Source organism: Flavobacterium sp. 90 (genome assembly GCF_004339525.1).
In the GTDB taxonomy this organism is placed as follows: domain Bacteria; phylum Bacteroidota; class Bacteroidia; order Flavobacteriales; family Flavobacteriaceae; genus Flavobacterium.
Map to the genome: position 1 here is coordinate 1614804 of NZ_SMGE01000001.1, position 461373 is coordinate 2076176.

General features: G+C 33.0%; 380 protein-coding genes, 9 tRNA genes, 3 rRNA genes, 1 pseudogene and 1 riboswitch (2 of these 394 running past the window's edge). Of the genes and pseudogenes, 216 read left to right on the top strand and 177 right to left on the bottom strand.

All coding sequences use genetic code 11. The features are described from left to right. From C8C83_RS06410 to C8C83_RS06420, 3 genes are all read right to left on the bottom strand, one after another. Positions 1-607 carry the beginning of a hypothetical protein gene (locus C8C83_RS06410; protein WP_121327157.1) on the bottom strand. 1616 nt of this gene lie to the left of the window's left edge, so only the first 607 of its 2223 coding nucleotides appear in the window; the start codon lies at positions 605-607; its stop codon lies beyond the left edge, outside the window. An 88-nt stretch (positions 608-695) separates the two neighbouring features. Continuing rightward, positions 696-3383: a carboxypeptidase-like regulatory domain-containing protein gene (locus C8C83_RS06415; RefSeq protein WP_121327159.1), complete on the bottom strand. Its 2688-nt coding sequence runs from the start codon at positions 3381-3383 to the stop codon at positions 696-698. Between the two features lie 35 nt (positions 3384-3418). Beyond that, the gene (locus C8C83_RS06420) at positions 3419-4321 is read right to left on the bottom strand and encodes a GLPGLI family protein (RefSeq protein WP_121327161.1); all 903 of its coding nucleotides are present in this window, start codon (positions 4319-4321) and stop codon (positions 3419-3421) included. 225 nt (positions 4322-4546) lie between these two features. Between C8C83_RS06420 and C8C83_RS06425 the strand changes: the two genes are divergently transcribed. From C8C83_RS06425 to C8C83_RS06440, 4 genes are all read left to right on the top strand, one after another. Then, a complete protein-coding gene (locus tag C8C83_RS06425) occupies positions 4547-5362 on the top strand; it encodes a hypothetical protein (protein ID WP_121327163.1) in 816 nt (271 codons plus the stop codon). After that, the gene (locus tag C8C83_RS06430; RefSeq protein WP_121327165.1) at positions 5362-5976 is read left to right on the top strand and encodes a deoxynucleoside kinase; all 615 of its coding nucleotides are present in this window, start codon (positions 5362-5364) and stop codon (positions 5974-5976) included. Before C8C83_RS06425 ends, C8C83_RS06430 begins: the two co-directional genes overlap by 1 nt. 166 nt (positions 5977-6142) lie before the next feature. After that, positions 6143-6439, top strand: coding sequence for a type II toxin-antitoxin system HigB family toxin (locus C8C83_RS06435; RefSeq protein ID WP_121327167.1), 297 nt, complete (start codon positions 6143-6145; stop codon positions 6437-6439). 1 nt (position 6440) lies between these two features. Continuing rightward, the gene (locus C8C83_RS06440) at positions 6441-6809 is read left to right on the top strand and encodes a DNA-binding protein (RefSeq protein WP_121327169.1); all 369 of its coding nucleotides are present in this window, start codon (positions 6441-6443) and stop codon (positions 6807-6809) included. A 152-nt stretch (positions 6810-6961) separates the two neighbouring features. Here the strand turns inward: C8C83_RS06440 and C8C83_RS06445 are convergent, their stop codons facing one another. The 5 genes from C8C83_RS06445 to C8C83_RS06465 form a co-directional block, all read right to left on the bottom strand. Then, positions 6962-9514, bottom strand: a complete 2553-nt coding sequence (locus tag C8C83_RS06445) for a sodium-translocating pyrophosphatase (RefSeq protein WP_121327171.1) — start codon at positions 9512-9514, stop codon at positions 6962-6964. 114 nt (positions 9515-9628) lie between these two features. Continuing rightward, complete coding sequence (locus tag C8C83_RS06450; protein ID WP_121327173.1) at positions 9629-10159, bottom strand: inorganic diphosphatase; 531 nt, start codon at positions 10157-10159, stop codon at positions 9629-9631. A 133-nt stretch (positions 10160-10292) separates the two neighbouring features. Next, positions 10293-10892: a DNA-3-methyladenine glycosylase gene (locus tag C8C83_RS06455; protein ID WP_121329972.1), complete on the bottom strand. Its 600-nt coding sequence runs from the start codon at positions 10890-10892 to the stop codon at positions 10293-10295. Positions 10893-11172: 280 nt separating this feature from the next. Beyond that, entirely contained in the window at positions 11173-13674 is a 2502-nt protein-coding gene (locus tag C8C83_RS06460; RefSeq protein WP_132011697.1) for a DUF5686 and carboxypeptidase-like regulatory domain-containing protein, read from the bottom strand. A gap of 70 nt (positions 13675-13744) precedes the next feature. Then, positions 13745-14722 carry a pyruvate dehydrogenase complex E1 component subunit beta gene (locus C8C83_RS06465; protein ID WP_121327175.1) on the bottom strand — a complete coding sequence of 326 codons (978 nt, stop codon included), beginning with the start codon at positions 14720-14722 and terminating at the stop codon, positions 13745-13747. A gap of 492 nt (positions 14723-15214) precedes the next feature. On the opposite strand from C8C83_RS06465, the gene C8C83_RS06470 reads away from it, so the two are divergent. The 4 genes from C8C83_RS06470 to C8C83_RS06485 all read left to right on the top strand — a co-directional run bounded on the left by C8C83_RS06470 (position 15215) and on the right by C8C83_RS06485 (position 18786). Then, the gene (locus C8C83_RS06470) at positions 15215-15961 is read left to right on the top strand and encodes an electron transfer flavoprotein subunit beta/FixA family protein (protein ID WP_041516527.1); all 747 of its coding nucleotides are present in this window, start codon (positions 15215-15217) and stop codon (positions 15959-15961) included. A 139-nt stretch (positions 15962-16100) separates the two neighbouring features. Then, positions 16101-17069 (top strand): electron transfer flavoprotein subunit alpha/FixB family protein, encoded by a 969-nt coding sequence (locus C8C83_RS06475; protein WP_121327177.1) that lies wholly within the window; start codon positions 16101-16103, stop codon positions 17067-17069. A 164-nt stretch (positions 17070-17233) separates the two neighbouring features. Beyond that, the gene (locus C8C83_RS06480; protein ID WP_099710579.1) at positions 17234-17857 is read left to right on the top strand and encodes a bifunctional nuclease family protein; all 624 of its coding nucleotides are present in this window, start codon (positions 17234-17236) and stop codon (positions 17855-17857) included. Positions 17858-17934: 77 nt separating this feature from the next. Beyond that, the gene (locus tag C8C83_RS06485; protein WP_121327179.1) at positions 17935-18786 is read left to right on the top strand and encodes a thymidylate synthase; all 852 of its coding nucleotides are present in this window, start codon (positions 17935-17937) and stop codon (positions 18784-18786) included. A 37-nt stretch (positions 18787-18823) separates the two neighbouring features. Here the strand turns inward: C8C83_RS06485 and C8C83_RS06490 are convergent, their stop codons facing one another. Then, positions 18824-19120, bottom strand: a complete 297-nt coding sequence (locus C8C83_RS06490; RefSeq protein WP_099710577.1) for an isoamylase early set domain-containing protein — start codon at positions 19118-19120, stop codon at positions 18824-18826. 236 nt (positions 19121-19356) lie between these two features. Between C8C83_RS06490 and C8C83_RS06495 the strand changes: the two genes are divergently transcribed. The 4 genes from C8C83_RS06495 to C8C83_RS06510 all read left to right on the top strand — a co-directional run bounded on the left by C8C83_RS06495 (position 19357) and on the right by C8C83_RS06510 (position 22234). After that, positions 19357-19695: a 2TM domain-containing protein gene (locus C8C83_RS06495; RefSeq protein WP_121327181.1), complete on the top strand. Its 339-nt coding sequence runs from the start codon at positions 19357-19359 to the stop codon at positions 19693-19695. A 19-nt stretch (positions 19696-19714) separates the two neighbouring features. Beyond that, a complete protein-coding gene (locus C8C83_RS06500; protein WP_121327183.1) occupies positions 19715-20197 on the top strand; it encodes a dihydrofolate reductase in 483 nt (160 codons plus the stop codon). A gap of 581 nt (positions 20198-20778) precedes the next feature. Continuing rightward, the gene (ubiE, locus tag C8C83_RS06505) at positions 20779-21510 is read left to right on the top strand and encodes a bifunctional demethylmenaquinone methyltransferase/2-methoxy-6-polyprenyl-1,4-benzoquinol methylase UbiE (protein WP_121327185.1); all 732 of its coding nucleotides are present in this window, start codon (positions 20779-20781) and stop codon (positions 21508-21510) included. Position 21511: 1 nt separating this feature from the next. Then, positions 21512-22234, top strand: coding sequence for a porin family protein (locus tag C8C83_RS06510; protein WP_121327187.1), 723 nt, complete (start codon positions 21512-21514; stop codon positions 22232-22234). Between the two features lie 9 nt (positions 22235-22243). Here the strand turns inward: C8C83_RS06510 and C8C83_RS06515 are convergent, their stop codons facing one another. Then, complete coding sequence (locus C8C83_RS06515; RefSeq protein WP_121327189.1) at positions 22244-22972, bottom strand: RNA methyltransferase; 729 nt, start codon at positions 22970-22972, stop codon at positions 22244-22246. 37 nt (positions 22973-23009) lie between these two features. Here C8C83_RS06515 and C8C83_RS06520 point away from each other — a divergent pair, with 37 nt between their 5' ends. From C8C83_RS06520 to C8C83_RS06535, 4 genes are all read left to right on the top strand, one after another. Continuing rightward, the gene (locus C8C83_RS06520) at positions 23010-25565 is read left to right on the top strand and encodes a BamA/TamA family outer membrane protein (RefSeq protein WP_121327191.1); all 2556 of its coding nucleotides are present in this window, start codon (positions 23010-23012) and stop codon (positions 25563-25565) included. Positions 25566-25625: 60 nt separating this feature from the next. Next, a complete protein-coding gene (fbaA, locus tag C8C83_RS06525) occupies positions 25626-26693 on the top strand; it encodes a class II fructose-bisphosphate aldolase (protein WP_099710570.1) in 1068 nt (355 codons plus the stop codon). Positions 26694-26802: 109 nt separating this feature from the next. Beyond that, positions 26803-27657, top strand: a complete 855-nt coding sequence (accD, locus tag C8C83_RS06530; RefSeq protein WP_099710569.1) for an acetyl-CoA carboxylase, carboxyltransferase subunit beta — start codon at positions 26803-26805, stop codon at positions 27655-27657. A gap of 80 nt (positions 27658-27737) precedes the next feature. Next, positions 27738-28346 (top strand): hypothetical protein, encoded by a 609-nt coding sequence (locus C8C83_RS06535; protein WP_121327193.1) that lies wholly within the window; start codon positions 27738-27740, stop codon positions 28344-28346. A gap of 237 nt (positions 28347-28583) precedes the next feature. Here the strand turns inward: C8C83_RS06535 and C8C83_RS06540 are convergent, their stop codons facing one another. From C8C83_RS06540 to C8C83_RS06555, 4 genes are all read right to left on the bottom strand, one after another. Beyond that, positions 28584-29471: a cupin-like domain-containing protein gene (locus C8C83_RS06540; protein WP_121327195.1), complete on the bottom strand. Its 888-nt coding sequence runs from the start codon at positions 29469-29471 to the stop codon at positions 28584-28586. Positions 29472-29767: 296 nt separating this feature from the next. Beyond that, the gene (locus C8C83_RS06545; protein ID WP_121327196.1) at positions 29768-30814 is read right to left on the bottom strand and encodes an NAD(P)-dependent alcohol dehydrogenase; all 1047 of its coding nucleotides are present in this window, start codon (positions 30812-30814) and stop codon (positions 29768-29770) included. A gap of 130 nt (positions 30815-30944) precedes the next feature. After that, positions 30945-31685 carry a hypothetical protein gene (locus C8C83_RS06550; RefSeq protein WP_121327198.1) on the bottom strand — a complete coding sequence of 247 codons (741 nt, stop codon included), beginning with the start codon at positions 31683-31685 and terminating at the stop codon, positions 30945-30947. A gap of 14 nt (positions 31686-31699) precedes the next feature. Next, the gene (locus tag C8C83_RS06555; RefSeq protein ID WP_121327199.1) at positions 31700-32947 is read right to left on the bottom strand and encodes an ABC transporter permease; all 1248 of its coding nucleotides are present in this window, start codon (positions 32945-32947) and stop codon (positions 31700-31702) included. 165 nt (positions 32948-33112) lie between these two features. On the opposite strand from C8C83_RS06555, the gene purH reads away from it, so the two are divergent. The 6 genes from purH (at position 33113) to rodA (ending at position 40351) form a co-directional block, all read left to right on the top strand. Next, positions 33113-34639, top strand: coding sequence for a bifunctional phosphoribosylaminoimidazolecarboxamide formyltransferase/IMP cyclohydrolase (gene purH, locus C8C83_RS06560; protein ID WP_121327201.1), 1527 nt, complete (start codon positions 33113-33115; stop codon positions 34637-34639). Between the two features lie 54 nt (positions 34640-34693). Then, the gene (locus tag C8C83_RS06565; RefSeq protein ID WP_007804822.1) at positions 34694-35722 is read left to right on the top strand and encodes a rod shape-determining protein; all 1029 of its coding nucleotides are present in this window, start codon (positions 34694-34696) and stop codon (positions 35720-35722) included. Between the two features lie 111 nt (positions 35723-35833). Continuing rightward, the gene (gene mreC / locus C8C83_RS06570) at positions 35834-36658 is read left to right on the top strand and encodes a rod shape-determining protein MreC (protein ID WP_099710561.1); all 825 of its coding nucleotides are present in this window, start codon (positions 35834-35836) and stop codon (positions 36656-36658) included. Then, positions 36651-37157 (top strand): rod shape-determining protein MreD, encoded by a 507-nt coding sequence (locus C8C83_RS06575; RefSeq protein WP_121327203.1) that lies wholly within the window; start codon positions 36651-36653, stop codon positions 37155-37157. The genes mreC and C8C83_RS06575 overlap by 8 nt, the downstream gene beginning before the upstream one ends. Further along, on the top strand, positions 37154-39103 hold the full coding sequence (gene mrdA / locus C8C83_RS06580) for a penicillin-binding protein 2 (protein WP_121327205.1): 1950 nt from the start codon (positions 37154-37156) through the stop codon (positions 39101-39103). Before C8C83_RS06575 ends, mrdA begins: the two co-directional genes overlap by 4 nt. A 12-nt stretch (positions 39104-39115) precedes the next feature. Continuing rightward, positions 39116-40351 (top strand): rod shape-determining protein RodA, encoded by a 1236-nt coding sequence (gene rodA, locus C8C83_RS06585; RefSeq protein WP_121327207.1) that lies wholly within the window; start codon positions 39116-39118, stop codon positions 40349-40351. Positions 40352-40767: 416 nt separating this feature from the next. Here rodA and C8C83_RS06590 read toward each other — a convergent pair whose 3' ends face one another. The 6 genes from C8C83_RS06590 to xrtF form a co-directional block, all read right to left on the bottom strand. Beyond that, positions 40768-41448 (bottom strand): VTT domain-containing protein, encoded by a 681-nt coding sequence (locus tag C8C83_RS06590; protein WP_121327209.1) that lies wholly within the window; start codon positions 41446-41448, stop codon positions 40768-40770. A 129-nt stretch (positions 41449-41577) separates the two neighbouring features. Further along, positions 41578-41970 (bottom strand): heavy-metal-associated domain-containing protein, encoded by a 393-nt coding sequence (locus C8C83_RS06595; protein WP_233566019.1) that lies wholly within the window; start codon positions 41968-41970, stop codon positions 41578-41580. 30 nt (positions 41971-42000) lie between these two features. Beyond that, positions 42001-44007, bottom strand: a complete 2007-nt coding sequence (locus C8C83_RS06600; RefSeq protein WP_121327210.1) for a TonB-dependent receptor plug domain-containing protein — start codon at positions 44005-44007, stop codon at positions 42001-42003. A 115-nt stretch (positions 44008-44122) separates the two neighbouring features. Beyond that, entirely contained in the window at positions 44123-44521 is a 399-nt protein-coding gene (locus C8C83_RS06605; RefSeq protein WP_121327212.1) for a hypothetical protein, read from the bottom strand. 46 nt (positions 44522-44567) lie between these two features. After that, complete coding sequence (locus C8C83_RS06610; protein ID WP_121329974.1) at positions 44568-45014, bottom strand: exosortase F system-associated protein; 447 nt, start codon at positions 45012-45014, stop codon at positions 44568-44570. After that, the gene (xrtF, locus tag C8C83_RS06615) at positions 45004-45540 is read right to left on the bottom strand and encodes an exosortase family protein XrtF (protein WP_121327214.1); all 537 of its coding nucleotides are present in this window, start codon (positions 45538-45540) and stop codon (positions 45004-45006) included. The genes C8C83_RS06610 and xrtF overlap by 11 nt, the downstream gene beginning before the upstream one ends. A gap of 72 nt (positions 45541-45612) precedes the next feature. On the opposite strand from xrtF, the gene C8C83_RS06620 reads away from it, so the two are divergent. The 4 genes from C8C83_RS06620 to C8C83_RS06635 all read left to right on the top strand — a co-directional run bounded on the left by C8C83_RS06620 (position 45613) and on the right by C8C83_RS06635 (position 49728). Further along, positions 45613-46068 (top strand): GAF domain-containing protein, encoded by a 456-nt coding sequence (locus C8C83_RS06620; protein ID WP_121327216.1) that lies wholly within the window; start codon positions 45613-45615, stop codon positions 46066-46068. A gap of 34 nt (positions 46069-46102) precedes the next feature. Next, a complete protein-coding gene (locus C8C83_RS06625; protein WP_121327218.1) occupies positions 46103-47074 on the top strand; it encodes an energy transducer TonB in 972 nt (323 codons plus the stop codon). Positions 47075-47162: 88 nt separating this feature from the next. Beyond that, a complete protein-coding gene (rpsO, locus tag C8C83_RS06630) occupies positions 47163-47429 on the top strand; it encodes a 30S ribosomal protein S15 (protein WP_035623353.1) in 267 nt (88 codons plus the stop codon). A gap of 163 nt (positions 47430-47592) precedes the next feature. Then, the gene (locus C8C83_RS06635; protein ID WP_121327219.1) at positions 47593-49728 is read left to right on the top strand and encodes a polyribonucleotide nucleotidyltransferase; all 2136 of its coding nucleotides are present in this window, start codon (positions 47593-47595) and stop codon (positions 49726-49728) included. Positions 49729-49828: 100 nt separating this feature from the next. On the opposite strand, the gene C8C83_RS06640 is transcribed toward C8C83_RS06635, so the two are convergent. Genes C8C83_RS06640 through C8C83_RS06650 form a run of 3 tightly spaced genes read right to left on the bottom strand, consistent with a single transcriptional unit; the run spans position 49829 to position 51811 of the window. Then, complete coding sequence (locus C8C83_RS06640) at positions 49829-50431, bottom strand: CDP-alcohol phosphatidyltransferase family protein (RefSeq protein ID WP_121327221.1); 603 nt, start codon at positions 50429-50431, stop codon at positions 49829-49831. A gap of 15 nt (positions 50432-50446) precedes the next feature. Continuing rightward, positions 50447-51064 (bottom strand): hypothetical protein, encoded by a 618-nt coding sequence (locus C8C83_RS06645; RefSeq protein ID WP_121327223.1) that lies wholly within the window; start codon positions 51062-51064, stop codon positions 50447-50449. 3 nt (positions 51065-51067) lie between these two features. Then, positions 51068-51811: a hypothetical protein gene (locus C8C83_RS06650; RefSeq protein ID WP_121327225.1), complete on the bottom strand. Its 744-nt coding sequence runs from the start codon at positions 51809-51811 to the stop codon at positions 51068-51070. A 104-nt stretch (positions 51812-51915) separates the two neighbouring features. Between C8C83_RS06650 and C8C83_RS06655 the strand changes: the two genes are divergently transcribed. The 11 genes from C8C83_RS06655 to rpe all read left to right on the top strand — a co-directional run bounded on the left by C8C83_RS06655 (position 51916) and on the right by rpe (position 65101). Further along, the gene (locus tag C8C83_RS06655; protein ID WP_121327227.1) at positions 51916-52878 is read left to right on the top strand and encodes a hypothetical protein; all 963 of its coding nucleotides are present in this window, start codon (positions 51916-51918) and stop codon (positions 52876-52878) included. Between the two features lie 187 nt (positions 52879-53065). Then, positions 53066-53803, top strand: a complete 738-nt coding sequence (locus tag C8C83_RS06660; RefSeq protein ID WP_121327229.1) for a hypothetical protein — start codon at positions 53066-53068, stop codon at positions 53801-53803. Further along, the gene (locus C8C83_RS06665) at positions 53803-56553 is read left to right on the top strand and encodes a TonB-dependent receptor (protein WP_121327231.1); all 2751 of its coding nucleotides are present in this window, start codon (positions 53803-53805) and stop codon (positions 56551-56553) included. Before C8C83_RS06660 ends, C8C83_RS06665 begins: the two co-directional genes overlap by 1 nt. Before the next feature lie 18 nt (positions 56554-56571). Beyond that, the gene (locus tag C8C83_RS06670; protein WP_121327233.1) at positions 56572-57744 is read left to right on the top strand and encodes a DUF4249 domain-containing protein; all 1173 of its coding nucleotides are present in this window, start codon (positions 56572-56574) and stop codon (positions 57742-57744) included. A 71-nt stretch (positions 57745-57815) separates the two neighbouring features. After that, entirely contained in the window at positions 57816-59405 is a 1590-nt protein-coding gene (locus C8C83_RS06675; protein ID WP_132011698.1) for a hypothetical protein, read from the top strand. Positions 59406-59585: 180 nt separating this feature from the next. Continuing rightward, entirely contained in the window at positions 59586-59978 is a 393-nt protein-coding gene (locus tag C8C83_RS06680; RefSeq protein ID WP_121327237.1) for a hypothetical protein, read from the top strand. 300 nt (positions 59979-60278) lie between these two features. Continuing rightward, positions 60279-61820: an ATP-binding protein gene (locus C8C83_RS06685; RefSeq protein WP_121329975.1), complete on the top strand. Its 1542-nt coding sequence runs from the start codon at positions 60279-60281 to the stop codon at positions 61818-61820. Then, entirely contained in the window at positions 61813-62559 is a 747-nt protein-coding gene (locus C8C83_RS06690) for a response regulator transcription factor (RefSeq protein WP_132011699.1), read from the top strand. Before C8C83_RS06685 ends, C8C83_RS06690 begins: the two co-directional genes overlap by 8 nt. A 199-nt stretch (positions 62560-62758) precedes the next feature. Next, entirely contained in the window at positions 62759-63010 is a 252-nt protein-coding gene (locus tag C8C83_RS06695) for a hypothetical protein (RefSeq protein WP_121327239.1), read from the top strand. Between the two features lie 155 nt (positions 63011-63165). Next, on the top strand, positions 63166-64029 hold the full coding sequence (locus C8C83_RS06700; protein ID WP_007804760.1) for a sigma-70 family RNA polymerase sigma factor: 864 nt from the start codon (positions 63166-63168) through the stop codon (positions 64027-64029). Positions 64030-64438: 409 nt separating this feature from the next. Further along, positions 64439-65101, top strand: a complete 663-nt coding sequence (rpe, locus tag C8C83_RS06705) for a ribulose-phosphate 3-epimerase (protein WP_132011700.1) — start codon at positions 64439-64441, stop codon at positions 65099-65101. 319 nt (positions 65102-65420) lie between these two features. On the opposite strand, the gene C8C83_RS06710 is transcribed toward rpe, so the two are convergent. Further along, on the bottom strand, positions 65421-66260 hold the full coding sequence (locus C8C83_RS06710) for an AraC family transcriptional regulator (RefSeq protein ID WP_199735285.1): 840 nt from the start codon (positions 66258-66260) through the stop codon (positions 65421-65423). Positions 66261-66343: 83 nt separating this feature from the next. Here C8C83_RS06710 and C8C83_RS06715 point away from each other — a divergent pair, with 83 nt between their 5' ends. After that, complete coding sequence (locus C8C83_RS06715) at positions 66344-67801, top strand: MFS transporter (RefSeq protein ID WP_199735286.1); 1458 nt, start codon at positions 66344-66346, stop codon at positions 67799-67801. A gap of 310 nt (positions 67802-68111) precedes the next feature. Here C8C83_RS06715 and C8C83_RS06720 read toward each other — a convergent pair whose 3' ends face one another. Both C8C83_RS06720 and C8C83_RS06725 read right to left on the bottom strand, forming a co-directional pair. Further along, positions 68112-68894, bottom strand: a complete 783-nt coding sequence (locus C8C83_RS06720) for a DNA/RNA non-specific endonuclease (RefSeq protein WP_121327241.1) — start codon at positions 68892-68894, stop codon at positions 68112-68114. Positions 68895-69041: 147 nt separating this feature from the next. Continuing rightward, on the bottom strand, positions 69042-71225 hold the full coding sequence (locus tag C8C83_RS06725; protein WP_121327243.1) for a carboxy terminal-processing peptidase: 2184 nt from the start codon (positions 71223-71225) through the stop codon (positions 69042-69044). 203 nt (positions 71226-71428) lie between these two features. Between C8C83_RS06725 and surE the strand changes: the two genes are divergently transcribed. From surE to C8C83_RS06750, 5 genes are all read left to right on the top strand, one after another. Continuing rightward, on the top strand, positions 71429-72208 hold the full coding sequence (gene surE, locus C8C83_RS06730; protein WP_121329977.1) for a 5'/3'-nucleotidase SurE: 780 nt from the start codon (positions 71429-71431) through the stop codon (positions 72206-72208). After that, positions 72201-72473, top strand: a complete 273-nt coding sequence (locus C8C83_RS06735) for a hypothetical protein (RefSeq protein WP_110837108.1) — start codon at positions 72201-72203, stop codon at positions 72471-72473. Before surE ends, C8C83_RS06735 begins: the two co-directional genes overlap by 8 nt. Before the next feature lie 68 nt (positions 72474-72541). Continuing rightward, the gene (gene lpxB / locus C8C83_RS06740; RefSeq protein ID WP_132011701.1) at positions 72542-73660 is read left to right on the top strand and encodes a lipid-A-disaccharide synthase; all 1119 of its coding nucleotides are present in this window, start codon (positions 72542-72544) and stop codon (positions 73658-73660) included. Positions 73661-73673: 13 nt separating this feature from the next. Then, entirely contained in the window at positions 73674-74159 is a 486-nt protein-coding gene (locus C8C83_RS06745) for a C40 family peptidase (RefSeq protein ID WP_121327245.1), read from the top strand. 56 nt (positions 74160-74215) lie between these two features. After that, positions 74216-76240: a ComEC/Rec2 family competence protein gene (locus C8C83_RS06750; RefSeq protein WP_121327247.1), complete on the top strand. Its 2025-nt coding sequence runs from the start codon at positions 74216-74218 to the stop codon at positions 76238-76240. A 15-nt stretch (positions 76241-76255) separates the two neighbouring features. On the opposite strand, the gene C8C83_RS06755 is transcribed toward C8C83_RS06750, so the two are convergent. The 6 genes from C8C83_RS06755 to C8C83_RS06780 form a co-directional block, all read right to left on the bottom strand. Continuing rightward, positions 76256-76702, bottom strand: coding sequence for a thioredoxin family protein (locus C8C83_RS06755; protein ID WP_121327249.1), 447 nt, complete (start codon positions 76700-76702; stop codon positions 76256-76258). Positions 76703-76974: 272 nt separating this feature from the next. Beyond that, the gene (locus tag C8C83_RS06760; protein WP_121327251.1) at positions 76975-77427 is read right to left on the bottom strand and encodes a thioredoxin family protein; all 453 of its coding nucleotides are present in this window, start codon (positions 77425-77427) and stop codon (positions 76975-76977) included. 225 nt (positions 77428-77652) lie between these two features. Continuing rightward, a complete protein-coding gene (locus C8C83_RS06765; protein WP_121327253.1) occupies positions 77653-78120 on the bottom strand; it encodes a thioredoxin family protein in 468 nt (155 codons plus the stop codon). Positions 78121-78172: 52 nt separating this feature from the next. Further along, positions 78173-79657 (bottom strand): peptide MFS transporter, encoded by a 1485-nt coding sequence (locus C8C83_RS06770; RefSeq protein ID WP_121327255.1) that lies wholly within the window; start codon positions 79655-79657, stop codon positions 78173-78175. 1 nt (position 79658) lies between these two features. Further along, on the bottom strand, positions 79659-81335 hold the full coding sequence (locus C8C83_RS06775) for a peptide MFS transporter (protein WP_121329978.1): 1677 nt from the start codon (positions 81333-81335) through the stop codon (positions 79659-79661). A 37-nt stretch (positions 81336-81372) separates the two neighbouring features. Next, on the bottom strand, positions 81373-83544 hold the full coding sequence (locus C8C83_RS06780; protein WP_121327257.1) for a S9 family peptidase: 2172 nt from the start codon (positions 83542-83544) through the stop codon (positions 81373-81375). A gap of 181 nt (positions 83545-83725) precedes the next feature. Here C8C83_RS06780 and C8C83_RS06785 point away from each other — a divergent pair, with 181 nt between their 5' ends. Both C8C83_RS06785 and C8C83_RS06790 read left to right on the top strand, forming a co-directional pair. Then, positions 83726-85039, top strand: coding sequence for a hydroxymethylglutaryl-CoA reductase, degradative (locus tag C8C83_RS06785; RefSeq protein WP_121327259.1), 1314 nt, complete (start codon positions 83726-83728; stop codon positions 85037-85039). Positions 85040-85160: 121 nt separating this feature from the next. Then, entirely contained in the window at positions 85161-86084 is a 924-nt protein-coding gene (locus tag C8C83_RS06790) for a GYDIA family GHMP kinase (protein ID WP_121327261.1), read from the top strand. A gap of 38 nt (positions 86085-86122) precedes the next feature. On the opposite strand, the gene C8C83_RS06795 is transcribed toward C8C83_RS06790, so the two are convergent. The 7 genes from C8C83_RS06795 to C8C83_RS06825 all read right to left on the bottom strand — a co-directional run bounded on the left by C8C83_RS06795 (position 86123) and on the right by C8C83_RS06825 (position 93084). Then, entirely contained in the window at positions 86123-86500 is a 378-nt protein-coding gene (locus C8C83_RS06795) for a hypothetical protein (RefSeq protein ID WP_233566022.1), read from the bottom strand. Between the two features lie 342 nt (positions 86501-86842). After that, positions 86843-88942, bottom strand: a complete 2100-nt coding sequence (locus tag C8C83_RS06800; RefSeq protein ID WP_121327265.1) for a peptidylprolyl isomerase — start codon at positions 88940-88942, stop codon at positions 86843-86845. A 108-nt stretch (positions 88943-89050) separates the two neighbouring features. After that, positions 89051-90313: a hemolysin family protein gene (locus C8C83_RS06805; protein WP_121327267.1), complete on the bottom strand. Its 1263-nt coding sequence runs from the start codon at positions 90311-90313 to the stop codon at positions 89051-89053. Positions 90314-90315: 2 nt separating this feature from the next. Further along, on the bottom strand, positions 90316-90510 hold the full coding sequence (locus C8C83_RS06810; protein WP_099710519.1) for a hypothetical protein: 195 nt from the start codon (positions 90508-90510) through the stop codon (positions 90316-90318). A gap of 11 nt (positions 90511-90521) precedes the next feature. Beyond that, positions 90522-91076 (bottom strand): LPS export ABC transporter periplasmic protein LptC, encoded by a 555-nt coding sequence (gene lptC / locus C8C83_RS06815; RefSeq protein WP_121327269.1) that lies wholly within the window; start codon positions 91074-91076, stop codon positions 90522-90524. Between the two features lie 51 nt (positions 91077-91127). Beyond that, positions 91128-92357: a hypothetical protein gene (locus C8C83_RS06820; protein ID WP_121327270.1), complete on the bottom strand. Its 1230-nt coding sequence runs from the start codon at positions 92355-92357 to the stop codon at positions 91128-91130. Beyond that, the gene (locus C8C83_RS06825) at positions 92350-93084 is read right to left on the bottom strand and encodes a type III pantothenate kinase (RefSeq protein ID WP_121329979.1); all 735 of its coding nucleotides are present in this window, start codon (positions 93082-93084) and stop codon (positions 92350-92352) included. Before C8C83_RS06825 ends, C8C83_RS06820 begins: the two co-directional genes overlap by 8 nt. A gap of 104 nt (positions 93085-93188) precedes the next feature. On the opposite strand from C8C83_RS06825, the gene C8C83_RS06830 reads away from it, so the two are divergent. Beyond that, positions 93189-93261 (top strand) — tRNA-Phe (locus C8C83_RS06830). Positions 93262-93477: 216 nt separating this feature from the next. On the opposite strand, the gene C8C83_RS06835 is transcribed toward C8C83_RS06830, so the two are convergent. After that, positions 93478-94797, bottom strand: a complete 1320-nt coding sequence (locus tag C8C83_RS06835; RefSeq protein ID WP_121327272.1) for a DUF5074 domain-containing protein — start codon at positions 94795-94797, stop codon at positions 93478-93480. A 333-nt stretch (positions 94798-95130) separates the two neighbouring features. Continuing rightward, a riboswitch (cobalamin riboswitch) is annotated at positions 95131-95325 on the bottom strand. Between the two features lie 241 nt (positions 95326-95566). Between C8C83_RS06835 and C8C83_RS06840 the strand changes: the two genes are divergently transcribed. Beyond that, entirely contained in the window at positions 95567-97063 is a 1497-nt protein-coding gene (locus tag C8C83_RS06840; RefSeq protein ID WP_121327274.1) for an MFS transporter, read from the top strand. Positions 97064-97074: 11 nt separating this feature from the next. Beyond that, positions 97075-97302, top strand: a complete 228-nt coding sequence (locus C8C83_RS06845) for a DUF6814 family protein (RefSeq protein ID WP_121327276.1) — start codon at positions 97075-97077, stop codon at positions 97300-97302. Between the two features lie 110 nt (positions 97303-97412). On the opposite strand, the gene C8C83_RS06850 is transcribed toward C8C83_RS06845, so the two are convergent. The 11 genes from C8C83_RS06850 to C8C83_RS06900 form a co-directional block, all read right to left on the bottom strand. Then, positions 97413-100286: an alpha-amylase family glycosyl hydrolase gene (locus C8C83_RS06850; RefSeq protein ID WP_121327278.1), complete on the bottom strand. Its 2874-nt coding sequence runs from the start codon at positions 100284-100286 to the stop codon at positions 97413-97415. 222 nt (positions 100287-100508) lie between these two features. Continuing rightward, complete coding sequence (locus C8C83_RS06855) at positions 100509-101807, bottom strand: HlyD family efflux transporter periplasmic adaptor subunit (RefSeq protein ID WP_121327280.1); 1299 nt, start codon at positions 101805-101807, stop codon at positions 100509-100511. A 22-nt stretch (positions 101808-101829) separates the two neighbouring features. Beyond that, a complete protein-coding gene (locus tag C8C83_RS06860) occupies positions 101830-104019 on the bottom strand; it encodes a peptidase domain-containing ABC transporter (protein ID WP_121329980.1) in 2190 nt (729 codons plus the stop codon). A gap of 2 nt (positions 104020-104021) precedes the next feature. Then, on the bottom strand, positions 104022-105611 hold the full coding sequence (locus tag C8C83_RS06865; protein WP_132011702.1) for a vitamin K epoxide reductase family protein: 1590 nt from the start codon (positions 105609-105611) through the stop codon (positions 104022-104024). After that, positions 105608-106990, bottom strand: coding sequence for a DUF6734 family protein (locus C8C83_RS06870; protein WP_121327286.1), 1383 nt, complete (start codon positions 106988-106990; stop codon positions 105608-105610). Before C8C83_RS06870 ends, C8C83_RS06865 begins: the two co-directional genes overlap by 4 nt. A 5-nt stretch (positions 106991-106995) precedes the next feature. Beyond that, the gene (locus tag C8C83_RS06875; RefSeq protein ID WP_121327288.1) at positions 106996-108165 is read right to left on the bottom strand and encodes a DUF6625 family protein; all 1170 of its coding nucleotides are present in this window, start codon (positions 108163-108165) and stop codon (positions 106996-106998) included. A 126-nt stretch (positions 108166-108291) separates the two neighbouring features. Then, a complete protein-coding gene (locus tag C8C83_RS06880) occupies positions 108292-108492 on the bottom strand; it encodes a hypothetical protein (RefSeq protein ID WP_121327290.1) in 201 nt (66 codons plus the stop codon). A gap of 95 nt (positions 108493-108587) precedes the next feature. Continuing rightward, on the bottom strand, positions 108588-108788 hold the full coding sequence (locus C8C83_RS06885; RefSeq protein WP_099710506.1) for a hypothetical protein: 201 nt from the start codon (positions 108786-108788) through the stop codon (positions 108588-108590). A 644-nt stretch (positions 108789-109432) separates the two neighbouring features. Then, complete coding sequence (locus C8C83_RS06890; protein ID WP_121327292.1) at positions 109433-110248, bottom strand: SusE domain-containing protein; 816 nt, start codon at positions 110246-110248, stop codon at positions 109433-109435. A 24-nt stretch (positions 110249-110272) separates the two neighbouring features. After that, entirely contained in the window at positions 110273-111880 is a 1608-nt protein-coding gene (locus C8C83_RS06895) for a RagB/SusD family nutrient uptake outer membrane protein (RefSeq protein WP_121327294.1), read from the bottom strand. 36 nt (positions 111881-111916) lie between these two features. Beyond that, the gene (locus tag C8C83_RS06900) at positions 111917-114898 is read right to left on the bottom strand and encodes a TonB-dependent receptor (protein ID WP_121327296.1); all 2982 of its coding nucleotides are present in this window, start codon (positions 114896-114898) and stop codon (positions 111917-111919) included. A gap of 236 nt (positions 114899-115134) precedes the next feature. On the opposite strand from C8C83_RS06900, the gene C8C83_RS06905 reads away from it, so the two are divergent. The 14 genes from C8C83_RS06905 (at position 115135) to C8C83_RS06970 (ending at position 133966) form a co-directional block, all read left to right on the top strand. Next, on the top strand, positions 115135-116166 hold the full coding sequence (locus C8C83_RS06905) for a LacI family DNA-binding transcriptional regulator (protein WP_099710501.1): 1032 nt from the start codon (positions 115135-115137) through the stop codon (positions 116164-116166). Between the two features lie 180 nt (positions 116167-116346). Beyond that, positions 116347-117867, top strand: a complete 1521-nt coding sequence (locus C8C83_RS06910) for an MFS transporter (RefSeq protein WP_121327298.1) — start codon at positions 116347-116349, stop codon at positions 117865-117867. Then, positions 117860-118516 carry a beta-phosphoglucomutase gene (gene pgmB, locus C8C83_RS06915; RefSeq protein ID WP_121327300.1) on the top strand — a complete coding sequence of 219 codons (657 nt, stop codon included), beginning with the start codon at positions 117860-117862 and terminating at the stop codon, positions 118514-118516. Before C8C83_RS06910 ends, pgmB begins: the two co-directional genes overlap by 8 nt. Positions 118517-118732: 216 nt before the next feature. After that, a complete protein-coding gene (locus tag C8C83_RS06920) occupies positions 118733-121036 on the top strand; it encodes a glycoside hydrolase family 65 protein (RefSeq protein ID WP_121327302.1) in 2304 nt (767 codons plus the stop codon). A 27-nt stretch (positions 121037-121063) separates the two neighbouring features. Then, positions 121064-123178, top strand: a complete 2115-nt coding sequence (locus tag C8C83_RS06925; protein ID WP_121327304.1) for a glycoside hydrolase family 97 protein — start codon at positions 121064-121066, stop codon at positions 123176-123178. Positions 123179-123303: 125 nt separating this feature from the next. Then, complete coding sequence (locus tag C8C83_RS06930; protein ID WP_121327306.1) at positions 123304-124122, top strand: hypothetical protein; 819 nt, start codon at positions 123304-123306, stop codon at positions 124120-124122. Positions 124123-124231: 109 nt separating this feature from the next. After that, positions 124232-126094, top strand: a complete 1863-nt coding sequence (locus tag C8C83_RS06935; RefSeq protein ID WP_121327308.1) for a glycoside hydrolase family 13 protein — start codon at positions 124232-124234, stop codon at positions 126092-126094. An 832-nt stretch (positions 126095-126926) separates the two neighbouring features. Then, positions 126927-128594, top strand: a complete 1668-nt coding sequence (locus tag C8C83_RS06940) for an alpha-amylase family glycosyl hydrolase (RefSeq protein WP_121327310.1) — start codon at positions 126927-126929, stop codon at positions 128592-128594. Positions 128595-128787: 193 nt separating this feature from the next. After that, on the top strand, positions 128788-129465 hold the full coding sequence (locus tag C8C83_RS06945) for a glycerophosphodiester phosphodiesterase family protein (RefSeq protein WP_121327311.1): 678 nt from the start codon (positions 128788-128790) through the stop codon (positions 129463-129465). Between the two features lie 190 nt (positions 129466-129655). Beyond that, positions 129656-130864, top strand: a complete 1209-nt coding sequence (locus C8C83_RS06950; RefSeq protein ID WP_121329981.1) for an NAD(P)/FAD-dependent oxidoreductase — start codon at positions 129656-129658, stop codon at positions 130862-130864. Between the two features lie 4 nt (positions 130865-130868). Further along, positions 130869-131516 (top strand): HAD family hydrolase, encoded by a 648-nt coding sequence (locus tag C8C83_RS06955; protein WP_121329982.1) that lies wholly within the window; start codon positions 130869-130871, stop codon positions 131514-131516. Positions 131517-131742: 226 nt separating this feature from the next. After that, on the top strand, positions 131743-132465 hold the full coding sequence (locus C8C83_RS06960; protein WP_121327313.1) for a hypothetical protein: 723 nt from the start codon (positions 131743-131745) through the stop codon (positions 132463-132465). A gap of 13 nt (positions 132466-132478) precedes the next feature. Then, complete coding sequence (locus tag C8C83_RS06965) at positions 132479-133198, top strand: hypothetical protein (protein WP_121327315.1); 720 nt, start codon at positions 132479-132481, stop codon at positions 133196-133198. A 24-nt stretch (positions 133199-133222) separates the two neighbouring features. After that, positions 133223-133966: a carboxypeptidase-like regulatory domain-containing protein gene (locus C8C83_RS06970; protein WP_121327317.1), complete on the top strand. Its 744-nt coding sequence runs from the start codon at positions 133223-133225 to the stop codon at positions 133964-133966. A 101-nt stretch (positions 133967-134067) separates the two neighbouring features. Here the strand turns inward: C8C83_RS06970 and C8C83_RS06975 are convergent, their stop codons facing one another. From C8C83_RS06975 to C8C83_RS06995, 5 genes are all read right to left on the bottom strand, one after another. Next, positions 134068-135627 carry a RagB/SusD family nutrient uptake outer membrane protein gene (locus C8C83_RS06975; RefSeq protein WP_121327319.1) on the bottom strand — a complete coding sequence of 520 codons (1560 nt, stop codon included), beginning with the start codon at positions 135625-135627 and terminating at the stop codon, positions 134068-134070. A gap of 11 nt (positions 135628-135638) precedes the next feature. Continuing rightward, positions 135639-138680: a SusC/RagA family TonB-linked outer membrane protein gene (locus C8C83_RS06980; protein WP_233566023.1), complete on the bottom strand. Its 3042-nt coding sequence runs from the start codon at positions 138678-138680 to the stop codon at positions 135639-135641. Positions 138681-138985: 305 nt separating this feature from the next. Then, complete coding sequence (locus tag C8C83_RS06985) at positions 138986-139843, bottom strand: ROK family protein (protein WP_121327323.1); 858 nt, start codon at positions 139841-139843, stop codon at positions 138986-138988. A gap of 18 nt (positions 139844-139861) precedes the next feature. Then, entirely contained in the window at positions 139862-141121 is a 1260-nt protein-coding gene (locus C8C83_RS06990; RefSeq protein ID WP_121327325.1) for an MFS transporter, read from the bottom strand. Between the two features lie 139 nt (positions 141122-141260). Further along, the gene (locus C8C83_RS06995; protein ID WP_121327326.1) at positions 141261-143873 is read right to left on the bottom strand and encodes a glycoside hydrolase family 2 TIM barrel-domain containing protein; all 2613 of its coding nucleotides are present in this window, start codon (positions 143871-143873) and stop codon (positions 141261-141263) included. 377 nt (positions 143874-144250) lie between these two features. Between C8C83_RS06995 and C8C83_RS07000 the strand changes: the two genes are divergently transcribed. Beyond that, on the top strand, positions 144251-145414 hold the full coding sequence (locus C8C83_RS07000; RefSeq protein ID WP_121327328.1) for a XylR family transcriptional regulator: 1164 nt from the start codon (positions 144251-144253) through the stop codon (positions 145412-145414). Positions 145415-145444: 30 nt separating this feature from the next. Here C8C83_RS07000 and C8C83_RS07005 read toward each other — a convergent pair whose 3' ends face one another. Further along, positions 145445-146389 (bottom strand): tetratricopeptide repeat protein, encoded by a 945-nt coding sequence (locus C8C83_RS07005; RefSeq protein ID WP_121327330.1) that lies wholly within the window; start codon positions 146387-146389, stop codon positions 145445-145447. A 52-nt stretch (positions 146390-146441) separates the two neighbouring features. After that, positions 146442-146918: a TspO/MBR family protein gene (locus C8C83_RS07010; RefSeq protein ID WP_121327332.1), complete on the bottom strand. Its 477-nt coding sequence runs from the start codon at positions 146916-146918 to the stop codon at positions 146442-146444. A 155-nt stretch (positions 146919-147073) separates the two neighbouring features. Between C8C83_RS07010 and C8C83_RS07015 the strand changes: the two genes are divergently transcribed. The 5 genes from C8C83_RS07015 (at position 147074) to C8C83_RS07035 (ending at position 152220) form a co-directional block, all read left to right on the top strand. Beyond that, positions 147074-148174, top strand: coding sequence for a diphosphomevalonate decarboxylase (locus C8C83_RS07015; protein WP_121327334.1), 1101 nt, complete (start codon positions 147074-147076; stop codon positions 148172-148174). Positions 148175-148351: 177 nt separating this feature from the next. Beyond that, the gene (locus C8C83_RS07020) at positions 148352-149290 is read left to right on the top strand and encodes a mevalonate kinase (RefSeq protein ID WP_121327336.1); all 939 of its coding nucleotides are present in this window, start codon (positions 148352-148354) and stop codon (positions 149288-149290) included. Between the two features lie 75 nt (positions 149291-149365). Further along, the gene (locus C8C83_RS07025; protein WP_121327338.1) at positions 149366-149956 is read left to right on the top strand and encodes a DUF502 domain-containing protein; all 591 of its coding nucleotides are present in this window, start codon (positions 149366-149368) and stop codon (positions 149954-149956) included. Positions 149957-150020: 64 nt separating this feature from the next. Next, positions 150021-150977, top strand: a complete 957-nt coding sequence (locus C8C83_RS07030) for a geranylgeranylglycerol-phosphate geranylgeranyltransferase (RefSeq protein ID WP_121327340.1) — start codon at positions 150021-150023, stop codon at positions 150975-150977. Between the two features lie 334 nt (positions 150978-151311). After that, positions 151312-152220, top strand: a complete 909-nt coding sequence (locus C8C83_RS07035; protein WP_121327342.1) for a pseudouridine synthase — start codon at positions 151312-151314, stop codon at positions 152218-152220. Between the two features lie 65 nt (positions 152221-152285). Here the strand turns inward: C8C83_RS07035 and C8C83_RS07040 are convergent, their stop codons facing one another. Both C8C83_RS07040 and C8C83_RS07045 read right to left on the bottom strand, forming a co-directional pair. Further along, entirely contained in the window at positions 152286-152888 is a 603-nt protein-coding gene (locus C8C83_RS07040; protein WP_121327344.1) for a DUF937 domain-containing protein, read from the bottom strand. A 271-nt stretch (positions 152889-153159) separates the two neighbouring features. Beyond that, positions 153160-153660, bottom strand: coding sequence for a DUF456 domain-containing protein (locus tag C8C83_RS07045; RefSeq protein ID WP_121327346.1), 501 nt, complete (start codon positions 153658-153660; stop codon positions 153160-153162). A 108-nt stretch (positions 153661-153768) separates the two neighbouring features. Here C8C83_RS07045 and C8C83_RS07050 point away from each other — a divergent pair, with 108 nt between their 5' ends. Continuing rightward, positions 153769-154092 (top strand): hypothetical protein, encoded by a 324-nt coding sequence (locus C8C83_RS07050; protein WP_121327348.1) that lies wholly within the window; start codon positions 153769-153771, stop codon positions 154090-154092. A gap of 49 nt (positions 154093-154141) precedes the next feature. Next, entirely contained in the window at positions 154142-154627 is a 486-nt protein-coding gene (locus tag C8C83_RS07055) for a hypothetical protein (protein ID WP_121329983.1), read from the top strand. 391 nt (positions 154628-155018) lie between these two features. Here C8C83_RS07055 and C8C83_RS07060 read toward each other — a convergent pair whose 3' ends face one another. Together C8C83_RS07060 and C8C83_RS07065 are read right to left on the bottom strand one after the other, a co-directional pair. Next, on the bottom strand, positions 155019-156122 hold the full coding sequence (locus tag C8C83_RS07060; RefSeq protein ID WP_121329984.1) for a glycosyltransferase: 1104 nt from the start codon (positions 156120-156122) through the stop codon (positions 155019-155021). 202 nt (positions 156123-156324) lie between these two features. Beyond that, the gene (locus C8C83_RS07065) at positions 156325-157269 is read right to left on the bottom strand and encodes a lysylphosphatidylglycerol synthase domain-containing protein (RefSeq protein WP_121327350.1); all 945 of its coding nucleotides are present in this window, start codon (positions 157267-157269) and stop codon (positions 156325-156327) included. Positions 157270-157373: 104 nt separating this feature from the next. Here C8C83_RS07065 and ruvC point away from each other — a divergent pair, with 104 nt between their 5' ends. The 8 genes from ruvC (at position 157374) to C8C83_RS07105 (ending at position 162517) form a co-directional block, all read left to right on the top strand. Beyond that, positions 157374-157928 (top strand): crossover junction endodeoxyribonuclease RuvC, encoded by a 555-nt coding sequence (gene ruvC, locus C8C83_RS07070; protein ID WP_041516637.1) that lies wholly within the window; start codon positions 157374-157376, stop codon positions 157926-157928. 87 nt (positions 157929-158015) lie between these two features. Continuing rightward, positions 158016-159170 (top strand): radical SAM family heme chaperone HemW, encoded by a 1155-nt coding sequence (gene hemW / locus C8C83_RS07075; protein WP_121327352.1) that lies wholly within the window; start codon positions 158016-158018, stop codon positions 159168-159170. 126 nt (positions 159171-159296) lie between these two features. After that, complete coding sequence (locus C8C83_RS07080; protein ID WP_121327354.1) at positions 159297-159674, top strand: GxxExxY protein; 378 nt, start codon at positions 159297-159299, stop codon at positions 159672-159674. 54 nt (positions 159675-159728) lie between these two features. After that, positions 159729-160508, top strand: a complete 780-nt coding sequence (locus tag C8C83_RS07085; RefSeq protein ID WP_121327356.1) for a cyclase family protein — start codon at positions 159729-159731, stop codon at positions 160506-160508. A 104-nt stretch (positions 160509-160612) separates the two neighbouring features. Then, positions 160613-161011, top strand: a complete 399-nt coding sequence (locus C8C83_RS07090) for a GNAT family N-acetyltransferase (RefSeq protein ID WP_121327358.1) — start codon at positions 160613-160615, stop codon at positions 161009-161011. After that, on the top strand, positions 161008-161358 hold the full coding sequence (locus tag C8C83_RS07095; RefSeq protein ID WP_121327360.1) for a DUF4260 domain-containing protein: 351 nt from the start codon (positions 161008-161010) through the stop codon (positions 161356-161358). Before C8C83_RS07090 ends, C8C83_RS07095 begins: the two co-directional genes overlap by 4 nt. A gap of 9 nt (positions 161359-161367) precedes the next feature. Then, positions 161368-161739 carry an MmcQ/YjbR family DNA-binding protein gene (locus C8C83_RS07100; protein ID WP_099710464.1) on the top strand — a complete coding sequence of 124 codons (372 nt, stop codon included), beginning with the start codon at positions 161368-161370 and terminating at the stop codon, positions 161737-161739. A gap of 70 nt (positions 161740-161809) precedes the next feature. After that, positions 161810-162517, top strand: coding sequence for a PH domain-containing protein (locus C8C83_RS07105; RefSeq protein ID WP_121327362.1), 708 nt, complete (start codon positions 161810-161812; stop codon positions 162515-162517). Positions 162518-162652: 135 nt separating this feature from the next. Here C8C83_RS07105 and C8C83_RS07110 read toward each other — a convergent pair whose 3' ends face one another. Continuing rightward, a complete protein-coding gene (locus tag C8C83_RS07110) occupies positions 162653-163753 on the bottom strand; it encodes a DUF4407 domain-containing protein (protein WP_132011703.1) in 1101 nt (366 codons plus the stop codon). A gap of 235 nt (positions 163754-163988) precedes the next feature. Here C8C83_RS07110 and C8C83_RS07115 point away from each other — a divergent pair, with 235 nt between their 5' ends. Then, on the top strand, positions 163989-166799 hold the full coding sequence (locus tag C8C83_RS07115) for a TonB-dependent receptor (RefSeq protein ID WP_121327364.1): 2811 nt from the start codon (positions 163989-163991) through the stop codon (positions 166797-166799). Positions 166800-166873: 74 nt separating this feature from the next. Then, complete coding sequence (locus C8C83_RS07120) at positions 166874-167932, top strand: phytase (protein ID WP_132011704.1); 1059 nt, start codon at positions 166874-166876, stop codon at positions 167930-167932. 265 nt (positions 167933-168197) lie between these two features. Here the strand turns inward: C8C83_RS07120 and pckA are convergent, their stop codons facing one another. Both pckA and C8C83_RS07130 read right to left on the bottom strand, forming a co-directional pair. Beyond that, positions 168198-169802, bottom strand: a complete 1605-nt coding sequence (pckA, locus tag C8C83_RS07125; protein WP_132011705.1) for a phosphoenolpyruvate carboxykinase (ATP) — start codon at positions 169800-169802, stop codon at positions 168198-168200. A 300-nt stretch (positions 169803-170102) separates the two neighbouring features. Beyond that, complete coding sequence (locus C8C83_RS07130) at positions 170103-170489, bottom strand: DUF423 domain-containing protein (protein ID WP_121327366.1); 387 nt, start codon at positions 170487-170489, stop codon at positions 170103-170105. 195 nt (positions 170490-170684) lie between these two features. Here C8C83_RS07130 and C8C83_RS07135 point away from each other — a divergent pair, with 195 nt between their 5' ends. After that, positions 170685-172049 carry a saccharopine dehydrogenase C-terminal domain-containing protein gene (locus C8C83_RS07135; RefSeq protein WP_121327368.1) on the top strand — a complete coding sequence of 455 codons (1365 nt, stop codon included), beginning with the start codon at positions 170685-170687 and terminating at the stop codon, positions 172047-172049. A gap of 81 nt (positions 172050-172130) precedes the next feature. Here the strand turns inward: C8C83_RS07135 and C8C83_RS07140 are convergent, their stop codons facing one another. From C8C83_RS07140 to C8C83_RS07155, 4 genes are all read right to left on the bottom strand, one after another. Beyond that, on the bottom strand, positions 172131-173357 hold the full coding sequence (locus tag C8C83_RS07140) for a M56 family metallopeptidase (protein ID WP_121327370.1): 1227 nt from the start codon (positions 173355-173357) through the stop codon (positions 172131-172133). Further along, positions 173354-173725, bottom strand: a complete 372-nt coding sequence (locus C8C83_RS07145; RefSeq protein ID WP_099710456.1) for a BlaI/MecI/CopY family transcriptional regulator — start codon at positions 173723-173725, stop codon at positions 173354-173356. The genes C8C83_RS07140 and C8C83_RS07145 overlap by 4 nt, the downstream gene beginning before the upstream one ends. A gap of 150 nt (positions 173726-173875) precedes the next feature. After that, positions 173876-174838 (bottom strand): DUF6624 domain-containing protein, encoded by a 963-nt coding sequence (locus C8C83_RS07150; protein ID WP_121327372.1) that lies wholly within the window; start codon positions 174836-174838, stop codon positions 173876-173878. A gap of 725 nt (positions 174839-175563) precedes the next feature. Continuing rightward, positions 175564-176952, bottom strand: coding sequence for a dipeptidase (locus C8C83_RS07155; protein ID WP_055097353.1), 1389 nt, complete (start codon positions 176950-176952; stop codon positions 175564-175566). 109 nt (positions 176953-177061) lie between these two features. Between C8C83_RS07155 and C8C83_RS07160 the strand changes: the two genes are divergently transcribed. The 4 genes from C8C83_RS07160 to C8C83_RS07175 all read left to right on the top strand — a co-directional run bounded on the left by C8C83_RS07160 (position 177062) and on the right by C8C83_RS07175 (position 180014). Continuing rightward, positions 177062-177143 (top strand) — tRNA-Leu (locus C8C83_RS07160). Positions 177144-177446: 303 nt separating this feature from the next. Further along, complete coding sequence (locus C8C83_RS07165; protein ID WP_121327374.1) at positions 177447-178292, top strand: class I SAM-dependent methyltransferase; 846 nt, start codon at positions 177447-177449, stop codon at positions 178290-178292. 256 nt (positions 178293-178548) lie between these two features. After that, positions 178549-179106 carry a hypothetical protein gene (locus tag C8C83_RS07170; protein WP_121327376.1) on the top strand — a complete coding sequence of 186 codons (558 nt, stop codon included), beginning with the start codon at positions 178549-178551 and terminating at the stop codon, positions 179104-179106. Positions 179107-179108: 2 nt separating this feature from the next. Continuing rightward, a complete protein-coding gene (locus C8C83_RS07175) occupies positions 179109-180014 on the top strand; it encodes an ATP-binding protein (protein WP_121327378.1) in 906 nt (301 codons plus the stop codon). A gap of 211 nt (positions 180015-180225) precedes the next feature. Here the strand turns inward: C8C83_RS07175 and C8C83_RS07180 are convergent, their stop codons facing one another. Continuing rightward, positions 180226-180465: a hypothetical protein gene (locus tag C8C83_RS07180; RefSeq protein ID WP_121327382.1), complete on the bottom strand. Its 240-nt coding sequence runs from the start codon at positions 180463-180465 to the stop codon at positions 180226-180228. 87 nt (positions 180466-180552) lie between these two features. Here C8C83_RS07180 and C8C83_RS07185 point away from each other — a divergent pair, with 87 nt between their 5' ends. Then, on the top strand, positions 180553-180783 hold the full coding sequence (locus C8C83_RS07185) for a helix-turn-helix transcriptional regulator (RefSeq protein ID WP_121327384.1): 231 nt from the start codon (positions 180553-180555) through the stop codon (positions 180781-180783). A 31-nt stretch (positions 180784-180814) separates the two neighbouring features. Further along, on the top strand, positions 180815-181288 hold the full coding sequence (locus C8C83_RS07190) for a YcxB family protein (protein ID WP_121327386.1): 474 nt from the start codon (positions 180815-180817) through the stop codon (positions 181286-181288). Between the two features lie 130 nt (positions 181289-181418). Here C8C83_RS07190 and C8C83_RS07195 read toward each other — a convergent pair whose 3' ends face one another. The 17 genes from C8C83_RS07195 to C8C83_RS07275 all read right to left on the bottom strand — a co-directional run bounded on the left by C8C83_RS07195 (position 181419) and on the right by C8C83_RS07275 (position 202174). Next, entirely contained in the window at positions 181419-182078 is a 660-nt protein-coding gene (locus C8C83_RS07195) for an HAD family phosphatase (protein ID WP_121327388.1), read from the bottom strand. Between the two features lie 217 nt (positions 182079-182295). Further along, on the bottom strand, positions 182296-183879 hold the full coding sequence (locus tag C8C83_RS07200) for an MFS transporter (protein ID WP_121327390.1): 1584 nt from the start codon (positions 183877-183879) through the stop codon (positions 182296-182298). 1 nt (position 183880) lies between these two features. Continuing rightward, positions 183881-184933, bottom strand: a complete 1053-nt coding sequence (locus C8C83_RS07205) for an HlyD family secretion protein (protein WP_121327392.1) — start codon at positions 184931-184933, stop codon at positions 183881-183883. A 166-nt stretch (positions 184934-185099) separates the two neighbouring features. Continuing rightward, positions 185100-186410 carry a TolC family protein gene (locus tag C8C83_RS07210; RefSeq protein ID WP_233566024.1) on the bottom strand — a complete coding sequence of 437 codons (1311 nt, stop codon included), beginning with the start codon at positions 186408-186410 and terminating at the stop codon, positions 185100-185102. A 322-nt stretch (positions 186411-186732) separates the two neighbouring features. Beyond that, on the bottom strand, positions 186733-187554 hold the full coding sequence (locus tag C8C83_RS07215) for an AraC family transcriptional regulator (RefSeq protein WP_121329985.1): 822 nt from the start codon (positions 187552-187554) through the stop codon (positions 186733-186735). Positions 187555-187803: 249 nt separating this feature from the next. Continuing rightward, a tRNA-Asp gene (locus C8C83_RS07220) sits at positions 187804-187877 on the bottom strand. Positions 187878-189519: 1642 nt separating this feature from the next. Further along, positions 189520-189629: ribosomal RNA gene (rrf, locus tag C8C83_RS07225) — 5S ribosomal RNA — on the bottom strand. A 179-nt stretch (positions 189630-189808) separates the two neighbouring features. Next, positions 189809-192690, bottom strand: a 23S ribosomal RNA gene (locus C8C83_RS07230). 192 nt (positions 192691-192882) lie between these two features. Beyond that, positions 192883-192956, bottom strand: a tRNA-Ala gene (locus C8C83_RS07235). Positions 192957-193063: 107 nt separating this feature from the next. Continuing rightward, positions 193064-193137: transfer RNA gene (locus C8C83_RS07240), tRNA-Ile, on the bottom strand. Positions 193138-193270: 133 nt separating this feature from the next. Further along, positions 193271-194784 (bottom strand): 16S ribosomal RNA (locus C8C83_RS07245). Together the 16S, 23S and 5S rRNA genes with 2 tRNA genes alongside form the textbook arrangement of a ribosomal RNA operon. Before the next feature lie 1877 nt (positions 194785-196661). After that, positions 196662-196735: transfer RNA gene (locus C8C83_RS07250), tRNA-Asp, on the bottom strand. Between the two features lie 86 nt (positions 196736-196821). Next, on the bottom strand, positions 196822-197748 hold the full coding sequence (locus tag C8C83_RS07255) for a DUF58 domain-containing protein (protein ID WP_121327398.1): 927 nt from the start codon (positions 197746-197748) through the stop codon (positions 196822-196824). Next, entirely contained in the window at positions 197745-200321 is a 2577-nt protein-coding gene (locus C8C83_RS07260; RefSeq protein ID WP_132011706.1) for a M1 family aminopeptidase, read from the bottom strand. Before C8C83_RS07260 ends, C8C83_RS07255 begins: the two co-directional genes overlap by 4 nt. A 254-nt stretch (positions 200322-200575) precedes the next feature. Continuing rightward, complete coding sequence (locus C8C83_RS07265) at positions 200576-200905, bottom strand: hypothetical protein (RefSeq protein ID WP_132011707.1); 330 nt, start codon at positions 200903-200905, stop codon at positions 200576-200578. Between the two features lie 65 nt (positions 200906-200970). Continuing rightward, on the bottom strand, positions 200971-201567 hold the full coding sequence (locus C8C83_RS07270) for a DUF4082 domain-containing protein (RefSeq protein WP_121327402.1): 597 nt from the start codon (positions 201565-201567) through the stop codon (positions 200971-200973). A 61-nt stretch (positions 201568-201628) separates the two neighbouring features. After that, positions 201629-202174: a hypothetical protein gene (locus C8C83_RS07275; RefSeq protein ID WP_121327404.1), complete on the bottom strand. Its 546-nt coding sequence runs from the start codon at positions 202172-202174 to the stop codon at positions 201629-201631. Positions 202175-202379: 205 nt separating this feature from the next. Between C8C83_RS07275 and C8C83_RS07280 the strand changes: the two genes are divergently transcribed. Continuing rightward, positions 202380-203087, top strand: a complete 708-nt coding sequence (locus C8C83_RS07280) for a LytTR family DNA-binding domain-containing protein (protein WP_121327406.1) — start codon at positions 202380-202382, stop codon at positions 203085-203087. Next, on the top strand, positions 203084-205177 hold the full coding sequence (locus tag C8C83_RS07285; protein ID WP_121327408.1) for an ATP-binding protein: 2094 nt from the start codon (positions 203084-203086) through the stop codon (positions 205175-205177). The genes C8C83_RS07280 and C8C83_RS07285 overlap by 4 nt, the downstream gene beginning before the upstream one ends. Before the next feature lie 252 nt (positions 205178-205429). Here the strand turns inward: C8C83_RS07285 and trxA are convergent, their stop codons facing one another. Next, the gene (gene trxA, locus C8C83_RS07290; protein ID WP_041516662.1) at positions 205430-205747 is read right to left on the bottom strand and encodes a thioredoxin; all 318 of its coding nucleotides are present in this window, start codon (positions 205745-205747) and stop codon (positions 205430-205432) included. A gap of 245 nt (positions 205748-205992) precedes the next feature. Between trxA and C8C83_RS07295 the strand changes: the two genes are divergently transcribed. Further along, the gene (locus C8C83_RS07295) at positions 205993-208452 is read left to right on the top strand and encodes an AsmA-like C-terminal region-containing protein (RefSeq protein WP_121327410.1); all 2460 of its coding nucleotides are present in this window, start codon (positions 205993-205995) and stop codon (positions 208450-208452) included. Positions 208453-208552: 100 nt separating this feature from the next. Here C8C83_RS07295 and C8C83_RS07300 read toward each other — a convergent pair whose 3' ends face one another. Further along, a complete protein-coding gene (locus tag C8C83_RS07300) occupies positions 208553-208828 on the bottom strand; it encodes a hypothetical protein (RefSeq protein ID WP_121327412.1) in 276 nt (91 codons plus the stop codon). A 194-nt stretch (positions 208829-209022) separates the two neighbouring features. Between C8C83_RS07300 and C8C83_RS07305 the strand changes: the two genes are divergently transcribed. Genes C8C83_RS07305 through C8C83_RS07320 form a run of 4 tightly spaced genes read left to right on the top strand, consistent with a single transcriptional unit; the run spans position 209023 to position 212175 of the window. After that, a complete protein-coding gene (locus C8C83_RS07305; RefSeq protein WP_121327414.1) occupies positions 209023-209244 on the top strand; it encodes a helix-turn-helix transcriptional regulator in 222 nt (73 codons plus the stop codon). Further along, positions 209244-210479, top strand: coding sequence for a DNA (cytosine-5-)-methyltransferase (dcm, locus tag C8C83_RS07310; protein ID WP_121327416.1), 1236 nt, complete (start codon positions 209244-209246; stop codon positions 210477-210479). The genes C8C83_RS07305 and dcm overlap by 1 nt, the downstream gene beginning before the upstream one ends. 40 nt (positions 210480-210519) lie before the next feature. Beyond that, positions 210520-211728: a type II restriction endonuclease gene (locus C8C83_RS07315; RefSeq protein ID WP_121327418.1), complete on the top strand. Its 1209-nt coding sequence runs from the start codon at positions 210520-210522 to the stop codon at positions 211726-211728. Between the two features lie 30 nt (positions 211729-211758). Then, positions 211759-212175 (top strand): very short patch repair endonuclease, encoded by a 417-nt coding sequence (locus tag C8C83_RS07320; protein ID WP_121327420.1) that lies wholly within the window; start codon positions 211759-211761, stop codon positions 212173-212175. Positions 212176-212306: 131 nt separating this feature from the next. Here the strand turns inward: C8C83_RS07320 and C8C83_RS07325 are convergent, their stop codons facing one another. After that, entirely contained in the window at positions 212307-212543 is a 237-nt protein-coding gene (locus C8C83_RS07325) for a hypothetical protein (protein ID WP_099710425.1), read from the bottom strand. 586 nt (positions 212544-213129) lie between these two features. On the opposite strand from C8C83_RS07325, the gene C8C83_RS07330 reads away from it, so the two are divergent. The 3 genes from C8C83_RS07330 (at position 213130) to C8C83_RS07340 (ending at position 216148) form a co-directional block, all read left to right on the top strand. Beyond that, entirely contained in the window at positions 213130-213444 is a 315-nt protein-coding gene (locus C8C83_RS07330) for an HPF/RaiA family ribosome-associated protein (RefSeq protein WP_121327422.1), read from the top strand. A gap of 393 nt (positions 213445-213837) precedes the next feature. Then, the gene (gene wrbA / locus C8C83_RS07335; RefSeq protein WP_121327424.1) at positions 213838-215001 is read left to right on the top strand and encodes an NAD(P)H:quinone oxidoreductase; all 1164 of its coding nucleotides are present in this window, start codon (positions 213838-213840) and stop codon (positions 214999-215001) included. Between the two features lie 172 nt (positions 215002-215173). Then, positions 215174-216148, top strand: coding sequence for an integrase core domain-containing protein (locus C8C83_RS07340; RefSeq protein WP_121326054.1), 975 nt, complete (start codon positions 215174-215176; stop codon positions 216146-216148). 352 nt (positions 216149-216500) lie between these two features. Here C8C83_RS07340 and C8C83_RS07345 read toward each other — a convergent pair whose 3' ends face one another. After that, positions 216501-217160 (bottom strand): hypothetical protein, encoded by a 660-nt coding sequence (locus C8C83_RS07345; protein WP_121327426.1) that lies wholly within the window; start codon positions 217158-217160, stop codon positions 216501-216503. A gap of 378 nt (positions 217161-217538) precedes the next feature. Between C8C83_RS07345 and C8C83_RS07350 the strand changes: the two genes are divergently transcribed. The 5 genes from C8C83_RS07350 (at position 217539) to C8C83_RS07370 (ending at position 221868) form a co-directional block, all read left to right on the top strand. Beyond that, complete coding sequence (locus C8C83_RS07350) at positions 217539-218030, top strand: nuclear transport factor 2 family protein (RefSeq protein WP_121327428.1); 492 nt, start codon at positions 217539-217541, stop codon at positions 218028-218030. Positions 218031-218292: 262 nt separating this feature from the next. Beyond that, entirely contained in the window at positions 218293-219675 is a 1383-nt protein-coding gene (locus C8C83_RS07355) for an ammonium transporter (protein ID WP_121327430.1), read from the top strand. Between the two features lie 335 nt (positions 219676-220010). Beyond that, positions 220011-220688, top strand: coding sequence for a tRNA (guanosine(46)-N7)-methyltransferase TrmB (gene trmB / locus C8C83_RS07360; RefSeq protein ID WP_089350263.1), 678 nt, complete (start codon positions 220011-220013; stop codon positions 220686-220688). Positions 220689-220731: 43 nt separating this feature from the next. Further along, positions 220732-221367, top strand: a complete 636-nt coding sequence (locus C8C83_RS07365) for a LysE family transporter (RefSeq protein WP_121327432.1) — start codon at positions 220732-220734, stop codon at positions 221365-221367. A 174-nt stretch (positions 221368-221541) separates the two neighbouring features. Further along, a complete protein-coding gene (locus C8C83_RS07370; protein WP_121327434.1) occupies positions 221542-221868 on the top strand; it encodes an MGMT family protein in 327 nt (108 codons plus the stop codon). A 45-nt stretch (positions 221869-221913) separates the two neighbouring features. On the opposite strand, the gene C8C83_RS07375 is transcribed toward C8C83_RS07370, so the two are convergent. Together C8C83_RS07375 and C8C83_RS07380 are read right to left on the bottom strand one after the other, a co-directional pair. Further along, positions 221914-223239: a HAMP domain-containing sensor histidine kinase gene (locus C8C83_RS07375; protein ID WP_121327436.1), complete on the bottom strand. Its 1326-nt coding sequence runs from the start codon at positions 223237-223239 to the stop codon at positions 221914-221916. A 125-nt stretch (positions 223240-223364) separates the two neighbouring features. Further along, positions 223365-224711 (bottom strand): sigma-54 dependent transcriptional regulator, encoded by a 1347-nt coding sequence (locus C8C83_RS07380; protein WP_121327438.1) that lies wholly within the window; start codon positions 224709-224711, stop codon positions 223365-223367. A 158-nt stretch (positions 224712-224869) separates the two neighbouring features. Between C8C83_RS07380 and C8C83_RS07385 the strand changes: the two genes are divergently transcribed. From C8C83_RS07385 to C8C83_RS07395, 3 genes are all read left to right on the top strand, one after another. Continuing rightward, positions 224870-226123, top strand: a complete 1254-nt coding sequence (locus C8C83_RS07385; RefSeq protein ID WP_121327440.1) for an HlyD family efflux transporter periplasmic adaptor subunit — start codon at positions 224870-224872, stop codon at positions 226121-226123. A 231-nt stretch (positions 226124-226354) separates the two neighbouring features. Further along, a complete protein-coding gene (locus tag C8C83_RS07390) occupies positions 226355-227062 on the top strand; it encodes an ABC transporter ATP-binding protein (protein WP_099710414.1) in 708 nt (235 codons plus the stop codon). 110 nt (positions 227063-227172) lie between these two features. After that, entirely contained in the window at positions 227173-229599 is a 2427-nt protein-coding gene (locus C8C83_RS07395) for an ABC transporter permease (protein WP_121327442.1), read from the top strand. Between the two features lie 87 nt (positions 229600-229686). Here C8C83_RS07395 and C8C83_RS07400 read toward each other — a convergent pair whose 3' ends face one another. Further along, entirely contained in the window at positions 229687-231309 is a 1623-nt protein-coding gene (locus C8C83_RS07400) for a L,D-transpeptidase family protein (protein WP_121327444.1), read from the bottom strand. A gap of 420 nt (positions 231310-231729) precedes the next feature. Here C8C83_RS07400 and C8C83_RS07405 point away from each other — a divergent pair, with 420 nt between their 5' ends. The 4 genes from C8C83_RS07405 to C8C83_RS07420 all read left to right on the top strand — a co-directional run bounded on the left by C8C83_RS07405 (position 231730) and on the right by C8C83_RS07420 (position 234290). Continuing rightward, positions 231730-232860 (top strand): Mrp/NBP35 family ATP-binding protein, encoded by a 1131-nt coding sequence (locus C8C83_RS07405; protein WP_099710411.1) that lies wholly within the window; start codon positions 231730-231732, stop codon positions 232858-232860. Between the two features lie 115 nt (positions 232861-232975). Then, a complete protein-coding gene (locus C8C83_RS07410; RefSeq protein ID WP_026982674.1) occupies positions 232976-233215 on the top strand; it encodes a NifU family protein in 240 nt (79 codons plus the stop codon). Positions 233216-233429: 214 nt separating this feature from the next. Then, positions 233430-233915, top strand: a complete 486-nt coding sequence (locus C8C83_RS07415) for a hypothetical protein (RefSeq protein ID WP_121327446.1) — start codon at positions 233430-233432, stop codon at positions 233913-233915. Between the two features lie 57 nt (positions 233916-233972). Next, a complete protein-coding gene (locus C8C83_RS07420; protein ID WP_099710409.1) occupies positions 233973-234290 on the top strand; it encodes a 2Fe-2S iron-sulfur cluster-binding protein in 318 nt (105 codons plus the stop codon). An 82-nt stretch (positions 234291-234372) separates the two neighbouring features. Here C8C83_RS07420 and C8C83_RS07425 read toward each other — a convergent pair whose 3' ends face one another. The 6 genes from C8C83_RS07425 to C8C83_RS07450 form a co-directional block, all read right to left on the bottom strand. After that, complete coding sequence (locus C8C83_RS07425; RefSeq protein WP_121327448.1) at positions 234373-235059, bottom strand: DUF6058 family natural product biosynthesis protein; 687 nt, start codon at positions 235057-235059, stop codon at positions 234373-234375. Between the two features lie 15 nt (positions 235060-235074). Continuing rightward, complete coding sequence (locus C8C83_RS07430) at positions 235075-235578, bottom strand: SMI1/KNR4 family protein (RefSeq protein WP_121327450.1); 504 nt, start codon at positions 235576-235578, stop codon at positions 235075-235077. A 130-nt stretch (positions 235579-235708) separates the two neighbouring features. Further along, a complete protein-coding gene (locus C8C83_RS07435) occupies positions 235709-236698 on the bottom strand; it encodes an aspartate-semialdehyde dehydrogenase (protein ID WP_121327452.1) in 990 nt (329 codons plus the stop codon). 120 nt (positions 236699-236818) lie between these two features. After that, on the bottom strand, positions 236819-237532 hold the full coding sequence (locus C8C83_RS07440) for a hypothetical protein (RefSeq protein ID WP_121327454.1): 714 nt from the start codon (positions 237530-237532) through the stop codon (positions 236819-236821). A 103-nt stretch (positions 237533-237635) separates the two neighbouring features. After that, entirely contained in the window at positions 237636-238013 is a 378-nt protein-coding gene (gene mscL / locus C8C83_RS07445) for a large conductance mechanosensitive channel protein MscL (RefSeq protein ID WP_121327456.1), read from the bottom strand. A gap of 67 nt (positions 238014-238080) precedes the next feature. Next, positions 238081-240552 (bottom strand): bifunctional UDP-N-acetylmuramoyl-tripeptide:D-alanyl-D-alanine ligase/alanine racemase, encoded by a 2472-nt coding sequence (locus C8C83_RS07450; RefSeq protein ID WP_121327459.1) that lies wholly within the window; start codon positions 240550-240552, stop codon positions 238081-238083. Between the two features lie 371 nt (positions 240553-240923). Between C8C83_RS07450 and C8C83_RS07455 the strand changes: the two genes are divergently transcribed. Next, entirely contained in the window at positions 240924-241529 is a 606-nt protein-coding gene (locus tag C8C83_RS07455) for a hypothetical protein (protein WP_233566025.1), read from the top strand. Here C8C83_RS07455 and C8C83_RS07460 read toward each other — a convergent pair. Then, positions 241524-242261 (bottom strand): porin family protein, encoded by a 738-nt coding sequence (locus C8C83_RS07460; protein WP_347812780.1) that lies wholly within the window; start codon positions 242259-242261, stop codon positions 241524-241526. The genes C8C83_RS07455 and C8C83_RS07460 overlap by 6 nt on opposite strands. Before the next feature lie 192 nt (positions 242262-242453). Here C8C83_RS07460 and C8C83_RS07465 point away from each other — a divergent pair, with 192 nt between their 5' ends. From C8C83_RS07465 to C8C83_RS07480, 4 genes are all read left to right on the top strand, one after another. Continuing rightward, positions 242454-242807, top strand: a complete 354-nt coding sequence (locus C8C83_RS07465) for a hypothetical protein (protein ID WP_121327460.1) — start codon at positions 242454-242456, stop codon at positions 242805-242807. Between the two features lie 161 nt (positions 242808-242968). Beyond that, a complete protein-coding gene (locus tag C8C83_RS07470; RefSeq protein WP_121327462.1) occupies positions 242969-245179 on the top strand; it encodes a TonB-dependent receptor in 2211 nt (736 codons plus the stop codon). Positions 245180-245426: 247 nt separating this feature from the next. Next, positions 245427-247535 (top strand): prolyl oligopeptidase family serine peptidase, encoded by a 2109-nt coding sequence (locus C8C83_RS07475; protein WP_132011708.1) that lies wholly within the window; start codon positions 245427-245429, stop codon positions 247533-247535. A 317-nt stretch (positions 247536-247852) separates the two neighbouring features. Further along, complete coding sequence (locus tag C8C83_RS07480) at positions 247853-248842, top strand: Gfo/Idh/MocA family oxidoreductase (RefSeq protein WP_121327464.1); 990 nt, start codon at positions 247853-247855, stop codon at positions 248840-248842. Between the two features lie 212 nt (positions 248843-249054). Here C8C83_RS07480 and C8C83_RS07485 read toward each other — a convergent pair whose 3' ends face one another. Next, positions 249055-249993: an outer membrane beta-barrel protein gene (locus C8C83_RS07485; RefSeq protein ID WP_121327466.1), complete on the bottom strand. Its 939-nt coding sequence runs from the start codon at positions 249991-249993 to the stop codon at positions 249055-249057. Between the two features lie 177 nt (positions 249994-250170). Beyond that, positions 250171-254709 (bottom strand): DNA polymerase III subunit alpha, encoded by a 4539-nt coding sequence (gene dnaE / locus C8C83_RS07490; protein ID WP_132011709.1) that lies wholly within the window; start codon positions 254707-254709, stop codon positions 250171-250173. 370 nt (positions 254710-255079) lie between these two features. On the opposite strand from dnaE, the gene C8C83_RS07495 reads away from it, so the two are divergent. The 6 genes from C8C83_RS07495 to leuB all read left to right on the top strand — a co-directional run bounded on the left by C8C83_RS07495 (position 255080) and on the right by leuB (position 262027). Beyond that, the gene (locus C8C83_RS07495; RefSeq protein WP_121327468.1) at positions 255080-255562 is read left to right on the top strand and encodes a hypothetical protein; all 483 of its coding nucleotides are present in this window, start codon (positions 255080-255082) and stop codon (positions 255560-255562) included. A 23-nt stretch (positions 255563-255585) separates the two neighbouring features. Beyond that, on the top strand, positions 255586-256365 hold the full coding sequence (locus tag C8C83_RS07500) for a hypothetical protein (RefSeq protein WP_132011710.1): 780 nt from the start codon (positions 255586-255588) through the stop codon (positions 256363-256365). Positions 256366-256936: 571 nt separating this feature from the next. Further along, a complete protein-coding gene (gene leuC, locus C8C83_RS07505) occupies positions 256937-258331 on the top strand; it encodes a 3-isopropylmalate dehydratase large subunit (RefSeq protein WP_121329988.1) in 1395 nt (464 codons plus the stop codon). A 168-nt stretch (positions 258332-258499) separates the two neighbouring features. Further along, positions 258500-259096 carry a 3-isopropylmalate dehydratase small subunit gene (leuD, locus tag C8C83_RS07510; RefSeq protein WP_121327471.1) on the top strand — a complete coding sequence of 199 codons (597 nt, stop codon included), beginning with the start codon at positions 258500-258502 and terminating at the stop codon, positions 259094-259096. Between the two features lie 188 nt (positions 259097-259284). Next, on the top strand, positions 259285-260805 hold the full coding sequence (locus C8C83_RS07515; RefSeq protein WP_121327473.1) for an alpha-isopropylmalate synthase regulatory domain-containing protein: 1521 nt from the start codon (positions 259285-259287) through the stop codon (positions 260803-260805). A 160-nt stretch (positions 260806-260965) separates the two neighbouring features. Further along, positions 260966-262027: a 3-isopropylmalate dehydrogenase gene (leuB, locus tag C8C83_RS07520; protein ID WP_121327475.1), complete on the top strand. Its 1062-nt coding sequence runs from the start codon at positions 260966-260968 to the stop codon at positions 262025-262027. 149 nt (positions 262028-262176) lie between these two features. Here leuB and C8C83_RS07525 read toward each other — a convergent pair whose 3' ends face one another. Continuing rightward, positions 262177-262530, bottom strand: a complete 354-nt coding sequence (locus C8C83_RS07525; RefSeq protein WP_121327477.1) for an RNA-binding protein — start codon at positions 262528-262530, stop codon at positions 262177-262179. A gap of 141 nt (positions 262531-262671) precedes the next feature. Beyond that, positions 262672-263154: a DUF6252 family protein gene (locus C8C83_RS07530; RefSeq protein WP_121327479.1), complete on the bottom strand. Its 483-nt coding sequence runs from the start codon at positions 263152-263154 to the stop codon at positions 262672-262674. Positions 263155-263353: 199 nt separating this feature from the next. Here C8C83_RS07530 and C8C83_RS07535 point away from each other — a divergent pair, with 199 nt between their 5' ends. From C8C83_RS07535 to C8C83_RS07545, 3 genes are all read left to right on the top strand, one after another. Next, complete coding sequence (locus C8C83_RS07535; RefSeq protein WP_121327481.1) at positions 263354-263917, top strand: 30S ribosomal protein S16; 564 nt, start codon at positions 263354-263356, stop codon at positions 263915-263917. A 15-nt stretch (positions 263918-263932) separates the two neighbouring features. Continuing rightward, positions 263933-264457 carry a ribosome maturation factor RimM gene (rimM, locus tag C8C83_RS07540; RefSeq protein ID WP_121327483.1) on the top strand — a complete coding sequence of 175 codons (525 nt, stop codon included), beginning with the start codon at positions 263933-263935 and terminating at the stop codon, positions 264455-264457. A gap of 70 nt (positions 264458-264527) precedes the next feature. After that, entirely contained in the window at positions 264528-265241 is a 714-nt protein-coding gene (locus tag C8C83_RS07545) for a methyltransferase (protein WP_121327485.1), read from the top strand. Between the two features lie 3 nt (positions 265242-265244). On the opposite strand, the gene C8C83_RS07550 is transcribed toward C8C83_RS07545, so the two are convergent. The 9 genes from C8C83_RS07550 to C8C83_RS07585 all read right to left on the bottom strand — a co-directional run bounded on the left by C8C83_RS07550 (position 265245) and on the right by C8C83_RS07585 (position 274871). After that, positions 265245-266501: a carboxypeptidase-like regulatory domain-containing protein gene (locus tag C8C83_RS07550; protein WP_121327487.1), complete on the bottom strand. Its 1257-nt coding sequence runs from the start codon at positions 266499-266501 to the stop codon at positions 265245-265247. A gap of 22 nt (positions 266502-266523) precedes the next feature. Further along, positions 266524-268164 (bottom strand): S41 family peptidase, encoded by a 1641-nt coding sequence (locus tag C8C83_RS07555; protein ID WP_121327489.1) that lies wholly within the window; start codon positions 268162-268164, stop codon positions 266524-266526. Between the two features lie 40 nt (positions 268165-268204). Further along, complete coding sequence (locus C8C83_RS07560) at positions 268205-269494, bottom strand: HlyD family efflux transporter periplasmic adaptor subunit (protein ID WP_121327491.1); 1290 nt, start codon at positions 269492-269494, stop codon at positions 268205-268207. Positions 269495-269497: 3 nt separating this feature from the next. Continuing rightward, on the bottom strand, positions 269498-271690 hold the full coding sequence (locus tag C8C83_RS07565; RefSeq protein ID WP_121327492.1) for a peptidase domain-containing ABC transporter: 2193 nt from the start codon (positions 271688-271690) through the stop codon (positions 269498-269500). A 310-nt stretch (positions 271691-272000) separates the two neighbouring features. After that, entirely contained in the window at positions 272001-272192 is a 192-nt protein-coding gene (locus C8C83_RS07570; RefSeq protein ID WP_121327494.1) for a hypothetical protein, read from the bottom strand. A gap of 370 nt (positions 272193-272562) precedes the next feature. After that, entirely contained in the window at positions 272563-272754 is a 192-nt protein-coding gene (locus C8C83_RS07575; RefSeq protein WP_121327496.1) for a hypothetical protein, read from the bottom strand. A gap of 30 nt (positions 272755-272784) precedes the next feature. Next, positions 272785-272994, bottom strand: a complete 210-nt coding sequence (locus tag C8C83_RS07580) for a hypothetical protein (RefSeq protein ID WP_121327498.1) — start codon at positions 272992-272994, stop codon at positions 272785-272787. Between the two features lie 112 nt (positions 272995-273106). Beyond that, entirely contained in the window at positions 273107-273241 is a 135-nt protein-coding gene (locus tag C8C83_RS27450) for a hypothetical protein (RefSeq protein ID WP_255416694.1), read from the bottom strand. A 73-nt stretch (positions 273242-273314) separates the two neighbouring features. Next, the gene (locus tag C8C83_RS07585) at positions 273315-274871 is read right to left on the bottom strand and encodes a vitamin K epoxide reductase family protein (RefSeq protein WP_121327499.1); all 1557 of its coding nucleotides are present in this window, start codon (positions 274869-274871) and stop codon (positions 273315-273317) included. 261 nt (positions 274872-275132) lie between these two features. Here C8C83_RS07585 and C8C83_RS07590 point away from each other — a divergent pair, with 261 nt between their 5' ends. Then, on the top strand, positions 275133-275294 hold the full coding sequence (locus tag C8C83_RS07590; protein WP_121327501.1) for an rSAM-modified peptide: 162 nt from the start codon (positions 275133-275135) through the stop codon (positions 275292-275294). 21 nt (positions 275295-275315) lie between these two features. On the opposite strand, the gene C8C83_RS07595 is transcribed toward C8C83_RS07590, so the two are convergent. Genes C8C83_RS07595 through C8C83_RS07605 form a run of 3 tightly spaced genes read right to left on the bottom strand, consistent with a single transcriptional unit; the run spans position 275316 to position 280638 of the window. Further along, on the bottom strand, positions 275316-277046 hold the full coding sequence (locus tag C8C83_RS07595) for an AraC family transcriptional regulator (protein ID WP_121327503.1): 1731 nt from the start codon (positions 277044-277046) through the stop codon (positions 275316-275318). A gap of 47 nt (positions 277047-277093) precedes the next feature. Further along, entirely contained in the window at positions 277094-278836 is a 1743-nt protein-coding gene (locus C8C83_RS07600; protein ID WP_121327505.1) for an AraC family transcriptional regulator, read from the bottom strand. A gap of 38 nt (positions 278837-278874) precedes the next feature. Next, entirely contained in the window at positions 278875-280638 is a 1764-nt protein-coding gene (locus C8C83_RS07605; protein WP_121327507.1) for a helix-turn-helix domain-containing protein, read from the bottom strand. Between the two features lie 166 nt (positions 280639-280804). Here C8C83_RS07605 and C8C83_RS07610 point away from each other — a divergent pair, with 166 nt between their 5' ends. The 8 genes from C8C83_RS07610 to C8C83_RS07645 all read left to right on the top strand — a co-directional run bounded on the left by C8C83_RS07610 (position 280805) and on the right by C8C83_RS07645 (position 287771). Continuing rightward, a complete protein-coding gene (locus tag C8C83_RS07610; protein WP_132011711.1) occupies positions 280805-281983 on the top strand; it encodes an acyl-CoA dehydrogenase family protein in 1179 nt (392 codons plus the stop codon). Positions 281984-282069: 86 nt separating this feature from the next. Next, positions 282070-282852: a DUF3050 domain-containing protein gene (locus tag C8C83_RS07615; RefSeq protein WP_121327509.1), complete on the top strand. Its 783-nt coding sequence runs from the start codon at positions 282070-282072 to the stop codon at positions 282850-282852. A 67-nt stretch (positions 282853-282919) separates the two neighbouring features. Continuing rightward, positions 282920-283672: an SGNH/GDSL hydrolase family protein gene (locus tag C8C83_RS07620; RefSeq protein WP_121327511.1), complete on the top strand. Its 753-nt coding sequence runs from the start codon at positions 282920-282922 to the stop codon at positions 283670-283672. Between the two features lie 85 nt (positions 283673-283757). After that, positions 283758-284531, top strand: a complete 774-nt coding sequence (locus tag C8C83_RS07625; RefSeq protein WP_121327513.1) for a helix-turn-helix transcriptional regulator — start codon at positions 283758-283760, stop codon at positions 284529-284531. A gap of 69 nt (positions 284532-284600) precedes the next feature. Continuing rightward, a complete protein-coding gene (locus C8C83_RS07630) occupies positions 284601-285029 on the top strand; it encodes a hypothetical protein (RefSeq protein WP_121327515.1) in 429 nt (142 codons plus the stop codon). 24 nt (positions 285030-285053) lie between these two features. Then, on the top strand, positions 285054-285938 hold the full coding sequence (locus C8C83_RS07635; RefSeq protein ID WP_233566027.1) for a helix-turn-helix domain-containing protein: 885 nt from the start codon (positions 285054-285056) through the stop codon (positions 285936-285938). 285 nt (positions 285939-286223) lie between these two features. Next, on the top strand, positions 286224-287183 hold the full coding sequence (locus C8C83_RS07640) for a nitrilase family protein (RefSeq protein WP_121327519.1): 960 nt from the start codon (positions 286224-286226) through the stop codon (positions 287181-287183). Between the two features lie 81 nt (positions 287184-287264). Further along, on the top strand, positions 287265-287771 hold the full coding sequence (locus C8C83_RS07645) for a GNAT family N-acetyltransferase (RefSeq protein ID WP_121327521.1): 507 nt from the start codon (positions 287265-287267) through the stop codon (positions 287769-287771). Positions 287772-287840: 69 nt separating this feature from the next. Here the strand turns inward: C8C83_RS07645 and C8C83_RS07650 are convergent, their stop codons facing one another. Next, positions 287841-288017 carry a MarR family transcriptional regulator gene (locus C8C83_RS07650; RefSeq protein WP_121327523.1) on the bottom strand — a complete coding sequence of 59 codons (177 nt, stop codon included), beginning with the start codon at positions 288015-288017 and terminating at the stop codon, positions 287841-287843. Between the two features lie 437 nt (positions 288018-288454). Between C8C83_RS07650 and C8C83_RS07655 the strand changes: the two genes are divergently transcribed. Both C8C83_RS07655 and C8C83_RS07660 read left to right on the top strand, forming a co-directional pair. Continuing rightward, positions 288455-290002: an ATP-binding protein gene (locus C8C83_RS07655; protein WP_121327525.1), complete on the top strand. Its 1548-nt coding sequence runs from the start codon at positions 288455-288457 to the stop codon at positions 290000-290002. Between the two features lie 80 nt (positions 290003-290082). Beyond that, positions 290083-290502 carry a helix-turn-helix transcriptional regulator gene (locus C8C83_RS07660; RefSeq protein ID WP_121327527.1) on the top strand — a complete coding sequence of 140 codons (420 nt, stop codon included), beginning with the start codon at positions 290083-290085 and terminating at the stop codon, positions 290500-290502. A 65-nt stretch (positions 290503-290567) separates the two neighbouring features. Here the strand turns inward: C8C83_RS07660 and C8C83_RS07665 are convergent, their stop codons facing one another. From C8C83_RS07665 to C8C83_RS07680, 4 genes are all read right to left on the bottom strand, one after another. Next, on the bottom strand, positions 290568-291497 hold the full coding sequence (locus C8C83_RS07665) for a hypothetical protein (RefSeq protein WP_132011712.1): 930 nt from the start codon (positions 291495-291497) through the stop codon (positions 290568-290570). 4 nt (positions 291498-291501) lie between these two features. Beyond that, positions 291502-292908, bottom strand: a complete 1407-nt coding sequence (locus C8C83_RS07670) for a hypothetical protein (RefSeq protein ID WP_132011713.1) — start codon at positions 292906-292908, stop codon at positions 291502-291504. A 214-nt stretch (positions 292909-293122) separates the two neighbouring features. Next, positions 293123-293209: transfer RNA gene (locus C8C83_RS07675), tRNA-Ser, on the bottom strand. Between the two features lie 60 nt (positions 293210-293269). After that, entirely contained in the window at positions 293270-294142 is an 873-nt protein-coding gene (locus C8C83_RS07680; protein ID WP_121327533.1) for a LysR substrate-binding domain-containing protein, read from the bottom strand. Between the two features lie 91 nt (positions 294143-294233). On the opposite strand from C8C83_RS07680, the gene C8C83_RS07685 reads away from it, so the two are divergent. Next, the gene (locus C8C83_RS07685) at positions 294234-295466 is read left to right on the top strand and encodes an MFS transporter (protein ID WP_121327535.1); all 1233 of its coding nucleotides are present in this window, start codon (positions 294234-294236) and stop codon (positions 295464-295466) included. Positions 295467-295648: 182 nt separating this feature from the next. On the opposite strand, the gene C8C83_RS07690 is transcribed toward C8C83_RS07685, so the two are convergent. The 8 genes from C8C83_RS07690 to C8C83_RS07725 all read right to left on the bottom strand — a co-directional run bounded on the left by C8C83_RS07690 (position 295649) and on the right by C8C83_RS07725 (position 305821). Next, complete coding sequence (locus tag C8C83_RS07690; RefSeq protein WP_121326054.1) at positions 295649-296623, bottom strand: integrase core domain-containing protein; 975 nt, start codon at positions 296621-296623, stop codon at positions 295649-295651. 166 nt (positions 296624-296789) lie between these two features. Then, a complete protein-coding gene (locus tag C8C83_RS07695; RefSeq protein WP_121327537.1) occupies positions 296790-297821 on the bottom strand; it encodes an asparaginase in 1032 nt (343 codons plus the stop codon). Beyond that, the gene (locus C8C83_RS07700; RefSeq protein WP_121327539.1) at positions 297811-298947 is read right to left on the bottom strand and encodes a 1-acyl-sn-glycerol-3-phosphate acyltransferase; all 1137 of its coding nucleotides are present in this window, start codon (positions 298945-298947) and stop codon (positions 297811-297813) included. The genes C8C83_RS07695 and C8C83_RS07700 overlap by 11 nt, the downstream gene beginning before the upstream one ends. Positions 298948-299011: 64 nt before the next feature. After that, positions 299012-299791: a TatD family hydrolase gene (locus tag C8C83_RS07705; RefSeq protein WP_132011714.1), complete on the bottom strand. Its 780-nt coding sequence runs from the start codon at positions 299789-299791 to the stop codon at positions 299012-299014. 750 nt (positions 299792-300541) lie between these two features. Beyond that, positions 300542-302185, bottom strand: a complete 1644-nt coding sequence (locus C8C83_RS07710) for a S41 family peptidase (RefSeq protein WP_121327543.1) — start codon at positions 302183-302185, stop codon at positions 300542-300544. A gap of 390 nt (positions 302186-302575) precedes the next feature. Next, on the bottom strand, positions 302576-304240 hold the full coding sequence (locus C8C83_RS07715; protein WP_121327545.1) for a S41 family peptidase: 1665 nt from the start codon (positions 304238-304240) through the stop codon (positions 302576-302578). 268 nt (positions 304241-304508) lie between these two features. After that, a complete protein-coding gene (locus tag C8C83_RS07720; protein WP_121327546.1) occupies positions 304509-305234 on the bottom strand; it encodes a tetratricopeptide repeat protein in 726 nt (241 codons plus the stop codon). Positions 305235-305236: 2 nt separating this feature from the next. Further along, on the bottom strand, positions 305237-305821 hold the full coding sequence (locus C8C83_RS07725; protein WP_121327548.1) for a sigma-70 family RNA polymerase sigma factor: 585 nt from the start codon (positions 305819-305821) through the stop codon (positions 305237-305239). Between the two features lie 230 nt (positions 305822-306051). Between C8C83_RS07725 and C8C83_RS07730 the strand changes: the two genes are divergently transcribed. The 5 genes from C8C83_RS07730 to C8C83_RS07750 all read left to right on the top strand — a co-directional run bounded on the left by C8C83_RS07730 (position 306052) and on the right by C8C83_RS07750 (position 312939). Beyond that, positions 306052-306351: a hypothetical protein gene (locus C8C83_RS07730; RefSeq protein ID WP_121329989.1), complete on the top strand. Its 300-nt coding sequence runs from the start codon at positions 306052-306054 to the stop codon at positions 306349-306351. A 201-nt stretch (positions 306352-306552) separates the two neighbouring features. Beyond that, positions 306553-307545 (top strand): hypothetical protein, encoded by a 993-nt coding sequence (locus C8C83_RS07735; RefSeq protein WP_132011715.1) that lies wholly within the window; start codon positions 306553-306555, stop codon positions 307543-307545. A gap of 185 nt (positions 307546-307730) precedes the next feature. Next, positions 307731-309683 carry a PKD domain-containing protein gene (locus tag C8C83_RS07740; protein ID WP_121327550.1) on the top strand — a complete coding sequence of 651 codons (1953 nt, stop codon included), beginning with the start codon at positions 307731-307733 and terminating at the stop codon, positions 309681-309683. Between the two features lie 203 nt (positions 309684-309886). After that, positions 309887-312550: a CHAT domain-containing protein gene (locus C8C83_RS07745; protein WP_121327552.1), complete on the top strand. Its 2664-nt coding sequence runs from the start codon at positions 309887-309889 to the stop codon at positions 312548-312550. Beyond that, complete coding sequence (locus C8C83_RS07750) at positions 312502-312939, top strand: retropepsin-like aspartic protease (RefSeq protein WP_121327554.1); 438 nt, start codon at positions 312502-312504, stop codon at positions 312937-312939. The genes C8C83_RS07745 and C8C83_RS07750 overlap by 49 nt, the downstream gene beginning before the upstream one ends. Before the next feature lie 103 nt (positions 312940-313042). Here C8C83_RS07750 and C8C83_RS07755 read toward each other — a convergent pair whose 3' ends face one another. The 5 genes from C8C83_RS07755 to C8C83_RS07775 all read right to left on the bottom strand — a co-directional run bounded on the left by C8C83_RS07755 (position 313043) and on the right by C8C83_RS07775 (position 319935). After that, entirely contained in the window at positions 313043-316213 is a 3171-nt protein-coding gene (locus C8C83_RS07755; protein ID WP_121327556.1) for an efflux RND transporter permease subunit, read from the bottom strand. A 71-nt stretch (positions 316214-316284) separates the two neighbouring features. Beyond that, positions 316285-317352, bottom strand: coding sequence for an efflux RND transporter periplasmic adaptor subunit (locus tag C8C83_RS07760; protein WP_121327558.1), 1068 nt, complete (start codon positions 317350-317352; stop codon positions 316285-316287). 9 nt (positions 317353-317361) lie between these two features. Continuing rightward, positions 317362-318696, bottom strand: a complete 1335-nt coding sequence (locus C8C83_RS07765) for a TolC family protein (RefSeq protein WP_121327560.1) — start codon at positions 318694-318696, stop codon at positions 317362-317364. Between the two features lie 10 nt (positions 318697-318706). Further along, positions 318707-319306 (bottom strand): TetR/AcrR family transcriptional regulator, encoded by a 600-nt coding sequence (locus C8C83_RS07770; RefSeq protein WP_099710345.1) that lies wholly within the window; start codon positions 319304-319306, stop codon positions 318707-318709. Positions 319307-319413: 107 nt separating this feature from the next. Next, positions 319414-319935, bottom strand: coding sequence for a YceI family protein (locus tag C8C83_RS07775; protein ID WP_121327562.1), 522 nt, complete (start codon positions 319933-319935; stop codon positions 319414-319416). Between the two features lie 268 nt (positions 319936-320203). On the opposite strand from C8C83_RS07775, the gene C8C83_RS07780 reads away from it, so the two are divergent. After that, positions 320204-321178: a polyprenyl synthetase family protein gene (locus tag C8C83_RS07780; RefSeq protein WP_121327564.1), complete on the top strand. Its 975-nt coding sequence runs from the start codon at positions 320204-320206 to the stop codon at positions 321176-321178. Between the two features lie 228 nt (positions 321179-321406). Here C8C83_RS07780 and C8C83_RS07785 read toward each other — a convergent pair whose 3' ends face one another. From C8C83_RS07785 to C8C83_RS07795, 3 genes are all read right to left on the bottom strand, one after another. Further along, positions 321407-323272 carry an alpha,alpha-trehalase gene (locus C8C83_RS07785; RefSeq protein ID WP_121327566.1) on the bottom strand — a complete coding sequence of 622 codons (1866 nt, stop codon included), beginning with the start codon at positions 323270-323272 and terminating at the stop codon, positions 321407-321409. Further along, entirely contained in the window at positions 323262-324482 is a 1221-nt protein-coding gene (locus C8C83_RS07790; protein WP_121327568.1) for an MFS transporter, read from the bottom strand. Before C8C83_RS07790 ends, C8C83_RS07785 begins: the two co-directional genes overlap by 11 nt. Before the next feature lie 123 nt (positions 324483-324605). Then, complete coding sequence (locus C8C83_RS07795) at positions 324606-327245, bottom strand: TonB-dependent receptor (protein ID WP_121327570.1); 2640 nt, start codon at positions 327243-327245, stop codon at positions 324606-324608. 163 nt (positions 327246-327408) lie between these two features. On the opposite strand from C8C83_RS07795, the gene C8C83_RS07800 reads away from it, so the two are divergent. Both C8C83_RS07800 and C8C83_RS07805 read left to right on the top strand, forming a co-directional pair. Then, complete coding sequence (locus C8C83_RS07800; RefSeq protein ID WP_121327572.1) at positions 327409-328434, top strand: LacI family DNA-binding transcriptional regulator; 1026 nt, start codon at positions 327409-327411, stop codon at positions 328432-328434. A gap of 41 nt (positions 328435-328475) precedes the next feature. Further along, positions 328476-328829 carry a hypothetical protein gene (locus C8C83_RS07805; RefSeq protein ID WP_121327574.1) on the top strand — a complete coding sequence of 118 codons (354 nt, stop codon included), beginning with the start codon at positions 328476-328478 and terminating at the stop codon, positions 328827-328829. A gap of 29 nt (positions 328830-328858) precedes the next feature. Here the strand turns inward: C8C83_RS07805 and C8C83_RS07810 are convergent, their stop codons facing one another. The 3 genes from C8C83_RS07810 to C8C83_RS07820 all read right to left on the bottom strand — a co-directional run bounded on the left by C8C83_RS07810 (position 328859) and on the right by C8C83_RS07820 (position 330518). Beyond that, positions 328859-329275 carry a ribonuclease E inhibitor RraB gene (locus C8C83_RS07810; RefSeq protein ID WP_121327576.1) on the bottom strand — a complete coding sequence of 139 codons (417 nt, stop codon included), beginning with the start codon at positions 329273-329275 and terminating at the stop codon, positions 328859-328861. Between the two features lie 61 nt (positions 329276-329336). Continuing rightward, a complete protein-coding gene (locus tag C8C83_RS07815) occupies positions 329337-329900 on the bottom strand; it encodes a hypothetical protein (protein ID WP_121327578.1) in 564 nt (187 codons plus the stop codon). Positions 329901-329966: 66 nt separating this feature from the next. Then, entirely contained in the window at positions 329967-330518 is a 552-nt protein-coding gene (locus C8C83_RS07820) for a hypothetical protein (RefSeq protein WP_121327580.1), read from the bottom strand. Between the two features lie 116 nt (positions 330519-330634). Here C8C83_RS07820 and C8C83_RS07825 point away from each other — a divergent pair, with 116 nt between their 5' ends. The 8 genes from C8C83_RS07825 to C8C83_RS07860 all read left to right on the top strand — a co-directional run bounded on the left by C8C83_RS07825 (position 330635) and on the right by C8C83_RS07860 (position 343462). Then, complete coding sequence (locus C8C83_RS07825) at positions 330635-333409, top strand: 2-oxoglutarate dehydrogenase E1 component (protein ID WP_121327582.1); 2775 nt, start codon at positions 330635-330637, stop codon at positions 333407-333409. Between the two features lie 80 nt (positions 333410-333489). After that, positions 333490-334734: a 2-oxoglutarate dehydrogenase complex dihydrolipoyllysine-residue succinyltransferase gene (gene odhB, locus C8C83_RS07830; RefSeq protein ID WP_121327584.1), complete on the top strand. Its 1245-nt coding sequence runs from the start codon at positions 333490-333492 to the stop codon at positions 334732-334734. Between the two features lie 217 nt (positions 334735-334951). Continuing rightward, the gene (locus tag C8C83_RS07835; protein WP_132011716.1) at positions 334952-337447 is read left to right on the top strand and encodes a TonB-dependent receptor; all 2496 of its coding nucleotides are present in this window, start codon (positions 334952-334954) and stop codon (positions 337445-337447) included. Between the two features lie 62 nt (positions 337448-337509). Continuing rightward, positions 337510-337842, top strand: coding sequence for a hypothetical protein (locus C8C83_RS07840; protein WP_121327586.1), 333 nt, complete (start codon positions 337510-337512; stop codon positions 337840-337842). Positions 337843-337856: 14 nt separating this feature from the next. Then, positions 337857-338156, top strand: a complete 300-nt coding sequence (locus C8C83_RS07845) for a hypothetical protein (RefSeq protein ID WP_121327588.1) — start codon at positions 337857-337859, stop codon at positions 338154-338156. Between the two features lie 2 nt (positions 338157-338158). Then, a complete protein-coding gene (locus tag C8C83_RS07850) occupies positions 338159-339706 on the top strand; it encodes a PepSY-associated TM helix domain-containing protein (RefSeq protein WP_121327590.1) in 1548 nt (515 codons plus the stop codon). 114 nt (positions 339707-339820) lie between these two features. Further along, entirely contained in the window at positions 339821-342274 is a 2454-nt protein-coding gene (locus C8C83_RS07855; RefSeq protein WP_121327592.1) for a TonB-dependent receptor, read from the top strand. Between the two features lie 81 nt (positions 342275-342355). Next, positions 342356-343462 carry a PepSY-associated TM helix domain-containing protein gene (locus C8C83_RS07860; RefSeq protein WP_121329990.1) on the top strand — a complete coding sequence of 369 codons (1107 nt, stop codon included), beginning with the start codon at positions 342356-342358 and terminating at the stop codon, positions 343460-343462. Positions 343463-343674: 212 nt separating this feature from the next. Here C8C83_RS07860 and C8C83_RS07865 read toward each other — a convergent pair whose 3' ends face one another. Both C8C83_RS07865 and C8C83_RS07870 read right to left on the bottom strand, forming a co-directional pair. Beyond that, positions 343675-344022 carry a membrane-binding protein gene (locus C8C83_RS07865; RefSeq protein ID WP_099710325.1) on the bottom strand — a complete coding sequence of 116 codons (348 nt, stop codon included), beginning with the start codon at positions 344020-344022 and terminating at the stop codon, positions 343675-343677. 211 nt (positions 344023-344233) lie between these two features. Further along, a complete protein-coding gene (locus C8C83_RS07870; RefSeq protein WP_121327593.1) occupies positions 344234-345226 on the bottom strand; it encodes a TlpA disulfide reductase family protein in 993 nt (330 codons plus the stop codon). A gap of 235 nt (positions 345227-345461) precedes the next feature. Between C8C83_RS07870 and aspS the strand changes: the two genes are divergently transcribed. The 18 genes from aspS to C8C83_RS07960 all read left to right on the top strand — a co-directional run bounded on the left by aspS (position 345462) and on the right by C8C83_RS07960 (position 365860). Beyond that, positions 345462-347213 (top strand): aspartate--tRNA ligase, encoded by a 1752-nt coding sequence (gene aspS, locus C8C83_RS07875; protein ID WP_099710323.1) that lies wholly within the window; start codon positions 345462-345464, stop codon positions 347211-347213. Positions 347214-347600: 387 nt separating this feature from the next. Continuing rightward, entirely contained in the window at positions 347601-347795 is a 195-nt protein-coding gene (locus C8C83_RS07880) for a cold shock domain-containing protein (RefSeq protein ID WP_007137066.1), read from the top strand. Positions 347796-348038: 243 nt separating this feature from the next. After that, positions 348039-348404: an NADH-quinone oxidoreductase subunit A gene (locus C8C83_RS07885; RefSeq protein WP_099710322.1), complete on the top strand. Its 366-nt coding sequence runs from the start codon at positions 348039-348041 to the stop codon at positions 348402-348404. Positions 348405-348563: 159 nt separating this feature from the next. After that, positions 348564-349112 carry an NADH-quinone oxidoreductase subunit B gene (locus C8C83_RS07890; RefSeq protein ID WP_041516812.1) on the top strand — a complete coding sequence of 183 codons (549 nt, stop codon included), beginning with the start codon at positions 348564-348566 and terminating at the stop codon, positions 349110-349112. Between the two features lies 1 nt (position 349113). After that, positions 349114-349635 carry an NADH-quinone oxidoreductase subunit C gene (locus C8C83_RS07895; RefSeq protein ID WP_121327595.1) on the top strand — a complete coding sequence of 174 codons (522 nt, stop codon included), beginning with the start codon at positions 349114-349116 and terminating at the stop codon, positions 349633-349635. A gap of 24 nt (positions 349636-349659) precedes the next feature. Beyond that, the gene (locus C8C83_RS07900) at positions 349660-350898 is read left to right on the top strand and encodes an NADH-quinone oxidoreductase subunit D (protein ID WP_121327597.1); all 1239 of its coding nucleotides are present in this window, start codon (positions 349660-349662) and stop codon (positions 350896-350898) included. Between the two features lie 133 nt (positions 350899-351031). Then, on the top strand, positions 351032-351562 hold the full coding sequence (locus tag C8C83_RS07905) for an NAD(P)H-dependent oxidoreductase subunit E (RefSeq protein ID WP_099710319.1): 531 nt from the start codon (positions 351032-351034) through the stop codon (positions 351560-351562). 1 nt (position 351563) lies between these two features. Then, the gene (gene nuoF, locus C8C83_RS07910; protein ID WP_121327599.1) at positions 351564-352934 is read left to right on the top strand and encodes an NADH-quinone oxidoreductase subunit NuoF; all 1371 of its coding nucleotides are present in this window, start codon (positions 351564-351566) and stop codon (positions 352932-352934) included. Positions 352935-353029: 95 nt separating this feature from the next. Next, positions 353030-354061, top strand: a complete 1032-nt coding sequence (locus C8C83_RS07915) for a 2Fe-2S iron-sulfur cluster-binding protein (RefSeq protein WP_099710317.1) — start codon at positions 353030-353032, stop codon at positions 354059-354061. Between the two features lie 2 nt (positions 354062-354063). Further along, positions 354064-355119 carry an NADH-quinone oxidoreductase subunit NuoH gene (gene nuoH / locus C8C83_RS07920; protein WP_121327601.1) on the top strand — a complete coding sequence of 352 codons (1056 nt, stop codon included), beginning with the start codon at positions 354064-354066 and terminating at the stop codon, positions 355117-355119. 160 nt (positions 355120-355279) lie between these two features. After that, positions 355280-355825, top strand: a complete 546-nt coding sequence (locus C8C83_RS07925; RefSeq protein WP_099712762.1) for an NADH-quinone oxidoreductase subunit I — start codon at positions 355280-355282, stop codon at positions 355823-355825. Further along, positions 355826-356365 (top strand): NADH-quinone oxidoreductase subunit J, encoded by a 540-nt coding sequence (locus C8C83_RS07930; protein ID WP_121327602.1) that lies wholly within the window; start codon positions 355826-355828, stop codon positions 356363-356365. Next, positions 356365-356685, top strand: coding sequence for an NADH-quinone oxidoreductase subunit NuoK (gene nuoK / locus C8C83_RS07935; RefSeq protein ID WP_017494599.1), 321 nt, complete (start codon positions 356365-356367; stop codon positions 356683-356685). The genes C8C83_RS07930 and nuoK overlap by 1 nt, the downstream gene beginning before the upstream one ends. 6 nt (positions 356686-356691) lie before the next feature. Then, the gene (nuoL, locus tag C8C83_RS07940; RefSeq protein ID WP_121327604.1) at positions 356692-358575 is read left to right on the top strand and encodes an NADH-quinone oxidoreductase subunit L; all 1884 of its coding nucleotides are present in this window, start codon (positions 356692-356694) and stop codon (positions 358573-358575) included. Positions 358576-358585: 10 nt separating this feature from the next. Next, entirely contained in the window at positions 358586-360025 is a 1440-nt protein-coding gene (locus tag C8C83_RS07945) for an NADH-quinone oxidoreductase subunit M (protein ID WP_121327606.1), read from the top strand. Positions 360026-360089: 64 nt separating this feature from the next. Continuing rightward, on the top strand, positions 360090-361481 hold the full coding sequence (locus C8C83_RS07950; RefSeq protein WP_121327608.1) for an NADH-quinone oxidoreductase subunit N: 1392 nt from the start codon (positions 360090-360092) through the stop codon (positions 361479-361481). Between the two features lie 167 nt (positions 361482-361648). Continuing rightward, a complete protein-coding gene (locus tag C8C83_RS07955) occupies positions 361649-362425 on the top strand; it encodes a Bax inhibitor-1/YccA family protein (protein ID WP_121327610.1) in 777 nt (258 codons plus the stop codon). A gap of 591 nt (positions 362426-363016) precedes the next feature. Next, positions 363017-365860, top strand: coding sequence for a T9SS type A sorting domain-containing protein (locus tag C8C83_RS07960; RefSeq protein WP_121327612.1), 2844 nt, complete (start codon positions 363017-363019; stop codon positions 365858-365860). 82 nt (positions 365861-365942) lie between these two features. On the opposite strand, the gene C8C83_RS07965 is transcribed toward C8C83_RS07960, so the two are convergent. Next, entirely contained in the window at positions 365943-367496 is a 1554-nt protein-coding gene (locus C8C83_RS07965; protein WP_121327614.1) for an aldehyde dehydrogenase family protein, read from the bottom strand. A 183-nt stretch (positions 367497-367679) separates the two neighbouring features. Here C8C83_RS07965 and C8C83_RS07970 point away from each other — a divergent pair, with 183 nt between their 5' ends. Then, positions 367680-368639, top strand: a complete 960-nt coding sequence (locus C8C83_RS07970; protein ID WP_121327616.1) for a 3',5'-cyclic-nucleotide phosphodiesterase — start codon at positions 367680-367682, stop codon at positions 368637-368639. A gap of 84 nt (positions 368640-368723) precedes the next feature. After that, the gene (locus tag C8C83_RS07975; RefSeq protein ID WP_121327618.1) at positions 368724-369014 is read left to right on the top strand and encodes a type II toxin-antitoxin system RelE/ParE family toxin; all 291 of its coding nucleotides are present in this window, start codon (positions 368724-368726) and stop codon (positions 369012-369014) included. Between the two features lie 2 nt (positions 369015-369016). Here C8C83_RS07975 and C8C83_RS07980 read toward each other — a convergent pair whose 3' ends face one another. The 3 genes from C8C83_RS07980 to C8C83_RS07990 form a co-directional block, all read right to left on the bottom strand. Continuing rightward, complete coding sequence (locus tag C8C83_RS07980) at positions 369017-369328, bottom strand: hypothetical protein (protein ID WP_121327620.1); 312 nt, start codon at positions 369326-369328, stop codon at positions 369017-369019. A 393-nt stretch (positions 369329-369721) separates the two neighbouring features. Further along, positions 369722-370261, bottom strand: a complete 540-nt coding sequence (locus tag C8C83_RS07985; protein ID WP_121327622.1) for a 3-hydroxyanthranilate 3,4-dioxygenase — start codon at positions 370259-370261, stop codon at positions 369722-369724. A 154-nt stretch (positions 370262-370415) separates the two neighbouring features. Further along, positions 370416-371486 (bottom strand): endonuclease/exonuclease/phosphatase family protein, encoded by a 1071-nt coding sequence (locus tag C8C83_RS07990; RefSeq protein WP_233566031.1) that lies wholly within the window; start codon positions 371484-371486, stop codon positions 370416-370418. Between the two features lie 165 nt (positions 371487-371651). Here C8C83_RS07990 and C8C83_RS07995 point away from each other — a divergent pair, with 165 nt between their 5' ends. The 12 genes from C8C83_RS07995 (at position 371652) to C8C83_RS27375 (ending at position 391173) form a co-directional block, all read left to right on the top strand. Further along, positions 371652-372725 carry a serine hydrolase domain-containing protein gene (locus tag C8C83_RS07995; RefSeq protein WP_121327625.1) on the top strand — a complete coding sequence of 358 codons (1074 nt, stop codon included), beginning with the start codon at positions 371652-371654 and terminating at the stop codon, positions 372723-372725. Positions 372726-372888: 163 nt separating this feature from the next. Next, positions 372889-373788, top strand: coding sequence for an LD-carboxypeptidase (locus tag C8C83_RS08000; RefSeq protein ID WP_121327627.1), 900 nt, complete (start codon positions 372889-372891; stop codon positions 373786-373788). Positions 373789-373961: 173 nt separating this feature from the next. Then, the gene (locus C8C83_RS08005) at positions 373962-374333 is read left to right on the top strand and encodes a YraN family protein (RefSeq protein ID WP_121327629.1); all 372 of its coding nucleotides are present in this window, start codon (positions 373962-373964) and stop codon (positions 374331-374333) included. Between the two features lie 120 nt (positions 374334-374453). Further along, entirely contained in the window at positions 374454-375110 is a 657-nt protein-coding gene (locus C8C83_RS08010; protein ID WP_008466087.1) for a hypothetical protein, read from the top strand. A 396-nt stretch (positions 375111-375506) separates the two neighbouring features. Beyond that, positions 375507-376070 carry an RNA polymerase sigma-70 factor gene (locus tag C8C83_RS08015; protein ID WP_121327631.1) on the top strand — a complete coding sequence of 188 codons (564 nt, stop codon included), beginning with the start codon at positions 375507-375509 and terminating at the stop codon, positions 376068-376070. A gap of 587 nt (positions 376071-376657) precedes the next feature. Next, complete coding sequence (locus tag C8C83_RS08020) at positions 376658-377836, top strand: FecR family protein (protein WP_121327632.1); 1179 nt, start codon at positions 376658-376660, stop codon at positions 377834-377836. 189 nt (positions 377837-378025) lie between these two features. Beyond that, positions 378026-381241 (top strand): TonB-dependent receptor, encoded by a 3216-nt coding sequence (locus C8C83_RS08025; RefSeq protein ID WP_233566032.1) that lies wholly within the window; start codon positions 378026-378028, stop codon positions 381239-381241. Positions 381242-381250: 9 nt separating this feature from the next. Further along, entirely contained in the window at positions 381251-382759 is a 1509-nt protein-coding gene (locus C8C83_RS08030; protein ID WP_121327636.1) for a RagB/SusD family nutrient uptake outer membrane protein, read from the top strand. Between the two features lie 14 nt (positions 382760-382773). Then, the gene (locus C8C83_RS08035) at positions 382774-383853 is read left to right on the top strand and encodes a SusE domain-containing protein (RefSeq protein ID WP_121327638.1); all 1080 of its coding nucleotides are present in this window, start codon (positions 382774-382776) and stop codon (positions 383851-383853) included. 105 nt (positions 383854-383958) lie between these two features. Continuing rightward, positions 383959-385338 (top strand): alpha-amylase family glycosyl hydrolase, encoded by a 1380-nt coding sequence (locus C8C83_RS08040; RefSeq protein WP_121327640.1) that lies wholly within the window; start codon positions 383959-383961, stop codon positions 385336-385338. A 50-nt stretch (positions 385339-385388) separates the two neighbouring features. Next, entirely contained in the window at positions 385389-387569 is a 2181-nt protein-coding gene (locus C8C83_RS08045; RefSeq protein ID WP_121327642.1) for a glycoside hydrolase family 97 protein, read from the top strand. Between the two features lie 235 nt (positions 387570-387804). Then, positions 387805-391173: an Ig-like domain-containing protein gene (locus C8C83_RS27375; protein ID WP_233566033.1), complete on the top strand. Its 3369-nt coding sequence runs from the start codon at positions 387805-387807 to the stop codon at positions 391171-391173. A 148-nt stretch (positions 391174-391321) separates the two neighbouring features. On the opposite strand, the gene C8C83_RS08065 is transcribed toward C8C83_RS27375, so the two are convergent. The 3 genes from C8C83_RS08065 to C8C83_RS08075 all read right to left on the bottom strand — a co-directional run bounded on the left by C8C83_RS08065 (position 391322) and on the right by C8C83_RS08075 (position 396040). Continuing rightward, complete coding sequence (locus C8C83_RS08065; protein WP_121327644.1) at positions 391322-391876, bottom strand: DUF5683 domain-containing protein; 555 nt, start codon at positions 391874-391876, stop codon at positions 391322-391324. A 173-nt stretch (positions 391877-392049) separates the two neighbouring features. After that, entirely contained in the window at positions 392050-395415 is a 3366-nt protein-coding gene (gene mfd / locus C8C83_RS08070) for a transcription-repair coupling factor (protein ID WP_121327646.1), read from the bottom strand. Beyond that, complete coding sequence (locus tag C8C83_RS08075; protein WP_121327648.1) at positions 395408-396040, bottom strand: hypothetical protein; 633 nt, start codon at positions 396038-396040, stop codon at positions 395408-395410. The genes mfd and C8C83_RS08075 overlap by 8 nt, the downstream gene beginning before the upstream one ends. Before the next feature lie 647 nt (positions 396041-396687). Here C8C83_RS08075 and C8C83_RS08080 point away from each other — a divergent pair. Together C8C83_RS08080 and C8C83_RS08085 are read left to right on the top strand one after the other, a co-directional pair. Then, positions 396688-397626, top strand: coding sequence for an L-threonine 3-dehydrogenase (locus C8C83_RS08080; RefSeq protein ID WP_121327649.1), 939 nt, complete (start codon positions 396688-396690; stop codon positions 397624-397626). Positions 397627-397814: 188 nt separating this feature from the next. Continuing rightward, a complete protein-coding gene (locus C8C83_RS08085; protein WP_121327651.1) occupies positions 397815-399011 on the top strand; it encodes a DUF418 domain-containing protein in 1197 nt (398 codons plus the stop codon). Between the two features lie 76 nt (positions 399012-399087). Here the strand turns inward: C8C83_RS08085 and C8C83_RS08090 are convergent, their stop codons facing one another. After that, entirely contained in the window at positions 399088-400968 is a 1881-nt protein-coding gene (locus C8C83_RS08090; RefSeq protein ID WP_121327653.1) for a M1 family metallopeptidase, read from the bottom strand. A gap of 63 nt (positions 400969-401031) precedes the next feature. Continuing rightward, entirely contained in the window at positions 401032-402663 is a 1632-nt protein-coding gene (locus C8C83_RS08095; protein ID WP_121327655.1) for a S8 family peptidase, read from the bottom strand. 282 nt (positions 402664-402945) lie between these two features. Here C8C83_RS08095 and C8C83_RS08100 point away from each other — a divergent pair, with 282 nt between their 5' ends. Together C8C83_RS08100 and C8C83_RS08105 are read left to right on the top strand one after the other, a co-directional pair. Beyond that, a complete protein-coding gene (locus C8C83_RS08100) occupies positions 402946-406371 on the top strand; it encodes a T9SS type A sorting domain-containing protein (RefSeq protein WP_132011717.1) in 3426 nt (1141 codons plus the stop codon). Between the two features lie 2 nt (positions 406372-406373). Next, positions 406374-407069 carry a hypothetical protein gene (locus tag C8C83_RS08105; protein WP_121327661.1) on the top strand — a complete coding sequence of 232 codons (696 nt, stop codon included), beginning with the start codon at positions 406374-406376 and terminating at the stop codon, positions 407067-407069. 82 nt (positions 407070-407151) lie between these two features. Here C8C83_RS08105 and C8C83_RS08110 read toward each other — a convergent pair whose 3' ends face one another. Together C8C83_RS08110 and C8C83_RS08115 are read right to left on the bottom strand one after the other, a co-directional pair. Continuing rightward, positions 407152-408009 carry an MBL fold metallo-hydrolase gene (locus C8C83_RS08110; RefSeq protein ID WP_121327663.1) on the bottom strand — a complete coding sequence of 286 codons (858 nt, stop codon included), beginning with the start codon at positions 408007-408009 and terminating at the stop codon, positions 407152-407154. A gap of 209 nt (positions 408010-408218) precedes the next feature. Beyond that, positions 408219-409145 carry a hypothetical protein gene (locus tag C8C83_RS08115; protein WP_121327665.1) on the bottom strand — a complete coding sequence of 309 codons (927 nt, stop codon included), beginning with the start codon at positions 409143-409145 and terminating at the stop codon, positions 408219-408221. A 325-nt stretch (positions 409146-409470) separates the two neighbouring features. Here C8C83_RS08115 and C8C83_RS08120 point away from each other — a divergent pair, with 325 nt between their 5' ends. From C8C83_RS08120 to sufD, 6 genes are all read left to right on the top strand, one after another. Further along, positions 409471-409800, top strand: a complete 330-nt coding sequence (locus tag C8C83_RS08120) for an iron-sulfur cluster assembly accessory protein (protein ID WP_055097560.1) — start codon at positions 409471-409473, stop codon at positions 409798-409800. Between the two features lie 79 nt (positions 409801-409879). After that, a complete protein-coding gene (gene sufB / locus C8C83_RS08125) occupies positions 409880-411328 on the top strand; it encodes a Fe-S cluster assembly protein SufB (protein ID WP_121327667.1) in 1449 nt (482 codons plus the stop codon). 7 nt (positions 411329-411335) lie between these two features. Then, entirely contained in the window at positions 411336-411824 is a 489-nt protein-coding gene (locus C8C83_RS08130; protein ID WP_121327669.1) for a flavodoxin family protein, read from the top strand. A gap of 13 nt (positions 411825-411837) precedes the next feature. Beyond that, the gene (gene sufC / locus C8C83_RS08135) at positions 411838-412584 is read left to right on the top strand and encodes a Fe-S cluster assembly ATPase SufC (protein WP_055097564.1); all 747 of its coding nucleotides are present in this window, start codon (positions 411838-411840) and stop codon (positions 412582-412584) included. A gap of 38 nt (positions 412585-412622) precedes the next feature. Then, positions 412623-412991: a four helix bundle protein gene (locus C8C83_RS08140; protein WP_055097566.1), complete on the top strand. Its 369-nt coding sequence runs from the start codon at positions 412623-412625 to the stop codon at positions 412989-412991. 117 nt (positions 412992-413108) lie between these two features. After that, a complete protein-coding gene (gene sufD / locus C8C83_RS08145; RefSeq protein ID WP_121327671.1) occupies positions 413109-414425 on the top strand; it encodes a Fe-S cluster assembly protein SufD in 1317 nt (438 codons plus the stop codon). Positions 414426-414631: 206 nt separating this feature from the next. Here the strand turns inward: sufD and C8C83_RS08150 are convergent, their stop codons facing one another. Together C8C83_RS08150 and C8C83_RS08155 are read right to left on the bottom strand one after the other, a co-directional pair. Then, complete coding sequence (locus tag C8C83_RS08150; RefSeq protein ID WP_121327673.1) at positions 414632-415180, bottom strand: hypothetical protein; 549 nt, start codon at positions 415178-415180, stop codon at positions 414632-414634. Positions 415181-415238: 58 nt separating this feature from the next. Then, on the bottom strand, positions 415239-416588 hold the full coding sequence (locus tag C8C83_RS08155; protein ID WP_121327675.1) for a serine hydrolase: 1350 nt from the start codon (positions 416586-416588) through the stop codon (positions 415239-415241). 222 nt (positions 416589-416810) lie between these two features. Between C8C83_RS08155 and C8C83_RS08160 the strand changes: the two genes are divergently transcribed. The 7 genes from C8C83_RS08160 to C8C83_RS08190 all read left to right on the top strand — a co-directional run bounded on the left by C8C83_RS08160 (position 416811) and on the right by C8C83_RS08190 (position 421665). Further along, on the top strand, positions 416811-418025 hold the full coding sequence (locus C8C83_RS08160; protein ID WP_121327677.1) for a cysteine desulfurase: 1215 nt from the start codon (positions 416811-416813) through the stop codon (positions 418023-418025). Between the two features lie 12 nt (positions 418026-418037). After that, complete coding sequence (locus tag C8C83_RS08165) at positions 418038-418463, top strand: hypothetical protein (RefSeq protein ID WP_121327679.1); 426 nt, start codon at positions 418038-418040, stop codon at positions 418461-418463. Between the two features lie 2 nt (positions 418464-418465). After that, positions 418466-418891 (top strand): SufE family protein, encoded by a 426-nt coding sequence (locus C8C83_RS08170; protein ID WP_121327681.1) that lies wholly within the window; start codon positions 418466-418468, stop codon positions 418889-418891. A 197-nt stretch (positions 418892-419088) separates the two neighbouring features. Beyond that, positions 419089-419499, top strand: coding sequence for a GxxExxY protein (locus tag C8C83_RS08175; protein WP_121327683.1), 411 nt, complete (start codon positions 419089-419091; stop codon positions 419497-419499). A gap of 155 nt (positions 419500-419654) precedes the next feature. Then, the gene (locus C8C83_RS08180) at positions 419655-419978 is read left to right on the top strand and encodes an SUF system Fe-S cluster assembly protein (RefSeq protein WP_099710273.1); all 324 of its coding nucleotides are present in this window, start codon (positions 419655-419657) and stop codon (positions 419976-419978) included. A gap of 149 nt (positions 419979-420127) precedes the next feature. Continuing rightward, entirely contained in the window at positions 420128-420637 is a 510-nt protein-coding gene (locus C8C83_RS08185; protein WP_121327685.1) for a DUF2480 family protein, read from the top strand. A gap of 77 nt (positions 420638-420714) precedes the next feature. Beyond that, positions 420715-421665 carry a DUF3078 domain-containing protein gene (locus tag C8C83_RS08190; protein ID WP_132011718.1) on the top strand — a complete coding sequence of 317 codons (951 nt, stop codon included), beginning with the start codon at positions 420715-420717 and terminating at the stop codon, positions 421663-421665. 165 nt (positions 421666-421830) lie between these two features. Here C8C83_RS08190 and hflX read toward each other — a convergent pair whose 3' ends face one another. The 7 genes from hflX to C8C83_RS08225 form a co-directional block, all read right to left on the bottom strand. After that, complete coding sequence (gene hflX, locus C8C83_RS08195) at positions 421831-423072, bottom strand: GTPase HflX (protein ID WP_121327687.1); 1242 nt, start codon at positions 423070-423072, stop codon at positions 421831-421833. A gap of 191 nt (positions 423073-423263) precedes the next feature. Beyond that, positions 423264-424124 (bottom strand): hypothetical protein, encoded by an 861-nt coding sequence (locus C8C83_RS08200; protein ID WP_121327689.1) that lies wholly within the window; start codon positions 424122-424124, stop codon positions 423264-423266. Positions 424125-424262: 138 nt separating this feature from the next. Further along, the gene (locus tag C8C83_RS08205; RefSeq protein WP_121327691.1) at positions 424263-425612 is read right to left on the bottom strand and encodes a DUF5689 domain-containing protein; all 1350 of its coding nucleotides are present in this window, start codon (positions 425610-425612) and stop codon (positions 424263-424265) included. 22 nt (positions 425613-425634) lie between these two features. Beyond that, complete coding sequence (locus C8C83_RS08210) at positions 425635-428472, bottom strand: carboxypeptidase-like regulatory domain-containing protein (RefSeq protein ID WP_121327693.1); 2838 nt, start codon at positions 428470-428472, stop codon at positions 425635-425637. 250 nt (positions 428473-428722) lie between these two features. Continuing rightward, complete coding sequence (locus tag C8C83_RS08215; protein WP_121327695.1) at positions 428723-429943, bottom strand: MFS transporter; 1221 nt, start codon at positions 429941-429943, stop codon at positions 428723-428725. Between the two features lie 305 nt (positions 429944-430248). Next, a complete protein-coding gene (locus tag C8C83_RS08220; protein ID WP_121329992.1) occupies positions 430249-431289 on the bottom strand; it encodes a Gfo/Idh/MocA family oxidoreductase in 1041 nt (346 codons plus the stop codon). Positions 431290-431471: 182 nt separating this feature from the next. Beyond that, the gene (locus C8C83_RS08225; protein ID WP_121327697.1) at positions 431472-432542 is read right to left on the bottom strand and encodes an NADH:flavin oxidoreductase/NADH oxidase; all 1071 of its coding nucleotides are present in this window, start codon (positions 432540-432542) and stop codon (positions 431472-431474) included. Positions 432543-432742: 200 nt separating this feature from the next. Here C8C83_RS08225 and rseP point away from each other — a divergent pair, with 200 nt between their 5' ends. The 4 genes from rseP to C8C83_RS08245 all read left to right on the top strand — a co-directional run bounded on the left by rseP (position 432743) and on the right by C8C83_RS08245 (position 434707). Further along, entirely contained in the window at positions 432743-434083 is a 1341-nt protein-coding gene (gene rseP, locus C8C83_RS08230; RefSeq protein WP_121327699.1) for an RIP metalloprotease RseP, read from the top strand. Between the two features lie 86 nt (positions 434084-434169). Next, positions 434170-434243 (top strand) — tRNA-Asn (locus C8C83_RS08235). Between the two features lie 39 nt (positions 434244-434282). Beyond that, positions 434283-434356, top strand: a tRNA-Asn gene (locus C8C83_RS08240). 60 nt (positions 434357-434416) lie between these two features. Further along, a complete protein-coding gene (locus tag C8C83_RS08245; RefSeq protein ID WP_121327701.1) occupies positions 434417-434707 on the top strand; it encodes a GIY-YIG nuclease family protein in 291 nt (96 codons plus the stop codon). Positions 434708-435429: 722 nt separating this feature from the next. Here the strand turns inward: C8C83_RS08245 and C8C83_RS08250 are convergent. Further along, on the bottom strand, positions 435430-437205 hold the full coding sequence (locus tag C8C83_RS08250) for an O-antigen ligase family protein (RefSeq protein WP_121327703.1): 1776 nt from the start codon (positions 437203-437205) through the stop codon (positions 435430-435432). Between the two features lie 110 nt (positions 437206-437315). Here C8C83_RS08250 and C8C83_RS08255 point away from each other — a divergent pair, with 110 nt between their 5' ends. From C8C83_RS08255 to C8C83_RS08295, 9 genes are all read left to right on the top strand, one after another. Continuing rightward, the gene (locus tag C8C83_RS08255) at positions 437316-438848 is read left to right on the top strand and encodes a transglutaminase-like domain-containing protein (protein WP_121327705.1); all 1533 of its coding nucleotides are present in this window, start codon (positions 437316-437318) and stop codon (positions 438846-438848) included. Positions 438849-438886: 38 nt separating this feature from the next. Continuing rightward, positions 438887-439540, top strand: coding sequence for a hypothetical protein (locus tag C8C83_RS08260; protein ID WP_121327707.1), 654 nt, complete (start codon positions 438887-438889; stop codon positions 439538-439540). Between the two features lie 63 nt (positions 439541-439603). Then, positions 439604-441064, top strand: coding sequence for a T9SS type A sorting domain-containing protein (locus C8C83_RS08265; protein WP_121327709.1), 1461 nt, complete (start codon positions 439604-439606; stop codon positions 441062-441064). 3 nt (positions 441065-441067) lie between these two features. Beyond that, on the top strand, positions 441068-442510 hold the full coding sequence (locus C8C83_RS08270; RefSeq protein WP_121327711.1) for a hypothetical protein: 1443 nt from the start codon (positions 441068-441070) through the stop codon (positions 442508-442510). Continuing rightward, on the top strand, positions 442491-442952 hold the full coding sequence (locus tag C8C83_RS08275; RefSeq protein WP_121327713.1) for a hypothetical protein: 462 nt from the start codon (positions 442491-442493) through the stop codon (positions 442950-442952). The genes C8C83_RS08270 and C8C83_RS08275 overlap by 20 nt, the downstream gene beginning before the upstream one ends. A gap of 63 nt (positions 442953-443015) precedes the next feature. Beyond that, positions 443016-443429 (top strand): hypothetical protein, encoded by a 414-nt coding sequence (locus C8C83_RS08280; protein WP_121327715.1) that lies wholly within the window; start codon positions 443016-443018, stop codon positions 443427-443429. 11 nt (positions 443430-443440) lie between these two features. Continuing rightward, a complete protein-coding gene (locus tag C8C83_RS08285) occupies positions 443441-443860 on the top strand; it encodes a hypothetical protein (protein ID WP_132011719.1) in 420 nt (139 codons plus the stop codon). 5 nt (positions 443861-443865) lie between these two features. Further along, positions 443866-444288, top strand: coding sequence for a hypothetical protein (locus tag C8C83_RS08290; RefSeq protein WP_121327719.1), 423 nt, complete (start codon positions 443866-443868; stop codon positions 444286-444288). Between the two features lie 29 nt (positions 444289-444317). Beyond that, positions 444318-444737 carry a hypothetical protein gene (locus tag C8C83_RS08295; RefSeq protein WP_121327721.1) on the top strand — a complete coding sequence of 140 codons (420 nt, stop codon included), beginning with the start codon at positions 444318-444320 and terminating at the stop codon, positions 444735-444737. A 62-nt stretch (positions 444738-444799) separates the two neighbouring features. Here C8C83_RS08295 and C8C83_RS08300 read toward each other — a convergent pair whose 3' ends face one another. Further along, positions 444800-445495 (bottom strand): hypothetical protein, encoded by a 696-nt coding sequence (locus C8C83_RS08300; RefSeq protein ID WP_132011720.1) that lies wholly within the window; start codon positions 445493-445495, stop codon positions 444800-444802. A gap of 276 nt (positions 445496-445771) precedes the next feature. Here C8C83_RS08300 and C8C83_RS08305 point away from each other — a divergent pair, with 276 nt between their 5' ends. After that, the gene (locus C8C83_RS08305; RefSeq protein WP_121327725.1) at positions 445772-446164 is read left to right on the top strand and encodes a helix-turn-helix transcriptional regulator; all 393 of its coding nucleotides are present in this window, start codon (positions 445772-445774) and stop codon (positions 446162-446164) included. Positions 446165-446280: 116 nt separating this feature from the next. Here the strand turns inward: C8C83_RS08305 and C8C83_RS08310 are convergent, their stop codons facing one another. The 9 genes and pseudogenes from C8C83_RS08310 to C8C83_RS08350 all read right to left on the bottom strand — a co-directional run bounded on the left by C8C83_RS08310 (position 446281) and on the right by C8C83_RS08350 (position 456759). Beyond that, positions 446281-447087 (bottom strand): hypothetical protein, encoded by an 807-nt coding sequence (locus C8C83_RS08310; RefSeq protein ID WP_121327727.1) that lies wholly within the window; start codon positions 447085-447087, stop codon positions 446281-446283. Continuing rightward, positions 447084-448688, bottom strand: a complete 1605-nt coding sequence (locus tag C8C83_RS08315) for an ATP-binding protein (protein ID WP_121327729.1) — start codon at positions 448686-448688, stop codon at positions 447084-447086. Before C8C83_RS08315 ends, C8C83_RS08310 begins: the two co-directional genes overlap by 4 nt. Next, positions 448685-450280 (bottom strand): restriction endonuclease subunit S, encoded by a 1596-nt coding sequence (locus C8C83_RS08320; protein ID WP_121327731.1) that lies wholly within the window; start codon positions 450278-450280, stop codon positions 448685-448687. The genes C8C83_RS08315 and C8C83_RS08320 overlap by 4 nt, the downstream gene beginning before the upstream one ends. Further along, a complete protein-coding gene (locus tag C8C83_RS08325) occupies positions 450277-451698 on the bottom strand; it encodes an N-6 DNA methylase (protein WP_121327733.1) in 1422 nt (473 codons plus the stop codon). The genes C8C83_RS08320 and C8C83_RS08325 overlap by 4 nt, the downstream gene beginning before the upstream one ends. 248 nt (positions 451699-451946) lie before the next feature. After that, a pseudogene (locus tag C8C83_RS27380) lies at positions 451947-452102 on the bottom strand (aminopeptidase); the annotation flags it as partial. After that, a complete protein-coding gene (locus tag C8C83_RS08335; protein WP_121327734.1) occupies positions 452084-452911 on the bottom strand; it encodes a KilA-N domain-containing protein in 828 nt (275 codons plus the stop codon). The pseudogene C8C83_RS27380 and the gene C8C83_RS08335, both read right to left, overlap by 19 nt. Before the next feature lie 201 nt (positions 452912-453112). Then, on the bottom strand, positions 453113-454633 hold the full coding sequence (locus tag C8C83_RS08340; protein ID WP_121327736.1) for a hypothetical protein: 1521 nt from the start codon (positions 454631-454633) through the stop codon (positions 453113-453115). Between the two features lie 30 nt (positions 454634-454663). After that, the gene (locus C8C83_RS08345) at positions 454664-455338 is read right to left on the bottom strand and encodes a hypothetical protein (protein ID WP_121327738.1); all 675 of its coding nucleotides are present in this window, start codon (positions 455336-455338) and stop codon (positions 454664-454666) included. Between the two features lie 224 nt (positions 455339-455562). Beyond that, positions 455563-456759, bottom strand: coding sequence for a C1 family peptidase (locus C8C83_RS08350; protein WP_121327740.1), 1197 nt, complete (start codon positions 456757-456759; stop codon positions 455563-455565). Between the two features lie 243 nt (positions 456760-457002). Between C8C83_RS08350 and C8C83_RS08355 the strand changes: the two genes are divergently transcribed. Next, a complete protein-coding gene (locus tag C8C83_RS08355) occupies positions 457003-457800 on the top strand; it encodes a response regulator transcription factor (RefSeq protein ID WP_132011721.1) in 798 nt (265 codons plus the stop codon). Between the two features lie 79 nt (positions 457801-457879). Continuing rightward, complete coding sequence (locus tag C8C83_RS08360) at positions 457880-458740, top strand: type II CAAX endopeptidase family protein (protein ID WP_121327744.1); 861 nt, start codon at positions 457880-457882, stop codon at positions 458738-458740. 80 nt (positions 458741-458820) lie between these two features. On the opposite strand, the gene C8C83_RS08365 is transcribed toward C8C83_RS08360, so the two are convergent. From C8C83_RS08365 to C8C83_RS08375, 3 genes are all read right to left on the bottom strand, one after another. Continuing rightward, positions 458821-460002, bottom strand: a complete 1182-nt coding sequence (locus C8C83_RS08365; RefSeq protein WP_121327746.1) for a BamA/TamA family outer membrane protein — start codon at positions 460000-460002, stop codon at positions 458821-458823. A 73-nt stretch (positions 460003-460075) separates the two neighbouring features. After that, complete coding sequence (locus C8C83_RS08370; RefSeq protein ID WP_121327748.1) at positions 460076-461044, bottom strand: transporter; 969 nt, start codon at positions 461042-461044, stop codon at positions 460076-460078. A gap of 56 nt (positions 461045-461100) precedes the next feature. Continuing rightward, positions 461101-461373, bottom strand: partial view of a helix-turn-helix domain-containing protein gene (locus C8C83_RS08375; protein WP_121327750.1) — the final stretch only. The gene runs 924 nt beyond the window's last position; only the last 273 of its 1197 coding nucleotides appear in the window; its start codon lies beyond the right edge, outside the window; it ends in the stop codon at positions 461101-461103.

Below are 461373 nucleotides of genomic sequence, written 5' to 3' on the forward strand. Positions count from 1 at the left end.
TCTTTCCGGTTTGCTCAGAAATCATTAACTGATTTGTCTTTCTATCAAGATAACCTGAAATATTCAAATCGCCCAAAGCATCCAATTCATATTTAATTGTTGCTTCTGAAACGTCTTTTGGTAAAGCATATTTTGAAATTTTACTTTCACCTTGGTAATCTTCATAAACCAAATACAAATAATCAACATGATCGATTTCAAACTCCAAATCAGTTTTTACCCAATCAGGATCTACCTTACTTCTAATGTCTGTTATTTTTTGATATTGAACTGGTTCGGTTCCGTTTTGTGTACCAATATAAAAGGTAAAATAAGAAGGATCTAAAAATGTGACTTTGACCTTTTCTGCCTTTTTATCATTCTTAAATGCCACATCAAAAGCAGCTCCGGATTTTGCAGTTTGAGTAAATATCAATGAATCTCCTTTAACCTTATAATCGCCTGAATAAAAAACTAATTCATATTTATTATCGTCTAATAAATTTAATCTGATTTTCTGGCCTTTGTTTGTAGAAAGATAAGATCCTGTTTCAATACCTTTTGTTTGAGAAAAAGAAACAGATATTAAACAAAAGAACATCAGGAAACTCCATAAAAAATTGCGCATGCTTAGGATTTTGTTTGTTAATAGTCACACAAAGATATTTCTTTCTTTACTAAAACAATCATTAAAGCACGAAGTTTGTACGAAAATACTATAAATTATATTTCATCGAAAAGATGATATAACGAGGCTGAACTGTGTATTGCGAAACTCTTGTAGAAAACTGCGAGAAGCTGTCATCATTGAGATACTTTGTATTTAATAAATTAGTTGCCGCAACTTTATACTCCCATTTACTGTCCTTTTTTTGATATACTAAACTTGCATTTAAGAAGTCATATTCATTATCAACCGTTCTATTTCCATTATAATAATGGTAAAACTCATATTCAGAAACAAACGAAAAACTATCCCAAAAATAATAATCTAATCTCGCAAAAGGTTTGTCTGTATAATACGTCGAACCACTATATTTATTGATCAAAGCGTTATATCCAAACTCAATATTAGGAAGGTTTTTATAGTTTGTTGAAGCTTTTACGGTATAACTTTGACTAAAACTCTCTGTAGTTGCCAAAACATTATTCTGAATATTATTAAACTTCGACCAGTTTAAAGTTGCATTAACAGAAGCTTTATAATTCTTTAGGAAAGAACGTCCATAATTTCCCATTCCAGAAAAGGTTTCATCAGCCAAATTAGAATTATAAGGCACTGATGATTGGTTTATTCCTGTAAAATCTGCCGCCGTTTTTATAGCATCTACTTTCTTAGTGTAAGTTGCATTCGCAAAAATGTTCTCAAAATTGAACATATTGTATTTAAAATAACGCAACGAATGTACTTGTGAAGTTGCATTTTCTAAAGTACGATTTCCACGAAACAAACTACTATAATCAGACAAAACATAACCAGAAGCCAATTGATTAATATCTGTAAAATCATTCGTTAAGGAGAAATTATAAGTCAGCGTTTCTGATTTTTTAATTTGATATAAAGCGAAGAAATCAGGCAATACTTTTACAAAATTCTGAGAATAATCAGTTCCCAATTGTGTGTTTTTCATTCCGTATGAATGTACACTTACTCCTGGCGTCAACGTAAATTTTCCGGTCAATATCTTGTAATGAAATCCCAGAAAAACATCGTCAAAATTATATTTAACCTGATTGTTATTTTGCGGATCATTCAGATCATTTTTGTCTCCATTATCCAACATTTGGAAAATATGCGAATTAAAATCCTGATACGAATAAGTATTTCCTAAAGTGATATTGATGTTACTTTTTGGCGTTACCATATAATAGTAATCCAGTTTAGTGTCCAATTTATTGGTTTTCACAAAACGATCCTGATTCAAATCATTTCTATTTTGTCGCGGAATATATCCGGATAAATTAAAAGGTTGCGTTCTTAAATTGGCATTATAAAACGGATTTTCGTCCTGATATAAATGCTGCATTTCAAAAGCAAAAATATTCTTGTCACTTTGCGTATAATACAAACTCAAATTTTGATTTATAGATGTTGGATCTTGTTTTTTACCCGTCAAAATGGTTTCCAGAGTCGAAGCACTATTTACTACAGATTCACGCAACAAATCTGTGTCTTCATCTTGTTTCGATAATTTGGTTAAGATGTCATAATCAAACTGAAATTTATCATTGGGTTTATAAGTTGAACTTAATTTAAAAAGTCCCAGATTATTTTTTTGATGTGTTAATTCATCTCTTTTTTGCTGATCTCCAGAATCTAAAATTGTAGTTTGTGATTTGGTTTCCAAATCTGTTTTTGAAGTCGACAAGATCCCAAAACCGCTAATATTCCAAGCTTTTGTAACCGAATAAGAAAAATTGGTTGCTCCAAATTTCGTTTCGATTTCTTTTGCGCGATTATTTCTCAGTACTGAAATTCCTAAATCGTTAGACGAAACATTAAAATTGCTTCCGCCTTTTTTCATCATGTTTTTAAATCCGCCTGTAAACTTAAAATAATCCTGCGCGGTCAAAGGCAATTCACCAATATTATTAAAATTAGTAATTAAATTAATGCTGTATTTTGGACTGTAATAAAACAACTTTGGATTAATAATATAACGACTGTCTAGTTCTGCAACGCCAATTCCGGCGGTTATATCTCCAAACCAAAAGTTCTTTTTTCCCTCTTTCAGTTTAATATTCATTGCGACATTATCCTGATCGTTTTCTAAACCTTTTAGAGCGCCAACTTCATTATAATTTCTTAAAACCTGAATTTTATCAATGGCATCTGCCGGAATATTTTTAACGCCCAACTTGGTATCTCCATCAAAAAAATCTTTGCCTTCAACCATTAATTTACTGACTTTTTTTCCTTCGACTTCAATTTCGCCATCAGCATTTACTTCAACACCGGGAAGCTTTTTCAGGACATCTTCCAGTTTTTTCTCTGTTCCGGATTTAAAAGAATCTGCGTTGTAAACAATTGTATCACCGCTTATTGAAACGGGCATTTCGCGAACAATTTCAACGCCTTCAAGCTCAATTCCAGTATCATCCATAACAATGTTTTGAATGATATTTTCGGCCTTGGTCGAAATGGCAATTTCTTTTGATTTCATCCCAAGATAACTCACCTTAACAGTATAAGAAGTATTTGGCTTCAAAGTCAATTGAAACTTTCCTTTATCATTTGTAATTCCATAAGAATCCATTGCTTTTGTAGCAACATTTACAGCCATGATATTGGCCATTTCTAACGGATTCTTTTGCTCATCCTGAATAAAACCATCAAAACGAACACTTTGAGAAAAGGATATAGAAGTAATTAAAAAGGCGAGTAAAATAAATATTTTGTTCATTAAAATGGATGCTTAGAATAAGTTAAATCAACGTTTTATCTTCCCATTGGCGGCGGACCACCGGCTCGACCACGGTTCATTTCTCTAAATTCCTGCATTTTTTTTATTACGGTTTCATCATAATCTTTTTGCGAGATTACTTTACCTTTTGTCGAAGGTTTTATTACTACTTTATCTTTGGCATTCAAAACAATTTTTGAACATAAAATAGTAGTTTTTCCATCATTGATTTCTAAAATTAAACCTGGTAAACCCCAATAGTTTTCAGGTCCTTGATTTACCGGAATCTCCGGAGAATACCAAGCTGTTACGGTAATTTCTTTTGGCATTTCAAAATTATCTTCAAAATTGGTTTTAGTTTCTCCCGATGTTTTCTTTACATCATCTTTCTTTTCTTCCGGTTTTTTGTCGTCGTTATTCTTTGGCCTGAAATTTCTAAAATCAGTTTTGCTAGCCTCTTTTACAGCCGTCGCTTTATAACAAGTATATCCGCCAATTTGTTTGGTTTCCTGCTCTAGTTTCCAGTTTAATTTAGGCAAAGAATCTACCACCAAAAACTCTTTTCCCATAAATTCTTTATCGACCGTATAAGATTTGCTTTTTACATCTTTATAAAAAGTTCCTCCGCCGCCCATAAACGAATTCATCATGATACGCATTCCGCCACCTTGTTGTCCGGGAGCTTCCAATTTTTCTTCTTCTTTGTAAATGGAAGCCGTTTTATCGAAATTCAAAATAAAAGTCTTTTCGAGCATTTTTTTCATTCGTTCTTCCATATTCTTTTGCATTTCGGGCGTAATATCACGATTTCCGCGCATGCCTTCAAACTTAGGCGCTTGCGTTTTTGACTCGTAAATAGCCATTCCCTGAAAATCTTTCTGCGCCTGAACTTGTGTAAAAACAAGCATCAAAGACATATATAAAATTATATTTTTCATTGTATTTAATTTTAAGTTCTGCAAACCAGATAAAGCTTATATTTCAAATGTATTATTAATTTTAAAATACTGAAAGTTAAATATATCAACTCTCTCAGAAGATAGACAAAACTACCTATTCTTTAGACCATTACCATAAAAAAGACTTCCACAGATAAATCTGCTTTATTTAAGCAATTCCTACTTTAGTTTTTTGTAATTTGGCTCTTTATAAACCAAAATCTCATGAATAAAACGGCACTTAATTTTTTATTTCTCCTTTTTGCTGCCTGTTTTTATTCTGCTGTTTCTGCACAAAATCAAATCATAAAAGCTACCTTAATTTCAAATTTCACCAATGATTCTGATGACTTTTTAGGTTATGATTCTTTTGGATATTATTATCAGATAAAAAACAATGTCTTTAGTAAAATGAAAGGAAAAGAAATTTTTGAATACAAGAATGTTTCCTTGGGAGAAATTACAAAAGTCGATTTACAAAATCCTCTAAAAATAGTGTTGTTTTATGAAGATTTCAACACTGTCATTTTATTAGACAATCAACTAAATAAAATGACTGAAATTAATTTTTCATTAAACAATACTCCAATTGTTGTAAGTGCAATTGGAATGTCTACTCAAAATCAGTTATGGATTTTCAATGTCTTAAATCAACAAATTAGTCTTTTTGATTATCTAAATAATGATTACAAAACAGTTTCGACTCCATTTACTGAGACTATAAAATATTACCAAACCGATTTTAATACTTTTTACTGGATTGATAAGAAAAATAACTTTTTTTCCTGCGATATTTTCGGAAAAGTTACTGCCTTAGGAAAAGTACCTGATTTTGATAAACTTGAAGTCATTTCTTCTAAACAATATATTTTCAGCAAAGCTAATTTGTTGTATTTTAAAGATATTAGCAAGCCAAATTTAAATACAGTTTATGAAATTGAAGTTTTAGAAAAATCATTCGATAAATTCTGTTACAAAGACCAAATTTTATCTATTTTTACATCTAAAGAAATCACAAATTATAAAATCGTAACACCGTAATGCACATAGCAATAGCAGGAAATATAGGCGCAGGAAAAACAACTTTAACCAAATTATTGGCGAAACACTTTAAATGGGAACCTCATTATGAAGATGTAGTTGATAATCCTTACTTAGACGATTTCTACCACCAAATGGAGCGTTGGTCATTTAATTTGCAGATTTATTTCTTGAATAGTCGATTCCGTCAAGTATTGCAAATTCGCGAAAGCGGAAAGAAAATCGTTCAGGACAGAACGATTTATGAAGATGCACATATTTTTGCTCCCAACTTATATTCGATGGGTTTAATGACAAGTCGTGATTTCGAAAATTACACTTCATTGTTCGAATTAATGGAATCATTGGTAAAAGCACCAGATTTATTAATCTACTTAAGAAGCTCTATTCCTAACCTAGTAGGTCAAATTCACAAACGCGGACGTGATTACGAAAACTCTATTTCGATCGATTATTTAAGCCGTTTGAACGAAAGATACGAAGCTTGGGTACAAACTTATACTAAAGGAAAATTATTGATTATCGATGTTGATAATATTAATTTCGTTGATAATCCTGAAGATTTAGGAAACATCATTAATAGAATTGATGCTGAATTAAACGGGTTATTCTAGAAACACGAATTGCACTGATTTACACGAATAAAAAAATGCCTCTAAAATTTTAGAGGCATTTTTTATTCAAAAATTTAATTATTTGTAATTATTTTCTTATTTTTATTTGGATTAGAAATAATTTCCCGTATTGGGAAAAAAATAAGTATATTTGTCAAAGTTAATTATGAGGGTAATAGCAAAAAAAACATTACAAAATTTTTGGGAGAAATTTCCAAATTCAAAACAACAGTTATTATCATGGTATCAGGTTTTCGGCAAAAATAATTTTGATAATTCAAATTCGGTAAAAGCTGTTTTTAGTTCTGCAGATTTTATAGGAAACAATAAAGTTATTTTTAACATCTGCGGAAACCATTATCGATTAATTGTAAAAATTAATTATACTACACAAATTGTCTATATTTTATTTATTGGAACTCACAGTGAATATGATAATTTAAAAGACATTAAGACTTTATAATATGGAAATAAAACCTATAAAAACAGAAAAAGATTATGACTTAGCTTTACAAAGAGTAAACACTCTTTTTGATGCCGAGCCCAATACAGTTGAAGCTGACGAATTAGATATTTTAGTAACACTTATTGAGAAATATGAGCAAATACATTATCCAATTCCAGAACCTGATCCAATCGAAGCTATCAAATTTATGATGGAGCAAAATGGACTTACACCCACAGATTTAGGTATTCTTTTAAATAGTCGTTCAAGGGTTTCAGAAATTTTTAAGCGAAAAAGAGCTTTAACAATAGCACAGATTAGAGTTTTAAATGAAAAACTACGTATCCCTGCCGAAACCTTAATCAAGGAATACGCTTTAAATAAATAAAAAAAATGCCTCTAAAATTTTAGAGGCGTTTTTTTTATTTTCCTAACAGGTTTCCAAAACCTGTTAGGTATAATCTTCATTTATATTTTCTTAATCAAAAAAAAAAAAAATACCTAACAGGTTTTTGGAAACCTGTTAGGATAGATGTTAAATTATTTCGCTGCTTCGATTTTTGCTTTTACTTCGGCTTCTGTACCTTCATAAACTTCGGTGGTTGTTTTACCATCTACTGTTTTAGTAACGGTTCCAACAGTTACTCCATTTACTGTAGACAAATTAACTTCAAGTCTGTTTTTACTATATTTAGTAGTATCAAAACAATCTGTTTTTTGGTTTACATATTTTCCGTTTGCATCATAATGAGCCAGACATTTTGCAGTTTCTTCGGCAGTGCAGCCTTTTTCTTTGCAAGCTTTAATGCATTCTTCTTTAGTCATACCTGATAAATCTCCACATTTAGAAACTCCGCTTGCATGCATTTCAGTTTTTGCGCAACAAGAACCTTTTTCTGCCATACCTGAAGCTGAATGACCGTCACCTAAAATAGGCGCAATCACCAAACCAATCAAACAAGTCAATTTGATCAGGATATTCATTGATGGTCCAGATGTATCTTTAAACGGATCTCCAACTGTATCACCGGTTACGGCAGCTTTGTGCGCATCAGAACCTTTATACGTCATTTCGCCATTGATTAAAACTCCTGCTTCAAAAGATTTCTTAGCATTATCCCAAGCTCCTCCGGCGTTATTTTGAAAAACTGCCCAAAGTACACCAGAAACTGTAACTCCTGCCATATATCCTCCTAACATTTCAGCTATTAACTGATTGTTGTCTGCGTAAACTAACTTTCCTAATAATACAATTGCAATTGGGAAACCAATTGTTAGAATTCCTGGCAACATCATTTCGCGTAAAGCGGCTTTTGTCGAAATTTCAACACATTTTCCATATTCAGGTTTTCCGGTTCCTTCCATAATTCCCGGAATTTCCTTAAACTGACGACGTACTTCATAAACCATATCCATAGCCGCTTTTCCAACCGAATTCATGGCTAAAGCCGAGAAAACTACCGGAATCATTCCACCAACAAACAACATGGCTAAAACTGGCGCTTTAAAAATATTGATCCCGTCTATTCCTGTAAAAGTTACATATGCCGCAAATAACGCTAATGAAGTTAGAGCTGCAGATGCAATTGCAAAACCTTTTCCGGTTGCTGCAGTTGTATTTCCAACTGAATCTAAAATATCTGTTCTTGTACGAACTTCTTTTGGTAATTCACTCATTTCGGCAATTCCTCCAGCGTTGTCTGAAATTGGTCCGAAAGCGTCAATTGCAAGTTGCATAGCTGTTGTTGCCATCATCGCTGAAGCCGCTAAAGCTACTCCGTAAAATCCTGCTAATGCATATGAAATCCAGATTGCTCCTGCAAATAATAATACTGTTGGAAACGTAGAAATCATTCCTGTTGCCAAACCTGCAATTACGTTTGTTCCTGCTCCTGTTGATGATTTTTGTACAATTGCCATAACAGGTTTTGTACCTAATCCTGTATAATATTCTGTTACTGATGAAATAGCTCCACCAACTATTAATCCAACCAAAGTTGCATAGAAAACACGCATTGATGAAATCGCTTTTGATCCTTCGCCAAAAAATGTCATTTGCATTGTTTCCGGCAGCATATGTTGTACTAAAAAATAACAAGCAACTGCTGTTAAAGCAATTGAAACCCAGTTTCCTATATTTAATGCTTTTTGCACTTGTGCTTCTTTAGCATTATCGTCAGTAATCTTTACCAACAACGTTCCGATAATAGAAAATATAATTCCGAAACCTGCAATTGACATTGGTAATAAAATTGGTCCAATTCCGCCAAAAGCATCCTGAATGCTTCCTCCCATATCTTTTATAACATAGTTTCCAAGAACCATTGCTGCTAAAACAGTTGCTACATACGAACCAAATAAATCGGCTCCCATACCAGCAACGTCTCCAACATTATCTCCTACGTTATCTGCAATTGTAGCAGGATTACGAGGATCATCTTCCGGAATTCCAGCTTCAACTTTACCAACTAAATCGGCACCTACATCAGCTGCTTTAGTATAGATTCCTCCACCAACTCTGGCAAACAAAGCAATTGATTCTGCACCAAGTGAAAAACCTGCTAATGTCTCTAAAACAACCGTCATTGTTTCAGTGTCTTTCCAAACTCCACCAGAAAATAAATTAAAGAAAATTATAAAAAAAGTAGTCAAACCTAAAACTGCTAAACCTGCAACACCTAAACCCATTACGGTTCCTCCGCCAAAAGAAACTTTTAACGCTTGTGGCAAACTTGTACGTGCAGCCTGAGTTGTTCTTACGTTTGTTTTAGTTGCTATTTTCATACCTATATTACCCGCATAAGCTGAAAAAAGTGCTCCAAAAATGAATGCTATTACAATTAATAAATGCGTTTTTACACCCTGAATAAAAGTAATTCCTGCTAAGGCTATGCTTGCAATAATTACAAAGATGGTTAATAGTTTATATTCTGCTTTTAGGAAGGCCAGTGCTCCTTCGTAGATGTAATCTGAAATCTCTTTCATTTTACCATCTCCGGCATCTTGTTTTAAAACCCAAGTCCTTTTTATTCCCATGAAAAGTAATCCTAAAATTGCCATGACAATTGGCAAGTAAATCATAAATGCATTCATAATATAGTAATGGTTTTTGGTTAATAGTCAATAAACTAACTAAAACGAATTTAAACAAAAAAGCAATACTCCTGACGGTAGTATTGCTTTTTTTATAATAGAATAAGGTAAAAATTATTTAATACTAAATAATCCCTCTGGTTTATTTTCAATGTCATCAAAACGCTTAGTGCACTCAGCAATAATTGCAAATGCTTCGTTTACGTCTCCCCATCCTTCTACATCTACTTGTTTGTTTTCAAGATCTTTGTAAACCTGGAAGAAATGCTCGATTTCTTTCAATAAGTGAGCATTAATATCAGAAAGGTCATTTAATGAATTCCAGATTGGATCTGAAACTGGTACACAAATGATTTTTTCGTCTGGTCCTTTATCATCTGCCATGTGGAAAACACCAATTGGCTTTACTTCAATAACACAACCTGGGAAAGTTGGCTCGTTTATCAAAACTAATACATCAAGAGGATCTCCATCAAGTGCTAAAGTTTCTGGAATAAATCCGTAATCTGCAGGGTACATCATTGAAGAGAATAACATTCTGTCGAAACGCATTCTTTTGATCTCAAAATCGTACTCATATTTATTTCTGCTTCCACGTGGTATTTCGATTAATACATCGAAAGTCGTTAGTTTGTCTGCGGTCATTTTCGTTTTTTATTTTTTCTATAATTTCGATTGCAAAAGTAACTAAAGAATCCTTTTTTACAATAAAAAAAGTACATTAATCTATGTATTTATTCAATTAATTAATGTACTTTTCCATTTATATAACAGACAGTTAATAGGTAATTTTCCTGTTTCGCTTATTTAAGTAATAATGCCACAGCAAATAAGTTGCATAAGAACGATACGGACTCCATTGTTTTGCATGGATTTCCATCTCTTGTTTATCGTGAATATCAAGTAATTCCTTGATGGTATTTATAACTGCAATATCTCCTAACGGAATTAAATCGGGTTCTTGCAAACAAAACATCAGGTAAATATCAATTGTCCAATTTCCGATTCCTTTTAATTTAATTAGTTCTTCCCGTACTTGTTCTGCAGATTTTGCAGCGAGACTTTCTATATCTAATTCTTTGTTTAAAACCGCTTCAGAAAGGATTTTGATATATTTCGTTTTTTGCCGACTTACACCAAGATTCCTAAATTCTTCTTCTGACAAAACCGACATCGTTTCCGGATTGCAAGCTGTGTAAGATTTGATTTTTAAGAATGTGGCTTTCGCCGAATCCACGGAAACTTGTTGTTCGAGAATTAACAAAACCAATGTTTCAAAACCTTGCGGACGTTTAGGAATTGGAGGTAATCCATATTTGTCGATGATTTCCTTAAATATTGGATTTTTGGCTGATAAAAAATCGATGGCTTCTTGCATAACTGAATTTTTTAGCCCCGATAGAAGCGGTATCCTTTTTCTGGCTTCTTTAGCCAGGAAAAGATACAAGCGGATAGCGGGAATAGCTTCTAAAATTAATTAAAAAAATCTCGCAAAGTTGTAAAGTTTTTTTGCTCGCAGATTTGGCAGATTTAAACTGATGAACGCAGATTTATAATTTTAAAATAAATCTGCTTGAAACAAATATTACGCTACAAAAAAAGCCGCAAAGAATTAAACCTTTGCGACTTTGTAACTTTTATTCTTTGCACCTTTCTAATTAGAAATAGAATCCGAAAGATCCTTTTACTGCAAATTTATTGGCATCCGGAGTATTCAAATAACTTCCTCTCCAAGAGAAGTCGATTCGGAACACTTTGAAGATATTTCCGATTCCGGCGTTATATTCCCAATACACATTTTCTGGCGCATTATAAGGTTGATCGGAAGCATTTATTGCTCTATTAGCATTAGAAATAGTTCCGTAAACTCCTTTTACTCCAACAAATTCTCTCCAGTTTAATTTTCTCATAAATGGAATTCTGGCGAATAATCTTCCTCCAAAATCATGATTCCATTGCAAAGTCGTGTATTGATCTGTTATGAATTCATAGAAGTTTAAGTTACTAAAAGTGTTTTCTATAGTAAAATAAGTCTGGTTTCCAGGAATTACACTCATTAATCCTAACGGAATTGTACCAAATGTTTTTCCGGTTTCAAGAATAATGTTTGATCTTCCTAATGGTCCAATTATAATAGGCTGTTTGTAAAATAATTGTATTTTTTCGTAAGCAAAATCACTCTGCATAACTCCTTTTAGTCCGTAACTAAAGTTAACAAAGAAATGACTGAATGGGCTGTCTACAAGACTACGTTCTACACCAAACCCAATAGTTTTACGATTTGGCATAAATTCAAACTGAACATTGGCTTCAAACTGTTTTACTGCACTTTGCACTACTCCAGCAGGATTTGCAGCGGTTGGCAACGTGGTATAATAATCCAGACTAAAAGTTGGCGAAGCAGATTCTAATGTCCTGTATGAAACACCTGCCTGAACAACAAAGTTTTTTAAGGGCTCCATTTCAAGCGAAATGTTACTTAAATTAATATTTGTTAGTTTTCCGTTACTTCCTGTTGTAAATAAGGCTGAGGAAGCAAAACTTCGTCCTAAGATATCATTTGTTGTGGTTAAACTGGCTCCAATTTGTTCAATATCTCGTCTGTTTCCTCCAGAAATAATGATTCGTTTTTTCTTGTCGAGCATCCATTTTCCTGAAACTCCATATTTGAATTTGTTATCATCAAAACCGTACGCGGTATAAGCTTGCAAACGCCACGGATCATTTGGCCCAAAATAGGTTCTTCCTCCTGCTCTAATTCTTAATCCTTCGACTTCATTATAACCAAAAGTGGAGAATATAGGACCAAAATCGAAGTTTTTAAACTCGACATAACCACTTCCCAAAATTGAGACTAAACTATAAAGTTGCTTGAAACGCTTGACAGTTTGCAAAGTATCCAACATTTTGTAGATTCCTGCTTCGTCTTTATTTAATTTTTCGAAGCGATTTTCATCCCAGAATTCAGGTGGTCGATCATAAACAGCATTGTCTATAAAATTGACTTCTTCTTTATAAAACTTCTCTGGTTTAGGAAGATTGAATTTATGATTTCGATATAAAGTCGTTCGTTTTCCGTAAACACCTTTTGATTTTTCTTTTTTATTCAAAGCAAAATCCGACATCATATAATCGCGGGTCAATAGAAAAACAGAATCGTTTTCTACCTCGAATTCCTGCTCGATATAAATATCTTTTACCCAGTTAATATTGGCACTTTTAGTAACGCCCATATTAATCTTCTTGATGGCAAAAGTCGAATCGTTTACCCAAAAATCTCCTTTAAAGGTTAATTCGTTTTTACGTCTTGGATAAAAAACAATGTTATAACACCATTTTTTATCAATAAAAGCACTGTCTTTTAAAACATAGTTATAAACGTCAATTCCCGTTCTGGAAAGTGGACTCGTAAAGCTTTTATCAAAAAATTTAAGGTGATTGTCGTAAATATTATAATCAGAATAAAGGTCTTTTACAAATGAAAGAATTTGCTGATTTCCGTTGAAACCAGACATTTTGTTTCCGGTAATGTTCTCTTTTACTTTCTTTAATTTGTTATCTCCGTAAACATCATAAACTGATTCGTTAATGAAAATAGGCAAGTATGTTTTTCCGGTAACTTCAGAAGTATCAACATGTTTAAAGACAAACTCCATTCCTTTGAAGAGTTTATTCTTCATAAAAGCACTGTCAATTGTGTTCATGTCGAACTCAACTTTCTCATACTTTTGCATTTGATATTGATTGAATTGGTACAAACCGTTTTTACGTTTTCGTTCCCAAATTTTTCTCAAAATATCCAATGCCGGATTATTCTTTTTTGATGTTTTTCCTGTAAAAATTACAACTTCATTCAATGCTTCGGCTTCGCTCAAAACAATTTTAAAATCATAATTTACAGCTTTTTCCAAAGGAACTTCACGATCTGAAAATCCTGCAGATGTAATTAATAAAGCGGTATATGTATTTGTCGATTCCAAATAAAAACGACCATCTTCATTAGAAACTATTCCGATATTTGAACCTTTAAAAACAACATTAGCAAATGGAACAGGCTGATTAGATTTATCCAAAACAATTCCACTCACTTTAGTTTGTGCAGTACCAATCGTCGCAAATGCGAATACAAAAAATAGGCTGAGTAAAATTATTCTTTTCATCGTCTGGGCAAAAAAAAACTTCATCAATTAACTATGAATGATGAAGTTTTATGAGTATTTTAAATGTCTATTACTTGTACAACACTTTCTTAACTGCTTTTACTACATCAGCTGCATTTGGCAACCAGTCTTTTAGTAAAACAGGAGAGTAAGGTGCTGGTGTATCAGCTGTAGTAATACGTTGAATTGGCGCATCAAGGAAATCGAAAGCTTGTTCCTGAACGATATATGTAATTTCAGATGAAACACTTGCAAATGGCCAAGCTTCTTCTAAGATTACTAAACGGTTTGTCTTTTTAACAGATGCAAGAATAGTATCTTTATCCATTGGACGAACTGTTCTTAAATCGATAATTTCGCATGAAATTCCTTCTTTTTCTAATTCATCAGCAGCGATAAAAGCTTCTTTGATAATTTTACCAAAAGACACGATTGTTACATCTTTTCCTTCACGTTTAATATCAGCAACTCCTAATGGAATTGTATATTCTCCGTCTGGCACTTCACCTTTATCACCATACATTTGCTCAGATTCCATAAAAATTACAGGATCATTATCACGAATTGCAGATTTTAAAAGTCCTTTTGCATCATAAGGAGTCGAAGGTACAACAACTTTAAGTCCCGGAGTATTAGCAAACCAGTTTTCTAAAGCTTGTGAGTGAGTAGCTCCTAATTGTCCTGCAGAAGCAGTTGGTCCACGAAAAACGATAGGCACATTAAATTGTCCTCCTGTCATTTGACGCATTTTAGCAGCGTTATTTATAATTTGATCAATACCTACTAAACAGAAGTTGAATGTCATATATTCTACAATCGGTCGGTTACCATTCATTGCAGAACCTACTGCAATTCCAGTAAATCCAAGCTCAGCAATTGGAGTATCGATTACTCTTTTTTCGCCAAACTCAGCAAGCATTCCTTTTGAAGCCTTGTAAGCTCCGTTATATTCTGCAACTTCTTCGCCCATTAAATATATGGATTCATCGTGACGCATTTCTTCGCTCATCGCTTCGCAAATGGCCTCTCTAAATTGTATTGTTCTCATATTTATATTGTATGTTGAATTTTCTGAAGAGCAAAAATAAATATTTTAAATAACTTAAAAGCATAAATTGAATTTAAAATCACACGATCTTCCTCTCGTCTTATGCTTTTTAACTTTTTAAAAATTATTGTGACAGTTACGAAATCGATGTAAAAGCATCTCTTTCGTTCCTAAAACAGTTTTCAGACAAACTTGGCTTTTTTTGTTGGATTCTATTTTTTTAGAATTCTTCCATTAAAACGGAATAATTCAGAAACTATTATAAATCTTAGCCAAATTTAACAGTTGTCCAAGCTTCGTACATTGCAAAATTCCTAAGAATCAACTGCAATGACTGTATTATTTCTTTTCGATCACATTGAAACAACGCTAAAATTTCAGAATCTGCGAAATCGTAATAGTTTTTAAAAAATATTATGCGTGCATAGTATATTATTCCGATTTTAATTTCTAAATTTGTAAAAGAATATTATAAATATAAAATATATACTTATGAAAATATTAGTTTGCATCAGCCACGTGCCTGATACTACTTCAAAAATTAACTTCTCCAATGGTGATTCAGAATTCGATACCAATGGTGTACAATATGTAATTAATCCTAATGACGAGTTTGGTCTGACACGTGCAATTTGGTTTCAAGAACAACAAGGTGCAACTGTAACTGTTGTTAATGTTGGAGGTCCTGATACTGAGCCAACTTTGCGTAAAGCATTGGCAATTGGTGCAAACGAAGCGATTCGTGTTAACGCAAATCCTACTGATGGCTTTTTTGTTGCAAAACAACTTGCTGAAGTAATTAAAAACGGTGGCTATGATCTTGTAATTGCAGGAAAAGAGTCTCTTGATTATAATGGAGGAATGGTTCCTGGAATGATCGCAGGAATTTTAGGTTCTAATTTTTTAAATTCTTGTACAGCATTAACTGTTGATGGAAATAATGTAAAAGCAGTTCGTGAAATCGATGGAGGAAAAGAAACTGTAAGCACAACTTTACCATTAATTATTGGTGGTCAAAAAGGTCTTGTTGAAGAAAAAGATCTTCGTATTCCAAACATGAGAGGAATTATGACTGCAAGAACAAAAGCACTTACTATTCTTGAGCCGGTTGATGCTCCTGTAAATACAAAAGCGGTGAAATTTGAAAAACCAGCTCCAAAATCAGCAGTAAAATTAGTTTCTCCTGATAATTTAGATGAGTTAATCAATTTATTACACAACGAGGCTAAGGTGATTTAAGATTGTAGATTTTAGATTGCTGTTTGCAATGCTAAATCTAAAATCCAACATTTGATTCACTTCAAAATCTAAAATCAATAATCCTTTTAGATTTCAATTTTTAAAATCTGAAATCTAAAATCTAAAATCTAAAATTATTATGTCAATATTAATATACGCAGAATCTGCAGAAGGAAAATTTAAAAAAGTTGCTTTTGAATTAGCTTCTTACGCTAAAAAAGTAGCAGAAACTTTAGGAACTACCGTAACCGCTTTAACCGTTAACATTAGCGATGTAAGCGAATTATCTAAATACGGAGTTGACAAAGTATTAAAAGTAACAAACGATAAATTAGCAGGTTTTACAGCTAAGGCTTACGCCGATGTTATCAAACAAGCTGCTGAAAAAGAAGGAACAAAAGTAGTTTTACTTTCTTCGACTACAGATAGTATTTATCTTTCATCATTAGTTGCAGTAGCTTTAAATGCTGGTTTTGCATCAAATGTTGTTGGATTACCAGTTAGCACTTCTCCTTTTCAGGTAAAAAGAAATGCTTTCTCAAACAAAGCTTTCAATATTACTGAAATCAGTACAGATGTAAAAGTTCTTGGTTTAGCTAAAAACTCTTACGGAATTTTCGAAAGTGCAGGATCTGCAACTGAAGAAGACTTTAATCCAACAATTGGAGACAATGATTTTGGAGTAAAAGTAGAATCCGTAGAAAAAGTAACCGGAAAAGTTTCTATAGCTGATGCTGATGTAGTAGTTTCTGGTGGACGTGGACTTAAAGGACCTGAAAACTGGGGATTAGTAGAAGATTTAGCTGCTGTACTTGGTGCTGCAACTGCATGTTCTAAACCAGTTTCTGATTTAGGATGGAGACCTCACAGCGAACACGTTGGACAAACAGGAAAACCAGTTGCAACTAACTTATATATTGCAATCGGAATCTCTGGCGCTATCCAGCATATTGCGGGTATTAACTCATCAAAAGTAAAAGTGGTTATCAATAACGATCCTGAAGCTCCTTTCTTTAAAGTAGCAGATTATGGTGTTGTTGGAGATGCATTTGAAATTGTACCTCAGTTAATTGAGAAATTAAAAGCTTTTAAAGCTCAACATTCTTAATTTAAAAATCTCTATAAAAATATAGCTGCCTAAAAACAAGATAATCGTATCTTTGTTTTAGGTGGCTTTTTTGTTCCATATTTTTTGATTAAAATTGCACCTTTATTTTCCAATCAAAAAAAGTACTAAAATGAGGCAATAATTGCCCTTTTTTACCCACATATATGAGTCTAGTAAAATTATCTATAAAAGGAATTTCATACAGTCAAACTCAAAATGGCGCTTATGCCTTAATTTTGAATGAAGTCGATGGCGAAAGAAAATTACCTATAGTCATTGGTGCTTTTGAAGCACAGTCAATTGCTATTGCTTTAGAAAAAGAAATCAAACCTCCTCGTCCGTTAACACACGATTTATTCAAAAACTTCGCCGAAAGATTTGATATTGTCGTAAAACAAGTGATTATTCACAAACTTGTTGATGGTGTTTTTTACTCCAGTTTAATCTGCGAAAGAGATAAAATCGAAGAAATTATCGACGCCAGAACCTCTGATGCAATTGCATTGGCACTACGTTTCAATGCGCCAATTTTTACGTATAAAAACATTTTAGATAAAGCTGGTATTTATTTAAAATCAAATACTGCAGAAACAGATCAGGGTTCTCAGGAAATTGATGATGTACTTTCAAATCCGGAAACTTTTGGACATGAAGAAGAAACAAATCAATCCGGAGATCTTTATGCAAAACATAGCTTACAAGAACTAAACGAACTTTTAGATCAGGCAGTTTCTCAGGAAGATTATGAAAAAGCTGCAAAAATCAGAGACGAAATCTCAAAAAGATAGAAATATTGTTTAATCGTTGATTTGTTTATTCGTTAAATCGATTAAACAATTAAACGAATAACCGAATAAACAAAATAATGAAACAATACTTAGATTTAGTAAAACACGTTTTAGAAAACGGCAATCAAAAAGGAGATCGTACCGGAACCGGAACAAAGAGCGTTTTTGGTTACCAAATGCGTTTTGATTTAAGTGAAGGTTTCCCAATGGTTACTACCAAAAAATTACACTTAAAATCGATCATTTACGAATTGCTTTGGTTTTTAAAAGGCGATACAAATATCAAATATCTTCAGGAAAACGGAGTAAAAATCTGGGATGCATGGGCTGATTCTAATGGAGATTTAGGACCTGTTTACGGACATCAATGGCGCAATTGGAATAGCGAAGAAATTGATCAGATTTCTGAGTTGATTACAGAACTAAAAACAAATCCAAATAGCCGTAGAATGTTGGTTTCTGCATGGAATCCATCGGTTTTACCAGATACAAAAAAATCATTTGAAGAAAATGTAGCAAATAACAAAGCTGCTTTACCTCCTTGTCATGCTTTTTTTCAGTTCTATGTAACAAGTCCTGATCCTGAAAAAGGCGAAACTAAAGGGAAATTATCTTGTCAATTGTACCAGCGAAGTGCTGATATCTTCTTAGGAGTTCCTTTTAATATTGCTTCTTACGCTTTATTGACCATGATGATTGCTCAGGTTTGCGATTTAGAATATGGTGAATTTATTCACACTTTTGGAGACGCACACATTTACAACAATCATTTTGAACAATTAGAATTGCAATTAACCCGTGAGCCAAAACCATTACCAAAAATGATTTTGAATCCTGAGATTAAAAACATCTTTGATTTTGATTATAATGACTTCACCCTTGTAGATTATGAGCCACACGCTGGCATAAAAGGAAGTGTTGCTGTATAAATTATAAAAAATCCGCTTAAAATTTAAGCGGATTTTTTTATACAACTAAAACGCTGTTTTCGCTTCCGGCAAAATCATTCCATTTATAAGAATCTGCCTCAGGATCATTAACGTAACTTCCGTCAATTATGTACTTAAACTCGTAAATTGCATCTTTTACCAAGTCATAAGTAGCTTTAAAAGTTCCGTTTTTTAACTTACTTAAAGTTCCTTCTTCAATATTCCAGTTGTTGAAATCTCCTACAACCGCAGCCGAATTTGCATCTTTAGCATCAATAGAAAATGTTACTTTAACTACCGGCTTTGTTTTGATAAATTGTTTTTTCAAAGACATAACTATTTAGTTTTTAGATTCATACACTAAATTAAACAAATCAAACGAACTTTTGGTATCTTCACAATCGATTTACGATAATATCAAAAACGTACTATCTTTTAAATCATATTAATAATTTAAGGCATTATTAATTTTGCATTCTGAATTCGTAACTCATTTTAAGACAAATATTATGAGTTCAAAATATTGTGTTTTCAAAATAAATTTTAACTTTATAATCTCATTTACATCATATGGAAAAAGAAGTACACGAACAATACGAATATGCCAGGAGAAGACTTAAGCAAAAGAAAGTACTTTATTTTCATTTTGTGCTTTTTCTGTTAGGCGGTTTATTTTTATTTGTTGCCAACAGATTTTTTGGTTTCGGAGATTCGACTAATCAAAATTGGTGTATTTGGGTTATAACAATATGGTTCTTTCTCTTTATTCTGCACTTTATAAAAGTTTACATTACAGACCGGTTCATGAATAAAAAATGGGAAAGAGAACAAATTGACAGACTTGTTGCTTTACAGCAAAAAAGAATCAGTCAATTAGAATCCAGAATAAATGAGGATACAGAAAAATAAAATTTAGTTTTAGCATACCATGATTATAATGATAGCGGCTGTTGCCGAAAATAATGCCCTTGGAAAAAATAATGAATTGGTTTGGCACTTACCAAATGATTTTAAAAGATTCAAATCGCTTACAACCAATCATCACATAATTATGGGAAGAAAAACTTTTGAGAGTTTTCCTAAACCATTACCTAACCGAGTTCACGTAATAATTACACGCCAAACAGATTATAATCCAGAAGGCTGTATTGTTGTAGACAGTATCGAAAAAGCAATTGCCGCATGTCCTGAAAATGAAGATTCATATATTATTGGTGGAGGAGAAATTTATAATCTGGGATTACCTTATGCAGATATTATCGAAATAACAAAAGTGCATCATACTTTTGAAGCTGATACTTTCTTTCCTAAAATTAATGATCGTGAATGGCAGCTTGTAGAAACGGAAGAAAATTTTAAAGATGACAAACATCTTTATGATTATACTTACGAGACTTACATTAAAAAATAAACAAAAAAACACCCTCTTTTGGAGGATGTTTTTTAAAACGATTGATTTTTAGATCTGACTCGCTCAAGAAATAGTTTTGGAAAAAAAAATCACAAATGTCATAGAGACATCTGAAACAACTGAATAACATAAATGTTAAATTGAGAACGAATCTCAAAAGAGCCTTTAATAACAAATACCACTAAGATATTAAAGGCAAGAAATTAAAATTTCCAAAAACAAATTTAATCCTAAGAACGTATTTCGCACTTTTAAAAGAGTATTGACCCCAAGAACAATACTTTCAAAACTACTTTCAAGAACAAATGAATTACCAGTGCAAAAAAGCATCCATTTGATTTGAGTCACTTTTTAACTACCAATCATTAAACCTTTATCATTTTTACTTTAGCAAAATTGGTCATTATATACCTGTTTCACAATACCCACTTTTGGTGATTTTTTCAAAATACCCACTTTTGGTGATGTTAAAACATGCTTGTAATTAGGAGCAAATAATCATTCTTAAAACATTTGATTTACAAATAAAAAAACTCAATTACAGTTAACCTAGATTGTTTATATTTGCCTAAATAAAAAAAATGTCTGAAAAAATAACTCCATATAAAGACTCTTCTTTAGGCAAGAAAGAGCAAGTTGCCCAAATGTTTGATAACATTTCTGGGAACTACGACAATTTAAACCGCGTAATTTCTTTTGGAATCGATGTTAAATGGCGCAAAAAAGTATTAAAAATTGTTTCGGATACAAAACCAAAAATTATTCTTGATATTGCAACAGGGACCGGCGACTTAGCTATTTTAATGTCTCAAACTAATGCTGAAAAAATAATTGGACTAGATATTTCGGCAGGAATGCTTGAAGTTGGAAGAAAGAAGGTTGAAGAAAAAAAACTATCAAATGTTATTGATTTAGTTTTAGGAGATTCTGAAAACATCCCTTTCGAAGACAACTATTTTGACGCTATAACGGTTGGTTTCGGTGTTCGAAATTTTGAAAATCTGGAAAAAGGTTTTTCTGAAATCTTAAGAGTTTTAAAACCAAATGGTGTTTTTGTAATCTTAGAAACATCTGTACCAGACAAAACACCATATAAACAAGGATATAATTTTTACAGTAAAAACATACTGCCAATTATAGGAAAACTGTTTTCTAAAGACAATTCTGCTTACGGTTATTTGTCTGAATCTGCTGCAGCTTTTCCTTACGGAGAAAAGTTAAACAATATTTTGAGAAAAATTGGGTTTATAGATGTTGTAGCTTTACCTCAAACTTTTGGTGTTGCAACCATTTATTCTGCGTCTAAAAAATAGTATGAAAAAAACTGTAATCTTAATTTTATTAGTCTTATTATCCTCAAAAGGATATTCGCAATTTGCTAAAAGTATGTTTAGCAAAGATCCTATCATTAATCTTGAAAACTGGCAAAAGCAACGTCTGTATTTTGGATATTATTTAGGATTCAACAGTTTCGATTTTAAATTTGACTACAAAACTCCGGTTCCGGATGACATTCAGGTCAAAAAAACAACAGGATTTAATGTTGGAGTTGTTGCCGATTTAAGATTACAGGAATATATCAATTTGAGATTTGAACCAGGATTATATTATACAAAACGTGATTTATATTATCCGCATCAGCCTGGTGCTTTAGAATCTTTTTATCTAAGAGAAGTAAATAGTACTTACATACATTTTCCTTTATTACTAAAATTCTCTTCTTTAAGAACAGGAAACATTCGCCCTTATCTAGTTGGCGGACTTTCTACTACATTAAACTTATCGAGCAATGCAAAATCAAAAGACGATAACTTTGAAGGAAAGTTCAGAGTAAAACAATGGACTGCCGCTTATGAAGTTGGTTTTGGAATTGACTTTTTCTCTGAGTATTTTATTTTCTCTCCTTCGATTAGAGGAATGTTTGGCATAAATGATGAATTAATCCGTGATAATCCTGCAAACGGACCAAGTCCATGGACAAGTAACATTGATTCTATGAAATCCCGAGCAATTTTAATTAATTTTACTTTTCATTAAAACAAAAACCTAACTGTTTCGTTTAAACTCACTAAGGATAATTGCCGTCGCGGTTGCTACATTTAAACTTTCGGTTTTTTGCAGCTCACCAAATCTGGGAATTGTGAGTCGGCTTGTAACTACGTTTTCAATCTCTGCCGAAATACCATTGGCTTCATTACCCATAACGATAATTCCGTTTTGAGGTAAATTTGATTGATAAATATTATCTCCGTCCATAAATGTACCAAAAACAGGCAAATTAGTCTGATTGATAAAAGTTTTGAGATCGACATAATTTACGTTTACTCTGGCAATAGAACCCATTGTAGCTTGCACAACTTTAGGATTATAGATATCAACTGTTTCTTTTGAGCAAACAATTTGTTTAATCCCAAACCAATCGCAAAGACGTAAAATCGTACCTAAATTTCCAGGATCACGAATGTCATCTAAAGCGATTATCAAACCTGAACCGATTATTTTATTTTCGGCAGGAATTTTGAAGACTGCTAAACACGAATTTGGAGTAGTCAAGGCACTTATTTTTTTAAGTTCCTGATCATTTATAAGAGTACGTTTTGAAGGCTGAACTGCCTCAAAATCATTTAAAGTCGTATATAAATGCTCTAATTCAAAATTGGATTGCAACAATTCTTGAATTACTTTTACTCCTTCGGCGAAAAATAATTGATTTGCAAAACGTTGCTTTTTTTGATGTAAACTTGAGATAAGTTTTATTTGGTTTTTACTAACCATAAAATAATGTACTTTTGAATTAAATATTTAAGAACACTTGAAAAAGAATTCCACAAAAATAATAGCATTTATTCTAATAGCAACATTTATTTGCGCTTGTAATGCCGTAAAAAGAGTTCCCGATGGAAAAAACCTTCTTGTAAAAAATAATATTCTTGTAAATGGAAAGGCTACAAATGACGAAACCGCTGCAAATCAAATGTATCAAAAACCAAACGGTACTTTGCTTGGTTTTAAATTACGTCTTAATTTATACAATTTAGCCAACTTAAATCCAGATTCTACTTATAAAGCAAAATTCAAAAACCATCCCGGACTTTACGAACGTCAATCCAAATTATTATCTGCAAAACAAGTAGATCGTCTTGGACAATCATTTCTTTATAAAGGTATTCATGAATTCTTGAAAAATACGGGTGAAGCTCCGGTTATTATTGATACCGCAAAAACAAAGAAATCATTACTTCGTTTGAAATTTTACTATTTCAATAATGGTTTTTTTAATGTTGCTACAGACTATACAATCGATAGTGTTGCTAGAAAAAAGGCCAAAATAAACTATAATATTACCACAGGCCCAGCTTATATTCTTGATACTATCAAAACTAATATAATGACACCTGCATTAGATTCATTGTATAAAACCAATCCAGAAGCGTCTCTTTTAAAATCCGGAAATCAATATAAAACTTCAGATTTTGAAGAAGAAAAAAACCGTATAACCACCTATTTTAGAAATCACGGTGCTTATTATTTCCAACCTACATATGTTACTTTTGATATTGATACCATTGGAAAAAAGAACAAGGCCGATGTAACTTTAATTGTAAATAACAATAATATTCAGGAAAAAGATTCAAGCAGAACTGAACCGTTTAAATTGTACAAAATTAGTGATGTCAACATTTATACTGATTATTCAGCGGCAAATGCAAAAACTAAAATCACCGATAGTACAACTTATAATAATTTCAATTTATACAGTTACAAGAAATTAAAGTATAAACCGCGCGCTATTACGGATGCTGTTTTTATTAATAAAGGAAGTACTTTCTCAGATACAAGAACGACTCTTTCTTCAAGATATTTAAACAACTTAAAAATCTTCAATTATCCTTCGATTCAATATGAAGTTGACAAACGCGACTCAACAGCACAATCTCTTATTGCGAATGTGTACTTGACGCCAAGAAAAAAATATAGTTTTGGTGCCACTTTTGACGTAACACATTCTAATATACAGGATTTTGGTATTGGAGCAAGTATTTCTGAAACTATTCGAAATGTATTTAACAGAGCCGAAACACTGGAAATTTCTACACGTTTAAACATAGGTTCTTCTAAGGATATGGCAAATCCAAATAATAACTTTTTTAATGTTTCTGAATACGGTGTCGATTTAAAACTGAATTTCCCTAGAATACTGATGCCTTTTGGAACTGAAAAAATTATTCCGAAAAGGATGATTCCTTCCACGAGTATTACAGCAGGTTTTTCCAAACAAAGAAATATTGGTTTGGACAAAGAAAACTTTACAGGTGGACTTGCTTATAATTGGTCTCCGAAAAAAAATAATACGGCAAAACTGGAATTGCTTAATGCTCAATTTGTTCGAAATTTAAATCCTGGCAATTATTTTAATGTTTATACTTCTTCTTATAATGAATTAAATGGTATTGCCGGAACTTACAACACAAATCCTCAGAATATTGACGATCAGGGAAATTTGATTATATCTTCTGGTACAACAGCATTTACAAGAGAAGTTTTAACCGATCAGACTACATTAAGACCAGGAGATACTGATTATAAAAATGTAGAAAGCATTGAAGAAAGAAGAATTCGTCTGACCGAAAATGACTTTATTCTTGCTACAAGTTATTCGTTTACAAAAACCACAAAAAAAGATCTTGCTGACAATACTTTCTATCAGTTTAAAACAAAAATAGAATCTGCGGGTACTTTATTATCTGCAATTTCAAGCATTGGAAACTTACCTAAAAACGCAAATGGTAACTACGAAATTTTCAACTTAGAATATTCAGAATATATAAAAACAGAATTTGATTATATCAAACACTGGGATTTTGGAAAAGAAAAAGTATTAGCCGTACGAAGCTTTTTTGGAATTGCTATTCCTTTTGGAAATTCAAATTATATTCCGTTTTCACGAAGTTATTATTCGGGAGGTTCAAATGACAATCGTGCATGGCAACCTTATGCATTAGGTCCGGGAAGCACGAATGCTGTAAATGATTTTAACGAGGCAAATATGAAAATTGCCATGAGTGCTGAGCTTCGATTTAAAATTTTTGGAGATGTTAAGGGAGCTGTCTTTGCAGATGCCGGAAATATCTGGAATGTACTCGATAATGTGATCGATGAGAAGGCAAAATTTGACAGCGTAAACGATTTAGCTGAAATTGCATTGGGAACAGGATTCGGTTTAAGATACGATTTAAGCTTTTTTGTAATTCGATTAGATTTGGGCTTTAAGACCTATAATCCAGCACATGAGAAGGGAGATCGTTGGTTTAAAGAATACAATTTTGGTCACTCGGTTTTAAATTTTGGTATAAATTATCCTTTCTAATGCTAATTAATTCTTATTTTTGCAACCTAAAAACTAAAAACAACTATAAAAAAAATTACAATGGCACACAATATTAAACCAGGAGTAGCTACAGGAGATCAGGTTCAGGAGATTTTTAATTATGCAAAAGAAAAAGGTTTTGCTTTACCAGCAGTAAACGTTACTGGATCAAGCACAATCAATGGAGTACTTGAAACTGCAGCAAAACTAAACGCGCCAGTTATTATTCAATTTTCAAACGGAGGAGCACAATTTAACGCTGGAAAAGGATTATCAAATGCAGGTGAAAAATCAGCTATCGCTGGTGGAATCGCTGGAGCAAAACACATTCATACTTTGGCAGAAGCTTACGGTGCAACTGTAATTCTTCATACTGACCACTGTGCAAAAAAATTATTACCTTGGATTGATGGTTTATTAGATGCTTCTGAAAAACACTTTGCAGAAACAGGAAAACCATTATTCAGTTCTCACATGATCGATTTATCTGAGGAGCCAATCGAAGAAAACATCGAGATCTGTAAAGAATATTTGGCTAGAATGAGCAAAATGGGAATGACATTAGAAATCGAACTTGGTATTACAGGTGGTGAAGAAGATGGTGTTGACAACTCTGATGTTGATAGCTCAAAATTATACACTCAACCAGAAGAGGTTGCTTATGCTTACGAAGAATTATCTAAAATAAGCCCTAAATTTACAATTGCTGCTGCTTTTGGAAACGTTCACGGTGTTTACAAACCAGGAAACGTAAAATTGACTCCAAAAATCTTAAAAAATTCTCAGGATTACGTACAAAACAAATTCAACACTGGTCACAACCCGGTAGATTTCGTTTTCCACGGAGGTTCAGGTTCTACACTTGAAGAAATCAGAGAAGGAATTAGCTACGGAGTTATCAAAATGAACATTGATACAGATTTACAATTTGCATATACTGAAGGAATTCGTGATTACATGGTTAAAAACATTGACTATTTAAAATCTCAAATTGGTAACCCAGAAGGTGCTGATGTTCCTAACAAAAAATATTATGACCCAAGAAGATGGGTACGTGAAAGCGAAGTGACATTCAATACAAGACTTGAGCAAGCTTTTGCAGACTTGAATAACGTAAATACACTTTAAATTTTAGATTTCTGAATTTAGATTCCGGATTTCTAAAAAAGCCCGGAATTTAAATTTTAAATCAGATTAAAAATCTAAACTTTAAAATCTACATTCTAAATTTAAAAAAATGGCTTGGTTTAAAAGACAGGAAAAAGGGATTACGACTGCGACTGAAGATAAGATGGACGTTCCGAAAGGATTGTGGTACAAATCTCCAACTGGAAAAATTATTGATGCTGACGAATTAGCCAGAAACTTATTTGTTAGCCCTGAAGATGATTTTCACGTTAGAATTGGAAGCGCAACCTATTTTGAAATTTTGTTCGACAATAATGATTTTGTTGAATTAGATAAAAACATGACATCAAAAGATCCTCTGCATTTTGTTGATACAAAAAAATATGCGGACAGATTGAAAGATGTAATGGAGAAAACTCACCTGAAAGACGCTGTGCGTACAGGAGTGGGAAAATCTAAAGGAAAAGAGCTTGTAATTTGCTGTATGGATTTTGCCTTTATTGGTGGATCTATGGGAGCTGTTGTTGGAGAAAAAATTGCCAGAGGTATTGATCACGCGATCAAAAACAAATTACCTTTTGTAATGATTTCTAAATCTGGTGGAGCTCGTATGATGGAAGCTGCTTATTCTTTAATGCAATTAGCAAAAACATCTGTAAAATTAGCTCAATTGGCTGAAGCAAAATTACCTTATATTTCGCTTTGTACTGATCCAACTACCGGAGGAACAACTGCATCTTACGCAATGTTAGGAGATATTAATATTTCTGAGCCTGGAGCTTTGATTGGTTTTGCCGGTCCTCGTGTTGTTCGCGATACTACAGGAAAAGATTTACCAGAAGGTTTTCAAACTGCCGAGTTTCTTTTAGAGCATGGTTTCCTTGACTTTATCACGCCTAGAAAAGAATTGAAAGACAAAATTAATTTGTACATCGATTTGATTCAAAATAATACAATTAGATAGTTTTAGGACTTCCTAACATATAAAATCCCATTTGCTTCGGCCGATGGGATTTTTTTATATCTTTATTTTAAATTATTTCTATGGCGAGAATTTTTATTGGTTTTATAACTTGTTTGCTTTTTTTGAATTGCACTAAGAAAGAAGAAAAGGCTATTATTAAAAATAAGCCTTACATTATTTCTTATGAAAATAAAGAACGTGAAAAATATTATGATTCCATAAAAACTCACACCAATAGAGTTGTTCTTCCTCCATCAACAAAAGGATTTTTCTATGGAGAAAGCCAATTAATAATTGACAAAAAAGGGAATTTATATTTTTATCAAAAAGAATATATTGAAATCTTATGCAGCTATGGTAAAGAAAAAGATACACTCCCGCATTTTCTTGATCTACAACCAAAAGACATTGTCAAAATTCCGAAAAAATATCTAAGTGATTTTCTTTCGGAAAATATTTTAACAAAAGAGAAAAAAAGACAATTTTTGACAATAGGCTCACAAAGCGATACAATTAAAAATCCCTACTTTTTGGATTTTCTAAAAAGCAATATCATACAAACGTACTACATAAGAAGAACCAGACAAGAAGAAGACACTATTTTGAAATACAAAAACAATAGCGATTACTATTATTCTGATTCTATAAAATGGGATCGAACTAAAATTAAACTTCCAAACAAAAACTAATATTGAATCGTTAAATATATAACGTTCCTACGGAACTTTTGAACGTGTTGTTTTATATCCCAACGGAATAAATTCCGTTGCTACCAATCACTAATTCCTACGGAATATTTTTTTCTTTGAGATTTTAGCCTTAATTCTGAACGGAATAAATTTTGTTCCTAACGATATTTAATTCCTACGGAATATTTCTTGCTTGTTATTTTAAATGTTTCTTGACCTCGAAATATCAATTAGAAATTATCCAGCTTTTTTCAAATCCTTTTTTAATTCTCTATCGGCAATTTTAAAAGCCAGTTTCTCGCGCCATATCGCATAACGTTCTCTAAAAACAATTTTTACAGCGCTATCAACTGCGCCATGCATAAATAAACTCCAAACGCTTGCCATTTTTCTCGTTATCGATTTATCCCACGCACGAAGACTGAGCGAAAAAGAACCATCAATATATCGCATCCAATGCCACATTCCGGTTGGCATAAATAAAGTGTCGCCATGTTCCAGAAAAACTTCGTAACCTTCGACACCTTTTAAAGCGGGAAATTTTTCAAAATCGGGATTAGAAACATCATAATCTTCTAATGCATAAGTTGTATTTGGAACACAATAAAGTCTTTTTTTCCATTTGTAATCAAAAAGGATAATATGTTTTCTACCTCCAAAATGAGTATGGAAAAGATGAGGCAAATCGATGTCATAATGTAAAAAGGTAAAAGCATGAGAGCCTCCAAAAAACATCGCCGGCATACTTTCTATAAAACCTCCCATTAATTCTTTTGGTACTTTTACATCATTAACCAATTCCGGTTTATGTTTGAAAAGATTAAAGAAAAAAATACGCAGTTGTGTTGGCTCTCTTTTTATTAAATCAAGATATTCACCAAATTTCATACTTGCAATCGAGGCATTGATTACTTTCTTAGGATCGGCTTTGGAATTATCAACGAGTTTTACCTCAATATCTCCTGCAATTTCCTTAAAATAATCTGTTGTCCATTTTTCTCTTGCAGGCCAATCTTTTGTTAGTCCTTTTATAATTAAAGGTTTCTTTTTATCTAAATATTTCTTTTTAAAATCTTCTCTGGAAATAGACTCAACAACATCAACAGGTTTTAATATAAAGCTCATTTATTCAGTAATTTTAATTGTCTATCTACCAAATTTATCTAATTATTTTGAGCAAAGAACATTTACAGTAAAATATTACAAGAAAAATATGTTTTGTTCTAGTTCAAAAATTCTCAATTTACTTTTACAATTGTCAAATTCCCAATCACTCTATTTTCCGGACCAAACAATCAAACACAAAAAAACCGAAGAAACTTTCTCCGGTTTTATATTTATTCCCAAAAGACACAAAGCTTTTACACAAAACAAGTAAAACTCTGAACCTTTGCAACTCTGCAACTTTGTACCTTTTAAACCTACTTCAAAGAAGCCATATCAATTACAAAACGATATTTCACATCGCTTTTGTTCATACGATCATAAGCTTCATTAATATAATCCATATCGATTATTTCAACATCCGAAGTTATATTATGTTCTGCGCAGTAATCTAACATTTCCTGCGTTTCTTTGATTCCGCCAATCAAACTTCCTATAATACTTCTTCTCTTCATGATTAAAGTAAAAACAGGAATTTCTGCCGGAGCTGGCGGAGCACCAACAACAATCATAGTTCCGTTAGTTCTTAACAGATTCAAGTAAGCATTATGGTCGTGTTTTGCCGAAACAGTATTTAGAATAAAATCAAAACTATTGGCTAATGATTCCATCGTAGCAGGATCTGATGTCAAAGCAAATTTATGAGCTCCTAATTTTTTAGCATCAGCTTCTTTTGATGGAGAATGACTTAACATTGTAACTTCGGCACCAAACGAAACGGCAAATTTTACCGCCATATGTCCTAATCCTCCAAGCCCTAAAACTCCAACTTTATGACCTTTACCTACTTTTAAATATCGTAATGGAGAATACGTTGTAATTCCCGCACACAATAATGGCGCTACTCCTTTTATATCTAATTTTTCAGAAACATGAAGTGTATAACTTTCATCAACAATAATACTGGTTGAATATCCTCCACGAGTTGGAATATTGGTTCCTCTTTCCACACTATTATAAGTTCCGGTCATTCCTTCATCACAAAATTGCTCCTCGCCTGACTTACAACTCGGACAAACTCTGCACGAATCAACAAAGCAACCTACTCCAGCCAATTCTCCAACTTTAAATTTAGAGACTTCACTCCCAACTGCAATAATTCGACCTACAATTTCATGGCCCGGAACTAAAGGATAATCAACAGGTCCCCAATCTCCTTTTGCAGTATGAATATCTGAATGGCAAACGCCGCTATATAAAATTTCTATCTGAACTTGATGAGCACCAACTTCTTTTCTTTCAAACGTGTAGGGTTTTAACGGATTTACAGCATCATAGGCTGCATAAGCTTTCACTGGTATCATTTTATCATATTTTTAATTAGGGTACTAAAATTACGACAAAATTCAACAAGAAAATAAAAATCGAAGTTGTAAAAAGAACAATTAAGGGTAAATTATTTCTTATTGCTCATTTGAGCCAATAGATTTTGTTTTAATACAAGTCAAGCCTATAAATAAGATCATTATAGTTCTCAATATTTTCTTTCATGGATCCGATTTTCCACAAATATGATTCTGAACATTCAAGCATGTATGTTATATCCTCATTATATAGATTAGTAAAATCATTTTTGTTTAAAATATTTTCCAAAAATCTGACACTACTAAAATACATGTTTTCGTTTTTGGACAAATCGACCAACATTTCTTTTAATTCATTTTCATAATCAGCTTCCAACTCTTCGTTTCTCAATATATTCTTTAAAAGTACAAGGGAAAGAAAATCTATAACGAACTTGAAGTCGTTAGATTTTGAAGGAGTATTTAAATCATTCCAAGAGGTATTTATTTTTTCTAACTCATCACTAAAGTCATTTATTCCATATTCTCCAAAACAATAAAATATTATTTTCTCTTCCCTACTATGCAAATCTCCAATTTCTATTAGCCCCAGATTATCCAAAAAATTTACATCTCTCTCTAATTCTTCACGATGAAACTTAAATATCCATCTACAAATCACTTCAAACTCAGTATGATTTATTCTAAAAAAATCAGACGTTATCTTTTCTATAATAACGTCATATGAAACTTTGAAATAATCTGTATCTAAATTATATGAGAAAACAAATTCTTTAAAACTTTCTAAAAAAGAGCTATCCTTTATTAATGGAAATAAATTTGTCTCAATTTTTAATTTATCTATTTTATAAAATTCTATTCTACCACTCATTTCTTAAAAAAAAATTACATCCCGGTCCTTATGGCTTCTACCGGATCTAAATTTGCTGCCGAAATTGCCGGCAATATTCCAGAAATTAGTCCGATGAGTGCAGCCAATCCAGTTCCTAAAAGTATATTTCCTAAACTCAGAACAAATTCAAAATCGAGTGCTTTTGTTAGAATAACTGAAATTCCCCAAACCATTAACAAACCAATTATTCCGCCAATAACAGAAAGAATAACAGCTTCGAATAAAAACTGAAATAAAATAAAACGGTTTTTCGCTCCCAATGATTTTTGAATTCCGATTAAATTGGTTCTTTCTTTTACCGAAACAAACATGATATTGGCAATTCCGAATCCTCCAACTAAAAGAGAAAATCCGCTGATGATCCATCCTACAACATTCATTTGACCTAAAATTCCATCGATAAAATCAGTAAATCCCGAAAGTACATTCACAAAGAAGTTATCCATTTCGCCAGCTTTCATTCCGCGAATTGCTCTTAATTTTTGCGCGACTTCTGCTTTATAGGCATCCATATCAACGCCTTTTACCGGTTTTAATACAATTACCGGAGTCATTGAATCGCTATCTCCATACATTCGACGTAAAAAATTGGCAGGCAAATAAACTGAAGTATCATTACTATCACCAAAAAAACCGGCTCCTTGTTTTGCGATTACGCCAATTACGGTGAAACGCTGTCCGTACAAACGAATATTTTTTCCGATAGGATCACTTGTCCCAAAAAGACCATCGGCAATATCATATCCCAAAACAATTACGGCAGTTCCTGAATTTGATTCCGACTCATTATAAAATCTTCCTTTATCAAAACTTAATCCATCAATGTCGACCATTTCGTTTGACGAAGGAATAATATTTACATCACTTACTGTTTTTGAATCGTACTTTAAACTTTCATGATTTACAAAAAGTTGATATGCGACCTGCTCTGTATTATTAAGGGAATTTTTAAGTCCAACGTATTCGTCATATTTTACATTTGGAAACTGCTCTCTTTTCCACTGTGGAATTTCTGACGGTCCAAAGCAAAATTTCATTAAATAAATCGTATTTTTATCTAAGCTGCTCAAATCTTTAGAAATTTTTCTATCTAAAGAATCAACTGCCGCCAAAACAGCGATAATTGAAAAGATACCAATCGTAACGCCCAGCAAAGACAATAAAGTACGTAATTTATTATTTCGCAAAGCGTTTATAGCAAAACTTAAACTTTCTTTTAATAATCTTAGATAAACAAGCATATTTTCGTATTTTTCAATAAAGTAAAATTCAATAATTTAAATTCAAAAACCTAATAAAAGTTAACTTACTCATCAGTAGTTTTTTTTAGCATAATGTTACATTAATTTTCTTTAAAATAATATTTAAAAAAACTACTTTTGCAGTCTGAAAATCATAACTACACAATGAGCACAACTAAAACAATACAATCAGCATTAATTTCAGTTTTTTCGAAAGACGGACTGGAGCCAATCGTTAGAAAATTACACGAACAAAATGTAACACTTTACTCGACTGGAGGAACGGAAGATTTCATTAAAAATCTTGGAATTCCTGTAGTTCCTGTTGAAGATATTACTTCGTTTCCGGAAATTCTTGGAGGAAGAGTAAAAACTTTACACCCGAAAATTTTTGGTGGAATTTTGAACCGTCAGGATAACGAAAGTGATGTTCAACAAATGAAAGAATTTGATATTCCTCAAATTGATTTAGTAATTGTTGATTTGTATCCGTTTGAAAAAACTGTTGCTTCTGGTGCAAGCGAACAAGATATTATCGAAAAAATTGATATTGGCGGAATTTCTTTAATTCGTGCTGGTGCAAAAAACTTCAAAGACACTGTAATTGTGGCTTCAGTTAACGAATATAGCTTGCTTCTTGATTTGATCACAGAACAAAATGGAGCTACAACTCTAGAAAACAGAAGATTGTTTGCTACAAAAGCATTTCACGTTTCATCTCACTATGATGGTGCGATTTTTAATTATTTCAATACAGATGAAACCATCTATAAAGAAAGTATTGCAGACGGTCAGGTTTTAAGATATGGAGAAAATCCACATCAAAAAGGATTCTTTTTTGGAGATTTTGATGCAATGTTCAAAAAAGTTCATGGAAAAGAGCTATCTTACAACAACTTACTTGATGTTGATGCTGCAGTAAACTTAATTAATGAGTTTAAAACTGACGGACCAACTTTTGCAATTTTAAAACATAATAATGCTTGTGGTTTAGCGTCAAGAAAAACAATTAGCGAAGCTTATTTAGCAGCTTTGGCTTGCGATCCAACATCTGCGTTTGGTGGAGTTTTGATTGCAAATACTAAAATTGATTTGGCTACAGCACAGGAAATCAATAAATTATTCTGTGAAGTAGTAATTGCTCCAAGTTATGATGATGATGCAATTGCAGTTTTACAAGAAAAGAAAAACAGAATTATATTAGTTCAAAATGAAGTTGAATTACCTTCAAGACAAGTAAGAACATGTCTTAATGGTTTGTTAATTCAGGACAGAAATAATATTACGGATAATAAAGAGCATTTAAAAACCGTTACAATTACTGAGCCAACCGCTCAAGAAATAGAAGATTTGATCTTTGCTTCAAAAATTTGTAAAAACACAAAATCAAATACGATTGTTTTTGCAAAAAACGGAACATTAATTTCTTCAGGTACTGGCCAGACATCAAGAGTTGATGCTTTGGTACAAGCTGTAGATAAAGCTAAAGCCTTTGGATTTGATTTAACTGGCGCTTCGATGGCAAGTGACGCATTTTTCCCATTTCCGGATTGTGTAGAATTGGCTAAAAAAGCAGGAATAACAGCTGTTATTCAGCCGGGAGGCTCAATAAAAGACGAATTAAGCATAAATTATTGCAATGAAAATAATGTTGCAATGGTATTTACAGGAACACGTCATTTTAAACATTAATTTGTTTAACTTTGTTCAAAATAATTTATAACATTTTAAACCCCTAAAAAACTTATGGGATTTTTTGATTTCATGACCGAGGATATTGCGATAGACCTTGGTACCGCAAACACTTTAATCATTCATAATGATAAAGTTGTTATTGATAGTCCATCAATCGTTGCACGTGATAGAATATCAGGCAAAATCATTGCTGTTGGTAAGGAAGCCAATATGATGCAAGGTAAGACACATGAAAACATAAAGACCATAAGGCCTTTGAAAGATGGTGTAATTGCTGATTTTGATGCTTCAGAAAAAATGATCAATATGTTCATTAAAAGTATTCCGGCATTGAAAAAAAGAATGTTTACTCCAGCTTTACGTATGGTAGTTTGTATTCCGTCTGGTATTACTGAGGTTGAGATGAGAGCTGTAAAAGAATCTTGTGAGAGAGTAAACGGAAAAGAAGTTTACTTAATTCATGAGCCTATGGCAGCTGCAATTGGTATTGGTATCGATATCATGCAACCAAAAGGAAACATGATTGTTGATATTGGAGGTGGTACAACTGAAATTGCTGTAATCGCTTTAGGAGGAATTGTATGTGACAAATCTGTGAAAATTGCAGGTGACGTTTTTACAAATGATATCGTTTATTACATGCGTACACAACACAATCTTTTTGTGGGAGAAAGTACTGCTGAAAAAATAAAAATTCAAATTGGTGCTGCTATCGAAGATTTAGATGGACCACCAGAAGATATGTCTGTTCAAGGTAGAGATTTACTTACTGGTAAACCAAAACAAGTTGATGTTTCTTACCGTGAAATTGCAAAAGCATTAGACAAATCTATTCAACGTATTGAAGATGCTGTAATGGAGACGTTATCTCAAACTCCGCCTGAATTAGCTGCAGATATTTACAATACTGGTATTTACTTAGCCGGTGGAGGATCTATGCTTAGAGGTCTTGACAAACGTATTTCGCAAAAAACAGATTTACCTGTTTATATTGCCGAAGATCCATTAAGAGCTGTAGTTCGTGGAACTGGAATGGCACTTAAAAACATTGCAAAATTTAAAAGTATCTTAATCAAATAAGATTCAAAATAACAATCATTATTTTTTTTATAAGAGTTGAATTCAATTAATTCAACTCTTATAAAATTTGAAACCAAAAGCATATCCTGAAACAAAATAACCAAACAAGAAATGCAGCAAATTTTTAATTTCATTATAAGAAACAGTAATCGATTGCTGTTTTTGCTGCTTTTAGGTATTTCGTTGACTCTCACAATTCAATCGCATTCCTACCATAGAAGCAAAGTAATCAGTTCTGCCAACTTTTTGAGCGGAGGTGTTTACGAAAGAATCAATCGTGTTAATGAATATTTGAATCTAAAAACTGAAAATGATGAACTTGTGTTGGAAAATGCAAGGTTAAAAAGTTTATTATTCAACAAAGAAGACACTACAAAAATACCTCTTGCCGATAGTATAAAAGGAGTAAAACCTGCAGATATTATTGTTTCAAAAGTTATTCATAACTCTTATAATACGCACGAAAACTTCATTACTTTGAATTCAGGAGCAAATGAAGGTGTTAAACCGGATATGGGTGTAATCAACAGTTTAGGAATTGTTGGGGTTATCGATGATACTTCTCCAAGATATTCGACTGTTGTGAGTATTTTGAATATGAAATCGCAGATTAACGCCAAGATTAAAAAATCAAATCACTTTGGTTCTTTAACGTGGGATGGGAAAAGTACAGGATTTGTTCAACTAGAAGACGTTCCTAGATTAGCTTCTATCAGAAAAGGTGACACAATTGTTACAGGTGGACAATCTGTAATTTTTCCCGAAGGAATCAATATTGGTACGGTTGATAAAATTTTCATCAAGAAAAACACAAGTTACTACGTCATAAACGTTAAACTATTTAACGACATGACAAACTTAGGACATGTTTATATTATCAAAAGTAAGGACAGAGAAGAACTTATTAATTTAGAAAACAAGGAAAAAGATGAATAGCGCTTTGTTAGTCAATATTTTTCGATTTATTATGTTACTAACAATTCAGGTTGTTATTTTCAATAATATGAACTTTTTAGGGTATATAAGTCCCTTCCCATACATCCTATACATTATTTTGTACCCGGTAAACAGCAACAGAACTGGTTTAATCATTTCTAGTTTTTTATTGGGATTAACAATGGATATGTTTTGCAACTCAGGCGGAATTCATGCGACAGCTTGTGTAATATTAGCGTATTACAGACCGTATATTTTCAAATTCTCATTTGGATTGAGCTACGAATATCAGACTATTAGACTTAACGAATCATTAACTCCAGAGCGATTTTCATTTATTTTAGTTTCTGTTTTATTACATCACATTGTATTGTTTATCCTCGAAGCTTTTCAATTTAAGTTTATTTGGGATATTTTACTGCGAACTTTGTTTAGCTCGATATTTACAATAATCACTTCAATCATAATAATATATCTTATTAAGCCCAATAAAAGATGAGAAAAGTTCTGCTGCCCTCTTTAATTATTATTGCAGCATCTTTGCTAGTGATTAGGATATTCTATTTGCAAATTATTGACGATTCCTTCAAATTGAAATCAGAAAATAATGCGATAAAGAAGAAGTATGATTATCCTGAAAGAGGTTACATTTATGACAGACACGGCAAGTTACTAGTTGCCAATCAAGCTTCATACGATATAATGGTTATTCCAAGAGAGATCAAAGAAGACCTTAATATCAACGAATTCTGCGCCTTATTAAACATAACAAGAGAAGAATACAATAAAAGAATTGCAAAAGCAAAAGTATACAGCCCGAGACTTCCTTCTGTATTTTTGGCTCAGTTAAATAAAAATGAATTTGCCGCCTTTCAGGAAAAAATTAGAAAATTTGAAGGTTTTTATTTTCAAAAGCGTTCTCTTCGTGATTACGAAGTAGATTATGGTGCCAATATTTTTGGCTCTATTGTACAAGTAAATGAAAAATTAATTGCTAAAAACCCTTATTACAATAGTGGTGACTTAATTGGAAAACAAGGTGTTGAAGAAAGCTATGAAGAAATTTTACGCGGAATAAAAGGTGTAAAATACATTCAGAAAGACAAATACAACCGAGAAATTGGTTCTTATAAAGAAGGAAAATACGATACTATTGCCGTTGCCGGAGAAGACATTAATTTGACTATTGATGCCGAACTTCAAAAATACGGAGAAGAATTAATGATCAATAAAAGAGGCGGAATTGTTGCTATCGAACCTAAATCAGGCGAGATCTTAGCATTAGTTACTGCACCATCTTATGATCCTGGTATTTTGGTAGGAAGACAAAGATCTAAAAACTACACACTTTTATATCACGATTCGATTGCAAAACCTTTATACGACAGAGGACTTCTGGCAGAATATCCTCCGGGTTCTCCATTTAAAATCTTAACTGGTTTGGTAGCATTACAAGAAGGTGTTATTAATGAGCAAACTACATTTATGTGTCATCATGGATTTAGTTATGGTCGAGGTCGTTTTATGAAATGTCATGGTTTTGGACCGCATCAATTGCATAATGGTATTTACAATTCATGTAACACTTATTTTGCAAACGCCTACATGCTAACCATTAATAAATATGCAAATCCCGGCAAAGCTGTTGATGTCTGGAGCGATCACGTAAAAAGTTTTGGTTTAGGCCAGTTTATGGGGTATGATTTACCAACCGGTAAAAGAGGAAATATCCCGGATTCTAAAACCTACAAAAAAATATATCCTAACGGAGGCTGGAGAAGTACAACAATTATATCCAACTCTATTGGTCAGGGAGAAGTTCTAATGACACCTATTCAATTAGCGAATATGATGGCGACTGTGGCAAATGAAGGTTACTATTATACACCTCACATCATTAAAAAGATTGAAGGTAAAAAAATCGATGCTAAATTTACCACTAAGCACGTTACGACGATTGACCAAAAATATTTCCCTCCTGTAATAAGTGGTTTATTTGATGTATACAACAAAGGAACAGCTTATGCGCTTAGAGTAGAAGGTATTGATATTTGTGGAAAAACAGGTACAGCAGAAAACTTTGCTAAAATAAACGGAAAAAGAACTCAGCTTAAAGATCACTCTATTTTTGTGGCTTTTGCTCCAAAAGACAACCCAAAAATAGCTATTGCTATTATGATTGAAAACGGAGGTTTTGGTGCCACAGTTGCAGGGCCAATTGCAAGTTTGATGATCGAGAAATATTTAAGACATAAAATCACAAGAAATGACTTGGAAATTCGTGTTTTAAACAAAAGCCTTTTAAGCGAGTATGCTAAAGTTAGCGGTCCGACAGCAGCCAGCGCAATTGAATCTACTCCAAAGGATTCGGTCATGAGAGCTAAAATCGTAAAACCGAAAGTAGAAGTAAAAAATACACCTGTAGACACCACTAAAGACAATTAAAGATTATTTCAAATGAAAAATCAAAGTGTAAAAAATAACCTGGACTGGATAAGCGTTTTTATCTACATTGCCTTGGTGACATTAGGGTGGCTAAATATTTATTCATCATCATTATTATCGACTGAAGGAACTTATCAAAAACAATTAATTTTTATTGGTTGTACTATTCCTTTGATTTTTGTCGTGCTTTTTGTTGATGGTAAATTCTATGAAAAATATGCCAGTATAATTTTTGGAGTTGCTTTATTATCGCTAGCAGGATTATTCCTATTCGGAAAAACTATTGCCGGTCAAAGATGTTGGTATGCCATTGGAAGCTTTACATTACAACCTTCTGAATTTGCAAAAGCCGCTACATCATTGGCATTAGCCAAATATTTAAGTGATACACAAATCAACCTCAAAGAAACAAACAGGCAAATTCAGGCATTGGCCATTGTGTTTTTACCCGTATTATTAATTTTACCTCAACCAGATCCGGGAAGTGCCTTGATCTATAGTATATTCATCATTGTATTATACAGAGAAGGTTTGCCATCTTGGTATGTTTGGACTGGTTTTATTACTATTTTATTATTTGTACTAACACTCGTTTTAGAACCATATGCTGTAATTTTAATAGCGTTTGGAGTATTGGCAATCATACATTTTAAAGGCAGAGTTGTCGACAGAAACATTATTTTAAGCGGTATTTTATTAGCCGTTATTTCAGCTTTTGTATTATCTGTAGACTATGTTTTTGATCACATTTTCAAACAACACCACCGTGATCGTTTCAATATCTTATTAGGTAAAACAGTTGATATGAAAGGTATTGGATACAATACCAATCAATCAGAAATTGCAATTGGATCAGGAGGTTGGATCGGAAAAGGTTTCTTAGAAGGAACACAAACCAAAGGAGGATTCGTTCCTGAACAACATACAGATTACATCTTTACGACTGTTGGTGAAGAATGGGGGTTTGTTGGCTCATTAGTTGTCATCGCGCTTTTTGTTGGTTTATTTTTAAGAGTAATTTATCTGGCCGAAAGACAAAAAACAAAATTTAGCAGGGTTTACGGTTACTGTGTGGCTGGAATTTTATTTACTCACTTTTTTGTAAACATTGCAATGGTTATTGGAATTTTCCCAACAATTGGAGTTCCTCTACCCTTCTTTTCTTATGGAGGTTCCGGACTTTGGGGATTCACGATTTTATTGTTTATCTTCTTAAAAATGGATGCAAATAAGGTTAATGAATGGTAATTTCCAATAAATCTTGTTGTCTGTTGAAGCGATAAAATAGCACACGGATGACGCGGATTCGCTTTCACGAAAACATGGATTTATACAGATTTTTTCTTTTGTTTTTTTTCAATCTTCTCATCCTGAGAGACAAAGAATCTTTGCAAGAAACTCCGCGATCTTGTCATTTCTATCGAAGAGAGAAATCACACTGGAAATTCGACAAAGACTGACAATTTTGATTACAGAATCTCTGCCTTTGGCCGAAATAACAAATAACACAATAAACAACCAATGGTTCTATAACTTCAATCACGTTAATTCACTGGATAACATAAAACATTTTTTGATTGATATAAAGAATGCTTTAAATCATTTCAACCATAAAAAAAGTCCGAAGTTTAAACTTCGGACTTTTTTATGCTTGATTTTATCACTTATATATTTTCACTTGGTCTTTTCTTCATAAGCTTAAGAAGAACCGGAAATGTAGATATAATTATAATAATTATGATAATGTATTCTATGTGTTCTTTCAAATCTATTCCTTGTTTCAAGAACACTCCATATAAATAATGTCCCGAAAAGATCAATATAAATGACCATAAAAAGGAACTTAATATATTGAAGAACATAAACTTCTTTTTATCCATCGAAACTATTCCTGCAATGATTGGCGCAAAGGTTCTGAAAATTGGCAAGAAACGAGCGTAAATAATTGCTTTTCCTCCATATTTTTCAAAGAAGTCTTTCGATTGTAACAGGTATTTCTTTTTAAACCAGAAAGTATCTTCTTTTTTAAACAGATAGTAACCACTTTTGGCTCCAAACCAATAACCGGTCATATTACCTAAAACTCCCATAACTGCAACCAGAAACGAAAGCAAGAATACATTAATAAAATCTCCCGGAATGTGTATTACATTTTCAATTAAATCACGACTATAAATACCTGCCAAAAAAAGCAAACTATCTCCTGGTAGAAAAAAACCTGCAAAAAGCCCTGTTTCAGCAAAAACGATAAACAAAACAATATATAAACCAATTTGAAAACCGCCAATACTTAATGTAATATAAAATTCAGGGTTGACTAATTGAGTCCAATCAAAATTATTCATAAAATGAGGTTGGTTACATTTATAAGTTCGTGAAAGTAACAATAATTTACTTTAACCACAATAAAATACGGTATTTTAAAGATAAATTAACTATTAAAAAAGCCCAAGTTATACTTGGGCTCTCTATGTTTATTCCTCTCTTTCATATTTACAACATGAATGCAAATTAGCATAATCAGAATCCGTTGCTTTAACTTCTTTAGTATCATGCCCTACTTTGGCAATTGCTTTGTTTAAATCTGCTGTAGACGATTTTTCTTCATTCAAAATCACCGTTAATTGATGTGAACTTATATCCCAACTTGCCGTTTTAACTCCCGGAACACCAAACGCAGCTTTTTCGATACGTTTTTTACATTGTTCGCAATTACCATTTACTTCAGTAGTATATTTCAAATTCTTATTTTTCTTCGTTTGGGCTTGCGCCGAAAATCCTAAAAAAGTGATTAATGCGATTAAAAGTATGTTTTTACTCATGCCTTTTATATTGTTATTTTTGTATTCGTGAATCGATGATTTCATTTTGTCTATTATTAAAGTTTATAAATTTATTTATTTTATTTTAAATCGTAATCCTGCGTAATACATTTGTCCAAAAATTGGCGCATATGCTACAGAAGCATCAAAATTAGATCCAAAAGGATCTTCGGCACCCAAAATTGCTTTCTGTTGTTTGTAATTCCCAATATTCTCTCCTCCTGCATAAACTTCAAAAACAGGCGAAATTACTCTTGTAACCTGCATATTCATAACAGCATATGATGGCGAAAAATCCGGAAACTGATCTTCTACAGGATTTGAAGCCGTATAAGGTAATTGTTGTTTTCCTGACCAGTTAAAAGTATAATCAAACTTCCATTGTTTACCGTTGTTCAACTGAGTTTCATATTCCAGATTCCCCAAAAAACGATGTTTTGCTTGCAACGGACGCTGAAAAGTCCCTCTTAAATAATCCGTTTGAATATCGTAATATTTATAAGCTGTTCTCAAGTTCAAATTATGAATCAACTCATAATTGAATTCAAACTGAAAGCTATTCGCAAATGAACTTCCTTTTAGATTATAAAACAAAACTTCCTGTGGACTTTGCATTAAATCTACAACCGCCTGATTTTGAAAATCGGTTCTGTAGAAATCAAACCCTGCTTCGGCATTTTTATTAAAAATTTTAAATTTCTGAGAAAAACTAACACCGTAATTCCAGGCAATTTCAGGATTCAGTCCATAAATTTTTCCACTATTATCTAAAATAGAAAATGTTCTGGAACTTGCAAAAAGCTGTTGATTCTCGGCAAAAATATTAGCCGAACGCTTTCCTCTTCCTGCAGAAAAACGAATAACTCCATCTTTCCATGGATTGTATCTCATATGCAAACGCGGCGTAACAAAAAAACCTAAGCGATTATGATTATCAACTCGTCCTCCAAGAATCAAACTAAAGTTATCTGTATTATCATACGTATATTCAAAGAACGCTCCAACTGAATTATCAATTCGGCTATAATCAGTTACGTTCACAAATTCCTGATATTGGTCATACGTAAAATTCAAACCTGTCGAGAACTTATGTTTAGTATTATTAATAATCGAATTGAAAATTAAATTCGAATAGAAACTATTTTGCTTAATGTCATACAAATTCAGTCCAAAATAAGAGTTTTGATTATGACTATTAAAAGCATTCTGAAAACCGATACTTTGATACGGCATATCTTTAAAAACGTATCCAATTTTTGTCGAAACATCAAAACGTTCTGTATTGATTTCTGAACCCCAATGATTCGTCGTTCCGCGATCTCTGTCTTTATCAAAATCAACTTCTCCGGTTTGCTTTTTATCATTCATATATCTAAAATTGATAAAACTCACCAAACCACTTTCGGCATCATAATACTGATAGCGGTTTAAAACGTTGATTTGTTTTCCTAAAGGATTGTCCAAAAAACCATCATTATTCATATCGTTTTTTGCGACGCGGGCATTCCCATGAACAAACAAACTTGTCGCCCATTTATCGGATAGTTTTTTATTGAAATGTGTATTTACTTCAAATCTTGCATCGGTTGAACCATAAACATTCAAAAAGAACGGAATGTCATTTAATGGTTTTAAAAGTTCCGTGTTTATTTGGCCTGAAATACTTTCATAACCATTGATTACGCTTCCGGCTCCTTTGGTAATCTGAACGCTTTCGATCCAGGTTCCGGGAGTAAATGACAATCCATAAGCTTGAGAAGCTCCCCGAACCGAAGGAATATTCTCCTCAGTAATCATTAAATACGGACTTGTAAGACCTAACATTTTTATTTGTTTCGTTCCTGTCAAAGCATCAGAGAAGTTGACGTCGATTGAAGGATTAGTTTCGAAACTTTCGGCCAAATTACAACATGCCGCTTTAAGCAATTCTTTACTTGTAATAACAGATGTATTTGAGGTAAGCGTATAGGATTTTTTTATTCCTTTTTGCTTCTTTGTGATCTTAACTTCCTGTAAATCTTCTTGCGAAAAAGCGGTAACAGAAAATAAAATCATACAAAAAAGCATGATATTTTTTTGCATAAAAAATGATTTTAATGTTAATTAGAAAAACTGTTTCATAGAAATTCTTCTTAAATGAAAAACAACTAAACAGCATAGCGCAAGCCAATAAGCGGCTTGATTCTAAACATTAAAATCAGGAATAAAAAATGTATTGATTGTATAATTTAAATAATGGCGGCGCATTCGCATCAGAATAATACGAAGTAATTTGATTGTTTTTGAAATTTGGAATTGATACAAAAACAATTGGTTTATATTCTTGAATTACCGCTGGAAAAGCTAATTGAAAAAAGAAAATCTTAAATGTAGCGTTATCCGATTTTTTTTCGAAATGAACTACTTTGTCTTTACAACAAGATGATTTCTTTTCTGAATCGCCACAACATTTCTTCTCAGGAGAGGCAGAAGCTGTAGTATTTAATGAAACAGAAGCGATTTCACCTCCACAATAATGCACATCAAAAGCAAACCCGATGTTGGAAACCAACAATAGGAAAGCTAAAAATAATCCTGTGCACTTTTTTAGATTCATACTGCAAAACTACCTAAAAAAGACTAAAAAAAGATTTAATGAAATGTTATTTTTTAAGATTTTGTTGCTGATAGTAAAATGCCGGAATAAACAACAATACAAATATAGGCTGGATTATAAATCGTCTTACATAAAAAAGAAGCCAGTTTGCATCCGGAAAATATTCGATAATCACAAAGAACATTACAAAAAGAAGCACCAGAAAAAAACCATACATATAGGTACTGAATTTCAAAATTTCTTTATCCTGAAACAAAGTATAGATTAGTATTAAAGATAAAGTACTATTTAGAATATATCGCAGAAAAAGTCCTCCAAAAAGTTTAAAAGAATCAACTTCAGGAAAAGGCAAATTTTTAAATTCTTCTTTAAAATAATCCAAAAACGGATCATAAAATAGTTGGTCTTCAAACGCTCTGATAACGCCAAAACAAAACACAACCAGAATTGAAACCAGAATTTTTAATTTGTGTTCCTTTAAATTATCTAGCATATTTTGAAAATTTATTAATCCAAATAAACCATAAAACAAATACCAGTCCGTATATTATTAAAGGAAAAAAGACGCCATGCAGGAAATGAGCATATTCAGGAAAATTATATGCCAAAACGACTAACAAAGCAATTCGAACAATATTAACAATATAGATCAGAAAAATTCCGAGTAAGATAAAAAGAAACGTTGGTTTAAATTTTCCGGAAAAAGCGACAACAAACGAAACAAACAAAATAATAACGCTTACAGCATTACAACCTTCAATGATTCGTGTCATATATTTTTTATTATAATAGACATCCAACCAGGAATCAGGCAATTTTTTGTCTATTTTAATATCACAATTAAACAATTGCATTAATTGCTCAACGTTGCGACCGACAATTTTTGTAATTCCGTCAACGTCATTTACCTGAAAACTATCCAAATACCACTTATAAATAAAGGTAAGTACAATATAAGTAGCAAAAAAAGTACCTATAAAAATCAGAAAGGGTTTGAACTGTATTAAATATTTTCTCAAGTGGATTTTTTTTTCAAATTTATGTATTTTTTGAGTTTAGCTTTAAATACTTTTGTATAAAATTTTTATATCATGACATTTCAAGAATTACAACCAAAAATAAGCGCAATTGTAGCTGATACTAATACTCTTAGAGACGAAAAACTATTAGCCATTTGCCAACTATTAAATGCAAATGTAGAATATTATAACTGGGTTGGTTTTTATTTTGCCAATCACGAAAACAAAACCTTGCATTTAGGACCTTATATAGGTGCAGAAACGGATCATACTGTTATTCCGTTTGGAAAAGGAATTTGTGGACAAGTAGCCGAAAGTAATGCCAATTTTGTAGTGCCTGACGTCGCTGCTCAGGATAATTATATTGCATGTAGTTTTACTGTGAAATCTGAAATTGTGGTTCCATTATTTGTTGACGGAGTAAATATTGGTCAAATCGACATTGATAGTCACGTAATTGATCCTTTTACAGAAGCTGACGAAAGATTTTTAGAATTTGTAAATCTGGAAGTTGCTAAATTGTACTAAAAACAAGATTATATTTATATTTTTAATCTAGTATATGAAATTTAGACTCTTTCTTGTTGCCCTTACATTAATTTCAGTGGCACCTACAAAAATATTAAGTCAGTCTGCTCAAGTTCCTCCAGATCTTGACAAATTAATTTATTTAGATTCTTCTTTTGTAGAAACCAAGGAAGAAAATCTTGTCTACATTCGAGTAGTCGAAGGTTATTATTCGGAAAGGCCTAATTATGTTTTTAAAGATTATTACAAATCAGAGAATTTAAAAATGGTAGGTTTTTCACCGAATAAAAATAAACTGGAAGAACAAGGACAATTTATTTATTACTATGAAAACGGAAACAAACAATCAACGGTTTATTATTCTAATGGTAAAAAAAAGGGTAAAGAATTTAATTGGTATGAGAATGGAAATCCAAAATCTGAGTTAGAATATTCGACAGATAACCAAGAAAAAATAAATACAAAAGTCATCAGCTATTGGAATGAAAAAAGAGAACAAAAAGTTATCGCAGGGAATGGCGAATACAAAACACAAGATGACACCTTTGAAGAATATGGTCCTATAAAAAATGGTCTTTATGATCAGACGTGGAAAGGAAGAAAATTAAATGATAAATTTACTTTTATTGAAAATTACAAAGAGGGACAACTAATTTCCGGAACAAGTAAAGACACAATAAATAATAAAGAGTTTCATTACAAAAAGTTTGAAACAAGCGCATCTCCAAAAGGTGGATTAGATAATTTCTATGGTTACCTTCAAAGAGCAATAGATTTACCCTTGAATTCGCAAAATACTTCTGGAAAAATATACATAAATTTTACAGTAAATGAAGAAGGAAGTTTAGTGGATCCAAAAATCCTTAGAGGAATCAATTCCCATGTTGATGAAAGCATAAAACGACTTATAACACAATCGCATAAATGGAATCCTGCTTTAAAAAGAGGTATTCCAAAAAAGGTTCTTTATTCATTACCTATAACAATTGCAAAAAAAGAACAGTAAACTTTATTTTTCCAAAAAAAAGTTCTAATTTTGCACCCGTCTTACAAAAGTTGTACGACATACATAAAAATCATTAAATAATATTGGAATGTATTTAAGTAAAGAGAAAAAAGAAGAGATTTTCGCACAACACGGTGGTGCAACAAACACTGGAAGCGCAGAAGGTCAGATTGCATTGTTCACGTTCAGAATTTCACATTTAACTGAGCACTTGAAAAAAAATCGTCACGATTACAACACTGAGCGTTCACTTGTACTATTAGTAGGTAAAAGAAGAGCTTTGTTGGATTACTTGAAAAAGAAAGAGATCAACAGATATCGTGAGATTATCAAAGTATTGAATATCAGAAAATAATCAATATAGAAAAGAGGTGCGAGAGTGCCTCTTTTTGTTTTTACATTACAAGCATTTTATAAGAAAAAAAGTTTGGTTTTTCATTGGGTTTTAGATTAACAACAACTACACACAACAACTACAACACAACTAAAACCCATTGTATAACCAATAAGGAAAAATTATGATTCCACAATTATTTGTAGAAAAGATCGATTTAGGTGATGGCAGAAGCATCACAATCGAGACAGGACGTTTAGCTAAACAAGCTGATGGTTCTGTAGTAGTAAGAATGGGCGACACGATGATACTTGCGACAGCAGTTTCAGCTCGTAGCGCTAACCCAGCGGTAGACTTTTTACCATTAACGGTAGATTACCGCGAAAAATTTGCAGCAGCTGGTCGTTTTCCAGGAGGTTTCTTTAAGAGAGAAGCTCGCCCAAGCGATAGTGAGGTATTAACAATGAGATTAGTAGACCGTGTTTTACGTCCGCTTTTCCCAGATGATTACCATGCTGAAACACAAGTTATGATTCAATTAATGTCTCATGACGAAACTGTTATGCCTGATGCTTTAGCTGGTTTAGCTGCATCTGCTGCATTAGCTGTTTCAGATATTCCTTTTTATAACTTAATTTCTGAAGTACGTGTTGCACGTATCGACGGAAAATTTGTTATCAACCCAAGTAGAGAAGACTTAGACAAATCTGACATCGACATGATGATTGGTGCTTCTATGGATTCTGTAGCAATGGTTGAAGGAGAGATGAAAGAAATTTCAGAAGCAGAAATGGTAGAAGCTATCAAATTTGCTCACGAAGCTATAAAAGTTCAAATTCAAGCACAATTGCGTTTGCAAGCTGCTTTTGGTAAAAAAGAAATTCGTACTTACGAAGGTGAAAAAGAAAACGAAGAAATTTACAAAAAAGTAAAAGCTGCAGCATACGATAAAATTTATGATATCGCTAAAGTTGGTTCAGCTAAACACGAAAGATCTGCTGCATTTGCTGAAGTAAAAGAAGAAGTTAAAGCTTTATTTACTGAAGAAGAATTAGCTGCTGATGGAGATTTAGTTTCTAAATATTTCTACAAAACAAACAAAGAAGCTGTTCGTAATGTAGTATTAGAATTAGGTGTTCGTTTAGATGGTAGAAAAACTACTGACATCAGACCAATCTGGTGTGAAACTGATTATTTACCAAGAGTTCACGGTTCATCTTTATTTACTCGTGGAGAAACTCAAGCTTTGGCAACTGTAACTTTAGGAACTTCAAGAGAAGCGAATCAAATCGATTCTCCATCTGAACAAGGTGAAGAGAAATTCTATTTACACTATAACTTCCCTCCTTTCTCAACTGGTGAAGCAAAACCATTAAGAGGAACTTCAAGAAGAGAAGTTGGTCACGGTAACTTAGCTCAAAGAGCTTTAAAAAATATGATTCCTGCTGATTGTCCTTACACAATTCGTATTGTTTCTGAAGTTTTAGAATCTAACGGTTCTTCTTCTATGGCAACAGTTTGTGCTGGAACAATGGCTTTGATGGATGCTGGAGTTCAAATGGTAAAACCAGTTTCTGGTATTGCTATGGGATTAATTACTGATGGTGAGAAATTTGCTGTATTGTCTGATATTTTAGGTGACGAAGATCATTTAGGAGATATGGACTTTAAAGTAACCGGAACTGCTGACGGTATTACAGCTTGTCAAATGGACATTAAAATTGATGGTTTACGTTACGATATCATGGAGCAAGCTTTAGGGCAAGCACGTGAAGGACGTTTACACATTTTAGGAAAATTAACTGAGACTATCGCTGCACCAAGAGCTGATGTTAAAGCACACGCACCAAAAATCATTACCAGAACTATTCCTGGAAACTTTATTGGAGCATTAATTGGACCTGGCGGAAAAGTAATTCAGGAATTACAAAAAGCTACAGGAACAACTATTGTTATCAACGAAGTTGATGAACAAGGTGTTATCGAAATCTTAGGTACAGATCCTGCTGGAATTGAAGCAGTATTGGCTAAAATTAAGTCAATCACTTTCAAACCACAAATGGGAGAAGCTTATGAAGTAAAAGTAATTAAAATGTTAGATTTTGGAGCTGTAGTTGAATATACTGCTGCGCCAGGAAATGAAGTCTTATTACACGTTTCTGAATTAGCTTGGGAACGTACTGAAAATGTTACTGATGTTGTAAACATGGGTGATGTATTTGAAGTAAAATACCTAGGTGTTGATCCTAAAACTAAAAAAGAAAAAGTGTCAAGAAAAGCACTTTTACAAAGACCTCCACGTGAGGAGAAAAAAGAGTAATCAGATCTTAGTTTACTAAAGGTTTATTCATAGAGAAATCCCGTTTCATTTTACTGAAACGGGATTTTTTGTTTTTATATCTTTTTCAAATATTAGATAATTACCCATTAAACCATTTATGTCTCTTGATTGATTTTCCTTCCCGAATTAAATAGGCATGATACGAACTAGGAACATCATGTGTCCATTTAGGTAAAAAATAAATGATCAGGTAAACATCAATATGACCAACTATTCCAAAAAATACTGCAAGAAAAAAAGGAATTCCCGCATGACCAAAACCAATCATAGAAGCAAAAGCAACTAGCAAGGTTATCCCCCATAATTTAGACAAAAGAGCGTGAGTACAAGTTTCTTTTCCAAATTTCAGAATACTAAAAAGATAGGTCAAAGCTTCCATTACAAAAATTGAAATAATGGCATATTTATAATCCATAATAATTTCAGGATTTAACAACCACGTACACCAACCTACACAGAGCCAAAAAACTAAATCGACCTGACTATCCATTCTACGTAATTTTTCTGATGAAACACCAACTTTCCGAGCAATAATACCATCAAAAATATCAGTCAACAAACCGAATATCATTAATGAAACTAAAATCATTCTAACATAGAGAAAATTACTATTTGCAATTAAAATCATTGGAAAACCCAGCAATAACCGAATACTAATAAGCAACAAGGGAACTTTTTTCATTTTTATTTTTTAAAATTATTGTCGATAAACTATTCCAAACATTAAACTTTGGGAACCAAAATTCTTTTCAACCTGATCATTAAACAAACCGTATGGAGACCATTGATAATGACACTGCAATCCGGTATTTCTATAATTAAGCTTGATTCCTTGTGATAAATAAAATGTAGTCAAAAGTTCTCTGGTATGTTCTCCATCACCAAATTCTAATTCATTTGGAGCATTATAAAAATTTAGAGCCAAGCCAATTCCGGAATTCCATTCTAAATTAAAATCTGTCTTTCGTTGAGATAACGGAATAACTTTTGCAAAACGCGTTCCGATGTTTATCGCAAAATGACTTGATTTATACTGCACAATAGAGTCCCGATATTTAAAATTAACATCTACAGGATTTTTAGGTATAAAAAAATTAAAACCAAAATCTACAAAATCTTCTCTGGTCAATTTATTTCTAAACCAAAAGCCAAATGATGGTGACAAATCAAACTTATCAGAAAGCTTACCGATTGGCTGTACAAAACCAGCTTCAACATAAACCCTTTCATATTCTTTAGATGAATCTTGAGATTCTTTTTGAGCAAACGCAAATTCTGAAAATATAAGAATCAGCAGTAATAAAAATCTTCTCATAATTTACCAGTTTAAAAAAGGCATTGAGCTTTTATTATTTATATTCCAAAGCCCTAATTGAAAACCTTTTGAATTTGATTTATTAAAAACACCTATTTGCAAACCTCTATTAATTCTGGTTTGATTAAAAATTCCTAAATGCAATCCGGTTAATTGATAAGATTGATTGTAAATTCCAACTGTTGAGCCAGCCAAATTATTATTAGCATTATAAATCCCAACCGAAAGTCCGTTTTGATGATCCGCAATTGTTCCTAAAACAGTAACCGAAAGTCCATTAAAATTTTTGAATTTATTTCCGGCAGAAATATTCAATCCGTTCATACTCGTTGTGGTAAAAAAACATCCCGTGCTAATATTTAGACCATTTAATTTTAAATCAGGAGAATAATTCATATTCTTAATTCTATAGTAATCTTCAGTATTTTTAATACTATCCAATTTTTTGTTATTCTTAATGCTTTCCGGCAGATACATTAATGACATAAAACCCATAAAAACTCCAGCGATTGGCGCCGGATTCGCTTCGACATTTATACCATTAATCATTTGATTTGCTATACGTTTATTTTTAACATGCCCGATTCCGAATACAAGTCCATTTACTTTATCAACTTTTTTTGACATTGGCGAAAGACTGAAAATTTGAGAATGCAATTCAACAGAATCATTTTCAACTAGAACTGAATTCTGACCGTAAGAACATCCAAAAACAAAACTTAGAATTACTAAAATTGATGTTTTCATAAAATCATTGTTTTAAAATTACAAGGCAAACCTATTGCAATTATCACATACAAATTTGCTTAAATCAATAAAACTATTTCATATATTTGTGATTATCGCAAATTATGAAATATCAAGAATCGTTTTTAAAAGCGCTTAGAGCTAAAATCCCAAAATCAGTTTCTTTAATAGATGAGATCGCGACAGTTTTAGAAATAAGCTATGACGCATCGCACAGAAGAATATCTGAAAAAAGTAAATTTTCGATTGATGAAACCATCACATTGGCAAATCATTTTAATATTTCATTGGATAATCTATTTTCAAAAAAAGAAAAGGTAATTGTAGAAAAGACAATAGAGATTGAAACATTAAAAGATATGCTTCAATATTTCAAAACGTCAGCAGAACAAATCGAAATATTAACAAAAAACCCCAATACAACACTATTTTATTCGGCTAAAGATATTCCGCTGTTTTATTTTATGGATGGAACTATCTTATCAAAATTCAAAGCTTTTGTCTGGCTGAATCTTTTAAACACAAATCAAAAAAAAGTCAATTTTGAAAGTTTTGTAATCGAAGAGTCTTTTGCAGAATATATGCAGAAGTTGAAAAATGTATACGAAAATACGGTAGTAAATGAAATCTGGAATGACACTACAATAAACAGTAGTTTACAGCAAATTCTATATTTTCATGAAGCTGGTTTACTTTCTTTAAAAAACGCAAATGCCCTCTGCAAAGACCTGAAAAGAATTATCCATTTGATTCAGGAAAAATGCAATTTGAAAAATACAAATTTTAATATTTATTATAACGAGTTAATCCTACTCAACAACAATATGCTTATTGAAACGGAAGAAAAGCTAACTATGTTTGTTCCTTACACACTCTTAGGTTACTTTATAACTGATAATGAAGAAAGTTGTAACAATGTTCATCAATTTTTCAAACAACAAATCATAAACTCAAAACCTTTAGGACAATCAGGTATTAAGGAACAAAATCTATTCTTTAATCGAGCCATTCGAAAAATAGACTACTATATTGAAAAAATTAATTCTCAAGTAGACTTATTATTTTAAAAGCTGATATTCCCCCTCTTTAGTTTACTAAAGTTTACTAATAGCAAAACCTGTTTCATTTAACCGAAACAGGTTTTTTTGTTACAAATCAATAAAATTGCAAAAAACTGCAATTTTATTGCAGAATTGTAATATTTATTCGATTAAATTGCACTACATTTAAATTACCTTACAAAAAAAATCTTAAATGCTGAAACCGATAAATTACGCAATAATAATTTCTATCCTTATAAGCTACTCCAATTCTTGTTTTTGCCAATCGAGTGCAAAAAAAGAAATCTCTAATTATTTTGATAAAACTGTTGGGGAAGAAATTTTAAATAGTAATAACGGTAAAATTCACATCGATCGTTATAATCTTAAAAATGATCACAATTACTATTTAAACAAGAATTTTGTTAACGGTACTATTTATTATGACAACCAGTTATACGAAAACGTTCTTATTAAATATGACATTTACAAAGACCTACTTGTAAAATCATTTGGAAATACCACTTCATTAGCTATTGATTTAATAAGCACAAAAACAGATTACTTCGTAATTGGAGATAAAAAATTTGTCAATATTGATACCAAATACAAATACCCAAAAGATGTAACCGGCTTTTTTGAAGAAAAATATCTCGGAAAAAATATCAGCTTATACATCAAGCACTTCAAAACCTCAAAAGAAGAAATTACCGAAAATACTGTTTATACAGAATTTAAAGAACATAGTAATTTCGAACTCCTTTTCGAATCAAAATTCAGAACGATAAATACTCAAAAAGAGCTTTTATCAATATTCCCTCAATTAAAATCTGAGATTAAAGATTACTACAGAAAAAATAAATTCCTGGAAGAAAATAACCCCGATCAATTTAAAGCAGATTTAATAAAATTTATTGATAACAATTTACAAAGTCTTAGTTCAAAAAATTAATGAAAAAACATCTCTTAGGTTTCTTATTCTTTTTACTGCCCTTTTGTCTTTTTTCTCAAGAAAAAAATATTTCTATCGAATATTCTAATGTAACCCGAAAAAAAGCCATCGAAATAATTGAAAAAAATAGTTCTTTTCATTTTTATTTTGAGGATCAATGGCTGTCTAACGATGAACTTATTTCTGGAAAATTTCAGAATACATCTATTGTTGTTATTCTGGATGACATTTTTAATAATACCACCATAAACTATTACATTGACCAAAATAGTATCATTTTAAGTAATGTTCTTTTAATATCGAATACAATATCAGAGAGTTATTTTAAAAATACGCCTTCTAAAAATGACAAATTATTAGCTGCTCCTATTTATAACAAACAATATATAAATAGTGCAAAAAGAGACTCTGACTCTATTATAATGTTAGGAAAACAATCTTTGATAGATAATTCGCAAATGCATACTTTATCCGGTTATATCAAAAATCGGACTTCGGGAAAACCAGAATATAATGTCACTATTAAGGTAAAAGACAAAGATTTTAGTACAACAAGTGATGCCAGTGGCTACTACAGTTTTAAGGTACCAGCGGGAATTAACACAATTGAAACACAATCTCTTAGTCACGAAACTAAGATTAAGAAAATTGTACTTTACAGTAATGGAAAAGTAGATTTTAATCTGGACGAGAATGTAAATGCTCTTAAAGAGATTATCATTGAAAATAAAAAAACAAGAAATGTAAATTCGGCCATTACGGGACTTACGAGCATAGATGTTGAGAATATAAAAAATGTTCCTTTGATATTAGGAGAACGGGATATCTTTAAAGTAGCAACAACTCTTCCGGGTATAAAAACAACTGGTGAAGGATCAGCAGGCTTTAATGTTAGAGGAGGAAAAGATGACCAAAACCTATTTTTATTAGATAATGCAGTTTTATACAATCCTTCTCACTTTTTAGGATTCTTTTCTTCGGTAAATCCTTTTACAACAAAAAAAGCAGATATCTATAAAGGAAGTATTCCTGCCGAATTTGGCGGTCGACTTTCGTCTGTTTTTGACATTAAATCTAAAAGCGGGAATACTGAAAAACTTTCCGGAGAAGCTGGAATTGGACCTGTAATGAGTAATGTTACGCTTGAAGTTCCGATTTTAAAAGGCAAATCGAGTTTGCTTTTTGGCGGCCGGGCAAGTTATTCTGATTGGATTTTAAAAACTATCAAAGATTCAAATTTAGAAAATAGTCAAGCTTCTTTTTATGATATTCTTCTAAAATATAACCATCAACTTACTAAAAAGGATAATCTTGAAACTTCATTTTATTACAGCCATGACAAGTACAGCATTTCTTCGGATTCTGTATATAAATACAATAATCAATTAGCCACTGTAAAATGGGATCATGATTTTAATGAGAAAAATAAATCTTCATTTATCATAACCAATAGCCAATATAAATTTAATATCAATTACAATTCTCAGCCTGAAAGATCTTTTCATTACGGTTACAGAATCAATGAAACTCAATTTATCTTTAAGATGAAATACATTCTGAATGAAAAGCATGTATTCAATTATGGCATCAGCAGCAAGTTATACAATGTAAATCCTGGCTATATAAACCCTACAGATAATAACTCTCAAATCAAAAGTATTGATTTGCAAAATGAAAAAGGTTTAGAATCGGCATTGTTTTTTACTGAGAATTATAAGTTAAATGATGAATTATTAATCAATTTAGGATTGCGATATTCTATTTTTTCAGCACTTGGACCTGCTACTCAAAACGTCTACGAAACTGACTTTCCAAAATCGGACAGAACTGTTTTAGAAACCAAAACCTATTCTAATAATGATGTAATAAAAACTTATGGTGGATTTGAACCAAGAGTTTCTGCACGTTATTTTATACTTCCGGATTTATCAATTAAGGCAAGTTTTGACAGAACATATCAATATGTACACTTGCTTTCAAGCAATACAACGCAATCTCCAATAGATATGTGGAAACTTTCTGATTTAAATACAGAACCACAATCTTCGAATCAATTTTCTTTGGGAATTTTCAAAAACATACTCAAAAACTCACTGGAATTAAGTATTGAAGGTTATTACAAGAAATCACAAAACATATTAGATTATAAAGTTGGCGCCGAATTATTATTAAACAAAAACATAGAAACAGAACTTTTGCAAGGCGAAGGAAAAGCATACGGAATTGAATTTTTGATCAAGAAAGAAAAAGGAAATTTTAATGGCTGGTTAAGTTATACTTATTCCAGAGCCTTAATAAAACTCGATAGTAAATTTGATTCTGAGAAGGTAAATAACGGAGCATATTTCCCTACAAATTATGACAAACCACATGATTTTAGTGCAATTTTAAATTATAAATTCACAAAGAGATATAGCTTATCAACAAATTTTGTCTATCAAACGGGAAGACCTGTTACCTACCCAATTGGATCATATGATTTTGCCGGTGAGCAATTTACATTATATAGTGATCGTAATAAATATAGAATTCCTGATTATTACAGATTGGATATTGGTGTAAATATTGAAGGAAATCATAAAATAAAAAAATTGGCTCATAGTTTCTGGAATATTTCTGTTTATAACGTTTTGGGCAGAAACAATCCGTACAATGTTTACTTTGTTACGGAGGACAAAAAAATCAAGGCATATAAAACCTCTATTTTTTCTGTTCCAATTCCGACAATAACTTATAACATAAAATTCTAATTCATTTATCGTATCAATATGAATTTATCAATATTAAAAAAATCGGCACTTCTTGTTTTTTCATGTGTCATTTTGTCAAGTTGTACAGAACAATATGCTTTTCAGGATCAAAATCTTGAAAACGCCTTGATTGTTGAAGCCACAATAACAAATGAGTTAAAACATCAGGAAATAAAGATCTCAAGAACAAGACCTCTTAATGATACAATAACAAAAATAGAATCAGGAGCAAAAGTTACGGTTGTTGATAGTGATAGTAATGAGTTTTCTTTTAAGGAAAAAGACGGGAAATATATTTCTGAAAATGAATTTAAAGCAGAACCAAACAAAGATTATCAGCTAAAAATCATATCGGCTTCCGGAAAATCATATACGTCTTCAAAAGAAACCTTGACTACTCAAAATACCATCGATCTGGAAGCTATTGCTGGGGAAAGAGAAGGTCAAAAAGGCGCTCAGATAAATGTTAAAAGCTTTGATCCAACAAATACTTCCAAATATTATCGCTACGAATACGAAGAGACTTATGAGGTCGTAACTGTATATACAACAACAGAACGTATAAAATTAGTTCCTTATCAAGGCACTTTTAAAATGGAAATTGTGCCTGCAGAGCCAAATACACACATTTGTTACAGCACCAAAAAATCTACGGGAATTATACAAACCAATACAACTGATTTATCTGAAGACAGAGTAAATTTTCCTATTCGTTTTATAAGTGAATCCGATTACATAATAGCAAATCGCTACAGTATTCTGGTTTCACAGTATACACAAAACCGTTTTGCGTACGATTATTATTTCACATCAAAGAAAATGTCTGATTCAGGAGATGTGTTATCTCCAAACCAACCGGGGTTTATTGTTGGAAACATAAAATCGACAGATAACTCATCAGAAAAAGTTGTTGGTTTTTTTGACGTTGCTGCAGTTACTAAAAAACGAATCTTCTTCAATTTTGCTGACATATTTTCTTCAGTAGATCCGGCAAAATATTTTAGACAATGTACACCTGAACTAATCCCATTTAGCAAAATACCTGATGACAATTACCAAGTTCTTACCACGCATGTTTATATAGGCGGTGGTCCAGGTATGTCGCCTACAGCATACTGGATGGTCGATAAAGAATGCGGAGATTGTACATCATTTTCTTCTAACGTAATACCTTCATTTTGGGAAAATTAATCAAAACAATAGTGTTGCTTTTTTTACTGATAAGCATTACTCCTACTATTATTGCTCAAAAAAACACCAATTTGAGTACAGAATCTATATTGCTTAAAACCAACACAACGGTTCTGCTTACAGGCGAAACCCTTTATTATCAATTATATTGCTTAAGCAAAAACAAAACACTTTCAGACGTAAGTGAAGTCGCTTATATAGAAATAATTAATAGTGGGAAAGAAAGTGTTTTTAAAAACAAAATTAGCTTAAAAAACGGTTTGGGTTCTGGAGATTGTTTTATTCCCACAACATTAACAACAGGCAATTACAAAATTATCGCGTATACTTCGTGGATGTTAAACAACACTCAAAGCAACTTTTTTGAAATGGATATTACAATCATAAATCCATTTCAGGAAAATATAAACATGACTATTGAAAATGTTGCAAACAAAGACATTTATACAAACGAAACAACAAACAACATTGTTTTGGGCATTAATAAAGAGAAATATTCTAAACGAGAAAAAGCTTCTATTATAATTCCAAAGACATTAGAAAGCGGAAATTACTTTTTAAGTATCCGAAAAATAGATAGCCTTAACACTTTGTCAAATACTAAGACTGATAATATTGATTTACGTTTAAAGCAAGATTTAACGGTTCTTCCTGAAATAAGAGGCGAAATTATTACCGGACATATTAGTTCAAAAATTGCAAACGCTGACTTAGCTTATAAAGTAGTTACGCTATCAATTCCGGGGAAAAATTTCATTTTCAAAACCACAAAAACTGATCAAAACGGCAAGTTTATTTTTATAATTGATAAACAAACAAATGTATCTGACAGTTATTTTCAGTTATCAGAATCTGAAAAAGAAAACTATTCGATTGCAATTGACAAAGAACCAAGTCCAGATTTATCAAATCTGGTTTTCTCGGATAAAACCACTATTTCAAGTAAAAATCTAAAAGCAATTCAGGAACGTTCATTGGCAACACAAATCGAAAATGTTTATTTTTCGCAAAAAAAAGACAGTATAATTGAATCAAGCGACACGGCAGTTTTTTTTCAATCGAATGAAAAAAAATACAATCTTGATGATTTCGACAGATTCCGAACCTTTAAAGAAACAATCATAGAAATTGTTACTGAACTAAGTTTTAAAGATTACAAGCAAGTTCCGTCCTTATATTTATCAGATATCAGATACAACGTTATACAATCTGCTGAACCTTGTCTTGTTCTCGTTGATGGATTGCAAATCCAGGATATGAATGTTTTATACAATTACAACGCTTATCAAATTCAAAGCATTAGCGTAGTGGCATCACCTTATTATTATGGTCCAAAATTGTTTAACGGAATTGTAAGTATCACGACAAAAAACAATGATTTTGCATCTATTTATTCGGATAAAAATGTCCTGAAAACAACAATTCTAAGACCCGAAGCAGCAAAATCATATTATGAACCAAAATACGAGTCTAATACAAGCAATCGAATTCCTGATTATCGATATCAATTGCTTTGGAAACCAAATATAAAATTGCAAAATACCGAAATGAGCATTCCTTTTTATATTTCTGACATTTCTGGCAATTTTAAAATTACATTGGAAGGTATTACTGATAAAGGAGATTTAATTCATATTGACAGAATATTCAAAGTGGAATAAAAGTGGTTTATTTGACCTGATTTAAGTAACAAAAAGAATCAAATTCTGGAAAAATTTTAACAAATAGTCATGAAAATTAGCGTTAATGAAGAAAAACTGATGGTATTTCATTCTTTATTGAAAGAAAAAAAATACCTTTAGCCTACCAAAAATAAAAATTTTAACCCTAAAAACCCTGTTATGAATTTTAAAGTTACTCAAATCACAAAAATTAACGAGCAAGATTTTGTGTTCACAGACAAAAACCATCTTACTTTCCCAATTCCTCCTTTAGCTTCGGCACAATTTTACAGAAATCAAGGAGTACTTACATTAAAAATCTGCGCTACTGTATACATTAATTCTAAAGATTCACAAAATCCGGTCATTGGAACTCTAATTGAAAATGATACCAATATCGAAATTTATTTTGACTATACTTGGGATGAAAGCACACCTGATACTTATGATGTTTGGTATGTTGAAGTCGATTATATCTCTGACACAGTTAATAATATTACAGCCGTTAAGTCTTACTTAAGAAATATTGATCCGGAAACTTCTAGAGGTACTGAAGTAAAAGTAGGAACATAAGTCTCGATTTTTTTATAGCATATAGTTTAACCAAACATCTTTAGTTTAAGTTAAACTATATGCATAATTACCAAAATTCACCTAAAGTTAACCTATTCAAAAATGTCTAAATTTAAACTAGTTTTAATTTTATTTTTGACCTTTTCTACATCATTAATATACTCAAGGACACAAACAGAAGCAGATCCTTTTGAAGAAATTTTGAAAGAAAAAGCACTCTTGTTCAAAACTGAAATTAACTTTAAAAAAGCTCATTTTTTTTTCATTAATAAAAAATGGGACTCCACGTTAGTTTATTCAATGAAGCAATTAAGTTCTTGTAAAAACAAGGAATTAATAAACTATTGTCATTATTTAAGAGGAAACTCATTTCGACAACTAAAACTATTTAAAGAAGCCAAAACGGAACTTAAATTAGTAACACAAAATTTTGAGTTTTATCCATTAGTAAACAAAATTTTAGGAGAGACATCTTTAGAACTTAAAGAATATAAAAAAGCCATTCAATATTTTGAAAAAGTCGAGAAACTCCCATTAACAAACAAGCAAGGTTTTAAAATAAGTGTAATTTATGGAAACCTGGGAAGTTGTTATTTACTAATTAATCAATTTGATAAAGCAGAATTATATTTTTTTAAAAGCCTTAAATTAAAAGAAAAAGAAAAAGATACCATCTCTTTAGTTGAATTATATATGAATATTGCAAATTTATATTATGTCCAATATAAAGATAAAAAAGCTATTCCTTACTTCGAAAAAGCCTATTCTCTTTCTAAAATGACAAATGATTTTGACACCAAATGGGTTGCGGCAAAGAATATGTCCGTTGTAGAAGAAAACAAAGGCAACTTAAAAGAGGCATTAGCATATAGAAAAGAAGCTAGCCAATGGAAAGATTCCTTAAACAATCAAAGCAAAATTTGGGCAGTTGCTGATTTCGAAAAAAAGTTTGCGGTAGCACAAAAACAAAAACAAATTAAAGTACTTGAAGTTGAGAACAAGCTAAAAAAAACGCAACGTAATGGCTTCTTTTTTGCTGCAATTGGTTTATTATTAATTTTAACCGCCGGAGTTTATCTTTATGCCCAAAAAGTAAAAAATTCTAAAACTATATTACTTCAAAAGAATAAACTCGACGAACTTAATGCGACTAAAGATCAATTGTTCTCGATTGTAAGCCATGATTTAAGATCTTCTGTAAACGCACTCAAAACTAGTAACGCAAAATTATCTGCAACTCTTGAAACTAAAAATTATGATGAGTTAAACCAACTTATCATACAAAATAGTACAATTGCCAATGGTGCTTATAGCTTACTGGATAATTTATTGCATTGGGCAATGCTGCAAACCAAGCAATTATATTTTCATAAAGAATCAGTGCATTTGTACTCGGTTGTTCAACAAATTGAGTACAATTACAAACCATTACTTCTTGATAAAACCATTACTTTTGAAAATTCGGTTTCAAAAAATATTTTTATTTTTGTAGACCTCGATTCTTTAAAAATTGTACTTCGAAATCTATTAGACAATGCAATTAAATTTTCGAATGAAAACGGAAAAATCAGCTTTTATACAGAAGACACAAATACTGATTTTTGTAAACTTATCATTGAGGATTCGGGTATTGGAATGAAAGAAAGCACTATTCAGGAATTGCTTTCAGATGGTGAATTGTTGGCTAAGAAAGATAACTCTGAAATTATAGGAACTGGTTTAGGCTTACAATTATGCAAACAAATGATCAAGAAAAATAGCGGAACTTTAGCTATAGAAAGTGAACTAAACAAGGGAACAAAAATGATTTTAACTTTCCCAAAAACAATAAATAATGGATAATATCAATGTTTTAATCATAGAAGATACTCCAGAACAAAGCGATGCGCTTATCAAAGTATTGCTTGAAAACAATTACACCATTGCCGGAGTAGCCAAAAACTTTACGGATGCTATAAAGCTTTTTTACGAAAACACCGTTGACGTTATCATCATCGATGTGTTTCTTGATGGAAAACCAGACGGAATTACATTTGCTGAGTCTATAAATATTATTCCGAATGCTTCAAAACCTTTTGTCTTTTTGACAAGTTCCCAGGATCGTCAGATTTTTGAACGTGCAAAACTTACAAAACCTTTCAGCTTTCTGATGAAACCTTTTAATGAATTAGAAATTCTTTACGCTATAGAAATGGCTGTAGAAAAGTTCTACGAACAAACAAATGTGTTTTTAAGCGAAGAACAAGACACTGTAATCAGCAATGATTATTTATTTATAAAAAAGAAAAACTCACTAAAAAAAGTTGCCATAAGTGAAATTTTATATATTGAAGTCGAAGAACGATATTGCAATATTATTACTGAGAAAGAAAAATTTGTCATCCAGATCTCACTTACCAAAATCAGTAATTTATTAGACAAGAATAAATTCATAAAAACACATCGAAATACTATCGTCAATACAGACAAAATCGAAGAAATAATTCTTGCTGACAATCTTGTTATCTTAAAAGGAAACCACAAAATAAACTTAAGTGATACTTATAAAGACTTTATAAAAAAGATGAATATTTTATCTTAAAATAATTCTACTTAAAATACAAAAACGGCAAATCCCCTTTGAAACAAAGGGGATTTGCCATTTTTAATGCACTGATTTCTTATCTGCAATCTTCCTTAATGCTTTCATGACAAGAAAACTAGCTTTCATGACATTTCTCAGCTAAAACGGCAAAATCAAAATTACTTTTACACTCGTAAACAACAAATACCTACTATAAATGAGAATAGCATTAATCAACCAACCTGATATGAGGCCTTTATCAATCATGAAAAAAATAATTAATAATCCCTGGGTTGGAGTTATTGTCTCATTAGCAGTCATAATTCCTTGTTTATATGAAATTCTGGATGATATTACAGTTCTTAGAAAAGAATATATATTATTACTAATCTCATTTCCGATCTATATAAGATCGCTTAAAAAAATATTTGACGAAATTTTAGACACTTCTGATGATTTTTCAGATTAAAAATAAGTTTGCCCCAGCTCGATAAAACACTCCTAATTAAACCTTTAAGACGGAGTGTTTTTCATTTTAAAAAATATTTTACATATCGTTGTAACTTTTTTGTATCTTCTTACGTATAACTATTTGTACACTTAAAAATTGAGGAGACAAAAAACATGAGACAACTTAAAATCACCAAGCAGGTAACCAATCGTGAAACTGCATCGTTAGACAAATACCTACAAGAAATTGGAAAAGTTGACCTAATTACCGCTGATGAAGAGGTAGAATTAGCACAAAGAATAAAGGCTGGTGATCAAAGAGCTTTAGAAAAATTAACAAAAGCCAACCTACGTTTCGTTGTATCGGTTGCTAAACAATATCAAAATCAAGGATTAACTCTTCCTGACTTAATTAATGAAGGAAACTTAGGTTTAATTAAAGCGGCTCAACGTTTTGATGAAACTCGTGGTTTCAAATTCATCTCTTACGCTGTATGGTGGATTCGTCAATCGATTCTTCAGGCTTTGGCAGAACAATCTCGTATTGTTCGTTTACCATTAAACAAAATTGGTTCTATCAATAAAATCAATAAAATGTATGCTTTATTAGAGCAATCTAACGAGCGTCCACCTTCTGCTGAAGAAATTGCAAAAGAACTTGACATGACTGTAAATGACGTAAAAGAGTCTATGAAAAACTCTGGCCGTCACTTATCTATGGATGCTCCACTTGTTGAAGGTGAAGATTCTAACCTTTATGACGTTTTACGTTCAGGAGAATCTCCAAACCCGGACAGAGAGTTAATTCACGAATCATTGCGTACTGAAATCGAACGTTCTTTAGAAACATTAACTCCTAGAGAGGCAGATGTTGTTCGTTTGTATTTTGGTCTTGGCGATCAACACCCAATGACTTTAGAAGAAATTGGAGAAACTTTCGACCTTACTCGTGAGCGTGTTCGTCAGATTAAAGAAAAAGCAATCCGTAGATTAAAACACACTTCTAGAAGTAAAATTCTTAAAACCTATTTAGGTTAATATTAAAATATAAATCCAATATTTTAAATTCCAAATTTCAATTATTTTATTGGGATTTGGAATTTATTGCGAAAGTGCTTATATTGGACTTTAAAGCAAACAACAGTTTGATTGACTGTTCGTTTTTTGATTGATGATTGAAACTCCGGCTGATTACCGGAGTTTTTTATTTTCTGTATGTTTTTTACTGTGAGATTTTACCGCAAAGAACACAAAGATTTACGCAAAGTTCGCTAAGAATATAAAAAGCTTAATCTTAACGCAAAGTGTGCAAAACTTTGTGAGCTTTATATCTACCAATCATTTACATTTAGTATAAAAACTTTGCGAACTTTGCGTAAATCTTTGCGCACTTTGCGGTTAAATTACATTACATTATCTTTGCAAAAAACAACACACACAACACACAATGAAAAATACACTTATTGCTCCTTCTGTTCTTGCAGCTGATTTTGCCAATTTACAACGTGATGTCGAAATGATCAATAACAGTCAGGCTGATTGGTTTCATATCGATATTATGGACGGAGTTTTTGTTCCGAATATTTCTTTTGGAATGCCAGTTTTAGAAGCAATTTCTAAACATGCAAAAAAATATATTGATGTACATTTAATGATTATTGATCCGGATCGATACATTAAAACCTTCGCTGATTTAGGCGCCAAGGGTTTAACGGTACATTATGAAGCTTGCACACATTTGCACAGAACACTTCAGGCAATTAAAGCCGAAGGAATGAAAGCTGGAGTTGCGATAAATCCACATACTAATATTGATTTATTAGAAGATGTAATCAATGATATTGACTTAGTTTGTATTATGAGTGTGAATCCTGGTTTTGGAGGACAGTCTTTCATCGAAAATACTTATGCTAAAGTTCAGAAATTAAAAGCTTTAATTACGCGCAAAAACGCTTCAACATTAATTGAAATTGATGGAGGTGTAACAAGCAAAAATGCGAAACAATTAGTAGAAGCCGGTGCTGATGTTTTAGTTGCCGGAAGCTTTGTATTTAAAGCCGAAAACCCAACTCAAACAATAGTTGATCTAAAAACTTTGACTAATTTTTAAGTTTCAAGAAATACACAAAACAGAAGCCGAAGAGAAATCTTCGGCTTTTTTTATAATAAATCTTTAAAATTAAATTAAAAAAAAGACACAAGCACCAGCATAAAAAAATCCATTTTAATCTTTTTAATTCTATTTAACTCTTTGCGAAAGGAACGCGGATGATACGGATTTTTAAAAATAATAGATAAAAAATCCGTTTAATCTGCGTTTTCGCGATAGCGAATCCGTTTAATCCGCGTTCCTCTATAGACAATTTAAATTAGCAACTATTTATCAAAGACCTAACACCTCTTTCTTGAAATCTGTGACAGAAAAAAAATCAATTCGGCAAAACTTTAGATTTTCTATATCCTGTCAAGCTAATATTCCTATGTTTCTTGAAAAACTTATTAAGATGACTTTCATCAGAAAAACCAAATTCATCTACAATTTCATTAATTCTCATATCGCTAAAACTTAGACGATGTTCTATCAGTCGAATTTTATAATTGGAAACAAAAGATTGAATCGTTTCTCCACAATGATTCTTAAAATAACTCCCGAGATAAGTTTCTGATATATCAAATTTCTCCGCAATCACAGAAACTTTTATTTTTTGAGGAAAGAAAATATTAGACTGAATGTAATTGATGATTTCCAGAATTCTTTTATCGACATTTTCTTTTACACCAAGCGGTTTTATTTTAGCAATGTTTCTTGCCGCAATCACAATAAGAGCATTTACATAATGTGTAATTAAATCTTCTTCATAAATATCCTGATTTTGAGCAGCATGAATCAATGAATCTGAAATAGATTTCACCAGAAATTCATCCTCTTTTCGTTTCAAAATACAACCAGATAAATGCGATGCATAATGCAATAAACATTCGATATGATCAATACTTTTTGACTTATACCCTTTTATATATTCACTATTAAGTTTAACCAATAAGAACTCTGTTGGAGTCGAAATATCAAATGTGTGATAATCATTTGGCGTCAGCAACATTAAATTTCCTGTTTGATAATGTATTGCATTTCCGTTAATACGAAGAAATCCCGTTCCCGAAATAACATAAACCATCTGAAAAAAACTAAGCTGTGAATTTACCATCGAATGATCTTCGACCTTTTTATAAATTACTTCAACAGATTGGTGCATATTCTCTTTTCTCATATTGCAAAAGTACTTTTTTATCGTTTAATTGTACCGACAAAATAAACATAATCAGTTTAATTTTGCTAAAAATAATTTAAAAAATGAAGCAAAATTTTTATACATACAAAAACACAATTGTCTTAATTGCGATCTGTCTAGCTACATTAATGTTCTCTCTGGAAATTTCAAGTGTTCCGGTTATACTTCCAACACTCGAAAAATTACTAAATGCCAATCTCAAAGACATGCAATGGATTATGAACATCTATACGATAGGCTGCACAACAGTTTTAATGGCTGCTGGAACACTCGCCGATCGATACGGCAGAAAACGCATTCTAATAATCACTTTAACTTTATTTGGAATTTCCTCACTAATTTGCGGTTTAACAGAAAATATAGCCTTATTAATAATCAGCCGTTTTTTCCAGGGAATAAGCGGCGGCGCAATGTTAATTTGCCAAATAGCCACTTTATCACACCAATTTCAGGAAGGGAAAGAACGCAGTAAAGCATTTGGAATCTGGGGAATCATTCTTGGCGTTGGATTAGGTTTTGGTCCAATAATAGGTGGATCAATCATTGCTGTTTTATCATGGAAATGGGTGTTTTTAATTCATGTTCCTCTCGCCTTTTTGGCTGTTATTCTCGTTCACTTTTACATAGATGAATCTAAAGATTCTGATGCTAAAAAATTAGACATTTGGGGCATAATCACCTTGTCTTTAGCTGTATTTGGATTAACTTATTATATCACACAAGGTCCTGATCTTGGTTTTACAAGTCCGATAGCTTTAACTATCATAGCCGTAACATTTATAAGTCTCATTTTATTTTTATGGGTTGAAAAAACAAATCCTTACCCAATGTTTGACTTTTCGGTATTCAAAATTCGGAATTTTTCCGGGGCAATTCTGGGGTCGATTGGTATGAATTTTAGCTTTTGGCCTTTCATAATATATTTACCCATTTATTTTCAAAGTTATTTGGGATATGATGTAGTAACTGTTGGTTTGTCTTTGCTTGCTTATACACTTCCAACTTTAATAATTCCGCCTTTTGCAGAATATCTAACAGTAAAATATCGTTCAGGAATTGTAATTCCGTTAGGCTTGTTTATAATCGGACTAGGTTTTATTGTTATGAGATATGGCAGTATTGCCGAAGATGCCAGTTGGTTAACAATGCTTCCGGGTTCTTTACTAGCCGGAATTGGATTAGGATTAACCAATACACCAGTTACCAATGCAACAACAGGTTCGGTTTCTTCCAATCGATCAGGAATGGCTTCAGGAATAGATATGAGCGCAAGATTAATAACCTTGTCTATCAATATTGCATTAATGGGTTATCTATTAGTTGAAGGAATTTTTTCATACTTAAATATCGCTTTTTCTAAATCAGTAGGCTCAAAAACATTACATTCTATTTCAGAAAAAATAGCTGCAGGAAACTTTTCATCACTTAAACAAGATTTTCCGGAATTAAGTCTATTAGATTCATCAAATTCAATCTTCCATAAAGCGCTCGCTCATGGTTTTGAAATAATAATGCTTTAAGGAGGAATTGGCGTTTGGGTATTAGCTCTTCTTAGTTTTATATTATTTAATCCCAAAAAACCTCAAAGCAATTTTTAAAATACCAATCAAAGGTTGAAATGTGCCGCTAGGTACTAAATATTGGTAAAAACAGGGATAAGAATAAATTTAGAGTGCCGTAGGTACGAAATAGCTATTGTTTTGTTGCGTACCTATGGCACGCTAGCTAGCATATTACGAACTTAATTTCTAACCTATATTTAGTGCCTAACGGCACAAATTGTAGACTTTCATCCCTTGATTTACATTTATAAGCCTTTTTTTTAGCAACTTAAAAATCCTTACTACTTTTTAAATTTTTCAGATTTGGAAAGAAGTCAATTCCTGTCATTTTTTCAAGAGTTTCAATAGGAACTACGAAATCATAAAGTGACTTATTGCTATCTTCATTAGGAACCAAAAAAGCAATTGCTTTGTGTTCTTTGCCGGATTTAGTTAAAATAATTTTATAAAAATATTTAGGGACAGCAACATTTTCTGTTCCTATTGTTTTATCTGAGTCTTTCAGAATTCCGCCAGTTACGACATAAATATCATTGTACTTCTCTGCCCAATAACGTGTCTTTTGCTCTAACCTATTCCAGATTCCGCTATTAAAATCATGCTTTTGAGGCGAAATATTAGACGTATAAAAAGTATCATTATAAGCACTTTGATCAAATTCCATATCTCCGGCAGGACAAAGATGCCCTTTATCATATCCTGATTTTTTATAGTTTCTCCAATCTGCAGAACCTGTCGTTACACTTGGATCTTCAATAAAATACGGCCGTTTATAATTTCCGTTTTTCAGATATTCTTTCTTTAATTCATAAGCAACCCATTCAGCTTGCTCATACTTTTCATTATAAGAAAGTGTATAATATTTATGCTTTACAATTTGCTTAGTTGTAGATGTAGGCAAATACGAAACAGAAAATCCTGAGCCGGTATTATTTTGATTTGATACAAAACCAGATTCCTGTTCTTGAGCTAAATTTTCTTTTTCCCTGATTTCATTTTTACAAGACAAAAACAAAAAACCAATCAAACCTAAAACAATACAATTCTTCATACAACAATCTTTTTTTCAATATTCAATACTTAGTGAGGTCTTCTAACAGATTACAAATTACCTCTTACATAATATAAACTTACAAAAAAACGCTCCAAAAATTAAGCTTTTTGGAGCGTTTTAATAACAAATTAGTTCTATAAAGATCTAAGATTTTACCAATTTATCCTTTTTCATTTTAGGAGAAACAGTGTTTTTTACATAACCTTTAGATTGTAAATCATCTAGTACATTCAAAGCCTCTTCTACATAAACGTCTTTAGATAAAGCCTGGTGCCAAGCATCTCTCTTTTCTTTTAATGTAGCGTCATTTTTCATTTCAAGTTCTTCGTAAGGCAATGATTTAAAAGTCAAACTATTTTTATAATCCGAAATAGGTTTGTATTTTTTACCTTCATTTTCAACTTGTTCCTGAGTAGCTTTAAAGCTAGTAATATTCAAGCTATAAGTGTTCTCTTTATTTTTAACATCGATCCATTTTGCATTATCTTCAATCAATTTGAATTGTGCATTTTGAGCGATTCTGTTTTTACTATTGTCAATTGCTTTCGCAAAATTCTCATTTGAAGTCCAAGTGCTATAATCAGCAGGATCAATTTTATCCCAAGGCATTGCATTGTCAATATCGCGCTCACCCATTTTTAAATAAGCATAACGATCTGGCATAACAACATCACTATGAACACCTTCTAACTGAGTAGAACCACCGTTGATTCTGTAGAATTTTTGTCCTGTAATTTTCAAAGCTCCTAAATCTCCATAATTTGCATTACGAACAAATTGGTTCAAATCAAGTACATTTTGCACGGTTCCTTTACCATAAGTTTGTTTACTACCAATGATAACTCCACGTTTGTAATCCTGAATCGCAGCAGCCAAAATCTCTGATGCCGAAGCCGAGAAGCTGTTAACCATAATTACTAATGGTCCGTCCCACTCGATTTTTTTATCTTTATCGTATAAAACTTCTTTCTTTTTTCCAGCAGATTTTACCTGAACAATTGGTCCTTCTTCGATAAATAAACCTGCAATATCAACAACTGTAGACAAAGATCCACCTCCATCATCACGTACATCAAGTACAATACCGTTGATATCTTCTTTTTTCAGTCTTTCTACTTCAAGAGCAATATCTTTTCCTGCATCACGACCATCTTTATTTTCAAAATCAATGTAGAATTTAGGCAAATAAATTACACCGTATTTCAATCCATTTCTTTCTACAATACTAGATTTAGCATACGTTTCTTCGATTTCTACAACGTCTCTTGTAATTGAAATTACTTTGATTGTTCCGTCAACTTTTTTAACTGTCAATTTAACTTCAGTTCCTTTGTGACCTTTAATTTTTTTCACAACATCATCCAAACGCATTCCAACTACATCAACTGGCTCTTCGTTTCCTTGTGCTACTTTCAAAATTAAATCTCCAGCTTCCAATTCTTTACCTTTCCATGCCGGACCTCCAGAAATTAATTCGTCAATTTGAGTAAAGTCATTTTTCTTAGTTAATCTTGCTCCAATCCCTTCTAGTTTTCCACTAATATTAACATCAAAACGATCTTTTTCTTCAGGTGCAAAATAGCTTGTGTGTGGGTCAAAACGTGTCATGATTGAGTTTACATATACAGAAAACCAATCTTCTTTATTCAAATCTTTAATTACACCAAAGTTATCATCTAATGATTTTAAAGAACTATCACGAGTTTCTTTCTCTAATGCATCAAAAGATTTCTCTTTGTAAGCAGGATCTTTTTTCTTTTTATCCTCTTCTAATTTTTGTTTCGCAACAAGCGAAGACAGTGTCGACAATTTGATTTGTTTTCTCCATCTTTCGTTAATCTCTGTTAGATTTTTCGCATACGGAATATGATCATAATCAGCATTAAAACTCTCATCAACAGTGTAGTTGAAAGGTTGCGCTAAAATAGTCTTATAACGTTTTTTGCTTTCTTCCATACGTTTCATCAATCTTGTATAAGTAAGATTGAAAAACGTTAAGTCTTTATTCAAAAACTGATCGTCTAACTGCAATTCATATTGTTTGAATTCGTCAATGTCAGATTGAAGAAAGAATCTCTTTGAAGGATCCAGCGCTTCGATATAATCTTTAAAAATTCCTTTAGAAAACTCATCGTTTATTTCCGCAGGGCTGTAATGTCCTTTTTCAATAACAAAAGCAAGCAATTCTAAAAGCGTTTTATCTCTATTTGGGTCCGGATCTACCGTCTTATCTGCATTAATCTTAAAAGCAAACAAGGTTAATGACAAGCATAATACGGCTATAAGTATTTTATAATTTCTTTTCATAAACTTAATAATAGCATTCATCAAATTTTTTAATCTAAGTTACGGTAAAAACTGTGCCAACAAAGCCCAGTCCACTATAATTTTTTGTTAAAGATATAAAAATGTTTGACGCGCTAAAATGTTCTTTAAATTAGTTGACAAATTTTGCTTTATTTGTGACTATTCAACCAAAATCTGTCACTACATTTGCTTTAAAATCCTACATTCAAAACCAAAATTCGGAAATGAAAAGTGAAAAACCACTAATATTAGTTACCAATGATGACGGTATTTTGGCTCCCGGAATCAGAGCATTAATAAGCGTTATGGAAACTATTGGCGAAGTTGTCGTCGTAGCTCCTGACAAACCTCAAAGTGCTATGGGACACGCCATCACCATTAATAACACCCTATTTCTGGACAAAATATCAAAAGAAGATGACATTATAACTGAATATAGCTGCTCAGGAACTCCAGTAGATTGCGTAAAACTTGCCGTAAATGAAATCTTAAAACGAAAGCCGGATTTGTGCGTTTCCGGAATCAATCACGGTTCAAACTCTTCTATAAATGTAATTTATTCAGGAACTATGAGCGCTGCTGTTGAGGCAGGAATCGAAGGAATTCAGGCAATTGGATTTTCATTATTAGACTTTGACTGGAATGCCGATTTTGAGCAAATAAAATCATTCGTAAAAAAAATTACTTTAGAAACCCTTGCCAATAAATTACCACCAGGTGTCGTTTTAAACGTCAATTTTCCAAAATTAAAAGAAAATGAAATCAAAGGAATAAAAATTTGTCGTCAGGCGAAAGCGTATTATGCGCAGAAATTTGACAAACGACAAACTCCTTTCGGGAAAGATTATTACTGGCTTACCGGAAAATTCACCAATGAAGATAAAGGTGAAGATACTGACGAATGGGCTTTAGAAAATGGATATATTTCGGTAGTTCCCGTACAATTTGACTTAACAGCACATCATTCTATACAACAACTTAATACTTGGAAATTAAATGAATAAAGCAGACATTCTTATCGGATTTATGATCGGTATTTTTACTTCAATTCTTGGAAGTTATTTGTTTATCACCTTTTTTACCACTTTTGATATTTCAACAGGACTTGAAACAATTAGAAAACAAGGTTATTTAGGAAAAGTAATTACGTTAGGGACAATTTTAGATCTTGCTGTTTTTTTAATTCTTCTAAAGAGAAACAAAGAACTTATGGCAAGAGGCGTAGTTCTGGCAGTGATTGTTTTAGCAATTTCTACCTTATTTATTTAAATCTTATCTTTGCAGTGCAAAAAAAATATTGTGTTTAAAAATCGAAAAACACTTTCAAATAAATCTATATGAAGTATTACATAATAGCTGGCGAAGCCTCTGGAGATTTACACGGTTCAAATTTAATGAAGGCATTGTATGAAGAAGATCCACAAGCAGAAATTAGATTCTGGGGTGGAGATTTAATGCAAAAAGCCGGCGGAACATTAGTAAAACACTATCGTGAATTGGCTTTTATGGGATTTGTTGAAGTTATTTTCAATTTGAAAACCATCTTAAATAATATAAAGATTTGCAAGAAAGACATCTCTGAATTCAAACCTGATGTTTTGATTTTTATCGATTATCCAGGATTCAATATGCGTATTGCAAAATGGGCTAAAGAGTTAAATTATAAAACACATTATTATATTTCTCCTCAAATTTGGGCTTGGAAAGAAAACCGAATTAAAGCCATAAAACAAGACGTTGATAAGATGTTTGTGATTTTACCTTTTGAGAAAAGTTTCTACGAAGACAAACATCATTTTCCCGTAGATTTTGTTGGACATCCATTAATTGATGCGATTCAAAATCAACCTGTTTTTGATGAAAAGACTTTTAGAGAAGAACATAAATTGGGAGACAAACCAATTATTGCCGTTTTACCGGGAAGTCGCCAACAGGAAATCACAAAAATGTTAAGCGTTATGCTAAGTGTTGTTGATGATTTTCAGGATTATGAGTTCGTGATTGCCGGCGCTCCAAGTCAGGATTATGAATTTTATCAGCAATTTATAAAAAATAAAAACATTGCGTTTGTCTCTAATAAAACCTATGATTTATTGCGTTCTTCAACGGCAGCTTTGGTAACTTCAGGAACTGCAACTCTTGAAACGGCTCTTTTTAAAGTTCCGGAAGTAGTTTGTTATAAAGGAAGTTCGATTTCATATCAAATTGCAAAACGTATTATTACGCTAAAATACATCTCTCTTGTCAATTTAATAATGGATCAGGAAGTTGTAACCGAATTAATTCAAAGTGATTGCAATACTAAACGCATAAAAGAAGAGTTATATAAATTACTTGAACCTCAATATCGCGAAAAACTACTGAAGAATTATGATATTCTGGAGCAAAAGTTAGGTGGTGTTGGTGCAAGTAAAAAAACGGCAAAACTCATTGTAGCTGATTTAAAACAGGTTTAAAAAAGTTTTTAATTTGAAAAAAATACTCATTTTCCTTCTTCTGGCGATTGCTTTTACTTCGTGTAAATCGACATCAAACGCTGTAGGCAAAAATGAATCAAAAAAAGAAAACCGATATACCGTCAATAAATTAATCGATAAAGCGACAGACAATATTGGTGTTCGATATAAAGCCGGAGGAACTACAAAAAGTGGATTCGACTGTTCCGGATTGGTATATACTACATTTGAATCTGAAAATATAAAATTACCGAGAAGCTCTTTTGAGCAATCTAAAATAGGCACAATAATCAAATTTGATAACGCTCGAAAAGGCGATTTAATCTTCTTTAAAACAAACAAAAGCAAGCAAATTAATCACGTTGGACTTATTGTCGAAGTAAATTCGAGCGAAATAAAATTTGTACATTCCTCAACATCCAAAGGAGTAATAATTTCGTCTACAAAAGAAGCTTATTACGGAAATTCTTTTGCTCAAATCAACAGAGTAATCGAATAAGTTGAAATAAACAAAATTATATCTTTTTTCTTACAAAATTTTAATACTTTTAAGCCATGAAAGTATTAGATTTTCCTTTGGCTAAAATTACAATTAGCTTTATTCTTGGCATTATTGTTTCTTACTACGCAAAGCCTTCGATAGCAACTGCCGGAATAATACTTATTTCAAGCGCCATAATACTCTTCATTCTCTATTTTTTCATTGCTAAAAACAAAAAATTAAATACCCTTTTTGGAATAAGTACTTCTATAGTTTCATTTTTTATTGGAATACTTACACTTCAATTACAAACAGATTCTTATCAGGAATCGAATTACATCCATGCTAAAACAGCATTTGAAAAACCCCAGTTTATAACTTTCACTTTACGTGAAAAACTAAAAAGCAACGACTTCAATGATCGCTATATTGGCATTATAAACCAAATTGAAAACAAAACTCAAACAGGAAGAATCATTATAAACATTCAAAAAGACAGTACAAAAAACAATGTTATTTTAGGAAATGCAATTCGGGTAAAAACAATTTTACAAAGGAATACTTCAAGCAAAAATCCCAATCAATTTGATTATGCCAAGTATTTAGAAAATAAACAGATCTATGGACAGATTTACTGCCGAAAATCTGAAATAACGATTAATAAAAATATCAAAAAGGACATTTGGTATTATTCCGGTCGTTTGCATTCCAGAATAATAAATAATCTTGAAAAAGCGCATTTCAGCAAAGACGAAATGAACGTTGCGCTTGCTTTGATTTTAGGACAACAGCAAGAGATTTCGTCAGAGATAATAAAAGATTACCAATATTCCGGAACAACACATGTGCTATCCGTTTCAGGATTACACGTTGGATTTATAATGCTGTTTATAAATTTTATTTTAAAACCAATTCCTAACAATCGAAAAGGTTCCTTTATAAAATTGATTTCCATTTTAGTATCATTGGCAATTTTCGCTATAATTTCAGGTTTATCTCCGCCCGTTTTACGTTCCGTTGTTATGTTTTCTTTTCTAGCCATAGGAAATCATTTGCGCAGAAGCGGAAACATTTATCACACTTTATTAGTTTCAATTTTATTGATATTACTATTTGAACCTTATTTTCTGTTTGACGTTGGTTTTCAATTAAGTTATTTGGCCTTGTTTTTCATTCTTTGGTTACAACCGATTTTAAAAAATATCTGGACTCCAAAACACAAAATAACAATTTATATCTGGAATGCTTTGACAGTTTCTTTTGCTGCACAAATAGGCACTCTACCCGTTTGTTTGTATTATTTTCATCAATTTCCGGGATTATTTTTCGTTACTAATATTATCATTCTACCAGTATTATCTTTTATAATGATAGCCGGAATCATAGTGATGATCATTGCCGTTTTTTATAGTCCACCGGTCATTTTTGCGGTTATTTTCGAAAAGAGTATATATCTCTTAAATCTAATGATTCACTTTGTTGCAACATTTGAATCATTTGTAATTCGGGATATAAGTTTCAATTTTTATTACCTGATAACTATTTACTTATTGATAATTATAGGCACAATTTGGATGGGTAAGCCAAATTTCAACAAAGCGATTTCACTTTTACTTAGCATAATTATAGTTCAGATTTCTTTTATCTATACTAAAAAAGAAACCGAAAGTCAGCAGGAATTAATCGTTTATCATACAAAGAAAAACACACTACTATCTGAAAGAATTGGAAAAAACATAAGCTTTATCACAAGCGATACGCTAACCAAAAACAACGTTTCAATATCTTATTTAGTTGGGAATTTCGGTGTTTTAAAAAGCACCACTAAAATTAAGAATACATTATTCTTTAGCGGAAAAAAAATTTTGGTTTTAGACAGCACAGGAATTTATGAAAACAAAATTCAGCCTGATATAGTACTTCTTACTCAATCTCCAAAAGTAAACTTAGATCGGCTTTTGAAGAATTTACATCCGAAAATAATAATTGCAGACGCTTCAAATTCAAATTCTATAGTTAAGAATTGGAAACTAACTTGTATCAAAAAAAATATCCCTTTTCACGCAACGAGTGAAAAGGGATTCTACAAACTAAAATAATATAAAGCGATTTTATTAAGGTCGCAAAATCGATTTAGCTTCTTTTATCCATTGCTGTACTCCACCAGGTTTATACCCAAGCAGTCCCAGTTTATCAATAGTTGGTTTATTTTTCCTGATTGTGATCGTTACGAGACAAACTTGAGGCAATTCTTCGACACCCAAAGCATTTTTCATTTTAATATTTTGCTCTTTATCCTGGTCCGTTAATGATGAGTCAGACAAATCAAGTCTTAATAAAATAACATTATCGCGTGACCATTCTGCAAAATCAGGACTTGCAAAAATCTCATTCTGCATTTTCTGTCCGGCGCTAGCCGCAGTAAAAAATATTAACAATGGTTTCCTTTCCGCATCACTCTTTACAAATGCATCGCTTAAATCAGTATTCCAAACTAAATTTTGCGAATGCAAAAAAAATGAACCTAAAAAAAATAGTAGGGTAAGTAGTTTTCGGGTCATAATCTTGCAGGTTTTATTGGGGGTTATAAAAACCAAATTAACACAAAAATGAGCAGTTAACAAACACTTCCATCATAAATACTTCTAAAAAGTTACATTATAATGAATTTTACTATTTAAACCTTAAATTTTAAACAAAATGAAAATTTAAGCCCTAAAAAAAACTAAAACTACTGATATCGCATTTCAATCCAAAAAAAACATCCCTTTTCATACCGTAGCTGAAAAGGGATTCTACAAATTAAACTAAGAAACTTAATTTAAATTCTATTTTATTCGCTTGGATGCAGAATTGCATTTGATTCCGCAATCCAGGCTTTAGCTCCACCTGGTTTATACGCAAGTTTCCCCAAGGCGCTAAAAGTTGTTTTGTTTTTTCGAATAGAAGCGCTTGCAAAACAAACTTCGGGTAAATCTTCGACACCAAAAGCGCTTTTCAGTTTAAGATTTTGTTCCCTGTCTCCATCCGCAGTGGTAGAATCAGATAAATCCAGTTTTACCAAAATCACATTGTCGCGTGACCAAACTGCAAAATCAGGAGTTTTAAAGATTTCGTTTTGAAGATTTTCCGGTACACCTGAGGCAGTGAATAAAATTAACATTGGCTTTCTTTGTTCATTACTTATTGCAATAGCATCTGTCATGTTTGTTCTCCAAACTAAATTTTGCGAATGCATGAAAAATGAACCTAAAAAAAATAGTAGGATAAGTAATTTTTTGGTCATAGTATAATTGGTTTTGGTTAGTATAGCATGACGAAATTAACATAATATTTTAATTTTCCAATTTTTATTAATACAAAAAATACATTATATGTTTTTTTAATTATAATAAAATAACAAAGCCGTAAAACCAACCAAAATAATGAATACTTTTTCTTACTAAACAAAAAAAACTCCTTACAAATCTGTAAGGAGTTTTTATTATATTAAAATAGAATTTACTTTAATTTAAGATTTTTTTGGATGCACAATTTCTTCTGCAACTGTCAACCAGGCAGATGGACCTCCTGCAACATAACCGGTTTTTCCTAAACCTTTAAAATTGACTTTTCCATCCTTTGATTCCGCACTTGTAAAATACACCGTTGGAAAACCCTGAATCCCAAAAGCTTGTTGCAATTCATTATTTTGATTTTTAAGCTCAGGCGTTTGAGGTACAGCTCTAGGATAATCTAGTTCAACTAAAACAACATTGTCTGCAGCCCATTTTTTAAACTCTGGAGTTTTCAAAACTTCGTTCTGCAAACGAATACACCATCCACACCAGTCACTTCCTGTAAAAAACAGAAGCATTGGTTTTTGCGCTTTATTACTTACCGTAATTGCTTCTTTTACATCTGTATACCATTTTAGTTCTTGCGCTTGCGTTGCAAATGCACCAACAAAAAACAATGTTACTAGTATTATTTTTTTCATATCCTTATTATTTTCTACAAATTTAAGCAAAAAAAGAATTGCTAAATGTCGTCTACTTTACTTCTTGCATTAATTTTCTAATAATTGGCGAAATCGCAATTAAAACAACTCCTGCTACAAGCGAATAAATTGCCAATTGATAATATCCTTCTGTATAAGACTGAAGCTTAGAAAGCAAAGTATCTCCAGTATTTGATCTTGATATTTCAGCACCTAATTTTCCCGCAAATAATTGCCCGAAAGCACTTGCCAGAAACCATAATCCCATCATCATTCCGAATAATCTTTTTGGAGACAGTTTCGTGATGATTGACATTCCGATTGGACCTAAACAAAGTTCTCCGATTGTTGTTACCAAATAAGCAAAAGTAAACACGTTTAATGATGCAATACCTTCTGAATTTGCAAAAAACTTGGTTAGATAAAAAATATAGAATGAAGCTCCCAAAAACAAGAATCCAATTCCGAATTTAATTAAAGTATTAGGTTCAATTCTTCTTTTTCCAAGCCAAATCCACAATAAACCTATTAGCGGACTTAAAGCCACTACAAAAAATGTATTCGAACTATTGTTTACCACATTAGGATCAATTGTAAAACCCAACAATTTATTGCTTAGATTATCTTTTGCAAAAAGCGATAGCGAACCACCACTTTGCTCATAAATTGCATTAAACAACAAATAAAAGAATACAAACAAAAAGGCTGCAAAAAGCTTTTTCTGCATTTTTATATCGCCCAATTTTATCAATTCATAAGTAAAATACAAAACTGCAACTATTCCAATAGTATACATGAAATAATCTGTATAATCTGTATTTTTTACCATTATAAAAATAAACGGCAAGCTTAAAATCGATATAGCATAAACTGCAATTTCACGAATTCTTCTTTTACCTGGCTCTAAATTTAATAATGGAGAATCTCCAATTGGACCCAAATATTTTTTAGTAAACAAAAAGGTAACTAAACCCAAAAACATTACTACAGCAGCTGATAAAAAGCACAATTGCCAAGAATAGTATTTTCCTAAATAAATACACAAAGCACCTCCAAGAAGTCCTCCAACATTTATTCCGGCATAAAACATTCCGTAACCGGCATCTCTTCTACCATCATCTTCATGATATAATTCTCCAACCATTGAAGAAACGTTTGGCTTAAAAAAACCTGTTCCAATAATAGAGAAAGCTATACCGTAGTAAAACATCGTCTGAGGCGAAAAAGCAATCAAAAGATTTCCAAGAATCATAACGATTCCTCCAAAAAACAATGATTTTTTAAACCCTAATACTTTATCAGCAAAAATACCTCCGATAAAAGTAAAAGCATAAACAAAAGCCTGAATAGCTCCGTATTGTAAATTGGCATGTTCATCTTTTAATAAAAGCTGATCTACCATAAAAAAAGTAAGTACGCCACGCATTCCGTAGAAGCAAAAACGTTCCCACATTTCAACAAAAAACAAATACCACAATTGTTTTGGGTAAGTGCCTTTAAAATTTTGAATTTCTTCTAATGTGATTTTGTTTTCCATATTATCGTACTCCGTGCATCATTTTTTTCAAGAATGGAGTCAAAGCAAATAATATAATTGCTGCAAGACCCGTAAGAACAACAAAAACCATAAAGAATTCGTATAAGTTATGGATTTCGAATCCTGCAAAAAAGTGATTATGAGCACTAATCTGGTGTTGATCCAATAAAGCTAATTGCTCAGCCGTTGGTGTAATTTTATTGTCTAAAACACCCTGAAGATCGATTCCTAATTCTTTTGCTTTTGCAAATTTATCACCAGTTGCAGGTAAGATAGAACCTAAAGTCCCTCCTAAAGCATAACCTGATGCATTAGATAAAAAGAATACTCCGTAAAGTAATGAAGCAAAACGTTTAGGAGATAATTTACCTACCAACGATAATCCAATTGGAGACAAGCATAACTCAGCACAAGTATTTAAGAAATATAATAAGATAAGCCATTTTACTAATAACAATCCAGAAGTTCCGATATAAGAAACCTGAGTTGCAATCATAAAGAAACTGATCGAAATAACTACTAAACCAACCGCTAATTTTACCGGTGAAATTGGTTCTTTACCTTTAGCTCTTAATGTATCCCAAAGAATACTAAAAGGCACTGCTAACACAACTACAAATAGTCCGTTAAAGATCTGAACCATAGATGGTGGCATTAAAAATCCAAAGAAGTTTCTATCTGTTTGGTTATCTGCAATAAAAGTCAATGATGAACCTGCCTGTTCAAATGCAGCCCAGAAGAAAATAATAAAGAACGAGACGATATAAATTACAATAATTCTGTCTCTTTCGATTTTAGTCAAAGAAGTATCCGAAATAATTAATCCTGCCAATGAAATACCACTAGAATAGATCAAAGTATAAATTAAATTCTGACCTACAACATAATGAAAAAAGAATCCTAAAGCGATAAATGCAACTCCCGCAAGCACTAAAGCTTTGCTAGAAAAATTAGCTTTTTGTGCTTCACCTTCTTCAAAATCTGAAGCTTCATTTTTAGAAGGCAAACCTCCTAATGGTCTTCCTTCAGGAGAAACCACATATTTATTTTTCAAGAAATAGAAAAGAATAGTCCCCAAAAGCATTGCTACAGAAGCTGCCATGAATCCCCATCTAAAAGCGTGAATATCTCTAATTCCGCCTGCATCTTTAACATCTCCTAACAAAGGACAAATAGATTGCCCTAAGAAAGCTCCGATGTTAATTCCCATATAGAAAATAGTAAAAGCACTATCCAATTTTGTTTTTTCTTGTTTTGGATACAAACTTCCAACCATACTTGAAATATTCGGCTTGAAGAATCCGTTACCAAAAACAATAACTCCTAATGCAGAATACATGATGATTTTAGCCAATGGTAAATTTCCGTCGAAAATAGTTCCGCTGGTAAACAACAACATTTGACCAATCGCCATTAATAATCCACCTAAAAGAATACAATTTCTGTTACCTAAAAAACGATCGGCTACAAAACCACCTAACATTGGTGTTAAATAACAAAGTCCAAGAAAACCTCCATAAATAAGAGAAGCTTCTTCTTCTTTCATCAATAATGAGTTCACAAGAAATAATGTCAATAAAGCTCGCATTCCATAGAAATTGAATCGCTCCCACATCTCCGTTCCAAATAATACCCAAAGTCCTTTTGGATGCGCAGTTTTTACTTGAGTTTCTCCCATATTATTCATTATTTATTTAAGGTTAATTATGTTTAAATTATAAATTTTCTTTGATAAAGTTAGTCATTTTATTATAAAGGTTAATTCTCGTTCTCATACCAAGAATATGATGATCTTTATCCGGATATATCTGAGAATCAAATTGTTTATTTGCCTGAATCAAAGCTTCCATCATTTGCATTGAGTTTTGCAAATGAACGTTGTCATCACCTGAACCGTGAATCAATAAAAATTTACCTTTTAATTTATCAACGTGATTTATTGGAGAGTTTTGGTCATATCCACTAGCATTTTCTTGTGGAGTCTGCATGTATCTTTCTGTGTAAACAGAGTCATAAAAACGCCAGTTTGTTACCGGAGCAACAGCGATAGCCATTTTGAAAACATCATTTCCCTGAAAAATACAGTTCGAAGCCATGAAACCACCATAACTCCATCCGAATATTCCAATTCTTGAAGCATCAACATATGGATAAGCTCCAATTACTTTTGCAGCATCAATTTGATCTTCTACTTCGTATTTACCTAATTCTTTTTGAGTTACTTTTTTGAAATCAGCACCTTTAAAACCGGTCCCTCTACCATCAACGCAAGCTACAATATAACCTTGTTGTGTTAGGGAAATAAACCAGTAATCGTCAGTACTATTCCAATCGTTATTTACTTGTTGAGATCCCGGACCAGAATATTGGTACATGAAAACAGGATATTTTTTTGAAGGATCAAAATCTTTTGGCTTCAAAATCCAGGCATTAAGTTCGTTTCCTTTTGCTGTTTTTAAAACAAAGAATTCTTTAGTTGGTAAGTTATATGCTTTCAATTTATCAGAAAGAGCCTGATTGTTTTCAATAACCTGAACCTCTTTTCCAGTTTTTGCTTCATTCAAAGTATAAGTCGTAGGTTGAGAAGCACTTGAGAATGTATTAATAAAGAATAGGAAATTTGGACTAAAAGTAGCCGCACTTGTTCCAACTTTAGAAGTTAAACGTACTTTACTTTTTCCGTCTAAACCAATTCTGTAAATATCTCTGTTGATAGAACCATTTTCTGTAGATTGATAGAAAATAGTTTTTGTTTTTTCGTCAAAACCGTAGTAATTCACTACTTCCCAGTTACCTTTAGTAACCTGATTTTTAAGTTTTCCGGTTTTATCATAAACATAAATATGATTAAATCCGTCTTTTTCGCTAGTCCAGATAAAACTATTATCTTTTAAGAAAGTCAAGTTATCTGTAACATCAACATATGCTTTGTCTTTTTCATTCAAAACCACTTTTGCAGCGGCTGTAGTTCCATCAACAAAAAGTAAATCAAGATTATCCTGGTGACGGTTTAAAACCTGAGCCGATAATATGTTATTATCATTTGTCCATTTTAATCTTGCAATATAAAAGTCGTTATAATTTCCTAAATCAACTTTTTTAGTAGCATTTGCAACAGCATCATATATATGTAATGAAACTACTGAATTTTTCTCTCCTGCTTTAGGATATTTAAACGTTTCGATTGTTGGATATAAATCTTTATGAAACATTGACATTGAAAATTCCGGAACGGCACTTTCGTCAAAACGAATATAAGCTAATTTTTTACTGTCTTTACTCCAGTCAAAAGCTCGGACAAAAGCAAACTCTTCTTCATAAACCCAGTCCGTAATACCATTGATAATTGCGTTTTTCTTTCCATCAGTAGTAACAGCAGTCGATTTTTTTGAAGCTACATCATATACATAAAGGTTATTTTCTTTAGCATAAGCGATTTTAGTTCCATCAGGTGAGAAAGTTGGTTCCTGAATCTGAAAATCGAAAAGTTTTGTTAATGATTTAGAAGTAATATCATATAAATAATAATCTGCAGTAAAAGAGTGACGAAAGATTTTATTAGTATTACAAGCAATTAAAATCTTTTTTTCAGAGGCATCAAAACTATAACTGTTAATTCCGCTTGCTAATTCCTTATGATTTTTTGTATCGATTAAATTAGATACTTTTTTTAAAGTTGCAAAATCATATAAATCTATTTGCATACTCCTACTAGCTCTATCCACATTCAATACAGTATATTGGTCTGTATTTTTCAAAGATTTCAATTCATCCATTCCTTTAGCAAGAAATGCTCCACCATAAATATTCTCAACTGTAATTTTTTGTTGCCCAAAAACAGTAGCAACTAATAACAAAAGTATAACCGTAATTTTACTTGTATTCATTTGAATTATTTTAAATATAAAAAAGAGCCCAATTTTAGTAAAAAAAATAAACATAATACACATTTTAAGTGTTAAATGTTAAAAAAAATAACGATTGCGTACTTTCTAAATTTAAATAGATTTTAAACAAATCTCTTAAATTGGTATCTTTGTCGCAACAATATTATTTAATACACTGAGAATGAACAACGCAGTTGCCGGATTTTCGAAATTATCCAAAAAAGAAAAAATTAACTGGATCGCCAATACCTACTTTTCAGAGCCTCAAGAAGCCTTAACTATTATAAGAAATTACTGGAATTCAGACGAAAAGCTTCAACAATTGCATGACGAATTCATCGAAAACACAATAACTAACCTATACATTCCGTTAGGAGTCGCTCCAAATTTTTTAATAAACAATAAATACAAAACAATCCCAATGGCAATTGAGGAAAGTTCTGTAGTTGCAGCTGCCTCAAAAGCAGCCAAATATTGGGCAACTCGAGGAGGTTTTAAAGCAACTGTAATTGATACCGAAAAAATTGGACAAGTACATTTTACTTTCAGCGGAGATGCACAAAAACTACAGTTATTTTTCGATCAAATCAAACCAAAATTCTTTTCTGAAACCCAAAGCATTACTAAAAACATGCAACAACGTGGTGGCGGAATTTTAGATATTAAATTAAAAGACAAAAGAAGTTTACTCGAAAACTACTTTCAGCTTCACGCCACTTTTGAGACAAAAGACAGTATGGGCGCAAATTTCATAAACTCTTGTTTAGAGCAATTTGCTACTACTTTAAAAGACGAATTTCAAGGTTCAGATTTATTTTCGAAAGATGAAACCCTTGAAGTAATTATGAGCATTTTGTCTAATTATGTTCCTAATTGCCTTGTTAGAGCCGAAGTTTCTTGCCCAATTGAAGATTTAACCGAAAAACATATTCCGAATCCACAAGAATTTGCCGAGCGTTTTGTTCAGGCAGTTCAAATTGCAGAAGTTGAGCCATTCAGAGCTGTTACACACAATAAAGGCATCATGAATGGTGTTGATGCCGTAATTCTTGCAACTGGAAACGACTTTAGAGCTGTAGAAGCTGGAGTTCATGCATATGCATCAAAAAACGGTCAATATTCAAGTTTATCACATGCCAAAATTGAAAACGGAATTTTTACTTTTTGGCTAGAAATCCCATTAGCAATCGGAACCGTTGGCGGATTAACATCTTTACATCCGTTAGTAAAATTAAGTTTAGACGTACTCGAAAAACCATCTGCAAAAGAATTAATGGAGATTGTCGCTGTTGCAGGTCTGGCACAAAATTTTGCAGCATTACGCTCATTAACCACAACCGGAATTCAGGAAGGTCACATGAAAATGCACTTAAACAACATCATCAACCAATTTGAAGCAACAGATGAAGAACGCCATTTAATCAAAGCTCATTTTAAGAAAAATGCCGTTTCACACAGTGCAGTTGTAGAATTTATTGAAAATATAAGAAAATAATTAGCTGCTCTAAAACTAGTTGAAGGATAAGGAGCTATTCCCGCTATCCGTTGCAATCTTTTTTATTCGCCGCGGCGAATAAAAAAGGATTTTCACTACTATCGGGGCTAAAAAACACAGAATGAAAACAACCTTTTACAGTAACGGAAAACTCCTTATTACAGGCGAATATTTAGTTTTAGATGGCGCCAAAGCTTTTGCATTACCAACCAAATTTGGACAGAATTTAATTGTAGAAAATGGTTCAAATAAAGAAATTGAATGGCAAAGCTATGACTTTGATGAAAATCTTTGGTTTCAGAACACTATTTCATTTTCTGAAATTATAGCCAATATTCCAGTCCAAATCGAAACGGTTAAAAGTACTTTAGTAAATATTTTGCATGAAGCATATCTTTTAAATCCTGATTTTATTAATAAAGCAGAAGGCTACAAAATAAGCACACAGCTTACGTTTCCAAAAAATTGGGGATTAGGCACATCATCAACTTTATTGAACAATATCGCTCAATGGACTAATATTAATGCTTTTACGCTTCTTAAAAACAGTTTTGGAGGAAGTGGTTACGATATTGCCTGCGCTCAAAATAATACGCCAATTATATATCGCCTGGATCAACAAAATTCACCCACCGTAGAAACAATTAATTTTAGCCCGGATTTTACTAAAAATATTCATTTCGTTTATCTCAATAAAAAACAAAACAGCAAAGCAGCAATAAACGCTTATTACAACAATAAGAATCAAAATCTGGCTCACAACATTATTGACAACGATAAAATAACTGAAGCTGTTCTAAAAGCAGAAAACTTGAAAGAATTTGCCTTTGCTTTAGAAAAACACGAAATTCATTTAAGCAATATATTAGAACTGGAAACAATTAAAGAAATTGCTTTTCCAGATTTTTCCGGAGTAGTTAAAAGTCTTGGCGCCTGGGGCGGAGATTTTGTAATGGTTGTTTCAAAAGAAAATCCAAAGGAATATTTTACCTCAAAAGGTTACGAGACAATCTTGACTTATGACGAAATGATTCTACAGAATTAAATCGCCAATCCAATCTGACATCAAACAAAAAAAGCGAACTAATAGTTCGCTTTTTTTGTTTTTATATGTTTCGTTTCAAGTCTTCTCACCTTTTGGGTTTCGAGCTCGTTGGTTTCTATAAGTGTATTATGTAAACGCTCGGCCATTTTTTCTATACTATTATTGATAGAATCATAAACAACCTCCATTCTTCGATGTTTCTCTTCTTTTATAGCTTTTAAAACATCTTCGACAAAAAGTTTTTCATATTTTTCAGCAACAGAATCACGGGTATTGGTTAACCTAATAACATAGTCATTGCTTAATACCGTAACTTTAAAATGCTGTTCTTCATTACTTAAATAATACTTACCTCCCAATTCATCACAATTGATATCAGTATTACTAAGTTTTAAAAGTTCTGTAATTATCCCCAAAATATGATTCTCAATTTTGGTATACACCCTCGGCTTTCGTCTTAACAAATTAAACATAAAAAATATAAAATTTTTGTTTATCCACAGTACTCGATTATTATCTCCGTTAATTATAATTTAGCTAATACCTTAGGGGCGGAAGTTACTTTGTTAAATCGCAGCAAATTAACTGTAATAATTTGAATATCACAAATTTTTAAAATTTTATTTCTATTATTCCTATATACATTAAGAAAAGCGGCTAATAAATACTACAAAAAACATAATTTAACACAAAGAAAAACCCGAAATATTCGTTTGAATATTTCGGGTTTTTTATTTTAATTATCTAATTACTAAATATTAGTAGTTAAATTGTAATCTGTTATCTTCAATTTTAGCGTTAGCTTTCAATGCTGGCAAAATTCTGCTTGCATCAGATGCGCTTTGAGCTTTAACTTTAGCTACATATTCTGCGTGATTAGCAGCAGCAGGAGCTTTAACAGTACTAATATTTTTCACTACATAAACTCCAGTGTTTCCTTCAATTGGAGCAGAGATTTTGTTTGCAGCTAAAGCAAATGCATTACCTACAACTCTTGGCTCTTGCCCAACTCCACCAGGTAATACCGGGTTATCCATAGTTACGTCAGCAGCTTGTTGAACAGCTACACCAGCGCTTTTAGCAATAGCTTCAAGGCTAGATCCTGTCATTTTAGCTTTTAACATTTCAGCTTTTTTCTTGTTTTTCAAGATTGGCTCAACATAAGGTCTAGCTAAAGTAACAGATACTAAACCAGATTTGTTTTCACTTTTGTATTGTGCAATTACGTGCCCAATATTAGCAATTTCAAAACGTTTTACATCTCCTTTGCTTGTTTCTTTGTCATATGCCCATCTAATGATGTTACGTTGGTTTCCTAGAGGACCAAATTGCTCGTCTAAAGCTTTTGCAGTTACCGGAGCAGCAACTTTTAAACCTAATTCTTTTGCAGTTGCATTAAAATCTTTATTAGCAGCATCCATTTCGAATTTAGTTGCCAATGTAAATACTTTATCAGAAGTAGCTTCAGATGGCTCAATTTTTTGAGCAATTGTAGCTAAACGAATTCCGTCTTGTTTATCTGTAATTTTGATAATGTGAAATCCGAAAGGAGTTTCAACTAAACCAATTTTTCCAATTCCGTTATTGAATACAAAATCATTGAATGGTTTTACCATTTGATTTGGACCAAAATATCCTAAATCTCCACCTTGTTGCGCAGATGAGTCATCAGAACTTGTAAATGCCAACATCATGAAACTATCAGGATTAGCCTGAACTTGTGCTAAAATTTCTTCAGCTTTAGCTTTAGCTTCTTCTTTAGTTCTTTTTTCTTTAGCATTTGGAGTTTGAGATCCTTCATATGCAATTAAGATATGACTTGCTTTTGCATTAACACCAGCTTTAAATCCTAAAGATTTAGAGATAGCATAATATTTTCCGTATACATAAGGACCGTAAATTGCTCCTGCAGGTAAACTAAATAATTTATCAGCATCGATAGCTGGTAAAGCATTTTTAGGAACATATGTAGAATCGTAAGGAACATCAGAATTTGAGTTTACGAATTCAGCAATGTTTGTTGCACTTTTAAAACCAGGCAATGTATCGTTTTTACCAGTTTTTGTATTGTACTCAACTCTACCGTTTAATAATGCAGTAATTTTAGCTTTAATTTCAGCTTCGTCTTCTTTTGAAGCTTTGTCTTCTACTAAAACATATTGAATTTCACGAGTTTCATCAGCTTTGAATTTTTTCTCGTTTTTCTTCATATAAGCAACAATCTCATCATCAGAAATTTTAACATCGCTATCTTTAATAGAAGAATATAATGCAGCAGCATAAGCAAAGTTTACTTTGTTAGCTTCCATTTCATATTTCAACTTTCCTTCGCTAACAGTTGTATAAAGTCCAGCTTTTACAAGTGTGCTGTAGATTTGATATTTTGCGTTCAATTCAGCATCAGTCTCTTTTTGAGAAAGATATTGAGCTGCGTCAGGATTTGTTTTGAAGTACTCTTTAAATTTAGCTACATCAAATAATCCAGCTGCATTTAAAAACATTGGGTTTTTACCAATATTTGGATCTGCTTTTAAAACTTCAAGTAAGTGTTTTTCACCAACTCTTAATCCCAATTTATCAAACTGAGCAGATAATAATGCGATTGAAACTTCTTGATCCCAAACTCTGTTTGCAGCTTCAGTGGAAGTAATTCCTTGACCACTTTTTTCAACATTACTAACTTTAACTCTAAAGTCTTCAAATGAAATATCTTTTCCATCGATGCTTCCTACATCTTTTGAACTTTGACCGAAACTTCCTCTAGTGAAAAGATCTTGTATTATAAATGCAAATAATGCAAGTGCAATAACTCCTATCAATAAAGCGGAACGCTGTCTAATTTTTGCTAAAACTGCCATTTTTATTATCGTTAATTTTATATTCAGTTTGCGAAAATACAATTATCTAGTTAATAACAATACAACTAGCGTTTTATTTTCAACAATTTTTTTTATTAATTTAAAAAATCAGTCTTTTATTGTCATTTTGACTAATTCAATTTTCTTATTTGTCGCCTCTTCTATCACGAAATAAAAGTTGTCAATCACGATTTCATCGCCCTTTTGAGGGATTTCTTTGGTATAATTCACAATAAAACCTCCCAAAGTCCCGTAAGAATCTTCTTCCGGAATCATTAATTTGTAAGTTTCATTTAAATACTCCACATCCAAACGTGTTGAAAACAAATATTTCCCTTCACCTAACTCTTCTTCGATTAGTTCTTCTTCTTCTGAATCATGTTCGTCTTCGATTTCTCCAAAAAGTTCCTCTACAATATCTTCGATTGTAATAATTCCCGAAGTTCCTCCATATTCATCTAAAACTACCGCGACATTTTTTCGCTTTTTAATCAGCAAATTTAAGGCGTCTTTTATCAAAATTGTTTCAGGAACAAACTCAACAGTCATCAAAACCGATTTAATCGTTTTTGGCTTCTTAAACAAGTCAAAAGAGTGTACATAACCCACAATATCATCCAGAGAATTTTGACTGACTACAATTTTAGAATATCCTGTTTCAATAAATAATTCCTTAAGATCTGTTATGCTGTCAAATAAATCTATATCTACAATTTCTGTACGCGGCGTCATAATATCACGCGCTTTTACACCGGAAAATTCTAAAGCATTTTGAAAAATCTGAATCTCAGAATCTACCTCATCATCGTCTTCAACAGAATTCATTTGTTCTGTAATATAGTTCCCAAGTTCTATTTTACTAAAATAAAGTTGTGTCTGATCTCCTTCTGTTTTGAAGAATTTCCTCAAAACAAAATCTGATATCCAAATAAAGAAGGTTGAAATATAATAGAATAAGCGATAAAACAAATACGCCGGAAGCGCAAATGCTTTAATCAATGTATTGGCATAAATCTGAAAAAATACTTTCGGAAGAAACTCTGCCGTCATTAAAACTATAAAAGTCGAAGTTATAGTTTGAATCAGTAAACTGCTAAAATCAGAAAAATGAAATCCTAAACTTATGATACATTTTAGAATTAAATCTCCCATAAAAAAACCGTAAACAACTAGAGCCACGTTGTTACCAATTAACATTGCAGCAATAAACTTTGAAGGGTTTTCGGTAAGTTTTGTTAGAATCTGAGAAAGAAAATTATCTTGTTTTTTTTCAATTTCAAGATAAATCTTATTCGAGGAAATAAAAGCTATTTCCATTCCTGAAAAAAAGGCTGATAGTATTAAACATAGTATTATAATACTAATTTCCATTTTTACTGTTTTTTGTTACGGTCATCAAACTTCTTCACAAACTTCCTTCTAAAGAAAAACATAAATACAGCCATTCCTGCAATTATAAAACTCAAAGTCGAAGTATCATTTCCTTCATTTAACTTTGTAATTCCATCATAAATAAAGTAAACTGCAAAAGCAATATAAACGTATTGCGTATATTTCATGTAACCCATAATGTCTTTTTTTATTCTTCTGATGATTCAATTTCGCCACTTACTCGTTGCGAATTAATCACTTTAAAATCTTTACTAAAATCTATTCCTTGTCCGTACGAAACTCCTTTAGCATCTGTAAGCTTGAATTTTCTTTCGGTGTAAAACCATTCATTTTTCTGATCAAAATACAATTGTTCTGTTTCCAGCATCTGACCAGTTTCTGATGTGATTTTTACTTTTCCCTGCAAATCTATTATACCAGTAGTTTTATACGAAACTGCATAATTTGATCTTATAAAGGTACGTTTTTGTTTTTTGTCGTATAAAGTAACATCCAAACCTACAGGAAATTCTGTAAATGGAAAATCCAGATTAGAATAATCCAACATTTTCCTGCTTATCAAAACCCCTGTTATACGACCTGAATCCGTGTACTTAATATTAACTGTATCAGCATCACTGCCCGGAACAAATTCAGAGAAGTTAAATTTCTGAACATCCTTAAAGTTACTTTCGCATCCAAAAAACAGTGTCACAGCGAGAACTGTGACAGTATTTATAATATATCTCTTTGGTAAATTCATTTGCCAAATGTAGTAAATTGTATGTGCTTAAAAAAACATAAGATTTTATGTTTAATTATATTTCGTCTTAATAAACCATCTGTCATTAAAAGAGAAACTTACACTAAAGTTTACATAATTTTCCTGAACCAGGTTTGCAGAAACGGTACCTCTTTTTCCAAACTCAACACCAAAGTTTACATTCGAAAAATACCCCGGAATTGGAACTCCTGCTCCTAAAGTCATACCAACATCTTTTATAGATTCATTATTGATTATTAAACCAATTTTCTCGTATTTCAATCCTGCTCTATAGGTAATTCTGCTAAAATAATTTGAGAAAGAAGCATAATTAGGAATAAAATACCCTCCTACTGCATATTTTTGGTATTTTTCATAACGTACATTTTGCTCTGAATTATAGTAATTCGCAAATTTCCCATCTCCCTGAAAAGCCATTGTAGTACCAACTAACCATTTTCTTGCCTGACCAATACCTGCACCAAATGTTACTTTGTTTGGCAATTTTAAATCATCACCGTGTGGATCAAATACTATTGGAGTAGAATCTCCATCAACAGAAATAGTTCTTGTAGTATTTGAACTTAGGTTAGTTGCAAAAGCATAGCTCAAACTAGTAAATAATTCAAGTTTTTTATTAAGCTTAGTTTGATACATTGTACCAATACTAAAACTAAGACCTGACAACTCTGCTGCATTTGTTTCTGCACTTGAGTTTTGAACGCCTGTAAGAAGTTCTACACTTGTTGTTGTGATTTTTCCAAAATTATATTGAGCATCTGCACCAATATTCCAATTTGGTCTGATTTTATATCCTAAACCAAAAAACACTTTATTAATTCCACCTGTTCCACTAAGCTGAGAACTTGTAGCTCCTTCAGTATCCGTTCTGTCGTTTCTAATTTTATATCCAACTGAAGATACCGGGATCAAACCAAATGCTGCACCGAATTTCCCCATCGGAATTCCTATCGCCAAATAATCAAAAGTAGTTCTTTGTGCTTTTGCAGTTTCCTGACTAGTTTTTAAGTTTGAAGTTCCAAAAGTTCCTCCAACACTAAAAGTTGTCTGAAGTAAACTGGCATAACTCGCGGGATTCTCAATATTTAAGTGAATACTATCCTGCTCCACTGCAACTCCTGCCATAGATCTGAATTCAAGAGTTCCTTTGAACCTTACATCCCCAATTCCGTAGAAAGAATAAGGAGAAGCTGTTCCTTGTTGAGCGAATGAAACGAACGAGATAAGCAAACAAGCGCTTACTATAATTTTTTTAATCATTGTCGATTTTATATTGAAATGTTTGATTCAAACTCTCCAGTAAGAAATTTGAATTGGCAAATATGGTATTTTTTAATCGTTTAGCCAAAAAATCTGCATCACCTCCCGTTAAAATTATTATAAAATTTGAAAAGTTTGCTCGATATTCATCGATAAAACCATCAATCTCATAGACGAAGCCATTGACAACTCCCGAATGAATGGCTTGTGCAGTCGAATCTCCTATATAGGATTCCGGCGCCTCTAAAGTCAGTAACGGCAATCTGGCTGTGAAATTGTGGAGTGCTTCATACCTTAAACGCAGACCCGGAGAAATTGCTCCGCCCAGATAATTGTCATTTTCGTCGATGAAATCGTAGGTAATGCAAGTTCCTGCATCAATTACTAATCTATTTTGTTTCGGAAATCGCAAAGTTGCTCCGGAAGCCAAAATCATACGATCAATTCCTAAGGTTTTTGGAGTTGAATACTTATTTGTGAAGGGAAAAAGATCTTCGTGAGTAAAAAAGTGAATATTCAGCGTCTTTTCGAAAGCTAAAAAAGATTGTTTTTCAATATTCCCAACCGAAGCAACGATCAAATCAGAGCAATTTGGAAATTTTTTTAAAATTTTTTCAATATTTTTTTCGAGCTCATTTTTATCAAAAACAAAACTCTCCAAAACATTATTATCCTCAAAGACAGAAGCTTTAATTCTTGTATTACCAACATCAATTGCTAAAACCATATTTATTTTTTTACCTCTGCGAAGATACGAATTGATTTTTTTAAAAAAATGTTTTGGATAAACGGAAAATGATTCTATCTTTGCACCCGCAATACGCACACAAAGGTACCTTAGCTCAGATGGTAGAGCAATGGACTGAAAATCCATGTGTCCCTGGTTCGATCCCTGGAGGTACCACAAAACCCGAATAGAAATATTCGGGTTTTTTGTTTTTAATATTTTCGTGAAAAGTTTAACTGCGTCGAATTTTACCGCAAAGTTCGCAAAGATTTTTTTAAGTAGGGATTTTGTAAAAACGCAAAGTTCGCAAAGCTTTGTGTTGATCTAGCTTTGCGAACATTGCGTTTTTACTTTGTGGTCTTTGCGGTTAAACCACCTAATTACGAAAAAAACTTATTGCTGAAACACAGAAACCGCAGGGAAATAATACCCTGAGAAACTTACTGTTTCTGTTTTAACACCAGAATCAGCATTGAATAAATAAAGATTATTGATGGCGAAATTTGCTCCAAATCCTTCATTTACTGTATTTACTACCAAAGTGTTTTTCAGGCGATCATAACCAATTCCTGAACCATATAATATATTAGATTGTGTTAACGTAATAAAAGGCGTTGCCAATGATGCCGTAGTTCCAGTATATTTATAAACTTGTTTACCACCACTCCAACTTCCGTTTTTAGCAATAAAAACATTATTTTTAGCTGCTGTAATAGATCCCGGATGCCAAGCTCCCCAACTTCCGTAAGCTTGAAAACCTAAAGGAATTTCTGTTACTGCAAGTGTACTTGAATCTATACTTATAAGGTTTGTACCTCCAGCTGCCCATACTTTTTTATCATCAGTAACAGCAAATCCCAGAACCATAGCAGGAATCGTTTTTACAACGGCAAATGTCGAAGCATTAAGAACAATAACTCCTTGCGAAGCAGACAATGCAAAAACATAATTACCAACTTTAACAATATCTCCAACCTGACCTGTAACACCAGCAACTTGTCCGTTTAATGCCATTGTATTCAGATTAAGCTTGTAGATACCATTACCAGAAGTCAATAATACTTGATTTTGATCAATACCAACTAGCGCACGCCAGTCGTTTCCGCCTTGAGCCGGAATCCTTTTTTCTTCTTTAAGTGTATAAGCATCTGTAACTACAACTGGTCCGCCAACTTTAGAAACTAAGAAAAGTTTTTTATTAAAGATCGTTCCAAATTCTAATGTAGACGATTCCGGTTTTAAATCTTTACCCGGATTTGCTTTTACAAAAACACTGTCTTCTATTGTTTTTGTGTCATATCTATAAAACCCAACTGTTCCTGTTCCATGTCCAAACCAACCTTCGTTGATCATGAAGAAACCGTTTTCATAAGGTCCTAATGCAAGAACATTATAGGTTAGAGACGTTTTTCCGCCATCGTTTTTTGCTGTCATTGTAACTTTAAAGTCACCTCTTGCTTCTGGTTTAAAAACATAAGTAGAATCAGATCCTACAACTTTTCCGTCTACAGCCCATTCGAAAGAAACATTCTTTCTATCTGTTAGTTTTGAACTTAATTTTAGACTTTTACCAATGGTCAAAGTGTCTTTTAATTGTTGCTGACCATTTATTGCCGGAGCCGCTGTAAAATTGTCATCATTATTACACGAAACGGTTAAGATCATTAAAGAAGCAATTGCGAGTAGCTGCTTAGAAAAAAATTGGTTTTTCATTATTAAATATTTAAAATTAGATTACTTAAATCTTTAAATCGAAATACAATTTATGTTCAGCAAAAGTTTATAAAATTAACCTCTGCTTGCTTTTGTTTAAAAAGCAAAACATCTTGTACAACGCTACGTTTTAATGATTTTTTTAATGAAGAAACTGAATGTACCGAAAAGAAAAACATCCCACAGAAAGTTGATTTCACGATATCACATTTGCAGAAAAAAAATCTCATAAACTCTTTTTTTGGCTTACGAGAATAGAATAACCAAGCAATACCATTATCACATAAAGTGAAAAAGTATTGGTTTTAATTCAAGCTTCAATCCCCGAAAGCTATTTATTACTATAAAAATGGCAGGTCTTCTGACTTGCTCCCTACACCCAGCCTTCCCTTTCAAAAAATGAAAAGTGACATATTAAAGGGTTTCAGTTAATGAGCTTACAGCTGCGGGACAGTTTTGGAGTTACACCAAATTCCCTTTTAATGTCAATATTTATTCAATATGACAACCATTTTCTGTTTTAAAATTGTGTCGCAAAACTAGTGTTTTCTTTCTTAAGAAAGTACTACTTCTTTATATTTAAAACCTTTCCTACATCTTTAATCTATGATTTATTTTAAGCTATTGAGCATTTAACAGCCATAAATCGAGCAAGTCAAAAATTGCATCAATTTTGTTAAAAAAGTATTGACCAAATAAAAAAATATCCTATATATTCGTAAAATGTTATTTAATTATTTGATTAACTAATAAAAACACAAAATATTTTATGAGTAAAAATTCTACAAAAGGCATTTGGAAAGTAATTTCGGCCTCGTCAATGGGAACAATGATTGAATGGTACGATTTCTATATTTTTGGAAGTTTAGCAGTTGTAATTTCCACTAAGTTTTTTCCAAGTGACAATCCTACAGCAGCCTTTTTATCTACGCTGGCGACTTTTGCTGCAGGATTTGTAGTTCGTCCTTTTGGGGCATTATTTTTTGGAAGACTTGGCGATATTATTGGTCGGAAATATACTTTTATGGCTACTTTATTATTAATGGGAGGTTCTACTTTTTTAATTGGCTGTATTCCCAGTTATGAAACTATTGGTTTTCTTGCTCCTTTATTGGTTCTTGTTCTTCGTTTATTGCAAGGACTTGCGCTTGGCGGTGAATATGGAGGCGCAGCCACTTATGTTGCAGAACACGCTCCGGTCGGTCAAAAAGGATATTGGACTTCCTGGATTCAAACCACCGCTACAGTTGGTTTATTTATCTCTTTAATGGTAATTCTTGCTACTAAAAACGTTCTTTCTGCTGAAGATTTTGATTCCTGGGGATGGCGCGTTCCGTTTTGGGTTTCTATCGTAATGGTTGGTGTTTCGTATTTGATTCGGAAAAACATGGACGAATCTCCTGTTTTCGCTAAAGCGAAAAAAGAAGGAACAACGAGTACAAATCCATTAAAAGAAAGTTTTGGAAATCGATACAATCTGAAATTTGTGTTACTCGCATTATTTGGCGCCACAATGGGACAAGGCGTTGTTTGGTACACGGGACAATTTTATGCCATGAGTTTTATGAAAACCGTAATGAATATCGATTCCTCTCAAGTTGATGGATTATTAGGAATTGCGCTTTTAATTGGAACGCCGTTTTTTATTGTTTTTGGATGGCTGAGCGATAAAGTTGGACGAAAATACATTATGATGGGCGGAATGCTTCTTGCTATTTTATTTTACAGACCGATCTATAAAATGATGTACAACACAACTGATGTAAGCTACAAAACCGAAATTATAGAACAAACCTCTCAAAAAGTCGAAACAGCAAAAAATAATGACATAATTACCACTATTTCAAAAACCTATACTGATGGAACTTCGTATATCGAAAAGAAAACAGATTTTGCTGATAAGAAAAAATCTCAAAGCACTATCACTATAAAAATCAATTCTGGCGATGAATGGACGTTAATTTTTTTAGTTTTCATTCAGGTTTTATTTGTTACGATGGTTTATGGTCCAATTGCCGCATTTTTAGTTGAAATGTTTCCAACTAAAATCAGATACACTTCTATGTCACTTCCTTATCATGTAGGAAATGGAATTTTTGGAGGTTTACTGCCGGCAATTTCAACCTATTTTGTAACTCATTCAAAAGCAGCCGGAAAAAGCGATTTTTATCTTGACGGACTTTGGTATCCTATTATTATTGCTTCGGTCTGCTTTGTAATTGGAATGGTTTATATAGACAACAAAAATAAAATTAATCATCTTTAACATTTTAGAACATGAATACAATCAAACAGGCTTTAGGCGTTTTATGGGTTATTTTAGCAGTTGCCGCTGCTTACTTTTGCGTGTTTGAATTTGGCTTACCTAAATTATTATCAGATCAACAAGATGATTTAGTATTTGGTATCATTATTCTTTTTATTCTTACTCCGTTAATTGTTTTAGGATTAGGAACATTTGGTTATTTTGCTGTAATTGGCGAGTACAATCACAAAAAGAGATAAATTAAAATACACCTTAACTCAAAAGGGTTGCCTGTTTCCAGACAACCCTTTTTCATTACTAAACAAAACCAATTTTATACTTTTCAGACTATAAAACTATATTCTAAAAATTACTTTTTAATAAACTTCGCTACTCGAACATTACCGTTCTCGTCAAAAGCTTTTACAATATATATTCCCGTTTTTAAATCGCTTACACCAAACTGAGAATCTAAATTCCCGTTTGTTTTAAAACTTTTTACTAATTGACCTGAGATTGCATAAACCTGAACTTTGGTTGTTACAATATCTAAAGTGAAATAATTTGCAACCGGATTTGGATACAAACTAACTACGTTTCCTTTTTCGAAATTTTCGATCGCTAAATTCGCCTGTTTGTTACCATAAATTCTGTATTCACCAGCTGGTAAACTTATCGTTGCGTTTACATCTGTAACCGTAATCGTTGTATTATCCATTAAGTTAACCCAAGTTCCTGCATATGGAAAACCTGTTGCAACATTTTTTGCCGTTAGATCAAAATTAGCCAGAATCACAACGTCTTTTAATTGCGCCGAAGTCAGATTATCATTCTTAATTTTTATATTAATACTTAATGAATTTGGACTCGAAATAGTTGGAGTTCCTAAAAATACAGGTTCTGTAATTTTAAGATTAATCATTTTAGCCCAATCATTATAAATCTTGCTTCTATTAGCATTTCCTAACCAATTATTAACCCATTGAGGTTGTGGTTTTGTATCTAATTTACAATCTCCGGCAGCAGCATCTGTATCTGTATTTACAGTGTTATTGTTACAAGTAAAAATAGAACTGTCCCAACCTAGTTCTCCAAAATGCCAAATCATTTTTGGACCGGGAACTAATAATGAAACCGCACCAATTGCAGACATTCTTGACAAAGCGGTATTTAAAGTTTTCACATTATAACTTCCGCTTGAAGCTCCATATTGAACATTTTTGTACATCAAACGTTCTTCATCATGACTTTCTGCATAACCCATTAATCTGTTTGCGGTAAAACCACGGCTAGCACTTGCCATTCTTGAAATATCGCTATCAGTTGCGTATCCCATTGACAATTGATTGTATTGATTTGTCATTTTCCCCCACATCATTACTCCTTTACCAGGCGTTTCTGTAACTCTGTAATTTGCCCATTCTTTCTCTTCTGCATCAGTTCCTAAGTGTTCAAAAATAGTATAATGTGTAGGATCAAGGCTCCAGGAATAATCAGCATATTTCTTTAATATATCAACTCTGTCTTGTTGATATGCATTTGTACAAGCTTGATCTGATGCTGTACAAGCTTGTGTAAATCCTTTTGTTAAATCCCAACGGAAACCATCAATTTTATACTCTTCAATCCATTGTTTGATCACGCGATCTACATAATTTTGTGTTTTTAGCGATTGGTGATTAAAATCTTCTCCAACGCTAAAAGTATGTTTTGCAACAGTATTAAAATAAGGATTCTCAGCTGTTGGCGAACCAAAACCATCTCCATCAGGATCATTCATCCACATTCTAACCATAGGATTACGTCCAAAGGCGTGATTTAAAGCAACGTCAAGAATTACAGCAATTCCATTTTCATGGCATAAATCGATAAACTCCTTTAACTTATCTGAAGTTCCGTAAAATTTATCCAAAGCCATATGAAACGAAGTATTATAACCCCAGCTTTCATTGCCTTCAAACTCCATTACAGGCATTAATTCGATTGCATTTATTTTAAGATTTTTAAAATAATCGATTCTGTCAATCAAACTTTGATAATTTTTATTGGCATCAAAATCACGAACCAAAACTTCATAAACTACTAATTTTTCTTTAGCCGGTTTTGTAAAATTTGTCACTTTCCAATTGTATGGCGTTTGTCCTGTTTTCAAAACCGTAACTTCAAAATTTTGTCCTGCCGGATAAGTCGGTATATTTGGATATGAAGCTGAAGGAATCCCAGGATCGTCAAAAGGCGATAAAACCAATGTTGAATATGGATCTGCAGTTTTTACCAATGAAGGTGAATTTGCAATTGGAGTAGATTCAACTACCCAATATTGATACGTATTATTTACACCCGAAACTAGACCCGTTAATTCTAACCAGAATTTCCCCGAAGTTGGATCTTTTTTCATGGCATACGCCGATGAAGGCTGCCAGTTATTAAAACTTCCTGCAACGTAAACAAAGTCTTTTAATGGCGCATCCAAAACTAAAGTTGCTTTTGTAACATCAGAAGCATTATAGTTAATTCCGTCAACTAAACCCGCAGGCATATTTTCTGAAACCGTATTTGGATTTACAACAACCGAAAACTTTTTAGAAATTGAAGTTGTTCCCTGAGTTGCAATTAACTCATAACTTTGATTAGTTGTAATATTAGTCGCATTATAAGAATAACTTGCTGTACTCGCGTTTGTATTGATTACAGTTCCGTTAGCTTTCAAGGAATAACTTGCAACTCCGTTTGTGTTTGTTGCTGCAATATTAAAACTTGCTCCCGAAGCTATAATTGTAGTACTATTTTCAACCGGAGCCGTTAATGTTACCTGAAATGATCCTACTTCAACCAGAATATCTTGTGATTTTTTATCGCCGGTTCCATTTTTTGCTTTAACTAAAAATCCAATTTTACCAATTCCTGTTATATTATAATAAGTTGTTGGTGTAATTGTTTTAGTATAAGTATCCGAAGCAGAATTGTATGTAAATTTACTTCCATCGCTGGATGCATCCCAACCACCATTATCCGGAGTCCCTTTTTGGGTAGTATCATTGGTATCAAAAGCCCAAGCCCACATATAAAGGGAATGATCCGTAACTCCCCAGGAACTTTCATTAACACTGCTTCCATTAATTGTAATGGTAATCGCAGTAGTCTCTTCAAAAGTTGATGGACTTACACTGTAAGTAACCGTTTGTTGCTGTGCAAATGTAATTGCTGATAACAAAAGGAAAAATAAAAGTAAAGTTTTTTTCATAATTTAAGTAATGTGTATTAAAGCAAAAAATGACATAATTAATAAAGGTATTCGATAAATCGTAAATCTACTATAGCGTTTTCGAATTGACATTCCGCAAACGTTGTAGTGTTCAAAACTTTATTCTAAAAATGGGATAATTACTTAAAAAAGGATATTTTTCAGACAAAAAGCAATTCCTAAATTCACTCTTTTATATCTATTTATTTAGTAAATAGATATTTATCTTTGAACTAATTTCCTGAATTGATAAAAAACACGCTCAATCAAGCGCATTTCCTCAGTGATGATATCTGCAGAACCGGTTAATTCTTTATCAAATTTTATCTCTTTGTCATAAGTCGTTTTTAATCCTTTTGGTATGGCGACTTCAATAAAATAATTTCCGTCTTTGTCTGTAATTGTTGACATCGATTGAACACGTCCTTCCAGCATTCCGTATTCCTGATATGGAAAATTATCTAATTTGATTAATACTTTTTGATTGGTTTGAATTTTACCCGAATTCTGCAAAGGAACTTTTAAATTGCCCAGATATTCTCCTTGATTTTCCGGTAATATTGTTGCAAATAAATCTCCGGTTTTTATAAGTTGATTTTCTTTCCATGAATTCTGAAATCTAAAAGTTCCGTCATAATTTGCCACAAATAGATAGTTTTGTTTCCAAACATGGATGCTTTTTTTCAATTCGTCTAATGCCTGGAACAAAGAACTTAAAGTTGTAACATCTGCTTTTTCTTGCGAAATCTGGCTTGCCACAACTTGTTTTCTGGCTTGATTTATAGCTTCTTTTTGTTGAGAAATTGTCGAGTTAGTCTGATCATAACTTTGTTTAGCCTGCAAATTATTTCCTTTTTGAAGGTCTAAATCATACTTCGAAATCACGCCTTTTTCATATAATTGAAGCGATCTTTTGTATTGAATATCACTTAAATTCAGCTTTATTTTTTCCAGTTTTTGCTGTTCATACAAAGCCGCTAATCTATTTGCGTTTTCAGTTTGTGAACTTTTGCCCACATTTATTTCTTCAGAATATGGATGAAGTTTCTGATTGAGTTCATTCTCAATATAGGCTTTATGAAACTGACTGAAAGAAGATTGAATATCTCCCAATTCCAAATTATTCATTTCCTTAAAGGAAAAATAAAACGTTTGATAATCAGAAGGAATTGATGCTACAATTTTATCCAGTTTCAAAACATCTTCAAAATTTGCTGTACTTTCTAAAATCGCAACTACGGTTCCTTTTTTAACTTTTGAAGAGTTAGGAATACACAACTTAACAATTCTTGAATTAACTTTAGATTCCAATCTTTCCGGTGGATAATTGGAAGTAATTACCGCTTTTGCTGCTATTACGTCAGGATATTTTACAAACCAACAACCTATAACAAACGCTATTATTAGTGCAAAAATGATGGAAATTCCATAACGAACAATCCACGCCGGCGGATTTGACAGTACTTCCTGAACAGATTCAGATCGTAATTCTATATCGTCTAAAACATTTTTTGATGCCATTTGATCTTATTTTACAGAGTAATTAATTCCCTAATTCTAATTGATTTTTCACTAATTCGTAGTAGTTTTTCTGAGCAAGAACAAGTTCTTTATGCGTTCCTATTTCGACGATTTTTCCTTTTTCAAGAACCACAATCTGATCGGCATTTTTTACGGTCGATAATCGATGTGCGATAATAATTGCCGTTTTACCGACCAAAAACTGATTTAGATTTTCCATGATTACCTTTTCATTATTTGCGTCAAGCGAAGAAGTTGCTTCATCAAAAAACAAATAATCGGGATTTTTATAAACTGCTCTGGCAATCAAAAGTCGCTGCTTTTGTCCTCCGGAAATTCCTGTACCTTCATTTCCAATTTGTGTATTATAAGATAATGGCAAACTTTCGATAAAGCCCTTAATGTTAGCAGTTTCGATCGCGTGCAGAAGTCTTTTTTTATCTACATAATCATCGCCTACTGCAATATTATTGGCAATTGTATCATTAAAAATAAATCCGTCTTGCATTACAACTCCGCATTTTCCTCTCCAGGCGCTTGGCGAAATAGTATTGAATTTCATATTCTCAAGAAGAATCTCGCCCATATTAGGTTCATAAAATTTCATCAGAAGTTTTAGCAAAGTTGTTTTACCGCTTCCACTGGTTCCTACAATAGCCGTGGTCTTTTGCTTGGGTATAAATAAGTTTAAATCTTCCAGAACATAATTAGGATTTCCAGTATATCTAAAAGATAAATTCTTAATACAGATATCTGAATGCCCTAAATCATGGATCTTAGGATTCAATAGATCTTCTTCATCTTCTTTATCATGAATTTCACCCAGACGCTCTAAACTTATCTTGGCATCCTGAAGCGAGCGTACAAAACTTACCATTTGCATTAATGGGTTATTTAGCTGCCCTATAATATATTGAACAGACATCATCATTCCTAATGTCAATTCTCCTTTAACAACTAAGGTTGCCGAAAAAAAAGTAATCAGTAAATCTTTAAGATGATTAATAAAATTTGATCCTACAGATTGCCATTGTTCCAGCGTAAGAGATTGCATGTTGACTTTAAAAAGACGTATTTGGACAAATTCCCATCCCCAACGTTTTTGTTTTTCGGCATTGTGCATTTTAATTTCCTGCATTCCGTTTATAAGTTCCATGACTTTTGACTGTTCATTTGAAACTTGTGAAAAACGCTTATAATCCAGTTCTTTTCGTTTTTTCAGAAAAAATAAAATCCAAGCGAGATAAACGATACTGCCTATTAAAAACACCAAAAACAACTGGAAATTATAAAAAACCAGCACGAAGCTAAACACCACCAGATTTAGCAGCGAAAACATTACGTTGAGTGAGCTGCCGGTTAGCAATTGTTCAATTCTGCGGTTATCTCCTATTCGCTGCATTATATCGCCAGTCATACGGCTATCAAAGTAACTAATTGGCAATTTCATGAGTTTTATAAAAAAATCAGAAACCAACGAAATATGAATTCTTGTACTCAAATGCAGCATTATCCAGGAACGAAGGACTTCGATCGCCGTTTGACCGGCAAAAAGCATTAATTGAGCTAAAAGAATTAAATAGATAAAGTTTAAATCCTGAGTCTGAATACCTACATCAACGATACTTTGGGTAAGAAACGGAAACAATAACGAAAACAAACTTGCGGCCGCCAATCCAACTATTAACTGAATTACTAAACCTTTATAACGAAACAGATATTTTGTTAAATAACTAAAACTTCTTTTCGAATTTTCAGCATCCCATTCGTTTTTGTAGAACTCCGGCGTTGGTTCTAATAAAAGTGCAATACCTTCTTCTGTTTTTTCATGTGCATTTTTGCCAATCCAGAACTTAATAAACTCTTCCCTAGAATATATTATTAATCCATGACTAGGGTCAGATACATAAACTTTGTCTTGTTTCATTTTATAAACCACCACAAAATGCTGATTATTCCAATGAACAATACAAGGTAAAGGCATTTCATTTTTTAAAGTTTCAAAATTGTTTTTTATACCAAGAGTTCTAAATCCTAAGGCTTCTCCAGCATCACTTAATCCTAATAAACTACTGCCTTCACGAGTAGTTTCAGAAAGATTACGTATTTGCTGAAGTTCAATTACTTTTCCATAATATTTTGCGATAATTCGTAAACAAGTAGGGCCGCAATCCTTAGCATCCGGCTGTTTATAAAAAGGGAATGGTTTTATTTTCAAAGTACTGGGGTTTTCTCTTTTATTAAATTATCAATAAAAAAATTTAGTTCGTGGACTTCATACTCATTTGGCAGCAGTTGCCCGTTTAAAATAATTGCAGGAGTGTGAAAAACTTTATTTTCAAGACACCAATGGTATTGATGTTGTATTATTTCTATTCCTATTTCAGATTGATCATTTATCCATCGTGATTTCCACATTTCAAAATCTATTCTCTCTATGTGCCAATCATGCAATAACGCCATCATTTTGTCATAATCTCCGGATAGGTAATAACTCACCGCCTGCTTATAAATAATATTATAGGGATTGTTTACATTTTCGGCGTTTATATTAAAAACAAGTTTTATTTTTAATTGCTCCGGATTTTTATTCCATAATTTTATTAAGTTTTGATAGACTTTGTGGCAATGTATACAAGAAGCACTAAGAACAGCATTGAGCTCAATTGGGGCATTATCCTGACCTATTACAATTGCTTCCATCTCTTCTAAAGTATACTGATTTATACTTTCGTCATTATCTGCTAAGGCTCTAAAAACGGGATATTTTCTTTTGATTTGGTTGTATTTTACTTCAATACTTTTATTAATTAAACCTTGTTTTACCAATCTTTTAATTTCTAAAAAAGTAAAACTTGCCAATGTAAAAACAAACAAAAATGAAACGACTTTCTTTAAAACTGTCAAACTTAAGATTGCTGTATTAAAGCCGTAAATTGAAATTAATAAAATCTGAAGTATTAATACAATTGCAATACCTAAACACAAAACACACCATTTTTTTACGATAAAATATTGAGCAAAAACAGAGTAAAACAACACGGGAATACTAAAAAATGCTAACCAGCCATAAATAACAAAACTATCTGTAAATACTGTAAAAACGGAAAAAACTGTTAAAACAGAAAAGTAAATTAGTGATACATCACTTAGCTTTAAATTACCAAATATTTTTGCTCCTTTAGACGATAGCACTTCTTTGCAACTTGTTTTTTTTGACGCCTGACATATTCTTGAAACCGAGACATCATTAAAACCTAAATCTTCTCTAACTAAAAAAAAGCTGATAAATAATCCTGCAAAAGAGGTTAAGCCGTAACTGATTGACAAAACTGGGTTTGATAAATTTATACTATAAATCTGCAATAACGCAATGATACTAATACCAAACAGAAACAAACGGATATTTTGAGAAAAGACATTGCTTTCTATTTCATTATTTTCATTTTCCTCAATAGCTACAATCATTCCGTTCCATCCTTCAAGATATTCCGTTCTGGAAAGCTTTTGAATAAAACCATTTGCAAATTGAATTTCAAAATTCTGTCCTCTTTTTTTTGTGTAAACAATTTCATTTCCCGTATGTGTACAAAAAACCGAAAGAAACGTTTCGGGTAAATTTATCAGCTCACTTTGATCTACTCTTGCCGCAATATTTTCGATATCATAATAATTGAATACATCAACAATTGCTACTAAACTTGGATAATCAGGATGTGATTCTAATTCAAACAATATCTTCTCTTCGAATTCATAATATTTATGTTCCTGAAGATATTTTTTCAAATAAAAAAAGTCTGTCATTTTGATGGAATTAAATCTGTTTCTTCGACCATTATTTTTAAAAAAAGTACTTTCTCAACTAGAAAAAATCGGATTCGGTTCTGAATCAATTCAATAAAATCTTTTCTTCCCTGTTCGTCTACATCCTCTTCCAGATAAGCAGTCATATTAACAATGAGCTCATCATAAAGTATTGGTTTGTCTAATTCCTGTAAAATCAATTCATCAATTTCGTCTATACTTAAACGCGACATCATCTCTCCCAATTCAGGCACAATAACCGATCTTAAATTTTCATTTAATTCTTCGTTGAAAACATCTCCTATTACAACCTCCGATAATTTTAGTAATTCAAAAGCTCTGTTTTGAGTAATTAAATCATCAAATTCTTGTGGAAATTCCAATGCCATAAAATTTCTTCCTATAATATACTCACTTGAAAGTTCTTGTTTTGTTTTGAAAGCATTTTGCAATTTGAATTCATTTTTCAAATCCAGATTTTTAGAGGAATCAAAAGATAAATTGTAGTGCGAAAAATGAGAAGGGAACAATTTTCTTAAGCGTTCAAAATATTGCGGATATTCTTTGATAACATAAGTTTCCAGATTATTGCAAATACTCACACTTTTTTTATAAGTCCCTAATAAATGCAGATAGCTTTTTTGATGAGGAACTTTGTCAAAATCTCCAAATCCTATATAATTATTATCATTTGGAGTGTCCAAAAACAAGCAATTAACTTTCTCAGAAGACTCTTTTACCATGTTATAAAACAATACTTGTTCAAAAAAAATATTGAAATTAAACCCATTAATCGAATTCCAAACTGATTTATTATTATCCACAAAATCAGAAGAAATGGCTGCATATTTCTTGAAATAATCATAATTATTACCTCCTATTATCCCCATATTGTAGGCATAATTATTATGATTATTAATATAATCTTTCATTTCATTGGGAACGAAAACTAAATTAGGATAGATATCCTTCCACATTTCTTCATAATATTCGGTTGTAATTTCTAAATTCTGAGTAATAAAATCACCACTTAATAAGTCATCCGAAAACTCTTTCCAAATAAATACATCTCCGTCAACATGCAAAAAAGGTTCATTTTGAAGACTATAAGTCTTAATTTTAGGCATTGCCCAAAGACTTTTATGATAATGATTGAGTTCATCCAAAACAACATGAACTTTATGATAAGGCAATTGAAGCTTATCTATTAATATTTCATATCCTTTTTGATCTGTATATAATTCTACTTTATAAAATTTAGCTAATTGATTAGCACTCAATATCCAGCTTAGCCAATTATGAGGTTCTGAAAGCCATCCATAATTTTCTGCTAATGGATTCGTCAGATTTTGCGACCAAAATGATTGAATTATCTTCATTAAATTTATGATTTGGAGTATTTAATTAAGTTTCCGTCAAGCAATACCTCTGAGAAACTATTTTTTTCATCTTTATAATATTGTTTGGTATCTGTGTTAAAAAAATATTTAGCATGAAAAATCATTTTGACTAAATCAAATTGATTGCCGTTATCCTGATAACATACATAATTTTGTTCTTTCTCATTTTTGCCAATAAAAATATCTCTGTTCATATATGAATACTTGCCTTTTTCTATAGTTAGCATTGGTTTTATATTCAAAAATTTAGAACAGGACATATCTATTCTCAAAAGAAATTTTTTAAGATTTGGCTTTATACTGTCGGTCCATTTAGCAGAGATATTGTAATTTGAATATTTTCTTATATTGTATTTATCAATGTAAAAGCACTCCGGTATTTTTTTCCATTTTTTCATATTCGAAAAAACGTTGTTCTTGTAACTGCTAAAATGGTACAATAGAACTTCGTACTCATTTTTATAACTTAAAATCCCATTCTCCCATTTTATTTTTCCCGGCGTTCCTTCGATTATAAATAAATCAAAATGAACTCTGATATTATTTTGTTCTTTAGCTAAAACATGATGAATACTTTCTGTTTTTGTAGGCACATCCAGAATATTTATTCCTGAAATTACTTCGTCATAAGCTCCTCCACATTCATCAAAACAATAATTCTCATTTGATGTAAAAATGAGTTTATGATCTTTACTTTTTTTGAACAGATTATTTATTATCTCGTTGTTTCTAAAAAGCAAAAAATATCCGGAAGGAAAAGAATCTTTGACCGAGATCACATCATAATTATCAAGTAAATCCTCTGTCATAAATTCTCTGATTCTCCCAAAAACAAGATCGATATCGCAAACGCCCCAAAAATCATAGCTCGAAATTTCCTCCTGAAAAATAACTCCAAAGGCTGGTTTAAAATCACAAATCTTATATGCATTAGTAATTTCTACTTCCAGATTAAGCTTTTTCGAGGCAAGAGAATTAAACGTTTCTAATGAAAATTTTATGATTTTTACATTTCCGGGAAGTGTTCTGTTTTCTTCATCATTTGAGAAAACAATAAAGTCAACACTTGGATTGGATTCGCAGGATTTCAGGAAAAAATCAAAATACCATGGCAGTTTTCCCAGATAACAGTTTAGTAATACTATTTTATTCATGTGATGAGATTAAAAAACAGACTATACTATAATTTCACTTATAGCATAGTCTTTTATTTATTAGTTTTTTGAATTGTCTTTTTTTGTCAATTCAAAACACACTTTCTTTATTGAACAAAGAATAGTTTATACGCAAATTCCGTTATAAATGTCTCCTGAATATTCTGGTTTAGGAACACATCTTAAAGCCGGAGCACAATTAAAAATCCCATGATTTAGATAACAGTGACTTCCTGCTGGCGCTCCGCAACCAGAACCACCCTGGATCATTCTCATTTCATCTCTTTTTAAACCTTCACTAATATTTTTTAAACTAATCTTTTTCATTTTAATAAATTTTAAGTTTTATCTGTCTACTCATTAGCTTTTCGACTTCCGCTTTTTGGTTATTTAAAAACACTTCTTTACTTTAAAACAATAATTTAAGAACAAACTGCTGTAAATGTATCTCCGGGAAATAATGGTTTAGAAACGCATCTTAAAGGAGCAGCACAATTAAACACTGGACTCCCGGTAATACAAGGACCGCCTAAACCACATCCGCAGCCAGATCCACCTTGTATCATTCGCATTTCTTCTCTTTTCATTCCTTCATGAATATTCTTCAAACTAATTTTTTTCATTTTTTAGTGAGTTAAAGTAGCCTACTCATTAGCTTTTCGGCTTCCGCTTTTTTGTTCTCCAAAATCCTATTTTTAAGACATCAATTTCTATTTCGGTCCTAGTTGCGCAACTAGTTTCACAGCCTTTTTATCCGTATTTGCAACTACAAATTAATCAGGCTGTTAAATATTAAAATATCATATTTATCTTAAAAATATAAAAAATACGTTATCAAATTACCTTACATTTTTTTAGAGCTCAACTACAACGTTATACTGTTAATAAATAATTAAAATGATAATTAAATATGATTTTTTTTACTCATTAAAAAATTTTAAAGCAACAATTATACATTTTTATCAATTTTAAAAACTTCTTTACTATTCAAGTATAAACCAAAAATCAGAGGACAATAAATCTCATTATATAGTATAAAATGAGTCTCTAATCTCTTACCAATGCTATATGGTTTTGTATATAATTTTATGAAATTTAAAAATTCAGCGTACAAAAAAAGGGCTGTCTTTATAGACAGCCTTTTCAACAGATTTATACCATATTTTAGCAATCTAAAACAACAATCATTTCATAAAAAACTTTGCTATTTTTCTGCCAATAAAAAAGGCTATCCTAAGATAGCCTTTCAATTTATTATATATTAGAGTTAGTCTAAAGTTATAGTTTTTGCTCCGTTATCAATTTTTAAAACTCTTGGTCCTGTTGGTCCAGTATATTTAAAGTTACTATCACCATCACCGGCATTTACCAATTCTGAATCGATCGTATATCCTAAACCTGAATAGTAAGTATAGTTATGACTTGCATCCCAGTTACCATTACTTGTAAAGTTATTTCCTAAGAATTCTCTAAAAGCTTCTCCACTTTTAAGAACAACAGTTACTTGGTAAACATCAGTTTTACCAACTACTAGAGGAAATTCTGTTTCAGCATCTCCATCCCAAGACCATCCTCCAGGTGTAGCTGCTCCAACTAACCAGTGTGAAGTTGCTAATGGTGTATGATAAGGAGTAGCTTTTATAGTGTGGAAATTAGAATATTGGGCTTGTGAACCAATACCAACAGTAGCTTTGATACGAATATCAACACTATTTTCTTCTTTCTCAACAAATCCACCATTAACCAAAGCTGAATTTAGCTCTGCTACTGTCAATGCTCTATAACGCGCAGTAGTTGTAGTTACTGCAGTAGGAGCAGCAAAATTTGTTCCTGCTTTAGCGATTTCAATTGTGTAGTTTACAACAGTTTGAGTACCATCATATTTAGCATCATCCCAAACTACTGTTGTAGCAATTTCTTTTTCATTTTCTTTTGAAAGAACAATGTTAAAGCTATTTTCAGGTGTAAGTAAAACTGGTGCTGTAACTGGTTGTATTACTGGTCTGTTTTCTACGTCATCTGCATTACATGACACTGCTAAAACACCAATGAATGCGATTAAAATTTTATATATATTTTTCATTTTATTATTATTTTATAAGGTTAGTTAGTATCCTGGATTTTGTTTTAAAGTTGGATTTGCCTGAATTGCTGTCGAAGGAATTGGCATTAAGTCTCTGTAAGAATCTGTACCACTACCATTTTTAACGCCACCTTTCCATTGCCAGATTTTAGATCCTCCTGTGAATTTTCCAAAACGAATCAAATCTGTTCTTCTATGACATTCCCAGAACAATTCTCTTGCTCTTTCATCTAAAATAAAATCAAGAGTTAAATCAGTAGCTGTGATAACACCTGCACCAGCTCTTGCTCTAATTTTATTTACTAATTCAACTGATGTAGCCATATTTCCTGCTGCTGCACCTCTTAACGTTGTTTCTGCATACATTAAATACACATCTGATAATCTAAACAATGGAAAATCAGTATCAGGAATATCATTTCTTTGCGCTGCAGTACCATCCGAATTTACATTAGTAAACTTCGTAACTGCATAACCATTCGTAAACACACCAAAATCAGCAATGTCTAAAGTTTGTCCATTTGTATGAAAAGTACCTCTTTTATCTGAAACTGCATTTGCATCAGGAAATAATTGAACAAACTCAGGTCTTGTTCTAATTCCTGCCCATCCACCATTCATTCCTTGTGCAGCAAAATCCATATTTCCGCCAATAGAAGCATGAAGGATAAAACTCATACCTCCACCAGTAGCCCTAATAGCGTTACCATCTCCTATAACAGGGAAAATAACTTCATCCTGAGCACCATTTCTGTCATTATTAGCAGAAAATAAATAACGGTAAGGAACATCAGCAAATTTATAAGCAGAACCTGTAATGATGTCATTACATAAAACTGCCGCTTCATTATTTTTATCTACTCCTGTATATACTTTAGAATTTAAATAAATCTGTGCTAATAAAAATTTCGCAGCAGTTTTATCAATTCTACCATATTCATTAGCTTTTGAAGCTTTTAAACCAGCATCAATATCTTTCAATTCTGATTCAATAAAAGCGAAAACCTGAGCTCTGGTTTTTTGTTCCGGAAAATAGTATCCAACAGGATCTTTTTCTGTAGTAATTGGCACATTTCCAAACAAATCCATTAAATTATAGTATGAATAAGCTCTTAAAAAACGTACTTCAGCTCTAAAAGTAGCAATCTCAGCTTTTAAGTTTGCATCAACATTTCTTTCCGCTAGTTTTTCATCTGTAGTTTGTCTTAAAAACTCATTAGACACACTAATTTCATAAAATGCTCTAGAAAAAATTCCATATAAAAACTGATTACTAGGACTCCAAGTTTGTCCGTTTAATGCTGGCAAACCATCATCACTCCAAGCTACAATTGCTTCATCTGTAGTAAATTCCTGTGTTACAAACATCAAACGTAAGTAACTACTAAAATCACCTCCCAAACCAGCAATATCAGGAGTACCGTCACCATCATTACCTCCTACATACAAACCTGCGTATAACTTTGCCAATACTTGTTTGTATGAAGCCGGATCCTGAAAAAAGGTATCAGAAAGAAACTCATCATCATCTTTTGGCGTCACATCTAAGTCGCTCGTACACGAAGTAAGCGTCATACTTAATCCTAAAATGAATAGGAGAAAATAAGATATATATTTAAATGATATTTTCATTTTGTTTATTTTTAAAATTTAATTTTCAATGTTCTACTAGAAATTCGCATTTACTCCAAACAAGAATGTTCTCGCACGTGGATAAACATTATTGTCGATTCCGTTGAATTTCTCAGGATCTAAACCTTTATATTTTGTAATAACAAAAACATTTTGAACTCCCGCTGTAAATCTTAATGAAGCAGCTTTTAGTAATGTTTTATCAAAAGTGTATCCTACTACCAAATTATCTAATTTGATAAAAGAAGCATCTTTTACAAAATAATCAGAGTAGTTACGTTGTGTTCCATTCGAATTATTTTCAGTTGAAAATCCTGTATTAAAATAATCTGAACTGATGTTAGATAAATCAGATTGTCTTCTTAAACCTGCTTCTAAATATCCTTTGTCAGAGCTTATGTTATCATAAATATAGTTTCCTAAACTTCCTCTCCAGTTCATTGTAAAATCGAATTTTTTATAATTCAAAGTAGTATATAATCCAAAAGTATAGTCTGCTGTTGGTTTATGAAATTTGTAACGATCGGCATCTGTAATAGCACCATCTCCATTTCTGTCTGCGTATGCTCCCTGAATTGGTCTTTTGTTTGCATCATACAATTGCTCAAATACGAAAAATGAATTTGGAGCAAATCCTGCAGAATGAATCAACACTTGGTTTCCAGAACCTCCCGCAATAACATCTCCTGTAATATATCCTTGAAAACCAGGAACAGTAACTCCTAAATCAGAAATTTTCTGATCTATATAAGTTGCATTAACAGCAACGTTCCAAGTTAATTGATCCGTTTTAATAATATCAGATTGAAGATTAAACTCCACACCTTTTGTTCTTACACTACCAATATTGTTGTATCCTTTATTTCTAATATTAGCTCCGTCAGGAACAGGAATATCAGCCAAAAGATCACTTGATTTTTTATCAAAATAGTTAACAGTACCTGTAATTCTATCATTAAGGAAACCAAAATCAACTCCTACATTTGACTCAGCCAAATCTTCCCATTTAATATTTGGGTTATATCCTTCAGGTCTTGCTGCTTTGTAAACAACCCCGTTAAAAAGATATTGCGTGTTGATTGTTCCTAAAGTTACTCTTCGTAAATAATCGTACTGAGGCGGAATATCCTGTTGCCCAGTTGTTCCGTAACCAACTCTTAATTTCAAACTAGATAAAGTCGAATTACCTTTTAAGAAATCTTCCTGAGCAAGATTCCATGCAAAAGCTGCTCCTCCAAAATTACCCCATCTGTTATCTTCAGAAAAACGTGAAGTTCCGTCTCTTCTGTAGTTTAGAGTTAATAAATATCTACTGTCATAATTTAAAGTCAAACGACCAAAATAAGATTGTAAATTAACATCCGGATCAGTGGTAACATCTTCTTTAGGATTTGGTTCTCTGGTTTGTCCTGAATCATATCCAACTCTTTGAAACAACTGATAGTTATATCCTGCTGTTGCATCAATTTTAAACTTTCCTAAATCTTTAGTATAGTTAAAATAAGTATTTAAGTTTTTATTCTGACGACTGTCTGTATAATGTATATCTCCTCCTAAATTTACCCAATTACCTGAAGTAAATACGTTTGGCTGATATCCTAAAGCGCTTTCATTACTTACTCTTGTATAACCATCACTATTAAATTTATCAATACCACCTTCAACAACGATTCTTAAATCTTCGAAGAAATGAAATTTATAATCTAATCTGATGTTACCCCATTTTCTGGTAGATGTAGCTCTACGATCGTCTTGATTTAATCTTGCAACCGGGTTTCTTGCCGGTAATAATGGTAAATTTCCACTTGGCTCCAACCACTCAAAATATCCTCCATAACGAGAACCTGCCTGATAAACAGATTGCGTTGGATCAAATCCGATAGCACTACCAATTACAGCACCTTCATCCTGAAATTGATTTTTTCCAAAAGCTAAATTTCCACTAATATCAATTTTCAAGTGATTGTCAAACAATACAGGGTTTAACGATATCGATGTCGTAGTTCTTTCGAAAGAAGTGTTTCTTAAGATTCCTGGATTATCAACATTTCCAACAGATAAACGCACTGGTAATTTGTTAAACAAAGCACCACTTACAGAGATATTGTTGTTAGTAGTCAAAGCAGTGTGAAAAATTTCATCCTGCCAATTTGTGTTTGCTGTACCCAATAAAGCTTTTTGAGCAGAAGAACCTTTTTCGTTCACTACAGCACGATATTGATCAGCACTTAAAACATCTACTGTATTAGCCACAGTATTTACACCAACCTGAGAGTTAAAGTTAACTTTCACGCCACCTTTAGTTCCTTTTTTAGTCGTAATAACAATTACACCATTTGCTGCTCTTGAACCATAAATTGCAGCTGCAGAAGCATCTTTCAAAACAGTAAAAGATTCGATATCATTTGGATCAATTGTAGACAAAATACTTGTTGAACCGTTAGGAACAGCATTACTCATAGGAAGTCCATCAATTACAATTAATGGCTCATTTGAAGCACTTAACGAAGATCCTCCACGAATTCTAATATCTGCTTTAGCTCCCGGAGCACCTCCTCCAACAACATTTACACCAGCAATACGTCCGCTGATTAAACTTTCAGGAGTTACGTTAATTCCTTTATTAAATTCTTTTGAAGAGATTTGAGAAACAGACCCTGTTGCGTCTTTTTTCTTAACAGTTCCGTAACCTACCTGTACCACAACTTCTTTAAGTTGATTGTTATCTTCCTCTAAAGAAACGTTGAGTGTTTTTTGCCCGGTATAATCAATGGTTTCTGTTTTGTATCCAATAAAAGATACCGTAATTTTGTTACCATTTTTAACATTTGAAAGTTGGTAATTACCATCAAATCCGGTTGATGCTCCACTTGGAGAACCCTGTACATTTACGTTTACTCCTGGTATTGGCTGACCTGTTGCTTTATCGACAACAGTCCCTTTTAAAGTGTTTTGAGCTAACACAGTAAACGGCAACAATAGGAATAAAAATAACAACTTTTTGTAAATTGTTTTCATACTTTTTGTTTAAATTAGTTTGAGTTTTTGATTGTTAGTTAAGTTTTTAATTTTACTTCGAATTTCAAAATTAGGAATTTATTAACACGACCAACACCCGGCAATTTTTATTGGTTTACGAAAACGTGGTAGTGTTGAAAACTTTCTATTTTTTGTAATCTTTTAAGTCAAAAATTGTCAATTCTAAAAATATAAGATACCTTTATTAACAATTAGATTTTTTTCAAATAACCATTATGAAACGCAAAATAACCCTGAAACAGATTGCCAAAGAACTTGACGTATCTATTTCAACTGTCTCAAAGTCACTACGAAACAGTCTGGAAATAGGCGAAGAGACCCGTTTAAAAGTGCAAGCTTTTGCAAAGTTTTACAACTATAAACCCAACAATATCGCCCTTAGTTTAAAAAATCGAAAAACCAAAAGTATTGGTATTATCATTCCGGAAATTGTACATTATTTTTTCTCTACAGTCATCAACGGAATCGAACAAGTTGCTAACGAAAATGGCTATAGCGTTGTGATTTGTTTATCTGATGATTCATTCGATAAAGAAGTCCTGAATATGGAAATGTTGGCCAACGGAAGTATCGATGGTTTTATCATGTCACTCTCTAAAGAAACCCAATACAAAGGCGATTTTCATCATATTACCGAAGTTATTAATCAAGGAATGCCCGTTGTAATGTTCGACCGCGTTACCAATGATATTTTATGTGATAAAGTAATTATTGATGATAAAGCTGCGGCTTATGAAGCGGTTCAAAGTTTGATTGATAATGGCCGAAAAAAGATCGCTTTAGTGACCACTGTCGATTATGTAAGCGTTGGAAAATTAAGAACCGATGGTTACGAAAAAGCACTTCTGGACAACGGATTACCATTCAATGAAGATTTAATCATAAAAATTGAAGACGTCGATACTTGCGAAATCACAATTAGTCAACTTTTGCACGACAGAGCTTTTGATGCTGTTTTTGCTGTAAATGAGCTTTTTGCCGTAACAATTATCAAAACTGCCTCAAAAATGGGATTAAAAGTTCCCGAAGATTTAGCCGTAATTGCTTTTACAGACGGAATTATCTCAAAATATTCAACGCCAAGTATTACAACCGTAAGCCAAAGCGGAGAAAAAATGGGAAATAAAGCGGCTAAAATGCTGATCGAAAGACTTGAAGCCGAACATGATGATGACGATGAAGAAAACGAAAATTACACCACCGAAGTTATCGAAACACATCTAATACAACGAGAATCTACTGACTAAAATTCTTAAAATCAATACATTCTAAAGTCATAAATAACATTTATGACTTTTTTGTTAGCATAAATAAAAAAATAATTAATACTTTTACGCCTGCTCAAAGCTTTTACTTTTACTTCGAAACCATAAGTAAGTTTTGATAAGCAAAGCGCTTATCGTCTAATTAATTATTTAATTACGATAATGGAAAAGCGTAAATTAAGTTTCTGGGAAATTTGGAACATGAGTTTTGGTTTCTTAGGAATACAGTTTGGTTTTGCACTGCAAAACGCAAATACTTCAAGAATTTTTGAAACACTCGGCGCTAAAATTGACGAAATTCCGATTTTATGGATTGCAGCTCCCGTTTCAGGATTAATAATCCAACCCGTAATTGGTTACTTTAGCGATAGAACCTGGACTCGTTTAGGCAGACGTCGCCCCTATTTTTTAATTGGAGCCATTTTATCTTCAATCGCATTATTCATTATGCCAAACTCTCCAACATTATGGATTGCAGCCGGAACTTTATGGATAATGGATGCTTCGATAAATGTTTCGATGGAACCTTTTCGTGCCTTTGTTGGCGATAATTTACCCGAAAAACAACGCACTCTAGGCTTCGCAATGCAAAGTTTCTTTATTGGAACCGGCGCCGTGGTAGGTTCTGTTTTGCCTTATTTATTTACAAATGTTTTTGGCGTAAGCAATACAGCGCCGGAAGGAATTATTCCCGATTCAGTAAAATGGTCTTTCTATATTGGCGGAATTGTTTTCTTGCTTTCCGTTTTATGGACTGTATTTAAAACCACAGAATACACACCCGAAGAACTTCATGCTTTTGAAGCTCAAAGCAAAAAAGACAAAGAAGATCTTATCCTAAATCCGGAAACAGAATCTAAAAGTAACATCAAGAGACAATTGTCTATAGGAATATTATTGACCGTTATTGGGGGATTAGTTTCCTTTTTAATTTTCGAAAATAGTCTTGCCAAAGAACTTTATATTTTGTTTGTAGGTTTAGTTTTCATGGGAGTTTTATTCATGATCGCGTCACAATTAAGAAGCTCTCAGGTCAATAATGGTTTTACAATCATTATGACCGATTTATTGAATATGCCAACTACAATGAAAAAACTGGCTTGGGTTCAGTTTTTCTCTTGGTTTGCTTTATTTTCAATGTGGATTTATACTACGCAAGCCGTTACACAACACATTTTTGGAACAACAGATACAACTTCTAAAGTATATAATGACGCCGCAGATTGGGTTTCTGTATTATTTACAGTTTATAACGGAATCGCCGCTGCAGTTGCCTTTTTACTGCCAATTATTGCAAAAAAAGTAGGCGTTAGAGCAACACATTTATTAGCATTATGTGCCGGAGGTGTTGGTTTAATTTCGATTTATTTTATTGGTGATAAACAAATGCTAATACTTCCAATGTTGGGAGTTGGTATTGCCTGGGCAAGTATTTTATCAATGCCTTATGCCATGTTATCCGGCGCTTTACCGGCAGCAAAAATGGGATATTATATGGGTGTTTTTAACTTTTTTGTCGTAATTCCGCAAATTGTAGCCGCCACAATATTAGGTTTTGTAATCAAACAATTCTTTCATAACGAACCAATATACGCCTTAATTATAGGGGGAGTATCTATGATATTTGCAGGATTACTTACCCTTAGAGTAAATAGCAGAACTAAAATTGAAATTCATGAATAATAAAAAAGCATTCATCTTCGATCTTGATGGAGTAATCGTTGATACCGCTAAATACCACTTTTTAGCTTGGCAGAAAATTGCTAAAGCACTAAATATAAATTTTACACACGAAAACAACGAATTACTAAAAGGAGTAAGTCGCGAGCGTTCGTTAGATATAATTCTTGGATTAGGAAATGTTCAGGCTTCACAAGAAGACAAGAACAAATGGTTAGTTCAAAAAAATGAAGATTACTTATCTTATTTAGTTGACATGGATGAAAGCGAGATTCTTCCTGGCGTACTTAAAACGCTACAACTATTAAAAGAAAAAAACCAAGGAATTGCGTTGGGTTCAGCGAGTAAAAATGCCCGACCAATCCTTGAGAAAACAGGAATCCTTTCGTATTTCGATGTTATTGTTGACGGAAACGATGTTACCAATGCAAAACCAGATCCGGAAGTTTTCTTAAAAGCGGCTCAATTACTTCAAATTGACCCAAAAAATTCAATTGTATTTGAAGATTCAGTTGCCGGAATCCAAGCGGCAAACATAGGAGAAATGGTAAGTGTAGGAATTGGTGAGGAAACAATTTTACATGAAGCTGATTATATTTTTAAAGATTTTAACGAAATCGACACACAGTTTATCGAGAAACTAATCGGTTAGTGAAGAATGTGGCAATTTGATAATTAGATAATTCACGCAATCTTGAATTATCTAATTAAAGAACCCAATTTTAAAAATAAAATCATCAATTAAAAAGTAAAATAGTACAACAACGAGCAATTAAGAATAGAATACAATTAGAAGCAGACAAAGACAAGTAATTATCTCATTTTCTAATTGACACATTTTCTAATTGACAATTATCTAATTAAAAAAATGAATCAAGATTATATAAAACCGGACAACTGGTCCATCATTGAAGAAGGATTTGATGCCGAACGCGTAAAATCGTCCGAAAGTCTTTTTAGTATCGGAAACGGTGCGATGGGACAACGCGCCAATTTTGAAGAAACTTATTCTGGTGAAACTTTTCAGGGAAGTTACATCGCAGGAATTTACTATCCGGATAAAACCAAAGTGGGTTGGTGGAAAAACGGATATCCAAAGTATTTTGCGAAGGTATTAAACGCTCCAAACTGGATTGGAATTGACGTCGAAATCAACGAAGAAAATTTAGATTTAAATACTTGTACCGAAGTTAAAAACTTCCGTAGAGAATTGAATATGAAAGAAGGTTGGTACAATCGTTCTTTTGAAGCTACATTAAAAAACGGAACCGAAATTGCGGTAAATGTTCGTCGTTTTCTTTCTTTGGATTTGGATGAAACGGGAATTATCAAATACGAAATTACGCCTTTAAACAAAGATGCAAAAATCGTTTACAAACCTTATATCGACGCTGGTGTAACCAATGAAGATGCAAACTGGGAAGAAAAATTCTGGGAACCATTAGAAGTAAAAAAATCAAATAGTGACGCTTTTGTAACCGCGCAAACTTTCAAAACGCATTTTAAAGTTACGACTTTCATGCACAATACTATTTTTGCAAACGGAGAAAACGTAAATATTTCTCCTTCAACAATCGATTCAACAACAGATAAAGTTCAGTTTACTTACGGAACTATTATCGCAAAAGGACAAACCTCATCAATCCAGAAAATTGGTGGTTATACTGTTTCTTTAAACCACGAAAACACTTTGGCTGCAGCCGAAAAAGCAATAAAAGCTGCCGTTAATTTAGGATACGATACTTTACTTCAAAATCAAATTGAAGCTTGGAGTAAAATCTGGGAAATGTCAGATATTACAATCGATGGTGATGTAAAAGCACAACAAGGAATTCGTTTCAACATTTTTCAATTGAACCAAACTTATTTAGGAAAAGATTCTCGTTTGAATATTGGTCCAAAGGGTTTTACGGGAGAAAAATACGGCGGATCAACTTATTGGGATACTGAAGCTTATTGTATTCCGTTTTATATGGCGACCAAAGATCAGCAAGTTGCGAGAAACTTATTGACGTATCGTTTCAATCAATTGGATAAAGCGATCGAAAATGCCAAAGACAATTTAGGTTTCAAAAATGGCGCTGCTTTATATCCAATGGTGACCATGAATGGTGAAGAATGCCACAACGAATGGGAAATCACGCACGAAGAAATCCACAGAAATGGTGCAATTGCATTTGCGATTTACAACTATTACCGTTTCACCGGAGATTACTCTTATATTCCTGAAAAAGGCTTAGAAGTTTTAATTGGAATTGCGCGTTTCTGGCATCAGAGAGCTTCATTTTCTAAAGAAAAAAATCAATACGTGATTCTTGGAGTTACAGGTCCAAATGAATACGAAAATAACATCAACAATAATTTCTATACCAATTATATTGCAAAATGGTGTATTGATTTTGCATCGGAACAAATTAATAAAGTTGGAACAGAATATCCTGAAGATCACAAACGTGTATTAGAAAAGGTAAAACTTTCGGCTAATGAAATTCAGGAATGGAAAAAAGTTGCTGATGATATGTACTTCCCAACGTCTAAGGAATTGGGTATTTATTTGCAACAAGACGGTTTCTTAGACAAAGATTTAGTTCCTGTAAAAGACTTAGACAAATCGCAAAGACCAATCAATCAAAAATGGTCTTGGGATCGTGTTTTACGTTCGCCTTATATCAAACAAGCCGATGTTTTGCAGTGTTTTTATTTCTTCGAAGATCATTTTTCGAAAGAAGAATTAAAACGCAATTTCGAATTTTACGAATCATTTACTGTTCATGAAAGTTCACTTTCGCCTTGCGTTCACTCAATTCAGGCTGCACATCTGGACAAAATGGATATGGCTTATACCTTCTATTTAAGAACTTCTCGTTTGGATCTTGACGATTATAATAAAGAAGTCGAAGAAGGTTGCCACATTACCTCAATGGCAGGAACTTGGATGAGTATTGTAGAAGGTTTTGGCGGAATGCGTGTTAAAAATGATCAGCTTCATTTTGCGCCAAAAATTCCAAAAGAATGGAAAGGTTATTCGTTTAAAATCAACTTTAGAAATCAAATTCTGAAAGTTGATGTAAATCACGACGAAACCACTTTTACAGTAGATGGCGACCAAGATTTAACAATTGTCGTGAACGGAAATCCTGTAATTGCAAGTAAATTTGTACAAATAAATTAAATTACAATACCCTAAAAACTAAAAAACATGAAAAACTTATTTTTCGCAAGTTTAATCTTGTTTGCTTTTAGCTCGATTGCAAAAGCGCAACAATTAAAATCACCCGAAGGCAAGTTCGTAATGGAATTTTCGCTTCAAAATGACGGAACTCCAACTTACAATTTAAAATACAAAAATAAAGAAGTTGTAAAAACCAGTAAATTAGGTCTTGAACTTAAAGATGACAAAAAATCTTTATTGAATGATTTTACAGTTGTAGATACAAAAACATCCACTTTTGACGAAAACTGGAAACCGGTTTGGGGAGAAGTAGACAATATTAGAAATCATTATAATGAATTGGCTGTTACTTTAAATCAAAAAGGAACTGACAGACAAATCATTATCCGTTTCCGTTTATTTGATGACGGACTTGGATTTAGATATGAATTTCCGGCTCAAAAGAATCTTACTTATTTCGTAATCAAAGAAGAAAGAACTCAGTTTGCAATGGCTGGAGATCATACTGCTTTCTGGATTCCGGGAGATTATGATACTCAGGAATACGATTATACAAAATCTAAATTATCTGAAATTAGAGGGTTATCTCAAAAAGCATACACAGCAAATGTTTCTCAAAAGAACTTTTCTCCAACAGGAGTTCAGACTTCTTTGATGTTAAAAACTGCTGACGGAATCTACATCAACTTGCACGAAGCTGCTTTGATCAACTATTCTTGTATGCACTTGAATCTTGATGACAAAAACATGATTTTCGAATCTTGGTTAACGCCAGATGCAAAAGGTGATAAAGGATATATGCAAGCACCGAGTCACTCGCCTTGGAGAACAATTATGGTAAGCGATAATGCTACAGAAATCTTGTCTTCAAAAATGACTTTGAACTTAAATGATCCATCAAAAATTGACGATACATCTTGGATTAAACCAGTAAAATATGTTGGTGTTTGGTGGGAAATGATTACAGGAAAAAGCTCTTGGTCATACACAAATGATTTCCCAACGGTACAATTGGGAGTTTCTGATTTCTCTAAAGCAAAACCAAGCGGAACACACGGAGCAAACAATGCTAACGTAAAAAAATACATTGATTTTGCTGCTGCAAATGGTTTCGATGCTGTTTTAGTTGAAGGTTGGAACGAAGGCTGGGAAGACTGGTTTGGACATTCAAAAGATTATGTTTTTGATTTCGTAACGCCTTATCCTGATTTTGATGTAAAAGGTTTACACGAATACGCAAAATCTAAAGGTGTAAAAATCATCATGCACCATGAAACTTCAGGTTCTGTTCGTAACTACGAGCGTCATATGGACAAAGCGTATCAATTCATGAAAGACAACGGATATGATGCTGTAAAAAGCGGATATGTTGGAGATATTTTACCTCGCGGTGAAAACCATTACGATCAATGGATTGTAAACCACTATCAATATGCAATTGAAAAAGCTGCTGATTATAAAATTATGGTGAATGCTCACGAAGCAGTTCGTCCAACAGGAATTTGCAGAACATATCCTAACTTAATTGGAAACGAAGCGGCAAGAGGAACAGAATACCAAGCTTTTGGAGGTTCTAAACCAAATCACGTTACCGTTTTACCATTTACACGTTTAATTGGAGGTCCAATGGATTACACGCCTGGAATCTTCGAAATGGATATCAGCAAAATGAATCCTGATAACAAATCTCATGTAAACAGTACAATAGCAAACCAATTGGCATTATACGTTACAATGTACAGCCCGTTGCAAATGGCAGCTGATACTCCGGATAACTACAACCGTTTTCCAGATGCATTTCAATTTATTAAAGATGTGGCTGTAGATTGGTCAGAAAGTAAATATATCGAGGCTGAACCGGGAGATTATATCACCGTAGCTCGTAAAGCAAAAGGAACAAACAACTGGTTCGTAGGAAACGTAAACGGAGAAACTCCTCGTACATCAAATATCGATTTCAGTTTCCTTGAAAAAGGTAAAAAATATACCGCTACAATTTATGCTGATGCAAAAGATGCGCATTACAAAACAAATCCGCAAGCTTATACTATCAAGAAAATTGCAGTAACAAACAAATCAAAATTATCGCAGTTATCTGCTCCTGGTGGAGGTTATGCAATAAGCATTATCGAAACTAAATAATTTTTTCAAAGACAAGTGATTTTCCCCAAGATTACTTGTCTTTTTTTTAAGATTGCTATATTTGGATTGCAAGGTTTCCAAAACGATAACGGAAATTTAAATTGCATTAATCAAATCAATATAAAATGAGAAACGTTATAAGTTTATTTTTAAGCCTTTTACTTCTTTCCTGCAATCAGAAAAACGAAAAAATCCTTAAACCAAGTACCGAAAATAAAAAGTCAGACTCTTTAGATAAAATTGATATCGATAAAACGCTTTTTTGTGTTTATAATTTATCAAAAACAACAACCGCAATTGTGGTGAATCTAAATGAAACTCCTAACGGAACTGAATTTGATAAAATTTTTAATCAGGTGAGTGCCAAAGATTCTTTAGATAATATTTTATACCAAGACACTACTAAAGTTCAAAACTTTGAATATTATGATACATTAGGAAGTTTCAAACTTATTAAAAGTAAAACACTAGAACGTGAGATTAAAAAGATTGTCGATAAGAGTTATTACGTTTATGGTACAAAGGGATTTTCGAAAGTAACAATAAACAACGTAGTTTGCGGACTTGATGAATGCCGAACCAATATTATTGCTTTTCCAATTGAAAATTTTGACACCGCTAAAAACGGAAAACCTATTTTTTGCTCAAAACAGCTATTAAAAATAAACTATCAGAACAACTATTTTGATATTGAGAAAAAAGTAAGGGCATTTGATGAAAAGGAAAGTAAAAATTATGATTATAAAGACGATATCAAGACGAAAGTATTTGCCAATGTTGGAGATGCGTATTTTGCCTATAACGATGATTTTATGTGGGGAAGAGATCCTGAAAACAGTAAATGTAAATTTCCCGGAAGAACAATTTATATCGTAAAAAAAGATCAGCCTATAAAAAAATTCTGGGTGAATGGTTTAGATCTATTTGGGATTCCCTGTGACTAAAACAGTCCTGACAGTTTTTTTGAGGTTAATCTCCAAAAAATTAAAGAACAATATAAATATTAGCGAAATCAAGCTTTCAAATATTTATAATAAAACATTAAAAGCTATTATGAACAACCTAAAAACAAACCACTATATCTATAAATTAATTTTAATGGTCTTGCTTTTTTCTGCTTCCGCGAAAGCGCAAATCCAGAAAGTGGAACCGCCATTTTGGTACGCCGGAATGAAAAATCCGGAATTACAGATTATGTTCTACGGAAAAAATATTGCACAATACGAAGCTTCAGTTTCGAATAATGTGGTGATTAAAAATGTAGAAAAAACCGAAAATCCTAACTACCTTTTCGTAACAATCGACACACAAAATCTTAAAGCTTCTGAATTGGTTTTCTCTTTCAAAACCAAAAACAAAGTTGCCTTTACACAAAAATATTCCCTTAAAGAAAGAAGAGCAAATTCGGCAGATAGAAAAAGTTACGATGCATCGGATATGATTTACTTAATCATGCCGGATCGTTTTGCCAACGGAAATCCAAAAAACGACAGTAATGCTTCTTTAACAGAACAAGCAAACCGTCAAGATCCAAGCGGACGTCATGGCGGCGATATCGAAGGAATCATCAAAAACCTTGATTATATTTCGTCTCTAGGCGCAACCACAATTTGGAGCACGCCTTTATGCGAAGACAACGACAAACAACATTCGTATCATACTTACGGACAATCTGATGTTTATAAAATAGATCCGCGTTACGGAACCAATGACGATTACGCTCGCCTTTCGGCAGAAATGCATAAAAAGAACCTGAAACTGGTTATGGATTATGTGACCAATCACTGGGGAATTACACACTGGATGATGAAAGACATTCCAACCAAAACATGGTTCAATCAATTCGAAAATTTCACACAAACACACCACAGACGTGAAGTTATTCCAGACACTCATGCATCCAAAATAGATCAGGAAATTTGTATTGACGGTTGGTTCGTTCCTTCAATGCCAGATTTAAATTTAAGAAATCCTCTCGTTGCAAAATATTTAACTCAAAATGCCATTTGGTGGATAGAATTCGCCAATCTTGACGGTTTTAGAGTAGACACTTATAATTATTCTGATAAAAGTGCAATGTCAAATTGGGCAAAATCGATTACAAACGAATATCCTAATTTTAATATTGTGGGGGAAATCTGGATGCACAATCAGGCAAGTTTAGCCTTTTGGCAGAAAGACAGTAAAATTGGTGCGATCGAAAATTACAATTCGAATTTACCAACTGTAATGGATTTTACTTTACAAGATCAAATCAATTCTGCTTTCAATGAAAATGAACCAAGCTGGGATAACGGATTGATTAAATTCTACAACAATTTTGCAATGGATTATTTATATCCAAACCCAAATAGTATTCTGGTTTTTGCCGAAAATCATGACACAGACCGTATGAACCATAACTTTAAATATGATTTACCAAAATACAAACTTGCCATGACTTTATTGGCTACAATACGCGGAATTCCACAAGTATATTACGGTTCAGAAATTGGAATGGGCGGCGATAAAGGTAAAGGCGATGCCGATATTCGTCAGGATTTTCCAGGCGGATGGAATGGCGATAAAAACAACGCTTTTACCGCAGCAGGAAGAAATGCTGAACAAGCCAAATTCTTTGATTTTACTTCTAAATTATTCACTTGGAGAAAATCGAATGATGCCGTTCACTTCGGGAAAATGACACATTATATTCCAGAAAACAACACTTATGTTTATTTCAGATATACAGATGCAAAAACCGTAATGGTGGTTTTTAATAACAATGCAAAAGAGCAAACTATCAAAACAAATCGCTTTAAAGAAAATATCAAAAGCTTTAAATCAGGAAAAGATATTTTGACAGGAAAAACATTCGATTTAACTTCTGAAATTACTTTGGAACCAAAATCCGCAATTGTTTTAGAATTGGAATAAAATATGAGAATGTTAGACGCACTGCTGTGCGTCTCTACATTCGATCGCGTAACCGTAGAGACGCACAGCAGTGCGTCTCCGCAAAGTTATTCCGTTGCGAATTCATGAATTATTTTTTGACAATCTTTGAGAATAAAATTCGTGAATTCGAGGCTATTTTTTTAACATAATGTATAGTGTAGTCCCTAAGGGACAATTACCTGTTTGATGATTATATTTCTACCAATATTTAACTCCTAAAGGAGTATATCTCGTAGAGATTAAATGTTGGTAATAAAATAAAGACAATCTAAATGAATGTCCCATCGGGACTACACATTTTTGACAAAACGAATCTGTTATGTTTTTAACAGACAAAGTATATATCGTAGAGGCGCACAGCAGTGCGTCTACGCAAAGTTTTTCCGCCACAAATTCACGAATTTTTATCATCAAAGATTGTCAAAAAATAATTCGTGAATTCGTAGCTATTTTTTTCAACGTAATGTATACTGTAGTCCCTACGGGACAATTACTTGTTTGATGATTATATTTCTACCAATATTTAACTCCTAAAGGAGTATATCTCGTAGAGATTAAATGTTGGTAATAAAATGAAGAAAGTCTAGATGAATGTCCTATAGGGACTACACATCTTTGATAAAACGAATCTGTTATGTTTTTAACCGACAAAGTATATACCGTAGAGACGCACAGCAGTGCGTCTCCGCAAAGTTTTTCCGCCACGAATTCACGAATTTTTATGCTCAAAAATTGTCACAAAATAATTCGTGACTTCGTGGGGGAAATTTTATTTAATACAAATTATAAATCTTAGTTAAATTTGAAATAAATGAAAAAATACACTTTCCTTTTTTTATCTTTAGTATTCTTAATCACGAGTTGTTCTGGCTCTAAATCAGTTACAATGAATCACGAAAATACTTCGAAAACGCCTTTAGTCTGGGAAGGAGCAAATGTTTACTTTTTACTTACCGATCGTTTTTATAACGGAAATCCTGCTAACGATTTAAACTTCAACCGAACTAAAACTGCGGGAAAATTACGTGGTTTTGAAGGCGGAGATATCATTGGAATTACCAAAAAAATTGAATCCGGTTATTTCGAAAAACTAGGAATCAATGCGATTTGGCTTACGCCAATTGTAGAGCAAATTCATGATGGAGTTGACGAAGGAACAGGACTTAGTTATGGTTTTCATGGTTATTGGGCAAGAGACTGGACAGCTTTAGATCCAAATTTCGGAACGAAAGAAGACCTTGCAAATCTGGTAAAAAAAGCACACGAAAAAGGCATCCGAATTGTTCTCGACGGCGTAATAAATCATACCGGACCTGTAACTCCCGAAGATCCTGTTTGGCCTTCAGACTGGGTTCGTACCGGTGTTGTTTGCGACTATAAATCATTCGAAAATACTACAATGTGTACTTTAGTAGATAATCTTCCGGATGTTAGAACCGAAAGCACGCAAGAAGTGGAATTACCACCTTTTTTAATCGAAAAATGGAAAAAAGAAGGTCGTTACGAAAAAGAAATTGCTTCATTGGATGAGTTCTTCAAAAGAACAAATTATCCAAGAACGCCTAAATATTATATTATAAAATGGCTAACCGATTATATCACCGAATTTGGCGTTGATGGCTATCGCGGAGACACTGTGAAACATACCGATGAAAACGTTTGGGCAGACTTTAAAAAAGAATGTGATTATGCGTTTGAAACCTGGAAAAAAAATCATCCAAAAGACGTTTTAGATCAAAACCCGTTTTATACGATTGCCGAAGTTTACGGTTACGGAATTAGCGGCGGACAAGATTATGATTTTGGAGATCGAAAAGTAAATTACTTTCAGAATGGCTTCAATAGCATGATCAATTTTGAATTTAAATGGAATGCTGCTCAGAATAATTACGAAGGTTTATTTTCTAAATATTCGAATGCTTTAAACAATGACTTAAAAGGATATTCGGTTTTAAATTACATGTCATCACACGACGACGGACAGCCTTTTGATGCAAACAGAGTAAAAGGTATCGAAGCCGGAACTAAATTATTGCTTTCGCCTGGAATGTCTCAGGTTTATTATGGTGATGAATCAGACAGATCTTTAGTTATTGAAGGCACTCAAGGCGATGCAACATTGCGTTCGAATATGAATTGGGACGCTATTCAAAATAATTCTGAAACTCAAAAAACACTTTTGCATTGGCAGAAATTAGGGCAATTTAGACGAAATCATCCTGCTGTTGGTGCCGGAATTCATACTCAGATTAGTAGTGAACCTTATGTTTTTTCGAGAACATTTAGCAAAGAAAATTTCGAAGACAAAGTCGTTATTGGTTTAGATTTACCGAAAGGCAAAAAAGAACTTCAAGTTAATTCGATTTTCCAAAACGGAGCAAAATTAAGAGACGCTTATTCTAATCAGGAAGCTGAAGTTATAGATGGGAAAGTAATTCTAGAAAGCGATTTTGATATCGTTTTACTGGAAAAAATTTAACCGCAAAGGACGCAAGGATTTTTATCTGGTAATATCTTAATAAACGCAAAGTTCGCAAAGCTAAATCAACACAAAGCTTTGTGAACTTTGTTTTTTATAAAATCACTTACACAAAAAACTTTGCGCACTTTGCGGTAAAACTACACATAGCAAATCTATTTTTTGCGACCTTTGCGTTTAAATCCTTCAAAATATGCTAAAAATAGGACATCGTGGTGCCGCCGGATACGAACCTGAGAATACTTTAAAATCTTTTCAAAAAGCATTAGACTTAAATGCTGACGGAATTGAACTCGATGTTCATTTAAGTTCTGATGGGCATATCGTAGTTATTCATGACGAAACCATCGACAGAACTACAAACGGGAAAGGCTTTGTAAATACATTATCTTTGTCCGAATTAAAATCGGTTTTGATTGACGGCAAACTTGAAATTCCAACTTTAATTGAGGTTTTTGATTTGATAGACAAAAAATGTCTGATCAATATTGAATTGAAAGGCGCCAATACTTCCGGTAAAGTTGTGGCTTTGATTGAAGAATATATTTCGGATAAAAACTGGAATTACGATAATTTTATCATTTCGAGTTTTGAATGGAATTATCTGGAAGAAGTTCACAATCTAAATCCAAAAATTGCAATTGGAGTTTTGACAGAAGAAGATTTAGATAAAGCTTTGGCTTTCGCCGAAACAATAAAAGCAAGAGCCATAAATCCGGATTTTCAATTATTGACTTTGGAAAACACCAAGAATATACAAGAGAAAGGGTTTCAGGTTTTGTCGTGGACAGTAAATACAATTGAGGACATTCAAAAAATAAAAAGCTATAATGTAGACGGAATTATCTCTGATTTTCCGGATAGATTATAATAAAAGAATAGCCACAGATTTCACAGATTAAAAGGATTTTTTCTTCCGCCACGAATTTCACGAATTTACACGAATTAATTTATGTTTAAATTTGTGAATTCCGAGCAGAAAAATCTGTGTAAATCATTTTAATCTGTGGCAAATAAAAAAATTAGTGCCAATTCGTGTAATTCGTGGCAAAAAAAATAAGATGATTAAAAATTTCGACATAATTATTGTTGGCGGAGGCGCTGCAGGTTTTTTTACAGCGATTAATATTGCAGAGAAAAATCCGAAACTGAAAATTGCAATTTTAGAAAGAGGGAAAGAAGTTCTTTCTAAAGTTCGCGTTTCCGGTGGCGGAAGATGTAACGTAACACACGCTTGTTTTGAACCTAATGAATTGGTTAAATTTTATCCACGTGGTGAGAAAGAACTTCGCGGTCCTTTTCATCAGTTTTGTTCTGGAGATACTATTGAATGGTTCGAAAAACATGGTGTCGAATTAAAAATCGAAGACGACGGAAGAATGTTTCCGGTTTCGAATTCCTCTCAAACTATTATAGATTGTTTCCTTGAAGCAACCGGAAAATTAGGCATTAAAGTCTTAACCGGACAAAGTGTACAATCGATTTTTAAAGCTGAAAATCATTGGAAAATCGATACTCAGGATGAAAACTATGCTACAGAAAAATTAGTTTTGGCAACAGGAAGTAATCCTAAAATTTGGGAAATGCTGCAAACGCAAGGACATGCAATCGTGAGTCCGGTTCCTTCCCTATTTACTTTCAACATAAAAGATCCCAGAATAAAAGAATTACCCGGCGTTGCGGCACAAGTTACCGTAAACGTAAAAGATACAAAACTCGAATCGACCGGACCTTTATTAATCACACATTGGGGAATGAGCGGTCCTGCAATTTTGAAACTTTCGGCTTGGGGCGCAAGAACTTTATTCGATAAAAATTATCAGTTTACCATTTTTGTGAATTGGTTAAATGATGTTGATACAGAAGATGCTGAGAAAATCCTGAAAGACCTAAAACAAGAACATGCTAAAAAAGCAGTTTCGAAAAAATCTCCTTTTGATTTCCCAAATCGTTTATGGGAAAGTCTGGTTTTAGCTTCAGAAATTGAAGCAGAAACGAAATGGGCAGATTTATCTAAAAACCAATTACAAAATCTAGCTTCTCAATTGACAAAAGCAAAGTTTCAGGTAAACGGAAAAAGCACTTTCAAAGAAGAATTTGTAACTGCAGGTGGAATTGATTTAAAGGAAATCAACTTTAAAACCATGGAAAGCAAACTGCATCAAAATCTTTATTTTGCTGGAGAAATTGTAAATATAGATGCTATTACGGGAGGTTTTAACTTTCAGAATGCATGGACTAGCGGCTTTATTTTGGCACAAAACATTTAATAAAATGAAATTTAAAGGAATCATTTTTGATCTCGACGGCACATTAGTAAATTCATTAGAGGATATTTCAGATGCAATGAATATCGTACTTCAAAAACAAAATTACCCAACGCATACGTATGATGCTTATCAATATTTTATTGGAAGCGGTTTGCGAAATTTGGTAAGCAAAGCGTTGCCTGCATCTAATAATACAGAAGGTCAAATCGAAATCTGTTTTGAAAACATGATTACAGAATATCGCGAGATTTGTACGCTTAAAACAAAACCTTACAATGGCATTATTGAATTATTAGATCATTTGGCATCTCAAGATTTCAAATTAGCTGTTTTTTCGAATAAAGCGGATGAACTTACCAAAAAAATCGTAGCCGAAATATTCCCTGATTATTTTGATGCTGCAGTTGGTTTAAGCACCGAAGCATTAAAGAAACCAAATCCGTTTGAAGCGATCGAAATAAGCAAAAACTGGAACTTAAAAACAGATGAAATTCTTTTCGTAGGAGATTCTGATATCGATATATTAACTGCAACAAATGCTAAAATGTTTCCGGTTGGAGTTTCCTGGGGTTACAGAACAGAAGACGAACTAATCGCTACTGGCGCAAAACTGGTAATTAACAGTCCATCTGAATTACTACAACTATTATAAAGTTTTCAGTCGCTATATTTAGTATTCAGTCGCAGTTTTCAGTCTCAATCTGAATAACTGAAAACTGAGACTGAGACTGAACAATATCTATTCACAATCTAAGTAACTGAAAACTGAGACTGAAAACTAAATACTTAAACAAAAATCTATTAACAAGAATTTACATATTTGCTAAGTTTTAGTTAAGACAATTCTAATAATTTTACTTTCAACTAATTAATCCTGTATGAAAGTAAAATTACTTACCACAATTTCTTTTTTAACCTATCAGCTTTCGATTTCTCAAACAGAAAAACTCCTAAAAGGAAAAGTTCATTCTGAAACCATCTTACTCAAAGATGTGGAAGTAATTAATAAAACTGCAAAAACTAGTACTAGAACAAATGAATTGGGAGAGTTTTCAATTTTAGTAAATGTCAAAGACAGTTTGATATTTTATACTAAAGACTATTCTTTTAAAAGACTAAAAGTAACTTCTGAAATCATTGAATCTAAAAATATTTTGATTGAAATGTCTCTTAAACCAGAGGAGCTAAAAGAAGTTGTTCTTACCACAATAAAATTTGAAAAAATTAAATTAGATAAGGAAGCAATCCAAAGTATAAAAAATATCAAAATATCGAGAGATTTAAACCGATATATATCAGGTTATAATGACGGAAGAATGCCTTGGGGAGTAGATTATAATATATCATTAGACAAAAAACCACGTAAAAATAAAAAAGAACAAATCGATTTCAAGAGACTTGCACAAAATTTATGTTCCCCAGGTTTTTTTATTGACGAATTAAAATTAAATCCTAATGAAAAAGATTTGTTTCTCGAATTTTGCGAAACTGATTCAAAATCAGAAGATCTTTTAAAGTCTGGAAATACTCTCAGTATAATGGATTTTCTCTATGCAAAAAACACACAATTTCAGAAGCTGAAAAAGGAACCTAAAAACTAATAAATTGCTCCAAATGAAAGTAAAATTACTCACGACAATTTCTTTTTTCACCTATCAGCTTTCAATTTCTCAAACAGAAAAACCACTTCATGGAAAAGTTATTTCTCAAAATCTAGTTCTTAAAGATGTGGAAGTAATTAATAAAACGGCGCAAACAAGTACAAGAACAAACACTTTAGGAGAATTCACAATTTCAGTAAAAGTGCAGGACAGTTTAATTTTCTATTCCAAAGATTATTTCTTTACTAGATTAAAAATCACCACCAAAGATATTGAGAACAACAATCTCCTCGTTAACATGATTCTGAAACCTGAAGAATTGAATGAAGTTGTGATAAATCAGGTCGAATTGGATAAAGTTAAGATTAGCGCTGATGATGTTGCAGATGTATTAATCAGTAAAAAAGCCAAAGATTTATCCTGGAATACAGGAGTTAGTGATAATTCAATTAGAGAAGCGCTTCGAATTTCATTTCCTTTAAAAGGTAAGCAGAAGAAAACAATCGAAGTTGACGAACGCTTTAAAAAACTGGTTATGGCTTCTTGTTCGCCTGCCTTTTTTATCAACGATTTAAAAATAAAACCCGAAGAAAAAGAATTGTTTCTTGATTTCTGCGATGCTGATCCAAGATCTAAAAAGCTTTTAGAAAATGCAAATGTGTTGTCTACAATGGATTTTCTATACGCTAAAAACACAGAATTTCAGAAACTAAAAAGTGAACCTAAAAACTAAATAAAATCTAACCAATTTCTCAAAATGAAAGTAAAATTACTCACAACAATTTCTTTTTTAACTTATCAACTTTCGATTTCTCAAACAGAAAAATTACTTCACGGAAAGGTTATTTTTCAAAATAATCCACTAAAAAATGTTGAGGTTATTAATAAAACTAGCAAAACGAGTACAACTACAAACTCTCAAGGAGAATTTTCGATTTTAGTACATGTAAAGGACAGTTTGATTTTTTTTTCGAAAGAGTATTTCTTTAAGAGATTAAGAGTAACCAAAGAAAATATTGCGGCTGACAATCTTGAAGTAAGGTTGAGTCTAAAACCAGAAGAATTGGATGAAGTAATAATTACTGACGTAAAAATGACGCCTTTTAAAATTTCTCAAAAGGATTTAGATGCAGTAAAAATCGAAAAAGATGCTGCCTCTTTACAAAAATATACCGGCGTTAATGACGGAAGTATTGCGGGTGGTCTGGACTTTGGTCGAATGACAACTGGACTTTTTAACTTATTTAAAAAAGATAAGGACGAACCTAAAACGAAAACTCCGGAAAATGACTTCAAAAAACTTGTAGCAAAATCAGTTCCTAATGCTTTTTTCACAAGAGATTTGAAATTAAAACCAGAGGAAAAAGAATTGTTTCTTGATTTCTGTGATGCTGATCCAAAATCATTAAATCTTTTAAATCACAGTAATATTCTTTCTACAATGGAATTTCTAACACTTAAAAACGAAGAATTCCAAAAGCTGAAAACTGACGAAAAATAAAGTTTTCAGTCACAGTTTTCAGTCACAGTATAAAAACTGCGACTGACACTGAGAACTGCGACTGGTAACTAACAAATTACTCTACTCTTATTATAATCCATTTAATATCCGGGATTCTGTTTTAAATTCAAATTAAACAATGCATCTGAAGGAAGACAATACAATAAATATTTCTCTGGAGAAGTATTCTTTTTCAATTCTCTTGGTCCAAGAAATTTTCCAAAACGAATCATATCGTTTCTTCTCCAGCCTTCCCACCATAATTCTCTTCCTCTTTCTGCTAACAAGTTTTCTAAAGTTGCCGTTGGCGCAAGAACTCCTGTTCGAACAGCAATTTTGTCCATAATATCCTGAGCTGAACCATTGCCTGACGCAGCGCCACCTCTTAGAATTGCTTCGGCTTCCATTAATAACGCATCTGCATAACGCATTAAAATAAAGTCGTTTTCAGGATTGTCTAGATTATTAACATCAGGTTGGTATTTTTGAGTTCTAATTCCGGCTGTTTCAATCGTTGGTCCTGAAAGAATCAGCGTTACTTCTTTGGTAAAGAACAATGGATTTCCGTTTCTATCCTTTAACGGAATTGTTCCTCCTGGCGTAACTTCACCAGTAACCTCATCTGTTGTTTCAGGTGCATACATTTGTCCGTATTGAAATCCGATTGGGTTTCCAAAATGTGCAATAATTTCAGGTGTTGAATGTTGGCGACGATCATCGGCAGCATTAAAACGGTCATAATATTCGCCTACAGTACAAAAACCGTTGTAACCATCTGGTGTTTGATTGTAATGCATTCCGTATCTCCAGTAATCTCCAAGAGCTCCGCCATCTCCCAAAACATTTTTCGAAGAGAATAAAATCTCCGGCGAATTGTTATTATCCGGCACAAAATTATCCCAATACGAATCGGCTAAACTGCTTTTTATGGCTTCAACATGTGCAATAACTTTGTTCATATTTGCGGCTTCAAAAGTATATGGTCCGGCAGGATTTGCGGCTTTGAAAACAGCAAGATTTAAGTAAATTTTAGCCAATAAAAAATGTCCTGCATCTTCATTTACAATACTTGCATCTCCAGCAACACGTGCCGGTAAATTTGGTAAAATAGCTTCTAATTCAGTACGTACAAAATCTGTAGCTTCGGTTCTTGTCCAAACTTTAGGATCACTTGTTAACGGAGTTCCCGCATCTCTATGTGGCGTTTGTCCGTATAAATCCAAAACATTATAATAATAGAATGCTCTTAAAAAACGTGCCTGAACAATCTCTGACGGATCTTTAGAATTTTGGATAATGGTATTACAATCATATACACTTGTCAATAAACTATTCCATGCATTTCTGATCTCGACATTATCCGGCGTCCAGGTAAGTGTGTGAAATTGTCTCCACGTACCATTATCATCCCAATCTCCTCCTCGTGTTGGCCCAACTAATGCATCTGTAGACATTTCGTTTAACGTATGCATTTGTTCCTGAACCTGAAAATTTCTTAAATCCTGGTAAGCTGTTCGCAATAAAGCTGCTGTATTTACAGGCTCATTTTCTCCTCCGGTTGGAACTCCGTCTAAAATTTCTTCATTTAAATCCGTACAGCTAACACTTAAAATCAGTGTACTTACGAAAAAAATACTTTTTATAATATTGATAGTTTTCATAGTTTTTAAAATTAAAATGTTACGTTAAGTCCAAAAGCGATTCCTTTTGATCTTGGGTAAGCCAAATAATCCATTCCTGCCGAAGGAACTCCGTTAACTTGTTTATTAATATCTACTTCGGGATCAAATCCGGTATAATTTGTAAACAATAACAAGTTTGAACCGTTTGCATAAACACGTACATTTTTGCATTTTATTCTTTCAACTAAAGGTCCTGTAAAAGTGTATCCAAACGTTAATTCTCCCATTCTTAAGAAATCTCCTTTTTGCAAAAATTTGGTCGAAGGCGAGTTTGGATCTCCTTGTGCTTGTTCAGAATATGCTGCTTTTTCAGTAACATTTCGACCTCCTAAAAAGGCTCCTTTAAAGAAGTATGCATTTTGTGTATTATCATAAATATAATTTCCTGCAACTCCGTAGAAAGAAACTACTGCATCAAATCCTTTGTATTTAAATGTTGATGAAAAACCATAATTTATTTTTGGCAATGGCTGTTTGTTCAGTAATTGTTTAGAAGCGTCTCCAAGTCCGGCTGGTTGTCCTGCGGCATTTGTATAAATAGAATTTCCGCTGGCGTCATATCCTTTAAAATCATATAAATAATAGGAATAAAGCGGTTTATTATTCGTGATTACTTGCGTATAAGCGCCGTCTAATCCTTGTCCGTTTAAACCTCCTGTTCCAACAGTTCCGCTAAAGTTTTTCATTTCGTTTTTAAGGAAGGAAGCATTAGCTCCAATTTCCCAAGACATATTTTCGGTTTCGATTATTTTATAATCCAAACTAACTTCAAGTCCCTGATTGATTAAGTTTCCTGGTAAATTTTTGTTACGTGGCGTATTTGGTCCCGGTTGTGTTGAGGCTTGCGGAACCGGAAAAATCAAATCGCTTGTATTTCTGTAGAAATAATCTACCGTTCCTGTTAATCTGTATTTAAACAAAGTAAAATCTGTTCCAATTCCCCATGATTCTGTAGTTTCCCATTTTAGATTATCATTTGCATTGGTATCGATATTTAAAGTTCCATTATTACCATAACTTGCTCTTCCGATTGCTGAGTTTGGAGCAAATTCCTGATTTCCTGTAATACCCCAGTTTGCTCTGATTTTTAAATTATTAAGCAATCCGTCTTTATCCTGAAACAAATTATCGGCAAAACCTATAGACGGAAATGTTCCGTATTTGTTATTCGCTCCTAATTTTGTAGATCCGTCTGTACGAACGGTTGCTGTAATCACATATTGTTTGAAAAAAGTAGCATCGGCTCTGGCATAAAAAGATTGCAGTTCAGAGGCATTTTTAAAAGAACTGCTTCTAAATTCATTCTGAAGTCCGCCTTCAATATTATCGATCAAATTGGTTTGTGCCAAGTCGTATCCTTTCCCCGAAGTTACAAAACCACTCGCCAGATAATAGTAATAAGAATATCCAACTAAAGCATTCAGGTTAAAATTATCGCTGAATTTATTGGTGTAGTTTATATTATTTTCGAATGTTTTATTGAAGTTGTTAAGTCCCTGAATAGACGCTGTTCCGTATTTTGTAACTGCAGGATCTGATCCCGGAACTGTTCCAAAAAATGCCTCGCCTTGTATTTGCATCGTTGGCAAAATCTGGCTTTTTCTTGTAGATGCTGAAGTTTCTATTCCAAATAAGAAATTATATTTAAAATGACTTCCTAAGTTAAGAACGGCATTTATACTTCCTAATAATTTACTTGTATTGGTATAATCTTTATAAGAATCTAATAATTGCACCGGATTCAGATACGTTTCGCTAACTACATTATAATGTCCGTCAGCGTTGTAAATTGGTCGCGTTGGATTCCAGTATAATGCAGATCCAATAACGTTTCCAATATAACTGGCATTGTTTGTTATCAAAGTAGTTTCATCATTTATACCTGCGTAAAGCAATTTTGTATCTACTTTAAGTACTTTATCAAAGAAATTATTGGAGTTAAAAAATGAAATGGTGTATTTGTCTAATCCTGTATTTTTTACAATTCCTTTGTTATTACTCGTAGAAAAAGATACTCTGGTGCTCGAATTTTCGCTTGACGAATTAAAAGATAAACTATTGTTTATGGCTAATCCATTTTGCAAAACGGCATCTTCCCAATTGTAATTTCTTCCACCATAATCCTGATTATTGATTGCCGGAGTTCCTGCAACCGGATCTGCGGGAATCGAAGGCACGCCCGCGGCTTTGCTTGCTGCAACAAACTGATCAGCATTCATAACATTAAAATTTCCTGCTTTTCTGCTAAATTGTGTTGAGGTACTAAAGTTGAATTCCGGAACATTTGATTTTCCTTTTTTAGTTGTAATAACGATTACACCATTTGCTCCACGCGCACCATAAATTGCTGTAGATGAAGCGTCTTTAAGAACCGAAATAGATTCGATATCAGCTTCGTTTATAAAGTTCAAAGGATTTTTTGCCGAAGATGTTCCCAATAAATCAGTTCCTTCTGCAGATACATCGCCTCCGCTTAACGGAACTCCATCTACCACAATTAAAGGACCGTTTCCGGAACGAACGGAAGAAGATCCACGAACACGAATCGTTACTGCCGAACCAGGTTCTCCGCTTGATTGCGTAATTTGTACTCCGGCTACTTTACCTCTTAACAATAAAGCTGGCGAAGTATTCGAAACTCCGTCAAAATCTTTAGCCGAAAGTACATCAACAGCTCCCGTTAAATCTTTCTTTTTTGAAGTTCCATAACCCACGACTACAACTTCGTTTAGTTCGCTGCGATCTTGCGCCATTACTACATTTATCTTGGTTTTACCGTCAACGTTTACTTCTTGATTTTTAAGACCTATGTAGCTAAAAACTAAAACGGCTCCTTTGCCCACATTTTTAATTGTAAATCTTCCGTCAAAATCAGTTTGAGCCTCATTTTTACTTCCTTTTACTATAATCGAAACGCCGGGAAGCGGGCCACTAGAATCTGAAACCAGACCTGACACATCTTGCGAATACATCAAACTGGTACATAGAATGGTTATAATAACCATTAAGCCTTTTTGTAGACTATTTTTCATCGTAATATCTTTTTGGTTAATAATTTTGGTTTTTGTTTAGTTAATTTTTATAATAGATTTAATTTTTAAAATGTTTATTAAAGATGCCAATCAAGAGTTGAAAGTCTCCAATTTGTGCTGTTAGGCACTAAATATTGGTAGAAATTAAGTTCGTAATGTGTTGGCGTGCCGTAGGTACCCAATAGTTATCGTTTTGTTGCGTACCTACGGCACGCTAAATTTATTCCTGTCTCTATTTTCTACCAATATTTAGTGCCTAAAGGCACATCTAAACTCTTGATTCACATTATAATTTTTGGTTGAAACTAAGCTGTTTCAAGGTTAAAATTGTAAACTAATGCCGCAGCACCTAATACAGCACTATTTTTAAGTTCTGATTTTTCGATTTTGAGTTTTTTGAGTTCAACAGGAAACATAAAATCCTGAAGTCCCTGCCAAACGGCATCAATAAAAAACTCGTAAGCGTTACTAATAGATCCGCCAAGAATTATGGTTTCAGGATCGTATGCGTATAAAACTATTTTTACAACCTCAGAGAGATTTTTACCGTAATCTTTAAAAATTTCTAAAGCTTCGGGATCTCCTTTTTTGGCTTTCAAATAGAGTTCTTCTCCATCTAATCCTCGGGAAATAAAAAATTCGCTCGCACAATATTGTTCTATAATTCCATCTTTATACGAGATGCTTCCTATTTCTCCGGCTCCCGTATTTACGCCTTGATATAATTTGTTTTCGATAATGATTCCGCTGCCAAGACCGGTTCCTATTGTCACTCCAACAAAATTTGCAGCGTCAATTCCTTTGCCGAAGAAATTTTCGCCAAGCGCAAAACAATTCGAATCATTATTGACATATACCGGAATTTTAAAATGATCCTCGAGTATTTTTTTTACATGAACTTCTTTCCACGATGGTATTGCAACAACATCATATACAATTCCTTCTTTCCAGTCTACAACGCTTGGCACTCCAATACCAATACCTTCGCAACCAGGTTGATAAACTTGTTCTATGGCTTTTATTAATCTGTCCAGAACTACTTTTTCAGATTCTTTGGCGGGCGTATCTAATATGCATTCGAAAATTATTTCTTTTCCTAAAATTAGGCTAGTGTGGATTTTTGTCCCTCCCATGTCAACGCCTATGATCTTTCTTTCCGACATCTTTATTACTTTATATAATTATTGATTTTCTTTTGTTTTCTTTAAATTTATTGTGGCATTATTGACTAACGGTTTAGCCCAAAAACCAATGCTTAAGATGTATCCAAGAGTGATATACAAAGTCGTCATGGCGTATTTAAGCCCAATTATATCGCCCAGTTTACCAATGATTAATGACATTACTGCTCCGCCAACAATTCCGGTACATAAGATTCCTGAGAAAGCGCCATGATTGGTTTTAAGAGAGTTTAAAGCCAATGAAAAAACGACAGACCACATTACCGAAAGGGCAAAACCGGAAAGTGGAAATGCATAAAGTGAAATTTTGGCTGAGCCAAATAATGCCAGCGTAAGACATATAATTGCTCCGGCGGCAAATAAAATAAGCACTTTACGGCTGTCCAGAAATTTCAATAAAACCAAACCCAGAAGACATCCGGCAGTCAAAAGTCCCCAGAAATAAGCGACAGCTTCCGCACCAACTGTTTGCGGCGAATAACCATGATAATCACTTAGAAATTTTGACATCCAATTGGCAATTCCTTGCTCCGTTCCTACATATGCAAAAGTTCCGAAGAAAAATAAAAGCACGGTTTTATTTCGAAGTAAATCTTTGTAAACGCTCCAGGTTCCGGCTTTTTCAGTTTCTTCTAATTCAAATTTTGGAAACTTAAAAAGCAAAATAATCAGAACCATCGCAAGTGCAGTTATGGCAAAAATCCAATATAAGGAAACCCAATTCAGATTTGCGGGAACCAGTTTTGACAAGATTTCCAAAAACTCATTTGAATTTGTTTGGTCATGTTTGATGTTGGTAACCAAATAACTATAAACCAACGGACTTAAAAAAGAAGCTAATCCAAAGAATAATTGTGCCATTACAGAATTGAACGCAAAATGTTCTTCTCCGCCCGAAACTCTCAATAACGGATTAATCGCAACTTGCAAAGCTGCCATTCCAATCCCAATTAAAAACAAAGAAACCAGCGCCATAGAATAGTATGGAAACAACCCGAATAATAGTGAACCTAATGCGGATATCAGAAATGAAAATGCCATTACTTTTTTCTCTCTGTATTTCTCAAGCAAAACTCCCGCTGAGGTTGACATTACACCATAAGCCGCAAAAAACGAGAACGGAAGAAAACCAACCATACCAAGCGATAAATGGTAACTATTGATAATATCCGGAATTAAAGGTCCCATAATGTTAGTCAAAAAAGAAATAACAAAAAAGGTCAGAAACACCAATCCCACTGTTAATTTACTCGTTTTCATTTGTTTGTTTATTGATTAAAAATTTAGATTTGGACATGAGTTTTCCTCTTGAAGAAGAAATATTTTTTTTTGTAATCTCTAATTCGTGTAATTTCTAATAGCACTAATTCGGCTATTTATGTAAATGATCCTGATGTTTTTATTCTACATTCCAGCCTTTGTATTTAAAAACAGGTTTTTCGCCTTTTAGAGCAGCAACCGGAAAAGTAACCTTGATTGTTCTGCTTTCTTTTGGCACTAATGAGATATAATTGTCGTCCCATAAAACCGGAACTATTGATTTTCCTGAAACACTTCCCACAATGTTCAACTCAATTAAAAACGCGATAGCATCTGATGGATTTTTGAGTTTTATGGTAACCTCATATTTATCGTTTTCTTTTTTAATGGTATGTTGCGCCTCAATTTTTACTTTAGGCAATTTGTCTAAATCCTTGAAATCAGCGTGTTCCATTAATGGCGTATGGATCCAATCTGATTTTTTAAAATCAAATACATCTTTTTTAGTCGACAACCAATAAAAATTGTCTGCGATAGATTTTCCTTTTTCGTCTAATAAATTCATTTTCAGAAAATATATTTTCGAATATGCTTTATCATCTGGCAAATCAAAAGCTTTAACCGAAGCATTTCCGTCGGCAGAAACCGTTTCTTCTTTTTCGAAAATTACTTTCCCATTAAAATCATAAATTTTCAATTGTGCTTTTAGATTTTTAGTTTTCTCCGGATTTAGATTGCTTACATAAACGGCGTTATCTCCATAATTGTAAGCAATATTTACAGGACGCGCGCCTAATCTTGCACCATAAAAAGCTGCATTTGGTAATAAATTATAATCCCAGAATTGCCAGATTAATTTTGGCCAAGGCGAGTTAAACATCCATTGAACGATTCCTGTAGTGTTGCTTCTGTTTATAGCAAAAGCCTCATACATGGAACGCATAGATTCTAAATTTGACGCCTGACTTTTAAAAGTAAAATCTTCAACATTATTCTGAATTCCGTATCTATTATTGAACGCACTTGTGTAACGATCAAGCGTTTGAAATTCATTTCGCCCACAATGAAAATCCCAAGTAGAGTTTATTGGCCATAATTTATCTTCGGGAATCATACTTTTTACCACTTCAAGCGAAGGAACTTGCGGGCCAGGACCTGTTTCTGTATTAAATCCAAAAGCTCCGCCATTTTCTGTATCCAAAAACCAATAATTTGGAGAAACATATTCATAAGGACCATTCATTTTCACTCCGGTTTTTCCGGAAATAGAACTATTCATTCCTTTGCAAGACATTAAAAGCGGTCTTGAAGGATCAACTTCTTCAAAAAGAACATTATATTTTGCTTCTAATTCCGGACGCGGTAATTTGTCACTTCCCATAACCCAGACAAAAATACTCGGGTGATTTCTTAGCCAATTCACGTGATCGCGCATATAATTTATAATAAGATCCATGTCTTCCGGAGTTTTAATCGACATGAAATCATCTTCCGGTTTGTCCAGATAACCTTTCCATTCCCATTGGCAACTCCATCCTACCATCATCAAAAGTCCCATTTCATCCGCCATTTCATAGATTCTCTCGCTATTTCCCCAAAAGCCTTCCATCCTAACCGTATTCATGTTAGTTTGTTTTACATATTCTAATTGCGCTTTTACTTTTTCTTCGGTATCATTCAGGAACATTCCGTCGACCCAACCGCCGCCTTTAATTAGAACTTCAACACCATTTAATTTATAACCTCTATATCCTTTTGCAGTCAAATAATCCTCGACTTCACGGATCCCGAAATTTGTAGATTTTGAAAACGAAACTTTATTATTGGTTTCAATAGACATTGTTAGATTATACAAATTAGGTTTTCCCAATTCATACGTCCACCACAAACGAGGATTCTTGATTTTTAACTGTTTAAATTCCGAAGAATTGAAAACAATCACTCTTTTTTCTAAAGGCTGAAGTTTAATTTTCTTTTCGAAAGTGATGTTTTCGATTTTTCCTTTTACAACTGTTTCTATTACTTCATTTGTATTGTTTACCGCTTCTGCAGAAATTTCTAAATCGGCATTTTTAAAACCTTTTTTATCAATTTTTGAAGTCACAAAGATGCTATTCAGACTCGTTTTATCCGAAATTTTAAGTTTCACAGGTCTCCAAAGTCCCAATTCGCGATCCGGAGCCATTGGCGCCCAATCCACAAAACCAATAGAAGGTTCGTGTGTTTTTTGATTAAAAACTTCAACAGCCAAAACATTCTTTCCCTTTTTTACCTGTTTTGAAATGTTTAAATCAAATATTCTAAATCCGCCAAACAAACTATCTGCAGAAGCTATTTGTTTACCATTTAACCAAACATTTGCACGATAATTAATTCCTTCAAATATCAATTCTGTGTTTTTTGAAGCATCTTCAATAACAAATTCATTTCTATACCACCACGGAACTCTAAATCTTGTCGTATCAACTTTACTGATATTCTCTCCCATAAAAATATCCGAATACTCATTATTAGCAATTAAAGACGCCATTACAGTCGCCGGAACGGAAGTTTTATACCATTTTGAAATATCAAAATTTGCCTGAGAAATTTTATCTCCCGTAGTATTTATTTTTGCCGATGATTCAATATTCCATCCTTCTTTTAGTTGTTGCTCAAATTTTACATTTTGAGCACTTACACTAATTAAACTGCACATAAGCCATAAAAGGAATGAAATCATTGTACCATTAGGATAATTTATATTCTTCATAATTGTTCTTTTAATCTAATCGAAAGATTAATGTATTGGTTAACAAAATTTAAGTTTTAAAAACTTCTGGTTATCTAATAAAATTCATCATTTTTTTACTACAAAACTTCAAATGGTATATTTTACCAAAAGCAGTAAAAAAAAATTAAATACTTTATAAAAAAGTTAAAAAAATTAATAATTAAAACGTTTTTATGTTTTTTTATTAAAAACCACAAAACAAAAGTAGACTTGTATTTTAATTGATAATGGTATATTTGCGATAATTAATCTTCATTTTGCGAATATTTACAATTCTAAAATTCGAAGTGTATTATGAGTTGCTTCCTGATTTTATTTTAATGTAAAGCGCTAAATTCCAATTAATATCTAATAAAATGACACCCAAAGTATTGCTGTTAGTTAACTTTTCTGAAGAATATGGACGAGGTCTTTTAAACGGAATTGCGAAGTATTCCCGACTATTTGGACCGTTTAACTTTTGCAGAATTCCAATTGTAAGCGGAAATAAAAAGGAATTAAAAAATGCCATTTCGTGGGCAAAAACCTGGGGCGCAAATGGAATAATAGCCCAAATTGAAAATGAACAAGTATTCGAGAAACTACTTTCGTTAGACATTCCAATTATTGCGCAAGATACAAACGAGCGTTTTATTGGAATTCCGAATATTACCGGACTTTATAAAGAAACGGGACAAATGGCGGCTTCTTATTTTATCGAAAAAGGATTTAAAAACTTTGGCTTTTATGGTTTTGATAATATTGTCTGGTCGCGCGAAAGATGTGAAGGCTTTTGCAAAAAAGTAGAAGAATTCAATTTCAACGTTCATATTTACCAACATCAAAAAGAAGAAACCCCGCCGTTGTGGAGTTACAAAGAATCGCAATTGGCGGATTGGCTCAAGGCTTTACCAAAACCCATCGCGATTATGACTTGCGACGACAATCAGGGACAACATGTTACCGAAGCTTGCAAAGCAATTGGCATTAATGTTCCCGAACAAGTTTCTGTACTTGGCGTCGACAACGATTTGAGTATTTGCAATCTCTCCGATCCTCCTTTATCGAGCATTTCCTTAAATACCGAAAAAGCCGGTTTTGAAACTGCACAGCTTCTTAGTAAAATGATGGCTAATAAAGATGGTATTTATAACGATATTCATGTAGAACATTTGCAAATAATCACTAGAAGATCAACTGATTTTCTGGCTGTAAATGACAAAGAAATAAGCAAAGCGCTCCATTTTATCTATTACAATTATAAGGAAAGAATATCTGTAGACGACGTTGTTAATGCAACGGCATTATCGAGAAGAGTTTTAGAAAAAAGATTTCAATTGGTTTTAAAAAGAAGTATTCTTGACGAAATAAATACGCTCCGAATCAAACAAGTAAAACAGCTTTTAATAGAAACAGAATTATCAATTACCGAGATTTCAGATCTTTGCGGATATACTGATATTAAAAATCTTTCGAGATATTTCAGTCGTCATGAAGGCGTTAATCCTTTGGAATTTAGAAAACTGAAACAGCCAAAATGATTTGAAAAACGAATAATTTAAGATACTGTTTTAGCCTTTTTTAATTTTCGAAAAAGAACAATACAATAGATCAATAAACTCAGGAAAAGAAGAGACAACAATCAAACTAATTACAACAGCATCGATTTGATAACCTTCTAATCGAAATGAACCGCCTTTTTCCATTTCAAGTTCTTCAGCTTTACTCGCATAATAGTGCATCCAACTTTCATAACAAAGTATTGTTCTTTTGTTTATCAATTCCTCTTGAAATCCATATTTCTTTGAAAGTTCATAGATTTGAGAAGCTGACAAATAATCTTTATTTATTATTGCAATATTCCCTAATTCAAAAAGTAATATTGAAATAACTTTATCTTTAGGTTTTATAAAAGTGATACGCTCGTTTAATTGATAATACAACGCTTTCTCTAAATCTTCTAACGCTTTCTTAGATAGTTTTGTTTTGGGAACTGCTTCTAAACCAAAACTCTCATTTATAAAAAACTGTCCAGTAACATTTTCAATCTTTTTAACTTTTGTCTCCAATATCTTTAAATGCAGCCATTCAGATCCTTTATGAGATTCTGGATTTAATTGAATCGATTTTTTAATCCATTCGTACGCTTTTTTATTTTCTCCCATTAACTCATACAGCGTTCCAAGATTTGAAGCAGTAGAATATCGGTTAGGTTTTATTTTTTCAATCTCTAAATATAACTTTAAAGCTTCTTGATATTTCTTTTGAAGTATTAAAAGATATCCTTTATCAGACAAATAATCTATATCATTCGTTTTTTTATATAATTTATCAAGCTCAGTTATTATTTTAGGAAAGTCTTCAGTAAAAAATTCATGACCATGCGGAACAATTCCTTCATAATCAACATAAACCTGAACTCCATTTTTCAAAACCTTAGTATCTCCATTTAAGCAAGCAAAACCCTTAAACGAAATTAAAACCAACACAATAACAAAAGCTCTGAATTTATTCATAAAGTAAAACGTATCGATTAAACATGAAACAAAAAAACATGAAACAAAAACTCTATCTATTCAACCACCAAATACTAGCGTTCAAAATTCCTGCAAAAGCAACCCAAGCCATATAAGGAATCAATAAATATCCGGCAATTTTATTGATTTTGGTGAATTTATAATACGTTTCATAAATGAAAAGCCATAAAAGTGCAATTTCTACTAATGCCAACATCGGGTTTTTTAATCCGAAGAAAATATAAGACCAAATCGCATTCAAAGTCAGCTGAATCAGGAAGAAACCTAACGCTTTTTTTACCTCTTCGTTTTGTTCTTTTATTTTATCCCAAACTAATCCTGCTGCAACTGCCATAAAAATATAAAGCAAAGTCCAAACCGGCATAAAAATCCAATTTGGCGGATTAAAACTTGGTTTTATTATTGTTGGATACCACGTTTCAACACTTGGTCTTGTTACAACACTTGCTGAATATCCTACCATTAAACAAATTACGAGAGCGATTGCGATTTTTACTGTCTTGTTCATCTTCCTACTTATTTTTTTTCAAAAATAGTTAAAAATAGAGGTTAAACCATATAAGTGATATAAGTTCATTTTAGTCTAAGCAAAACTTATATTTTCTGCTATTACTTATATGGTGAAATATTTTAAAAACTATCTTTGCCAAAATTTTATAATTCATGTTTACAGCAACTGATTTTATTCCTAAAAAATATACTTCGACCATCGAAAACGGAAATTTTGAGTGGAGCGCTCCCAGCAATATTGCATTAGTGAAATATTGGGGAAAAAAAGACAATCAAATTCCTGCAAATCCTTCGGTGAGTTTTACACTAAATAATTGCAAAACGATTACTAAATTAGGTTTTGAAAAAAGGAGCGCTTCGACTTCGCTCAGCGTGACAAATGGCTTTTCGTTCGATTTATTATTTGAAGGAAAACCGAAAGAAGATTTCAAACCAAAAATTCAGAAGTTTTTAGAACGAATTGAAGTTTATCTACCTTTTTTGAAAGAATATCATTTTACAATTGATACTCAAAATACGTTTCCACACAGTTCCGGAATTGCTTCTTCGGCTTCAGGAATGGCTGCTTTGGCAATGAATTTTATGAGTTTAGAAAAGTTGTTGAATCCCGAAATGACAGAGGAATACTTTTATCAAAAGTCATCATTTTTAGCACGTTTAGGTTCTGGAAGCGCTTGCAGAAGTGTAAAAGGAAGCGTCGTTGCTTGGGGAAATCAAGCTAATATTGAAGGAAGTTCTGATTTATACGGAGTTGAATTTCCGTATGCTATTCATGAGAATTTCAAGAATTATCAAGATACAATTTTACTAGTTGATAAAGGCGAAAAACAAGTTTCAAGTACGGTTGGACACGATTTAATGCACAATCATCCGTATGCCGAAAGACGTTTTGCTCAGGCACATGAAAATCTGGATCAGTTAATTGCTATTTTCGAAAGCGGAAATTTAGATGAATTCATTAAAGTTGTAGAAAGCGAAGCCTTGACTTTGCACGCTATGATGATGACGTCTATGCCGTATTTTATTTTGATGAAACCAAATACTTTACAGATCATAAATGCCATTTGGAAATTCAGAAATGAAACCCAAATTCCGGTTTGTTTTACGCTTGATGCCGGAGCAAATGTTCACGTTTTATATCCCGAAAACGTTAGCGACAAAGTACTTCAATTTATTCAGGACGAATTAGTTGTATTTTGTCAGAATGGTCAGTACATTTGCGACCAAATTGGAGACGGTTCAATTGCATTGTAATTTTCCGTATCTTTAATTAAAATTTTGATTATGGACATTCAATTAGAAAAACTTGAAGTAGCAAAATTGATTATGGAATGCAATAACCCCGTAATTTTAAGAAAAGTTCGAGAGATTCTGGAAAAGGGATTAAATAAATAATCTTCTACATAAAATAAAGAAAGACATAAAATAAACATGAAAGGACCATTATTTTACTCAAAAATATTACTCTTTGGAGAATACGGAATTATTCGTGACTCTAAAGGACTTTCTATTCCTTATAATTTTTACAATGGTGCATTGAAGAAAATCGAAGATCCTTCGGCAGAAGCAATAGCATCAAATGCAAGTTTAAAACGTTTTGCATCTTACCTTGAAACGTTACAAACCGAACAACCTGAATTGGTTGCTTTTGATTTGGTAACTTTAAAAAACGATGTTGAAACCGGAATGTATTTTGACTCAAGTATTCCGCAAGGTTATGGAGTTGGTAGTAGTGGCGCTCTTGTTGCGGCTATTTACGACAAATATGCTACACATAAAATAACGGTTTTAGAGAATTTAACTCGCGAAAAACTGTTACAACTTAAAAATATATTTTCTCAAATGGAGAGTTTTTTCCACGGAAAAAGTTCTGGTTTAGATCCTTTAAACAGTTATTTGAGTATTCCGATTCTAATTAATTCTAAAGATAATATTGAAGCAACCGGAATTCCGACTCAAAGTTTTGACGGAAAAGGTGCTGTCTTTTTATTAGATTCAGGAATTGTGGGCGAAACGGCTCCAATGGTAAACATTTTTATGGAAAACCTAAAAGACAAAGGTTTCCGTACGATGCTTAAAAACCAATTTGTAAAATATACTGACGCTTGTGTAGAAAACTTTTTGCATGGCGATATGAAATCTTTGTTCACTAATACTAAAAAGCTTTCAAAAGTCGTTTTAAACAATTTCAAACCAATGATTCCGGAACAATTTCACGGAATCTGGCAAAACGGAATTGACACAAACGATTATTACCTAAAACTTTGTGGTTCTGGCGGAGGTGGTTATATCTTAGGCTTTACCGAAGATTTAGAGCGCGCAAAAGCATCTTTGAAAGATTATAAATTAGAAGTAGTTTATCAATTTTAAGTTTCAATATTCCTAAAAAGATCCTTATTTGAATACATTTCCCTAAAAAAATTAACCCTAAAAAAGCTATTGAATATGAAGAGTATTTTACAGATTATTAAGGCAACTTTTTTAGGAGGAATTTTATTTTTAGCACCATTAATTCTGCTTTTAGTTCTTTTGGAAAAAGGCTTTAGCATAATTCAAAAAATTACAAATCCTATTATCAATCACTTTCCGAAAGTAAAGATTTTAGGATTAGCAATTGAAGAAGTTGTTGCCATCGTTATTATACTTTTTATTTGTTTTACGGCTGGTTTAATTGCCAGAACGGTATATGCTCAAAAATTAATACAACGATTAGAAGATGGGATTTTGAGCTTTGTTCCTGGTTATTCTTTCATGAAAAGCATGAACGAAAGCATAATGGGTTTTGAATCTAATCAGGATTTAAAAGTAATTTTGGTTCCAACAGATGCAGGTTGGCAATTTGCTTTTCTTATAGAACAAATCAACGAAAATAACTTTTCGGTTTTTGTTCCTGATGCTCCAAATCCGTGGAGCGGTTCTGTAGTTTTTGTAGAGAAAAAAGACATTAAAGAAGTCGATATGACTCAAAAACAAGCTTTGGCGTGTATCCGAAAATTAGGCTTTGGTGCTAAAGAGCTACTAAAAAATAAACTTTGATCTTAAGGTTCCTTCAACAAAAAATCTTAAATTACAACTCAATCCAAAAAATTTAAATTAAAAAATGTTAAGCAGACAGCACAAACTTTTAATGATGAAAATTGTCAGTTTGTTCTCTGTGGTAAGAGGCTATAACATTCCGATTATTGTCTTAGCACAATATTTATCGGCAATTTTTATATTGGCTCCTGAAAAAAGAGCACTTGACATTTTACTTGATTTCAATTTATTTCTGATTGTTTTTGCTTCGGCAATTACGATTGCTTCCGGATATATTATTAATAATTTTTATGACAGTCAGAAAGATTTAATTAATCGTCCTAACAAATCAATGCTGGACAGATTGGTGAGTCAGAAAACAAAATTATCCGTTTATTTTACGCTTAATTTTATCGCAGTTTTAATGGCTTTGATCGTTTCATGGCGTGCTTTTTTGTTCTTTTCAGGATATATTTTTCTGATTTGGTTTTACTCTCACAAAATAAAAAAATATCCGATTGTTGGCAATCTAACGGCAGCATTTATGGCTGTTTTGCCTTTTTTTGCTATTCTGTTATATTTCTACAATAAGATCTCGTTTGAAGAAATTGAAGATCACATGAGTCATTTTGCCGTTATTTCGGCGCATGCAGTTTTCTTGTTTTTATTATTACTAATTCGGGAAATGATTAAAGATTTAGAAAACTTAAAAGGAGATCTGGCAAATGATTACAGAACAATTCCGATACTTTATAACGAAACGGTTTCTAAACAAATTATTACGGTTCTAACGTTTTTAACGGTGATTCCGGTTTATGTTCTCATCGATATTTATGATGTGGGATATATGGATATTTACTTTTATGTCTGTTTTATTGTTCTCTTGTTTTTCTTGCTTTATTTATGGAAATCAAATTCTAAAGAACAATTTTTAATGCTTCATAATGTGCTTAAATTTCTGATTGTTTCGGGAGTTTTTTGCATCGTTTTGATTAATCCGAGTGTTTTATGGCATGGGAAGAATTTGCTTTTACAGACCTAGATTATATAAAAAGATGGCACGCAGATGACGCGGATTTAGGCGGATTTATACCGATTTTTCATTTTTAACTTCGTGGCCTTTCTCTATACTATAATTTTCTTTCAAAATGTTTAAAAGAATCCAAATGTTTGAAAATAGCCCCGATTGAAGTGGAAATCCTTTTATTTTTTCTTTAAAAAATAAAAGATTGAAGCGAAAAGCGGGAATTTATGCCTGAAAAAAAGCCAATTATGATGCTTCTATAACTTCAAAAAAATAAAGCTATTAATCTAAGAACAATGAACTTAGGATTATTTAGCAAGAATAAACTATCTTTGCACAAATTACAGAATTTATGAACAATAAGGAAGGCAATAATAAAAGAGGCGGATCTAGACCAAGTAGCTCTAGGCCAAACTCTAACAAGCCAAAACCTCCTATGGCGAAGCGCGCTCAAGGGCCGAAAAAAGTGAAACCTGCTGTTAAGGCTGCTGAAGAAGAAAAGGCAGAAAAAATCAAAAAACAGAATCAGGCTCCAAAAAGACAAAAAGCTGCAGACGAAATTCGTTTGAACAAATATATCTCTAACTCTGGTGTTTGTTCACGTCGTGATGCCGATATATACATTCAGTCTGGAAACGTAAAAGTAAATGGCGTTCCGGTAACTGAAATGGGTTATTTAGTAAAATTAAACGATGTTGTAAACTTTGATGGTGTTGTTTTGACTCCTGAAAAGAAAGAATACATCTTGTTGAACAAACCAAAAAACTTTACAACTGCCCTTGACGAAGGTCAGGAATACCGTAACGTTCTGGAATTGGTTCGTGGTTCTACAACGGCAAAAATTGCTCCGATTGGTAGAATGGACAAAAACACAACTGGTTTATTATTGTTTACTAACGATACTGATATGATTCGTAAATTTACTTTACCAAGTCAAAAATCGTCTAAAATCTATCAGGTTTCATTAGATAAAAACTTGAAGTTTGAAGATTTAGAAAAAATCAGTAAAGGTTTAGTTCTTGACGGACACCGCGTGTTTGTTGAAGAAATTAGCTATATTGAAAAAGAAGCAAAAAGCGAAGTAGGTCTTAAATTACGTTCGTCGAATGTAAAAGTAGTTCGTGCAATTTTCGAAAACTTTGACTACGATGTTTTACGTATTGACCGTGTATCATTTGCTGGTTTAACCAAAAAGAATTTACCTAGAGGTAACTGGCGCTTTTTGACAGATCAAGAAATCATCAATTTGAAGAACGTTTAAGAAACGCTTCAAATTTGAATTCAATATAAATCCTGTTTTACTTTTGTAAGATGGGATTTTTTTATTTAGAAACTGAAAAAGTTATGTCCGAATAAAGTAAAAATTGATCTTCCGATGGATTGGTTTTTATCTTCGACTGTTTCAAAACAAGAGAAACCTAAGATGATTTTGATTCCGGGATGGATGCTGTTTAAAATATCTCTTTTTTGCTCTTCAAGCAATAATTTTAAACTGTCTAGTAGTTGAATATTGTTCTTTAAGTAAGAAACGACTAATAATGCTGAGAAGTTAAGGATTTCTCTTGCCGTTTCGCTTTTGATTCCGACTTCGTTTGAAATCATTTCAGAAATTCTGCCTTTTTTATTGGTGAAAATTTCTTTTAGTATTGCGTTTCCTTCTAATCTGTAACAGTCGTCGACTGATAAAATTCTTCCAGAGGTAAAATCGACTTCCTGATAAAATGTAGAATCTTCTTTTATTAGTGAGATAATTTCTTTGTAAAAGCCCGACTCCTCCGCCCTATTATACAAACCCATTAAAATTGTTCCTATTGAAACATCAATTCCTTTGATTAAAAGTGCATCATTTTCAAAATAAAATTTGTTCAATTTTGAGACAACATTAGAAGAAATAAAACGTCTAAGTTCAATTTGTAGGTTTGGAGTCATAAATTTACTATTTAAATTAGTTCAAAATAATCGATAAAGTGAGGCTTTTTATCGTTTATCAGGATAAAAATATAAAATATTTTAACATTTCCAAAAAAGAAGTTAAAATAATAAATGCGAATTTAACAATTGTTAAACACAAAAATCTTGAATAACCAGCAAACATAACCCCTTAGTTATCAAAACAAACAAAAAAGTTTTTTTTGAAATTTTTAATTGTTTTAATAAAAATTAAAAAAGATAAGAAAAAGCTTAAATGTATGTTACACAATTAAAATAATAATGTTCGATATTTCCATGTTATGTTCAGAAAAATACCCAGAAAAATGATGCAGAAAAGAAAATTAATAAAACTAGAAGCCAAAAAACCAAGCAATGATCCCGTTGCAGCTTTTAATGCCCGACGATGATTTTTTGAATCGTAAATTAACTCTCCGACAAATGCCCCAACAAAAGGACCGATAATAACTCCAAAAGGAATTGGAGCCAGAATACCAACTATCAAACCAATATTGGTTCCCCAAATTCCGTAAGAACTTCCGCCAAACTTTTTGGTTCCTTTAGCCGGAATTACATAATCCAGAACGGTAATAATAATGGTTATTAAAAGTGTAATCCCCAAAACCCAATAATTGTTTTCTACCGCTTTTGTCAAATACAATAGTAGTAAACCTACCCAACAACTGGATAAACCAGGTAAAACTGGAAGAAAACTACCAAAAACACCAACAATCATACATATAAAACCGAGCAAGAGCAAGAGTGAATCCATATTTATTTTGTAATTTTGCACTTACAAATCTTTTAGTAAAACTAATAAATGCGTTGTTTTTTTAAACTTATATTGTTTATACTTCTGATCTTCTCAATCAGCAATACAATGCATGCACAATCTAAAAAACTTTCGATTGACGATCAATTGTTGCAAGACAGTATTTATAAAAGTAATAAGAAAAAAGTATTAAACTTCTCCATGAAAGAATTTGATACTCTTTTCTTTGAATATTTTACGCATAAAAATGATCCAAATGTCGTTTTAACAAAACCGGAGTTTTATAACTACACCGTTCAAATTGCTACTTTTTCTGACCGACTTGCTAAATTGTATCCTGAGCAAAAGGAAGTTGCAGCAAAAAATAAAGAACAGTGGCTTTCAGAAAGCTATGAAGAATATTTGCAATTCAAAGCTTCTCAAAAAAAATAATCGTATTTTTATACCAAGTAATTATTTCATCCAATTCAAATTCATAATCTTGAAGCAGTTTTTCATTCTTTTAGTTTTTTTAGCCCTCCAATCTTGTCAATATATTGATAAGCAGGTTCCGTCTGAAAAAGATTTACTTCAAAAAGAACTAAAGACAATCAACTGGAAAGAAGTTGATGAATTTCCATCTGTTGCCAATTGTGAAAAAATCGCAGACAAAAAACAACGTCAGCAATGTTTTTTTCAGGTAATGGCACAACTTATTCAAGAGAAATTAGATATTGATACGCTTTCAATAATGTATCCTGAACTTGATACAATTGAGGTAAAAGTGACTGTTTTTCCGAATGCTACAATGAAATTCGAGCCACAATTTCGTAAAGATTCTGTTGCTTATGATACCATCAAAATCGACAGTGTTTTGCGTGCTCGTTTAGTCGATTTCCCAAAAGTAAATCCTGCACTTAAACGCGGACTTCCGGTAAAAACTCAATTTATTTTGCCTGTTATTCTTAAAGCAAAAGGCAAAGAATAATTTTTTCTCTTCACCATATAAGTGATTTAAGTTCATTTAATTCAAACCGTTCATTTGTTTTTATTATTTTCATTCTGAGCGAAGTCGAAGAATTTGGAGCTATTTCCTGCTGTTCCTTCCAATCTTTTATGCCGAACCCCGGCACAAAAGGATTTTCCCTACCATCAGGGCTAGGGCTTTAGGTTTCATTAGAAGATACATTTTTTATTGCACGCAGATTTTACGGATTTAAGCAGATTTTCACAGATATTTTTTCTCATTTTATGTCATACAAAGAATAAAAATCCGCATAAATCCGTGTTTTCGCAAAGCGAATCCGCGTCATCCGCGTTCCATTTTATCGTTCCTAAAACCCCAAGATTATTGGAATTTAGAATTTAAAAATTGAGATTTATTTTCCAAATCTTCTTCCTTTCCATTCATAAGAACCAAACAAACTATACAGAGCCACAGCTGAACTAAAAAAAGGATAAAACAAACTACTTAAAAGCAAACTTTTTATTCTGGTTTTCTCTAAAAATTGATTTGTTATATAAAGCAATACAAAGTCAATTATAAACTTTGAAAAAGCAAACAAAACAAAAAATGAATAAGGCAAAATACCCAAAACAGAAAAGCAAAATGCAATCACGAAACTCAGATTTCCGAAGAAAACAATCAACCCCAGAATCTTCCCGAAATTACTTTGATACGAAGATGTTTTTGCTGCCCAACGCACTCTTTGATAAAATAAATCTTTCCAGTTTTCAGTTGGTTTTGTGATAACAATAGCTTCTTCCGATTTTAAATAATGAACTTTATCTGAGAATAAATTAGTCGCTTTTTGTAAAAGAAAAACATCGTCACCGCTGGCAATTTTATTATTTCCATCAAATCCATTAAGTTTTTCGAATAACGATTTTGTGTAGGCAAAATTGGCTCCGTTACACATAAAAGCTTTTTTAAGTCCAAAACTTCCAATTGTTGCGCCTTGCAAACTCGTTAAATCTAATTGCTGAAAATGATCTAAAAAAGAATTCTGGCATTTATAAGAAACTGCTCCAGCAAGCATTGAAACTTTGTTTTCCTGAATATAATTATCAAATATCAAAAGCCAATTTTCCGGCACCAAACAATCAGCATCTGTTGTAATTACCCAATTGGTTTTTACATGTTGCATTGCTGTTGAAATCGCATCTTTTTTAGGAGAATTCGAAGTCCGAATATTGTCTATTTGTAAAATGTGAAATGTAAAATGTGAAACTTGAAATTTCTCCTTCGAATTGTCATCAACCAAAATTACTTCAAATAAATCATTTGGATAATTTAAGTTCGAAAAACTGTTTAGAAGCTTCGGAAGATTCTCGGCTTCATTTCTGAACGGAACTATAATAGTAAAACTTGTTTGAGGTTTTAAATCTGTTTTCTGATATTTTTTTACTTTGGCAAAACCATAAATAAGTAAACCAATGCTCGATAAATAAATAACTAAAATTACACTAAGAATAATGGCAATCATAACTTTGGTTTAAAATCATTTAACATGAACAAATGTAGTCCCTACGGGACATTTTACTGGTGCTGTTTCTATTTTTTTTACCAACATTTAACTCCTGACGGAGTATATCTCGTAGAGATTATATATTGGTAACAAATTGATCCGTTCGAAATATTTTGTCCCGTAGGGACAACATTACTTAATCATTAAAAACTGATACTTAAATCTTTGGAGAACTTTTAAAATTCAGCACATAATAAGCTCCAATAATCACTGGTAAAACGACATTTAAAAACCACATCAAAGTACTTATAAAAACCACAATCCATTCGTTTACGCCCAGAATTCCGAAGAAATATATAGCAACACTTCCTTTTACTGCAAAGTCCAAAAACTGAAAAGTTGGCAAAGATGACGCCAAAAAGTAAACGACAGCAATTGTTGCAATCAAGGTAAAATAAGGCAAATGGACATCAAAAGCCAAAAACAAAAAGTAATACTGATGCGAGAAAACCAAATAACGCAAAGTTCCCAGAAGAATATTTTTACGATGAATTGGTTTTGGAATTTCATTAATCTTATGCAATAATTTTTCGATCGAATATCCTTTGATTTTTATTCTCTTTAAAGAGAATAAAACAATAAATAGTAAAACAAAGATTCCGAATAAAATAGCCACTGTTTGGGTTGTGATTATCTCATATTTGGCATTAAAATACAATAATCCAAAGAGTCCAAAAATCACCGTTAAAATCATCTGGATTCCGTTACAAATTAGGTTTAGGAAAACGACTTTTTTAGCTTCTGATTTTGCGTAATACAAAGCTTTCCCAGCGTACTCTCCTACTCCGTTTGGCGTAAATATTCCGGCTGTAAGCGCTGCCAAAACTTGTTTTGTTGCTTCTCCAAGAGAAATTTCATGAATTACTTTGGCTAAATTCTGCCATTTTAAAATCTCAAAATAGCGATTCAAAACACTCAAAAGCAATATAAAACCAATTCCCAAAATGGATTGATTTTTTCTAAACAGCGTAATGAACTTTTGCCAATCAAGTTTATCATTGTGCGCCAATTGATCATAAATAAAATAAAATGCGCCACCTACAATCAAAAGTTTGATCAGAAGAACTAGGAATTGTTTAGCTTTGTGAGGAATTGAAATCATGCCGCAAAAGTAATCAATTTGAAAGTGTGGCAATACAAATGTGCCAATTTGAAAATTAGAAAATGAGTCAGTTTTCTAAACCTTAAACTTGAAACAAAAAACCCTTGACAAAAGAACGCATCATATTAGGTATCGACCCCGGAACGACAATTATGGGTTTTGGATTGATTAAAGTCATCAATAAAAAAATGGAATTTTTGCAACTTAACGAATTGCAGCTTTCCAAATATGACAATCATTACCAAAAGCTAAAGATCATTTTTGAGCGTACGATCGAATTAATCGAAACACACAATCCTGATGAAATCGCGATTGAAGCGCCTTTCTTTGGCAAAAACGTTCAGTCGATGCTAAAGCTAGGTCGAGCACAAGGCGTTGCAATGGCAGCGGGACTTTCGAGAGATATTCCGATTACAGAATACGAACCAAAAAAGATAAAAATGGCAATTACCGGAAACGGAAACGCCAGTAAAGAACAAGTTGCCAAAATGCTGCAACAACTTTTAGGCTTGAAAGAATTACCCAAAAACCTCGATTCAACAGATGGTTTGGCGGCTGCAGTTTGTCATTTCTTTAACTCCGGAAAAATTGTTGCGGGAAAAAGTTATACTGGTTGGGATGCTTTTGTAAAACAAAACGAAGAACGAGTTAAGAAATGAGTCAATGTGCCAATTAGAAAATTAGATAATTCTGTAGACAATGAATAAATTATCTAATTGACACATTCTCAAATTATCTAATTAAAAATGAGCGGTATCTACATTCATATTCCTTTTTGCAAACAGGCTTGCAACTATTGCGACTTTCATTTTTCGACTTCGATGAAAAAGAAAGATGATATGGTTTTGGCTTTAGCCAAAGAAATTGTCATGCGAAAAAATGAGTTTAAGCTTTTCGACTCCGCTCAAAGTGACAATCAAATTGAGACTATATATTTTGGAGGAGGAACACCGTCGGTTTTGACGAATGACGAAATAAACTTTTTAATTGATACGGTTTACAGCAATTATAACGTTGTTGAAAATCCGGAAATAACGCTCGAAGCAAATCCGGATGATTTATCTGCAGAACGAATCCTTGAATTATCAAAAAGCCCTATAAACCGTTTAAGCATTGGAATTCAGTCTTTTTATGAAGAAGATTTGAAGATGATGAATCGCGCTCATAATTCGGCGGAAGCCATAAAATGTTTGCAAGAAGCGACTAAATACTTTGATAATATTTCGCTTGATTTAATTTACGGAATTCCCGGATTGACTGACGAAATGTGGAAACAAAATATCGAAACGGCGTTGTCATTTGGCATTCCACATATTTCGAGTTATGCTTTGACAGTTGAACCCAAAACAGCTTTAAGAAAACTAATTGATACCGGGAAAATTGCTGAGCCACAAGACGAAGTTGCTTCAAATCACTTTATGATTTTGGTAGAAAAGCTTCAGAAAAATGGTTTTATTCATTATGAATTATCCAATTTCGGAAAAGAAGGTTATTTCTCTAAAAACAATTCGGCGTATTGGTTGGGTAAAAAATATATCGGAATCGGACCTTCGGCACATAGTTATGATGGCGAGAAAAGAGGCTGGAATATTGCCAATAATTCGCTTTATATAAAATCAATTCAAAATGATGAACTTCCAATTGAGACTGAAATTCTAACAATTTCTGATCGTTATAATGAATATATTATGACTGGATTGAGAACCATTTGGGGTGTTTCGCTAGAAAGAATTGAAACTGAATTTGGTTTGGAATATCTTGATTATCTCAAAAAACAAAGCCAAAAATTCTTGAATGACGAATTGCTTTCGATTGAAAATAACATTCTAAAACCAACCATAAAAGGAAAATTTCTAACAGATGGAATTGCAAGTGATCTCTTTTACTTAAATTTGGAATAAAGGCTTAACCGCAAGGTTCGCTAAGGTTTACGCAAAGAACGCTATTTTGTTTTTATTGTAATCTAAAACTTACTTTTAGAACTTTTAAATACTATATTTGAGTCTTAATGTTTATAATTAAAACTCATGTCAGAAAATGATTTATCACGAATTGTGTTCCATTCAGCTTTGAAGGTTCATCAAACTTTAGGGCCTGGGCTTTTAGAAAGTGCTTACGAAGAGTGCTTATTTTACGAGTTAAGAAAATTCGGCTTATTAGTTGAAAAACAAAAGGCTTTACCTTTAATTTACGAAGAAATTAAATTAGATATTGGTTATCGATTAGATATTTTAGTAGAAAATAAATTAATTTTGGAAATAAAAGCAGTCGATTGTTTAAATGAAATACATTTTGCACAACTATTGACTTATTTAAAATTAACAAATTGCAAATTAGGTTTGTTAATAAATTTCAATGTTTCTTTAATAAAAAACGGAATTAAAAGAGTAGCAAACAATCTTTAATAAAAGCCTAGCGCCCTTTGCGTAAACCTTAGCGAACCTTGCGGTTAAATCAACATGATAGCAAAAATCAACAACTTCGAAATAGACTTATCAAAACCCATTGATATCTCAATTCCATTAACGAATACAGACGAAAATCCAATTGCTTGGTATATTGAAAAACCAGTTATTGAACCTGTGGTTTTTGGCGATTGGATCGGGAAAGTTTCTGAAGGAAAATCTTCTACCAATTTCAATAATATCTTTTTTAATCCGCACGGACACGGAACACATACGGAATGTTTAGGGCATATTACGAATGACTTTTATAGCATTAATCAAACGTTGAAACAGTTTTTCTTTTTTGCAAAACTGATTACGGTTGAACCTGAAAAGATTGGTGATGATTTGGTGATTACAAAAGAACATATTTCGACTTCGCTCAATATGACAAAAGATGAAGCTTCGCTAAATGGTGCAAAACCGGAAGCAATTATTATTCGAACACTTCCAAATCAACAAAATAAAAAGTCAAGAAAATACTCGAATACAAATCCGCCTTATTTATCTGAAGAAGCTGCGATTTTCATCCGCGAAAGCGAAATTCAGCATTTGTTAATCGATTTACCAAGTGTTGACAAAGAACATGACGAAGGAAAATTATTGGCTCACAAAGCATTTTGGAATGTAAAAGACACGGTTAATCTAAACGTTGATGCACGTTTAAACGCAACAATTACTGAAATGATTTATGTTTCTAACGAAATTCAGAATGGCGATTATATACTAAATTTACAAATCGCTTCGTTTGAAAATGACGCAAGTCCGAGTAAACCTATTTTATATAAAATTTAAAGTTTGCCACGAATTACACAAATTTTCGCGAATTATTTTATTTCTTTAAGCATATAAAAATTGGTGCAAATTTGTGTAATTCGTGGCAAAAAAACTAATACAATATGATTACTGTTTCAACTGATAAAGACAAACTTAATGTTCCTTTTATTCAAAATTTCCTAAAGGATATTTATTGGGCTGCGGGAAGAACTATCGAAGAAGTACAAACTACAATTGATGCTTCTGTTTGTTTTGGAATTTACTTAAATAACAAACAAATTGGCTTTGCACGTGTCATTACAGATTATGTAGTTTTTGGATATGTAATGGATGTTTTTATTACTGAAGAACATCGCGGAAAAGGATATTCGTCTATTTTGATTGAAACGATGATGAACGAACCGATTCTCAAAGACATTAAAATTTGGAGATTAGCAACAAGTGATGCTCATTTTTTATATGAGAAATTTGGTTTTAAACCTTTGGAACATCCGGAGAAAATGATGGAAAAGAAACTATGAAAACAATCGTAAAACTTGAAGAATTAGGATTATTTATCCTCGGAATCTATTTATTTAGCTTACTCAATTATCAATGGTGGTGGTTTTTGGTTTTGATTTTGGCACCCGATCTTTCTATGATTGGTTATGCCTTTGGCAATAAAACCGGCGCCTTTTTATATAACTTATTTCATCATAAAGGGATTGCCGTTTCTTTATATATAATTGGCTGTTTCTTAAAACTTGAAATCGTTCAGCTTATTGGGATTATATTATTTTCGCATTCGGCAATGGATCGGATTTTTGGTTATGGGCTGAAATATGAAAAAGGATTTAAATACACGCATTTAGGCGAAATTGGAAAATAAAAAATTTATATGAATCTAGAAACGTATTACGAATATTGTCTTTCGAAAAAAGGCGTTAGCGAACATTTTCCTTTTGATGAAGACACTTTGGTTTTTAAAGTTGGCGGAAAAATGTTTGCTTTATCTTCACTTGCTCAATGGGAAAAAAATGAACCTTCGGTGAATTTAAAATGTGATCCGGAACGCGCTCAGGAACTAAGAGCAGAATATGATGAGATAAAACCAGGTTTTCATATGAGCAAAGTTCATTGGAATACGATTGCTTTAAACGGAAATTTACCGACTGCTTTTATCAAAGAATTGATTGATCACTCGTATGAATTGGTTTTCAAAAGTTTGACAAAGAAAATCCAGAATGAAATTATTGAATTAGAAAATTAGGCATTACATTTGCAGCGTAAGATATAAACTTAACCACTCAATTAATTTGCAACTTAGCAACTTATAGAACATGAAAGAACAATTTAAAAAATTTCTGAACGAAGAACAAGATCCAAAAGCGATTGAAAAAATCACTTCGAAACTCAACGATTTATTGATGAAAAACGAAGAAATTGGTTATATCGCGGTTCAAAAAAAACCAGCAATTACTGTTTTTCCAGATAGCATAATCTTAACGAATAAACGTATTATTATTTGCAAACCTAAAAATTTAGGTCTTTCAATGGATTTTACAGATTATACCTGGGATGATATTGCAAGCACTTTTGTAAAAGAGAATATTTTGGGTTCTGAATTTTCATTTGGAACTACAACTGACCTGACAATTTCGATTGATTACATTCCGAAAACTCAGGCTAGAAAAATTTATACTTACGCAAAAGAGCAATTAGATTTATTAAAAAATCCAATTGTTGCTGAAACTCCAGTCGTAGAAACAGCGCAAGCAGTTGAAGAAGAAGATGATCTTGATGTTGAAGAAGTTGAAACGGAAGAAGTAACAAATTATGCAGAAATTTTACCTGCAACAACTCCTTACGAAACTTATGAGCCAATTCAGCAACAAAATCCAGCTCCAACCGGAGATCGTAAATTAAGTGAATTATCTAAAGAAGAACTTTTTGATAAATTACAGAATTACAAAAAATTGCTTGATAATGGTTTAATCATGCAAGGAGAATATGATACTTATAAAAAAGAAATATTGAGTTACATGTAATTTAGTCGTAAAGTCAAAAGTCGAAAGTCTTAAAGTACTTTATTTATATAAAAAGAAAGCCAGAAATAGAAAATTCTATTCTGGCTTTTTTATTTTAGACAAAAGTCAAAACTTTCAGACTTTTGACTTTAAGACTTATAGAGTCGCTTTTTGCTTTTCTACAAAACTATTGGATTGCAGTTCCAGTAATTCTTTTGCGTTTTTTCGTTGTAGATCGTAGAGACTTTTATCTTCGGCAATATCAGCGTAAACTTTATCGTGCATTTGAGCACTTGTTTTGATTAACAAATCACGTTGATATTTGTTTTGTGCCAAAGTAGCTTTCATCGCTGTTTCGGCTTCTTCTTGTTTAAAATCAAATTCTCCTTTTGGAGATAATAATTTTGCTATAATTGGAGATGTTTCAATCGCAAGAAACAACAACATTATAAAAAATGAGGGTAGCCAAGGTAATTTATCCAATGCATTAATACGCGCCATTAATCCGTCAAAACCTTCAATAATTGGTTGTGTTTGCGATACTTTTTTGTCTAAATCACTCTGAAGCTGTTTACCTAGTTTTTCTTTCTCGGCAATTTTAGCTTCGTTTGTCGTTTTTAAAGTTTCAAATTCCTTTAAAGTTGCATCGTGCTTTTCGCGTTTCTCTTTATAAACTGGTCCTTTTCCTAGTTTTTTAGTTCCTGTCGTTCCTTCGGCTTCTGTAATATAAGTTGAATATAAAGCATTTACTTCTTTTTCTTTCTTCAGAATATCGGCTTTCAAAGCTGCGATCTCAGCTTTGTTTTTATCTAAATCTGATTTGAAATAATTTCCAACTTGTTTTTTATTCGCCAATTCCATTTCGTTTTTCTCTTTCAACAAAACGGTATTGATTTCTTTTTCGAAAATTTTAATTTCTAAAGGCTTTGAGATTACGATTGCAATAATAATTGCCAACATAATTCGAGGTGTCGCTTGCAGAAATTCATCCATAAAACGATCTCTCTTTTTAATCGTAGAAACGATAAATCGATCCAAATTAAAAATAAGTAAACTCCATACAAATCCAAAAATTAAAGCGGGATAAATAGAATCAAAAACAGTAAAAAGCGCATAAGCACTGGCAAGGAAAGCCATAACTGCGGTAAAGAAAACGGTGGCGCCAATACCAACATATTTGGTTTGTTCGCCTTCTGAACAACCTTCGAGTAAGTCTCGATCTGTCCCGGAACATAGGATAAAAAATTGTTTTAACATGATTGATGATTTTTGATTGTGATTGATACGGCAAATTTAGCGCCAAAAATTTAATTCTTAGTTAAATAGTTGATTTGTTTTCAGTTGAGCTTATAAAATTTAAGTTTTATTAAATGTTATTTTAACATTAATCTATTTCTAATGTTGCAGAGGAATCATAACACTATGTTAATTTTTTTCAACTCCTTTAATAACATTAAGGTTCTAGTTTCGCAAGAAATCAAACTAAAACACAATGAAAAAAATTTATTTAGTAGTAACATTCATGCTTTTAGCCTTTTCAGGTTATGCTCAAAAAGCCATAATCTCAGGAAAAGTATTAGACATTGATGACAAACTTCCTTTGCCGGGAGCGATGATTCAGATTGTAGGAGAAAACAAATACACAGTATCAGATTACAATGGTCGTTTTGAGTTACTTAACATCAACGCGGGAACTTATCAGGTACAAGTAAAATATATAGGATATACAGCAATAACTCAAGAAATCACTGTAGAACAAGGTAAAAATAACGTGATTGATTTTGCGCTTAAAACTTCAGGAACAGAACTGAATGAAGTTGTTGTTGGAGACATTTTAAAAGGTCAGGCAAAAGCGTTGAACCAACAAAAAAACAATAAAAACATCGGAAACGTAATCTCATCTGATCAAATGGGACGTTTTCCGGATGCTAATGTTGGAGACGCTCTAAAACGTGTTCCGGGAATCACAATGCAAAATGATCAGGGTGAAGCTCGTAACATTATTATTAGAGGTCTTGCTCCGTCATTGAACTCGGTAACTTTAAATGGTGACAGAATCCCATCTGCTGAAGGAGATAATAGAAACGTACAAATGGATTTAATTCCGTCTGATATGATTTCTACAATCGAAGTCAACAAAACTTTAACTCCAGATATGGATGCTGATGCGATTGGAGGTTCTGTTAATTTAGTAACCAGAGCAACTCCAAATGGCGAAAGAATCTCTGCAACTCTTGCCGGAGGTTATATGCCAATTCGTGAGCACGGAACTTACACTGCAGGTTTTGTTTACGGAAATCGCTTTCTGGACAATAAACTTGGTGCGGTTTTCAGCGGATCTTATAATAATGTAGATTACGGATCTGACAACATCGAAAACGAATGGGTAAAAGATGATTTTGGAAATGAATATCTGCAAGCTTCAGAAATTAGAAAATACGACGTACAACGTATTCGTCGTAGCGGATCTGTAGCGTTAGATTATAAATTTGACGATAACAATACCATTTTTGCCAATGCAATTTACAATTGGAGAGATGATCGTGAAAACCGTTTCAGAACGACTTATGATGATATTGAACCTATTTATAATGGTGAAGAAATCACTGGATTTACAGGTCGTGTAAAACGTCAAACAAAAGGTGGAATTGACAATAATCGCAACAAAAATAGAAGATTAGAAGATCAACGTGTTCAGAATTATTCGATTCGTGGAGAACACTTAATCAACTCTAAATTAGATTTAGACTGGTCTGCAAATTATGCAAAAGCCAGAGAATATCGTCCTGAAGAGCGTTATATCGAATACCGTCAGAAAGGTCTTGATCTGACAGAAGATTTATCTGATATTAGATTTCCTTTGATTACAACAACGGGAGAATCATTAGACAAATTCAAATTTCAATCGGTTACTGAAAACACGGATGAAACGAGCGAAAGTGAATTTGGAGCAAAAATTAATATCCGTTTTCCTTTCACCATTATTCCATCTGAAAAAGGAAGATTACGAACAGGTCTTAGACTTCGTTTGAAAGAAAAAGAAAGAAACAACAACTTCTATTCTTACGAACCAATCAATGACGATATTGCTTTATTATCTGGCGTTCCAACAAGTTATTATGATGGAAAAAACTTTAATCCGGGAAGCAAATATGTTCCAGGAACTTTTGCATCGGCAAATTTCTTAGGAAGTTTAGATTTGAATAATACTGCATTATTTGATAAAGCAGCAGATCCTGCAGAATTTTTAGCAGTAAATTATAATGCCAAAGAAAGTATTTATGCTGCTTATGTAAGATGGGATCAGGATTTTAACGACAAACTATCTATGGTTTTAGGTTTTCGTGTAGAGAATACTCATATCGATTATACCGGAAACAGAGTTTTGGATGAAGAAGAATTAGAAAGCCAAATCAACACAACAAATGCCTACACGAATGTAATGCCAAGTCTTTCTTTTCAATATAATGCTACAAAAGATTTAGTTCTAAGAGCTGCTGCAACAACTGCATTGGCAAGACCAAACTACTATGCATTGGCGCCTTATGTAAATAATATTGCTGCTGACAAAGAAATTAGCGCCGGAAATCCGGATCTTAACGCAACTTACTCTTACAACTATGATTTCATGGCTGAGAATTATTTCAAATCTGTTGGTTTAATTTCGGGAGGAGTTTTCTACAAAAGATTAAATGATTTCATTTACAATTATAGTGATAATCAATATGACGCTGCAAAATTTGCTGCTGATTTCCCTAACCAAACTAATCCAATTCCTGTTGGTGAAAACTGGTCATTTTTACAATCAAGAAATGGAGATAAAGTTGATGTTTACGGATTTGAAGTTGCATTTCAACGTCAATTAGATTTCCTTCCGGGGAAATTCTTAAAAGGATTTGGTATCTATTTGAACTATACTTACACAAAATCTAAAGCAAAAGGAATTGCTGACGAAGACGGAAACGAAAGAAATAATATCAGTCTTCCTGGAACAACGCCGCATATGTTTAATGGTTCATTGTCTTGGGAAAACAAACGTTTTTCTGCGAGAGTTTCTACGAATTTCACTTCAGATTATTTAGATGAATTGGGTTCTGAATCTTACAAAGACAGTTATTATGACAAGCAATTTTTCTTAGATGCAAATGCTTCGTTCAAAATTACTCCAAAACTTCGCCTTTTTGCCGAAGCTAACAACTTAACAAACCAGCCTTTACGCTACTATCAAGGAGTTGAGGCGCACACCAAACAAGCAGAATACTACCAAGCCAGATATAATTTTGGTTTGAAGCTTGACTTGTAATAACCAATTTATAAAATTCCTAAATTAGGCAGAACTTAACGGTTCTGTCTAATTTTATTAAAATGAAATCCATAATGAAAAATAAATTTATACTTACTATTTTACTTTCTAGCATTTTATTCATCGCTTGTAAAGATGATAAATTAGCTCCTGTTGCTGCAAATGCCGTAAAACCAACTGTTGTTACTGAAGCTTTACCTCACGATACAGATGATCCTTCTATTTGGATTCATCCAACAGATGCTTCAAAAAGTATTATCGTAGGAACTGATAAAGACACAGATGGTGCTTTGTATGCTTTTGATTTAAAGGGAAAAATCGTTGCAAAATCAGAAGTTTTAAAACGTCCGAATAATGTTGATATCGCTTATGGTTTAATAATCGACGGAAAAAAAGTTGACGTTGCCGTAACTACAGAACGTGAATCTAATAAAATAAGAATCTTTAGTTTACCTGATTTAAAAGCAATTGACAATGGCGGAATCGCTGTTTTTGAAGGCGAAGAATTACGTGATCCAATGGGAATTGCTTTGTATACCAGAAAAAGCGATAATAAAATATTTGCAATCGTAGGCAGAAAATCAGGACCATCAGGAAGTTATTTATGGCAATATGAACTTTCTGGAAATGGAAAATTTGCTACAGCAAAAGTGGTTCGTAAATTTGGCGCTTATAGCGGAAAAAAAGAAATCGAAGCTATTGCAGTTGATAACGAATTAGGAACCGTTTTATATTGCGACGAACAATTCGGAATCAGAAAATACAAAGCCGATCCTGCTTTAAATGACAACAAAGAAATCACACTTTTCGGAAAAACTGGCTTCAAAGCTGATAATGAAGGAATCGCAATCTATAAAAAAACAGATTCTACCGGATATATTTTAGTTTCAAATCAACAAGCCAATACTTTTATGGTTTATCCTAGAGAAGGTGCAAAAGGCAATCCGAACAATTATCCTCTATTAGCAGAAATTCCAACTTCGACTATTGAATGTGATGGCGCTGATGCAACGAGCATAAACTTAGGCGGAAATTTCAAAAACGGTCTTCTTGTAGCCATGAGCAACGGAATGACTTTTCATTATTATGCCTGGGATTTGATTCAGAAACGTATTGATGAAGCGAAGAAGTAAGTTTGCAGTCGCAGTCGCAGTTTTCAGTTTCTTAACTGTGACTGAAAACTCAATATTTGTCAGGCTGAGCGGAGTCGAAGCCCCACAACGAAAGGTCACAAACTAAATAACATTTCAATGTATTGAAAACCAAGTCGAAGTTCTTTGCGTGGGCTTCGACTTCGCTCAGCCTGACATAACAACACTTTAACTCGAATTTTCATAAAAAACAAAAAAGCTGTTCATCACTGAACAGCTTTTTCTAAATGTGAATTAGTAACTTTCCTTATTCTGTAATCGGTGCGCCAGCCAAGATTTCGGCATTTGCAAATTCTTCAAATTTGGCAAAATTAGCTTTGAATTTTTGAGCCAATTCTATTGCTTTTTTATCATATAATTCAGGATCTGCCCAAGTATTTCTTGGATCTAAAATTTCACTTGGAACGTTTGGACAACTTTCTGGTTGTGCAATTCCAAATACTTTATGATTCTTAAATTCTACAGTATCCAATTCTCCTTTTAATGCTGCAGTAATCATTGCACGAGTATATTTCAACTTCATACGACTTCCTGTTCCGTAAGGTCCGCCTGTCCAACCTGTGTTGATCAACCAAACTTTTACACCCGCATCTTCCATTTTCTTAGTTAGCATTTCTGCATAACGTGTTGGATGCAATGGCATAAATGGTGCACCAAAACAAGCCGAAAAGTTAGGTTGTGGTTCAGTTACTCCAGCTTCTGTTCCTGCAACTTTTGCTGTATATCCTGAGATGAAATAATAAGCTGCTTGTCCAGGAGTTAGTTTTGAGATTGGAGGCAAAATTCCGAAAGAATCTGCCGTTAAGAAAAATATATTTTTAGGATTATGTCCAATAGATCCCGGCTGAATATTATCAATATGTGTTATTGGGTAACTTACACGCGTATTTTGAGTGATCGAAACATCATCATAATCAACTTCGTTTGTTCCAGATTTGAAAACCACATTTTCTAAAAGAGCTCCTTTTTTAATCGCTCTAAAAATGTCCGGTTCGTTTTCTTCTGTTAAGTTAATCACTTTTGCATAACAACCGCCTTCAAAGTTGAAAACTGTATTTTCTGCAGTCCAACCGTGTTCATCGTCTCCAATTAACTTACGTTCCGGATCTGCCGATAAAGTTGTTTTTCCTGTTCCTGATAATCCAAAGAAAATAGCCGTATCTCCAGCTTCTCCAACATTTGCACTACAATGCATTGGTAAAGTATTTTTGAAAACCGGTAGAATGAAATTTAAAGCAGAGAAAATTCCTTTTTTCATTTCTCCTGTGTAACCAGTTCCGCCAATAAGTGCCACTTTTTTAGTAAAGTCCAAAATTGCAAAATTAGACTGACGTGTTCCATCTACAGCAGGATCTGCCATAAAACTTGGTGCACAAATCACTGTCCATTCCGGCGTAAAGTTTGCCAGTTCAGACTCTTCTGGTCTTAAGAACATATTATAGCAAAACAAGTTTGACCAAGCTGTTTCTGTAACAACGCGAACATTTAATCTATAATTTGCATCTGAACAAACATAAGAATCACGTACAAAAACTTCTTTGTCTGATAAAAACTTAGTTACCTTATTGTATAATTTTTCGAAAGCTTCTGTTGAAAACGGAATATTGACATTTCCCCACCAAACCTTATCTTCAGTTATACTATCTTTTACAATAAAACGATCTTGTGGAGAACGTCCTGTAAATTCACCTGTATTAATTGCCAAAGCTCCAGTAGAGTTCTCAACACCTTGGCCTGATTGCAAAGTAATCGCATGCAATTCATCTGCAGATAATTGGTAGCGAACTTTTGCATTTTCAATTCCTAAATCATTTAGCGAAATCGATTGCGTGAAAACTGTGTGACTGTCCATAAATTTTTAGTTGTGTGTGATATTTATAAAAAGCAAAATTATAGAATTTATTATTAAACCTTTAAAAATATTTCAATTTCACTTTAATTTATATCAATAAAGTAAAAATTGATCTTTAAATTTAATAAAACAAAAAAATAACTGCTTTTAATTTGTTTTCTTATAACCTTATAAATGAATTTGTTACATTTTTTGCTGTTTAAAGTAAAAAACAAAATAAATTCACATAAATAAGATTATATGTTATTTATGAGACAAAATTAAAGATTAATTTTTAGATAGAATTTTTTATTCGGGATTTTATGATTTTCTCCTCAAAATCGTAACAAATAATAACGCCCAAGCAATAATTAATAAGAAACCGCCTAAAGGAGTTGCGAATACGATAATTTTAAAATCAAATGAACTGATACTTTTTGTAGCCAATAAATAGATTGAACCACTAAAAAGAACAACACCGGCAACAACTAAATTATAGATTGTTTTTAAAGTTTTTTCGGCGATGTCTTTTCTGGTAGATAAAAAGAATAAAAAGAGAGCATGATACATTTGGTAACGAACCCCAACTTCAAAAGTATTTAATTCTTCGACAGCTAAATACTTCTTTAATAAATGGGCTCCAAAAGCACCTAAAATAATAGCTAACATTCCGATAAAAGCTCCTGTTAAAACAATTCTTCTTTCCATAGTTTCTATACTTTCTTTTTATAGTTGAACAAAAATACTTCAATAGAATTTAAAAAGCTTTTTACTTTTCAAAAATATTTTATTAAAAGGAAATCCGCCACATTTTGGCATTAAAATAAAAAAGAATGTATTTTTTCTAAATTAAAAGTGTTACATATATAACATTTTAATATATTTGTGTTATAAATTTAAAACATGAGAAGCATTTTAATTATTGGAGCAGGCAGATCTGCATCGTCATTGATACGATATTTGTTATCTAAATCTGAAAGTGAAAATCTACATCTTATTGTAGCCGATCTTTCTTTGGCTCTAGCCGAAAAAAAGACGCAGAAACACCCCAATGCAACTCCAATAGCTTTAGATATTTTTAATGCTCCCGAAAGAAAAGCTGTTATAGAAAAAGCTTCTATAGTAATCTCAATGTTACCGGCGCATTTGCATATCGAAATTGCCAAAGATTGTTTAGAATTTAAAAAACATCTTGTAACTGCATCTTATATAAGTGATGCAATGCAAGCTCTGGATGAAGAAGCCAAGAAAAGCAATTTGATTTTCATGAACGAAATTGGTCTCGATCCGGGAATCGATCATATGAGTGCCATGAAAGTTATTGACGAAATTAGAGCTAAAGGTGGCAAAATGTTGCTTTTTGAATCGTTTTGCGGTGGTTTAGTCGCTCCGGAATCTGATAATAATTTATGGAATTACAAATTTACATGGGCGCCTAGAAATGTTGTTTTGGCCGGACAAGGCGGAGCAGCAAAATTTATTCAGGAAGGAACTTATAAATATATTCCGTACGGCGCTTTATTTCGTAGAACTGAGTTTCTTGAAGTAGAAGATTACGGCAAATTTGAAGCTTATTCTAACCGTGATTCTCTTAAATACAGATCGATTTATGGTTTAGATGATATTCTTACCTTATATAGAGGAACAATTCGAAGAGTTGGTTACTCAAAAGCATGGAATATGTTTGTACAACTGGGCATGACAGATGATAGTTATACCATGGAAGGCTCAGAAAATATGAGTTACCGCGAGTTCGTGAACTCATTCTTACCTTATCATCCAACGGATTCTGTAGAAATTAAAATGAGATTGATTTTAAAAATTGATCAGGACGATATTATGTGGGACAAACTTCTTGAATTGGATTTGTTTAATCCTGATAAAAAAGTGAATCTCCCAAATGCAACTCCGGCACAGATATTAGAAAAAATACTTTCAGACAGCTGGACTCTTGAACCAAATGATAAAGATATGATCGTAATGTATCATAAGTTTGGTTACGAACTTAATGGCGAAAAAAAGCAAATTGACTCAAAAATGGTTTGTATTGGCGACGATCAAACATATACGGCAATGGCAAAAACGGTTGGATTACCGGTTGCAATGGCGACATTATTGATTTTGAATAAAAAAATTACAACTCCTGGCGTACAACTTCCGATTAAAGAAGAAGTGTATCAACCAATTTTGAAGGAGTTAGAAGAATATGGGGTTGTTTTTAACGAACAGATTATGCCCTATTTTGGATATAATCCGGATTTGTTCTAAGATCTGAATTATTTGTTTTTTAGAATTTTTTTTTAGTTTTTTATTTATCCGCTTCTAAGCAAAAGAAGCGGATTTTTTTTGTTACGATGCCGCCTGAACCGATATTGGCAGACTGTACATTACTCTAACAGGTTTTCCTTCTATAGTTCCCGGTATCCATTTTGGGCAACGTTTCAAAATACGAATTGCCTCAGCACCAATTCCATACCCGGCATCTCTTAAGACTTTTATGTCAGACAAACTTCCATCTTTTTCAACTATAAACTGCACATAAGCTTTTCCATTAATTTTGTTCTTTGTTGCTTCAGCTGGCATCTTAAAATTTTGCCCAACAAACTTATAGAACTCTGTCATTCCGCCTGGATAGTCAGGTTTTAATTCGACATCTGTTATTGAAACATAATGTACTTTTTCTGGATCAGTAATTTTGTTCAACACTTCTTGCGCTGAAGTTTTCGTGCTAAAAACAAACAACAATAAGCTGCTAATTACACCAATGCTCAAAACTTTGAACATACTTTTAACCGGAGATTTTTCTTTTGTCATCATTATAAATCGTTTTTTAGTTATTTGATAATTAATTGTACTCGCTAACCCAACATTACTTTTACTGGAAACCATTTCAAGCAGCAAATTTTGATAATCTGAAACTGAATTAAACTGATTATTTACTGCTTCATCTGCCAAGAATTCATGATTTAATTTTATGACTTTTTTGTAAAGATTCATAAGTGGATTAAACCAAAATATAATTTGCAAAATCTCGATAAACAGAATATCCAAAGTATGTTTTTGTTGTAAATGTGCTTGTTCATGCGTTAATAATTCTAGCGGAATTTTATTGTTTTCAAACTCTTCTTCATTAATAAAAATGGTATTCCAGAAAGAATGGGGCAAAATCGTCTCTTTTATCAAAACCACTTTATGATTGTGTATAAGCTGAGTTTTATTGTTTTTCATTTTTTTATAAAAAGAAAATAAATTCAATACAAAACGGAAGATCAGAATAAGTGCAACAACCACATAAACTACACCTAAAACATACATTATGATTTCGCCGTAATTGACTTTGTCTGCAACAACTTTATTGGTTCTAATTACGATTCCGTCCAATTCAATCATACTTATTTTTGTTAAAAAAGGAAGTTCAAATGAGAACAATTGCAACGGAATAATTAAACTAAAAACCAAACTTCCGAGTAAATAAGCACGATTAAAACGAAACATTTTTTCGTTTTCTAGCCATAATTTATATACTACATAAAAAACCAAAAGCAGTATTCCTGATTTTAAAAGATAGTTTATCATTTTTTCTTTTTTTGAATTTCTGAATCGATTATTTTCTTGAGCTCTTCTAATTCCGAAGTTGATAAATTAGTTTCGGTCGTAAAAAAAGAAGCAAATTGTGATGCCGAATTATTAAAAAAGCTACTTATTAATCCGTTTACATGTTTAGAAAAATAAGCTGTTTTTTTAACCAGCGGATAATATTCCCGTGAATTCCCAAATTCATTATACGCTACAAATTTTTTATCGATCATTCGCTTCAAAAGCGTTGCAACTGTTGTTGTTGCAGGTTTTGGTTCCGGATATGCTTCAAGTAAATCTTTCATAAAAGCTTTTTCAAGCTTCCATAAATGCTCCATTAATTGTTCTTCTGAATTTGATAATTGCATTTTCTTTAGGTTTTAAGGTTCTGAGTTACTAAGGTTCTAAGTTTTTTTTACCGCGTATTAAATAGATTCTAAAAATCTTATTTCTAAAATCTTCCATCTAACATCTTGCATCTAACATCTTGCTTCTATAATCTTTCTAAAATCCGTACACTATTTTTTCTTTTTCTGCTGACTTATTCTTTCCAATTCCGGAAGTTCTTTCTTATAAGCTTCTACATCCCAAGTTATGCCCATTTTTTTCACATAATCTGCGATTGGTCCCAGACCAACTTCAGCTCTTCTTTTATCTACATTATCAGGATCATCAAGTGGCAGAACAAACGCTTTTTGACCCGGAATCATAGAAATTTGACTTCCGTAAATTTGCTTATGTCTTTCTCTTAAAGATACTCTATCTTCCAGATATGCTAAATTACCAGGATTTGCATTGCCTTTTTTAACCGCTTCTCTCATCATTGGCAAATACTTTTGCTGGTATTTTAAGTCAGAGTGCTGTATTACTAAGAATAAAGTCTGATTTGCCTGCGATCCTACGACATCTTTTCCAAGCCAACCTCTTTCATCGAGTATTTTTGAGACTTTAATTAGATTTATACTATCCTTGTACGTCATTATTTTTCCAATACTATCGATCTCTTTGCTTCCGGAACCTTTCTCTTTATAAACTTTCATAAAATCTCCGCGAATACCCTGATCATCCGCATAAATTGCTAAAAGTTCTTTTTGCAAAGGTTTATCATAATTCACCTCTAAAATTTCTAATTTCTTTTGAAATCTAGTAATTAATTCTTGCCACTCTTTTTTACTGTGTAAAGATTCCAAATCTTTATCTATTTGCAAATGCGCTATACCCTCATAACCATTATCAATTGCTAAATTTAACCAACCAAATGCTTTTTTATTCTCATTTAATAAAGCTGCAGAACACGCCCCATTATACAAATCTCCCGAGGTTTTATGCTCTATTTTAAAAGCTTTTTCATAATAACCAACAGATGTTTTATAATCTTTTGCTTCGTAACAAGAATCACCTTTTTGAACAAATTTCTGATACGTTTGTGCTTGCATTAAACCAAGATTCATTACAATAAAGAAAGCAATTAGTTTTTTCATAAATTTAATATTATTTGGATTATTGTATTTTTTGTGCCGAAATTAATTCCCCGCTATTGTATTTTTTAATTTCGACGATTTTCCCTTTGTTCGAATAGAATTTCCAATCTCCAAAATAAAACCAATGCGTTTCTATTGCATTAGATTCTAATTTTGTTTTTCCTTTTCTTAAATCAACTCTACATTTATAGATGTTGCTCTACAAATGTAGAGATTAATTTTTAATAACCAAGAGAATTTTAAAAAAAGTTTTTTTGAGGTTCAAAGGAACAAAACCTCAAAGGGACAGAGGCTTAGCAAAATGACAAAGTTTTTTTTAATAGTCCCCGGCTTTAGCTGGGGTTTAGAATAAATGCGAAGGAAATGGCTTTAGCCGATTTTTTGAGGTTCAAAGGCGCAGAGATGCAAAGCGACAAAGATTTTTGAATAGGCTCCGGCTTTAGCTGGAGCCTATTCAATTCCGAGATTAAAAACCTTTGAACCTCTGAACCTTTGAGCCTAAAAGAAAAAAACCTTTGCACCTTTAAGCGTTAGGGATAGAGGCGGTATCTCCCGATTTAGAAAAACAAGGAATTTTTTCCGTAATTTTTGTTAATTAGGAATATAACCGAAAGCCCGACCGCGACGGCGGAAACGCCCATAAAAAAATCCGCTTACTCTAAAAGAATAAACGGATTGTATTTTTATACCTAACAGGTTTTGAAAACCTGCTAGGATAATAGAATTTACTTAGAAAGCTCTACAAAATATTTGTAAAACAACGGAATAGTTTCGATTCCTTTTAAGAAATTGAAGATTCCGAAGTGCTCGTTTGGCGAGTGAATTGCATCGCTGTCTAAACCAAAGCCCATAAGGATTGTTTTGCTTTTTAATTCTTTTTCGAATAAAGCTACAATTGGAATACTTCCGCCTGAACGAACAGGAATTGCCGGAACTCCAAAAGTCTCTGTGTAAGCTTTGTTTGCTGCCTGATATCCAACGCTATCAATTGGCGTAACATAACCTTGTCCACCGTGATGTGGCGTTACTTTTACAGTAACTCCAGACGGCGCAATGCTTGTGAAATGTTTGGTAAAAAGCTCTGTGATTTCATGCCAATCCTGATTTGGAACCAAACGCATTGAAATTTTAGCAAAAGCTTTACTCGCAATAACCGTTTTTGCTCCTTCTCCTTGATATCCGCCCCAAATTCCGTTTACGTCTAATGTTGGACGAATCGAGTTGCGCTCGTTGGTTACATATCCTTTTTCGCCATAAACATCATTTAGATCTAAAGCTTTTTTATATTTTTCTAAGCTGAAAGGTGCTTTTGCCATTTCGGCTCTTTCTTCAAGAGATAATTCCTGTACGTTATCATAGAAACCTGGAATCGTAATATGATTGTCTTCGTCATGCAAAGAAGCGATCATTTTTGCCAAAACATTTATTGGGTTCGCCACTGCTCCACCGTATAATCCTGAATGTAAATCACGATTTGGACCTGTAACTTCTACCTCTACATAACTTAAACCGCGTAAACCTGTCGTGATCGACGGTTGTTGATTAGAGATCATTCCTGTATCTGAAATTAAGATTACGTCGTTTTTCAGCTTCTCTTGATTGCGTTCTACGAACCAAGCCAAACTTGCTGAACCTACTTCTTCTTCGCCTTCGATCATGAATTTTACGTTACAAGGCAAAGTATTGGTTTGCACCATAAGCTCAAGCGCTTTTACGTGCATGTACATTTGACCTTTGTCATCGCAGGCTCCACGGGCAAAAATTGCTCCTTCTGGATGAATTTCTGTTTTTTTGATTACGGGTTCGAATGGTGGCGATGTCCATAATTCGATAGGATCTGGTGGTTGAACATCATAATGTCCGTAAACTAGAACTGTAGGTAAATTTGGGTCGATTATTTTCTCTCCATAAATGATTGGATAGCCCGGAGTATCGCAAATTTCGACAAAATCGCAGCCTGCTTTTGTTAAACTTTCCTTAACAGCTTCGGCTGTATCGATAACATCTTGTGAGTATGCAGTGTCAGCACTTACCGACGGAATTTTTAATAATTCGATTAATTCATTGATAAACCGATCTTTATGTTGTTGAACGTAAGACTTAATATTTTCCATTTAAATTATTTTTATAGAAGTTCAAAAATACAAAAAAGAGAATTAATATTTTTTTTCAAAAAATGTTTTGAAATCTAGAAGTTATGTTTATCTTTGCACCCACAATTGAGCGGATATGGTGAAATTGGTAGACATGCCAGACTTAGGATCTGGTGCCGCAAGGCGTGTAGGTTCGAGTCCTATTATCCGCACTGAAAAAGCTTCTGAGAAATCAGAAGCTTTTTTGTTTTTCCATACTTCTGAGTTTTATTTCACGTCTTTTTGGAAACAAAAACAACTTAATTAGGTGAAAATCAAATAAATACACTTAAAATAATTACTATTTTTAAGATTTCTTCCTTAACTTTGATAAGCTCAAAACACTACAACATCTTCACCTATTTAACTACATGGAGACCGATTTCCAAAATTTTGTTTCGGTTATAAAAGTTAGTGGTTATTACTTTAATGATGCTGCTTATTCAAATTAGATCTTTCATTTAAAAACAAACCAAATGGAACCAAAACTTCAAGAAATTCGTGAACAGCAAAAAGCAGCTTGGAATAAATTTTCTCCAGGTTGGAAAAAATGGGATTTTGAGATTCTAGACTTTATGCGACCTTTTGCAGATGAAATTATTGCCCTCATAAATCCGAAAGGTTCAGAGGTAATTCTGGATGTTGCTGCAGGAACCGGTGAACCTGGATTGAGTATTGCGTCTATGCTTTCGGGCGGAAAAGTAATTATTACAGACCTTGCATACGATATGCTTACGATTGCGCGCGAAAATGCTATCAAAAAAGAAATTCCAAATGTTGAATTTCATGCCTGCGATGTAAGCGAACTTCCTTTTGCTGACAACACATTCGATGCTATTAGTTGCCGAATGGGTTTTATGTTTTTCCCCGATATGCTCTTGGCTGCTCAGGAAATGTTTCGGGTTTTAAAACCTGGCGGAAAAATTGCGATCGCAGTTTGGAGTGTGCCAGAGAAAAATTTCTGGGTAACTGCCATTGGCGGAACCATTAACAGAAACATGGAATTACCTCCGCCTGCGCCCGAAGCTCCTGGAATGTTTCGTTGCTCAAGACCTGGTTTTATGATGGATATTTTTAGTCAGGCTGGTTTTAAACACATTTCTGAAAAAGAAGTAATTGGCAAATTAAACTGCAGAACAGCCGAGGTTTACTGGAACATGATGACCGAAATTGCAGCTCCATTTGTTGCCGCTCTCAGCTATGCAAATGATGCCATGAAAGAAAAAATAAAACACGCAGTTTTCACTTTGATCAACGAAAGATATCCTGAAGGAAATGTAATAATAGATGGAGATGCGCTTATAATTTATGGTGAGAAATGACAATTATGAAGCAATGGTATAATTTATATCAGTATAGTGTCTTTGCCAAATCTAGGATTTGATGCCACAATACGGGTAGATTCGAGTCTTACTATCTATACTGAAAAGCTTCTGATTACTCAGAAGCTTTTTTTATTTTTACTACATTTTTTTTGTTGTTAAAGTTGTTGATAAACAATTTACTACAATTCTAAATCTTCGTTTTCTATTTTTATTTTTGAAAAAAACCGATTATTAACTAAAATTTAAAAAATAAATGACACTATTTTCTAGTTACGAATATTTAAAAAACAATAGACTTTCAGATGTCATAAGATTAATTTCTGTTTTGGGTAACGATGATAATTACTCTTTCCGAAAAGATGATGGACTAGAGAAAACCCTAAATGGCAAGCCAAAATCTGCAAAAAACTGGTCAGAAATAGCAAAGGAACATCCCGAGTTTTTCAAATTCAATGTAGCTGGAGATAGTATTGTTTTGTTATTTAGATCACTAGTTAAACCAGATTCTAATGATAAACGCCCTCCTTTAACAATTGATCAAACACAGAAAATAATTGATCAAGCTATTTCTCTTCATGATAAACAAATTGCAAGATTACAAAAGAATAATTTTTTAATACCAATTTTTACCGCAGTCATCGCATCTTTAACCACTGGATTTGTAGCATATTTTACCTTAAAAAACAATAACGATTCAGTAAAAAAAATTGACAAAAAAGTTGACCATATAATTATACTTTTAAATAAAAACTCTGCTTTAAACCAGCAAGACTCAATAAAAAAGCCAATCATAATTAAATCATCTAATTAAAAATGTGGAATTTAGATAAAATTAAGCAGTATATATCTGATGGAGTTGAAGAAAATATTCATTTAGATTATAAAGGGTCTGATTCCATTTCGAAAGCCAGTGAAAAAAAGAATGAGATTTCAAAAGATGTAAGCGCCTTTGCCAATTCTGACGGCGGAATAATAATTTATGGGATTAAAGAGTACGATGAACTGGATAAAAATCATCTTCCAGAAAAAATTCAACCAATTGATGGCAATGAATATTCAAAAGAATGGCTCGAACAAATCATCAACAGTACAATCTCTCCAAAAATCCACGGCGTAATAATAACACCTATTCAGACTGCCAATATTAAAGATAATTTGGTAATCTACGTTGTAGAAATTCCGAAAAGCACTACGGCTCATCAAATGAAAGATAAGCGATACTATCGCCGTTACAACTTCCAATCTATACCCATGGATGATTGGGAAATTAAAGATATTATAAATAGAACCACGCAAACTAAATTTGAAATTTATTTTGAAACAACTCCTAATAAAAAAATACTTGAAAAATGGCCACCGTTACCCCCTAAAATCAAAATCGATATATGGGTTTATAATTCAGGAAATAAGGTTATTAAATACTTAGATTGTTTTGTGAGCGGTAATGATGAAACTGCTAAAAATATAAGTGATCCATATTTCTCTGGTGAATTTCAAAAACATTTTTCTAATACAATTGATAGAGAAGTAACAATAAAAAATACCCCTTTTACTATTAATACAGAAAGAATTGCTATTTTACCAAGCACTTCTCGTCATATTGGGAGTATAGAAATTAGAGAAAATTTCATTCTACAAAATAATAAAATTAATTTTCAAATTTCAACAGAAGATAGGGTAGAACATTTTACGTATACAGGAAAGGAAATAATAGAATAACAAGATTGTCGATCATTATTACCTAGAATGGATTAAAATCCATCCCTACAATATATTTTGTTCCTCCGGAACGCTACATAAAATTCCAAAGGAATGATCTATTTTGTAGCAAGGTCCCGAAGCTTCGGGATCAATCCCTTGAACACGATGTAACCACAATATAATTCTAAACCCGACAGGTTTTAAAAACCTGTCGGGTTTAACGCAATCTTTATTTCGAATCAACCTCCAAATAAGGATCTAAAATTTCTGCAAATTCATTTAGCCAATAAAACCCCTCTTCTATCTTGACAATTTCTAATTTTAGAGTTTCATCTTTTCTCATTACTCCTAAAGCAATTAGATAATTTAGACGTCGTATTGTCTTTGCCAGATCTTTTGCATCTACAGTTTTATTAAAAAAATCTATTAACCTAATTTCAGTTTCTTTCGAAAGGCTTTCTGTAGTCATTGTCTTATTTTTTAGATCCTTCAAATATAATACTTTTGAGCTCATATATGAGCCCAAATGAAAAATAAATCTTGTGACTTTTGAAATATGGATATTTCAGAAGAAACTTTTATTGCAAATCTTGGGATTCACATCAGACAAATGCGTGAAAAGAAAAATATGTCCCAACAAGACTTAGCTAATGACTCAGGCATTCCAAAATCCCAAGTAGCAAGAATAGAAAGAGCAAAAGTAAATACTACTGTAAAAACTCTTGTGAAAATTGCCAATGCTTTACATGTCGAACCTAAAGAATTGTTTGATTTTGCTTTAAAATAAAAAACTTAAATCCATTTTCTACTAACCAACAATGATTAAAACCAAAAAATTCCAACTTACCAAAAAAGAATATTTCTCCTATATTATTAGAGTTTTATTAAAAAGAAGATGGTGGCTATATGCTTTTATGTTGTTTCTTTCTGTTGCAATTCTTTGCAAAGACAACAAAGATTCTTCTGATGTTTTTGTAATTATCTTTGGTTTTCTATATCCACTAATTACATTATTTCAATATTGGAGATTTGCAAATTCAAAAGAAAACATCAATTTTTTCAGAGAAATGCAACATGAAATTTTTCCAGATAGAATCATTTCGCATATAGAAACTATTTCTGAAAGCACAGTGAATGTACAGAATTTTATAAAAGTATTTGAATTAAAAGATCTCTATCTTTTATACATTTCAAAAGGTCAATGTTATTACTTTCCAAAACGAGTTTTTGAAACTCCAGAAGATGAAAATTGGTTTAGAAACGAAGTCTTTTTGAAGATAAAGAATAGATAATTTTAAATTTCTGTTAAAGCCTTTCCTTTAAAACATAAAAAAAACCTCCAGTCAAAACTGAAGGTTTTTCAAATTATGCTCATTTTATTTAAATGAACTTATATTACTTATATGGTTTGAAACCGCGCCATTAACTTCTTAATAACTCAATTACTTTATCGACATTAATTTCGCTGTAATCGTTGATATAAAAACTACACGGAGGCAAATATTCTTTTGTATGTGTACTTAATACGCCAACAACTTTCATTCCAGCATTTAGTCCTGCGGTAACACCCGAAAAAGAATCTTCGAAAACCACACAATCCGACGGAGAAACTCCAACACGATCTGCAGATTTTAGATATACCTCGGGATTTGGTTTATGAAGTGTTACATCTTCGCTTGACATCATAGAATCCATTTTATCTGCGATTTTCAATGCATTTATAATCAAATCAAGATTAGCACGTGGCGCCGATGTTGCAACAGCTGTTTTGAATCCTCGGGATTTCAACTCGCTTAAAAACTCCAAATAATGTGGAATCGTATCGACTTTATCTTTATAAATCTCTCTAAACATTGCTTCTTTTTCGTCTTCGAGTTTCGTCAGTTCTTCTCCCACAATTGGACGTTTAAAGAAATGCGACATGATGTAACTATTGTGTTTTCCGTACATATGTTCTTCAAATTCTTCGTTGGTGTAAGGAATTTGATATTTATCGAAAAACACCTCGAAAGCCTTCACATGATGCGGATTCGTGTGAGAAATCACTCCATCCATATCAAAAATAACACATTGCTGTTTCATTATATTTTGTTTTTTTAACCGGTTGCAAGATACTGATAAGTGTCGTTAACAACAACAATTAAGCGTACTGTTTGTCATTTCGACGAAGGAGAAATCTCCACAAGAAGCTCTACAAAGATTGGACTCTCGTTGCGGAGTTACTTACGGAGATTTCTCCTTCGTCGAAATGACATAAAATGAGGCAAAACTTTAAGCCTGAAACCTGAAACAAAAACCGTTACCCAATCCAAATCTTACTCTTAACCAAAGTCATTGTTTGTCTCAAATGCTGATTACACGCAATAAGGATAATCAAAACCACAAGACCATAACCTACAATGGTATAAATCTCCATATCGGCCAATAAAGTTGATTGTTTAGTTATGGTTCCGAAAAGTTTTTTGAGCGCCAAAGTATTCGCATTATCTGCCGAATATCCTTTTGCCATAAAACTCTGCGCTGTTGAAGCGATTGTTTGTTGTGCTTCGGGATTATCGCCGGTTACGAATTGGCTAAGTTTCAGAAAGTGCTTTTTATTCAAAAAAACCATTGCATTCTGCATCACACAAAACCCAATTGTGCTTCCCCAAAAACGTCCCGAAACCCCAACAATTCCCGAAGAAACCGCCATTTTTGCCGGAACAGATGATGTGGTAAATAATATTAAAGGCACGAATAAAAATCCAACGCCAATTCCTTGTAAAACATACGGAATGATAATATCCGACAATGCAATATCTGGCACAAAAAGAAAAGTAAACCAGAAATGAAAAAGTGCAATTAGTGAAAAACCAATGATGAAAATGATTTTCGTGGAAACGGATTTCATCAGAAAAAAAGCGGCTAAAATCAATCCAATTACATTTCCTAATCCGTTAATATATTGTACGCCCGCAACTCGTGACGGATCCCAATTCCAGATTGAAAACATCGCCGAATGACAAAGACTCAATGTTGCTCTACTAATATAAAAAAGAAAGAACAACAAAAATCCTATTCGCAGATTGGCATATTTAAAAACTTCAAAATCAAAAGTAGGTCTTTTGACCAAACGTTCTTTAAAGATGAATAAACCTCCGGTTATCAAAGCAATCATCAACATTAAAATCATGTGAGAAGACTCGAACCAATATTTTTTTTCGGCATAAACAAAAAAGTATGCACCGCAAAGAATCGCCGTTAAAACCAAAATATAACTAATCCAGTCGATTTGATACAACGGAATTTTCTTTGTGATTCTATGTCCGCGAAAAGTCACCAAAATCAAAAAGACATTCAAAACCTGTAGTCCGCCCGAAACATACAACATGTATTTCCAATCGTAATGATCCAGAAACCAAACGGCAATATTCATAATAAACGGCGTCGACAATAATAACGATCCATAATAAAAGGAGAAACCAATTATAATGGCGTTTTTAGAATGAAACTGTTCAATTAATAATTGTCTGATCGTGATTACCGGAAGCGCCATCAAGATTCCTTCGGCAACTCTCAGCAATAAAAAAAGATAAAAATTGGTAATATACGCCGATGAAATAATCGTAATTCCGATTAAGGAATAAACCGCCATCAGATAATTTTTTGCTGGAAAAAAACTCGAAAATCTACTTTCGATCAAAATCGTTGCCAGTAAAGTTCCGTAAGTTACGCACATTGCAAACTGCAAATCTTCGGGCTCAATATCCAGAAAACTTGCTGCATAAGTCACGTTTGAAGTATAAACTCCCAGTAAAATCATGGAATGCAACAAACAGACAAACAAAATAATAATGATTGCCCATTTGGGAACCCAGGATTTAAAAATACTCTTATCTTCCATTTTATTGGTGTTCGGCAATAACTGTTATGTTCATTCCGGCTCTTAAAAAATCAGCGTGTTTATCAGTGTCTTTCAATTGAATTCTAACCGGAATTCTTTGTTCAATTTTCACAAAGTTTCCTGTTGCATTATCCGGCGGCAATAACGAAAATCTCGCGCCACTTGCAGGAGATAACGAGGTTATGATTCCTGTAAATTCTTTGCCGTTCAACGCATCTGCCTGAATTTTTACGTGTTGACCAACCGTTAAATATTGCAATTGCGTTTCTTTAAAATTTGCCGTAATCCATTTTTCTTTACTTACTATCGAAAGTAACGATTGTCCTTCTTTTACCATTTGTCCTGGTTGTAAAGTTCTTTTGCCAACCCAACCGTCATAAGGCGCCGTGATTATCGTGTACGAAAGAAACAGCGCTGCATTGTCTGCCACAGCTTGTTTTGAAGCAATATTTGTTTGCGTTGTTGGAACACTTGCCTCAGCTTGAGAAGTGCTCAAATTTGAAGATTGAATTCTGTCTCGCATTTCCTGTAAATGTGCTTGCGCCGATTCGTAATCTGCCTTTACTTTTTCTAATTGTTGAGAAGTTGCAGCTTCATCTTTAACCAAAGCTTTGTATCTGTCGTATTCTAATTTTGTTTTCCAAAGATTAGTTTTGGCTGCAGCCAATTGAGATTCTCCAATTGCAGTTGAACTTGCTGTTGTTGCTACATTTCTTTCGGCCACAACACTACTTTGTTTCGCGTTTTGAACATCGGCAAGAGCCACATTCAACTTTGATTTATATTCTCGATTATCGATTACAACCAAAGTATCTCCTTTGTGCACAAACTGATTTTCATCAAAACGAACTTCTTGTACATAACCCGTAATTCTCGACATAATTGGCGTTACATATTGTTCCACCTGAGCATCATTGGTTTCTTCGTGGTTTCTATTAGACACATAAAACCAAATACCTAAAATGATTCCGCTTGCCACTAATACGCAAGCTATAATTGTTATTAATATATGAAACGTTCTGTTTCTTCTAGTTTCATTTTTTATCTTGACCATAAACTTTATATCTATTTTCTTTATTCAATTTTTTCTAATTCTCCACGGGATTAATCCCGAAGCGTCGGGACGACGCTACAATATAAATTGTACCTCAGGAACTGAAAATCTATATTCTTTACTCTATTCTCTTTCTTCTAATATCTTGCCTCTAAAAGCCTAAAATCTAAATCTGATCCGGCATTATCCCCGCAGTATGCAACAATTCGTAATGTTTTAGAATCGCATCCAGTCGAGTCGAAATCTTATTGTATTTTGCCTGTAATAAAGCATTATCGGCATCAACCATTTCGGTTATCAAAACCAATTGATTTAAGTATTTTAGTTTTACGATTCGGTAATTTTCGTTTGCCAAATCCAAAGCTTTATCAACAACCACAAACTTCTCCAGGATTTCCTGATATTGCGTATGCTCTTTAAAAAGCTTATCCTGAATCTCCTCTTTTGTAATTTCAGCTTGCATTTTTTGCCATTCGATTTTTGTGTTCGCCTGATCTACTTTTACTTTATTTTTATATAATGCCGAAAGGTCAAAGTGCGCTTCAATTCCAACTTGCCCTAAAGTGTACAAATACGGATTTGGCGGAAAGAATTTATAGTTTGGATAATAAAAACCGTAGTTCCCAAAAAAGTTTACCGTTGGCAAATAATTCGCTTTAACCAACTTCATTTCTGTTTTTTTGATGTTTAATTCCTGACTTGCAATTCTCATTTCTTCGTTCTGAAAAGCTTTTCCCAAGTAAAAATCATAAGGATCTAAACCTTTCATTTCATCGATATTTGCTGTCGTATCAATTGCGATTTCTTCACTTTCTGGAATCTGAATTAAAGTTTTCAGATCGTGAAGTGCAATTTTTATGTTTTTGGAATTTGTCAACGCACTTAATTCACGATCCGAAAGCTGTAATTCGGCTCTAATGACTTCATTTTTAGTTACCGTTCCGTGTTTCTGGAGCGATTGTACTTCTTTTAATCGGCTTTTTTCTTCTTTAATATTTTCTTCGAATATCTTTTGAAGTTCCATCATTTTATAAATAGCCAGATAATTTGCTACAACTTCAAGCTCGATATCATTTTGAGTCTTTTCGGTTTTTATTTTGGCAATTTCGTTTTCCTGATTTGCAATTTTAATAGCGTTGTTAATCTTATTACCCGCATAAATTGGCATTTTAAAAGTCGAATTGACCTGATAGATTTCAGGAATTGCCTTCGTTACTTCCTTGCCATTTAGGAAGCCACTTCCTTTGAATTCCGTAATATTCGTAATTCTGGAATATTCTCCGTTTAATTCGATATCCGGCAAGCGGAGTTCTTTTCTTTCTTTGATGTTTTGTTCTGAAAGCGTAGTCTCTAATTGAGATCTAAGGATCTTTTTATTGTTTTCTTTGGCCAATTTCACCGCTTCATTTAACGAAACCGAATGAATCTCCTGAGCCTGTAAACCATTAAATGTTAATACAATTAGAAATATCAACACGATTTTGAGAAAACAATCTTCTGTAGAATTTGTTGTTTTAAGGAACATGAATATTTAAATAATTTTATACTGCAAAGTTCCTGCATTTTTCTGATGACTGATAATTCTAAAAAGTCAATAACATATTCATTTCGGACAAATGTTAAAACTTTATTTTTCGAAAACGTTATCTTAAAACACTAAAAAACAATACGTTGTAAAAGATCATATAAATTGGGGTTTCACGCAGATTTAAAAAGATCAAAACTGATTTTGCAGATTAACATAAAAGAAACCCGTAGAAATCTGCTTAAATCAGTAAAATCCGTGGGCAAATAATTTTCTATTTTGTCCTCAAGATATCTTCTCCATTTAAGTAATCGGAAGGTCTTTGTCCAAGGAATTTATAGAAAGTATTACTGAATGTCGGTACACTACTATATCCTACTTCCAGAGCAACTTCTTTGACCGAAAGTTTTCTGTCAAGCAGAAGCTCTATCGCCTTTAGAATTCTTCTAATAGTGTAATATTGAATGAATGACATTTGGAGATCTTTCTGAAACAAACGATACAAAGAGCGTTCGCTATATCCAAATTGATGTGCAACATCTGCAAACAAAATTGTTTCACCCAGATTATTCTCAATATGTCGCAAAATTTTACTCAAACGCGGGTCTTTTGGCTGTGGTAATTCTAAAGGTAAGTTGGTAAGGCAAATTTGAGGTAATATTGCCTTAATCGCCTTCGCAATAGCGAAATTCGAGCTTCCTTTCTTAAGATCACCATTCCATCTATTTGTAAAAAGCATCATCTGCAACAACAAATTATTGACCGGATAAATACCTTCACTTTTATAAAAAACATCTTCATCTTTTTCAACCGGAAAATATAAATTTCGCATTGTCACACTTTCCGATTTCGGCTCGATACTGTGCGCAACACCACTCGGAATCCAAATGAAATGTCTTGCCGGCAAAAAGTACGTTTTCGTTTCTGTGGTTACAAAAACCACATCACCTTCGGCATATAACAATTGAGCTTTTTCATGCTTATGTGTAGGCACAAACAATTCACCCATTAAATCGTGGTGACAATAAATACTTTTTTTATCAGCATCTACTTTTTTGATGTAATATCTATCTAGTTTCTGACCAGAATGTTCCATTGAAGTAATTAAATATCTTTCTTGTGATATAAATGTAAGGAAATTAAAATCCAATATTTTAAAAATTCCAAATTCCAATGCTGGATTCTACAGATTTAACCGCAAAGAGCACAAGGTAAAAACACAAAGTTCGCAAAGCTAAATTAAAACTTTGCGAACCTTGCGTAAATCTTAGTGAACTTTGCGGTTAAACCTTAAATCATAAAAACAAAAAAGCCTTTCCGTTAAGAAAGGCTTCTTCCAATATTGCGGTCTGGACGGGACTCGAACCCGCGACCCCATGCGTGACAGGCATGTATTCTAACCAACTGAACTACCAAACCTACTTGCGTTATTGTGAGTGCAAAAATACAACAGAAGTTGGATTATACAAGGGTTTTTAGCAATAAAAATCAATAAATTTTTAATCGACTGATTTTAAATAAATTCCAAACTGTTAAAATTTTAAATTTCGATTAAAATTGTAACTTTTTGAGGAAGCTTAAAATTTAAATAAAGTTTTTTCGTACATAAACATATGTGCTCTAGTTAAACATTCTCAATGGCTTCAATCATTAGAGCGTAATATAAATCAAAATTAGCCTATCTTTTTAAACACTTCTCAAGATTGAAACAGATAAAAATATAGTATTCAAAAAATATTGAATCTTTAATTGCATTTCCAATCCGAATCAGATTCAAAATTCTTTTATCAATATCGTAAACTTATTATTAAGTTAGATACTAAAGACTATCTGAACTTACTCCTCACAAAAGGAAGATCTGTCCTTCATTTCCATTTAAAAGAAGAAACTAATTTCATTACTTAGCAATATCGAGATTCTAAATAAAGCTCAAAAGGCTATCTAGATAATATAAAAATCCAATATTTTCCCATTAATTGGCCTCAAATATATCTTTTTTCTATCAATCACACAAAATAGTTTGAGAGAAAACACTCAAAAAGCAGTCTCTTAAAGATTAGAATTTAGGACTAGATACAACTTAGAAGTTCACATCTTTTAAAAAGAAATCAATAGATTCTAGCGTTATTATTGCTTTGTACCATAATAACTACAAAAATTTACTTGTTTAATATAAAGACTTCCAAGACATACTTAAGATTAAGCATCTGATATTAGTTATGAAAAGTAATTTTTTTTAACCAAAAATCAAAAACATCAAGTTTACGACGCTATTTTAGTCCATAAATCCCAATAAAATTAAAATGAACCATAACTACAATGGTTATATCAACTAAAAAAAGTATTATATTACGATTATAGAAAAAAACGCTTAAAGAACATTGAGATTAATGCTAGAAATTAATTAACAACCCCAAAAGATAAAAATAATAGATTAAAGCACTTTAAAATTACCTAAAGAACAAATAAGAGCTCTTAGAATTCAAAATAAGACTTAAAACGATTCAAAAATCAACATTAAAGTATAGCTTTCGATAAGAAAAGCATTTTACTCTTTATGGGCGTTCCCCTCCAGGTCGGGCTGTCCGCTAAATCTTTTGTGATAGTGGCTTTAGAAAAACAGAAGAAGTCTGGTTTATCACAAAAGGATATCGCTTCCATCCCTAACGCAATTCAAAATACATCAGAAGTTTTTTTCAAGAAGCCTCAAAAATATATCCGGTCCAGCTTTGCTAACTTTAAATATCCAGACACATTTAAATACAGAAAATAGCTCTTAGCGTACTTTGGATCAACACAAAAACCTGCGCAGAAACATAAAATATTTTGCATTGACTAATTATTTTAACCTCAAAGGACGCAAAGTTTTTTTTATTCGTAAGGTTTTATATAAACGCAAAGTTCGCCAAGCTATATTGATAAAACTTTGCGAACTTTGCGTTTAATGAGCGTGATCTATAACAAAAAAACTTTGCGCCCTTTGCGGTAAACCAGCTATTTTACTTAAGAAATTTATATAAAACAAAAAATCCTCATCAAATAAATGATGAGGATCTCTAAAGAAAGGCGACGACATACTCTCCCACATAACTGCAGTACCATCTGCGCAGGCGGGCTTAACTACTCTGTTCGGGATGGGAAGAGGTGAGCCCCGCCGCAATAACCACCTTAAGGTTGTTAGTTGTTGGTTTTTGGTTGTCGGTTGATGGATTTCTCCAACAACTATCATCTATTAACCATCAACTGCTCTTGCGTCGAGCAAATATTTTAACATACTGAGATAAAGAAAAGTACTTTTATTTACTATTTTTAGAAAGTTTCTCCCCGCACCTTGCGGTGCGGGAAAAGGTGTACATAAGCTTACGGATTATTAGTACTACTCGACTATGACATTACTGCCTTTACATCTATAGCCTATCAACGTGGTCATCTTCCACGATCCTTAAAAGAAATCTCATCTTGTGGTGGGTTTCGCGCTTATATGCTTTCAGCGCTTATCCCTTCCAAACGTAGCTACTCTGCGGTGCCCCTGGCGGGACAACAGATACACTAGAGGTTTGTCCAATTCGGTCCTCTCGTACTAGAATCAGATCCACTCAAATTTCTAACGCCCACAGTAGATAGAGACCGAACTGTCTCACGACGTTCTGAACCCAGCTCGCGTGCCACTTTAATGGGCGAACAGCCCAACCCTTGGGACCTTCTCCAGCCCCAGGATGTGACGAGCCGACATCGAGGTGCCAAACCCCCCCGTCGATATGAGCTCTTGGGGGAGATCAGCCTGTTATCCCCGGCGTACCTTTTATCCTTTGAGCGATGGCCCTTCCATGCGGAACCACCGGATCACTATGCTCTACTTTCGTACCTGATCGACCTGTATGTCTCTCAGTCAAGCTCCCTTATGCCATTGCACTCTACGCACGGTTACCAAGCGTACTGAGGGAACCTTTAGAAGCCTCCGTTACTCTTTTGGAGGCGACCACCCCAGTCAAACTACCCACCAAGCAATGTCCCCCACAATATGGGGTTAGGCCTCAGATAAACAAAGGGTTGTATTTCAACAATGACTCCACAACGCCTGGCGACGCCACTTCACAGTCTCCAACCTATCCTACACATCATTTATCCAAGGTCAATACTAAGCTATAGTAAAGGTGCACAGGGTCTTTTCGTCCCACTGCGGGTAAACGGCATCTTCACCGTTACTACAATTTCACCGAGCTCATGGCTGAGACAGTGTCCAGATCGTTACACCATTCGTGCAGGTCGGAACTTACCCGACAAGGAATTTCGCTACCTTAGGACCGTTATAGTTACGGCCGCCGTTTACTGGGGCTTCAATTCAATGCTTCTCCGAAGATAACATCTCCTCTTAACCTTCCAGCACCGGGCAGGTGTCAGGCCCTATACTTCATCTTACGATTTTGCAGAGCCCTGTGTTTTTGATAAACAGTCGCCTGGACCTCTTCACTGCGGCCAGCTTGCGCTGGCGACCTTTCTCCCGAAGTTACAGGTCTATTTTGCCTAATTCCTTAGCCATGAATCTCTCGAGCACCTTAGGATTCTCTCCTCAACTACCTGTGTCGGTTTACGGTACTGGTACTAATTACCTGAAGTTTAGAGGTTTTTCTTGGAAGCCCTTAGGCGCACTATCTCTTTGTCCGAAGACTCCGAGTACTATCGTATTTCCCCAAGATCTGTGGATTTGCCTGCAGATCTTATAGGTAGGTACTTCAACGAACTATTCCGTCAGTTCGCGGCGCTTTCATCACTCCGTCACCCCATCACAGTAATTAGTAGTACGGGAATATTAACCCGTTAGCCATCGACTGTCCCTTTCGGGTTCGCCTTAGGACCAGACTAACCCACAGCTGATTAGCATAGCTGTGGAAACCTTAGTTTTTAGGTGTGCGGGTTTCTCGCCCGCATTATCGTTACTTATGCCTACATTTTCTTTTCTAACCAGTCCAGCATACCTTACGATACACCTTCAACCCTGTTAGAATGCTCCCCTACCACTTACAATTGCTTGTAAATCCATAGCTTCGGTAATACGCTTATGCCCGATTATTATCCATGCTCGTCCGCTCGACTAGTGAGCTGTTACGCACTCTTTAAATGAATGGCTGCTTCCAAGCCAACATCCTAGCTGTCTGGGCAGACAAACCTCGTTCTTTCAACTTAGCGTATATTTGGGGACCTTAGCTGATGGTCTGGGTTCTTTCCCTCTCGGACTTGGACCTTAGCACCCAAGCCCTCACTGTTATGAAACATTATATAGCATTCGGAGTTTGTCAGGAATTGGTAGGCGGTGAAGCCCCCGCATCCAATCAGTAGCTCTACCTCTATATAACTTTAAACATAACGCTGCACCTAAATGCATTTCGGGGAGTACGAGCTATTTCCGAGTTTGATTGGCCTTTCACCCCTACCCACAGGTCATCCGAAGACTTTTCAACGTCAACCGGTTCGGACCTCCACTGTGTGTTACCACAGCTTCATCCTGCCCATGGGTAGATCACACGGTTTCGCGTCTAACACTACTGACTAAAGCGCCCTATTCAGACTCGCTTTCGCTACGGATCCGTGGCTTAACCACTTAACCTTGCCAGCAACGTTAACTCGTAGGCTCATTATGCAAAAGGCACGCCGTCACCCCACGAAAGGGCTCCGACCGCTTGTAAGCGTATGGTTTCAGGATCTATTTCACTCCGTTATTCACGGTTCTTTTCACCTTTCCCTCACGGTACTGGTTCACTATCGGTCTCTCAGGAGTATTTAGCCTTAGCGGATGGTCCCGCCAAATTCAGACAGGGTTTCACGTGCCCCGCCCTACTCAGGATACCACTATCTATTATACTTGTTACCCATACGGGGCTATCACCCTCTATGGCGTCACTTTCCAGTAACTTCCGGTTCCTTGTACATAAAATGTCGTGGTCCTACAACCCCAACAATGCCGTAACATCATTGGTTTGGGCTAATCCGCGTTCGCTCGCCACTACTTACGGAATCACTTTTGTTTTCTTCTCCTCCGCCTACTTAGATGTTTCAGTTCAGCGGGTTTGCCCACCTATCGGTGTACTATGTCTTCAACATAGTGGGTTGCCCCATTCAGGTATCTACGGATCAATCGGTGTGTGCCCGTCCCCGTAGCTTTTCGCAGCTTATCACGCCTTTCATCGCCTCTGAGAGCCTAGGCATCCCCCATACGCCCTTATTTTGCTTATTGTACCAATCTTGTTACTTAAAACAAGACCGTTTTTTTTTGTTTTCTACAATAAATTGTAAAAAACGCTTTCTACTTTTTATTATTTTCTTATCTCAATATGTCAATGAACTTTATTTATGTCGAAAGTTGTAAAGTCTAAGGTCATAAAGTCATACTTTTGACTTTCAGACTTTAGTCTTTCGACTAAATTTGTGGAGAATAACGGAGTCGAACCGTTGACCTCCTGCGTGCAAGGCAGGCGCTCTAGCCAGCTGAGCTAATCCCCCATTTCTTAAATCTTAGATTGTAGAATTCAGATTTTAGATTTCTAATTCTTCTCTAATTTCTTTTGGTGAATTCCAACTTCCAGAATTTCCTTTCTTAAGTTAAATAGTAGTCCCGGGCAGACTCGAACTGCCGACCCCTACATTATCAGTGTAGTACTCTAACCAGCTGAGCTACGAGACTCTGTTTTTCTTAAGTTTTTCATTATTTTTTTAAATTAACAGCAAGAGTAATTGAATCTTAATATTCAAAACCTATAAATAGACATCTTTTTTCCTCAACGTGTTGACAAGTCAACTAACATTTGAGGCTCTAGAAAGGAGGTGTTCCAGCCGCACCTTCCGGTACGGCTACCTTGTTACGACTTAGCCCTAGTTACCAGTTTTACCCTAGGCAGCTCCTTGCGGTCACCGACTTCAGGCACCCCCAGCTTCCATGGCTTGACGGGCGGTGTGTACAAGGCCCGGGAACGTATTCACCGGATCATGGCTGATATCCGATTACTAGCGATTCCAGCTTCACGGAGTCGAGTTGCAGACTCCGATCCGAACTGTGACCGGTTTTATAGATTCGCTCCTGGTCGCCCAGTGGCTGCTCTCTGTACCGGCCATTGTAGCACGTGTGTAGCCCAAGGCGTAAGGGCCGTGATGATTTGACGTCATCCCCACCTTCCTCACAGTTTGCACTGGCAGTCTTGTTAGAGTTCCCGACATGACTCGCTGGCAACTAACAACAGGGGTTGCGCTCGTTATAGGACTTAACCTGACACCTCACGGCACGAGCTGACGACAACCATGCAGCACCTTGTAATTTGTCTTGCGAAAAATCTGTTTCCAAATCGGTCAAACTACATTTAAGCCTTGGTAAGGTTCCTCGCGTATCATCGAATTAAACCACATGCTCCACCGCTTGTGCGGGCCCCCGTCAATTCCTTTGAGTTTCATTCTTGCGAACGTACTCCCCAGGTGGGATACTTATCACTTTCGCTTAGCCACTGAAATTGCTTCCAACAGCTAGTATCCATCGTTTACGGCGTGGACTACCAGGGTATCTAATCCTGTTCGCTACCCACGCTTTCGTCCATCAGCGTCAATCCATTAGTAGTAACCTGCCTTCGCAATTGGTATTCCATGTAATCTCTAAGCATTTCACCGCTACACTACATATTCTAGTTACTTCCTAATAATTCAAGTTTAACAGTATCAATGGCCGTTCCACCGTTGAGCGATGGGCTTTCACCACTGACTTATTAAACCGCCTACGGACCCTTTAAACCCAATGATTCCGGATAACGCTTGGATCCTCCGTATTACCGCGGCTGCTGGCACGGAGTTAGCCGATCCTTATTCTTACGATACCGTCAAGCTCCAACACGTTGGAGTGTTTCTTCTCGTATAAAAGCAGTTTACAATCCATAGGACCGTCATCCTGCACGCGGCATGGCTGGATCAGGCTTGCGCCCATTGTCCAATATTCCTCACTGCTGCCTCCCGTAGGAGTCTGGTCCGTGTCTCAGTACCAGTGTGGGGGATCTCCCTCTCAGGACCCCTACCCATCGTAGCCTTGGTAAGCCGTTACCTTACCAACTAGCTAATGGGACGCATGCTCATCTTTTACCGTTGTGACTTTAATAGTAGAATCATGCGATTCAGCTATACTATGAGGTATTAATCCAAATTTCTCTGGGCTATCCCTCTGTAAAAGGTAGATTGCATACGCGTTACGCACCCGTGCGCCGGTCTCTAGCTCCGAAGAACTATACCCCTCGACTTGCATGTGTTAAGCCTGCCGCTAGCGTTCATCCTGAGCCAGGATCAAACTCTTCATCGTATATTTTAATATTATATTGCGATGTTTTCTCTATCGGTTCTTTTCGAATCTCTCAATTCTATTACTCTTATTCTTTTGTTTTAACATCTCTGTTAAAACGGCTGTCAATTCAATATGTCTACGAACGTGTTTCTTTTTTGTTTCGCTTGTCTCTCAAAGCGGGTGCAAAAGTAGAAAAAGTATCTCTAACTGGCAAATGTTTTTTGAAGTTTTTTTTTAAGAAAATTTCTTTTCTTTTTAACTTCATATTTACCAATCTTTCAATGAACTTTCCATGTTTTGCGGGGTGCAAATGTAATATCCCTTTTCGAATCTCACAAGCTTTTTGGAATCTTTTTTTGAAAATAAATTTTCCGTTTTAATTCGTTTGCTTGTCAGTATTTCAGTGAACGTCTATCGCTGTTGCGGGTGCAAAAGTAGGTAGTTTATTTACATTTACAAGCCTTTTTTAAAACTATTTTTATTCTTTTTCAAAACTTTTTCTTAACATTCTGATAACAGCAAGTTTAGAGTTTTTACTTTTTTGTCAATTTTAGGAATTTTCCTGCGTGCATTATGCTTATCATAATTTAGCCCTTTCAAAATCCAACTGTTTTAAGGAGTTTTCACCTTTATTACCTCTTTACTGATTACTTTATAACAGCTATGGAATACTACTTTTATTGATTCTTTCTTTGTTTTGATTCACAGAAAGACGCTAAAGCTTATTTTCATGCCTTTTCTTGCTTCTCGCAAAGTCGCAGATACGCAAAGTTTTTATTTTATCGCTTCGCTTCTTTTAAAAACTACCACCCTAGCCCTGATAGCAGAGAAAATCCTTTTGTGCCGGGGTTCGGCACAAAAGATTGAAGCGGATAGCAGGAAATAGCTCCTTATTAAAATCAAACTTCAAATTTTAAAATCTAAACTCCAACTTAGAAAACCCATTTCGTTGGAAGATTCATCAATAACCCACCCAACCAAACAAAAGCTACCTTATATATACATAAAAACAAACCCAACAGGCTTTAAAAACCTGTCGGGTCATATAATATAGATTCAAAAAAAAAAAAAAAAAAAACTCCTATATATTATAGTATACTTTTCCTTAATCACAATCTACTTTCAAAGGCCAAAACGTCCGATCACAATTAAAACAGAACAACATTGACAATGTTCTCATTTTTTTTCACCTAAGAGACATGAGTAAGCACAAACAAAAGCAAACCACAAACAAAACCACTAATCTCAACAAAACACATGATCCGTTTTACTTTTCCGTTGAACCAATAAACTATATTTGAAAATTGAGATTTGATGGATCAACACTAAAACGTGTGGAGAAATTTAAAATATTTTGTATTAACTAATTATTTTAACCGCAATCCCGATAGCTATCGGGAGCAAAGTTTTTTATACATATCGGATTTTAAAAAATACAAAGTTCGCAAAGTCTTATTATTCATCTTGCCTTGCGTATTTTACCGCAAAGCACGCAAAGGTTTTTTATTTGTAAGGTTTTATAAAAATGCAAAGTTCGCAAAGCTATACTGATAAAGCTTTGCGAACTTTGCGTTTAATGAGCGTAATCTATAACAAAAAAAACTTTGCGCCCTTTGCGGTTATATTCATCACTAATTTACAACCCCGCAGGTTTTCGTATTGACCCGATTTGATTCCGAAATTTAGGAATTAAAAAATTGAGATTTTAAAAATTTTGGAGTTTGCCAAAAGGCTATAAATCAAAAAAGCCATCCACAAAAGTGGAAAGCTTTTCATTGGTCTAACTACTAAACCAGCTACGAGTTACAAAGTCGTAGCAAAACAACACAACTAATCTTAGATACCGTATTTGGGCAAAAAAGCCTTTCCGTTAAGAAAGGCTTTTCCCAATATTGCGGTCTGGACGGGACTCGAACCCGCGACCCCATGCGTGACAGGCATGTATTCTAACCAACTGAACTACCAAACCTCTGCGTTATTGCGGTTGCAAAGATAGTACAGAATTTCATTTCTGCAAGTGTTTTGCTAAAAAAAATTAAATATATTTTTAAATTATTAGCCAAAGTTTTGTTTTTCAACTAAATATGTAGTCAATATTTTTTCGAAATTATCTCCCACATTCACCGGCACGTACTTAATTTGGTTCTTTGCACAAGTCAAAGACAGTTTTTTAAAGTACTCTTCTGCTCTTTTTTCGTATTCGACTTTTACATTATCGGCAAAAATCGATACTTCTTCACCTGATTCTAAGTCAATAAACTTTCGAGGCGCATTATCAAAGTCAAATTTAAGCTCCGTTTTATCGTCTACAACATGAAATAAAACGACTTTATGTTTATTGTGTTTTAAATGCTGCAAAGCATTAAACAACTTTTCATCATCTTCTGACTGAAACATATCTGTAAATATGATAATCATCGAACGACGATGCATTTTCTCTGCGATTTGATGCAAATACGTAATTGTGTCCGTTGTTTTCTTGACTTTTGGCTGCTCTAATAATTGCTCTAATTTATTGAGCAACATTCTATGATGACGATCACTTCCTTTTTCGGGAGCATAATATTCGTAACTATCTGAGAAAACACTTAAACCTACCGCATCGCGCTGTTTCTTTAAGATATTCATCAAAACTGCAGATGCTAAAACCGCAAAACCAATCTTCTTTTCATAAAAAGGCTGACCGAATTTTAATTCCGGATAATGCATCGACGACGAGTTATCAACAATAAGATGGCAGCGCAAATTGGTTTCTTCCTCATAACGTTTGGTATACAAACGATCTGTTTTTGCAAATAACTTCCAATCAATATGTTTGGTGCTTTCACCTGCATTATAAACTTTATGCTCGGCAAATTCAGCCGAAAATCCATGAAACGGACTCTTATGCATTCCAGATATAAAACCTTCTACTACCTGATTTGCCAGCATTTCGAGATGCTGAAAACTGGAGACTTTCTCTATTTCCGATTCAATTTTCATTCGGTTTCTTTTTTAATATTTTGTGCGCGGTACAATCCGTCCGTCGCCTGCAACAATTTCCTTTTCAGAATTGGACTAAAATTAGGGTTTTCTTTTAAGAATCGCTGCACTTCATCAAAAGCATATTTCGATGAATATTTTCCAACAGTATTACTCAACCAATCTTTTGGAAAGAAAATATCTCCCGTGCGCTGAATTTCATTCACCAAATCTAATGAAAATCTAATATACTTTTGAGCACTTTCCTGACGCAACGGATGATGAAAATTAGCCAAACCTACAGAAACCCACGCTTCTTTTTCTCGGTTTTTGTCTTCTTTTAAAGATTCCATAAACACATTTCGAACCAATTCGTCTTTTGATAAAGAAGGAAGTAAAAACTCAAATCGCTTTTGTTTGTCCGGATTCGTGATTGTTGTTCTGGTTTTATTCAAGATTTCATCTGCTTCTTCATGTTTGAATATTGCCAAATTCATTGCGATATTGGTATAATCATCTTCATTTAATTTTAAACCAGGAACCGAAATTTCTTTATTCCAAATTTGATATAATTTGGCTTTCGCCGAATCTGAATACGCAATTGAACTGAATAAATTAAACAAAGTCTTTTTTATATTGCTCGACAAATTGGCTTGTAAACGTTCGTACAAAACATCTTCAAGTTGTTTCTGCGCTTTGAGTTGTTGCTTTTCTGTTAGGAATTTCCAAAAAAGGGCATTTGTCTGATTCGTAATTATTTTTAAAACCAACTCATTTTGCTCAAGCTGAATTCCTTTTATAAAACAATCTAACGCTTTGCTTGGCGAAATATTTCCGTTTAAAGTGTTTTCATAAAGATTGCTATAACTCGACGCTCTTGCAACCTCATCTTTCAAAGTTGAAATAGCATTTAAATTATTCCCGTCAAGCGGAAAAACTCCATATCCGAAACCATTGTAATTGTAAACAATGCTTTGTGGTTTTGGGTGCCTGATTACCTCTTTCAGAATTGTCATTTTATCTTTTATATTAACCTCAACAATCTTAACATTATCCGGATAAATCAAACCAATCTGAAAGACCTGAGGCCAGATATTATCTGACTTATCTTCTGCTTTTTGCTGAATTTCAAAAGCTGAAATTCGGTTTTGAGCATCATATTTTATTTGATCTGTAAAAATGGCTCTTCCAGATTTGTTTACCCAAACTTTGCTCCATTTTTGCATGTCTAGCGGAGTTTCAGCGTCTAGAATTTCAACTAAATTATTCCAATCGGCATTATCGTTGGCATATTTTTTAATGTATTTTTCGATTCCTTTCTGGAAAGCTTCTTTTCCCATCGAAGCTTCTAACTGACGCATCATTATTGGCGCTTTATTATAAATAATAGCTCCATAAAGCGAACCTGCATCTTTCAAATTAGCTAAATTTTGCTTTATCGGATGTGTTCCTAACGAACGATCTTCTGCGTAAGCGCTTGCATAATGTGCCGAGAAAAACTGTAAATTATGATTGATTTTCGGGAAAATTGGATTCATAATTTTGTCTGCCATAAAGTTCGCAAACACTTCTTTCATCCAGACATCATCAAACCATTTCATGGTCACCAAATCGCCAAACCACATGTGCGAAGTTTCATGTGCAATTAGTTTCGCACGATCTAATTTCTCGCTGTCGGTTGCACTATTATCCAAGAACAAAGTCGATTCTCTATACTGAATCGCGCCTACATGTTCCATTCCGCCATATTGAAAAACGGGAATCGAAGCAAAATCTAACTTCTGAAAAGGGAATTTATAATTGGTATATTTTTCTAAAAAGTCTAATGATTGTTGGTGTAAACTAAAAATTGTATCTGTACTAACTTTTATTTTCTGTTCGTTGTTTTCACGATACAACATCGTCATTTCTCGATTTCCTGGTTTCTGCGTAACGCTTTTAAATTTTCCTGCCAAAAACGAAAACAAATAAGTACTCATTTTGTCTGATTCGCCAAAAGTATACGCCGTAAAATCTCCTTTTTCTACTTTCTCTTTTACATCGGCTCCAGCCAAAACTGACCAATCTTTAGGAACCGTCAAACTCAATTTGTAAGTTCCTTTAATATCCGGCTGATCAAAACACGGAAACAATGTACTCGCGCGATCCGGAACTAATAAAGTATACAAGAAATCATCATTACGGTTTAAGGATAAATTTCCTGCTATAAAGGAAATGGTAATGGTATTTTTTCCCTGAATCAAATCTTTAGCAGAAATAACAATATGCCCTTTCTCATGAAGAATTGCAACACTTTTTCCGTTAATCTGAATAGATTTTATATTCTGAGTTTTCTCTTTAAAATCTAAATATAAAGGCTCGCTTAAATCAGAAATCATCAGGTTCAAAGCTAGATTTGAATTAATTTCCTGTTGTTTTTCTTTCGGAATTTCAAACGAAAGTCCGTAAGTTACATTAGAAATTTGATGTTTCCTAAAAATTGCCATTTGTTCTGAAACACCATTTTCTAAAACAAAATTTTCTTTTTGTTTCGATTGAGAAAAACCAATTGTAGTAAATGCAAGAACACAAAGAAAGCTGTAGAAAATTTTCATTTTTATAGGAATATATGATTCGTAAAAATAAAAAAAGTTTGCCACGAATTATTCTTTTTTGCCACAGATTAAAAGGATTAAAATGATTTTTTTTAATCTGAGAGAATCATTTAATCTGTGGCAAGCTTTTTAAGCAATATCAAAATAAAAAATTCGTGTTAATTTGTGTAATTAGTGGCAAAAAACAACAAAAAAGGTCCGACTTGCGCCAAACCTTTTCCAAACTTACTAATTCAAGCTATCCAAAAATGAAATTATTCAGTTTGTTGAAATTTCAAAGCTGTATCCCATAAAGCAACTGTTAAAACAGGGTTTCCATCCGGAATGTTCACTATAAAAGAGTTTATATTACCTGTAACAGCTGGTTTTGAGCTAAAACCGGATTCAGAAAAAACAGAAGCTTTTTTCGTGACTGTAGTTTTCTGATAAAATCCTGATAACGCCATATAAGCGGTAAGAGGATTTTCTTTATTATAGGTAAATCGTTCTGCTTTGTTATCGTTACTATTATAAGAGATCATCACAAGTATAAGTATCAAAAATGTGAATATCAAAAGCGGTAAAAAAGGTTTTAGGGCTTTCATAATAATTTGGTTTTGAAATTTATTAAACATATTATTTTGAGAAAATCAACTAGAAAAAAGAGCTGTTACTCTGTTTGTTTAAACAGAAAAGAAAAATCTCCCGCATAATAATCGTCCCTTTTGGTTGAAGGATAAACAGGGTCTGTTGCTGAATTTAACGAGTAAGCATAACCTGTAATTATAATATTTCCTGCCACAATAGGATAAGTTGTTGAAGATCCATCTGTTTTTGTTCGGGTAATCCAGTCATCACTATAAACTGATAAAAAATACTCTTTATCTTTAATAAGCTGAATAGGCAATATTGTTTTTTCGAAAGCCATATTTGCTACAGAAACAAACATTTTTTCTGAATGTATAACTGTTTTCGTTGATGCATCCCACAAAGTAATTCTTAAAGCTGTATTGGTATCTGGCATTTTTGCAAAAACGGAAGTTATTTTGCCAGTAACTGTTGGCTTAAAACTAAAGCCAAACTCATAGAATCCTTCATTTTTTGCATCTACTGCTTTTTGATTAAATCCTGAGGTTGCCAGATAAGAATCTAAAGGATTTTCGGCCACATAAGTAACCGGAGCTTTATTATCATTATCATCACCGCTGCATGAAATCGTTAACAGCGCCACTAATAAAAGTGCCAAAATGGTTTTTAAAGTTTTCATAATAAATTAATTAACGGATTACTTATTTGGTTTTAAATTCTTTGATTTTCTTTTAGAAAAACTATTGTTGAATATTAAAATGTGCACAAACTTCTTCGTAACTCATTTTAGAATAATCTAATTTGGCTTCTTTTGATGTCGCAGCTGCAACGCCACCAGGAATCAAAATATAGCGCCAGCTAAGAGTTGTTGGAAGACCTACAGTTCCTACTCCTGAATGTGTAAAACGAAACAATTTGATTTTCTTTAGAGTAGAAATTGCCGTAATCGTATTAACAGTTCCACCTGCCAATGAAGTGTATGGCAATGTAAACGTTCCTGCTCCATAAGACACATAAACCAATATGCTTCCTTTTGAAAGAATATCGTCAGACAATTCCGGTGCATTAATCGTTGTAGACATTCCTGAAGTTCCATCTACTGTTTCTGCAGCTGCAGTTGGCGCGGTCAACCATGCGCTATAAATAACATTTGCCGTTCCTGTTGCTCCCGCCGGACCTGTTTGCCCAACAGCTCCATCGATTCCGTTTGTTCCGTCATCGCTACTGCATGAAGTTGTAAAAATGGCAACTAATAAAATGGCAAAAATGGTTTTGGTAATTTTCATAATAATTTGGTTTTAATAATTCATTAAATGATTAGTTTTTAATTCAATAGCGTTATTTTTGTAAAAGCCAAAATGATAGTAACAGAACGTTTCTTTTGTCTGAAGGCTTAATTACAAAACAAATTTGCAAGATTAAAACGGGCAGAAAAACCACCAATAGACAAACAACATTTTAAATAGACAGACAACTATAAAACCGAATCAAATGATCAAAAAATATACTTGTATCATTATAGACGATGACGAAATTGACAGACTTACGGTGTTATCGTTTGCCAAAAAATTTCCGGTTTTGGATATTTTAGGTGTTTTTGAATCGGCAGAAGATGCGCTTTTATTTATCGAAAAAGAAAAGATCGATATTTTGTTTCTGGATATTGATATGCCAGGTTTAAACGGAATCGAATTCAGAAAACAAGCCTTAGAAATTCCGGTTTGTATTTTTATAACAGCACATCCTGAACATGCCGTAGAAAGTTTTGAAATAGAAACACTCGATTTTATCGTAAAACCTTTAAAACTCGATCGATTTGCACAAACTATAAGCCGAATCGAAGAGTTTATGGAAATTAAATTAAAAGCCTCACTTTTTGAAGCAAGCATTGGCGGCGACACCATTTATATAAAAGAAGGTCACGATCAGACGAAAGTCAAACTACACGAAATTTTATACCTTGAAGCTCTAAAAGATTATACCTTAATTATTACAGAAAAAAAAAGACATTGCGTTTTATCGAGTATTGGCAATCTTTTGAAAGAAGATCATTTTCAGTCTTTTATTCGAATTCACAGAAGTTTTGCGGTTCAGAAGCAATTCATTCAGAAAATAAATTCGACCGAAATTCTTCTAAACAACAATATTACTATTCCCGTTGGCAGAAGCTATAAAGAAAATCTAAATCTGTTCTCATGAAAAAAATTGGGTTCTTGTTTTTGTTTTTCATCAACTTAACTGTTTTCGCACAGCAGGAACCTAATTTAGCTCGGTATCAAAACCCAGATGAAAGACTAAAAATCTGGCTTAAATATGCGAATGAAATTATTGATTTAGAAGATTATGCGAAACTCTTAGGTGTTGCCGAAAAAGGAATTAATATTTCTAAAAACAATCCTGCTTATTTGAGCAGGTTTTATCTTTATAAAGGCCTGGCATATGAATTCAGTAATAACCAATATCAAAAAGCAGTCGTAAATTATGAGCTTTCGCTAAAATATGCCAAAAGCGTTAAACATCTTAAAAACGAAACCTCGGCTCTAATGCGCCTTAACTATATTTATTATTCTCTTAATGAAACAGCCAAAAGAAAAAATCTAATACAATATATAAAAAAGGTTCTCGATACAACGAAAAATACCTATACACAATCTGTTCTAAACGGAAGCCTTGGAGAATATTATCTTGATTATTCTCAATATGAAAATTTCATCGGATATCAGTTAAAAGCGATAACGTATAAAAAATTGCTCCCAAAAAGCATTTCAAATACAGAAAACATTGGAGTTTCATACAGCCAGATTGCCAGCGCATATATTAAGATGAAGCAATTTGATAAAGCAATTGAATACTTAAACGATGCCAAACCTTATATAAAGACCTCTCCTTATATCAGTGCTTTTTCCTGTAATTATTATATGCAGTGTTTTGTAGCAGAAAACAAACCGGACAGCGTTCAAAAATATTACAGGTTGATTTATACACTTCCCTCTGTAAAAGATTCGTTATTTCTTAATTTGAGCTTCGCCAACCGAAGTATGGCAGATTATTATGTTGGTAAACATCAAATAAATAGAGCTTATAATTATGCTGTAAAAGCCGTTTTACTCGGAAAAAAATCAAATGACGAAGATATTATTATGGAAGCCAATACCATAATGGGAAACGTTTTATATCAAAAAGGTGAATATAAAAAGGCAATCGAAACCTTAAAGAAAGCTTCAACAAATGCCCTAAATTATGATAAAGAATCGTTTGTAAGTATCAATAAGAAACTATCTCAAAGTTATGCGGCACTAGGACTTTGGAAAGAAGCTTATCGTTACAACGACATTTATACTAAATCTAATGACGAAATGATGCAAGAATCGGCTAAACAAAGTATTGCCAATGCCGAAGCCCGTTATCAAAACAAAACCAAAGGACAAGAAATAAAAAGTCTTTCGGCTCAAAATACCATTAAAAACATTCAGATTGTCGAAGCCAAAAAACAACGTATCTTTTTAATTTTGGGATTAATTTTGGTTGCAATCATTGGGTTATTATTGTTCAGACAAAACCAAAACAGAAAGAAAACCAATCAAAAATTGCAGCTTTTAAATCAAGAACTTGACGAAGCTAATAAAATAAAAGCCCGATTCTTTGGTATTTTAAATCATGATTTGCGAAGTCCTGTTTCGAATTTAATTCACTTTTTACATCTTCAAAAAGAAAATCCCGAACTTATTGATGAAGCAACTGCTTTGCGCATGCAAACAAAAGTTATCTCAGGAGCCGAAAATTTATTATCCTCAATGGAAGATATTTTGTTGTGGAGCAAAAGCCAGATGGAAAATTTCAAACCTCATTTTAAAGAAATTCCAATAGCTACAATATTCGAAGAAATGAAGAATCATTTTTCAAGTGTAGAAAACATCGAAATTTTATTCGAAAATCCTCAAAATATTATTCTGAATACTGATGAAAATTACCTAAAAACCATTATCCGAAACTTAACCGGAAATGCCATCAAAGCACTTGATAAAACCCAAAACGGCAAAATAATCTGGAAAGCCTGGCAGGAAAATAATCAAACGTATCTTTCGATTACAGACAATGGTCCGGGCGGAACTCAGGAACAATTTAAAGCTTTATACGACGATTCAGAAGTTATAGGAATCAAATCCGGTTTGGGATTGCATTTGATTCGGGATTTGGCTACAGCCATAAATTGCAAAATCGAAATCCAATCAAAACCAGATTCAGGAACGACTTTTTTCTTAAAGTTTGCCACGAATTGCACGAATTAGCACGAATTATTTATTTGATAATGTTGACAAAATAGTTTGCTACAGATTAAAATGATTTTCACAGATTAAAAAAATCCTTTTTAATTCTTTTAATCTGTGGCAAAAAAATTAAACCCCATTTTAATTCGTGAAATTGAATTTTGAGTTTAAAATAATTAGTGCTAATTCGTGAAATTCGTGGCAAAAAACCTTTAAACATAAAAAAGGCTTGACTTTCGCCAAACCTCTTTTATATAAATCATAATCTTACTATTACAACAAAGCGTCTAAACTATCTGCGTAGGTTTGTTTCGGAGCAACTCCTACTTGTTTTCCTACTACTTCACCGTTATGAAAAACCAAAACGGTTGGTATGTTACGCACACCATATTTTGCAGCGAATTCTTGGTTTGCATCTACATCTACTTTACCAACAACTACTTTACCTGCGTACTCTTCGCTGATTTGGTCAATGATTGGACCAACCATTCTACAAGGACCACACCATGCTGCCCAAAAATCTACCATTACTGGTTTATCTGATTTCAAAACTACTTCATCAAAAGTAGCATCTGTTATTGCTAATGCCATAATTTCTTATCTTTTTAAAATTATAGTTTGAATTGTTACGCTTCAAACTAGAGTACAAATTTAAAAATTAAATACAAATGAAACACCATTCCCAGATTAGTTTTCATTATAAATGTATTGTCAATAATTATATTAACACGAAAAGTATTATTTATAAGTTTTAACCTACAACTAATTGAACATCATCTTTTTAAAAACCGTAAGTTTTTTACCTTATCTTTATTAATCCGCAAAATCCACACCAAATGAGAGAAATTTTACTTCATATAAAAACCTTTTTTCAATCGGTTCATTTTAAGAAATATGTCAAACGTTTTGGTTTCTTTATTTTGGGATTAATTGTTTTGCTTCTTCTTGCTTGCGGCGGATTATCTATTTATTTCAACCAACATAAAACCGAAATCATCGCTAAAGTCAATACCAAAATCAACGAAAACATTAATGGAAAATTCCATATTGGCGATTTTCATTATAAGTTTTTAACCGGTTTTCCGAATTTTACTTTAGCATTAAAAGATGTTGAAATCAAAGACAATCAATGGCAAACACACAAACATACTTTATTGAACGCAAAAGAAATTGAAGTTCGACTCAACGTTTGGAGTTTACTGCAACACGAAATCAACATTCATAAAATCCTGATTAACGAAGCGGATATTTATGTTTATAAAGCCAAAAATGGCTATTCGAATGCAAACATCTTTAAACCTAAGAAGAAAAAAGATCCCAAAAATAAATCGGAAACCGAAACTACGGTTGACCAAGTTGAACTTAGCGGCGTTCACTTTATTCTTGACAATCGTTTAGGACATAAACTATTTGATTTTGATGTAGCCAATTTAACCACAAAAGTTGAATATGACGGTGATGATTGGCAAACAAATGTTTTTCTGGACACACAAATTGCCAGTTTAGCGTTTAATACCATACACGGAAGTTTTGCAAAACAAAAAGAACTTAAAGGAACTTTTGCGGTTTCTTATGATTCCCAAAAGCAAAAAATTGATGTTGTAACCAAAGGTCTCAAAATAGGCGCAGATTCTTTTGACATTACCGCTTATTTTAATTTAGCCAAAGGAAATGCGCTCTTCGGAATCAATATTGGAACAACTATTTTATGGCAAAATGCATCCAATTTATTATCGGCAAACATAAGTTCTAAGCTTAACCGATTTAATCTAAAAAAAGAAATTGATGTGAATTGCGACATCAAAGGAGATTTTAATGCCGAAGGAGATCCCAGAATTGTCGTCCAGGCAATTATAAAAAATAACGAACTCAGCATTCCAGACGGACAACTTACTGATTGTAGTTTTAAAGGTATTTTTACCAATAATTTCAAACCAAAAGAAGGTTTTAACGATGCAAATTCGGCTATTATTTTAACCCATTTTTCAGCAAATTATGAAAATATACCGCTTAAGATTCCGCAATTGTCTATCAATAATCTAGAGAAACCATTGGCAACCGGTTATGTAAGTTCTGATTTTGACGTTACAAAACTAAACGAAGCAAGCAACGACAAATGGATTCAGTTTTCTGAAGGTCACGCCACAGCAAACCTAAAATTTCAGTTTGACATTGTAGATTTGTTTATTACCAAACCACGTTTTATTGGAAACGTAAACGTGCAGAATGTCTCTTTTCATTTTATTCCGAAAAATATTCACGCCGAAAAAATCAATGTTCAGCTTGACTTTACCGAAAAAGCTTTACTGATTAAAAAGATTGCTTACAAACACAATAAAAACATCATTTATATCGAAGGCAAAATCGATAATTTCCTCAATTTATATTATGATGCACCAGAGAAAATGGTCGTAAACTGGGATATTTATTGTCCTAATATAGATCTCAAACAATTTCTGGGAGTTTTGGCCAATTCTCAAAAAAGCAAATCCACACCCAAAAAAGCTACAATGTCTCATCAATTGCGAAATGCAATCGAAAAATGCGTCGTAGATATCAACATCAAAGCCGATAAAATAAATTATAACAAACTAACCGCCACCAATACAAAAGCCGAAATCCAGATGATCGATTCCAGGCTTATTATCAAAAACGGTTCTCTGCAAACTTCTGGGGGAAACATTACTTTTAGCACCATCGTACAACCAAATGGCAATAATTTTAATTTTAGTTCGAATGCGCAGGTAAATCGGGTTGATATTGCGAGTTTTTTAAGATCGTTTAACAACTTCGGAATTCAGTCTTTTTCTCCAAATAATATCAAAGGAAAACTCAGCAGCAAGGCAAATGTCAGCGGATTAATCAATAGCAAAGGTGAATTAATCACCAATTCTATGCACGGAAAACTTGATTTTAATGTCAATCAGGGCGCGTTACTTAACTTTGAACCTATTGTAAAAGTTGGGAAATTTGCGTTTCCGTTTCGCGATGTCAAGAACATTACTTTTAGTGATTTGTCGGGGAACCTCAACATGCGCGGAGAACAAATCGATGTCAACAATCTAACCATAAGTTCCAGTGTGCTCAACTTCGACGTCAACGGAATTTACTCTTTTGGCCGAGGCACTAATCTCGCCCTCACAATACCACTCCGAAATTCTAAAAACGACATCAAACTCGCCACAAAAGCCGAACGCGACGCCGTTCGCAGCCGCGGAATTGTTCTGCATTTAATTGCACTTGATGATGATGGAAAAATGAAAATCAAATGGGGAAAGAAGGATAAAGAAAAGTAATTTCATCACGTAATATTGGCATTTCTACGAAGGAGAAATCTCCGCAAGTAACTCGACAAAGATTTGTCCCTCTGAGCGAAGTCGAATAGTTTCTACAACTTTAAATATATATTGACACTATTCCCAAAACAAGTATCAATACAATCATTGCAATTCCTACCTCATTTATTCTTGAAACTCGCTGTTCAAAATTCTTTTTAAATGATAATACAGCAGGTACAAAAAATAAATTTATTAGAATACTAAATGGCAAAACCCAATAAGAAACACCTTCCGGACCTCCATTTGATAGAATTATAGAAATCGAAACAGGAATAAAATAAATGTTTATACTAATGATTAAAAAAGCTATTATTTTATTTCTTCTGCTTATCATAGATTTCTTGATTTAAAATTATAACAAAGATATTTTCTTTTCTAGAATCTTCAACGCCAGTCAAAAATGATTGGCGTTTTTTTATCAATAAAACTAAAATACTCATCATTAAAACCTTCTAAAATGTGACTCTTATGCCGTTGTACCAAAAGTAACATTTGGATAGTTTTGTTTACTTCAATATCCTAAAATCAATGAGTATAAATATCAGAATTGGCGAGCGAATTCGCGAATTAAGGAAAGCCAAAGGTCTTTCGCAAGAAGCGTTAGCAAATCTTGCAGAAGTCGACAGAACTTATATGACAAAAGTTGAAACTGGGAAAAAAAATGTAACAGTCAAAATTTTAGAAAAAATAATTATTGCTCTTGAGACTGATTTTGGAGATTTTTTTAATAATAACAATTTCAAGAAATAATGACACAAAAAAAGTATTCAGCTATAAAAGAGAAACTCCATATCGAAGTTGATAAAAAGACGGATAATGGACTTGCTCAACTTACTCATTATTTTCAAAATCATACAAATGGAGTTTCACAATATTTCAAAGAGAATGCTGCAGAATATTTATGTGACATTCATGAAAAATTGAATATTGTTGAAGAACCTAATTTTCAATATTACCTACCAATAAAATGGGATATCCCGTTTCCTCCACCTAAAAACCCTGAATTTAAATTTATAGATCTGTTTGCAGGAATTGGTGGAATAAGACTTGCTTATCAAAATTTAGGTGGCAAATGTGTTTTTACTAGTGAATGGGATACTTATTCAAAAAAAACATATGAAGCAAATTTCGGAAAAGTTCCTTTTGGCGATATAACACAAATAAATGAAACAGAAATTCCTGATCATGATATTTTATTAGCAGGTTTTCCTTGTCAGCCTTTTTCAATAGCGGGAGTTTCAAAAAAGAATGCATTAGGCAGAAAACATGGTTTTTTAGACGAAACACAAGGGACACTTTTTTTTGATATTGCACGTATTCTTAAACATAAAAGACCTAAAACTTTTATGTTAGAAAATGTAAAGAATCTCGTATCTCATGACAAAGGAAACACTTTCAAAGTTATCCAAAACACATTAAGAGAATTAAATTATACTATTTATTTTAAAGTTTTAGATGGTAAACATTTTGTTCCTCAACATAGAGAACGAATTATAATTGTTGGATTTGATAATAAATATTTTAAAGGAAAAGAAAATTTCAAATTTCCTGAAATGAGTGATACAAAATTCGCATTGAAGGATATCCTTTTACCTGAAGTTGACCCAAAATATACTTTATCAGATAAACTTTGGAGTTATCTACAAGAATATGCTAAAAAACACAAAGCTAAAGGAAATGGTTTTGGATTTGGTTTAGCAGATTTAAATGGGATATCAAGAACAATGAGTGCCAGATATTATAAAGACGGTGCAGAAATATTAATTCCTCAAGAAGGCAAAAATCCTAGAAGATTAATCCCCAGAGAATGTGCAAGACTTCAAGGTTTTCCTGATAATTTTATCATTCCTGTTTCTGATAATCAAGCTTATAAACAATTCGGAAATTCAGTCGTATCTCCTTTAATGCAAGCAGTTGGCAAAAATTTAGTTGCCGAAATTGCAAAACAAGAGGCTAATCAAAAATTAACTTCTCTAGAGCAATAATAGAATAAATCGTGATAAATTAATTTTAAATTTATTAATAATGGAAAATGGTCTTCTTTCAAAATACTTTAAAGGCATAGTCGCAAAAAAACTTAGTCAAGTTGAAGTGAATCCCCAAGTTTCCAACCAACACGAATTCAATGGTATCAATGAATTTAAATCTATTTTAGGCGCAGAAAAATCTACATATGAAGGTATTTTTATATACTTAACTGATAATGAAGAAACCATATTAAATGAGACAGGCTCCTTAACTTGGTATAACGCACGAGAAAATGATCCCAAAAGAAATGAATTTCGCCTTTATTATTCCACAACACAAATTATGGAAAAGGCGAATGTTGGTGATTTCTTATTAATTGGACTGACGCATGATAATAAATTAGCTGTAGTAGTAGCTCCGACAGGAACAACAGCCGAACAACAACTGCTTTGGCTTTTTGAAATTGGAGAAATTGGAAGCAAATTTATTTTCCGTGATATTTCTTCAAATGACATCAAACTTAATTTTGCAGGAAAGTACATCCTTAATTCTCTTGGTTTTGAAATCGATGAGACTGAGCCAAATTTCTTAGAATTAATACTTAACACATTTGGAAATCAGTTTCCTTCAACAGCGATCTTTTCAAATTTTGCACGCTCAACAGTTAAAAATGTCTCCCCTATTGAAGAACCTGATAAAACTTTAATTGCTTGGCTTGAAAGAGAAGAAATACTTTTCAAAACACTTGAAAAACATATTGTATCAAAAAAACTTGAACAAGGATTTGGAGAAAATAAGATAGACGTAGATGATTTTATTTCATTTTCATTAAGTGTTCAAAATAGAAGAAAATCTCGTGCAGGTTTTGCTTTTGAAAATCATCTCGCATCTATTTTTCAATTTCAAAAAATAAGTTTTTCTAAGGGAGCAAAAACAGAAAGGAATAACAAACCTGATTTTCTTTTTCCGTCAATAATAGATTATCATAATCCAGATTTTCCCGTTGAATTATTAACGATGCTTGGTGTTAAAACTACAGCAAAAGATAGATGGAGGCAGGTTTTGTCAGAAGCAGATAAAATTTCTCAAAAACATTTAATCACCTTAGAGCCAGCAATAAGCGTAAATCAAACTGACGAAATGTTTGCGCAAAATCTACAACTTGTAATTCCACAATCTTTAAAGGAAACTTTTACTGCTTCCCAACAAATTAATTTATTAAACCTTCAAGACTTTATAAACGTAGTTCGTCAACGACAAAAATAATATCATTAGAAATAATTAACTAAGATTATCATGGATGTCCATAGTCCAGAACAACGTTCAAAAAACATGCGGGCAATTAAAAATACCGCAACAAAAGCCGAAGTAACGTTGGCAAAAGCATTATGGAATCTAGGTTACAGATATAGAAAAAACAACAAAACAGTTTTTGGCAAACCGGACTTTACTTTCAAACAATTAAAAATTGCCATTTTTGTAGATTCAGAATTCTTTCATGGGAAAGATTGGGAAACTCGAAAAAAACCACAAACCAATCCTGAATTCTGGATCAAAAAAATTGAACGAAATATACAGCGAGATATAGAAGTTAATACTTATCTGGAATCTCAAAACTGGAAGGTTCTTCGTTTTTGGAGTAACGATATTAAAAAGAATTTGGATTCTTGTATTCTTGAAATTCAAAACGCAATTGCAGAAAAACAAGTTTGACAATCGAAACGGAGTTTCTTGCGGAGATTCCTCATTCTTCGGAATGACAAAGCGGGCGGAAAAAGGAAACAATCAGAAAAAGAATAAAAATAAAAAAAGCCACTTCATAGTGGCTTTTCGTTTATTATAGTTTAATCATTTACATCCAAATAAGGATTTAAGATTTCGGCTAATTCATTGAGCCAGAAATAACCTTCTTCAACTCCTTTTGGATCGATTTGCAGGGTTTCGCATTCTCGCATTAAAGACATCGCGAGAAGATAATTTACTCTTCGGATTGCTTTTGCGAAACTTTTAGGATCTGTGGCTTGGTTGAAAAATTCGTTTAACCGCAATTCTGTTTCTTTTGAAAGGGTGTTTAGACTCATAATAACTTGCATTTAGGAAATATAAAACCCGCGTAGCTAAGGTGTCCTACGCTGCAAGAGCGTTGCAGTTGTTTCCAATACCGCCACCATACCACACGGGCACAAAGTTTTTCTGATCTCATAATTCTTGCATTTTAGGACTGCGAAGATACCAAAAAACGTTGTGGTTTGTGCGGGTTTTCTTTGTTGATTTGAAATTATGATTTCTTCCTATATTATTACACTTCTGCGTCGCTTGTGCTAAAGTTCCGGAGGAACGATTTATTTTGTAGCAACGGATTTTAATCCGTTGTTAACAAAGTATTGTTCAAAAAAAATTCCAGAGGAACGATATGTATATAAATTCGTTAATCTTTGCGGGGCTTCGACTTCGCTCAGCCTGACAATTTTGGTTTGGCTCAGCTTGACAATATTTTGGAGTTTTTCTCTTATTTGACGCGACAATTGTTGCGGAGTTTCTTGTGTGATTTCTCCTCTGTCGAAATGACAAAAAACTAGAATTATTTTCTTAATGTTTTATTAACTCACTTGTGTTTTTATTCTAAAAAAGATAGCTTTGAGAAACAATCATTAAATATAAACCCATATGAAAATTCAAATCAATACAGACAAGAACATCGAAGGACACGAAAGATTAGAAGCTTATTTTTCTGGAGAATTAGAAAAAGGTTTAGCGCGTTTTGAGGAAAAAATAACCCGCATCGAAGTACATTTTGGAGATGAAAACGGAGAGAAATTTAGCTTAAACGATAAAAAATGTGTGATTGAAGTTCGTACAGCAAAACTACAACCCATAACCGTTACAGAACACTCTGATACGCTTGAAAAGGCTTTTAGTGGTGCTCTTGCAAAAGCAAAAAAATCACTTACTACGACTTTCGAAAAACAGAAGACGTTTTAACTTATATACCAACAAATACAAAAATGGCATTGTCTTAAATTTAGATAATGCCATTTTTTTATACTCTAAATCGTTGCGCGTAATTATTTAACACATAGAAACATAGATTTTAGGGCTTTAAAAAAGGCGTTTCACTTGTTTAAATAATCATAGCTAGCTATCTGAGAGAAATGTATTTTTTTGTATTCTTTTTTACATCTAAAAGCTATGTTTCTATGTGTTGAATGTTTTTTATGCTTTTTAAGAAACTCTGGAAAAATAAAATTAAGATAATAATAACGCTTTTCGCTATTGTAAGAATTAAATTTGCAGTCCCAAAAAATGGACTTAATCCTTGAAGGAAAACAAGCGAATTGATTAGGATTTTCTATAATAATTTTTTAAAATAAACTCATGAAAAAGCAACTACTCGTATTACTAACCGCAGTTTTGTTAAGTTTTGGCGTAAATGCACAAGTAAAATCATCTGAAACAAATGTTCTGGTTTTGATCTATTCTCAAAACGGAGGAACTTATAAAATGGCAAAAGCAATTGCCGAAGGAATTCAGGAATATCCACATACAAAAGCAACTATAAAACGTGTTCCTTCGATAAATGCAAAAGAAAAATTAAACGCTGATGTGGAGAAATTGCCAGTTGCAACGATCGAAGAATTGGCAAATTATGACGGAATCGCGTTTGGAAGTCCGGTGCATTTTGCAAATATTAGCGCTGATATGAATTACTTTTTCAGTCAGAGTATTCCGCTTTGGACTTCTAGAACTTTAGAAGGAAAACCGGCAACTGTATTTATGTCGGCTGGATCCGGAGCAGGAAAAGAAGCTGCAATTTTATCTTTTTGGAATATTCTTGCTTCGCACGGAATGATAATCGTACCTACAGGAATTATGGGAACGGCAACTTTAGACAAAACAGTTCCGCAAGGAAATACTCCATTTGGAGCAACTGCATTGGCTGGATCGCCTGTTGGAACTCGTCCGTCGCAAAGCGAATTGAATTTGGCTAAAGAACAAGGAAAAGCTTTGGCAAGAGCAGCTTCTGGATTGAAAAATACTGAAAATGTAAAAGCTGTAAAAACAACTTCTACAGAAACTAAAATCGATATCAATAAAACTTTAAAGGACAATAATATCGTTCTTCCTGAAGCTCCGAAACCGGTTGGGAATTATGTTCCGTTTACGATTTCAGATCATAAAGTATATATTAATCAAGTGGCTTTGAAAGATGGAAAGATCTTGAATGCAGGGAAAGTTGGCGCGACAGTTACAGACGATCAGGCGAAAGAAGCAACGTATCAAACGATGCTAAATGTTATTGCGGTTCTAAAAGAAGCTTGTGGGGGCGATTTGAACAAAGTAAAACAATGTGTGCAATTAACGGGATATTTTAATACTACTCCGGAATATACACAACATGCGGCGCTTATGAATTCGGCTTCGAATTTGACGGCTTTGGTTTTTGGCGAAAAAGGTAAACACGCGAGAGCAACTATTGGGGCGGCTTCTTTACCTATAAATTCGGCTGTTGAAATTCAGGCGATTTTTGAAATTGAATAATAAGGAAGATTTTACCGCAAAGGGCACAAAGGATTACGCAAAGGTCGCGAAGTTTTTTGCATTATGCTTTGCTTTGAGATTGCAAAATCGCAAAGCTTAAACAGAATATTGTCATTTCTGTAGATGTTAGATATTTCGGTAACAAAATTTAACTTTAATAAATTTTGTTACGATGAGAAATAATAGTCAGGATTCCACTTTAGAGCGGAACTACTTAGAGAAGTATCGTTTTCTAATAAAAGAATATGAACAGGTAAAAAATAAAACTCATCCTTTGTATAAAAAAGCAATGGATTTTTATGCAGCAAATAATACTTGCCGAAAGAGTTTTTTAAAGTATTATAATCGCTTTAAACAAAGTGGGAAATCTATTGATTTATTGCCCCAAAAAAGAGGTCCCAAATATAAAACAAGACGTCCTTTGCCTTTTATAGAGCAAAAAGTAATTGCATTACGAGAAAAAGGAAACAACAAATATGAAATTGTTAGTATCTTAAGGCCCAAATTAGGGAAGCATACACCATCATATTCAGGAGTTTATAATATTTTAAAACGCAATAAAATAAATAGATTAACTCCGAAGATTAAAAAGAATCATCAAAAAATAATCAAGGAAAGAATGGGACAACTTGGTCATATTGATTGTCATTATTTGAGCAAAAGTATAATTAAAGGGGAAAATAAAAATCGCTATTTAGTTTGTGTAATAGATGATTACAGTCGAATTGCCTGGGCTGAATTAGTTTCTGATATTACCAGTTTAACAGTTATGTTTGCGGCATTGAAATGTTTAAACATCCTAAGTGATCATTATGAAATAAAATTTGAAGAGATATTATCTGATAATGGAGCTGAATTTGGACCTAAAACAAGCAAAGTGAAAAATAATCACCCTTTTGAGAGGATGTTAATGGAATTAGGTATTGTTCATAGGTACACAAAACCCTACAGACCACAAACTAATGGTAAAGTTGAACGCTTTTGGAGAACTCTTGAAGATGATTTATTGAGAGACACAGATTTTGATTCTCATGAAGAATTAAAAGAAGAATTATTGCAATACTTATATTATTATAATCATGAAAGACCACATCAAGGTATTGATGGAAAAAAACCAATCGAAATGATAAATCCGTTACCGAAATAAGTAACCTTTACAATTTCGACGAAGGAGAAATCTTCGCAAGTAACTCCGTAACGAAAATCCAATCTTTGTCGAGCTTCTCGCGAAGATTTCTCCTTCGTCGAAATGACAAAATCTTTGCGATTTTGTGTCTTTTTCACCATACCAATATAGCCCTTAAACTTAATGACATTGACAGTACAAACTGCACATATTTTATAACATAATCTAGTTTTTTTTTGCGTGAGGGATAGAGCTAAGCTACCGAAGTAGCAGTGAAAGCCCGACAGCAATAAAAAAAGGGGCCGACTAAGCGATTTGCATAGTTGGCCCCTTTTTTTATTGGTGGCACGCCCAGATTATTATTGGCGTAATATTATGATTTTGGCAATGGTGCTCCAACGGCAATATCGCAACGGTGACCTGCTTGTCCGTGTGGCGGATTCATGCCTTCGGCTGTTGCAACTGGCTTTTCGGTACTTAATAAAGCGGGAACAGCATTATTAGCCGGCGGCGTAACAGTAAAACTTTGCGACGCGCTTCCGCTTTGTGCAGGAGTGGCAGCAACTGGTTTGGCTACAGGAGAATTTAAAGGCGCTCCTACAGGAATATCACATCTGTGTCCTGGTTGACCATGCGACGGATTCATACCTTTGGCTACTTTTACCGGAGCCGCAGTTGTTGTAGTAACTACTTGTTGTTGACTTGGATTCATTTGAACCGTTTGTGCAGGTTGTGCATTCACAGTTTGCCCCTGTTGCGTTGGTGCTGAATTTAATGGTGCGCCAACGGCAATATCGCAACGATGTCCGGGTTGTCCGTGAGCAGGATTTAATCCTTTGGTTTCTCCCAAAACCGTATTTGGATTTGTTGCCGGCATTTGAACTACTGATTTTGTTTTTGCTGTGTCTTTTGCCAATCCTAATTTAACTAACTCAGAAGTTGGTGTGTTTTCTTGTGGCTCCAATTCCTTTTTGCAGGAAGTTAAAAATAAGGAAGTAACAAATATTGAGGTGATAAATATTTTTGGATTCATGATGTCTATTTTAAAGTATTCAAATATACTAAATCAAATTATACCATATAAGTGATATAAGTTAATTTAAGTTTTGTCTTTTTATTTAGTCTCGCAAAAGCGCAGAGGCGCAAAGAAAATTAACTTGGCGTCTTTACGCCTTTGCGTGATTAATTTCATTTACCTACAACGGATTAAAATCCGTTGCTACAAAATGCATCGTTCCTCCGGAACTTTTCAATCTTTGTTATTAAAATAAACTTGGCGACTCTGCTCCTGATAGCTATCGGGATTGCGAGATTAAATTCGTCCAACAAAAACCTTTGAATCTTTGTTCCTTTGAACCTTTGCACCTTTAAAAGAATATTTCCTAACTTTAAATCCAAAACAAAACCTATTATGAAAAAATCAATTCTACTTTTATTATTCGTTGCTTCTTTTGCAAATGCACAAACTTCTGAAAAAGACAAAGTCAACCAAACTATCGATGCCTGGCATAAGGCTGCTGCCGATGTAAAATTTGATACTTATTTTAATTTAATGGCTGATGATGCAATTTTCATTGGAACGGACGCTACCGAAAACTGGATTAAAAAAGACTTCAAAATATGGGCAAAACCTTTTTTTGACAAAGGAACAACTTGGAATTTTACAGCGCTTGAACGTCATATCTTTTTTGATAAATCGGGAAAAATTGCATGGTTTGACGAATTATTAAATACACAAATGAAAATTTGTCGCGGTTCTGGTATTTTGGTAAAAGTAGGGAAAGAATGGAAAATTCAGCATTATGTTTTATCAATGACGATTCCGAATGATGATATTGATGCTATCATTAAAGTAAAAGCGCCAATCGAAGATGTTTTGATTGCGAAGCTTCAGAAAAAATAAACATTTTTGAACTTTGTTCTTATAATCCTAACTTTTCTAGCACTTTAGCGAACTTGATATCGATTTAATTATAATATAATTGACAATATTAGTCCTATTTTGGAAGTTCAAAATAAGATTGTCTCAAAAAAAAGGTTCGAATTTTACAATATTAACTAAAATAAAAGCCACACCTCTATTTTATTAGCCCTTGAAATCAAAATCTTTATTTTTTTTTAACTTTGACCCCAAAAAAAATAGGGTTAAATAAAGTATTTGAAAAATGAAAATAGAAAAACGCTGGATCATTTCCTTTATTATTATAAGTATTGTTTGTATTACCGGCGCATTTTGGCCAACTGTTACGCAAAATAGTTATGTATTATCTGAATTTGGCACAACCGATCATATCGTTCCTGCCGATGTTGCCTGGATGTTAACTTCTTGTTGTCTGGTTTTGATTATGACACCGGGATTATCATTTTTCTACGGAGGAATGGTAGGCCGAAAAAATGTAATTTCGACAATGTTACAAAGTTTCATTTGTTTGGGCGTTGTAACACTTTTATGGGTTGTAGTTGGTTTTAGTCTGGCTTTTGGTGATCCTGTGGGTTTTGGTTCCGGAGCTCATTTTTATAGCTTCTTTGGCAATCCAACAACTTTTGCTTTTATGGATTATGTGGGCGTTTTGCCTCATAAGAAATTAGCGAGCACGATTCCGTTTATGTTATTTGCTTTGTTCCAAATGAAATTTGCGATTATTGCTCCGGCAATTATTACGGGTTCGTTTGCAGAGCGCGTTCGCTTTATATCATATTTATTATTCATCAGTTTGTTTACCATATTTATTTATGCGCCTTTGTGCCATTCGGTTTGGTATCCAACAGGAATTTTAGGAACTTATTTTGGTGTAAAAGATTTCGCCGGAGGAACTGTCGTACATATGAGTTCAGGTTTTGCTGCTCTTGCCGGAGTTTTGGTTTTAGGAAAAAGAAAAAATAGTGCTCATATACCCACCAATATTCCGTTTGTATTATTAGGAACCGGAATGTTATGGTTTGGATGGTTTGGCTTCAACGCTGGTTCTGCACTTGCTGCCAACGGAACTGCTGCAATGGCTTTTGCAACTACAACAACATCATCTGCTGCCGCAATGTTAACCTGGGTTTTCTTTGATCGAATGAACGGCAGAAAAGTTTCGGCACTTGGAGCTTGTATTGGAGCTGTTGTTGGTCTGGTTGCTATAACGCCAGCCGCAGGATTTGTGTCGGTTCCTGAAAGTATGTTTTTTGGATTTATTACTGCTTTGGTTTCAAACTCAGTTGTAAATTGTCGTTTCTCAAAAAGATTTGATGATACGCTTGACGTTTTTGCTTGTCACGGTGTTGGTGGAATTATGGGAATGATTCTAACGGCAATTTTCGCTCATGGCGAAGATGCAAGTTTACTTCACGGCGGATGGAATGTTTTTGGTCACCATATGATGGCATTGGTTCTGGTTTCTATCTTTACTTTCTTCGGAGCTTATTTCTTATTCAAAGTAACCAATTTTATCATTCCGCTTCGTGTTTCTGAAGAAAACGAACATATTGGACTGGATTTATCGCAACACGATGAAACTCTTGATCCAAAATTAAAACCTATTACTGAGGCTCATTACGGGTAAATATATTTTTCAGCCACGAATTTCACAAATTAGCACTAATTTTTTCTGCTATCTAGCCAAATTGATTCGTGTAAATTTGTGAAATTCGTGGCGAAAACTTAACCGGTGTAGTCCCTACAGGACATTTTTATTAGGTGTACCAATCTCATTTTCTACCAACATTTAACTCCTAACGGAGTAGTTAAAAGAGTATTTAAAAAAATCTTTTTAATCTCTATAATCTGTGGCAAAAAATTAATCCCAATTCATGGAATTCGTGGCAAAAAAACTTTAAACCCAATTCGGCTATTTTCATTCGTTTATATTCCTTAATTTTGCTGAAAATTTTTGTAAAAGTGGGAAGTAAAAATAAACTAAAAAGATTCAGAGAAAACGAAACGTTCCAAAACGTTTTTCAACCAACCAGAGAAGAAGTTGTAGGCGACTTAATGCCTTTGAAAGGAAAATGGAACTCTGATTTCTTTAAAAATGACAATCCATTAGTTTTAGAATTAGGATGTGGAAAAGGAGAATATTCTGTTGGATTAGCAGAAAGATATCCAAACAAAAATTTTATTGGAATAGATATTAAAGGTGCTCGTTTCTGGAGAGGTGCAAAAACCGCTGTCGAAAACGGTCTTCATAATGTTGCTTTTATTCGTACTCAAATCGAATTAATCAATCATATTTTTGCTGAAAATGAAGTGGATGAAATCTGGATTACTTTTCCGGATCCTCAAATTAAATACAAAAGAACAAAACACAGAATGACTAATTCGGAGTTTTTGAAATTGTACAAAAGAATCCTTAAAAAAGACGGTGTCGTAAACTTAAAAACCGACAGCGAATTCATGCACGGATATACTCTTGGATTGCTTCACGGTGAAGGACACGAAGTTTTATATGCAAACCATAACGTATATACAAACGAAGGAAGTCCTGAGGAAGTTACTGCTTTTCAGACTTTTTACGAGAAACAATATTTAGAGATTAATAAGGCAATTACGTATATTCGCTTTAAAATTAAAGACTAATTTTAATTTTAAAAACGATTTTTCAAACCCATTAAATAACTGAATGGCATTACTTACCCCATTACTTTCAGGTTTTATTGCCGCTTTCATTGGGATTATTCCGCCAGGATTAATCAACATGACCGCAGCCAAAGTAAACTTAAAAGAAGGCAAAAAGAATGCTTTGTGGTTTGTTGCCGGTGCCATTTTAGTAATCTTTTTTCAGGTTTCTTTGGCCGTTTTATTTGCTCAGGTAATTGATAATCGTCCGGATGTTGTAACGCTGTTACGCGAAATTGGTTTTGCTATCTTTTCGATCTTAACGATTTACTTTTTGTTTTTTGCTAAAGAACCAAAAGCTAAAAAATCCAAGATAAAAAAGCACAGTAAAAAAAGTCGTTTCTTTTTAGGAATGCTGCTTTCCGGTTTGAACTTTTTTCCAATTCCGTATTATGTTGTTGTGAGTGTTACCCTGGCTTCTTATCATCTTTTTGCATTCGAAAACAACATTATTTTTACTTTTGTATTCGGATCTGTTTTAGGTTCGTTTGCTGCTTTATACAGTTACATTGGTTTCTTTGGAAGAATAGAAAAGAAAACCGATTATGTCATGAGAAACATGAATACTATTATTGGTAGTATCACAGGATTAATTGCCATTGCAACGCTTTTTAATATTTTGAGTTACTACTTTGGTTAAAAATATTAGCCACACATTTCAAATATTAAATTGATTTTTAAATTTGTTTCACGCAGATTTTGCAGATTTAAGCAAATTTAAAAAGATTTTTGGTTTATTTTTAATCTGCATGAAACTCAAGTTTGACAAACCAAAGTAAAATCATTTTTAATCCTTTAATCTGTGGCAGAAAACATGGCTGAAGATAATTTTTTCGAAAGAGTTTATGCAATCGCCAGACAAATTCCATACGGAAAAGTAACTTCTTATGGCGCTATTGCGAAAGCTTTAGGAACCGCACGTTCTGCTCGAATGGTCGGTTGGGCAATGAATGCTTGTCACAATATGGATGATGTTCCCGCTCACAGAGTTGTAAACAGAAAAGGCCTTTTGACCGGAAAACACCATTTTGACGGAACCAATTTAATGCAGCAACTTCTGGAAAGCGAAGGTATTGTTGTAGAAAACAATCAAATCATAGATCTCGAAAAGCACTTTTGGACACCTGAAATTGAATTATAGATGCCGCAATCTTTGTCAAAGTTTTGAACTTTGACAAAGATAAACTCAGATCAAACATATCACAAAACTCGTTTTATCTTCATCGGTTTGGTAACTTAAATATCCGCCGTGTGCTTCTATGATATTTTTCGAAAGTGTTAATCCTATTCCGGCGCCGTCTTTTCTGGTGGTGAAAAATGGCAGAAATACTTTGTCTCTAATTTCCTGATCGATTCCTTTTCCGTTGTCTGAAATCACTATAAAAAAGCGGTTATTTTCTGTATAACTGGATAAAAACATTTTCTTTTCGCTCTTTTCTTTCAAGGCATAAATACTGTTTGTAATCAAATTAATAATCACTTGTTCCATTTGATTTTTATCTATCAAAATCGATCTTGAACTGTGAATCTCATTAATCAATTCAATATTTTCTGCTTTTAGAATTGGATCCATAATTCGGAGGCAATCTTGAAAAAGCGCATTTATTGGTGTCATTATTTTTGTTGGCGTCGGAAGCATGGCTAATTTTCGATAATTCTCAACAAAAACCTGCAAGTGATCACTTCGATTAATAATGGTCGAAATACTACTTTTTATATCATCAAAATCGTCTTCTTCGAGCTTTTCCTGATCAACTATATGTAGTAAATTCTGCGAAAGCGCACGAATTGGCGTTAAAGAATTCATTAACTCATGCGAAATAATTTTCATTAGATTAATCCAGGCTTCTTTCTCTTTTTTCTCAATTACACGCTGAATACTATCTAGGAGAATTATAAAATACTCTTTATTATATGATTTTGCATGTGACGTTTGGAGCATAAAAGTCTGCAAATCCTGTTCTTCAATTTTAATTGAAATTGCGGATTTTAGATCTGTAAAACCAACATTTTCCACCTCAGAACAAAGTGATGGCAGATAATTTTTAAGGTATTTCCAATGACTTACTTTTGGTACTTTAAATAAGTTAGAGAAACAATCGTTCATCAAGAAAATACTCCATTCGTCATTTTCTTTCTCTAAAATCAAAGTCGCTGTATCAATACTATTTAAAATAGATTGGTAAACAAGTTCTTTTGAAGTTTGTTCTTGTTTCTGCACTTTTAATGAATCATATAAAAGGTACAAATTTTTAAAACTTTCTCTTTTATTAACTTCAGGAAAATTAGTTGTAAAATCATTTTTCAATATTGATTCTAGTGTTCGATCATAAAACAATAATCTGTTTTTGACGAAAAAGTACATTTCAAACAACATTACAGCGCCAAAAAAACCAACTAAAAGCGCATTATAATAAAACATTTTATAGATTAGAAAAACACAAAAGAAAAAGAGCATCATTATAAATAATACTCTCACAAACAATGCATTATAAAACTTCCAGTTTTTCATTATTGTATTTTTTTTATTGCCACAGATTACAGGATTAAAAATGATTTCTTTACTTAATATAGTTCTCTCGCAGATTCTGAAGATTTGGCGGATAAAAATTATCTCGTTTCTTCCTTCTTGGCTCTTTAACCATTTTTTAAATCGTATTTTTCAATTCTTCTGTATAATGCAGCTCTTGACAAACCTAATTCTTCGGCGGTTTTACTGATGTTTCCGTTGTGTTTAAATAAGGCTTTTTCGATAACATTTCTTTCCATTTCAGATAACGGATTTTCGTCATTTTCCTGAAAATCTTCAAAGTTCAAAATATCTAGATCCTGTACAGAAATCGTATTATTATCTGCCAAAATCAAGGCACGTTCGATCTTATTTTCCATTTCACGAACATTTCCTTTCCATGGATATTTTTCTAAATATGGCGCTACATTATCTTCAAATTTCCAGTTTTCCTGATTGTATTTTTCAGCAATTTGATCTAGAATAAAATGAGCCATCGGAACAATATCATCTTTTCGTTCGCGTAATGACGGCAAATGAATTTCCATTGTATTGATTCGGTATAGTAAATCTTCTCGGAATGTTTTGTTTTTTACCTCAGCTTTAATATCACTATTTGTTGCTGCAACAATTCGAACATTTAAGGGTCTGGCCTTACTTTCACCTAAGCGTGTAACGGTTTTGGTTTGCAGAACATGTAATAATTTAGCTTGCAAATGAAGCGGAATATTCCCAATTTCATCCAGAAAAATAGTTCCGCCAGACGCCATTTCAAATCTTCCGGGGGTATCTATTTTTGCATCTGTAAAAGCTCCTTTTGCATATCCAAAAAGTTCACTTTCGAATAAATTATCACTTAAAGAACCTAAATCTACGTGCACAAAAGGCTGATTTTTTCGTTCTGAATTCTCATGAATAAACTCTGCAAAAACATATTTACCCGTTCCGTTTTCGCCCAAAATCAAAACATTAGCATCGGTTTTTGCCACTTTTTCGGCGATAGAATAAGCTTGTTTTATTTTTTGTGATGTTCCAACGAAATATCTTTTCTCTGTTTTTTCGACAACAACTTTTTTGGTGTTTTTTCTGCTTTCGACAACAGCTTTATCTATTATTTCAAGTAATTTTTCGTTATGCCAAGGTTTTAAAACATAGTCAAAAGCGCCAATTTTTATTCCTTCAACGGCAGTTTCTATTTTACCAAATGCGGTCATTAAAATCACAATTGTTTGTGGCGAAAGTGTTTTAATTTCTTTTAGCCAATGAATTCCTTCTCTCCCATCTTCAAAACCAATTCGGTAATTCATGTCTAACAAAACCACATTTATATCATTTTCACTTAAAAGCGAAATGATTTTTTTTGGACTATTTGTCGTGAAAATAGTTTCAAAATGTTTTTTGAGAATCATTTTTGCCGAAAAAAGAATTTCTTCCTGATCGTCAACGACTAATATTTGGGCTTGTTTTTTTCGCATGCTGTCTTTTTTTGTCCGATATCGAACGGTCAACTGTTCATTATCGAACAGTCATTTTTTTAACTGGTTTTCAAAGCTTCTTTAAAATCAAGGCTTTACAAATAATAAATTTTATGGCATAGTATTTACCTATTGACTATCAGTAAATTATTTAAAACATGGACACGGTAATCCCTCGTAAAAATAGAAAATTTAGATATCTGACAATAGCAATTACTGCTTTTTTAGTTTTGGCTGTTATTATCTTTTTCTCCTTTAGCACAAAAAGAAGCTTGAATGTAAAATCAGATGAGCTTTCTATTCAAAAAATCGAAAAAGCTTTTTTCGAAGATTTCGTCGTTTTTCAGGCAAAAGTTGAACCTCTAAACGTAATGTTGGTAAACGTAACTGAAGGCGGATCTGTAAAAGAGATTTTTGTCGAAAATGGCGCAATGGTAACCAAAGGACAATCGCTGGCACGTTTATACAACCCAAACACTGAACTTAATTATCTAACTCAAGAAACGGCAATTATTGAACAAATTAATAATTTGAATACCGGAAAACTGAACATTAGAAATCAGGAATTGAATCTTAATAAGGATTTGGTTTTAATCGAGCATGATTATAATGACGCCAAAAGATTATATGATATGAATGCCAAATTATATGATAAAGAGGTAATTTCTAAAAATGACTGGAATACGTTTAAAGAAAGTCTTCGTTTTCAAGAGGAACGCAAAAGAACGATTCAGCAAAGTATTCAGAAAGAAAAACAAACGAATCAAATTCAGATTTCGCAAATAAATCGTTCGATTCAAACTATGGAGAAAAGTTTGGACATTTTAAGAAACAACAAAAAGAACTTCTTAATTACTGCTCCGGAAACTGGTAGATTGACTTCATTTGAACCGGTTTTGGGTAAATCTTTTCAGGCTGGCGAAAGCATCGGAAAAATAGATTCGAAACGTGGTTACAAACTTGCTGCTGATGTAGATGAATTTTATCTGGAAAAAGTTCGCGAAGGTTTAAAAGGTCAAGTCGAATTTAAAGGGAAAACGCTGGAAGTTTTAGTTACAAAGGTAATTCCTGAAGTTAAAAGTGGTCATTTTACAGTAGAATTGGCTTTTACATCTAAAGAAGAAATTGTTTTACAAGACGGATTAAGTTTTGGGGTAAAATTAATCTTGTCTGAAAAGAATAAAACATTGGTTATCCCAAAAGGAAGCTTCAATCAGGAAACTGCAGGAAAATGGATTTTTGTAGTTAAAGGCAATAAAGCCGAAAGAAGAAACATAAAACTAGGAAGAGAAAATCCTTCGTATTATGAAATTCTGGATGGCTTAAAAGAAGGTGAATCTGTGATTACCTCATCGTATGCAGATTATAAAGACATTGAAGAACTGTCGATTAGTAATTCACAGGCGCAGTAACAGTTTTCAGTCTCAGTCTCAGTCTCAGTCTCAGTCTCAGTCTCAGTCTCAGTTTTCAGTTTACAGTTTTCAGTTTACAATTCACAACTAACAATTTATAATTAATAAAGTTTCAATCATCAATCAAAATCATCATTACACAATTAATAATTCATAATTAACAATTTACAATTAACTTCAATCATCAATCAAAAAACATAATCATCAACAACAATTAAAACCTTAAAAAATATGATAACAATTCAAAATTTAACCAAAGTTTTTAGAACCGAAGAAGTAGAAACCTCAGCTTTGAGCGGCATTAATTTAGAAATTAAACAAGGTGATTTTTTAACTATCATGGGACCTTCCGGTTGTGGAAAATCGACTTTATTGAATATTATTGGTCTTTTGGACGGCGCTAATGGCGGAAGTTATAAATTATTAGGTCAGGAAATGATTGGCTTAAAAGAAAAAGGAAGAGCTCAGGTTCGTAAAGAAAATATTGGATTCATTTTTCAGAATTTTAATTTGATAGATGAACTTTCTGTTTATGATAATATCGAATTACCATTGCTTTACAACAATGTAAAAGCATCTGAAAGAAAACAAAAAATTGAAGCTATTGCTGAGAAACTAAACATTTCGCACCGTTTGAAACATTATCCTCAACAACTTTCAGGAGGACAACAACAAAGGGTTGCTGTTGCAAGAGCTTTGGTAAATGATCCTAAAATCATTCTTGCCGATGAGCCAACCGGAAATCTGGACAGTAAGAATGGTAATGAAGTTATGGAACTTTTGACTGATTTACATGCAAAAGGTGCCACAATTTTAATGGTTACGCACTCTGATTATGACGCTTCGTTTTCGCAAAAAACGATTCATATGAAAGATGGTGTTATATTCTCTGAGCGATTAAATCAGAGAAATGTAGATGTTTTTATGGACGCTAAATAATCTCAAAATGATCAATTTTATTATAACTGTAATCACTTTCCTGGTAGGTTTTGTTTGCAAAGTATTGGCTATTATCTAAAACGAATCAAAGAACTATAAAAAAATAAGCAATGATTTTTAACTGGTTTAAAATATTTATTTATCATTTAAAGCAAAACAAATTGTTTTCGTTTTTAAATGTCCTGGGCTTAAGTATTGGAGTTGCGGGAGTTATTTTTGCAATTTTATATTGGAACAACGAAAATGCATACGATCAATGGAATCCTGAAAAAGAAAACACTTATCAGGTTTTGAATGTAATTGGTGCGACCGGAGACACTTGGGCTACGAGTTCAATTCCTTTTGGAAAAACATGTAAAGCAACGATTCCGGAAATTGAGCAAATTTGTTTTTTAAACATTTGGTACGGCGAGTCTGTTATAAAATATCAAAATCGAAAAGTAATCGATAAAAAAATCATGGTTTCTGATGAGAACTTTTTTGATTTTTTCCCTTTTCCAATTATAAAAGGGGACAAAAAAGATATTTTAAAAGACAAAAACAGCGTCGCTATTGCAGAAGAACAAGCCGAGCTGCTTTTTAAGAATGATGATCCAATTGGGAAATCAGTTTCTTACGACAATAAATCTTATATCGTAAAAGCCGTTTATCGCATTGTAAAACCATCTTCTATTGAACCTAATTATGTTTTTGGAGGAATTGTGCGCGAACAAGATTTAAACCAATGGGGAAATTTCAATTATGGTTTTATGATCAAAATCAAAAAAGATGTTGATCCTGCTTTAGTTTTAAAGAAAATGCACAATGTTAATTTTGTAAACAGAACTTTAAAAGATGCCAAAGAAAGTGGTCAGACTGTGGCGCAATACATAAAAGAAAACGGAGAAATCAAGATCATTATTGATCAATTGAAAACTTTGCATTTACATGGCACAAAAGCTTCAGGATCTACAACTCCTGAAGGAAAAGGAAACCTACAGCTTCTTTATATCATTGCAGGATTATCTGTTTTGATTTTGATTTTGTCACTTGTAAATTACATTAATTTAGCGACAGCTTCGGCCATAAAACGCGCTAAAGAAGTTGGTGTTCGTAAAATTGTTGGTGCAAGCAAAAATCAAATTATTGCTCAGTTTATTTTTGAAACTGCCATAGTTGTTGTTCTTGCTATTTTATTTGCTTTGGCAATCGTAGAGCTTTCTTTGCCTTATTACAATACTTTTTTGAAAAAATCACTTACTATGAATGGCGGTGAATTTTACCTGCAGCTTATTTTCATATTTGGATTAGTAATCATTCTTGCGGGTATTTTTCCTGCTGTTTATATCTCAAATTTTGAAACTTTAAAGGTTTTAAAAGGAAACTTTTCAAGAAGTAAAAGTGGTATCTGGATCCGAAATTCAATGCTTATTTTTCAATTTGGAATTGCTGCTTTTTTCATCATCGGTGCATTAATTGTAAATTCTCAGGTTGACTATATGATGAATAAAGATCTTGGTTTTAGCGGTGATCAGGTTATCAGAATTCCTTTTAGATCCGAAGATTACAAGCAAAAGGCTCCAAAATATTTTACTGCAAAGCAAGAAATCAGTAAAATGTCAGGAGTTCTGGATGTTTCTACTTTTGCGGGTACTTTTGGGAACAGCACAAACTCAAGTTCCGGTTTTACACACAATGGTGTTTTTGTTCAGCCTAGAAATGTTGAAATGGATTTTGGTTTTCTGGAAATGATGAAAATTAAGGTTGTTGAAGGCCGAAATTTATCTCCCAAATTCGCTTCGGACACTATTAATAATTGGTTGATAAATGAATCCTTAGTTAAATTATTAGGGCTTAAAAACCCTATAAATACGGTAATAACTTCCGGCTGGGGAAATGACAAAGGAAATATGAAATTTAAAGTGGTTGGAGTTGTCAAAGACTTTAATATTACAGGACTTCAAAATAAAGTTCCGCCAATGGTTTTTATTAACCTTAAAACTTTAAAATGGAATAACTTTGATAACGTTTATGTAAAAGTTTCACCAAACAACTTAACAGAAACTTTAGCTAAACTAAAAACCTATTGGGAGAAAAACATAAATCCTGATTATCCTTTTGATTATGAATTTGTAAACAAAGGATTTGCCAAAACGTATGAGGAACAAGTAAAACAAAAAGATCTGTTTTTCATTTTAAATCTTGTTGTAATCATCATTGCCATTTTTGGATTATTTGCTTTAGCATCATTCTCAATGGAAAGAAGATTAAAAGAAATTGCAATCAGAAAAACTTTGGGCGCAGAAACAGATGTTTTATTAAAAGCATTATCAAAACAATATGTGCTGTTTTGCTTAATAGGATTTGGTATCGGAATTATTCCTGCTTATATTTTATTACAAAAATGGCTTGAAAATTTTGCTTTCAGAATCGGCGTTTCGGTCGTTCCGTTTAGTATCGCATTGGTTTCTTTAATGTTCCTGACTTTACTAATTGTTTTGGCAAAAGCTTATCAGGTGACCAAAATAGATATTTTAAAATATTTAAAATACGAATAGACTTGTAGACCATTTTTTTTTAAAAGAAACCCGCCAGATTAATAAAATCTGGCGGGTTTCTCTATTAATATTTAACAACTGAATGTCTTATTTTGCAGCAACAGAATCTGATGAATAAAGTAATTTATCTAACTGCGGATCTCTATCGTATACATCAGGATAAAAACCAATTTCGCCATCGTCGTTTACCCAAGCTGTGAAATAACCTATATAGATTGGAATTTTGTTTTTAAGCTTGCAAGTCGTTTCTTTTTCACCACTCATTGCGCTGTTTATTTTGTCTACTGGCCAATCCGGATCGTCTTTTAAGATTTCGAGTGCCAGATTTTTTGCTTCTTTTACGTTGATACAACCGTGGCTAAAAATACGTTTTTCAAATTCAAACAAACTTTTTGCCGGCGTATCATGAAGATAAATATCATTAGGATTCGGAAACATGAATTTAACTAATCCCAAAGAGTTTTTAGGTCCTGGTTTTTGTCGAACATTCCCTCCATTCCATTCCATATTATGATCTGCGAGATAGTTTTTATCTTCGGCCATTTTGAGTTTTAGTTCATTTTTAATAATACTTTGCGGAACATACCAATATGGACTAAATACAATTCTGTCCATCATTCCGCTAAAGATTACTGTTTCAGTCATTCTGGTTCCCACAAAAACTTCTGATACTAAATCATATTTTCCGTTTTTAACATAAACCAGTTTAAACGATGGTATATTGACCATTATATATTCGTTTGCCTGTGCTAGATTTGTCGGTATCCAGCGACAACGTTCCATATTTAGCATTATCGTTTTAATTCTTTTGCCAATTGGCTCATTCATTTGATTGATATGATCTCTGGTTAACGTGTAATTCAATGTAAGCCCGTATCGTTTTTTGTATTTTAAAATACCTGCCATCATCTCCTCATCATATACATCTCTTTTAGAATCTTGCGCCAGATCTCCCACAACAAACAAACGTTCTCTAATTTGTTTTACTGCAACGCCACTATCAAAAGGCTTTAAGTCTTTGTAATTTGCACTGTCAATTTCTATTTTCTTCCACTGATTATTTTTTTCGATATTACGGTATCTTTGCAAGACTGCTTTAAGCTTGTAATATTGCCCATACAAAAGATTCTCGTCTTTGTTTAATCTTGCAGGATCAACCATAAGAGAATCTAATATTTTGGTATAAGAAATTGTTTTTGTTGGCAGGAACCAGCCAATCTTTTTTAATGTAGCGGGATCAACTCCTGAATAAACATTGCTGGCATAAAACACATACATATTAGACAGCATAAGTTCTGTGTCTATCTGCGACAAGTCTTCGGTTACATTTTCATTAAAAATATCATCAATTAAATCTCGATAAGGCATTGTTGCTTTGATTCCCTGATCGTTTAGCTGTCGCACTTTGTGATACAATAAAGAACCAAATTCACTTACGCTTTTATCATCATACCAAATTGACTTAAACTCCTTCTTTTTATAAAGGTCTAAAACGTCATTTTGGTACTTCTTCAGTTTAGGATATTTTTTATAAAAATCATTAATTGCTCCCTCGGTGACAACTACATTCAAAACATAATTTTTATTGAAAGAAGCACTTTTAGATTCCGTTGTTTTATATTTTAAAGGGATTTTTTTTGCTGAAGATTCAAAAGAAAACATCAAAAAACTAACGGTAATAATTACAGATAAAGAAGTAAAATTTCGCATATTTTTAGATTTAAATTTTAGAAAATAATATCATTTAAAAATATCGAAAACTCGTAATTCACCCAGGAACAAGCTTTCACATACTTTTCCAAACATTAGAAATCATAAATTTAGGGTACTCAAATATAACTAAGATTATTGAGATTTTAATCAACTTTTTCTGAAAATTTATCATAAAATTCATGTATTTTAGTTCAAAAAGTGCTTTGGTTTCAGGATATCAAATAAAATTTGCCTGTTTTTTATTCTAAAGAAAGGAAAGACAATACTTCAGAATCGTTTTGACCAATCCTAATATCAAGAAATACAATTTAAAAGCATTTGAATCCAAACTTAATCTGTTATCTTTGTAGTCTGAAATCAGTTTAAATAAATACAGTTCCTAAATTGGTTTCCCTCATTAGAAAACAGACGATTAAAATGAAATTAGATAGAAAAGAAATTCTTAAAGCTCTAGAAACAATCACTATAGCAGGAGAAGGAAAAAATATGGTTGAAAGTGGTGCTGTTACCAATGTTCTAACTTTTGGTGATGAAGTTGTAGTAGATTTACTATTACACACTCCGGCAATGCACATTAAAAAAAGAGCCGAAGACGATATCAAAAAAACAATTCACGATTTGATTTCTTCTGAAGCAAAAGTTAAAGTAAACATTAAAGTTGAAGCAAAGGAAAATCCTAACGAAATAAAAGGAAAGGCGATTCCTGGAATCAAAAATATAATTGCCGTTGCTTCTGGTAAAGGTGGAGTTGGAAAATCTACTGTTACAGCAAATCTTGCCGTAACGCTTGCAAAAATGGGTTTTAGCGTTGGTGTTTTAGATGCAGATATCTACGGACCTTCTATGCCAATTATGTTTGATGTAGAAAATGAAAAACCAACTTCAATTACCGTTGACGGAAAATCAAAAATGAAACCAATTGAAAGTTATGAAATTAAAATACTTTCTATCGGTTTTTTCACCGCTCCAAGTCAGGCTGTAATCTGGAGAGGTCCAATGGCTGCTAAAGCTTTGAACCAAATGATTTTTGATGCAGATTGGGGAGAATTAGATTTTATGCTTATCGATTTACCTCCTGGAACTGGAGATATTCACCTTTCGATCATGCAATCATTACCTATTACAGGAGCTGTAGTAGTTAGTACACCTCAAGCTGTGGCTCTTGCCGATGCTAAAAAAGGAGTTGCAATGTTCATGCAAGACAACATCAATGTTCCTGTTTTGGGAATTATCGAAAATATGGCTTACTTTACGCCAGAAGAATTACCTGACAATAAATATTATATCTTTGGACAGGAAGGAGCGAAAAATCTTGCAGAAGATTTAAATGTTCCATTCTTAGGAGAAGTGCCAATTGTACAATCTATTCGTGAAGCAGGAGACTATGGACGTCCTGCAGCTTTGCAAACGGCTTCGGTAATCGAAACCATTTTTGAAGAAATAACTCGAAATGTTGTACAGGAAACAGTAAACAGAAACGATACTTTGCCTGCAACTGAAGCCATTAAAATTACAACTATGGCAGGTTGTTCAGCAGTAAAAAAATAAATTAGATAATAAGACAATACTAATGAGATAATTAGAAAATTAGATAATGAGATAATTTTACTTCAAAGTGAATTTTCTAATTATCTAATTGACTAATTTTCTAATTGATAAAATTATGACAACAGAAGAATTAACAAGCAACGTATTATTGGCTCTAGATGAAATCAGACCTTTTTTAAATTCTGATGGAGGAGACATTACACTAATTTCTATAGACGATGACAAACATGTCAAAGTTCGTCTTGAAGGAGCATGTATTAGCTGCAGTGTAAACCAAATGACACTTAAAGCAGGAGTCGAAACAACAATAAAAAAATATGCTCCACAAATAGAAACTGTGGTAAATATTATGTAATACAAGCGATATTGTTTAGCCTTTTTTAAGGATCTTGATTTAACAAGAATAATAGCGCTAAAGCAATTTGACTTGTAAAACCATAAAAAAACAATAAGAATACAGCATTAATTTGCAGATTTAGCAAAAAACAATCCAAAGATTTAAGGCTTTTAGTGAAGTTTTTTTACATTTTTAACTTAAATTTGTGAAACAACCTCTAAATCTTAAGTTTATGAAGAAGTATTACTCTCTATTTTTATTGTTTTTTTTCCTGACAGTAAGTTATGCGCAACAAAGTGCAACGACATTAGTTGTAGATAAGGCGTGGTTGAATGAAAATGAAGAATGGTCAGATTTTGATTATTCAGGTAAAATTATATTTTCGACGATACCAACCAATGAAGAAGGAAGTCTTAGAATTGGTAATTTTGATTTTTTATATGATCTTTGCGACGGAAAAGCAAAATTCTCAAATAAAGCAACCTACAGTTCTGCTGAATTTACTCATCCAAGAAAGCTAGCTGCGCAAACTGATAAACAAGGAGTAGTAAATACAACTTACGAAGGAACTCTAATTTTCCAATCAGATAGAGATTATTATTCTATAATTGCTGTAGTAACAATTTTAGATAAGGGAGGTAATATCCTGGGAATTAAAATACATTCTAAAGAAAACGAAAGAAAAGAATACGCCTTTAGCTTAAAACCAACAAGTTAATTTAAATAAGGATTTGTTCCTGTTATCAAATCCGAACCAAAATTCCAAATAATTAAAATGGATGTATTAATAAAGATTAAAGATCGAGAAGGAGTTATACACGAATTACAAGCTCCAACTGATATGGCAATGAACATAATGGAGTTATGCAAAGCATACGAACTTCCTGTTGAAGGAACCTGCGGAGGAATGGCAATGTGCGCCTCTTGCCAGTGTTACGTTCTTAATGATATTGCATTACCAGAAATGGGAGATGAAGAAGAAGCTATGCTTTCGGAAGCGTTTTATGTTAAATCTAATAGTCGTTTAGGCTGCCAGATACCAATTACTACAGAATTAGAAGGATTAGAGCTAGAATTAGCACCTGAATACTAAATAATAAAAAAGCGAGAATTTAAGTTCTCGCTTTTTTTATGCTTTATTATTAAACTCGACAGGTTCATAATATTGAGAAATTTTATTCGTACTTCTTTATCAGTTCCTCTAAATCAAATTCTTTTAGCAATTTATCCAGATATTTACCTCTGCTGCTTGTTTCACGCTGATAAGGCGCAAAAAGACTTGTTACTTTATTAAATTCGTCGTTGAGATCTTTTAAAAGTTCTATCTTTTCCTGAGTTACAGCCGAACCTTTAGTTTCAATAAAATCTAAAATTCTTTTTATTGCGATTTCTTTTTCAATGATTGCATCTTCATCACTTTCTAAAGTACAAATACCATAAATTCCTTTACAAAAATGCCCCCATTCTTCTTCGAAAGCTTTCTCAGCTTTTACCAAATCAATTTCTCCATTTTCATCAAAAGTATTCCCATAAGCAAATATTTTATATTGATGTTTCTTCAAATTAGATAAGAGATTTTGTCTAAAATCCTTTTTAAACTTTTCAGGATTATGATGTAAAGTATTATCCGCAATAAGTTTCAAAATACTTTTTGGAAAATACCTTTTGGACGAAACAATCACATGATTATCATTCAAAGGCGAACTAATTGTCACTTCTGAATTTACAACATAAGACGGTTCCGGAATAAGTTGATCTTTGATAAGTTGATTTAATTTATCTGAATTAAGATCCATTATTGTTATAATTTCTTCAGCTTCAAGATAATTCTCTTCAATGTATTTTATGTTTATATCTTTCATTTATATCTATTAAAATTATTCTTCCAAATTACGAGGATCAAAAGGCTCAAATTCTCTTTCAGAAAATGCTTCGGTTAAAATTCCTGACGAACACAACCAGGTTATCGTTTCTTCGAGTGTATTTCCTGTTTTATAAATCATTTCGCTATGTCTTGGCAAAACGAAATACTCGCTTTTAAAAAGGATAATTTCATCTCCGTCATAAGTATCTCCAATTCTAATTGCATTCAAAACTTCGTCTTTCGTCAAAACATCCTTTCCTTCATCCCAAAACCAGTATTCGGTTATACGGTCTTTCCATTCTGCCAAAGTCAAAATAATAGTTTCCGGAAGATAGATTCGCACATAAGTTCCACCAAGAATTCCGCTTCCGTAAGTCGAAACATATTCTTTATAATCAGTATCAAAAGCAATATTTAACGTTTTTTCGCAAGCCAGAATATCTTCATTTTCAGCTAGGAATAAATCTATTTGATTGGTCTTGTAATTGGGAATTATTTTATAATTATCGAAGTTCATTTTGTTTGTATTTCTTATAGCTAAAATAACGCTTTTTATACCGAAATTAAATTTATTCCAACAAAAAAACCGTAATTACATCACTGCAATTACGGCTTTCTCTTTATAACAATTTTCTTTAATCTCTAGTTTATACCAAACCTGCCTGAATTAAATATTCAGCAATTTGAATTGTGTTTGTTGCAGCACCTTTTCTTAAGTTATCAGCAACGATCCACATGTTTAATGTATTTGGCTGGCTTTCGTCACGACGGATTCTTCCAACAAAAACATCATTTTTACCTTCTGCATATAATGGCATTGGATATGTAAATGTGTCTAAATTATCCTGAACCACTACTCCATCAGTATTATGTAAGATTTCGCGAACTTCATTTACATCAAAATCATTTGTAAACTCAACATTTACAGCTTCACTATGTCCGCCAACAACAGGAACACGAACTGCAGTTGCTGTAACTCTAATCGTGTTATCACCAAGAATTTTTTGAGTCTCACGAACTAATTTCATTTCTTCTTTAGTGTATCCGTTTTCTTCAAAACTATCGCAATGTGGAATCGCATTTCTATGAATTGGATATTTATAAGCCATTTCTCCCTGAACTCCTGCGTATTCGTTTTCTAATTGTCTTACCGCTTTTACACCAGTTCCGGTGATTGATTGGTAAGTAGAAACGATGATTCTTTTAATGTTGTATTTTTTATGCAATGGAGCCAATGTCAAAACCATTTGAATAGTTGAGCAATTTGGGTTTGCAATAATTTTATCTTCTTTTGTTAATATTGAAGCATTGATTTCCGGAACTACCAATTTTTTTGTTGGGTCCATTCTCCAAGCAGATGAGTTGTCAATAACAGTTGTTCCTGCCTCTGCAAATTTTGGCGCCCATTCTAATGAAGTATCTCCTCCAGCAGAAAAAACAGCAATATCAGCTTTCATATCAACTGCCGTTTGCAATCCAACAACTTTATATTTTGCTCCTTTATATTCAATTTCTTTTCCAATTGATTTCTCAGATGCAACAGGAATTAACTCTGTAACTGGAAAATTTCTTTCTGCTAAAACTTTAAGCATAATCTCGCCAACCATACCAGTGGCACCTACAACGGCTATTCTCATTTTTATATCTTTAGTATGAATTAATCTAATTTACAACGCAAAAGTAACTATAATAAAAAACAAAACAATGTGCTTCACAAAAAATAACAAAATGTTACAAAACAAACAATACTGTTTTTTTTAGGAATCTAAAATTATAATACCGTCCTCAACAGTTTCAACTTTTTTGATCAGTCTTAAAGCATTAGAAAGTATGGATGAGCTTTCATTTACCAACCTCTCATTTTCTATTGCTGTATCAAAATGACTTTCTACTACATTTTTCAATAGTTCCTCTTTTTCAAGATTTTCAATAATAGTAATTAGTTCCTTTTTTTCATTCAGATCATCGCATTTCGTGAGTTGTATTTTGCTATGCAGAAGTACAATATAATCCAGTTCTTTTATAAACTCTTCTTTTCTAAGATTCATTCTATCTCTTAAATCATAATCCCAACTTGAATAATCTATTGATTCAGAATCTCCAAGACTTAAAAGAAAGAGGCTTGCGCAACCATGAGATATTTCATGTATTGATTCAAAGCCAAATTGCCTCATTTTTTCTACAAATCTTTGGTCTTCCGGATCATAATAATGATTCTTCATTCCTACCGATATTTCATAAATATAGTCTTTGATATGACTTAATTCATTATTTGTCAATAACAATGTGTCAGTTTTAATTTTCTGAATTATAACACTTGCATCAGTTTTAGAATATGTATTTCCTTCAATAATATTTTTTTCAACCAAGTAATTGCTAAAAAAAACAAACTCTTCCTCTTTTTCAACTTCAATAAACTTAGCAGCTAAAATGTCTCTTTTTAAAATATAAAAATCTACATGACACCCCATAAATAATTAATTTAGATGTTTCTTGTCTTTTTAAGCTAATTATAGACCAAAAAAAACCGCCTCAATCAAGAAGCGGTTAAGTTAGACTTAGTGTAGCGGTATATTATTTATTTTTTAATAGATCTCTAATTTGTGTCAATAACTCTTCTTGAGTTGGTCCAGCTGGTGGCGGTGGCGCAACATCTTTCTTTTTTGCATGATTTATTCCTTTAATAATTAAGAACAAAACAAAAGCAACAATTAGAAAGTTAATTACTGCCGAAAGAAACAATCCGTACTTAACACCTCCAAAAGCCGTCAGCTCTTCTATCGTAGACAAATGTGCGGCGTCTAATGCTGGTTTTAAGATTAATGGTGTAATTACATTTTCAATTAACGAGCTCACAATTTTGCCAAAAGCAGCTCCAATGATAACCCCAACAGCCAAATCGACTACGTTGCCTTTCATTGCAAATTCCTTAAATTCCGAGAACATCCCCATAATTGTTTATTTAGTTTATAATTAAATTCATATCGAAAATACGGAATTTTCTGCAAAGTTTCAAAATCTACCTAAAAAATACTCTTTTTACGCGTTGCGAAATACTGGTCATAATTTCATACGGAATGGTTTTTAGCGCTTGTGCCATTTCAACAACCGTTGGGCTTTCGCCGAAAATAATCACAGAATCTCCTTCTTTGCAATCAATAGTACTTACATCGACCATTAACATATCCATGCAAACGCTTCCAACAATTGGCGCTTTTTGGTTCTTGATTAACACAAATCCAACTTCATTGCCCCATAATCTCGAAATTCCATCTGCATAACCAATTGGAATCGTCGCAATTTTAGTTTCCTTCTTAGCCATAAAACGACGACCGTAACCTACACTATCACCATCTGGAATCGTGCGAACCTGCGAAATTATTGATTTTAAAGTTCCAACATTCTCCAGATATTTTTGTTCTGCCGGATCATTAGAAACTCCGTATAATCCAATTCCTAAACGTACCATATTAAATTGTGCATTTGGAAAATTACTGATTCCTGATGTATTCAGTATATGACGAATTGGGTTTATATTTAATTCTGAAATTAATTTTGAAGACAATTTATCGAATAAATCAATCTGCGAAAGCACAAATTCAAAATGCTTTTCTTCATCGCTAGTTGCGAGATGTGATAAAACACTTTTTACTTTTACCGTTGAATTTCCTTTTAAAGTTTCAATCAATTCATTTAGATTATTTTCTTCAAAACCCAAACGATGCATTCCGGTATCGAGTTTAATATGAATTGGAAAATCTTTTAAACCTTTCTCACGCGCAATTTTCAAAAAGGCATTCAATCCTTTTATACTATAAATTTCAGGCTCTAATTCATACTGAATAATCGATGGAAAACTGGTTGATTCAGGATTTAAAACCATAATTGGCAATTTTATTCCGCCATTTTTAAGCGAGATTCCTTCATCGGCAAAAGCCACACCTAAATAATCTACTTTATGATGTTCGAGTAATTTTGCAATTTCCAAACCTCCGTTTCCGTAACCAAAAGCTTTTACCATAACCATGATTTTTACATCATCGCCCAATTTTGACTTATAGTAATTTAGATTATGACTGATAGAATCCATGTTGATTTCAAGAACCGTTTCGTGTGTTTTTTCTTCGAGCAAAGAAACAATTTGCTCAAACTGAAACGACCTTGCACCTTTTATTAAAATGGTTTCATTACTGAAGTTTAAACTATCGATTTGAGCAATAAATTCGGCTGTATTTTGAAAAGTAATACAATTCGAAAATTTAGCTGCAAACGAAGAAATAGTAGTTCCAATTGCGATAACACGATTTACTTTGTTATCAGAAACAAGTTGCGCAACTTTGGTATATAATTCTTCATTTGAAAATCCGCTTTGAACAATATCAGATAAAATAATTGTTTTTGAAGCGTTCTTTTTCTTCTGACTTTCCAGGAAATCCAAAGCTATTTTTAGCGATTGAAAATCGGAGCTGTAACTATCGTCGATAATACTACAATTGTTAATTCCGTTTTTTACTTCTAATCGCATTCTTACCGGATACAACATTTGCATGCGGTTTTGAATCGTGGTAAAATCATACTCAAAATACAACAAAACCAACAAACAAGAAATTGCATTTTCTATCGAAGCAGAATCACTAAACGGGATTTCCAGATTAAAAACTTCTCCTTTATATTGGTATTGAATAATCGTTGCATCGTTTTTATTTTCTTTTTTCAGAATAAAAACATCGGCAGAATGGTCTGTAAAACTCCACGAGAAAATTTTTCTGTCTGCTAAATTATTTTCTTTTAAAAATTCATTTAAACACAAATCAACAATTTCATTCTTTTGATAAATAATCACTTTTGATTTTTTGAAAAGCAATAATTTCTCTTTGATTTTTTGTTCCAAATTCTGAAAACCTTCATCGTGCGCAGATCCAATATTGGTCAAAACGCCAATAGTTGGTTTAATGATTTTCTCCAGATTAATCATTTCGTTTACCGTCGAAATTCCGGCTTCAAAAATACCAAGATTGTGTTTCGCATTAATTGCAATAACAGATAACGGAACTCCAACCTGAGAGTTATAACTTTTAGGACTTCTGATGATATTATAATCTGGACTCAATAAAAAATTAAGCCATTCTTTTACGATAGTTTTTCCGTTACTTCCGGTCAGGCCGATAACAGGAAAGTCAAAAAGATCTCGGTAATAACTTGCAAATTTCTGCAAAGCATCTAATGAATTCTCAACCAATAAAAAATTGGCTTTTCCAGCAGAATTCTCCGGAATATATTGCACTACAAAATTCTGAACTCCTTTTTCTATCAATTCAGGAATATATAAATGAGCGTCATTATTAACGCCTGACAAGGCAAAAAATAAAGTTTGTGATCCGTTTTGCAACGAACGACTGTCGATCGAAATATGATCAACAAAAATATCAGTGTCTGAGCCAATCCATTTGGCATTAAGAACCGGGATAAGGCTTTTTAAGTTTATGCTCATTTAGAAAATTTCTTTTGTCAAATTTAAAAAAAGGATTGCCACCAATTTCACAAATTTTCACTAATTATTTGCGCGTATTTCTTTGCCGCAGATAAAAAAGTTTACCACGAATTAGCACTAATTCTCTGCGGGTAGTTTTTTGCCACAGATTAATGGGGTTAAAATGATTTTCCTATCTGTGTGCATTTGCTTAAATCTGCGTGAAGCAAACTCAAAGCAGATTAAAAAAATTCGTGCTAATTCGTGGAATTCGTGGCAAAAAAAACTTGATCTATATAAAGAATCATTTTAATCCCATTAATCTGTGGCAAAAAAATAAGGCAAAAAACATTATTTGATTATATTTGCTTAACACCACTAAATACAACGTTTTGAAAAAAATCCTTCCTATATTTTCCTATATCCTGCATCCTATTTTCATCTCGATGTATGCTACATTATTTTATCTTTTTTGTAAAAATGACGTCTTTACAAATCAGGAAAAATATTATGTTTTATTTCAGATTCTAATTATCACAATTCTTGTTCCGATATTGTTTTTCTTATTATTACGTTCAACAGGACATGTAAATTCTGTAATGGTTCACGAAACTTCACAACGCAAAATACCGCTTATTTTACAATGCTTTTTGTATATTTTACTGGTAAAAAGAAGCATTCTTATTACGCGTTATCCAGAACTGCATTTCTTTTTTCTAGGCGCTTTGTTTAGCACAATTTTGGCTTTGGTATGTTCGCTTTTTAAAGTTAAAGCAAGTTTGCACATGATGGCAATTAGTGGATTTGCAATTTTTGTAATTGGACTAAATATTCATTTACAAATGCAAAATCCTTATTGGTCTGCGCTATTGATTTTATTGACGGGAATTGTTGCTTCTTCACGATTAGAAATGGAAGCACATTCGCCTAATGAACTATTAATTGGGACGTTTATTGGAATTTTACCGCAGTTGTTATTTCTGTATTTGTGGTTATAATATGTAGAATATCAATCCTGCATTCAGCGTTTGTACATCAATACTTTGTCCTGAAGTAGTTTTCACCTCTTTTTTAAACAAAGTATTTAAACCATAATTGATATAAACATTCCAGGTATTATAACCCGTAGCCAGATAAACTCCGTATTGAAATTTATTGATATCAGGATTGTTCTTTACTGAATAAGTCGCTTCGCCATTGTCTAACATAGATTTATTAGCAATGACATAGCTAAATTTAACTCCGGCATAAACTCTCCAGAATTTATAACTTTCATAAGTCGAGTTTCTCCAGCGAAATTCTATTGGAAGATCAACTAAATATTGACGGTATTTATTTGAAGTAATATCATTGTAATCGCTCACTTCATAAGCACGTGTTCCGTCTGGTGTTCTGGAAATCGTTAGATTCTGAAAATAATTCTGATAGCTTAATCCTAAACCTGCAGCGATTGCAAAAGTCCTTTTTTTATTGATTGGCATATCACGCAGGAATCCGGCAGAAAGTCCTGCAGAAAATTTATTCTGTTTAAGGCCTTGCGGAATCTGAGTCAGAAGATTATAGGTAATCGAAAAATAAAACTGATCTTCACGATATAACGAATCTATTTTTACTATCGGTTCGATTTTAGGTTTTGTATCTTCTTGAGAAAAACCATTTAAAAACGATATTAAAAACAAACAACTAAAAAGGAATCGCATATCGAGTTTTGGTTTTAAAGAGTTTTTCAAGTAAACGTTTTTTTAAGGTCAATTTATTTTACTTACAAATATAATATAATGCTAGTTCAGGAGACAATTAGAAAGTAATTATTCTCTTTTTAACGACGAATAAAACCTTTTGTTGCGCTTTTTTCAATAAATAAACAACAGAATCAAAAAAACAGCGCATTTTTTCATTGCTCTTTTATACCTTTGCCTTGCATGAAGAAAAAGCAGCTCATATTAAGTGTTTCTTTCGCTCTAACAATATTGTTCTCAATATTGTTTCAGTCGATACACAGTTATGAGCATATTGTAAAGCAACTTTCAGAAAAGCAATGCCACCACAACTACAATGATCCAAGTGGCGAAATAACGCATCAGCACCATAATTATGACTTATGTTACGTATGTCATTTTGCTTTTGGAAGTTATATTGTTCCTCAGGAAATTTCAATTCAATTTCACACATTCAATAAAGAAATCCCTTATTTCTTTACTCTTTCAGAAAAAATATATTCGTTTTCAGAAAGCGCTTATTTATTACGTGGTCCGCCTCAATCTATAGTTTCTTAAATTTTCGATTACTCGAAATAAAATCAAAATCTTTTTAATCTAATTCAAAAAAATTAGTCGATTTCCCCATTCTGAAACTTTTTAGAATCGGCAAATGTTACTATTATTTTTAGTTTTTATTTTCAAAGAAAAAAATCAATTAACTATAGCATCATTTTCAAATGAAAAAAATAATATTAGCCCTAATTTTAGGGTTTTCGGGCCTGCTTTCGGCTCAAAATTCTGTTTCAGGAACAGTAACCAATCTTCAAAATCAGCCTATTGCAAACGTTTCTGTTTATGCGCCTGAATTGCATAAAGGAACGAAAACTGACGAAAACGGAAAATACGAATTCAAAAATCTTCCACACGGAAGCTTTAGACTTGCTTTTACTTTTGTTGGGTTTACAACTCAAAATAAAACAATCGATAAATTATTAAAAGAAAACACCTTAGACGTAACGCTTACAGAATCTATTTTTGAAATGGATGAAGTTGTAGTTTCAACGCCTTTCAACAAATTGCAATCGCAAAACGTAATGAAAGTCGAGCATGAAAGCATTAAAACATTGCAACAAAAAGGAACTTCGACTTTGATCGAAGGTTTAGCCACAATTCCTGGAGTTTCACAGATTTCTACTGGAACTTCTATCGGAAAACCGGTAATTCGCGGACTTAGCGGAAATCGTGTTTTGGTATATTCGCAAGGTGTTCGTATCGAAAATCAACAGTTTGGAGACGAACATGGTTTAGGTTTAAATGATGCGGGAATAGAAAGCGTTGAAGTTATAAAAGGTCCTGCTTCTTTACTATATGGTTCTGATGCTTTGGGTGGAGTTTTGTATTTTAATCCTGAAAAATTTGCTGACGCCAATACATTTAAAGCTAATTTCAGTCAAAAATATTTCACAAATACGCAAGGAAGCAATTCATCGATTGGATTAAAAACTTCTACTGACAACTGGAAATTTCTTGCTCGCGGAAGTTTCAACACACATTCTGATTATAAAATTGGTGATAACGGCGATCGTGTAACCAACACGCGTTATAATGAAACTGATTTTAAAACCGGAATTGGATATAGCAACTCTAGTTTTTCAAGTGTTTTGAGATACAATTACAATAAACTTGATCTTGGAATGCCGGATAACGGAATCGCAGAACAATCTACAAGCAAAAATACGGAGTTTCCGAGACAAGGAATCTTCAATCATTTATTGAGTTTAAACAACGTAATCTTTTTTGAAAACTCAAAATTAGATGTTGATTTAGGTTATATCGCCAATGACAGAAGCGAATTTGAAGACAGCAACCAAGCTTCTCTTCATATGAAACTGAATACTTTTAATTATAATGCTAAATATCATTTCCCGAAATTTGGTAAAATTGAAGCTATTTTTGGTGTTCAGGGAATGCACCAAACCAACAAAAACTCTGGTGAAGAATACTTAATTCCCGACGCAACAACAAATGATTTTGGTGCTTTTGGAACTGCAAATTACGAATGGGGAAGCAATGTTTTGCAAGCAGGATTACGTTTTGACAATAGAAAAATAACTTCTATTGCACACGGAACTGAAGGCGAAGAAGGTTATTTTCTACCATTAGACCGATCATTTGACAGTTTTAATGCTTCTTTGGGTTATAAAACAAAACTTGCTGAACCTTTAACGCTTCGATTGAATGTAGCTTCTGGATTTAGAGCACCAAATTTAGCCGAGTTAACTTCTAATGGAGTTCACGAAGGGACTAACCGATATGAAATTGGAAAAGCTGATTTGAAAACGGAACAAAACGTTCAGACGGATTTAAATTTAGAATATAAAAACACACATTTTGAGTTTTTCATTAACGGATTTTATAATCATATAAACAACTATATCTATACTTCGCCAACTGGAGAAATACGAGATAATAATGATGTTTTTGCCTATATTCAGGACAATGCTAATTTGTATGGTGGTGAAGTTGGTTTGCATTTTCATCCACATCCATTAGATTGGTTGCATTTTGAAACTAGTTTTGAAACCGTAACCGGAAAAAAACAAAATGGTGATTATTTACCTTTAATTCCGGCAAACAATTGGAATAATACTTTAAGAACAGAGTTCAAAATCAAAGATTGGTTCCAGGAAGGTTATGCTTCTCTAAACGTTTCTTCTACTTTTAATCAAAATAATGTAAGCGGTTTTGAAACAGCTTCAAACGGTTATACTTTAGTAAATCTTGGTTTTGGCGGAACTGTAAAACTAGGAAAACACGCTTTTGATGTAAACTTGAACGGAAACAATTTATTCGACAAAAAATACATTGCTCACCTTTCAAGATTAAAAACAGACGGTATTCCAAATATTGGAAGAAACATCGTTCTGGGAGTTAATTTCAACTTATAATTTTTTAATTTAACCGCAAAGCGCGCAAAGTTTTTATACATGCTTGACTTTGTAAAAGCAAAAAGTTCACAAAGCTTTGCGCACTTTGCGGTTAAAATATTTACAAAGTTTTCTATCCACACAAAGCTTTGCTGACTTTACATTTTCTAACAATACCTAGTAGATAAAATCTTTGCGCGCTTTGCGGTTAAACATTTATCTATCTCACAAAAAGCACTATTTTTGCCGCAATTGTTAATCATAAATTATGAAAAAAACATTTCTTATAATGGCTATCACAACCGCAGGAATTTCATTTGGACAGAATAAGATTAAGTATCCTGAAACTAAAAAAGGAGAAACTGTTGACGTTTATTTTGATACAAAAGTAAGCGATCCTTATCGTTGGCTTGAAGACGATAAATCAGCCGAAACCGGAGCTTGGGTAAAAGCTCAAAATGAGCTTACTTATAGCTATTTGGACAAAATCCCTTTCCGTGATGAGTTGAAAAAACGCATGGAAAAACTTTGGAACCATGAAAAAATTGACGCTCCAACTACAGAAGGAAAATTTGCTTATTACTCAAAAAATAACGGGCTTCAGAATCAATCTGTTGTTTACAGAAAAGGACAAGATGGTAAAGAGGAAGTTTTCTTAGATCCAAATACTTTTTCTAAAGATGGAACTACTTCGCTTGGCGGATTAGATTTTTCTAAAGACGGATCAAAAGCTGCTTATGCAATTTCTGAAGGTGGAAGCGATTGGAGAAAAGTAATCATTATCGATGCAATATCTAAGAAGGTTTTGGAAGACACATTGGTCGATGTAAAATTTAGCGATGTTTCATGGCATGGAAATGAAGGTTTCTATTATTCTAGTTACGACAAACCAAAAGGAAGTGAATTGTCTGCAAAAACAGATCAGCATAAATTGTATTTTCATAAGTTAGGAACTTCTCAAAAAGAAGATAAAGTAGTTTTTGGTGCAGATCAAAAACGCAGATATGTTGGCGGTTTTGTTACTGACGATGATCGTTTTTTAGTAATTACTGCAGCAAATTCGACTTACGGAAACGAGTTATACATTAAAGATTTAACGGTTGCTAATAGTCCAATCATTACTATTGTAGACAATTTTAATACTTCAAATTCTATTATTGAAAATGATGGTAATAAATTATTTATCGAAACAGATTTAAATGCTCCAAACAGCCGAGTTGTTTCTGTTGATGTAAAAAATCCGAAGCCTGAAAACTGGAAAGATTTTATTCCTGAAACTCAAAATATTTTAACACCTTCAACTGGTGGTGGTTATTTCTTTGCCAATTATACTAAAGATGCTGTTTCGTTTGTACAACAATACGATTATAACGGAAAACTAGTTCGTGAAATCAAACTTCCGGCGGTAGGAACTGCAGGCGGATTTCATGGAAAAAAACACGACAAAACATTATATTACAGCTTTACAAACTATACTACTCCCGGAACCATTTATTTTCTGGAACCAAAATCAGGTAAATCTGAAGTGTATCAAAGACCTAAAGTTGATTTCAAAAGTGAAGAATATGAGTCTAAACAAGTATTCTATACTTCAAAAGACGGAACTAAAATTCCGATGATTATCACGTGTAAAAAAGGAACAAAATTAAACGGTAAAAATCCAACTATTCTTTATGGTTACGGTGGATTCAACGTAAGTTTAACGCCAAGTTTTAGTAATTCAAACGCTGTTTGGTTAGAAAACGGCGGCGTTTATGCTGTTGCCAATTTAAGAGGTGGTGGTGAATATGGTAAAAAATGGCACGATGAAGGAACTAAATTGCAAAAACAAAATGTATTTGACGATTTTATTGCTGCCGGTGAATATTTGATTGCTCAAAAATATACTTCATCAGATTTCTTGGCAATTCGTGGGGGTTCTAATGGTGGTTTATTAGTTGGTGCAACAATGACACAACGTCCTGATCTTATGAAAGTGGCACTGCCAGCAGTTGGCGTAATGGATATGTTACGTTACCATACTTTTACTGCCGGTGCGGGATGGGCTTACGATTACGGAACTTCTCAGGATAGCAAAGAAATGCTTGAATACATTAAAGGTTATTCTCCAGTTCAAAATGTAAAAAAAGGAGTTCAATATCCTGCAACTATGGTTACAACCGGAGATCATGATGATCGTGTTGTTCCTGCGCATAGTTTTAAATTTGCTGCTGAATTACAAGACAAACAAACTGGTAATAATCCGGTTTTGATTCGTATTGATGTAAAAGCGGGTCACGGAGTTGGAAAATCTGTTGCGGCTTCAATTCAGGAAAATGTAGACATTCAAGCGTTCACACTTTATAATATGGGATTTAAGGCTTTACCAAAAAAGTAAACTTTAGTCTATAGTTTTTATAGCCACGAATTTCACAGATTATTTTGTGAGTTCGTGGCTTTTTTGTTGTGACTGGAGAATTTTACCGCAAAGCACACAAAGTTTTTGTATCAGCATGTCTTTGCAAAAACACAAAGTTCGCAAAGCTGGTTCAATACAAAGCTTTGCGAACTTTGTGTTTTTATAAAATTCTCTAAGCAGAAAATCTTTGCGTGCTTTGCAGTAAAATTAAATCCTGCGTGAAAAAATAATTCGTGAAAATTCGCGAAATTCGTGGCAAACCTTTTTAAATTTGAAAGAACTAAAAAACCAGAAAAATGAAAATTGTAAAATGGGGAATTATTGGCTGTGGTAATGTAACGGAAGTAAAAAGCGGACCAGCATTTCAAAAAACGCCAAACTCCGCTTTGGTTGCTGTAATGCGAAGAGATGCGGCTCTTGCCGAAGATTATGCCAAACGTCACAACGTTCCTAAATGGTATTCAAATGCTGTTGATTTGATCAATGATCCTGAAGTTGATGCCGTTTATATTGCTACTCCTCCATCGTCTCATAAAGAATATACTATTTTGTGTGCCAAAGCAGGGAAACCTGTTTATGTCGAAAAACCAATGGCATTAAATTTTGAAGAATGCAACGAAATGATCAGTATTTGCAAAGAACATAATGTCCCGTTATTTGTAGCTTATTATAGAAGAAGTTTGCCTCGTTTTTTGAAAATAAAAGAACTTATCGATCAAAACAAAATTGGTAAAATCAGACACGTAAATTGTGTTTTATATCATCCTTTTGAAGCTCGTTACGACGACGATATTAATTTGCCCTGGACGGTTTTGCCACACATTTCCGGTGGTGGAATTTTTGTCGATTTAGCTTGTCATACTTTGGATTTTCTTGATTTTGTTTTAGGTCCGATAAAGTCTGTTCGCGGACATGCAAGTCAACAACTTCTTGCTTATCCAGCCGAAGATTCTGTCTCTATGTCTTTTTTATTCGAAAATGGAATTCATGGAACCGGTTTATGGAATTTTGCCAGTTTTGAACGTTATGACAATACTGATATTGTTGGTGATAAAGGAAAAATTTCTTTCTCTACTTTCGGAAATGATCCAATTCATATTCAATATACAAATGGCGAAAAAGAAAGCATCACAATTGAAAATCCGCTTCATATTCAACAACCTTTGATAGAAACTATTGTTGCGGAACTTTTAGGCAATGAAGGTTTTTCTCCATCTAAAGGAAATTCTGCAGCCAGAACAACCTGGGTTATTGATGAAGTTTTAAAAGAATTTAGGAAATTGTAATTGTGAATTGTTATTTATGAGTTGTGAGTTGACTTTAGTTTTAGCTGGAGGAAATTCATATAATAGATAAAAAATAATTTCAAATCGCAATGGATGGATTAAAATCCATTCCAGGCAGGTGATTCGACAAAGATGATTCCAATACAAACCATAAAAAAAGAGGATATTCAAATAAATATCCTCTTTTTTATAAAGTATAAATCTCTTTAGAATTATAGGCTATATTTAAGACCTAAAGTCAAACCTAAACCTGAAATTCCAACATAAGAACTTAACTCATCCATTGGTTTACTTTGATCAACTCCATTTGGATTTGTCAAAACATTATTAGAATTAACATCTAAACCATCTCTGTAATTAGTATGAATTTGAGCTGTAGATCTAGTTGCTAATCTGTCAGTACCATTTACTGTAAAATCTGTAGTTTCTTTAGTTTTTCCGTGTACAGTAAAGTTACGGTATTCTAATTCAGCAAAAGCTGAGATATGTTTTCCTAATTTATAAGAAGTACCCAAAGCAGCAGTGAATCCTAATGTTGGGTTTGGTTTTACTTTATCAACACTGTGAACGTTTCCAAAAACTGGAGCTCCTGTTCCTGGATTAACTCCAACTGGTGCAACTGCGTCAGTTGTAATTTCTAAATCACCGTGAATTGGAACTAAAACCCCAACTTTTGTATACGGCTCAAAACCATGAGATTCTCCTAAAAACATTACTAAAGCTGGAGCAACATCAAAAGCAGTAATTTGTCCTACTGATTTGAAATTATAAATTCCAGTTGTCGCAGATGTTGGGATATATGGCGTATCAGATGTAGTTTGCGCCATTGTTTTATCATTACTACTGTAATAATTAATTCCTAATTCAACTCCTAAACGAACAGAAAAACGGTAACCTGCTGTAATTCCCGTTCTAAATCCTTGTCCAAATGAACCTGTAACACTTTTTTCAGATACTAATTTTCCTCCAACATAAGTTCTATCTAATGCTGCATTTCCTCCAACTGTTGGAAATTCAGTCGAAGCAGTTTGGTTGAAATAAGATCCACCCAATTTAAAATACCATGTTTCTGGTTTATCTGCTTTTTCTGTTTGCGCCATTGTGGCCATAGAGCAAACTAATAATCCTAATAAAAATAGGTTCTTTTTCATAATTCTGATTTAATTAATTTTTACAAACATAGAATATTTTAACATATGTCTAAAGTTTGCTTTGTTAGACTTAGAACGAAATCGTTGTAATTTTACGCAATAATACTAAAAAAGTATTATGCATGCATAATTTTAACGTTAAAAAAACACATTCCGCTAAATTTTAACTGTTAAAATTTAATTTAGCTTAAAATTGATCTGCATTTTCTCCAATTCCTGTAATAGTTCAGCAGAAATCTTAATTTTTAACCTACGACTTGGCATCGATAATTTGGTTACAACTTTTATTTCTTCAACCTCATTTACTTCTTTAGTCTTAGTATCTTCAAGTGATGCATCAGTATCATCGCTTTCATCGGCAAAAACAGCATCATCGGTTTCTTCAAATTCATTTGTTGTTTCGACCTCAACGAGACGTTTTATTTTTTCTAATTCCATGATCTCAAAAGTCACTGAATTATCTCCTTTATTCTGATTAAATAAATCACTTAACTTGTGAATAAACTCTGTCTGCAAATCTTTTATATTCAATAATAAAATCAGTTTTTTAGCAAATGCTTCCAAGATATCCTGCAATTGTCTAATCTCAACAAACTGCATTCTTGGATCAGATTTTTTACCTGTATCGTGATTTACCCAACCGTCTTTTATTAATATTTTTATGAAAGCAAAATTATTCTGAATCAGGAAATGGCGGAATTTTAAGTATTCTTCACCAAAAATCTTAAACTCATAACTTTCGTCATATCCTTCTAAATTAAATACTGCCCAACCTTTTCCGTTTTTAGCAACACGATGCTGCACGTTATTAATGATTCCGGCAAAATTTAGATTTTTCCCCACAAACTCATTCATACTTTTCAGCGATTCTAATCGGGAATTACAGAAGTATTTCATTTCAAATCTAAAATCGTCAAGCGGATGTCCGGAAATATAAATCCCTACAACTTCTTTTTCTTTTGCCAGCTTTTCCATCGTGCTCCAGTCTTCACATGGCGGCACAACTGGTTCGTCAATTTGCACTTCACTGGTTTCTCCAAACAAACTTACCTGCGATGAGTTTTCGTTTTCCTGAAATTTAGACCCGTAACGAATTGCTTTTTCATAAAAGGTAATTCCATCGCCATCATCATGAAAATATTGCGCTCTTGTAGTTCCTTCAAACGAATCAAATCCTCCTGCCAAAGCCAGATTTTCGATTGCTTTTTTATTCGCAGCACGCAAATCGATACGTTTCGCCAAATCAAAAATCGACTTGTACTTACCGTCTTTTCTGCTTTCTACAATGGTTGCTACAGCTCCGGAACCTACTCCTTTAATCGCTCCCATACCAAAACGAACCGCATATTCATCGTTTACCGTAAATTTATAGAACGATTCGTTTACGTCAGGACCTAAAACCTGTAAGCCCATTCGTTTGCATTCTTCCATAAAAAATGATACTTGTTTGATATCATTCATATTATTTGAAAGTACCGCTGCCATATATTCAGCAGGATAATGTGCTTTTAAATATGCTGTTTGGTATGCAATCCAGGCATAACAAGTCGAGTGGGATTTGTTGAAGGCGTAACTCGCAAATGCTTCCCAGTCTTTCCAGATTTTCTCCAGAACTTTTGCATCATGACCTTTTTTCGCCGCTTGTTCTACGAACTTCGGCTTCATTTTATCTAGTACGTCTTTTTGTTTCTTACCCATCGCCTTACGCAAAACGTCGGCTTCACCTTTTGTAAAGTCAGCCAGCGATTGCGACAAAAGCATTACCTGCTCCTGATAAACCGTAATTCCGTAGGTTTCTCCTAAATATTCTTCACAGGCATCTAAATCGTATTTGATTTCTTCCTCGCCATTTTTTCTTCGTACGAAAGACGGAATATACTCTAAAGGTCCCGGACGATACAAGGCGTTCATGGCAATTAAATCCCCAAAAACCGTTGGTTTAAGATCCTTCATGTATTTCTGCATTCCGGGTGACTCGTATTGGAAGATTCCAACCGTTTCTCCTCTCTGGAAAAGTGCATAAGTTTCAACATCATCAATCGGGAAAGTATCCGGATCCAAATCGATTCCGTTTCTATATTTTACCAGTTTAACGGTATCTTTAATTAAGGTAAGGGTCTTCAGACCCAAGAAGTCCATCTTCAGCAATCCTGCACTTTCTGCAACCGAGTTATCAAACTGTGTTACATACAAATCAGAATCTTTTGCTGTGGTCACGGGAACGAAATTCGTAATATCCGATGGCGTAATGATTACCCCACAGGCGTGAATTCCGGTATTTCGCATCGATCCTTCCAGGATTTTTGCCTGCTGAATTGTTTCTCCCGCCAAATCATCTTCATTGGCAATGGCGATTAATTCTTTTACATTATCAAATTCATCAGAACGAAGTGCTTTTTTAACTTCCTCTTCGCTTTCAGAAATAAAACGCGCCAAATTCCATTTTGACGGCATCATTCCCGGAATCAGTTTTGCAATTCTATCGGCTTCAAACAATGGCAAATCCAGTACACGAGCCGTATCACGAATCGCAGATTTGGTTGCCATTTTACCATAAGTAATAATTTGCGCCACCTGATTTTGTCCGTATTTGTTGATTACATAATCCATAACACGACCACGACCCTCATCATCAAAGTCGATATCAATATCGGGCATGGATACACGGTCAGGATTCAGGAAACGCTCAAAAAGCAAATCGTACTTAATAGGGTCAATATTGGTAATTCCTAAACAATAAGCCACGGCAGATCCTGCTGCAGATCCACGGCCTGGTCCAACCGAAACGTCCATATTTCTAGCTTCGGCGATAAAATCCTGAACAATCAAAAAGTAACCCGGATATCCTGAGTTGGAAATCGTTAACAACTCAAAATCTAAACGTTCCTGAATTGATTCTGTAATCTCTCCGTATCGTTTTTTTGCACCCACCATTGTAAGGTGTCGCAAATATTTATTTTCACCACGAACTCCTCCATCAGCTTCATCTTCGACAACTACAAACTCTTCCGGAATATCAAACTTAGGAAGCAATACATCTCGATAAAGCGAATAAATCTCAACTTTATCGACAATTTCCTGAATGTTAATAATCGAATCAGGCAAATCAGCAAAGAGTTTTTTCATCTCTTCTCCTGACTTGTAATAATACTCCTGATTAGGTAATCCGTAACGATATCCGCGACCACGACCAATTGGCGTCGCTTGTTTTTCACCATCTTTTACACACAATAAAATATCGTGTGCATTGGCATCTTCTTTATTTAAATAATAAGTATTATTTGTTGCAATTAATTTGACATCGTGTTTTTTAGAAAACTCAATCAGTGTCTTGTTTACACGATTTTCATCTTCCTGATTATGTCGCATAATCTCGAGATAAAAATCATCACCAAATTGTTCTTTCCACCAAATCAAAGCTTCTTCAGCTTGGTTTTCACCGATGTTTAGAATTTTACTCGGAATCTCTCCGTATAAATTTCCGGACAAAACCATGATATCTTCTTTGTATTTTTCGATAATGGCGCGGTCAATCCTCGGAACATAATAAAATCCGTTTGTAAAAGCGATCGATGACATTTTCGCCAGATTGTGATAACCGTTTTTGTTTTTGGCTAATAATACAACCTGATTTCCGTTGTCTTTTTTGCTTTTATCTAAGTGATTATCACAGACATTAAACTCGCAACCTACGATTGGTTTTATTTCGGTTTCTGTTGGTTCTTCGCCAGCATCAACCAAAGCTTTATTTTTACCAGATGCTGCTTTATTGTGATTCATAACGGCGCTCACAAAGTGAAAAGCTCCCATCATGTTTCCGGTGTCGGTCATTGCAACTGCTGGCATTCCGTTTTTGGCTGTAGCCGAAACAATATTCCCAATACCTATAGTAGATTGTAGAACCGAAAACTGAGTATGATTGTGTAAATGCGCATATTTTGCTTCTTTAAAATCTTCTCTGTCAGAATGTAAAACCGTAGGTTCTTGTCCAACTGATTCTAAAGCTTTTAACTGCTCTCTGATTTTATCAGAAGCTTTTTTAAGGTTAATATGTTTTAAACCAATTAACGGAAATTCCTGTGGATTTCTACTTTGGAATTCCTTGAAATAATCCTTCGGAACATCCAGTTCTTCTTTGGTAAAAACTTCTCTTCTTATTAATTCCAAGAAACAACGCGTAGTTGCCTCAACGTCGGCAGTTGCGTTGTGCGCTTCTGAGAAAGGTTTATTAAAAAGATATTCGTGTAATTCTGTAAGTGTTGGCAATTTAAATCTTCCTCCACGACCTCCCGGAAGTTTCAATAATGAAGCGGTAACTTCTGTACAAGTATCTAAAACCGGCATCGAACTCATAGGAGAATCTACTCCCATTCTATGAAATTCTGCCCCCATAATATTGACGTCGAAACCTAAATTCTGACCTACAATAAATTTGGTTTTACTTAAAGCAATATTGAACTTCTCCAAAACCTCTGCCAAAGTAATTCCATCGGCATCAGCCAATTCTGTAGAAATTCCGTGAATACGTTCAGCATCATACGGAATATTAAATCCGTCAGGTTTAACCAAATAATCCTGATGTTCGATAAGCTGTCCCATTTCATCATGAAGCTGCCATGCGATCTGTATACAGCGAGGCCAGTTATCAGAATCTGTAATTGGAGCGTCCCAACGTTTTGGTAATCCGGTTGTTTCGGTATCGAATATTAAATACATATGTTTAAATAGCAAAAATTAAGTTCCAAAGTCCAAGTTTCACCGCACATAATCCATTGATTTAATGCGTTCTACAAAACCGTGAAATATAGAATAGAGGAAGTTCAAATTTAGTCTTTTTTTAAACAAATTAGCTAGTGAATTTTGTTAAGAATTGTGTCTAATTTTTCATTATCAAATACTCTTTTTCCATCAATATTAAAAGATCAAATCAATTTAATCAAATATAATTTGCACAAAAACAAACCTTTAAACGAATCATTTTGACAAAATAACATTAGTTTTATTTGTTTTAACACTATAAGTTTGACAATAAGTTTCCTAAAAATATATTACCAAAATATCCAGCCAAAAAGAAATCAAAAAACCAATGAGAAAAAGCTTTTATATAATTCTGATTTTAGCATTAACGAGTTGTTCACAGAACAATCCTATCGAAAAATCATTTTTAACAAAGTCCGATGAATATTGGTGCTATTATACTCCAAACGAATCATATTTCACATATTACAAGTTCAGTAAAAACAAATTATCCTATAGATACAACAGAATTGAAAATGGAAAATTTACTGACATTCCTGAAGATCCATATGTACAAGAAATAGCTCAAGAATGGTCCGTTTCAGAAGACAGCATAATGAAGTGGCGAAATTTTTCATATGATGTTGTTAGTTATAGCGATAATGCAATTGTTCTTTCTTATTTAACAAAGGAGAAACCATACCTGAATTACATCTTTTTAATAAAAGAAAAAGTAAGTGATCCTAAAAAATTTGCTAATGATTATGAAGAAAAAAGATTATACAATCCCGAAAAATACAACCTTGCTAAACAACTAAAAAAAGCGAAATAAATTCATTTTACACAAATCAAAAGATGAGAAACAAATTCATTTTCCCTTTAAATAAAATACAAAAGATTATTCCATGTCTCTTAGTTCTTTTATTAATGATTAGTTGCAAGCAAAGCACTGAATCAAAAATCAATGATTCAATTGAAAATCTGATCAAAAAATATCCGCAATTAACCGCTGGCAAAAAAACAGCTGAGAGCGAATTTAAGTTTACAAAAAGTGCGCGGGAAGGAAAATTCAATATCGAAATTCAGCTTTTTTCTCAAGAACAAGGATATGAAAACAGAAATGACATTCTAGTTATTATTAATGCTAAAAAAGAAGTTTTTGCTATCCCGCTTTTTAATAATAAATACAGAGATTACTGGGAATTTCCTTTTGACGAACTTCTGCCAAAAGTTCCAAAAATCAATACTACTTTTTCAAACGAAATCAATACTGCAATAGACAAATTGATTCCAAATAATGACAGAAAGAAATCACTTAAAAGATCGACACTAATTGACGAAGCTGTAAATTCAGTATTAAACTGCCAAAGATTAAGCGCAAAAGACAGCTTAATGATTTCAAATCCTGTACTTTCAACTATTGATATTCCAATTGAAAACATTGATTCAACTAAAATAAGACTTCACAAAAACTACATTCTGATGAGGCTTAATCTTCATCTTAACAGCGACAATTCTAATTGTTATTTGGATCGTGAAAATGGTCGCATTTATCAGATTGAATATCATGGAAATAAAATTAAAGTCAAAGCTTATCGAATGGATTTTGGAATGCCGCCTCCAATCTATCTTTAAAAACCTCAAAATAATGCAATTGTTAAACTAGAATATGCTCTCTTTAGATAAAAAACAACACGAAACCAGGCATCAACTTTCCTCTTAAAATAAATAAATTTTCATAAAAATATACCTCTTGGATGTCGTAGTATTTTATCTAAAAAACAAAACAGAATTCTCTCTAAATATTTGCTTTTAAAACGTTCTAAAAGCATCTAAACGTCCTTTTGCAAAATCTAAAAAAAGGAATCAAAACTAACAATTATTACTATTTTAATTCATTTTGTTACATTTTTTCAAACAAAAATCAAAATTCAATACTGATTTTGAAATAAATTTGCCAACTATTAAAATTAAAGCAATTCAATCAAAATTAACAAAAAAAGAAAAAGCAAAACCAATTTATATTGATTCTACAACCAAATTTCCTTTCAAAAAAGTTAATCACAATTTGTAATTTAGTTTGGGTATCGTATATAATGAAATATTGAAATTGACGCTTTTGTATCTTTTTTTACTTTTGTTTTGCTATTATAATGAACAGGAAAATGCTGGGATTATAGAAATTACAATTAAAAAAAATAAAACAATGAGTAAGACATTATTTGACAAAGTATGGGATTCACATGTAGTGCGTAAAATTGAAGATGGACCAGATGTGTTTTTTATTGACCGTCATTTCATTCATGAAGTTACGAGTCCTGTTGCTTTTCTAGGATTAAAAGCCAGAGGCGTTAAGGTTTTATACCCTGAGCGTACTTTTGCAACTGCAGATCACAATACACCAACCATAAACCAACATTTACCAGTTGAAGATGCACTATCTGCAAATCAGCTTAAAGCGCTTGAAGATAACGCTGCCGAATACGGAATTTCGCACTGGGGATTAGGTCACATTAAAAATGGAATTGTACACGTAGTTGGTCCTGAAAACGGAATTACTTTGCCAGGCGCTACTATTGTTTGTGGAGATTCTCACACGTCTACTCACGGTGCTTTTGGAGCGATTGCTTTTGGTATCGGAACTTCTGAGGTTGAAATGGTGCTTTCTACACAATGTATCATGCAGCCAAAACCAAAGAAAATGCGTATCAACGTAAATGGTGAATTAAGCAAAGGTGTTGGTCCAAAAGACGTTGCACTTTATATTATTGCGCAATTGACTACTTCTGGAGGAACTGGTTATTTTGTTGAATATGCCGGAGATGTTTTCGAAAACATGACTATGGAAGGCCGTATGACTGTTTGTAATCTAAGTATCGAAATGGGTGCTCGTGGTGGTATGATCGCTCCTGACCAAACTACTTTTGATTTCCTTGAAGGAAGATTATTTGCTCCAAAAGGTGAAGCCTGGACAAAAGCTGTTGAATACTGGAAAACTCTTAAAACGGATGCTGATGCTGTTTTTGATGCTGAATTAAACATCAAAGCTTCAGACATTGAACCAATGATTACTTACGGTACTAACCCTGGAATGGGAATTGGTATCTCTAAACATATTCCGAACGCTAATCAAGTTGAAGGCGGCGAGGAAACTTACAAAAAATCGTTAGCTTATATGGGCTTCCAGGAAGATGATGTAATGATTGGAAAACCAATTGATTATGTTTTCTTAGGAAGTTGTACAAACGGACGTATTGAAGATTTTAGGGCTTTCGCCGAAATTGTAAAAGGACGAAAAAAAGCAGATAATGTTACCGCTTGGTTAGTTCCGGGTTCTCACGTTGTTGAAGCTCAGATTAAAGAAGAAGGTATTTTAGATATTTTGACAGAAGCTGGTTTTGTATTACGTCAGCCGGGTTGTTCAGCTTGTTTAGCAATGAATGATGATAAAGTTCCAGCCGGAAAATATGCGGTAAGTACTTCAAATAGAAACTTTGAAGGTCGTCAAGGTCCTGGTTCAAGAACATTATTAGCAAGTCCAATTATGGCTGCCGCTGCTGCTGTTACCGGAAAACTAACAGACCCGAGAGAATTATTTTAGATTGGAGATTTTAGATTTTAGATTTTTCAACCATGAGCAATCTTTTTCTAAACTTCTTCAAATAAAATTGATTTACATTATTTAATACAAAACATTTTTAGGTTCTAACATTTTAAGTTTTCAAAAGAAAATCTAAAATCTAAAATCCTAAAATCTAAAATTCAAAAAATGGCATACGATAAATTTAATATACTTACTAGTAGTGCTGTGCCACTACCAATTGAGAACGTAGATACAGATCAAATCATTCCGGCTCGTTTCCTGAAAGCTACAAAACGTGAAGGTTTTGGAGATAATCTTTTTAGAGACTGGAGATATAACGGAGATGATACTCCAAAAGCTGATTTCGTTTTAAACGATTCAACTTATAGCGGAAAAATCCTTGTTGGAGGAAAAAACTTTGGTTCAGGATCTTCAAGAGAACACGCTGCATGGGCAGTTTACGATTACGGTTTTAGAGCTGTAGTTTCAAGTTTCTTTGCGGATATTTTCAAAGGAAACTGTTTAAATATTGGTGTTTTGCCAGTTCAGGTTAGTCCTGAATTTGCTGACACGATTTTTAAAGCAATCGAAGCTGATCCTAAAACTGAATTAGAAATCAACTTGCCAAACCAAACGATTACTTTATTGACAACTGGTCAATCAGAATCTTTTGCGATTAACGGATACAAAAAGAACAACATGATTAATGGCTTTGATGACATTGATTATTTGCAAAATATTAAAGAAGATATCGTGGCTTTCGCCGATAAACTTCCGTATTAATAAAATCTCGTTCGATCTATTAGACCCGACAGGTTTTTGAAACTTGTCGGGTTTTTCTAAATTAGAAAACATAGAACGCGGATGAAACAGATTATATTTTAACTAAAGTAAAAATCCGTAGAAATCTGCGTCAAAATTAAAACACGGATATTAAAAATATCCAAACCATTAGAAATTACAATATCAATATGGAAAAAAGAAAAATTGAAATAATGGACACGACGCTCCGTGATGGTGAACAAACCTCAGGAGTATCATTTTCTGCTGCAGAAAAGCTAACCATTGCGCAATTATTGTTGGAGGAATTAAATATTGATAGAATCGAAATTGCTTCGGCTCGTGTAAGTGAAGGAGAATTTCAAGCCGTAAAAGGCATTACATCCTGGGCGGAAGAACGAGGATATATTAACAGAATTGAAGTGCTTTCGTTTGTAGACGGAGGAGTTTCTATTGAATGGATGAAAAAAGCAGGCGCCAAAGTGCAGAATTTGTTGACCAAAGGCTCAATGAATCACTTAACGCATCAATTAAAAAAAACTCCTGAACAGCATTTTTCTGAAATTGCACAAATCATTGCTTTAGCAAAAGAAAATAATATTGAAACCAATGTTTATCTGGAAGATTGGAGCAACGGAATGCGAAATTCTCCTGAATACGTTTTTCAGTTTTTGGATTTTCTTTCTACCCAACCCGTTAAAAGAATTTTATTACCAGACACTTTAGGCGTTTTAATTCCGTCTCAGGCTTTTGAGTTTATTTCGAAAATTAGAACCAGATATCCACAAATACATTTTGATTTTCACGCACATAACGATTACGATTTGAGTGTTGCGAATGTCATGGAAGCCATAAAAGCAGGTATAAACGGACTTCACGTTACGGTAAACGGAATGGGAGAACGCGCCGGAAATGCGCCACTTGAAAGTACCGTTGCCGTGATAAATGATTATCTTCCGGAAGTTAGCATAAGCATTAAGGAAACCTCTTTATATAGTGTAAGTAAGCTGGTAGAAACTTTTACAGGTTATAGAATCCCAGCAAACAAACCAATTGTTGGCGATAATGTATTTACTCAAACTGCTGGAATTCACGCTGACGGTGACAATAAAAACAATTTATACTTTAATGATTTGCTTCCGGAACGCTTCGGGAGAAAACGAAAATACGCTTTAGGAAAAACTTCCGGAAAAGCCAATATCGAAAAAAATCTTCAGGAATTAGGTTTAAAATTAAATCAGGAAGATTTGAAATTAGTTACCCAAAGAATCATCGAATTAGGCGATAAAAAAGAAACTGTCACCAAAGAAGATCTTCCGTACATCATTTCAGATGTTCTGGACAGTCATACGTATCAAGATAAAATTACAATACAGTCCTACGTGTTAATGCATTCAAAAGGAACACGCCCATCATCAACATTGAGTTTAAATCTTGATGGAGAAATCATCGAAGAACATGCACAAGGAGATGGTCAGTTTGATGCTTTTATGAATGCTTTATCTAAAATTTATAAAAGTAAAAAACTAACGCTTCCAAAATTGATCGATTACGCTGTCAGAATTCCTCCAGGAAGTAGTTCTGACGCTTTATGCGAAACAATCATCACATGGACAAACAACGGAAAAGAATTTAAAACAAGAGGATTAGATTCTGATCAAACAGTTGCAGCGATTATCGCAACTCAAAAAATGCTTAATGTAGTAGCATAAAGCACTAAGGCGCTAAGACTCTAAGGTAGTAAGATTTTTTCTTTGAGCTTAGAGTCTTAGCATTTAAAAAGCCTTTAAAAAATAAAACTAAGCCGACAAGACTAAAAACCTTAGAATCTTAGCAACTCAGAATCTCAGAACCTTAAATAACACACATAGAATGAAATTAAACATAGCCCTTTTAGCAGGAGACGGAATTGGTCCTGAGGTAATTAATGAAGCAGTAAAAGTATCTGATGCTATTGCAAAAAAATTCAATCACGAAATAACTTGGACACCAGCTCTTACCGGAGCTTGCGCAATTGATGCTGTTGGAGTTCCTTATCCTGATGAAACGCATGAAATTTGTATGGCTGCCGATGCTGTTTTATTCGGAGCAATTGGTCACCCAAAATATGATAACGATCCAAGTGCGCCAGTTCGCCCGGAGCAAGGATTATTATTGATGCGTAAAAAATTAGGCTTATTCGCAAACGTGCGTCCTACTTTTACTTTCCCTTCTTTGATTGATAATTCTCCTTTAAAAAGAGAAAGAATCGAAGGAACTGATTTGGTTTTCTTAAGAGAATTAACAGGCGGAATTTACTTTGGAGAAAAAGGAAGAAAAGACGACGGAGAAACTGCTTTCGATAATTGTGTTTACACAAGAGTAGAAGTTCAGCGTTTAGCTAAAAAAGGTTTTGAACTTGCAATGACACGTAGCAAAAAATTATGTTGCGTTGATAAAGCTAACGTTTTGGAGACTTCTCGTCTATGGAGAGAAACAGTTCAGGCAATGGAAAAAGATTATCCTGAAGTTACCGTTTCATACGAATTTGTTGATGCTGTAGCGATGCGTTTAGTTCAATGGCCAAACTCTTACGATGTTTTAATTACTGAGAATTTATTCGGAGATATTTTGACAGACGAAGCTTCTGTAATTTCCGGATCAATGGGATTAATGCCATCTGCTTCTGTTGGAGAACATACTTCATTATACGAACCAATCCACGGATCTTATCCACAAGCAACTGGATTAAATATTGCTAATCCTTTGGCTACTATTTTATCTGCTGCAATGATGTTCGAAGATGCTTTCGGACTAAAAGACGAAGCCGAAGCTATCAGAGCGGTTGTAAACAAATCATTAGAACAAGGAATTGTTACTGAAGATCTAGCGGCAAAAGAATCTAAAGCATACAAAACCAGCGAAGTTGGTGACTGGTTGGTTGCTAATCTATAAAAAATTGCTTCACGTTTCGTAGAGGCGCATAGCAGTGCATCTAATATCACTAAGACGCACTGCTATGCGCCTCTACAAAAAACAAATTTTACTGCATAAAAAAAGGGATCAACATAAGTTGATCCCTTTTATATATTTAGAAAAAAATATTAATATCCTCCTCTGTTACCACCACGGTCGTTTCCACCACCACGGTTGTTTCCGTAACCTCCGCGAGAATCACCTCCACGGTTGTTATTGAAGCTTCTTCTTTCACCTTCAGGTTTCGGCTCAGATTTATTAACTACAATTGCACGACTTTGAACAGTAGCACCGTTCAATTCATCAATTGCTTTTTGAGCTTCCGCATCGTTTGGCATCTCTACGAAACCAAAACCTTTGCTTCTTCCTGTAAATTTATCAGTAATGATTTTAACTGAATCTACTGCTCCGTAAGCCTCGAAAGACTCTCTTAAATCTGCTTCCTCAATACTGAATGGAAGGCTTCCAACAAAAATGTTCATATGTACTTATTTATAATAATGTAGCAAATGTAGTCTTATTTTTCTCTAATCTACTATATATTAGTTTATTTATGTTTTTATTTTGATTTAAAAAATCAAAATGTAACAAAACTAATCCATCGCAAATGAAAAATTCAATTCTTAAAAGTTAGCAGTTGGAGTATATGGAATCTTATAAAAAACACCTTCTGTAAAAGTTACACTTGGATTTTCAAGATCTTTATCATCTGTATTTGGCGCATTAAACCTAAATGTTCCCGAAATGGTCATCTTTTCGGCATTAAATTCCGTAATCACAATTTGTCCGCTCCCTTTGTTTGTTCCAGTTGCAAACTCAGGTGTATCAGCCGTAAACCTATTCAAGTAAGAAGCCGTTGTTAGATTATCAACCCCAAGAATGTAAGTCTTTGGTGTAGGAGAAGGTAGTTTCAGGCTTACCGCATCAACTCCCAGACCTCCTTCAATAATTAAATCCCCGTTTGTTTTTGTATAAGCGGTATAATTTTGAGCTCTCCAGAAAACATTGTTTTTTAAACCCTGAAAGGCCGGAGTATTGAATTTTACATCTTCCGTACAAGATATAAGTAAAAAAGCAGTGATTATTAGGTAATAATATTTTTTCATAAAAAAATAAATTTCACGCAAATGTATTACATTTAAGATAAATAATTAAAAAAAGGGAAGTCAAAAAGGCTCTGGAAATTAGCGAAAATACATCTCCACCATAATTAATAGGCTTTAAAACGTATTATTCACAAAAAAATTATATCTTTGCGCCCTTAATTAACAGAGGTCGAGTACCTCAAAATTTAATCATACGATTATGTCAGTAAAAATTAGATTACAAAGACACGGTAAAAAAGGAAAACCTTTTTACTGGGTTGTAGCTGCAGATGCACGCTCAAAAAGAGATGGTAAATACTTAGAGAAAATCGGTACTTACAATCCAAACACTAACCCAGCAACTATCGACTTAAACCTTGATAGTGCAGTTAAATGGTTACACAATGGTGCACAACCAACTGATACTGCTAGAGCAATTCTTTCTTACAAAGGTGCTTTATTGAAACACCACCTTGATGGAGGTATCCGTAAAGGAGCTTTAACTCAAGAGCAAGCTGATGCTAAATTAGCTGCATGGTTAGAAGCTAAAGCTGGAAAAGTTGATGCTAAAAAAGACGGTTTAACAAAAGCGCAAGCTGATGCTAAAGCTAAAGCTTTTAAAGCAGAACAAGAAGTTAACGCTAAACGTTTAGCTGCTGCAGCTCAGGCTGAAGCTGATGCTATCGCTGCTGCAACTCCTGCAGTTGAAGAAGAAGTTACTGAAGTTGAAGCATCAACTGAAGAAGCTGCTACTGAAGAGAATAACGAAACAACTGAAGCATAATTATATTTAGCGAGAATGCGTAAAGAAGAATGTTTTTATTTAGGTAAAATCGCTAAAAAATTTAGTTTCAAAGGTGAAGTTCTGGCTTATTTAGACACGGACGAACCTGAGTTATACGAAAATCTGGAATCAGTGTTTGTTGAATGCAACAAACACTTGGTTCCTTTTTTTATTGAAACAAGTTCTTTACATAAAAACGATTTTCTTAGAATTCGTTTTGAAGATGTAAACAATGAGGAAGAAGCCGATGCTCTTATCGGTAATGCAATTTATCTTCCGTTAAGTATGTTGCCAAAACTCTCCGGCAACAAGTTTTATTTTCACGAAGTTATTGGTTTTGAAATTGAAGATCAACGCTTAGGTGTTTTTGGGAAAATTGCTGCCGTAAACGATTCAACTGCTCAACCTCTTTTTGAAGTTTTAAATGGCGAAGTCGAAATGCTAATTCCAATGATCGATCATTTTCTTGTGAAAATTGATCGTGAAAACAAAAAAGTTATCATGAATCTGCCTGAAGGTCTTGTTGAAATGTACTTATAAAAGTATTCAGCTCTCAGTTACAGTTTTCAGTTATTCTGATTCTTAAATTTTTATCTTTAAATTTTCAGTAATGTCTCAATTCACTTTCAAGCAATTCTCTATTCAACAAGATAAAACCGCAATGAAAGTAGGAACCGATGGCGTTTTATTAGGCTCTTGGGCTCCAATTTCAAACAATCCATTTAGCGTGTTAGATATCGGCGCAGGAACCGGAATTATTGCTTTGATGCTTGCTCAGCGAACTCATGCTGAACAAATTGATGCGCTGGAAATTGATGAAGATGCCTACGAACAAGCTGTTGGGAATTTTGAAAATTCACCTTGGGGAGATCGTTTATTTTGTTTTCATGCCGGTTTAGATGAATTTATCGAAGAACCGGAAGACGAATACGATCTGATTGTTTCGAATCCTCCGTTTTACTCCGAAGATTATAAATCCGAAAATGAACAACGCGATTTAGCTCGTTTTCAAGACGCAATGCCTTTTGAAGAACTAATTGAAGCTGCAGATTTACTACTTTCTGAAAACGGAATATTTGCCGTTATCCTTCCTTATAAAGAAGAACAAAACTTCATCGCTTTAGCAAAGGAATCTGAATTATATCCACTAAAAATCACCCGCGTCAAAGGAACTCCAAAGTCTGAAATTAAACGCAGTTTATTGGCTTTTAGCCGAAATGAAAATCCAGAAGTTGAAATCGATGAATTGACGATCGAAATCGACAGGCATGTTTATACTCCTGAATATATTAAACTTACCAAAGATTTTTATTTGAAGATGTAAGTTTTAAAATTCCATCTTTTTATTTTCGATTATAAAATTATTGTTTTTCCAATATTCAAGATCTTCAACAAATTTCGGGTCTAATTTTAGACGGTCAATTGGTCTTTTTATTACCGATACTTTTTCTGTAATAATATCCTCCGACATTAAATCATAATCTGAATTCTCACTGCTTACTAGTTTTTTATCTGACACTGAAAAATAGTTACTTTCTACTTTCTCATTACAGTAATTAATAAAATAGCGTCCATTGACATTTTTGTATGTTTGCGTCATTTTCAATGACGATTCTATTACAATGTCATCATTATCATTTGATCTATTCCTATTCAAAACTACATACTGCTCAAATTTCACAATTGCAAAAGAATCTGTTTCAATATAAATAAATCCTATTGCCGATTGTGGCGCAGGATTTCCAAAACCAGTAGAAAAAATTGTTGGATTTACATTTGTAAAACTAATTACATACACCTTTTTACCACAATAAGTTGTTGTTCCTTCTTTCTTTAATTCAAAATCTTTTGTTTCATATAATAAATTCTGATTGCTTAGCATTATGTTCCTAAAAATTACCACACCAAAATATCCAATTCCTTTCCAATTTTCAATTGTTTCTGAATCTACTTTCTTTCGAAATTGTAATATTTCTCCATAATAATTTGCCGCAGCATCTTCTGAAACTTTAATTCCGTTTGGACTGTAGGTATCAATTGATGCTTCTTCATTTATTGTAAAAACATTATCTTTATTCGTTTGAGCCCTAAAAAAGAATTTCTGATTAAATGGTTTTTGATAATAATTCTTCTCAATATTTTCTTTTGCTTTTTTTAAAATTGCTAATGCTGATAATGTTTTTGATTTCTTTTTAGAAGAAACCACAACTGTTTCATTCAACAAAACTTCAACATCTTTTTCTTTATTCAATTTAATCTGCAAGGACTCACTTTGCCTTTTTTCAAGTTCTGAAACCATAATAGTGTCTGAAGAATATCCTAAAGCCGAAATAATTAATTTATCATTAAAGCTACCTTTAGAAATATTGAATTGAAAGTTTCCTTCTGAATTAGCGACTACACTTTTATTGCAATTAAGAAGATAAAGATCAGCATTCGAAATTTTATCGTTTGTTTTTGAATCTATAACCTTTCCGGAAATACTAAAAACATCGTATAAAACTTTAGTTTTTTGAGAATACAAAACAGATTGCACCATGAAAACTATTAAAAGAGTCCATTTTTTATTTTTTAATGCTATCATTTTTTGAGCTTAAAATCAATTTTTACTTCCCGTTTTTAGCAAAAAGAATTGCGCGATCCAGAACCTCATCTTTACCTTGCTGAACTCCCAAAATAGTAGGCTTTACTTCGATATCCGGAATAATTCCAACACGTTGTGTTTCTTTTCTATTGGGATAAAAAATTCCAAAACCTGTAAATATTGTTGGATATCCTTTTATAATTTCATATTTGCAGACACCTCCATCAGCGCCAGCAGTTTGACTTCCAATAATTGTAGCATTTGGTGCCGCTTGTAAACACATTACTAAATGTTCTCCGTGACTTTGTGTTTTTTCATTTTCTAAAATAATCACTTTTCCTTTGTAGTAATCTGGATTTGTTTTGCCTGTTTTTTGATCTTCTCTCCAGGTAAATTTGCCGGGATAAGTCAAATCAACATCAATAAATTTTGCATACGCTTTTTCTTCCGGATATAAATATTGCGCTATATCTTCCTCAATATTGGGTTCCTGCGGATATTTTCGAGCATCAAAAACTATAGCTTTTGTATTTTTGAATTGCTCCATAACTGCCGGAAGTTCGTCTTTGTTAATTGATTCTACATCAATATATCCAATATTACCTTCTAAAAGTTTCCACTTTTCTTCATCCTTATACTGAATTTTTAAATTCTGATATTTATAACGTTTAATAGTTTTAACTAAAGTGTTATTGTTTCGGTTAAATTCAATCTCAAATGTTTCAGTTTTTCCGTTAAAAACTGCCCAATAAATATTTTTTAAAATCGCAGGCCTATTTGAACCTTCTGCATATTTTAAATTTTCGTTAATCAAATTTTCAACTGTTTTTCCTTCTACTTTTGTAATCACATCTCCAATTCTGATATCATCTACTTTTGCCAAAGAATCATTTTTCAGATTAACAACAACGGCTTTATTATCAATAAATACTACATCAAAAGGGGTAAATTTATCTCCAAAATAATCAAACATTTTATTGGTTTGCGTAGATGCATGCGTATCATCGAGTTTTATTGAAATTTCGCGCATTGCTAAAACAAAATCTTTTTCAGATTCCGGCGCTATAAATCTGGGCAACATTTCGATCAAAACAGTATCCCAATTTTCATCCATTTTATATTTGTATGGAAAAAAATATTCCATTTGATTCCAATAACGAAATAAGGCTAAAAGGCGTAAATTTTTATCAGACCATTTGAAATCCGGATATTTAACCTCGTTTTGAACTTTGATATAAGGATCTGAAATGTAATAAAATTGTTTTCCCTGAATCCTGTTTTCCTCAATAAACTTTAGTTTTTTTGAAAGTGATTTAGAGAACAAATCATTTTTTGAAATCCATGATAAATCAAAGTTTTTATCAAATGATTCCTTTTTTACTGTTGATCTTGCAGCTTCATATTTTTTAACTTCTCCCAAAGAAACAATCCAATTTTCAATCACTAACGAAAATGCTTCTGCAGTTTGTGCTTCTTCAACCTTTGGCAGAATTTGAAACAATTGTTCGTCCCAATTTTTGCTCCCATCGGTCACATTTGGATGATAAAATTTTAGAAAACCCCAAACCTTACAGGTTGCTGCCAATTTTTGGGTTTCGGTTATGGGTTTTGAAAAAGAATATTGGAATAATAAAACAAGAACGATTAGTAAAGCTTTTTTCATTTAAAAATATTGATTTGGTTGATTAGTACTTAAGGATATTTTAAACCTGTTCAAAAATACTCTTGAACTGGTACAGGATTCTTTCGATCAGTCTTAGATCTTCAGTTACGATTTCCGCACTTCCTTTCATTTCCTGTTGAAATACGATTTGTTTTTTGTAAGAGGTTTCAAGTCCATTTGGGAGTGCGACATCCAGCAATATATTTCCATCTTTATCAGGAACTAGAGAAATATTTTTGATTTTACCTCTTAGAACACCAAATTCTCTGTCCGGAAAATTTGCCAGTCTGATGTTTACCTTTTGCCCCACTTTTATTTTTCCTGAATTCAAAGCCGGAGCTTTTACTTTTCCAACAAAACCGTTTTTTGCATCGGGAATTATAGAAAAAACATTATCACCAACATTTATCGTTTGATTCTCTGTCCAAACCTGCAAAAAAGTAACTACTCCGCTTACAGATGTTTTTAAGGTGTAGGCCAATTCCCAGTCTTTTATCACTTTTTTGAGCTGATAAAACGATTGTGCCATGTTACGTCCCAGGTTAACTTCTTCTTTAGTGCTATTTATATGCGAATTCTGACTTGATTTTGTATTATCTATCAAAGAGGACCTTAATTGCGAAATCGACGACAATAAGCCTTTATAGCTCTTCTGAGCCTGCAGATAAGTCAGTTTCTTGGCTTCCATTTCCTGTGCCGAGATAATCCCTTTATTGAACAAGGTTTCAAAACGTGCAATTTCATTTTTCTGAAGCTGCAATTCGCTCTCGTTTATCACTTTTTGCTGTTGCAGAATTTCCAGTCTTTCTTTGATCTGAACTTTCTCCGAAACCTGTGCCCTACTTTCGACTTCAAAGGGCTGTAAATCCTCATTTAATTGTTCTGCCTGATAATCTTTTTGAAAAACCGCATAAGCACTTTCAATCTCACCCAACTGACTGTTTTTGAGCAAAGCAAACGGAAATGCTTTTTTTGAATCGTTGACATTGTACTTGTCAACTATACTTTTTAGTAAAAAAACATCTTTATAATTGGCAGTATTTTCAATAATAGCCAATGTCGTATTTTTAGGAACTATTGCTTTATTCTTTACTAAAATAGCTTCGATTCTGCCTGATGATTTCGAAACTATTTTCTCTGGCGGAATATTTGTTGTGATCACAATTTCGGTCTTTACAACATCCGGATATTTGATAAACCAGGATACAAAAAACAACAAAAATATAATAGCAAATATCAAAACGGTTCCCCAACGTATCATCCAGTGTGGTACCTTGGTGAGAATATCCTGTACTTCTTCGCTTCGTAATTCAAATGTATCTTCTGCCATGATTTAATTTCCTAATTGTAATTGGTTTCGAACCAATTCAAAATAATTTCCTTTTTGCTGTACTAATGCCGAGTGTGATCCTATTTCGATAATTTTTCCTTTATCCAGAACTACAATCTGATCTGCATTCATCACCGTGCTTAAACGGTGTGCAATTACGACGACGGTTTTTTCCTTGAAGAAAACATCAAGCTTTCGCATAATTTCTTTCTCATTATTAGCATCTAATGCTGATGTTGCTTCGTCAAAAAACAATATCTCCGGATTTTTATAAACAGCTCTTGCAATCAGTAATCTTTGTTTTTGTCCAGTGCTCATTCCGGTGCCTTCTGAGCCAATTTTTGTATTATAACCTAATGGCAAACTTGATATATATTCTTTTATATTAGCTACATCTGCGGCATATATTAAGCGTTCTTTATCAACTTTATCAACTCCTATTGCTATATTATTGGCGATGGTATCATTAAAAATAAAGCCTTCCTGCATAACAGCGCCAATATTGGATCTCCAGGCTTTTTGCGAAATGTTTTTTAACTGTGAATTGCCAATATTGATTTCTCCTTTTTCAGGTTCATAAAACTTAAGGAGCAATTTCATCAAAGTGGTTTTTCCGCTTCCGCTAACGCCCACTATTGCTGTTACTTTATTGGAGGGAATTATTAAACTCAAATCATCCAAAACCGGAATATCAGATCCTAAATAACGATACGAAACATTCTTTATCTCGATATCTGAATCATATGGAACTTCATGGGTTTGATGTATTTCCTGCTCGGTTTCATCTTCTTTTTCATGAATTTCAGACAATCTCGCCAAAGAGATTTTTGCATCCTGAAGTTCTCTGACAAATTCTATAAGCTGAGTAATTGGTCCGTTTAAACTTCCAACAATCGAACTAATAGCTAACATCATCCCCAGGGTTATTGAACCATCAATTACTAATTTTGCCGATAAGAATATGATAAAAATATTCTTTAATTCATTGATTACAGAGGAGCCTATGGTTTGAGTTTGTTCTAAAATCAATCCTTTTATCGAAACTCTAAAAAGTCTTGCCTGAACATATTCCCAGCCCCAGCGTTTTTGTTTTTCGGCATTGTGGAGCTTGATTTCCTGCATTCCGTTGATAAGCTCCATCACTTTACTCTGTTCTTGCGAAACTTCAGCAAATCGTTTGTAATCCAGAACTTCTCGTCGTTTTAAAAACAGGGTTATCCATCCAAAATAAAAAAAACTTCCGACAAAGAAAACAAAGAAAATCTGCAGGTTAAAATATGCCAAAACACCTCCCATGACAAACATGTTAATCACAGAAAACAAAACATTTATTGATGAAGTCGTCAGAATCTTTTCGATTCTTCGATGATCGTTAATTCTTTGCATGATATCTCCTGTCATGCGAACATCAAAAAATGAAATAGGCAGATTCATTAGTTTTATAAAAAAATCTGAAATCAAAGAGATGTTTATTCGGGTAGAAAGATGCAGTAATATCCAACTTCTGATAAGTTCCAAACCAGTTCTCCCTGCAAAAAGAAATAATTGCGCAAAAAGTATTAAATAAATAAAATTAATATTTTGATTCTGAATCCCAATATCTACAATACTTTGGGTTAAAAACGGAAAAATTAACTGTATCAAACTGCTAGCCAGTAATCCTATGCTTAATTGAATCAAAAATGATTTATATCTCAAAACATATTGTGACAGTAATTTGAATCCTAATCCTTTGTGGTCTTCCTTATCAAAATCAGATTGGAAAAATTTAGGCGTTGCTTCGATCAATAATGCGATTCCTTCTTCTGTAGTTTCATCGGCATTATTTCCAATCCAGAATTTAAGAAAATCCTGTTTGTTATATTGAATCAGACCAAAAGCCGGATCTGAAATATAGTAGGTATCTTTTTTTACTTTGTAAAGTACAACATAATGATTCTGGTTCCAATGCAAAACACATGGAAGCGGAGCTTCATCTAATCTTTCGGCACTTATTTTTACACCAAGGGTTCTAAAACCAATTTTCTCTGCAGCATCACTTAAAAAAAGCAAATTACTTCCCTCCCGAGTTGTTTCGCTAATGTCTCTCAACTCCTGAATGTTGATTGTCTTACCGTAATGTTTGGCTATTATTTTTAAACATGTAGGGCCGCAATCTTTATGATCAGCTTGTATATAATTGGTAAATTTTTTCAATTCTTAATTAATTTTCTACCTTTTATGGTAAATTTTAGTTTTGCTAATGTAATATTTATCAGGAACTTTTCTCACTATTTTTTTCTTTATAATTCTTCGTTAGCCAAAACAAATCATACATAATTAAATACCTAAAACTTTCATTTTCTGTTTGCAAATTAAAAAGGTTTATTCGAAGAAACAAATTATTATAAAAATGAAAGAGCAATCCTTCTTGAAGAAACAGTTAAAGAAATAAATTAAAATATCTATATAAAAGAAACCGCCAAAATAAAATATAAGGCGGTTTTTTTTGTTGTAAATATGAAAATTAACTATCTAACCAACAGTTTTCTTCAATAACTGCTGCACAAGTTTCTCCTTCACCGGGATGTATAACACCAGCGAAAATACCAGTTCCAGGGCAATAACAAGCCTCCATTCCGACTCCTCCGCCGTTAATACTTTTCTTTTCACTAACACTTAAAATTTCAACTCCGATTAAATCTTTCAATCTTTTCATAATTTGTTTTTTGATTTGTTATTACTTCAATCACTTTAAGACAGTTGAAGCATCTGTCTGTTAAAAAACTATCATTGTAATTATTACCGGTTATTCTATAAATAAAAAAAACAGAAAGGAAATAATTCTCCTTTCTGTTAAGTATTTAAAAACGTTATTATCAGTAATCCAATTTCTGTAGGACATGGCACTGGTTAACCCTAACCAAATAAAATCAACTCAGTGACCAATTTTCCTAAAGAATCCCAACACCAATCATCAATGTGGGGAATTTGCTCAATGTTCCACGATCGAGCGCCTACAAATTAAAAAAAACATGACTAAATTCTAAAAAAGGCTATATCGTAATTACTTCTAAAAAAGTTAAAAATCAACAACAAAGACGAACCGAGTCGCAAATACCGGGCAACGTATCCATAGGACAAGTTCCTCCAACAGGTATTAAAACACATCCCGCTTCAATCGCGTAAATCCAACATTCAGGAATTCCTCCCTGCATTGTTTTTTGCTCATTTTTTGTGATTCTATGAGCATTTTCCAGATTTAAAATTTTCTTTAACATTTTATATTTTTTAATGTTATTTACCTCATCCTAACAGGCATCTCCTACAATTGAGCACTTATTATTTCCTAAATAAACAGGTCTGTAATAAGGATCATAATTCAAACAAACCGTTTCGCTTGCATTCCACGTAACATATCCACAAATTGGCTCAACTGGATAAGCACCACCATTAATACTCTTTTTCTCGAAAATGCTTAATTCCTGCGCTCCTTCTAAGTTTAAAATGTTTTTTAACATAATCTTCAATTTTTAGTTCTCCTTACATTTATTCAAAACAACAACTTATTTTTATTCTTGCATTCTTGTGAAATGCAGAGAAGCTTTTAAACTTCTCCACACTGTTTTCTTTTTACAAGCATTTATAATATCCTCTATTAATATCCCAACACATTCCAACTTCAGGGTCGGTTCCGCCTGCAGTATTTTTTTGTTCTTCTTTTGATAATTTTTTAGTACCCTCTGTCTTTAAAAATTTTTCTAACATGATTTGTGTTTTTTGTTTCTTAATAATAGACCTTCAAACATTTTAAGACATTTGAAGATTCTGTCTGTATTTTTTATGCCGTTTTTTCAAAAATTTCAACCTCTTCAACAAAATCGTTCAAAAAGTATTTCAACTCACTTAATTCATATTCGTTTGGAAACAATTTGTCGTTTACAATTTTAACTGGCGTATAATTAAAATTATTCTTAGAACACCATTCGTATTGTTTGTTTATTTCCTGCGTTATCATCATACTAACCGAATCAACATTCCATTTTTTCATCCATTTCTTCAAGCTCATCTTTTTAATGTGCCAGTCTGAAATAGCTTCAACCGTTTTTCCAGGTGTTGATCTGTTTATTGATAAAAGTCTTTCAACAATAACTTTGTATTGATTATCATTATTTTCCGGATTAATATTGAATAGAACATTCAGAAATATTTTGTCCGGATATTTTAAAACTAAATCGAATCCTTCCTGAAACGTTTTATGACAATGTCCACAACTTGGACTTATTATTATTGAAAGTTTTACAGCAGCATTTCTGTTTCCAAAATTCAACCCTCTCAAGTCTTCAAATCCTTTAGTATTAGGCACTTTCTTAGACAAAAAATTCAATAAAGAATAATTTCTTTTAAACTTTTTTAATTCTTTTAGCGAGTTTTCATTCTTCAAAATATTTTGTATCATTGATTTGATAACATACCAAATTGGCACAAGAAATAGCAATGAAAAAAAGAATGGAAAAACATTTTCAAAACTAAAACTCAACGTAAATAAATCTGATGAAAACCAAACAATACTTTGCGTAAAGATCAAGAATGAAACTATCAGACACATAACGCACCATTTTTGAATTTCAAACTTTTGAATCCAAATCGAAGAAACTATTACAGGAATTGCCAGTAAACTTAAAAATCCAATAAAAATTGCTGAATTTAGAGGTTGAATTAAAATTGATATATAACTCGCACTGAAAAAAAGCAATGGCAAATCTGAAAAATTAATCCATTTATTTTGGATTCCCACATTAGCGTTTAGAACTGAATCACAAGAAGAGTTAGAACTTAAATTGCAAATTTTTGAAATTATATTGTTTTTAAAACCCAACTTTTCCTGAACTATTAAAACACTTACAACCAATCCTAAAATTGATGTTCCTAAAAAAATAAGACTGAACCAATTATAGGTATTATAGAAAAATGATAATCCTGTTAAAAGCAAAAGAGGAAAAAAATATTTCACCCAATTGTATTCTATTTTCAAATTTTCTCTCTCTACAATATTATTAGGTTCTATAGCTACAATTACTCCATTCCAGTCTAAAAGGAATTTTTCATAAGCCATTTTATAGTTTCTTTTTTTCTGACTATTAATAAGAACGAAATTTTTAGCCTTTTCTACCAATATAAGTTCTTCTTTAAAATAAGCTAAAAAATTTGTAGGCAAATCGACAATCTGCTCTTTCGAAACTCTTACCGCAGCATTCTCTATAGATAGTAAATCAAAAGAATCTGTTATAGCAAATAGACTTGGATAATTAGGATGAGAAAGAAACAGATCCTTAAACTCATTTTTAATTTCCGAGTATCTATTTATTTGAAGAAATTTTTGGACAAGTTTTAACATCTTTTTCGGCTGTTTAAAATCATAATTACAATACAAATATTGCTGTTTTTATTCGAAAAATAATCACAAAAGCAGACATTTTATCAATTATACTACATACAATTTATAAATTATACCAGTCACATTGAAAGATTTAATAAACTGATAAACAGCTATTTATGTCGATTTATTTTTTACAAAAAGCCGAAAAACGTCATTCTCGATTAAGGGTTTTGCTTTTTGTCTAGTTTTGACAATGTAATAACCTTAACACATAAAAACATGGCAACTCGAGCATTAAAACTAGAAGATTTTGGAGCACAAAAATTATCAAATAATCAACAAAAAATCGTTCGCGGAGGAGACACTCCTACTATACCTGCACCGATACCAACACCACAAGAAAATGATCCTGGAAAAGGAGGTAACACTCCTGCAGGATAAATAAATTACTTTATTGATAAGCTAAATATTATTCGCAAACTGAGCCGGAGAAACTCCGGTTCTTTTGCGAAATGATTTTGCAAAAGAACCTGCGTTTTTAAATCCTACGCTTTCTGCGGTAGCTTGTGTAGATTTTTTTCGATAAGTTTCACTGGTAATCATCTTATTAATTGCATAATTAATTTTTAGCTCATTGGTATATTCTCCAAATGATTTTCCAAATCGCTTATTGACTACATAAGATAGGTAAGTAGTATTTGTTTTGATTTTTTTTGCCACATAAGCTAATGTGAAGCCGGTATTCAAGTATTCTAAGTTATTTTCAAGCTCTAAAAGCTTTTCGACGATTTCATTTTCTTTAGCCAGATCAATGCATAAACTTGCATTTTCAGTTTTTATAGATTCAAGTAATTTCACTTTGGCAAAACTACCATTTTCCTTTTCCATATCTGCTTTAAGTTCCTGTATTATGGCACTCATCTTTTTATTGGCCTTATTTTTATCTCTATTGCTTTTTACCAAGAGCGTAACAGTTCCAATAATTAAAAATATATAAAACCCTTTCAGGCTTTTATCTAAAAAAAGATCTTTCTTATAATTTTGCTCAACAGCAATCATCTCCTCTGTCTGAGAATCAACCCCTTGTAACTCATTTACGCCTGATCTCTCTTTCTTTAATTTTTCCTCGTATTTTTTTTTACTATCTAAGTAAATTTTAGAATGCTCATAAGCCAGTTCCGGCTTTTTAAGAATTGTATAAATTTTTGATTGATAATAATTAGATTTTAGGTAATCTAACTCATTCGAATTACTTAAAATCGCAAGAGAATCTGTATTCTTATAAAAAAACAATGCTTTATCGTACTTTTTCTGGGTATAACAAACATCTCCTAAATTAAAATTGGCACTACATAATAACTCTTTCTGATCATTCTCCTCGCAAAGAAGTACAACCTGATAATATGCTTTTTCAGCATCTTTTAGATTACCTTTCCAATTATAGACATTTCCTAAGTTTAATTTTGCCGTGATTTTATTAAAAAGATAATTATCCGAATAATCAACTGTCTTCTTATAATAATACTCGGCTGAATCTAACAAGTACCTTTTGCTTTTATTTGCCTTAAAGTAATCTTCATAAGAACCTCCTAAACTGAGATTAATGTTACTTTTTTTATTCAGAAAACTTTCTTTATCAAATAAATCTTTATTCTCATGAAGAAATTTATCAAGGTCTTTTCCATTTTTAATCGCTAATTTATAGTTTCCTACTACTTCGTTAGCCAAGACAATATTGGCCTTAAAGTTAACCAGTTGATTAATATCTCCTATTTTTTCCGAAAGTTTGATTCCCTGATGAAATTTTTCAATTGCGGCACTAAAATTTCTTCTGTCAAACTCTGCCAACCCGCCGTAATTATAGATATAGGATTGCAATTGTATCTTATCTTTAGAATCAGGCACTTTGTCCAGATAATAAAGTGCTGTTTTATATTTTTCTTTTGATAATTCTGTTTTTCCTTTATTTTGCCATAAAACTGATAATGCCGCATTTGCAAAAGCCAAATGCTTATTGCTATTTGATTTTGCCATTTGATTTGCGTATACAAGAGAACTATCTGTATTTGCATTAAAATTTGTTCTGATTTTATGTCTCAAAATTGCATACTCCTCTTCAGACATCGAATTTGTATGTTGAGCACAAGTAGCATTGAGAATAAAAAAGAATAAAAAACTAACAATCAGCCTCATGAGTTTGTTTTTGGAATTTCAAAAATAACTTATTCCTTATTTCTAAACTAAATATTTTTTAAAAAGCGAGTTGGAGCAACTCCGGTTCGTTTCCGAAATATTTTTTCAAAAGAAATCGCATTTTTAAAACCTGCATTCTCAGCAATTGATTGCATAGGTTGTTTGCGATAGTGCTCATTAGCAATCATTTCATAAATTACATAACTAATTTTTAACTCATTGCTGTATTCTTCAAAAGATTTTCCAAATCGTTTATTAATAACATAAGACAAATAAATTGTATTCGTTTCTATTTTCTTTGCTACCTGAGACAATATAAAATTAGAGCTTAAGTACTCCTGATTCTTTTCAAGCACTAATAATTTTTCGACTATTTCATTCTCTTTCGAATCATCAATACTTAAATTGAGATTATTTTTTTCATGTAAATTCTCATTATTATCAAAGAGTATTGCTTTGTCTTCAGGATAATTTCCTTTTTCAATGCTTGTTTTGAATTCCTGTAAAACAGCATTCATCTTTTTATACCCCTTCCTTTTGTCTCTTGATTTTTTTATCAATAGAATCCCAATTACAATAAATAAAAGTGAGCAGAAAACTTTTATTCCTCTACTATAGAGAAGATTTTTTTTATAATTTCTTTCAAAAGAAACCATTTCCTTTGTTAGATTATTTATTCCTTGTAACTCATTTACTCCTACTCTCTCTTTATTTAATTTTTCCTCGTATTTTTTTTTGCTGTCCAGATAAATTTTAGAATGTTTGTAAGCTTCATCCGGTTTTTTAAGAAGCATATAAATTTTAGACTGGTAGTAATTCGACTTTAAATAATTAAATTGATTTGTATTGCTTAAAAGTGCAATCGAATCAGACTTCTTATAAAAAAATAATGCTTTATTATACATTTTAAGTGTATTATAAACATCCCCCAGATTATAATTTGCAATGCACAAAATTTTTTTATCATTATTCTGTTGGGATAAAAGTGTAACCTCATAGTATAATTTCAAAGCATTCTTATAATTACCTCTCCAATTATAAATATTACCTAAACTTAATTTGGCATTGATTTTATTAAGAGGAAAACGATCAGAGTAATCAATCGTTTTTTTATAAAAATATTCTGCCGAATCTAGTAAATGTATTTTACTTTTGCTTGACATAAAATATCCTTCATAAGAATTTGCTAAACTAGAATTAATATTGCTTTTTCTGCTTAAATAATCCTCTTTAGCAAATAAATCTTTATTCTCATGAATATAATCATTAAGTTCTCTCCCATTTCTGATAGCTAATTGATAATTACCAACAGCTTCATTGATCGCTGTAATATTGATTTTAAATTTAATTATCTGATGAAAATCTTTTATTTGTTCAGAAAGCTTAAGCCCTTCCTGGTCTTTTTCAAGCGCCGCACTAAAATTACCTCTATGAAACTCTGTTAATCCGGCATAATGATATATATAACTCTTTAGTTGAATTTTATCTTTAGAATCAGGTACTTTATCAAGATAAAAAAATGCTTTTTTATATTTTTCTTTGGACAAATCATTTTTGCCTCTCATTTGTAACAAAGTTGACAATACAATATTTGCAAAAGCAAGATGTTTGTTATTATTAGATTTTTTCAACTGATAAACATAGAAAAATGCACTGTCAATATTTACATTATAATTTAATCGTATTTTATATTTCAAACTTTGATACTCTTCCTCCGTCATTGCTTTTTTATCTTGAGCAAATCCAATATTAAGAGTACAAAAAAATAAAAAGCAGATAATATACTTCATCGAATTCGAAAATCAAAGTAATTCACAATAGTACGAAATTAGATATTACTTGCAAACTGAGCTGGAGAAACTCCGGTTCTTTTACGGAATGATTTTGCAAAAGAAACTGCATTTTTGAAACCTACACTTTCTGCAATAGCCTGTGTAGAGTATTTACGATACATATGATTGGTAATCATCTCGTTGATTACATAATTAATTTTAAGTTCATTTGAATATTCTCCAAATGATTTACCAAATCGTTTATTGACAACATAAGACAAATAAGTCGTATTTGTTTTGATTTTTTTGGCGACATAAGGCAATGTAAAATCTGCGTTTAAGTATTCTAACTTGCTTTCCAGCGCTAGTAATTTCTCGACTATTTTATTTTCTTTAGCCTCATCAATACTTAAATTGACATTTTCTTTTTTAAGATGAACTTCTTCTGGTTCAAGTATTAGTTCTTCTATTACTTCAACTTCTTTTTGCTCAAACTCAGGATTATTTCTCTTCTCTATATTAGCTTTAAATTCTTCGATTAAAGCATTCATTTTTTTGTGAGCTTTATTTTTATCTCTAATGTTTTTTATCAATAAAAATACAATTACAACAAAAAGAAGTACATAGAAAACTCTTAACCCTCTATTTAAGAAAACTTCATTTTTATATTTTTTCTCAATAGTAACCATTTCATCCGTAAGATTACCAACTCCTTGTTTATAGTTTACCTCTAACGTTTGTTCATTTAATTTTGTTTCAAATTTCTCATAATTATCCAAATAAATTTTAGAATGTTTATAAGCTAATTCAGGTCTCTTCTGTATATTATAGATTTTGGCCTGATAATAATTCGACTTTAAAAAATCAAGCTGATTTAAGTCTGTTAAAGCGGCTATTGAATCGCATTTTTTAAAAAACACAAGTGCTTTATCGTATTTTTTAGTGGTGTAATATATATCTGCCAAATTATAATTTGCCACACACAATAAATCTTTCTGATCATTTTGTTGTGATAAAAACACAACATCATAATAGGTTTTTTCAGCATTTACGTAATCCTGTTTCCAATTGTAAACATTACCTAAACTTAATTTTGAACTGATTTTAGTATATGGGTTATTTTTCGAATATGTAATTGATTTTTTGTAAAAATATTCTGCCGAGTCTAGCAGATACTTTTTACCTTGGTTTTTCATAAAATAGCTTTCATACGAACTCGCTAAATTGCTGTTTATATTACTTTTTCTATTTAAAAAATCTTCCTTCGTAAACAAATCTTCATTTTTATCAATAAAACCGTCGAGTTGCCGTATATTTTTAATAGCTAATTGGTAATTACCAACTGCCTCATTAATTATCGAAATATTAATTTTGAATTTAACAATTTGCAAAACATCTCTTATCTCTACAGAAAGTTTCATCCCTTTCTGATATTGTTCAATGGCCTGACTAAAATTACCTCTTTTCCATTCTGCCATTCCGGCAAAATTTAGAATATAAGATTCTAATTGCATTTTATCTTTTGATGCCGGTATTTTACTTAAATAACCAATCGTCAGCTTATACTTTTCTTTAGATTCTTTTGTTTTTCCCTTTGCTTGCAAAGAATAAACCAAAGATCCATTTGCAAAAGCCTTATGCCTAAGATCATTTGATTTAGCCATTTGATTAGCATATACAACAGCACTATCGACATTTGCGTTAAAATTAAGTCGGATTTTACTTTGCAATGCTGTGTACTCTTGTTCTGTCAAGACATTTTTTTGAGAAAATGATGTATTCAGAACAAAAAAGAGTAAAAAAGAGATGATCAGCCTCATTTATTTTGTTTTTGGAAACTCAAAAATAGCTCATAAATTATCAATAAACTATAATTAATTTGTCTTATTACTAATTTTCTTCTTTTTGTTTTAAAAAATATAACAATTTAACCGTGTTTTGTTATATTTATATTGCGTAAATTTGTTTTTGCTAAACTATCAAAAAATGAAGCCAGATTTATTTCAAGCCCCGGATTATTACAACCTTGACGATTTATTGACGGACGAACACAAATTGGTTCGCGAATCTGCTCGTGCATGGGTCAAGAGAGAAGTTTCTCCTATTATTGAAGAGTATGCTCAAAAAGCAGAATTTCCAAAACAAATTATAAAAGGACTTGGAGAAATTGGCGGTTTCGGCCCTTATATTCCTGTTGAATATGGCGGTGCCGGACTGGATCAAATCTCTTATGGTTTAATAATGCAGGAAATCGAACGTGGAGATTCTGGTGTAAGATCTACTTCATCTGTTCAGTCTTCATTAGTAATGTATCCTATTTGGAAATACGGAAACGAAGAACAACGAATGAAATATTTACCAAAACTGGCAACAGGAGAATTCATGGGTTGTTTTGGTTTGACCGAACCTGATCATGGTTCTGATCCCGGAAGTATGATTACCAATTTTAAAGATATGGGAGATCATTATCTTTTAAATGGTGCCAAAATGTGGATTTCGAATGCTCCTTTTGCAGATATTGCTGTAGTTTGGGCAAAAGATGAAACAGGCAGAATTCACGGATTAATTGTAGAACGTGGCATGAAAGGGTTTACAACTCCTGAAACACATAATAAATGGTCGCTTCGTGCATCATCTACAGGAGAATTGATCTTTGACAATGTAAAAGTTCCTAAAGAAAATCTGTTACCAAATAAATCCGGATTAGGCGCACCGCTTGGCTGTTTGGATTCTGCCAGATACGGAATCGCTTGGGGTGCAATTGGAGCAGCAATGGATTGCTATGATACTGCTTTGCGTTATGCAAAAGAGAGAATCCAGTTTGGAAAACCAATTGGAGGAACACAATTACAACAGAAAAAACTGGCAGAAATGATTACCGAAATCACAAAAGCGCAATTATTAACCTGGCGTTTGGGTGTCTTGAGAAATGAAGGAAAAGCAACTACAGCTCAAATCTCAATGGCAAAACGAAACAATGTCGACATGGCAATTCATATCGCACGCGAAGCCAGACAAATGCTGGGCGGAATGGGAATTACCGGTGAATATTCGATTATGCGTCATATGATGAATCTCGAAAGTGTAATCACTTATGAAGGAACTCACGACATTCATTTGCTAATTACAGGAATGGATGTAACTGGAATTCCAGCATTTAAATAATAAACAACTATTAAAATATATATAAAAACAATGCAAAAAGCTTCTTCTAACCGAGAAGCTTTTTATATTTGCAAAAAATTACGAAAATGAATATTGAGACTATCAACAATAGCATTCAACCTCAAAAAGATCAACTTTTACAACATTCTTTATACAATAAAATTCAAAGTATTGACGACTTACATAGTTTCCTTGAAACACACGTTTTTGCTGTTTGGGATTTTATGTCATTATTAAAAGCTTTACAAGCCAAACTTACTTGTACAACAACACCTTGGTTTGCTACAAAAAATCCTGAAACAAGATATTTAATCAACGAAATTGTTCTTGCCGAAGAAACAGATTTAAGTATTGACGGAAGAAGACAAAGTCATTATGAAATGTATCTTGAAGCAATGCAGGATTGTGGCGCTGATACAAACGGAATTAACACCTTTTTATCCGAAGTAAATTCATTGCACAACATTTTTGTTGCCATAAAACAAAGTTCATTACATCCGAATACAAAAGCCTTTTTAGATTTTACTTTTAGAGTAATCGAAGAAGGAAAACCACACGAAATAGCAGCAGCATTTACTTTTGGAAGAGAAGATTTGATTCCGAGTATGTTTACTGCAATCCTGAAGAACTTTCAAAAAAATCTTCCGGAAACTGACTTGAGTAAACTTTTGTATTATTTTGAAAGACACATAGAATTAGATGCCGACGAACACGGACCAATGGCGATGCAAATGATTACTGATTTATGCGAAGATGATGCTCAAAAATGGAAAGAAGTTGAAGAAATCTCAATCCTGGCTTTAGAAAAACGAATCGGACTTTGGAATGCCATTGAAGAAGAAATTCTGATGAAAACAGAAATGGTATAAAAACCAAAGCAAGTTATTTAACGTAACTATTTGTTTAAAATGACACGAAACCTAATTTACCCAAATTATGAAACCACATTTCAAACAAATAGTTACCATCATACTCTCTATATTTCTCTTAAGTTGTAACAGTGATGAAAGTTCTTCAGAAACTACAAGCACAACTCCTCCTGCAACAGAAACTCCCACTACAACAATTCCTACTACTGTAAATTATCTGGCATTAGGCGACAGTTATACAATAGGCCAAAGTGTTTGCGAAACCTGTCGATATCCTGAACAGTTAAAAGCAAGCTTAAAAACAATCTACCCTCAAACCAGTTTTTCATTACAAGTAATTGCCCAAACTGGCTGGACAACTTCAGATCTAATTTCGGCTATAAATAGCAAAAAACCAGATTCTAATTATGATTTGGTTACACTTTTAATTGGTGTGAATAATCAATATCAACATCTGAATTTTAGTGTTTATGAAAAGGAATTTCCGCAATTGCTGGACAAAGCCATTGCATTGGCAAAAGGAGATAAAAAAAACGTACTTGTGCTTTCGATTCCTGATTATACGTACACGCCGTTTGCCTCCAATTATACTGCCGAAAACCAAGCAAGGGTTTCTGGTGAAATAACAAAATACAATAATACTGCCGAGAGTTACTGCATTAGTAAAGGTGTTGCTTTTATCTCTATTACTGACATTACTCAAAAAGGTTTGAGCAATAGCAGCCTTGTTGCTTCAGATGGTTTACATCCATCGGAGTTGGCTTATAAACAGTTTGTAGATCGTATTCTTCCTAAAGTAAAAATGATTCTGCAGGATTAATTTTCGAATCGAATCGAACAAAAACAGAACTTTTACTTTAAAATTACTTTTCCTTATCTTTACTAGCAGTAAACTACATTAGGAAATGAAAATTGTAGATTTTATCCCAACAGAACAATTAAAACCATTTATCAAGACTTATAGAATTATCGAAAGTCAGGATGAATTAATCAATCGGGTTTTGCCGGGGACTGCGCTTACAATTGCTTTTAGATGCAAAGGCGACGTTAATTACATTAAAGGAAATAGTCATGATAATTTACCTGTTTCAGCAATTTCCGGTATTCGAAAATCAGCGCGGTTAATTAATTATTCAAAAGATACTACAACTGTTATTGTTCACTTTAAAGAAGTTGGAGCCAAAGCCTTTTTTAAAGAACCTCTTCACGAATTATTTGAAGAAAGTGTTTCATTAGACAATTTCTTTCCAAAGCAAAAAATCGCCATTATAGAAGAACTTTTGGCGGAAGCTAAAACCAACAATCAAAGGATTGCCGTAATCGAACAATTTCTTTTGTCAAGATTACACGATTACAAACCAGATGAATTAATTACGAATGCAATCGCAATAATCCAATCTAAAAAAGGCATTATTAAAATAAAAGAACTTGCAGATATGCTTTATATCAGCCAGGATGCTTTCGAAAAAAGATTCCGAAAAACAATTGGTTCATCGCCCAAACAATTTTCTTATGTCGTAAGAATAAAAGCAATTATCGACCGGAAACAAAACAATCAAAACCTAATCGAACTTGCATTTGATGCCGGATATTTTGATCAATCTCACTTTAATAAAGACTTCAAATTGTTTACGGGACAAACTCCTTCTGAATTTTTTAAATTTCCTTCTTTTTGGTAAATCAATGATTTTTTACAATTAATTGGTTTCTGTAATCTTGAATTTTACATCAATAAAAAATCAAGAGTTATGAAAACAAATCTTTTAATCGGAATTATCTTTTTGACATTGTTTGGCTATAAAACAAATGCTCAATCGGCAACAATTAATTCAGAAATCGAAACCAAAAAATCAGAAAACATGCAACAAATCTTTATCGATAAATTTATCGTTCCCGAGCAATCAAAGCAAGAATTTTTAGAAAGAGTAACCATCAATAGAAACTTCATCAGAACCTTAAACGGATTCATAAAAGATGAAGCTTATGAACGAATTGATGAACAAGGAAATTTCGTTTTTATGACAATTGCCGTTTGGGAAAATGAAACTGTTTTGAAAAAAGCAAAAGAAGCCGTGCAAGCCCAATATAAAAAAGAAGGCTTTGATATTGCCGAAATGTTTGCCAGATTAAAAATCACAATGGATAGAAATATCTATAAAGAATCAGAAAAACTATAATCGAAAAAATATGCCTAATTTTGTATGAAGCTGATTCTTGATTGTATAAAAAATTATACGATTAACATCTCAAGAATTATTATAATCATGCAAGTTTTACCTTCAAAAGAATTATCGCCTTATATCAAACATTATCTTTTTTTGGATAATCAGGAAACTGCTATTCAAAAACTTAGATTGTTTTCTGATGGAAATACCGGCGTTGTATTTTCTTTTAAGAGTAAACTTATCGCTGATATTTCGGATTATAAAGCAATGAATTATCTGCCAAATTCATTTTTATACGGACAACTCAATGGTTTTAAAGACATTTATTCTAATGACGAAATAACTTTAATAATTGTTGTTTTTCAGCCCACGGGAATTCATCAATTGTTGGGAATTCCTGCCAATGAATTTCTCGATTCTATTATTTCTATAGATGATGTTTTTGGAGAAAACGGACTGATTCTACAGGAAAAATTATCGGAACAAAATAGTAATCAAACAAGAATTGAGCTTTTAAATCATTTTTTCGGAAACCTGATTTCTAAGAAATCTCAATCAAACCAAATGATTGTAAATAGTTCGTTAGATTTTATAATTTCAAACAAAGGACATTTTTCTGTAGCACAATTGGTCAAATATACCGGTTATACCGAAAGACATTTGGAACGAAAATTTAAAGAATCGATTGGGTTAAACCCAAAGAAATTTGGCAACGTTGTTAGATTGCATCATTTTTTAAAATTATTAAAAGACAAACCTGCAGATACAAATCTGACGACTATTTGTTATGATGCAGGATTTTCGGATCAATCGCATTTAATCAAAGATTTCAGAAAACATACCGGAATATCTCCCAAAGAATACTTGTATTACAGCGGGAAATTAACCAATAATCTTATCAAGACTTCTCCTCCATTATAAATCTGATTAAGAGTTGAAACCTTTCAATTTGTGCCTTTAGGCACTAAATATTGGTAAAAATTAGACTCGTGATATACTGGCGTGCCTTAGGTACGCAACAAAACGACAACTATTGCGTACCTACGGCACGCTAAATTTATTTCTATTCCTGTTTTTCTACCAATATTTAGTGCCTAAAGGCACATCTTCAAACCTTGATTCGCATTTGTACTTTAAAATGTCGGTTTTATACAATTTACAGTATTTCATTGATACTACTTTTGATTCAAAATAATAGTATCAAAAATGGAAAATCTAAAAATAGCTACTGCACAATTTGAGAATAAAAGCGGCGACAAAAACTATAATTTATCTATAATCGAAAAGCTTTCGCAAAAAGCGGCCAATGAAGGTTGCGATGTGATTGCGTTTCACGAATGTTCAATCACGGGATATACATTTGCAAGACATTTATCGAAAGAACAAATGCTGGATTTAGCAGAAATTATCCCAAGTGGAGAAAGCATCTTAAAACTAACCGAAATTGCCCAAAAAAATGATATTGTAATTCTTGCCGGACTTTTTGAAAAGGATGAAAATGATAATCTTTTTAAAGCCTACGTTTGTGTTGACAAAAATGGTTTGGTTGCAAAATACAGAAAACTTCATCCGTTTATAAATCCCTATTTAACGCCCGGAGATCGTTATTGCATCTTTGAAATTAAAGGCTGGAAATGCGGAATTCTAATTTGTTACGACAATAATATTATCGAAAATGTTCGCGCAACAAAACTTCTGGGAGCCAATATTATTTTTATGCCACACGTCACGATGTGTACGCCTTCGACAAGACCTGGCGCTGGATTTGTTGCACCTCGACTTTGGGAAAACCGTGAAGCTGATCCAACTTCTTTAAGACTGGAATTTGACGGAATGAAGGGTCGCGATTGGTTAATGAAATGGTTGCCTGCAAGAGCTTATGATAATGCTATTTATGCCGTTTTCTCCAACCCAATTGGTATGGATGACGATCAATTAAAAAATGGCTGTTCGATGATTGTTGATCCGTTTGGAGATATTCTCGCAGAATGCCGAACTTTTGACGACTCTTTTGCCACAGCAATAATTACTCCTGAAAAATGCGTTTTAGCTGGAGGAAATCGCTATATAAAAGCAAGAAGACCAGAATTATATCGTGATATTATTGGACAAAATCACGAATCAGAACAAAATGTCGTTTGGTTAAATTCTTATGAAAAAAGTTAAAACTAATATAATTCATCCCACTTTGAAAATCTGAAAATTTATCTTTACAACATTGATTAATCTACAGAATACAACCCAATAATGGAATTTTTTAAAACTACAAATGAAGATATCGACGCTGTTTTTGATATCTATAATGAAGCTACATCATACCAAAAAACAGTCAATAATAAAAGCTGGAGAGGCTTTGAAAGAGCACTTATTGAAAAAGAAATTGAAGAAAATCGCCATTTTATTATCAAAGAAGGAGATGAAGTTGCCTGTACATTTGTACTTACTTTTAATGATTTAATTATCTGGAAAGAAGCTGCAAAAGATCCTGCAGTTTATCTTCATCGTATTGCCACAAATCCAAAATTCAGGGGACAATCGTATGTAAAAAAAATCATCGAATGGGTTAAAATATATGCCAAAGAAAATAACAAAGAATACATTAGACTTGACACGCATAGCGGAAACGAGAGAATAAACAAATACTACACAAGTTGCGGTTTCGAATATAAAGGAATCAGCACAATAGAATGGACAAGCGAATTACCGGAGCATTACAAAGAAGGTTCTTTTAGTTTGTTTGAGATTAAACTTTAAATATAGATTTAGACCTAACAGGTTTTAAAAACCTGTTAGGTCTGTCTCTTACTACTCTTTTTTTTAAACTCATTTTGCTTCCCAAAAGCAATGTTTAGGAGAAACTATTAAACCTTCGTCTTTTAATTTTTTCATTGCTTTGTCTACTTCTTTACGCTCTAGTTTAGTTAACTCAACTACTTTACCAGCATTTACAGGCTGTTCAGCTTTTTTTATTGCATCTAATACCTGATCCTTGATTTCCATAAATTTTTATATTTCGATTAAAAACACAAAAATAGTAAATATTTTCTTATAAAAATAAAGGCGTTATTTTTAGAGATTGATAAATAAAATTTCTCGTGTTTTTGATTGATGATTGTCTGCTAAATCTTTTTTCTTTTTATACATTTTGCAAATCAGACAATTAAAGCATTTTAAATCAAGACAATCATAAAACAAAAATGCTACATCGTTTTAAAAATAATTTCAGAAGTTAAATAAAAGAAAACTACATAATCTCAGCAAAAAAGGTATTTAACAACCTGTTTTTATTTAAAATAAAATTATAAGAAAAAACCTAAAATTAAAAACTCAAGTTTTGAGCATTAACGCTCTATAATAGATTATAAATTCACTTATTAAGTTCAAAACAAAGGCATTAAATTCAGTTAGGTTATATTTGGATAAATGCGCTAGAAACTATGAGCAAAAAAAAGATTATTCCGCCTGAAACTACTACTTTTCCAGAACGGACTAAAGTAAATCATAATGATGAATTGCTGCTCGTTAATAAAAGACTTGCACAACAAATCGAGGAACGAAAAAAGCGTGCCTCAGAGCTTGTTATTGCCAATGCTGAACTGGCCTATCAAAACGAAGAAAAAGAAAAACGTGCTGCCGAACTTGTTATTGCAAATACAGAACTTGCCTACCAAAATAAAGAAAAACAAAAACGGGCTGATGAACTAATTATCGCCAATTCTGAGCTTCTTTTTCAAAATAAAGAAAAAGAAAATCGTGCCGCAGAATTAGTTATAGCAAACACAGAACTTGCTTATCAAAATCAGGAAAAAGAAGACCGCGCTGCCGAACTTGTTATCGCAAATACAGAACTTACTTTTCAAAACAATGAAAAAGAAAAACGCGCTGCCGAACTTGTGATTGCAAATACAGAACTTGCTTATCAAAATCAGGAAAAAGAAGACCGTGCTGCGGAACTTGTTATAGCAAATACAGAACTTGCTTATCAAAACCAGGAAAAAGAAGATCGTGCTGCCGAACTAAGTATTGCTAATTCTGAACTTCTTTTTCAAAACAAAGAAAAAGAAAATCGTGCTGCAGAGCTTGTTATCGCAAATACAGAACTTACTTTCCAAAACAATGAAAAAGAAAAACGTGCCGCTGAACTTGTAATAGCAAATACAGAACTTGCTTATCAAAATAAAGAAAAAGAAAAACGTGCCGCAGAACTTGTTATTGCAAACACAGAACTTACTTTTCAAAACAATGAAAAAGAAAAACGTGCTTCCGAGTTAATTCTTGCAAATAATGAATTGGAAGCTTTTACTTATATATCCAGTCATCATCTTCAGGAACCACTGAGAAAAATACAGGTTTTTTCGGATCGAATTTCAACAGAAGAATATCAAAATTTAACGGAGAAAGGAAAGTATTATCTTGAACGAATCGAAGTTTCGGCTTCTCACATGCAAGCACTTATAAATGATTTATTGACTTATTCCCGCACAAGTGTAACCGAAAAGAAATTTGAAAACACTAGTCTTAATGATGTCATCAATAAAGTACTGGAAGATTTAAAAGAAGAAATAAAATTAAAAAAAGCTATTATTGAATTATCCGGAGATTGTAAAGCTTTTATAATTCCTTCACAGTTTCATCAATTAATATGCAATTTGGTAAGTAATTCTCTGAAATTCTCAACAAAAGAAAAAGCACCTCATATCACTATAGAAACCCTTTATACAAAACCAAAAACAAAGAAAAATAAATCATTGGCAGATTATTGCCACATTATTATAAGTGATAATGGCATTGGATTTGACCCTCAGTTTGAAAGCAGGGTTTTCGAAATGTTCCAGCAACTCAATAGTAAAACAGATTATAAAGGAACCGGAATTGGTCTTGCTATTGTCAAAAAAATTGTAGAAAACCATAACGGAATCATTACCGCAACCGGAAAATTAAATCACGGAGCTAAATTTGATATTTATATTCCGGTAGTATCATAATGAAAACCGTATCTTACAAAAACCAATCTGTTTTTTACTAAAATCTATTTTTCTCTAAAAATTTTAAATACCTTTGATTTATGAGCACAACAACAAAACCATATCATATAGGGCGAAAAATAAGCCGTATTCGTGAACTTAAAGACATGAAACAAGAAGCATTGGCACAAGCTTTGGGAACAAATCAGCAAGCAATCTCGGCTATGGAAAACAGCGAAACTATAGACGAAGAAAAACTGAAAGAAGTCGCAAAAGCTCTTGGAATGACCGTTGACGCAATTAAAAATTTTTCGGAAGAAGCGGTGATCAATTATTTTAATAATATTTACGATAACGAAATTAATGGAAGCATTGTTGCTCCACAGTCTAATCATTGCAATTTCAATCCATTAGACAAATTAATTGAAGTTTATGAAGAAAAAGAAAAGCTTTATGAACGTTTACTTCAATCTGAAAAGGATAAAAACGAATATTTGGAGAAATTATTAAAAGAGAAATAAAATCTTTTAAAAGAAGTTGAATAAAAAAAGCCTGCTAAATAAAATTAGCAGGCTTTTTTATATTATTATTTCCAGTCAATTTCTAATGCCATTTTTTTTATTTTATCATATATAGCATTCAAACCATAAGTTCCCTGATAACCATAATCTTTTATTTTTTTAATACTACCATCTTTAAATTTAATTTCCAGCCAAACTGTAGGGAAATCATAACCATCTAATGTATATTCGTTTGGTAAATCTTTGACATTAATATATTCGAGCATTTTTCCTAACTCATTAAAATAAGATACGTCAATTTTTTTTCTTGATTCTCCTTTGTAAAAATTCCCTTTTAAATTTGATACATTAAAAGTATTCAAACAATTATAATGCGCATTTTGGTTGTTATAAACCTCAATTTCAAAATTGTTATCCAAAATAAATTTTATGCTTTCAATATCATAATTAACAACTTTCTTATTTATTTCTATAAAAGCATTAAATTTATAAGTAAGCGTATCTAAATAATGAATTGTTTCTCTTTTAGAAATACTTTCATCATCTGTTTTATAATTGTTTACTAGTAATTCATTTTTATGGTTTACAACAATAGGTTTTAAAATTTTACAAGCGTATTCTAAGTTCTCGGAGAGATTAAACAAATTATACTTACCAGATTCAACCTCTACTATAGCATATTGAGAATAAGTACTATACCAATAACCTGTAAAAAGTAAATCAGTTTTCCCATCGTTATTAAGGTCTATTTTCTGCCAATTTTGAATATTCCAACTTTTATAGAGATCACAATTATTTAATGCATTAGTAATTGACTCCGTGGGCTTTATTTGTAATTCTCCAAAATTTTCTTTGGCAAAATCAGGATTTATAGATTTCGCAAATTTAACGACCTCTTCGGTTGTCTTCAAATTATCTATTTTATTTGTATTCTTAGCAGAAACACAACTAACAAAACAAATTATAAATAAATATAAAATAATACTTTTTTTCATACTTCTAAATTTTACAAGGTTTTCCAATTGCAGTTTGATTTCCAGACGTTCCACCATTCGACTCGGCAGCATATCGATCTTCTATTCTTTTATAATCTTCACTGCCAACAGGAAAAGTTTCATCATAGATTGGAGTTCCTCGTAAGCCTCCCCAAGCTAAATCTGTATAGATTTGATTTGGAGCTTTTCCAGCTATAACAGGAATTCCGGTCTGAAACTCTTGTAATGCTGCTCCTATAGCTTTCACGTAAGTTTCTGCCATTTCTTTATGATGCAAATTTGGCAATTCGCTTTTTTTTGGAGGAAATTTACTATCACAAAAAGCCTGAAAAAGTGTTGGTGTATCCGCAAAAACAATTGGATTACTAGTAGACGCGTAGTCATCTATTAAACTCATAAAATAAGCATGAGTAAACTCATGCAAAATATTAGATGCTCTAAACAAACTTGTAGCAGAAGTATAATCTGGGCTTATACGAACTGTATATTGATATCTATCCAACGAATTAGTTCGAACTGTTTGTGCAGGTTGACCATTAGTTGGTTGCTTTGTTATTATTTCAAGATTAATCGTTCTAGTTGAACCCAATTTAGCTAAAATAGTGGCTATATCACAATTGGTTGCATTTTTTAATTTCTCTAAAACATCTTTTGGGCATCCCTTTAATTGATCCGAATTAATGTTTTTTTCAATTTTCTGAGCTATTGTCTGATCTGTATTTTCTGAGCCAGATGAGCCAGTTCCACCTCCATAATCAGGTGCAGGTAAATACTGAGGGTCACTTCCGCCACTAGCATAACAACCTACTTCGTAAAGTGGTTCAAAATGTCCATCTTCATACCAATAGCCATAATAAACGCATTGTATCTCGTTTTCAGAATATTTTGTAGTCAAAGAAGGTTCTATCTTTTTTCCTTTTTTAAACTCAATTTTAGTTCCAGCATTAGTAGCTAATTCTTGTACAAAAATCTTACCGTTAAAAGTATCCTTAATATTATAATAATTGTAATTTTTATCCTGAATTTTATAATTTTCATCATTCGTTAAAATCTGAATATAATAAAGTTTAAATCCATTTTGTTCATCTTTTATAAACATTAAACGATGATGGTCATTATATTGATCGGCTTCTTTTGTTGTCGCACTTAAATTACTACTAAGATTAAATGGCACTTCTATTATTTCTCCATCTTCACCTTTCGAAATAATTGCATTTTGCCATTGCAAACTTCCTATATAATTTAAAACCGTTGCGTTATAATCTTTTTGATGACTATCAAACCAAATTTTAGCCTCAGAAGAAGACTGAGCAACATTTTTCTGTCCGATTTCTTCAGTCGCACAATTAGTCATTAATAACACAAGACTTAATAACAGTAAGCTTTTAAACATTTTTGTAATTCTTCTCATAGTTAATTATTTTCTTACAGCTAAAGTAAAAATTATTAATTATAACCAAAGAAAAAACTTATAAAAACAACTTTTCCAAAAAAGATACTTCGAGATTTATGAAAAATCTCGAAATATTTACTAATTTTTAAATCACATTTGATAATTCTTTCGCATCCTATAAAAATGTAAATAAAAAACCGCAATCTCATAAATTATGAAATTGCGGTTTTAGCAGAGAGGAAGGGATTCGAACCCTCGATACAGTTACCCATATACTAGCTTTCCAGGCTAGCTCCTTAAACCACTCGGACACCTCTCTAAATTGGTTTGCAAATAACACAAAAAAAATTGAGTTAGAAAAACAAAATCGGACATTACTTTACATACTTTTCTTAAATTCTTCCATAAATAATTTTACAGCCTTTTTTTGATACGCTCCTTCTATGGTTAACATATACGAATCTCTTTGTGTAGGAACTCCCGTAATCGTTATTGCTTTTAGATTATCCCAGTCTTTTAGGGCTTTTTCTGCTACAATTGTTGCCCAATCACTATCTTGTACCATTTGCAATAAAGCGTGAATCGAGTTTAACTCAATCGAAATTTTAGGTTTCATTTTGTTTTTTGTAAACAACTCTTCTACAAATTCTCTCGAATTCGAACCTTTCCCCGGAAGAACCAGCGGTATTCCTTCAATTTTCTTAAAAGCAATTTTGTCTAAAGCCGCCAAAGAATGTGATTTTGAAACTACCATAACCATATTTGAAGTAAACAAAGGCACTTTTTGAATTGGAAGATCTATTTCATGCGATGAAATAACCAAAACCAAATCCAGTTCATTGTGAATTAATTTTTGCTCCAATGCTTCGGTTGTACCGTATTCTACGACAATTTTTAGTTTTTGGTATCTTTTTGCAAATGCATTAATCACGGGCAGAATCAATAATCCAAAAATATAAGTCACACCAATTCGCAATTCACCGCCAATCATTTCATTCAAATCGTCAATTGCCTGTTTCCCGCTTTCTACATTTTCGATCACTTTTTTAGCATGAATCAAGAAAACAGAACCGGCTTCGGTAAGTTGTACTTTTTTCCCAATCCTGATAAACAAAGGCATTCCGAGTTCTTCTTCCAGCTTTTTTATTTGTTGCGATAATCCGGATTGTGTGACAAAACACAATTCGGCAGCTTTTGTAAAATGAAGAACTTCAGCGGTTTTAATAAAATATTCTAATTGATAAATCTCCATATCGATAAGTTTTACTACTTATTATCAGTAAAATTATTAATTTTTCTAATGAAATCATAATCCCGAACTTTGTAAAAAAATATCAGGCATCATGTTTAAAGCGCTAAAATCAAAAAACTTCAAGTTATTCTTTTACGGACAATCAGTTTCGGTAATTGGAACGTGGCTTCAAAAAACGGCTGTAAGTTGGATGGTTTACAGCGTGACGGGTTCTGTCTTTTTACTTGGTCTTGCCACTTTTTTAAGTATGATTCCGTCTTTATTTCTTGCACCGTTGGCCGGAAGTATTATTGGGCGTTACGACAGACACAAAGCCATGATTCTATTGCAATCTTTGGCGATGCTTCAGGCTGGTGCTTTGGCTTTACTGATTTACTTAAAAATTTACAATATCAATTTTATTTTGGCTTTAAGCCTTTTTCAGGGAATTATAAACTCCTTTGACATGACTTGTCGTCAAACTATGATGATTGATATTGTCGATAACAAAGAAGATTTACCAAATGCGGTTGCTTTAAACTCTACTTTAAATAATTTTGCGCGTATTGCAGGTCCGGCTTTGGCAGGAATTATTCTGCACAATTATGGTGAGGACATTTGTTTTATTGGAAACTTCTTAAGTTATATTCCGGTTTTGATTTCTTTATTGATGATGAAAATCACTCCCCATATTAAAGCAACCGATAAAATGAAAATGTTAGACGATTTTCTTGAAGGTTTGGATTATGTGAAAAAAGAAACCGAAATGGCAAAAATGCTTTTAATGTTAATGTGCAGCAGTTTATTCGTGATTTCTTTCAATACTTTAATGCCGGTTTTTGCCAAAGATATCTTTAGCGGAAACGCTCAAACTTTTAGTTGGTTCGAAAGTGCTGCCGGAATTGGTTCGATCTTATCAGCCATTTATTTGGCAAATCTTAAAAAAGCTGATAATATGGGCAAAATAATGATCGCTGCGAGTTTATTGTTAGGTTTTAGCATTATTATACTTGCTTACTCAAATAGTTTGACTGTTGCGCTTATTTGTATGGCTTTGAGCGGCGTGGGAATGATGGCACAAACCTCATCGATAAACATTTATGTTCAAACACAAAGTACCGTAAATATGCGTTCCAGAAGTATTAGCTATTATTTAATGGCGTATCAGGGAATGATTCCTGTAGGAAGTTTAATAATTGGATACGTTTCGCACATTATAGGAACCAGAAATACGGTTGCAATTCAAGGAATTATTTGTATCGTTTCTGTAATTGTTTATGTGTATTATAAAAACCGCAGTTCTGAAGAAGAATTGGGAACTTGTCCGGTTCGATATAAAGATTAAGAAAAAAAATCAAATTCAAATATTAGACACCTTTGTCAAAGTTTAAAACTTTGACAAAGGTTGTTGCGCATAGTAAACCGACAGTCCCGAAGCCTCGGGATTAAAAACCTGTCGGGTTTCTTTATGTTTACTTTGTCGAGTTTCTGGTGTGATTTCTCCTCTGTCGAAATTGTAAAGGTTACTTATTTCGGTAACGGATTTATCATTTCGATTGGTTTTTTTCCATCAATACCTTGATGTGGTCTTTCATGATTATAATAATATAAGTATTGCAATAATTCTTCTTTTAATTCTTCATGAGAATCAAAATCTGTGTCTCTCAATAAATCATCTTCAAGAGTTCTCCAAAAGCGTTCAACTTTACCATTAGTTTGTGGTCTGTAGGGTTTTGTGTACCTATGAACAATACCTAATTCCATTAACATCCTCTCAAAAGGGTGATTATTTTTCACTTTGCTTGTTTTAGGTCCAAATTCAGCTCCATTATCAGATAATATCTCTTCAAATTTTATTTCATAATGATCACTTAGGATGTTTAAACATTTCAATGCCGCAAACATAACTGTTAAACTGGTAATATCAGAAACTAATTCAGCCCAGGCAATTCGACTGTAATCATCTATTACACAAACTAAATAGCGATTTTTATTTTCCCCTTTAATTATACTTTTGCTCAAATAATGACAATCAATATGACCAAGTTGTCCCATTCTTTCCTTGATTATTTTTTGATGATTCTTTTTAATCTTCGGAGTTAATCTATTTATTTTATTGCGTTTTAAAATATTATAAACTCCTGAATATGATGGTGTATGCTTCCCTAATTTGGGCCTTAAGATACTAACAATTTCATATTTGTTGTTTCCTTTTTCTCGTAATGCAATTACTTTTTGCTCTATAAAAGGCAAAGGACGTCTTGTTTTATATTTGGGACCTCTTTTTTGGGGCAATAAATCAATAGATTTCCCACTTTGTTTAAAGCGATTATAATACTTTAAAAAACTCTTTCGGCAAGTATTATTTGCTGCATAAAAATCCATTGCTTTTTTATACAAAGGATGAGTTTTATTTTTTACCTGTTCATATTCTTTTATTAGAAAACGATACTTCTCTAAGTAGTTCCGCTCTAAAGTGGAATCCTGACTATTATTTCTCATCGTAACAAAATTTATTAAAGTTAAATTTTGTTACCGAAATATCTAACATCTACAGAAATGACAAAATTGGATCGAAAAATTTACTAAAATGAACTTATATCACTTATATGGTTCAAATTGCATTTTCCTTGGAATTTGGAATTTTAAAATATTGGAATTTCTCTATTTACAACGAAATCTCTCCGCGTAAAGCAGTTTCAAATACATTTTTAAATTTGGCTTGAGGAATATTGTGGCCCAGCAAATACATTAGTTTTGTAATTGCAGCTTCTGTCGTAATGTCTTTTCCTGAGATAACTCCAAGGGATTTTAATGCTGTACTGGTTTCGTATTGTCCCATATTTACGCTTCCGCCAGAACATTGTGTTACGTTTACGATATGCAAACCGGACTGAATGGCTTTCTGAATTAAATTCAAAAACCAATCTTCTGTTGGTGCATTTCCGGAACCATACGTTTCTAATACGATACCTCTTAAATCTTTAATGGCTAAAATTGAAGATAGAACAATTTCGCTCATTCCAGGGAACATTTTTATGATGGCAACATGATTGTCTAGTTTTTTATGGACAATTAAATCAGCGTTTTCTTTTATAGGAAGAAATAAATGACGGTTTAATTTAAGGTGAACACCAGATTCTACCAATTCAGGGTAATTTGGCGCTGTAAAAGCTCTGAAATGTTCAGCATTTACTTTTGAAGTTCGGTTTCCGCGATACAATTTATATTCAAAATACAAACAAACTTCGTTGATTACCGGTTTTCCGTTTTCTTGTAATGAAGCGATTTGGATTGCCGTAATCAGATTTTCTTTTGCATCGGTACGCAAATCACCAATTGGCAATTGAGAACCGGTAAATACAACTGGTTTCGATAAATTCTCCAGCATAAAACTCAATGCCGATGCTGAATACGACATTGTATCTGAACCATGAAGTACTACAAATCCATCATAAGCAATGTAATTCTCTTCTATAATTTCAGCAATTTTCGTCCATTCTCCGGGATTCATATTAGATGAATCTATTGGATTTTCGAAAGAAACGGATTCAATCTCACAATCTAATTGTTTGATTTCGGGAATTTTTTGCAATAGTTTACCAAAGTTGAACGCTTTGAGTGCGCCCGTTTCAAAATCTTTACTCATACCAATGGTTCCACCGGTATAGATTAGTAATATTTTAGCTTTAGATGACATCTTGGTATTTTAATTTGTTCACAACAGGATTTGCATACATTGACAGAAATCCTTGTCTTGTAACTGGATTATCACTTCCGATACGCATTTCTAAACGACGCTCAAACAAAGATTTCTCATTTTCTTTGTATAAATGAGCAAATCTATTTGTTTCGTTCAAGATGTCGTAAGCGATAAAATTAGTTGGCCATAATTGATAATTCTTCAAAATCGAATCGTCAATAACTTGCGCCAATGCCTGAATTTGTTTGTTGGAATTATCGTTTTCAGCAACAATTTGATCAATTTCGGTATCCAGAACATCTCCAACAGAAATGTGTATTCTTTTCTTAGTTCCCATGACGCCACTTATAATAGTCATGAAATCTTCGTTTTTATCTTTAACGTAAACTTCGTTGTTTGCTTCTGCCATTAATTGCGGCATTTTCAAAACATCTGTAGGATCGTATTCGTATGAAATTGAAACCGGAACGATCTTTAATTTCTTGAAATAATCCATCAAATTGGCTTCATCAGAACCCATTCCAATCATTTTTAAAACGCCTGGATTGGTTTCGTCATTTCCGTCTTTTGTACGTCCTTCTCTTTGTGCAATCCAAACCGAACGATTTTCACGAAGCAATAATTGTCCCATATATTCGGCAAGCAATTTAGAACTTTGCAACATTTCTCTTGGCGTTAAACCTCTTAGAACCAAAAAGTTTCTGTTTAGTTTTGCCAAAGTGCTCAGGAATGCTTTTTTAACCAAATTATCTCCAATTGCAGATGCTGTCATGACTAATCCATGCTCAAAAAGGCAAACGTTTAATAAGGTTGTATCTAGAAGAATATCCCTGTGATTAGAGATAAATAAGTAAGAAGTATTTGGTTCCAATTTTTCAAATCCTGAAGTTGTAAGTCCTTCAGAACTTTTCTCTAAAACCTTTTGTATCGTATTATAAATAAAGTTGCACTGAAAATCACGAATCGAATGTGTTTTCTTAAGTTGCTCTTTCCAAACCTCATCTTCTACTTCCGGAAAAGTAAAGTTCATCATGGTTTTCATCATTGGATGATTGACAACATCATGAAGTGCTTCATTTATTTCAGAATCATAAAACGGTCGAATGGCATCAAATTTCTGCATTATTTATATTGGTTTTAAGTGGGCAAAAGAACAAAAAAAAAATTAAACTATTGTAAGGTACATATTAAATCCCAAAAACGTCCTTAGAATTTTGTGTTGTTTTTCCTGCTATTTCTTCTTCAGAAACGTCATATATATCTGCTAATTTGCTAATAACATTTACCAAGTAGCTGCTTTCGTTGCGTTTACCGCGATACGGAATTGGTGCTAAATAAGGTGAATCCGTCTCTAAAACGATATGTTCCAAATCGATTTGATTTAAAAACTGATCAATTTTTCCGTTTTTAAATGTCACAACTCCGCCAATTCCCAACTTCATATTGTAAGAAATCGCCTGAAGCGCCTGTTCGTGTGTTCCGGAAAAACAATGAAAAATTCCAAATAAATCATCTGATTTCTCTTCTTCCAGAACTTCAAAAATTTCATCAAAAGCTTCACGACAATGAATTACAATTGGTAATTTGTATTGTTTTGCTAACTGAATTTGTCTCTTAAAAGCAATTTGTTGTTCTTTTAAATGGGTTTTATCCCAGTACAAATCAATTCCGATTTCACCAACGGCATAGAATTTTCTTTTTGCCAGTTCGGTTTCTACATGTTTTAGCTCTTCTTCGTAATTATCTTTCACGTAAGTGGGATGCAAACCCATCATTAAGAACACATAGTCAGGATAATTTTGCTCTAAATCATACATAGATTGCGTTGCAGCGGCATCGATTGCAGGAATAAAAAAACGAGTTACTCCGGCATTTATAGCTCTTTGCATCATTTCGTCACGATCCTGATCAAATTCTTCTGAATATAAATGTGTGTGCGTGTCGGTAATTATAGGTGTTGAATTCAATTGTTGTAATTTTTTAAAGGTTCAAAATTACGACAATATTAAAAACTTTCCCAATTTGAATGTGATGGCGGTAAATGGCACGCGGATTTAGCGGATTCACTTCGTGAAAACGCGGATTTAAACGGATTTTTTTATTTTGTAATGTGTGTTTTTGTTTGTGTCGCGTTTTTGTCAGACTTGGCGAAGTGGAAACCAATGGCAGACGGATGAAACGGATTCACTTCGTGAAAACGCAGATTTAAACGGATTTTTTTATTTTGTAATGTGGTTTTTTGCGTGTTTTTGTTTGTGTTGCGTTTTTGTCAGACTTGGCGAAGTGGAAACCAATGGCACACGGATTTAACGGATTCACTTTGTGAAAATGCAGATTTGTACGGATTTTTTTATTTTGTAATGTGGTTTTTTGCGTGTTTTTGTTTGTGTTGCGTTTTTGTCAAACTTGGCGAAGTGGAAACCAATGGCACGCGGATGAAACGGATTCACTTTGTGAAAATGCAGATTTAAACGGATTTTTTTATTTTGTAATGTGGTTTTTTGCGTGTTTTTGATTGTGTTGTGTTTTGTCAGACTGAGCGAAGTCGAAGTCCCTAACGTGATTATCTAATGCTAAAAAACCTTTGTCAAAGTTTAAAACTTTGACAAAGGTTTGGGCACATGTTTGTGTACGGGTTTTATCCCCAAAAAAAACCCGTACAAATCTGCATTTTCACAAAGTGAATCCGCATCATTCACGTGTCATTTAACTAAATACTAAACTCCTTCTTGAATAAATTGTATAGCACGATCTAAAACCTCGTCTCTTCCTTCTTGAATTCCTTTTATTGTTGGTTTTACTTCAATATCCGGAACAATTCCTATTCTTTGAGTTTCGCGTTTATCCGGATAAAAAACTCCAATTCCTGTATATCTGGTATGAAATCCTTTAAAATCAAGATCCATTGCATTTCCATCTGCTCCGGCGGTTTGACTTCCTATAATTGTGGTATTTCCGGCAGTTTGAAAACACATTGCTGTCCATTCTGACTGGCTTAAAGAATCTTCGTTAAGCAAAACGATTACTTTTCCTTTATAATTGTCTTTATTTTCAGTACCACAAGTTGATCCTTCTGTCCAAGTATATCTTCCCGGATAATTTGGATAAGGATAGGTATAAATACAAAATGTTTTTTCCTGGGAGTTTAAAAATTTAGCGATATCTTCATACGTTTCATTTGGATAATTTCGCATATCAAAAATAATTGCTTTAGTTGATTTTAAAGTTTCAATCATTTCCGGAACATGTCTGGGTTTTAAAACACCCATGTCAACATAGCCAACATTATTGTCCAGAAGTTTAAACTTTTCCTTCTTTTTGATAGCTCCTTTTTTAAATTCATTTCTATGAGAATCATGATAATCAGCCCAGAACATTGATTTTGTTTCGTATTTTCCGTCTTTTAAAAACTCGACTGTAACATTTTCAGAATTGCTTCTTAAAATTGGACTAACCACTTTATCTAAAAACTTAGGTTCATTTGAAGCACAGATTAAATCTCGATTTTCTGAAATTAGTTCTTTTATCGTTTTACCATTTATTTTGGTAATTACATCTCCAATTTTTATGTTACTTGCCTCAGCTAAACTATCGCCTAAAATTTCTGTAACAACCAATTTCTCATCAATAATTTTACCTGTGGCCGGAAAATAATTGAATCGCCTCAAAGATGAAATACCATATATTGGAGTTTCGGTATGGCTATCATTAATTTTAACTATTAGCTTTTTTATTGCAATATAAAAGTCAACATCACTTTTAGCATCAACAACACTTGGCAACGCCTGCACTAAACTTAAATCCCATTTTTGATCCATTACATATTTATACGGAAAATAATATTCTATTAAATTCCAATAAGCAAACAACATCAGAATTCTCGGGCCTTTATTCGTATAATCAAGATCAAAGTAATTTTTCGCACTTTTCATCGCATCAAAACCAGGTCCGAATTCTTCAGTAGTTTGAAATCTATTATCCTCTATAAATTTCAATTTCTTAGACAGTTTTTTAGAAAACAACTTATTATTAAACCAACTTAAATCAAAGTTTTTATCAAAAAACTCAACATCTTTTGGTGCTGCAATTGGTGCGATTTCTTTTACTGGTCCAAGATCGTCGATCCAGTTTTCCAGAACTAATGAAAATTCTTCTTTGGTTTGCGCTTTGTCTATTTTTGGTAATTTTTCTAAAAGCTGATTGTCCCAGTTTACTTCCCCTTTGGCAACTTTTGGATGGTAATATTTTAAAAATCCCCAAACTTTGCAAGTTGCAGCGAGTTTTTCAGTTTCGGTAATTTTGGTGTTACCAAAGATGATTTGTGAAAAGATAATTAAAAGAAATAGAATAATTTTTTGCATTCAATAAAAGGATAAAATTATTAATGGTTTTGGTTTGTTAGTGGCAATAAATTAAAGCCGAAAATAGAACTAAAAATCTAAATTTATTTACGGCTTTACGTAAAAACGATTTTTTTTACGGTTTTGTGTTAAATGGCACACAGATGAAACGGATTCACTTCGTGAAAACGCGGATTTACACTGATTTTTTTATTTGTATTGTGTTTTTGTTTGTGTTAAGTTTTTGTCAGACTGAGCGAAGTCGAAGTCCCGCAACGGCTATCTACAGTAAACCCGACAGGTTTTTTAAACCTGTCGGGTTTGAATGCGTATAAAAATAAAAAAAATCCGCGCTCATCATCGTTTTCACAAAGTGAATCCGTCAAATCCGCGTGCCATTTAGCTGAATCTTTAAACTCCAGTTTCAATAAATACTAAAGCGCGATCCAGAATTTCGTCTTTTCCTTCCTGAATTCCTTTAATGGTTGGTTTTACTTCGATATCAGGAACAATTCCTATTCTTTGTGTTTCTCTTTTGTCTGGATAAAAAACCCCAATTCCTGAAAACTGTGTATTAAATCCCTCAAAATCGAATATTGAAACATTACCATCCGCGCCAGAAGTTTGACTTCCAACAATTGTAGCGTGCCCGGAAGTTTGAAAACACATCGCTGTCCATTCTGCCTGACTTTGCGTTTTTTCGTTCAATAAAAGAATCACTTTTCCTTTGTAATAATCCTTATTATCAAAACCAATTGAAGCTCCGCTACTCCACATAAATCTTCCCGGATAACTTAAATCAGGAAGTGTATAAATGGCAAATTTCTTTTCTTTCGGGTTTAAAAAATTTCCTATTGGTTCAAAAGTCCCTTTTGGATAATTTCTCATATCAAAAACAATTGCTTTCGTATTTTTTAATGCTTCAATCATATCAGGAATGTTTTTGATGCCGATAATTCCCATATCAACATAACCAACATTATTATCTAAAAGCTTAAATTTTTCCTTCTTTTTTCTTGCTCCTTTTTTAAATTCATTTCTGTGAGAATCATGATAATCATACCAAGTCATTGCTTTTGTAACATACTTGTCATTTTCAAAAAACTCTACTTTTACTAAATCTGCAGTATAGCTTCTTAAAATTTTCTCCGCCAGTTTATCCAAATATTTAGGTTCGTTTGAGGCACAAATCAAATCTCTGTTCTCTGCGATAATCTCTCTTATCGTTTTATCATTTATTTTAGTAATTATAGTCCCCGCTTTTATATTATCAGCCTGAGCAAGACTATCGGCTAGAATTTCTGTAATTACCAGTTTCTCATCAATTATCTTCCCGTTTGCAGGAAAATAATTTCTTATTTTGGGAGTTGTCGCAGACGAATAGGTATAAAACTCTGTATGACTGTCATCAATTCTTGACACCAGTTTTCTCATTTCCAGATAAAAATCATCTTGATTATCTGCTTTAATTACAAGCGGTAAGATTTTTTCTAAAGTGATATCCCATTTCTGATCCATTAAATATTTATCCGGAAAAAAATATTCTACCAGGTTCCAATACATAAATATCATTCGAAGTTTTGAATTCTTATCTTTAAAGTCCGGATGTTTAAAACTCTCATTTTGCAAAAGAACATTCCCAGCACCTTCTGCGGCATAAACATAAAACTGTTCGCCTTGAAATCTATTCTTTTCTATAAATTCCAATTTCTTAGAAAGTTTTTTCGAAAACAATTTATTCTTGTTGATCCAGGATAAATCGAAATTTTTATCAAAATATTCAACGTCTTTTGGTTGTGCAATTGGCGCTATTTCTTTTATGGGACCAAGATCATCAATCCAATTTTCCAGAATTAAAGAAAATTCTTTTTGGGTTTGTACTTTTTCAATTTTAGATAATTTTTCTAAAAGCTGATTATCCCAATTTACTTCGCCGTTTGCTACTTTTGGATGGTAATACTTCAGAAAACCCCAAACTTTACAAGTTGCCACAAGTTTTTCATTTTCTGTAATTTTGGCTTGGCCAAAGGTAATTTGCGTAAGAACTAATAGAAAAAATAAGGCATTTTTTTTCATTCAATTGTAGGTTGGTTTTGGTTGCTTTTATAAAATTAAAATCGAATTTAGAACTAAAAATCTGAATTTGATTACGGTTTTCCGTAAAAGCAATTCGTTGCGCTAAATGGCACGCGGATGAAACGGATTCACTTCGTGAAAACGCGGATTTAAAAGGATTTTTTTATTTTGCGTTGTGTTTCTGTTTGTTGTCAAACGATAAACCCGACAGGTTTTGAAAACCTGTCGGGTTTGAATATGTGTGAAGATCTTTGTGTTTTATAAAATCTTAATCTAAATCTTCCATAAGATTTTGAACGTCGTCATAATTTTCATAATCCTCAGAGATTGTCTGCAAGATTTCTTTACAAGCTTTGTAGTCTTTTTGTTTTAATTTGGATAACGCCAGATTCCATTTTGCTTTTTCTTTATAGACAGAAGTTCCTGCTATTAATTCATTAAAAACTACTTCGGCTTTTTTATAATGACTTTCTTCTAATAAAGAAACGCCATAAAAATATTGAACTTCAGGTGTTTTGTTTTCTTTTAAAATAGTTTCAAAAAGCGGAATTGCTTCTGAATATTTTCTTTCATTAAAAGCGGTTTCGGCTTGTTTCAAAGTTTCTTTTACTTCTCCTCTTTCTGTAAATGAGGCTTGCTCAGGATGATTATAATCTTCAAAAGATGGATTCTGATTATAATTAAAAAAGAACAATCCAAATAGAATCACTACAGAAGCTGCGGCTGCAAAATACCAGGCATTTAATCCTATAACTTTTGGTTTATTGGTATTGAAATGTTTGTCTGAAATCGTTTTTAAATTTGCTTTAAACGCTTCTCTTTCTTCTTCATGTTCAAATTTATTTTCTAATTGAGTATGAAGATTTTTGAAAATCTCAAATTCCGAAGCTATTCCGGGATCTTGAGACAATTGATTTTCAAACTTATTTTGTTCATCAATCGTCAGTTCGCCTTGAAGATATTGATCGAATAATATGTAGCGTTCTTCGTTCATGACTAATTATTTTTTAGAGATTTAAAATTTTTGGCTTCCTGAATCCACTGTGTTAATTGACCAACGCACAACGATTTTTTCTTGCGGACATATCCGTAAGTTACGTTTAATTTCTCAGCAACTTCTTCCATTGATTTTAGGGTAAAACTCAACTTCAACAATTCCTGACATTTATCGCCCAGTTTCTGAAACATGGTGTCAAAAAGCTGTTGTTTCTCGTCAAATTCTTCCGTTTGCCCAATTAATTCCAGTGCAGATTCATTCATAGATACCGCATCTTCATTAATTGTTACCCCTTTATTCGAAGTTTTTTTGAGTTCGTTAAGCCATTTTCTTTTACACAATAAAAAAAAGTAAGCATCAAACGGGCAAGTCAATTGAAGTGTATTGGCTTTGGCCTGATTAAAAAGTAAAATCATGACTTCCTGAACCACATCCTGAGCGTGTTCCTTATCGCCGGAATTGTTCATAATGAACATAACAACTTTGGGAACAAACTTTTTGTAAATCGTCTGAATGATTGCCGAGTCATTTGCAGCAAGTCCTTCAATATACATTTGGTCAGGATGAATTTTATTTTGACTCATAAAAAAACTTTTTGTTAGCTAATTTAAGAAAAAGAATCTGAAATAAATTTCATTCAAAAGGGTAACAATTATAAAGTCAGGTTGATATAACGTAACAATATGTTTTTGCCAGATTATTTATTGGAAGAAAATAGCACACGGATTAGACTAATTAAACAGATTATCTAATTTAAAATTCGTGCTCATTCGTGCAATTTGTGGCAAAAAAATCAATTCAAAAATTAAGAAAAATGGAAACGTATCAATTTACAAACGAAAAAACTTTAGATCAGTTTAACGAAATGATTGCTGCCAAAAAACGTAATGGTTTTGTAATTATCGAGCACAACGAAAAATTACCATACGTGGTTTTATCCAAAGAAAAAAAATCCATCAACCACTTCTTTCATCTCTTTCTTACCTGTATCACTTTTGGATTCTGGGCAATTGTTTGGGTGTATTTGATTGTTACGCTTTCGCAAAAGAAAAACATTCTCGTTGCAGTAGACGAAGACGGAAACCTGTTTGAAGACAAATGCCTTTCAGCATAAATTAAAAAAAATAAAAAACAAGGGTAACAATTTTATAAGCTCGTTGATATAACATTAGAATACAAGTTGAAAAAATAAATTTTGAAAACAAGGGTAACAATATCAAACCCAAATTGATATAAGAATATAAAATGATAATTAACAACCAAATCTGAAAACCGCCTGAAACCAATCAGGACAGATTTATAAAAACTAGAAATCATGAACACAAATTTCAAAAAATTAGGAGTTTTATTTTTATTAGTAATCACATTCGCAAGTTGCGACAATAGCGATGGCGATAACAACAATCTTATTTTGCCTCCAACAGCAGCGGCTTTTAAAAGCATTAGCGAACAAGGAGTTAAGAAAAACACTCAAAAATTTACCATTACAGCCGGAACTGGTGTTGTAACTATAACATCTGCAAAAGGAGTAAAACTGAACATTCCAGGAGACTGTTTGACCAAAAACGGAGTCGCTGTAACCGGAGCAGTTGATATCGAATACATCGAACTTTTTGACAAAGGAAACATGTTAATCACCAACAAACCAACAATGGGAATCACGGCTGACGGAAAGAAAAACTTACTGATTTCTGGCGGAGAATTCTTCATCAAAGCTTCACAAGGCGGCGTTGAACTTAAAACTTCTTGTTACATGACAATGGTTGTTCCGGCAGCTTTAACAGATGGTGTAGACAATACAATGACTTTATGGACGGGCGTAATTGACGACAAAGGAGAACTTGCCTGGAAAGATGCAAACAAACCAAATGCTGACGGAACTGGCGGCGGAAAAGGCGGTGTTCAAGGCGAAGGAACAAATTATTACGTAACTTTTGGAAACTTTGGCTGGACAAACGTAGACCGTTTTTACAGCGATCCAAGACCTAAAACAACCATTCTTGCTGATGCTCCTGATGGTTACGACAACAACAATAGCGCGATTTACTTATCATACGATGGCGAAGGAACAAACGCACTTGCTAAACTGGACACTTACACGCCTGCTGGATTATTCAGCGAACACTACGGTCAAATCCCAATTGGTTTAGCTTGTCACGTGATTTTTGTTACCGAAGATAATGGACAATGGCGCTATGCAATCAAAGCTGTAACCGTTGCTGCCAACGATGTTTACACCTTTACTTTAGCCGAAACAACAGTCGGCACAGAAGCCCAACTAGTAGCTGCAATCAATGCTATTCAGTAACTTACAAAATACTTTTTAAGAAAAAGTGGTGATTTGCTCATCACTTTTTTTTACATTTAATCCAGTTTTAAAATTTAATTCTGATGATTTTCAGAAACTAATCCTGCTATTCGTTACAATCTTTTCCTTCCTAAAGAAGTCAGGAAAAGTATTTCCACTACTATCAGGGCTAAAAACCACTAGTTATGAAACCACTATCATCTATCCTCTTTATTCTTTTTTCTATATTCTCTTTTTCACAAACCAAAGTAAAAGACACCATAACCCGAAGAGCCAATATCGTTTTTATTCAAAACGGAAACGCTGTTACTTACAAACCCGAAACGCCGCCATTAATACCAATTGCGGGCGCTCCAAAACCTAGTTATTCGTATTTATGGGAACTTGGCGACGGACATTATAGTAAAGAAACAGAACCCAAACATGTCTATAAAAACAAAGGAACATATACCACAAGACTTGCCGTAACCAACAATTACGACAACGGAAAACCTCCTGCAACACGACCAAAAAAAGTAGCCATAAACGACATTACCGATACTAACTATAAAGACATTGCTTCAATCGCAGACCAAAACGGTTTTGCGATTTTAAAGAACTGCGATCCCATTCCGGATCAGGAAATGGTAGTCGTAGTAGGTTATCAAAATATGGAGAATTATGTGGCAAGCGGAAAACTGTATTTGTTCTATAATGAGAAACAATTCAAGAGCAATAATTTCGAATTAGTCGATTATAGAACTTATGCTAACGAACGCGAAGTAAAAGAAAACACCGTTGCTTCGGTAAACGATCTTGAAGATTCTAATAGATATTTGGCTTCAACCGAAAACACTTTCAAAGCCAAAAAATACAGAAACACAATTACCGAAGAAGATCTCGACGCATCATTATTAAACGCTAATAAAATCTATCATAATGTTTCGGTTTTAGAATTTGACGATGCAAATCCGGGCGAAACCCGTAATGTATTTTATACTTTTAAAACTACTCCGGAAATGATCAAAGACACCAGCGCAACGGTTACCATGCGTGGTATTTTTGTTCCAAACAGAAGTTATAAAAACCATAAAATAAAAAATCTCGAAATGGAAATCGTCACTTCTCACGATCCTAATAAAATGGGCTCAAACGGAAGTTTTATCAATTATAGATTAGTGCGTTTTAAACGAGTAAATTTCAAAACTCGTTTTCAAAACAACGGTGAAGGTCCGGCAAGAATGATTCGGTTAGAAACTGATATTCCGGATATGTTTGACAAGAAAACATTTCAGATTGAAGATATGTATCCAAAATGTCCAATTTGTCCAAAAGGCGAAGAACCAACCGTAAGTTGTCTCGATACAATCATCAAACAAAAACAGATTTTCTTTACTTTCAAAAATATTTATTTACCCGGAAGCGAACAAAAAAATGTACACGAAAAAGACAGTACAAAAGGTTTTGTTAAATACTCGATGAAGTTCAATGAAGACTTTCATAAAGTAAAAACCCGAAGCCGCACCGCTATTATTTTCGACAAAAACGAACCTATAATTACCAATTATGCCACTACCCGATTCCTACCCGGAATTTCGATTGGCGCAAAAGCGGGTTATAACGTTTATCCTGATCTCGAAAAATCGACGAGTTATTTTGTTGGCGCAACAATTTCGCCTTTTAAATCCTATCGTTTTTATTGGCAAGCCGAATGGATAAATGCTTTGAACAAATATGAAAGTGGTACAACTGTTATCGATCAAACGGTCGTAAACCCAAATGGTGTAAAGCAATTTCAGCGCACTACAACGACAACAGAAAACAAAAATGTAAACTGGGAAGTTCCCGTTTTACTGCGTTATAACATTAATACTTATATTGGAATTGGCGCCGGAATTCAGGCAAATTTTGACATTTCATCGGAACAAATTGTAAATAAGAAAATTGAAAGTTTCGAAGGAGGAACCGATAAAATTGTTATTGATACAAAGACAGAATCAAACTCCGTCAAAAGCGGATTTGATAATTTAAAAACTGGCCTTTTATTTGATTTAACAGCTGGTTTCGCCCGAATTGGTCCAAGTTTAGGCGCGCGATATGTGATTAACTTCGAACAAAATTTCAACTATTTTCAGTTTTATGGAATCTGGAAGTTTTGATTTTTTTTCATCATTTTTTTTTCACCATATAAGTGATATAAGTTCATATTATCTACTTTGTCTTATGAAATACTAATGTCACCCTGAGCGTCCCGAAGCTTCGGGACGCTCAGACGGACAAATACACATCAATAAATTTATTATTATGAACTTATATCACTTATATGGTTTAACTTCATTCCAAAATACACGCAAACCTTAATATGAACTTATATAACTTATATGGTTTAATTCTTCTTCTTTTTTGTCTGAATCTGTCAGCGCAGAATCAAGAAGATAAACTCTATAATGCTGTTGATGTTCTTGTCGCAAATCCTTCGGCGAAAGCCATAGAAAACTTAAACCTAGTTGAAGCAGATTTTTGGAAGAATCCTAAACCAAAAACCAAAGACGAATTATTGGCAATTGTAGTTTTAAATTGCAATAAAGCGTATTATGAAAATCAATTCGGGCAAACCGAAAAAGCGATTTTGAGCTATGAGAAAGCCTGGCAAATCTATCAGAAAAACAAACTCGGGAATTATGATATTATCGAATATTGTCTGAAACCTTTGGGCAATTTATATACTGTTTTGGGCGATTATGACAGCGCCGAAAACACGATCAAACAATACTTTTTTATTGTAAATACTTCTAAAAATTATCCTGAAGCTTCAAAACAAAAATTTGCTGCGATTCTTAATTTATCGAATGTTTATCAAAGTTCCGGTAAAATTTCTTTGGCAATTGAATTGTTAGAAAGTACTTTAAAAACAGAACAATTATCGAATGTTCAAAAAGGAATTCTTCTGAATAATTTAGGTAATAACTATGTATTAAGTTCGGTTGGAAATTTGATGCGTCCAGAAATTTATGATAAGGCCGAAAATGCTTTTAAATCAGTCGGAAATTATCTTAAAAACGAGAAAGGTCAAACAGAAACTTTATCTAATTCTTATCGAAATCTTTCGCTTCTAAATCGTCAAAGGCAAAATTTTGAAATTGCATCTTCTTATTTAGAAAAAGCAGAAAAATTATTTTTAGAAACAAAAAATCAGCAACCCAGGAAACTCGCAAAACTATATTACGAAAAAGCATTATTACTTTTTGATGAACAAAAATATGATGAAAGTACAAAACAAATTCAGGCAATTTTTAAGATTTTGATTCCGAATTACAATTCGAAAAATATGCTGCCGAATCAAAATCAATTGTATGCCGAAACGCTTTTAATGGATGTTTTGGATTTGCAAGCTGAAATTTTCTTTAGACAAAATCAGTTCAAAAAATCGCTTGAAGCTTTTAGGCTTTCTTTTTATATTGAAGATTTGTTAATGAATGTTTTGGTTTATGAAAACTCAAAAATCATTACACAAATCAGAACGCGAAATCGTACCGAAAAATGCATTTCGATTTACGATCAATTATTTAAAAAGGAAAATAAAATTCAATATCTGGAAGAAGCTTTTCAATTGTCTGAAAGAACAAAATCAGGTATTTTAAAAGGTTATCGTTCAAATATTAAAAATGCTTCTGCAGAAGAAAAACAGCTTTTACACCAACTTCAAACATTAAATAACAACATTCTAAAAGAGCAGCAAAAAGGAGATTTGGCGAATATTTCCGTTATTAATTCGGCAATAAAAAAGCAAAATGAATTAATGCTTTCGCTGAAGAAAATCCAAACTGAAAGTTCTAATTATATTCCTGAAAATTGTGACGTAAAAGCACTTTTATCAAAACTGGAAAAAGATAAAGCAATATTACTTTACTATTTTATGGGTTCTGAAAATCTTTATTTTTTCATTTTACAGAATAACCGAATTAACCTAAATAATATCAACATTACGGACATTGCAATTCCGAAAATTGTACAATTTATAGATTATTTCAACAATGCAAACAACATTACAAACGACATTTCCGGATATAATCATTACGGAAATGTGGCTTATAATGTTCTTAAACTACCTCAAAATGCAATCTATAAAAACCTCATCATTGTTCCCGATGGTATTCTAAATTTTCTGCCTTTTGAAGCTTTGATTACACAAGAATCTTCTACAACGAATTTTGCCAAAATGCATTATTTATTGAATGATTTTAGAATTGCCTATAATAATTCGGCCAGTAATTATTTGAATTCAAAACCGGTTTCAAAATCTGAAAAAACAGTTTTAGGAATTTTTCCTATTTTCGAAAAAACACCTTTCGAATTAAGTTATTCTAAAAATGAATTAGAATCTATCCGAAGCAATTTTAAAGGAAAATATTTAGAAAATTCAGAAGCTAGTTTTTCAAATTTCAAAAATAATGCAAGCAAATATTCTATTTTGCATTTAAGTACACACGCTTCTTCGGGCGATATTGAAACTCCGGCAAGTATTAAATTTTATGATCAGGAAATCTTATATTCAGAATTATATAACTTGAATATTAATCCGGATTTAGTGGTTTTAAGTGCCTGTGAAACCGGAATTGGAAAACTCTACAAAGCCGAAGGTGCGATGAGCGTCGCAAGAGGTTTTCAGTTTGCGGGAGCTCAGAATTTAATGTTTTCTTTATGGAAAGTAAACGATTATACGACATCGGTTTTTATGGCGGATTTTTATAAAAACATTAAAAATGACGTTCCGTATTTTGAAGCTAATTCAAATGCTAAAATTGATTTCTTAAACGACAAATCAATTCCAAATGCTAAGAAATCTCCTTATTACTGGAGTTCTTTTGTGTATTATGGCTCTATATCTATGAAAGAAAAATCTGAAAATTATATCTTTTACATCATTAGTTTATTGAGTGTAATTGCTTTATTTTTGATTTTCAATCATTATCGAAAATGGAAAATCTTCACGAAGTTCTCAAAAAAGAGAAATACAAAAAAATAAAATTCAAAGTTACTAAAACGCAACACCTTTTAGTAAAAGCTAAAATCAATGGTGTTTCCGGAAATTTTATCTTAGATACGGGCGCATCAAATTCCTGCGTTGGGTTTGAGAGTATTGAACTTTTTGAACTAACAGCAAAAAAATCAAAAACCAAAGCTTCGGGAGCTGGAGGAACGGGCATGAAAACACAGACTTCGGCACATAATAAATTGGAACTCGGAAGTTGGAAAAACACAGATTTTGGGATCGTGATTTTTGATCTTTCGCATGTTAATGAAGCTTTAGAATCTTTTAAAGCAAAACCTGTTCATGGTATTATTGGCGCTGATGTTTTGCTTGATGGTAAAGGAATTATAGATTATTATAATCATTGTTTGTACTTAAAATAAGAAAATATAAATTTTCCCATTCTAAACTTTTGAATTGGATACATAAAAAAAAATCCCAAACTCCTTTCGGAATTTGGGACTTTTCAATCTAAAATTAAATCAATTAATGGGTATGTTTAGGATTAAAACCGTCTTCGCTTAATTCGGTGTGCACATAATCTGCAACCATTTCAGCTTCGTAATCGATTTTCTCTCCTTTAGATAATCTGCGAATAATACCTTCCATAATTTGGTAAATTACAGGAACTACAATCAAGGTTAGGAATAATGAAGAAATTAATCCTCCGATAATTACCCAAGCCAATCCGTTTTTCCATTCAGCTCCTGCTCCAGATGCTAATGCAATTGGAAACATACCAAATACCATCGCAATTGTTGTCATCAAAATCGGACGTAAACGAGCGTGATTTGCCTGAATTAATGCCGTTCTGATTGATTCTCCTGCTGCTCTTCGTTGGTTAGTGTAATCGACCAACATAATCGCATTCTTACACACCAGACCAATCAACATGATGATACCTAAAATGGTAAAGATATTTAATGAGTTATTTGTTAATGCTAATGCTAATAAGGCTCCAATAAACGAAAGCGGAATAGCAAACAATACTACAAACGGGTGAACAAAACTGTCGTACAAACTCACCATTACAAGGTAAACCAAAATAATAGCGGCTAATAAAGCGATTCCTAAAGTACCAAATCCTTCAGATTGGTTTTCTTGGTCACCACCCCAAATATAATTTACTCCAGCTGGTTTTTTCAATTTATCCAGCTTTTTCTGCCAGATTCCAACAATTGTTCCTGAAGGAACCCCAACATTTTGTCCTTTTACAGTTACAGAAGCTGATTTGTCTCTACGCTCTAACTGGCTAGGTCCTGAACCTTCTGTAATATCAGCAAATTGAGATAACTTAATTTGTTGTCCTGCTGCATTGATGAAAATCAAATTACTTACATCTGTAATACTTTTTCTGTCGAATGCATTGTATCTAATATTGATATCATACTCATATTCTCCGGCTCTGTATTTACCATCTGTGTTTCCACTAAAAGCAGTTTGCATCGTTAAACCAACTGTTTGAAGTGTTAAACCTAAAGCAGCCATTTTATCGCGATCTACTTTTACGTTTACCTCAGGGTTTCCGTCTTCAACTGTTAATTTGATCTCAGTTGTTCCCGGAATTGTACGTAATTCTGCTTCAGCTTGTTTAGCAAATGCCATCGCCGCTTCTGTAGAAGGACCAGTTACAATTAATCCTAAAGTTGCATCTTCAGCAGTTCCTAAGATACCTACAGGAACCGTTTTAACTTTTGCACCAACAAGTACTTTTTCAAGTTTACGTTTGATTTTTGCTGCGTAAACGTTAGCATCATCAGTACGATCCTTTTGTTCGATCATTTTTACGTCAATCTCAGCTTTGTAAGCCGTAGCTTGCGATGCTCCAAAACCTTCTGAGGTTTGTCCTACCGTTGTAATTTGACTGTGAACATATTCCTGAGATTTCAAGTAAGCTTCGGCTTTTTGCGTCATGAAGTTCGTTTGTTCTAACGAAGCATCTTTTGGCATTTCGATCTGAACTAAGAATTCACCACTATCAGAAGAAGCGAAAAACTCTCCTCCAATAAAGCCTCCAAGCCCAAAAATAGATCCAAAGAATAATATCAATACAAGAATTACTGTTTTACCGTAATTATCCAAACACCAAGTCAATAAGACAGAAATCCAGTTAGTGAAACGTGTTAAATAATCTTCGAAACCAAGAATAATTCTTCCAAATAAATTTTTTCCTTCAATATGCTCTAATTTACCATAACGAGATGATAACCAAGGAATAATAGTAAACGAAGCTAAAAGTGAAAGTAAAGTTGATATAATTACCGTAACACAAAATTGCGTAATAATATTAGATACTAAACCTGAACTCATCGCAATAGGCAAGAACACAACCACAATTACTAATGTAATCGAAGTTACCGTTCCACCAATTTCTGCTGTTCCATCATAAGAAGCACGAATTCGGTTTTTACCCATTTCCATATGCCTGTAAATATTCTCGAGGACCACAATCGCATCATCGACCAGAATACCTACAACCAGAGATAATCCAAGTAAACTCATTAAGTTTAATGTGTATCCCATTAAATAAATACCAATAAAGGTAGCGATCAAAGATGCCGGAATAGAAACCATTACAATCAATGAGTTTCTAATACTGTGCAAGAAAAACAACATTACTAATGCTACCAGAACTACCGCAATTAATAAATCGTGAACTACAGAATCTGCAGCTTCAAGAGTAAAAATAGTACTGTCTTTTGCAACTTCTAATTTTAGTTGATTGTCTTTGTAATCCTTTTCAAGAATTGCAATTGTTTTCAATAATTGCTCACTTACCGCAACCGCATTTGCATCAGATTGTTTTACGATTTGTAAAACGATCGCACTTTTTTGATCTACACGTGATATTTTTTCAGCAATTTTTTGAGTATCCTGAACATCTGCAATATCACTTAAACGAACCTGAATTCCGTTTTGAGACGAAACAACTAAGTTTCTTAATTCTGTAACACTTTTATATTTACCCGCTAAACGAATTAATATTTTTTGATTACGAGTTTGAATGTTTCCTGTTGGGAAATCTAAATTCGAAGTCAAAATGTTTTGTTGTACCTGAGGAACAGAAAGTCCGTAACCCTGCATTTTTAATGCATCTAGGTTTACCTGAATTTCACGTTCAGATCCACCAATAATATTTACCTGAGCTACACCTTGTACACGAGATAAAATAGGCGCAATTTTTTTGTCAATTAAGTCATAAAAAGCTGCTTCGTCCATTTTTCCATTGGCACCAAGCGTCATAATTGGTAAATCACTCAGCGAGAATTTGGTCAGTGCCGGTGTTTTAACATCATCTGGCAAATCACTAATTATGGCGTTTATTTTTCGCTGCGCATCATTCAAAGAGAAATCGACTTTTGCATTTGATGTCAGTGTAATCGAAACAATAGATAAACTCTCGTATGATTTTGAGTCAATTTTCTTAACATTCTCCAGCGATGCAATCGCATCTTCAATTTTCTTGGTTACCGTATTTTCTACCTCACTTGGAGAAGCTCCCGGATAAACTGTAGAAATTGTAATAACGTTTTGTTCAAATTTCGGGATCAGCTCATAACCTAACTGGCTGTAGCTGAACAATCCACCAAGTATTAGAATTGTAAACAATACAATTACTAACGACGGACGTTTTATGGATATTTCGGCTAATTTCATATATTTTGCTTTAGGCTTTAGGCTCTAGGCAATAAGCTTAATGCTTACAGCCTATAGCTTAATGCTTTAAATTATTTAATAATTTCTACTGTATTACCGTCTTGTAAGTTAATTTGACCTGTCGTAACTACAATTTCTCCATCAGACAATCCTTTGATGATTTCTACTTGATCTCCTAAAATTCTTCCAGCAGTTACTTTTTTCAATTTTGCAACACCATTTTGAACCACAAAGATTTCGTTACTACTAACACTTCCTACGAAAGCATTTCTAGGTACAACCATAAGATGCTGTTTTTGTTGGTTTGATGCAAAATTTGCAGTTCCGTACATACCTGCTTTTAAGTCGTTGTTTGTGTTATTTGCAATTTCAATTTCAACCGGGAAGTTTAAAGACTCATCCGCTTTTGCAGCAATAAAAGTGATTTTTCCAGAAAAAGTTTTATCAGGATAAACACTTGCTGTAACATTAATTTGGTTTCCTACTTTCAAACTTGCAACTTGATTTTCGTTTACTGTAACTGCTAATTTTAATTTAGAAACATTTACGATATCAAATAATGCAGTTGCTGGCATTCCTGCTAAGATAGATCCTGGCTCAATGTATTTTTTATTGATAAATCCATTGATTGGAGCCTTTACTTTAGTATCTCCAACATTGATATTAGCTTGTTTTAAGTTAGATTCAGCATTTGTTAACGCTAATTTTGCCTGATCTAATTGTTGTTTTGTAACACCGCCAGTTTTAAAAGCATTTTCATATCTGCTATAATCAGATTTTGCATTTTGATAAACTGCCTGTGCTTGTTGAGCACTTACATTAATAACGTCACCTCTCACTGTTAATAAAGTCTGACCTACTTTTACGTAATCTCCTTCTTTAGCCAAAACACTAATTACTTTTCCTGATTTCTCAGCAGAAAATGTCAATTGTTGAATTGGTTGAAAGTTTCCGTTTGCAACGAAGTCCAGTGAAACTTCTTCTGTTTTTACAGGAGTTACCTTTACTGAAACTGCAGCATTTTTCTGTGCTACGATGTCTGTTTTTGCTTTATTCTCCTTCTTATTATTATTTAAGACATATCCAATCACACCCAGTGCTGCGATTATGATTACGATTGTTATAATAGTTTTCTTCATTGTAATTAGTTATTTAATAAGAGTTTTAAGTTCGCCTTTTGATTTGATTAGTGATATTTCGGCAATTTTGTAATTCAAGACTGCTCTAGTAAAATTATTTTGAGCTTCAAGTGATGCATTTTCTGCATCCAGTAAATCTGTTAATGATGCCAATCCTTGAAGATAATTGTTTTTTGTATTGCTTAAGATCTCAGTCGCTAAGCGCATATTCTCTCTTTGATTGTTGATCGTCACAAGATTATTATCGATTTGAGCCATTGCATTTCTGTAATCTAAATCAAGTGAAAGTTTTGTGTCTTTGATATCTTCCTGAAGCGATCTGATCTCAACATCTGCTTGTCTTACTTTAGCACGAGTTCCAAATCCTGTAAAAATTGGCACGTGTAAGTTTAATCCAATTGCAGAGTAATCTGACCAATATACTCCGTCTGAAGGTTTTGCAAACCAAGGCATTTGTGGACCCTGACCAATATAATTGTAACCGGCAGTCAAAGAAAGCGTTGGATAATATCCCGCCTCAACAGCTTTTTTGTTGTAAACTAAAAGCTCTTCTTGTTTTTTCAAAAGCAAATACTCCGTTCTGTTTTCAACATTTGGTACTTCTGTTAATGCAGCAGGAACAACCTCAAATTCTTCTTTTGGCATATCGATTTGAGTTTCAATAGGCATTCCCATGTAAAACTTCAAAGCATTTTCCTGTAAAGTAATTTGATTTTTAATTTGCTGACGCTCTGTATCAATGTTTGACATTTTAACTACGATACGATCTAAATCAATTTTTTTAGCCAAACCGTTATCAAATTGTCCTTTTACGATGTCACGAACTTTTGTTGTATTTACGTAATTACTGTCTAATAAAACCAATCTTTCTTTTTGTACATAAACTGAATAGTAGTTATTAGCAACTCTTTCAATTACTTGTTCTTCTGTTAACTGATCATTGATTTGATAAAATTCGCGTGTAGATCTCGCAGCTCTTAATCCTGTAAAAACAGATTGATCAAATAGGGTCTGAGTTAATGAAACTCCTGCATTTGAAGTCCATTTTTGACCAAATGCTGCCTGAATAGTAGTTCCTGGCTGACCAAAACCCGCACCATCAATAACAGTTGTCTGAATGATTGGGTTGTGTGTTAAATTTCCATTTGCAGAAATTTGAGGCAACGCTCTTGATCGTACTTCCTGAATTTTGTACTCACTATTTTCAACCTGTAATTTTGCTTTTTTTGCGTCTGCTTTATTTTCAAGCGCATAGACAACAGCATCTTTCAGGGTTAGTGTTTTGACTTGTGCGTTGGCAGACAAGCCAATTGAACACAAAAATATAAGAATTATTCGTTTCATAGATTGATGATTAAATAGTAATTTTTTTAAGTTGTTTTTCTAATTCCAGTATTCCTTTTTCCGTTGCCATCGCTCTGGTGTGATACTCCAGCGCTTCTAATTCTATTTTTTGTGCTTCTCTTTCTGAAACAGTAGTTTCGTTTATATGAAAAATCAAGGTGTAATAAAATTTTACATATAAATCTATATTCAAATCTGCTCTGTATAGATCTTCGCGAATTCCTTTCAAAATATTATCTCTGAAATAATGATTACACTGATCAATTTCGTGCGTCATTATATTTTGATAGATTTCAGGGTAATGTTTTTTTAACTGATATAACGGAGAGGTATCTGTTGCGTTTTTAAACATATCACGGAACATTTCTCTAATTTCAAAATTCTCGTGAATCGCATTATAATCTTTGGCTACAATCGTATCGATAACTTCATGTACTTGTTTATGAACTGTAGATGTACTCTCTTCGATTAGAACTTCTTTATTACAGAAATATTTGTAAATCGTTTTTTTAGAAATACACATTTCGCCTGCGATATCATCCATCGTAACGCTTTTAAAACCAAGCTTTAAAAATAATTCACTTGCTTTTGATATGATTTTCTCTTTCATTTTAACTTTCAAATTGCATTACAAATATACCCAGGAAACTAAAATCAAAAAAATAGTTTCCATACTATTTGTAATAATTTTACATTAATTTATTCTCTATGTAAGTTTTATATGCTGAATTCAAGATTAGCGATAAGCTTAATATCTTTTCCTAAAGCCAAACCTCCATTATGATTAAATGAATTATAATCCAAGCCAAAATCCTGACGTTTGATGTCTCCTTTAATTTCAAAAGCAACTTTTCTTTCTCCGTTGTAAGTATTGACTCCAATAAACTCAGCATCAAGTTCAACTACTTTAGTAACGTCTTTTATAGTAAGATCTCCTTTAAAAAAGTTGATGTTGTTGTTTATCTTTTGAAATGAAGTCGATTTAAAACTAATAATCGGGTGCTCATTTACATCAAAAAAATCCTGAAGCTGTAAATAAGTATCGATTTGCTGAAAACTATCTTTTTTGTTATTGATATCTAATGAAAACTCAACCGAAGCATCCTCAATTTCATTGTCTTCAATATTCACGTAGCCATCAAATTTATTTGTCGTTCCACCCATATAAGCAATTATCGAATGTCTCATTTTGATTAAAACATCTGATTGGCTAGAATCTAAGGTCCATGTTGTTTTCATAAATATTTGATTTTATTGAGTTTATAATTTATTAAAACTCGTCACGGAAACTTTTACAGTGTTCGAAGTTTCCAATTAACGGTGCAAATATAAACAGGAAACTCTAAACACCAAAAAAGTTTCCAAGTTTTTTTATAAATTATTTTAATTCCTTTAAAACCAAGGGATTTAAGAGCTATTCAAATGGAAACTCATCATTTAAATTTTAAAAAAAGGAATAATTAATAATGAATTGTATCTTTGAGGCTCGCAATTCAGATTATATTTTATGCACGATATTAGCCAATACCAGGATTTTTTTATTAAATATTTAGAAAATCAAAGCATCAGCAAAGAGCCTAAAAACCTTTACGAACCTATTGAATATATTTTGGGCCTTGGCGGAAAAAGAATGCGTCCCGTGCTAACTTTAATGGCTTCAGAAGTTTTTGATACCAATTATAAAGTGGCGCTTCCGGCAGCAATGGCAGTCGAAGTTTTTCATAATTTTTCGTTAGTTCACGATGATATTATGGATGACGCACCTTTGCGAAGAGGACAAGAAACTGTACACGAAAAATGGGATCTGAATACCGGAATTCTTTCCGGAGACACGATGCTTATTCTGGCTTATCAGTATTTTGAACAATACGAACCAACCATTTTTAGAGATTTAGCAAAGTTATTCAGCAAAACTGCTCTTGAAGTTTGCGAAGGACAACAATGGGATGTTGATTTCGAAAAAAGAAACGACGTTACGATTCCCGAATATCTAAAAATGATCGAATATAAAACCGCTGTTCTCGTTGCTGCTGCCATGAAAATGGGTGCAATTGTAGCTAAAACTTCTGAAAAAGAAAGCGATTTAATTTACGATTTCGGACTTAATTTAGGATTGGCATTTCAACTTCAGGATGATTTTCTGGACGCTTTTGGAGATCCGGAAACCTTCGGAAAACAAGTTGGCGGAGATATTATCGAAAACAAAAAAACCTATTTATACCTAAAAGCACGCGAATTTTCTTCTGAAGAAAAAGCCTCAGAATTAGAGAAATTATTCAGCTTGAATTTAGACGATAATACGAAGAAAATAGAAACTGCAAAAAACATTTTTAATGAATCAGGTGCTTCAAAAGCAACACAAGATGCTATTGAAATGTACACTTTTAAAGCTTTTGATACTTTAGAAAAAATGGATATTAACGCCGAGAAGAAAGATATTCTGAGAACTTTTGGTGAGAATTTAATGGGCAGAAAGGTTTAGTTTTTTTGCCACAGATTATTTTTTTCGCCACGAATTACACGAATCTGCACGAATTTTTATATTAATTACATTAATGAAAATTGGTGTAATTCGTGGCAAAAAAAATTCACATTTGTAAACAGAAAAAAGGCCTCGACTTCGGGAGAATGCTAAGATTTATGCCACAGATTAAAATGATTTCAAGGATTTAATCTGTGATAATCATTTTAATCTGTGACATTTTATTGTTTAAAACAAATCATCAGGATCAACTAAATCTGATAGTTTTTGTTTTAAATCGTCTTCTAAAATCGTTAATCCGTATTGATAAGAAGCGTTCATCCAGCCAAAACCTTCTTCGGTTATGTAATCGAATTCCGTTCCTACGTTTCCGTATTCTGCGAAAATTTTGTGTGAACTTATCGACAAATCAAACTTCTCCGGAATGGTTCCGTTATAATCAACTGCATTTCTGGTAATCAGCCAAAGCCATCGATACACCATTTCCTGGGCTTCTTCGTTGAAATTATAATTCAGCAAACCTTCCCATAAAAGCATTTGGTGTGGCGCCCATCCAAACGGATAATCCCATTGTCTTATTGGCGCATTTTCATCAACATCCGCAATCGATTCCTTGGTACAACCTGCAATTCCGCCTTTCATTTTGAATCTTGGAAGTGTCTTTTTTACCAAAATTTCTGCTTGTTCCGGCGTACTTATTTTTGCCCAAAGCGGATAAAATGTTGGTGCAGCTTCAAAGAAATGCTGTTTTTCGTTCACAAAATCATAATCCAGATAACATCCATATTCTTCATTCCAACATAATTGATTGATTTTTTCTTTCCTCGAATTGGCTTTCGAAATCCAGTATTCACTTGAAAAAGATTTGTCTTCAAAATATTGAAATTCATTTTTGAAGTACTTTTTAATCAAAAACGCAATATCAGTTTCGTATTTATAAAGCAAACTATTAATCGCAATCGTATTTAAATTGGCACAAACTCCAACCAATCTATTTGTTGTATCATGTCCGCTTTCGCGCATACTTCGATCGTGAATAAAATACTTATCAAGTTCGGCATCTACAACTTCTCTCTCAAGATATTTCTTTTCGAATTCTCGGGTTGAGAGATTATATTTTGGCGCATATTGCTCGAGAATATCGTCAAAATGTCCTTCTTCAACTTCAAACGGAAGTCCGATTCCTTCTGCTTTATAGCGATTTAATCCATTTGCTGTAAGACGTTTTCCTTCTTCCATCCAAACGGTTTGATATTCTTTTATGGCCGTTTTTAAATTTCTTTCAATCCAGAAAATATCAGGATTCGACTTTTCTAAAACATCAATAATCAGCGATGTATAAAGCGGTGGCTGTGTGCGAGTCAAATAATAACTTCGGTTGGCATTCAGGATTTTTCCGTAATGATCAATTTGGTATTTAAAATTCTCTGCAATACCTAAAGCAAGATCAATTTTATCGTCGATCAAAAGTCCTTTGGCTATAAAATAACTATCCCAACCGTACATTTCATTAAACCTTCCGCCAGGAACTACAAACGGAACTCCTGAAATTTCATTGTTCTTAATTTGAAGTGCCAAGGCTAAAATTCCGGGTTGTTTATTCAGCGAAAGCACATATTCCGGTGAAATATTTTTAGGCATTTGTACCACTTTTAACTTTGGTGTTGTAGCTTCTAATTTCTTGAAATAATCAAAAACAATTTCATCGCCAAAAGGAACATACAAATAAGCCAGTTCATTTTCGATCTTATTGTCTTCCAGAATTTTTTTTACGCCATCGGCATCAATTGTACGTGTAAGACCTTTCCAATACAGACTTTTTATCTTTCTCGAAATTCGTTTTACAGGATCTTCGGTAATTTCATTCAGATCAATTTCAGCAAATTCGGTTTTGTTTTTTTTAGCCAAAGCCAATTCCTGCAATAAATTCGAAAGCTGATAAGTTCCTTCAATTACAGCAGAATTTCCGTTTTCATCATTCAATAAAAAATGCTTTGGACCATGATCATCAATCGTTATTTTTTTATCGCCATCAGTATCTTCCTGAGCCAATAATTTTTCGATGGTTTGGGTTATATGTAATTTAAATTTCATCTTTTGCAGTTATTTTTTTGAGAATAAAAAAGGATATTAATAATAAAGACATTGGAATTAATGTAAAGTAAAATGCATTTTCCGGTCCTTCATTTTTAAAAAGCCAACCTGTTATTCTGGAACCTAACGTTCCGCCAAGAGCAGAAAATATGACAATTAATCCGGTCATTGAGCTTTGCAAATTCTTGGGTAAAGCACTTAATACAATGGAATTTAATAGCGGATAAATTGGCGCAATAAACAACCCGATTAAAGGAAATGCAAAACCAATTAAAGGTATATCCGAAAGTGTATTGATACTTTTAACTTCTAATCCAACCGTTTTTGGCAATACAAAAATCACAATAAGCATTGCTGAAAAAATACAGACACTTAAAACCCAAATCCAATTGACTTTTTTGGTTACAATTCCTGCAATCATTCGGCCAATTGCTAATGAAATAGCCAAAATACTCGCCATCATTATGCTAATATTCTCCGGTAAATGAAGCACTTTTGTATTGAATGTTGGCAACCAAGAAAGGATTCCCTGTTCAATCATGACAAACAAAAAGACGCTGATTACAAAAATAACGGTAAGTAATTTTGCCATTAATCTGAACATTTGCAGAAAATCATCTTTAAGATTTGCTCCTGCTGAAACTTCCGGCTCTTTGAATTTTACAAAAAATAAAAACAAAAAGGACAGGAACGATAATGCAGCCAAAAACCAATATACATTTAGCCATGAATTTGGATCGTTTTCGTTATTAAAAGCGGGAAATAAAAAGTAAGCCAACGCAATCCCAACCATAAAAAAACCTTCGATACTACTCATCAAAGCATTGTGTTCTTTTTTGGTTTCAGTCACAGTTCCTATTAACGAATAAACCGAAACTTTGATCAAAGCAAATGAAACTCCAACAGTTGCAAAAAGAATTTTAGCATTGTCGAATGAGTTTCCAAAATACATAGAAATACAAGCCAAAGTCACCAAACCTAATCCTATTAACATCGATTTTCTATAGCCTATTCTGGGTAAAAAAGAGGCTATAAAAAAGGACACAATAGCAATTGGCATGTCTTTGAAAGCTTCCAAAATACTTGCCTGAACTTCATCTACTCCGTAATTTTTTTGCGATTTTAGAATCACAATTCCTACACTATTTAATAAAATAGCAAAGACAAAATAATTGAGGTAAAGAGAGATTTTAATTCCTATGTTTTTCATTTTTCAGGATGTGATTTTGTTGCCGATGTTTTACGTTTACGGTGCGGAGACGCACTGCTGTGCGCCTCTACGATACCGTATGTTATGTAAAACGCATTATAATGCGTCTATATCAATATAAATTTAGAAATTAATCGCTACAGAAAATCTAAACGCGCGTCCTAAAATAGGTCTTGCCATAAACACATCGCTTGCCGCAGATGTTGTTTGTCTCGGATCTCCTTCTGTTAAACCAATTTCGTTGAATAAGTTCGAAGCATCAACCGCAAAACGAAGATTATTATACGTGTAATTTAAACCTGCTCCAACTTCTTTATAAGCAGGTAAAACTTGTTTGTTATCCTGATTCGTGAATTTTTTATCGTAATAAGAAAACTGAACATAAGCTGTAAGATCTTTTGTAATATCAACTTCCGGTCTTAAGTTACAGAAGAATTTAGGAATTCTTCGTGCTGTATTTCCGTTAAAATCAAAAGTCGAACCGTCTGCATTTGTTCCTGTAAAATTGTCGTATTCTGGTTTTTGAACTGTGAAAGTAAAATTCAGTTTTACGATTTCATATCTCGCATTTGTTTCTACTTCAAGACCAATATTGTTTACATCGGCAAATTTATTCTCAGAAGATCCGTCAGATAAAATATCTGTAAAAGCAACGTTTTTCAAGTTCATGTGAAATAAATTGGCATTCACATTAAAGAATGAATTAGAATATTTATAACCTAACTCAAACTGATTTACTTCTGTATTTTCTAATTTGCTTAAATCGGCTGCATTATCATAAAAAGACTCTTCGATTGGTGATCTAAAACCGTGGCTGTAACGAACATATGAAGCCATATTATCATTGAATTTATAATTTCCTGCCGCTGTATAAGACCATTCGCTTACATCATATCTCCAATACGTATAAGGATTTCCTTTTACAGTAGTAACCTTATCATCAGCCGTATTGTTGTCTAAAATTCCTAAATCTTCAGCAAAAAATCTGGCGTTGTCTCTGTAACCTGAATATTTGTCTTTGTTGTATCTTAAACCTGCATTGAAAGTCAAATTATCTGTAGCTTTAATTTCTGCATCAACATAAATATCATTCAAAAGACCTTTGGTTTGTGCGTCTCTTTCTAACCAAGTGATTCTTTCAATTCCGTTCCAAGTGTGATCAACTCCGGTTGTATTGTCTTTTACGTTCAACAATCTCGGATTATCTGAAACGCCTACTAAATAAGAATTCCAGTTCCAATATTGGTTTGATTTCCAGTTTGAATAGTAATAACCAGCAGTTAATTTCACAGGATCTAAATCAAAATTGAAAGAGAAATTATTCGCAAAATTGTTCATCTTTTTGTCGATATGCCAAAGATCCGCTCTCATAATTAAAGCATTTGGATCTAATTTTTGTCCGTTATCTACATAAGAATAAGTCAAATTGCTAGCCGTTGTATTCTGAACGCTTGTTGCATATGCATCTTGTGTCCAAGGTCCTCCATTTGGAAAAATTGCATTGTAATTCAAATCGATATTGGTTTGTTTAAATGCATTTTTGAAAGTTACTTTCTCAGATATTTTCTTTTTAAATTCGGCTCCAATTGAATTTATAACCGGATGAGAACCATCTTCTAAATCTGCACTAAAAGTTCCGCCGCCATATTGAGGCACATTTAAATGACTGAAATTTACTGAAGTCAACGTTCCATAATTTGGATTAAAACCTGGAATTCCTTCGATTTTTCCGTTATTGCTTTTTAAAGGAATTGGCAAGTAGAATGTATTTCTGTCGTCAAGATGTTTGAAATTAACTCTTAAATAATCGTTATCATCAAATTTATATGTGATGTTTCCTTTTATTTGTCCGCCTTTATTTGCTGTAAAACCTGTGTTTCTTACACCATTATCGGCTCTATAAAAACCTCCAACATTAAAAAACAATTTATCTTTAATTAAAGCGCCTGATAAATTAAGATCAGTTCTGAACATTCCGTAATCTGAAGTCGTGAATTTTGCTCTTCCCATAAATTCATTCTGACCTGTTTTCGAAATAAAATTGATGATTCCTCCTGGAGCATTATTCGCAAAAATTGATGCCGAACCTCCACGAACAGCTTCCATTTTGCTTACCGTTTCGTCTAATCTGTAAAAAGTATCGGCATTGGCAAATTGTAATGCACCATCTTCAAAAACCGGTAATCCGTCTTCCTGAATTTGTACATATTCATAAGCTCCCGCTGAAGGAATTCCTCTTGCAAAAAGGTTATTTCCAATTTCTCCTCCAGATGCTTCAACTACAAATCCCGGAATCGTTTGAAGCAAAGCTGCCGTGCTTGATGGCGCTCTGTCTTCGATTGCTTTTGCGCCCATTGTTGTAATGGCAACGCTCGATTCTAATTTAGATCTTGGTGCTGATGATCCTGTAACCACAACTTCTTTTAGACTTTGTGATTCTCCTTCAAGAAGTAAATTAACCTCTTGAGATTCTCCTTCTTTTACTGCAATTTGTTTTTCGAAAGTTTTGTAACCCACATTTGTTGCAATAATTGTATAAGTTCCTGCGTCGATATTAGAGAATGAATATCCTCCGTTTTCATCTGTAATCGTACTTTTTCCTGTTTCTTTAAGAGTCACATTTGCTCCCGGAACTGTTACTCCGCTGTCGTCGAATACTTTTCCTGAAATAGTGCCTTTGTTTTGGGCAAATAGATTATTTGGTAAAAAAAACAGGCAAAACATTAAAAGTAATGTACCTAAATACTGGTGTAGCTTTTTCATTTTTTTGTTCGGTTAGTTAGTAATTATGGTTATCACTGTCAAACTTAATAACTAATTATAAGGAATATAGGAATTAAAAATCGAAAACGTTTTCGAAAAGACCTAAAACGTTTTCGGAACTTAAAATTTTATCAATGAAGTTTATTTTTAGTACTTTTATTTCATGAATGACACAAAATTAATAGATATAGCCTCGGTATTAGGAATTTCGGTTACAACGGTTTCAAAAGCGTTAAAAGGATATACGGATATTAGTAAATCGACGCGCGCCAGAGTTATAGAAATGGCCGAAACGATGAACTATATGCCTAATTCTGTAGCGGTAAACCTTCGAACTAATGAAACCAAAACAATTGGCGTCATTATTCCCGCTACGGTTCATCATTTTTTTTCGAGCGTATTAAATGGTATTCTGGAAGAAGCCGAAAAAAGAGGTTATCTGGTCATTATATTACAATCTAACGAAAAGTACGAACTCGAGAAAAAGCAACTTGCTCTTTTAATTCAAAAACGAGTTGACGGAGTTTTAATGTCACTTTCAAATGAAACCGATGATTTCACTCATATAAATGAAGCGATTCGGAAAAATACTCCTGTTGTTCTTTTTGATAAAATTGCCAAAAGAGTTGATTGTTCTAAAGTTGTTATCAATGATGCAAAAGCGGCTTATGATGCCGTAACGTATCTTATTAATAAAGGATACAAAAGAATCGCACATTTTAGAGGTTCTTATGTTCCGCAGAATTCTATTGATCGCTTTTTAGGTTACAAAAGAGCGCTCGAAGCTCACGGAATTGAATACGATTCGAAATTGGTTTATGTTTGTGATAACAATACTGATTTTGAAGATGGTTATGAAAATGCTCAAAAAATAATGACCGAAAATCCGGATATCGATGCCATTTTTGCGATTACAGATTTGGTCGCCATCGGGATTATAAAATATTTTAATGAAGCTGGAATAAAAACTCCGGAACAGGTTGCGGTTTTTGGCTTTAGTAATTGGTTTATGAGTACGGTTATTTCGCCAAAACTAACAACAATTGACCAACCTGGATTCGAAATGGGACATCAGGCCGTTTCGCTTTTAATCGATGAAATTATGGACATCAAAGAACATCGACCGGTCACACATCAAATTATTGAACTTCCTACAAGAATCATTGAAAGAGAATCGACCGTTAAATGATTTTTTAGTTTTAACTTTGCGTCAATTCTTAAAAAGCATCAATGTTTCCGATTCCTGAAAATACCGATTTTTTATTGGCTGATGCCGAAAAAGAAAACCTATATCTAAACCTGATTGAACAGATTAATAAAGATTTTAATCTGGCAAATGAAGGCATCGATTTTCCGCTAAGTATTTCTCCTGATGAATTAAAAATTCAGCTTCACGAAAAAATCTACAGAATGATTCAGTACAAATTTGCTGAATATCTAAACCTCCTTTATATCATCGATGTTTCTGAAGACGAAATCAAAAAACTAGACGGTTCTGATTTGGTAATTCTTGCCGAACAGGTTGCTTTTTTGATTTTAAAAAGAGAATGGCAGAAGGTTTGGTTTAGGAAGAATTTTAAGTAAAGGTTCTGAGATGCTAAGATTCTAAGGATCTAAGTTTTTTCTATATTTGTTTCCCATCCATCGTAATCTCCATTGTATTCAATTGCCTTTTCCCATAGATAGATTACATAATCATTTACACTATTTTCATCAACTTTATCAATCCTTTTTATTTGTAATTGATATGGAAACTTATCATTAATTTTATTTGAACTCACTAGCTCAAATCCTTTCTTACTAACTTCTGTCAAATAATTATTTCTTTGTTTTTCATCTTTGAAATAAATCCAGTGAAAAACTTCTCTTGAAGCAGTTAGCTTATCACCACCATTACGCAAAGAATTTATCACTCCAAGATTTGCATCTATTTGAGCTTGTTTTTTAACATCAACGTTTTTTGTTTCCTTTTGTTGACAGGAAGAACTTCCAAGAAGAACTCCAAAAAGAATAGCAAAATATTTTTTCATTTAAGAAGTATAATTATTAATATTTTTAATGAATCAAAACCTTAGTCTCGAGACTCATTTTCTAAGGTTTTTCGTTTGGTCGAATAATACTTTTTAATCTGTCTAATTCATACCAAAGTCCAAATCCGTTTGTATCTAGTTTACTTCCTGTAATCTGGAAACGACCGCATTTAAAACAGATCTTTGCAATTCCTACCGTTTTTTCTTTCTTCTTAAAAAGAAAAATATCCCGATATTCTGCGGCACAGGCATATCCCTCAGTCATTAAAGAATCTTTTTCACTGAAAACATCTTGAATATCTTTTTGCTGTTTTATGGTTAAGTCCATTTTTTTGTACTTATGATTCAATAGAATTTTTTCGAAGTTTTCTTGTGGAATAGTGTCAGGAAAATCAAACTCGTAAATATCAATAAACTCTTTTTCTTTTTCAGTATTAGTTTCTTTTCTAATAATTTTCATAAAATCATTATCAGAAAAGTTCAAATAATAATGATCTATTTTACCTGAATCAAAAAAAGGTCTTAGTTCTTTCTTTACAACTTTTGTGTCTGCAACTTCTGCTTTCTTCGAATTATTACAACTCGAAATAACAACAACAATAAGTATAAAAATATATTTTTTCATCAACTGGATTTAAAAACCTTAGAAACTTAGCAACTCAGTCCCGAAGCTTCGGGATAGCAACTTAGATCAGAAATATACACGAACAAAAGGCATAAATCCAGACCCGTAAAGACTTGTTTGTGCATTATACAAAACATCGTAACGCGCTCCAACAGTCACACTTCCGGTTCTGTAACCTGCTCCGAGATATAAGGCAGTATTCCAATAATTATCTGAATAAGATGGTCTGTATGGCGTTGAATCATAACTTGTGTTTATACGCACTTGTTCTAACTCTGCCGACAATTGAATTTCGGGAATTGGGTTTACAAGTGTAACCAAACTTCCTCCGTAAACAAAAGAATCATAATAGTTTTTTGAAGATAAATATCCAAATTGTAAACCTACTCCAACCGCAAAAATTTCGTTGACATTGTAGATTGCACTTGGCATAACGGAGATATCTGTATAACCGGAACCAATTCCTAAACCAAGACCACCACCAAACTGAACTTTTTCCCAAAAATGATTACTGTTGTCTATAACATACTTTTGCTGGGCAATTGCCGAACTTGAAAAAGAGACTATCAAAATCACAAAAAATGTTTTGAAAACGATTGAAATTTGATTTATATTCATAGTTAACGTTTATTTTAACAAATTTTTACGTAAAAGTACGTAAAAAAAAGATCTAAATAAAGGCGATTGTTGTACTTTTGCCATTCTATTTAACAAAAAGTATATTCACTCATATTATGGATAGGTTTTCATTTTTAAATGCAGCGCATACAGAGTTTTTCGCACAATTATATGATCAGTATTTAGTAAATCCAGATAGCGTTGAGCCAAGCTGGAGAAGTTTTTTTCAAGGTTTCGACTTTGGACAAACGACTTATAATGACGAAAATCCAGTTCAACAAATTGTTGAATATGTGACTAGCGACAACACAGATTACAGTAAAGTTTCAGAAAAACTACAAAAAGAATTCAACGTTCTAAAATTAATTGATGGATACCGCACAAGAGGACATTTGTTTACAAAAACAAATCCTGTTCGTGACCGTAGAACTTCGTCTCCTACTTTAGATATCGAAAATTTTGGATTAACAACTGCTGATCTTTCAACAGTTTTTGATGCTGCTCAAACTATCGGAATACCACCTTCTTCTTTAGAAGCTATCGTAAACCGTCTTAAAGCTATTTACTGCCAACATATTGGTATTGAATACATGTATATCAGAAATCCTGGCGTTGTAAAATGGATTCAGGAAAAATTAGCTGTTAATGTTAATCAGCCTAATTTCTCTTCTGAAGAAAAGAAAACTATTTTAGACAAATTAAATCAAGCAGTTTCTTTCGAGAACTTCTTACATACTAAATATGTTGGTCAAAAAAGATTCTCACTAGAAGGTGGAGAATCTATTATTCCGGCTTTAGACGCTTTGATTGAACAAGCTGCTGAAAAAGGTGTTGAACAATTCGTAATGGGAATGGCTCACCGTGGTCGTTTGAACGTTTTGGCAAACATCTTCGGAAAATCAACTCAGGATATCTTTGGCGAATTTGACGGTAAAGATTACGATCAGGAATATTTTGATGGTGACGTAAAATACCACTTAGGTCTTACTGCTGACAAAAAAACAAGATCAGGAAAAAGCATCAATATCAATTTAGCGCCAAACCCTTCGCACTTAGAAACGGTTGGAGCTGTAATTGAAGGAATCACAAGAGCAAAACAAGATAAATATTATGCTGATGATTTCTCTAAAGTATTACCTATCGCCGTTCACGGAGATGCTGCAATCGCAGGGCAAGGAATCTTATACGAAATCATTCAAATGGCACAACTTGACGGTTACAAAACTGGAGGAACAATCCATATTGTAATTAATAACCAAGTTGGTTTTACTACAAACTATTTAGACGCTCGTTCTTCTACTTATTGTACAGACGTTGCCAAAGTAACATTATCGCCAGTATTACACGTAAATGCTGATGATGCTGAAGCTGTTGTACACGCTGTATCTTTTGCATTAGATTACAGAATGCAATTTGGACGTGACGTATTTATCGATCTTTTAGGATACAGAAAATACGGTCATAACGAAGGTGACGAACCTCGTTTTACTCAACCGGTTTTATATAAAATCATCGCTAAACATAAAAATCCTAGAGATATTTATGCTGAGAAATTATTGTCTGACGGCGTAATCGATGCTTCTTATGTAAATGCTTTAGAAAAAGAATACAAATCTACAATGGAAGTGAATTTAGAAGCTTCCCGTAAAAAAGATTTGACAATTATAACTCCATTCATGAAAAACGAATGGGACGGATTTGTTCAGGTAACAGATACGCAAATGCTTGAAAAAGTAAACACTTCTTTTGACAAAAAAGGATTGGATTCTATCATCAATACAATTTCAACTTTACCGGCAGATAAGAAATTTATCAGCAAAATAACTAAAATTGTTACCGATAGAAAAACAGGATATGACAACAACACTGTTGATTGGGGAACTGCAGAAGCTCTAGCTTACGGTTCACTTTTGACAGAAGGATTTGATGTTCGTATTTCTGGTCAGGATGTAGAGCGTGGAACATTCTCTCACCGTCATGCTGTTGTTAAAGTAGAAGATTCTGAAGAAGAAGTAATCTTATTGAATACAATCGAGAACAAAAAAGGAAAATTCGGAGTATTCAACTCTCTTTTATCTGAGTACGGAGTTCTTGGTTTTGATTATGGATATGCATTGGCAAATCCAAATGCATTGACTATTTGGGAAGCACAATTTGGAGATTTCTCTAACGGAGCTCAAATTATGATTGACCAATATATCTCATGTGGTGAAGACAAATGGAACAACCAAAATGGTATCGTTTTATTATTACCTCACGGATATGAAGGTCAAGGTGCAGAACACTCTTCTGCAAGAATGGAGCGTTACTTACAACTTTGTGCAAGACAAAATATGTATGTTGCAGATTGTACAACTCCAGCAAACTTCTTCCACTTATTAAGAAGACAAATGAAAACGAATTTCCGTAAACCTTTGGTAGTTTTCTCTCCAAAAAGTTTATTGCGTGATCCAAGATGTGTTTCTACAGTAGAAGAATTAGCAACAGGAAGTTTCCAGGAAACAATTGACGATAACACGGTAGATAAAAAAGCAGTAAAAACGTTAGTTTTCGTTACTGGTAAATTCTATTATGATATCGTTGCCGAAAGAGAAAACAACGGAAGAAATGACGTTGCAGTTGTTCGTATCGAGCAATTATTCCCTTTACCGGTTGAGCAATTAAAAGCAATCATTGCACAATATCCAAATGCAGATGATTATGTTTGGGCTCAGGAAGAACCTAAAAACATGGGAGCTTACAGCTTTATGTTAATGAACTTTGATCTTGTAAAATGGAGATTAGCTTCGTTAAAAGCTTACGCAGCACCAGCATCAGGAAGTTACACACGTGCAAAACGTCGTCATGCAGATGCAATTAGAATGGTTTTCGATAAAAATTTATTCAGATAAAAAGAATGTTTCAAGTTTAAAGTTTCAGGTTCAAATTAACATGAAACTTTAAACCATAAAAACCTTAAACAAAAACAAAGATGATTTTAGAAATGAAAGTCCCATCACCAGGGGAATCAATAAAAGAAGTTGAAATTGCAACTTGGTTAGTAAAAGACGGAGATTATGTAGAAAAAGATCAAGCTATTGCTGAAGTTGATTCAGATAAAGCAACTCTTGAATTACCGGCTGAAATGAGCGGAATTATTACGCTTAAAGCAGAAGAAGGTGATGCAGTTGCAGTAGGAGCTGTAGTTTGTTTAATTGATACTGACGGTGTAAAACCAGCAGGTGATGCTCCGGCTGCACCAGCGGCTGAAGCTCCAAAAGCAGAAGCACCAAAGGCTGAAGTAAAAGCTGAAGCGCCAAAAGCAGCACCGGTTCAAGCTCCGGCAGCGACAAGTTATGCAGCAGGAACTCCATCTCCGGCAGCAAGAAAAATATTAGACGAAAAAAACATAGCACCAGCAACTGTTTCAGGAACTGGTAAAGGCGGAAGAATCACTAAAGATGATGCTGTAAATGCAGTACCTTCTATGGGAACTCCAACTGGTGGAAGCCGTGGAACTGAGCGTACAAAATTATCAATGTTACGTCGTAAAGTAGCAGAGAGATTAGTCGCCGCTAAAAACGAAACTGCAATGTTAACTACTTTCAATGAAGTTAACATGACACCAATTAACCAAATTCGTAATGAATACAAAGATGCTTTCAAAGCTAAACATGGTGGTTTAGGTTTAGGTTTCATGTCATTCTTTACAAAAGCAGTTACAAGAGCTTTACAATTATATCCAGACGTTAACTCAATGATGGATGGTGACTACAAAATCGCTTACGATTTTGCTGATATCTCAATCGCAGTTTCCGGACCAAAAGGTTTAATGGTTCCTGTTGTTCGTAATGCTGAATTATTGACTTTCCGCGGAATTGAAGCTGAAATTAAAAGATTAGCACTTAGAGCTCGTGACGGTCAAATCACTGTTGACGATATGACTGGAGGAACTTTCACTATTACTAATGGTGGTGTTTTTGGAAGTATGTTGAGTACTCCAATTATCAACCCTCCTCAATCAGGAATTTTAGGAATGCACAATATTATTGAGCGTCCAATTGCTGTAAATGGTAAAGTTGAAATTCACCCAATGATGTATGTCGCTCTTTCTTATGACCACAGAATCATCGACGGACGTGAGTCTGTTGGTTTCTTAGTTGCTGTAAAAGAAGCTTTAGAAAACCCAGTAGAATTATTAATGAATGGCGATGCTAAACGTGCGTTAGAGCTATAATTGTAATAATTTTCCACAATATCAAAAAGCCTGTTCATTCATTTGAACAGGCTTTTTTGTCTTAAGATTAGCTTAAATATTGCTTAAGATGTTAATTTTTTAAACAAACGTAAATTTTACCCTTTAAAAAATATTTTATTTAGAATAAATAAGAATAGCTTGTTTAGTTGATGTCCAACAACTAAATTTGCGCTATTAAAATCAATTCTAAATAACGATGAAATATAAATTTACAATTTCTTTCTTAAGCTTTTGTTTTTTTCTATTGGCAAGTACTTCAGTTTCTGCACAAGAAAAAGCGAGCATTAAAGGACAAATTAGTTTAACAAACAATCAGGCTGCAGACAATGTTTCTGTAGTTCTAAAAGGAACTAAAATAGGAACGAATACAGACAGTAATGGTTTTTATGAAATTAAAAATCTTAAACCAGGAAGTTATGTAATTAAAGTATCTTCTGTTGGACACTCATCTAAAGAAAAAAGCATTTCTCTAAATGCGGGTGACGAAATAATAGAAGATTTCACAATTAGTTCAAATTCTGAGCAATTAGACGAAATTGTAATTAATGGTAATGGTAAAAAAAATCCATTAGCTCGTAAAGAAACACAGCAAGTATCAAGATTACCCCTTAAAAATCTTGAAAACCCACAAGTTTATACTACAATTACAAGCGAATTATTAAAAGAGCAAGTAGTTAGTAATATTGATGATGCACTTAAAAATGCACCAGGATTATCTCCGCTTTGGGCTTCTACTGGACGTGGTGGTGACGGTGCCGGATATTTCTCTCTAAGAGGATTTGCTGTGCAGCCAACAATGACAAATGGATTACCTGCATTGAATAACGGAAGTATAGATCCTGCAAATATTGATAAAATTGAAGTTATTAAAGGGCCTTCTGGAACTTTATTCGGAAGTAGTTTAATTTCTTACGGAGGTTTAATCAACTTAACTACTAAAAAACCTTACGATCATTTTGGCGGAGAGGTGAGCTATACAGCAGGAAGCTATGGATTAAACCGTGTAACTGCAGACATTAATACTCCCGTAGACGATGAACACAAAATTAATTTCAGAGTTAATACTGCATATCATACAGAAAACAGCTTTCAAGATGCTGGATTTAGAAAATCATTTTTCTTTGCTCCATCTTTATCTTACCAAGCCAGCGACAGACTTTCGTTCTTTATTAATACTGAATTCATGAACAATAAACAGACGAATCCTACTATGTTATTTTTAGACAGGGGTGCACCGTTAAGAGTTCATAATATGGATGAATTGGGTTATGATAACAAACGTTCTTATACAAGTAACGAACTTGCGATTGAAACTCCTTCTTACTCTCTTCAAGGACAAATGAATTACAAAATCTCCGATGAATGGACTTCTCAAACCGTTCTTTCCAGAGGATCATCTACATCTGAAGGGTATTATACTTATTTATATGAAAGCACACAATTTTTCCCTACACAAGTAAATCAAGGAATTGTTTTGGGACGTTCAATGAATTATCAAAATACAACAACTTTAACAACAGATATTCAACAAAACTTTATTGGCGATTTTAAACTTGGAAACCTAAGAAATAGAATTGTTGTTGGCTTAGATTACTTTAACAGAGGTCAAGTTGATAATGGTTCCGGATACGTATCTAATGGAAGAGTTTATATCGGAAATTTAGATTTGGCAACTGTAAACCAATATGTATTTGGCATTACAGATCCCGCAAAATATATTACAAATGGTGACAGTGGTAACCTAACAAAAGCTGGTTCTGATAAACTTATAGCAGAAACTAATGCAAACAATAACAAAACGAAACAAGAGGTTATTAGTGCTTATGCATCAGATGTAATCAATATTACTCCTGCATTATCTGCAATGGCAAGTTTACGTGTAGACCGTTTTATGACTGCTGGTGATGTTACTACAAATGCTGATGATTTTAATCAAACTTCTTTTTCACCTAAATTTGGTTTAGTTTATCAACCAATTATTGACAAAGTTTCGATTTTTGCCAACTACATGGATGGTTTTACTAACACAGCCCCAACAAGTGATATTGGTTTAAGCGGCGCATCTATTCCAAGAACTTTCAAGCCAGAACACGCTAACCAATTTGAAATCGGAACGAAATTAAATGTTCTTAAAGACAAAGTTTACGCAACATTTAGCTATTATGACATCAAAGTAACAGATCAGGTTTATACTGTTTATGGTTCTACAGGCGGAGTACCTACTCAAACTTCTTTCCAAGATGGAGAACAAAGAAACAAAGGTTTTGAGGCAGAAATCGTTGCAAATCCAGTTACTGGTTTAAACATTGTTGCTGGTTACAGCTATGTAGATGCTCTCTTAACTGCAGGAGATCCTTCGTTTGTAGGAAACAGGCCTGAGAGTTCAGGACCAAGAAACACAGCAAACTTTTGGGCAAGCTACAAATTTCCTCAAGGAGATTTACAAGGTTTTGGTTTAGGTTTTGGTGGAAATTATGCTGACAAAAACTTAATTATGAATAGAAATGTTGTAGGTCAGTTTGCAATTCCTTCTTATACTGTTTTAAATTCTTCTATTTTCTACGGAACAGAGAAATTTACATTGACATTAAAATTAGACAATATTGCTAATGTTGATACTTACGATGGTTGGTCTACAATTCACCCAAAAAACATGAGAGCTGTATCTGCGAATTTCTCATACAGATTTTAATAAAAAAACATTCCAAACACCTTTCTTTTAGGAGAAAGGTGTTTTTTAAATTCTATTAAACTATGATAACAATAGCAAGTCTTATCGTTTTTTTAGCGTTTTATACTTTGTATTATACCTCAAAAAGAGCAGTTCTATCTTATGATTTAGGTTTTGAAAAATGGATGAAAAAAAATCCGAAGCAAACCAAAATTACCGGATTAGCACTTTTGATTGCTGCTTATGCCATTTGGCTTTTTAATCAATCTTTTGGCTGTGGCACCTTAATGTTTTTTATTCAGCTAATGACAATTGGAAGTCTGATCATCATTTTGAAACCTTTAAAAAAAGTAAACAGCAAAATGCTTTTGGCAATTGTAATTATTGCTGCACTCTTAGAACTTTATTACAACTAACCCACTTTTAACCAATGCCTGCAAATCCAAAATATTTAACCCCTGCATTTTGGCCTCGTTTTGCCAAAATTACAGCCGCTATTTTAGGCGGTTATCTTGTTTCTGTTACCTTTCATTTAGCTTTAGCTTCCTGGTTTAATCGTCCCGAAGTTTTAATGACAATGGCTTTTAGCGGATTTATTCTTTGGGTTGTTCTTATGGTTCTTGCATTTCTGGCAAAAAGCGGATGGAAAATCTGGAGCATTTATATTCTCCTTTCTTTAGTTTTTTCTCTTCTTATCTATCTTGGTCAAACTTATAATCCTACCGCGTAAATATGAATAACCGTCATTACAATATCTATTTTCATACGCATACCGTTAGCGGTATTGTCATCAGCGTTGTGCTATTTGTAATTTTCTTTGCAGGATCTTTTTCTTTTTTTAGAGATGAAATCATCAATTGGGAAAGAAGTGAATCTACTGCTATTACAAGAGAAATTCAGTTAGATTACAACCAAGCGTTAAAAAAACTGGATAAAGAATACGTTTTACACGGAAGAAATATCACCATCTCTAAACCATCTCTTGAAAACAGAGTTGCCGTTTATATGGAAGGAACCAAAGACACTTTGGCTCCAGCCAAACAAAAAGAAGGATCATTCTTTTACTTAGACAATAAAAATTTTAAATCATTCACTTACGAACAATCGTATTCTTTAGGCGAATTTTTATATCGTTTACATTTCTTAGCTCAAATACCTTATCCGGTTGGATATTATCTTTCAGGATTTACTGCTTTATTCTTTTTATTCGCGATTGTAACCGGGCTTTTATTGCATTGGAAAAAAATTGTGTCTAACTTTTATATTTTCCGTCCAAAGGAAAAATTAAAAACATTGTGGACAGATGCTCACACAGCATTAGGAATGATTGGTCTGCCTTTTCAGTTTGTATACGCGGTAACGGGAACTTTTTTTATGATAAAACTTCTAATCGTCGCTCCGGCTGTAATGGCATTATACAAAGGCGATCAGGACAAATTATACAAAGAATTAGAATACAATGATCCTGATTATAAATTTGATAATAAAAAATTAGCAACTCCTTTCGACATCAATCAATTAGTTTCAAAAACAAAAAGCAACTGGAAAGATTTTGAAATTAACAAAGTATTTATTCAGAATTATGGCGATGCAAATATGCACGTTATTGTAGAAGGTGAAATGCTCGCTCACAAAAAATTCACCGGAATTGGGAAAGTAATTTACCGAATTGCGGACGGAAAAGAAATCGCCAGAAAAAATCCTATTACGCAAAACAACTATCTTGATGTTGTAAAAAATGTTTTGTACCGAATTCATTTTGGAGATTATGGTGGATATGCCTTAAAAATAGTGAGTTTCATTTTAGGAATTATTACTTGTTTTGTGATTATTTCCGGTGTAATGATTTGGCTCGTTGCCAGACAAAAAAACAATTTACCAGAAAAGAAAAGACGTTTTAATGCTGCCGTTGTTCGCATTTATCTGGCAATATGTTTGAGCATGTATCCAATTACAGCACTTGCTTTTATTGTGACTAAAATATTTTATCCGTTGACTCAGGAGAATTTATATCTTGTTTATTTTGTTGGATGGTTAGCGCTTACAATCTTTTTTATCCTTAAAAAGAATGACGCGTTTACCAACAGATTCTGTTTGATTTCCGGAAGTATTTTAGGTTTTCTTATTCCTATTACAAACGGAATTGTTTCCGGAAATTGGTTTTGGAATTCATTTTTACAGAATAAAATACAAATTTTCTTTATTGATGTTTTCTGGATTGTTTTGGCTTCAATAACGCTTTATGTCGCTTATCATTTGAAACCTAAAAAAACTAATTAGCAAATAAACACCGTTTTTATTTATTGTAATTTTTTTCTTATAATTTGTATTTTGCAATTGGTCAAATAAACTTTTAGCCTTACTTTTGCCTAATCAATATTTATTCTAAATAAAATGAAGAGGAAATTTACACTAATGCTAATTGGTTTTTGTTTTTTATTATTGGCACAAACATCTGCTTTAGCACAACAAAAAACCACAATAAAAGGAACTGTAACAGCTGTAAATGGTGAAGCTTTAGAAAATGTTTCCGTTCAATTGAGAGGAACTAAAATTGGAGCACTTACTGACAGCCAAGGTTCATACGAAATAAAAAATATCAATTTAGGAAACTATACCATACGTGTTTCTGCTCTTGGTCATACACCAAAAGAAAAGAAAATTATTGTAAATGGTGAAGCCGAAATCGTAGAAAACTTCACCATTAACACAAATACTGAAGAACTTGAAGAGGTTTTTATAAAAGGAAACATCAATAAATACAATAAATCCGAAAGTCCTTTTGTCTCAAAAATGCAGATTAAAAACCTGGAAAATTCTCAGGTTTATAGCGTTGTCACAAAAAGTTTAATGCGAGATCAATTGGTTATTAATCAAGATGACGCTTTAAAAAATGTTCCCGGATTGTACCAACTTTGGGCTGCAACCGGAAAAGTAGGTGATGGAGGTTCTTATTTCGCTTCACGCGGATTTGTAACACAAAGTTTATTACGAGATGGAATTGCCGGAAAAATCACAAACAGTGTTGATGCCGCAAACTTAGAAAGAATCGAAAGTATAAAAGGTCCTTCGGCAACGCTTTTTGGAAGCATCCTAACTTCTTATGGCGGACTAATTAACAGAGTCACCAAAAAACCAACAGAAACTTTTAGAGGAGATATTAGTTATCAATCCGGAAGTTATGGTTTAAACCGATTGTCTGTTGATATTAATACGCCTTTAAATGATGAAAAAACAGCGCTATTAAGAATAAATGCAGCTTACAATGATGCAAATACTTTTCAGGATTACGGAAAAAACAGAAGTTACTTTTTTGCTCCATCATTTTCTTATAAAATCAATGACAAACTAACCATTTCTATCGATGCTGAGTTGTCTTCGGTTAATTCTTCATCGCCTGCATTTACTTATATTCCGTACGGACAAACGCCAAATAGTATTAATTTACATAATGCAAATGAAATTGCAAGAGACTGGAAAAGATCTTTTACAGGCGGCGAATTCATGATGGATACTAAAACCGCTAATATTTTTGCGCAAGCACATTATCAGATTAATGAAAACTGGAAATCACAAACTATTTTTAGTTCCAGCGCCAATCAATCTGATGGACCTCAGGCTTGGTTTTATTTATTAGGAAACAACAAAATGTCGCGAAATGCCTGGAATATGGTTGGAAAAGACAATATTGTTGAGTTTCAGCAAAACTTCAATGGTCAGACGGAACTTTTTGGTATGAAACATCAATTGCTTTTTGGTGGTGATATTTTAAGATCAGAAACCAACAGCAGTCTTGGATATCTTGGCGGAGATCCTAATAATCCTTTCAAAACAGATTATGATATTGTAGATTATTCTGCTGCAAATCCTAATTATTACAATTTCAACCCCAATAATATTGAGCCCTTATTTGTAAACGGCTATCAATACAGAACGATTACTTCCCTGACAACTTATAGCGTTTACGCTGCTGATGTTATCAATATTACAGATCAATTAATTCTTTCAGCTGCTTTGCGTTTTGATCATTATAAAAATAACGGAACTTATGATCCTTCGACAAATATAAATTCAGGCGCTTTTTCTCAAAACTCATTTTCTCCAAAATTGGGACTTGTGTATCAAATTATAAAAGACAAAGTTTCAATCTTCGGAAACTATCAAAATAGTTTTAAAAACATTGGATATTTATTTGCTAACGTAAACGGAAATCCTGAACTGAAACAATTTGATCCTGAAAAAGCCAATCAATTTGAAGCGGGTGTTAAGTTGAATATTTTACAAGACAAACTAAGCGCCAATTTAAGCTATTACAATATTGATGTAAAAAACATTGTTCGCGCAGGACAAGTTGTTAACACAAACGTTCAGGACGGAAATCAAACGAGTAAAGGATTTGAGGCTGAAGTTACTACAAATCCGTTTTCTGGATTGAACCTTATTTTTGGATATGCATTTAACGATAGCAAATTGAACAATGCAAATGCAGATGTAAATGGTTTGAGACCTGAAACTGCAGGTCCTGAAAATCTAATTAATTATTGGATTAGTTATAGTTTACAAACTTCTAAACTAAGAGGATTAGGTTTTGGCATTGGAGGAAATTACGGCAGCGAAACTTTTGTGTACAACAGAAACCCAACCGGTTCAGGAAATCCTGCAGATGTTGAAACCTTTGTTTTACCATCATATGCTGTTGTAAATGCTACGTTATATTACGATCAGCCCAAATACAGGCTTTCTCTAAAAGTAGATAACCTTACAGATGAACTTTATTTTAATGGTTACACTACCGTGAATGTGCAAGCTCCAAGAACTTTTATGGGAAGCATAACTTATAAATTTTAAGTTTAATTTATAAATCAAACGTGTTGAGCAATCTGCCTTTTAATGGTATTTTTGCCAAATAAAAGATTCTTTTCTAAAAACATGAGTTTCAAAAAACAAGTACGTTTTCTACATAAATGGCTCGGATTAATTTCCGGGCTTATTGTTTTTATTATAAGCTTTACCGGTTGTATTTTTTGTTTTCATGACGAAATAAAAGATATTACCCGAAAAGAATGGCGTTTGGTTGAACCTCAAAATAAACCATTTTTACTGCCTTCTGTTTTAAAAGAAAAAGCCAAAGAAATTGCTCCAAAAAATAAAGCTAGCATGGTTTCTTATTATGGAAAAAATAGATCGGTAATTGTTTACACATATTCTGATACTGAGAATCTATACCTTTATTTTAATCCGTACACAGGAAAATATCTAAAAACAGAAAATCCTAAAACCGATTTCTTTATAATTGTCGAATACATTCATCTGTATCTGCTTTTACCGGATTATATTGGTAAACATATTATTGGCGGTGCAACAATCATCTTTATATTATTATTGATTTCAGGAATTATTCAGTGGTGGCCAAAACGACGAAGTGATCTTAAAAGAAGTTTCTCTGTAAAATGGTCTGCAAAATGGCGCCGTGTTAATTATGACTGGCACAATACTTCCGGATTTTATATTTCGATAATAGCCGTAATTATTGCTATTACAGGTTTAACTTTTACTTACGAATGGGTTGGAGACGGAATTTACAAAACTTTCAATGTTGGAGGCGATAAAGCTGCCGAAACAAAAACTCCAGTAATCGACACTACCAAGTTTGATATGAATTCGATTGCCGCAGTAGATCGCGCTTTTATCGAAACTATGAAACTTCAGCCAAAAGCCGAAATGTGTTTTGTTACTTTTCCACAGCAAAAAAGCGACATTATAAGTACAGGAGCTTATCCGCATACTTTAAGATACGATCATCAAAGCAATTATTATTTTCATCCCGGCGATGGAAAATTAATGCAAAGTGATCCTTATTCTAAAAAAACTTTAGGATTGCAGGTTGTCGAAATGAATTATGGAATTCACACAGGTCAAATTCTGGATTTACCCGGAAAAATAATCGCATTTATAATTAGTTTAATTGCTGCCGCTTTGCCAGTAACAGGTTTTGTAATTTGGTATGGAAGAAGAAACAAATCCTGCAAAAAATAAAGGCATAAAAATTTAACCGCAAAGAACGCAAAGCTATAATTGATAAAGCTTTGCGAACTTTGCGTTTATATAAAATCTCATAAATAAAAACTTGCGTTCTTTGCGGTTAAAATAATTAGCCAATAAAAACTACTCTACGTTCCTCCACAATATCTTGATCCCAAAAAAAACCGCTTCAAATGAGCGGTTTTTTTATGTTATTCGAAATCGTATTAATTTCTGTTTGCCAAAGCATTTTTTTGTAAATTTTTAACTGAGCTTACCTGACTATTTTCATAAGCAACTTCGCTAAGATTTTTTTCATTGAAGAAAATCCATTTTCCAGTTTTCATTCCGTCTGTGTACTCTCCTACAGCCAATTTATTTCCCTTTTCATCATACGATACCCAAACGCCGTCTAATTTACCATCCTTAAAGAAGCCTTCTTGTTGTACATTACCATTTTCATAATAGTAAGTAGCTTTTACTTTGTTTCCAACAACTTCTAATTCAGGTTTTACCTCTTGTGCAACTAGAATTCCAGAGAACAATATTGCAACTAAAATTACACACTTTTTCATATCTTTAGGTATTTAATGTTATCAAATCGTTATCAAATATAGTTAATTGTTTACATTAAACAAACTTTTACTTAACAATTTGGTAACATTGAATAAAAACTTAACATTGGAAACTTCCTAAAAACAAAAAAACCAACGCCGAAGCATTGGTTTTATTGGGATTTCCGCGAAAGCGAAAATTTACTATAACGTTATAAATTTGATAAATAAATTACTTCAATAATGAATCTAACTGCGCTTGAAGTTCTGGTTCAGATGGTCTTGCAGCATCAGCCTTTACAACAATTCCGTTTGGATCAACTAAGATAAATCTAGGAATTCCGGTTACGCCATAATTAGTAACAAACTCAGATTCCCAATCTTTATCTGCTAATAATTGAATTCCTCCTAATTTTTTATCATCTACAAATTTCTTCCATTTTTCAGTGTCTTTCAATTTATCAATCGAAACACTCACAAACTCAATGTTTTTTCCGTGATATTTTTCTTCAATTTTTTGAAGGTAAGGAATTTCAGCTCTACAAGGCGCACACCAAGTTGCCCAAAGATCGATATAAACATACTTACCTTTTAAATCAGATAATTTTGTTTTTCCTCCTTTATGATTTTCATAATCAAAATCAGGAGAAGGCTTTCCGTTAAATTTATTTGCTTTAACTGCGCTTTCATAATTTCTAATGGCGAATTCATTAAAACGTTCAAAATTACCTTTCATTGCAGTTACAAAGTCAGGATCAAAAGACCCTTTTTCTAAACTTTCTTTATCCGTCTTGTTCTTAGCTTCTAATATTACAGCAAATTCAGCTGGTTCTTTAGAAAAAGCTTCTTCAAGTTTTTCATTTCTTAAAGCTTGTTGTGCCAAGAAATTACTTTCATCAACACCTTTACCTTTATAAACAATAGTTTCATCAAATTCTTTGGCATTCAACGTTAAATTCACCTCAGAATTTGGTTTTAAATATAACCTTGAAGATTCAGTTCCATCAGAAAACACATAAAATCCTTTTGGCGCAGTAAAAGAAGCCAGAAAAGTTTCCTTTTTGTCAATCGGAATAACTTGTTTAAAATTATCATTTCCTTTAATGACAAGCGTGTCACTATTTCTATTGGCAATTTTAGCCGTAAATTTAATTTGATTTTTGGTTTGACCGATAACATTCAAAGCGCTAAAAATCAACAGACCAGTAACAAAAAGTTTGTTCATATAAATTAAAGTTTGTTTTTAGTGATTCAAATCTAAAGAAATTACTGCTGACAAATTTAAGAATTAACAAAAAATTTTCAATTTGTTAAGTGATTTATTATCACTTTCTAAGCAGTACTTCATTTAAACTCAGAATTTGATGCAATAAAATGATATTTTTCTTTTATAGTTAATTCTAATTTTAAATGGTATAATTTGAATTTTGTGTTTACTTTTGCAGTCTAAAATTTTGATCATGTATAGAAGTCATAATTGTGGCGAATTAAACGCCTCAAATATTAATACGGAAGTTACACTTGCGGGTTGGGTTCAAAAATCACGCGATAAAGGATTTATGAATTGGGTTGATTTACGCGACCGTTACGGAATTACACAACTTATTTTCGACGAAGGTCGTACTGATAAAACTGTATTTGAATTGGCTAAAACTCTTGGTAGAGAATTTGTGATTCAGGTAAAAGGAACTGTTATTGAGCGTGAAGCTAAAAACAAAAATATCCCAACTGGTGAAATCGAAATTTTAGTTTCTGAACTAACGATTCTAAACGCAGCATTGACGCCTCCATTTACAATTGAAGATGAAACTGATGGTGGAGAAGACATCAGAATGAAATACCGTTACTTAGATATTAGAAGAAATCCTGTAAAAAACAGTTTATTATTTCGTCACAAAGTAGCAATGGAAGTTCGTAAATATCTATCTGATTTAGATTTTTGTGAAGTTGAAACTCCTTACCTAATTAAATCGACTCCGGAAGGCGCGAGAGATTTCGTTGTACCAAGCCGTATGAACGAAGGACAATTTTATGCTTTACCACAATCTCCACAAACTTTCAAGCAATTATTGATGGTTGGTGGAATGGATAAATATTTCCAAATCGTGAAATGTTTCCGTGACGAGGATTTGCGTGCAGACCGTCAGCCTGAGTTTACACAAATCGATTGCGAAATGGCATTTGTGGAACAAGAAGACATTTTGAATGTTTTTGAAGGTTTGACAAGACATTTACTAAAAGAAATCAAAGGTATTGAAGTAGATAAATTCCCAAGAATTACCTACGACTATGCTATGAAAACATATGGAAATGACAAACCGGACATTCGTTTTGGGATGGAATTTGGTGAGTTAAACGAATTTGCACAACACAAAGATTTTCCAGTATTCAATGCTGCTGAATTAGTTGTGGGAATTGCAGTTCCGGGCGCAGGAAATTATACTCGTAAAGAAATTGACGCATTAATTGACTGGGTAAAACGTCCTCAAGTTGGAGCATCAGGAATGGTGTATGCAAAATGTAATGACGACGGAACTTTTAAATCATCTGTAGATAAATTCTACGATCAGGACGATTTAGGACAATGGGCAAAAATTACAGGAGCAAAACCTGGCGATATGATTTTTGTACTTTCTGGACCGGCTAACAAAACACGCGCTCAGCTTTCTGCACTTCGTATGGAATTAGCAACTCGTTTAGGATTGCGTAATCCGGAAGAATTTGCTCCGTTATGGGTTGTTGATTTCCCATTATTAGAGCTTGACGAAGAAAGCGGTCGTTACCACGCAATGCATCACCCGTTTACCTCTCCAAAACCAGAAGACATGCAATTATTAGAAACTGAACCAGGAAAGGTTCGTGCTAATGCATACGATATGGTCTTGAACGGAAATGAAATTGGTGGAGGATCTATTCGTATTCACGATAAAGCGACTCAACAATTAATGTTTAAATATTTAGGTTTCACCGAAGAAGAAGCAAAAGCTCAATTTGGTTTCTTAATGGATGCTTTCCAGTTTGGAGCACCTCCACACGGAGGTTTAGCATTTGGTTTAGACAGATTGGTTGCTATTTTAGGAGGACAAGAAACAATTAGAGATTTTATCGCATTCCCAAAAAATAATTCAGGACGCGATGTTATGATTGATGCTCCTGCTACAATTGACGATGCTCAATTAAAAGAATTACATATCAAAGTTGATTTGATCTAAATTCTTAAAAATATAAAAACATAAAAAACCGCAGCTAAATCTTATTAGTTGCGGTTTTTTTTGCTTTTTCTTCTGACTTGAACATCAACAAAGTACTTATAAAAAATGCGAGACCAGCAAATACAAGTATTCTCCCACATAAACATAGATTTACATAACCGAGTTGGCATAATATACAAAATTTTTGTAAACTATAAGCTACTTTTTTAACATTTAATTTAACAATTACTAAATCTTAAATAAAATAGTTCCATATCAAAATTGATGCAATATAAATAGCGAAAACACTGTGAATCAATAATTTTTACAAAAAATTAACACCTTATTGTCTTTTGTATGAATTTATATATTACATTTGCTTCATTATAAATTATTATTACAATTACAATGCGTACAGGTACAGTAAAATTTTTCAATGAATCTAAAGGTTATGGATTCATTACAGACGAAGAAACAGGAAAAGATATCTTCGTTCACGCTTCAGGAATTAACGCGGAAGAATTACGCGAAGGTGACCGTGTAAGCTATGAAGAAGAAGAAGGAAGAAAAGGGAAAGTTGCTGCTAAAGTAGCAGTAATCTAAGAAAAATATAGCAATTTATTTTTTTTGCCTCTGAATGGTTTTGAAAACGTTTCGATTAATTTCGAAACGTTTTTTTTTGCTCAAATCTTAAAAAAATCTTAAAAAAGACTGTTGTTATTTATAATCGATAAAAATTACAAACAAACACCCTTTTCCGACATACTTAAATCCTTTTTTAGCTTGTGATTTACAGAGTTGAAAGTTATCTTTGTGGCTTATTCTTTAAGTAAAAACCCTAAGTTTATGCAATCTGATCAATACAGTTACATTCCTATTTTAATGCAAGCAATTTTAGCGATTGGATTTGTGGTAGGAACAATCATTATTTCGGGAAAATTAGGCCCAAAAAGAAGTTCTGAAGTAAAAGACAAAAACTTTGAGTGTGGTATCGAATCTGTAGGTAACGCACGTATTCCTTTTTCAGTAAAATATTTCCTGGTAGCCATTTTGTTTGTACTGTTTGATGTAGAGGTAATTTTCCTTTATCCATGGGCAGTAAACTTCAAAGAATTAGGAATTGAAGGAATGCTTAAAATGATCGTGTTTATGTCACTTCTTTTAGTTGGCTTTTTCTACATCATTAAGAAAAAAGCATTAGAGTGGGAATAATTATGATTTTAGATTTTAGATTTCTGATTTTAGATTAATTGTCTCAAATTAAAATTTAGAATTTAACCTCAATTGAATTTAATACTGATTTAAAAAAATTGATTTTAACTTTTACGATTTCCCAAATCTAAAATCTAAAATCAGAAATCTAAAATAAAAATGAGCGATTCAAATGTAAATATGGTTGCGCCGCCTGAAGGAGTTGTAGGAGAAGGCTTCTTCGCTACAAAACTAAATGACGTTGTAGGTTTAGCAAGAGCCAATTCATTATGGCCATTGCCTTTTGCAACTTCATGCTGTGGTATCGAATTCATGGCAACAATGGCTTCACATTACGATTTAGCACGATTTGGTTCTGAGCGCGTGAGTTTTTCGCCTCGTCAGGCAGATATGTTATTAGTAATGGGAACTATTTCTAAAAAAATGGCACCTATTTTAAGACAAGTTTACGAACAAATGTCTGAACCTCGCTGGGTAATTGCAGTTGGAGCCTGTGCATCATCAGGTGGAATCTTCGATACTTATTCAGTTTTACAAGGAATTGACAAAGTAATTCCGGTTGACGTTTACGTTCCGGGATGTCCGCCAAGACCAGAGCAAATTGTTGATGGAGTAATGAAACTTCAGGAATTGGTAAAAAGCGAATCTGTTAGACGCAGAAGCTCACCAGAATACCAAGAATTACTAGCTTCATATAATATTTCATAAGATGGCTTTAGAAAACACCCTGATTCAAGATAAACTTACAGAAACATTTGATACAAGTGTTTTTAACTTTCACCAAGAAAGAGATATTTTCTCATTAGAAACTTCTGCTGATAAAATCACAGCTTTAATTCTTTTTTTGAAAAACGATTCTGATTTACGTTTCCACTTTTTAACTGATTTATGCGGTGTTCATTATCCGGACAACGAAACAGAGCGTCAGTTTGCAATCGTATACCATTTACACAACTGGTACGAAAACAAACGTATTAGAATCAAAGTATTCTTAAACGGTGAAAAACCAGCGATAAAAACCATTTCAAATATTTTCCTGAGTTCAAACTGGATGGAAAGAGAAACATACGATTTCTTCGGGATTGACTTTATTGGACATCCACAATTAAAACGTATTTTGAATATGGATGAGATGGTATCGTTCCCAATGCGAAAAGAATTCCCAATGGAAGACAGCGGAAGAACAGATAAAGACGATAGATTCTTTGGAAGAACAACAACAAATTGCTAAAAATAAATAATTCAACATTATAAAATGTCAGAACTATTATTATCACCAGAGCATCGATATGCTAAAATAATTAAGGATAAACTAAACGAAGACGGAAGCGAGCTTTCAGTACTAAATTTAGGTCCTACGCACCCGGCGACTCACGGTATTTTTCAAAATATCCTGTTAATGGACGGTGAAAGAATTCTTGAGGCTGAACCAACTATTGGTTACATACACAGAGCTTTTGAAAAAATCGCCGAAAATCGTCCTTTTTACCAAATTACTCCTCTTACTGACCGTATGAACTATTGTTCCTCTCCTATTAACAATATGGGATGGTGGATGACTCTAGAGAAATTACTAAATATTGAAGTTCCTAAAAGAGCACAGTATTTAAGAGTAATTGTAATGGAGTTGGCTCGTATTACAGATCACTTAATCTGTAACTCGATTCTTGGTGTTGATACTGGTGCTTATACCGGTTTCCTATACGTTTTTCAATTTAGAGAAAAAGTTTACGAAATCTACGAAGAAATTTGTGGTGCTCGTTTAACAACAAATATGGGAAGAATTGGTGGTTTCGAAAGAGATTGGTCACCAGAAGCTTTCCGCAAATTAGATGTCTTTTTACAAGATTTCCCTGTTGCTTGGCAAGAGTTTGTTAACTTATTCGAAAGAAACAGAATTTTCCTTGACAGAACTGTAGACGTAGGTGCAATCTCAGCAGAGCAAGCAATGGCTTACGGATTTACAGGTCCAAACTTACGTGCTGCCGGAGTTGATTACGACGTTCGTGTTGCACAACCATATTCATCATACGAAGATTTCGATTTTGTGGTTCCTGTTGGAAAATCAGGAGATACTTACGATCGTTTCTGTGTTCGTAATGCTGAAGTTTGGGAAAGTTTAAGCATTATTCGTCAGGCATTAGAAAAAATGCCAGCCGGAAACGAATATCATGCAGAAGTTCCTGATTACTACCTTCCTCCAAAAGAAGATGTTTACACTTCAATGGAATCTTTAATTTATCACTTTAAGATCGTAATGGGAGAAGTTCCTGTACCAGTTGCAGAAATCTATCACCCGGTTGAAGGAGGAAATGGAGAAATCGGATTCTATTTAGTTACAGACGGAAGCAGAACTCCATATAGATTACATTTCAGAAGACCTTGTTTCATTTATTACCAAGCATATCCTGAAATGATCAAAGGATCTTTATTATCTGATGCAATTGTTATTCTATCCAGTTTAAATGTTATTGCAGGAGAATTAGACGCCTAAAAAAGATTGTTGATTTTAGATTGCAGATTGAAAAATCTAAAATCTAAAATCTGAAATTTAAAAAAGATTGCAGAATATAGATTGTAGACAACAGATAAATCTGAAATCTAAAATCTAAAATCTAAAATAAAAAATGGAACGTAAACATTACAAACAAGAAATAAACATGACTGAAGCATTGATGACTCGCATCAATGAATTGATCAGTCATTATCCTGAAGACAAAAGAAAATCGGCTTTGTTACCAGTTTTGCACGAAGTGCAGGATGCGCATGACAACTGGTTAAGTACAGAGTTACAGGATAAAGTTGCTGAAATTTTGCACATTAAACCAATTGAGGTTTACGAAGTGGTTACTTTTTATACCATGTATAACCAAAAACCAATTGGAAAATACATGTTCGAATTCTGTCAGACTTCTTGTTGTTGTTTAAGCGGTGCCGAAAATTTAATGGATTATACTTCTGAAAAATTAGGCATTAAAATGGGCGAAACAACTCCAGACGGAATGTTTACCATTGCTGGTGTAGAATGTTTAGGTGCTTGCGGATACGCTCCGATGATGCAGTTAGGAGATTTCTACAAAGAAAAACTCACAGAAGAAAAAATCGATCAGTTAATTGCTGATTGTAGAGATGATAAAATAATATTACACGATAAATAAGATGTCACAGAAAATATTATTAGATAAAATAAATGTTCCGGGTATCAAAACCTACGAAGTATATCGCCAAAATGGTGGTTATGCTTCTGTAGAAAAAGCTTTGAAAACACTTACACCAGATGAAGTTGTTGAAGAAGTAAAAAAATCAGGACTTCGTGGTCGTGGTGGTGCAGGTTTCCCTGCGGGAATGAAATGGAGTTTTATTGACAAAAAATCAGGAAAACCAAGACACTTAGTTTGTAATGCTGATGAGTCTGAACCAGGAACTTTCAAAGATCGTTATTTGATGGAATTTATTCCTCACTTGTTGATCGAAGGAATGATTACTTCAAGTTTTGCTTTAGGCGCTAACTTATCATATATCTACATTCGTGGAGAATATATGTGGGTTTTCAAAATATTAGAAAGAGCTATCGCCGAAGCTAAAGCTGCCGGTTGGTTAGGAAAAAATATATTAGGAACAGGTTACGATTTAGAATTACACGTTCACTGTGGAGCCGGAGCTTATATTTGTGGAGAAGAAACTGCACTTATTGAATCTTTGGAAGGTAAAAGAGGAAATCCTCGTATCAAACCACCATTTCCTGCAGTTTCAGGACTTTGGGCAAATCCAACTGTGGTAAACAACGTAGAAACTATCGCAACTGTGCCTTGGATCATCAACAATTCTGGTGATGATTATGCAAAAATCGGAATTGGACGTTCAACAGGAACTAAATTAATTTCTGCTTCAGGACATATTAAAAACCCGGGAGTTTATGAAATTGAGTTAGGTTTAAGTGTTGATGAATTTATGAATTCTGATGAATACTTAGGTGGAATGTCTTCTAGCAGACCTCTAAAAGCATTTGTACCAGGAGGATCTTCTGTGCCAATTTTACCAGCTGAATTAATTTTCAAAACAGTAAATGGAGAAGACAGATTAATGACTTACGAATCTTTAAGTGATGGTGGCTTTGCTACCGGATCGATGTTAGGTTCTGGAGGATTTATCGTTTATAATGACACTGCTTGTGTGGTTAGAAACACTTGGAATTTTGCTCGTTTTTACCACCATGAATCTTGCGGACAATGTACACCTTGCCGTGAAGGAACAGGATGGTTGGAAAAAATATTATGGAGAATCGAAAACGGTCAAGGCCGTGAAGAGGATATCGAATTATTGTGGAGCATTCAAAGCAAAATCGAGGGCAATACAATTTGCCCACTAGGTGATGCAGCTTCTTGGCCAGTTGCAGCAGCGATTCGCCACTTTAGAGATGAGTTTGAATATCACGTTCGTTTCCCTGAAAAAATAAAACACAGAGATCACTTTGTTGCTGAACCTTTCTCGCAAGTGAAACATTTAGTAGGTGGTAAAGTAATCGTATAAAGAAATATAAAGCAGAAAGTTATAAAGTTAATAATATCAAAAAGGACAGCAATTCTTTTCAATATTCAAACTTTCAACATTCAAATCAATAAGAGATGAAAGTAACCATAGACGGTCAAAGTATAGACGTAGAGCCAGGAACAACGATCCTGCAGGCTGCACGTATGATTGGTGGAGATTTAGTGCCGCCAGCCATGTGCTATTACTCAAAATTAAAAGGCAGCGGCGGAAAATGTCGTTGTTGTTTAGTTGAAGTTTCTAAAGGAAGTGAAGCTGACCCAAGACCAATGCCTAAACTTATGGCATCTTGTGTAACAGGATGTATGGACGGAATGGAAGTAAACAGTAAATCTTCTGATCGTGTAACTGAAGCACGTAAATCTGTAACAGAATTTTTATTAATCAATCACCCGTTAGATTGCCCAATTTGTGATCAGGCTGGTGAATGTGATCTTCAAAACTTAAGTTTTGAGCACGGAAATCCGAAATCACGTTTTATTGAAGAAAAAAGAACATTTGAACCAGAAGATATTGGTCCAAATATTCAACTACATATGAACCGTTGTATCTTATGTCAAAGATGTGTGCAAGTTGCAGATCAATTGACAGACAACAGAGTTCACGGAGTATTAGATCGTGGTGATCACGCTAATATTTCAACCGGAATCTCAAAAGCTATCGACAATGAATTTTCAGGAAACATGATTGATGTTTGTCCTGTTGGAGCATTAACTGATAAAACTTTCCGTTTCAAATCAAGAGTTTGGTTCAACAAACCTTACAACGCACACAGAGAGTGTACAACTCCTGGGTGTTGTGGAAAAACTACTGTTTGGATGTTTGGTGGAGAAATTCAACGTGTGACAGGTCGTAAAGATGAGTACCATGAAGTAGAAGAATTCATTTGCAACAGCTGTCGTTTTGAACATAAAAATGTAAATGACTGGGTTATTGAAGGGCCAAGAGAATTTGAAAAAGATTCTGTTATCAACCAAAATAACTACACTCAAAAATTAGAGAAAGTAGAAATCGATACTGAAAAAACTATCCTTATGGGTAGAGATATTGACCGTAAAAAAATTAGTATGGCCGAAATTCCATTAAACACTAACAACAAAAATTCTTAACGATGGTAGATGGTACGTTTATTATAGAAAAGAGTGTTGTAATTGTTGTAGTTTTTGCTATCACAATGATTATGGCCATGTACTCTACTTGGGCTGAACGTAAAGTTGCAGCTTATCTTCAGGATCGTGTTGGACCAAACCGTGCAGGATGGGGAGGATTATTGCAACCTCTTGCTGATGGTATGAAATTATTCTCTAAAGAAGAATTTTTCCCAAATACACCTAATAAATTTTTATTTGTCGTAGGACCGGCAATTGCCATGAGTACGGCTTTAATGACAAGTGCTGTAATTCCGTGGGGAGATAAATTAAATATTTTTGGCCGTGATGTTTATTTACAGGCAACTGATATTAATATTGGTATATTATACATCTTCGGAGTACTTTCAGTAGGTGTTTATGGTATTATGATTGGTGGATGGGCATCTAATAATAAATTTTCATTGATGGGAGCTATTCGTGCTGCTTCTCAAATGGTTTCTTATGAAGTTGCTATGGGATTATCAATGATTGCTTTATTGATGATGACCGGAACTTTAAGTCTGAAAGAAATATCTTTACAACAGTCAGAATGGCATTGGAATGTTTTATACCAACCTTTATCATTCTTAATTTTCTTAATTTGTTCGTTTGCTGAAACAAACAGAACTCCTTTTGACTTGGCAGAATGTGAAAACGAATTAATTGGAGGTTACCATACAGAATATTCATCCATGAAAATGGGATTCTATTTATTTGCTGAATATGCAAGTATGTTTATATCGGCTACTATTATTTCTGTTTTATTCTTTGGTGGATATAATTATCCTGGAATGAGCTGGATGGTAGAAAATGTTGGCGTAAATACTGCCAATCTTTTAGGAATCGCTGTATTGTTTGTTAAAATATGTTTCTTCATATTTTTCTACATGTGGGTACGTTGGACAATTCCAAGATTTAGATATGACCAATTAATGAATTTAGGATGGAGAATTTTAATTCCGCTTTCGATCATTAATATCATGATTACAGGCGCTGTTATTTTAAGACACGATATCGCAGCAGCTTTAGGATTCTAAGAACCGTAAAGCCTTAGCCCTGATAGAAGCGGCATCCTTTAATTTTTTTCTTTAAAAAATTAAAGATACAGCGGATAGCAGGATTAGCTTCAAATAAAAAATAAAATAGATTTTAAATTTGATCTAACAGTCAAATGAGAATCATAACCATACATTAAAAATGTCAATAGAAACTATATCATTATCGGGTAGAAAAAAGATGGTCTCTAACAAAGAGATGACTTTTTGGGAACGATTGTATCTTGTGGCGATTGTGAAAGGATTAGGTATCACACTTAAACACTTATTCAGAAAAAAAGTAACAATTCACTATCCTGAGCAAGTGCGTGAAATGAGCCCGGTTTATCGTGGTCAACACCAGTTGAAACGTGACGAACAAGGTCGTGAAAATTGTACTGCTTGTGGATTATGTGCTTTATCATGTCCTGCTGAAGCAATCACAATGAAAGCTGCAGAACGTAAAGCAGATGAAAAACATTTGTACAGAGAAGAAAAATACGCTTCGATATATGAAATCAATATGTTGCGTTGCATTTTCTGTGGTTTATGTGAAGAAGCTTGCCCGAAAGATGCCATTTATTTGACAACTTCAAAAGTTTTGGTTCCTTCAAGCTATGAAAGAGAAGATTTCATTTTTGGAAAAGACAGATTAGTGATGCCTCTTGATGTGGCGATCAAAAATGCTCAACTTAATAATGCTAACTAAATGATACATATTCCTGATTTTGCTCACGCAACAACTGTACAAGTTGTATTTTGTTTCTTAGCGTTTATTACGGTAATTACTGCTTTCCTGACTATTTTTAGCAGAAACCCAATTCATAGTGCTATTTATTTAGTAATTTGTTTTTTCTCGATCGCTGGTCATTATTTATTATTAAACGCTCAGTTTTTGGCTGTAGTACATATAATAGTCTACTCTGGAGCGATTATGATTCTTTTCCTGTTTACGATTATGTTGATGAATTTGAACGAACAACGAGAAGTACATCGACCTAGAATTACACGTTTAGGCGCTATTGTTTCTTTCTGTTTGATTTGTGTTGTATTGATTGCCATTTTCATTAATTCTAAACCAATTGTTGGAGAATATGATTCAACTGGTGAAGATTTTCAATCGATTCAGGTACTTGGTAAAATATTATTGAACGAATATATGGTTCCGTTTGAATTTGCTTCGATCTTGCTTTTAGTAGCCATGATTGGAACTGTATTATTGTCTAAAAAAGAAAAATTAAATAAATAATGGGTAATATATTAAATCAAATAGGTATTGAAAACTACATCTTTTTAAGTGTTGTACTTTTCTGTATTGGTATTTTTGGTGTATTGTACAGACGAAATGCTATTATCGTATTCATGTCTATCGAAATCATGTTGAATGCTGTTAACCTTTTATTTGTTGCTTTTTCAACTTATCATCAAGATGCACAAGGACAAGTCTTTGTATTCTTTTCGATGGCGGTTGCTGCAGCAGAAGTTGCAGTTGGATTGGCTATTTTAGTTTCGATCTTTAGAAATTTAGGTTCGATTAGTATCGATAATTTAAAAAATTTAAAAGGATAAATAAAAATGGATACCAATTTAGCTTTACTTTTAGTTTTATCTCCTTTTTTAGGATTTTTAATCAATGTTTTCTTTGGCAAGAGCTTAGGCAAAACAGTTTCAGGAATTATTGGAACTGCCTCTGTAGTAGTTTCTTTTGCTGTTACACTTTTCTTTTTCAATCAAATTAGCCAAACAAAACAAGCCATTGAGGTTACTTTATTTGATTGGATTCAAATTAGTAATCTACATATCAATCTTGGATTTTTATTAGATCAATTATCTTTACTTTGGTTGCTTTTTGTAACTGGTATTGGTTCATTGATACACTTATACTCTATTAGTTATATGCACGATGACGAAAATATGCACAAGTTTTTTGCGTATTTGAATCTGTTCGTATTCTTCATGATTACACTTGTAATTGGAAGTAACTTATTAGTTTTATTTATTGGTTGGGAAGGTGTTGGACTTTGTTCTTACCTATTAATTGGATTCTGGCATAAAAACCAGGATTACAATGATGCTGCGAAAAAAGCTTTCATCATGAACAGAATTGGGGATTTAGGTCTTTTAATCGGAATGTTCATTCTTGGTTCAATGTTCTCAACATTAGATTATGCAACTTTAAAAACTGCAATTGCCGGAGCAACTAACTTAAATATTCCGTTGCTTTCATTAGCTGCTTTATGTTTATTTATTGGGGCTTGTGGTAAATCTGCACAAATTCCATTATACACTTGGTTACCTGATGCGATGGCTGGACCAACTCCGGTTTCTGCATTGATTCACGCTGCAACAATGGTTACGGCTGGTATCTTTATGGTAACAAGATTAAATTTTATATTTGATTTAGCACCAGACGTTCAAACTGTTATTGCTGTTATTGGAGGAATCACTTCATTAGTTGCTGCAACAATTGGATTAGTTCAGACAGATATCAAAAAAGTTTTGGCCTACTCTACCGTTTCTCAATTAGGATTAATGTTTTTAGCATTAGGATTTGGTGCTTATGAAGTAGCTGTTTTCCACGTAATAACGCACGCTTTCTTTAAGGCTTGTTTATTCTTAGGTTCAGGTTCTGTAATTCACGGTTTGCATGGAGAACAAGATATGCGTAAAATGGGTGGTTTGCGTAAAGCAATGCCAATCACTTTCTGGACAATGTTAATTTCATCATTAGCAATTTCAGGTGTTCCGTTTTTCTCTGGTTTCTTCTCTAAAGATGAAATATTATTAACGGCTTTCCATCATAATATTCCACTTTATGTAGTTGGATCTATTGCTTCAATCATGACAGCATTTTATATGTTCAGATTGATGTTCCTTACTTTCTTTAAAGACTTTAGAGGAACTGAAGAACAAAAACATCACTTACATGAAAGTGACGGATTAATTACTTTCCCTTTAATTATTTTAGCTATTCTTGCCACTTTTGGCGGAATCATTAGCTTACCTGGAAATAGCTGGTTAAATGAATATTTAGCTCCGCTATTCACAAAAGTAGCTGGCGAAGAACATCATTTAGGCGCAACAGAATATACTTTAATGGGAGTTGCTGTTTTAGGTGGATTATTAGGTATTTTAATTGCTTACATTAAATACTTTAAACAAGATAATGTTCCGGAAGCAGATGAAAATATTACTGGTTTAACCAAAGTATTATATAATAAATATTATGTAGACGAAGCTTACGATGCAATATTTGTTCGCTCTATTAACGGATTATCAAGATTTTTCAGAGACTATATTGAGACAGGTTTATCTGCTCTTGTTTTTGGATTAGGAAAAGTAACTAACGAACTAGCTTTTCAAGGTAAAAAACTACAAAACGGAAGTATCGGATTATATCTTTTTGCATTTGTTTTGGGGCTTTGTGCCATTGTTTCCTATATATTTTTAGCTAAATAATTTTACAACTATGAACGTTTCTCTTATATTAATTATTCTTCTAATTGGTGCATTTGCCACTTATTTTGCTGGTGACAAACTAGCATCAAAAGTAGCTTTGTTCTTTAGTTTGGCGGCTTTAGGTTGTTCAATTGTTTTATTAAATCATTTTTGTGCAGGTGAAAACATCAGTTTGATCAACGCCTGGATTAATCAACCTAAAATTTCATTTGCTCTAAATGCGGATGGTTTAGGAATCGCAATGCTATTGTTAACGGTAGCTTTGACACCAATTATTATATTCTCTTCTTTTGGAAATGAGTATAAAAATTCAAAAGCTTTTTATGCATTAATTTTATTTATGGCTTTTGCTATGACAGGAACTTTCCTTGCAGCAGATGGTCTATTATATTATATTTTCTGGGAGTTAGCGCTTATTCCTATTTACTTCATTGCTCTTATTTGGGGTAATGGTGATGCCGAAGAACGTAGAAAAGCAGTAGTTAAGTTCTTTATCTATACACTTGCAGGTTCATTGTTCATGTTGGTTGCTTTCATCTATTTATACCAAAAAGCTGGAAGTTTCTTAATCGAAGATTTATACAAATTAAACTTATCTGCGTCTGAGCAACTTTGGATTTTCTTAGCTTTCTTCTTAGCTTATGCTATTAAAATTCCAATTATTCCTTTCCATACATGGCAAGCAAATGTGTACCAAAAAGCACCGACAGTTGGAACTATGCTTTTATCTGGTATCATGCTAAAAATGGGATTATATAGTGTTATTCGTTGGCAGTTGCCAATTGCACCATTGGCCGCAAAAGAATACATGAATATCTTTATTGCTTTAGGAATTGCCGGAGTTATTTACGGATCAATCGTAGCTTTAAGACAAAAAGATTTAAAGAAATTATTGGCTTATTCATCTCTTGCACACGTTGGATTAATTGCTGCAGGAACTTACACATTAACTCTTGACGGTTTACGTGGAGCTGTTTTACAAATGATCGCTCACGGTTTTGTAGTAGTCGGATTGTTTTATGCTGCCGAAATTATTTTCAGAAGATATGAAACAAGAGATATTTCACAATTAGGAGGTATTCGTACACAATCTCCAAAATTTACTTCTATGTTTTTAATTTTGGTATTGGCTTCTGTAGCTTTGCCAAGTACTTTTAATTTCGTTGGAGAGTTTACAGTTTTGTATAGTCTTTCTCAAATTAATATTTGGTTTGCTGTTTTAGGTGGAACAACTATTATTTTAGGAGCTTATTATATGCTTAAAATGTTTCAAAATGTAATGTTAGGAGAAACTAATTCTAAGACTTTTGCAGACGTTTCTATTAATGAAGGAATTTCATTAGTTGTAATTATTGCGGTTTTAATTTTCTTCGGATTTTATCCAAAGCCAATTACAGATTTGATTACACCAAGTTTAGAAACAATTCTAAGCGTTATCAACAAAAATTAATATTTTAAATAAAAATAAATTAGGGCGTCATTAGTTTTAGATTTCCTAAATCAAAAAAGCAAAAATGAATACATTAATAGCTATAACAGGATTGGGTATTTTCTGCCTATTGTTTGAAATTCTTAATTTAAGAAAGGCCATCGTTCCTATTACCATCATTGGTTTATTGGGAGTTTTGGCACTTAACTATTACGAATTTGGATTAGAGCAGAGTTATTACAATAACATGATTACGGTGAGCAAATTCTCAACTACGTTTTCATCATTGTTTATTATTCTAACCATTTTCTTAGTAGCATTAAGTCATAATTTTTATGAAAATCATCCTACCAAAATTTCAGATTTTGTTGCTATAAAAGTATTCTTATTAGCTGGAGGAGTTGCAATGGTTTCTTTTGGAAACTTAGCGATGTTTTTCTTAGGAATCGAAATTTTATCAATTGCACTTTATGTTTTGGCTGCGAGCGATCGTTTGAATTTGAAAAGCAACGAAGCTGGTATGAAATACTTCCTGATGGGATCTTTTGCATCTGGAATTATCTTATTCGGAATCTGTTTGATCTACGGAGCAATGGGAAGTTTTGACGTTGCAGAAATTCACGAAAGTTCTTTATCTGCCGAATTGCCAATCTGGTTTCCAATTGGAATGATCTTAATGATTATCGGAATGTTGTTTAAAGTTGCTGCAGTTCCTTTCCACTTTTGGGCTCCGGATGTTTACGAAGGATCTCCTGCTTTAACAACTGCTTTAATGAGTACTTTGGCAAAAGTTGTAGCAATTGCAACACTTTACAAATTAGTTTCAGCACTAAACTTAGTTCCATCTTTAGACAATCAGGATCTTTTGGGAACTTTTGAAACGATTGTAGTAATTATTTCAATTGCTTCTATGACCGTTGGAAATATAATGGCATTACGTCAGGTAAATGTAAAACGTATGTTGGCATTCTCAGGAATCTCACATGCAGGTTTTATGTTGATGACTTTATTAACTGTAGCAACATCTGCAGGAGTATTGTTATATTACACTGCTGCTTATGCATTAGCTGGAATCGCTGCTTTTAGTGTGGTTTTATATGTATGCAAAAATCAGGATAACGAAGATATTACTAATTTTCATGGCTTAGGAAAAACAAATCCATTATTGGCTGCTATCCTTACGGGTTCATTATTATCAATGGCCGGTATTCCAATTTTCTCTGGATTCTTTGCTAAGTTATTCTTATTCAATCAAACAATTCAAGCGGGATATATAGCTTTAGTAATTGTTGCTGTTATCAATTCTATTATTAGTGTTGGATATTATTTCAAACTAATTTTAGCAATGTATTCTAAAGAACCAAATCAGGAGCGTACCGGAAAACCTTTCCTTATTTATGCAGTTGCAATAATTTCAATTGTATTAAATATTGCTTTAGGTTTATTTCCATCTTTAGTTTTAGATTTATTGAAATAAAAAAATACGATTAAAATAAATACAAGTCCATCAAGAGTTTCTTTTGATGGACTTTTTATTTTAGAATAGATTTTTATATAAGAAAAAATCATGTTAAAAATTTCGCCGAAACTATAGGACTTCGAAAAAACTCCATATATTTGAATACAATTAAATGTATTAAAACTATGAACTTCAATTCAAAAAATCCATTTTTAAGCGACAAGCGTTTTTCATCAAATGCTGTTTCAAAAGCTGAAGAAGTACACCATGCACAAATTATTGATTACAATCAGGAAATGACATTGTCAGGTACTATCAATAAAACAGCTATTCTATTTTTAATATTATGTGCCTCTTCTATGATCACATGGTGGATGGCTTTTAACGGAATGAATCCAATTTTACCAGCTATTGGTGGTGCAATTGTTGGGTTAATTCTAGTTGTAGTATCTACTTTTAAACCTCAGGCTTCACCATATTTAGCTCCTGGTTATGCTTTGTTTGAAGGTCTGTTTATTGGAGGAATTTCTGCAATATTTGAATTAAGATATCCTGGAATTGTAATTAATGCTGTTAGTGCAACATTAGTAACCTTTTTAGTTTGTTTAGGTTTATATAAATTTAAAATTGTAAAAGTTACAGAACAGTTCAAATCGGTTGTCATCGCTGCTACTTTAGCAATTGCTACTTACTATTTGATTTCATGGATTGCTTCTTTGATCTTTAATAATTTTACTCCTGTTCACTACGGAAACGGAATGATGAGTATTGGTATCAGCGTTTTCGTGATTATCATTGCTGCTTTGAACTTATTTTTAGATTTCGATCAAATAGAAAAAGGAGTTCAGGAAAGAATGCCAAAATTTATGGAATGGTACGGTGCAATGGGATTAATGATTACTTTGGTTTGGTTATATATCGAATTCTTAAGATTACTATCAAAATTAGCAAGCAATAAATAATTGCCACAAACAATAAAAAATGAAGCCTTTTTGAAATTCAAAAAGGCTTTTTTTATACCCAAAAACTACATTAAATTATCTTTTATAAACTCCCCTTTCAAAAGATTTATCGCTTAAAAAATGAACTTAAATCATAGTCATTTTTAATCCAAATTTAAATTTCTTATCAATTTGGACATGGAAAATTAGTTTAAATTGTACTTTAAAATACTTTTAAAACTAAAAAAGACAGTTTCAATCTTTATAATTAACACTACTTTTCTTTAAAATTTTAAACTGCCATTTTGAATTAAAAAAAAATGTAAAAATTGATATTTTTAATAAAAACCCCTCACCTTCAAAATTTAAATTATCAATAAAATTCTTATCTAACAAAGATTTTAGTCTTTATGTAATAAATTGCATTTAGTGCAATTTATTACATATTTTACATTTATACATTTAAAAAATTACATAATTAATTATTTTAACTAAAAATAAATATGTAATTCCAAAATAAGATATAATTTTGTGTAATCGATTACAATTCAACGTTGAGTTTTTGATATTTAAAATTATCCATTTTTACAACTAACATCAAACCAAAAAATTATGAAAAAAAACCTACTTATTGCTATTGCATTTTTACTCTCGCTCCAAACGTGGGCACAACAAGTTCAAATAAATGAAGCTTCAGGCTGGCTTGAATCTGCATTTGTAAAATGGCAACCCGTAAGCAATGCTCAAACTTATAATGTTTATTATTCTGGAAATGGAATTGTGGACCGCAAAATAGACGATCAGCTTATTCGCAGTTACGGAACTTATTTTAGAGCCGATATTCCAGGACTTAAATCCGGAACCTATACAATCAAAGTAAAACCGGTAATTTCTGGTTCAGAAGGAACAGGATCTGTAACAAGTAATTTAACTGTTTTGGCACAAGACCGAAATGGCTTTGCTTTCGACGGCGGACGTGTTCCCGGAGGATACAAAGCGGATGGAACACCAAAAGATGGAGCTGTAATTCTTTATATTACACAAAATACAAAAAATACAATTTCGATGAATATTACCGGAGCCAGTGCAAACCCATGTGTTGGTTTACAAAATATTCTTTATGCCATCAAAAAAGGAAAAGACACACGCCCATTTATCATTCGTTTGATTGGAAATATAACTGATATGACCGTGATGGAAGGTGGAGATGTTGTTATAGAAAACGCCAACAATGCTTCTAGCTACTTGACTATCGAAGGTATAGGAACTGATGCAGTTGCAAATGGCTGGGGTGTTCGCTTAAAAGCAGCATCAAACATCGAAGTTAGTAATCTGGGATTTATGAATTGCAATAGTACTGCAGGAGACAATGTTGGAATGCAACAAGATAATGACCACATTTGGGTTCACAATTGCGATTTATTCTACGGAAATGCAGGTAGTGATGCAGACCAAATAAAAGGCGATGGAGCGCTAGATAACAAATCATCTACTTACATAACCTTGTCTTACAATCATTTTTGGGATAACGGAAAAGCGAGTTTATTAGGCTTAAGCGAAGGAACTACAACGGGATTATATATCACCTATCACCACAATTGGTTTGATCACTCCGATTCTCGTCATCCACGCGTTCGCTACTATTCAGCTCATATTTACAACAATTATTATGATGGTGTAGCAAAATATGGTGCAGGGTCGACTTTAGGATCTTCTCTTTTTGTAGAAGGAAATTATTACCGAAACAGTAAACATCCAATGCTTACTTCTCTGCAAGGTTCTGATATTTGGGATGAAGCAAATCAAGTAAATAATGCCGGTACAATGGGAACTTTCTCCGGAGAAGCCGGAGGTTCTATTAAAGCTTTCAATAATACTTTTGATGCAGATATCGCTACTAATAATATGCGTTTTGTGGCTTACGGTGATGCAAATCCGTTATACAATATCTCAGGAAAAATAAGTTCTACCACAGATTTTGACGCTTATGTTGCTTCTTCAAGAGGCGAAACAGTAAGCAGTAGTATTAAATCAAAATCTGGCGCAAATACGTATAATAACTTTGATACTGACGCTGCTTTATACGTAAAAAACCTCACGATCGATCAACCTGTTGCTGCAAAAACTAAAGTAACTCAATATGCCGGTCGTGTTTCCGGAGGAGATTTAAAATGGGTATTTAACAATAGTGTTGATGATAATTCCTCTCTTGTAATTTCAGCATTAAAATCAACACTTACTAATTATACAGGTTCATTAGTAGCTGTACAAGGTGAAGGAAATCCGCCAACAAGTGCTCAAACTTTAACTTCGACAGCGAATAATAATCAAACAGTAACAAACGGAACAGCAATTGGCACCATAGTTTTCACTTGGGGTGGCGATGCTACAGATGCAACAGTAACAGGATTGCCAGCTTCTGGAATTAGCTTTGTGAAAAATACTACAGCTAAAACAATCACAATTACTGGAACTCCAACTGCTACTGTATCATATTCTATAGCAACAACCGGAACTGGAACTCCGGCCACGGGATCAGGAACTATCACAGTAACAGCTGCAGGAAGCCAAACTCTTACATCTACAGCAAACAACAATCAAACTGTAACAAGCGGAACAGCAATTGGTACAATCGTTTTTACTTGGGGTGGAAATGCTACAGATGCTACTGTAACAGGATTGCCAGCTTTAGGAATTAGTTTTGTAAAAAATACAACAGCTAAAACAATTACAATTACGGGAACTCCTACAGCAAACGTTTCATATTCAATTGCTACAACTGGAACGGGAACTCCGGCGACAGGATCAGGAACTATTACGGTAACAACAAGTAATCCGAGCACAAATGAGATTCATAATTTTACAACCTCTGGAAAAACAAGTAGCTTTTATACAATCACAGGAAGCATGAACTCTACTGCCGGATCTGTAACTTATGCAGGATTAACCCTTACTGCGCGTTTAAAAATTGAATCAAGTACTTCAATTACTTACACCACAACAAGCAGCTCTACATTGACTTTGGTTTTTGATTCTAACTTTACAGGAACAATTAAGGTAAATAACGTGTCTTATACTGCATCTGCCGGAATAGTTACTGCCACAATAGCAGCAGGAACAAATACAATAACTAAAGGATCAGTCGCTAACCTTTTCTACATTAGTACTGAATATAGCGGAAGTACATTACGCATGGCAAAAACGACTGAAAAAGAAGAAACTGTAGAAAGTTCTAAAGTACTTTTATACCCAAATCCTACAAGAGATACCTTATATTTATCAGATTCAAACCAACAAGTGGAGAAAGTTGTACTCTATAATATATCAGGAACAGTAGTGAAAACTGTACAAAAAGGAATTCAAAGTATTGATACAAACGGATTAATTCCTGGAACTTATTTGGCAAAAATTTACACTGCCAATGGCGCAATAAATCAAACCATTCTTAAAAAATAACAAATTGTTATAATGTTGTAAAAGCAAAAGGCTTCCAAATTTGGAAGCCTTTTCTATATAGTTGATTTCTTAAAAAAAGAAATTACAAATCAAATTTGATTCCTTGTGCTAAAGGCAAACTTGTTGTATAATTGATTGTATTAGTTTGACGGCGCATATAGATTTTCCAGGCATCAGAACCTGATTCTCTTCCTCCACCAGTTTCTTTTTCTCCACCAAAAGCTCCACCGATTTCAGCACCTGAAGTTCCAATATTTACGTTTGCAATTCCGCAATCAGAACCTGTAACTGATAAAAATCTTTCGGCTTCGCGAAGGTTATTCGTCATAATTGCCGATGATAATCCTTGTGCAACTCCGTTCTGAAGTTCGATCGCATTGTCTACTTCTCCTGAATACTTAATCAAATATAAAACCGGAGCAAATGTTTCATGTTGTACGATTGCAAATGAATTTTGAGCCTCAGCAATTGCCGGTCTCACATAACAGCCACTTTCGTAACCTTCGCCCGAAAGTACCGCACCTTCAACCAAGATATTTCCACCTTCGGCAACCACTTTATTTAATGCCTGAGCATACAATTCAACTGCATGAGTATCAATAAGTGGACCAACGTGATTGTTTTCGTCAAGCGGGTTTCCAATTCTCAATTGTTTATAAGCCGCAACTAAAGCATCTTTTACTTTATCATAAATACTTTCGTGAATGATTAATCTTCGTGTCGATGTACAACGTTGTCCCGCCGTTCCTACAGCACCAAAAACTGCTCCAATAACAGTCATTTTAATATCAGCATCCGGAGTTACAATGATTGCATTATTGCCTCCTAATTCTAATAATGATTTCCCTAAGCGACCCGCAACTGCTTGTGCAACAATTTTTCCCATTCGGGTTGAACCTGTCGCAGAAACTAACGGAATTCGTGTATCAGCCGTCATTAATTCACCTATCTTATAATCACCGTTTATCAGACATGAAATTCCTTCCGGTAAATTATTTTCTTTGATAACTTGCGCGATGATATTTTGACAAGCAATTCCACAAAGAGGAGTTTTCTCAGAGGGTTTCCAAACACAAACATCACCTGAAATCCATGCTAAAGCTGTGTTCCAAGACCAAACTGCCACCGGAAAATTAAATGCCGAAATAATTCCAACAACTCCCAATGGATGATATTGCTCATACATACGATGTCCAGGTCTTTCTGAATGCATTGTTAATCCGTGTAATTGACGTGATAAACCAACAGCAAAATCACAGATATCAATCATTTCCTGAACTTCACCATAACCTTCCTGCAATGATTTCCCCATTTCATAAGAAACCAATTTACCAAGAGCTTCTTTATTTTCGCGCAACTTTTGCCCAAACTGACGTACAATTTCTCCACGTTGTGGTGCAGGAATTAAGCGAAAAGTTTTGAAAGCTTCTGTTGCTGCACGCATTACTTTTTCATAATCTTCCTGAGTTGACATTTTTACCGAAGCAATTAATTTTCCGTCAACTGGCGAGAAACTATCCAAACTTTCTCCGGAAGCAAAATTTTGCGTTCCTGTTGATGTTCCGTCATTTACCAATTTGATGCCCAATTTTTCCAGAGCCTCATTCATTCCAAATTGCGATGCTATTGTTGTCATTGTAACTTTTTTAGTTAAAATTGTTATATTTTTATTGTAAAGATATTATTTAGAGTTGAATTTAAACTCAAATCCATTGTTAAAATCAAAGTAAATTTAGGGTTAATTAATAGCATTTAAAGGAATACGCTATAATTTATTCACCATAATTCGTGAAATTTGCAGTAACAAAATTACTTAAATATGAATATTTTCAATCGTCTTCTACTCTGCTTCTTTTTAATTTCAATAAATGGATTTTCACAGAAAGTACAAAAGTCAGCTTTTCAGGTTGTTCCTTTGGGAATAAAAGGCGGAATTGACGAAAAAAATCTTTCGGCTTATTTGGTGGCACCGAGAAATACAAACGATTTTATTTCTTTGGACGCAGGAACCATAAATGCAGGAATCGAAAAAGCAATTGAAAACAAGGTTTTTAAAGTTTCAACAAGTGAAGTTTTGCGAAAATATATTAAAGGATATTTTATTTCTCACGCACATTTAGATCACGTTTCTGGATTGATTATTAATTCCCCAGCTGATTCTTCAAAAACTGTTTATGCAACGGAGAAATGTATGGAAATGATGGAAAATCATTATTTTAATGATCAAACCTGGGCAAATTTTGGTGATAAAGGTCCCGGAAGTCCCTTAAAAAAATACCATTTTCAAACTTTAAATATCGGAGAAGAAACTCCAATTACTAATACAACGATGACGGTAAAAGCATTTCCGTTAAGTCATGTGAATCCGTTTGAAAGTACAGCTTTCTTAATTAGAAATGGAGATTCTTATGTGCTTTATTTAGGAGATACCGGACCAGATTCTGTTGAAAAAAGCGATAAACTAAAATCTCTTTGGACAGCGGTTGCGCCTCTTGTAAAAAGCAAGGAATTAAAAGGAATCTTTATAGAAGTTTCATTCCCAAATGAGCAACCTGACAAATTTTTGTTCGGGCATTTGACTCCAAATTATTTAATGAAAGAACTTCATATTCTTGAAGAATTGTCAGGAAAAGACACTTTGGAAGGTTTTAATATTATTGTTACGCACCTAAAACCGCCAACTAAAAACATTATCAAACTTAAAGAACAACTTAAAAATCAGAATGATCTTGGTTTGAAGATTATTTATCCTGAGCAAGGGAAAAGATTTGAGTTGTAAGTTTTTTAGGCAGCAGATTAAAGAGATCTTTAAAACTATATATTTGTAAGTTTATTTTTATAAATTAGCTAAAAAAAGTAACAAATGAGAATTGTTTGGTCATCACAAGCTAATTATACCTTTTATCGAACAAGAAATTATTTACTTCAATATAGAAATAACGAAATTGCTCAAAAATTTGCAAACGAAGTACTTCGCATTATTGATTTAATTTCAATAAATCCTTATTTAGGAAAATTTAGACCTGATTTAGAATGCAATGAAATCATAATCTCAAAGTATACTTCTTTATATTACATAATAAATCCGAATTTTATTCATTTAATCAGATTTTATGACAATCGCCAGAGACCTTTAACAATCCTAGATTTCTAAAGTTAGATAATATTTTTCCTTTTTAGTTCAAGTAACATTTCCTCATGAGTGATAAAATTCCCCTCAGCATACTCACGTTTAGCTCGTTCTATATCAGCTTTTAATTCTAATCGAAAATTTTCTTCAGGAGAAAGTACTTTAGCTATTGAAAGCATTTCATCCGGAGTGAAAGTTTGCGATTTTAATTTTCTATAAAAAGTTGGACTTGGTATGCCTACTTTTTCGATAATATAATTTTTCTTTAAAGAAGATTTATCCATTACATCTTCAAGATTGGAAACGATATTCTTATATGTGATAATTTCTTGTATCATTTTTGATTTAATTTTATATCATTTATGAAACAAATATACTCATAAATGATTAGACCATATCATTTATGAGTATATTCTTAATTAAACATAGGATTAATTAAACCTATTGCTTTCAAGTTTTATTAACTTAATGATAACTGCATGTATTTAACTTTCTTATAAAACAAAAGTTCCTAGCCCAGATAGAAGTGGAAATCCTTTTTCTGGCTTCTTTAGCCAGAAAAAGATTGAAATGGATTGCTTCGCCAGTTCGCTCTTTCAGGCTCGGGTGCGGGAAATAGCTCCTAAAAAAATCTAAAGTTCTAAATTCTAAGAAAGCTTTAATTCAAAGATTTTATTTCTACTTCTAAATATATAATACCTAACAGGTTTTAAAAACCTGTTAGGATATGTTTATTTCTTCGCTACAAATCTTGGATCAGATTCCATTATGGTTCCGCAATTGTCGCAAGTTCTCAATTCTTCTGAATTGTAGAAATGTTCGAAATGTGGCAAGAAGTCTTTCTCTATATTATGGAGTTCAAAAAATACTTCGTAAAGCTTATGATTGCAATTATCACAATGCCAAAGCAAGCCGTCAGTATATCCTTTTCCGGCACGTTTACGCTCGATTACTAAACCAATAGAACCCGCTGAACGAACTGGAGAATGCGGAATTTTTGCTGGATGCAAATACATATCGCCTGCATTTAACTCCATTTCTTTACGTTCGCCGTCTTCTTGAATTACAACTTTAATACTTCCTTCGAGTTGGTAAAAAAGTTCTTCGGTTTCGTTATAATGGTAGTCTTTTCGGGCATTTGGCCCCGCAACAATCATCACAATATAATCACCGGAATCAACATAAAGATTTTTGTTTCCAACAGGTGGTTTTAATAAATGACGATTTTCGTCGATCCATTTGGTAAGATTGAAAGGTTTTGCAATTGACATTTTTCTGAGGTACTAAATTTGTAAGTAGCTAAGTTAATGAAAAGTTTTATGTAGAGGCGCACAGCAGTGCGTCTTTATAATGCAAATTTATCGTTCTTGTTGGATTGGAGACGCACTGCTGTGCGCCTCTACAAATGCGATTCGACGAAAACATTTATTTCATCTCTTTTATTAAATAAATATAAACCGGAAAATGATCACTAAAACCAACTTCTGTCAAACTATGACGCAACGGATATCCTTTATATTGCCCTGAAGTTTGAATTAGATAAGATCTACTAAATATTCCCGCTTTCCAATATTTAAAGGTCGAGAAATCTGGCTTTATTAGTGATTCTGTGATTATAATTTGGTCAAAAATATCCCAGGAATCTCGAAAAGCTATTGTTCCCAATCCTTTGTTTGCCAATTCTTCAAACGGATTGAAAACACCAAACTCCGGAACTTCGCTCTTTTTCGCCTTTGCTCCGAGAGCAATTTTTACGCTTTTATTAAAAGGTCCGTCGTTTAAATCGCCCATTGTAATGACTTTTGCATTGGGATTAATGTGTTGCAACGAGTCGATAATTTTTCGATTCAGGTTTGCTGCAGCTTCCCGAAATGGACTGCTTACTTTTTCTCCTCCAGATCTCGACGGCCAATGGTTCACAATAATATGTATTTCTTCATCTTCAAGAAAACCCGTAACTAATAACTGATCTCGTGTGAATATTCGATTGTTGCTTTCAATTTTAGGCTCGAGTTCATAATCTGTTTCTTCTTTTTTATCTTCTTTAATTGGAACCTTATTTTTGTAGATATATAAAGGTATATTAGAATAAGAAGTTGGTTTAAAATGTTTTTTCTGATATAATAATGCAACATCAATTCCGCGTTTGTCAGGAGAATCAAAATGAATGATTCCGTAACCAAAGTCCACTAATTTATCCTGTTTGATTAAATCTTCGACTACGCCACGGTTTTCAATTTCTGAACCTCCAATAATAGTTGGTGCATTTGGGTTTTCGGGTGTTCCTATTTCAGATAAAACTCTTGAAAGGTTCTTTAATTTTTGCTGGTATTTTTCTTCCGTCCAATTTTGCGCTCCTGTTGGTGTCCATTCGTTATCGTTTGTATTTGGATCATCGTGCGTATCAAAAAGATTTTCGAAATTGTAAAAGGCAACGGTATGAATTGCATATTTTTTTGATTGTGCTTGTACAAATGACAATGAAAAAAATGCCATTATATAAATTTTAAAAGAGAGCGTTTGCATAAATAATTCTTTAGAATAGCCAATGTAGGTAAATTAATTATTTTGTAAGAAATTTCTAATTTATTTTTTGAATCATTTTTTTGATTATCACAGAATGTCTTGTAACTTGCTGACTCAAAACTCTCCTTTTAAAAAATGAAAAACATATTTTTCTCCTTTCTATTTCTTATTCTTTTTAATATTGCAAATGCACAAAAAAACAGTTCGTTTGTTGATAGTATAAGGGTAAAATATAATATTCCCGAAGTTGCTTATGCTGTAGTTTCCGCCGATTCGATTTTAGAAATTCAGGCTTTGGGATATCAGAGAATAAACTCGAAATACAAGGCTAAAATTGATGATAAATTTAGATTGGGATCTATTACAAAAACGGTAACCACTTATCTTGCAGCAACTTTAGTTAAGGAAGGAAAAATAAAATGGGATACTAAATTTTTTGATTTATATCCGGAGTTAAAAGCCAAAAGCAATCCGGCGACTTACAATTTTACGCTACAGGATTTCATCACTTTTCGAGCAGGAATCAATACTTGGTCATATGGAAATGACACTCCGACTAAGAAAGAAATCAAAGGCAATAATCAGCAACAGCGTTATGAGTTTATTGCTTGGTTTTTGCAACAAAATCCTGCCACAGAAAAGCAAACTGTATATTGGTCAAATCCAAGTTATGTTGCCGCAGGATTAATGCTCGAAAAAGCAACTGGCAAAACCTATGAATCATTAGTAAAGGAATTAGGCAAAAGCCTGAATATCGATTTTGGTTTTGATCAGCCGAATTTAAAAGATAAAAATCAACCTTGGGGACACGATGAAAATCTTGAACCTGAAAAAACTTCCTTAAATTATAAATTAAACTGGCTTTCATCAGCAGGAAATCTAAATGTTAGTTTGCCTGATTATTGCAAGTTTACACAAATGCAGCTTCAGGGATTATTAGGAAAATCTAAAGTGTTTACCAAAGAAGAATTCGAATACATGCATTATGGTTTACCCGAATTTTCTTTTGGATGGAATTCGGAAATTAATGAAAAAAGCAAATTGAAATATTCTTTTCATAACGGAAATCCCGGAACTTTTTTAACCAAAGTGTATATTTGTAAAACAATCAACAAAGCTTTCCTCCTTTTTGCCAATGTACAATCTGAAGAAGCTGATAAAGGACTTCTATTAATATTGGAAGAATTGCAAAACAAATATGGCGGTTGATTCTTTTAATCTAAACCTGATTTAAAAAATAATTTATAATTTTAAGCAAAAAGAAATCATGAACACGAACAAACTCCTAGACTTCAGTAAAAGCTTTGCTTTTGGTACATTCGTATTTCTTATTTTTGCTTTACATTCATTTACCTGTCAATCCCAACAAAAGATGATCACACCACCTTATTTACAAAAAGGAGATACTGTTGCACTTTTAGCAACTGCCAGAAAAAACATTGATGATAACTTAAAACCCACAATAGATTTATTGCACAGTTGGGGTTTAGAAGCTGTTGTGGGAACTACAATTGGACTTGATTTTAATCAATTGGCGGGAACTGATGAACAACGTGCTGCCGATTTTCAGCATCAGTTGGACAACCCAAATATCAAAGCAATTTGGTGTGTTCGAGGTGGATATGGAACGGTAAGAATGATTGATTTATTGGATTTTACCAAATTTAAACAACACCCAAAATGGATTATTGGTTTTAGCGACGTAACAGTACTACACAATCATTTGAATACGATGGGTTATAAATCTATTCACGGTGTTATGCCTGTAACGATTCCGCGTGCTACTCCGGCAGCTATAAGTTCTATGAAATCAAGTTTGTTTGGTGAACCTCTTTCCTACTCGATTGCTCCGGATAAAATGAACCGTTTTGGAAAAGCAACTGGCGAATTAGTTGGTGGAAATCTATCTATACTTTATAGTTTATTAGGTTCGCAATCGGCAATTGACTGCAAGGATAAAATTTTATTTATCGAAGATCTTGATGAATATTTATATCATATTGATCGTATGATGATGAATTTGAGACGCAACGGATGCATCGAAAACCTTAAAGGAATTATTGTTGGAGGAATGACGAAAATGAAAGATAACGAGGTTCCGTGGGGCAAAAATGCTGTTGAAATCGTAGATGATGTGACTAAAAAATATAATATTCCTGTGATTTTCAATTTCCCCGCCGGACATATTCAGGATAATCGTGCCTTAATTATGGGAAATACTATTTCTATTGACGTTAATGAAACCGGAAGTACTGTTACTTTTCAAAAATAATATAGTCGTTTCTGATCTCTTTTAAATAAGAGAAAATACCACATATCATAATCTCGCAAAGACGCGAAGTCGCAAAGTTTTAATTCAATTCTTTGCGACTTCGCGTCTTTGCGTGCAAATTTCTCACGAGCTCACAATTCACAACTTACAATTCACAACTCACAATTAAAAAAATGGCTGAACACAATGAACTCGGAAAAAAAGGGGAAGAACTTTCTGTAGAATATCTTCAACAAAATGGATATAAAATCCTCGATCGAAATTGGACTTTTCAAAAAGCCGAAATAGATATTATTGCCCAAAAAGATTCCATTTTAGCCATTGTAGAAGTGAAGACAAGATCGAGTCTGGATTTTGGTTCTCCGCAAGATTTTGTGAAGCCAAAAAAAATTCAACTACTGATAAAAGCAGTAAATGCCTACATAAACGATAGGGAAAAGGATTTTGAAGAAAATATTGAAATCCGTTTTGATATCATTGCGATCCATAAAACTGGCGAAACATTTGCAATTGAACATCTTACTGATGCTTTTTATCACTTTTAACATAATTTTTTATTGTTATAATTATAACAAATTGTTTTTTTATTTATATTTGCATAAATTTATAACACCCATATTAACTAAACCAACCCAATCAAGTTACAAAAAAAAAGAAAAAAAATTATGAAAACCGTTTCATCAATCGTCGAAAATTACATTAAAACAAAACCCTTTTTATTAAATGCATTATCGCTGGGAATTATCAACCTAACTTCTCTTTCTCGGAACATTATGACCGAATTAGAAAGTGAATTTGGCAAAGAGGTAAAACAAGGCGCTGTTGTAATGTCGCTAAAACGGCTTACGGAAGAATTGGATTTTAAACTAAATCATAAAATCAATAAAGTAATAAAGAATATTGGTGAAATCACCGTAAGATCTGAATTGACGGATTACACTTTTGCTGCATCAGAAACTGTTTTAAACAAACAAGCTGATTTAATCTCTGATATCAACGCTTTATCTGATATATTTTATACTTCTTCACGTGGTGTTAACGAAACAAATATCGTGGTGAGCAGCAGCGTAAATCATTTGGTTGAAAAACACTTTATGCGCGAAAAACTGATTCAGAAATTAGATAATTTAGCGTCTATCACAGTAAAATTACCGAAAGAAAACATCGTCGTTCCGGGAATTTATTACTTTATCTTTCAGCGTTTGGCGTGGGAAGGAATCATCATTAATGAGGTAATTTCAACTTCAAATGAGTTTACAATTTTAGTTGGTGAAGACCAGGTTGATGTTGCTTTTAAAGTAATCAAAGATTTGAAAAACTAATCAAATATGATATAATAGAGTCTTGATTAGATTCTTCATTTTATAAAATCCATTTATCTTTTTAAATAAAAGGTAAATGGATTTTTTCTTTCTCCAACTATTACAAAATCCTCATCTATTTCATATTCGAATAAGAATATTCGTAAAAAATAAAAATATTTGTAATTATTACACAAAATATCAGTTAAAAAGTCACACACTTGATAAAAAGAGACTTAGCAACGTTTTTACTGCGATTGTATCTCAAACATATTAAAAAAAATAAAATTAAGTTTTTTTTAATACTATTTGCTGAGAATAATATTTTTATATATTTGCTAATCAGTCAACAGATTAGAGTACCAATTTTGACAGTATCATAATATAATTAGATTTAAATACGGACTAATTAAATTAATGTTAGAAACAAACAACCATAGCGAAAAATTATTGGTGAGTGAGCTCAAAAATGGCAACGAAAAAGCATTTCGTTCTCTTTTTGATTTGTACCATCAGGATATCTATGGTTATAGCATTAGTCTTCTAAAATCAAAAGAAGCTGCTGAAGAAAATGTTCAGGATGTTTTTATGAAAGTTTGGCAAAACCGAGAAAATTTAAATCCGGACCAATCTTTTAAAGCTTATATTTTTACTATTGCGCGAAATCAGGCATTTAATGTTTTGAATAAAGCAGCAAATGATCTGGTGTTAAAAGAAGCTGTTTTTTATGAAAGTCAAAAATCGCATGAATATGGCGATTATTCGATTCGGGAAGAAGATTGCAAAAAACTTAGGAAACAGGCCATGAAACAATTGCCTCCCAAACGAAAGCAGATTTTTAAAATGTCCCGAAAGAAGGGAATGAGTTACGAAGAAATTAGCCAGGAACTTGGCATATCTATCAATACAGTCCGGAACCAAATGAGTAAAGCATTAGAATCGATGCGGGTCTTTTTTCAAGTTCATGACGAGATTATCTAAACCAAAAAACCACATTAACCATTAAAATCACTCTTCTCGGGTGATTTTTTTTTTGTTTTTAATTTAAAGTTAACCGCAAAGTGCGCAAAGGTTTACGCAAAGTTTGTCATTTCGACGGAGGAGAAATCTCCACGAGAAGCTCCACAAAGATTGGCGATTTTGCTTATGTAAATTCCCTGCGCGTTCAACGGATTAATCCCGAAGCCTCGGGACGTTGCTACAAAATAAATCATTCCTGCGGAATTTTTCTTCAAGACGTTCCGATACGAACAAAATATATTGTAGGGATGGATTTTAATCCATCCATCGCAATCAGCATCAATAATCTTGTACGCCAATCTTTGTGGAGCTTCTCGTGGAGATTTCTCCTCCGTCGAAATGACAAAACACTATCTTCATCCTAAAAAGAACTATTTTTTTATTTTTTTTCTAAATTTTTATTTTAATAAAAACCTCAACAAAATAAGCACTTCACAAGGTTTATCAATTTACTCAAATGTTAAAATTTAAAAATTTACAACGTTTAAGTAGTACTCAACCTGACTTCAACTGTATTATATCAGAACCGGACCTTAAATCAATTCTTAATGAATTCAAATTCTGAAATAAAAAGTCTTTTACAAAAGTTTGTTTTAAACGAATGTACACCCGAAGAAACAAACGAGGTAGTTGCCTATTATAAAAAAAATAAACTTACAGATGATTTTCCTTCTGTAGAAGATATTCAGGCACTTCTTATCGAAACTCCAAAAATGGATCGACAAACTGCTGATGATATTTTCTTAAATATTCTGTCTGCTTCAAAAGAAAATGAAACTACGATTGAAATTGCTCCTGAAAGATCAAATTTCAGAAAATACATTTCGATTGCGGCTTCTATTGTTGTTTTATTAGGAGTTGGATTTTTCTACAAACAAAGCCTTTCAACTAAAACTGTTGAACAAAAATTTGATTTCAAAAGTTCTGATATCGTTTTACAATTAGAAGATGGGCAAACTCAAATTATATCAGAAAATAATTCGGCTCAGGTAAAAGATGCCAATGGAAATATTGTTGGGAATCAAAACGGAGATAAAATTGTTTACGATGCAAATACCGGTTTAGAGAAAGTAGCTTATAACATTATCAAAATTCCGTATGGCAAAAAATTCAAATTGCAATTGTCTGACGGAACAATGGTTCACCTAAACGCAGGAACAACTTTAAAATATCCTGTGAAATTTATTGCTGGCGAAAACAGACAGGTATTTCTAAACGGAGAAGCTTTTTTTGATGTTGCCAAAGACAAAAAACACCCTTTTATTGTAAATGCTGACGCGCTGAATGTACGTGTTTTGGGAACTCATTTTAATGTTTCTAATTATCCTGAAGATGCTGCTACAGATGTAGTTCTTGTAGAAGGTTCTGTTGGAATGTATGGCTTAAACGAAGAGTTTGATGCTACTAAAAATACTGTTTTAAAACCTGGTTATAAAGGAAGTTTCAATAGAGAAAACAATGCAATTTCTACCAAAGCTGTTATCACGGATATTTATACTTCCTGGATAAATGGCGGATTAACCTTTAGAAATATGACTTTCAAAAACATTATTACAAAATTGGAAAGACGCTATAATGTTACAATTGTAAACAAAAATGAAAAATTAGCCAACGAGAAATTTAATGCCAGCTTTAGCGATGAACCTATTGAAAAAGTTATGAGTTATTTCAATGAGATTCACGGCATTAATTACACCATAAAAAATGATCAAATACTAATTAAATAACCACTAACCAATGAAAAAACATGAAGAAAGAAACGTACTAGAATAAAAAAATCGGAAAGAGCTGCGAACAATTTCCGATTAACTAAGTGATTGAATATAACGAATTAACTACAATCAATTAACAAAATTATGAAAAAAAAATCTAAGAATAATGGGTTTCTATACTCATTGTTCCAAAATGACCTAAAATTGAAAATAACTACACTACTCATATTGGTCGCCATGTTTAATGTTAAAGCGAGTACTTATGCCCAAAAAACAAAAGTAACCCTTGAATTAAACAATTCAACAATCGAAAAGGTTATTGAGACCATTGAACAAAAAACAGATTTCAGGTTTATTTACAAATTGAATGACATCGACTTAGATCGAACGATTTCAATTTCTGTAAAAGACCAATCGATATATGTTGTTCTGGATAGACTTTTTAAAGGAACTCCAACCGAATTTAAAATTCGCGATACCCAGATTATTCTAAAAAAGCCAGAACTTAAAACAGAAGTTATTCAGTTTCAAAAACAAACCGTTTCCGGAATCATCACGGATGAAAATGGTTTACCATTGCCTGGAGCATCTGTTTTTGAAGAAGGAACTAAAAACGGAATGGTAACTGATTTTGACGGTAAATACAAACTTACTGTCGAAAGCAATACCGCTGTAATTGTAGTAACTTTTATTGGATATAAAGAGAAAAAAGTAACCGCTAATCAAAGCGTTATCAACATTCAGCTTCTTCCTGACGCCACAAACTTACAGGAAATTGTTGTAGTTGGTTATGGTACTACTGCCAGAAAAGATGTTACAGGAGCAGTTTCTTCTATCGCTGCAAAAGACATGAACCAAGGTGCAATTGTAAATCCGTTATCTTTGATTTCAGGAAAAGCAGCCGGTGTAAACATTACTCAGGTTGGTAGTGAGCCAGGTTCAGGACCAAGTGTTCGTATTAGAGGAATCTCATCTTTGATTGGAGGAAATGATCCTTTGGTTGTAGTAGATGGAATTCAGGGAAATATGGATTTATTAAATCAGGTTCCTCCTAGTGAAATTGAAACTATAGATGTTTTAAAAGATGCTTCGGCCACTGCTGTTTACGGTTCCAGAGGAGCGCCTGGAGTTATCATTGTAACTACCAAAAAAAGTAAAGCAGGAAAAACTACTTTGGAATATAATGGATATACTTCTATAGATTTTATTCCAAAAAAACTGGATATGCTTGATGCTAACCAATGGTGGCAAACTGCCCAAAGTGTTGGTGTTCCAGCCTCTTCTAATCATGGTTCAAATACAGATTGGTACGGTCTTTTGACTCAAACTGGAATCACTCAAACTCACACTTTATCATTTGGAGGAGGAACTGATAAATTTAATTACAGAGCTTCTATTACAGCTATTTTGCAAGATGGTGTGGTAATTAATTCAAGCAATCAAAAATATATTGGTCGTTTGCAAGCGACACAATTGGCTCTTAATGACAAATTAAAATTGACGTTTAATTTAAATTCAGGAGTAAATAATGTAACAAATAGTATTGGGAGTATAGGAACTGTAGGTTATACTTCAAACCTAATTACAAATGCATTATTGGCAAGACCAACAGATCCTGTTTTTAATACTGATGGAAGTTATTTTACAGATTCAACCGTTTTTCACTATTTAAACCCTTATGCAGCTGCACAAGAAGTTACAAATGAAAAACAGGAAGATAATTTATTTGGAAGTTTAAAAGCCGAATTGGACTTAGGTAAAGGTTTCTCTGCAAATTGGTTTGGAAGCTGGAGAAAGACAAATTCTTCTACAGGATTTTACATGCCGTCAAAATCAACAGATGCTAATGCTGTTGAGCAAAACGGTTTTGCTAATATTGATAATAAGAGACAAAACGAAAAATTAACGAATCTTAGTCTTAACTACAAAAAGACTTTCGGAATCCATAGCTTTAATGCATTGGCTTTATACGAATGGCAAAGCCAAACTTATCAGGGTAATTATACTCAGGCAAGAGGTTTTATCAGTGATGAAGCTAGTTACAATGCACTCCAGTTTGGCGATTTGTCTAAAGTAAGAACCGGAGATATCAGATCTTATAAAAACGACAGAACTTTAGTTTCTTATTTAGGAAGATTAAACTACTCTTTATTAGACCGTTATTTACTTACAGCTAGTATCAGACGAGATGGTTCATCTGTATTTGGAGCCAATAATAAATGGGGGAATTTTCCATCTGCTTCTGTAGCATGGCAAATCAATAAAGAATCATTTATGACCAATCAGAATTTATTTTCTGAATTAAAATTACGTGTAGGTTATGGTGTAACCGGTAACCAACAAGGTCTTTTACCACAAACTTCATTGCCATTGGTAGATAGTGCCGGAACTATTTATTTTGGAGGATCTCTTATTACCAATTTTGGTATTTCTCAAAATGCAAATGCTGATTTGAAATGGGAAACAAAAAAACAAACCAATATCGGGCTTGATTTTGCTCTTTTTGAAAACAGATTAAGAGGTAGTATAGATGTTTACGATTCTACAACAGATAATTTATTATTCAACTACACTGTACCGCAACCGCCATATCCGTACGATCAAATTAAAGCAAACGTTGGAAGTATTTCAAATAAAGGTTTAGAAGTTGCTTTGGCTTATGATGTTATAAAATCAGAAAACAGCACACTTACATTAGCAGGAAACGTATCCTTTATGAAAAACGAAGTACTTAATTTAACCGGCAGCATTAATGGTATTCCTTTAAATACTAATTATGTAGGCTGGGCTGGTACGCCAAATTTATATTTAGTACAAGGACAACCAATTGGTTCATTTTATACTTTAGAGCATACCGGAGTTAATGGAAACGGTGTCGAAACTGTAAAGGATCGCGACGGAAGCGGCCTTATAGATCAAGGTGCAAGAAGCGCAGATCGCTATAATGCTGGTTCAGCATTACCAACTTATACATTTGCTTTTAACCCAACTTATAGATACAAAGATTTTGATGTATCTATGTTATGGAGAGGTTCTGGAGGAAACAAAATTTACAACGCCCTTAATCAAAGATTAAGTATGTTGGAGAATACTGGTAGTTCAAATATTTTACAAAGTGCTGTCGACAAAGGAATTCGTTCTTCACCATACGGATCTGATATATGGTTGGAGGATGGTTCATTCATTCGTCTGGATAATGTTACCGCAGGATATACTTTCCGTTTTACTGATAAGTACATAGACAATATTCGACTTTCTCTTACCGGAAACAATTTACTTCTTATCACAGATTACACAGGTGTTGATCCGGAATTGAACGTAAGTGCAAGTGGTGACCCTGCTGATAATTTTGGTCAGGATAAAGGTATTTACCCACGTACCAGAAGTATTGCATTTGGTTTGACTGTAAAATTTAAATAGTAAAAAGAAATGAAAATTAAAAATATAGTAATAGTAGGAAGCGTATGTTTCCTAACCCTTTTTAGCTGTTCTGATATCAACGAAAATGTATACGACAAATATCAACCAGACAGCTTTTATGGAACTCCAGAAGGAGCAAATCTTGCCTTAGCAAGTGTTTATGCAGAAATTCCAGGGGATTTTGAACGTAAAGGCGTACCAGGTGTTGGTTATGCAGGAGCAGATAATGGTTGGTATGACATGAACTGTATGTCATCAGATGAGCAGGTAATTCCGCATAGAAATGATGGTAACTGGCAACAGGATTTTGCCCGTTTGCACAAACATGTATGGCTTCCAACGGAGTCCATTATTAATAATACATGGAGATGGTTATACAATGGTATTTTCAAAGCCAACTTAGCTGTTGAATTATTAGAAAAATCAAATGCCGATGCTTCAAAAATTGCTGAAGCAAAAGTAGTACGTGCTTTCTTTTATTATTTATTGATAGACGATTTTGGAGATGTTCCTTTTTATACTGATAACAATACTACAGTAGATAAAATTCCTCAAGCAAGCCGCAAAGTAGTATATGATTTTATTGTAAAAGAATTGACCGATAATATAGAACTGCTTTCTGTAACAAAAGGAGGAAAATATTACGGAAGATTCAACAAATGGGCCGGATATACTTTATTAGCAAAAGTATATCTAAATGCAAAAGTATACACAGGAGAAGCAAAATGGGCTGAATGCTTAGCAGCTTGTAATAAAGTAAGCGAAGGCGGTTATACGCTACACTCAGGTGAAGAAAATTCTGCAAGCCCATTAGGAAATAAATATTACGAATTATTTGGAGATGTATTGCCGGATGATGAAACTATTTTACCAATTTTTGCAACTCTTGATGTTGTTTCTCGTAACATTTACACCAATCGTAGTTTATATGGTCCGCATGGTAAATCTTTATTTGGATTTGATACCTGGAACGGAACTATAGTCCCTAAAGATTTCTTCCTGAAATATGCTTTAAACGATGTTAGAAGAAAACAGTTTTTAGTTGGAGAACAAAAAGGCGGATTTAATTATACGCTGGATGTTGCTTCTTTAGATGATCCAGGCGCTGATCCTCAGGCTGGAGTTCGTAATATTAAATTCTATCCTGCCGGAGCAATATCTGGTGGAGGAGCTTCAAATGACTTTCCAATTTACAGATATGCTGACGTAATTTTAATGATGGCAGAATGTAATGTTCGTTTAGGAAACCCTGGTGCGGCAAAACCTTTTGTTGATCAAATCAGAATGCGTGCAGGTTTAACCGCTCTTGATGCAAACCCAACGCTTGATAATATTTATGATGAAAGAGGATTTGAATTAAACTGGGAAGGTCACAGAAGACAAGACATGATTCGTTTTGACAAATTTTTATTGGCAAACGAATTCAGAGGAGAATCTCCTGCTTACAGAAAATTGTTCCCAATTCCAACATCTGCATTAGATGCTAATCCTGGACTTAAACAAAACCCAGGTTACTAAAAACAAAAACCATTATGAAAAAATATATAAATAAAATATTCGTACTAGGCAGTTTGCTTTTTTTAGCGGCTTCCTGCGAAACTGATGGACAACTAACAACTTTGGCAAAAGTAAGTTTCCCGTCTGCAATTGAAGTTTCATCGAGTACAATAGTGCTTAAAGAAGATGTATCTGATCAGCAAGCATTACTTGTTTCATGGCCAAAAGTTACTTACCCAATCACCGCACCTGTTACTTATGCCTTACAATTTGATCTAAGTACCGATATTAAAGGAAGTGAAGCATGGGGAAAAGCCAAACGAGTTGAAGTTGGTCAAGATGTTTTAAGCAAATCTTTTACGGTCTTAGAATTAAATAAAATTGCCACAGAATTAGGTCTAAAACCTAACGTTCCCGGAGAATTAGTAATTCGTGTTGAGTCTACTATGGATCATAGAATTTATTCAACTCCAGTTACAATAACGGTTACGCCTTACGAAAAAGTAGTAGTTTTTGGCGAAATATATATGCCGGGAAGTTATCAAGGTTGGGCTATAGAAACAGCAGCAGGATTAAAAGAAATACAAGTAGGAATATTTCAAGGTTATATGACTTTACCCGAAGGTGCAGGTCCCGGATTTAAAATAAACAGAAATAGAAACTGGGCGCAATTCTTTGGTGCAGGAGCTACAAACGCTGACTTAAAAAATATGAGTGATACTGATTTTACACTTTCAGGTCCAGGTTCTTATCAGATTAAAGTAAATTTAAATACTTTAAAATGGACCGCTACCGCTTATTCTTGGGGAATTGTTGGAACAGCAACAGCCGGAAGTTGGGATAAGAGTACTCCAATGAGCTATGATCACCAAACCAAAACATGGAAAATCACTACTGCCCTAGCTCCGGGAGCCTTAAAATTTAGATTAAATAATTCATGGGATGTAAATTATGGTCCTGCAGATGCTTCAACAAATACAATTAACCTTGGTAATACAGAGGCTTATACTATTGGAGAAGCAGGAACTTATGAAGTAACCTTTACAATAAACGAAGTAGATCCGGCAAGTAATGGCTACCCGTCAACTGCAACTTGTACTATCGTTAAAAAATAATCTAACCTTAAAAATAAGCTAGATTAGTTTGAGTGATACCTGCCTTTCTTGAGCAAAAGGCAGGATATCTTTAAACTTTGGGCTTATTAAACAAATTCAAAAAATATGAAATCAAATATAAAAATCGTCTATACTTTAATACTTGCATTAGCATTTATATCGTGTAGTTCGTCAGATAACGATTCAGATCCGGCTTCTCCTTATCAACAATATGGCGCATCATTTGACAAAATGCCTAAAAAAGAAGATGCCATAATTTATCAGGTAAATATTCGTGCTTTTAGTCAGGCAGGAACCTTAAAAGGTGTTCAGGACAGATTGACTCAAATTCAGGAATTAGGTGCAAATGTGGTCTATCTAATGCCTGTTTATCCTGTTGGAAAAGTAAAAGCTTCGGGCGAATTAGGCTCACCTTATGCTGTGCAAGATTACAAAGCTGTAAATCCTGATTTTGGAACTTTACAAGATCTTCAGACTTTAGTTGAAGAAGCCCACAAAAAAAATATGGCTGTAATTCTTGACTGGGTTGCAAATCATACTTCTTGGGACAACGCCTGGATTACACAACATCCAAACTGGTATCAAAAGAATGATAAAGGAGAAATCATCATTCCTCCGGGAACAAATTACAATGACGTTGCACAGTTAGATTTCAATAATGCTGAAATGAAAGATGCGATGATCGACGCAATGTCATATTGGGTTTACAATGCAAATATCGACGGTTTCAGATGCGATTATGCTGATTTAGTTCCTCAGAATTTTTGGACTGATGCAATCACAAAATTAAGAACCATCAAAAAAAATCAAAATATCTTAATGCTTGCCGAAGGTTCAAAAGCAAGTCATTTTGTTTCTGGTTTTGATTATACATTTGGATTTAACTTTTTCTCGACTTTAGAAAAAGTATTCAAAGAAAGCAAGCCTGCTACAACTATTCAGGATTCAAACGCAACTGAATATGCAACTAATTACAGACCTGAAAATAGAATTGTAAGATACACAAGCAATCATGACGTAAACCTTTCCGAAGGAACTCCTTACGAACTTTTTGGAGGTAAAGAAGGTTCTATTGCAACATTTGTTGTCGCTGCTTATATGAAATCTGTTCCAATGATTTACAACGGACAAGAAGTTGGTTATAATAAAAGAATCAATTATTTCGCAAAAACTCCAATTGACTGGACTACTGCGGATGCTTCTGTTTTGGCAGAATACAAAAAAATTATCGCTTTTAGAAATTCAAGCAATGCCATAAAAACAGGAAGTTTTACTGGATATAGCAGTAATGAAGTAAGTGCTTTTACAATGGTAAAAGATGCCGAAAAAGTTTTGGTCCTTTCTAATTTAACGAATTCAGCGGTTAAATATTTAGTTACTCCTTCATTAAAAGGAACATGGAAAGATGCCTTTACAGGAAATACAGTAACTGTTGGTGCCGACTTAACGCTACAACCTTTTCAATATTTAGTATTGAAAAACTAATACATAAGCAACTTTAAAAACAAATTAGGTTTGCTAAAAAACTAAATAACATGAATTTTCAATCCCAAAAAATGCTGTTCCAAATTCGTTTGGGCAAAAAAGTAGCGCTTTTACTTTTTGTGTGTGCAAGCTCGTTATGGGTTCACGCACAGGAAATAACTTCGCCAAACAAAAATCTTTCTCTAAAATTTGAATTAAAAGAAGGTGGAATTCCGTCTTACCAATTATCATATAAACAAAAACCAGTTATAAAACCAAGTTCTTTGGGTTTAGAACTTCAAAATTTGCCTTCGTTTTTGGATGGTTTTACCATTACAAATACAGCACAATCCTCTGTTGATGAAAATTGGAATCCTGTTTTAGGCGAAGAAAAAACAATTCGCAACAATTACAATGAATTGGTTGTCACTTTGGCGCAAGCGAAAAATAACAACAGATATATTAGAATTCGTTTCCGTTTATTCAATGACGGATTAGGTTTTAGATATGAATTTCCGAAGCAAAATGATTTGAATTATTTTGTAATAAAAGAAGAACGTTCTGAATTTAATTTGGCTGGAAATCATAAAATCTTCTGGATTCCGGGAGATTATGATACCAATGAATACGCTTATACAACTTCGAAAATTTCTGAAGTTCCATCGTTAATGAAGAAAGCGACTATAGATATCAATTCGCAATGGCCTATCAAAGAATTGTCTGTGCAAACGCCATCAATGATGAAATCTGATGACGGTTTATACATTAACATTCACGAAGCAGGTTTGATTAATTATCCTGCGATGTCTCTTGAAGTTGATGCTGTAAATTACAAAATGCGTAGTCATTTGGCACCTGATGCCGTTGGTGCAAAAGGATATATGCAAACCGATGCGCAATCACCTTGGAGAACCATTGTTGTAAGTGATAAAGCAACTGAAATTTTAGCTTCAAAATTAATTCTGAACCTCAACGAACCAACAAGTTATAAAGATGTTTCGTGGATAAAACCGGTAAAATATATCGGAATTTGGTGGGAATATTTTGTTGCCGGAAAAAGTACGTGGGCATTCGGGAAAGAAACAAACGTAAAATTAACCGATGATTTTACCAAACTTACGCCAAACGGAAAACACGGAGCCACAACAGAACGCGCAAAAGAATATATTGATTTTGCGTCTAAAAATGGTTTCGACGCAATCCTAATCGAAGGTTGGAACATTGGCTGGGAAGACTGGATCAATAACTGGAAAGAGGAAGTTTTTGATTACGTTACCGCTTATCCGGATTTTGATGTAAAAGCTGTTCATGCATATGCGGCTTCAAAAGGGGTGAAAATTATCATGCATCACGAAACTTCAGGATCTGCAACAAATTATGAGCGTCGTTTAGACCGTGCTTTTCAGTTTATGAATGACAACGGTTACGATGCTGTAAAAACAGGTTATGTTGGGAAAATTATTCCGCGTGGCGAACATCATGACGGACAATGGATGGTGAATCATTACATTAATGTAGCCAAACGTGCCGCCGATTATAAAATCATGATTGATAGTCACGAAGCAGTTCGACCAACAGGTTTAAACAGAACTTTTCCAAACTGGATTGCACAAGAATCTGCACGCGGAACTGAGTTTGAATCTATGGGAGGATTAGCTCCGGATCACACTACGATTTTACCTTTTACACGTTTAATGGGTGGACCAATGGATTATACTCCGGGGATTTTTCAAACTGATCTTTCGTATTACGGAACAGGAAGTTCTCAACGCGTGAATACAACTTTGGTAAAACAATTGGCTTATTATGTTACAATGTACAGTCCGTTGCAAATGGCAGCTGATATTCCTGGAAACTACGAGCGTTTTCCAGATGCATTTCAGTTCATTAAAGACGTTGCTGTAGATTGGGATAACAGTTATATACTTGAAGCTGAACCGGGGGATTATATCACAATTGCCCGTAAAGCAAAAGGAAAAGACGCCTGGTTTGTGGGAGGAATCACAGACGAAAACGCAAGAACTGCCAACATTACTTTTGATTATTTGCCTGCGGGAAAAAAATTCATCGCGACAATTTATGCTGACGCAAAAGAAGCCAACTGGAACGCAAACCCACAAAAATATACCGTGACTAAAGTTGTTGTAACCTCAAAAACAATTTTAAAACAGTATTTAGCTCCGGGCGGTGGTGTTGCTATTAGCATTAAGAAAGGAAATGCTACAGAATTAAAGGGATTGAAAAAGTTATAGATTACTAAGTTTTTTTGCCACGAATTTCACGGATTCCACGAATTAAGGCTGCAGATTAAAATTTGTGCCAATTCGTGAAATTCGTGGCAGAATCTTATGCTCATTTCTGAGCGAAAATTAAAATTTTACTACTTGAAAACTATTAACCACAAAATGTTTGTCGAATTTAAAAACAATGCGAGTGAGAATGAATTTTAGTTAGAAATGCTGACAAGCATGCAAAAAACAAAAAATCATGAAAATCAAAATTACCCCAGGATTATTTCATTTTACGAAAACAATAATCTGTTTTCTGTTATTATTTGCAAGTTCAGTTTACGCACAAGATCCGCCTCAATACGGCACGCCATTCGCTGGTGTTCCAGATACGAGAGACGTAAACATGTATCAGGTACATATTCGTCCGTTTAGTGCCAACGGAGATTTAGCCGGAGTAACCGCCCGTTTAGATAATATAAAAGCACTTGGCACCAATGTGATTTATTTAATGCCAATTTACCCACACGGTACTGATTCCAAAAGTTCGGCTTCGCCTTATTGTATTAAAGATTTTAAAGCTGTAGGATCAGAATATGGTTCTCTTTCAGATTTAAGAACTTTAGTTGATGGTGCTCACAGCCGCGGAATGGCAGTTATTTTAGATATTGCCATCAACGGAACTTCGTGGGACAATGTCTGGACAACTTCACATCCGGAATATTATATGAGAACCGGAACTACAATTCAACAATTAGGAAACTTCTCTGATATCGCAGCATTAGATCTTAATAGTTCAGCTACGAGAAATGCTATCAAAGACGCAATGCGCTATTGGATTTTTGCTGCAAACGTAGACGGTTATCGTTGTGATTATGCTAATAATCCTCCTTTGGATTTTTGGTCTGAAGTCAATTCAAACCTTAGAAGCATTTCTTCTCATAATTTATTAATGTTAGCCGAAGGAGACAGACAAGAAAACTTTCAGGTTGGTTTTGACATGAATTATGGTGACAGATGGTTTCACAGCGGTTTATATGATATTGCTAATGGAGGACCGGTTTCTCAAAGAATTCAGGATCAGACTACTTATGAATATGCGAAAGCAACTGGAAATCAGCAAATAGTTAGATATACCGGTAATCATGATACTTATACGAATGATAATGGCGTAAGAAGACCATTTGTTGCGTTCAAAACCCATAATGGTATTGTTGCTAATTTCTTAGTTTCGGCTTATATGAAAGGTGTTCCTTTTTTAATGAGCGGACAAGAAATTGACTACGAACCAAAAACAGATTGGCCTTGGACAAACTTCAAATTCAACTGGTCTCAAAATCCAACTGCAGCAGCAGATTTCGCAAAAATTCTAAACTTTAGAGCAACAAGTGCAGCCATTAGACGCGGTGATTTAACCACATATGCGAATGATGATATCAGTATTTTTACCAAAACATTAGGTACTGAAAAAGTAATCGTAATGTCAAATTTAAGAAATGCTTCTAAGTCGTATGTAATTCCGGCAGCTTTAGCAGGAACTTATGTAAATCCTTATAACAACAATGCTTCGGTAACTTTAACTACTGGCGCTACAAGAACATTTGCGGCTTACGAATATTTGGTTTTAACCAATACTAATGCACCGGTTGTAGCCGTTACAGGAGTTTCGGTTAGTCCAACAACTGTAACAGTTGGTTTAGGATCTACGCAACAATTAAACGCTACTCTTGCTCCGGCAAATGCAACAAATCAAAACGTAACCTGGACATCAAGCAATACAGCTGTAGCAACTGTAAATGCTTCTGGATTAGTTTCAGCGGTTTCTGCAGGTACAGCAACTATTACCGTTAAAACAGTTGACGGAAATAAAACAGCAACCTCAGCTATAACTGTTGCGGCAATTCCGGTTGCTTCTGTAAGTGTTTCGCCAACAACGGCAAGTTTATATGCAGGAAACACACAACAACTTTCGGCTACGATTGCTCCGGCAAATGCAACAAACAAAACGGTAACATGGAGTTCTAGTAATACAGCAGTTGCAACTGTAAACTCATCTGGATTAGTTACAGCGGTTTCAGCAGGAACGGCAAATATTACTGTAACAACGCAAGACGGAAGCAAAACCGCAATTGCAGCCATTACCGTAAACGCAAATACTAATTTCACGGTTTATTTCTACAAACCATCAAATTGGGGAACCGGAATTAAAATTTATTATTGGAGTGCTTTACCAACAGGAGTTTTGGCTGATGCATCATGGCCAGGCGTAAACATGGCCGATGCCGGAAATGGTTGGTACAGTTATACGTTTACAAATGTAACTTCGACTAATTTAATTTTTAATGATGGAACAAACCAAACCGCTGATTTAAGCAGAAACAAAACGGGTTGGTACATGAATACAACTTGGTATGATTCAAATCCGGGAACTGTTGTAGCGGTTACAGGAGTTACATTATCGCCAACAACAGCTACTTTATTGGTTGGTGCAACACAACAATTAACACCTACAGTTGCGCCTGCAACAGCAACAAATAAAACAGTTAGTTATGCTTCAAGTAATACTGCTGTAGCAACTGTAAATACTTCGGGATTAATAACCGCTGTAGCTGCAGGTTCTGCAACAATTACAGTTACAACCCAAGACGGAGCAAAAACGGCAACTTGTGCAGTAACCGTAAATGCAACAAACGTAGCTGTAACAAGTGTGAGTTTGAGTCCAACTTCGGCATCATTATCTGTTGGCGGAACGCAACAATTGACTCCAACAATTCTTCCTGCAAATGCAACAAACAAATCTGTAAATTACAGTTCAAGCAATACAGCTGTGGCAACTGTAAATTCATCTGGATTGGTAACGGCTGTAGCAAACGGATCAGCAAATATTACAGTAACTACGGTTGATGGAAGTAAAACAAATACTTGTGCTGTAACAGTTTCGACTGCAACAGGAACGTATTATACAATAAAAAACAGATGGACCGGAGCTTATTTATCTGATGCCGGAGCAAATGTAGGTTATGGTGCAACGGTTGCAAACAACAATTATAAATGGCAAAAAATCGCTATCGACGCCACTTATTTTGTACTTAAAAATGTAGCAACTGGCGAATTAATGAATATAGAAAGCCAAACCGGAAGTGTTCAGGCTAATATTACCGATACTACTTTCTGGAGCGCACAATGGTCAAGCGATTATATCGACGGAACTTGGGTTAGATTAAGAAACAGATGGCAAACCGGAAACATTATTCATGTTGAGAATCAAACAGGTTCTGCACAATATGGTAATTCTCAAGATGGTTGGTACAGCGCACAATGGCAATTAGAAACAACAACTGTTTCTACTTCAAAATCTGTTATGAATTCACAAGATGTTTTAGCAACCGAAAAAGTAATTGGTATTTATCCAAATCCTTCTACAGACAATCAATTTCATGTATTATTACCTGAATCAGAAACTGGAGATGTAACTACAATTACGGTTTCTGATATGAACGGAAGAACTGTTTTAACAGAAAGACTTTCGACTTCAGGACAAATTAATCACAATTTAGCAGAAGGTTTATATATTGTAAATATTAATTCAAACGAATATAATGTGACTAAAAAACTGATCGTTAAATAATTTCAATTTTATTAAAAAGAAATGGCGTATGAGATTTTCATACGCCATTTTTATTTTTAGCCACGAATTTCACAAATTAACACGAATTATTTTTTTCATATTACACGAATTAAATTCGTGCTAATTTGTGAAATTCGTGGCGACTTTTTTAAAATGAATAATTAAGAGTGAACCCAAAATTATTATTAAATGTTATATCATTTTTTATTACTGCAGGTTTAAAAGCCAAGTTTTCGCTCACATTAAATTGAGATAAAGCAGCGTCAATATTGGCATCAATTATATTTAAAACATAAAAACCAACAATAAACAAAGCCGATAAATCTCTATTTCTTTGATATTGCTTTTGGGCAGCAATTAATTGGCTATTGCTTAAGTTAGCCAAATATTCAGAACCACTTGTGTTGCCTAACAATCTACTTTTGTATTCGTTTCGATAAATGTTGTAGTTTTTCTTACTGTCAATATAAAAATAAGTGCTCACTCCAATTGCTCCGTATACCAAAGGAAGTTTCCAATATTTCTTATTATAAATCTGTCCTAAACCAGGAAAAATAGCCGAATAAAATGCTGCTTTTGCAGGACGAAGCGGATCAATGATTTCTGATTTTAGAGAATCATTTAAAACCATGTTCTTTGTTTGTTGAGCTGAAATTGTAGTTAATCCAAAAAATAAAAACAGAAGAATAAATTGATATTGCATGTAGAAGTTTCTTTAAAATTTTGATTCAAAGAAAACTTTCTCGTCTTAAGATTTCTCTTAAGTAAAAGATAAATAAAACTTAAGATTTTAGTATTATTTTTTTGCCACGAATTTCACGAATTCACACGAAAATTATTAGTGTAAATTCGTGAAATTCGTGGCAACTTTTTCTTTTACTCTCCCAACATTTCCATTAATTCCAAAGCTCGTTTGGTTGATTTTACATTGTCGAAAGTCAATAAAAGTCGTAAACCGTTTGGCGTTTGTTTTTCTTTCATTGTACAAAGATTACTGTGCGTTTGCACAAACTTTATCATCTTATGAAAACGCTTCGATTGATAATAATCTGATTGTTGATCTGAAACGAAATAACCAATCATTTTACCTTTTTTCATCACCAGTTTTTCAATACCAACGGCTGTCGCAATCCATTTGATGCGAATACTATTCATCAAAGCATTAGCACGCGGAGGCATTGGACCAAAACGGTCAATTAATTTATTTTGGAAAATAACTAATTCGGCTTCATTTTTCACGCCACCCAATTCGTTATATAAACTCAAACGCTCGGTGACATTATTAATATATTCATCAGAAAACAGCAACTCAAAATCAGTATCGATTTGTAGATCTTTTACATATTCTTTAGTTTCAATATCGTTTTCTTCAGGATATAAATCTTTGAATTCGTTTTCTTTTAATTCCTCAATGGCTTCGTTCATGATTTTTTGGTACGTATCAAAACCAATTTCATTAATGAAACCACTTTGTTCACCACCTAATAAATCTCCTGCACCACGAATTTCAAGATCTTTCATAGCAATGTTGAAACCGCTTCCTAATTCGCTAAATTGTTCCAAAGCCTGAATACGTTTTCTCGCATCTTCGGTCATTGATGAATACGGCGGACAGATGAAATAACAGAATGCTTTTTTGTTGCTTCGCCCTACTCGACCACGCATTTGATGCAAATCTGACAATCCGAAATTATTGGCATTATTGATGAAAATCGTGTTGGCATTTGGAACGTCAAGACCACTTTCGATAATTGTGGTTGCAACCAAAACATCAAAATCTCCGTTCATGAAACCTAACATCAATTCCTCGAGTTTGGCACCTTCCATTTGTCCATGACCAATTCCGACTCTTGCATTTGGAACCAAACGCTGAATCATTCCGGCAACTTCTTTTATATTTTCAATTCTGTTATTGATAAAGAAAACTTGTCCGTTACGTTGAATTTCATACGAAATCGCGTCCCGAATTACTTCTTCACTAAAACCAACAACGTTTGTTTCTATTGGATAACGATTTGGCGGAGGCGTTGTAATTACCGATAAATCTCTTGCCGCCATTAACGAAAACTGAAGCGTTCTCGGGATTGGCGTTGCTGTTAATGTCAACGTGTCGACATTTGCCGCAATCGTCTTCAATTTATCTTTTACGTTAACTCCAAACTTTTGTTCTTCGTCGACAATCAACAAACCAAGGTCTTTAAAAACTACATTTTTGTTGACTAACTGATGCGTTCCAATTACGATATCTAATTTCCCTTCGGCTAGATCTTTTAGGGTTTGTGCTTTTTGTTTTGCGGTTCTGAATCGGTTTAAATAACCAATTGAAACCGGCATATCTTTTAGTCTTTCGGTGAAAGTTCTGTAATGTTGGTACGCCAAAATCGTTGTCGGAACCAAAACGGCAACTTGTTTGCTATTATCGACAGCTTTAAAAGCAGCACGAATGGCAACTTCCGTTTTTCCGAAACCTACGTCGCCACAAACCAATCGATCCATTGGGCGATCGCTTTCCATGTCGGCTTTTACTTCTTGCGTTGATTTAGTTTGATCCGGCGTATCTTCATAAATAAACGAGCTTTCTAATTCGTTTTGTAAATAACTGTCCGGCGCAAACTGAAAACCTTTTTCTAAACGACGTTTTGCATACAACTGAATCAAGTTGAAAGCAATATGTTTGACGCGCGCTTTGGTTTTTTGTTTTAAAATTTTCCAGGCATTCGATCCTAACTTATAAATCTTCGGCGGCGTTCCGTCTTTTCCGTTGTATTTCGAGATTTTATGAAGCGAATGGATACTTACATAAACAATATCATTATCAGCATAAACAAGTTTTATAGCTTCCTGCGTTTTTCCTTCGACCTGAATTTTCTGTAATCCGCCAAACTTTCCAATTCCGTGATCAATGTGCGTTACATAATCTCCAACCGAAAGTGAGGTTAATTCTTTTAGCGTAATATTCTGTTTTTTAGAATAACCGTTTTTGATATTGAATTTGTGATAACGTTCAAAAATCTGGTGATCTGTATACGCCGTAATCTGATTTTCCTCGTCAATAAAACCTTGGTACAAAGGCAATACAACGGTATGATATTGCTTGCGAATATTCTCTGAATTGGCTTCGTCTAAAGTTTCAAAAATATCATGAAAACGTTTTGCCTGAGTTTCATTCGAACAGAACAAATAATTCTTGTATCCGTTAAAATGATTATCGCTTAAATTATTCAATAACAAATCAAATTGTTTGTTGAAAGATGGCTGCGGCTGAATATGAAATTCGAATGTTTTAGTGATTTTAAAAATTGGTTTTGAAGCCAATTCTACAATCGAAAAATCCAAAGCACGTTTTATAAACGAAGCTTGATTTAAGAATAATTGCTCCGGTTCTGCGTGTTTTATCTCTTTCGAAAGTTTTTCAAAAGCTTCTTCGGCTCTTGCAAATTGTTTGTCTAACTGACTAAAAAGTCCGTCTGTATTTTGAATAAAAAGAACTGTTTTTTCGGCAATATAATCTAAAAAGCTTTCTCGGTTTTCCTGAAATATCTTGTTTTCAACATTCGGGATTATGGTGATTTTTTTATGAGTTTCTACAGATAACTGCGTTTCTACATCAAAACTTCTGATGCTATCTACTTCGTTTCCAAAAAACTCAATTCTATACGGATGATCGTTTGAAAAAGAGAATACATCGACAATTCCTCCACGAACCGAAAACTCGCCGGGTTCTGTAATAAAATCGACTCTTTTGAATTCATATTCAAACAAAACTTCGTTGATAAAATCGATCGAAATTTTATCATTCAAAGCGACTTTCAAGGTGTTTTTGTCTAATTGCTGACGCGTCACTACTTTCTCAAAAAGAGCTTCAGGATAGGTAACAATTATAGCCGGTTTTTTTCGGGAATTAATTCGGTTTAAAACCTCAGCACGAAGCAAAACATTGGCATTATCAGTTTCATCAACTTGGTACGGACGACGAAATGATGCAGGATAAAATAAAACATCCTGTTCGCCAATCATTTGTTCCAGATCGTTCAAATAATAAGCGGCTTCTTCTTTATTGTCTAAAACAACTAGAAAAGGCAACTCGGTTTTTTTGAAAACAGAACGAATCACAAATGAAACTGCAGATCCTAACAATCCGTTAAGATGCATTTTTATTTGATTCTGTTCTACTAATTGTGTGGCAATCTGCTCATTTTTTGGCAGATTATCATACATGGTATATAAGGCGTTTTTAGTCAACTGTTGGTAACTTTTTATTTACATTTTGCACCGGAGGAGCAACCGGAACTATATTCGAATTTGGAATAGCGCGCGTTGTATCTAACATTCTCAAGAAATCTTCTTCTCCTTCTTCTTTTGGAATTTTACTTTTTACAACAACCTGATCCATTTGTCTTTCTAATGAAACCAGTTCTTTATTAATATCTCCAATCAGAAACGTCACTTTCTTATCCGGAATTGTACTCAGATTAATAAATAAATCCATCATTTTGACTTTAGTAATCAAAATTGAAATTCGGCTTTTTATCTGAGGAACATTAAATTCAGCCGGAATATTGTTGTTTAAAGCAAATGCTTTTTTTGAAATTGCAGCTGATTTTTTCTGAAAAGCTCCGATCGTTTTTCTTGGTTTATCGCCAATTTCCTTTAGAAAATCACGCCATTCAGTCCACGAACTCATCTTTTGTTCTGCAACCTCATTGATGGGTTCATCAATAAATGTCCAGGCTTTATTTATATTATTAAAAATGATTTCGTTTTTCTTTGCTTCTTTTTCATTTTCAGCTCGACGTCTTTCATCTTGATTTTGACATGAATTCAGCACAAAAATTAAAAGCAGAAAAAGAGATATTTTATATTTCATTTGTAAAACATTAAGCTACAAAGTTACAAAGTAATTTTACAATTACGAATTCTGTTTTTTGCTAAAGATTATATAAATCTGGCGTGCTTTTTTGGCCCACGGATTTTGCGGATTAAACGGATTAACGCAGATTATTTTTTCAAACTCTACTTGGGGAATTTTACCGCAAAGTGCGCAAAGGTTTTTTGTTTTGGATTATGGTTAGTAATCGCAAAGTTCGCAAAGCTTTGTGTTGATTTAGCTTTGTATGCTTTGTGGTAAAAAAATCTGTCTGAACATAAAATAAATCTTTACATAAAAATTTAACCGCAAAGCACGCAAAGTTTTTTTTATATGTTATGGCTTTATACAAACGCAAAGTTCGCAAAGCTTTATCTGGATATAGCTTTGCGAACTTTGCGTTTAATATGCGTAATCCTAAGCAAAAAAACTTTGCGCACTTTGCGGTAAAAAACTATCCGCATTAATCCGTTTAATCCGCTAAATCTGTGGCTAAATTCATCTTTAAATTAAGTCCTGAAATAATACTCTCACAGAGAATAATCTAAAAAACAAACTTCATCCTTATTAAATTTATAATTTGTTTTTCTAAAAAGTAAAAATATTTGCGAAAACGTTATATTTGCGTCTCTAAAAACTATTCAAAAATGAATCCAAAAATATTGATCATTGGCGCTTGCGGTCAAATTGGGACTGAACTGACTCAAAAATTACGTAAGTTATACGGAACAGAAAATGTAATTGCTTCTGATATTCGAAAATTAAATACTGATGTTGTTAATTCAGGTCCTTTTGAAGTGGTGAATGCCTTAGATTTCAATCAAATTGAACATCTTGTCGAAGTGCATAAAATTACAGATATTTATTTGATGGCGGCACTTTTATCGGCTACAGCTGAGAAGAATCCTGCTTTTGCATGGGATTTAAATATGAATTCATTATTTCACGTTTTGAATTTGGCTAAAGCCAAAAAAATACAGAAGATATTCTGGCCTTCAAGTATTGCGGTTTTTGGACCAACTACTCCAAAAGAAAATACGCCTCAATATACCGTTATGGAACCTTCAACGGTTTACGGAATCAGTAAACAAGCCGGTGAAAGATGGTGTGAATATTACCATAATATTTATGGCGTTGATGTTCGAAGCATCCGTTATCCTGGTTTAATAAGCTGGTCAACTCCTCCTGGTGGCGGAACTACAGATTATGCTGTTGATATTTTCTATAAGGCTATTGCCGATAAAAAATACGAGTGCTTTTTATCATCAGAGACAAAAATGCCAATGATGTATATGGATGATGCCATCGATGCAACAATCAATATTATGAAAGCTCCGGCTGAAGAAATCAAAATACATTCTTCATACAATTTAGCCGCAATGAGTTTTACTCCAACTGAAATTGCTAACGAAATTAAAAAACATATTCCTGAATTTACAATTACTTATGAGCCTGATTTCCGTCAGAAAATTGCGGATAGCTGGCCGGCAAGTATTGACGATACAGAAGCTAGAAAAGATTGGGGTTGGAAACATACTTTTGATCTTGAAACTATGACAAAAGATATGTTGGAACATTTGGGATAACCAAAATTCGTCATTGATTTCAAGCGTGTTATTTTAAAAGAGATACTTTTAAAATAACACGCTTTTTTTGTGAAATATATTTTTAGACAAAACAGATCGCTTCAAAATTTTCTTACTTTTGAAGCTATTAGAATAATTTCAAATTTATCTAAAATCATCAATCAAATCACAACAAAAACGTTAATCAAATGACAAATTCTCATCATCCCGTCGAACAAAGCAAAAGAACTGCTATTGTCGACATTCTTAGAGGCTGGGCTCTCTTGGGCGTTGCAATTGGTAATTATGGAGATTTTCTTCATATTGGATTACAAACAAAAATTAAAACCGATACTGTTTCTAATATTCTTCAAGTTTTTAATCAAATCTTTTTTGCAGCAAAATCCTGGACATTATTAACGCTGCTATTTGGCTTTGGTTTTGCCATTTTAATCAATAACGTAGCGAGCAAAGGCAAACATCCTGTTTTGTTTTTTTCCTGGAGAATGATATTACTTTTTGTACTAGCTTTTATTGATTCTTCTTTTTGGCTAGGTGACATCTTAAAAGATTATGCTTTTCTTGGACTTTTGTTGTTACTTTTTTATAAAATTCCAACAAAGACATTAGCTATAATCTGTTCAGTTCTTTTCCTGAGTATTCCATTTTGGGCGGCTTACGTAAGCCAGATTAATATAGTTCATCCTGAGATCACAACTAATCCTGAATACTTAAAACTATACCACTCCGGAAATTGGATAGATTTTTTCAGATTTAACTTATTAGCTTCTTATTATGAACAAATAATTATTCCGGGATATTTAATTACGGCACATATTGTAATGTTTACGTGTATGCTTTTTGGATTTTTACTTCAAAGAATAGCATTTTTTAATCGCTTAAACGAAATGAAAAAATTACTAAAATATGTACTTTATATAAGTTTAAGCTGTGCCATAATCATCGCTTTAATTTTTATTTTGGGTGAAAAAAACAAAGCCACATTTCTCGAATATTTTGTTCCTGCATATTGGGTGATTTTAAGTACAATGATTTTCATTGCCAGCGGAATCTGTTTGTTTTACATCAACAACAAACTAAAAACAATATTCAAATATTTTAGTGCTGCAGGAAAAATGACGCTAACTAATTATATTGTTCAAAATATATTAGCAGCATTTATTTTCTCCGGAATTGGTTTAGGAATAGGAAATTCGATGCCATATTGGTTTTACTTTTCTTTAGCTATTTTCATTTTCATCATTCAATTATTTATAAGCAAATGGTGGTTGTCAAAATACAATTATGGCCCGATTGAATGGTTGTGGAGATCTGCCAGCTATCGAGAATGGTTTCCGTTTAAAAAAGTACAATCTAACCTCATTACGGAAGTAAAAACAATATAATTCGATTTTAGATAAATTTGAAAAAAGAAAAGCCCTTAAAATATTTTAAGGGCTTTTTCATTAAAGTTTATTTTGATTATTTTACTTCATAAACATTATTTGCAGCTTTTACATCAGCCATTAATCCGCTTGGATCAATCGTGATTTTTTTAATCGCCGTTTTGCTTTTATCAATTGTAAAACTGTAGTTTGATTGTGCCCAAGCCCAATCTTCCAGAACTGTTCTTTTTACGTTTGGATTTGGATTTGGTTTAATATAATTCATCATTCTTAACGGAATATAAAAACTCTCAGATGTTCCGTCTGTATATTCTACGGTTAAATCTATTGGCATTGGCATTCTTCCAATTCTTTCTAAACTTACCGTTGTTTTTCCACCATTATCTGCAACATCTTTGATACCGTAATCGATTGTATTTAAAGTTTCTGCCCAATCAACTAAATACCAATCTAACTCAGCTCCGGAAACTCTTTCAGCTGTTCTTTTGATATCGTTTGGAGTTGGATGTTTGAATTTAAAATCGTTGAAATATCTTTTTAAAGTTGCATCTACATTCTCTTTTCCTATTACATATTCTAATTGCGACAAAAAGATACTTCCTTTTACATAAGAGGAAATACTGTAAGGTCTGTTCTCATCATAACGATCACCGTGAGTAGTTTGTGGCTGCTCTTTTCCGGAATTTACTAAGTTATAATACGCTGTATAATTTCCTTTAAACGGATTTTCTACTTTTTTATCTCCTTTTAATTCATTCAAAGCCATGTCTTCGATGTAAGTTGTAAAACCTTCGTCCATCCAAGGGTGTTTTGATTCATTTGAAGCTAAAATATGCTGAAACCAAGAATGTCCCATTTCGTGTGTTGCGGTTCCCAAAATACCTTCAAGAGTTCCGTTTCCAAGCATTAAAGTACACATTGCATACTCCATTCCACCGTCTCCACCTTGAATAAATGAATATTGTTTGTATGGATATGCACCAACTTTATGATTGTAAAAATCCATTACTTTAACCATCAAAGGCTCTAACTTTTTCCAGTTTTCAGTAGTTTTTGGATTGTTTTTATAGAAATAATGTAATTCAACATCATTTGGTCCTTTTACAATATCATGTGTATATTCTTTGTCTGCAGCCCAAGTAAAATCGTGAACATTTGGCGCAATAAAATGCCATGTTAATGTTTTTGTTTTCTTTGGATAAACAACCGTTACACCAGCATCTTCATATCCGTGACCAATTTGATTTTTGTCTTGCAAATATCCTGAACCTCCAATTGTATAGTCTTTATCAATTGTAATTTTTACATCAAAATTACCCCAAACACCGTGAAATTCTCTCGCAATATATGGATCTGCATGCCAGCCTTCAAAATCAAATTCGGCTAATTTAGGATACCATTGTGACATTGAAAGTTCAACTCCTTCAGAATTATTACGTCCTGAACGACGAATTTGAACCGGAACTTGTCCGTCAAAATCTAGCGTAAATGTCGCTTGTGAATTAGGCAAAATTGGCTTAGCCAAAGTAACTTCCAGAATAGTTCCTGAAACTCTGGTTTGCGCCGTTACGCCATCTTGTTTAAGATTTGTGATTTTTAGATATCCAATTTCATTTGGTTTCAAAGTTTCAATTCTACTTTGTTTAACCTCTTTACCATCGGCACCTTTTACTTTACTTACCATTCTTCCATCAGGATCTTTTATAGAATGCAAACGTGCATCCATTTCGCTTCCTGGCTGAAATGCATTTGGATATAAATGATAAAAAACTTTTCTTAAGGTATCAGGCGAATTATTGGTATAAACCAATTCCTGTTTCCCTTTGTACTGATAGTTTTTTACATCCATCGAAACTTCCATTTTGTAATCGACATGTTGTTGCCAATATGGAGCATTTTGCGCAGATAAAGAGTTTAAACCCAAACTCAAAAAAGATAGTAGTATAATTTTTCGCATGATTGTTTTAATAAAAATGGAAGAGTTGCCACTCTTCCATTAGATTAGTATTCTATTTTGTTTTTATTTCTTTGACATTTTTTCTGCCATCAATAAAGCATTATAGGCATTAACCATTTTAGCTGATTTCGAAGATTCAACTGACGAAACCGGAACTGGTTTTTGAGTTGGATTTGGATTTTTACCCAAAACTACCATTGAAGGAAGCGCAACTCCGGATTCCATTAAAATCTGTTTTACCTGAGAAGCTTTTAATTTTGGATAATAAGAACGAATCAAAGCCGCTACTCCTGCAGCATTTGGTGCTGCCATTGAAGTTCCTTGTAAATATTTGTATTTATCGTTTGGAACCGTTGCGTAGATTTCTTCTCCTGGTGCAAAAACGTCAACATTTATTTTTCCGAAGTTTGAGAATGAAGCTACTACATTTTCGCCATATTCTTTATTGATTGCTCCAATTGTAATTACATTATCAGCAAATTCTTTAATATTGTCTTCAGAATCATTTGGGTAATTGATGTTTTTAGTTTCGTCGATATTATAACCGTCATTACCAGCTGCGTGAACAATTAAAACATCTTTTTTAGCAGCATATTTTATCGCATCATAAACCCATTGTTTGTGCGGAGAAAAACTTTTTCCAAAACTTCCGTTGATTACTTTTGCTCCATTATCTACTGCATAACGAATCGCCAAAGCAATATCTTTATCGTACTCATCTCCATCAGGAACTGCTCTTACTGTAAGGATTTCAACATTGTTAGAAACTCCGTCTCCTCCAAGATTATTACCGCGAATTTGTGCAATGATTCCGGCAACGTGAGTTCCGTGAAGCGCTTTTTCTTTATCCGGACCAAAAACTATATTATTACCATAATGATTGTTTTTAATGTCTTCCGGATTATCGCCTACAACTTTTCTTCCATCATACTCTTTGTTCAGATTATAATTGAATTGATCGTAAACTTGCTCTCTGTACTCTTCAAAATCAGCTTCAGGATTAAAAGTTGGTCCTGCATTACCAAAAACCTGAGTCATGATATCTTTACTTCTCAAAACTTTTGGATCTGTTGAAGTAATCTTGCTTAAATCCTCTAATTTATAATCTGTTTTATTTAACTCCTTTTTAATAGTATTATGAACATCTATTAAAAAATCAACTTGTTGTTTGTCTTCTTGAAGCTCGCTTATTTTTTCGTCATATTGTGCCAAAGCTGCTTTGTATTGAGCAGATCCATCGTCGCCTTTTTTAACGATACGAGTTAATTCAAGATTTTCATGAACAGCATTTCCAAGAAAATTCCATCCGTGAACGTCATCAATAAATCCATTTTTATCATCATCGATTCCGTTACCAGGAATTTCTTTTGGATTTGTCCAGATCATTCCCTGTAAGTCCGGATGCTCAATATCAACACCTGAATCTACTATACCTACAATTACTTTTTTACCTGTTTTTCCTTGTAATAATTCGGCGTAAGCCCTATCAACACTCATTCCCGGAATTGAATCTTTGATTAAATCAAGATGACTCCATCTTTTTAGTTCGTTTTCGCTAACTGGTGCTTTTTTTACAATTGCCAAAGGTGCCGTAATTGGAACTTTAGGCGCTGAATTTTGTGCTTGTACGCTTGCACTACCAGCTAAAGCAAGTAATACCCAAGCTGATAAAGTAAAGGGTTTTATAGAACTCATGTATCTGTATATTATTATAAAGTTAAAAGATGGGTCTAAATTATGATTTTTTGTTACAAAAAACTAACGATTAACAATGCCTTATGAATTTTGATATTTTCTTAAGTATTGTCTAAGGTCAATTAAACCGCTTAAATCATGTTTTTTTAATCAATTTATCTATAAATATACTGTTTTCATTTTTATGGAAATTTAAAGAGAAATAAATTCCAGTACGCTTTCCCGTAAGGAAACGACAATTGAATTACCTACTATTGCCCGACTGAATTATAAACCCTCTCTATGAAAACAAAACTACTCTTGTTGCTGTTATTAGCAAATTTTTCAATTTTTGCACAAACCAACTTAGTTCCAAATGGGAGCTTCGAAAACTGGTCTTCGTCATCACATCCTGATAGTTGGTATGGTTATCTTAGTGGTTATGTTTCTCAAAGCGCAACTGCCCAAAATGGCGCATCAAGTACCAATATGATGGTTGCCAGCGGTACATTTAACTACATAAATAGCGACTATTTTGCGGTAGAAGCTGGTAAAAAGTATCGTGTAACGATGTATCACAAAGTCGTAAAAGGTACATTTTCTTCAATTGATTTTAGCGTTTACCACAAACCCGGAACATTCAAGGAAGAGATAGTCAAAAAATCAGACGTTACTTTCTCAACTACTGAATGGAGAAAAGTTGAATTTGAATATACCTCAACTGCTTCTGAAAATATTGAAGTAGATATCTGGACTAACGGATCTCTTGATTCTGAAATTTTGGTTGATAATGTCTCTGTTGTAGATGTTGCCGAAACTCCTGCACAATACACAATGATTCCTGATGCAAATTTTGAGAAAAAACTGATCGACTTAGGAATTGATTCTGGCGCTATTGATGGTAAAATATTAACATCAAAAATCAATACTTTAACATCTTTGGATATATCATATAGCTCAATTAGTGACTTAACCGGAATCGAAGATTTTAGTGCTTTGTACTCATTATATTGCAATAACAACAATTTGACGACTCTTGATCTTTCAAAAAATTTATTATTATTAAACATTGACTCTAGTTATAATCAACTCACAAGCGTAAATATCAATAAAAATGCAAGTAACCTTAATCTTGCTTCTAATAAGCTGGAAAATGTAGACTTTTCACAAAATCCTTCTTTATACTCCTTAGATTTAAATAGAAATTTATTGGCAAATTTAGATGTTTCGCAAAATCAGAACTTACAATTTTTAAAAGTAAATAATAATAAATTAGCGACCATAAATCTTTCAAAAAACACATTATTGAATTACATTACCTGTTCAGGAAATAAATTAAGTTCTATAGATGTTTCAAATAATACTTCTTTAGAAATTTTATGGATCGAAACTAATTTACTTACTACATTAGATTTGTCTAAAAACACAAAACTGAGATTTGTGTATTGTTCCTCTAATCAATTAACAAGCCTCAAAACTCCTGCTGGAGCCACTTTAAATAATTTAAACTGTGCTTACAACAAATTGACAAGTTTAGATCTTTCTGCCAACACTGGTTTAACTAAAGTTGAATTTCAATCAAATTTAATAGAAACTGTAAATGTAGCAGCTAGTATCAATTTAGATTATTTTAATGGCAGTTATAATCAGCTTAAAACTTTAGATGTTTCTAAAAATGTTAATTTGACTTATTTTAATTGTAACGGAAACAAATTATTAAGTGATTTAAACTTAAAAAATGGAAATAATACCAAAATAAAAAGTACTGATTTATCTATTCGAGAAACTCCAAGTTTATACTGTTTAGTTGTAGATGACGTTGCATATTCGACTACAAATTGGACATCAAATATTGATCCTTATACAATTTTTACTGATACGCCATGTGCTCCGGCAAAATACACTCTTATTCCAGATATTAATTTCGAAAAATCCCTAATAACAAAGGGTATTGATGCCGTAGAAGATGGTAAAGTATTGACTAGCAAAATTGCTATTGTCAAAGTTTTAGATTTGAGCGATTATTATACCAATCTAAAAATCGAAGACCTAACAGGAATTGCAGATTTTACAGCACTTGAAGAATTAACATTACCTTCTTCTAATAGTGGTGCTCTAAAAACAATTGACATCTCTCACAATTTAGCTTTAAGAAAACTAATCTCTTCTCAAACTAAATTAGAAACTCTGGACGTTTCTAACAATTTAGCTTTAACTGAATTAAATATTTATAGAAATAATTTAACAACACTTAATGTATCAAAAAACTTAGAATTAACTAAGCTTGATTGCTCTCTAAACAGATTAACAAGCTTGGATGTTACGGCAAACAAAAAACTTAAGAGTTTAGCGTGTTCAGCATCTAATGAAGAAGGTAATTATAGTCCACGACAAGGTTTATTAACAAGTTTAGATCTTTCTCAAAATCTTGACTTAGAAGTTTTAAATTGCAGTTCAAACGATAAACTTGTTGGATTAGATGTATCTAAAAACGTAAAGTTAACTTCTATTAATGTTAGTAATAACAATCTAACATCTATTGATTTTTCTGCCAACAAACTTTTAAAAAATATTTCTTGCGAATCGAATCAAATAACAAGTCTGGATCTTTCTAAATATCCTGCTTTAGAAACATTACAATGCTCTTTTAATCAGTTAACAACATTGGATGTATCACAAAAACCAGGGTTAACTTTTTTAATATGCGAATCTAATCAACTAACAAGCTTAGATGTCTCAAAAAACCCTGCATTAGAGCGTTTATACTGTAGCGGTAATAAAATCGCTAGTTTAGACATATCTGCCAATCCAAAGATGAAGCAACTGTTATGCGGCAGCAATAATATGACCAAATTAAATTTAAAAAATGGCAACAATACAAAGTTTGAGATTGATTATAACAGTATTTTTTCAAACAATCCAAATTTAACTTGCATACTTGTTGATGATGTTGATTATTCTAATAAAACATGGGCCACTTATAAAGATGCAACAGCAAGTTATAATACAGAATGTAGCTTTAGTTTACCTTCTAAAAACTTTGCTGTAGAAACAAAAGGTGAATCTTGCGTTGGAGAAAATAATGGGGAAATTACTATAACTGCAAGTGCCGAATTCCCATATGTTGCAAGCATAAACGGAAAAGCTACCACTTTTACAAACAATAGTCTAAAAATTAGCAATCTGGCACCGGGAACTTACACAGTTATTATAACAATTCCGGGAGAAGTATATGAGCAAACTTTCATACTGACAATTGCAAAAGCGGTTACTATTACCGGAAAATCAAGCATAACCTCTAAAACAATTGATGTTGAAATTACACAAGGAACTGCACCATTTACAGTTTTTGTTGATGGAAATAAACAATTTCAGACAAATGATGCGGCTTTTTCTCTAAGTGTTGATAAAAACGCTTTAGTAACAGTAGCAACTGCAAAAGCTTGTGAAGGCGTTTTTGCCAAAAAAGTTTCTGTTTCAGATTTTGAATCACAAATTTTATCGGCATATCCAAATCCAACTTCTGGAAGTTTTGAAATTGAAATTCCAACAAATAAAACAGAAGTTAAAATAGAGTTGTACAATTTTGGAGGACAATTAATTTCCGGTAAAACTTATACTATCGAAAATGGAAAAGCATTATTAAACCTAGAAAATCAAGCTTCAGGAATTTATGCTGTCAAAGTCTATTTAGAAACTCCGGAATATCTTAAAATTATAAAAAAATAAAAATGAAGAAGTTTATATACCTTTCAATTATTGGATTTTCGCTTGTTTCTTGCGGTGGCGGGAGCGATGATTCTGCAACGCCAGAAGTTGTGAATGTTGCGCCTACAGTGCCTGCTTTAACAGCTCCGATTGATAACAAATTATGCGTAGATAATACTGTTGGTTTTCAATGGAATGCTTCTACCGATGCTAACAAAGATGTTATTACCTACCAAATTCAGGTAGCAAAAGATAATGCCTTTACTCAAATTATAAAAACAAATGAAGTTACAACGAATAGTTCTTCGATAAGTCTGGACAAAAACACACCTTATTACTGGAGAGTAAAAGCTACAGACAGCAAAGGATTATCAAGTTCTTATTCGCCTACTTACAAGCTTTATACTACAGGCGAAGCTGTTGTAAATCATTTACCATTTTCACCAGAATTAGTACAACCGGCGATTAATTCTCTTTTGAATACTGCAACCGCAACTTTAAAATGGAACGCTACAGATGTTGATGCTACGGATGTTCTTACATATGATGTATATTTTGGAACTACAAATCCACCAACGATAAAAGTTAGCGAAAACACAAGTGCAACTTCATTTGATGTAACGCTTAATGCTTCAAAAGAATACTTCTGGAAAGTTGTAGTAAAAGATAATAAAGGTGGAGAAACTGTAGGTCAGGTTTGGAAGTTCAAAACCAACTAAAATTAAGTTAGAATTTAATTGTTAATGCTAAAAATCCCATTCGCCTCGGTGAATGGGATTTTTTTATGATTTAAAGTTCTTTTTAAAGAACCTCTTCGCACGTAAATACTTCTTTTAACCGAACGCCTTTCTCCGTATGTTCAACCGTTATAATCTGATTGTGTGCATCGTGTTCAAGGAACAAATAATAATTATTGTCCGCTGCTGCATTTAGAAATTTAGATTTTTCAGGCATTGTCAATAAAGGTCTTGTATCGTAACCCATAACATATGGCAAAGGAATATGTCCGGCTGTCGCCAACAAATCGGCACAAAAAACGATGGTTTTATCCTGATATTTAATATGTGGAATCATCTGTTTTTCAGTATGACCGTCGACATAATAAATTCCGAAATTCAATTCTTCAGAAAAGCCAAAATCAGCTTCAGGACGATTTATAAAATTCAATTGTCCGCTTTCCTGCATTGGTAAAATATTCTCTGATAAAAAAGAAGCTTTTTCACGAGCGTTCGGTTTTGTTGCCCATTCCCAATGGTTCTCGTTACTCCAGTATTTAGCATTTTTAAAAGCTGGTTCGTATCCCGTTTTATCTGAATTCCATTGTACACTTCCACCACAATGGTCAAAATGAAGATGCGTCATAAAAACGTCTGTAATATCATCTCGGTGAAAACCATATTTAGCTAATGATTTATCAATAGAATGCGATCCCCAAAGTGAATAATATCCAAAGAACTTCTCCGATTGTTTATCTCCCATTCCGGTATCAATCAAAATCAGGCGATTTCCATCTTCAATAAGCAAACAACGAGCGGCAATATCAATTAAATTATTAGCATCGGCAGGATTGCTTTTGTTCCAGATTGTTTTGGGCACAACTCCAAACATTGCACCTCCGTCTAACTTAAAATTTCCGGATTCTATAGGATAAAGTTTCATAAGCGTAATTTTCTAATAAGAAAACAAAGCTAGGAAAACCAATCTCTTTATGCTAACTGCGGATGTTAAATTGCCCACGGGTTTTACAGATTTAGCCGATTGACACAGATTTTTTTTAGTTGAAACTTATACTTTCAACGCCTTGATAATAAATAAAACACGGCGAAAACCCGTTAAATCAGTTTAATCCGCGGGCTAAAAAATTATTTTTATTCTAAAGTAATAGAAGCACTTCCCATTATTTCTTGCTTGTCGAAGAAGTTGACAAAGTAGGTTCCTTTAACAAAATGATTATCTCCTGAATCTAAAATTCCATAGACATTTGCGGGTTTTCCCTGAAAATCTACTGAAACAATAAAACTATAAACTAAGGCTTTATCGTTTCCGAATTCTATCAATTTATTCTCGCCCAAAACTGTATTATTTTGATCCAGAACCTGAACGTAAAATAATCTCTTTCCAGTTTTTGCAACTGAATTTCCATTGATAGCAAAACTAACTTTTAACTTCTTTGCACTTTTTGCTTTATCAGTTTCTAGTTCCTTACCAGATTTTTTTTCGCGAAGCGCAACCACTTTAAAACTATTCAAGGATAATCTCGAAGCATCTTTTAAGGTTGATTCTAGCTTTCTTTGTTTCGAAATCAAAGTATCATTTTCAGCTTTTTGCTGATACATAACAACATTTTGGCTTTCGATTTCAGTTAACAAACTTTTATTCTGAGATTTTAAATTCTTAACTTCTATTCCTTTCGATACTAATGAAGCATTCATATCTGAAAGTTGTTTTCTATAAATATATATTTGTTCCACCGAAGGATTTTTAGAAACCTTAATGATTTCCATCAAATTTTCAATGTTCTTTCTTTCCGTTTCTAATTGTTGCGATAATGCCGTTTTCTCAAGTATAGCCTGATCATAAGCCAACTTTAAATTCGTCAAAGAATCTAAAATGTTTTTTTGTGCAAGAGCTTCCTGACTCAATTTTAAATTTTCCTGACTACTTGATTCGGCTTTACTTTTCTCAACAATTTCATTTGACTCTTTACTAAAAATAAAGACTGTAGCACCTATTCCAAAAACAAAAAACACCGCTAAAAGTACTTTTAACCACTTATCTTTGTACTGTTTTTTCATAATTACTCACAATTTTTTGCAAAAATACCAATATTTTATCACCCGAAACAGGTATAAATACGGTTTTTTAACTTTAGAAAAAAGAAACCCTTTTTAGTTAAGCATTAAACATTCAAATCTTATTTCTCTTGATAATTCATCAAAATAAGTTCTATCTATTTTAACATTTGTTATAATAATGTGAACCGTTATGGAAAAAGGTTTTTAAGTCGTATCTTTGCAGATAATTTCATTTCAACATTGAATAACAGCACTTTAAATTGTAATATTAAAATTACTATTTTAAGGAAAATCCGGTTGAAACTAAAAACAAATACCATAAACAATGATAAAAGTTTCTGATACAGCTAAAAAGAAAATCATCGACTTAATGAAAGACGACGGTTTTGACGCTGCTAGCGACTACGTAAGAGTAGGCGTGAAAAGTGGCGGATGCTCTGGTTTGTCTTATGATTTAAAATTTGACAAAACTAAAGGCGACGACGATAAAATATTCGTAGACAACGACATAACAATTGCAGTTGAAAAAAAATCATTTCTATATTTAGCCGGAACAATTCTGGAATTCTCTGGCGGATTAAACGGAAAAGGTTTTGTATTTAATAATCCAAATGCCAGCAGAACTTGTGGTTGCGGAGAATCTTTTTCGCTATAAATTAAAAAGAATCTAACGAAAGCAAAAATTTGAACGCTTAAGAAACTCCATTTTTTTAAGCGTTTTAAAAAACTAAAAAATGTCAAAATACACTGAAGACGATTTAAAAATCGAACTCGAAACTAAAGAATACGAATACGGATTTTATACCGATATTGAATCGGAGACATTTCCTATTGGCTTAAACGAAGATATCGTAAGAGCTATTTCTCTTAAAAAAGAAGAACCAGAATGGATGACTGAATGGCGCATCGAGGCTTTTCGTGCATGGAAAGAAATGATCGAGCCGGAATGGGCAAATGTTCATTATCAAAAGCCAGATTTTCAGGCTATTTCATATTATTCTGCTCCAAAACAAGTAGATCCAAACAAAACGTTAGACGATGTAGATCCGGAACTTCTTGAAATGTACAAAAAGTTAGGAATCTCTGTCGATGAACAAAAAATGATGAACAATGTCGCTATGGATATTGTTGTCGATTCTGTTTCTGTAGCTACGACTTTCAAAAAAACTTTGGCTGAAAAAGGAATTATTTTCTGTCCAATTTCAGAAGCTATCAAAGAACACCCAGAACTAGTAAAAAAATATTTAGGAACTGTTGTACCTCAAAAAGACAACTTCTATGCAGCATTAAACTCAGCAGTTTTCTCTGACGGAAGTTTCTGTTATATTCCAAAAGGCGTTCGTTGCCCAATGGAACTTTCAACTTATTTCAGAATCAATCAGGCAGGAACAGGACAATTCGAGAGAACTCTTGTGATTGCTGATGAAGGAAGTTATGTATCATACCTTGAAGGATGTACTGCACCAAGTCGTGACGAAAACCAATTACACGCTGCTGTGGTTGAATTAATCGCTATGGATGATGCCGAAATTAAATATTCTACCGTTCAAAACTGGTTCCCTGGAAACAAAGAAGGAAAAGGTGGAGTTTACAACTTCGTAACCAAAAGAGGTTTATGCGAAACAAACGCTAAAATTTCATGGACACAAGTAGAAACTGGTTCTGCTGTAACCTGGAAATATCCTTCATGCGTACTTAAAGGAGATAATTCGGTAGGAGAATTTTATTCAATCGCCGTTACCAATAATTACCAACAAGCAGATACGGGAACTAAAATGATCCATTTAGGTAAAAACACTAAATCGACAATTATTTCTAAAGGTATCTCGGCTGGTAAATCACAAAACAGTTACCGCGGATTAGTGCAAATTAGCCCAAGAGCTGAGAATGCACGTAACTTTTCGCAATGTGATTCTCTTTTAATGGGGAACAATTGCGGAGCGCATACTTTCCCTTATATCGAAAGTAAAAATCCATCGGCTAAAATAGAACACGAAGCAACTACAAGTAAAATTGGAGAAGATCAGGTTTTTTATTGCAACCAAAGAGGTATCCCAACTGAAAAAGCGATTGCCTTAATTGTAAACGGTTTCAGTAAAGATGTATTGAACAAATTGCCAATGGAATTTGCTGTTGAAGCTCAAAAATTATTAGAGATTTCTTTAGAAGGATCTGTAGGTTAATTACAAAATGGAAGGTAAAAAAGTAATCATTTTAGGATCATCCAGAAAAAATGGAAACACAACCCGAATTGTGGATGAAATTTCTAAAGATACCGGAATCGATGTAATTGATTTAAGTGATTATAGTATCTCTTATTATGATTACGAAAGCAAAAACAAAGAGGATGATTTTCTTCCTTTAATAAGAAGAATACTCGAACAATACGACACTTTAATTTTTGCAACGCCAATATATTGGTATAATATGAGCGGAATAATGAAGGTTTTCTTTGATCGTTTTTCGGATTTAATCCGAATTGAAAAAGAAACCGGACGAAAACTTAGAGGAAAGAAAATTGGCGTGATATCAAATTCACACGACAATGAAATTGAAGAAAGTTTTTACATTCCTTTCAAAAAATCAGCCGATTATTTAGGCATGGAATATTTAGGACACGCGCATTTTAATGCCAACATCCTAAACCACACAACAAAAATAGAATTGACATTTATATAAAATAAAAAAAACAATGTTATCAATAAAAAACCTTCACGCCTCAATTGGTGATAAAGAAATCCTTAAAGGAATTAATATAGAAGTTAAAGCTGGCGAAGTACACGCTATCATGGGACCAAACGGTTCTGGAAAAAGTACACTTTCGGCTGTAATTGCCGGAAACGAAAACTACGAAGTTACTGACGGACAAGTTTTCCTTGATGGAGAAGATCTTGCTGATCTTGCTCCAGAAGAAAGAGCACACAAAGGAGTTTTCCTTTCTTTTCAATATCCTGTAGAAATTCCCGGAGTAAGTGTTACAAACTTCATGAAAACTGCAATCAACGAAACTCGTAAAGCAAACGGTCAGGAAGAAATGCCTGCAAACGAAATGCTAAAAGTAATTCGCGAGAAATCTGAATTGTTAGAAATCGATCGTAAATTTTTGTCTCGTTCTTTAAACGAAGGTTTTTCCGGAGGAGAGAAAAAAAGAAACGAAATTTTCCAAATGGCAATGTTAGAGCCAAAATTAGCAATCCTTGACGAAACCGATTCTGGTCTTGATATCGACGCATTAAGAATTGTTGCTAATGGAGTTAACAAATTAAAAAGCGAGAAAAACGCAATTATCGTTATCACACACTACCAACGTTTATTAGATTATATCGTTCCGGATTTCGTTCACGTTCTTTACAACGGAAGAATCGTAAAATCAGGCGGAAAAGAGCTAGCATATGAGCTAGAGGAAAAGGGCTACGATTGGATCAAGGCAGAGAATTAAACAGTCTAAAGTCGCAAGTCTTAAAGTCAAAAGAAAATATGAGTAAATTTAATTCTTTCGAAGAAATTAATTCTTGGAAAAAATCAAGAATCTTCAACAAAAGAATTTATCTGATCACTGAAAACTCTAATTTCAAAAAAGATTTTGATTTTGTTAGACAAATTAGACGAGCATCAATCTCTATATCATCAAATATAGCTGAAGGTTTTGAGAGAAATACAGACAAAGAGTTTATTTACTTTTTATATGTAGCAAAAGCATCAGCAGGAGAAGTTCGATCTCAATTATATTTAGCATTTGATCTGGAATACATTATTAAAGAAGAATTTGAAATACTCTTAGAATCGGTAACAGAAATATCGAAATTATTAAGTGGTTTCATAAAATATTTGAGCCCAAAGTCATAAAGTCGAAAGTCATAAAGTCGCAAACTTTATGCTTAAAATTTTTAACCTTTTGGCAAAACAGTCGACAATCCTGAGTCTTTTGACTTTCGACTTTCGACTTTAAGACTAAACAAGAAAATGGATTTAAAAGAAAAATTAGTATCGTCTTTTATGGCTTTTGAAGAGCGTGTCGATGTACATTCAGATTTACATGATATTCGCACCAAAGCACTAAAAAACTTTGAAAATAAAGGTTTCCCAACCAAAAAAGAAGAAGCTTGGAAATATACATCGCTAAACGCCATCTTAAAAAATGACTTTACGGTTTTTCCTAAGCAAGAAAATGCAATCGAATTTAATCAGGTAAAAAAATACTTTTTACATGAAATCGACACTTATAAACTAGTATTTATCGATGGTGTTTTCAGTTCGCATTTGTCTTCTACAACGCATGACGGAATCGATGTTTGTTTGATGTCATCGGCATTGACCAAACCAAAATATAAAATGATTATTGATACGTACTTCAATCAAATCGCAAGTAAAGATGACAGTTTGACTTCATTGAATACTGCTTTTGCAAGTGAAGGAGCTTTTATCAATATTCCGAAGAAAAAAGTTGCTGATAAACCTATTGAGATTATGTATTTCTCAACAGGAAACGAAGCTGCTTTAATGGTTCAGCCAAGAAATTTGATTATTGTAGGCGAAAACTCACATGTTCAAATTATCGAGCGTCACCAAAGTTTGAATGAAAATCCTGTTTTGACAAATTCTGTTACGGAGATTTTTGCTCAAAAACGTGCGATCGTTGATTATTACAAAATTCAAAACGACAATAGTGAAGCGAATTTAGTTGATAATACTTATGTATCGCAACAACAAGAAAGCCACGCTTATGTGCATACTTTCTCATTTGGAGGAAACCTAACACGTAACAACTTAAACTTTTATCACTTTGGTGAAAGATTGACAAGTACACTTAACGGAATTTCCATCTTAAATGACAAACAACACGTTGATCATTATACTTTGGTAAACCACGCAACACCAAATTGCGAGAGTTTCCAGGATTATAAAGGAATTTTCTCTGATCGCTCAACTGGAGTTTTCAACGGAAAAGTTTTGGTAGAAAAAGAAGCTCAAAAAACAAATGCTTTCCAAAAAAGCAACAATATTTTATTGAGTGATAAAGCAACTATCAACGCAAAACCACAATTAGAGATTTTTGCAGATGACGTAAAATGTTCTCACGGTTGTACAGTTGGACAACTTGACGAAACAGCAATGTTCTACATGCAATCACGTGGAATCCCGAAAAAAGAAGCAAAAGCTTTATTGATGTATGCATTCTCAAATGCTGTAATCGAAAGCATTAAAATACCGGAATTAAAACAAAGAATTACTAAAATCATTGCCATGAAATTAGGCGTGAATTTAGGATTTGATTTGTAAAAAATTTAATTTTAAATAAAAAAACCACTCTTTTGAGTGGTTTTTTTATTTAAAGAGCTTCCCAGATTTTTGTCCTGTCTTTTCAGACTTCCCAGAGTATTATCCTGCTCTCTATAAAAACAAAGGTATAACGTTTTTAATCTATACATCAAAAACAGTGATACTTTTTCTCTATCGTCTTTTTTATTACAATTAATTCATCCTACTTAATGAAGATACTCATCTATTAAAGTTTCAAATCCTCTCACTTTAAACATCAATTTAATTTTATCCAAGTCAAATACAATTCCATATTGACCATCTGACAATGTAAAATTTTCTTTTCTTAAAGCGGTAACTACAGTTACTTCATATAAGTTAAGTTCAATAAAATTATATTCAACAATAATGTTTAACGTTTCATCAATCCCAAAAACTTGTTTTAAAACCAATCTTAAAGGTCTGATCTTTTTTGGAGGAAAATTTACAAACCTAAACTTCTCATTTTTAAAATTAAAAAATTTTAATATTTTAAAAGATTTACGAATTACATCCTCAATCATTTCAATATTAATCCCTTCTCTTTTTCCAAAATCATCTCCATGTTGATCTCTAATTGAATAATGTTTATCGATCCAAAATTCTGTAATTATATTTTCAGAAATATTACTAATTTTTTTCGCGTTTTTAGTGCATGCGTTTTCAACGTAAGCAGCTTCATCAATAATAATTTCATGCTGTTCTTTTTTAATTCGAGGTCTCTTATTTTCAGACATACCATAAATATTTCAGCAAAAATAGTAATCTAAATCTTATAAATTTTGAATATGAAAATTATTTCTTCACACTATCAATTATCCCTTTCAAGAACCCATTAAAATCAAATCCCTGATCTTCTTCTTTCAATCCCATTCTAACAATTACCATATCCAGAGACGGAATAATTGCTACCATTTGCCCTTGATATCCGCTGCAATAAAACATATCGCGAGGAACATCAGGAAATTTCCCTCCGGCGTTTAACCAAAATTGAGCACCATATTTTCCTTCTGAAGTATTTGTTGGAGTTGCTGTATATTTTACCCAACTTTCGTCTAAAATTTGTTCACCGTTCCAGTTTCCTTTATGGAGGTACAATAATCCAAATTTCGACCAATCGCGAGGCGTTGCCCATCCGTAAGACGAACCTACAAAAGTTCCCGACATATCTTGCTCGACAATCATCGAATTCATTCCAATTTTGTCAATTACGGCGCTATACCAAAAATCAAGATATTCTTGTTGCGTTTTAAATTGTGCTCTCAAAATTCTGGATAATAAATTCGTCGTTCCTGAAGAATAATTCCAATGTGTGTCTGGCTTGAATTGTGCCGGTTTATCCATTTGAACTTTCCCCATATCTTCTGCCTGAAAAAGCATTTTTGTGGCATCGCAAATCGTGCTGTAATTCTCTTCCCATTCTAAACCGGAATTCATGTGAAGTAAATCATTTATCGTGATAATTTTACGATCATCATTTTTCCATTCGGCAATTGGAGCCGGTTTGTAAATATCAATTTTTCCTTGTTTGGCTAAAACTCCAAAAGCAGAACTGGTAATACTTTTAGTCATCGACCAACCCAGAATTTTACTGTCTTTATTAAAACCCGTATCATATTTTTCGCCAATCAATTTGTCTTTATATAAAACTACAACGGCGCGAGTACGTTTTGCTTTTCCCCCATTTTTATCGAAAGAATCATCAATCGCTTTCTTCAATTTTGAATAATCAACATTCGCAAAAGCGGAATCTTTTGGCTCATTATTCCCGTAAGGAAAAGGAAGATTGTTTACCAATTTGGTTCTCTTTGGAAGCAAATACGGCTTCGAAACATCATAATCATCATTAATCAAAGTTGCTCCCAAACCTTCACGATAAATTGCTTTTCGCTCCTTTAACCCATAAACATTTGAAGTTGCAAATTTTCCGGCATCATTAATCGTATTCGTTGCCAAATCAATCAGATTAATATCATTGTCTGTTTTCTCGATTAATTCTTTTGATCTGTTATCTAAAAAATGACCCGACGCAATACTTTTGGCTGAAAAGCCAGAAATCAAATCAAGTTTCGGATAAGTTGTGAATCCAAAATACAGAAATGCAAGAACTAAAACAAGCGCAAGTAATTTGAGAAATTTTTTCATAATTATAGTTAGATGTTTTTAATGCAATATAATTAATTTATGTTCACGATATTATGAGTCAATTTAGAATTATAACTCGTTATGTTCAAAAAATAGAATTAAACTTTATGGAATCAACACATTGTCTTGTAATTGATAGCACCATAAAAGGAAATTATAGAATAGCCGCATAAAACAATTTAGTTTTAGTACTTTTGTAAATAGAATTTTTCTAAATAAGACATGTTAGACATCCAAAAAATAAGAGCTGATTTTCCGATACTTTCGGAAAAAGTAAACGGAAAACCTTTAGTTTATTTTGATAACGGTGCAACTTCACAAAAACCACAAATTGTGATCGATGCCGAGGTAAAATACTATCAGGAAATCAATGCCAATATTCATCGTGGCGTTCATACATTAAGTCAATTGGCAACTGATGCTTATGAGATTTCAAGAGTAAAAATCCAACATCATATTAATGCTAAATTTTCGCATGAAGTACTTTTTACTTCGGGAACAACACACGGAATCAATCTGGTAACAAATGGTTTTGCTTCTATTTTGAAACCTGGTGACGAAGTTGTAGTTTCTTCATTGGAACATCATAGTAATATTGTACCGTGGCAAATGTTGTGCGAGAAAACCGGAGCAACTCTTAGAGTGATTCCGATGAATGAAAATGGTGAATTAATCATGGAGGATTTTGACGCTTTACTTTCAGAGAAAACTAAAGTTGTAACTGTAAATCATATTTCGAACGCATTAGGAATTATAAATCCTATCAAATATATTATTGAAAAAGCACATGCTGTTGGCGCCGCTGTTTTAATTGATGGCGCTCAGGCAGTTCCGCATTTAAAACCAGATGTTCAGGATTTAGATTGTGATTTTTATGCTTTTTCGGGACATAAAATGTGCGGACCAACCGGAACGGGAATTTTATACGGAAAAGAAGAATGGTTAAACAAATTGCCTCCTTATCAAGGTGGCGGAGAAATGATCAAAGAAGTTACTTTCGAGAAAACGACTTATGCTGATCTTCCTCATAAATTTGAAGCCGGAACTCCAAATATTGCCGGCGGAATTGTTTTAGGAACTGCTGTTGATTATTTAAACAACATTGGTTTTGATAATATTCAGAAACAAGAAAATGCATTATTAGAACACGCTACAAAACGTTTATTAGAAATAGACGGTTTGAGAATTTACGGAACCGGAAAAAATAAAGCTTCTGTGGTTTCGTTTAATATTGACGGAATTCATCCTTACGATATTGGTTCAATTATCGATAAATTAGGAATTGCCGTTAGAACCGGACATCATTGTGCTCAACCTATTATGAACTTTTTCTGTATTCCGGGAACTATTCGTGCTTCATTTTCTTTTTACAATACAATAGAAGAAATTGACACAATGGTTGAAGCAGTTAAAAAAGCAAAAACTATGTTAAGCTAAAAAAACTCTTTTATGAAAATATTATCTTTATTGCTCTTAACGATTTTTATCGGGACAAGTTGTTCAAGCCAAAAAACAGCCGATATGACAACTACACAAATAGAATATTCTGCAATGTCTCGTGGTCTTTACAAAAAGATAATGGTTCAAAATAAAACAGTTTCTATCATTAATGGTAAAAATACCGAAGCTGTAGAAAGTAAAATAAGCGATGCAAAATGGAAACAAATTGCAACAGAATTTTCAAAGGTTAACTTAGAAAGTATTCCAACTTTGAAAGCGCCAAGTGAAAAACGTTTTTATGATGGTGCCGCAATTGCAAACTTAAAAGTAGTCCAGAATCAAAAAACATATGAAACTAAAGGTTTCGACAATGGCAATCCTCCAAAGGAAATAGAAAAATTGGTAAATTTGCTACTGGATTTTACGAAAGAATAATTATGACAATAAAAGAAATACAAAACGAAATAATAGACGAATTCTCGATGTTTGATGACTGGATGCAGCGTTATGAGTACATCATCGAATTGGGAAAAAGTCTTCCGTTAATCAAAGACGAATACAAAACTGACGAGAATTTAATCAAAGGCTGTCAGTCAAAAGTTTGGTTGCAAGGGGAACAAAACGATGATAAAATTGTTTTTACTGCAGATAGTGACGCTATTTTGACCAAAGGGATTATTGCGATTTTAATTCGTGCTTTCTCTAATCAAAAAGCTGAAGACATTATAAATGCTGACACTCAATTTATTGATGACATTGGCTTAAAAGAGCATTTATCAGCAACTCGTGCAAATGGATTGGTTTCAATGATTAAAAATATCAAAATGTACGCTTTGGCTTTTGATGCAAAAAACAAAAACTAAGTAAAAAGTTTATTAAACCATATAAGTTATATAAGGAATTATAAGCTTGTTGGTTAAATATTAAAAAGAAGCAAAAGCCATATTGAACTGAGAAAATATAAGCAGCATGTTTAAATAAACTTATATAACTTACATGTTGAATATTTAAAAGTAAGTTTTATCTTTCTTTTTATTTTTTTGTGTCTTGCTAAGAAAGCATGATTACAAAGAAATATTTGACTGATTTAATTTACCATGTGAATGGAGCAGCAATAGAAGTTCATAAAAATATTGGAGCCGGGCTTTTAGAGAATATTTATCATAAATGTATGATTAAGGAATTATCTCTAAGGGAAATCAATTTTCAATCTGAATTAGTAATTCCGGTTGAATATAAAGGTTTAGAACTTGAATCTGACTTAAGATGTGATTTGTTTATTGAGAATTGTTTGGTTCTGGAATTAAAAGCGGTTGATAAAATCATACCAATTCACATAGCCAAGCTAATGTCTTATATGAAACTTTTAAAGTCTCCAATAGGTCTAATGATAAATTTCAATGTTACAAATATTTATCACGAAGGTCAAAAAACATATGTCAACGAATTATATCGCTGGCTAGAAGATTAAAAAAATAAATAAAAATTAAACCATATAAGTAATTATAAGCTTGTTGGCTAAATATTAAAAAGAAGCAAAAAACCATATTGAACTAAGAAAATATAAGCATAATATTTAAATGAACTTATATAACTTATATGGTGGAAAAAACAAAAAACAAAAAAATGGAACAAGAAATAGACACAAACGAATTAGGAGAATCAATTGTAAAAGTTTTAAAAGGCATTTACGATCCAGAGATTCCTGTAGATATTTACGAATTAGGTTTGATTTATGACGTAATGGTAAATACTGATTTCGAAGTAAAAATCTTAATGACTTTAACGTCACCTAACTGTCCTGTTGCGGAAAGTTTGCCAAGAGAAGTTGAAGAAAAAGTAAAAACAATTGAAAACATCAAAGATGTTGATGTTGAAATTACTTTTGATCCGCCTTGGAGTAAAGATTTAATGAGCGAAGAAGCAAAATTAGAATTAGGAATGCTTTAAAAAAAGTATACAGTTTACAGTCGCAGTTTTCAGTTTTTCACTATAACTAAAAACTTTCGCTTAGCATTAATTTTCAGTCGTAGTTTCCAGTACTCGCTGAGACTAAAAACTGCGACTGGGACTTTTTAGAAGACTGAAAACTAAACAAAATGGAAGAAATCATTAATAAAGTTGCCAATAGTGCATTAGAAGTTTTTGATCTTGAGGATTATTATCCTAAAGGAATGCGTGTGCAAATTGATATTTCGCAATGGCTTTTAGAAGGTTTTTTATTGAAAGAAAAAGACTTTAGAGAGCATTTAAAAAATCACGATTGGTCACAATATCAGGATCAATATGTAGCAGTAAATTGCAGTACAGATGCTATAATTCCGGCTTGGGCTTTAATTTTAGTAGCGGTACAATTGGCTCCATTTGCTAAAAAAGTAGTAAATGGAACAATCGAAGATCTTGACGCTAGTTTATACGAAGAAATCTTACCTACAATTGATTATTCTGCATACAAAAGCAAACCCGTTATTGTAAAAGGCTGCTCGAGAAAGCCAGTTCCTATGCGAGCGTATATTTTGGCTACAACTTACTTACAGCCATTTGCAAGAAGCATTATGTATGGAGAAGCTTGTTCTGCAGTACCTTTATATAAAGAATCTAAGAAATAACTTCCTTTTATAGACAATAAATCCTACACCTTTTCACGGTTTTTAGTATATTTGTTAATACACTTAAATTAAAAACCATGAGAAAGCTAGCTTTATTACTCTTCGTTTTAATGAACTTAACTTTTGTTCAAGCCCAAAATTCAGAAAAAGAATTAATTCAGAATACCGAAAAAGCTGTCAAGAAAATAAATGACACTATCGAAGGAGAAGGCTGGAAAACAAAAGGAACCGTTTCTCTTTTATTAAATCAGTCAAGTTTCAACAATTGGATTGCAGGAGGCGAAGATAGTTTTTCAGGAACTTTAGGAATCAATTATGATTTCAATTACAAAAAAGATGATCTAACCTGGGACAATAAAATCCTGGCTTCTTACGGGCTTTTACAAACTAAAAATGCCGACTATGAAAAAAAGACCGATGACCGTTTTGAATTCAATTCAATTGTTGGAAAAAAAGCTTTTGGTCAATGGTATTATTCTTATTTTTTAAATTTCAGAACTCAATTTACAACCGGTTATTTATATGGCAAAGATGAGAACGGAAAAGAAATCAGAACTGAAAATACAAAATTCATGTCTCCGGGTTATCTTACTACAGGTCCAGGTATTTACTGGACAAAAGATGATAATCTAAAAATAAACTTTGCGCCTTTAACTTCAAAATTCACTTTTGTAGATGGTGCTTATACTTCAGGTATCGATCAGGCAACCGGTTTGCCTTATGTTAGTGGAGATTATTTTGGCGTAGACGCAGATAAGACGATGCGTTATGAACTAGGTTTCTATGCCTCTGTTTATTACAAATTAGCTATTATGACCAACGTGACTGCCGAAAATATTCTGAATTTATATTCTAACTATTTAGAAGATCCTCAAAACGTAGACATCAATTATTCGCTGAATATTGTCATGAAAGTAAACAAATTTTTATCTGCTAACTTATCCTTCCAGGCAATTTATGATGACAATGCTTTTCAAGGTTTTCAAACCAGAGAAGTATTTGGTTTAGGAGTTAATTTCGGATTTTAATTTGAAACTGTATTTTACCGCAAAAAATACAAAAGTCTTTTCTTAGATTACGCTTAATAAACACAAAGTTCGCAAAGCTATATGTAGATTTAGCTTTGCGAACTTTGTGTTTTATAGATACTTTAATATAAAAATATTAGCGCTCTTTGCGGTAATATTTTTTATTTATTCCTCATCTTTTTCTTCTTCTTTTTCGATTGCGTCTTTATAATCCGGATACAAAAATTTATTATAAGGAAATCTCGTGATATGAATCTGACGAACAGCTTCATAAACTCTTTCTCTAAAATCCTCAAAATTTTCTTTATTCGTAGCCGAAATAAACAATGCATTATCTTCGCCTAAACGATGCATCCAAGTTGTTTTCCACTCATCAAGTGTATAATGTCTTGGTGTTTTTTCGGTCATCAAATCATCTTCATCGATCGTCAAATGTTTGTAAGCATCGATTTTATTAAAAACCATTATAACCGGTTTTTCATGTGCTTTTATATCCTGCAAAGTCTGATTTACAGATTCGATATGATCTTCAAAATCAGGATGCGAAATATCTACAATGTGCAGTAACAAATCGGCTTCGCGAACTTCATCCAATGTACTTTTGAAAGAATCAACCAATTGTGTTGGCAGTTTTCTAATAAAACCTACTGTGTCTGAAAGCAAAAATGGTAAGTTTTTAATAACCACTTTTCGAACCGTGGTATCCAGGGTTGCGAATAATTTATTCTCAACAAAAACATCACTTTTACCAACAGCATTCATCAAAGTCGATTTTCCAACATTGGTATAACCAACCAATGCAACGCGTACCATAGCGCCACGATTGCTTCGTTGAATACCCATTTGTTTATCGATCGTTTTGATTTTATCTTTCAATAACGAAATTCTGTCACGCACAATACGTCTATCCGTTTCGATCTCTGTTTCTCCGGGACCACGCATACCAATACCACCTTTTTGACGCTCAAGGTGTGTCCATAATCCTGAAAGTCTTGGTAATAAGTAGATACATTGCGCCAACTCAACCTGAGTTCTTGCGTATGAAGTTTCGGCTCTTTGTGCAAAAATATCCAGAATCAAATTGGTTCTGTCTAAGATTTTACAATCTATAATTTTAGAAATATTTTTTTGCTGTGATGGAGATAATTCATCATCAAATATCAAAGTCGATATATCATGTTCTTTTACAAAAAGATTAATCTCTTCTATTTTTCCTGTTCCAACAAAAGTCTTTGGGTTTGGACGCTCCATTTTTTGCGAAAAGCGTTTAATAACTTCACCACCAGCGGTAAAAGTCAAAAACTCCAGTTCGTCCAGATATTCGTTAAGTTTTTCTTCACTTTGATTTTGAGTTACAATACCTACAATGGCAGTTCTCTCAAAATTTATAACTTCTTTTTCTAACATAGCTTTGAATAAGGTGCAAATTTAATGATTTGTAAGGTACTAACACTTATAGAATTTCTTTTTTAAGTTCTTATTAGCACTTTATCATGTTGTTTTAAAACAGAAACCATCTAAAAATTAGAAACATTAAGAACTTAATCTCAATAAAATCTAATTTTTAAATGGCTTTTAAATTAAGTCTAAAACAAAAATTATTCGTAAATAAATGTTTTCTCCGTTTTTACGATTCCATTTTCTTCAATTTGAGAACATGAAATCGGAAAGTTTAATTTATTGTATTTATATTTTCTGCTTACCGCAACTAAAACTGTAGACGATGGGCTAAAGTTTACTTCGTTATTATAAGAAATTGCTTCGAAGCTAAATTCATCTTCATGATAAGAAATCATCGGTACAATTACTTTATAATTATCACCAAAAAGGCTTTGAACGATTAATTGATCAACAGATTTTTTATCATCAAAAGTATAAGTTTTAGAAATTTTATCACCAACCAAACCTTTATGTTTCACGACATTATCGTTTGTGTAAACATATTCGATTTTACCAATAATTGCTTTATTTCTATCACGTGAAGTACGTCTTACGATAATACCATTTTCAACGATATATTCAATATCATCAACTAAGTTCTGATGATTTGTACTTTTTTTAGTTGTTACTTTTATCCTTGCGCCTTCATAAGCAAAGGTTACAACTTTAGTAATATAATCAGGCCCGTCCTGATATTTCTTTACAAATTTTGTAATGTTGTTATCTGCATCATAAGAGTAATTTACGACTTCTTTCCAATCACTTCCAACTTTGTCTTTTACGGTCATATCCAACAGTCCTTTAGGATTATAAAAGAAATGCTGTACAACATCTGAAGTGGTGATAGTCTGGGTTTTTCCGTCTTTAAACACAACCGTTTTATTTACGATTTCTCCATCTTTAGAGTTTTGATAATTTGTTTTGACAATGTTGATTTGTTTTAATCGCACCGGATTGTCCTGACTGTGCAGCATGCATGGTAAAACCATCATCATGATGGCGATAAAGTAGGTTTTCATGTAGTATTTGTATTAGTTTGGGATGACCAAAATACAAAATTCTATCAGATTTTAACAGTTTAAATCTCAAAAACAGTACACTATTAAATTATTATCTAAAAATCAATACTTTAAATATATTTTTAAAGAAAACACAACCTACTTTTCGCCAAAAATTCTAACGTCATCGACCATAAAAGCACCATTAAGCGTTTTATCTTTACCAGATCCTATATACTTAAATGCAATATGAATATTTCCTGAATACGAAGACAAATCGATTCCTCCCGAACTTATAAATTGTCGGGATGGCGTTGACAATGAAGCAAAATTAGCCTCTAGCTTTGTCCAATTTGCTTTAGTAATACTTGATCCATTAAAGTCTGTTGACACATAAACTTCTAAAGAATTCAATGGAGAATCAACTTTTAAATCATGTTGTGCACTTCTAAAAGAGAATACCACATTTTTGTAATCGCCTAAGTTGATTTTTGGAGTTACGAGCCATGCAACATTTTCGGCCGCTGTTGTACTTGTTGTATTAAACTCTGCATATCCGTTTCCGGCATAGAGCATACTTTTCCATAATTTTGAAGCTTTTTGCACAATATTACTCCAACCCGGTAACGCAAAATTCACATTGTTTTTTACTGATTGAAAATCTTCATCAAAAAACGGAATATTCCTTTTTCCGTTCATTTCTACATCCTTTTCTGACCTAATCATCAATTGATAATCAGATCCAAATTTTGTCAATATCCCTCTGACTTTTCCACTTCCTTCAGGTACAAAATGATCTGCAAAACTGGCGTAACCACTTGTTCTGAATATAATTTGATTGCCCGTTTTATCTCGAAGATTCCAATTTGTAGAACCTCCAACATTATTTGATTCTTCAAAATAATGGCGTCCAATTGCCGCTTCCGTAAATTGCACATTTGTTAATTCTATTAATGTGTTGAGTTTACTTTCGTTTAATGCTTCTTCAATAGAAACCGATTGAACTAATTCGCTTTCATCAATAATTGTACAGGAAGCATTTAATACATTTTTATAATCATTTTGTGAAACTCTGCCAATTGTTGGATCTCCTGCATTACTTACATACAAACTTCCAATGCGTAAACCTTCAAAATACAGATCTGTAAACTGATTTTTAAGTTTTATGTAAACTTTATTTCCAATACGAAAATCAATATAGGAGTTTGAAACATCTACAGGAATACTGAATCCTATTGCCGGTGTTTTGTCCGTTGCCAAAGTTTGAAATGAGATTGTTTTGAAAAAATTTCCTTCTTCATCACTTGACACTACATATGCCTCAATTATATCATTATAACTGTATTGTTTAGGAACTGAACCTGAAAGATCCTTCACTTTTTGAACGGTTTGATTTACGGTCAAATCAGGCTGTGTACATGCTAATTTTGGAATTTCAACTTCGTTATTACAACTATAAAAAAAGACGAGTACGAATGCTAAAAAAGGAGATAAGAATCTATTTTTCATTAGAAATATGTTTTTTAAATTTTTATAAACTGATACTCAGATTCAAGAAATAAGTTCGTCCGTATCCGTAAAAATATTTAGGCCCAAATGATGGTGTTCCGCTAGATACATCTTGATTAAGCGCTCTAAAATTAGCATTTCGCGCTTGCTCAAAACCGCCTGTTTTATAGGTTAAATCCAGAACATTATTTATACTTGCAAAAAGACCAATGTATTTTCGGGAGATTCGCCACGACTTGCCTCCGGAAACATTTAAGAGTATCATTGGATCAAATTTTTCTTGTTTTAGTAATGTAAGTGCTCGTTCTTCTGTCGCTTCGGGAAAAACCAAACCACTTATTGAATTCTTATAAAACCTTGCTGTTCTGGCAATAGGCGAAACATCGATATAACTTTCTGCCATATAATTAATATTTGATGCCAACCACCAATATTTTGGATCTCTATATTCCAATCCAAATGAATAGGCTTGCTGTGGCATCCCAGATTGTTTGTAATTTTTAAGATAAGATTCTCCAAAATCAAAAGTTGCCTGACTATCTCCTTTGGCTACATTTGCATCATTTGTTATTGAAACATTTGGATTGCTATTATATGTGTAATTTCCATAAGCAGCAGATAAAGTCGTTTTTAATGTTAACGAAATTTGATATTCAAAACTCAGTTCAAGCCCAATATTTTTCTTGTCTAAATGGGTTAAGGTCTGGCTGACAAAAGCATCTGTACTATTGTAACTTGCGCCTCTGTCAAAAATTCCTTCGGCATAAAAAAAGGAAGTTTTGGTTGTGTTTTTTATCAAAGTATAATATCCTGTAAATCGCATTTTAAGCTTGGGCGAATGATAGACATAATTCGCTTCGGCACTGCTGATATTTTCATTTTCTATTCCGTCAACAATTGAATTATTTAAACGTGAATTCGAAAATGTATTCCGAAGTGATGGCGCTCTTGTAAGATGCATTCCGTTAAAAAACAACCATTGTTTTCCTGAAATTTTATAGGTTAGCCCTCCTTTAAAACCAAAATTTTCAAAACTCACTTTTTCACTTTTACCTAAAGAAGTTGTTGGATAAATTCCGTTTTGATACAATCCTTCTCTTTGATAATTTGAAAGAGAATACGATTGCCCTAAATAAAAATCAATCTTATTATAGGTAAATTTAAATTGCGTAAAAGCATCAATTGTAGTTGCTATAAAATTATAATTATAGCCATAAATATCGCCCTCTTTAACTTGACGATTCGGGTTCTGCAAATCTGATTGGGCTGCATTTCCGCTATAAAAAGCATCTATATCTTCAAAATATTGTCCTCCAAGTAAATCTAAAAGATATTGAAACTGATGTGATTTCAAATTTCTAAACGTAACTCCGCCATCAAAAGAGGTATTTTCTGAAAGTTGTATGTTTAAATTTGAATTTGCCGCAATTGTATTATCGTCGGTTCGATCTTCGTACAAAACATAATGACTCTTTGAAGCTTCATAACCTGTAATCTCTCCATTAGAATTTACAATTGTTTTTTGATTTGCCCGATACATTGCTTCCCAATCTAATTGAGGATTTTCAAGAAACGACAGTTTACTTTTCTCGGCATTTTCGTAATCCGGCGTAAATTCTCCTGAAAATTCTCCATTATCTTTTGCATAAAGAGAACTATAATAACTAGGTAATTTTCGATAATAAGTAGGATCTGGACTGTTTGCGTTTTGATAATCTATAGTACTGTTTCCTACTTTTCCAAACTGATACATTACGCTCGAATTCAGATTTGTTTTTTCATTTATCTTAAAATAATGATTGAGCATAAACAATGGTTCTTCGACTTTCTTAATTCTGGCGTTTCGTTTTTCATCATTCTGAAATCCCCAATATGAATTGTATTTATCGTTCGTTAATTGTGTAACTTCATTTGTATTTGCCGAGTTTTTTGCGCGAGAACTTGGGGTATAAAATCCGGTAAAATTCAAAGATTGTCTCTTATTTAATTTCTTTTCTGCACTAATGAAAAAGGATTCGGCATCAAAATTTGTTCCTTCAAAATAGCCTTCGCCAGACCATCGTTTTCCTGCCGAAATCGCAAATGCCCAACCGGAAGCATTCATTCCTGAAGCATAAGTTGCGATTCCACGTAAGTTATAGGATGTATTACTTCCCGAAAAAGTAAGTTGTGTGCCTTTTCGATACATTGAAGCTCGGGTAAATATTTGCTGTGTTCCCAAAATACCTCCAAATGTATAGTTTGAAGCTGCTGCTCCAACAGAAAATTCCTGATTTCTAAGTACATTATTTAAACCACCCCAATTGCTCCACTGTGGTCTTCCGTCATAGATTTTGTTCATTATCATGCCGTTTAGCATCATGGTTCCGTTTTCGCTGTCTAAACCACGAACTCTAAATCGGGCTTGACCCCAATTGAATGCTGACGCCTGCATGAAAGCATCTTTTGATGATTGCAATAAACCGGAAGTCATTTCTGATGAACTGCTATCGTCTGATAAATCACTTTCTAACAAAGAAATTAAAGCCGCCGGTGTTTCGTCTGAAAAACGATCTTCTAGTTGAAGGATTCCTAAATTTACTTGTTGTCCAAAGTTTGACTGGACTTTTAAAAGCAAATCTTTATAGCCCTGACTGTGCAGCAAAAGCAATTGTTCGCCTGTTTTTGCAGAATGTAATTCAAACTTTCCGCTTTTGTTTGTGAGTTGTGTTATTGCTGAATTTTGAATACTTACGACAACATTTTCTAGAGGATTTTGTGTTTTCGAATCCAGTACTATTCCAAAGAAAGTAGTTTCCTGTTGTGCAAAAGCAACCTTAAAAGACAATAAAATAAAAAGTAACACGTATTTTTTTTCCATGAAAATCCCCCAACTTATTTTGATAAATAGTTTTCAGATTAAAATTGCTTTGGTTCTCAAAACAGTCTAATCTTTAAATTAAAAAATAAAATTGGTCTCTGGAAAAGAGTTGTAGGAATTTCAAATCAAGAAAATAAATATTGATTCGAGGTCAAATGTAGTTAAAAATTAACAAGAAATTACCTTATTAATTATTTTTGCTAAAAAAGAAATCTATTGCTTTGATCTACAACTTTTAACGAAAAGAATATTATTCTGAAGTTCTAATTTTAGATACCATAAAGGCAATCAAAACACCAAAAATTCCAATAAAAGCAAAAGAAAATTGAAGTCCAAAAGTTTCAGCAATATGACCAATAACTGGAGGCCCCATTAAGAAACCAAGGAAACTTACACTCGAAACTATGGTTAAAGCTTCACCTGGAGGAACTGTTGGATTTTTTCCTGCCATGCTATAAACCGTTGGTACAATTGTCGCAACACCCAAACCAACTGCCATAAAAGCAATCGTACAAGGAATAATATAAGGAAGAAAAACGGCTGTAAAAAGTCCTGCCGAGATCATGATTCCGCTAATTTGCATCACGCGTTCACGTCCAAATTTATTGATTAGTCCATCTCCTAAAAATCTTCCGCTTGCCATCATAATCATGAATGAAGTATATCCTAAAATCACTAATGGTCCAGGCGCTTTTACGATATCTTTAAAGTAAACTCCGCTCCAGTCAAACATTACGCCTTCGCTTGCCATGCTGCAAAAACCAATTACACCAAGCCAAATTAAAGCACTATCAGGTTTTGCAAATAGTTTTTTCTTTTCAGAGGTTTTGTGCTTAATTTTTTCTTTGGCTTTGACCAAAAATTTAAAATTGAATGCAACCATTAAAAAAACAACTCCTCCAACAATCATAAAATGATGCAATGGCGTGAGGTTTAAAGCTAACATTCCTAAACCGACTAAAGCTCCCGTAAATCCGGCAAAACTCCACATTCCGTGAAACGATGACATGATGGTTTTTCTAAAAAGAACTTCGGTATAAACGCCTTGTGTGTTTACAGCGATATTGGCTAGATTTCCAAATAATCCAAATAAAAACAAACCCAGCGATAATTGTAAGGCTGAAGTTGCCAAACCTAAATTTGCCAGACACAAAACATACATTATTAAGGAGAAAACTAAAATGCGATGACTTCCGAATTTGGTTACCATTTTTCCTGAAAAAGGCATGATTATCAATTGTCCCATTGGAAGCGCAAAAAGTATCGATCCTAAATCTCCTTCGGTTAAATGCAAAGCTGTTTTTATATCCGGAATTCTACTTGCCCAGGTTGCAAAACTTAAACCCATTCCAAAATAAAACATCCCAACTGCAAAACGAATTCGGTTTAAATAAGAAGCTTTTGCCTCTCTATAGACTTTCTTGATTTTTCCCTTGGTTTGGAATAATGATAATGGATTGAAATTGATCAAAGTGAATGCATTTTAAATTTAATAACAAAAGTACTAAAAACCAATTTTACAGACTAGAAAACCCAACTAGTTCGTGAATTTATAACGTTGTATGTTTATAAATTTCTTTAAAAGGGGCAAAGGTTCATAGATGCAAAGGGACAAAGGTTATTTTTGAGGAACTAAGGTTCTGAGGTACTAAGGAGCTAAGGTTTTCTATCTTTACGCATAAAAAAAGACGCACTGCTGTGCGTCTCTACGATATAATTTAAGATATATATTAAACGAAATCCGCGTCAATCCGTTTAATCCGCGGGCAATTTTATTTACAAATTAATTACTTTTTGCTGCGCATTACTTGCGATTGCAGCTTCGATGATTTGCATCACTTTTACTCCGTCTTGTGCCGTAACTGGTTCAACTTTCTTGTTTGTAATTGAATCGTAAACGCCATCAAAAAACGAGAAATAATTTCCCTGAAGCGTTGGAATTTTTTCTCTGATTTCTTTTCCGTCTATTTCTGTGTGCAATAATCCTTGTAAGGTTTCAGATTCTGTTCCCCATGATTCTAAGTTTGGCTTTTTACCGAGTTTTAATTCGTCTTCCTGAACATCACCACGAGGTTTTAAGAACGAACCTTTTTTTCCGTGAATTGTATATGCAGGATTTGCTTCTCTAACAAAGAAACCTGCTTTTAGTCGTACTCTGAAGTTTTCGTAAATCAACAATAAATCAATCCAATCGTCTACTAAAGAATTTTCTCTTGTATAACGAATATCTCCAAAAACTGATTTTGGTGAACCAAATAAACAAACTGCCTGATCGATTAAATGCGGACCTAAATCTTTCAGGATTCCGGCGCCGTCATTTGCGGTTTCTTTGTGTGCTTTTGCGCTCAATAAAGGATTATATCTATCGAAATGAAATTCGGCTTCGACCAAATCTCCTAAAACTCCTTCTTTTATTATTTTCTGAACGGTTTTGAAATCACTATCCCATCTTCTGTTTTGAAAAACGGCTAATTTTAAACCTTTTTCTTTTGCGATTGCGGCTAATTCCTCAGCTTCGGCAACTGTTGTGGTAAATGCTTTTTCGACAACGGCATGTTTTCCTGCTAATAATACTTTTTTAGCATATTCGAAATGTGTTCCAACTGGCGTATTTACAATTACCAAATCAACATCGTCTGCCAATAAATCATCTATTGAAGGATAACTTTTTACGCTTGGATAATCTTCCTGAATTAGTTTTTTGCTTCTTTCCCAAGAACCTAATAATTCAAATCCCGGATGAATATTTAAAAACGGAGCGTGAAAAACTTTCCCCGACATTCCGTATGATAATAGTGCTGTTTTTATTTTTTGCATTTTGTCTTTTATTTGTTTTGCCACAGATTATTTTGATTAAAATGATTTAAAAAAATGTTGCCACGAATTTCACTAATTTCCACGAATTATTACAAGTTTTAAACGCATCGATTTGTGCTAATTTGTGAAATTCGTGGCAAAAAAATCTTTTTTAATCTGTGCAATCTGTGGCAATAAGTCATTTAAATCTTAGCGCGTTCATATTGTTTTGGCCATTGAATATCGTCGTTTAATTCTTTAGCAAAATCTAACGGTAAGTTTGGATTTCTTAGCGATTCTCTGGCGAACAAAACCAAATCGGCCTGATCCTTTTTTAAAATTTCTTCGGCTTGTTTGGCTTCGGTAATTAAACCAACTGCGCCTGTCAGGATATTTGCTTCTTTCTTGATTTTCGCTGCAAAATTAACCTGATAACCCGGACCAACCGGAATTTTTTGATACGAAACTAATCCGCCTGACGAAACATCAATCAAGTCTACTCCTTTTTCTTTTAATATTTTAGAAAGTTGTACAGATTCTTCTGGATTCCAACCGTTTTCTGCCCAATCTGTTGCCGAAATTCTAACGAATAAAGGCAAATTTGATGGCCATTCGGTTTGAACTGCTTCCAGAATTTCTAAGGTAAAACGGATTCGGTTCTCGAAACTTCCACCGTATTCATCCGTTCTCGTATTTGTTAATGGTGATAAAAACTGGTGTAATAAATAACCGTGTGCACCGTGAATTTCTAACACTTTATAACCCGCTTCTACAACTCTTTTGGTCGCAGCTTTGAAATCTGAAATTATTTTTTGGATTCCGTTTTTGTCTAAAGCTTCAGGAAGAAACGGTTCGTCATCATGATATGGAATCGCGCTTGCCGAAACTGTCTGCCATCCACCTTGAGCGAAATCTAATTTTTTATTGCCTTCCCAAGGTGCAGAAACACTTGCTTTTCGACCTGCGTGCGCCAACTGAATTCCAGGAATTGCATTTTGTGAAACGATAAATTCGTTTATTGTTTTTAGTTTTTCGATATGTTCGTCTTTCCAAATTCCAAGATCTGAAGGTGAAATTCTAGCTTCGGGAGAAACTGCCGTTGCTTCCTGAATGATTAATCCAACGCCACCGCTGGCACGACTGCCAAGATGAACTAAATGCCAATTGTTTGCAAATCCGTCGATTGCCGAATATTGACACATAGGCGAAATAACTATTCTGTTTTTTAATGTAATGTCTTTTATCTTAAGTGGAGAAAATAATAATGAAGCCATAATTGTAACTTTTAATGGTTTTGTACTACCTATAAGGAATGATAGTCTTTAAAAAAGTAAAGTTAAAGCTTCTTAATAAAAGGAGAATTCTAAATGTTTATTAATTAACAAACATTTAAAACCTTAAGTATTATATTGCACTATCAAATTAAAATAGAAACGTTACTTTTGTGCGTTAAATTACGAACTAAAAATACAAAATGGATATAGTTATCAAACTCTCTCAATTTCTATTGAGTTTATCTTTACTTATTATTCTTCACGAATTAGGACATTTTATTCCTGCTAAATTATTTAAAACAAGAGTCGAAAAATTCTACTTATTTTTTGATGTTAAATATTCTCTATTAAAAAAGAAAATTGGCGAAACTGAATACGGAATCGGATGGTTGCCACTTGGAGGTTACGTAAAAATCTCCGGAATGATCGACGAAAGTATGGACAAAGAACAAATGGCTTTGCCTCCGCAACCGTGGGAATTTCGTTCTAAACCGGCTTGGCAGCGTTTGATCATCATGTTAGGTGGTGTTACGGTAAACTTTATATTGGCATTCATTATATATATAGGAATGGCATTTGCTTATGGCGATACTTATATTGCAAATTCTGATTTGAAAGATGGTGTTTTCGTTGAAAATCCTGCGATGCTTAAAGCAGGTTTTAAAACTGGAGATAAACTTGTATCTATCGACGGAAAAAAAGTTGAGAATTATGACAATAGTTTAAACATGAATATTATCATGGCTAAACAAGTCCTGATTGAAAGAAACGGTCAACAACAAACCATCGCAATACCAAATGATTTTGTTGATCAATTATCTAAACAAGAAAAAGGTTTGTTGGTTAGTATTCGTGTACCTTTTGCAATTGGAAAAGTTGATGATACATCTCCTAATCAAAATTTGAAAGCTAAAGATTTGATTCTTTCTCTTAACGGAGAAAAAGTAAAATATTTTGACGAAGCAAAAGCAATCTTAGCTAATAATAAAGGAAAAACAATTCCTGCAGTTGTTTTGCGTGATTTAAAAGAAACAACAATTACGCTTAAAGTTACTCCAGAAGGAACGTTAGGTGTATATGCTGGTGGTTTAGACATGAAATCATTAGAAAAACTGGGGTATTATAAAATCAGCACTAAAAACTATAGCTTCTTTGAATCAATTCCGGTTGGACTAGAAAAAGGTAAAGATCAATTAGTAGGTTACGGAAAACAGCTTAAAATGATTTTTAATCCTGAAACTAAAGCTTACAAACAAGTTGGTGGTTTTGCGGCGATTTTTAACATTTTTCCAAGTTCTTGGAGTTGGGAAACATTCTGGTCAATCACGGCTTTATTGTCAATTATGCTTGGAGTTATGAATTTATTGCCAATTCCGGCACTTGATGGTGGTCATGTTATGTTTTTACTATACGAAATAATTAGCGGCAGAAAACCGAGTGATAAATTCCTTGAAAATGCACAAATGGTTGGTTTCGTTTTACTTATCGCACTCCTTTTGTTTGCTAACGGGAACGATATTTATAAAGCAATTATGAAGTAGAAAAAAATATTAATAAAAAGTGCAAAAATGTTTTTGAGAATCTAAAAAAAGATCTATATTTGCACTCGCTAAAAAGAACAACAACTTCCTCCTTAGCTCAGTTGGTTAGAGCATCTGACTGTTAATCAGAGGGTCCTTGGTTCGAGCCCAAGAGGGGGAGCAACTTTTTTTTAGCAAACATATTTACCTTTAAGGTGATTCCTCCTTAGCTCAGTTGGTTAGAGCATCTGACTGTTAATCAGAGGGTCCTTGGTTCGAGCCCAAGAGGGGGAGCTTATTAAATACCACTTACAATTGTAAGTGGTATTTTTTTTTGCACAAAATTTAGTTTCTATGAATATTGTTTACATTCTTCATTCCGATAAACTTAACCGATTTTATATTGGATTCACTTCTAATTTTGATACGAGATTGGAATTTCATAAAAATGCCGAATCTCATAAATTCACATCAAACGCCGATGATTGGACATTATTTCTCAAAATAGCTTGCGAATGCAAAACCGAAGCACTATTAATTGAGAAGCACATTAAAAAAATGAAAAGCAAAACTTATATCGAAAATCTAATTAAATACCCCGATATAATTTTAAAACTAAAAAATAAATATAACCAAAACTGTTAATCAGAGCCCCGATAGCTATCGGGGTTGGTTCGAGCCCAAGAGGGGGAGCTTATTAAATACCACTTACAATTGTAAGTGGTATTTTTTTGCACTAATGTGAAATAAAACTGTTAGTCAGAGCCCCGATAGCGGATCAATACAGAAATCTGTGGAGCTATAAAAATTAAGGATGAATTTAACCGCAAAGTGCGCAAAGATTTTTTGCCTGGGGTTATGCATATTAAACGCAAAGTTCGCAAAGCTATATTGATATAGCTTTGCGAACTTTACGTTTTTATAAAACCTTGTAAATAAAAAACCTTTGCGTGCTTTGCGGTAAAATACGCAAGGCAAGATTAACGGATCATGTTCAAAAGTTGGGGATTATGCAAAAAGATTAGATAATCTGAACAAGAAAAAATGGATCAATACAAAAATCTGTGGAGCTATAAAAATTAAGGATGAATTTAACCGCAAAGTGCGCAAAGATTTTTTGCCTGGGATTACGCATATTAAACGCAAAGTTCGCAAAGCTTTATCAATATAGCTTTGCGAACTTTACGTTTTTATAAAACCTTGTAAATAAAAAACCTTTGCGTGCTTTGCGGTAAAATACGCAAGACAACATTAACGGTAAAGCTTTGCCAACTTTGTATTTTTATAAAATCCTATATGTATAAAAAAACTTTGTTCCCGATAACTATTGGGATTGCGGTTAAAATAATTAGTCAACACAAAATATTTTATGTTTCTCCACAGGTTTTTATGTTGATCCAAGAAGGAGAGCTTAATAAATAACGTTTTGCTTCTTTCTTATATTCATCAACTTTATCAGATGCCTTTTTTACAGGCAAATTAATAATTTCGAAAGCCATATCTTCAGCCTTTCCTATCTGATTAGTTTTAACAAATAACCTAAACAAGTTTATACGAGCATCGTATCTAAAGGGCTCAACGTTCCTATTATATCGATAGATTTGTTCAGCTTTCTTATAGTTTCCTTGTTTTTCATAGAATCCAGCTAAAATCTTCCCTAAACTTGGTTTACCTGACTGCTCAAAACCTTTGGATAAATATTCAATACCTTCTTTTCCTAATTTATTCTTTAACAAGATTCCGCCGGTCATAAATAACTCTTCTCCATTAGCATCGATTTTTGAGACATAACTTTCAATCTTTTCTAAACTTACAAAATGCCTTCTTCGATCATAAAGACTAAGCAATTTTTGTTCAGCAGTTATTCGTAAAAACATAATTACTAATGTTGATACCAATGTCATTACAATTACTACTTGAAAAAAAATATGTTTTTTGAAAACACATATCACTCGAACATTGCTTAAATTAATAATAACTACAGCACAGTAACAGCCTACCACCATAAACAAGGGTATCGACAATATATTATTTGTTAAGGCTGATATTAAAAGACAAACCACAATCGAACCACAAATTTGGGCTTCTTTACTCTGAATAGAATAAATACCTAAAACCACAATAAAAAGGATAAATATCGAAAACCATACGATACCAAATTCAAAAGTTAATTCTAAAAAATCATTGTTAGGACTATAGATATAACTCGCGTTTTTTATATCACTCCAAGATCTTTCCGTTTCAAAATAGTGCGCTTTTTCTAAGTTGTAATGCAATGAAAAAGAGTCAACCCCATATCCTGATAAAGGACGTTTCTCAATTTGTTCTATTGATTGCTTTAAAATAAATAATCTCCCTGAAGCCGACTCGGATTTTGATGAATTAGTTTTCCAAATTATTAAAAACAAGGTCAACAATACAATAAAACTATTCAAAGCTACTTTCCATTTGAAATGATTTTTTGCTTTTTGTTTTATATTATATAAATAGAATAAAAGAGCAATACCTAACCCTAAATAAGCACCACGACACTCAGACAAATACAAACCAAAAAGCAAAATAAAGAGCCCAATATAAAAGACAATACTAATACTCTTCTTCTTTTTTACTTTTCTAAGTATTTCTATCGTACTCAAAAAACCAATTGCAAGATAAATTCCTAACTGATTTGGCGAAAAGAACAATCCGGTCGAACTAAAATACTCATTTGGAGATTGAAGAACATTTATACTTTGCAAAATAGCTACAACAACATTCAAAATAGCTGTTATACTTATAAACCAAAGTATATTATCTAAGTTTTTACATATAATATCTTTAGTATTTAATTCTTGTCTTAATAGAACATATAAAATCAGATAGCCAAAATAATACCAGACTTTTATATTATAAATTGTTGCGTTTGATATATAAAATAAATTCCAAAAACCTATGGCAACCAGGATTAACACAAGTACATCAAAGTAATTTAATACATATTTATGCTTTGCTTTCTTTACAAGAAAGAACAAACTCCCAATTACCAGTATAATTAACCAATAAATAAATTTTCCTTTAGAAAAAGGCAAACTATCAAGTCTACATCGAATGAATGTCAAAATGAAAACAATAATTAAATACAAGCTTATTTTTTGAAATTTCATTTTACAATAATTTTAAACCAACCGATTATCGACTAAAAAACAAATTTAACATTTTATAATAGTTTTTCTTACTTTTTTAATATAAAATTGTAATACTTAACTTATATAAAATGATTAAGATATTTACATACTGCTTTTTATTGGTCTCCCAAACACTTTTATCGCAATCGATTTCGCTTTTTGATGCGAATAAAAATAATCTGGAAAAAATAGTTTTAGATCATTATAAATCTGATCCTGAAAAAACAAAGGCTGCGCAATTTTTAATATCAAATATGGATATCCATTACAGCGAAAATTATAAATGGGTAGATAAGAATGATAAAAAAATCAGCTTTAATGAATTTGATTATCCAAATATGGAAATTGCCGTAAAGGCTTTTCAAAAATTACAGGACAGTATTAAAGTCTCTCCAAAACTTTATAAAACAAAAGACATTGATATCGTAACTCCAGAGTTTTTAATTAAAAATATTGATTTGGCCTTTAGTGTATGGAAAAACAATTTATGGTCTAAGTCATATGATTTTAAAACATTTTGCGAATACATTTTACCCTATCGCAGTTTGACAGAACCATTAGAAGACTGGCGTGAAAATTTCGCTTTTTTGTCTTCTGACGCAATTAATACCGTAATCAACAAGCAAGATCCTGTAGATGTTGCTACTCAAACGATTTTAACGCTTAAAAATTTTAGATTTTTAAATAGCCGTCCGGATCCTATTTCTTATTTAAGCCCCAAACAACTACTTTTTAGAAGACAAGGAGATTGCGGAGATCTGGCAAATTTAACTTTACTTGCTTGTCGATCGATGGGATTGGCTGTAACTTTTGATTTTACTCCTTATTACGCAGCTTCTTCTAAAAGACATTTTTGGGACACTATAATTGATGAAAATGGCAAACACATTCCGTTTAACGGAAATTGTTTTGGCAATCCTCAAGGTCTCCCCAATGCATACAATGCTACAGAAAAACGTCTTGCCAAAGTTTTTAGGAAAACCTATTCTGTTCAGCAAAATACTTTGGCTGTTTTAAAAGACAGCTTATCAATACCTGAAGGTTTTCTAAGAGAAAAAAATATCCTGGATGTAACCTCAGAATATGTTCCTGTTGGAAAAATAATTTATCCTTTCCCAATTACAAACAAAGAAACAATAAGCTTTCTTAATGTTTTTAATCTGGGAAAATGGAAGGCTACCGACTGGGGGAAAAAGTCAGGAACCAATATGGAATACCTGAATCTGGGAACCAACATTGTATATCTGCCAAGCTTATATAAGCCTGATACTAAAAAAATGAACTATGCTCCTTACCCAATCCTTTTAAATATTGATAAAAAACAACAAGTATTACGCCCAGATTATTCTAAGACTTTTTCATACAACATAACCCGGGATAAAACAAAAAAAGCACCCAATCTTGATTTTAATTCATTTGAAGTTTTCGAAAATGAAGTCTTTAATCTTTATGTATGGGACAATGGCTGGAGAAAAATTGAAGAAGCTAAAGCTCAAAGTGATTTCATACGATTTTCTAAGATCCCGGATAACGGATTGTTCTGGGTTTTATGCTCGAAAAGCAATGGTTATGAGCGCATTTTCGTCATTAATAGTCATACGAAACAAATAGAATGGTATTAATTACATCACAAAACATAACATAATTTAAATTCTAAAACATGAAAAAACACACTTATAAAATCTTCCTTTTTTTTGTTTTCACAACTGGAGTTCTCGCTCAAAAAAATGAAAGTACAAAAGACAATTTAACAGAATCTTCTACACAACAAAATTTTTATAAAAGTGCTAAAATAGCTGGTTTGTCAGAAGCAAAAATCAATGAACTTCTTAAAATAATTGATCAAAGAAATGAGGTTTTAAAATATCTCGACACAAAAAAGAAAGAAGCTAATGCTCCTTATAGTATTCAGGATCCTGGAACGCTTTATAATTTCAAAATTAATAATGCCCGAAATTATTATGCCCGAAAAATCAATACTTCATTGACCTATAAAGAATATTGTGCATTTGCAGAAAACGATTATGCTTACGAGGCGGCAGAAAATGCAAAAATTGAGTACCAGCAACTCATACAATACAATAGCAATCTGGATGAAAATCAGAAAAAAAAATTAAGAGATCTCATATACAATTTCCATATCAATCATCTTTTGACCTCTGGTTATTACAATTATGATAAAACAATACAAAAACCAAAATTGGGAATCCTAAGATTCAATTTTGAAAAAGATTTTAAAAAAATGTGCAAAGAATATAATATAAAAACTTCTGGCGGAGGGGAAGGCAATACAAATGGTTTCCAATGGAATTAACAGAATTAAATGCCACACAGAAAATGAACAGTAACTTATTATTAGCCAAAATTAATTATTATCATGAAAAAAATCTATACCCTTATTCTTTTGTTTACAGCTCTGGGAGCTGTAGCACAAATAGATTGCGAAGTCAGGCTGGCAGAGGCTAAACAAATTTTAGACAGTAATAAACTTTACAAAAATTACAGTCAGTTATTTCAGGATATTTCGAACTGTGCAGCCTCAGGAGATCCTATGGCTCAAAACTATATAGGCCTCATGTATGTACATGGTCTGGGCACAGAAAAAGATGAATCCAAAGGTTTTGCTCTTATAGAACAAGCAGCAAAAAGTGGTTACGCTACTGCACAATATAATCTTGGAAATTTGTATCAGGATGGAAGAGGCTGTACTCTTAATATGAATACCGCAATCGAATGGTACCAAAAAGCAGTCGATAAAAAGAACTCCCGTGCAGCATACATGTTGGGTTACATGTACATGAAAGGTTTTGGTGTGCCACAAAATTATAATTTGGCAATAGAATGGTATAAAAAAAGCGATTATGCTATGGCAAAACACTGGTTAGGAGTTTGCTATTATTTAGGTTTTGGCGTACCTCAGGATACTGACAAAGCGCTCGAATATCTATATGGAAACACTACACCCAATAGTATCGCTTTTTTAAGAAATCTAAAAATAGAAAAACGCGATCAGGTTTTAAATCAGACTCAAAATGCCATAAACGAAAGTAGTAAAAGTGATAAAAAAATTGATCCTGAATTAATTGCTCAAAGTAGAGAAATAGTGGTTTTAGAAGAATCTCTAAACCAAAATATTAAAACCAAAAACATTCTTGGAGAATGGACAGGGCGTTTTATCGAATATGACTGGTCAGGAACTACGCCACAACGCATTTTGCCAATTGATATTAGTTTTAGCAAAAATGAAAAAGGCGACTTACAAACCAAGATAAATTTTGAAGGAAAAACTTTTGAGGATATCGTACTGTTCAAGGAAAACTCGCTTTTTTTTAATGACTTTAAATTTACGCTGGACCAATTATATCCGCATGATTTTAAAAATGACAAAATCGATTATGCCGTTTTAGGAATGAATCTTAGTCAGAAAAACTACAATAATACACCATATCTTTTGATAGATGTAGAAAGTTTTATTGCTTATTGGCGAGAACCGGGAACACCAATTTCACTTGTATTGCGACCAAAAAATACAGTAACTTCTAAAGAAGATGAAGCTTTGTTTTTGTCTTTGGCTTCGCAAAAAACAGAGTTTATTAAAGTATATCCTGTGCCGTTTAATGAGCAATTGTACGTTGCTTTTGAATTAAAAGAGCCAGCCAAAATTAAGCTTACCCTCACAAGCGTTGCAACAGCACAAACGATGCAAGTAGCACACACCAGCCTTGAAGAAGGAACACAATCTTTTACTGTAAATACAAGCCACTTGCCCAATGGTTTTTATGCTGTACAAGTGCAGGAAAATGAAAAATCGCATACGAGAATAATTGTAAAACAATAAGCCATGAAAAATATATTAAGAATTAACAGCAAATTGTTTTTACTGTTTGTCCTGTTATTGGGCAGCATAACAACAAAGGCGCAAACTGGCGAATCTGGTGAAGATCCTTTTGATTTTAATGGAATGAATGACTTAAATAATGTAGATGTCTATGCCTCAGCCGGAGATTCTAATGACAATTATGCTTCTGAATTTTGGTATCGTGATTATGATATCCCTGCGAACAGCAATCCTGACTATTATAACAATGGTGTTACTAAGTCCGGAGGAAATTCTGGAGGAAATTCAGGAGAAGGCTCAGGTAATGGAGCAAATGCTCCAAAAGTTTCTGTAATAGTACTGACAAAACCAGTTGCACCAGGACAAGAACATTCGCAGGCAGTGAAAGTTTTAAAAGATCAAAATAGACCTGATGTTTTTATTTCACAAATATTAGTCAAGGGTATGGTAATAGGAACGGTGACTTTTTCGAATCCTAAAAAAGAGAATGGCAGAGAAATTTATACTAAAATGACGGTCTATGCATATGCTACTTCTCCACTTACGATAACAAGTATAACATCAAATCCCAACGGAGATAAAGATTATTCAAACACGTCACCTGGCATAAAGGAGTATAATATTGAACAGGTTGTACATGCTGATATTCTTTTTACCGATAAGACTATGACAATAGAGGTTCATATACCTACCAGTGAAGACGAAGATATGGTAATAAGGGGAAATGCGATACCTATAGATACGCCGCAATCTTATGAAGAAGCATTAAATTCAGTAAGCGATGGCGATTATCGTATTACCAATGGCGTTGTTAAAATAAGAAACGATCAGGGAGTTTATACATTAATTGCAGAAGTAAATGTAAATTCGCCCACAATTTTACAAAAAGTAAAAAAATTAGCCGCGATTATAACAAAAAGTCTCGGAGGCGACGAAAAAGAAACTTTGATAAATGTAGAAAAAGGAAAAGACTTATCGTCTGAAACTCCCGCATGGGCTAGAAAGATAAATTCGGTAAGGAATACCATTTTTCTTAATAGCAATGGTGGATTTAGTTCATTTTTGAATAATATTAATAACTTTAAAAGCATTATAAAACATGAAATGTTTCATGTTGAAAATAATAGACTAAACATTGCATCTAACTTATCAAATCATGCAGATGTATATGTTAAGGCAGTAAATGATTATACCTTTAGTGTAACAACAGATGAGTTTAAATCCGGTATTGCTGGGTCTTTTGCTAACTATTTATTAAACTTAGCACAAAATCCTAAGATCTCACTCAGTGAAATATTAACAAAAATTGACTCCTTTAATAAAAATAAAGCGGGAGTGCAAATTTTAAAACCAGCTGGTGTAATTACAAAAGCGACCTTAACTTTACGAGTACAATATAAAAATACAATATCTGATCCAATATCTTATGAGAAAATCATTGAATAAAACCAAGATTATAATTACACTTTTAGTTGTACTATGTATATCATGTAGCAAAAAAAGTAAAATCGAGTCGATATTTATAGCCGATAAAAATGAATATTGGGAATATCAAGACTATTGTTGGGATACTAAAGATATTTATTTCCAATTTAGAGAAAATGGTACTCAAGACAAATACTTATTATATATAGATGATGGGTTTAGTCTATTTAATACTGACAGGGGCGGTGGAAGCGAAAGAAGAGATTGGTTAATTAAAAATGATTCTACTCTTGTATTTGATTATTCAGAATATAAAATTGAAAAAATAAATAATCAAGAAATTTTACTATCATACTATCATCCAAAAATAAAAGATAAAAAATGTTTTATAAAACTATCAAAATGGGTTGATGGACCAGATGGACCTAGACCACTAAATGGTCCTTACAAACCTGAAAAATAAACGTTGTACAGATAAAAGCACAGTGAAAGCTGTGCTTTTTAATATTATTAAATTAAAAAATATATGAAAAACATATTAAAGTTTGTCATCGTTTTATTTGCTTGTTATAATGCTTATGGACAACAATTAGTACAAACTATCAGCGATGTTTATAAATTAAAAGAAAACAAAGATCAATTTATCAACAAACCTTTAAAAGATTTACTCAAAGAGATAAAACCTCCGATAAAAACTGCACATGTATTTAATGATGACTACCCTCTTTTCATCTTTAAATTTACTACAATAGAGCAACAAAGAAAAGATGAAGGTTCTATTTCAGATCGTATTTCCCTTTTTGTCTATGTAAAAAATCCTATTCCTTGGAATTGGAGTGGAAGAGCCAAAGGATCTGAATTGAATTGGACCGTAGATGATAAATTAAAGTTCTCCGATTTTATTGTGACAAATATTAGCATTGTTTACCCAAAAGATTAAATAAATCATCTATGAAAAACACACTAAAATTTATCATCATTCTTCTATCTCTTTGCTATAATACTTATGGACAGCAAATGGTACAGAAAACAGATGATGTTTACAGATTAGAAGACAATAAAGATCAATTTATTAACAAACCCTTAAAAGACTTATTAAAACAGATAAAACCCGAAATCAAAACAGCTAATCCTCTTAAAAGTGAAGTAAGTTTCGTCTTTGGTTTTAGATGGACAACTTTAGTGCAACAAAGAAAAAGAGAAGGCTCAATTGCAGATCGTGTAACATTATTAGTTTACGTGAAACAGTTTATTCAATGGAATTGGAATGAAAAAACTATAGGAAACGAAATAGCTTGGACACAACAAGACCTTAATAAATACGGTGACTTAATTGTAATTGACATCGAAGTTGTATATCCAAAACAATAATAACTATGAAAACAATCATTCTAAAAATTTTCGCGGTACTATATTTTATACTCCAACCAAATATCTATTCACAACAATTAGTACAAACCATCAACGATGTTTACAGATTAAAAAATAATGAAGAGCAATTTATTAATAAACCCTTAAAAGATTTATTAAAAGAATTAAAGCCAGAAATAAAAACTGTGTTTGTAATGAGTGATAACAACTTTTTTTATTTTAAATTTTTGCCATTAGCTCAATTAAAAAAGAATGAAGGAACTCTAGAAGATCGTGTTTCACTTTTTGTATACATAAAGGGAGGCTTTGAATGGAATTGGGGGAAAAGACCTAAAGGCAGTGAAACTATTTGGACTAAAGAAGACCTTCAGAAATACGGAAATTTAATTGTACGTAAAATAGGAGTTGTACCTGCAGGTAACGAATAAAACAATAATCCTTTTTGAATTAATAAAACATGAAAAACATTCTAAAAATTTTCGCAGTCCTATATTTTATACTGCAACCAAATATCTATTCACAACAATTAGTACAAACCATCAACGATGTTTATAAATTAAAAGACAATGAACATCTCTTTATAAATAAACCGTTAAATGTTCTGCTTAAAGAAATAAAGCCGGAAATACGAACCGGATCAATAATTAATACTGATTATACTTATGCTTTCTGTTTTAGGTTTACAACCATAACAGAGCAAAAAAATAAAGAAGGTGAAATTTCAGATCGTGTATCAATTATAGTCTATGTAAATAAATTTATACCCTGGCAATGGGCACAAAGATCAAAAGGGAAACAAATAATGTGGACTCGAGATGATGAACAAGAATATGGAGATCTCGTTGTTATTCATATTGACGTCGTTCCTGCTAGCTAAGAGTAACAAAAAAGACTATCAAACGATAGTCTTTTTTGTTCTATAGAATAAAATTTAAAATTTTACTTCTTAGCAACCTGATTTGCCAGGTTTTTACTTTCGAACAATATCATCATCTCATTTGCTTTTTCGGGTTGGTTGCTTTCTTTTAAGGATTGTGCATATCTGTAATAGTATATGGAATCTAAATCTGTAGATTGATCCAATAGCTGTGCATAATATTTGGCAGCGGTTTCCATGTCATTGTCAAAATAAGATTTGTCTGCTACTTTTCTAAGCATATCCAAAGATTTGTAACCCTTATCTATGATTTTCTCATAAGTATTTACGACATTGATATTAACAAATTTCTCTTTTTTTGAAGGAGCCAAAACCTCAACTTTAACCGGTTTAAGAATTTTGGCCGTACTATCAACAAAGGGTTTTGAACTCAAACCTACCTCAACTGTTTTTACTTTTGGTTTTTTGTATATTGGAGTTACTGTTCTGGTGTTGTTTGGACCAAGATCATAGGTATTAACCATGTCTAGTTTTGATACTTCGTATCTGGTTACTCTTCTTCCAAAGGTCATATTGATTGTTTCTTCGACACAATAAGACTCTATAACAAGATCATTACCATCTGAGGTATTATCGGGCTGCAAATGTGCATTTCCTGTTGCTGCAATGACAGGAGCGCTCTTGGAACTGCGCTGAGCAAAACAGTTAAAAGAAAACACGCATACAAGTACGGTAAATAGTAGAGTATTAGTTTTCATGATGACTTTATTTAGTTGTTTGCAACAATAAAGGTACTTCATGTTCGCTTCTTTACTTTATTATCCCTGTGAATGACTTTAAAAGTCGTTTAAGTGCTTGTTTTCTTTAAGTTAAAACTATTATTAAAGCTTTCAATAATAGATTCAATTGTTATCTATACGAAAAATCGTATTTTTGTTTGATGCACTGTAAACATTAAAAAATGTATCACACAGCAGCAAATCTGTAATTTACTATAAACATAAATTCTCAAGAATTTTAAATATCTTTGAAACATGGGCACACTAACAAAACCAAATCATATAGGGCGAAAAATTAGCCGTATTCGTGAACTTCGTGATATGAAACAGGAAGCATTGGCACAAGCTTTAGGAACAAACCAACAAGCTATTTCGGCTATTGAAAACAGCGAAACAATAGATGAGGAAAAACTGAAAGCAATTGCCGAAGTTTTAGGCGTGTCTGTTGAAGGAATTAAGAATTTCTCTGAAGAAGCAGTTTTAAATGTTATTGGAAATACTTACCAAGATAATGGAATTGTTAATGCTGGACTTAATTATAATTGCAGTTTCAATCCTCTTGATAAAGTTGTTGAACTTTATGAGCGTTTAGTTTTGGCTGAAAAAGAGAAAGTGGAGTATTTGGAGAAGTTGTTGAAAGGGAAGTAATATTCTATAAAGAAATATATAGTTACAAAGTTCGAATCTAAGAGCCTATTAAAAAAGACCATTGTGAAAATGGTCTTTTTTAATTTTATACTAAAATTATATTTATCAAATCATAGCTACGCTGCTTTTGCAACAATGTCTATAGCCCAATCTAAACCTGAGCTTTTTAAACAATATTTTACTGCGGCAGAAAATTCAGAATTTTTTGAACACATTACCCATAAACTCCTCATATCTGTCTCAATTTCAACTTCTCGTGCCTGATCAAATATTATTGATTGTAAATTAAGTTTTTTGTCAATTCTTAATAACAATATTATAGCTTTTCTATATTTATCTTTTCGCTTATCTATTAGACTAGGAGAATTTAGATTTAATCGATGTATTGAATAACGTGCCCTTTTGTAATTTCTTAAAAGCTTATTACTTTCTCTTGGCCTAACAATTCCCTCATTGTCAAAAGCTAGCTCTTCAGGATCTCTAAATTTTATAGGATCTAAAAATAATATATCTTCTAGATTTAAATTATCTGCATAGTTAAATCCTCTATTTGAAACTACTTGAAAATAAGATTTTTTTCTAACATTTGAAGCTGGACCAGAAAATCTGTAATTCATCCAATCAAATGCTAACCACCAATAACCCTCCGTTTTTATTCCTTTTTCATCAATTACTTCTTTTTTTGGACGGAAATGATCTACATGACAATGAGCTCCTGGATTTATACTTTCAGTATACCAACATTTGTCATTATATAAAGATGATAAATGTAGCTTCAACTCAGTCCATAGCGGTTGATTTAAATCAATAATTCGATTTCTTTCCAATGGATTTGGTGCAGCAATTAATTGCTGAGTAACCAAATCTGCTCTATCTATCCAGTTTTGAGATGGGGGATTATTTTCTAAATCAATATAGATCATTTTTCAGATTCTTTAATTATTTTTTCTAAGATATTAAATGCTATTTTATTTGTTTCTATTTTATTAATAGCTAAACTTTTGTCAACATTAAGTCCCTCTTGATTTGCTAATGCTATTATGAATTTTTGATACAATGGGTCTCTATCTGTTGTATTAATCCCTAGATTAGATAATTTATAAAAGAGTTCAGTTAATCTTATGTGCTCTTGCTCCGTTAATCTTTCATTTTCTTGCTTTACTATTAAATCATTTCTTTCGTTCAATTCTTTTAAAGTATCCTCATCTAACGTACTTGGTAAATTAAAAAATTCACTTGTTAAGATACCTGCAACACCCAATCCCTTTGGGTCAAAATCTGGTTGAAAAGTTTCTATTTTTTGGTATTCTTTTCCTTCATTATCAATACTTTTTGAAGATTGAAAAATTCTTATTTCTTCTTTTTTTAATCCACCGATTACTAATGGATCATGGGTTGTCATTAGAATTTGACTTGAATCATCTTTGCCCGAATACTCTTCCAGTAAATTCATATACTTCCACTTCCATAGTGGATTCAAATGTGTGTCTGGCTCATCTAAAAGAATCAAAGATTCATCTTCTTTTGTAAATCTTAATAAACCTAGCACTGTAAGCAATTGCTGTTCTCCTTCAGAGAGTTCCTTAAAGGTAATATCTCCATCAATATTGACTTTTTTCACTTTTACACGTACTTCTTGAATTAAATCAGAAATATATGTACTTTCTAAACTTTTAAAAAACTCTGTATTTGTTCCATATTTTTTAGCTATTTCAATCAATTTTGCTTGATTCGAAATATACAAATAAAGTTGTTCTTGTTTATGAGTTCTTCTAAAATCTTCTCTTACAGTATCTTCGTGAACTATTGGAGCCATTGATGCACCCCAAAGCTCATCTAAAAAATTACGAACAACCCCTTTAGAACTCCAAAAATTATAAGGATTTGCATCTTTTTTATTTTTCGCCCAAACCGGTTCTTTTAAAACAAAGAGTACCGATTCTAAACCAATTATACCTAAAAAATCTTTTAAAAAAGCACTTATTTTTTTATCAGAAAATGCATAAAAAGCCATTAATACAAAATAACTATGTATTTGTCGAGCATAAAATAAAGGTCTTGGAGGAGCATCTACTCCTTCCAATAAAGCTTTATAAAATCGTGTTTGATGTTTATCAAAATGTTCTAATAAACGATTACTAATCCCTGAATAATAACTAAAAACATATTTAGGTAAATAATTTTCCTTATTTCGTTTAATTTCAACTTTGGGAACCATCTTAGATGAATACTCTATAATATCATTTTTTTTAATTCCTAAATAGAATTTAAATTTTCCTGAAGTATTTGGCCCTCCTTCAACTCGAAGAAAATTATCTTTACATTGATATTCTAATTCATAGTTGAAAAATGTTTCATCTTCTAGATCGAGATCTCTAAAAATAATAACCAGCGCTTCTAATAGATTTGATTTACCAGCTGCGTTTTGTCCTAGCAAAACTGTATGCATTTTGGTTGGATCTAAATCAATTGAGAAATATTTTAGATTTTTAAACTCTTCTATGTAAACTTTATCTATTCTCATGATAATTCCAAATATCCTTTTTCTACACTTTCTTTTATTGTTTTTTTTTGCTCAATTTGGCTTTTTAATTCCGCATAAAATTTATCTATATCTTCAGGGAATTTAGACATCTTCCATAAATCTTCTGCATGTAATTGACCATGTATATTTAATAGTTCTACTAATTCCATAAGTGTGGTTTTACTTTCATATTTTATTTCTCTTTTAGGGCTGTCTATTGTCTTTTTAGAATTTTTAATAACAATTACGTTGTTTTCGTCTCCTAACAATTTAATTAAAACAGAATGTATTAATTCTTTTGAATGTTCTTTATTAGAAATAATTGCTTTTTGCATCTCATCACAACTCGCTTCTAGGTTATTCACTTTTTCGAGTATAGCATTTTGTTCATCAATAGAAGGTAATGGAACTAATAAGTTTTTTAAACTTGTCATACTTAATCCTTCTCTTGAAACACCAACTTGAACTTCCATAATTTTTGCTTGAAAATACGGAGAAATAATCAATTTATGAATGTATTGTCTTATATCTAAATCAATCATTCTTACTATTGCTACATGTTGATTAACATTTGCTGTCTCAAAATCATCGTCAATTAATACTGATCTTCCAATTGAAGCTCCCGTAATATTGAGGAGAATATCTTTAGCAAAAACTTTAGTTGAATGCATTCGATCATGAATTTCAATTGGAATAAAGGCAACATTTCTTAGATATAGCCCATGGTTATATATATTCTGTGATCTTAAAAAAATAATACCGTTTGACACATAAACAGAGTTACCTCCCTTTGGAGTACTTCCTGCTCCTAATTTCTCTGAAATATCTTGCATTCTACACCATTTCCAACTAGTAGGAATGGGAAAAGGAATTTCGTCTTTGATAATCTGATTTGAACTCTTTTCTTTTCTTATTTTTTTTTCTTTTACCAGTTTGTCTTTTGCAGATTTGATTCTTTCAAATAATTCACTTCCATTATTTTCATTTTCTAGTTTTTTATTTTGATTACGCCACTCTAATGTCAATTTACCATGAATAGCATCTTGTAATACAGACTGTCTAAGCTTTTCTAATTCTTTTTCTTGAAGTTTTATTTCTTTTATTAAATTTTGATTTATAACTTCTGATTTCTCTATTTCATCTAATATTTTTTTCTGTTCTTCTTTCGTTGGTAAAAATATATCTAGTTCATATAGTTGTTCTGGATTAATTCTTTTTGAACCAACACCTTTTGCTAGAGTTTGAAGTTTGAGATAAAAATTTCCTTTTTTAAAAAAATAAAAAATCCATTCAGGATAGCAAGATTCATCCACATCAAATGCAGGAATATCAGAACTAGACTCAAAACCATCCAATTCATGAGGAATAATACCAAATGCTCCTTTATGTAAGTTTTGCTTACCGTAAACAAATTGCCCAGCTGTTCTTATGTAATATTTAGTAGCGCCTGTTTTATCTTTAGTATTGGGCCTTTTTTCTACTCCAAGAACATTTAATTTTACTCTAATTCGATTTTCAGTGTTAGGATACTCTGAAACATTTTTAGATTCTGTTAAAAGCGATCCCAGTTTTACTTTTTGCCAATTTTTCATGAAATTGCTTTTTTTATTTCTTCCAACAATAGCATACTCTTTTGAAAAGAATTATCTATTTTAATTAATAACTCTTCAGTTGAGTATAAATTTTCTTTTTCTACAATATTAGGATTTTTAACATCTAAATTAAATTTTCTTCTTTTTATTTCTTCTTTAGAAACTCTCCATGCATATTGATTTTCTTCACGTTTTACCCACCACTTTTTAATATCATTAAAATGATTAATATCAACTGGTTTTGATTTACTATAGTTTTTTATACCTTCAGGATAGGGCATTTCATAATACCAAGTTTCTTTTGTTGGTTCTCCTTTTACAAAAAACAATAAATTTGTCTTTATTCCTGTATAGGGATTAAAGACACCATTTGGTAATCGAATTATTGTATGTAAATTGCATTTGGTTAGCAACTCTTCTTTTATTCTTATTTTTACTCCTTCTCCAAATAATGAATTATCAGGTAACACTACAGCTGCACGTCCCTTTTTATTTAAAATTTTAATAATTAAAGCTAAAAATAAATCTGCAGTTTCTTTTGTTCTAAATTCTTCCGGAAAATTTTTCTCAGTACCATCTTCTTCTTGACCACCAAATGGTGGATTCGATAGAACAATATTAACTTGACTTTTTGCATTCCAACTATCGTAAGGGATTGATAATAAATTTCCTTTAGTAATAGCTGGTTTTTCAATTCCATGAAGAATTAAGTTTGTAGTACATAACAAATGAGGTAGTGGTTTTTTTTCTACTCCTCTAATTGAGTTTTGGATTATCAAAGATGTTTCATCAAAATCTTGTTGCTTTGATAATTGATCCAAAGAACAAGTTAAAAATCCTCCCGTTCCACATGCTGGATCTAATATACTCTCTCCTATTTCTGGGTTAATCATTTCAACCATAAATTGAGTTACAGCTCTAGGTGTGTAATATTCTCCCGAAGAACTTGCACTCTGAAGCTCTTTTAAAATAGATTCATAAATATCATTAAAAACATGCCTGTCTTTATTATTGTTTGAAAAATCTATCTTATCTATTTCATTTATAACTTGGCGAAAAAGATTTCCACTTTTCATGTAATTATAAGTATCATTAAAAACTGATTTTATAATTACTGACTGATCTGTATCTGTCGGGTCAATTGTTTTGAGAGTTGGAAATAATTGATCATTAATAAAACTGATTAATTTATCTCCAGTCAATCCTTTTTCATCTGCCGCCCAATTTTGCCATTTTAAATTTTCAGGTATTGGGCTTTTATATTCTTTTCTAGATGCTTTCCATTCTTCTTCTTTATCAGCAAATATTTTCATAAAAAGCATCCATACCATTTGAGAAATTCGTTGGGCATCCCCATCAAGACCCTCGTCTTTCCTCATTATATTTCTTATGGATCTTATTATACTTGTTGTACTCATTTAATGTTTTTAACTATTTTTATTTAACAGAATTATACTTAATTAATCATTACTTAATACCAATTCAAAAAAGATAAAAAATAAGATTATAAATGTATTATTTTAAATCATAGTTTAACACAAAAAACATCCTTTTTTATGAACTAGATAGGATGAAAATTGGTTAAATTTCAAAAATACATAAACCCAAAAAAAGCGCCACAATTACTTGTAGCGCTTTTGTATTTATTTCAAAATATGGAATAAAATTAAACTCCTAATTTTTTAGCGATATCTGTTGGAATTCCGCCTTTGTTTACCATTAAGGCAGTAGTTTTATATTTTACGAAATTTTTGGTTACAAACAAGAAACCTTTGTAATCGTTTGTTTCTCCCCAAGAATTTTTTACGATGTAATATTCTTTAATACTGTAGTATTAATTAGCGATTTCATTTGACTTATAGCGATTTCATTCAATTTTAATAACCGCTCGTTTTGTTCTATATCTTGTTGTATTAGCATAGCATTTATACTTTCAAGATTAGACAGCACAACTAGTTGCTCAATAGATGCTATATCTCTAATATTTCCTTTTTCGTCAGGGTTTTCAATACGCCATTGTTTTGCTGTTTTACCAAACAAAGCAACGTTCAATATATCTGCTTCATCTGCGTAAATAAAATTTCTTTGATTTGTTTTTAAACTTATCGGAATTAGATTTTCCTTTATTGCATCCGTGTGTATTCTATAATTAATTTTAGAAATGGTTCTTTGAAGATTCCAATCTAATTTTTTAGTACTATTCTCTTCCTCCTTTAAACGTTGAAATTCTTTTATTAAATAAAATTTGAATTCTGCACTCAACCACGTAGCAAATTCAAAAGCAATATCTTTATGAGCGAACGTTCCTCCATATCTACCAGTTTTCGAAATAATTCCAATAGCATTAGTAGATTCAATCCATCTTTTTGGAGTTAGTGAAAAACTGTTAGAACCTGCCATATTTTTAATTCCATCGAATTCGATGGAATTAAAATCAGGATTATTAAATTTTTCCCATAAGCCAATAAATTCAATTGTACTTCTATTCCTCATCCAGTTTTGTAAAATATAGTCACTACGTTCATTATCCCTATGTCTCGCAATATCCGTTAGCGATATAAAATCTTCTTTATTGTCTTCATACAAAACAATATCAATACCCTTTACATTTATCTTTTTATTTTTTGACATATTATTTTGAAAGAAAAGTATTAATTAATTTAAAATCAAATATACATTTTATATAGATAATTGCTTTAATTAAAAACTAAAAAAACAAATTCAAAAAACAAGTCTGTATTCCAAGAATTAAAATTAAAAAAAAAGCGCCGCAATTACTTACAGCGCTTTTTCTATTTATTTTAAAAAACGTAAATTCTTAAGAATCTCAATTTAACTAAGAGGTTGTGGAATTTTTCCTTCGGCAATGTATTTTAAACCTGTAATTCCGGGTAAAAAAAGATATAAACCTCCATCTGTACGTATAAAACGGCTAAGATTTGGAGTTTGATCATAAGTACCATTTTTGTTATAGGAAAAAGTAAAATCACCAGGATTAGTATCGGCAACCTGTGGTCCAAAAAGAGGGTCAACACCACTGCTATTGGGCGAAGCATCAGGATTTCTAAAACCGCCTAATTCTAACCAGAGTTTGGTAACAAAGCGAAACTGAAAATCAAGAACAGCACCAATAAACAATCCCACCAATCCGCGTTGTATGCCTGGTTTTTCGGCAGGATCATATACGGGACCATAAGGCGATGCGCGTCTTAAAATTCTATGCGTTTGAGCATTATTATTGTTTCCGGTAACGTTTATATCGTCCCTTGGGTTTGCTCTTCGTATATGCGCTGCATAAGGACATTTTAACCCAAGTTCGTCACTACTTTGATCACCTTGCTGATTTGGGCTTGGTGCTAAATAATCGAAATTTGTAAAATTGAAGTTTTTAGTACTCGGTTCTCCCAGACTTTTATCTTCTTTATCCGGTGATACCACAAGAGGTGTACCGTCGCGCCATCGTCCGCACATTTTAGCTGCCATTAATTCGGGCGAAGTTCTACTATCTGAATGAATGAATGCTTCAAATTTAGCTTCGTCCTGATACAACAATCTAAATGCGGCAAAAGTACCGTTTACCAATAGCGTATGTGCATTATAATCTGACGCATCCTGACTGATCACAAAACGGTCCAAAGGGACTTTTGGTCTGTCATCGATACTGCTTACACCCATTAATTTTAGCATTTTGGGTTTATTCCACAAAATATCATCAATTCGCGGCTGCGACAAACTATCACGATAACCAAAATGTACATAATCTGAATTTCCATCGACAGTTATAGGATCTGAATCCTGATAATATACCGGAACTACTGCAGGTCCTGATGGTGTTTCTGCTATCATACTCAACAAAGTCGAATAATATTTTTCTCTGTTTTCTGGCGTTAAGGTAAAAAGTGTTAATTGAATATGAAGCTCACTTCCGTCAGCGCTTGGTGCTTCTTTTGGTATCCAACCTCCGTTTTTCCACCAGTTTGTTGGAGCACTTTCGCCTGTATCGCCCATTGCAACTGCATCACTAGCAGCTCCATTTGTAAAAGACACAACGACCTCATCACTTGAATAATAATTTACTGTACCACAATTAACTGAGCCTATAAGAGTTTCTAAACCTGAATATGTAAAACCAATGTTCAGGCAATACTCTGGTTTTTGCATGTTTTCCCAAGGCTCTGCAGTGGTAATAGACAAACCTCCGGGACCAGTTCCTGAAGCAAGATCTGAACAGAATTTTTGTGCTCCGGCAATATCTTTTATACTTAAAATAATGTACCGGATATTAGGGAAATTATATCCACGTAATATTAATCCCTGCACATCGTTCATTTCAACCTGATTTGAATTGCTCATAGTTTATCTTTATTAAAATTAGATTTTAAACTATTTACAATCCGGTTTTTGAGCTTTAGGAAAATCATAACTTACTTCACCCTGAACCGGTGGCCATATTTTATCAGCATTTGGATAATTATCGATAATTTTTGCTACTGTAAGTCCTGGGAAATTAGTTCCAAAAACATATTTTCCGTTTTTGTCTCCGGCAGATAAAATTGGATCTCCAAAATTATAACGCATTAATAAACAGTAAAAAGCAAGTGCATTTTTCTTAACTCCTCCCATTTTTGCGATATAATTTGCTGATGTTTTTCCGTCAGCATCTACGTTTGGAATTCCGCTTTCATCCATTAAATGCAATAAACCATTTAAGCCTTGTACAATAGCATCAATTTCAAAAAAAGCACTGATGTAAGCATCAAATTGCCCATCATATATAGACGTTACCACTAATACATCTTTTCCCGGAAAGGATTGAAATCCCGGAACAGGTATTCCCGGAGTCGGAACTCCGTCTGCTTGGGCATAAATCGTAAAATAATGTACTCCGGTTGTTTTACGCAAATCTCCGGTAGGAGCGGTTAATGGAGCTGCAGCTTCTTTAACTTTTTGGGCTGCTCCCATTGCCTCGGCTAAAAAGCCTTTTTTTAATGGAATAAATAAAAATAACAGATGTTGTTGATCTGTAATTGGTACGGTGATTACTGGGGATGTTGACATGGTTAAATTGTTTATTGGATATCCCTACTCTGTTAAGGCTTTTCGGGAACTGCCTCTTAATTACTTAAGCATGACGAATTTAGGAATACAAAATACAATACAAACCAGTAGTTATACCTGATTTAGATAACGTTCACTATTTATAAGAAAGATTAAAATGCATAAAAAAAGCGCCGCAATTACTTGCAGCGCTTTTTCTATTTATTTTAAAATCCGGAATAAAATTAAACTCCTAATTTTTTAGCGATTTCTGTTGGAATTCCGCCTTTGTTTACCATTAAGGCAGTAGTTTTATATTTTACGAAATTTTTGGTTACAAACAAGAAACCTTTGTAGTCGTTTGTTTCTCCCCAAGAATTTTTTACGATGTAATATTCTTTTCCGGTTTGATCTTTTGCAATACCAATAATGTGCATTCCGTGATCGTCTGTTGTTGTGTAGTTATCAAACGCAGCCTGACGCATTTCCGGAGTGATTTCTGGTTCTGCTTTTGGTCCGTTGAACATATCTGCTTTTTCTTCGGCAGTCATATCATCAAATTTCTTTGTTGGTACATAAGCAACACCATTTTTCCAGCTAAAGCTTTTTTCACTTACGTCAGTTGCCCAAGCTACAGTATATCCTTTTTTCAATGCATTGTCAATAACATCTGTCATGTCATTTACTTTTACATTGTAAACCTGATCAAGTGACCAGTTGTCCGGCACCATCAAAGTTGTTTTTTGGTAGTATGGAGAAGTTGTAAAAGATGACATTTCAACATATTCATCAGGATTGATTCCTACTACTTCTTTAGCAAAAGTTTGTGGCGTGTAGTTTTTTCCTTTGTATGTAAAGTTTTCCGGCACTTTTCCTAAATAAGAATCGATAACTGCAGCATACGCTTTTTGCCAGTTTGGAGTCAATTCACCATTTGGATTTTTTACAACAGCTGCCAAAACTGCTTCGATAAGAGCTGACATTTCGCCAAATTTATTTTTGTCAGTTCCGTAGTTTAATCCTGTATAAACTTCTCTTGGTACAGTTCCGTATTTTTTATACATATTAATTACATCGTGCAAAGCTCCACCGTCACCCAAAGTAACTGCTCCGTGCATACGAACATAATTTACACCTTTTTCTACATAAACATTTCTAGCCGAATAAATTTGTGACAATTCAACTGGTTGTTTTCCTAAACGAATCATTTCTGACTCTAAAAAAGAATTTGTAGAATAACTCCAACAAGTTCCCGAAGATCCCTGTGATTTTACAGAAGTTGTTCCCAGATTAATTTGCTCTGTAAATTTAAAAGCTTCTTTACTTTTTTCGCTTGCATTCGCTTTTAGTGAATTAACTAAAATGTCCTGTGCAAAACAGCCTGTCGCTCCAGCAAAAAAAACAGAAGCTGCAAGTACTGATTTAAATGAAAATGTACTCATAATGATTGTTTAATTATTTAATAAATTAGTAGTGGTAATTTACTTTTTGTTACAAAACAATTAAATTTTAGCTAAAAAAACTAACTTATAACCGTTAATATTTACAAAATCTTTTTATTAAGCTAACAAAACTTACAAATATGACAAAATGGTTGAGTGTTTTTGAATCAAAATCAATCGCTATTTTATTATTCCTCAATATGTATTAATTTGGTTCGCGCAATTGCAGCAAATACGACCCAGATGTACGAACTCGAAAAAGAGAAATACTTAGGCAATACCAAAAACATTTTTAACAACACGCAAGGAATTGCTGTTGTTGAAACCGAGTATAAAAGTAAGGTTTACGAAGGCTGGCATTCGCATAATAATGCACATATTACATTGTTTCTAAAAGGCGGAACAACTGAAAAACGTAAAAATTTTAGCGAAAATATTGGTCCGGGTTCTTTACTATTCTATCACAGCGACGAATTGCATTTGAATCAAAACACTCTTTTTCCGTCTAAAAATATCAATATTGAAGTTGAAGAAGATCTATTGAAAGAACTTCAAATTTCTGAAGCAATTATCGAGAAATCTATTCAAAATACTGCCCTTACCAAATTTTTGATTTTAAAAATATTTAAAGAATCTCAGATCTCTGATACTTTTTCGGGCGACACTATTAAGATGTTGTTTGCTCAAATCTCCAATTCTAATGTTCATTTAGAACGTTTTGATAAAAGTCCGTTTTGGGTAAAAAGTCTAGAAGAATTATTGAACGATTGCTGGAATGAGAATCCCAATTTGCAGGATCTTGCCACGGTTTTAAACTTAAATCCAATTACAATTTCGAAGCATTTTCCTAAATATTTTGGCTGTACTCTTGGAGAATATATGCGCCGGATTAAAATCAATCGTTCGCTTTCGCTGATTCAATCCAGCGAAGATAATTTAACCGAAATTGGTTTTCAATGTGGTTTTTCAGACCAAAGTCATTTTATCAGAACTTTTAAAAATCAAACAGGATTTTTACCCAAACAATTTCAGAAATTATAGCGAAGGCAAATTTCATTCTATTTTTTGTTTTTGATGTCGCCTAATTTTGCTTTATCATAAATGATAAAACACAATCAAAATGGAAACGCTTACTTTAAAACAAAGAACTTTTAATTCTCCTGTAACCAAAATTATTCTGGCTATACTTACTTTTATGGCAGTTGTAATTATTGGTCAACAAATTGCCGCAAAATTACTGGAATTAACCTCGCTTGATAAGGATTATCGCAATCTTCTAAAAGGGCTTTTTGTCTCGGCATCGTGCATTTTCAGTTATATTCTTTTCTTTAAAAAATACGACAAAAGAACCGTAACAGAATTAGCGACAAAAGGACTTTTCAAGAATATTACTATTGGAGTTTTAATTGGTTTTATACTGCAATCGCTTACTATTTTAGTAATGTACCTCAACGGAAATTACAGCGTTGTAAACATCAACCCAATTTCGTTTATCCTGATTCCGTTTGCGATTATGTTTACAGTTGCCATTATCGAAGAAATATTGGTACGCGGAATTATATTTAGAATTATGGAAGAAAAACTGGGAACTTATATTTCTCTGACTTTTTCTTCGATACTATTTGGAGTTTTACATTTGGCAAATCCTAACGGAACTTTGATTTCGAGCATCTGTATTACTACCGCAGGTTTTTTAATGGGCGCAGCTTTTATTTACAGTCGTAATTTATGGATGCCTATTGCATTGCATTTTGCATGGAATTTTACACAGTCGGGAATTTATGGCGCCATAACATCAGGAAACGAAAAAACGAGTAGTTTATTAACGGCAAAAATACAAGGTCCGGAATTTATAACCGGTGGAGAATTTGGTCCCGAAGGATCATTACAGGCAATTGCTTTTTGTGCCTTAGGAACTATTATATTATTGATTTTGATTCATAAAGAGAATAAAATCATTAAACCTTATTGGAAGAAATAAGAGTATCGGCCTTTATTTTTTTATATAAAAACACTTTCAAATTCCCAATAATTACGTTGGGAATTTTTTAGTTTAAAGATTTATCTTAGCCAATTGCTGCCAAAAACAACATAATACGCCCATTCTTCGGGACCTTTTGCAACGTCTACTCCCATTCTTAGCTTGAATTTTCGAGCCAATAAATATCTAAAACCGGTTCCGTAACTGTAAACTACAGGTTTAGCAAAAGCTTTATCCCAATCGTTAAAAGCACTTGCAAGACCGCCATAGCCCATCACACTCCATCTTCTATAAACGTCCCATCTTAGCTCTGCTTCTGTTACTATACTTGTTTTTCCCTGATATCTTGCTGCCGGAATTCCTCTTAGATTAATTCCCGGTAAAAGATAAAAAGGCGGATTTCCAAAGGATTGTTCCCCTTCTAATCTAAGACCTCCAATTAGTTTTTTTGCAATAGGATAATATCCAATTGCAGATAAATTTACACGCCAGGCATCATAATCACTTCCTATTGAATTATCTGACCAAAAGAAATCTGATTGCAAACGGATTCCCTTATCGGGTGTAAAAATATTATCGCGACCATCAAACTGAATTGCACCTCCTAATTGACTTACTGTACTTTTTATGTCTTTGGGTTTTATAAAAGAGGGAAGATTGGCATCTGGAATATCAATATTAGAATTCAGGAAAAGATATTGTGGTCCTGCGCTCCATTTTGCATTTCGAAACTGCTTAAGCCATTGTGTATAGAAAACCGTCGATTTAAAATTAAGTTTAAATTCTAAATCTTTTCCTGATGGTAAATTTTCATAAAACGAAAGATTCATATTACCATAACCCGCCATGACTCTGTACAAAATTCTTGGTTTTATTAAAGTGCTGGAACGAAATGCACCTACCATCCAGCTTTTATTTCCGGTATACATTCCGATTGCTCCTGTAATATCAGGATTTATAAATCGTTTTTTACCATTTTCATCGATAACCGGCGCGTGTTTTTTAAGAAAAACCGGCACAACTGCACCACCAATTCCACCCAAAGCCGGTTCTGTAATAAGCGTTGGAACCACCAAAAAACCATGCGCATAAATAATATAATCACTTAAATCGAAGGCTCCATCCAAAGAATCTTTTACACTAATATGTTGTTTTTGTCCCATCATTGTCGAGAATGATAAGATGAAGAAGAGATTTAACAGGGCAATTTTACGCAAGTGAGTTGTGCTTTTCATAGTAGAAACTGAATATTTATTTGCCAATTAATCAACTTTAGAATTTATTGCATTCTTAAAAATATCAACCAGGAAAAGCTGCAAAAAACGCCACCTAAATTTATTTTTTCTTAAAGCTAAAGACATGTGCAAGCGTCAGGAAAAATGTATTTCCCTGAAATCTATTTACGGCCTCAACCTCGCCTATCCATCTAAATCCTGCCGAAGTACTACAGCCAATATGATAATAATTAATCTCGGCTCCAATTCCTGCCACACGATCTTTGTCTGTTTCAATTGTTCCAAATATTGGAACCGGAATTTTATCATTTGTTACTTTATATTGCAAATAATAAATTAAACCGGCATTAAGTATTCCTTTTGGAGCCGTTTTTTCGGCATTCATCATATAGAATGTTCTTCCCAAACCTCCTTCAACACTCAAAATATCTCCGGTTTTAATATCAGTATCTTTCTTTTTTCCATTTAACTCATAAGCTGCTAATACAGAGAAATGAAACGTTTTTTTATCATTAAAAAACAAAGTTGTTCCTCCTGAAAATTCGTTCATAAACATTCCTAAACCTGTATTATCTGAAGCTCCTGCAGTAAATCTGCCTGTTGGTAAATACATTTGATAACTAAAAACAAAATCAGCTCTTTTATTGTGCCAACCCAATTGTATAGGCTGAATATAAGTATCTGTATACGCTAATGAATTTGTTGCATTTACACTATTTCCCTGAATTGTATTAGCCGCAAAAGGAAGCAGGACAGTTGCTCCATAATTGGCTCCCAAAATTTTAAAATCACTTACATATGACGCTCCTACACCTGTAATAGTCATCGTTAAATCAGGATTTGCAATTGATTTATCTCCATTTGCATTTCGCAATGATGATGCGCTATAAAAATATCCGGGTATATAAACACTTAAAGTATTTACAGGATTTTGTGTTCCTGATTGCAATCCCATGGCACCAAGTATGTGACCACCTTTAAGCTGTGCATTTCCAGACAAACAAATAAACAAAAGTGCTAAGACAAGTATGAATTTTGATGCTTGTCTTTGATTGAATTTTGTATTCATAGTTGTTATTTTAAATATTAATTGAGATTACACAACTACTTTTTACAACTCTTTTTTTAATTTGAAGTTGGTTTAAAATAATAAGTATTTGTTTTCTCAGGATTAATCCTAATTACTTTGAAGTATTCAGAAGGCGATTTTCCGGTATGTTTTATAAAAGCTCTGAAACAAGTTGTTCTCGACTTAAATCCGGAACCCCATGCCATGCCTTCTAAAGATAAATCCTTCCATTCTGGATCGTTTATTTTTTCTTTAAAATATTCGATCCTTTTTAGATTTACATAATCCTGAAAATGAAGATTAAATTCTGAATTGATTAAATTTGAAAG

What these genes read in the sequence shown, in the direction of transcription:
- C8C83_RS06415 (WP_121327159.1), bottom strand. Translation starts at nt 3,383, where the DNA reads ATGAACAAAATATTTATTTTACTCGCCTTTTTAATTACTTCTATATCC.
- C8C83_RS06420 (WP_121327161.1), bottom strand. Translation starts at nt 4,321, where the DNA reads ATGAAAAATATAATTTTATATATGTCTTTGATGCTTGTTTTTACACAA.
- C8C83_RS06425 (WP_121327163.1), top strand. Translation starts at nt 4,547, where the DNA reads ATGAATAAAACGGCACTTAATTTTTTATTTCTCCTTTTTGCTGCCTGT.
- C8C83_RS06430 (WP_121327165.1), top strand. Translation starts at nt 5,362, where the DNA reads ATGCACATAGCAATAGCAGGAAATATAGGCGCAGGAAAAACAACTTTA.
- C8C83_RS06435 (WP_121327167.1), top strand. Translation starts at nt 6,143, where the DNA reads ATGAGGGTAATAGCAAAAAAAACATTACAAAATTTTTGGGAGAAATTT.
- C8C83_RS06440 (WP_121327169.1), top strand. Translation starts at nt 6,441, where the DNA reads ATGGAAATAAAACCTATAAAAACAGAAAAAGATTATGACTTAGCTTTA.
- C8C83_RS06445 (WP_121327171.1), bottom strand. Translation starts at nt 9,514, where the DNA reads ATGAATGCATTTATGATTTACTTGCCAATTGTCATGGCAATTTTAGGA.
- C8C83_RS06450 (WP_121327173.1), bottom strand. Translation starts at nt 10,159, where the DNA reads ATGACCGCAGACAAACTAACGACTTTCGATGTATTAATCGAAATACCA.
- C8C83_RS06455 (WP_121329972.1), bottom strand. Translation starts at nt 10,892, where the DNA reads ATGCAAGAAGCCATCGATTTTTTATCAGCCAAAAATCCAATATTTAAG.
- C8C83_RS06460 (WP_132011697.1), bottom strand. Translation starts at nt 13,674, where the DNA reads ATGAAAAGAATAATTTTACTCAGCCTATTTTTTGTATTCGCATTTGCG.
- C8C83_RS06465 (WP_121327175.1), bottom strand. Translation starts at nt 14,722, where the DNA reads ATGAGAACAATACAATTTAGAGAGGCCATTTGCGAAGCGATGAGCGAA.
- C8C83_RS06470 (WP_041516527.1), top strand. Translation starts at nt 15,215, where the DNA reads ATGAAAATATTAGTTTGCATCAGCCACGTGCCTGATACTACTTCAAAA.
- C8C83_RS06475 (WP_121327177.1), top strand. Translation starts at nt 16,101, where the DNA reads ATGTCAATATTAATATACGCAGAATCTGCAGAAGGAAAATTTAAAAAA.
- C8C83_RS06480 (WP_099710579.1), top strand. Translation starts at nt 17,234, where the DNA reads ATGAGTCTAGTAAAATTATCTATAAAAGGAATTTCATACAGTCAAACT.
- C8C83_RS06485 (WP_121327179.1), top strand. Translation starts at nt 17,935, where the DNA reads ATGAAACAATACTTAGATTTAGTAAAACACGTTTTAGAAAACGGCAAT.
- C8C83_RS06490 (WP_099710577.1), bottom strand. Translation starts at nt 19,120, where the DNA reads ATGTCTTTGAAAAAACAATTTATCAAAACAAAGCCGGTAGTTAAAGTA.
- C8C83_RS06495 (WP_121327181.1), top strand. Translation starts at nt 19,357, where the DNA reads ATGGAAAAAGAAGTACACGAACAATACGAATATGCCAGGAGAAGACTT.
- C8C83_RS06500 (WP_121327183.1), top strand. Translation starts at nt 19,715, where the DNA reads ATGATTATAATGATAGCGGCTGTTGCCGAAAATAATGCCCTTGGAAAA.
- ubiE (WP_121327185.1), top strand. Translation starts at nt 20,779, where the DNA reads ATGTCTGAAAAAATAACTCCATATAAAGACTCTTCTTTAGGCAAGAAA.
- C8C83_RS06510 (WP_121327187.1), top strand. Translation starts at nt 21,512, where the DNA reads ATGAAAAAAACTGTAATCTTAATTTTATTAGTCTTATTATCCTCAAAA.
- C8C83_RS06515 (WP_121327189.1), bottom strand. Translation starts at nt 22,972, where the DNA reads ATGGTTAGTAAAAACCAAATAAAACTTATCTCAAGTTTACATCAAAAA.
- fbaA (WP_099710570.1), top strand. Translation starts at nt 25,626, where the DNA reads ATGGCACACAATATTAAACCAGGAGTAGCTACAGGAGATCAGGTTCAG.
- accD (WP_099710569.1), top strand. Translation starts at nt 26,803, where the DNA reads ATGGCTTGGTTTAAAAGACAGGAAAAAGGGATTACGACTGCGACTGAA.
- C8C83_RS06535 (WP_121327193.1), top strand. Translation starts at nt 27,738, where the DNA reads ATGGCGAGAATTTTTATTGGTTTTATAACTTGTTTGCTTTTTTTGAAT.
- C8C83_RS06540 (WP_121327195.1), bottom strand. Translation starts at nt 29,471, where the DNA reads ATGAGCTTTATATTAAAACCTGTTGATGTTGTTGAGTCTATTTCCAGA.
- C8C83_RS06545 (WP_121327196.1), bottom strand. Translation starts at nt 30,814, where the DNA reads ATGATACCAGTGAAAGCTTATGCAGCCTATGATGCTGTAAATCCGTTA.
- C8C83_RS06550 (WP_121327198.1), bottom strand. Translation starts at nt 31,685, where the DNA reads ATGAGTGGTAGAATAGAATTTTATAAAATAGATAAATTAAAAATTGAG.
- C8C83_RS06555 (WP_121327199.1), bottom strand. Translation starts at nt 32,947, where the DNA reads ATGCTTGTTTATCTAAGATTATTAAAAGAAAGTTTAAGTTTTGCTATA.
- purH (WP_121327201.1), top strand. Translation starts at nt 33,113, where the DNA reads ATGAGCACAACTAAAACAATACAATCAGCATTAATTTCAGTTTTTTCG.
- C8C83_RS06565 (WP_007804822.1), top strand. Translation starts at nt 34,694, where the DNA reads ATGGGATTTTTTGATTTCATGACCGAGGATATTGCGATAGACCTTGGT.
- mreC (WP_099710561.1), top strand. Translation starts at nt 35,834, where the DNA reads ATGCAGCAAATTTTTAATTTCATTATAAGAAACAGTAATCGATTGCTG.
- C8C83_RS06575 (WP_121327203.1), top strand. Translation starts at nt 36,651, where the DNA reads ATGAATAGCGCTTTGTTAGTCAATATTTTTCGATTTATTATGTTACTA.
- mrdA (WP_121327205.1), top strand. Translation starts at nt 37,154, where the DNA reads ATGAGAAAAGTTCTGCTGCCCTCTTTAATTATTATTGCAGCATCTTTG.
- rodA (WP_121327207.1), top strand. Translation starts at nt 39,116, where the DNA reads ATGAAAAATCAAAGTGTAAAAAATAACCTGGACTGGATAAGCGTTTTT.
- C8C83_RS06590 (WP_121327209.1), bottom strand. Translation starts at nt 41,448, where the DNA reads ATGAATAATTTTGATTGGACTCAATTAGTCAACCCTGAATTTTATATT.
- C8C83_RS06595 (WP_233566019.1), bottom strand. Translation starts at nt 41,970, where the DNA reads ATGAAATCATCGATTCACGAATACAAAAATAACAATATAAAAGGCATG.
- C8C83_RS06600 (WP_121327210.1), bottom strand. Translation starts at nt 44,007, where the DNA reads ATGCAAAAAAATATCATGCTTTTTTGTATGATTTTATTTTCTGTTACC.
- C8C83_RS06605 (WP_121327212.1), bottom strand. Translation starts at nt 44,521, where the DNA reads ATGAATCTAAAAAAGTGCACAGGATTATTTTTAGCTTTCCTATTGTTG.
- C8C83_RS06610 (WP_121329974.1), bottom strand. Translation starts at nt 45,014, where the DNA reads ATGCTAGATAATTTAAAGGAACACAAATTAAAAATTCTGGTTTCAATT.
- C8C83_RS06620 (WP_121327216.1), top strand. Translation starts at nt 45,613, where the DNA reads ATGACATTTCAAGAATTACAACCAAAAATAAGCGCAATTGTAGCTGAT.
- C8C83_RS06625 (WP_121327218.1), top strand. Translation starts at nt 46,103, where the DNA reads ATGAAATTTAGACTCTTTCTTGTTGCCCTTACATTAATTTCAGTGGCA.
- rpsO (WP_035623353.1), top strand. Translation starts at nt 47,163, where the DNA reads ATGTATTTAAGTAAAGAGAAAAAAGAAGAGATTTTCGCACAACACGGT.
- C8C83_RS06635 (WP_121327219.1), top strand. Translation starts at nt 47,593, where the DNA reads ATGATTCCACAATTATTTGTAGAAAAGATCGATTTAGGTGATGGCAGA.
- C8C83_RS06640 (WP_121327221.1), bottom strand. Translation starts at nt 50,431, where the DNA reads ATGAAAAAAGTTCCCTTGTTGCTTATTAGTATTCGGTTATTGCTGGGT.
- C8C83_RS06645 (WP_121327223.1), bottom strand. Translation starts at nt 51,064, where the DNA reads ATGAGAAGATTTTTATTACTGCTGATTCTTATATTTTCAGAATTTGCG.
- C8C83_RS06650 (WP_121327225.1), bottom strand. Translation starts at nt 51,811, where the DNA reads ATGAAAACATCAATTTTAGTAATTCTAAGTTTTGTTTTTGGATGTTCT.
- C8C83_RS06655 (WP_121327227.1), top strand. Translation starts at nt 51,916, where the DNA reads ATGAAATATCAAGAATCGTTTTTAAAAGCGCTTAGAGCTAAAATCCCA.
- C8C83_RS06660 (WP_121327229.1), top strand. Translation starts at nt 53,066, where the DNA reads ATGCTGAAACCGATAAATTACGCAATAATAATTTCTATCCTTATAAGC.
- C8C83_RS06665 (WP_121327231.1), top strand. Translation starts at nt 53,803, where the DNA reads ATGAAAAAACATCTCTTAGGTTTCTTATTCTTTTTACTGCCCTTTTGT.
- C8C83_RS06670 (WP_121327233.1), top strand. Translation starts at nt 56,572, where the DNA reads ATGAATTTATCAATATTAAAAAAATCGGCACTTCTTGTTTTTTCATGT.
- C8C83_RS06680 (WP_121327237.1), top strand. Translation starts at nt 59,586, where the DNA reads ATGAATTTTAAAGTTACTCAAATCACAAAAATTAACGAGCAAGATTTT.
- C8C83_RS06685 (WP_121329975.1), top strand. Translation starts at nt 60,279, where the DNA reads ATGAAGCAATTAAGTTCTTGTAAAAACAAGGAATTAATAAACTATTGT.
- C8C83_RS06690 (WP_132011699.1), top strand. Translation starts at nt 61,813, where the DNA reads ATGGATAATATCAATGTTTTAATCATAGAAGATACTCCAGAACAAAGC.
- C8C83_RS06695 (WP_121327239.1), top strand. Translation starts at nt 62,759, where the DNA reads ATGAGAATAGCATTAATCAACCAACCTGATATGAGGCCTTTATCAATC.
- C8C83_RS06700 (WP_007804760.1), top strand. Translation starts at nt 63,166, where the DNA reads ATGAGACAACTTAAAATCACCAAGCAGGTAACCAATCGTGAAACTGCA.
- rpe (WP_132011700.1), top strand. Translation starts at nt 64,439, where the DNA reads ATGAAAAATACACTTATTGCTCCTTCTGTTCTTGCAGCTGATTTTGCC.
- C8C83_RS06710 (WP_199735285.1), bottom strand. Translation starts at nt 66,260, where the DNA reads ATGAGAAAAGAGAATATGCACCAATCTGTTGAAGTAATTTATAAAAAG.
- C8C83_RS06715 (WP_199735286.1), top strand. Translation starts at nt 66,344, where the DNA reads ATGAAGCAAAATTTTTATACATACAAAAACACAATTGTCTTAATTGCG.
- C8C83_RS06720 (WP_121327241.1), bottom strand. Translation starts at nt 68,894, where the DNA reads ATGAAGAATTGTATTGTTTTAGGTTTGATTGGTTTTTTGTTTTTGTCT.
- C8C83_RS06725 (WP_121327243.1), bottom strand. Translation starts at nt 71,225, where the DNA reads ATGAATGCTATTATTAAGTTTATGAAAAGAAATTATAAAATACTTATA.
- surE (WP_121329977.1), top strand. Translation starts at nt 71,429, where the DNA reads ATGAAAAGTGAAAAACCACTAATATTAGTTACCAATGATGACGGTATT.
- C8C83_RS06735 (WP_110837108.1), top strand. Translation starts at nt 72,201, where the DNA reads ATGAATAAAGCAGACATTCTTATCGGATTTATGATCGGTATTTTTACT.
- lpxB (WP_132011701.1), top strand. Translation starts at nt 72,542, where the DNA reads ATGAAGTATTACATAATAGCTGGCGAAGCCTCTGGAGATTTACACGGT.
- C8C83_RS06750 (WP_121327247.1), top strand. Translation starts at nt 74,216, where the DNA reads ATGAAAGTATTAGATTTTCCTTTGGCTAAAATTACAATTAGCTTTATT.
- C8C83_RS06755 (WP_121327249.1), bottom strand. Translation starts at nt 76,702, where the DNA reads ATGACCCGAAAACTACTTACCCTACTATTTTTTTTAGGTTCATTTTTT.
- C8C83_RS06760 (WP_121327251.1), bottom strand. Translation starts at nt 77,427, where the DNA reads ATGACCAAAAAATTACTTATCCTACTATTTTTTTTAGGTTCATTTTTC.
- C8C83_RS06765 (WP_121327253.1), bottom strand. Translation starts at nt 78,120, where the DNA reads ATGAAAAAAATAATACTAGTAACATTGTTTTTTGTTGGTGCATTTGCA.
- C8C83_RS06770 (WP_121327255.1), bottom strand. Translation starts at nt 79,657, where the DNA reads ATGGAAAACAAAATCACATTAGAAGAAATTCAAAATTTTAAAGGCACT.
- C8C83_RS06775 (WP_121329978.1), bottom strand. Translation starts at nt 81,335, where the DNA reads ATGGGAGAAACTCAAGTAAAAACTGCGCATCCAAAAGGACTTTGGGTA.
- C8C83_RS06780 (WP_121327257.1), bottom strand. Translation starts at nt 83,544, where the DNA reads ATGAATACAAGTAAAATTACGGTTATACTTTTGTTATTAGTTGCTACT.
- C8C83_RS06785 (WP_121327259.1), top strand. Translation starts at nt 83,726, where the DNA reads ATGAACAACGCAGTTGCCGGATTTTCGAAATTATCCAAAAAAGAAAAA.
- C8C83_RS06790 (WP_121327261.1), top strand. Translation starts at nt 85,161, where the DNA reads ATGAAAACAACCTTTTACAGTAACGGAAAACTCCTTATTACAGGCGAA.
- C8C83_RS06800 (WP_121327265.1), bottom strand. Translation starts at nt 88,942, where the DNA reads ATGGCAGTTTTAGCAAAAATTAGACAGCGTTCCGCTTTATTGATAGGA.
- C8C83_RS06805 (WP_121327267.1), bottom strand. Translation starts at nt 90,313, where the DNA reads ATGGAAATTAGTATTATAATACTATGTTTAATACTATCAGCCTTTTTT.
- C8C83_RS06810 (WP_099710519.1), bottom strand. Translation starts at nt 90,510, where the DNA reads ATGGGTTACATGAAATATACGCAATACGTTTATATTGCTTTTGCAGTT.
- lptC (WP_121327269.1), bottom strand. Translation starts at nt 91,076, where the DNA reads ATGAATTTACCAAAGAGATATATTATAAATACTGTCACAGTTCTCGCT.
- C8C83_RS06820 (WP_121327270.1), bottom strand. Translation starts at nt 92,357, where the DNA reads ATGATTAAAAAAATTATAGTAAGCGCTTGTTTGCTTATCTCGTTCGTT.
- C8C83_RS06825 (WP_121329979.1), bottom strand. Translation starts at nt 93,084, where the DNA reads ATGGTTTTAGCAATTGATGTTGGTAATACAAGAATTAAAGCTTCTGTC.
- C8C83_RS06835 (WP_121327272.1), bottom strand. Translation starts at nt 94,797, where the DNA reads ATGAAAAACCAATTTTTTTCTAAGCAGCTACTCGCAATTGCTTCTTTA.
- C8C83_RS06840 (WP_121327274.1), top strand. Translation starts at nt 95,567, where the DNA reads ATGAGTAAAAATTCTACAAAAGGCATTTGGAAAGTAATTTCGGCCTCG.
- C8C83_RS06845 (WP_121327276.1), top strand. Translation starts at nt 97,075, where the DNA reads ATGAATACAATCAAACAGGCTTTAGGCGTTTTATGGGTTATTTTAGCA.
- C8C83_RS06850 (WP_121327278.1), bottom strand. Translation starts at nt 100,286, where the DNA reads ATGAAAAAAACTTTACTTTTATTTTTCCTTTTGTTATCAGCAATTACA.
- C8C83_RS06855 (WP_121327280.1), bottom strand. Translation starts at nt 101,807, where the DNA reads ATGGCATCAAAAAATGTTTTAGACGATATAGAATTACGATCTGAATCT.
- C8C83_RS06865 (WP_132011702.1), bottom strand. Translation starts at nt 105,611, where the DNA reads ATGACAGACTTTTTTTATTTGAAAAAATATCTTCAGGAACATAAATAT.
- C8C83_RS06870 (WP_121327286.1), bottom strand. Translation starts at nt 106,990, where the DNA reads ATGAAGATAATTCAATCATTTTGGTCGCAAAATCTGACGAATCCATTA.
- C8C83_RS06875 (WP_121327288.1), bottom strand. Translation starts at nt 108,165, where the DNA reads ATGAATAAAATAGTATTACTAAACTGTTATCTGGGAAAACTGCCATGG.
- C8C83_RS06880 (WP_121327290.1), bottom strand. Translation starts at nt 108,492, where the DNA reads ATGAAAAAGATTAGTTTAAAAAATATTAGTGAAGGTTTAAAAAGAGAT.
- C8C83_RS06885 (WP_099710506.1), bottom strand. Translation starts at nt 108,788, where the DNA reads ATGAAAAAAATTAGTTTGAAGAATATTCATGAAGGAATGAAAAGAGAA.
- C8C83_RS06890 (WP_121327292.1), bottom strand. Translation starts at nt 110,248, where the DNA reads ATGAAAAATATATATAAAATTTTAATCGCATTCATTGGTGTTTTAGCA.
- C8C83_RS06895 (WP_121327294.1), bottom strand. Translation starts at nt 111,880, where the DNA reads ATGAAAATATCATTTAAATATATATCTTATTTTCTCCTATTCATTTTA.
- C8C83_RS06900 (WP_121327296.1), bottom strand. Translation starts at nt 114,898, where the DNA reads ATGAAAACAATTTACAAAAAGTTGTTATTTTTATTCCTATTGTTGCCG.
- C8C83_RS06905 (WP_099710501.1), top strand. Translation starts at nt 115,135, where the DNA reads ATGAAACGCAAAATAACCCTGAAACAGATTGCCAAAGAACTTGACGTA.
- C8C83_RS06910 (WP_121327298.1), top strand. Translation starts at nt 116,347, where the DNA reads ATGGAAAAGCGTAAATTAAGTTTCTGGGAAATTTGGAACATGAGTTTT.
- pgmB (WP_121327300.1), top strand. Translation starts at nt 117,860, where the DNA reads ATGAATAATAAAAAAGCATTCATCTTCGATCTTGATGGAGTAATCGTT.
- C8C83_RS06920 (WP_121327302.1), top strand. Translation starts at nt 118,733, where the DNA reads ATGAATCAAGATTATATAAAACCGGACAACTGGTCCATCATTGAAGAA.
- C8C83_RS06925 (WP_121327304.1), top strand. Translation starts at nt 121,064, where the DNA reads ATGAAAAACTTATTTTTCGCAAGTTTAATCTTGTTTGCTTTTAGCTCG.
- C8C83_RS06930 (WP_121327306.1), top strand. Translation starts at nt 123,304, where the DNA reads ATGAGAAACGTTATAAGTTTATTTTTAAGCCTTTTACTTCTTTCCTGC.
- C8C83_RS06935 (WP_121327308.1), top strand. Translation starts at nt 124,232, where the DNA reads ATGAACAACCTAAAAACAAACCACTATATCTATAAATTAATTTTAATG.
- C8C83_RS06940 (WP_121327310.1), top strand. Translation starts at nt 126,927, where the DNA reads ATGAAAAAATACACTTTCCTTTTTTTATCTTTAGTATTCTTAATCACG.
- C8C83_RS06945 (WP_121327311.1), top strand. Translation starts at nt 128,788, where the DNA reads ATGCTAAAAATAGGACATCGTGGTGCCGCCGGATACGAACCTGAGAAT.
- C8C83_RS06950 (WP_121329981.1), top strand. Translation starts at nt 129,656, where the DNA reads ATGATTAAAAATTTCGACATAATTATTGTTGGCGGAGGCGCTGCAGGT.
- C8C83_RS06955 (WP_121329982.1), top strand. Translation starts at nt 130,869, where the DNA reads ATGAAATTTAAAGGAATCATTTTTGATCTCGACGGCACATTAGTAAAT.
- C8C83_RS06960 (WP_121327313.1), top strand. Translation starts at nt 131,743, where the DNA reads ATGAAAGTAAAATTACTTACCACAATTTCTTTTTTAACCTATCAGCTT.
- C8C83_RS06965 (WP_121327315.1), top strand. Translation starts at nt 132,479, where the DNA reads ATGAAAGTAAAATTACTCACGACAATTTCTTTTTTCACCTATCAGCTT.
- C8C83_RS06970 (WP_121327317.1), top strand. Translation starts at nt 133,223, where the DNA reads ATGAAAGTAAAATTACTCACAACAATTTCTTTTTTAACTTATCAACTT.
- C8C83_RS06975 (WP_121327319.1), bottom strand. Translation starts at nt 135,627, where the DNA reads ATGAAAACTATCAATATTATAAAAAGTATTTTTTTCGTAAGTACACTG.
- C8C83_RS06980 (WP_233566023.1), bottom strand. Translation starts at nt 138,680, where the DNA reads ATGAAAAATAGTCTACAAAAAGGCTTAATGGTTATTATAACCATTCTA.
- C8C83_RS06985 (WP_121327323.1), bottom strand. Translation starts at nt 139,843, where the DNA reads ATGTCGGAAAGAAAGATCATAGGCGTTGACATGGGAGGGACAAAAATC.
- C8C83_RS06990 (WP_121327325.1), bottom strand. Translation starts at nt 141,121, where the DNA reads ATGAAAACGAGTAAATTAACAGTGGGATTGGTGTTTCTGACCTTTTTT.
- C8C83_RS06995 (WP_121327326.1), bottom strand. Translation starts at nt 143,873, where the DNA reads ATGAAGAATATAAATTATCCTAATGGTACAATGATTTCATTCCTTTTA.
- C8C83_RS07000 (WP_121327328.1), top strand. Translation starts at nt 144,251, where the DNA reads ATGACACCCAAAGTATTGCTGTTAGTTAACTTTTCTGAAGAATATGGA.
- C8C83_RS07005 (WP_121327330.1), bottom strand. Translation starts at nt 146,389, where the DNA reads ATGAATAAATTCAGAGCTTTTGTTATTGTGTTGGTTTTAATTTCGTTT.
- C8C83_RS07010 (WP_121327332.1), bottom strand. Translation starts at nt 146,918, where the DNA reads ATGAACAAGACAGTAAAAATCGCAATCGCTCTCGTAATTTGTTTAATG.
- C8C83_RS07015 (WP_121327334.1), top strand. Translation starts at nt 147,074, where the DNA reads ATGTTTACAGCAACTGATTTTATTCCTAAAAAATATACTTCGACCATC.
- C8C83_RS07020 (WP_121327336.1), top strand. Translation starts at nt 148,352, where the DNA reads ATGAAAGGACCATTATTTTACTCAAAAATATTACTCTTTGGAGAATAC.
- C8C83_RS07025 (WP_121327338.1), top strand. Translation starts at nt 149,366, where the DNA reads ATGAAGAGTATTTTACAGATTATTAAGGCAACTTTTTTAGGAGGAATT.
- C8C83_RS07030 (WP_121327340.1), top strand. Translation starts at nt 150,021, where the DNA reads ATGTTAAGCAGACAGCACAAACTTTTAATGATGAAAATTGTCAGTTTG.
- C8C83_RS07035 (WP_121327342.1), top strand. Translation starts at nt 151,312, where the DNA reads ATGAACAATAAGGAAGGCAATAATAAAAGAGGCGGATCTAGACCAAGT.
- C8C83_RS07040 (WP_121327344.1), bottom strand. Translation starts at nt 152,888, where the DNA reads ATGACTCCAAACCTACAAATTGAACTTAGACGTTTTATTTCTTCTAAT.
- C8C83_RS07045 (WP_121327346.1), bottom strand. Translation starts at nt 153,660, where the DNA reads ATGGATTCACTCTTGCTCTTGCTCGGTTTTATATGTATGATTGTTGGT.
- C8C83_RS07050 (WP_121327348.1), top strand. Translation starts at nt 153,769, where the DNA reads ATGCATGCACAATCTAAAAAACTTTCGATTGACGATCAATTGTTGCAA.
- C8C83_RS07065 (WP_121327350.1), bottom strand. Translation starts at nt 157,269, where the DNA reads ATGATTTCAATTCCTCACAAAGCTAAACAATTCCTAGTTCTTCTGATC.
- hemW (WP_121327352.1), top strand. Translation starts at nt 158,016, where the DNA reads ATGAGCGGTATCTACATTCATATTCCTTTTTGCAAACAGGCTTGCAAC.
- C8C83_RS07080 (WP_121327354.1), top strand. Translation starts at nt 159,297, where the DNA reads ATGTCAGAAAATGATTTATCACGAATTGTGTTCCATTCAGCTTTGAAG.
- C8C83_RS07085 (WP_121327356.1), top strand. Translation starts at nt 159,729, where the DNA reads ATGATAGCAAAAATCAACAACTTCGAAATAGACTTATCAAAACCCATT.
- C8C83_RS07090 (WP_121327358.1), top strand. Translation starts at nt 160,613, where the DNA reads ATGATTACTGTTTCAACTGATAAAGACAAACTTAATGTTCCTTTTATT.
- C8C83_RS07095 (WP_121327360.1), top strand. Translation starts at nt 161,008, where the DNA reads ATGAAAACAATCGTAAAACTTGAAGAATTAGGATTATTTATCCTCGGA.
- C8C83_RS07100 (WP_099710464.1), top strand. Translation starts at nt 161,368, where the DNA reads ATGAATCTAGAAACGTATTACGAATATTGTCTTTCGAAAAAAGGCGTT.
- C8C83_RS07105 (WP_121327362.1), top strand. Translation starts at nt 161,810, where the DNA reads ATGAAAGAACAATTTAAAAAATTTCTGAACGAAGAACAAGATCCAAAA.
- C8C83_RS07110 (WP_132011703.1), bottom strand. Translation starts at nt 163,753, where the DNA reads ATGTTAAAACAATTTTTTATCCTATGTTCCGGGACAGATCGAGACTTA.
- C8C83_RS07115 (WP_121327364.1), top strand. Translation starts at nt 163,989, where the DNA reads ATGAAAAAAATTTATTTAGTAGTAACATTCATGCTTTTAGCCTTTTCA.
- C8C83_RS07120 (WP_132011704.1), top strand. Translation starts at nt 166,874, where the DNA reads ATGAAAAATAAATTTATACTTACTATTTTACTTTCTAGCATTTTATTC.
- pckA (WP_132011705.1), bottom strand. Translation starts at nt 169,802, where the DNA reads ATGGACAGTCACACAGTTTTCACGCAATCGATTTCGCTAAATGATTTA.
- C8C83_RS07130 (WP_121327366.1), bottom strand. Translation starts at nt 170,489, where the DNA reads ATGGAAAGAAGAATTGTTTTAACAGGAGCTTTTATCGGAATGTTAGCT.
- C8C83_RS07135 (WP_121327368.1), top strand. Translation starts at nt 170,685, where the DNA reads ATGAGAAGCATTTTAATTATTGGAGCAGGCAGATCTGCATCGTCATTG.
- C8C83_RS07140 (WP_121327370.1), bottom strand. Translation starts at nt 173,357, where the DNA reads ATGATAAACTATCTTTTAAAATCAGGAATACTGCTTTTGGTTTTTTAT.
- C8C83_RS07145 (WP_099710456.1), bottom strand. Translation starts at nt 173,725, where the DNA reads ATGCAATTATCAAATTCAGAAGAACAATTAATGGAGCATTTATGGAAG.
- C8C83_RS07150 (WP_121327372.1), bottom strand. Translation starts at nt 174,838, where the DNA reads ATGAAAAAACTAATTGCTTTCTTTATTGTAATGAATCTTGGTTTAATG.
- C8C83_RS07155 (WP_055097353.1), bottom strand. Translation starts at nt 176,952, where the DNA reads ATGGAAAATATTAAGTCTTACGTTCAACAACATAAAGATCGGTTTATC.
- C8C83_RS07165 (WP_121327374.1), top strand. Translation starts at nt 177,447, where the DNA reads ATGGAACCAAAACTTCAAGAAATTCGTGAACAGCAAAAAGCAGCTTGG.
- C8C83_RS07170 (WP_121327376.1), top strand. Translation starts at nt 178,549, where the DNA reads ATGACACTATTTTCTAGTTACGAATATTTAAAAAACAATAGACTTTCA.
- C8C83_RS07175 (WP_121327378.1), top strand. Translation starts at nt 179,109, where the DNA reads ATGTGGAATTTAGATAAAATTAAGCAGTATATATCTGATGGAGTTGAA.
- C8C83_RS07180 (WP_121327382.1), bottom strand. Translation starts at nt 180,465, where the DNA reads ATGACTACAGAAAGCCTTTCGAAAGAAACTGAAATTAGGTTAATAGAT.
- C8C83_RS07185 (WP_121327384.1), top strand. Translation starts at nt 180,553, where the DNA reads ATGGATATTTCAGAAGAAACTTTTATTGCAAATCTTGGGATTCACATC.
- C8C83_RS07190 (WP_121327386.1), top strand. Translation starts at nt 180,815, where the DNA reads ATGATTAAAACCAAAAAATTCCAACTTACCAAAAAAGAATATTTCTCC.
- C8C83_RS07195 (WP_121327388.1), bottom strand. Translation starts at nt 182,078, where the DNA reads ATGAAACAGCAATGTGTTATTTTTGATATGGATGGAGTGATTTCTCAC.
- C8C83_RS07200 (WP_121327390.1), bottom strand. Translation starts at nt 183,879, where the DNA reads ATGGAAGATAAGAGTATTTTTAAATCCTGGGTTCCCAAATGGGCAATC.
- C8C83_RS07205 (WP_121327392.1), bottom strand. Translation starts at nt 184,933, where the DNA reads ATGGTCAAGATAAAAAATGAAACTAGAAGAAACAGAACGTTTCATATA.
- C8C83_RS07215 (WP_121329985.1), bottom strand. Translation starts at nt 187,554, where the DNA reads ATGGAACATTCTGGTCAGAAACTAGATAGATATTACATCAAAAAAGTA.
- C8C83_RS07255 (WP_121327398.1), bottom strand. Translation starts at nt 197,748, where the DNA reads ATGAAAATTGAATCGGAAATAGAGAAAGTCTCCAGTTTTCAGCATCTC.
- C8C83_RS07260 (WP_132011706.1), bottom strand. Translation starts at nt 200,321, where the DNA reads ATGAAAATTTTCTACAGCTTTCTTTGTGTTCTTGCATTTACTACAATT.
- C8C83_RS07265 (WP_132011707.1), bottom strand. Translation starts at nt 200,905, where the DNA reads ATGAAAGCCCTAAAACCTTTTTTACCGCTTTTGATATTCACATTTTTG.
- C8C83_RS07270 (WP_121327402.1), bottom strand. Translation starts at nt 201,567, where the DNA reads ATGAAAACTTTAAAAACCATTTTGGCACTTTTATTAGTGGCGCTGTTA.
- C8C83_RS07275 (WP_121327404.1), bottom strand. Translation starts at nt 202,174, where the DNA reads ATGAAAATTACCAAAACCATTTTTGCCATTTTATTAGTTGCCATTTTT.
- C8C83_RS07280 (WP_121327406.1), top strand. Translation starts at nt 202,380, where the DNA reads ATGATCAAAAAATATACTTGTATCATTATAGACGATGACGAAATTGAC.
- C8C83_RS07285 (WP_121327408.1), top strand. Translation starts at nt 203,084, where the DNA reads ATGAAAAAAATTGGGTTCTTGTTTTTGTTTTTCATCAACTTAACTGTT.
- trxA (WP_041516662.1), bottom strand. Translation starts at nt 205,747, where the DNA reads ATGGCATTAGCAATAACAGATGCTACTTTTGATGAAGTAGTTTTGAAA.
- C8C83_RS07295 (WP_121327410.1), top strand. Translation starts at nt 205,993, where the DNA reads ATGAGAGAAATTTTACTTCATATAAAAACCTTTTTTCAATCGGTTCAT.
- C8C83_RS07300 (WP_121327412.1), bottom strand. Translation starts at nt 208,828, where the DNA reads ATGATAAGCAGAAGAAATAAAATAATAGCTTTTTTAATCATTAGTATA.
- C8C83_RS07305 (WP_121327414.1), top strand. Translation starts at nt 209,023, where the DNA reads ATGAGTATAAATATCAGAATTGGCGAGCGAATTCGCGAATTAAGGAAA.
- dcm (WP_121327416.1), top strand. Translation starts at nt 209,244, where the DNA reads ATGACACAAAAAAAGTATTCAGCTATAAAAGAGAAACTCCATATCGAA.
- C8C83_RS07315 (WP_121327418.1), top strand. Translation starts at nt 210,520, where the DNA reads ATGGAAAATGGTCTTCTTTCAAAATACTTTAAAGGCATAGTCGCAAAA.
- C8C83_RS07320 (WP_121327420.1), top strand. Translation starts at nt 211,759, where the DNA reads ATGGATGTCCATAGTCCAGAACAACGTTCAAAAAACATGCGGGCAATT.
- C8C83_RS07325 (WP_099710425.1), bottom strand. Translation starts at nt 212,543, where the DNA reads ATGAGTCTAAACACCCTTTCAAAAGAAACAGAATTGCGGTTAAACGAA.
- C8C83_RS07330 (WP_121327422.1), top strand. Translation starts at nt 213,130, where the DNA reads ATGAAAATTCAAATCAATACAGACAAGAACATCGAAGGACACGAAAGA.
- wrbA (WP_121327424.1), top strand. Translation starts at nt 213,838, where the DNA reads ATGAAAAAGCAACTACTCGTATTACTAACCGCAGTTTTGTTAAGTTTT.
- C8C83_RS07340 (WP_121326054.1), top strand. Translation starts at nt 215,174, where the DNA reads ATGAGAAATAATAGTCAGGATTCCACTTTAGAGCGGAACTACTTAGAG.
- C8C83_RS07345 (WP_121327426.1), bottom strand. Translation starts at nt 217,160, where the DNA reads ATGAATCCAAAAATATTTATCACCTCAATATTTGTTACTTCCTTATTT.
- C8C83_RS07350 (WP_121327428.1), top strand. Translation starts at nt 217,539, where the DNA reads ATGAAAAAATCAATTCTACTTTTATTATTCGTTGCTTCTTTTGCAAAT.
- C8C83_RS07355 (WP_121327430.1), top strand. Translation starts at nt 218,293, where the DNA reads ATGAAAATAGAAAAACGCTGGATCATTTCCTTTATTATTATAAGTATT.
- C8C83_RS07365 (WP_121327432.1), top strand. Translation starts at nt 220,732, where the DNA reads ATGGCATTACTTACCCCATTACTTTCAGGTTTTATTGCCGCTTTCATT.
- C8C83_RS07370 (WP_121327434.1), top strand. Translation starts at nt 221,542, where the DNA reads ATGGCTGAAGATAATTTTTTCGAAAGAGTTTATGCAATCGCCAGACAA.
- C8C83_RS07375 (WP_121327436.1), bottom strand. Translation starts at nt 223,239, where the DNA reads ATGAAAAACTGGAAGTTTTATAATGCATTGTTTGTGAGAGTATTATTT.
- C8C83_RS07380 (WP_121327438.1), bottom strand. Translation starts at nt 224,711, where the DNA reads ATGCGAAAAAAACAAGCCCAAATATTAGTCGTTGACGATCAGGAAGAA.
- C8C83_RS07385 (WP_121327440.1), top strand. Translation starts at nt 224,870, where the DNA reads ATGGACACGGTAATCCCTCGTAAAAATAGAAAATTTAGATATCTGACA.
- C8C83_RS07390 (WP_099710414.1), top strand. Translation starts at nt 226,355, where the DNA reads ATGATAACAATTCAAAATTTAACCAAAGTTTTTAGAACCGAAGAAGTA.
- C8C83_RS07395 (WP_121327442.1), top strand. Translation starts at nt 227,173, where the DNA reads ATGATTTTTAACTGGTTTAAAATATTTATTTATCATTTAAAGCAAAAC.
- C8C83_RS07400 (WP_121327444.1), bottom strand. Translation starts at nt 231,309, where the DNA reads ATGCGAAATTTTACTTCTTTATCTGTAATTATTACCGTTAGTTTTTTG.
- C8C83_RS07405 (WP_099710411.1), top strand. Translation starts at nt 231,730, where the DNA reads ATGAAATTAGATAGAAAAGAAATTCTTAAAGCTCTAGAAACAATCACT.
- C8C83_RS07410 (WP_026982674.1), top strand. Translation starts at nt 232,976, where the DNA reads ATGACAACAGAAGAATTAACAAGCAACGTATTATTGGCTCTAGATGAA.
- C8C83_RS07415 (WP_121327446.1), top strand. Translation starts at nt 233,430, where the DNA reads ATGAAGAAGTATTACTCTCTATTTTTATTGTTTTTTTTCCTGACAGTA.
- C8C83_RS07420 (WP_099710409.1), top strand. Translation starts at nt 233,973, where the DNA reads ATGGATGTATTAATAAAGATTAAAGATCGAGAAGGAGTTATACACGAA.
- C8C83_RS07425 (WP_121327448.1), bottom strand. Translation starts at nt 235,059, where the DNA reads ATGAAAGATATAAACATAAAATACATTGAAGAGAATTATCTTGAAGCT.
- C8C83_RS07430 (WP_121327450.1), bottom strand. Translation starts at nt 235,578, where the DNA reads ATGAACTTCGATAATTATAAAATAATTCCCAATTACAAGACCAATCAA.
- C8C83_RS07435 (WP_121327452.1), bottom strand. Translation starts at nt 236,698, where the DNA reads ATGAGAATAGCCGTTGTAGGTGCCACTGGTATGGTTGGCGAGATTATG.
- C8C83_RS07440 (WP_121327454.1), bottom strand. Translation starts at nt 237,532, where the DNA reads ATGGGGTGTCATGTAGATTTTTATATTTTAAAAAGAGACATTTTAGCT.
- mscL (WP_121327456.1), bottom strand. Translation starts at nt 238,013, where the DNA reads ATGGGGATGTTCTCGGAATTTAAGGAATTTGCAATGAAAGGCAACGTA.
- C8C83_RS07450 (WP_121327459.1), bottom strand. Translation starts at nt 240,552, where the DNA reads ATGAGCATAAACTTAAAAAGCCTTATCCCGGTTCTTAATGCCAAATGG.
- C8C83_RS07465 (WP_121327460.1), top strand. Translation starts at nt 242,454, where the DNA reads ATGAAGAAAAAGCAGCTCATATTAAGTGTTTCTTTCGCTCTAACAATA.
- C8C83_RS07470 (WP_121327462.1), top strand. Translation starts at nt 242,969, where the DNA reads ATGAAAAAAATAATATTAGCCCTAATTTTAGGGTTTTCGGGCCTGCTT.
- C8C83_RS07475 (WP_132011708.1), top strand. Translation starts at nt 245,427, where the DNA reads ATGAAAAAAACATTTCTTATAATGGCTATCACAACCGCAGGAATTTCA.
- C8C83_RS07480 (WP_121327464.1), top strand. Translation starts at nt 247,853, where the DNA reads ATGAAAATTGTAAAATGGGGAATTATTGGCTGTGGTAATGTAACGGAA.
- C8C83_RS07485 (WP_121327466.1), bottom strand. Translation starts at nt 249,993, where the DNA reads ATGAAAAAGAACCTATTTTTATTAGGATTATTAGTTTGCTCTATGGCC.
- dnaE (WP_132011709.1), bottom strand. Translation starts at nt 254,709, where the DNA reads ATGTATTTAATATTCGATACCGAAACAACCGGATTACCAAAACGTTGG.
- C8C83_RS07495 (WP_121327468.1), top strand. Translation starts at nt 255,080, where the DNA reads ATGAGAAAAAGCTTTTATATAATTCTGATTTTAGCATTAACGAGTTGT.
- C8C83_RS07500 (WP_132011710.1), top strand. Translation starts at nt 255,586, where the DNA reads ATGAGAAACAAATTCATTTTCCCTTTAAATAAAATACAAAAGATTATT.
- leuC (WP_121329988.1), top strand. Translation starts at nt 256,937, where the DNA reads ATGAGTAAGACATTATTTGACAAAGTATGGGATTCACATGTAGTGCGT.
- leuD (WP_121327471.1), top strand. Translation starts at nt 258,500, where the DNA reads ATGGCATACGATAAATTTAATATACTTACTAGTAGTGCTGTGCCACTA.
- C8C83_RS07515 (WP_121327473.1), top strand. Translation starts at nt 259,285, where the DNA reads ATGGAAAAAAGAAAAATTGAAATAATGGACACGACGCTCCGTGATGGT.
- leuB (WP_121327475.1), top strand. Translation starts at nt 260,966, where the DNA reads ATGAAATTAAACATAGCCCTTTTAGCAGGAGACGGAATTGGTCCTGAG.
- C8C83_RS07525 (WP_121327477.1), bottom strand. Translation starts at nt 262,530, where the DNA reads ATGAACATTTTTGTTGGAAGCCTTCCATTCAGTATTGAGGAAGCAGAT.
- C8C83_RS07530 (WP_121327479.1), bottom strand. Translation starts at nt 263,154, where the DNA reads ATGAAAAAATATTATTACCTAATAATCACTGCTTTTTTACTTATATCT.
- C8C83_RS07535 (WP_121327481.1), top strand. Translation starts at nt 263,354, where the DNA reads ATGTCAGTAAAAATTAGATTACAAAGACACGGTAAAAAAGGAAAACCT.
- rimM (WP_121327483.1), top strand. Translation starts at nt 263,933, where the DNA reads ATGCGTAAAGAAGAATGTTTTTATTTAGGTAAAATCGCTAAAAAATTT.
- C8C83_RS07545 (WP_121327485.1), top strand. Translation starts at nt 264,528, where the DNA reads ATGTCTCAATTCACTTTCAAGCAATTCTCTATTCAACAAGATAAAACC.
- C8C83_RS07550 (WP_121327487.1), bottom strand. Translation starts at nt 266,501, where the DNA reads ATGATAGCATTAAAAAATAAAAAATGGACTCTTTTAATAGTTTTCATG.
- C8C83_RS07555 (WP_121327489.1), bottom strand. Translation starts at nt 268,164, where the DNA reads ATGAAAAAAGCTTTACTAATCGTTCTTGTTTTATTATTCCAATATTCT.
- C8C83_RS07560 (WP_121327491.1), bottom strand. Translation starts at nt 269,494, where the DNA reads ATGGCAGAAGATACATTTGAATTACGAAGCGAAGAAGTACAGGATATT.
- C8C83_RS07570 (WP_121327494.1), bottom strand. Translation starts at nt 272,192, where the DNA reads ATGAAAAGATTGAAAGATTTAATCGGAGTTGAAATTTTAAGTGTTAGT.
- C8C83_RS07575 (WP_121327496.1), bottom strand. Translation starts at nt 272,754, where the DNA reads ATGTTAAAGAAAATTTTAAATCTGGAAAATGCTCATAGAATCACAAAA.
- C8C83_RS07580 (WP_121327498.1), bottom strand. Translation starts at nt 272,994, where the DNA reads ATGTTAAAAAACATTTTAAACTTAGAAGGAGCGCAGGAATTAAGCATT.
- C8C83_RS27450 (WP_255416694.1), bottom strand. Translation starts at nt 273,241, where the DNA reads ATGTTAGAAAAATTTTTAAAGACAGAGGGTACTAAAAAATTATCAAAA.
- C8C83_RS07585 (WP_121327499.1), bottom strand. Translation starts at nt 274,871, where the DNA reads ATGTTAAAACTTGTCCAAAAATTTCTTCAAATAAATAGATACTCGGAA.
- C8C83_RS07590 (WP_121327501.1), top strand. Translation starts at nt 275,133, where the DNA reads ATGGCAACTCGAGCATTAAAACTAGAAGATTTTGGAGCACAAAAATTA.
- C8C83_RS07595 (WP_121327503.1), bottom strand. Translation starts at nt 277,046, where the DNA reads ATGAGGCTGATTGTTAGTTTTTTATTCTTTTTTATTCTCAATGCTACT.
- C8C83_RS07600 (WP_121327505.1), bottom strand. Translation starts at nt 278,836, where the DNA reads ATGAAGTATATTATCTGCTTTTTATTTTTTTGTACTCTTAATATTGGA.
- C8C83_RS07605 (WP_121327507.1), bottom strand. Translation starts at nt 280,638, where the DNA reads ATGAGGCTGATCATCTCTTTTTTACTCTTTTTTGTTCTGAATACATCA.
- C8C83_RS07610 (WP_132011711.1), top strand. Translation starts at nt 280,805, where the DNA reads ATGAAGCCAGATTTATTTCAAGCCCCGGATTATTACAACCTTGACGAT.
- C8C83_RS07615 (WP_121327509.1), top strand. Translation starts at nt 282,070, where the DNA reads ATGAATATTGAGACTATCAACAATAGCATTCAACCTCAAAAAGATCAA.
- C8C83_RS07620 (WP_121327511.1), top strand. Translation starts at nt 282,920, where the DNA reads ATGAAACCACATTTCAAACAAATAGTTACCATCATACTCTCTATATTT.
- C8C83_RS07625 (WP_121327513.1), top strand. Translation starts at nt 283,758, where the DNA reads ATGAAAATTGTAGATTTTATCCCAACAGAACAATTAAAACCATTTATC.
- C8C83_RS07630 (WP_121327515.1), top strand. Translation starts at nt 284,601, where the DNA reads ATGAAAACAAATCTTTTAATCGGAATTATCTTTTTGACATTGTTTGGC.
- C8C83_RS07635 (WP_233566027.1), top strand. Translation starts at nt 285,054, where the DNA reads ATGAAGCTGATTCTTGATTGTATAAAAAATTATACGATTAACATCTCA.
- C8C83_RS07640 (WP_121327519.1), top strand. Translation starts at nt 286,224, where the DNA reads ATGGAAAATCTAAAAATAGCTACTGCACAATTTGAGAATAAAAGCGGC.
- C8C83_RS07645 (WP_121327521.1), top strand. Translation starts at nt 287,265, where the DNA reads ATGGAATTTTTTAAAACTACAAATGAAGATATCGACGCTGTTTTTGAT.
- C8C83_RS07650 (WP_121327523.1), bottom strand. Translation starts at nt 288,017, where the DNA reads ATGGAAATCAAGGATCAGGTATTAGATGCAATAAAAAAAGCTGAACAG.
- C8C83_RS07655 (WP_121327525.1), top strand. Translation starts at nt 288,455, where the DNA reads ATGAGCAAAAAAAAGATTATTCCGCCTGAAACTACTACTTTTCCAGAA.
- C8C83_RS07660 (WP_121327527.1), top strand. Translation starts at nt 290,083, where the DNA reads ATGAGCACAACAACAAAACCATATCATATAGGGCGAAAAATAAGCCGT.
- C8C83_RS07665 (WP_132011712.1), bottom strand. Translation starts at nt 291,497, where the DNA reads ATGAAAAAAAGTATTATTTTATATTTATTTATAATTTGTTTTGTTAGT.
- C8C83_RS07670 (WP_132011713.1), bottom strand. Translation starts at nt 292,908, where the DNA reads ATGAGAAGAATTACAAAAATGTTTAAAAGCTTACTGTTATTAAGTCTT.
- C8C83_RS07680 (WP_121327533.1), bottom strand. Translation starts at nt 294,142, where the DNA reads ATGGAGATTTATCAATTAGAATATTTTATTAAAACCGCTGAAGTTCTT.
- C8C83_RS07685 (WP_121327535.1), top strand. Translation starts at nt 294,234, where the DNA reads ATGTTTAAAGCGCTAAAATCAAAAAACTTCAAGTTATTCTTTTACGGA.
- C8C83_RS07690 (WP_121326054.1), bottom strand. Translation starts at nt 296,623, where the DNA reads ATGAGAAATAATAGTCAGGATTCCACTTTAGAGCGGAACTACTTAGAG.
- C8C83_RS07695 (WP_121327537.1), bottom strand. Translation starts at nt 297,821, where the DNA reads ATGTCATCTAAAGCTAAAATATTACTAATCTATACCGGTGGAACCATT.
- C8C83_RS07700 (WP_121327539.1), bottom strand. Translation starts at nt 298,947, where the DNA reads ATGCAGAAATTTGATGCCATTCGACCGTTTTATGATTCTGAAATAAAT.
- C8C83_RS07710 (WP_121327543.1), bottom strand. Translation starts at nt 302,185, where the DNA reads ATGCAAAAAATTATTCTATTTCTTTTAATTATCTTTTCACAAATCATC.
- C8C83_RS07715 (WP_121327545.1), bottom strand. Translation starts at nt 304,240, where the DNA reads ATGAAAAAAAATGCCTTATTTTTTCTATTAGTTCTTACGCAAATTACC.
- C8C83_RS07720 (WP_121327546.1), bottom strand. Translation starts at nt 305,234, where the DNA reads ATGAACGAAGAACGCTACATATTATTCGATCAATATCTTCAAGGCGAA.
- C8C83_RS07725 (WP_121327548.1), bottom strand. Translation starts at nt 305,821, where the DNA reads ATGAGTCAAAATAAAATTCATCCTGACCAAATGTATATTGAAGGACTT.
- C8C83_RS07730 (WP_121329989.1), top strand. Translation starts at nt 306,052, where the DNA reads ATGGAAACGTATCAATTTACAAACGAAAAAACTTTAGATCAGTTTAAC.
- C8C83_RS07735 (WP_132011715.1), top strand. Translation starts at nt 306,553, where the DNA reads ATGAACACAAATTTCAAAAAATTAGGAGTTTTATTTTTATTAGTAATC.
- C8C83_RS07740 (WP_121327550.1), top strand. Translation starts at nt 307,731, where the DNA reads ATGAAACCACTATCATCTATCCTCTTTATTCTTTTTTCTATATTCTCT.
- C8C83_RS07745 (WP_121327552.1), top strand. Translation starts at nt 309,887, where the DNA reads ATGAACTTATATAACTTATATGGTTTAATTCTTCTTCTTTTTTGTCTG.
- C8C83_RS07750 (WP_121327554.1), top strand. Translation starts at nt 312,502, where the DNA reads ATGGAAAATCTTCACGAAGTTCTCAAAAAAGAGAAATACAAAAAAATA.
- C8C83_RS07755 (WP_121327556.1), bottom strand. Translation starts at nt 316,213, where the DNA reads ATGAAATTAGCCGAAATATCCATAAAACGTCCGTCGTTAGTAATTGTA.
- C8C83_RS07760 (WP_121327558.1), bottom strand. Translation starts at nt 317,352, where the DNA reads ATGAAGAAAACTATTATAACAATCGTAATCATAATCGCAGCACTGGGT.
- C8C83_RS07765 (WP_121327560.1), bottom strand. Translation starts at nt 318,696, where the DNA reads ATGAAACGAATAATTCTTATATTTTTGTGTTCAATTGGCTTGTCTGCC.
- C8C83_RS07770 (WP_099710345.1), bottom strand. Translation starts at nt 319,306, where the DNA reads ATGAAAGAGAAAATCATATCAAAAGCAAGTGAATTATTTTTAAAGCTT.
- C8C83_RS07775 (WP_121327562.1), bottom strand. Translation starts at nt 319,935, where the DNA reads ATGAAAACAACATGGACCTTAGATTCTAGCCAATCAGATGTTTTAATC.
- C8C83_RS07780 (WP_121327564.1), top strand. Translation starts at nt 320,204, where the DNA reads ATGCACGATATTAGCCAATACCAGGATTTTTTTATTAAATATTTAGAA.
- C8C83_RS07785 (WP_121327566.1), bottom strand. Translation starts at nt 323,272, where the DNA reads ATGAAATTTAAATTACATATAACCCAAACCATCGAAAAATTATTGGCT.
- C8C83_RS07790 (WP_121327568.1), bottom strand. Translation starts at nt 324,482, where the DNA reads ATGAAAAACATAGGAATTAAAATCTCTCTTTACCTCAATTATTTTGTC.
- C8C83_RS07795 (WP_121327570.1), bottom strand. Translation starts at nt 327,245, where the DNA reads ATGAAAAAGCTACACCAGTATTTAGGTACATTACTTTTAATGTTTTGC.
- C8C83_RS07800 (WP_121327572.1), top strand. Translation starts at nt 327,409, where the DNA reads ATGAATGACACAAAATTAATAGATATAGCCTCGGTATTAGGAATTTCG.
- C8C83_RS07805 (WP_121327574.1), top strand. Translation starts at nt 328,476, where the DNA reads ATGTTTCCGATTCCTGAAAATACCGATTTTTTATTGGCTGATGCCGAA.
- C8C83_RS07810 (WP_121327576.1), bottom strand. Translation starts at nt 329,275, where the DNA reads ATGAAAAAATATTTTGCTATTCTTTTTGGAGTTCTTCTTGGAAGTTCT.
- C8C83_RS07815 (WP_121327578.1), bottom strand. Translation starts at nt 329,900, where the DNA reads ATGAAAAAATATATTTTTATACTTATTGTTGTTGTTATTTCGAGTTGT.
- C8C83_RS07820 (WP_121327580.1), bottom strand. Translation starts at nt 330,518, where the DNA reads ATGAATATAAATCAAATTTCAATCGTTTTCAAAACATTTTTTGTGATT.
- C8C83_RS07825 (WP_121327582.1), top strand. Translation starts at nt 330,635, where the DNA reads ATGGATAGGTTTTCATTTTTAAATGCAGCGCATACAGAGTTTTTCGCA.
- odhB (WP_121327584.1), top strand. Translation starts at nt 333,490, where the DNA reads ATGATTTTAGAAATGAAAGTCCCATCACCAGGGGAATCAATAAAAGAA.
- C8C83_RS07835 (WP_132011716.1), top strand. Translation starts at nt 334,952, where the DNA reads ATGAAATATAAATTTACAATTTCTTTCTTAAGCTTTTGTTTTTTTCTA.
- C8C83_RS07840 (WP_121327586.1), top strand. Translation starts at nt 337,510, where the DNA reads ATGATAACAATAGCAAGTCTTATCGTTTTTTTAGCGTTTTATACTTTG.
- C8C83_RS07845 (WP_121327588.1), top strand. Translation starts at nt 337,857, where the DNA reads ATGCCTGCAAATCCAAAATATTTAACCCCTGCATTTTGGCCTCGTTTT.
- C8C83_RS07850 (WP_121327590.1), top strand. Translation starts at nt 338,159, where the DNA reads ATGAATAACCGTCATTACAATATCTATTTTCATACGCATACCGTTAGC.
- C8C83_RS07855 (WP_121327592.1), top strand. Translation starts at nt 339,821, where the DNA reads ATGAAGAGGAAATTTACACTAATGCTAATTGGTTTTTGTTTTTTATTA.
- C8C83_RS07860 (WP_121329990.1), top strand. Translation starts at nt 342,356, where the DNA reads ATGAGTTTCAAAAAACAAGTACGTTTTCTACATAAATGGCTCGGATTA.
- C8C83_RS07865 (WP_099710325.1), bottom strand. Translation starts at nt 344,022, where the DNA reads ATGAAAAAGTGTGTAATTTTAGTTGCAATATTGTTCTCTGGAATTCTA.
- C8C83_RS07870 (WP_121327593.1), bottom strand. Translation starts at nt 345,226, where the DNA reads ATGAACAAACTTTTTGTTACTGGTCTGTTGATTTTTAGCGCTTTGAAT.
- aspS (WP_099710323.1), top strand. Translation starts at nt 345,462, where the DNA reads ATGTATAGAAGTCATAATTGTGGCGAATTAAACGCCTCAAATATTAAT.
- C8C83_RS07880 (WP_007137066.1), top strand. Translation starts at nt 347,601, where the DNA reads ATGCGTACAGGTACAGTAAAATTTTTCAATGAATCTAAAGGTTATGGA.
- C8C83_RS07885 (WP_099710322.1), top strand. Translation starts at nt 348,039, where the DNA reads ATGCAATCTGATCAATACAGTTACATTCCTATTTTAATGCAAGCAATT.
- C8C83_RS07890 (WP_041516812.1), top strand. Translation starts at nt 348,564, where the DNA reads ATGAGCGATTCAAATGTAAATATGGTTGCGCCGCCTGAAGGAGTTGTA.
- C8C83_RS07895 (WP_121327595.1), top strand. Translation starts at nt 349,114, where the DNA reads ATGGCTTTAGAAAACACCCTGATTCAAGATAAACTTACAGAAACATTT.
- C8C83_RS07900 (WP_121327597.1), top strand. Translation starts at nt 349,660, where the DNA reads ATGTCAGAACTATTATTATCACCAGAGCATCGATATGCTAAAATAATT.
- C8C83_RS07905 (WP_099710319.1), top strand. Translation starts at nt 351,032, where the DNA reads ATGGAACGTAAACATTACAAACAAGAAATAAACATGACTGAAGCATTG.
- nuoF (WP_121327599.1), top strand. Translation starts at nt 351,564, where the DNA reads ATGTCACAGAAAATATTATTAGATAAAATAAATGTTCCGGGTATCAAA.
- C8C83_RS07915 (WP_099710317.1), top strand. Translation starts at nt 353,030, where the DNA reads ATGAAAGTAACCATAGACGGTCAAAGTATAGACGTAGAGCCAGGAACA.
- nuoH (WP_121327601.1), top strand. Translation starts at nt 354,064, where the DNA reads ATGGTAGATGGTACGTTTATTATAGAAAAGAGTGTTGTAATTGTTGTA.
- C8C83_RS07925 (WP_099712762.1), top strand. Translation starts at nt 355,280, where the DNA reads ATGTCAATAGAAACTATATCATTATCGGGTAGAAAAAAGATGGTCTCT.
- C8C83_RS07930 (WP_121327602.1), top strand. Translation starts at nt 355,826, where the DNA reads ATGATACATATTCCTGATTTTGCTCACGCAACAACTGTACAAGTTGTA.
- nuoK (WP_017494599.1), top strand. Translation starts at nt 356,365, where the DNA reads ATGGGTAATATATTAAATCAAATAGGTATTGAAAACTACATCTTTTTA.
- nuoL (WP_121327604.1), top strand. Translation starts at nt 356,692, where the DNA reads ATGGATACCAATTTAGCTTTACTTTTAGTTTTATCTCCTTTTTTAGGA.
- C8C83_RS07945 (WP_121327606.1), top strand. Translation starts at nt 358,586, where the DNA reads ATGAACGTTTCTCTTATATTAATTATTCTTCTAATTGGTGCATTTGCC.
- C8C83_RS07950 (WP_121327608.1), top strand. Translation starts at nt 360,090, where the DNA reads ATGAATACATTAATAGCTATAACAGGATTGGGTATTTTCTGCCTATTG.
- C8C83_RS07955 (WP_121327610.1), top strand. Translation starts at nt 361,649, where the DNA reads ATGAACTTCAATTCAAAAAATCCATTTTTAAGCGACAAGCGTTTTTCA.
- C8C83_RS07960 (WP_121327612.1), top strand. Translation starts at nt 363,017, where the DNA reads ATGAAAAAAAACCTACTTATTGCTATTGCATTTTTACTCTCGCTCCAA.
- C8C83_RS07965 (WP_121327614.1), bottom strand. Translation starts at nt 367,496, where the DNA reads ATGACAACAATAGCATCGCAATTTGGAATGAATGAGGCTCTGGAAAAA.
- C8C83_RS07970 (WP_121327616.1), top strand. Translation starts at nt 367,680, where the DNA reads ATGAATATTTTCAATCGTCTTCTACTCTGCTTCTTTTTAATTTCAATA.
- C8C83_RS07975 (WP_121327618.1), top strand. Translation starts at nt 368,724, where the DNA reads ATGAGAATTGTTTGGTCATCACAAGCTAATTATACCTTTTATCGAACA.
- C8C83_RS07980 (WP_121327620.1), bottom strand. Translation starts at nt 369,328, where the DNA reads ATGATACAAGAAATTATCACATATAAGAATATCGTTTCCAATCTTGAA.
- C8C83_RS07985 (WP_121327622.1), bottom strand. Translation starts at nt 370,261, where the DNA reads ATGTCAATTGCAAAACCTTTCAATCTTACCAAATGGATCGACGAAAAT.
- C8C83_RS07990 (WP_233566031.1), bottom strand. Translation starts at nt 371,486, where the DNA reads ATGGCATTTTTTTCATTGTCATTTGTACAAGCACAATCAAAAAAATAT.
- C8C83_RS07995 (WP_121327625.1), top strand. Translation starts at nt 371,652, where the DNA reads ATGAAAAACATATTTTTCTCCTTTCTATTTCTTATTCTTTTTAATATT.
- C8C83_RS08000 (WP_121327627.1), top strand. Translation starts at nt 372,889, where the DNA reads ATGATCACACCACCTTATTTACAAAAAGGAGATACTGTTGCACTTTTA.
- C8C83_RS08005 (WP_121327629.1), top strand. Translation starts at nt 373,962, where the DNA reads ATGGCTGAACACAATGAACTCGGAAAAAAAGGGGAAGAACTTTCTGTA.
- C8C83_RS08010 (WP_008466087.1), top strand. Translation starts at nt 374,454, where the DNA reads ATGAAAACCGTTTCATCAATCGTCGAAAATTACATTAAAACAAAACCC.
- C8C83_RS08015 (WP_121327631.1), top strand. Translation starts at nt 375,507, where the DNA reads ATGTTAGAAACAAACAACCATAGCGAAAAATTATTGGTGAGTGAGCTC.
- C8C83_RS08020 (WP_121327632.1), top strand. Translation starts at nt 376,658, where the DNA reads ATGAATTCAAATTCTGAAATAAAAAGTCTTTTACAAAAGTTTGTTTTA.
- C8C83_RS08030 (WP_121327636.1), top strand. Translation starts at nt 381,251, where the DNA reads ATGAAAATTAAAAATATAGTAATAGTAGGAAGCGTATGTTTCCTAACC.
- C8C83_RS08035 (WP_121327638.1), top strand. Translation starts at nt 382,774, where the DNA reads ATGAAAAAATATATAAATAAAATATTCGTACTAGGCAGTTTGCTTTTT.
- C8C83_RS08040 (WP_121327640.1), top strand. Translation starts at nt 383,959, where the DNA reads ATGAAATCAAATATAAAAATCGTCTATACTTTAATACTTGCATTAGCA.
- C8C83_RS08045 (WP_121327642.1), top strand. Translation starts at nt 385,389, where the DNA reads ATGAATTTTCAATCCCAAAAAATGCTGTTCCAAATTCGTTTGGGCAAA.
- C8C83_RS27375 (WP_233566033.1), top strand. Translation starts at nt 387,805, where the DNA reads ATGAAAATCAAAATTACCCCAGGATTATTTCATTTTACGAAAACAATA.
- C8C83_RS08065 (WP_121327644.1), bottom strand. Translation starts at nt 391,876, where the DNA reads ATGCAATATCAATTTATTCTTCTGTTTTTATTTTTTGGATTAACTACA.
- C8C83_RS08075 (WP_121327648.1), bottom strand. Translation starts at nt 396,040, where the DNA reads ATGAAATATAAAATATCTCTTTTTCTGCTTTTAATTTTTGTGCTGAAT.
- C8C83_RS08080 (WP_121327649.1), top strand. Translation starts at nt 396,688, where the DNA reads ATGAATCCAAAAATATTGATCATTGGCGCTTGCGGTCAAATTGGGACT.
- C8C83_RS08085 (WP_121327651.1), top strand. Translation starts at nt 397,815, where the DNA reads ATGACAAATTCTCATCATCCCGTCGAACAAAGCAAAAGAACTGCTATT.
- C8C83_RS08090 (WP_121327653.1), bottom strand. Translation starts at nt 400,968, where the DNA reads ATGCGAAAAATTATACTACTATCTTTTTTGAGTTTGGGTTTAAACTCT.
- C8C83_RS08095 (WP_121327655.1), bottom strand. Translation starts at nt 402,663, where the DNA reads ATGAGTTCTATAAAACCCTTTACTTTATCAGCTTGGGTATTACTTGCT.
- C8C83_RS08100 (WP_132011717.1), top strand. Translation starts at nt 402,946, where the DNA reads ATGAAAACAAAACTACTCTTGTTGCTGTTATTAGCAAATTTTTCAATT.
- C8C83_RS08105 (WP_121327661.1), top strand. Translation starts at nt 406,374, where the DNA reads ATGAAGAAGTTTATATACCTTTCAATTATTGGATTTTCGCTTGTTTCT.
- C8C83_RS08110 (WP_121327663.1), bottom strand. Translation starts at nt 408,009, where the DNA reads ATGAAACTTTATCCTATAGAATCCGGAAATTTTAAGTTAGACGGAGGT.
- C8C83_RS08115 (WP_121327665.1), bottom strand. Translation starts at nt 409,145, where the DNA reads ATGAAAAAACAGTACAAAGATAAGTGGTTAAAAGTACTTTTAGCGGTG.
- C8C83_RS08120 (WP_055097560.1), top strand. Translation starts at nt 409,471, where the DNA reads ATGATAAAAGTTTCTGATACAGCTAAAAAGAAAATCATCGACTTAATG.
- sufB (WP_121327667.1), top strand. Translation starts at nt 409,880, where the DNA reads ATGTCAAAATACACTGAAGACGATTTAAAAATCGAACTCGAAACTAAA.
- C8C83_RS08130 (WP_121327669.1), top strand. Translation starts at nt 411,336, where the DNA reads ATGGAAGGTAAAAAAGTAATCATTTTAGGATCATCCAGAAAAAATGGA.
- sufC (WP_055097564.1), top strand. Translation starts at nt 411,838, where the DNA reads ATGTTATCAATAAAAAACCTTCACGCCTCAATTGGTGATAAAGAAATC.
- C8C83_RS08140 (WP_055097566.1), top strand. Translation starts at nt 412,623, where the DNA reads ATGAGTAAATTTAATTCTTTCGAAGAAATTAATTCTTGGAAAAAATCA.
- sufD (WP_121327671.1), top strand. Translation starts at nt 413,109, where the DNA reads ATGGATTTAAAAGAAAAATTAGTATCGTCTTTTATGGCTTTTGAAGAG.
- C8C83_RS08150 (WP_121327673.1), bottom strand. Translation starts at nt 415,180, where the DNA reads ATGTCTGAAAATAAGAGACCTCGAATTAAAAAAGAACAGCATGAAATT.
- C8C83_RS08155 (WP_121327675.1), bottom strand. Translation starts at nt 416,588, where the DNA reads ATGAAAAAATTTCTCAAATTACTTGCGCTTGTTTTAGTTCTTGCATTT.
- C8C83_RS08160 (WP_121327677.1), top strand. Translation starts at nt 416,811, where the DNA reads ATGTTAGACATCCAAAAAATAAGAGCTGATTTTCCGATACTTTCGGAA.
- C8C83_RS08165 (WP_121327679.1), top strand. Translation starts at nt 418,038, where the DNA reads ATGAAAATATTATCTTTATTGCTCTTAACGATTTTTATCGGGACAAGT.
- C8C83_RS08170 (WP_121327681.1), top strand. Translation starts at nt 418,466, where the DNA reads ATGACAATAAAAGAAATACAAAACGAAATAATAGACGAATTCTCGATG.
- C8C83_RS08175 (WP_121327683.1), top strand. Translation starts at nt 419,089, where the DNA reads ATGATTACAAAGAAATATTTGACTGATTTAATTTACCATGTGAATGGA.
- C8C83_RS08180 (WP_099710273.1), top strand. Translation starts at nt 419,655, where the DNA reads ATGGAACAAGAAATAGACACAAACGAATTAGGAGAATCAATTGTAAAA.
- C8C83_RS08185 (WP_121327685.1), top strand. Translation starts at nt 420,128, where the DNA reads ATGGAAGAAATCATTAATAAAGTTGCCAATAGTGCATTAGAAGTTTTT.
- C8C83_RS08190 (WP_132011718.1), top strand. Translation starts at nt 420,715, where the DNA reads ATGAGAAAGCTAGCTTTATTACTCTTCGTTTTAATGAACTTAACTTTT.
- hflX (WP_121327687.1), bottom strand. Translation starts at nt 423,072, where the DNA reads ATGTTAGAAAAAGAAGTTATAAATTTTGAGAGAACTGCCATTGTAGGT.
- C8C83_RS08200 (WP_121327689.1), bottom strand. Translation starts at nt 424,124, where the DNA reads ATGAAAACCTACTTTATCGCCATCATGATGATGGTTTTACCATGCATG.
- C8C83_RS08205 (WP_121327691.1), bottom strand. Translation starts at nt 425,612, where the DNA reads ATGAAAAATAGATTCTTATCTCCTTTTTTAGCATTCGTACTCGTCTTT.
- C8C83_RS08210 (WP_121327693.1), bottom strand. Translation starts at nt 428,472, where the DNA reads ATGGAAAAAAAATACGTGTTACTTTTTATTTTATTGTCTTTTAAGGTT.
- C8C83_RS08220 (WP_121329992.1), bottom strand. Translation starts at nt 431,289, where the DNA reads ATGCAAAAAATAAAAACAGCACTATTATCATACGGAATGTCGGGGAAA.
- C8C83_RS08225 (WP_121327697.1), bottom strand. Translation starts at nt 432,542, where the DNA reads ATGGCTTCATTATTATTTTCTCCACTTAAGATAAAAGACATTACATTA.
- rseP (WP_121327699.1), top strand. Translation starts at nt 432,743, where the DNA reads ATGGATATAGTTATCAAACTCTCTCAATTTCTATTGAGTTTATCTTTA.
- C8C83_RS08245 (WP_121327701.1), top strand. Translation starts at nt 434,417, where the DNA reads ATGAATATTGTTTACATTCTTCATTCCGATAAACTTAACCGATTTTAT.
- C8C83_RS08250 (WP_121327703.1), bottom strand. Translation starts at nt 437,205, where the DNA reads ATGAAATTTCAAAAAATAAGCTTGTATTTAATTATTGTTTTCATTTTG.
- C8C83_RS08255 (WP_121327705.1), top strand. Translation starts at nt 437,316, where the DNA reads ATGATTAAGATATTTACATACTGCTTTTTATTGGTCTCCCAAACACTT.
- C8C83_RS08260 (WP_121327707.1), top strand. Translation starts at nt 438,887, where the DNA reads ATGAAAAAACACACTTATAAAATCTTCCTTTTTTTTGTTTTCACAACT.
- C8C83_RS08265 (WP_121327709.1), top strand. Translation starts at nt 439,604, where the DNA reads ATGAAAAAAATCTATACCCTTATTCTTTTGTTTACAGCTCTGGGAGCT.
- C8C83_RS08270 (WP_121327711.1), top strand. Translation starts at nt 441,068, where the DNA reads ATGAAAAATATATTAAGAATTAACAGCAAATTGTTTTTACTGTTTGTC.
- C8C83_RS08275 (WP_121327713.1), top strand. Translation starts at nt 442,491, where the DNA reads ATGAGAAAATCATTGAATAAAACCAAGATTATAATTACACTTTTAGTT.
- C8C83_RS08280 (WP_121327715.1), top strand. Translation starts at nt 443,016, where the DNA reads ATGAAAAACATATTAAAGTTTGTCATCGTTTTATTTGCTTGTTATAAT.
- C8C83_RS08285 (WP_132011719.1), top strand. Translation starts at nt 443,441, where the DNA reads ATGAAAAACACACTAAAATTTATCATCATTCTTCTATCTCTTTGCTAT.
- C8C83_RS08290 (WP_121327719.1), top strand. Translation starts at nt 443,866, where the DNA reads ATGAAAACAATCATTCTAAAAATTTTCGCGGTACTATATTTTATACTC.
- C8C83_RS08295 (WP_121327721.1), top strand. Translation starts at nt 444,318, where the DNA reads ATGAAAAACATTCTAAAAATTTTCGCAGTCCTATATTTTATACTGCAA.
- C8C83_RS08300 (WP_132011720.1), bottom strand. Translation starts at nt 445,495, where the DNA reads ATGAAAACTAATACTCTACTATTTACCGTACTTGTATGCGTGTTTTCT.
- C8C83_RS08305 (WP_121327725.1), top strand. Translation starts at nt 445,772, where the DNA reads ATGGGCACACTAACAAAACCAAATCATATAGGGCGAAAAATTAGCCGT.
- C8C83_RS08310 (WP_121327727.1), bottom strand. Translation starts at nt 447,087, where the DNA reads ATGATCTATATTGATTTAGAAAATAATCCCCCATCTCAAAACTGGATA.
- C8C83_RS08315 (WP_121327729.1), bottom strand. Translation starts at nt 448,688, where the DNA reads ATGAGAATAGATAAAGTTTACATAGAAGAGTTTAAAAATCTAAAATAT.
- C8C83_RS08320 (WP_121327731.1), bottom strand. Translation starts at nt 450,280, where the DNA reads ATGAAAAATTGGCAAAAAGTAAAACTGGGATCGCTTTTAACAGAATCT.
- C8C83_RS08325 (WP_121327733.1), bottom strand. Translation starts at nt 451,698, where the DNA reads ATGAGTACAACAAGTATAATAAGATCCATAAGAAATATAATGAGGAAA.
- C8C83_RS08335 (WP_121327734.1), bottom strand. Translation starts at nt 452,911, where the DNA reads ATGTCAAAAAATAAAAAGATAAATGTAAAGGGTATTGATATTGTTTTG.
- C8C83_RS08340 (WP_121327736.1), bottom strand. Translation starts at nt 454,633, where the DNA reads ATGAGCAATTCAAATCAGGTTGAAATGAACGATGTGCAGGGATTAATA.
- C8C83_RS08345 (WP_121327738.1), bottom strand. Translation starts at nt 455,338, where the DNA reads ATGTCAACATCCCCAGTAATCACCGTACCAATTACAGATCAACAACAT.
- C8C83_RS08350 (WP_121327740.1), bottom strand. Translation starts at nt 456,759, where the DNA reads ATGAGTACATTTTCATTTAAATCAGTACTTGCAGCTTCTGTTTTTTTT.
- C8C83_RS08355 (WP_132011721.1), top strand. Translation starts at nt 457,003, where the DNA reads ATGTACGAACTCGAAAAAGAGAAATACTTAGGCAATACCAAAAACATT.
- C8C83_RS08360 (WP_121327744.1), top strand. Translation starts at nt 457,880, where the DNA reads ATGGAAACGCTTACTTTAAAACAAAGAACTTTTAATTCTCCTGTAACC.
- C8C83_RS08370 (WP_121327748.1), bottom strand. Translation starts at nt 461,044, where the DNA reads ATGAATACAAAATTCAATCAAAGACAAGCATCAAAATTCATACTTGTC.